The 461,373-nt window shown below is 54.2% G+C and carries 416 protein-coding genes, 4 tRNA genes, 7 pseudogenes and 1 riboswitch (2 of these 428 only partly in view); of the genes and pseudogenes, 178 read left to right on the top strand and 249 right to left on the bottom strand.

Features of this window, described 5'->3' with window-relative positions; translation table 11 throughout:
• The 6 genes from GN112_RS33445 to GN112_RS33420 all read right to left on the bottom strand — a co-directional run.
• Window positions 1–538, bottom strand: partial view of a YicC/YloC family endoribonuclease gene (locus GN112_RS33445; protein WP_155314072.1) — the 5' portion only. Its footprint begins 344 nt before the window's first position; only the first 538 of its 882 coding nucleotides appear in the window; its start codon is at window positions 536–538; the stop codon falls past the left edge of the window.
• Window positions 535–1,125: a DUF4416 family protein gene (locus tag GN112_RS33440; protein WP_155314071.1), complete on the bottom strand. Its 591-nt coding sequence runs from the start codon at window positions 1,123–1,125 to the stop codon at window positions 535–537. The genes GN112_RS33445 and GN112_RS33440 overlap by 4 nt, the downstream gene beginning before the upstream one ends.
• A 15-nt stretch (window positions 1,126–1,140) precedes the next feature.
• Complete coding sequence (locus tag GN112_RS33435) at window positions 1,141–1,317, bottom strand: Trm112 family protein (protein WP_155314070.1); 177 nt, start codon at window positions 1,315–1,317, stop codon at window positions 1,141–1,143.
• Window positions 1,307–2,824, bottom strand: coding sequence for a bifunctional D-glycero-beta-D-manno-heptose-7-phosphate kinase/D-glycero-beta-D-manno-heptose 1-phosphate adenylyltransferase HldE (hldE, locus tag GN112_RS33430; RefSeq protein ID WP_174247679.1), 1,518 nt, complete (start codon window positions 2,822–2,824; stop codon window positions 1,307–1,309). Before hldE ends, GN112_RS33435 begins: the two co-directional genes overlap by 11 nt.
• Window positions 2,821–3,396 (bottom strand): D-sedoheptulose-7-phosphate isomerase, encoded by a 576-nt coding sequence (locus GN112_RS33425; protein WP_155314069.1) that lies wholly within the window; start codon window positions 3,394–3,396, stop codon window positions 2,821–2,823. Before GN112_RS33425 ends, hldE begins: the two co-directional genes overlap by 4 nt.
• A gap of 115 nt (window positions 3,397–3,511) precedes the next feature.
• A complete protein-coding gene (locus GN112_RS33420) occupies window positions 3,512–4,453 on the bottom strand; it encodes a GSU2086 family protein (RefSeq protein ID WP_155314068.1) in 942 nt (313 codons plus the stop codon).
• A gap of 291 nt (window positions 4,454–4,744) precedes the next feature.
• Between GN112_RS33420 and GN112_RS33415 the strand changes: the two genes are divergently transcribed.
• Complete coding sequence (locus GN112_RS33415) at window positions 4,745–6,487, top strand: ABC transporter ATP-binding protein (protein WP_155314067.1); 1,743 nt, start codon at window positions 4,745–4,747, stop codon at window positions 6,485–6,487.
• A 126-nt stretch (window positions 6,488–6,613) separates the two neighbouring features.
• Here the strand turns inward: GN112_RS33415 and GN112_RS33410 are convergent, their stop codons facing one another.
• The 14 genes from GN112_RS33410 to rho form a co-directional block, all read right to left on the bottom strand.
• Complete coding sequence (locus GN112_RS33410) at window positions 6,614–7,432, bottom strand: phosphoribosylformylglycinamidine synthase subunit PurQ (protein ID WP_155314066.1); 819 nt, start codon at window positions 7,430–7,432, stop codon at window positions 6,614–6,616.
• Complete coding sequence (locus GN112_RS33405; protein WP_155314065.1) at window positions 7,429–10,425, bottom strand: AIR synthase-related protein; 2,997 nt, start codon at window positions 10,423–10,425, stop codon at window positions 7,429–7,431. The genes GN112_RS33410 and GN112_RS33405 overlap by 4 nt, the downstream gene beginning before the upstream one ends.
• A gap of 47 nt (window positions 10,426–10,472) precedes the next feature.
• Window positions 10,473–11,837 carry an RIP metalloprotease RseP gene (rseP, locus tag GN112_RS33400; RefSeq protein ID WP_155314064.1) on the bottom strand — a complete coding sequence of 455 codons (1,365 nt, stop codon included), beginning with the start codon at window positions 11,835–11,837 and terminating at the stop codon, window positions 10,473–10,475.
• Between the two features lie 10 nt (window positions 11,838–11,847).
• Entirely contained in the window at window positions 11,848–13,011 is a 1,164-nt protein-coding gene (locus GN112_RS33395; protein WP_155314063.1) for a 1-deoxy-D-xylulose-5-phosphate reductoisomerase, read from the bottom strand.
• A gap of 37 nt (window positions 13,012–13,048) precedes the next feature.
• Window positions 13,049–13,855, bottom strand: coding sequence for a phosphatidate cytidylyltransferase (locus GN112_RS33390; RefSeq protein ID WP_155314062.1), 807 nt, complete (start codon window positions 13,853–13,855; stop codon window positions 13,049–13,051).
• A 29-nt stretch (window positions 13,856–13,884) separates the two neighbouring features.
• Entirely contained in the window at window positions 13,885–14,613 is a 729-nt protein-coding gene (locus GN112_RS33385; protein ID WP_155314494.1) for an undecaprenyl pyrophosphate synthase, read from the bottom strand.
• A 13-nt stretch (window positions 14,614–14,626) separates the two neighbouring features.
• Window positions 14,627–15,184: a ribosome recycling factor gene (gene frr / locus GN112_RS33380; RefSeq protein WP_155314061.1), complete on the bottom strand. Its 558-nt coding sequence runs from the start codon at window positions 15,182–15,184 to the stop codon at window positions 14,627–14,629.
• 61 nt (window positions 15,185–15,245) lie between these two features.
• Complete coding sequence (gene pyrH, locus GN112_RS33375; RefSeq protein ID WP_155325861.1) at window positions 15,246–15,959, bottom strand: UMP kinase; 714 nt, start codon at window positions 15,957–15,959, stop codon at window positions 15,246–15,248.
• Window position 15,960: 1 nt separating this feature from the next.
• The gene (gene tsf, locus GN112_RS33370) at window positions 15,961–16,560 is read right to left on the bottom strand and encodes a translation elongation factor Ts (RefSeq protein ID WP_155314059.1); all 600 of its coding nucleotides are present in this window, start codon (window positions 16,558–16,560) and stop codon (window positions 15,961–15,963) included.
• 6 nt (window positions 16,561–16,566) lie between these two features.
• Window positions 16,567–17,466: a 30S ribosomal protein S2 gene (rpsB, locus tag GN112_RS33365; protein WP_155314058.1), complete on the bottom strand. Its 900-nt coding sequence runs from the start codon at window positions 17,464–17,466 to the stop codon at window positions 16,567–16,569.
• A 212-nt stretch (window positions 17,467–17,678) separates the two neighbouring features.
• Window positions 17,679–18,575 carry a peptide chain release factor N(5)-glutamine methyltransferase gene (gene prmC, locus GN112_RS33360; RefSeq protein ID WP_155314057.1) on the bottom strand — a complete coding sequence of 299 codons (897 nt, stop codon included), beginning with the start codon at window positions 18,573–18,575 and terminating at the stop codon, window positions 17,679–17,681.
• Window positions 18,553–19,629: a peptide chain release factor 1 gene (prfA, locus tag GN112_RS33355; RefSeq protein ID WP_155314056.1), complete on the bottom strand. Its 1,077-nt coding sequence runs from the start codon at window positions 19,627–19,629 to the stop codon at window positions 18,553–18,555. The genes prmC and prfA overlap by 23 nt, the downstream gene beginning before the upstream one ends.
• Window positions 19,630–19,880: 251 nt before the next feature.
• The gene (gene rpmE / locus GN112_RS33350; protein ID WP_155314055.1) at window positions 19,881–20,093 is read right to left on the bottom strand and encodes a 50S ribosomal protein L31; all 213 of its coding nucleotides are present in this window, start codon (window positions 20,091–20,093) and stop codon (window positions 19,881–19,883) included.
• Window positions 20,094–20,119: 26 nt separating this feature from the next.
• Window positions 20,120–21,367 carry a transcription termination factor Rho gene (gene rho, locus GN112_RS33345; protein WP_155314054.1) on the bottom strand — a complete coding sequence of 416 codons (1,248 nt, stop codon included), beginning with the start codon at window positions 21,365–21,367 and terminating at the stop codon, window positions 20,120–20,122.
• A gap of 593 nt (window positions 21,368–21,960) precedes the next feature.
• Between rho and GN112_RS33340 the strand changes: the two genes are divergently transcribed.
• The 6 genes from GN112_RS33340 (at window position 21,961) to GN112_RS33315 (ending at window position 28,057) form a co-directional block, all read left to right on the top strand.
• Complete coding sequence (locus GN112_RS33340; protein ID WP_155314053.1) at window positions 21,961–23,367, top strand: CCA tRNA nucleotidyltransferase; 1,407 nt, start codon at window positions 21,961–21,963, stop codon at window positions 23,365–23,367.
• A 245-nt stretch (window positions 23,368–23,612) separates the two neighbouring features.
• Complete coding sequence (locus GN112_RS33335) at window positions 23,613–24,290, top strand: adenylate kinase (protein ID WP_155314052.1); 678 nt, start codon at window positions 23,613–23,615, stop codon at window positions 24,288–24,290.
• Window positions 24,291–24,593: 303 nt separating this feature from the next.
• Complete coding sequence (locus GN112_RS33330; RefSeq protein ID WP_414736118.1) at window positions 24,594–25,955, top strand: ISNCY family transposase; 1,362 nt, start codon at window positions 24,594–24,596, stop codon at window positions 25,953–25,955.
• Window positions 25,956–26,315: 360 nt separating this feature from the next.
• Entirely contained in the window at window positions 26,316–26,522 is a 207-nt protein-coding gene (gene rpsU, locus GN112_RS33325; protein WP_054691100.1) for a 30S ribosomal protein S21, read from the top strand.
• A 102-nt stretch (window positions 26,523–26,624) separates the two neighbouring features.
• Window positions 26,625–27,920, top strand: coding sequence for a bifunctional folylpolyglutamate synthase/dihydrofolate synthase (locus GN112_RS33320; protein WP_231717207.1), 1,296 nt, complete (start codon window positions 26,625–26,627; stop codon window positions 27,918–27,920).
• Window positions 27,921–27,981: 61 nt separating this feature from the next.
• A tRNA-Arg gene (locus GN112_RS33315) sits at window positions 27,982–28,057 on the top strand.
• A gap of 328 nt (window positions 28,058–28,385) precedes the next feature.
• Here GN112_RS33315 and GN112_RS33310 read toward each other — a convergent pair.
• Window positions 28,386–28,763, bottom strand: a complete 378-nt coding sequence (locus GN112_RS33310) for a Fur family transcriptional regulator (protein ID WP_155314051.1) — start codon at window positions 28,761–28,763, stop codon at window positions 28,386–28,388.
• A gap of 152 nt (window positions 28,764–28,915) precedes the next feature.
• On the opposite strand from GN112_RS33310, the gene GN112_RS33305 reads away from it, so the two are divergent.
• The 6 genes from GN112_RS33305 (at window position 28,916) to GN112_RS33280 (ending at window position 37,184) form a co-directional block, all read left to right on the top strand.
• Window positions 28,916–31,009: a TonB-dependent receptor gene (locus GN112_RS33305; protein WP_155314050.1), complete on the top strand. Its 2,094-nt coding sequence runs from the start codon at window positions 28,916–28,918 to the stop codon at window positions 31,007–31,009.
• A 680-nt stretch (window positions 31,010–31,689) separates the two neighbouring features.
• Window positions 31,690–33,333 (top strand): PP2C family protein-serine/threonine phosphatase, encoded by a 1,644-nt coding sequence (locus GN112_RS33300; RefSeq protein WP_155314049.1) that lies wholly within the window; start codon window positions 31,690–31,692, stop codon window positions 33,331–33,333.
• Between the two features lie 48 nt (window positions 33,334–33,381).
• Window positions 33,382–35,895, top strand: a complete 2,514-nt coding sequence (locus GN112_RS33295) for an ABC transporter ATP-binding protein/permease (RefSeq protein ID WP_155314048.1) — start codon at window positions 33,382–33,384, stop codon at window positions 35,893–35,895.
• The gene (locus tag GN112_RS33290; RefSeq protein ID WP_155314047.1) at window positions 35,870–36,391 is read left to right on the top strand and encodes a cyclic nucleotide-binding domain-containing protein; all 522 of its coding nucleotides are present in this window, start codon (window positions 35,870–35,872) and stop codon (window positions 36,389–36,391) included. The genes GN112_RS33295 and GN112_RS33290 overlap by 26 nt, the downstream gene beginning before the upstream one ends.
• 20 nt (window positions 36,392–36,411) lie before the next feature.
• Entirely contained in the window at window positions 36,412–36,849 is a 438-nt protein-coding gene (locus GN112_RS33285) for an ATP-binding protein (RefSeq protein ID WP_155314046.1), read from the top strand.
• Window positions 36,849–37,184, top strand: a complete 336-nt coding sequence (locus GN112_RS33280) for an STAS domain-containing protein (RefSeq protein ID WP_231714027.1) — start codon at window positions 36,849–36,851, stop codon at window positions 37,182–37,184. Before GN112_RS33285 ends, GN112_RS33280 begins: the two co-directional genes overlap by 1 nt.
• 4 nt (window positions 37,185–37,188) lie before the next feature.
• Here GN112_RS33280 and GN112_RS33275 read toward each other — a convergent pair whose 3' ends face one another.
• From GN112_RS33275 to GN112_RS33230, 10 genes are all read right to left on the bottom strand, one after another.
• Window positions 37,189–37,581, bottom strand: a complete 393-nt coding sequence (locus tag GN112_RS33275) for a PqqD family peptide modification chaperone (protein WP_231717271.1) — start codon at window positions 37,579–37,581, stop codon at window positions 37,189–37,191.
• On the bottom strand, window positions 37,565–38,515 hold the full coding sequence (locus tag GN112_RS33270) for a hypothetical protein (RefSeq protein WP_155314044.1): 951 nt from the start codon (window positions 38,513–38,515) through the stop codon (window positions 37,565–37,567). Before GN112_RS33270 ends, GN112_RS33275 begins: the two co-directional genes overlap by 17 nt.
• 40 nt (window positions 38,516–38,555) lie before the next feature.
• Window positions 38,556–39,179, bottom strand: coding sequence for a hypothetical protein (locus tag GN112_RS33265; RefSeq protein WP_155314043.1), 624 nt, complete (start codon window positions 39,177–39,179; stop codon window positions 38,556–38,558).
• A gap of 63 nt (window positions 39,180–39,242) precedes the next feature.
• A complete protein-coding gene (locus GN112_RS33260) occupies window positions 39,243–41,198 on the bottom strand; it encodes a peptide transporter (RefSeq protein ID WP_231714026.1) in 1,956 nt (651 codons plus the stop codon).
• A 63-nt stretch (window positions 41,199–41,261) separates the two neighbouring features.
• On the bottom strand, window positions 41,262–43,277 hold the full coding sequence (locus tag GN112_RS33255) for a DUF6785 family protein (RefSeq protein ID WP_231717206.1): 2,016 nt from the start codon (window positions 43,275–43,277) through the stop codon (window positions 41,262–41,264).
• Window positions 43,278–43,312: 35 nt separating this feature from the next.
• Window positions 43,313–48,247 carry an FtsX-like permease family protein gene (locus GN112_RS33250; protein ID WP_155314040.1) on the bottom strand — a complete coding sequence of 1,645 codons (4,935 nt, stop codon included), beginning with the start codon at window positions 48,245–48,247 and terminating at the stop codon, window positions 43,313–43,315.
• Between the two features lie 16 nt (window positions 48,248–48,263).
• Entirely contained in the window at window positions 48,264–49,004 is a 741-nt protein-coding gene (locus GN112_RS33245) for an ABC transporter ATP-binding protein (protein ID WP_155314039.1), read from the bottom strand.
• Window positions 49,005–49,006: 2 nt separating this feature from the next.
• Window positions 49,007–49,690, bottom strand: a complete 684-nt coding sequence (locus tag GN112_RS33240) for an ABC transporter permease (RefSeq protein ID WP_155314038.1) — start codon at window positions 49,688–49,690, stop codon at window positions 49,007–49,009.
• A gap of 259 nt (window positions 49,691–49,949) precedes the next feature.
• Window positions 49,950–50,504, bottom strand: a complete 555-nt coding sequence (locus GN112_RS33235; RefSeq protein ID WP_162459240.1) for a Crp/Fnr family transcriptional regulator — start codon at window positions 50,502–50,504, stop codon at window positions 49,950–49,952.
• Complete coding sequence (locus GN112_RS33230; protein ID WP_155314036.1) at window positions 50,482–53,049, bottom strand: ATP-binding cassette domain-containing protein; 2,568 nt, start codon at window positions 53,047–53,049, stop codon at window positions 50,482–50,484. Before GN112_RS33230 ends, GN112_RS33235 begins: the two co-directional genes overlap by 23 nt.
• Before the next feature lie 286 nt (window positions 53,050–53,335).
• Here GN112_RS33230 and GN112_RS33225 point away from each other — a divergent pair, with 286 nt between their 5' ends.
• Complete coding sequence (locus GN112_RS33225) at window positions 53,336–53,632, top strand: hypothetical protein (protein ID WP_155314035.1); 297 nt, start codon at window positions 53,336–53,338, stop codon at window positions 53,630–53,632.
• 47 nt (window positions 53,633–53,679) lie between these two features.
• Here GN112_RS33225 and GN112_RS33220 read toward each other — a convergent pair whose 3' ends face one another.
• Entirely contained in the window at window positions 53,680–55,143 is a 1,464-nt protein-coding gene (locus GN112_RS33220) for an alginate export family protein (RefSeq protein WP_155314034.1), read from the bottom strand.
• A gap of 521 nt (window positions 55,144–55,664) precedes the next feature.
• Here GN112_RS33220 and GN112_RS33215 point away from each other — a divergent pair.
• The 3 genes from GN112_RS33215 (at window position 55,665) to GN112_RS33205 (ending at window position 60,040) form a co-directional block, all read left to right on the top strand.
• Window positions 55,665–57,110 (top strand): sigma-54 interaction domain-containing protein, encoded by a 1,446-nt coding sequence (locus GN112_RS33215; protein ID WP_155314033.1) that lies wholly within the window; start codon window positions 55,665–55,667, stop codon window positions 57,108–57,110.
• Window positions 57,111–57,137: 27 nt separating this feature from the next.
• Entirely contained in the window at window positions 57,138–58,448 is a 1,311-nt protein-coding gene (locus tag GN112_RS33210) for an ISL3 family transposase (protein ID WP_155310574.1), read from the top strand.
• A 128-nt stretch (window positions 58,449–58,576) separates the two neighbouring features.
• A complete protein-coding gene (locus tag GN112_RS33205; protein ID WP_162459239.1) occupies window positions 58,577–60,040 on the top strand; it encodes a glycosyltransferase in 1,464 nt (487 codons plus the stop codon).
• Between the two features lie 158 nt (window positions 60,041–60,198).
• On the opposite strand, the gene GN112_RS33200 is transcribed toward GN112_RS33205, so the two are convergent.
• Genes GN112_RS33200 through GN112_RS33175 form a run of 6 tightly spaced genes read right to left on the bottom strand, consistent with a single transcriptional unit; the run spans window position 60,199 to window position 66,407 of the window.
• Complete coding sequence (locus GN112_RS33200; RefSeq protein ID WP_155314031.1) at window positions 60,199–60,966, bottom strand: polysaccharide deacetylase family protein; 768 nt, start codon at window positions 60,964–60,966, stop codon at window positions 60,199–60,201.
• An 11-nt stretch (window positions 60,967–60,977) separates the two neighbouring features.
• The gene (locus GN112_RS33195; protein ID WP_155314030.1) at window positions 60,978–62,144 is read right to left on the bottom strand and encodes a glycosyltransferase family protein; all 1,167 of its coding nucleotides are present in this window, start codon (window positions 62,142–62,144) and stop codon (window positions 60,978–60,980) included.
• Entirely contained in the window at window positions 62,141–62,764 is a 624-nt protein-coding gene (locus GN112_RS33190) for a histidine phosphatase family protein (protein WP_155314029.1), read from the bottom strand. Before GN112_RS33190 ends, GN112_RS33195 begins: the two co-directional genes overlap by 4 nt.
• On the bottom strand, window positions 62,751–63,911 hold the full coding sequence (locus GN112_RS33185) for a glycosyltransferase family 4 protein (protein WP_231717205.1): 1,161 nt from the start codon (window positions 63,909–63,911) through the stop codon (window positions 62,751–62,753). Before GN112_RS33185 ends, GN112_RS33190 begins: the two co-directional genes overlap by 14 nt.
• Window positions 63,912–63,946: 35 nt before the next feature.
• The gene (locus tag GN112_RS33180) at window positions 63,947–65,206 is read right to left on the bottom strand and encodes a glycosyltransferase family 4 protein (protein ID WP_155314028.1); all 1,260 of its coding nucleotides are present in this window, start codon (window positions 65,204–65,206) and stop codon (window positions 63,947–63,949) included.
• Window positions 65,196–66,407, bottom strand: a complete 1,212-nt coding sequence (locus tag GN112_RS33175) for a glycosyltransferase family protein (protein ID WP_155314027.1) — start codon at window positions 66,405–66,407, stop codon at window positions 65,196–65,198. Before GN112_RS33175 ends, GN112_RS33180 begins: the two co-directional genes overlap by 11 nt.
• A 378-nt stretch (window positions 66,408–66,785) precedes the next feature.
• Here GN112_RS33175 and GN112_RS33170 point away from each other — a divergent pair, with 378 nt between their 5' ends.
• Both GN112_RS33170 and GN112_RS33165 read left to right on the top strand, forming a co-directional pair.
• Window positions 66,786–67,298, top strand: a complete 513-nt coding sequence (locus tag GN112_RS33170; protein WP_155314026.1) for a universal stress protein — start codon at window positions 66,786–66,788, stop codon at window positions 67,296–67,298.
• Complete coding sequence (locus GN112_RS33165) at window positions 67,295–68,374, top strand: cytochrome c3 family protein (RefSeq protein WP_155314025.1); 1,080 nt, start codon at window positions 67,295–67,297, stop codon at window positions 68,372–68,374. Before GN112_RS33170 ends, GN112_RS33165 begins: the two co-directional genes overlap by 4 nt.
• A gap of 84 nt (window positions 68,375–68,458) precedes the next feature.
• On the opposite strand, the gene GN112_RS33160 is transcribed toward GN112_RS33165, so the two are convergent.
• The 7 genes from GN112_RS33160 to GN112_RS33130 form a co-directional block, all read right to left on the bottom strand.
• The gene (locus tag GN112_RS33160) at window positions 68,459–70,273 is read right to left on the bottom strand and encodes an acyl-CoA dehydrogenase (RefSeq protein WP_155314024.1); all 1,815 of its coding nucleotides are present in this window, start codon (window positions 70,271–70,273) and stop codon (window positions 68,459–68,461) included.
• Window positions 70,274–70,305: 32 nt separating this feature from the next.
• Window positions 70,306–71,172, bottom strand: a complete 867-nt coding sequence (locus GN112_RS33155) for a 3-hydroxyacyl-CoA dehydrogenase family protein (RefSeq protein ID WP_155314023.1) — start codon at window positions 71,170–71,172, stop codon at window positions 70,306–70,308.
• 104 nt (window positions 71,173–71,276) lie between these two features.
• Window positions 71,277–72,473 (bottom strand): thiolase family protein, encoded by a 1,197-nt coding sequence (locus GN112_RS33150; protein WP_197743454.1) that lies wholly within the window; start codon window positions 72,471–72,473, stop codon window positions 71,277–71,279.
• Window positions 72,474–72,503: 30 nt separating this feature from the next.
• Window positions 72,504–73,277 (bottom strand): enoyl-CoA hydratase/isomerase family protein, encoded by a 774-nt coding sequence (locus GN112_RS33145; RefSeq protein ID WP_155314022.1) that lies wholly within the window; start codon window positions 73,275–73,277, stop codon window positions 72,504–72,506.
• A gap of 41 nt (window positions 73,278–73,318) precedes the next feature.
• Entirely contained in the window at window positions 73,319–74,956 is a 1,638-nt protein-coding gene (locus tag GN112_RS33140) for a class I adenylate-forming enzyme family protein (RefSeq protein WP_162459238.1), read from the bottom strand.
• A 252-nt stretch (window positions 74,957–75,208) separates the two neighbouring features.
• On the bottom strand, window positions 75,209–75,787 hold the full coding sequence (locus GN112_RS33135; protein WP_155314020.1) for a TetR/AcrR family transcriptional regulator: 579 nt from the start codon (window positions 75,785–75,787) through the stop codon (window positions 75,209–75,211).
• A gap of 128 nt (window positions 75,788–75,915) precedes the next feature.
• Window positions 75,916–76,323 carry an SET domain-containing protein-lysine N-methyltransferase gene (locus GN112_RS33130; RefSeq protein ID WP_155314019.1) on the bottom strand — a complete coding sequence of 136 codons (408 nt, stop codon included), beginning with the start codon at window positions 76,321–76,323 and terminating at the stop codon, window positions 75,916–75,918.
• Window positions 76,324–76,649: 326 nt separating this feature from the next.
• Here GN112_RS33130 and GN112_RS33125 point away from each other — a divergent pair, with 326 nt between their 5' ends.
• Window positions 76,650–76,796, top strand: coding sequence for a hypothetical protein (locus GN112_RS33125; RefSeq protein WP_155314018.1), 147 nt, complete (start codon window positions 76,650–76,652; stop codon window positions 76,794–76,796).
• A 69-nt stretch (window positions 76,797–76,865) separates the two neighbouring features.
• Here GN112_RS33125 and GN112_RS33120 read toward each other — a convergent pair whose 3' ends face one another.
• Both GN112_RS33120 and GN112_RS35020 read right to left on the bottom strand, forming a co-directional pair.
• Entirely contained in the window at window positions 76,866–77,414 is a 549-nt protein-coding gene (locus GN112_RS33120; RefSeq protein WP_162459237.1) for a universal stress protein, read from the bottom strand.
• Window positions 77,415–77,440: 26 nt separating this feature from the next.
• Window positions 77,441–77,563, bottom strand: a complete 123-nt coding sequence (locus GN112_RS35020) for a hypothetical protein (RefSeq protein ID WP_269434965.1) — start codon at window positions 77,561–77,563, stop codon at window positions 77,441–77,443.
• 631 nt (window positions 77,564–78,194) lie between these two features.
• On the opposite strand from GN112_RS35020, the gene GN112_RS33115 reads away from it, so the two are divergent.
• Both GN112_RS33115 and GN112_RS33110 read left to right on the top strand, forming a co-directional pair.
• Window positions 78,195–79,391 carry a TetR/AcrR family transcriptional regulator gene (locus GN112_RS33115; protein ID WP_155314016.1) on the top strand — a complete coding sequence of 399 codons (1,197 nt, stop codon included), beginning with the start codon at window positions 78,195–78,197 and terminating at the stop codon, window positions 79,389–79,391.
• Window positions 79,392–79,552: 161 nt separating this feature from the next.
• On the top strand, window positions 79,553–79,906 hold the full coding sequence (locus GN112_RS33110; RefSeq protein ID WP_155314015.1) for a hypothetical protein: 354 nt from the start codon (window positions 79,553–79,555) through the stop codon (window positions 79,904–79,906).
• A gap of 32 nt (window positions 79,907–79,938) precedes the next feature.
• Here GN112_RS33110 and GN112_RS33105 read toward each other — a convergent pair whose 3' ends face one another.
• The 12 genes from GN112_RS33105 to GN112_RS33050 form a co-directional block, all read right to left on the bottom strand.
• Window positions 79,939–80,676 carry a HesA/MoeB/ThiF family protein gene (locus tag GN112_RS33105; RefSeq protein ID WP_155314014.1) on the bottom strand — a complete coding sequence of 246 codons (738 nt, stop codon included), beginning with the start codon at window positions 80,674–80,676 and terminating at the stop codon, window positions 79,939–79,941.
• Between the two features lie 9 nt (window positions 80,677–80,685).
• Window positions 80,686–81,210 carry a hypothetical protein gene (locus GN112_RS33100; protein ID WP_155314013.1) on the bottom strand — a complete coding sequence of 175 codons (525 nt, stop codon included), beginning with the start codon at window positions 81,208–81,210 and terminating at the stop codon, window positions 80,686–80,688.
• Between the two features lie 21 nt (window positions 81,211–81,231).
• On the bottom strand, window positions 81,232–81,528 hold the full coding sequence (locus GN112_RS33095; RefSeq protein WP_162459235.1) for a ubiquitin-like small modifier protein 1: 297 nt from the start codon (window positions 81,526–81,528) through the stop codon (window positions 81,232–81,234).
• The gene (locus GN112_RS33090) at window positions 81,525–82,457 is read right to left on the bottom strand and encodes an NAD-dependent epimerase/dehydratase family protein (RefSeq protein ID WP_155314011.1); all 933 of its coding nucleotides are present in this window, start codon (window positions 82,455–82,457) and stop codon (window positions 81,525–81,527) included. Before GN112_RS33090 ends, GN112_RS33095 begins: the two co-directional genes overlap by 4 nt.
• Before the next feature lie 25 nt (window positions 82,458–82,482).
• The gene (locus GN112_RS33085; protein WP_155314010.1) at window positions 82,483–83,088 is read right to left on the bottom strand and encodes a DUF4125 family protein; all 606 of its coding nucleotides are present in this window, start codon (window positions 83,086–83,088) and stop codon (window positions 82,483–82,485) included.
• A 1-nt stretch (window position 83,089) separates the two neighbouring features.
• On the bottom strand, window positions 83,090–84,796 hold the full coding sequence (locus GN112_RS33080; protein WP_155314009.1) for a vWA domain-containing protein: 1,707 nt from the start codon (window positions 84,794–84,796) through the stop codon (window positions 83,090–83,092).
• A gap of 9 nt (window positions 84,797–84,805) precedes the next feature.
• The gene (locus GN112_RS33075) at window positions 84,806–85,675 is read right to left on the bottom strand and encodes an AAA family ATPase (RefSeq protein WP_231717204.1); all 870 of its coding nucleotides are present in this window, start codon (window positions 85,673–85,675) and stop codon (window positions 84,806–84,808) included.
• 165 nt (window positions 85,676–85,840) lie between these two features.
• The gene (locus GN112_RS33070; RefSeq protein WP_155314008.1) at window positions 85,841–86,998 is read right to left on the bottom strand and encodes a glycyl-radical enzyme activating protein; all 1,158 of its coding nucleotides are present in this window, start codon (window positions 86,996–86,998) and stop codon (window positions 85,841–85,843) included.
• A gap of 31 nt (window positions 86,999–87,029) precedes the next feature.
• Entirely contained in the window at window positions 87,030–87,236 is a 207-nt protein-coding gene (locus GN112_RS33065; protein WP_155314007.1) for a hydrogenase, read from the bottom strand.
• Window positions 87,237–87,381: 145 nt separating this feature from the next.
• Window positions 87,382–89,808: a glycyl radical protein gene (locus tag GN112_RS33060; RefSeq protein ID WP_155314006.1), complete on the bottom strand. Its 2,427-nt coding sequence runs from the start codon at window positions 89,806–89,808 to the stop codon at window positions 87,382–87,384.
• 36 nt (window positions 89,809–89,844) lie between these two features.
• Complete coding sequence (locus tag GN112_RS33055; RefSeq protein ID WP_155314005.1) at window positions 89,845–90,000, bottom strand: benzylsuccinate synthase gamma subunit family protein; 156 nt, start codon at window positions 89,998–90,000, stop codon at window positions 89,845–89,847.
• Between the two features lie 295 nt (window positions 90,001–90,295).
• A complete protein-coding gene (locus GN112_RS33050; protein ID WP_155309029.1) occupies window positions 90,296–90,526 on the bottom strand; it encodes a hypothetical protein in 231 nt (76 codons plus the stop codon).
• Between the two features lie 229 nt (window positions 90,527–90,755).
• On the opposite strand from GN112_RS33050, the gene GN112_RS33045 reads away from it, so the two are divergent.
• Genes GN112_RS33045 through GN112_RS33030 form a run of 4 tightly spaced genes read left to right on the top strand, consistent with a single transcriptional unit; the run spans window position 90,756 to window position 94,005 of the window.
• Complete coding sequence (locus tag GN112_RS33045; RefSeq protein ID WP_197743251.1) at window positions 90,756–91,121, top strand: hypothetical protein; 366 nt, start codon at window positions 90,756–90,758, stop codon at window positions 91,119–91,121.
• Between the two features lie 4 nt (window positions 91,122–91,125).
• On the top strand, window positions 91,126–91,701 hold the full coding sequence (locus GN112_RS33040; RefSeq protein WP_155309688.1) for a plasmid partition family protein: 576 nt from the start codon (window positions 91,126–91,128) through the stop codon (window positions 91,699–91,701).
• The gene (locus tag GN112_RS33035) at window positions 91,682–93,361 is read left to right on the top strand and encodes an integrase (protein WP_155309035.1); all 1,680 of its coding nucleotides are present in this window, start codon (window positions 91,682–91,684) and stop codon (window positions 93,359–93,361) included. Before GN112_RS33040 ends, GN112_RS33035 begins: the two co-directional genes overlap by 20 nt.
• Window positions 93,337–94,005 carry an AAA family ATPase gene (locus GN112_RS33030; RefSeq protein WP_155309036.1) on the top strand — a complete coding sequence of 223 codons (669 nt, stop codon included), beginning with the start codon at window positions 93,337–93,339 and terminating at the stop codon, window positions 94,003–94,005. Before GN112_RS33035 ends, GN112_RS33030 begins: the two co-directional genes overlap by 25 nt.
• 1,270 nt (window positions 94,006–95,275) lie before the next feature.
• Here GN112_RS33030 and GN112_RS35590 read toward each other — a convergent pair.
• Window positions 95,276–95,837, bottom strand: a pseudogene (locus tag GN112_RS35590) (IS701 family transposase); the annotation flags it as partial.
• Between the two features lie 283 nt (window positions 95,838–96,120).
• Here GN112_RS35590 and GN112_RS35530 point away from each other — a divergent pair.
• Window positions 96,121–97,119 (top strand): acyltransferase family protein, encoded by a 999-nt coding sequence (locus tag GN112_RS35530; RefSeq protein ID WP_155314002.1) that lies wholly within the window; start codon window positions 96,121–96,123, stop codon window positions 97,117–97,119.
• A 243-nt stretch (window positions 97,120–97,362) separates the two neighbouring features.
• On the opposite strand, the pseudogene GN112_RS33010 reads toward GN112_RS35530, so the two are convergent.
• Together GN112_RS33010 and GN112_RS33005 are read right to left on the bottom strand one after the other, a co-directional pair.
• A pseudogene (locus tag GN112_RS33010) lies at window positions 97,363–97,575 on the bottom strand (IS91 family transposase); the annotation flags it as partial.
• A 387-nt stretch (window positions 97,576–97,962) separates the two neighbouring features.
• Window positions 97,963–98,970 (bottom strand): IS1 family transposase, encoded by a 1,008-nt coding sequence (locus GN112_RS33005; RefSeq protein ID WP_155308629.1) that lies wholly within the window; start codon window positions 98,968–98,970, stop codon window positions 97,963–97,965.
• A gap of 127 nt (window positions 98,971–99,097) precedes the next feature.
• Here GN112_RS33005 and GN112_RS33000 point away from each other — a divergent pair, with 127 nt between their 5' ends.
• Window positions 99,098–99,649, top strand: coding sequence for a nucleoside-triphosphatase (locus GN112_RS33000; RefSeq protein ID WP_155314001.1), 552 nt, complete (start codon window positions 99,098–99,100; stop codon window positions 99,647–99,649).
• Between the two features lie 15 nt (window positions 99,650–99,664).
• Here GN112_RS33000 and modC read toward each other — a convergent pair whose 3' ends face one another.
• The 6 genes from modC to modA (GN112_RS32970) all read right to left on the bottom strand — a co-directional run bounded on the left by modC (window position 99,665) and on the right by modA (GN112_RS32970) (window position 104,753).
• On the bottom strand, window positions 99,665–100,750 hold the full coding sequence (gene modC / locus GN112_RS32995) for a molybdenum ABC transporter ATP-binding protein (protein ID WP_155314000.1): 1,086 nt from the start codon (window positions 100,748–100,750) through the stop codon (window positions 99,665–99,667).
• Between the two features lie 161 nt (window positions 100,751–100,911).
• On the bottom strand, window positions 100,912–101,610 hold the full coding sequence (gene modB, locus GN112_RS32990; RefSeq protein ID WP_155313999.1) for a molybdate ABC transporter permease subunit: 699 nt from the start codon (window positions 101,608–101,610) through the stop codon (window positions 100,912–100,914).
• Window positions 101,610–102,392 carry a molybdate ABC transporter substrate-binding protein gene (gene modA, locus GN112_RS32985; RefSeq protein WP_155313998.1) on the bottom strand — a complete coding sequence of 261 codons (783 nt, stop codon included), beginning with the start codon at window positions 102,390–102,392 and terminating at the stop codon, window positions 101,610–101,612. The genes modB and modA (GN112_RS32985) overlap by 1 nt, the downstream gene beginning before the upstream one ends.
• Window positions 102,393–102,431: 39 nt before the next feature.
• Window positions 102,432–103,181: an ABC transporter ATP-binding protein gene (locus tag GN112_RS32980; RefSeq protein ID WP_155313997.1), complete on the bottom strand. Its 750-nt coding sequence runs from the start codon at window positions 103,179–103,181 to the stop codon at window positions 102,432–102,434.
• Window positions 103,178–103,975 (bottom strand): ABC transporter permease, encoded by a 798-nt coding sequence (locus GN112_RS32975; RefSeq protein ID WP_231717203.1) that lies wholly within the window; start codon window positions 103,973–103,975, stop codon window positions 103,178–103,180. Before GN112_RS32975 ends, GN112_RS32980 begins: the two co-directional genes overlap by 4 nt.
• Window positions 103,976–103,985: 10 nt before the next feature.
• On the bottom strand, window positions 103,986–104,753 hold the full coding sequence (gene modA / locus GN112_RS32970) for a molybdate ABC transporter substrate-binding protein (RefSeq protein WP_155313996.1): 768 nt from the start codon (window positions 104,751–104,753) through the stop codon (window positions 103,986–103,988).
• A 209-nt stretch (window positions 104,754–104,962) separates the two neighbouring features.
• On the opposite strand from modA (GN112_RS32970), the gene GN112_RS32965 reads away from it, so the two are divergent.
• The 5 genes from GN112_RS32965 (at window position 104,963) to GN112_RS32945 (ending at window position 109,973) form a co-directional block, all read left to right on the top strand.
• Entirely contained in the window at window positions 104,963–106,081 is a 1,119-nt protein-coding gene (locus GN112_RS32965) for an XRE family transcriptional regulator (protein ID WP_155313995.1), read from the top strand.
• A 28-nt stretch (window positions 106,082–106,109) separates the two neighbouring features.
• On the top strand, window positions 106,110–106,325 hold the full coding sequence (locus tag GN112_RS32960) for a TOBE domain-containing protein (protein WP_155313994.1): 216 nt from the start codon (window positions 106,110–106,112) through the stop codon (window positions 106,323–106,325).
• Window positions 106,326–106,729: 404 nt separating this feature from the next.
• Window positions 106,730–108,592 carry a radical SAM protein gene (locus GN112_RS32955; protein WP_155313993.1) on the top strand — a complete coding sequence of 621 codons (1,863 nt, stop codon included), beginning with the start codon at window positions 106,730–106,732 and terminating at the stop codon, window positions 108,590–108,592.
• The gene (locus GN112_RS32950; protein ID WP_155313992.1) at window positions 108,583–109,278 is read left to right on the top strand and encodes a GTP-binding protein; all 696 of its coding nucleotides are present in this window, start codon (window positions 108,583–108,585) and stop codon (window positions 109,276–109,278) included. The genes GN112_RS32955 and GN112_RS32950 overlap by 10 nt, the downstream gene beginning before the upstream one ends.
• Window positions 109,275–109,973, top strand: coding sequence for a GntR family transcriptional regulator (locus GN112_RS32945; protein WP_162459234.1), 699 nt, complete (start codon window positions 109,275–109,277; stop codon window positions 109,971–109,973). Before GN112_RS32950 ends, GN112_RS32945 begins: the two co-directional genes overlap by 4 nt.
• 12 nt (window positions 109,974–109,985) lie before the next feature.
• Here GN112_RS32945 and GN112_RS32940 read toward each other — a convergent pair whose 3' ends face one another.
• Window positions 109,986–111,119 carry a molybdopterin cofactor-binding domain-containing protein gene (locus GN112_RS32940; RefSeq protein WP_155313990.1) on the bottom strand — a complete coding sequence of 378 codons (1,134 nt, stop codon included), beginning with the start codon at window positions 111,117–111,119 and terminating at the stop codon, window positions 109,986–109,988.
• Between the two features lie 43 nt (window positions 111,120–111,162).
• Window positions 111,163–111,795, bottom strand: a pseudogene (locus GN112_RS35015) (FAD binding domain-containing protein); the annotation flags it as partial.
• Between the two features lie 378 nt (window positions 111,796–112,173).
• On the opposite strand from GN112_RS35015, the gene GN112_RS32930 reads away from it, so the two are divergent.
• The 15 genes from GN112_RS32930 to GN112_RS32860 all read left to right on the top strand — a co-directional run bounded on the left by GN112_RS32930 (window position 112,174) and on the right by GN112_RS32860 (window position 128,247).
• Window positions 112,174–113,247, top strand: coding sequence for a methyltransferase family protein (locus GN112_RS32930; protein WP_155313988.1), 1,074 nt, complete (start codon window positions 112,174–112,176; stop codon window positions 113,245–113,247).
• A gap of 91 nt (window positions 113,248–113,338) precedes the next feature.
• Entirely contained in the window at window positions 113,339–114,190 is an 852-nt protein-coding gene (locus tag GN112_RS32925) for a DUF364 domain-containing protein (protein WP_197743453.1), read from the top strand.
• Between the two features lie 95 nt (window positions 114,191–114,285).
• Window positions 114,286–116,535 (top strand): TonB-dependent receptor, encoded by a 2,250-nt coding sequence (locus tag GN112_RS32920; RefSeq protein WP_155313987.1) that lies wholly within the window; start codon window positions 114,286–114,288, stop codon window positions 116,533–116,535.
• A gap of 12 nt (window positions 116,536–116,547) precedes the next feature.
• Entirely contained in the window at window positions 116,548–116,970 is a 423-nt protein-coding gene (locus GN112_RS32915; RefSeq protein ID WP_155313986.1) for a hypothetical protein, read from the top strand.
• 16 nt (window positions 116,971–116,986) lie between these two features.
• Window positions 116,987–117,703, top strand: a complete 717-nt coding sequence (locus GN112_RS32910) for a GTP-binding protein (protein ID WP_231717202.1) — start codon at window positions 116,987–116,989, stop codon at window positions 117,701–117,703.
• On the top strand, window positions 117,688–118,530 hold the full coding sequence (locus tag GN112_RS32905; RefSeq protein WP_155313984.1) for an ATP-binding cassette domain-containing protein: 843 nt from the start codon (window positions 117,688–117,690) through the stop codon (window positions 118,528–118,530). The genes GN112_RS32910 and GN112_RS32905 overlap by 16 nt, the downstream gene beginning before the upstream one ends.
• Window positions 118,473–119,366, top strand: a complete 894-nt coding sequence (locus GN112_RS32900) for an ABC transporter substrate-binding protein (protein ID WP_155313983.1) — start codon at window positions 118,473–118,475, stop codon at window positions 119,364–119,366. The genes GN112_RS32905 and GN112_RS32900 overlap by 58 nt, the downstream gene beginning before the upstream one ends.
• Window positions 119,367–119,382: 16 nt before the next feature.
• Window positions 119,383–120,003, top strand: coding sequence for a class I SAM-dependent methyltransferase (locus GN112_RS32895; protein WP_155313982.1), 621 nt, complete (start codon window positions 119,383–119,385; stop codon window positions 120,001–120,003).
• A 9-nt stretch (window positions 120,004–120,012) separates the two neighbouring features.
• On the top strand, window positions 120,013–121,095 hold the full coding sequence (locus GN112_RS32890; protein ID WP_155313981.1) for an ABC transporter substrate-binding protein: 1,083 nt from the start codon (window positions 120,013–120,015) through the stop codon (window positions 121,093–121,095).
• The gene (locus tag GN112_RS32885) at window positions 121,092–122,105 is read left to right on the top strand and encodes a FecCD family ABC transporter permease (protein WP_155313980.1); all 1,014 of its coding nucleotides are present in this window, start codon (window positions 121,092–121,094) and stop codon (window positions 122,103–122,105) included. Before GN112_RS32890 ends, GN112_RS32885 begins: the two co-directional genes overlap by 4 nt.
• Window positions 122,105–123,988: a TonB-dependent receptor plug domain-containing protein gene (locus GN112_RS32880; RefSeq protein WP_155313979.1), complete on the top strand. Its 1,884-nt coding sequence runs from the start codon at window positions 122,105–122,107 to the stop codon at window positions 123,986–123,988. Before GN112_RS32885 ends, GN112_RS32880 begins: the two co-directional genes overlap by 1 nt.
• A 12-nt stretch (window positions 123,989–124,000) precedes the next feature.
• On the top strand, window positions 124,001–124,843 hold the full coding sequence (locus GN112_RS32875) for an ABC transporter ATP-binding protein (RefSeq protein ID WP_231717201.1): 843 nt from the start codon (window positions 124,001–124,003) through the stop codon (window positions 124,841–124,843).
• A 493-nt stretch (window positions 124,844–125,336) separates the two neighbouring features.
• Entirely contained in the window at window positions 125,337–126,563 is a 1,227-nt protein-coding gene (locus tag GN112_RS32870; protein WP_155313978.1) for an ABC transporter substrate-binding protein, read from the top strand.
• Window positions 126,560–127,246, top strand: coding sequence for a GTP-binding protein (locus GN112_RS32865; protein ID WP_155313977.1), 687 nt, complete (start codon window positions 126,560–126,562; stop codon window positions 127,244–127,246). The genes GN112_RS32870 and GN112_RS32865 overlap by 4 nt, the downstream gene beginning before the upstream one ends.
• The gene (locus tag GN112_RS32860) at window positions 127,243–128,247 is read left to right on the top strand and encodes an ATP-binding cassette domain-containing protein (protein WP_155313976.1); all 1,005 of its coding nucleotides are present in this window, start codon (window positions 127,243–127,245) and stop codon (window positions 128,245–128,247) included. The genes GN112_RS32865 and GN112_RS32860 overlap by 4 nt, the downstream gene beginning before the upstream one ends.
• Window positions 128,248–128,698: 451 nt before the next feature.
• Here the strand turns inward: GN112_RS32860 and GN112_RS32850 are convergent, their stop codons facing one another.
• The 6 genes from GN112_RS32850 to GN112_RS32825 form a co-directional block, all read right to left on the bottom strand.
• Window positions 128,699–129,502, bottom strand: coding sequence for a sulfite exporter TauE/SafE family protein (locus tag GN112_RS32850; RefSeq protein ID WP_155313974.1), 804 nt, complete (start codon window positions 129,500–129,502; stop codon window positions 128,699–128,701).
• Between the two features lie 23 nt (window positions 129,503–129,525).
• Window positions 129,526–129,918 (bottom strand): rhodanese-like domain-containing protein, encoded by a 393-nt coding sequence (locus GN112_RS32845; RefSeq protein ID WP_155313973.1) that lies wholly within the window; start codon window positions 129,916–129,918, stop codon window positions 129,526–129,528.
• A gap of 1,005 nt (window positions 129,919–130,923) precedes the next feature.
• Window positions 130,924–131,592: an AAA family ATPase gene (locus tag GN112_RS32840; protein ID WP_155309036.1), complete on the bottom strand. Its 669-nt coding sequence runs from the start codon at window positions 131,590–131,592 to the stop codon at window positions 130,924–130,926.
• Window positions 131,568–133,247, bottom strand: a complete 1,680-nt coding sequence (locus GN112_RS32835) for an integrase (protein ID WP_155309035.1) — start codon at window positions 133,245–133,247, stop codon at window positions 131,568–131,570. The genes GN112_RS32840 and GN112_RS32835 overlap by 25 nt, the downstream gene beginning before the upstream one ends.
• On the bottom strand, window positions 133,228–133,803 hold the full coding sequence (locus GN112_RS32830; RefSeq protein WP_155309688.1) for a plasmid partition family protein: 576 nt from the start codon (window positions 133,801–133,803) through the stop codon (window positions 133,228–133,230). The genes GN112_RS32835 and GN112_RS32830 overlap by 20 nt, the downstream gene beginning before the upstream one ends.
• Window positions 133,804–133,807: 4 nt before the next feature.
• Window positions 133,808–134,173 carry a hypothetical protein gene (locus GN112_RS32825; protein ID WP_197743251.1) on the bottom strand — a complete coding sequence of 122 codons (366 nt, stop codon included), beginning with the start codon at window positions 134,171–134,173 and terminating at the stop codon, window positions 133,808–133,810.
• A 229-nt stretch (window positions 134,174–134,402) separates the two neighbouring features.
• On the opposite strand from GN112_RS32825, the gene GN112_RS32820 reads away from it, so the two are divergent.
• From GN112_RS32820 to GN112_RS32795, 6 genes are all read left to right on the top strand, one after another.
• Entirely contained in the window at window positions 134,403–134,633 is a 231-nt protein-coding gene (locus GN112_RS32820; RefSeq protein ID WP_155309029.1) for a hypothetical protein, read from the top strand.
• A 285-nt stretch (window positions 134,634–134,918) separates the two neighbouring features.
• A complete protein-coding gene (locus GN112_RS32815) occupies window positions 134,919–135,143 on the top strand; it encodes a hypothetical protein (RefSeq protein WP_155308746.1) in 225 nt (74 codons plus the stop codon).
• Between the two features lie 47 nt (window positions 135,144–135,190).
• Complete coding sequence (locus tag GN112_RS34740) at window positions 135,191–136,417, top strand: hypothetical protein (protein WP_231716912.1); 1,227 nt, start codon at window positions 135,191–135,193, stop codon at window positions 136,415–136,417.
• Window positions 136,418–136,579: 162 nt separating this feature from the next.
• Window positions 136,580–136,924, top strand: a complete 345-nt coding sequence (locus GN112_RS32805) for a carboxymuconolactone decarboxylase family protein (RefSeq protein WP_155313972.1) — start codon at window positions 136,580–136,582, stop codon at window positions 136,922–136,924.
• 897 nt (window positions 136,925–137,821) lie between these two features.
• The gene (locus GN112_RS32800) at window positions 137,822–138,613 is read left to right on the top strand and encodes a TonB-dependent receptor plug domain-containing protein (RefSeq protein WP_155313971.1); all 792 of its coding nucleotides are present in this window, start codon (window positions 137,822–137,824) and stop codon (window positions 138,611–138,613) included.
• A gap of 109 nt (window positions 138,614–138,722) precedes the next feature.
• On the top strand, window positions 138,723–139,967 hold the full coding sequence (locus GN112_RS32795; protein WP_162459232.1) for an IS4 family transposase: 1,245 nt from the start codon (window positions 138,723–138,725) through the stop codon (window positions 139,965–139,967).
• Window positions 139,968–139,973: 6 nt separating this feature from the next.
• Here the strand turns inward: GN112_RS32795 and GN112_RS32790 are convergent, their stop codons facing one another.
• The gene (locus tag GN112_RS32790) at window positions 139,974–141,305 is read right to left on the bottom strand and encodes an IS701 family transposase (protein ID WP_155308529.1); all 1,332 of its coding nucleotides are present in this window, start codon (window positions 141,303–141,305) and stop codon (window positions 139,974–139,976) included.
• A gap of 463 nt (window positions 141,306–141,768) precedes the next feature.
• Here GN112_RS32790 and GN112_RS32785 point away from each other — a divergent pair, with 463 nt between their 5' ends.
• Together GN112_RS32785 and GN112_RS32780 are read left to right on the top strand one after the other, a co-directional pair.
• Complete coding sequence (locus GN112_RS32785) at window positions 141,769–143,187, top strand: TonB-dependent receptor (RefSeq protein WP_155313969.1); 1,419 nt, start codon at window positions 141,769–141,771, stop codon at window positions 143,185–143,187.
• Window positions 143,188–143,274: 87 nt separating this feature from the next.
• Complete coding sequence (locus GN112_RS32780) at window positions 143,275–144,273, top strand: transposase (RefSeq protein WP_155309800.1); 999 nt, start codon at window positions 143,275–143,277, stop codon at window positions 144,271–144,273.
• A 556-nt stretch (window positions 144,274–144,829) separates the two neighbouring features.
• Here GN112_RS32780 and GN112_RS32775 read toward each other — a convergent pair.
• From GN112_RS32775 to GN112_RS33735, 3 genes are all read right to left on the bottom strand, one after another.
• Complete coding sequence (locus GN112_RS32775) at window positions 144,830–146,329, bottom strand: class I adenylate-forming enzyme family protein (protein ID WP_155313968.1); 1,500 nt, start codon at window positions 146,327–146,329, stop codon at window positions 144,830–144,832.
• Window positions 146,330–146,568: 239 nt separating this feature from the next.
• Window positions 146,569–147,210, bottom strand: coding sequence for an anaerobic carbon-monoxide dehydrogenase catalytic subunit (locus GN112_RS32770; protein WP_162459231.1), 642 nt, complete (start codon window positions 147,208–147,210; stop codon window positions 146,569–146,571).
• Complete coding sequence (locus GN112_RS33735; RefSeq protein WP_162459230.1) at window positions 147,207–147,506, bottom strand: hypothetical protein; 300 nt, start codon at window positions 147,504–147,506, stop codon at window positions 147,207–147,209. The genes GN112_RS32770 and GN112_RS33735 overlap by 4 nt, the downstream gene beginning before the upstream one ends.
• A gap of 418 nt (window positions 147,507–147,924) precedes the next feature.
• Between GN112_RS33735 and GN112_RS32765 the strand changes: the two genes are divergently transcribed.
• The 4 genes and pseudogenes from GN112_RS32765 to GN112_RS32750 all read left to right on the top strand — a co-directional run bounded on the left by GN112_RS32765 (window position 147,925) and on the right by GN112_RS32750 (window position 150,476).
• Window positions 147,925–148,317: a hypothetical protein gene (locus tag GN112_RS32765; protein WP_231716928.1), complete on the top strand. Its 393-nt coding sequence runs from the start codon at window positions 147,925–147,927 to the stop codon at window positions 148,315–148,317.
• Between the two features lie 161 nt (window positions 148,318–148,478).
• Window positions 148,479–149,176, top strand: a pseudogene (locus GN112_RS32760) (transposase family protein); the annotation flags it as partial.
• Window positions 149,177–149,282: 106 nt separating this feature from the next.
• Window positions 149,283–150,074, top strand: coding sequence for a site-specific integrase (locus GN112_RS32755; protein ID WP_155313966.1), 792 nt, complete (start codon window positions 149,283–149,285; stop codon window positions 150,072–150,074).
• 36 nt (window positions 150,075–150,110) lie between these two features.
• A complete protein-coding gene (locus tag GN112_RS32750; RefSeq protein ID WP_155313965.1) occupies window positions 150,111–150,476 on the top strand; it encodes a response regulator transcription factor in 366 nt (121 codons plus the stop codon).
• A gap of 374 nt (window positions 150,477–150,850) precedes the next feature.
• On the opposite strand, the gene GN112_RS32745 is transcribed toward GN112_RS32750, so the two are convergent.
• From GN112_RS32745 to GN112_RS35585, 3 genes are all read right to left on the bottom strand, one after another.
• Complete coding sequence (locus GN112_RS32745) at window positions 150,851–153,238, bottom strand: PAS domain-containing hybrid sensor histidine kinase/response regulator (RefSeq protein WP_155313964.1); 2,388 nt, start codon at window positions 153,236–153,238, stop codon at window positions 150,851–150,853.
• A gap of 336 nt (window positions 153,239–153,574) precedes the next feature.
• Entirely contained in the window at window positions 153,575–153,820 is a 246-nt protein-coding gene (locus tag GN112_RS35525) for an ACT domain-containing protein (protein WP_155313963.1), read from the bottom strand.
• Window positions 153,820–153,981, bottom strand: coding sequence for a thiamine pyrophosphate-dependent enzyme (locus tag GN112_RS35585; RefSeq protein WP_231717199.1), 162 nt, complete (start codon window positions 153,979–153,981; stop codon window positions 153,820–153,822). Before GN112_RS35585 ends, GN112_RS35525 begins: the two co-directional genes overlap by 1 nt.
• 186 nt (window positions 153,982–154,167) lie before the next feature.
• On the opposite strand from GN112_RS35585, the gene GN112_RS32730 reads away from it, so the two are divergent.
• The 5 genes from GN112_RS32730 to GN112_RS32715 all read left to right on the top strand — a co-directional run bounded on the left by GN112_RS32730 (window position 154,168) and on the right by GN112_RS32715 (window position 156,987).
• A complete protein-coding gene (locus GN112_RS32730) occupies window positions 154,168–155,157 on the top strand; it encodes a 4Fe-4S dicluster domain-containing protein (RefSeq protein ID WP_155313961.1) in 990 nt (329 codons plus the stop codon).
• Entirely contained in the window at window positions 155,147–155,662 is a 516-nt protein-coding gene (locus GN112_RS32725) for a FeS-binding protein (protein WP_155313960.1), read from the top strand. The genes GN112_RS32730 and GN112_RS32725 overlap by 11 nt, the downstream gene beginning before the upstream one ends.
• Window positions 155,663–155,750: 88 nt before the next feature.
• On the top strand, window positions 155,751–156,509 hold the full coding sequence (locus GN112_RS32720) for a PAS domain S-box protein (RefSeq protein ID WP_155313959.1): 759 nt from the start codon (window positions 155,751–155,753) through the stop codon (window positions 156,507–156,509).
• Window positions 156,506–156,688 (top strand): hypothetical protein, encoded by a 183-nt coding sequence (locus tag GN112_RS33730; RefSeq protein WP_162459229.1) that lies wholly within the window; start codon window positions 156,506–156,508, stop codon window positions 156,686–156,688. Before GN112_RS32720 ends, GN112_RS33730 begins: the two co-directional genes overlap by 4 nt.
• Window positions 156,661–156,987 (top strand): sensor histidine kinase, encoded by a 327-nt coding sequence (locus GN112_RS32715; RefSeq protein ID WP_162459228.1) that lies wholly within the window; start codon window positions 156,661–156,663, stop codon window positions 156,985–156,987. The genes GN112_RS33730 and GN112_RS32715 overlap by 28 nt, the downstream gene beginning before the upstream one ends.
• 27 nt (window positions 156,988–157,014) lie before the next feature.
• On the opposite strand, the gene GN112_RS32710 is transcribed toward GN112_RS32715, so the two are convergent.
• From GN112_RS32710 to GN112_RS32695, 4 genes are all read right to left on the bottom strand, one after another.
• Complete coding sequence (locus GN112_RS32710) at window positions 157,015–158,295, bottom strand: TRAP transporter large permease (protein WP_155313957.1); 1,281 nt, start codon at window positions 158,293–158,295, stop codon at window positions 157,015–157,017.
• Complete coding sequence (locus tag GN112_RS32705; protein ID WP_231714013.1) at window positions 158,292–158,777, bottom strand: TRAP transporter small permease; 486 nt, start codon at window positions 158,775–158,777, stop codon at window positions 158,292–158,294. The genes GN112_RS32710 and GN112_RS32705 overlap by 4 nt, the downstream gene beginning before the upstream one ends.
• 131 nt (window positions 158,778–158,908) lie before the next feature.
• Window positions 158,909–159,886: a TRAP transporter substrate-binding protein gene (locus GN112_RS32700; protein WP_155313956.1), complete on the bottom strand. Its 978-nt coding sequence runs from the start codon at window positions 159,884–159,886 to the stop codon at window positions 158,909–158,911.
• Window positions 159,887–159,963: 77 nt separating this feature from the next.
• Window positions 159,964–160,524 (bottom strand): DUF4136 domain-containing protein, encoded by a 561-nt coding sequence (locus GN112_RS32695; RefSeq protein WP_155313955.1) that lies wholly within the window; start codon window positions 160,522–160,524, stop codon window positions 159,964–159,966.
• 197 nt (window positions 160,525–160,721) lie between these two features.
• On the opposite strand from GN112_RS32695, the gene GN112_RS32690 reads away from it, so the two are divergent.
• Window positions 160,722–160,994 (top strand): hypothetical protein, encoded by a 273-nt coding sequence (locus tag GN112_RS32690; protein WP_155313954.1) that lies wholly within the window; start codon window positions 160,722–160,724, stop codon window positions 160,992–160,994.
• Between the two features lie 148 nt (window positions 160,995–161,142).
• Here GN112_RS32690 and GN112_RS32685 read toward each other — a convergent pair whose 3' ends face one another.
• The 5 genes from GN112_RS32685 to GN112_RS32665 form a co-directional block, all read right to left on the bottom strand.
• A complete protein-coding gene (locus tag GN112_RS32685; protein ID WP_155313953.1) occupies window positions 161,143–161,424 on the bottom strand; it encodes an integration host factor subunit alpha in 282 nt (93 codons plus the stop codon).
• A gap of 36 nt (window positions 161,425–161,460) precedes the next feature.
• Entirely contained in the window at window positions 161,461–161,607 is a 147-nt protein-coding gene (locus tag GN112_RS32680; protein WP_155313952.1) for a hypothetical protein, read from the bottom strand.
• 59 nt (window positions 161,608–161,666) lie between these two features.
• On the bottom strand, window positions 161,667–161,999 hold the full coding sequence (locus GN112_RS32675) for a hypothetical protein (RefSeq protein ID WP_155313951.1): 333 nt from the start codon (window positions 161,997–161,999) through the stop codon (window positions 161,667–161,669).
• A gap of 321 nt (window positions 162,000–162,320) precedes the next feature.
• Window positions 162,321–164,180 (bottom strand): ATP-dependent helicase, encoded by a 1,860-nt coding sequence (locus GN112_RS32670; protein ID WP_155313950.1) that lies wholly within the window; start codon window positions 164,178–164,180, stop codon window positions 162,321–162,323.
• A 246-nt stretch (window positions 164,181–164,426) separates the two neighbouring features.
• A tRNA-Thr gene (locus GN112_RS32665) sits at window positions 164,427–164,502 on the bottom strand.
• A gap of 56 nt (window positions 164,503–164,558) precedes the next feature.
• Here GN112_RS32665 and mfd point away from each other — a divergent pair.
• From mfd to GN112_RS32555, 22 genes are all read left to right on the top strand, one after another.
• Complete coding sequence (gene mfd / locus GN112_RS32660; protein WP_155313949.1) at window positions 164,559–168,029, top strand: transcription-repair coupling factor; 3,471 nt, start codon at window positions 164,559–164,561, stop codon at window positions 168,027–168,029.
• Window positions 168,030–168,035: 6 nt separating this feature from the next.
• Entirely contained in the window at window positions 168,036–168,809 is a 774-nt protein-coding gene (locus GN112_RS32655) for a SurA N-terminal domain-containing protein (RefSeq protein WP_155313948.1), read from the top strand.
• Window positions 168,809–169,798 carry a peptidylprolyl isomerase gene (locus GN112_RS32650; protein WP_155313947.1) on the top strand — a complete coding sequence of 330 codons (990 nt, stop codon included), beginning with the start codon at window positions 168,809–168,811 and terminating at the stop codon, window positions 169,796–169,798. The genes GN112_RS32655 and GN112_RS32650 overlap by 1 nt, the downstream gene beginning before the upstream one ends.
• 49 nt (window positions 169,799–169,847) lie before the next feature.
• Complete coding sequence (locus GN112_RS32645; RefSeq protein ID WP_155313946.1) at window positions 169,848–170,570, top strand: helix-turn-helix domain-containing protein; 723 nt, start codon at window positions 169,848–169,850, stop codon at window positions 170,568–170,570.
• Window positions 170,570–171,922 (top strand): magnesium transporter, encoded by a 1,353-nt coding sequence (gene mgtE / locus GN112_RS32640; protein ID WP_155313945.1) that lies wholly within the window; start codon window positions 170,570–170,572, stop codon window positions 171,920–171,922. The genes GN112_RS32645 and mgtE overlap by 1 nt, the downstream gene beginning before the upstream one ends.
• 4 nt (window positions 171,923–171,926) lie before the next feature.
• On the top strand, window positions 171,927–172,724 hold the full coding sequence (gene recO / locus GN112_RS32635) for a DNA repair protein RecO (RefSeq protein ID WP_155313944.1): 798 nt from the start codon (window positions 171,927–171,929) through the stop codon (window positions 172,722–172,724).
• Entirely contained in the window at window positions 172,696–173,784 is a 1,089-nt protein-coding gene (locus GN112_RS32630; RefSeq protein WP_231717198.1) for a GHMP family kinase ATP-binding protein, read from the top strand. Before recO ends, GN112_RS32630 begins: the two co-directional genes overlap by 29 nt.
• A 388-nt stretch (window positions 173,785–174,172) precedes the next feature.
• A complete protein-coding gene (glyQ, locus tag GN112_RS32625) occupies window positions 174,173–175,048 on the top strand; it encodes a glycine--tRNA ligase subunit alpha (protein ID WP_155313943.1) in 876 nt (291 codons plus the stop codon).
• A 101-nt stretch (window positions 175,049–175,149) separates the two neighbouring features.
• Window positions 175,150–177,225: a glycine--tRNA ligase subunit beta gene (gene glyS, locus GN112_RS32620; RefSeq protein WP_155313942.1), complete on the top strand. Its 2,076-nt coding sequence runs from the start codon at window positions 175,150–175,152 to the stop codon at window positions 177,223–177,225.
• A gap of 73 nt (window positions 177,226–177,298) precedes the next feature.
• A complete protein-coding gene (locus tag GN112_RS32615) occupies window positions 177,299–177,553 on the top strand; it encodes a hypothetical protein (protein WP_155313941.1) in 255 nt (84 codons plus the stop codon).
• A 21-nt stretch (window positions 177,554–177,574) separates the two neighbouring features.
• Window positions 177,575–178,330 carry a nucleoside phosphorylase gene (locus GN112_RS32610; RefSeq protein WP_155313940.1) on the top strand — a complete coding sequence of 252 codons (756 nt, stop codon included), beginning with the start codon at window positions 177,575–177,577 and terminating at the stop codon, window positions 178,328–178,330.
• On the top strand, window positions 178,308–180,221 hold the full coding sequence (locus tag GN112_RS32605; RefSeq protein WP_231717197.1) for a BRCT domain-containing protein: 1,914 nt from the start codon (window positions 178,308–178,310) through the stop codon (window positions 180,219–180,221). Before GN112_RS32610 ends, GN112_RS32605 begins: the two co-directional genes overlap by 23 nt.
• The gene (locus GN112_RS32600; protein WP_155313939.1) at window positions 180,218–181,345 is read left to right on the top strand and encodes a DVU_1551 family NTP transferase; all 1,128 of its coding nucleotides are present in this window, start codon (window positions 180,218–180,220) and stop codon (window positions 181,343–181,345) included. Before GN112_RS32605 ends, GN112_RS32600 begins: the two co-directional genes overlap by 4 nt.
• A gap of 2 nt (window positions 181,346–181,347) precedes the next feature.
• Entirely contained in the window at window positions 181,348–181,995 is a 648-nt protein-coding gene (cobC, locus tag GN112_RS32595; RefSeq protein WP_155313938.1) for an alpha-ribazole phosphatase, read from the top strand.
• Window positions 181,992–183,728 carry an ABC transporter ATP-binding protein gene (locus GN112_RS32590; RefSeq protein WP_155313937.1) on the top strand — a complete coding sequence of 579 codons (1,737 nt, stop codon included), beginning with the start codon at window positions 181,992–181,994 and terminating at the stop codon, window positions 183,726–183,728. Before cobC ends, GN112_RS32590 begins: the two co-directional genes overlap by 4 nt.
• Window positions 183,718–185,685, top strand: a complete 1,968-nt coding sequence (locus GN112_RS32585) for an ABC transporter ATP-binding protein (protein WP_155313936.1) — start codon at window positions 183,718–183,720, stop codon at window positions 185,683–185,685. The genes GN112_RS32590 and GN112_RS32585 overlap by 11 nt, the downstream gene beginning before the upstream one ends.
• A 298-nt stretch (window positions 185,686–185,983) precedes the next feature.
• A complete protein-coding gene (locus GN112_RS32580) occupies window positions 185,984–187,747 on the top strand; it encodes a formate--tetrahydrofolate ligase (protein WP_155313935.1) in 1,764 nt (587 codons plus the stop codon).
• A 135-nt stretch (window positions 187,748–187,882) separates the two neighbouring features.
• Window positions 187,883–189,274 carry a flagellar motor switch protein FliN gene (fliN, locus tag GN112_RS32575; protein WP_155313934.1) on the top strand — a complete coding sequence of 464 codons (1,392 nt, stop codon included), beginning with the start codon at window positions 187,883–187,885 and terminating at the stop codon, window positions 189,272–189,274.
• 233 nt (window positions 189,275–189,507) lie between these two features.
• The gene (locus GN112_RS32570; RefSeq protein WP_155313933.1) at window positions 189,508–189,900 is read left to right on the top strand and encodes a universal stress protein; all 393 of its coding nucleotides are present in this window, start codon (window positions 189,508–189,510) and stop codon (window positions 189,898–189,900) included.
• A gap of 9 nt (window positions 189,901–189,909) precedes the next feature.
• On the top strand, window positions 189,910–190,623 hold the full coding sequence (gene coaE / locus GN112_RS32565; protein ID WP_155313932.1) for a dephospho-CoA kinase: 714 nt from the start codon (window positions 189,910–189,912) through the stop codon (window positions 190,621–190,623).
• Between the two features lie 151 nt (window positions 190,624–190,774).
• The gene (locus GN112_RS32560) at window positions 190,775–191,455 is read left to right on the top strand and encodes an HD-GYP domain-containing protein (protein WP_155313931.1); all 681 of its coding nucleotides are present in this window, start codon (window positions 190,775–190,777) and stop codon (window positions 191,453–191,455) included.
• A gap of 113 nt (window positions 191,456–191,568) precedes the next feature.
• Window positions 191,569–193,158, top strand: coding sequence for a peptide chain release factor 3 (locus GN112_RS32555; protein WP_155313930.1), 1,590 nt, complete (start codon window positions 191,569–191,571; stop codon window positions 193,156–193,158).
• Window positions 193,159–193,190: 32 nt separating this feature from the next.
• Here GN112_RS32555 and GN112_RS32550 read toward each other — a convergent pair whose 3' ends face one another.
• From GN112_RS32550 to GN112_RS32530, 5 genes are all read right to left on the bottom strand, one after another.
• The gene (locus tag GN112_RS32550) at window positions 193,191–194,111 is read right to left on the bottom strand and encodes a helix-turn-helix transcriptional regulator (protein WP_162459227.1); all 921 of its coding nucleotides are present in this window, start codon (window positions 194,109–194,111) and stop codon (window positions 193,191–193,193) included.
• Between the two features lie 176 nt (window positions 194,112–194,287).
• Window positions 194,288–195,004 carry an enoyl-CoA hydratase/isomerase family protein gene (locus tag GN112_RS32545; protein WP_155313928.1) on the bottom strand — a complete coding sequence of 239 codons (717 nt, stop codon included), beginning with the start codon at window positions 195,002–195,004 and terminating at the stop codon, window positions 194,288–194,290.
• A gap of 223 nt (window positions 195,005–195,227) precedes the next feature.
• Window positions 195,228–195,425 (bottom strand): hypothetical protein, encoded by a 198-nt coding sequence (locus tag GN112_RS34735; protein ID WP_155313927.1) that lies wholly within the window; start codon window positions 195,423–195,425, stop codon window positions 195,228–195,230.
• 279 nt (window positions 195,426–195,704) lie between these two features.
• A complete protein-coding gene (locus GN112_RS32535; RefSeq protein WP_155313926.1) occupies window positions 195,705–196,226 on the bottom strand; it encodes an O-acetyl-ADP-ribose deacetylase in 522 nt (173 codons plus the stop codon).
• A 52-nt stretch (window positions 196,227–196,278) separates the two neighbouring features.
• A complete protein-coding gene (locus GN112_RS32530) occupies window positions 196,279–196,773 on the bottom strand; it encodes an FmdB family zinc ribbon protein (RefSeq protein ID WP_155313925.1) in 495 nt (164 codons plus the stop codon).
• A 557-nt stretch (window positions 196,774–197,330) separates the two neighbouring features.
• On the opposite strand from GN112_RS32530, the gene ndk reads away from it, so the two are divergent.
• Window positions 197,331–197,750 carry a nucleoside-diphosphate kinase gene (gene ndk / locus GN112_RS32525; protein ID WP_155313924.1) on the top strand — a complete coding sequence of 140 codons (420 nt, stop codon included), beginning with the start codon at window positions 197,331–197,333 and terminating at the stop codon, window positions 197,748–197,750.
• On the top strand, window positions 197,747–198,529 hold the full coding sequence (locus tag GN112_RS32520) for an RNA methyltransferase (RefSeq protein WP_155313923.1): 783 nt from the start codon (window positions 197,747–197,749) through the stop codon (window positions 198,527–198,529). The genes ndk and GN112_RS32520 overlap by 4 nt, the downstream gene beginning before the upstream one ends.
• A gap of 56 nt (window positions 198,530–198,585) precedes the next feature.
• On the opposite strand, the gene GN112_RS32515 is transcribed toward GN112_RS32520, so the two are convergent.
• From GN112_RS32515 to GN112_RS35010, 11 genes are all read right to left on the bottom strand, one after another.
• Window positions 198,586–200,082, bottom strand: a complete 1,497-nt coding sequence (locus GN112_RS32515) for an ATP-binding cassette domain-containing protein (RefSeq protein ID WP_155313922.1) — start codon at window positions 200,080–200,082, stop codon at window positions 198,586–198,588.
• A 29-nt stretch (window positions 200,083–200,111) separates the two neighbouring features.
• Window positions 200,112–201,194, bottom strand: a complete 1,083-nt coding sequence (gene leuB, locus GN112_RS32510; protein ID WP_155313921.1) for a 3-isopropylmalate dehydrogenase — start codon at window positions 201,192–201,194, stop codon at window positions 200,112–200,114.
• Window positions 201,195–201,305: 111 nt separating this feature from the next.
• Window positions 201,306–202,616, bottom strand: coding sequence for an ExeA family protein (locus GN112_RS32505; RefSeq protein WP_162459226.1), 1,311 nt, complete (start codon window positions 202,614–202,616; stop codon window positions 201,306–201,308).
• 21 nt (window positions 202,617–202,637) lie between these two features.
• Window positions 202,638–203,645, bottom strand: coding sequence for a TAXI family TRAP transporter solute-binding subunit (locus tag GN112_RS32500; protein WP_155313919.1), 1,008 nt, complete (start codon window positions 203,643–203,645; stop codon window positions 202,638–202,640).
• A gap of 434 nt (window positions 203,646–204,079) precedes the next feature.
• The gene (locus tag GN112_RS32495; RefSeq protein WP_155313918.1) at window positions 204,080–204,259 is read right to left on the bottom strand and encodes a FeoB-associated Cys-rich membrane protein; all 180 of its coding nucleotides are present in this window, start codon (window positions 204,257–204,259) and stop codon (window positions 204,080–204,082) included.
• 75 nt (window positions 204,260–204,334) lie between these two features.
• Window positions 204,335–206,542 carry a ferrous iron transport protein B gene (feoB, locus tag GN112_RS32490; RefSeq protein WP_155313917.1) on the bottom strand — a complete coding sequence of 736 codons (2,208 nt, stop codon included), beginning with the start codon at window positions 206,540–206,542 and terminating at the stop codon, window positions 204,335–204,337.
• A gap of 2 nt (window positions 206,543–206,544) precedes the next feature.
• On the bottom strand, window positions 206,545–206,781 hold the full coding sequence (locus tag GN112_RS32485; protein ID WP_155313916.1) for a FeoA family protein: 237 nt from the start codon (window positions 206,779–206,781) through the stop codon (window positions 206,545–206,547).
• Between the two features lie 146 nt (window positions 206,782–206,927).
• Window positions 206,928–208,067: an SO_0444 family Cu/Zn efflux transporter gene (locus GN112_RS32480; RefSeq protein WP_155313915.1), complete on the bottom strand. Its 1,140-nt coding sequence runs from the start codon at window positions 208,065–208,067 to the stop codon at window positions 206,928–206,930.
• Between the two features lie 32 nt (window positions 208,068–208,099).
• Window positions 208,100–208,477: an ArsR/SmtB family transcription factor gene (locus GN112_RS32475; protein WP_155313914.1), complete on the bottom strand. Its 378-nt coding sequence runs from the start codon at window positions 208,475–208,477 to the stop codon at window positions 208,100–208,102.
• Window positions 208,478–208,656: 179 nt separating this feature from the next.
• A complete protein-coding gene (locus tag GN112_RS32470; protein WP_155313913.1) occupies window positions 208,657–209,316 on the bottom strand; it encodes a class II aldolase/adducin family protein in 660 nt (219 codons plus the stop codon).
• Window positions 209,317–209,601: 285 nt separating this feature from the next.
• Window positions 209,602–209,964, bottom strand: a complete 363-nt coding sequence (locus tag GN112_RS35010; protein WP_155313912.1) for a TraR/DksA family transcriptional regulator — start codon at window positions 209,962–209,964, stop codon at window positions 209,602–209,604.
• A gap of 430 nt (window positions 209,965–210,394) precedes the next feature.
• Between GN112_RS35010 and GN112_RS32460 the strand changes: the two genes are divergently transcribed.
• A tRNA-Arg gene (locus tag GN112_RS32460) sits at window positions 210,395–210,470 on the top strand.
• 207 nt (window positions 210,471–210,677) lie between these two features.
• Here GN112_RS32460 and GN112_RS32455 read toward each other — a convergent pair.
• Window positions 210,678–210,875 (bottom strand): annotated as a pseudogene (locus GN112_RS32455) (DUF4277 domain-containing protein); the annotation flags it as partial.
• A gap of 327 nt (window positions 210,876–211,202) precedes the next feature.
• The gene (locus GN112_RS32450) at window positions 211,203–211,793 is read right to left on the bottom strand and encodes a PEP-CTERM sorting domain-containing protein (protein ID WP_155313910.1); all 591 of its coding nucleotides are present in this window, start codon (window positions 211,791–211,793) and stop codon (window positions 211,203–211,205) included.
• A gap of 615 nt (window positions 211,794–212,408) precedes the next feature.
• Here GN112_RS32450 and GN112_RS32445 point away from each other — a divergent pair.
• The gene (locus GN112_RS32445) at window positions 212,409–213,488 is read left to right on the top strand and encodes a 3-deoxy-7-phosphoheptulonate synthase (protein ID WP_155313909.1); all 1,080 of its coding nucleotides are present in this window, start codon (window positions 212,409–212,411) and stop codon (window positions 213,486–213,488) included.
• Between the two features lie 46 nt (window positions 213,489–213,534).
• Here the strand turns inward: GN112_RS32445 and GN112_RS32440 are convergent, their stop codons facing one another.
• Both GN112_RS32440 and GN112_RS35515 read right to left on the bottom strand, forming a co-directional pair.
• Complete coding sequence (locus GN112_RS32440) at window positions 213,535–214,521, bottom strand: YcbK family protein (RefSeq protein WP_162459225.1); 987 nt, start codon at window positions 214,519–214,521, stop codon at window positions 213,535–213,537.
• Window positions 214,469–214,645, bottom strand: a pseudogene (locus GN112_RS35515) (hypothetical protein); the annotation flags it as partial. The pseudogene GN112_RS35515 and the gene GN112_RS32440, both read right to left, overlap by 53 nt.
• 151 nt (window positions 214,646–214,796) lie before the next feature.
• Between GN112_RS35515 and GN112_RS32435 the strand changes: the two are divergent.
• The 8 genes from GN112_RS32435 to GN112_RS32400 all read left to right on the top strand — a co-directional run bounded on the left by GN112_RS32435 (window position 214,797) and on the right by GN112_RS32400 (window position 221,683).
• Window positions 214,797–215,081, top strand: coding sequence for an integration host factor subunit alpha (locus tag GN112_RS32435; protein ID WP_155313907.1), 285 nt, complete (start codon window positions 214,797–214,799; stop codon window positions 215,079–215,081).
• On the top strand, window positions 215,071–215,871 hold the full coding sequence (locus GN112_RS32430) for a glycosyltransferase family 2 protein (protein ID WP_155313906.1): 801 nt from the start codon (window positions 215,071–215,073) through the stop codon (window positions 215,869–215,871). Before GN112_RS32435 ends, GN112_RS32430 begins: the two co-directional genes overlap by 11 nt.
• Before the next feature lie 7 nt (window positions 215,872–215,878).
• Window positions 215,879–216,781 (top strand): lysophospholipid acyltransferase family protein, encoded by a 903-nt coding sequence (locus GN112_RS32425; RefSeq protein WP_155313905.1) that lies wholly within the window; start codon window positions 215,879–215,881, stop codon window positions 216,779–216,781.
• Between the two features lie 142 nt (window positions 216,782–216,923).
• Window positions 216,924–217,181: an acyl carrier protein gene (locus tag GN112_RS32420; protein WP_155313904.1), complete on the top strand. Its 258-nt coding sequence runs from the start codon at window positions 216,924–216,926 to the stop codon at window positions 217,179–217,181.
• Window positions 217,182–217,211: 30 nt separating this feature from the next.
• Window positions 217,212–218,450, top strand: coding sequence for a beta-ketoacyl-[acyl-carrier-protein] synthase family protein (locus tag GN112_RS32415; RefSeq protein WP_155313903.1), 1,239 nt, complete (start codon window positions 217,212–217,214; stop codon window positions 218,448–218,450).
• On the top strand, window positions 218,447–219,265 hold the full coding sequence (locus tag GN112_RS32410) for a lysophospholipid acyltransferase family protein (protein ID WP_155313902.1): 819 nt from the start codon (window positions 218,447–218,449) through the stop codon (window positions 219,263–219,265). The genes GN112_RS32415 and GN112_RS32410 overlap by 4 nt, the downstream gene beginning before the upstream one ends.
• Before the next feature lie 57 nt (window positions 219,266–219,322).
• The gene (locus GN112_RS32405) at window positions 219,323–220,810 is read left to right on the top strand and encodes a B12-binding domain-containing radical SAM protein (protein WP_155313901.1); all 1,488 of its coding nucleotides are present in this window, start codon (window positions 219,323–219,325) and stop codon (window positions 220,808–220,810) included.
• Window positions 220,811–220,843: 33 nt separating this feature from the next.
• Entirely contained in the window at window positions 220,844–221,683 is an 840-nt protein-coding gene (locus tag GN112_RS32400; protein ID WP_155313900.1) for a hypothetical protein, read from the top strand.
• Between the two features lie 42 nt (window positions 221,684–221,725).
• On the opposite strand, the gene ald is transcribed toward GN112_RS32400, so the two are convergent.
• The 10 genes from ald to GN112_RS32350 form a co-directional block, all read right to left on the bottom strand.
• Window positions 221,726–222,838 carry an alanine dehydrogenase gene (ald, locus tag GN112_RS32395; RefSeq protein WP_155313899.1) on the bottom strand — a complete coding sequence of 371 codons (1,113 nt, stop codon included), beginning with the start codon at window positions 222,836–222,838 and terminating at the stop codon, window positions 221,726–221,728.
• A gap of 23 nt (window positions 222,839–222,861) precedes the next feature.
• Complete coding sequence (locus tag GN112_RS32390) at window positions 222,862–224,184, bottom strand: cyclic 2,3-diphosphoglycerate synthase (protein WP_155313898.1); 1,323 nt, start codon at window positions 224,182–224,184, stop codon at window positions 222,862–222,864.
• 234 nt (window positions 224,185–224,418) lie between these two features.
• A complete protein-coding gene (locus GN112_RS32385; RefSeq protein ID WP_155313897.1) occupies window positions 224,419–225,495 on the bottom strand; it encodes an NAD(P)H-dependent flavin oxidoreductase in 1,077 nt (358 codons plus the stop codon).
• 121 nt (window positions 225,496–225,616) lie between these two features.
• Entirely contained in the window at window positions 225,617–226,513 is an 897-nt protein-coding gene (locus GN112_RS32380; protein WP_155313896.1) for a hypothetical protein, read from the bottom strand.
• A 5-nt stretch (window positions 226,514–226,518) separates the two neighbouring features.
• Window positions 226,519–227,097, bottom strand: coding sequence for a hypothetical protein (locus GN112_RS32375; RefSeq protein WP_155313895.1), 579 nt, complete (start codon window positions 227,095–227,097; stop codon window positions 226,519–226,521).
• Window positions 227,098–227,498: 401 nt separating this feature from the next.
• The gene (locus GN112_RS32370; RefSeq protein ID WP_155313894.1) at window positions 227,499–228,851 is read right to left on the bottom strand and encodes a B12-binding domain-containing radical SAM protein; all 1,353 of its coding nucleotides are present in this window, start codon (window positions 228,849–228,851) and stop codon (window positions 227,499–227,501) included.
• Window positions 228,852–228,876: 25 nt separating this feature from the next.
• Window positions 228,877–229,356: a siroheme decarboxylase subunit beta gene (gene ahbB, locus GN112_RS32365; RefSeq protein ID WP_155313893.1), complete on the bottom strand. Its 480-nt coding sequence runs from the start codon at window positions 229,354–229,356 to the stop codon at window positions 228,877–228,879.
• Window positions 229,357–229,382: 26 nt separating this feature from the next.
• A complete protein-coding gene (gene mtnA, locus GN112_RS32360; RefSeq protein WP_155313892.1) occupies window positions 229,383–230,486 on the bottom strand; it encodes an S-methyl-5-thioribose-1-phosphate isomerase in 1,104 nt (367 codons plus the stop codon).
• Window positions 230,487–230,704: 218 nt separating this feature from the next.
• The gene (locus GN112_RS32355) at window positions 230,705–231,727 is read right to left on the bottom strand and encodes a hypothetical protein (RefSeq protein WP_155313891.1); all 1,023 of its coding nucleotides are present in this window, start codon (window positions 231,725–231,727) and stop codon (window positions 230,705–230,707) included.
• A gap of 172 nt (window positions 231,728–231,899) precedes the next feature.
• The gene (locus GN112_RS32350; RefSeq protein ID WP_155313890.1) at window positions 231,900–232,100 is read right to left on the bottom strand and encodes a cold-shock protein; all 201 of its coding nucleotides are present in this window, start codon (window positions 232,098–232,100) and stop codon (window positions 231,900–231,902) included.
• Between the two features lie 341 nt (window positions 232,101–232,441).
• Between GN112_RS32350 and GN112_RS32345 the strand changes: the two genes are divergently transcribed.
• The 18 genes from GN112_RS32345 to GN112_RS32265 all read left to right on the top strand — a co-directional run bounded on the left by GN112_RS32345 (window position 232,442) and on the right by GN112_RS32265 (window position 253,784).
• Window positions 232,442–233,884, top strand: a complete 1,443-nt coding sequence (locus GN112_RS32345; protein WP_155313889.1) for a DNA integrity scanning protein DisA nucleotide-binding domain protein — start codon at window positions 232,442–232,444, stop codon at window positions 233,882–233,884.
• A complete protein-coding gene (locus GN112_RS33720) occupies window positions 233,874–234,074 on the top strand; it encodes a hypothetical protein (RefSeq protein ID WP_162459223.1) in 201 nt (66 codons plus the stop codon). Before GN112_RS32345 ends, GN112_RS33720 begins: the two co-directional genes overlap by 11 nt.
• On the top strand, window positions 234,013–234,666 hold the full coding sequence (locus tag GN112_RS32340; protein ID WP_162459222.1) for a PAS domain S-box protein: 654 nt from the start codon (window positions 234,013–234,015) through the stop codon (window positions 234,664–234,666). Before GN112_RS33720 ends, GN112_RS32340 begins: the two co-directional genes overlap by 62 nt.
• A gap of 229 nt (window positions 234,667–234,895) precedes the next feature.
• Window positions 234,896–238,261: a YhdP family protein gene (locus GN112_RS32335; protein WP_155313887.1), complete on the top strand. Its 3,366-nt coding sequence runs from the start codon at window positions 234,896–234,898 to the stop codon at window positions 238,259–238,261.
• Between the two features lie 34 nt (window positions 238,262–238,295).
• Entirely contained in the window at window positions 238,296–239,702 is a 1,407-nt protein-coding gene (locus tag GN112_RS32330; protein ID WP_162459221.1) for a S8 family peptidase, read from the top strand.
• A gap of 493 nt (window positions 239,703–240,195) precedes the next feature.
• Window positions 240,196–240,825 carry a prepilin-type N-terminal cleavage/methylation domain-containing protein gene (locus tag GN112_RS32325; RefSeq protein WP_162459220.1) on the top strand — a complete coding sequence of 210 codons (630 nt, stop codon included), beginning with the start codon at window positions 240,196–240,198 and terminating at the stop codon, window positions 240,823–240,825.
• Window positions 240,826–240,838: 13 nt separating this feature from the next.
• Window positions 240,839–241,303, top strand: coding sequence for a type IV pilus modification PilV family protein (locus tag GN112_RS32320; RefSeq protein ID WP_155313884.1), 465 nt, complete (start codon window positions 240,839–240,841; stop codon window positions 241,301–241,303).
• A 2-nt stretch (window positions 241,304–241,305) separates the two neighbouring features.
• A complete protein-coding gene (locus GN112_RS32315) occupies window positions 241,306–241,908 on the top strand; it encodes a hypothetical protein (protein WP_155313883.1) in 603 nt (200 codons plus the stop codon).
• A gap of 34 nt (window positions 241,909–241,942) precedes the next feature.
• Complete coding sequence (locus GN112_RS32310) at window positions 241,943–246,148, top strand: hypothetical protein (RefSeq protein WP_155313882.1); 4,206 nt, start codon at window positions 241,943–241,945, stop codon at window positions 246,146–246,148.
• A gap of 10 nt (window positions 246,149–246,158) precedes the next feature.
• Window positions 246,159–246,476 carry a hypothetical protein gene (locus GN112_RS32305; protein ID WP_155313881.1) on the top strand — a complete coding sequence of 106 codons (318 nt, stop codon included), beginning with the start codon at window positions 246,159–246,161 and terminating at the stop codon, window positions 246,474–246,476.
• A gap of 262 nt (window positions 246,477–246,738) precedes the next feature.
• Window positions 246,739–247,926, top strand: coding sequence for a class I SAM-dependent rRNA methyltransferase (locus GN112_RS32300; RefSeq protein ID WP_155313880.1), 1,188 nt, complete (start codon window positions 246,739–246,741; stop codon window positions 247,924–247,926).
• Between the two features lie 16 nt (window positions 247,927–247,942).
• Window positions 247,943–248,395 (top strand): DUF302 domain-containing protein, encoded by a 453-nt coding sequence (locus GN112_RS32295; RefSeq protein ID WP_155313879.1) that lies wholly within the window; start codon window positions 247,943–247,945, stop codon window positions 248,393–248,395.
• A 128-nt stretch (window positions 248,396–248,523) separates the two neighbouring features.
• The gene (locus GN112_RS32290; RefSeq protein WP_155313878.1) at window positions 248,524–249,486 is read left to right on the top strand and encodes an adenylate/guanylate cyclase domain-containing protein; all 963 of its coding nucleotides are present in this window, start codon (window positions 248,524–248,526) and stop codon (window positions 249,484–249,486) included.
• Between the two features lie 166 nt (window positions 249,487–249,652).
• Window positions 249,653–250,402, top strand: a complete 750-nt coding sequence (locus tag GN112_RS32285; RefSeq protein WP_155313877.1) for an acyl-[acyl-carrier-protein] thioesterase — start codon at window positions 249,653–249,655, stop codon at window positions 250,400–250,402.
• A gap of 16 nt (window positions 250,403–250,418) precedes the next feature.
• Window positions 250,419–250,880 (top strand): hypothetical protein, encoded by a 462-nt coding sequence (locus GN112_RS34725; RefSeq protein ID WP_231714010.1) that lies wholly within the window; start codon window positions 250,419–250,421, stop codon window positions 250,878–250,880.
• 21 nt (window positions 250,881–250,901) lie between these two features.
• Window positions 250,902–252,173, top strand: coding sequence for an NAD(P)/FAD-dependent oxidoreductase (locus tag GN112_RS32275; protein ID WP_155313876.1), 1,272 nt, complete (start codon window positions 250,902–250,904; stop codon window positions 252,171–252,173).
• A gap of 172 nt (window positions 252,174–252,345) precedes the next feature.
• Window positions 252,346–252,801: a histidine kinase N-terminal 7TM domain-containing protein gene (locus GN112_RS32270; RefSeq protein WP_155313875.1), complete on the top strand. Its 456-nt coding sequence runs from the start codon at window positions 252,346–252,348 to the stop codon at window positions 252,799–252,801.
• A gap of 41 nt (window positions 252,802–252,842) precedes the next feature.
• Window positions 252,843–253,784, top strand: a complete 942-nt coding sequence (locus GN112_RS32265) for a pentapeptide repeat-containing protein (RefSeq protein WP_162459219.1) — start codon at window positions 252,843–252,845, stop codon at window positions 253,782–253,784.
• Window positions 253,785–253,849: 65 nt separating this feature from the next.
• Here GN112_RS32265 and GN112_RS32260 read toward each other — a convergent pair whose 3' ends face one another.
• The 14 genes from GN112_RS32260 to GN112_RS32195 form a co-directional block, all read right to left on the bottom strand.
• Window positions 253,850–255,409, bottom strand: a complete 1,560-nt coding sequence (locus GN112_RS32260) for a glycerol-3-phosphate dehydrogenase/oxidase (protein WP_155313873.1) — start codon at window positions 255,407–255,409, stop codon at window positions 253,850–253,852.
• A gap of 92 nt (window positions 255,410–255,501) precedes the next feature.
• Window positions 255,502–257,160 carry an adenosylcobalamin-dependent ribonucleoside-diphosphate reductase gene (locus GN112_RS32255; protein ID WP_155313872.1) on the bottom strand — a complete coding sequence of 553 codons (1,659 nt, stop codon included), beginning with the start codon at window positions 257,158–257,160 and terminating at the stop codon, window positions 255,502–255,504.
• A gap of 16 nt (window positions 257,161–257,176) precedes the next feature.
• Entirely contained in the window at window positions 257,177–258,145 is a 969-nt protein-coding gene (locus GN112_RS32250; protein ID WP_197743451.1) for a calcium/sodium antiporter, read from the bottom strand.
• The gene (locus tag GN112_RS32245; protein WP_155313871.1) at window positions 258,142–261,414 is read right to left on the bottom strand and encodes an efflux RND transporter permease subunit; all 3,273 of its coding nucleotides are present in this window, start codon (window positions 261,412–261,414) and stop codon (window positions 258,142–258,144) included. Before GN112_RS32245 ends, GN112_RS32250 begins: the two co-directional genes overlap by 4 nt.
• Entirely contained in the window at window positions 261,411–262,577 is a 1,167-nt protein-coding gene (locus tag GN112_RS32240) for an efflux RND transporter periplasmic adaptor subunit (RefSeq protein ID WP_155313870.1), read from the bottom strand. Before GN112_RS32240 ends, GN112_RS32245 begins: the two co-directional genes overlap by 4 nt.
• A gap of 253 nt (window positions 262,578–262,830) precedes the next feature.
• Window positions 262,831–263,511 (bottom strand): YMGG-like glycine zipper-containing protein, encoded by a 681-nt coding sequence (locus tag GN112_RS32235; protein ID WP_162459218.1) that lies wholly within the window; start codon window positions 263,509–263,511, stop codon window positions 262,831–262,833.
• A gap of 99 nt (window positions 263,512–263,610) precedes the next feature.
• Window positions 263,611–264,438 (bottom strand): universal stress protein, encoded by an 828-nt coding sequence (locus GN112_RS32230; protein WP_155313868.1) that lies wholly within the window; start codon window positions 264,436–264,438, stop codon window positions 263,611–263,613.
• 51 nt (window positions 264,439–264,489) lie between these two features.
• Window positions 264,490–264,984, bottom strand: coding sequence for a response regulator (locus GN112_RS32225; protein ID WP_155313867.1), 495 nt, complete (start codon window positions 264,982–264,984; stop codon window positions 264,490–264,492).
• A 196-nt stretch (window positions 264,985–265,180) separates the two neighbouring features.
• Window positions 265,181–266,404, bottom strand: a complete 1,224-nt coding sequence (locus tag GN112_RS32220; protein WP_155313866.1) for a response regulator — start codon at window positions 266,402–266,404, stop codon at window positions 265,181–265,183.
• Between the two features lie 15 nt (window positions 266,405–266,419).
• Entirely contained in the window at window positions 266,420–268,552 is a 2,133-nt protein-coding gene (locus tag GN112_RS32215; protein ID WP_155313865.1) for a SulP family inorganic anion transporter, read from the bottom strand.
• Window positions 268,553–268,651: 99 nt separating this feature from the next.
• On the bottom strand, window positions 268,652–269,332 hold the full coding sequence (locus GN112_RS32210; RefSeq protein ID WP_155313864.1) for a sensor histidine kinase: 681 nt from the start codon (window positions 269,330–269,332) through the stop codon (window positions 268,652–268,654).
• Window positions 269,333–269,414: 82 nt separating this feature from the next.
• Window positions 269,415–269,774 carry a response regulator gene (locus GN112_RS32205; RefSeq protein WP_155313863.1) on the bottom strand — a complete coding sequence of 120 codons (360 nt, stop codon included), beginning with the start codon at window positions 269,772–269,774 and terminating at the stop codon, window positions 269,415–269,417.
• Window positions 269,771–271,549 carry a sensor histidine kinase gene (locus GN112_RS32200; RefSeq protein WP_155313862.1) on the bottom strand — a complete coding sequence of 593 codons (1,779 nt, stop codon included), beginning with the start codon at window positions 271,547–271,549 and terminating at the stop codon, window positions 269,771–269,773. The genes GN112_RS32205 and GN112_RS32200 overlap by 4 nt, the downstream gene beginning before the upstream one ends.
• Window positions 271,546–271,917 carry a response regulator gene (locus tag GN112_RS32195; RefSeq protein ID WP_155313861.1) on the bottom strand — a complete coding sequence of 124 codons (372 nt, stop codon included), beginning with the start codon at window positions 271,915–271,917 and terminating at the stop codon, window positions 271,546–271,548. The genes GN112_RS32200 and GN112_RS32195 overlap by 4 nt, the downstream gene beginning before the upstream one ends.
• Before the next feature lie 219 nt (window positions 271,918–272,136).
• Here GN112_RS32195 and GN112_RS32190 point away from each other — a divergent pair, with 219 nt between their 5' ends.
• The 4 genes from GN112_RS32190 to GN112_RS32175 all read left to right on the top strand — a co-directional run bounded on the left by GN112_RS32190 (window position 272,137) and on the right by GN112_RS32175 (window position 277,986).
• Entirely contained in the window at window positions 272,137–273,630 is a 1,494-nt protein-coding gene (locus GN112_RS32190) for a sigma-54-dependent transcriptional regulator (protein WP_155313860.1), read from the top strand.
• Between the two features lie 253 nt (window positions 273,631–273,883).
• On the top strand, window positions 273,884–274,855 hold the full coding sequence (locus GN112_RS32185) for a cytidylate kinase-like family protein (protein ID WP_155313859.1): 972 nt from the start codon (window positions 273,884–273,886) through the stop codon (window positions 274,853–274,855).
• A 315-nt stretch (window positions 274,856–275,170) separates the two neighbouring features.
• Window positions 275,171–276,625 carry a sensor histidine kinase gene (locus tag GN112_RS32180; RefSeq protein ID WP_155313858.1) on the top strand — a complete coding sequence of 485 codons (1,455 nt, stop codon included), beginning with the start codon at window positions 275,171–275,173 and terminating at the stop codon, window positions 276,623–276,625.
• Window positions 276,622–277,986, top strand: coding sequence for a sigma-54-dependent transcriptional regulator (locus tag GN112_RS32175; protein ID WP_155313857.1), 1,365 nt, complete (start codon window positions 276,622–276,624; stop codon window positions 277,984–277,986). The genes GN112_RS32180 and GN112_RS32175 overlap by 4 nt, the downstream gene beginning before the upstream one ends.
• Before the next feature lie 119 nt (window positions 277,987–278,105).
• Here the strand turns inward: GN112_RS32175 and GN112_RS32170 are convergent, their stop codons facing one another.
• From GN112_RS32170 to GN112_RS32155, 4 genes are all read right to left on the bottom strand, one after another.
• Window positions 278,106–279,917: an SLC13 family permease gene (locus GN112_RS32170; protein ID WP_155313856.1), complete on the bottom strand. Its 1,812-nt coding sequence runs from the start codon at window positions 279,915–279,917 to the stop codon at window positions 278,106–278,108.
• A gap of 182 nt (window positions 279,918–280,099) precedes the next feature.
• A complete protein-coding gene (locus GN112_RS32165; RefSeq protein WP_155313855.1) occupies window positions 280,100–280,636 on the bottom strand; it encodes a universal stress protein in 537 nt (178 codons plus the stop codon).
• Between the two features lie 30 nt (window positions 280,637–280,666).
• A complete protein-coding gene (locus GN112_RS32160) occupies window positions 280,667–281,056 on the bottom strand; it encodes a universal stress protein (RefSeq protein ID WP_162459217.1) in 390 nt (129 codons plus the stop codon).
• A 210-nt stretch (window positions 281,057–281,266) separates the two neighbouring features.
• Window positions 281,267–281,617 carry a hypothetical protein gene (locus GN112_RS32155; RefSeq protein WP_155313853.1) on the bottom strand — a complete coding sequence of 117 codons (351 nt, stop codon included), beginning with the start codon at window positions 281,615–281,617 and terminating at the stop codon, window positions 281,267–281,269.
• Between GN112_RS32155 and lon the strand changes: the two genes are divergently transcribed.
• The 4 genes from lon (at window position 281,604) to GN112_RS32135 (ending at window position 287,820) form a co-directional block, all read left to right on the top strand.
• A complete protein-coding gene (gene lon, locus GN112_RS32150) occupies window positions 281,604–283,631 on the top strand; it encodes an endopeptidase La (RefSeq protein ID WP_155313852.1) in 2,028 nt (675 codons plus the stop codon). The two genes, GN112_RS32155 and lon, sit on opposite strands and share 14 nt — an antisense overlap.
• A 165-nt stretch (window positions 283,632–283,796) precedes the next feature.
• The gene (locus GN112_RS32145) at window positions 283,797–285,182 is read left to right on the top strand and encodes a TrkH family potassium uptake protein (protein WP_155313851.1); all 1,386 of its coding nucleotides are present in this window, start codon (window positions 283,797–283,799) and stop codon (window positions 285,180–285,182) included.
• Between the two features lie 5 nt (window positions 285,183–285,187).
• Entirely contained in the window at window positions 285,188–285,853 is a 666-nt protein-coding gene (locus GN112_RS32140) for a potassium channel family protein (protein ID WP_155313850.1), read from the top strand.
• Window positions 285,854–285,870: 17 nt separating this feature from the next.
• Window positions 285,871–287,820 carry an ABC transporter ATP-binding protein/permease gene (locus GN112_RS32135; protein WP_197743450.1) on the top strand — a complete coding sequence of 650 codons (1,950 nt, stop codon included), beginning with the start codon at window positions 285,871–285,873 and terminating at the stop codon, window positions 287,818–287,820.
• Window positions 287,821–288,224: 404 nt separating this feature from the next.
• Here the strand turns inward: GN112_RS32135 and GN112_RS32130 are convergent, their stop codons facing one another.
• The 3 genes from GN112_RS32130 to GN112_RS32120 form a co-directional block, all read right to left on the bottom strand.
• Window positions 288,225–288,680, bottom strand: coding sequence for an arsenate reductase ArsC (locus tag GN112_RS32130; protein WP_155313849.1), 456 nt, complete (start codon window positions 288,678–288,680; stop codon window positions 288,225–288,227).
• 233 nt (window positions 288,681–288,913) lie between these two features.
• The gene (locus GN112_RS32125) at window positions 288,914–289,450 is read right to left on the bottom strand and encodes a class I SAM-dependent methyltransferase (RefSeq protein WP_155313848.1); all 537 of its coding nucleotides are present in this window, start codon (window positions 289,448–289,450) and stop codon (window positions 288,914–288,916) included.
• A gap of 54 nt (window positions 289,451–289,504) precedes the next feature.
• Window positions 289,505–289,900 carry a (deoxy)nucleoside triphosphate pyrophosphohydrolase gene (locus tag GN112_RS32120; RefSeq protein WP_197743449.1) on the bottom strand — a complete coding sequence of 132 codons (396 nt, stop codon included), beginning with the start codon at window positions 289,898–289,900 and terminating at the stop codon, window positions 289,505–289,507.
• Window positions 289,901–290,168: 268 nt separating this feature from the next.
• On the opposite strand from GN112_RS32120, the gene GN112_RS35005 reads away from it, so the two are divergent.
• Entirely contained in the window at window positions 290,169–290,297 is a 129-nt protein-coding gene (locus GN112_RS35005) for a hypothetical protein (protein WP_269434963.1), read from the top strand.
• Between the two features lie 47 nt (window positions 290,298–290,344).
• Here GN112_RS35005 and GN112_RS32115 read toward each other — a convergent pair whose 3' ends face one another.
• The 4 genes from GN112_RS32115 to lexA (GN112_RS32100) are packed head-to-tail and all read right to left on the bottom strand — an operon-like array spanning window position 290,345 to window position 295,758.
• Complete coding sequence (locus tag GN112_RS32115) at window positions 290,345–293,389, bottom strand: DNA polymerase III subunit alpha (protein WP_155313847.1); 3,045 nt, start codon at window positions 293,387–293,389, stop codon at window positions 290,345–290,347.
• Window positions 293,390–293,393: 4 nt separating this feature from the next.
• Window positions 293,394–294,563, bottom strand: coding sequence for a DNA polymerase Y family protein (locus tag GN112_RS32110; protein WP_155313846.1), 1,170 nt, complete (start codon window positions 294,561–294,563; stop codon window positions 293,394–293,396).
• 6 nt (window positions 294,564–294,569) lie between these two features.
• On the bottom strand, window positions 294,570–295,070 hold the full coding sequence (locus tag GN112_RS32105) for a DUF72 domain-containing protein (RefSeq protein ID WP_231717196.1): 501 nt from the start codon (window positions 295,068–295,070) through the stop codon (window positions 294,570–294,572).
• 4 nt (window positions 295,071–295,074) lie between these two features.
• Entirely contained in the window at window positions 295,075–295,758 is a 684-nt protein-coding gene (gene lexA, locus GN112_RS32100) for a transcriptional repressor LexA (RefSeq protein WP_155313844.1), read from the bottom strand.
• Between the two features lie 382 nt (window positions 295,759–296,140).
• Between lexA (GN112_RS32100) and GN112_RS35000 the strand changes: the two genes are divergently transcribed.
• Genes GN112_RS35000 through GN112_RS32090 form a run of 3 tightly spaced genes read left to right on the top strand, consistent with a single transcriptional unit; the run spans window position 296,141 to window position 297,727 of the window.
• A complete protein-coding gene (locus tag GN112_RS35000) occupies window positions 296,141–296,263 on the top strand; it encodes a hypothetical protein (protein WP_269434962.1) in 123 nt (40 codons plus the stop codon).
• A 4-nt stretch (window positions 296,264–296,267) separates the two neighbouring features.
• Window positions 296,268–296,687 (top strand): hypothetical protein, encoded by a 420-nt coding sequence (locus GN112_RS32095; RefSeq protein ID WP_155313843.1) that lies wholly within the window; start codon window positions 296,268–296,270, stop codon window positions 296,685–296,687.
• A gap of 50 nt (window positions 296,688–296,737) precedes the next feature.
• On the top strand, window positions 296,738–297,727 hold the full coding sequence (locus GN112_RS32090; RefSeq protein WP_155313842.1) for a methyltransferase: 990 nt from the start codon (window positions 296,738–296,740) through the stop codon (window positions 297,725–297,727).
• A 616-nt stretch (window positions 297,728–298,343) separates the two neighbouring features.
• On the opposite strand, the gene GN112_RS32085 is transcribed toward GN112_RS32090, so the two are convergent.
• Complete coding sequence (locus tag GN112_RS32085) at window positions 298,344–298,772, bottom strand: hypothetical protein (protein ID WP_155313841.1); 429 nt, start codon at window positions 298,770–298,772, stop codon at window positions 298,344–298,346.
• Window positions 298,773–299,126: 354 nt separating this feature from the next.
• Window positions 299,127–299,729: a hypothetical protein gene (locus GN112_RS32080; RefSeq protein ID WP_231717195.1), complete on the bottom strand. Its 603-nt coding sequence runs from the start codon at window positions 299,727–299,729 to the stop codon at window positions 299,127–299,129.
• 1,171 nt (window positions 299,730–300,900) lie between these two features.
• On the opposite strand from GN112_RS32080, the gene GN112_RS32075 reads away from it, so the two are divergent.
• Window positions 300,901–301,209 carry a hypothetical protein gene (locus GN112_RS32075; RefSeq protein WP_155313839.1) on the top strand — a complete coding sequence of 103 codons (309 nt, stop codon included), beginning with the start codon at window positions 300,901–300,903 and terminating at the stop codon, window positions 301,207–301,209.
• Window positions 301,210–301,284: 75 nt separating this feature from the next.
• Here GN112_RS32075 and GN112_RS32070 read toward each other — a convergent pair whose 3' ends face one another.
• From GN112_RS32070 to GN112_RS32035, 8 genes are all read right to left on the bottom strand, one after another.
• Window positions 301,285–301,956: an alpha/beta hydrolase gene (locus tag GN112_RS32070; protein WP_162459216.1), complete on the bottom strand. Its 672-nt coding sequence runs from the start codon at window positions 301,954–301,956 to the stop codon at window positions 301,285–301,287.
• Window positions 301,957–302,744: 788 nt separating this feature from the next.
• Window positions 302,745–302,831 (bottom strand) — tRNA-Leu (locus GN112_RS32065).
• A gap of 50 nt (window positions 302,832–302,881) precedes the next feature.
• A complete protein-coding gene (locus GN112_RS32060) occupies window positions 302,882–303,547 on the bottom strand; it encodes an L-threonylcarbamoyladenylate synthase (protein WP_269434961.1) in 666 nt (221 codons plus the stop codon).
• Window positions 303,510–305,282 carry a phosphoribosylamine--glycine ligase gene (gene purD / locus GN112_RS32055; protein WP_155313837.1) on the bottom strand — a complete coding sequence of 591 codons (1,773 nt, stop codon included), beginning with the start codon at window positions 305,280–305,282 and terminating at the stop codon, window positions 303,510–303,512. The genes GN112_RS32060 and purD overlap by 38 nt, the downstream gene beginning before the upstream one ends.
• Window positions 305,283–305,500: 218 nt before the next feature.
• Entirely contained in the window at window positions 305,501–306,634 is a 1,134-nt protein-coding gene (locus GN112_RS32050) for a D-alanine--D-alanine ligase family protein (protein ID WP_331457555.1), read from the bottom strand.
• A gap of 48 nt (window positions 306,635–306,682) precedes the next feature.
• Window positions 306,683–307,174 (bottom strand): SHOCT domain-containing protein, encoded by a 492-nt coding sequence (locus GN112_RS32045; protein WP_155313836.1) that lies wholly within the window; start codon window positions 307,172–307,174, stop codon window positions 306,683–306,685.
• 12 nt (window positions 307,175–307,186) lie between these two features.
• On the bottom strand, window positions 307,187–307,567 hold the full coding sequence (locus tag GN112_RS32040) for a DnaJ family domain-containing protein (RefSeq protein WP_155314477.1): 381 nt from the start codon (window positions 307,565–307,567) through the stop codon (window positions 307,187–307,189).
• 275 nt (window positions 307,568–307,842) lie between these two features.
• The gene (locus GN112_RS32035; protein WP_155313835.1) at window positions 307,843–309,225 is read right to left on the bottom strand and encodes an HDOD domain-containing protein; all 1,383 of its coding nucleotides are present in this window, start codon (window positions 309,223–309,225) and stop codon (window positions 307,843–307,845) included.
• Window positions 309,226–309,795: 570 nt separating this feature from the next.
• Between GN112_RS32035 and GN112_RS32030 the strand changes: the two genes are divergently transcribed.
• Window positions 309,796–310,170 (top strand): hypothetical protein, encoded by a 375-nt coding sequence (locus GN112_RS32030; RefSeq protein ID WP_155313834.1) that lies wholly within the window; start codon window positions 309,796–309,798, stop codon window positions 310,168–310,170.
• A 96-nt stretch (window positions 310,171–310,266) separates the two neighbouring features.
• Here the strand turns inward: GN112_RS32030 and GN112_RS32025 are convergent, their stop codons facing one another.
• Together GN112_RS32025 and GN112_RS32020 are read right to left on the bottom strand one after the other, a co-directional pair.
• The gene (locus tag GN112_RS32025; RefSeq protein ID WP_162459215.1) at window positions 310,267–311,727 is read right to left on the bottom strand and encodes an HDOD domain-containing protein; all 1,461 of its coding nucleotides are present in this window, start codon (window positions 311,725–311,727) and stop codon (window positions 310,267–310,269) included.
• Window positions 311,728–311,886: 159 nt separating this feature from the next.
• A complete protein-coding gene (locus GN112_RS32020) occupies window positions 311,887–313,848 on the bottom strand; it encodes an oxidoreductase (protein ID WP_155313832.1) in 1,962 nt (653 codons plus the stop codon).
• A gap of 153 nt (window positions 313,849–314,001) precedes the next feature.
• Between GN112_RS32020 and GN112_RS32015 the strand changes: the two genes are divergently transcribed.
• Window positions 314,002–314,307 carry a hypothetical protein gene (locus GN112_RS32015; RefSeq protein WP_155313831.1) on the top strand — a complete coding sequence of 102 codons (306 nt, stop codon included), beginning with the start codon at window positions 314,002–314,004 and terminating at the stop codon, window positions 314,305–314,307.
• 34 nt (window positions 314,308–314,341) lie between these two features.
• Here GN112_RS32015 and GN112_RS32010 read toward each other — a convergent pair whose 3' ends face one another.
• Window positions 314,342–314,692 (bottom strand): HigA family addiction module antitoxin, encoded by a 351-nt coding sequence (locus GN112_RS32010; RefSeq protein ID WP_155313830.1) that lies wholly within the window; start codon window positions 314,690–314,692, stop codon window positions 314,342–314,344.
• A gap of 143 nt (window positions 314,693–314,835) precedes the next feature.
• Here GN112_RS32010 and GN112_RS32005 point away from each other — a divergent pair, with 143 nt between their 5' ends.
• Complete coding sequence (locus GN112_RS32005) at window positions 314,836–315,954, top strand: IS110 family RNA-guided transposase (protein WP_155309156.1); 1,119 nt, start codon at window positions 314,836–314,838, stop codon at window positions 315,952–315,954.
• Between the two features lie 612 nt (window positions 315,955–316,566).
• Here the strand turns inward: GN112_RS32005 and GN112_RS32000 are convergent.
• A complete protein-coding gene (locus GN112_RS32000) occupies window positions 316,567–319,218 on the bottom strand; it encodes a hypothetical protein (protein ID WP_155313829.1) in 2,652 nt (883 codons plus the stop codon).
• Between the two features lie 802 nt (window positions 319,219–320,020).
• Between GN112_RS32000 and GN112_RS31995 the strand changes: the two genes are divergently transcribed.
• Both GN112_RS31995 and GN112_RS31990 read left to right on the top strand, forming a co-directional pair.
• Window positions 320,021–320,302 (top strand): type II toxin-antitoxin system RelE/ParE family toxin, encoded by a 282-nt coding sequence (locus GN112_RS31995; protein ID WP_155314476.1) that lies wholly within the window; start codon window positions 320,021–320,023, stop codon window positions 320,300–320,302.
• A gap of 8 nt (window positions 320,303–320,310) precedes the next feature.
• Window positions 320,311–320,628: a HigA family addiction module antitoxin gene (locus tag GN112_RS31990; protein ID WP_231717193.1), complete on the top strand. Its 318-nt coding sequence runs from the start codon at window positions 320,311–320,313 to the stop codon at window positions 320,626–320,628.
• A gap of 1,117 nt (window positions 320,629–321,745) precedes the next feature.
• On the opposite strand, the gene GN112_RS31985 is transcribed toward GN112_RS31990, so the two are convergent.
• The 24 genes from GN112_RS31985 to GN112_RS31870 form a co-directional block, all read right to left on the bottom strand.
• A complete protein-coding gene (locus tag GN112_RS31985) occupies window positions 321,746–322,600 on the bottom strand; it encodes a hypothetical protein (protein ID WP_155313828.1) in 855 nt (284 codons plus the stop codon).
• 591 nt (window positions 322,601–323,191) lie between these two features.
• A complete protein-coding gene (locus GN112_RS31980) occupies window positions 323,192–324,310 on the bottom strand; it encodes an IS110 family RNA-guided transposase (protein ID WP_155310575.1) in 1,119 nt (372 codons plus the stop codon).
• Between the two features lie 204 nt (window positions 324,311–324,514).
• The gene (locus GN112_RS31975) at window positions 324,515–325,900 is read right to left on the bottom strand and encodes a hypothetical protein (protein WP_155313827.1); all 1,386 of its coding nucleotides are present in this window, start codon (window positions 325,898–325,900) and stop codon (window positions 324,515–324,517) included.
• A gap of 984 nt (window positions 325,901–326,884) precedes the next feature.
• Window positions 326,885–327,310 carry a type II toxin-antitoxin system VapC family toxin gene (locus GN112_RS31970; RefSeq protein ID WP_155313826.1) on the bottom strand — a complete coding sequence of 142 codons (426 nt, stop codon included), beginning with the start codon at window positions 327,308–327,310 and terminating at the stop codon, window positions 326,885–326,887.
• Complete coding sequence (locus tag GN112_RS31965; RefSeq protein WP_155313825.1) at window positions 327,307–327,558, bottom strand: type II toxin-antitoxin system Phd/YefM family antitoxin; 252 nt, start codon at window positions 327,556–327,558, stop codon at window positions 327,307–327,309. The genes GN112_RS31970 and GN112_RS31965 overlap by 4 nt, the downstream gene beginning before the upstream one ends.
• Before the next feature lie 580 nt (window positions 327,559–328,138).
• Window positions 328,139–328,795, bottom strand: coding sequence for a reverse transcriptase domain-containing protein (locus GN112_RS31960; protein WP_155312888.1), 657 nt, complete (start codon window positions 328,793–328,795; stop codon window positions 328,139–328,141).
• Between the two features lie 96 nt (window positions 328,796–328,891).
• Entirely contained in the window at window positions 328,892–329,905 is a 1,014-nt protein-coding gene (locus tag GN112_RS31955) for a site-specific integrase (RefSeq protein WP_155308523.1), read from the bottom strand.
• Entirely contained in the window at window positions 329,892–330,707 is an 816-nt protein-coding gene (locus tag GN112_RS31950; protein ID WP_231717192.1) for a tyrosine-type recombinase/integrase, read from the bottom strand. Before GN112_RS31950 ends, GN112_RS31955 begins: the two co-directional genes overlap by 14 nt.
• Before the next feature lie 69 nt (window positions 330,708–330,776).
• Window positions 330,777–331,382: a hypothetical protein gene (locus GN112_RS31945; RefSeq protein ID WP_231717191.1), complete on the bottom strand. Its 606-nt coding sequence runs from the start codon at window positions 331,380–331,382 to the stop codon at window positions 330,777–330,779.
• 406 nt (window positions 331,383–331,788) lie between these two features.
• Window positions 331,789–332,247 carry a hypothetical protein gene (locus tag GN112_RS31940; protein WP_155309045.1) on the bottom strand — a complete coding sequence of 153 codons (459 nt, stop codon included), beginning with the start codon at window positions 332,245–332,247 and terminating at the stop codon, window positions 331,789–331,791.
• A gap of 13 nt (window positions 332,248–332,260) precedes the next feature.
• On the bottom strand, window positions 332,261–332,995 hold the full coding sequence (locus GN112_RS31935) for an AAA family ATPase (RefSeq protein ID WP_155309044.1): 735 nt from the start codon (window positions 332,993–332,995) through the stop codon (window positions 332,261–332,263).
• Window positions 332,992–334,554 carry a DDE-type integrase/transposase/recombinase gene (locus tag GN112_RS31930; protein WP_162458774.1) on the bottom strand — a complete coding sequence of 521 codons (1,563 nt, stop codon included), beginning with the start codon at window positions 334,552–334,554 and terminating at the stop codon, window positions 332,992–332,994. Before GN112_RS31930 ends, GN112_RS31935 begins: the two co-directional genes overlap by 4 nt.
• Window positions 334,512–335,381: a hypothetical protein gene (locus GN112_RS31925; RefSeq protein WP_155309042.1), complete on the bottom strand. Its 870-nt coding sequence runs from the start codon at window positions 335,379–335,381 to the stop codon at window positions 334,512–334,514. The genes GN112_RS31930 and GN112_RS31925 overlap by 43 nt, the downstream gene beginning before the upstream one ends.
• 850 nt (window positions 335,382–336,231) lie before the next feature.
• The gene (locus GN112_RS31920; RefSeq protein ID WP_155309687.1) at window positions 336,232–336,456 is read right to left on the bottom strand and encodes a hypothetical protein; all 225 of its coding nucleotides are present in this window, start codon (window positions 336,454–336,456) and stop codon (window positions 336,232–336,234) included.
• 96 nt (window positions 336,457–336,552) lie between these two features.
• Window positions 336,553–336,771, bottom strand: a complete 219-nt coding sequence (locus GN112_RS34135; RefSeq protein WP_197743448.1) for a hypothetical protein — start codon at window positions 336,769–336,771, stop codon at window positions 336,553–336,555.
• Window positions 336,768–337,193, bottom strand: coding sequence for a tyrosine-type recombinase/integrase (locus GN112_RS31910; protein WP_231717190.1), 426 nt, complete (start codon window positions 337,191–337,193; stop codon window positions 336,768–336,770). The genes GN112_RS34135 and GN112_RS31910 overlap by 4 nt, the downstream gene beginning before the upstream one ends.
• Window positions 337,190–339,058 (bottom strand): hypothetical protein, encoded by a 1,869-nt coding sequence (locus tag GN112_RS31905; protein ID WP_155309028.1) that lies wholly within the window; start codon window positions 339,056–339,058, stop codon window positions 337,190–337,192. The genes GN112_RS31910 and GN112_RS31905 overlap by 4 nt, the downstream gene beginning before the upstream one ends.
• A 35-nt stretch (window positions 339,059–339,093) precedes the next feature.
• Window positions 339,094–339,786: a hypothetical protein gene (locus GN112_RS31900; RefSeq protein WP_155312427.1), complete on the bottom strand. Its 693-nt coding sequence runs from the start codon at window positions 339,784–339,786 to the stop codon at window positions 339,094–339,096.
• A gap of 112 nt (window positions 339,787–339,898) precedes the next feature.
• Entirely contained in the window at window positions 339,899–340,861 is a 963-nt protein-coding gene (locus GN112_RS31895) for a tyrosine-type recombinase/integrase (RefSeq protein ID WP_155313823.1), read from the bottom strand.
• Window positions 340,862–340,963: 102 nt separating this feature from the next.
• Window positions 340,964–341,902 (bottom strand): reverse transcriptase domain-containing protein, encoded by a 939-nt coding sequence (locus GN112_RS31890; RefSeq protein WP_197743447.1) that lies wholly within the window; start codon window positions 341,900–341,902, stop codon window positions 340,964–340,966.
• A gap of 346 nt (window positions 341,903–342,248) precedes the next feature.
• Complete coding sequence (locus tag GN112_RS31885) at window positions 342,249–342,917, bottom strand: AAA family ATPase (RefSeq protein WP_155309036.1); 669 nt, start codon at window positions 342,915–342,917, stop codon at window positions 342,249–342,251.
• Window positions 342,893–344,572 carry an integrase gene (locus tag GN112_RS31880; RefSeq protein WP_155309035.1) on the bottom strand — a complete coding sequence of 560 codons (1,680 nt, stop codon included), beginning with the start codon at window positions 344,570–344,572 and terminating at the stop codon, window positions 342,893–342,895. The genes GN112_RS31885 and GN112_RS31880 overlap by 25 nt, the downstream gene beginning before the upstream one ends.
• Complete coding sequence (locus GN112_RS31875) at window positions 344,553–345,128, bottom strand: plasmid partition family protein (protein ID WP_155309688.1); 576 nt, start codon at window positions 345,126–345,128, stop codon at window positions 344,553–344,555. The genes GN112_RS31880 and GN112_RS31875 overlap by 20 nt, the downstream gene beginning before the upstream one ends.
• Window positions 345,129–345,132: 4 nt before the next feature.
• Window positions 345,133–345,498 carry a hypothetical protein gene (locus tag GN112_RS31870; RefSeq protein WP_197743251.1) on the bottom strand — a complete coding sequence of 122 codons (366 nt, stop codon included), beginning with the start codon at window positions 345,496–345,498 and terminating at the stop codon, window positions 345,133–345,135.
• A gap of 98 nt (window positions 345,499–345,596) precedes the next feature.
• Here GN112_RS31870 and GN112_RS31865 point away from each other — a divergent pair, with 98 nt between their 5' ends.
• The 3 genes from GN112_RS31865 to ltrA all read left to right on the top strand — a co-directional run bounded on the left by GN112_RS31865 (window position 345,597) and on the right by ltrA (window position 350,878).
• The gene (locus tag GN112_RS31865; RefSeq protein WP_155309980.1) at window positions 345,597–347,759 is read left to right on the top strand and encodes an IS701 family transposase; all 2,163 of its coding nucleotides are present in this window, start codon (window positions 345,597–345,599) and stop codon (window positions 347,757–347,759) included.
• A gap of 285 nt (window positions 347,760–348,044) precedes the next feature.
• On the top strand, window positions 348,045–348,275 hold the full coding sequence (locus GN112_RS31860) for a hypothetical protein (protein WP_155309029.1): 231 nt from the start codon (window positions 348,045–348,047) through the stop codon (window positions 348,273–348,275).
• A 1,292-nt stretch (window positions 348,276–349,567) separates the two neighbouring features.
• Entirely contained in the window at window positions 349,568–350,878 is a 1,311-nt protein-coding gene (ltrA, locus tag GN112_RS31855) for a group II intron reverse transcriptase/maturase (protein ID WP_231716902.1), read from the top strand.
• Between the two features lie 100 nt (window positions 350,879–350,978).
• Here ltrA and GN112_RS31850 read toward each other — a convergent pair whose 3' ends face one another.
• From GN112_RS31850 to GN112_RS31785, 14 genes are all read right to left on the bottom strand, one after another.
• Window positions 350,979–351,206, bottom strand: coding sequence for a hypothetical protein (locus GN112_RS31850; RefSeq protein ID WP_155311985.1), 228 nt, complete (start codon window positions 351,204–351,206; stop codon window positions 350,979–350,981).
• A complete protein-coding gene (locus GN112_RS31845) occupies window positions 351,203–352,393 on the bottom strand; it encodes an IS91 family transposase (protein WP_155311984.1) in 1,191 nt (396 codons plus the stop codon). The genes GN112_RS31850 and GN112_RS31845 overlap by 4 nt, the downstream gene beginning before the upstream one ends.
• A complete protein-coding gene (locus GN112_RS31840; RefSeq protein ID WP_155313822.1) occupies window positions 352,390–352,602 on the bottom strand; it encodes a hypothetical protein in 213 nt (70 codons plus the stop codon). The genes GN112_RS31845 and GN112_RS31840 overlap by 4 nt, the downstream gene beginning before the upstream one ends.
• Window positions 352,603–353,062: 460 nt before the next feature.
• A complete protein-coding gene (locus GN112_RS31835) occupies window positions 353,063–354,304 on the bottom strand; it encodes an IS91 family transposase (protein ID WP_197743446.1) in 1,242 nt (413 codons plus the stop codon).
• The gene (locus GN112_RS31830; protein ID WP_155308513.1) at window positions 354,288–355,169 is read right to left on the bottom strand and encodes a tyrosine-type recombinase/integrase; all 882 of its coding nucleotides are present in this window, start codon (window positions 355,167–355,169) and stop codon (window positions 354,288–354,290) included. The genes GN112_RS31835 and GN112_RS31830 overlap by 17 nt, the downstream gene beginning before the upstream one ends.
• A gap of 159 nt (window positions 355,170–355,328) precedes the next feature.
• A complete protein-coding gene (locus GN112_RS31825) occupies window positions 355,329–356,036 on the bottom strand; it encodes a hypothetical protein (protein WP_155313821.1) in 708 nt (235 codons plus the stop codon).
• Window positions 356,037–356,185: 149 nt separating this feature from the next.
• On the bottom strand, window positions 356,186–357,076 hold the full coding sequence (locus tag GN112_RS31820) for a DUF2971 domain-containing protein (protein WP_155313820.1): 891 nt from the start codon (window positions 357,074–357,076) through the stop codon (window positions 356,186–356,188).
• Between the two features lie 101 nt (window positions 357,077–357,177).
• Window positions 357,178–357,564, bottom strand: a complete 387-nt coding sequence (locus tag GN112_RS31815; RefSeq protein ID WP_155313819.1) for a hypothetical protein — start codon at window positions 357,562–357,564, stop codon at window positions 357,178–357,180.
• 938 nt (window positions 357,565–358,502) lie between these two features.
• A complete protein-coding gene (locus tag GN112_RS31810; RefSeq protein ID WP_155313818.1) occupies window positions 358,503–358,829 on the bottom strand; it encodes an addiction module antidote protein in 327 nt (108 codons plus the stop codon).
• A gap of 9 nt (window positions 358,830–358,838) precedes the next feature.
• Window positions 358,839–359,129, bottom strand: a complete 291-nt coding sequence (locus tag GN112_RS31805) for a type II toxin-antitoxin system RelE/ParE family toxin (RefSeq protein ID WP_155313817.1) — start codon at window positions 359,127–359,129, stop codon at window positions 358,839–358,841.
• Window positions 359,130–359,331: 202 nt separating this feature from the next.
• Entirely contained in the window at window positions 359,332–359,643 is a 312-nt protein-coding gene (locus tag GN112_RS31800) for a potassium channel family protein (RefSeq protein WP_197743445.1), read from the bottom strand.
• Between the two features lie 238 nt (window positions 359,644–359,881).
• A complete protein-coding gene (locus GN112_RS31795; RefSeq protein ID WP_155313816.1) occupies window positions 359,882–360,691 on the bottom strand; it encodes a hypothetical protein in 810 nt (269 codons plus the stop codon).
• A gap of 152 nt (window positions 360,692–360,843) precedes the next feature.
• Window positions 360,844–361,329, bottom strand: a complete 486-nt coding sequence (locus GN112_RS31790; protein WP_162459214.1) for a hypothetical protein — start codon at window positions 361,327–361,329, stop codon at window positions 360,844–360,846.
• Window positions 361,330–361,493: 164 nt separating this feature from the next.
• Entirely contained in the window at window positions 361,494–361,751 is a 258-nt protein-coding gene (locus GN112_RS31785; protein ID WP_155313814.1) for a hypothetical protein, read from the bottom strand.
• Window positions 361,752–361,993: 242 nt separating this feature from the next.
• Between GN112_RS31785 and GN112_RS31780 the strand changes: the two genes are divergently transcribed.
• Window positions 361,994–363,129 (top strand): IS3 family transposase gene (locus tag GN112_RS31780; RefSeq protein ID WP_231716910.1). Its coding sequence is split into 2 segments (ribosomal slippage): window positions 361,994–362,267 and window positions 362,267–363,129, totalling 1,137 coding nucleotides; the frame shifts between segments, so codons are not numbered across the junction.
• Between the two features lie 30 nt (window positions 363,130–363,159).
• Here the strand turns inward: GN112_RS31780 and GN112_RS31775 are convergent.
• The 5 genes from GN112_RS31775 to GN112_RS31755 form a co-directional block, all read right to left on the bottom strand.
• On the bottom strand, window positions 363,160–363,429 hold the full coding sequence (locus GN112_RS31775; RefSeq protein ID WP_155313813.1) for a hypothetical protein: 270 nt from the start codon (window positions 363,427–363,429) through the stop codon (window positions 363,160–363,162).
• On the bottom strand, window positions 363,426–364,616 hold the full coding sequence (locus tag GN112_RS31770) for an IS91 family transposase (protein WP_162458720.1): 1,191 nt from the start codon (window positions 364,614–364,616) through the stop codon (window positions 363,426–363,428). The genes GN112_RS31775 and GN112_RS31770 overlap by 4 nt, the downstream gene beginning before the upstream one ends.
• Window positions 364,613–364,825, bottom strand: coding sequence for a hypothetical protein (locus GN112_RS31765; protein WP_155308510.1), 213 nt, complete (start codon window positions 364,823–364,825; stop codon window positions 364,613–364,615). Before GN112_RS31765 ends, GN112_RS31770 begins: the two co-directional genes overlap by 4 nt.
• 82 nt (window positions 364,826–364,907) lie before the next feature.
• Entirely contained in the window at window positions 364,908–365,702 is a 795-nt protein-coding gene (locus GN112_RS33895) for a hypothetical protein (RefSeq protein ID WP_176603549.1), read from the bottom strand.
• 68 nt (window positions 365,703–365,770) lie between these two features.
• Complete coding sequence (locus tag GN112_RS31755; protein ID WP_155313812.1) at window positions 365,771–366,241, bottom strand: hypothetical protein; 471 nt, start codon at window positions 366,239–366,241, stop codon at window positions 365,771–365,773.
• A gap of 310 nt (window positions 366,242–366,551) precedes the next feature.
• On the opposite strand from GN112_RS31755, the gene GN112_RS31750 reads away from it, so the two are divergent.
• Both GN112_RS31750 and lexA (GN112_RS31745) read left to right on the top strand, forming a co-directional pair.
• Window positions 366,552–367,592, top strand: coding sequence for an integron integrase (locus tag GN112_RS31750; RefSeq protein ID WP_462477454.1), 1,041 nt, complete (start codon window positions 366,552–366,554; stop codon window positions 367,590–367,592).
• A 308-nt stretch (window positions 367,593–367,900) separates the two neighbouring features.
• Window positions 367,901–368,524: a transcriptional repressor LexA gene (gene lexA, locus GN112_RS31745; protein ID WP_162459213.1), complete on the top strand. Its 624-nt coding sequence runs from the start codon at window positions 367,901–367,903 to the stop codon at window positions 368,522–368,524.
• Here lexA (GN112_RS31745) and GN112_RS31740 read toward each other — a convergent pair.
• The 4 genes from GN112_RS31740 to GN112_RS31725 all read right to left on the bottom strand — a co-directional run bounded on the left by GN112_RS31740 (window position 368,521) and on the right by GN112_RS31725 (window position 372,927).
• Window positions 368,521–368,889 (bottom strand): hypothetical protein, encoded by a 369-nt coding sequence (locus GN112_RS31740; protein ID WP_155313810.1) that lies wholly within the window; start codon window positions 368,887–368,889, stop codon window positions 368,521–368,523. The genes lexA (GN112_RS31745) and GN112_RS31740 overlap by 4 nt on opposite strands.
• A 61-nt stretch (window positions 368,890–368,950) precedes the next feature.
• Window positions 368,951–369,322 (bottom strand): PEP-CTERM sorting domain-containing protein, encoded by a 372-nt coding sequence (locus GN112_RS31735; RefSeq protein ID WP_162459212.1) that lies wholly within the window; start codon window positions 369,320–369,322, stop codon window positions 368,951–368,953.
• 382 nt (window positions 369,323–369,704) lie between these two features.
• Window positions 369,705–371,087 (bottom strand): sigma-54-dependent transcriptional regulator, encoded by a 1,383-nt coding sequence (locus tag GN112_RS31730; protein ID WP_162459211.1) that lies wholly within the window; start codon window positions 371,085–371,087, stop codon window positions 369,705–369,707.
• Window positions 371,059–372,927, bottom strand: a complete 1,869-nt coding sequence (locus GN112_RS31725) for a cache domain-containing protein (RefSeq protein WP_155313807.1) — start codon at window positions 372,925–372,927, stop codon at window positions 371,059–371,061. The genes GN112_RS31730 and GN112_RS31725 overlap by 29 nt, the downstream gene beginning before the upstream one ends.
• A gap of 174 nt (window positions 372,928–373,101) precedes the next feature.
• Between GN112_RS31725 and GN112_RS31720 the strand changes: the two genes are divergently transcribed.
• From GN112_RS31720 to GN112_RS31675, 10 genes are all read left to right on the top strand, one after another.
• Window positions 373,102–374,442: an ABC transporter substrate-binding protein gene (locus tag GN112_RS31720; protein WP_162459210.1), complete on the top strand. Its 1,341-nt coding sequence runs from the start codon at window positions 373,102–373,104 to the stop codon at window positions 374,440–374,442.
• A gap of 266 nt (window positions 374,443–374,708) precedes the next feature.
• Entirely contained in the window at window positions 374,709–376,028 is a 1,320-nt protein-coding gene (locus tag GN112_RS31715) for an ABC transporter substrate-binding protein (RefSeq protein WP_197743444.1), read from the top strand.
• A gap of 1 nt (window position 376,029) precedes the next feature.
• Complete coding sequence (locus GN112_RS31710; protein ID WP_155313805.1) at window positions 376,030–376,902, top strand: branched-chain amino acid ABC transporter permease; 873 nt, start codon at window positions 376,030–376,032, stop codon at window positions 376,900–376,902.
• The gene (locus tag GN112_RS31705) at window positions 376,899–377,915 is read left to right on the top strand and encodes a branched-chain amino acid ABC transporter permease (protein WP_197743443.1); all 1,017 of its coding nucleotides are present in this window, start codon (window positions 376,899–376,901) and stop codon (window positions 377,913–377,915) included. Before GN112_RS31710 ends, GN112_RS31705 begins: the two co-directional genes overlap by 4 nt.
• Window positions 377,912–378,703 (top strand): ABC transporter ATP-binding protein, encoded by a 792-nt coding sequence (locus GN112_RS31700; protein ID WP_155313803.1) that lies wholly within the window; start codon window positions 377,912–377,914, stop codon window positions 378,701–378,703. The genes GN112_RS31705 and GN112_RS31700 overlap by 4 nt, the downstream gene beginning before the upstream one ends.
• A gap of 60 nt (window positions 378,704–378,763) precedes the next feature.
• Window positions 378,764–379,540 carry an ABC transporter ATP-binding protein gene (locus GN112_RS31695; RefSeq protein WP_155313802.1) on the top strand — a complete coding sequence of 259 codons (777 nt, stop codon included), beginning with the start codon at window positions 378,764–378,766 and terminating at the stop codon, window positions 379,538–379,540.
• A gap of 132 nt (window positions 379,541–379,672) precedes the next feature.
• Entirely contained in the window at window positions 379,673–381,307 is a 1,635-nt protein-coding gene (locus GN112_RS31690; protein ID WP_155313801.1) for a class I adenylate-forming enzyme family protein, read from the top strand.
• A 295-nt stretch (window positions 381,308–381,602) separates the two neighbouring features.
• Window positions 381,603–383,108, top strand: coding sequence for a long-chain-fatty-acid--CoA ligase (locus GN112_RS31685; protein ID WP_155313800.1), 1,506 nt, complete (start codon window positions 381,603–381,605; stop codon window positions 383,106–383,108).
• A gap of 36 nt (window positions 383,109–383,144) precedes the next feature.
• The gene (locus tag GN112_RS31680) at window positions 383,145–383,750 is read left to right on the top strand and encodes an acetate uptake transporter family protein (protein WP_155313799.1); all 606 of its coding nucleotides are present in this window, start codon (window positions 383,145–383,147) and stop codon (window positions 383,748–383,750) included.
• A gap of 239 nt (window positions 383,751–383,989) precedes the next feature.
• Entirely contained in the window at window positions 383,990–385,180 is a 1,191-nt protein-coding gene (locus GN112_RS31675) for a thiolase family protein (protein WP_155313798.1), read from the top strand.
• 97 nt (window positions 385,181–385,277) lie between these two features.
• Here GN112_RS31675 and GN112_RS31670 read toward each other — a convergent pair whose 3' ends face one another.
• The 19 genes from GN112_RS31670 to GN112_RS31580 form a co-directional block, all read right to left on the bottom strand.
• Window positions 385,278–385,481 (bottom strand): hypothetical protein, encoded by a 204-nt coding sequence (locus GN112_RS31670; RefSeq protein ID WP_155313797.1) that lies wholly within the window; start codon window positions 385,479–385,481, stop codon window positions 385,278–385,280.
• 422 nt (window positions 385,482–385,903) lie between these two features.
• On the bottom strand, window positions 385,904–386,542 hold the full coding sequence (locus GN112_RS31665) for a cysteine hydrolase family protein (RefSeq protein WP_231717189.1): 639 nt from the start codon (window positions 386,540–386,542) through the stop codon (window positions 385,904–385,906).
• Window positions 386,543–386,632: 90 nt separating this feature from the next.
• Window positions 386,633–388,192, bottom strand: a complete 1,560-nt coding sequence (locus GN112_RS31660) for a benzoate-CoA ligase family protein (protein WP_155313796.1) — start codon at window positions 388,190–388,192, stop codon at window positions 386,633–386,635.
• 134 nt (window positions 388,193–388,326) lie between these two features.
• Complete coding sequence (locus GN112_RS31655) at window positions 388,327–389,874, bottom strand: sodium:solute symporter family protein (RefSeq protein ID WP_155313795.1); 1,548 nt, start codon at window positions 389,872–389,874, stop codon at window positions 388,327–388,329.
• 27 nt (window positions 389,875–389,901) lie between these two features.
• The gene (locus tag GN112_RS31650; RefSeq protein WP_155313794.1) at window positions 389,902–390,165 is read right to left on the bottom strand and encodes a DUF997 domain-containing protein; all 264 of its coding nucleotides are present in this window, start codon (window positions 390,163–390,165) and stop codon (window positions 389,902–389,904) included.
• Between the two features lie 281 nt (window positions 390,166–390,446).
• A complete protein-coding gene (locus GN112_RS31645; protein ID WP_155313793.1) occupies window positions 390,447–391,796 on the bottom strand; it encodes a sigma-54-dependent transcriptional regulator in 1,350 nt (449 codons plus the stop codon).
• Window position 391,797: 1 nt separating this feature from the next.
• Complete coding sequence (locus GN112_RS31640) at window positions 391,798–393,342, bottom strand: ATP-binding protein (protein WP_155313792.1); 1,545 nt, start codon at window positions 393,340–393,342, stop codon at window positions 391,798–391,800.
• A 232-nt stretch (window positions 393,343–393,574) separates the two neighbouring features.
• The gene (locus tag GN112_RS31635; protein ID WP_155313791.1) at window positions 393,575–394,543 is read right to left on the bottom strand and encodes an electron transfer flavoprotein subunit alpha/FixB family protein; all 969 of its coding nucleotides are present in this window, start codon (window positions 394,541–394,543) and stop codon (window positions 393,575–393,577) included.
• A complete protein-coding gene (locus GN112_RS31630) occupies window positions 394,543–395,331 on the bottom strand; it encodes an electron transfer flavoprotein subunit beta/FixA family protein (protein ID WP_155313790.1) in 789 nt (262 codons plus the stop codon). Before GN112_RS31630 ends, GN112_RS31635 begins: the two co-directional genes overlap by 1 nt.
• Window positions 395,332–395,421: 90 nt before the next feature.
• Window positions 395,422–397,488, bottom strand: a complete 2,067-nt coding sequence (locus GN112_RS31625; protein ID WP_155313789.1) for a (Fe-S)-binding protein — start codon at window positions 397,486–397,488, stop codon at window positions 395,422–395,424.
• A gap of 512 nt (window positions 397,489–398,000) precedes the next feature.
• Window positions 398,001–399,164: a glutaryl-CoA dehydrogenase Acd gene (acd, locus tag GN112_RS31620; protein WP_155313788.1), complete on the bottom strand. Its 1,164-nt coding sequence runs from the start codon at window positions 399,162–399,164 to the stop codon at window positions 398,001–398,003.
• A gap of 42 nt (window positions 399,165–399,206) precedes the next feature.
• Window positions 399,207–399,638 carry a Zn-ribbon domain-containing OB-fold protein gene (locus GN112_RS31615; protein WP_155313787.1) on the bottom strand — a complete coding sequence of 144 codons (432 nt, stop codon included), beginning with the start codon at window positions 399,636–399,638 and terminating at the stop codon, window positions 399,207–399,209.
• A gap of 13 nt (window positions 399,639–399,651) precedes the next feature.
• Window positions 399,652–400,821 (bottom strand): thiolase C-terminal domain-containing protein, encoded by a 1,170-nt coding sequence (locus tag GN112_RS31610; protein WP_155313786.1) that lies wholly within the window; start codon window positions 400,819–400,821, stop codon window positions 399,652–399,654.
• 235 nt (window positions 400,822–401,056) lie between these two features.
• Window positions 401,057–401,806 carry an SDR family oxidoreductase gene (locus GN112_RS31605; protein ID WP_155313785.1) on the bottom strand — a complete coding sequence of 250 codons (750 nt, stop codon included), beginning with the start codon at window positions 401,804–401,806 and terminating at the stop codon, window positions 401,057–401,059.
• A 29-nt stretch (window positions 401,807–401,835) separates the two neighbouring features.
• The gene (oah, locus tag GN112_RS31600) at window positions 401,836–402,969 is read right to left on the bottom strand and encodes a 6-oxocyclohex-1-ene-1-carbonyl-CoA hydratase (protein WP_155313784.1); all 1,134 of its coding nucleotides are present in this window, start codon (window positions 402,967–402,969) and stop codon (window positions 401,836–401,838) included.
• Between the two features lie 61 nt (window positions 402,970–403,030).
• A complete protein-coding gene (gene had, locus GN112_RS31595) occupies window positions 403,031–404,104 on the bottom strand; it encodes a 6-hydroxycyclohex-1-ene-1-carbonyl-CoA dehydrogenase (protein ID WP_155313783.1) in 1,074 nt (357 codons plus the stop codon).
• Window positions 404,105–404,292: 188 nt separating this feature from the next.
• Window positions 404,293–405,063, bottom strand: a complete 771-nt coding sequence (locus GN112_RS31590) for an enoyl-CoA hydratase/isomerase family protein (RefSeq protein WP_155313782.1) — start codon at window positions 405,061–405,063, stop codon at window positions 404,293–404,295.
• Between the two features lie 117 nt (window positions 405,064–405,180).
• A complete protein-coding gene (locus GN112_RS31585; protein ID WP_155313781.1) occupies window positions 405,181–405,654 on the bottom strand; it encodes a helix-turn-helix domain-containing protein in 474 nt (157 codons plus the stop codon).
• 435 nt (window positions 405,655–406,089) lie between these two features.
• Complete coding sequence (locus GN112_RS31580; RefSeq protein ID WP_155313780.1) at window positions 406,090–406,305, bottom strand: hypothetical protein; 216 nt, start codon at window positions 406,303–406,305, stop codon at window positions 406,090–406,092.
• Between the two features lie 289 nt (window positions 406,306–406,594).
• Between GN112_RS31580 and GN112_RS31575 the strand changes: the two genes are divergently transcribed.
• The 5 genes from GN112_RS31575 (at window position 406,595) to GN112_RS31555 (ending at window position 412,459) form a co-directional block, all read left to right on the top strand.
• The gene (locus tag GN112_RS31575; RefSeq protein ID WP_155313779.1) at window positions 406,595–407,623 is read left to right on the top strand and encodes a molybdopterin-binding protein; all 1,029 of its coding nucleotides are present in this window, start codon (window positions 406,595–406,597) and stop codon (window positions 407,621–407,623) included.
• Window positions 407,624–407,748: 125 nt separating this feature from the next.
• Window positions 407,749–408,627, top strand: a complete 879-nt coding sequence (locus tag GN112_RS31570; protein WP_155313778.1) for an FAD binding domain-containing protein — start codon at window positions 407,749–407,751, stop codon at window positions 408,625–408,627.
• 75 nt (window positions 408,628–408,702) lie between these two features.
• Window positions 408,703–409,155, top strand: coding sequence for a (2Fe-2S)-binding protein (locus tag GN112_RS31565; RefSeq protein WP_155313777.1), 453 nt, complete (start codon window positions 408,703–408,705; stop codon window positions 409,153–409,155).
• A gap of 78 nt (window positions 409,156–409,233) precedes the next feature.
• Window positions 409,234–411,582: a xanthine dehydrogenase family protein molybdopterin-binding subunit gene (locus tag GN112_RS31560; protein ID WP_231717188.1), complete on the top strand. Its 2,349-nt coding sequence runs from the start codon at window positions 409,234–409,236 to the stop codon at window positions 411,580–411,582.
• 181 nt (window positions 411,583–411,763) lie between these two features.
• Window positions 411,764–412,459, top strand: a complete 696-nt coding sequence (locus GN112_RS31555) for a Crp/Fnr family transcriptional regulator (protein ID WP_155313776.1) — start codon at window positions 411,764–411,766, stop codon at window positions 412,457–412,459.
• A 124-nt stretch (window positions 412,460–412,583) separates the two neighbouring features.
• On the opposite strand, the gene GN112_RS31550 is transcribed toward GN112_RS31555, so the two are convergent.
• The 3 genes from GN112_RS31550 to GN112_RS31540 all read right to left on the bottom strand — a co-directional run bounded on the left by GN112_RS31550 (window position 412,584) and on the right by GN112_RS31540 (window position 415,125).
• Window positions 412,584–413,141 (bottom strand): universal stress protein, encoded by a 558-nt coding sequence (locus tag GN112_RS31550; protein WP_155313775.1) that lies wholly within the window; start codon window positions 413,139–413,141, stop codon window positions 412,584–412,586.
• A gap of 315 nt (window positions 413,142–413,456) precedes the next feature.
• On the bottom strand, window positions 413,457–414,533 hold the full coding sequence (locus tag GN112_RS31545) for an Lrp/AsnC ligand binding domain-containing protein (RefSeq protein ID WP_155313774.1): 1,077 nt from the start codon (window positions 414,531–414,533) through the stop codon (window positions 413,457–413,459).
• The gene (locus GN112_RS31540) at window positions 414,508–415,125 is read right to left on the bottom strand and encodes a metallophosphoesterase family protein (RefSeq protein ID WP_155313773.1); all 618 of its coding nucleotides are present in this window, start codon (window positions 415,123–415,125) and stop codon (window positions 414,508–414,510) included. Before GN112_RS31540 ends, GN112_RS31545 begins: the two co-directional genes overlap by 26 nt.
• A gap of 110 nt (window positions 415,126–415,235) precedes the next feature.
• On the opposite strand from GN112_RS31540, the gene GN112_RS31535 reads away from it, so the two are divergent.
• Window positions 415,236–416,042 carry an alpha/beta hydrolase gene (locus tag GN112_RS31535; RefSeq protein ID WP_155313772.1) on the top strand — a complete coding sequence of 269 codons (807 nt, stop codon included), beginning with the start codon at window positions 415,236–415,238 and terminating at the stop codon, window positions 416,040–416,042.
• Window positions 416,043–416,119: 77 nt separating this feature from the next.
• Here the strand turns inward: GN112_RS31535 and GN112_RS31530 are convergent, their stop codons facing one another.
• The 3 genes from GN112_RS31530 to GN112_RS31520 form a co-directional block, all read right to left on the bottom strand.
• The gene (locus GN112_RS31530; protein WP_155313771.1) at window positions 416,120–416,308 is read right to left on the bottom strand and encodes a hypothetical protein; all 189 of its coding nucleotides are present in this window, start codon (window positions 416,306–416,308) and stop codon (window positions 416,120–416,122) included.
• A gap of 595 nt (window positions 416,309–416,903) precedes the next feature.
• Window positions 416,904–417,503: a hypothetical protein gene (locus tag GN112_RS31525; RefSeq protein WP_155313770.1), complete on the bottom strand. Its 600-nt coding sequence runs from the start codon at window positions 417,501–417,503 to the stop codon at window positions 416,904–416,906.
• 167 nt (window positions 417,504–417,670) lie between these two features.
• A complete protein-coding gene (locus GN112_RS31520) occupies window positions 417,671–418,507 on the bottom strand; it encodes a hypothetical protein (RefSeq protein ID WP_155313769.1) in 837 nt (278 codons plus the stop codon).
• Window positions 418,508–419,154: 647 nt separating this feature from the next.
• A riboswitch (cobalamin riboswitch) is annotated at window positions 419,155–419,331 on the top strand.
• A gap of 152 nt (window positions 419,332–419,483) precedes the next feature.
• Between GN112_RS31520 and GN112_RS31515 the strand changes: the two genes are divergently transcribed.
• Entirely contained in the window at window positions 419,484–421,601 is a 2,118-nt protein-coding gene (locus tag GN112_RS31515) for a TonB-dependent receptor (protein WP_155313768.1), read from the top strand.
• Here GN112_RS31515 and GN112_RS31510 read toward each other — a convergent pair.
• Together GN112_RS31510 and GN112_RS31505 are read right to left on the bottom strand one after the other, a co-directional pair.
• Window positions 421,573–421,836 carry a hypothetical protein gene (locus GN112_RS31510; protein ID WP_155313767.1) on the bottom strand — a complete coding sequence of 88 codons (264 nt, stop codon included), beginning with the start codon at window positions 421,834–421,836 and terminating at the stop codon, window positions 421,573–421,575. The genes GN112_RS31515 and GN112_RS31510 overlap by 29 nt on opposite strands.
• On the bottom strand, window positions 421,796–422,488 hold the full coding sequence (locus tag GN112_RS31505; RefSeq protein ID WP_331457553.1) for an ISAzo13-like element transposase-related protein: 693 nt from the start codon (window positions 422,486–422,488) through the stop codon (window positions 421,796–421,798). Before GN112_RS31505 ends, GN112_RS31510 begins: the two co-directional genes overlap by 41 nt.
• Window positions 422,489–422,513: 25 nt before the next feature.
• On the opposite strand from GN112_RS31505, the gene GN112_RS31500 reads away from it, so the two are divergent.
• The 9 genes from GN112_RS31500 to GN112_RS31460 all read left to right on the top strand — a co-directional run bounded on the left by GN112_RS31500 (window position 422,514) and on the right by GN112_RS31460 (window position 433,491).
• A complete protein-coding gene (locus GN112_RS31500; protein ID WP_155313766.1) occupies window positions 422,514–422,729 on the top strand; it encodes a hypothetical protein in 216 nt (71 codons plus the stop codon).
• Window positions 422,726–425,188, top strand: coding sequence for a hypothetical protein (locus GN112_RS31495; RefSeq protein WP_155313765.1), 2,463 nt, complete (start codon window positions 422,726–422,728; stop codon window positions 425,186–425,188). The genes GN112_RS31500 and GN112_RS31495 overlap by 4 nt, the downstream gene beginning before the upstream one ends.
• On the top strand, window positions 425,160–426,167 hold the full coding sequence (locus GN112_RS31490) for a phosphatidylserine decarboxylase (protein ID WP_155313764.1): 1,008 nt from the start codon (window positions 425,160–425,162) through the stop codon (window positions 426,165–426,167). The genes GN112_RS31495 and GN112_RS31490 overlap by 29 nt, the downstream gene beginning before the upstream one ends.
• 16 nt (window positions 426,168–426,183) lie before the next feature.
• Window positions 426,184–427,236: a prolipoprotein diacylglyceryl transferase family protein gene (locus GN112_RS31485; RefSeq protein ID WP_155313763.1), complete on the top strand. Its 1,053-nt coding sequence runs from the start codon at window positions 426,184–426,186 to the stop codon at window positions 427,234–427,236.
• Window positions 427,237–427,710 (top strand): DUF2062 domain-containing protein, encoded by a 474-nt coding sequence (locus tag GN112_RS31480; RefSeq protein ID WP_155313762.1) that lies wholly within the window; start codon window positions 427,237–427,239, stop codon window positions 427,708–427,710.
• A gap of 280 nt (window positions 427,711–427,990) precedes the next feature.
• On the top strand, window positions 427,991–429,121 hold the full coding sequence (locus tag GN112_RS31475) for a tetratricopeptide repeat protein (RefSeq protein WP_155313761.1): 1,131 nt from the start codon (window positions 427,991–427,993) through the stop codon (window positions 429,119–429,121).
• 10 nt (window positions 429,122–429,131) lie between these two features.
• Window positions 429,132–430,079, top strand: coding sequence for a hypothetical protein (locus GN112_RS31470; protein WP_155313760.1), 948 nt, complete (start codon window positions 429,132–429,134; stop codon window positions 430,077–430,079).
• Complete coding sequence (locus tag GN112_RS31465) at window positions 430,076–430,840, top strand: hypothetical protein (protein WP_155313759.1); 765 nt, start codon at window positions 430,076–430,078, stop codon at window positions 430,838–430,840. The genes GN112_RS31470 and GN112_RS31465 overlap by 4 nt, the downstream gene beginning before the upstream one ends.
• A 5-nt stretch (window positions 430,841–430,845) precedes the next feature.
• On the top strand, window positions 430,846–433,491 hold the full coding sequence (locus GN112_RS31460) for a CHAT domain-containing protein (protein WP_155313758.1): 2,646 nt from the start codon (window positions 430,846–430,848) through the stop codon (window positions 433,489–433,491).
• 43 nt (window positions 433,492–433,534) lie between these two features.
• On the opposite strand, the gene GN112_RS31455 is transcribed toward GN112_RS31460, so the two are convergent.
• The 10 genes and pseudogenes from GN112_RS31455 to GN112_RS31410 all read right to left on the bottom strand — a co-directional run bounded on the left by GN112_RS31455 (window position 433,535) and on the right by GN112_RS31410 (window position 450,601).
• A complete protein-coding gene (locus GN112_RS31455) occupies window positions 433,535–434,722 on the bottom strand; it encodes a 4Fe-4S binding protein (RefSeq protein ID WP_162459209.1) in 1,188 nt (395 codons plus the stop codon).
• Between the two features lie 71 nt (window positions 434,723–434,793).
• Entirely contained in the window at window positions 434,794–435,444 is a 651-nt protein-coding gene (locus GN112_RS31450; protein WP_162459208.1) for a TorD/DmsD family molecular chaperone, read from the bottom strand.
• A 77-nt stretch (window positions 435,445–435,521) separates the two neighbouring features.
• A complete protein-coding gene (locus GN112_RS31445; RefSeq protein WP_162459207.1) occupies window positions 435,522–436,118 on the bottom strand; it encodes a 4Fe-4S dicluster domain-containing protein in 597 nt (198 codons plus the stop codon).
• Window positions 436,118–438,748, bottom strand: a complete 2,631-nt coding sequence (locus GN112_RS31440) for a molybdopterin-containing oxidoreductase family protein (RefSeq protein WP_155313754.1) — start codon at window positions 438,746–438,748, stop codon at window positions 436,118–436,120. The genes GN112_RS31445 and GN112_RS31440 overlap by 1 nt, the downstream gene beginning before the upstream one ends.
• A 292-nt stretch (window positions 438,749–439,040) precedes the next feature.
• Window positions 439,041–440,372 (bottom strand): IS701 family transposase, encoded by a 1,332-nt coding sequence (locus GN112_RS31435; protein ID WP_155308529.1) that lies wholly within the window; start codon window positions 440,370–440,372, stop codon window positions 439,041–439,043.
• Window positions 440,373–441,040: 668 nt separating this feature from the next.
• The gene (locus GN112_RS31430; protein WP_155313753.1) at window positions 441,041–442,861 is read right to left on the bottom strand and encodes a sigma 54-interacting transcriptional regulator; all 1,821 of its coding nucleotides are present in this window, start codon (window positions 442,859–442,861) and stop codon (window positions 441,041–441,043) included.
• Window positions 442,862–444,332: 1,471 nt separating this feature from the next.
• Entirely contained in the window at window positions 444,333–446,945 is a 2,613-nt protein-coding gene (locus GN112_RS31425) for a UPF0182 family protein (RefSeq protein WP_155313752.1), read from the bottom strand.
• Between the two features lie 96 nt (window positions 446,946–447,041).
• The gene (gene mprF, locus GN112_RS31420) at window positions 447,042–449,597 is read right to left on the bottom strand and encodes a bifunctional lysylphosphatidylglycerol flippase/synthetase MprF (protein ID WP_162459206.1); all 2,556 of its coding nucleotides are present in this window, start codon (window positions 449,595–449,597) and stop codon (window positions 447,042–447,044) included.
• Between the two features lie 277 nt (window positions 449,598–449,874).
• Window positions 449,875–449,955, bottom strand: a pseudogene (locus GN112_RS35510) (zinc-dependent peptidase); the annotation flags it as partial.
• A gap of 28 nt (window positions 449,956–449,983) precedes the next feature.
• On the bottom strand, window positions 449,984–450,601 hold the full coding sequence (locus GN112_RS31410; protein WP_155313750.1) for a PRC-barrel domain-containing protein: 618 nt from the start codon (window positions 450,599–450,601) through the stop codon (window positions 449,984–449,986).
• A 475-nt stretch (window positions 450,602–451,076) separates the two neighbouring features.
• Here GN112_RS31410 and pap point away from each other — a divergent pair, with 475 nt between their 5' ends.
• A complete protein-coding gene (gene pap / locus GN112_RS31405; RefSeq protein ID WP_155313749.1) occupies window positions 451,077–452,603 on the top strand; it encodes a polyphosphate:AMP phosphotransferase in 1,527 nt (508 codons plus the stop codon).
• A gap of 213 nt (window positions 452,604–452,816) precedes the next feature.
• On the opposite strand, the gene GN112_RS31400 is transcribed toward pap, so the two are convergent.
• The 3 genes from GN112_RS31400 to GN112_RS31390 form a co-directional block, all read right to left on the bottom strand.
• Window positions 452,817–452,969: a hypothetical protein gene (locus GN112_RS31400; protein ID WP_155313748.1), complete on the bottom strand. Its 153-nt coding sequence runs from the start codon at window positions 452,967–452,969 to the stop codon at window positions 452,817–452,819.
• A gap of 244 nt (window positions 452,970–453,213) precedes the next feature.
• Window positions 453,214–454,890, bottom strand: coding sequence for an IS1634 family transposase (locus GN112_RS31395; RefSeq protein WP_155310853.1), 1,677 nt, complete (start codon window positions 454,888–454,890; stop codon window positions 453,214–453,216).
• Between the two features lie 231 nt (window positions 454,891–455,121).
• On the bottom strand, window positions 455,122–455,904 hold the full coding sequence (locus tag GN112_RS31390; RefSeq protein WP_155313747.1) for a CHC2 zinc finger domain-containing protein: 783 nt from the start codon (window positions 455,902–455,904) through the stop codon (window positions 455,122–455,124).
• Window positions 455,905–456,070: 166 nt separating this feature from the next.
• On the opposite strand from GN112_RS31390, the gene GN112_RS31385 reads away from it, so the two are divergent.
• From GN112_RS31385 to GN112_RS31370, 4 genes are read left to right on the top strand one after another with little or no spacing between them, the layout of a single operon-like run.
• Window positions 456,071–456,415, top strand: coding sequence for a helix-turn-helix domain-containing protein (locus tag GN112_RS31385; RefSeq protein ID WP_155313746.1), 345 nt, complete (start codon window positions 456,071–456,073; stop codon window positions 456,413–456,415).
• Window positions 456,416–456,426: 11 nt separating this feature from the next.
• Window positions 456,427–456,615, top strand: coding sequence for a hypothetical protein (locus GN112_RS31380; RefSeq protein ID WP_155313744.1), 189 nt, complete (start codon window positions 456,427–456,429; stop codon window positions 456,613–456,615).
• Entirely contained in the window at window positions 456,612–456,914 is a 303-nt protein-coding gene (locus tag GN112_RS31375; RefSeq protein WP_155313743.1) for a type II toxin-antitoxin system RelE/ParE family toxin, read from the top strand. The genes GN112_RS31380 and GN112_RS31375 overlap by 4 nt, the downstream gene beginning before the upstream one ends.
• Window positions 456,889–457,131 (top strand): hypothetical protein, encoded by a 243-nt coding sequence (locus GN112_RS31370; protein WP_155313742.1) that lies wholly within the window; start codon window positions 456,889–456,891, stop codon window positions 457,129–457,131. The genes GN112_RS31375 and GN112_RS31370 overlap by 26 nt, the downstream gene beginning before the upstream one ends.
• Window positions 457,132–457,429: 298 nt before the next feature.
• On the opposite strand, the gene GN112_RS31365 is transcribed toward GN112_RS31370, so the two are convergent.
• Complete coding sequence (locus tag GN112_RS31365) at window positions 457,430–458,791, bottom strand: ISNCY family transposase (protein WP_414736118.1); 1,362 nt, start codon at window positions 458,789–458,791, stop codon at window positions 457,430–457,432.
• Between the two features lie 359 nt (window positions 458,792–459,150).
• On the opposite strand from GN112_RS31365, the gene GN112_RS31360 reads away from it, so the two are divergent.
• The 5 genes from GN112_RS31360 to GN112_RS34720 form a co-directional block, all read left to right on the top strand.
• Window positions 459,151–459,495, top strand: coding sequence for a helix-turn-helix domain-containing protein (locus GN112_RS31360; RefSeq protein WP_155313745.1), 345 nt, complete (start codon window positions 459,151–459,153; stop codon window positions 459,493–459,495).
• Window positions 459,496–459,506: 11 nt separating this feature from the next.
• Window positions 459,507–459,695 (top strand): hypothetical protein, encoded by a 189-nt coding sequence (locus tag GN112_RS31355; protein ID WP_155313744.1) that lies wholly within the window; start codon window positions 459,507–459,509, stop codon window positions 459,693–459,695.
• Window positions 459,692–459,994: a type II toxin-antitoxin system RelE/ParE family toxin gene (locus GN112_RS31350; protein WP_155313743.1), complete on the top strand. Its 303-nt coding sequence runs from the start codon at window positions 459,692–459,694 to the stop codon at window positions 459,992–459,994. The genes GN112_RS31355 and GN112_RS31350 overlap by 4 nt, the downstream gene beginning before the upstream one ends.
• Window positions 459,969–460,211 carry a hypothetical protein gene (locus GN112_RS31345; RefSeq protein ID WP_155313742.1) on the top strand — a complete coding sequence of 81 codons (243 nt, stop codon included), beginning with the start codon at window positions 459,969–459,971 and terminating at the stop codon, window positions 460,209–460,211. The genes GN112_RS31350 and GN112_RS31345 overlap by 26 nt, the downstream gene beginning before the upstream one ends.
• Window positions 460,212–460,315: 104 nt before the next feature.
• Window positions 460,316–461,373, top strand: the 5' portion of a protein-coding gene (locus GN112_RS34720; protein WP_155313741.1) for an IS1634 family transposase. It continues 283 nt past the right edge of the window; the window shows 1,058 of its 1,341 coding nt (coding positions 1–1,058); its start codon is at window positions 460,316–460,318; the stop codon falls past the right edge of the window.

Genomic DNA, 461,373 nt, shown 5'->3' with positions numbered 1-461,373 from the left:
CCTGACCGGCCTGCGCGTCGATCTCTGCCAGCATGGTTTCGATGGCAGCCAGGCGCTGTTTGAAGTCCTCGGCCAGATTGGCCCCCTCCACCCGGCGCATGGCGTCCAGATCGGCAAGCGCCTTGGCTAGACACGGCTGTAACTGCCGCCAGACCGCATCCACATCCTTTTCCACCTCTACCGTCTGGATCAGCCCACCTGTGGCCAGGACCGTCTCCATGGCGACGGGGTCGCTTTTTCCCAGGGCCTGGTTCAGATCGCACAGCGCCCGATGATAGGCTTTCGCCCGCGGCAGGTTGACCTCGAACACCGTGCTCGCCTCGGACTCGTCCTGGATGATCACACGGATCTCCACCCGTCCCCGGGCCACGGTCCCGGCAATGCGGGTCTTGATGCGCTCCTCCAGCGGTTCGAAACCGTGGGTCAGTTTCAGGGCCACGTCCAGGTGGCGGCTGTTGTACGTTCGCACCTCGATACGGAAGGTGAACGGCGCGACCTGCTGTTCCACCCGGGCGTAGGCGGTCATGCTCTTGATCATGAAAACTCCCCGCCGGCGTCGGGCGATGCACTGCCGGGCAGCGCATCCGGCTTCCGGGCCAGCTCTTTTTTAAGGTCGATCATATACTTATTTCGAACCAGGGTTAAAAAGTCAATCAGACGCCGGTCGGCATAGTCCGGGTAGGTCCATGGCAGCGTGCGAAAAACGCCTTTCCGGTAAATCAGGGTCAGGTCGGCATAAATCCCCTCGCCGATGTAGATGCGGTGAGTAAAATTCTTCCCGGTGGCCAGGACAAAGCGTTCGGGAAGCAGGTAACCGGGATCGATGTTCACCCGGCGCCGGCCCCCGCGTTGAAGCGTGTTTTCCAGTTCGTTGGTCATCCGTTTGATCGCGGCCAGCCGGGTTTGTTCGATCAGCGGTTTGAAAACCATCAGCCGACGGAAAAGGGGCGCCCCCATCTCCTTTTCGTAGTAGCTGGTAAAATCAAAGTCGAGCCAGGGGCTGATCATGTCCACAGGGCCCAGTCGGGCCTGCAGCATCCCGGCGATGTCCGCGGCCAGGGATCGCTCCTTTAAAAAAAATCCCACGATCGGCTTGGCCGGTTTGGGGGGCTGGGGGCGGCTCATGGATAACCGGATCGCTTACGCAGTGGCCAGGGGTTTGGCTTCTTCGATGAGCATGATCGGAATATCATCGCGGATTTCGTAAACCAGTTTGCAGGCATCGCAGACCAGGCCGTCCTCGGCCTCGTTGAGATGAATGTCGCCTTTGCATTTGGGGCAGGCAAGAATGTCGAGCAGTTCCGGGTTAATGGCCATGGGTTTCTCCTCTATCGGGTTGATTGCCGTTGGATGACAGTTTGCGGGCGATGGCGGTGGTGCTGTGCCCGGGCAGGATATCCACCAGGCGGACCTGGCCGCCGTAGGCTTCGACAACGTTTCTGCCGACCACATCCTCGATGCGGTAATCCGCCCCCTTGACCAGGATGTCCGGCTTGAGCTGGCCGATCAGGGTCAATGGGGTGTCTTCGTCGAAGAAAACCACCATATCCACATCCTCCAGGGCGCTCAGGATGGCGGCCCGGTCCTCGCCGGGCAGGATGGGCCGGCTCTCGCCCTTGAGCCGGCGAATGGAGGCATCCGTGTTCAGGCCCACGATCAACCGGTCGCCCAGATGGCGGGCCTGGTGCAGCAGGCTGACATGACCGGGATGCAACAGATCGAAGCAACCGTTGGTGAAAACGATGCGCTGGTCGGCCTGCCGCCAGCGGGAAAGCCGCGCCGCGGCCTCCTGGGGGTCGGCAACCTTCCACAGCGTTGAAGACGGCCGCGACTGCCCGGTGTCGGCCAGTTCACGGACCAGTTCGTCCATGCGCACCGGCTGCGTGCCGACTTTCGCAACCACGATACCAGCCGCCACATTGGCCACCCCGGCGGCAGCGGCAACATCCAGCCCCGCGCCCACACAGGCGGCCAGGGTGGCGATGACCGTGTCGCCGGCACCGGAGACATCAAACACCTCCCGGGTGCGGGCAGCAATCATCACCGGACCGTTGGCATCACCGAAAAGGGCCATCCCCCTGCCCCCCCGGGTAACCAGCAGCCAGTCGAGGGAAAGCCGCCGGCGCAACGTCCCGGCAACATCCACCAGGGACTTCTCATCGCCAATCCGGGCACCATGCACCTGCTCCAGTTCCGCGGTGTTGGGGGTTACCGCAGTGGCGCCGGCATAACGCTGCCAGTCACTGTCTTTGGGATCGACGAAAACCGGCACCCCCGCCTTTTGGCAGGCCTGGATGATCCGCTGAACGTCGTCGATGCGCCGGAACATGCCCTTGCCGTAATCAGAAAGGACCACCGCGCCCACCGATGAAAGCATCGGTTTGATCGACTCGAGGATACTCGCCGCCATGGCCGCATCGATGTCGTTGCCGCTCTCCTCGTCAAGCCGCACCACCTGCTGCTTGCCGGCCATGATACGCGTCTTGGTAATGGTGGGCCGCCGGGTGTCCACCAGGCAGTGATCGGTGATATGGGCGTCTGCCAGCATGGCGCTGATCTTTTGCGCCGTCGCATCGGCACCGACCACCCCCATCAGAAAAACGCGGCAGCCCAGCCCGGCGAGGTTGGCGGCCACGTTGCCGGCACCGCCGAGAGAGAAGGTCTTCTCGTTGACCTTGACCACCGGCACCGGAGCCTCGGGGGAAATGCGGCGCACCTCGCCCCAGTAGTAGCGGTCCAGCATCAGATCGCCGACCACGAGCATCGTTGTCCGCTCCAGGCGGCCGGGAAGATCCTTGTAAAGGGAAGATACAGGTGCCGTCATACCGAATCGCCCCTGCCCGCCGGCAATCCGCTCTCGATCTGCCAGGCCCAGTAGTGCAGGATAAAAATGTGCGCCTCCTGGATGCGCGCCGTGGTGTCGCTGGACACCACGATGGCCCGGTCGACCCGCGATTTCAGAGCACCGCCGTCCTTGCCCAGCAGGCCGATGGTGGCGATCCCCATGGACCGGGCGGATTCCACGGCCCGGATCACGTTGTCGGAGTGCCCCGATGTGGAAATGCCAATGAGCACGTCGCCGGAACGGCCGAGTCCTTCCACCTGCCGGGCGAAAACTTCCCGGTACCCGTAGTCGTTACCCACGGCAGTGAGAATCGAGGTATCGGTGGTCAGCGCCACGGCCGGGTAAGCCCTCCGCTCCCGTTCGAAACGGCCGACGATCTCGGCGGCAAAGTGCTGGGCATCACCGGCACTGCCCCCGTTGCCACAGGCCATGATTTTGGCGCCGGCCAGAAGGCAGGCCAACATAGTCTCTCCGGCAGCCTGGATCGCCGGCGCGATGGTTTTCAGATTTTGCAGACACCGCACATGCTGATCGATCATCGTGTCAAGCATGGTTGCTCCTCTTGCTTCATTCAAATTGGCGAAGGGCTAACCATCCCGCCAATCCATGCGTCAAAAAGTGGGCTTACATAGCATACACCAGCGTCTTTTGCAGCACTTTTAACGATCATGCCGCCTCGTAGATCGCCACGGCCAGCAAGGGAATCATGATCTCATGATGACCGGTAATGGCGTATCCGCTGCCACCGCCCAGGACCGGCCGCCGGACCACATTCATCCCCGGGCGGTAGTGCTGGATCATATCGAAATTGGCCGTGGTGAAGTCCACGACCGGATGGCCCAAGTTGCGCGCCACGGAAATGGCCTTCAGGAACACCTCCGGCATGATCACCGCACTGCCCAGGTTGAGCACCACCCCGCCGCCGCCCAATTCGGCCACGCTGGCCGCGAAAATGCGGAAATCCCGCAGGGAAGCCTCACCGATGGCGGCACCGGAGGCCGTGGGATGCTGATGAACAATATCGGTGCCCATGGCCACATGCAGGGTGTAGGGAATTTTCAGACGGTAGGCCCGGGCGATCAAGGCCCGATCGACATGGGGCGCGTTTTCCTCGAGCAGCAGTGCCCCCACCGCCTCGCCGAAGCCTTCTTTGCCGGCAGCTGCCCGCCGGGCCGCGTCATTGACCAAAAGGGCGGTATCGGCGGCCATGCCGAAGGAGCCGTCGGCCAGTTGGGCGGCCACATCCTCGGAAGTGCTGCCGAAGCGGGCCAGTTCGGTGTCGTGAATGGCGGCGGCGCCGTTGGAGGCCAAATGGGTAATGAAGCCGTCGGCAGCCAGTCCGGCCAGCACCGGTGCACACCCGGTCTTGATCACATGCCCGCCGAACATCACGATCACCGGCTTTTTCAGGCGCCGGGCCGCCGCCACTGCCCGGGCCACGGCCTTGAGTTCGTCGGTCTTGAGCACTGACGGCAGGCGTTCCAGGAATTCGGCCATCCGCATACCGGCTCGCAGTGGCTTTCCCTCGATATTGGTGGAAACCTTCGATGCCCGCCCGGCAGCCGAATAGGTGGTTATTTTTGACAGATCGATTTCATCATAGGGCATTATTACCGTCCATTCGCCAGTGTGGGTCCGCCTTGGGATTCAGCGGACAAAAACCAGCTGTATTGCCAGGCCAGCAGGTTCTTTTTTGGTCGTTTTTATATAATGCCGGCTACGCCTTGGCAATGCCTATCCCACAAAGCGGCCCTTCCTGAATGGAGCCACCTTCCGTTCATTTCAATCCTGATCATTTACAAAAAACGGTCCTTGGGTTAATAGCCTGAACCATTGAGTTCGCAATAAACAGGGCAGTGACCCGCAGCAAAGGGAATGAATGTGAACCATTTCTTTGGCATGAAAATAAAAAATCGCCATCGAGACCTGTTGTCCCTGATCAAAAAAAATAGCGGACGATTGATTTTGGCGGCCGGGTGCAGCCTGCTGGTATCGGCATCCACGACGGCAATGGGCTACCTGATCAAACCGGTGATCGACGACATTTTCGTCAACCGCGATACCAGCGGGCTGTTGCTGCTGCCGCTGGTGGTGATTGCCGTTTTTTTGATCAAGGGGGTGGGCAGCTACGGACAGGAATATTTCATGAACTACGTTGGCGAAGATATTATTCGTCGGCTGCGCAACCAGCTTTATGATCGCATTCAGGATCTGTCCCTGGCCTTTTTTCAGAAAGAACGCACCGGTACCCTCATGTCGCGAATCACCAACGATGTCAATATCCTTAAATCGATGGTGTCAACCGCCGTCACCTCGTCCTTGCGCGACATCTCCACCATCATCGGGCTGGCGGCGGTGATCCTTTACCAGAACTGGCGCATGGCGATTCTTGCCTTCATCGTTCTTCCTGCCGCGTTCTGGCCGGTGTTTATCCTGGGCCGCAAGGTTCGCCGGGTCAGCACCGGCTGCCAGCAGGCCATGGCCGACCTCAACGCGTTCCTGCACGAAACGTTCGCCGGCAACAAAATCGTCAAGGCCTTCGGCATGGAACAGCATGAAAAGCAGCGTTTCTTTGATCGGACCAGTCGACTCTTCGATCTGGAAATCAAAGGCGTCATTGTACAGGCCATCTCCTCCCCGGTCATGGAATTTTTCGGCGGGCTGGGCATCGCTTTTGTTATCTGGTACGGCGGATCTGAGGTCATCGCCGGCAAGACCACGCCGGGGACATTCATGAGCTTCCTGGCCTGTGTTCTGCTTCTGTATGATCCGGTAAAAAAAATCAGCCGCTTGAACAATTCGATTCAACGCGGAATGGCCGCCGCCGATCGCGTGTTCGATATTATCGAAACCCCACCGGACATCATTGATCCGCCCACCCCCCATGAGATCGCTTCATGCACCCATAATTTGTACTTCGAAAACGTCTCTTTCAGTTATGGGGACCAGGACGTTCTCAGCGGCGTCAATATCAGCGTCAACCCGGGGGAGGTGCTGGCTCTGGTGGGCATGAGCGGTGGCGGGAAAAGCACCCTGGCCAATCTGATTCCCCGCTTTTACGACGTCACGGAGGGGAAAATTCTGATTGACGGTATTGACATCCGCCAATTTGCCGTTGCCGATCTCAGGCGGCAAATCGCCATTGTCACCCAGGAACCGATCCTCTTCAACGAAACCGTCCGCGATAATATCGCCTATGGCCGGTCGGAGGCCACGGAGGAACAGATCGTCGCCGCCGCCAGGGCGGCGTTTGCCCACGATTTCATCATGCGCTTTCCAAGCGGGTACGATACCATGATCGGTGAATTGGGCGGCCGCCTGTCCGGCGGTGAAAAACAGCGGCTGTGCATTGCCCGGGCGCTGATCAAGGATGCGCCGATCCTGATCCTGGACGAGGCCACCTCCTCGCTGGATTCCGAAGCCGAAGCCGTGGTTCAGAAGGCCCTTGAAAACCTCATGCACGGACGCACGACCATCGTCATCGCCCACCGGCTCTCAACCATTGCCGGCGCCGATCACATCGCCGTCATCGTTGGTGGCCATGTCGTGGAAACGGGGTCCCACGAGACCCTGCTCGTCCAAAAGGGAGAGTACTTCAAGCTTTACACGATGCAGTATGCCACCTCCGGCAAGCACGCATGAACGGGAAAGCCACATCCTCAAAAAGCTGAATTGCAGCCAGGACCGGATCCGTTCATCTTTGAAGATCGCTTTTAAATATTTCTTATTGAACGACATGAACGGTCCGCAAGGCCGGCGATGACACAATCAACCGCTGAAGTAGGCCACGGCATTCTCGAACACCCGGATCCCCTCGCCCACCGTGGTTGGGGGCACCGTCCCGCGCCGCTTGTCCATTTCCAGGCGACGGGTCCACGCCGGATGGTTGGTGACGTGGTTGTAGGCTTCGGGGTGGGGCATCAGGCCGAAGACCCGTCCGCTGGGATCGCAGATGCCGGCGATGTCCATCAGGGATCCGTTGGGGTTGTGGGGAAAGGTACCGTCGGCAACCCGCCCGTCGGGCAGGGCGTAGCGCAGGGCGATCTGGTTTCCCGCTGACAGGGTTTGGATCGTTTTGTCGTCCGCATAGAACTTGCCTTCACCGTGGCGCACCGGCAGATCCAGGGTCTCGATGCCCCGGGTGAAAATGCAGGGCGAATCGGGGTTGACCGCCAGATGCACCCACTGATCCCGGAAATTGCCGCAGTCGTTGTTGGTCAGGGCCACGGAGCGGCAGGTGTAGTCGCCGTCGATACCGGGCAGCAGGCCCAGGTTCACCAGGGTCTGGAAGCCGTTGCAGATGCCCATGACCAGTTTGTCGGCGGCCACGAAGGCCAGCAGCCGGTCGCCCAGGTTGGTTTTCAGGCGCAGGGCCTGGATCACCCCGGCACCGTGGTCGTCACCCCAACTGAAGCCGCCACCGAAGACCAGGATCTGAAAATCGTCCAGACGGACATCTCCGCCAATCAGGGTGTTGATGTGCACCCGGTTGGCCACGGCACCGGCCAGCTCAAAGGCGTACGCCGTCTCATGATCACAGTTCAGGCCAAAGCCCGTCAGCACCAGTACGTTCGGTTTCACACTCATATCAGATCCCCAAAAGGCCGTTTCCAGGCCGCCTTCATTGCGTCTACGCTCAGTGTTGCCAGGTTCTTGCCATCCGTTCCGGTAATCGCCAGTTCCGGCGCCTGGGTCACCTCGCCCACGCAGGCGGCCGGCCGGCCGGCAAACAGGGCGGCAAAGGCATCCTGGTTGTCGGGTGCCACGGTAACGATAAACCGGCCGGCACTTTCCGAGAACAGCAGGGTGTCGCTGCGCAAGGCGTCCCCGGCCGGCACCTTGGCCAGATCCACGGTCATCCCCAGTTCACCGGCCATGGCCACCAGCCCCAAGTGCACGGCCAGGCCGCCGCGGTAAACGCCGTGGCAGGAGGCCAGCAGCCCCTGGCGGATGGCATCGGCCATCCGCCGGTACACCTCGGCAAAAGCCTCGGGGTCCACGGTGGGCACATTGACCCCGATCTTGCCCAGATGGTCGTAATATTCGGACCCGCCCAACTCGTCGCGGGTCATGCCGACGATCCAGACCCGGTCGCCGGCCACCTTGCTGTCCAGGGTAATGCACTGGCGAACATCGTCGATCACGCCGGTCACCGAAAACTGCAATGTCTCCAGGGCGGAGACCTTGTGGGTTTCGCCGTAACGGCCCGGCAGGTGGCCGTCCACATACATGGAGTCCTTGCCCGACAAAAGCGGGATCCCGTAGGCCAGGCACATGCGCTCCAAAGCCTTGCAGGCGCGCACCAGTTGGGCGGCCTTGTGGCGGCCGTCGGGATTTGTCTTTGGGTCATACTGGATGTTGGGCCAGCAGAAGTTGTCCACCCCGCCCAGGTGACCGGGGTCGCCGCCCACGGCAATGGCCCGCCGCACGGCCTCGTCTATGGTGCAGGTGGTCATGTGATAGGCGTCGATGGCCGAGTACATGGGAATCAGGGCCTGGGAGAAAACCAGTCCGCACTGGGAGGCAAGCACCGGACGGATCACGGCGGCGTCTGTGGGAATGTCCTGACCAGCGCCCACCAGGGGCTTGATCACGCTGCTGCCCTGCACCTCGTGGTCGTACTGGCGGGTGACCCACGCCTTGGAGCAAATGTTCGGCCGGGCCAGAAGATCCAGGATCAGGCCGGCCATATCAATGGGGGTGCCCAAGACCGGCTCGCTGAGTCCGCGCCGCTCCGGCGGCTGCCAGACCGCCTCGAATTCCCACTTGGGAAAAGCCGAGGTGAGCAGATCCAGATCGACGTACGCGCAGGTGACGCCGTTGTAAGTGATGTGAATCTTGCCGCTGTCGGTATAGGTACCGATCACCGTGCTCTCCACGGCATGCAACCGCGACAGGGCCATGAAACGATCCAGGTGCCTGGGATCGATGGCCACGGTCATGCGCTCCTGGGATTCGGAAACCCAGATTTCCCACTGGTCCAGGCCGTCGTATTTCAGCGGCACCTTCTCCAGTTGAATCTCGCAGCCGCCCGAAAAACGGGCGCTCTCCCCCACCGACGAGGAGAGTCCGCCCCCGCCGTTGTCGGTAATGAAGCGAATCAGCCCTTCGTCACGGGCCTCCAGCAGAAAATCGTGCATCTTCTTCTGGGTGTAGGGGTCGCCGATCTGCACATGGCCGGCCGGGGTGTTCGCGGAAAAGGTGGCCGACGAGGCGGTCACCCCGTGGATACCGTCCTTGCCCACCCGGCCGCCGCACATGATCGCCAGATCGCCGGGGTAGATGGTCTTCCGGTCCGACGGCGCGCCGTCGACCGTTGCCGGCATGATCCCCAGGGCGGTGACGAACACCAGGCACTTGCCAAGATATCCGGGATGAAACATCACCTGTCCGAAGGGGGTCGGGATGCCGCTCTTGTTGCCACCGTCGCGCACGCCTTCGATCACGCCATCCAAGAGTCGTTTGGGATGCAGTTTGGGTTTGAGATCGCCGGCGTAATCCCGGGGCCCCACGCAGTACCCATAACTGCCCATGATCAGCCGGGACCCCTTGCCGGTACCCATGGGATCGCGGTAGATGCCGACGATACCGGTAATCGCGCCGCCGTAGGCCTCCATGTTGGAGGGCGAGTTATGGGTCTCGCCGGTGATGGTGTAGCAATTGTCGTCATCAAAGCGCCCCACGCCGGCGTTGTCCCACAGCACCGACACCACCCACGGTTTTTTCTTCTGCAGGGCCAGGGTGGGCGCCTCGATATAGGTCTTGAAGAGGCTCTCGATGGTCTCGCTCTCACCGGTCGACAGGTCGCGGTAGTAAAAGCGTCCGCCAAAGGTGTTGTGGTTGCAGTGATCGCTGCGCCCCTGGGAAATGTACTCCAGCTCCACATCGGTGGGGTCGCCGAGGGAGACCGCTTGGCGCTGGCGCTGAACCACCGGGTCGAGGAAATAGGCCCGGATGGTGGGAATGTCGCTGGGATTGAGGGAGAGGCTGCGCTCGTCGCTGAGCCGCGCCAGGGTCGCATCGCTGTCGATGGCCAGCGTGGTCACCTCGGGGGTGTGATCGAGAATCACCTTGGGGATGACAAAACCGATGCCGGTCCCAGGATCCCACTGGCTGCGGTCGTACACGGCCCATTGCTGGATGATGTCATTGGCCAGGATCTCACCGGCGATCTTCTCGGCATCCTGGCGGGTGATGGTGGCGCCCTTGAGACAATAGCGCCGGGAGGTATAGATTGCCTGGCCGGGAGCCAGTTTCACGCGCAGGAGATCCTCCACCGCCTCCACGGCCGTGGCCCCGGGGTTGTCGCGCACGCCGGGCCGGAAACCGATCCAGATGATCCAGTCGAAATCCACGGCCAGCGGCGTCAGGTCCGAGACCTGGGTCACCGGATTGGTAAAGATTTCGCTACGTGCCGTCTCGACCTGGGCATCGGCCAGATCCGCATCGATGGTCACGATCTGGATCGTGCGTACCGTGTCGATGTCGATATCGAAGTAGTTCTTGGCTTTATGGCGAAGGGCTTCCCCTTCGGCATCCACAAGGTTTTCCGTGAGCGTAATTTCTATTCGTTGCGGCATAACGTCCACATCCGTTAAGGATAGCAAAAGGTTGAAAAATTGTTCGTCTAACTCGCAAAAAGACGGGTTATATCGTTATAAAAAACAAAAATCATCAACAGGATCAAAATAAATATCCCGGCCTGCTGGGCAATCTCGCGCATGCGCATGTTGACCGGCCGCCGGATGATCGCCTCGATGAAAAAAAACATCAGATGGCCACCGTCGAGCACCGGGATGGGCAGGAAGTTGAGTACGGCCAGGTTGATGCTCAAAACGGCAATGAAGAAGATCAGATTGGTCAGCCCGGCTTCGGCCTGCTGGCCGGCCATCTCGGCGATCATGATCGGACCGCCCAGGGTCTTGGTGGAGACGGTGCCTTTGATCAGTTTGCCGATGCTCAGAATGGTCAGTCGTGAAATCTGGTAGGTCTGGCCGACGCTCTCCTGCAGGGCTCCCCAAAGTCCCCGTTTGACAATGATCCGGTCGGCATCGGGAATCGTGATTCCCGGCGTGGAGATGCCGATGCGGTAGCTGTCGACCTTCTCACCACGAACGTTTTCCTCACTGAACAATACCGGTATGATCTCCACGGTCAGGGTTTCCGCACCGCGCCGCACCCGCACGGACAGGGCCTCGCCCTTGCTCTGGGAGATGATCGTCTTCATGGTGTTCCAGCTGTCCACCGGCGTCCCGTTGATGCCGATGATCAGATCGCCCTTTTTGAGGCCGGCCTTTTTGGCCGGGTAGCCCTCGGCCACCTCGCCCACGATGGCTTTAAGCGGCGGAAGCCCCGAGAATCCGGCATCGTAGTAAGGCGTGTCATCCCCCAGAATATCCTTGGCCACCTTGGTCTGGGGCGTCAGGGTGACATCGAACAGCTCTCCCCCCCGCCGGGCGGTGATGTGTGCCGGAGTTCCGCCTCCGTCGGCGATCAACCGTTCAATATCCCCCCAGGCGGCCACGGTTTTGCCGTCAATGGCCACGATCTCGTCGCCATTGCGAAACCCGGCCCGGGCCGCCGGACTCTCGGCTACCACATGCTTGACCACCGGCCGGATATCCTCGGTGCCGATGAAATAAAAAAAGCCGAAGTAGATGATCACGGCCAGCAGCAGATTGAAAAAGGGGCCGGCGGCAACGATCAGGATTTTCTTGAAAACATGCTTGTGGGTGAACGAGTAGGGGATCATCTCCGGATCGATTTCGGCATCCGGCTCGTCGCCCACCATTTTGACATAGCCGCCCAGGGGGATGGCCGAAAGGCGATAATCGGTAATCCCGACGGTCCGGCCCAGCAGGCGCGGACCGAAACCGAGCGAGAACTTCTCGACCCCCACCCCGAAAAGCCGGGCCACCAGAAAATGGCCCAGCTCGTGGAAAAAAATGAGCACACCAAGAACGACGACAAAGGCAAAAATACTGGTTGTCATAGGCGAAACCTTAACATTCCTGTTGGCGGATCAGGTCAACGGCCGTTTTCCGGGCCCAGCGGTCCGCCGCGATAATCTGCTCAAGATCCGGTTGGCCCTCTGCCCGGTGGCGGTTCAGCGTCTGATCGATAATCGCGTAAATTCCCGTGTAGGGCAGCCGCCCTTCCAGAAACGCGGCCACGGCAATCTCATTGGCCGCGTTGAGCACGGCGGGATGGGTGCCCCCCGCCTCTCCGGCCCGAAAAGCCAGGGCCAGGCAGGGAAACCGCTCCAGGTCCGGATCCTCAAAGGTGAGCTGTCCCAGGGCGGCAAAATCCGGTGCGGGCATATCCAGCGGCAGCCGGTCGGGATGGGAGAGGCCGTAGGCGATGGCCCCCTTCATGTCCGGGATACCCAGTTGGGCGATCACCGCCCCATCCTGATAAGTCACCATGGAATGAATGATGCTCTGGGGGTGGACCACCACCTTAATCCGGTCAAAATCGACGTCAAACAGCCAGCGCGCCTCGATCACCTCCAGCCCCTTGTTCATCAGGGTGGCCGAATCGATGGTGATCTTGCTGCCCATGGACCAGTTGGGGTGGCGCAGGGCGGCCGCCGGCGTAATGGCGGCAAATTCGGCAGCCGGCGTCTGCCGGAACGGCCCGCCGGAGGCGGTCAGCAGAATCTCGCGAACCTCGCTGTGGCGGTGACCGGCCAGACTTTGGAAGATGGCGCTGTGCTCGCTGTCCACGGGCATCAGTTTCACCCCTCGCTCAGCCACCCGGGCCATTACGATCTCCCCGCCCATGACCAGGGTTTCCTTGTTGGCCAGGGCGATATCCTTGCCGGCGTCGATGGCGGCAAGGGTGGGTGCCAGCCCGGCCGCGCCCACCATGGCGCCCAAAACCATATCACTCTCGGGCAGGGTAGCCGCCATCACGTAACCGGCATCGCCGGTGACGATGCGCACGTCAACATCCGCTGGCAACAGCGACCGGAGCTGTCCGGCATGGGCATCATCGATCACGGCAACCAGGCGCGGCGAGAATTCGACAATCTGCCCGGCCAATGCGGCGATGCTGGTCTTGGCGGCCAGGGCCACGACACGGAATTGGCCGGGGAACTGCCGCACGATCTCGAGGGCGTTGGTGCCAATCGATCCGGTCGACCCCAGGATGGAAAGTGATTTCATGATGGTTTCATTTCTAACGGATTAAAGGCAATTTAGATCAAAATATACTGATTTTCAGCAGATAGGCAAGCGGCGAGGCAAACAAAAGGGCATCCAGCCGGTCCAGGAAACCGCCGTGGCCGGGAAGCAGGCGGCCGGAATCTTTGATACCGGCCGAGCGTTTGAACTCCGATGCAAACAGATCGCCCACCTGCCCGGCAATGCCGATAACCAGGGCGAACGCGACGACCGGCAAGGTGGCCAAACCGGGAAGCAGGATCATCTTGAACACCAGGCCGGTGATGACGTTGGCGGTCAACCCGCCCAAACTGCCTTCAATGGTCTTTTTGGGACTGACCCAGGGACAAAGCTTGTGGCGCCCCAGATAGGTACCGGTGTAGAACGCGCCGGTATCGCCGGCAGCAACGACCAAGAGCAGCAGGAAAATCCACTGGGCGCCACTTTCGCCAGCGCGTATCAAAACCAAAAATGAGAGCAGCATGGGAATATAGACCAGCCCCAGCACCTGTTTGGCCACCAGGAAAGGGGCCTGCGAGTCATTTTTGAAAATGGGCAAGGTCAATCCGGCCACCACGACCAGATCCACCGCCAGGATCAGGGGCAGCGGAGTCAGGCCCCAGCGCTGTACGGCCACGACGATGACCGGTGCCAGACAGAGCCCGAGAACAACCATGACCTGACGCAGCCCTTTGTTCGGAGGCGGAAAAACGGCCTGGTAGTACTCCCAGAGGGTCAGCGCCGACACGGCGGCGATCAGCAGGAGAAAAACAGGTCCACCGGCAGCGACCAGCAGGTAGACAATGGGAACGGCAACGATTCCGGTGATCCAGCGTTTCAGGTGCATGGGCGTTCCTGGAGCCTCTGAACTCCGGTTTAGGGTGAGAGGACCCCGCCGAAACGGCGTTCCCGGTTCTGGTAATCGCTTAAAATCCGGATAAACTCCGCCTCGCCGAAATCGGGCCACAGCGTGGGGGTGAAAACCAGCTCCGCGTAGGCGATCTGCCAAAGCAGAAAATTGCTCAGTCGCTGTTCACCGCTGGTACGAATCAACAGGTCCGGATCGGGCAGTCCACGGGTATAGAGGTGGTCGGCAACGATCTGCTCCGTCACCGCATCCGGATCGATGGTACCAAATTTTGCGGCGGCGGCGATCTGCCTGGCCATGTGGACGATTTCCGTGCGCGCCCCGTAACTAAGCGCCAGGGTCAGGGTCATTTTGGTGTTTTCCGCGGTCTCGTCGATCACGGCAAGCAATTTGTCGCGAACCGCGTCCGGCAGCCGGTCGGTCTCGCCAATGGTGTTCAGCCGGATCTGTTTGTCGATCAGCGTTTGCCGTTCAGACTCCAGAAAACGGCGCAGGAGCAGCATCAGGCCTGAAATTTCGGACTGGGGACGCTGCCAGTTTTCGGTGGAAAAGGCGTAAAGGGTGAGTGCGTCGATATTGAGGCGGCGGGCGGTGCGCACGACGGTCCGTACGGCTTCCGCCCCCTTTTCATGCCCGTTGATGCGGTTAAGCAGGCGTTTTTTGGCCCAGCGGCCATTGCCATCCATAATGATGGCAACGTGTCTGGGCATCCGATCAGGGTCGAGTTCATTCCGCATCGAAGAGGATGAACTAAAATTCAAGGATTTCCTTCTCTTTGCTTTTGTATATCTCGTCGATCTTGGCGATATACTCGTCGGTGATTTTCTGAACTTGATCCTGGGCCTTGAAGGCATCGTCTTCGGCGATGTCGCCGTCTTTCTTGAAACCTTTGAGCAGGTCATTGGCGTCGCGTCGAATATTGCGGGTGGCGACCTTGTGTTCTTCACACATCTTGCTGACCACCTTGACCAGCTCCTTGCGGCGCTCTTCGGTCAGGGGCGGAATCGAAATGCGAATCAGTTTCCCATCGCTGGAAGGCGTCAGGCCGAGGTCGGACTTTAAAATCGCCTTCTCGATCTCCTTGATGGCGGAGACATCCCAAGGCTGGATAACGATCAGCCGGCTCTCCGGCACGGAGAGGGAGGCCATCTGGTTCAGTTGGGTCTGGGCACCGTAATAATCGACCCGGATACCGTCCAAAAGCGCAAGAGAGGCCCTTCCGGTCCTCACCCGTTTGAGTTCGTTTTCCAGTGCGCCGATGGTCTTGCCCATCCGCGATTTGGTTTCCTGAAGGGTTTCATCGATCATGGTAGTTACCTCGGTAGGGCGGGGTTAGCGCAGTATCGGTCGGGGCGTCCCAACGGCCGGATCAGCCGCCGATCGTGGTTCCCACGTTTTCGCCGCAGACCACTTTTTGGATGTTTCCCTTTTCCTTGAGATTGAACACCATCAGGGGCAGCTGGTTGTCCATGGCCAGGGAGATGGCGGTCATGTCCATCACCTTCAGCTGCCGTTCGAGCACTTCCATATAACTGATGGTCTTGATAAAACGGGCGTCGGCGTTGCGCTCGGGATCGCTGTCGTACAGGCCGTTGACCTTGGTGGCCTTGAGCAGAATCTCGGCGTGGATCTCCTTGGCGCGCAGCACGGCCGCCGTATCGGTGGTAAAATAGGGGTTGCCGGAACCGGCGGCGAAAATCACCACCCGCCCCTTCTCCAGATGCCGCAACGCCCGCCGCAGGATATACGGCTCGGCCACCTCGTGCATGGAGATGGCCGTTTGGACGCGGGTCTGAATGCCCTTTTTTTCCAGGGCATCCTGGAGCGCCAGGCTGTTGAGCACCGTGGCCAGCATCCCCATGTGGTCGGCCGACGTCCGCTCCATGCCGAACGAGCCGGCCGCCACACCGCGAAAAATGTTTCCGCCGCCAACCACAATGGCCAACTGTACATCCAGCTCGATGATGGAACGGACCTCTTCGGCAACATAGGAGAGCATATTGGGACAAATGCCGAAGCCCTGATCGCCCATCAGGGCTTCTCCGCTCAGTTTGAGCAATATACGCTTGAATCGCGTGGCCACGTTAGTCTGCCCCAATCTGGAATCTGGCGAATCGTTTAATGCTGATCTTCTCACCGGTCCGGGCAATGACTTCGTTGAGGTAGTCCGCAATGGTCTTGTCCGGCTCCTTGACATACTGCTGATTCATCAGGCAGTTTTCCTTGTAGAACTTGTTCATCTTGCCCTCGGCGATCTTTTCGACCATCTGCTCCGGTTTACCCATCTCGATTACCTGGGCGCGGTAGATTTCGCGTTCGCGGTCGATCACCTCCTGGGGAACATCCTCCTGGGTGATCCCCACCGGGTTGGTGGCCGCGATGTGCATGGCAATATTTTTGGCGAAGTCGCCGAAATCGTCGGTCTTGGCCACGAAATCGGTTTCGCAGTTCACTTCCACCATCACACCGATCTTGCCGCCCATATGGATATAAGATTGGACAGTCCCTTCGGAAGTGGCCCGGCCGGCCCGTTTGGCGGCGGTGGCGATGCCCTTTTTTCTCAGAAAGTCGATTGCCTTTTCAAGGTCGCCGCCGCACTCGACCAGGGCGGCCTTGCAATCCATCATCCCGGCCCCGGATTTTTCACGGAGCTCTTTTACCATTGCTGCAGTGATATCTGCCATTTTAAATTATTCTCCCGTCGGTTCTGCTTCAGAGGCCGCTGCCTCTTCAGAGGATTCACTGGTTTCGGAAACACCGGCGCCCTTACGGATAATTTCGACCACCGGTCCATCGGTGCCGTCGGAAATCACTTTGCGCTCGCCGGGTTTGAGGTCGGCCGCAGCACTATCGAGTTCAGAGGGCTCTTCCTCGCCCTTGTCGGCTTCGGCCTGCTGGCGTTCGTTGTAACGGTCGCGCCCCTCGATGCAGGCATCGGCCATTTTGGATGCGACCAGGCGAATGGCGCGAATGGCGTCATCGTTGCCGGGAATGGCGTGATCGATTTCATCGGGATCACAGTTGGTGTCCACAATCGCCACGATGGGAATGCCCAGGCGGCGGCCTTCGCGTACGGCAATGGCTTCGTTTTTCGGATCGACGATAAAAATAACACCGGGCAGCTTGGTCATGCTGCGGATACCGCCCAGGGTGCTGTCTAGTTTCTCACGCTCCTTGCCCAGTTTCAGACGTTCTTTTTTGGGAAAGAGGTTGATCGACCCGTCGTTTTCGATGGTGTTGAGATAATTGAGCCGGTCGATGCTTTTCTTGATGGTCTGGAAGTTGGTCAGCATACCGCCCAGCCAGCGGTTGTGCACGTAGAACATTTCGGCCCGGTTGGCTTCTTCGTAAATCGACTCGCGGGCCTGTTTCTTGGTGCCCACAAAAAGGACCGATTTGCCACCGGCAACCGTGTTGACGATAAAATCATAAGCGTCACGAAACATTCTCACGGTTTTCTGCAGATCGATAATATAGATGCCGTTTCTGGCTCCGAAAATATAGGGTTTCATTTTCGGATTCCAGCGTTTGGTCTGGTGGCCAAAGTGCACACCGGCTTCCAGCAGTTCTTTCATTGTCACGTAAGCCATTGTTTTCTCCTTGTTGTTGGTTTTGCCTGCGCCCGCTTCGACCCTGAATCCGACTTTCCTGTGGAAAGCACCGGGATCCGGTCCACGGACGTGCGGTTTTAAAAACGAGTTTAGTTACCAAAAATCGGTATCGGCCGCAAGCCTAAAATAATGGCGCGTCCAAAAGGCTGGCCATCCGAACGTCACTGCTTTCACGGATCGCGAATCACCGCTCATGCGTTCCTGGTCATCACCGCCACCCGGTCAAGACCGCTGTAATCCTTAATGATGCGTGGTGGGGTGTATTGACCGACCGCATCGGCAATCGTCTGCAATGCCGTTGCCTGATCATAGCCCATCTCCAGGGCCAGCACACCGCCGTCGTTGAGATGGCAATGGGCCATTTCGATGATGTGGCGCAAACCGGCCAGCCCGTCAGGGCTGCCATCCAGTGCCGGACGGGGCTCGTGATCCCGGACTTCCGGCTGCAGCTCGTCGATTTCGGCGCTGCGGATGTAAGGCGGATTGGAAACGATGAGATCAAAACGCGCCCGCTGCGGTGCCAGGGCCGCGTCCCAGTTGCCGCAAAACCAGTCGATGCGCGCCTCGAGGCCATGGGTTCGGGCATTGCGGCGGGCCGTGACCAATGCATCCATGGAGCGATCCATGGCAAAGTAACGGTGCCCGGGACACTCGTGAGCCAGGGCGATGATAATGGCACCGCTGCCGGTGCCCATGTCCAGCACCCGCTTGGCGACGCCGGTTTCCGTTTCAAGGAAAGGCAAAACGGCTTCCACCAGGCACTCGGTCTCCGGCCGCGGAATCAGCACGGCCGGATTCACGGCCAGTTCCAGGGACCAGAACTCCTTGGTGCCGGTCAGGTAGGCCACCGGTTCGCCGCTGAGCCGCCTTCGGATCAGGTTTTTAAAAACGGCGCGTTCGTCGGGCCCCAGCGGTTTGTCATGGTTCAGGTAAAGATCGATCCGCCGCACGCCCAGGGCATGGGCAAGCAGGATCTCCGCCTCGCTGCGGGCGCTGTCCAGTCCGTTATCCCGGAAATAATCCGTGGTCCAGCGCACCAGTTCCAGAATGGTCCAGGTAACGCGATTATCCGTCGAGGCGTTCGGCATGCTGAAGCGCCTGGCTCTGGTAATAGGTCACCAGGGAGTCGATCACCTCGTCCACATCTCCCTGAAGAATCGATTCCAGTCGGTACAGGGTCAACCCGATGCGATGGTCGGTCACCCGCCCCTGGGGAAAATTGTAAGTCCGGATACGTTCGCTGCGATCGCCGCTGCCTACCTGGCTGCGCCGGTCCTGGGAGCGCTGCTCATTCTGTTCGCGAACCATCTGGTCGAGTAGGCGGGATCGCAACACCTTCATGGCCTTGGCCTTGTTCTTGTGCTGGGATTTCTCGTCCTGACAGGTCACCACCAGACCAGTGGGCAGGTGGGTGATGCGCACGGCCGAGTCGGTGGTGTTGACGCTCTGCCCGCCGGGTCCCGACGAGCGGTAGACGTCCACCTTGAGTTCATTGGCGTCGATATTGACCTCGATATCCTCGGCTTCAGGCAAAACCGCCACGGTGACGGCGGACGTATGAATGCGTCCCTGGGTCTCCGTGGTGGGCACCCGCTGTACCCGATGGGTGCCGCTTTCAAACTTGAGGCGGCTGTAGGCACCTTTGCCATTGATGCTGGCGATGATCTCCTTGAGGCCGCCCACGCCGGTGGTGTGGTGGTCCATCACATCCACTTTCCAGCCACGACCATCGGCATAACGCTGATACATCTTGAACAGATCGCCGGCAAAGAGGCCGGCTTCGTCGCCACCGGTACCGGCCCGGATTTCCAGGATCACGTTCTTGTCGTCCAGCGGATCCTTGGGGATCAGAAGGACCTTGAGTTCCTCCTTGAGCCGGTCCTTTTCCTTTTCCAGGCGATCGACCTCTTCCGCGGCCATTTTTTTCATCTCGGGATCGTCGTCATGGAGCAATTCGAGGCTGTCATCCAATTCCCGATCCACCCGCTTGTATTCCCGGAAAGCGGTGACGATCGGCGCGATCTCGGCGTGCTCGCGGATGTACGTCTGGTATGCCTCCCTGTCCTGAACCACCTTCGGATCGGACAACAGGCGCTCCAACTCCTGAAAACGGTCTTCAACACCCTTCAGTTTGTCAAACATGTTCCACCACCAACGGTTGACGGATTCGTAAAAAAAGCCGATATCGGCGCCTGCACGTTTCCCTCGTCACTGCGGAGGTTATCAATCATCAACAGCCCCGTTTTCAGCCATCCGGTTGGATGGGTGGAAGGGGCGAGCCGCTCGCTGTTCGAAAATGAGGTCGGGACTTGAAAGTTCAGGGCGGGCAGGCTCCGGTGCCGTCCAGCGGCGGAGGCACCGGATGCAGCCTGAAAAAAGACAGGACGGAGACGCTACTGGTTCTTCTGGAATTTCTCGTATTTTTTTCTGAACCGCTCGATACGGCCGGCCGTATCCACCAGCTTCTGTTTGCCGGTAAAAAACGGGTGGCACTTGGAACAAATTTCCACGCGAATGTCCTTTTTCGTTGACCCGACTTCAATGATATTGCCACAGGCACATTGAATGGTGGTGGTCTGATAATCCGGATGGATGTCGGCTTTCATTGTTATTTCAACCCCCTGTATATAATTTATGAGCTCATTGAATCTAAGAACTCAGCATTATCCTTGGTTCCGTTCATTTTTTCAAGTAAAAATTCAAGGCTGTCCGAAGGATTCAAGGAGGAAAAAAGTTTCCGCAAGATCCAGACTCGGTTCAAGGTGGCCTCGTCGAGGAGCAGTTCCTCCTTACGGGTGCCGGACTTCTTGATGTCGATAGCGGGGAAGATGCGCTTGTCGGCCAGGCGACGATCCAGCTGAATCTCCATGTTGCCGGTGCCCTTGAACTCCTCAAAAATCACTTCATCCATCCGCGATCCGGTATCGACCAGGGCCGTTGCGATAATGGTCAGGCTACCGCCCTCTTCGATGTTCCGCGCGGCGCCAAAAAATCGTTTGGGCCGCTGCAGGGCGTTGGAGTCGACACCACCGGAGAGGATTTTGCCACTGGGCGGCATGACCGAGTTGTAGGCACGGGCCAGGCGGGTGATGCTGTCCAGCAAAATGACCACATTCTTTTTGTGCTCCACCAGGCGTTTGGCTTTTTCGATGACCATTTCGGCAACCTGGACATGGCGTTCGGCCGGTTCATCAAAGGTGGAGCTGATCACCTCCCCTTTCACCGAGCGCTGCATATCGGTCACCTCTTCGGGGCGTTCATCGATCAGCAGCACAAAAAGGACAATATCCTTGTGATTTTTAACGATACAGTTGGCAATGCACTGGAGCAGCATGGTTTTACCGGAACGGGGGGGCGAAACGATCAGACCACGCTGGCCGAAGCCGATGGGAGTCAACAGATCCATAATGCGGGCAGAGTAATTTTCCGGTTCGGTCTCCAGGTTCACTTTGTTATCCGGATACAGGGGAATCAGGTTGTCAAAGAGAATTTTCTCACGGGCCACTTCCGGATCTTCGTAATTGACCGCTTCCACTTTGAGCAGGGCGAAATAGCGTTCGGACTCCTTGGGCTGACGAATCTGACCCGACACGGTGTCGCCGGTTCTCAGGTTGAAACGCCGGATCTGCGAGGGAGAGACATAAATATCATCCGGGCCGGGCAGGTAGTTATAGGTCGGTGCCCTTAGAAAACCAAAGCCGTCGGGCAGGATCTCGAGGGTCCCTTCACCGAAAATCAGCCCGTTTTTTTCGATCTGCGCCTGAAGCAGGGAAAATATCAGTTCCTGCTTGCGCATACCGGCAGCCCCGTCAATATTGAGCTGCTTGGCCAGTTTGGTCAATTCATTGATTTTTTTGTTTTTCAGTTCCACGATGTTCATCAAAACACCCCATTTTAAGTTGTCTTTCGCCCGCTGCCATCACGGTGAGAGCAAACATGGAACGGCTGCCCGTCCGCATCCCATATCCGCCTCCATGCTCTTTTTTGTACTGCTTATGTTTCGGCTGTTAAAGATAGGACCTAAGAAAATTTAGTGAAATTATGCAAACCCAACAATTCACTGCTTGTGTTGAACACGTCCCCCTGACCCCGCCGTTATCTTCTGAATTCCGCTAACCTCGACAGCACCTCTGGCAATCTTCCTGTATACAAAAAACAACAGCGCTCCCCTTCCCGTCACCGGCGACGGTAACACGGTTTTGCCCTATCCCGGCATATCCAATTTCATGTTGCAACGATGCCTTTCGGGTGGTCTGGACCGGACTGTCGGTTTTTTGGAGGAATAAGCGTGTTTATGTGATAGAAGTTATCTGAATTACCCCGTCAAAGGGGGCTGATCGTGATTTTTTGCAAATTTGTTATACTATGCGCTGGCCGGTGTCAAGCAAATTTGGAGTAGTCGAAAAATGGTCTCCCCCGACCGCCATGAACAGTGGATAGGTTAAATTTTAGAAGAATTGAATTCGATACAATATGGATCAGTTAACAGACATTCGGTTCGATTTCCTGCCCGACCCGCCCGACGGCATCTATCTGGTCGGCGGTGCCCTGCGCGACATGCTCACCGGCCGCACGCCCCTGGACATCGATCTTGTGGTGCGCGGTGAGATCACAGCGATGGCCACGCAACTCGCCGAACGCACCGGCGGCCGACTGGTCGATCTGGGCAAAAAGGGATTTCCCCTATTCAGGATCGTCTCTCCCGCCGCCACCATTGACATCACACCAATGACCGGTCAATCCATCGAGGCCGACCTGCAGGCGCGGGATTTTACGCTCAATGCCATGGCCTACGATTTAAAGGCCAAACGCCTGATCGACTGTACCGGCGGTCTCGCCGATATCCGCCGGAAGGTCATTCGGATTGTCTCGCCGGATGCGTTTGTCCATGATCCGGCCCGGCTGGTGCGTGCTTACCGGTTTGCGGCAGAGCTCGATTTTGTCCTCGCCGACGCCACCGGTGAAGCCATCGCCGACCACCGGCATCGGATCGAAACGGTGGCCGGGGAACGGATCTGGGCCGAACTGATCAAGATTCTCAATACATCCCGATGTGCCGCCACCTTTCGCCTTATGGCGGCCAGCGGTCTGCTGACGGCAATTTTCCCGGAGCTTGAACCGTCCATCGGTTGCACCCAAAACCGGCACCATCGTTTCGATGTCTTTGAGCACAGCTTGCGTGCCGTCGACTGCCTTGAAACGCTTCTGGCCGACTTTGACCGGCGTTTTCCCGATCTTGCGACCGTTGCCCGCAGAGCCGGATTGCCCGGCCAAGCTCCGCTGTTGAAATACAGTGCCCTGCTCCACGATGTGGGCAAACCGGCCACCCGGCAGATCGAAGCCGACGGACGTGTCCGTTTTCCCGGTCACGCCGCAAAAAGTGCCCTGATCGCACAAACCATCAACCGGCGGCTGAGGCTTTCCCGCCAGCAGGATCAAATTACCGAGACCGTTATCCGCCACCACATCCGGCCGTTGTTTCTGTTTATCGCCTGGCAGAACGGCACCCTCGGTCCCAACGGCAAGACCCGTTTTTTCAACCGTTGCGGCCCCCTGGCCCTGCCCATCGTCGTCCATGCCATGGCCGACATCATGGCCAAGGGCAAAACCCTGGAAAACCGCGACAGCGATTTCATCCGGTTCTGCCATCGCCTGGCTGTGGCCCATGGCATCTTCCAGGACCGACAGGCAACCACCAAGCCGCTGATCAACGGTTATGATCTGATAAATGAGCTAGGCCTTGCCCCCTCCCCGCGTTTCAAGCAGCTCCTTAGTAAGGTAGACGAGCAGCGCCTTTGCGGTACGCTGTCCAGCCGGGAGCAGGCTCTTGGGTGGGTGCGGGCCTACCTGAAGCGATCCCGGCCCCACGCCGATGCTTGACAAGCATCCAGCATTTCTGTACTAACGCGGGGTAGCTGGAGATTTTATACTTCGGTACCAGCCCACCTGAACGCAATCATAACAAAGAAGGCGGCCGACCGCCGCAACAATAGAAAAGAACGGCACTCGACGATTGCACGGAAATTCTACTTTCTGGACTGAATAGGTGACACCCGGCATCGCGGTGCGATTGGTATTTTCAATGATCCTGTCCATGTGAGCAGGAAACAGAAAGGAGAAGGTGAATGAACATCTTGTTTTTTGGTCCCAACGGCAGCGGAAAAGGTACCCAGGGCTCAATTCTGAAAGACAAATACAACACGCCCCACATCGAGTCCGGTGCCATCTTCCGTGACAACATCGGCAAGGGAACGGAACTGGGTGCTCAGGCCAAAGCCTACATCGACAAAGGCGACCTGGTTCCCGATGAGATCACCATCCCCATGATTCTTGACCGCCTGCAGCAGGACGACTGCAAGAACGGCTGGCTGCTGGACGGATTCCCCCGTAACAAAAACCAGGCCATCAAACTGGATGAAGCCCTGAAAGAGGCCGGCATGGCGCTGGATATCGTTGTGGAGATCCTGCTTGACCGCGAAATTGCCAAAAATCGGATCATGGGCCGCCGTCTGTGCGTAAACGACAACAACCATCCCAATAACATCTACATTGACGCGATCAAGCCCGACGGCGACAAATGCCGGGTGTGCGGCGGCGAACTGAAGACCCGAAGCGATGACCAGGACGAAACGGCCATCAACAAGCGTCACGACATCTATTACAACACCACCGACGGGACCCTGGCCTCGGCGTATTACTTCAAAGATCTGGCCGAGAAAGGCGCCGCCATGAAGTACATCACCCTGGACGGCACCCCCAGCGTGAAAGATGTGACCAACGAGTTGGTTTCCAAACTGGATTAAGCCCTTTTTTGGGAAACAAAACGGTGAAGTCCGCCCGTGGGACTTCACCGTTTTGCGTTCGAATGCCTGGACCGCCGCACGCCGGTTTTTCCGCCTGGAGAAATGCAAGACGCGCCCATCCTCAAGGCAACAGCAATTGTAATTTTGAAATGGCTCTCTTTGCTACCCAAACAGAAGTTTTTTTCAATCAAAGTTCGATGCATTTATTTTCTTTATTATTTCAAAATGTTCTGGACACAGAAGCTTGTAATGGATATAAGAGGGTGAATACTCATCCACTTTTACCAAAAGCGAGCCAGGGCCATGCGATTGCCAGAACAAGAAGAAAACCGCATCCTACTTGAAAGGAAACATGCAGAATTCACATTTGACAAAGTGATCCAATTTTTTCGCCAAACTATTTCTGCATTTCCTGACCGGCGCATCGGCACTAATACCAGCTACAGCATAGAAGACGCAGCCCTGGGAGCTTTTTCTGTTTTTTTTACCCAAAGCCCATCCTTTTTAGCCTTTCAATCCGCTATGCAGCAAACAAAAGGCAAAAACAATGCGCAATCACTTTTCGGCCTCACTCAAATTCCCTGTACCAACCACATCAAAAGTTTAATGGACGAGGTCCATCCCTCTTATGTCACGCCCGTGTTCAAATATCTTTTCGACGGATTGGAAAAATCCGGTCATCTGGACGGGTTTCGCTCATACGACAACAATTTATTGGTTGCCTTTGACGGAACGCAGTATTTTGCTTCAAATACAATTCATTGTGATAATTGTAGTCGCAAGCACCATAAAAATGGAACCGTAACCTATTCGCATTCAGTCGTGACCCCGGTGATTGTGGCACCGGAAAACAATAAGGTGATTGCTTTGCAACCGGAATTTATTACCCCCCAGGATGGCCATGATAAACAAGATTGCGAAAACGCGGCAGCAAAACGCTGGATCGATCAATATGCGGCGGAGTATCAACCTTTTGGCATCACTGTATTGGGCGATGATCTATACTGTAAACAACCGATTTGCAAAAAACTATTAGATCAAGAACTTGATTTCATTTTGGTCTGTAAACCCGATTCTCATAAAACCCTTTACCAGTGGCTGGATGAATTGGACGCCATGCAGACCATCGAAACCGTGGTGGAGAAGCGCTGGACCGGCAAAACCCATGAAATCGATACGTATCGCTTTGCCAACAAACTGCCGCTACGTGATAGTGAAAACGCCATTGATGTTAATTGGTGCGAACTGACAACAACCCTGCCCGATGGAAAAATCGTGTACAAAAACGCATTTGCAACCAATTTTGAAGTTTCAAAGAGCAACGTCAAGCAAATTGTCAAAGATGGCCGAGCACGCTGGAAAGTCGAGAACGAAAATAATAATGTTTTGAAAAACAGAGGCTATAATATTGAACACAACTTCGGTCACGGGAACAAGCACCTTTCATCATTATTGCTGACCTTCAACTTGTTAGCCTTTCTGTTCCATACCGTTCTTGAACTGATGGATGAGAAGTACAGCTTGGTTCGTGCTGAGTTACCAACGCGCAAAACCTTTTTTGACGATGTGCGCGCTTTGACGCGATATATGTATTTTCCCAGTTGGGAGGCGATGTTAACTTTTATGATGCGAGGCCTGGAGATCGAATACGTAGACACCAGTTAAAATCCTTGGCAGATTTTCACATCAAACCGTACGAGTTCCTTTATTAACCAATGGATAGGTTTGATCAAAATTTCTGATACAGAGAGCCAAAAATGAAAAAATTCATCGGCTGGCTAATTGCGTACAGTTTTGTTTCACTTTTTGATCATAACCTGAACTAAATTTTTCGAAGAACTGATCGAATTGCCATGCTGGTACAAACCTGAACCGCATAATTACAATTGCTGTCAAGGCAATCTTTTTGTTGAAATCGACCCTGTTATTTGGTATAAGTCAAGTTTTAAAAAAATAAATAACCATCATGGTTGAAACGGTTTACATAAAAGTCGACCCGATGGGAAAAAAGGGGGTTGATCCAGCTTGAAAGCAATTGAAGTCAAAGTCTTCGATAATGATCTCGAAAAGGCCATGCGCATTCTGAAGAAAAAAATTCAAAATGATGGTCTGTTCAAACGGTTGAAACTGAAAAAAAGCTACGAAAAGCCAAGCGAGTACCGTCGTCGCAAGGAACGGGAAGCCCTTCGCAGACAGCGCATCGCTGCCGCGCGAAGCAGGAGATACCGTTAGCGACACCCTGTTCGACCCAACGACCCGGCAGGAAATGCTTTTCCCGCCGGGTTTTTGTTTTCGTTCCGATGGGCTGAATCGCACCCTGAAAGAGTGGCCATCATGCCGACCCCCGAATACACTGAATGCCTCGACGCCATGTACAGCATGCGCCGATTCGGTATTATCCTCGGTCTTTCAACCACCGCCAACATCCTGGCGGGACTTGGCAATCCCCAACAAACCTTTTCCGCCATCCACATCGCCGGTACCAATGGAAAGGGGTCGGTGGCGTCGGCACTGGCGACGATTCTTCAAAAAGCCGGCTATCGCGTGGGGCTTTACACCTCCCCCCATCTGATCCGATTTAACGAACGCATCTGCATTAACGGCGAGCCCATTTCCGATGACGCGGTGGTGAACTCCTGGGAGGCGGTCAAATCAGTCCATTGTGGTGACCGGGAACCGACCTTTTTCGAATTTACCACGGCCATGGCCTTTTACGAATTCGGCCGGCACGCGGTGGATTGGGCGGTCATCGAAACCGGCATGGGCGGACGGATGGATTCCACCAATGTCATCGATCCGGCAATCAGCATCATCACCAACATTTCTCTGGAGCACAAAACCTATCTGGGAAATACCATCAAGCAAATTACCGGAGAGAAAGCCGGCATCATCAAACCCGGTGTTCCCGTGATCACCGGCACCACCCAGAAAGTTGCAAGAACCGTCATCGAAGCGGTGGCCAACCGTCAGTCGGCCCCGCTTTACATCAAAGGTCGCGATTTCCGGGTTCGTCGCTCGGGCAACGGCCGATTCTCATACGCCGGTATCGACCACTGGTGGCCCGGAATGAAATCCGGCCTCATGGGCAACCACCAGGTGGACAACGCCGCCCTGGTCCTGGCGGCCAGTGAACTTCTCATGCGCCGGGAACCGAACCTTCTGAAGGATCAGATCCAGTTCGGACTGGCTCAGAACCGTTGGCCGGGTCGCCTGGAAGTGGTTTCCGAAAAGCCCTTCGTCATCCTGGATGGCGCCCACAACCTCATGGCAGCCAGGCGCCTGGGCCGATACCTGCAGGACAATCTGGCTGGCCGGCGGATCACCATGGTGGCCGGCATTCTTGAAGACAAGCCCTATGAGGCGATCTTGAAGGACCTGGTCGCCCCCTGCGCCAGGCTGATCGTCACCCGGGCCAAGATTGACCGCTCACTGCCACCGGAAACACTGGAATCCGTGGCCCGCCCCCTGGTTCCGGACATCCAGATCGTTAATGACGTCGCCGAAGCCGTACGCTACGCCATCGCCACCTCCGCTCCCGAAGACGCCGTCTGCATTGCCGGATCGCTTTATGTGGTCGGCGAAGCCAAAGCCGAGTTGGACAAATCCGGGGAAGCCCTGTACCCGATCTGACGGTTTACCGAAAACAGCCTTGACTTAACGCCGCCAATACTCTATTTTCCCCCGACATATTGCGCCCGTAGCTCAGTGGATAGAGCACCAGCCTCCGGAGCTGGGTGCCGCAGGTTCGATCCCTGCCGGGCGCGCCAAATAGTTAAAACAGGGAGTTACAAGAGATTGTGAATCCCTTTTTTTATGCCACAACGTCACGACCGCCGGCAAAGCTAAAGGCCTGACACGTTAACCACCTCAAGGTGGCGTTGCCCTAATCAAACGTTGAAGTTGATCGAGCCGTTTGCCTTATTTTTCTTGTTCCTTGATATATTTCCGGGAGGGTCATTGTCACCGCGGGGGAATTGGAGGGCGCCCAGCGACTCTGAGGCAACCGTGTGGCTCCATGAACGGCGTCGACGCATACCCGATTCATGACGAGTAAAAAACCATCCTCGTTCTCGGTTCAGGCAAAACGGTGGGGGATCATTTCGTCCCTCCACAAGAGGGACAAACACCAAATAAAAAAATTTCGTGGTTTTCCACAATAAATCCGTCTGGCGCCAATTCTCCTTCCTTCAAGGCACAGCCGGGGAGATCAAAGGCCCGGTTGCACTCCCGGCAATGAAAGTGGTGGTGGTGCCCTTTCCCGGTTCGCTCATACAAGGTGCCGAGAGATGGATGGAAAACCCGTTTCAACCAGCCGTCATCGACCAGAATTTTCAGGTTCCGATAGACCGTCGCCTGGTTGAGTGACGGCACGCGGTCACGGCCGTATGCAAGAATCTCATCCACCGCCAACGGGCGCTCGTGCTGCCTGAAGACATGCTCTATGGCCATTCTCTGTGTTGTGTTGCGTTTCATCAGCTAAATCTGCCTTTTCTGTTAATATAGCGTCTTCCATTCTTATTTCAAGTCGTTTCGCAATAAACTTGACAAAACATGAGGTTCTCGCTTATTAATGCAAATGATTTCGCAATAGCATTAAAGAGAACAAGCTGAAAAGGGAAGGGAAAATGAACAGCGGGGGCTTAAATAAAAAATCTCTATTTGTGGCGGTGATTCTTCTATTGGTTTATGGTTTTTCGTACGCTCAGGGAGAAAAGAGTGAGGACACCCTTTTATTGACTGACTCTTCCGAGGAAATATTTCAGCTTGACACCATCGTCGTGACCGGGACCGCAAGCGATAATAAAACCCAGGAAATCGAAAGCCGCAAACTTAAATCGCACAAAGAGGTCGACCTGGCAGAAATCCTCTCCAATGAATTGGTAGAAGTGCAGATGATACGCAAAAGCGGGTACGGAAACGAGGTTTCCATGCGCGGGTTCGGTCAGGAAAATATGAAAGTCCTGCTGGATGGCGGCATGCTTGAAGGTGCATGCGGTAGCCGCAAGGATCCGTCGCTATCCCACATTAACATGCTGACCGTGCAAAAATTGGTGATACAACAAGGACCTTTCGACGTCACCAAGCCGGGATATTTGGGCGGGTACATTGACGTGATCACGAAAAAGCCGAAACCCGGTTTTGAGGGAGAAATACTGACAAAAATCGGAAGTTACGGTTTTCACAGCGGCGGCATGACGACCAGCGGAGGCAACGACAAAGTCCAGGGACTTATCGGATACAACTTCTCCGAGTCAGACCAATACGAAGATGGCTCCGGTAACAGGCTATGGACGGTGAGAGAAGGGCAGGCCGCTTCATATAACGACGAGGGGCGTGACGAAAAGGCCTTTCAAAAACATGATGTCTGGGGCAAGCTACAATTCACGCCAAGCGAGAACCACACAATCCTTTTGGAGCATACGTACGGAAATGCTCAAAACATTCTTACGCCTCGGGTCTCCTTCGATACAGAAGAGGAAATCAGCAATTTGACCAAGGCGAGTTGGGAAATGCGTGACCTTGGCGATCTATCGGAGAAACTCTCCCTGTCTTTCTTCCGCAACGAAGTAGACCATTCCCCTTCGCAGGAATTCCGCAACGTAGCCGTACCCAAAAACAACGACGTTGAATCGGTGATTACCGGCGGCACCATTCAAAACCGAACCGAGACGGGCTTTGCAACGCTGACCTATGGAATCGACTTAACCCACCGGGATTGGTGGGGCGATGTTTACAACAGCCTGACAGGCACAAAAATCAACGATAACCTCATTCCATCTGTTGAAACGATAAACCTTGGCGCCTATCTGCAAGTGGACAAAACATTCGAAAAATGGTCCTTGGGTCTGGGAGGACGGTATGACCGTTTCCAGCAGGAAGCCGATGAAGAACTCCTTTTCTCGGGCACCATCACCGACGAAAATCGCCAAGTCGATGATCTTCTCGGCGGACATATCTCAGCAAAATACTTTCTGAACGAGCATGGAATGGTTTTTGGCGGCGTCGGACGCAATTATCGAACACCAACCTCGACGGAACGATATATCCAGGGCAGCGCCACTTATTTCGGTAATCCGGAGCTCAAACCAACGGCCAATACGGAATTTGACCTTGGATTTGCCTACGAACGGGGGAGATGGATGTTCCGAACCAAGGTTTTTTATTCCGATCTTGAAGACTACATCTACCAGGAGGAAACTGTTGCCGGCTATCGAAGTTACACCAACATTGATGCCCACATCTGGGGAGGAGACATCAAAGCCGGAGTGGATCTCATGTACGGATTTTCCCTGGAAGGCGGACTCGCATACCAGCGTGGACGCAAAGATAGTTTTCCCGACAACAACGACGACAAAGATCTCGGTCAAATTGCGCCCTTTAAAGGAAAACTGGCGCTGCATTACAACAGCGATAAACCGTTTGGGAAAGAGAACACCGGTCTGTTTGGCACCGTCGAATGGGTCCATTCCGAGGCCGCCAGGGACATCGACGCCGATGTCGGTGAGCAGCGGCTTGCGGCGTGGGACATCATGAACCTGCGCATGGGCTACCAGTTCAAATCGTACACGTTGAACATCGGCGTGGACAATGTTTTTGACCGGGATTACACCGTCGCGAATTCATATGAGTGGGACGTGGTCGGTGGAACGGGGGCAAATCCCGCTATAGTCAGCGAGCCAGGCAGGTTCCTTTATGCGACGATAGGGATGAATTGGTAATTTCTCAAAGGGGCGGTGGCCGCCCATGCCCAGCGCAAGCAGCACAAATCGGGCGTGGATCAATATATCCGGGGAAGAGTGTCTGCCAATCTCATTGCGAAAATACTTGCACGAAGAAGGGGAAAACTTGTATGAAAGAACCGGAAAAGGGCATCACCACCGCTTCCATTGCAGTGATTGTAACCGCGCGTTTTAAGATCCCTGGCGGTATCCTAAAGGAAATGAAGAAAAAAAGCATGTAAGTTAGTGGCCCAAGATACTCGCGGTACAACGAAGGCGTGTTTGGCTTTCCTTTGCATGGCATCGGTGATGCCCTTGCCCCAACCGCCCCCTCCCCCACCAGATTCTGGCCCCAGAAAAACGGTAGTTTGGCGTGTACGGCTTGTCGCCTGGATTTTTCCCGACGCCGAAGGCGTAATTTGCATCAACGGGGTATCCACTTCGATCTCATCGGCTTTTATGAGGCCACCGGCCTCGCTCCTGCTTCCCGGCAGTAATTAATCAAAACAGGCGCTACTTCCAGTATCGATTTTTTGGTATACATCCCTCTGATGGAACCAGACAGCCAGGCACATTTTCCTCCCTGGCAATTTGTGCTTGCCGTCACAAGTCCTTATAGTTGTCTAACGGCATGTGTTTTTTGCGATGAGCGTCAACTCAACTTTGCATGGTGAACGCTGATGCCCCCGGTTATCAAGCGACTATTTAACCACGTCCCCAAGGCCCGGTTGAGCCTGCGTTTGGTGTTGTGGGTGTTTCTGTGTGTCATCGTGATCGAGGGAATCATTCTCATTCTGTCGGCCAACAACCGGCGCAACGAATTGTTGGCGCAACTCAGGGCAGTGAGCATTGCACGGGTGAAAGTTGTCACCCATATGGCTGGCAAGGAGGCATCCGGCCAGGACCTTCTGAACCTGTATCGCACCTATTTGGTACGTTCTTCGGTACTGGGCGGCCGGCTTTACACGAGTGATGGTGATGAACAAATCGGCACCTTTGGCGAAAAACCGGTGCTGGAGGTCTCTCCAAAGACACCTGAAATGCATCGAGAATTGTTGAACCGCCGGACGTATCGGTATGACGCACTTTGTTTCATTGCCGGTCCCGGCAATGATTACATCCTGATACTGCGGCATGACGCCATGGGTGCGCGCCATGAACTGCATGCATTCATCCTGCGGATTATCGGCCTGGTGATCATCATTTCGGTTTTCGTCACCGCCGGCACATGGCTGGCTATCAATCCGCTTGTCATCAAGCCGATTCTCAGGCTGCGCCAGGATCTCATCAATGCCGGTGAGGCCGTACAGGCCGATCGCCATGCGCCGTCATTCACAGCCGACGTCAAAAACCGGCCCGATGAATTGGGCGATGTGATAATTGCATTCAGAAATATGTTCGATCAGATTCTGGAAGCCATTGACAGGCGAAAACGTGCCGAGCATTCATTGCAACAAAGTCTGGCACAGGTAGAGAACTATACGAAAGCCCTGAACAATGAACTCGAAAAAGGTCGTCAGATTCAACGTGAATTTCTTCCCAAACGGTTTCCACCGCTGACAAATTGGGAGGTTGCGGCAGCGTTCTTCCCGGCCCGGCAAGTGTCAGGCGACTTTTACGATGTATTCGAACTGCCTTACGGCCGGGTTGGGTTCGTCATCGGTGACGTGGCCGACAAAGGCGTCGGGGCCGCATTTTACATGGCGTTGATCCGGAGCCTGGTTCGCATTTTTTCGGGAAACTATCGATCCATCCGCGAAAACAGGCTGACCGAATCCTGTACAATGTTCAAGGGCCGATTCCAATCGTCCGCCGATCAGACCGATGTGCTGAAGGCGATCGACCTGACCAATGCCTACCTGCTGCAGAACCATAGCGATGAGGGGATGTTTGCCTCCATATTCTTTGGCGTACTCGATCCCGATACGGGACGGATGACCTATATTAACGCGGGCCATGAACCCGTTTTCGCCGTCGGCGCCAAGGGCAGGGTCGAACAGCTGAACCACACGGGACCGGCAGTGGGACTCGTGGCCGATTATGTTTATCAACCCAGTGAAAAAATCGTTGATCCGGGAATGCTGCTCGTTGGGTACACGGATGGAGTAACCGAAGCCCGCTCTCCGTTTGATGAATTTTACTCCCGCCAGCGGCTGCGAACCATGCTCGAGTCCGGAGGCTCGGTTTCGGCGGAGGCCACCGTCGACGCGCTTCGCCAAAACCTGTTCGATTTCATCGGCTCTTCCGCACTGATGGACGACATCACCATCCTGGCAATTCGCCGAACGGCAGGCGAAGCCAAAACATCGTCCACACTGGCGTAAGGGGCCCGCTTTTTCCATTGTCGGACTGCCGACCGTAAGGGACAAGCCATGCCAAAAGCCCGACCGCCCATTGTCAAACGATCACTCTACTCGTTCGTTTTTGAGGGCAACATCAAGCTTCAGATTCTGCTTTTAATCATCATTCTGATCATGGTGGCTTTGCGCGTGCTGCCACTGGAGATGCAAAAGCGGATTGTCAACCATGCCATCAAGCTGAAAAAGGTCGACATGCTGGTCCTTTACAGCCTGATCTACCTGGGTGCGATCGTCGTAGCGTCCGGATTGAAAATGGCCGCTAACGCCCTGCAGACTTACATCGGCCAACGGGCACTGGCCAACATACGCCAGGCCCTTTATCACCATATCATCACATTGCCGCTCCATTTCTTCAGGAAAACCCAACCCGGCATGGTGGTCTCTGCGCTGGTAACAGAGATTGCCCCGGCAGGTGATTTCGTGGGCGTCGCCCTGGCCGGACCGGTCACCAGCGTTTTGACCCTCCTGGCTTTCGCGGCATACCTGTTCTGGCTAAATCCGCTGCTGGCCGCCATTTCCATGGTCACCTATCCCATCGTCCTATTCCTAGTGCCGCTGATCCAGAAACACGCCAACGAGGCCAACAAACGGCGCGTGGACGCAACCCGGGAGATGTCCAGCATTATCGGTGAGACCATCACCGGTATTCATGAAGTTCAGTCCAACGGTGCATTCTCAATCGAAAATCAGAGATTCGACCGCATTGTGGAACAGCTGTTTCGAATTCGAATGGTCTGGAACCTGTACCGTTTCGGCGTCAAGGTCACAAATAATTTTTTCAACAACCTGAGCCCCTTTGTGGTCTTCCTGTTGGGCGGCTATCTGGCCATGCACGGTCGGCTGGAACTCGGTGCCATGGTCGCATTTCTATCAGCCCAGGAGCGTGTTGCCGAGCCCTGGAAAGAACTTCTGGACAATTATCAGACCTTTCAAGATGCCTCCATACGCTATCGCCGCACCATGCAACGCTTTGATATCCAGCCGGATCATGCCTTGCTTCCCGCGGGGCGGGAACCGATTGAACTGCCAGGTGACATCGACATCCGGGGCCTCAATTTTATCACCGAAAACGGCATCCAGCTCTTAAGAGATATTTCGCTGACGCTGGACCAGGGTGAGCATCTGGCGGTGGTGGGTTTCTCCGGCAGCGGCAAGAGTACCCTGGCCCAGTGCATCGGGCAACTTTACCGCTACACGGGGGGGACTGTCAGCATCGGCGGACAGGAAGTGGCGGCGCTATCCAAAAGCGACATGGCCCTTACCATCGGGTATGTCTCCCAGGCGCCATTTATCTTCGATGGTACGATCGCCGACAATCTGTTTTACGCCTGCAAGGCGCTTCAGGGAACGGCCACGGTAGTGGGGCGCCAGCTGCCCACGCGTGATGATGCCATCGCCATGTTACACCAGACCGGAATATTCGTCGATGTGCTGGGATTCGGCATGAATACGGTCATCCCCGAAGGCAGCGAGGAACAATTGGTGGCGGATCTTTTACGCATCCGTGCCAAACTGCAACAAGATTACGGGCAGGCCCTGGCCGATGTAGTCGAATTTTATGATGAGCAACAATATCTTTATTATGCTGACATCGCAACAAATATAGTATTCGGCACACCGATCCGAACCGACCTTGGGCCGGATCGACGCTTGGACAGTCCATTTTTCCGGGAGTTTCTGGAAGAAGCGGACCTTACCCCGCATCTGATTCATTTGGGCATCAATCTGTTGCATCCGTTGATCGACATTCTCGGCAGCCTACCGCCGCAACCGGTGTTCTTCAAACAAAGCCCGGTAGATCCATCCGAGATGCCGCATTTCAATGAACTCTACCACCAAATTCGCAACAAAACGATCGATGAACTGACCGACAAAGAACGGCAGGCGGTGGTGCAGCTCGCCCTTCGCTTCACCCCCGGTGTCCACAAGCTGATCAGCCTGCCACCCCGGCTGAAGGCATTGATTCTGAGGGGTCGGTCACTGTTCAGATCCAAAATCGAAAGCCAGGAGAATGGAGTGGTCGCGTTTTACCGCATGGCAGACTACATTCACACCCAGACCATTTTGAACAACGTCTTTTTCGGTCAGATCAAAACAGGCAAGTCCAGTGCTCAGGAGCGGATCAACCAGAGCATCATCCAGCTGCTCATCGAGGAAGATCTTCTGGAAACCATTGTCGAGGCAGGCATGCAGTTCATGGTGGGCAGCAAGGGCGAAAATTTGTCCGGCGGCCAGCGGCAAAAACTGGCCATTGCCCGGGCGCTGCTGAAAAAGCCACCGGTCCTCATCATGGATGAAGCCACCTCGGCCCTGGACAATAAGTCCCAGGCGCGCATTCAGAATCTTCTGCAAAAACGCTGGAAAGGAAAAAGTACATTGATTTCGGTGGTCCATCGTTTGGATACCATCGTTGAATTTGATAAAGTGGCCGTGATGAAAGCGGGTAAAATTGTTGAAATCGGCACCTATGCGGAGCTGATGCAAAAGAAAGGACACCTGTATGAGCTTGAGCACGGAAACGCATAAGAACAGCCAGGAGTGCGAATACAAGAGCAACCTGAAAATGTTACGGCAGATTGATCTGTTTGCCCGACTTCCCATCGAGAGTTTAAAAGTATTTGCCTATTTGTGCGAACGGGAGACGTTCCAGCCCGGCGACGTGCTCTTCAGTCAAGGAGAAGACAATGGGCAGGCCTACTACATCATCGAAGGCAGTGCCCGTTTGGTGGATCTGGAAAAGGATCCGGACGCGTCCCTACGCACCTATGAGGCAGGAACATTTTTGGGCCGCCTGACATTGATCGGCCAAACGAATCGCCTGTACACCCTCATCGCCCGGACCCAGATGCATTGCCTGTTGCTCAGCCGGGAAAAATTCTCTCAGGCATTGGACCCGTTTCCGCAATTGTACCCGCTCATCATGCAGGTTGTTGCAACCAAAATCGCAAATTGGGAAAAGCAAAACCTCCGTCGCGGGCAGGATGGCCAAACGGCCATGCCCGTGGGGGTGAGCATGCTTTGATCCCCGTGGGCCATCTTTTGATGAAGTCTAAACAGATACACCTGACGCTCGCCAACGATTTAAAAGCGCTGCCATCGCTGTGCCAAGGACTCGAGCGGGTATTGAGCCCCCTGGGGCTGGACAAAAGGGTGCGCTACCAACTCGAGGTAGCCATCGAAGAGGTCTTCACCAACATCGTCGCCTACGCCTTCAGCGATAACACCCCGCATGCGATAGAGATCAGGTTGAATCTCGAAAAAGAGGCGATTACGATTCGATTTGAAGACCATGGGCAGGCATTTAATCCACTGTCAACAGCCGCCCCGGATCTGAGCAAACCCTTGTGCGATCGCCATGAGGGCGGGCTGGGCATCCACATGATCAAAACCATGATGGATGAAATCCGCTATCAGCGGCAAGGGGGCAAAAATATACTGATTTTAAAGAAAAAGAGATCGCTTTTTTCCAAGAAGGAGTGATGATGAAGCTAATCCAAAATAAGCAGGGTGATATTCACATCTTCAAGGTAGTCGGCCGTCTCGATTCGATGACGGCACCCCAATTCGACGAAGTGCTGATGCAGATCATCGGCAGTGGTGGCAGCAAGCTGGTGATCGATTGTGAGGACCTGGAATATATCTCCAGCGCCGGACTGCGGGTGCTGAACAAGGCCACCAAACGGTTGCAGCCCGAAGCCGGCAAGATCGTTTTGTGCCTGATGGTCGACTATATCCGTGAAGTCTTTGAAATAGCCGGTTTCGATACATTTCTGCCCATTGTGGGTACACTGGATGATGCACTGGGCGCATTCTGAAACATCACGGGGCCTGGCGCATGCCGATGATTCCCCGCCGGCCAAGTTCACGCAAAAATTGGGTCACCGAAACCTCGGCCTCTCTCGAGCTGAGCTGCTGAGCGGCCGCAAAATGCCTGATGATCGTTTGAACCGATTGCCGGGCGTCGATCATATGCCACACACTGGTGCCGAGATGGTCGAGTTCCAGTTTGCGAACGAAAACACGGTCCGGAGCCTTGCGTGCAAAAACATTGGCCAGCTTGGCGAACCAGGTATTCTGGGTGGCCGGATAGGTGATGCGAACCAAACCGTTTTCCATCCGCCGGGTGATGACGCGGCTGTTTTTCACCGGAACACAGTCCAAGGCGGCCGTCCGGGTCAATTGATTGGATGATGGTTTACGCATCGCAGCCATATTGCTCACAAATTTTCTCCAGAATCTTCTCGTCAATGGGGCGCCTTCCGTCCATCACCGCGGCCAGAATACGATTCTGACCGGACAAATGCCAGATGCGGCCGCTTTGGTACCGGTAACCTCTTAGCCGTGGGTTCGCCAACCGGGAAACGATACCGATGCGAGGCCGTGTGCGCCAGCACCATGCCGGAGCATCAAACATGGGCGACCATATTCCGCCTTTCGTCAGCGGATCGATATGGTCAAGGGCGAACTGCCTGAGTTCCACCTCTTCCAGCAAAACGGCCGCCGGCCCCCACCGATACAAACGCAGCCGCGTTTGATCCGAAAGAAACGATAGCTCAAAGCTTCCGGAAAGTAACCGATGGTGGGCCAGTGTATAGGTTTGGGGCAGGCGGGCGTGGATGTCGAAAATCTGCCAGGGCTGCCAGGGCGATGCCGCGGTCCTTTTTCCGTGATCCTGAAACGACGCCAGAACGGATGCGGCGATCGCCTCGAGGCGCTTTGATGGCAATCCCGACAATTTCATCAGCGTCGCGGTATGGCAGACAGGGCAATGAACGACCACCCCCAGTGCACAATGGTCGCCTTCGGTCCATTTGAAGGTGCGCAGGGCACGACCGGGCAGGATCGCCTGCCATTGGTGAGGCACCGGATCGGGATGCATGGTTCCGGCAACCATGCGCTGGTGACGTTTGATAAAGCGTGCCAGAAACCGGTCGATCTTGAACCGTTTCTGGTTGAGCCGCCATTTCAACTCGAAAACGGTGCCATCATCGGCGACCATTTTCAGGTAGCTTCTATCAAGCGTATGAATCTGCCAAGTCATGGGCACGACGATCTGAATGCCATCCCAGGCGATGGGCTGCCCGGGATTTTGCACGCCCGCATTGTCATCAGGCGTGGACCAAAAAGCTTCGGCGGGTTCTATCATTCGGCTTCAAAAGCTCTTCGAGGCCCCTTGAGACTGGGCTTTATTGGGGAATCAGGCGATCCCATTCCAGATCTCCTTTCAACCGTCGGGGCCCCCGATTTTCCGAGTTGAATTCCGGATTGGCGTTCTGGTAACAGCGGTATTCCTCGTCGAAATAATCGCTTAAAGAAAGTTTTACGGAATTGCCCATCTTCTGTTCCCGATCCAAATGATTGTGCTGCAAAATCAGACTGATGCTTCTTCCGGATGCGTCTTTGAAGGACCATTTCCACGCCTTGACGACGCCAAAGGCATCGCCACGCCAGTCATCCGGTTCGCCGAAACGCCTTTTGTAACGGGTCAGCAGCTTTTTGTAAAATGCCTCCGTGTTGTCGATGTATTTCAGCTTGATGCGCATAATACGGCCTTTGACGGCACAATCGCCAAACGTAATCAGACCGGTTTTAAATTCCTTGTCGGGGATGATTTCCGCCTCTCTGAGGTATGGTTGATAGCGGATGGGCATGACCGATTCCCAATCGATGCGGTCCTTGTAGGCGGAAATATTCTCGCCAAGGCGATAGCGGCAGATGGACATCGGGGCATCTTCACCGACAGCCGTTCCTACCAGGCAGCAAATCAAAGCGGCGAAAACAAGGATCGTTTTGAATCGGATTTCGGTCATGGGTCACCTCAACATGCTCGAATTTGGCCATAGAACAAATACCATGGCCGGACCATGATACGCTTAATAAGCGAGACGGCCCAGCGATTTCAGAATCAGGGCCACCCCCATGGCGAACATGCCGGTCAGCCCCATGCCGCAGGAAAAACCGGCCAGTAGTACGGGCGCATATTGACGCCACTTGGCGCCATACCGTTTCAGAAAGAAAAAGCGCCCCACCAACGCCCCGATGAGCTCGAGCAGCATGCCGTGAGGGGTGGTCTGGCCCAGCCCTCGGACAACGCCATATATTAGTAACACAGGCAGGCCGAAGCAAGTCAGAAGCATGTAGGTCACCAGGCCGAACCCCAGTCCCGAGAGAATATACTTGGCGCTCAGCGCCTGGTAAAAAAAGGCACTGCCCTCGAGGGTGGAGGTCTGCATGAGCAGTGTATTGAGGGCCTGGAGATGCCACAACTCCTGGGCGTAGGGGTAGTTGGCGGATGGAATCGGAGCCAGACGCCAGATAAACTGGGAAAACAGCAGACTGGCCACCATGACCACCGGAAACACCACCAGCTCGGCTTTAATGATTCCGCGAATGCTTGTACCGGTCAACTCGACTTCCCTGAAATGGACGGTCGTTTCACCGTAGTTATGAAAGGGAATGGGGGCGTACCAGATTTCTATGCCCTGGTAGCCGAAAAATTTGGCACCAGCGATAAAGCTGGCCTCCCGCACCATCGGCAGGCTCACAAACTGTCCGGCAATGCCTTCCATGCGTGCGGAGATATAAGAGATCACCGGGGTGTAGATGAACCCGTAACCCAAAAAGAAAATCCAGGGAAAATTGGGAACCAGCAGCACGCAGAGGCCCACATAGGCGAAGGTGGCGGCCACATAGATGCCGATGGATATCCAGAAATTGAAATCCCCCCGACCTGGCGGGGGGTTGAAAAGCTCCTTGAAACTGCCCCGATGGTTGCGGTTTGATTTTCTGAAAGAGGCGATCACCGCATAAATACCCACCGCGCCAATGGCCAGGCCAAGGCCGATACCGAAGCTCATATAGAAATCAAAATTGTTGGCGAACACCGTATCGACGGTCTGCATGCCGGGGTGCCAGCGGTGCAGGATCCCCATGCGATAAAGCATCGGGTTGGCAGCAAACGTGATGATCAACCCGATCAATCCGCCGATGACGGCCCAAAAAGGAAGCACCATACCAATGAAGACCAAGCCCAGATCGAGCTGGATGCCCACGGCAACCGCCGGCAAGACGTCTTCCGTATGGCCCGTCAGTTCGATCCAGGGAATGGGAATCAACCGGATGGGTTCCAGGAAAATCAACCCCGAAATGGTGGGCAGGAGCACGTAAATAGCCCCGAAACCAAGGCCGATCACCCCCCCGATGGAAAAGATGCGCCATTTCCAGGATGTTTTTTTGTCTTCTGTCGATTCCGCCAGGGCCATGGTGCCCAGAGCACCCACAGGGGCCATGGGAAAAGGCAGCTTTTCCACATCGGAGGTGATGCGGTAAAGCGCATAGCCCAGTCCGAAATGGTCAATGCGCTGGATGATCTGGGCCCCGATCAACAGCAGGATAGGAATCATCCAGTCCCGGTGGAAGAAGGTCCGCTCCACCAGGGACTCCGAATCGAGCCCCGGCGCGATCCAATGGGGAATAAATTCGGTCAGTCCCAGCATCTTGGCCGCATCCGACTGCACCAGGTATTGATGCCACAACAGCCCCTGGAAGGGTGAGGCCAGGGCCGCGCCGGCCATATAGTAGAGCAGGAAGATCTCCTGCTGCTTCAAGTCGGTGTACGAACGTTTGGCGACCTCGGCGAACAGGATGATGGTGACCCAGCGGGCGGCGGGACCGATGCCCGTGCCGATAACCAGTTGCAGGTACATGCTGCCGGGCATCATCAGAAAACCGATGAAAATCGCCCCGATCACTGTCTTTAGGTCAAACCCCTCTTCGAAATGGTCGGGCGGGGGGAGCAGGTCGCGATATTCCTGGAGTTCTTTATCCATACCAATTATTCTCGGTGAAAACGCCGCTTGTGGGCGTAGTATGCCATTTGTCGATGGGTGTGCCTAATCGGGCAGAACCAGATAGCTCGTGTCCATAAAAATCCCCACCAGGGCCCATAGCCCGCCCATCATAAAGTCGCCCAGAATCAAGCCGATGAAAAACAGCCGTGCCCGTTTGAAAAGGCCCACTCCGCCGTAGCGCATGCACAGGGTGTTGCACGCCCAGCCTATGAAAAAACTGAACCACAGAATGCGGGCAGCCGAACTGTAAGCGGTCAGGTAGCCGATGGGATGCAACGGCCACCAGTAAAAGCGATGGTAGGCGACCACCAGGGCGAGCATGAACACCGCCCCCACGATGGCAAAGGAGAGCACGAACCGGTTGGGCGTCATGGGTTGTTCGATGAGGGTTTGCACATTCTCGTACACCCCCACCGTCGTCCGGGTGGCCCAGTCCAGGTTCAGTTCCCGCAGACCATACCGGTAGCAGAGCACCAGCATGGCGACGAACGAGACACCTACCGACAGCACCAGAACCAACCCGATACCCGTCAGCATGGTCCTTTTCTGGCGCGTCGCCTGGGAGATCTTGGCGCCATGCATCAGCGAAGGCATCAGGGTTTCGCGCAAATCCACAAAGAGCACCTTCTGGATGACAGCAGCCATGAGCACACCGGTGGCGGTGAAAAACCGTGAGCCAAAGAGGGCGAAGATGCCGTCGATCGGTGCTGCGGTGAGGGTAAAATAGGCAATACCGCCCTGGCAGATCACCCGGGTCGCAACAATCAGGAGCATGAACCCGGCACCCAGCAAAAACAACGCTGGCAAAAGGGGAAATCCGAAATAGAGGCACCAGGCCACAAGACCGATGCTGCACCCGAGCGAGGTCCAGAAGGCGCCGCTCAAGGAGATCCACTCCGTCTCCAGGGTCGGCGCCGCCTGTCGCCCGGCCACCTGGGCGACGATATCCACGATATGACGCCTGCCGAGCCACACGATGAACAAAAAGAAAATGCCGCCCGCACCGATCATCTGCATCTCTTCCGGATGGCTCAAGGTCGGGCCGAAGGTGGTGCCCAGGGCGGCGGCCGGTATTGCGAAGCCCAACAGCCCCAGAAGGCCGGTCAACAGGCAGCCCAGCAGATAGAAAATGAAAAAAGAGGCTGAGATTTGCTTGGTCGTTAAAAATGCAAATCCGATAAACGCCGGATAAATGTAGATCTTTAGTTTGTAAAAGCCTGCAAACAGGCCTGTCTGCGGGAAAAGCGGGCCGGCCAGTACCAGGGTGGGCACCTGGGGCACCTGGGGAAAATAAAAATGAAGCCCGTTTAAAAGGTGCAGCAACACCGGAATCGACAACCCGGCAAGCAGAAAACGATCCTCGAAAAAAGGCCATAGCTGCTGCTGATCGAATGCGGTCTCGAGCATTTCGGGCACTCTGAGAAGCGGCAGGTTCATGCGCTCGTTGCGCAGCCACTGGCGGCTCATCAGGTTGGTCAGTCCGATCATCACTCCGTAGCACAGGAATATGAAAACCGCCCATCCCAACAAGGGTCGCACCCAGGCCTGCCAGGGAATTTTGGCCATCAGGGCGCCAAGGCCGAGTTCCCGACCGCCCGGCAGCCCGTTGTACAAGTCGGTAATGGCCTGACGGTCTGCCGGGTACCACCCGTCGGGCAAAAGCGGCTGCAGCACCGCAGCCCAGTTATTCCCAATGGTGGCGAAGTGGTACGGGGCGGTGAGATTGATGAAAAAGGTCCGGGCCAGGCCGGTATAGGCAATGCCCGATCCGATGACCATCAGGACCCATGCGCAGAGCAGTTCTCGACCGGTCAGTGGTGTCCTGGCATTGAACAGGCACCTGATCCCGGCCGTCAAAATGACCAACCAGGTCAGGATGAAGAAGGGGGCCAGCGGAAAATGCCCGCCCCCCAGGGGTGTTCCGTGACGGAAGCAATTGTGAAACGGCGTATAGGCACAGATCAGGACCGTCAGCAAGAGGCCCAGAATGACCGCCCGCCAGCGCACGCGCCCGGATGTCTGGTCGTCAGCATCGGAATGGGGGGCAGTTTTCGTCAACGCCATCGTCCTCTTTCGTTCGGTTAAAAATGGTTTCAATCATCCGTTGGCGGCTCGCATTTTGCCAGTACCGTGTTCATCTGGTCGCTGAAAGCGGCTTGAACGTCCGGATCCATGAAACGCCACACCAGAAGATGTTTGCGCAGTTCATCCAGAAAGGATTTGTTGATCCGATGCCAGAGGTTGCCCTCTCCGGCCTGGCGAATGAGTTTTACCCGAATTTCGAGAAACCCCGGATCGTCCTCGGCATCACAAAACCACAACTCGACCTTCTGCAGAATACCAAAGTCAAAAGGTGCCAACCAGACATCTGCATGGATCTGCAAGCAAATCATGGGTGCGTTGGTCATCGCAGGCTGCCCTCCTGCGGGTTGCAACGCCGCGGGCGATATGGGACAGGCCGAAACCACGGATACGTTGGCGGTGGCGAACACCCCGTGGGAGACATCCGCATGCTCCACAAAATAGTCGTGGACAAACCCGGCCAGGCCGTTGCGCTCCGCATGCTTCATTAAAAATGGCAGGGCAACCTCGATCACGTTGCCGCTCGCCTGGGGCAACGTCCATGCCCGCCGCACGTCTGGAATGGCGATCCTTCCGGCAACCTTGGCCGGATAGATCACGGAGATCAGCACCAAGCCCATGACAAGCAGCATGGCGCCCACACCGGCGAGGGATGAGTAGTTGACCGTAATCCCCTGCCAAAGCGCGGTTTGCGACAACAGTTCACCACTCGTCTGGGCCAAAAGATACCCGAGCACCACGGAAAGCACGGCAAAAGCCATGGCTTCGGCAATGAACAGAAAGGAGACGTGCGAGGGAGCAAGGCCGACGGAGGTATAGGTCGCGATTTCGTTTTTACGTTCCACGACACTGCCGATCATGGTGTTCAGTACGATCAGGATGGCAATGAAAAGGGGGATCACGATGTTGGGCACCCCGCTGTAACGCAGCGTGTCCGCCGCGTGATAAACGAAAACCCCATCGGGTTCACCGACAAAGAGCATCAGGCCAAAACGGTCCACCAGCCGTTCGGCCAGATCCCGCAAGGCGGCAACACCGGCCTCCGCTTCGGGTACGGATCCCGGCCTGGCGACGATACCCTTCAAGACGCCGTTCATCGAAAGAACCTCACGGAAAGGCATGATCACGATCAGGTCCGCCTGAACGTGCTTGTAGCGACCCTGGAAACGATGGATGTCTTCACCGGCTTCCAGGGCATCGACCTCGGCATCGGTCATGGTAAGCGCGGCCTCACTGGAAAAAACCACCGGTGTGATGCTCTCACCGTTCAAGTCTTTGTACCGCTCCAGAGCCTCCCCGTCGAAGACCCCCACCAGTTCGTAGGCGTCTCCCCAGATGGACAGAACCGCCGGCGGAGAAACACCCAGGTGGGCGGCCATGCGTTGAGACAGAATGACTGCCCGTGATTCTTCGGGGGTGAACCAGCGTCCGGCGGTAAGCATCCGGTCAAGACCGGTGATTTGAGGTTCACCGGCCGACATCCCCACCAGTCCCTGGGCGTCGAATGCACGCACCCCGTTCACCACCGGCACAAGTCGTGGGCGGGTCGGGTCCTCACCCTCCAGCCACACCCGAGGCAAGGTGGTTCCCGGCCCCCCCATGGCCGTCTGAACAATGTCCAGCGTCTGCTGCGGCAGCGTTTGAAAGGATGGGTGTTGAAAGAGCATCCCCGGGTAGCCGCCATTATCCTCAAAGCGCAGGCGCGTGTGTTGGCGGACGGATTTTACCGACGTGAAGCTCATGATGGTAAAGGTCAGAATGATCAAGGTGGTGCAGGTCAGTGCCGTACGCAAGCGCCGCCGCCTGAGGTTACTGATCCCCAGGAAAAAGGCGGCCATGAAGGCTTTCATTCTGCCGATCTCAGCCAGTTTCGATTGCTGGTAGCGCCGTTGCAGACGTTGCATTTCCGTTTCGAAGCGCGCAAAAATGATGGCGGTGACGATCATCGAGAGCCCCATGATGAAAAAGGCCAGAATCACCACCAGGGGACTGTAGGCCAGTTCGAAGGCGGGATGGACCGCATAGATGACGGCAATAAGCAGGCATAGCAGGACGGAAAAAGCGATGAGCCGCTTGTGAATGTTGGTATAGCCGAACAGAAGGCGCTCCAGACAGAAGGCAAATGGAACAAACAGAGCGATATAAAACAGCACACCGAAAAGGACATCCTTGCGGGTCTTCTCCACCTGGTCGTACACACGACCGGCCAGGGCCCAGGCAGTGGTGGCGGCCTGGGTGAAATCGTCGTAAGCCTTGCGCATCAGCGCGTCCTGGGCGCGCGTCAGGGCGGCCGTGCCGGCGTCTTTTAAATCGTGCAATTTTACATTGATGATGCCGTGGGATTCGAGACTATCGATGCGGGGGATCGTCAGGGCCCACATGTCCCGGGCAACGGCAAATTCGGTGTGGTAAAGCCGGGGCCAGGCATCAATGGCATACCCAACACCCTCCGGCCGGTTCGGTGTCGCCCGGGTGAGGATCAATTTGCGATTCAGCACCGAATCGGAAAGGGTCAGTTTGAAGCGGGTCTCCGGCGGCAGGAAAAGCGTCGTGATCACCGAACGGCGCGTGTCGATGCGGCTGTACCAGTACCTCAGTGGCTCGGCCTCCCGTCGGCCGTCCAGGATGTTGATTTTTGTCATATACCGGAAATTACGCGGTTCCAACAGGTTAAACAGGGTGCTCTGACGGCAGTTGAACATGATCAGGTCGGTCTCCATGGACCGCCGCCGGATCTTGAGCCGGTAAGCGTCCTTACCGGTCTGCACCTTGTCGATGGCCCACACCGCCCGACCGGTGGCCGAATCGAATCGGTAGCCCTCGATGATCAGTTTGTCCGGCACATGTTTCTTGGTCGCCACCCCCTTGAGATAGAAATCACCCAGACGGTTCACCATGGTATAGTAGCGCGTCATATTCTGGAAGGCCATAACCACGGTTCCGGGCGTGGGCTGGTCCGGAAAAAGCTCGCCGTGGCGTAGCCGTTTGGCGTACCCGTACACGGTGGCAAAAGCGTTTTTGGGCATTTTGCCGGTATCGTGGCGCGGCGCCTCGATCAGGCTGCGGACAAGGGTTTGCACCAGGTGCTGCTGCTCGGTAGCGAATGCCCAGTCGATCCGAGCCATGGTATCGTAAGGGGTTCCCCAGCGGCTGCGCTGGTCGTTGCAGGTGGCCAGGGTCAACCCAAGGTAACCGGCCAGCGTGCTGATTTCCCCGCCCAGCTGCGGCCTGTCCGGCAGATAACCCTGCCAGGGCCGCAGGCGGCTGGGCCGCAAGGTTTCGAACAACTGGACGCGCGGCGTCGGGTTTGGGCCATCGCCTGAATCCTGGCCGACCGCCATCAGGATCTGGTTCAAGCGGCTGAAGGCGCCGACGTGATTGATTTTCGGCGCCAAGGAGTACAGCCAGCCCTGGTAAAAGGCCCCGATCCCGTCGCCATGGCTCGAAAGGTGGAGCGAGACCACCACTTTGAGGTCGAACGGGTCCAGTCGCTTTCTGAGTTTGCGAGCCTTTTTGAGCGCTTTTTGCGTGTTTTCCAGATCGGCAAGGTCCTCTCGATAACCGGCAAGGGCCCGGGGCACCAGCATCCTGACCAGATCCGCTTCGTGATCGGACAGCCGGTTCAGATGGGTCCGCCAACCAAGCTGCCGAAGCGCCAACCGTTCGCGGGCCAGGACCTGCATCTCTTCTTTGGACAACGGCTGCGCCCGCATGCGAGATTCCATCAGGTGGGCCGACAGGCGATCCACCTCGGTTTTGATGGTTTCGGCAAGGGCCTCGATGATCACCTCCGGGTGCTGGGTGCCCTGCAGCGCTGATCGCAAATCACCGGTAAGATCGAGTGCGGACAGGGCCTGAAGATAGGCCTTTATCTGACCGCTGGTATCCTCAAGAAAGGCCTCGCGGCGCTTCATCTCCTTGCTCTTGGTGGTAAGACTCCAAATGAATTCACGCATCCCGGCAAGGGTCTGCGCATGCCCCGCCGTGGCCAACAAGAGCACCGAACGCCGGGGCGGCCGTTGCTTGAATTCGGTGGCCAGGGCCAGCAACGAGGCAATGCTCAAGGCTTCATCGGCACCGGGGGCATTTCCGGGAAGATAGCGACTGGTGTCGTAAAAGGCCTCCACCACCAGCAACTGGGCCTGGAGCTCGGGGTCCGTGCCCGGGATCAGGCAGGAGATGTTCTCAGCCCGTTCGTTTTGCCAGGTGATATCTGAAAAAAGTTTAATTGTATTGGCCAGGCGTTTTTCCGGCATGGCGTCGAAATCGCCGAATAGGCGCCTGGCGGCCTGAACGGGCAGATGAAAGAGCGGAAAATCGATGGGCGAGAGTTCCAGTTTGTCCTCGAACTCGGACCGGGGTGTAAAACCGGATTGACCCGCACGGTCAATAAACACCACCGCCTTGGCCCCCAGTGACGCCGCATGCTGCCAATTGAGGTTCGAATCCATCTCGAGGGCAATGATGGCGCCCACCATGGGAATACGGTTGTAGTCGTGAAGTGCCCCCCGACCGGCGTAGTAAAACGGCCCTTCGATGCCACCGCCGCCGGCCGTTCCCGGTGAAATGGCGTTGGCCAAAAGGGGGGTGATCGATTCTTGAACCAGGTGTCCGTCGATTTCTATGGTGCTTTGGACATGCCTGCGTACAGGCAGGAAAAACGGGGTGCGGTCCACATCGCCGATGCCCAGGTCGGTAAGATGGGTCGCAATATAGTCGGCAGCCCGGGCGGCACCTGTCGTTCCCGTACTGCGGTCGCCCAGACGGGAGAGTTGGGCGACGACCGCCTCCAGCCCGGTGTCGGGAGCTGCCGTGGCATGGCCGCCGGAAAGAACCATCAGGGCAAAAAAAAGACCCAGGCCAAGACCTGTTGTCCGTCGGCAGGCGAATCGTCGCCGCGGGCGTGCCCACCACCTGACGGATCGTCTGTGGGAAACTTCGTGCATGGTCACTCGATCGTTATTACAATTGCTTGTCTTCAATCTGGCCAAGGGAGATGGAGAGATCTTCGCGGTCTTCGACTTTTTCGACTTTGCCGTCACGAATCCAGATCACCTGGTCGGACACGTTCAGCATCTTGAAGTCGTGGGTGGCGGAGATAACGGTAACCCTTTTTTCGGCCGAAAGCCGCTTCAACAGAGCGATAATCTCCTCTCCCGTGGAAAGGTCCAAGTTACCGGTGGGTTCATCCGCCAGAATGATGGCCGGGTCGTTGGCCATGGAGCGGGCCACGGCGACACGTTGCTGCTGCCCGCCGCTGAGCTCGCTGGGTTTGTGCTGGAAACGATCGCCCAGACCGACCAGGGAGAGCAGTTCCATTCCCTTGGCCACGGCCTCTTCGCTGCCGAATCCGGCAAAAATCATCGGCAGGGTGACGTTCTCCAACGCCGTCATCACGGGAATCAGGTTGAAGGTCTGGAAAATGTATCCGATTTTTCGGCAACGCAGCCAAGCCAGCTCGTAGGCGTCCAACTGGGCGATGTCGATATCGTCAATGAAGACCTTGCCCGATGTTGGTTTATCCAGTCCGCCGATCATATTGAAGAGGGTGGACTTGCCCGAGCCCGAGGGCCCCATGATGGAAATATAGTGTCCGGCCTGGATCTCAAGGTCGACGCCCTTGAGGGCCTCCAGGGAGACCGCCCCCATCTTGAATGATTTGTGGACGCGGGAAACGCGAACGATGTTTTTCCTGTCTGCCATGTTCATTGATCCACCCGCATGGCCGCCACCGGTTGCATGCGGGCGGCAACCAGAGCCGGATAAAAAGCGCCCAAAAGGTTTAGCCCACAGCCGATGGCAACGGATACCGCCACCGATCGCAGCACTGCACCTGCCGGCAGCCATGCCATTGCCGGCAAATTGAAACGCACGAGACCGTGTAACAGGGCAAAAAGTCCGCCACAAAGCGCCCCGACCAACGCGCCGGCAAGACCCTGCATGGCAGCCTCCAAAAGAAACAGCTTCAATATGAACCGGTTCAGGGCGCCAAGGCATTTCATGGTGCCGATTTCACGGAATCTTTCGGTAACCGCCATGAGCTGGGCGTTGACGATGCCCACCACACAGACCAGAAGCGACAGAATGAGGATCCAGCGCTGCTTGGGGCTGGCGCCCACATGGGTTTCCTCCGGCGACAAATCATAGCCGCTGTTGATCAACGCTTGGCGCAATCCCGGCTCACCGGAGGCCAGAAGGCCATTGGCAATATCGGTGGTGAGGCTGACGAAACATAGGAAAGCGACTGCCAGCACCAGATTGAGGGTTGTGATCAGCGAACGGAAAAACCGAACCCGGATACTCTGAAAAGCGATGGACAAGGATTTATCAAAGGGGAGCACAACCTGACGATCAATGCGGATAGCGCCGCTGTCTGTGGATTTTTCCATGGAAGGCAGTTTCTCTCTTCTAACGCGTATGGTCCCCAAAGCGATGTATGCCAAGCCTGATTCTGTAGCATAAGCGGAGATAAAGAAATAGTCAGAAATTGATAATGGTTCTTCTTTATCGGATCGACGCCCTCGACGCTATCCGAAACACAGGCAGGTATACCAGGCAGGGGTGTGACGCCGTGGACGGTCAACAGAAAAGAAAGACGGGGAAGGAAGTGGTGTACAAAACGAACATACGAATCGCACCGCGGCTCTGTTAATAATCGTTTTCCATTCGGAAAAACAACAGCTGTTGCCGCTCATCGTTGGCACTTTGCATCAGCGTCTCCATGTGCTGCTGCATGCGATGCATTTTCAATTGGACCAGCTTCTCAACCACCTGCATGCTTTCCTCGGGAAATTGATGGACCAATTGCTTGAACCGATCCCGGTCCAGGGTGAGCAGTTCCGTCCGCACAAGGGCCCTGGCACCAATCGGCCATTGGAAACCTGCCAACAGGGCCATATAACCGAAAAAACCCTGTTGTTCCAGAATCTGAAGCCCGGTTTCACGGGAACCTCGGGTGATGTACAATTGAACCCGCCCCTGGCGCACAATGTAGGCACGCGTGGCCGGCTGCCCCGACTCGAAAATGGAGGCACCGGCTTCGTACGTCTTGCGGCGGGCCAGATAAGCATAGAGCTGCAGGATTTTATACGACAGTCCGGCAAATGCCGGTAGGATGCGCAGCAGATCAAAATTTTCCAAAAGCTCGGGTTTCACGTTTTCAGGAGCATCAATACCCGGTTCAGTGGCTTTGGATAAGGTCATACAATGCCCCTTTGCGATGGATGAGTTCGTCGTAAGTTCCCGATTCGGTAATCCTGCCGCCCTCCAATACCACGACCTGGTCATACCCCGGCAGGAGATCCAGCCGATGGATCACCGCAATGACGGTTGTCTTCGAACGCATTTGGGTCTCCAGCAGCCGCTGAATTTGGGCCTGGGACATATTGTCCAGGCTGGCGGTGGCTTCGTCCAGAATCAGAACCGACGGGTATTTCAACAGCGCCCTGGCCAGAGCCAGCTTTTGTCGCTGCCCACCGGACAGGCGATCTCCCTTGGAGCCGACGTCAAAGCCAAGTCCCATGGCAACGATGGATTCGGTGACCTTTTGGGTTCTGAGCAGTTTGAAGACGATGCCATCCAGTTCCGCCCGCTCAGCGGGATCGTCGGAGATGGCTTTTCCGAACACAATATTCTCGATGATCGGTGCCATATAAATCAGGTCATTCGGGCAATAAAAGGCAAATGGCGCCGACGGGCGATTGATGGACGCAGCGGCATGGTTCACGGTGCCCATTGCGCCATCGGATTCGCATACCGATGGATCGATGTTTCCGATTTGAACCAGAAAGGCGTTGCGCGCCGCAAGCAACAGACGTTTTAATTGTGCCGGCAAGGCAATCATTTTATGGCGGCCGGGCACGAAGCGCAAGGCGAGCGTTAAAAGCGCCTTTTCATCTTCTTCCTGCCAGACGGGGCGTTCCCGCTGAACGTTGTGGTGGTCGATGATGTCCCGATAGCGCTCGAACTCGTCCAGGGACATGGGACTGGAGGCGAAAAAAAGCGCCTCCGGCTGGACACCTTCCAGCAGTTGTACGGTTGCCCGGGCAATTTGAAATCCCAAATCAACAAGTTGGGTATAGATCCCCTGGGCGTAAAGAAAATCGACAAAGACCGGATGTCCGGCAACCGTGTCGATTCCATAGGCCGGATCTAAAGGGCGCCCAAAAACGATATTCTCATAGATACTGCCATACGCCAGATACCGGTGAACGTCGTAGGATTCGATCAGTCCCTGGATGCTTGCGTCCGCTTCCCTGCGCAACAAACGCCGCAGTTCGACGATGGGCGCTGCCAGATTGTCTTCGTCGTCCGGCGCCAGCTTTGCGTGCAATCCGAAACGCAGGATGTCGTCAGTCAACCCCACCTGATACACGACATCCAGAAGCTCGGACGTTGTTGGCAACTTCCGGGCATGACCTGATGCATCCGCTTCCCTCAGGGCTCGGCGGCTGTAACACAAATTATCCCGGATCGTGCCGCTGAAAATGAACGGATGCTGGGCAACAAATCCGATATTGCTGCTGATATCGCGTTTGTTCAGATCGCTCAACTCCTGATGATCGATGCGGATGCTGCCCCGTCGGTAACGGTATTGCTGGCCGATTAGCATCGCCAGGGTGCTTTTTCCACTGCCCGAAGGGCCGACCAGCGCCACAAGTTCGCCGTGCCGGACGTTCATATTGACATCACTCAACAGGTGAACGTGGCTGCCGATGGAATAGCTGAGGCCCTGAACCCGTATATTGCCGGCAAATTGTTGGGCGGGTGGCGACGCGCCGTTCAACACGAAGTCCGGCTGGCGGTCGAACTGCGCCATGACCCGTCGATAGCGGACGTTGGCGTCCTGATAATTTTGATAGTATTCCAATATCTCCTTCCACGGGTCATACAGCTTTTCGTGGGCCGAGAGAAAGGCGACCAGGGCCCCCAGCGAAAATCGCCCCTCGATGGCAAGATAGCCGCCGACCAGGAAAAGGAAGAACGGCCCCAGGTGCTGAAAAATATTGTTCAGGAATTTAACACCGTATTTCAGGACGAAGGTGCGTTTGACAATCTCCGTCAGGCCCGCGCTCTCGGCCGCAAATCGGTTGGCCTCCAAGCGAAAACTCGCATTGCCATGGATTTCGTGTATCCCGGCCACCGATTCACCGATCTGGTTGCTCATCTGGCGAACCACATGAATCCGCCTGACATTCAGCTGGTTCATCCGTTTTTGGAGTTGCGGCACGATGGCGACTTCAAACGGGTAAATGATCAATGTGATCAATGCCAGATACGGCTCAAGATAAACCATATAGGCGAAAAAAAGCAAGAACGTTAGAAGGCTGGTGATGGGAACCACCAACGCACCGCCCAAAAAAAAGCTGACCGCGCTGAGTTCGGCGGTCAGGGCGGTAATGACGGTGCCGGGTGCCGTATGCCGAAAATAGCCCATGGGCAAGGTCAGCACATGGGTGAAAAGCCGGTTGCGAATCTCCTCGGTCAGCTTCAGGCCGATCCATTTTTCGGCCACGTTACCCACGTATTTCAACCCCCCCGCGATGATCAGGGCGAGCAGAAATAAAATACAATAGCGGATAAGGAGAGGGGTATTCCCATCGGCAATGGCCGTATTGACAATCCGTTTCTGAAATTCAAGGGGCAGGATGCGCAGCACGATACTCGCCAGCATCAGGATCAGAAGAGCGACCTGCGCCGCCCGGTATCGCTTCAGGATCCAGGAAAACAACGGCTTTTCGGTTACCATGATGACTCCTGACAAGATTCCACATAAAGCTGAATTTATAAAAACATATAAATTCAATGGATTGTTTGAGACCGTGTTAAGTGGTTAAGCGATGGATCGAATCTATTTTAGATTCAAATCGATAGCATACCGTTGCTTAACACTGATCCATCGATCACCTGATCTTTATGCCATTTCGTATTGGGTTATCATGGATCTTATTCAAAGGCCATATAACGTTGCGGGGGCGCCAGGGCAATTGCATGTATATTTCCGGGTTGCTTTTCTTTCCAAAATTAGAGCGTCCATGAATGTCAAAGACCAAATGAAAAATGCCAAATGGTGGTATTCTATCTATTTTAAAATCGATTTCATCCTTCATTTGACATTTGGGCGTTGGCATTTGGCATTTTCCCACTTACGGGAATGGTGCGTGTTCAGGAACGGCCGGTTTTTGATTCTACTTGCGATTGCCCTGACGGGGGCGCCGCATCGCCCCTGCAATCGTGCAGGGGCTGGAAACAAAGTTGCGCAACTCGTAACTACGGTAACGTTACCAATCCAGAAAAAGAAAACCGGCGCCGCCCAGCTATACAGGCATTAGCGACGCCGGTCCAGTATCTCAAAAGGGAGCATCCTCAAACGACCCGATCAGAATGTAAATTCAAATGAGCAGGCCACTTTCCACATATCCTCCACCGATCCATTGGCAGCTTCATCATAGTCCGAATCTTCGTCAAAAATGATATAGCCCAATTCCGTTGCAAAGACGAGGTGCTTCCTGAGCTGAAAGGTGGAGTTGAAGTTGAACTCCATCAGGCTTTCATCATCGTTCAGCAAAATATCGTCCGGCGCCTCGAAGATGGAATCATCGGCCAGGCCCTCGGCATACATGAACTGGAATTCGTGGCTGGCCCACTCGGCGGTTTTGATGTCTTTGAGTTTGAAACCGACCGCCCACATGGACGTCGCATAGGTGCTGTCATAAGAATCGAACATGTTGTCGTTGTACCGACTGCCGCCGAAATAGGAACTGGTGTAGGTCGGGCCGCCGATCAACACCGGCATCATGTCGATATCGTTGTCGTTGTCGTCCGGACCGTTGCCGTAAAAAGCGAAAAATTCCGGCGTGGCGAATCCGGCGTTGTAATCCACCACCAGATCGAAAAAGTAACCGGCAATGGTAATATCCTCGGTGGCGGTCTCCCAATCCATGTCACCGTATGTTCCACTGGCTTGAATGGAGAGCAGATCGGATGGATTGAAGTCCAGTTTCAAACCCAGGTAATAGGCCGTTACCGCATCCGTCGGGTTGGCGTCGCCGATCCCCAGGCCGTTTGTTTCACCAATCAGGGTCGGGTAATCGAAATAGGCATATCTAGTGTAGTTGTTTACCGTATCACCATCTTCCACTTCATATTTGACGACGTCTTCCTGGATGTTGGCAAAGGCAATCCAGGGGGTCAGCTTGAAGCCGCCCAAATCCGCACCCAGTTTGGCGAACAGGAAGTCGGCTTGGTCGCTGGTGTTATGATCGGTGTCGTCCATCAGGTCGGCGAAACGGAACCAGCCGGCGCTGATCGAGGTCCTTTCGTTGATCGGGTAGCTGGCCGTCACGCCGGCGGGCACTTCATACATAATGTGGCTGCCGTAGGCGATCTCGGAGAGATTGTAGCTCTGGGACCCCAATTTTAGGTTCAACCCGAAATCGGTGGTGTAATCGATGTACAGGTTGTCCAGTTCGAGGATCAGATCACCGTCCTCCTCGCCGCCGACGAGGGCATCCGTGGACCCGAAATAGCCGCCCGTGGAACCTTCACCGATCTGGAAACTGAGCACCGTTTTCAGCTGGGGATCATATTCCCAGGTAAATTTGAGACTGATCTCGCGGGTGGCGTCGAAATCGGCATCGTCCCCCTTGCTATTATTATCGACAAAATCAAGGTACTGGGTACCGCCGAAGGCCGCCTGCGCCTTGCCGCTGATGGTCATCTTGCCCGCATCACCCGCTTCGAACTCCATGGCCATACCGCTGCTCGCTAGCAATATACACATCGCCAGCAGTGAAATCCAAAAAAACGGGGTTTTCATGGTGGTTGCAATTCTCGTCTTCATTCATTTTCCTCCTTGGGTTTGGGTTGTGTTGGCGTAATCGCCATCTCTTTGTCGAGCCTCGCCGATCGGTAACACCGGTCATCTCAGTCGTCATCGTTGGCGGGTTCGTAAAAAACCATGTTCGTGGACACCAGGTTGTTGAATTGGTCGAGCGGTGCGAACTTTTCCGGGTGATCCAGGCTTATTGGCACCTCAATTGCTTTGCTGCTTTTTTCTATCTGTCCTCGTTATTTGACCCAAAACAGACGGTCAGACATTGATGGTGATGGAAGATTGGGCCGAAAACCCGAATCTGTTTTTCAGGTTGATCCATCGAATAACAATTACTATGCCATTTTTAAAACATGACGGATATTTATTTTTTTATTGTAATGTCTTAAAGTTACAGATAATATTTGTGTATTCGATGGATTTCCTGGCAAACAGAGCGTTACCCATGAACGGTGGGTAACGCATCTGTTAACAGTAGGTAACGGTTTTGGATCCGACTCAAAACGCCGACATGCGGCGAAAGGAGTAATATGAGCGTTTGCGCATTATCACAGCAGCTGCATATTAAGGACGCTGTCGATGCCATGTGTGATGGTTTTTTTGTTCTGGACCACCGGGGCATCGTCGTCTTCTGGAATCGCTCGATGGAAAACCTCACCGGTTATACGGCCGATATGGTGATCGGAAAGCCCTGCGCCCACCTGCAATGCAACACTTGTTTCGGTCGAAAATGCCCGGAAGGGATCCATGAATGCGGGATTCTGGAAAAAAACGGGAAAGTGGTCAAGGAGTGTACCCTGCGGCATCGTGACGGCCATGAGATACCGGTCATCAAAAATGCATCCGTGGTCTTTGATGACAATGCATCAATGATCGGCGTTGTCGAAACGGTTACCGATCTTACCGCTTTGCACCGGATGCGGTTGAAGGCGACGGTGGCCGATCGCCGCAACGGCGTCTGCGACCATCTCGTCGGAAAGAGCAAGACGATGCAGGCCATCTGCCGGCTGATCGAGTCGGCCGGCACCAGCGATGTCACGGTTTTGATCCAGGGTGAAAGCGGAACCGGAAAAGAACTGGTCGCATCGGCAATTCATGCCGCCAGCAGCCGCCGGGAAAACCAAATGGTTGTTGTCAACTGTGCGGCCTTGCCCGAAAACCTTCTTGAAAGCGAGCTTTTCGGTCATGTCAGGGGCGCCTTTACCGGTGCGGCGAATCATCGCATCGGACGTTTCGAATCCGCCGACAAGGGAACGATTTTTCTCGATGAGGTTGGAGAGCTTCCTGCTCACATCCAGGTCAAATTGCTGCGAGTGCTTCAGGAACGGGAAATCCAGCGCGTGGGCGAAAACGTTAATCGGCGCGTGGACATCCGTGTGATTGCGGCGACCCACCAGGACCTCCCGCAGTTGGTGCACGCGGGAAAATTCCGGGAAGATCTGTACTACCGGCTGAAGGTATTTCCGCTCCAGATACCGCCCCTGAGACAACGCAAAAGCGACATCCCACCGTTGATCGACCACTTCATCGAAAAGGAAAAACGCCGTTCCCCCACCAAACTGGTGTCGGGTGTCACCCACCAGGCCCTCAGGCGACTGATGGATTACCTGTGGCCGGGCAACGTCCGTGAGCTGGAAAACGCCATCAAGCACGCATTCGTGCTCCACAATGGCCCCTATATTCAAATCGATGACCTTCCCGTCGAAATTCAGCGTCCCGGAGCCTCCCTAAAAAACTTAGACGGCTGGGTCTGCGTGCCGCTTCAGCAAGGCCGGAAACCGAATCGGCAGCAACTGCTCGAGTTGCTCGCGGCGACGGACTGGAACAAAGCCCGAGTTGCCCGGGAACTGGGCGTGAGCCGTACATCCATATGGAAGTATATGAAAAAATATGATGGATCATCGCGGAATAGTGTGATTCCGAGATATACAGGTACATTTTACTGGACATCAGGAACTGCTTGTGACTATATGTAATGGGAAAAACTCTTTGGAGGATTTCCCATGAAACTACTGCCGTACATAACATCATTTGTAAAGGACGCCGCAAAGTCCGTGAAACGAATTAGCCAGCAGGAATTCACAAGTGTCGCAGATAACACATTGACAGAATTGCTGGGCATAGCGACCTTGTTCGTTACTATGTATGCCCTTCGTCGCGAAGGGGATGAAGACGTGCTGCATCTTCGATGTGCCCATCGTGAAGAGGTTGCTTTGTGTCCCCATTGTGGGGCTCTTTCAACAAAAGTTCATCAGGAGGAGCCTCGTTGCGTACGACATTTGGATGTTTGGGGTAAAAAGACCTTTTTGCATTTCCTGTCCCGCCGTTTCGAATGTGATCAATGTGGTAAGGTTTTCACCGAGGAATTACCATTCGTTGATTCCCATCGTAGGCAATCTTCTGCTTTTGAGATGCGTGTCTATCAATCTTGCCTTACCAGTACACGTAAGGATGTTGCTAAACGTGAGGGGTTAAGCCAATCCACGGTTAAAGAGATCTTCAATCGTCTCGCGGCATTGAAAAAGAGTGTTGGCGTTGACGGCCTGACCCGGGTGCTGGGAATCGATGAAATTTCGCTTAAAAAACGCCACAAGCAATTCGTTCTCGTGATTTCGGATATTTCCAGAAAGTGCATTCTCGCAGTGCTGCCTGACAGGGAGAAACAGACACTGGAAAATTGGATCGAATCGCTGAGTGATCAACAAAAAAAGGCGATCCGATTTGTTTCCATCGATATGTGGGCGCCCTATTATCAAGCCGCTTGCAACAAGCTTCCCCATGCCAAGGTGGTGGTCGACCGGTTCCATGTGATGAAACAACTCAACCACCGTCTGACCCAACTTCGAACCAGATTTCAAAGGCAGTGCGATCCTGAAACACAAAAGATACTCAAGGGTAGCCGTTGGCTCATCGTGCGTAACCGATCCGAATTGTCGACAAAGCAAGCTGATCACTTGGATCAAATATTGGAATTGTGTCCTGATCTTCGCGCATTGTACCTTTTAAAGGAGGAGTTCCGCACGATTTTTGAGAAAGTCAGATGCAGAGAAAAGGCAGCCCGATTTCTTGATGTATGGTGTTTGAAGGCCGAACGTACAGGTGATAAATATCTTTCAAAGTTCTGTAAGACCTTGAAGAACTGGCGAGAGCAGATCTTAAATTACTTCATCGAAAGAATTACAAATGGGTTCGTTGAAGGTACCAATAATTCCCTCAGGGCTATTATACGCATGGCATTCGGCTACAGAAATTTCAACAACTTTAGGATACGGGTACTCGCAGGATTAGGTGATTTTCACACTAATCCGCGATGAGCCAATATGATATTCCCCTTAAGCCGCCGCAAGGTGAGCAATCCGCCATGACGGACGGTGCCGATCTTGGTATCTCCTTGGCCGATAATTAATAAAAAGAAACGACGACACGGGTACAAATGGAGACGATGCTATCCGCAACGCAAAATATCGCCACCATCATGGCGTTTGCAGACCAGGTCGATACCGACCGGCTTTTCGATTCCCTGGATGGCACCGAACTGATCCACCAGCGTGTGCAGCTCAATGACGCCTTGCGCGCACTGCTACTATGGCAGCGCCCGGAACTGGAAAACGACAAGGGCCTGGATTGGCCCTACCGGGTTTTTCGCGAACGGGCGGCGTTTTTTACCCGGATGGTGAATGCGACCGGTTCCGAAACCCAATCCCCCGAGGTAAAAAAAGAAGCGCTGCTGTTCCTGGCCTTGCTGCCTTTTCCCGATCAATGGCAGTGGTTCAGGAAAGCCTGCCGGGCATACCCGAAAGCGCCCGAACTGATGGCTCAGCTCGCGTCCGAGACCGGCAAAATATCCAGGAAACTGAATAAAAAAAAGCAGAAACAATACAAACTCAGACATTTTTGCCAAGTTCTGAAAAAACCCCGGCTGCCCGAGGAAAAAGGCGTTCTGCGTATTTTCGCCCTGCCCTACATTTTTGCCGATGGGGATCTTTTAAATGAGCTTAGACGGTTTTACATCCTCTATATTGAACCGCCCATTGGCGTGGCCTTTCGCCAAACCTGGTTAAGGCGGTTCAGCCATGGCACCGATCCTTGCCTGTTCGGTGTTTGCGGCGCCGAAGACGCGCGTTTTCTTTCCGCGCAGACCAATACCTGGGCCACTCAACTGGCCCACGCCGAATATCTGGATGAACGGATCGATCTGCCGCCCAAAACCATGCCCCAATACGACATTGTGTTCAATGGAACCTTTGATGAAATGGATAGAAAACGTCATCGGCGCATGCTGGAACTGCTGCAGGAATCCCCCTTGAGACATTGCACGGCCGTGTTTCTGGGCCGGGGTTCAGAAGACAATATCGCGGCATTCAATCAAATGGTACGCGCCAAAGCACTCGAGGGGCGGGTGCAGGTCCTGACGAACCTGAAACGCGGCGAGGTCCCGGAAATCCTGGCCAAATGCCGTATGGGCGTGCATCTATCCCTGAATGAAAACGGCTGCCGGGCCATTTACGAATTCATGCGCTCCGACATTCCCCAGGTGGTCAATTCCTCCATGGCTGGCACCAACATGGACATTTTTACTCCGCAAACCGGACTGGCCGTAAAGGAACACGCACTTGCCGCAACGATTCGCCACGTTGTCGACCATACCGTGGACTTTGCTCCCCGGGAATGGTTTTTGGCCAACTCAGGCAGCACCATTGCAAGCCGGCAAGTCAATGGGCTTCTTAAAAATCTTTTTTTGCATTCGGGCTATGTGTGGAGGGAAGATATCGTCAAAATGACCAGCAGCGGCGTTTCGCGCTATGCCGACCCGAATGACATCGAACGGTTCAGACCGCAGTTCATACAGCTTCTGGACATCATCCGTGGCAAAACCCGCATACCGATTCGCCTCTCGGTGGATTAGGATCGGGGATGAAATTAATTGAACGTAATTGCGCCGGGCTTGTGTTCGTCTTCAAGGCGCATCAAGGGTTGCATACCGGGAGTATGTGGCCGTTGATGCAACGCGGAAGACGGGCGCAAGAACAAGCAATTTCGTTTAATTAATAAAATTCCCGATCCTTAGGCACTTTCAAGCAGGCATTCCAGGGAAACGAGACTCCCCCTGGCGCTGAGCCGTTTTAAAAGGATTTCCAGAAAAACGAAGGCGGCGTCATTCATGCGTTGATGGTGGATCATGATCCCGCACACCGGCCGCGCCAGGCCATCGGCGAGTTCGGAAAAAAGCGCCCGCCAATCTTCCTTGCTGTTTCTGCATTTACGGGTGTGCAGGTCCACGCTCACGGGGATGTCAGGAAGGGGTAGCCGGCCAGGCGGTTGTTTGGTCACGAAGCGGGAGACGGCGGCGAAGCCATTGTCGGCAAGCACACTCAGTGTTCGATCATCGCAGCGATTCCATGGTGGCGTAAAAATCGGCTGAAACGCCTTACCCATGATCGTTCGTAACCGCTGCTGCCCACGGGTGACATCGCTGATGATCGCCGTCAGTGCCCGGTTGGGGCCAAACTCCTGCTTTTTCCCCTCCCGCTCATGGTTGCGATGCCGCCAGCCGTGCTGATGCCAGCACCACAGGCGGGCGTTGGGGGCCGCCTCGCGCTGGATGGCCTCCCAACGCGGAAAAGTCAGCCAAGTGGGCACCACCGCCAGCGCGAGGGGCGCGTTGTGGGCCGCAAAAATGCCGAGCAGGCGGCTGAACATCGATCCGGGGACACCAATGTCATCCGCCCGGAAAAAAACCTTGCACGGGGGTGCTGAATGGACGATCTGCCGCAAGCGCTCGTCAATGTCGGCGGGCATTTGCCGCCATAACGGGGAAATGGGTTTGGACATGGGTCGCTCCTTTAGATCGATGGTTTGGATGCCAAACCGGTCTCCAGCCAGGCGGCCGTTTCGGCGGCGCCGTCAAGATTGATGGTCAATCGGGCACAAGGTTTCACTTCCAGTGCGGTTTTCACGAGGCCTGCCAGCCCCCCGGGCTCAAGATCGTCGTTTCCCAACACCGTTAAAGCGCCGTGATCGGCCAGCAATTCTGCACGCATGCGCTGCTCGCGGTTCTGGGCGAACGGCCAGACCAGGGCCGGCACACCGGCGGCCAGAATGTTCATGCAGGTGTTGTAGCCGGCCATGGAGATGGAAAGATCGGCCGCGGCAAGATGGGCGAGGAATTCGTCGGTAAAGCGCTGGACGACAATGCGAGGATCTGCGGTGCGCCGCAAATCGTCAACCGTTGCATCGTCCATGAAGGGTCCGGTAAAGACGATCAGGTGCAAATCGTCGTCGGGCAGATGGGCCATGGCCGAGACGACCGATCCGAGCAGTCGACCGCCCACCTTGCCGCCGCCGGCGCTGGCGATGACGAGGCGCTTCCCGGACGACAGCCCCAGGCGGGTCCGCATCCGCCACCGGGCATCGCGGGGTGCCCGCTCGGCCACGAAACCGGTATAAATTAGCGGGGGTTCAAGGTCCGGCACCCGCCCGAAGGTCTGGTCGAGCCGCAGCCACCCGGGGTCGGCATGGACCAGCAGGGCATCGAAATAGGCGTTCATGGTGTTAACCACCCGCTGCTCATAGGCCGCCGTGTCGTCCTTTTCCACCAGGATGTCCCGCAAACTGCAGACGACGCGGCAGGGCGGCAGGCGCCCATCTTTAACGGCGGACAAAATGGAATCCAGCTCGACCCTGAATTTTTTACGCCCAAACGGGTAGAGCTCGATAATTAAAAGATCCGGCCGCTCCTCGCGAAACAGTTCCCACAACACCGTTTGGCGCTGCGCTTGAATGTCAGCCACGGCCTGATCCTCTGCACCGGAGATCAGGGTCTTGAAGCCTTCATCCATCATCAGGGTCGGCAGGCGCTTTTCCCTGACGTGGTCCGGTAGGGGGATCTCCACGCGGGTCCCCCCGGTGACCAGTACCACATCATGGGCATCGAGCTTGCGGCAGATTTCGAGGGTCCGAAAAAAATGGCCGAGCCCCAGCACGTGTTGACAATAGAAAAAAATTTTCACCGAGTCTCCCCCATCCATTCGGCGTCACCCAGAAATAACGTTTTCCCGTCGCTGGTTAACCAATGCAGGTAGCCCGAAACCGGGCGCTGGGTCACCTGCCCGGTCGGAGAATCGGCCAGCCCCTGAAACAAGGCCTTGAGGACGCCTCCATGGACTACGACCAGGATGCGCTCATGCCGATGGCAACGGGCCATGGACAACAGGGCCTCGCGAATGCGGACAAACAGCTGCCCGCGGGTTTCCCCCCCCGGCGGGCCGTGGTTCCAGAAATCGACGTCCAGGAGCGCCAGCCGCTCGGGACCGGCGGCCCGGATCTGGGCCAGGGTAAATCCGGTCCATTCGCCCCAATCCATTTCCTTGAGTGATCGCACGCTGGTGGACGGAAGTTTCAGGGTTTCATTGATCAAACGTCCGGTTTGCACCGCCCGTTCGAGGTCGCTGGTGACGATCTGGTTCCATGGGTAGGCCGCCAGGCGGGTTCCATATTGACGGGCCATGGCCGTACCGTTGGCGGTCAGCGGCGAATCCTGCTGCCCTTGAATCCGCTTTTCGCGATTCCAGACGGTTTCCACATGACGGAGCAGCCCGAAGCGAGTTGTCGAAGCGTCATCTCGGTGCATTTGTTTTCATTCCACCGGCGGTGATGCGGACGAGTTTCGCATGCATGCGCGCGTAGTTGACATCCAGGTCGTGATGGCAACGGACATGCCGGCCGGCCGTTTCCCCCAGGTTGCGGCAAAGCGCCGGATTGGTGATGAGCTGGTCGATGGCATCCGCAAACGCGTCGAGATTAAAGAGGGGTGTCAGAAAACCGGTTCGGCCATCGCGCACAATTTCAGGAATTCCGCCATTATCGAAGGCCACCACAGGAAGATGGCAGGCCTGCGCTTCCAGAAAGACCATCCCGAGCGATTCGTTAATGCCCGGAAAGGCAAACAGGTCGACAGCACTGTAATATCGGTACATCTCCTCGCGTGCGATTCGACCCAGAAATCGACATTGACCGGGAATCCTGGCCCGGGCCGCAGCCTGGAGGCGCCCCCGCTCAGGACCGTCGCCGGCAATCACCAAAAGGAAGCGGCGCCCCCGCCGGCGCAGGAGGGCCAGGGCCTCGATCACCAGCAGCAGGCCTTGGGTTTTCACGTCCGCGCGGAACATGGCCGCCGTCATGACCACCGGCAGACCATCGGCCCGCCAGCGGCCACGCAATTCGCGTCTGCTTTGGGCATGAAAGGTGAACTGGTCGGGGAAAATACCCGGTGCCACATAGGTCAACCGTTCATCGGGCAACAGACGCCTTAAATTCTTCAAGTCGGAATGCCGGTTGACAAAAATGTGGTCGGCCGCCAGAAGGGCCCGCCGGTTGAGGTGAAATCCCAAAACGGTACCGGGCCGCCGGCGGTATTTGGTGGCATAGCTCGCCTGAAAGATCACGTACGGCAGTCCGCCTTTTCGTGCGGCCACCGGGCCCAGGAGGTCCGGCGCCTTGTAATAGCTGTGATAGGTCAGCCACAGGTCCGTCCTTTTGCCGGTACAACGGCGCACGACCCGTTGACGTGCAATCATGAGATGCGGCCACCGCCACGGCTGCCTGAAAATCCAGCGTGTGCGCAACCGGTCAGCAATGTACAGCCGGTGGCCGCGCCCCTCGAGATAATTGAAAAGGCTGCTGGCAATCGCCCGATCGCCTGAGGGATGGGGGTGATCCAGGGGCTTGAACGGGGCGTAGAAGGCGATGTTCAATGGCAGGGATGGCGCAGCGTTCATGGGTTCATTTCCGTCACGACCGGATCCGCCTGCGTTCAAGTGCCCATGTAACGGGAGTAGATGGCCGCCAGATCGCGAATCAGCCGGCGGTTGTCGAAATCACGGTTGACGGCAACCTTGGCCGCGGGGATAATCCTGGCCCGCAATTCGGTATCATCGAGTACCCGCAAAATGGCATCCGCCAATTCGGCCGGTTTCTTCGGCGATACCAGCAAGCCGGTTTGCCCGTGCCTGACGATTTCCGGAATCGCGGACACCCGCGTGGCCACGACCGGCACGCCCACGGCCATGCTTTCGACGATGACGTTGGGAATGCCGTCCCGATCGCCGTTGGCCGCGATGCGGCAGCCCAGAACCGTCGCATCGGCATTGCGGTACTCGTCCAGCACCACGCCGTGGGGCTGGGTGCCCAGCCATCGGGTCACATCGTCCAAATCCAGCCGTTCGATCAGGGCCAGCAGTTCATCCCGGTCGTCGCCCTCACCAATCAGGGTATGAGTGAACGGGATGCCGCGCGCCTTGAGTATGGCCAAGGCACGGTAAACATCGTCCAGCCCTTTTTTTTCGGTCATGCGCGCGACGGTCAGCAGCCGGTACGGCGGCTTTGGGGATGCTTTGTCCAACTCTGAGTTGAAGAAACGCAGATCGATGCCATGATAAACCCGGTGGACCGATTTGGCGGCCGAGCCTGTCAACCGCAGGAGATGGCGGCGGTTGTATTCGGTACAGGTGACCACAAAGGCGGCCTTTTCGATTTTTTCCCTGAGCTGTGCCGGGTTACTGGTGTAGATGTCTTTGGCATGGGCGGTAAAACTGAACGGCAGCCCGGAGAGAACGGAGCTGAACAGCGCCACCGACGTGGGCGAATGGGCGAAATGGGCGTGCAGGTGGCCGACACGGGTCCGGGGGAGGCAGCGCTGAACCAAATAACCCGCCTGCAACAGGTGCTTGAAGGTGGCGGATTTGCGGCTGCGGCACCACCGCTTCAAGGTCAGTCCCAAGGCCGCCAGGTAGGCCCGGGGGCGCCTTAACAACAATTGAATATTATACCACAGAAAAATCGGCAGCGGAGCCAACAGATTTTCCGGGAGATAGTCCACCTTCGCCTTGATCTCGCGGACCGTGGCGTGAGCGAACGCTTCCCGCGGCTGGCGCATGGAAAAGATGTGCACATCGAAACCCAGCCGCTCGAGCAAGAGGATTTCGTTGGCAATAAAGGTTTCCGATATACGCGGATACCCTTTGAGAATCATACCGATGGTCGTTTTTGGGGCTATGGATGGATTAAGCGACATAGGGCTGCTCTTTGAAGATTCGGATGCGGTCGTGCATCACCGAAAGCCCGGTGAATTGGAATTTGCCGATGGCCTCATGATGGGCACTGCCATTTTCAAGCAAAGCGATGATCTTGGCCTTCAACGCAGTTGGATTCAATTCATGCCAGGGAATGAAATCGGCCAACCCGTGACGTTGCAAGGCCTGTGCCCTCAGCAGTTGCTCCTTGCGCGGTGTTTCCCTGGGGACCACCAGGGAAAGGGTCCCTTGAGAAAGAATTTCGCAGATCGTGTTGTACCCGCCCATGCTGATAACAACGTCGGCGGCCGCCAGAAGTTCTTCCATGCGACGGTAAAACCGGCAGGTGATTACCTGGTGCCGCCGTCCGCGCTCGATGATCTGCTGCCGCTGCTGTTTGGGCATGAAAGGACCGAAAACCAAAACGCTCCGAAACGGCAGTGGTTGGGATTCTTGTTCCAGCATGGCCATATAGTTGTCCATGATGGCAAAGCCGTCCCCCCCACCACCGGTGGTAACCACGATCAGTTTCTGATCATCGGCAAGGCCCAGGCTGCGCTTGGTCTCCAAAACCGTCTTGCGAGCAGGGATTTTTCGAGGAATATAGCCGGTAAAGACCATTTTGCGGCTGACGGTTTCCGGAATGGCATATTCGGTGATGGGATCGTAAAAGTCCTGTTGGCCGTAGACCCAGATTTCGTCATAAAGCCGTTTTAGATGGGTGTAGATGTCTTTCTTGGTCCAGTCCCGACGGACCACCTCGCGATCGTCCATGATGTCCCGCAATCCCAGAATCGTTTTGCAGCGCGGCTGGCATTTTTTCATCCAAAACAGGGTCGAGAGCACTTCCTTTTTTAACCCCAGGGGTTCCTTGTCCACGATAAACAGGGCCGGCCGAAACGCCTTGGCCGTGGCGAGGATAATTTTTTCGCGAATTGCCAGGACGTGATTGGGATTGAGCTTTATGGAAAGTGGCAGATACTCTTCGTTGGTGACCTTGATCATGCCTGGAATGCGTACGAAATCGATGTTCTTGGGAAACGCGAAACGCCCCACGATGGGGGAACCGGTGAGGATAAGGATGTTGGTACCCGTTGTTTTTAATTGGTTGGCAATGGCCATGGTACGGCGGATATGGCCGAGACCATAGGTGTCGTGGGAATACATCAGGATATTGAAGGTCGAATTCTTATGCCTGGCCATGAGTCGGTCTCATTTAAATTTCGCGGTTCACCGGAAGATTCGCACCGTTGCTACCACACCGCCTTGATGGTTGTAAATATGAACTTTTGTAAAAAAATGGAGTCCCTGGCACGAAAAGGTCACCGTAACCGAAGCCATTTTAAATCTCAGCCACATGGAAAGTCAATTTACCCAGGTCGGCAGAAACACATCGCCCCAAAGTCGCTTTGCATTTTTTATTGATCTTATGCTTATTATATGATTGGGTGTTATTTAGAACGCTTAAAACCACCCAAAAACTACATTCAATAAAAATCGCCTTTTTGAGAATTGTTTCCACCCGGAGCGTCAATCATCAAGGGTTGTGCCCCATATTATCAGGCATGCCGGAGCCTCATCATGGAAAACGACGATAAGGATGTAACGGTTCGTAAAATTCTGCTGCCCTTGAAATTTTCACAAACGGGCAGCAATGCTTTCAAAATGGCATTGAATTTAGCCGGATGTTGTGCGGCACGGCTGGATATTCTTTCTGTTGTGAAACCGGTATCCCATTCGCCTCTCACTGAAAAAAAATATCTTGAAAAAATACAAACGGAATTCCATCGATTCAAAGCAATCAATTCACCACGGTTGGGTAGTTTTCAAAACTATCAGTTTGCATGGCAAGCCGGCGATTCCGCAACGGAAATTCTCAAATACGCTGAACGCAACAGCGTCGATATCATTATTCTGGGATGCCACTATCGAAACAACAGGCCTTGTTACAATCGTCTGGGAGAAGTCGCGCAACTCATTTTTCAATGGGCCTCATGTGCCGTTATGCTGGTTCCTGGCGGAACGTTAAAAGAGAAGCCCTGTTATCGTACCACGGACGCGCTCTGCAATAAAAAGGAAGGAAATCATCCATGAAAAAAATGATCGTTACGCTGGGCACGATTGTCATTGCCATCGGTTTCAGTTCCATGCTCATGGCGGGTTCTGCATCCGACCATCCTGATTGCATCAACTCCTTCTATAGCAAAAGCCTTCATTACACCGGTGAGGGAATGCGGCATTGGTATGAAGATGCCGGGGGATTCAAACAAGTCACGAAGATTCCCTATGAGCAACTTGACTGCAAAAGCTGTCATGTAAAAAGCTGCGATACCTGCCACGCAGCTCAAAAGAGGGAAAAGCAGTACTTCTCCGAGAGAAGAGCCAAGGAAATGAACACTTGCATGCCTTGCCACGGCCGGGAGGGACTGACCTTCAAGTTCGATGGTGAAAGGGGGCAGATGGATGTGCACATCAGCGCAGGCATGGTGTGTGCGGATTGCCATTATCGCTCCGACGTTCATGGCGATGGACGCTTTCGACCGTCCATGCGCCACACCAAGGGGCTGCGGGCCAGTTGTGAAGAGTGCCATGTCAAGCAGGAACGGGAATCCCCCGAGTTCGATGCCGATACGGAAAGCCATAGCGTTCACGGCGATAAACTGGCCTGCGCCGCCTGCCATGTGCGCAGCACGGTGAGCTGCTACAACTGCCATTTCGATACATTTCTGGATACCGGAAAGAGAAAGGGGAATTTTATCCCCATGAAAGACTGGCTGCTCCTGATTAACCATGACGACAAAGTCACTTCCGGAAATGTTCAAACACTGGTCTACCAGGATAAAAAATTCATCGCCTATGCCCCCTATTTCACCCATTCCATCAGCGCCGAGGGCCGCCCCTGCGACGACTGTCATCAAAACAAAGCGGTGATGCGGCTTCAGGACGGAAAAAAGATACCCGTCGTCGAATTTAAAAACGGTGAACTGCAAACATGGAAAGGGGTTGTCCCGGTCATACAAGGAAAGCTTGACTGGGTTTTTCTGAACAGGACGAAAAGCGGGTGGGAACCCGTCGGCAATAGCGCACCGCCGACTGAACAATTCGTCGCTTTCGGCACCCCATTGACGGCTGATCAATTGAGGTCCCTGGCACAAGAGGTTTCACCGTAAACGAACCCACTTTTAGGCGATTGGCGGATAAACAAAACGGGCGGAAGCGCCAGTTGGCGCTTCCGCCCGTTTTATATGCGGAACTCAGCCTCCAAAAGCCTCCTCGCTGATATTCACGACGGCGTCGCCACCGGAAACAATGGCATCCATCTGCCCAAGGGTCTCGGGAAGTACCGATTTGACAAAATATTCGGCACTGAAAACCTGGCCCTGATAAAACGCCAGGTCCTTGCCTTTGCTTTTCTTCTGAAGCTTTTCACTGGCAATACTGGCCCGCCAGATCAGCATCCAGGCCATGATCACATCCCCCATGACCATGAGGAAAGGAACCGAATTGGCAAAGGCGACTTTAAACGATGCCGAGCGCATGCTCTCCTGGATATGCTTGGTCAGCGCCTCAAAGCGATCGACCGCGCCCTGGACATCGGCGGCCAGGGGAGCCAATTGTTCGATGGCGGCGGCACGCTCGGCGGCAGTTCTCATCTCCTTGATGAAGGCTGCAAATACGGCCCCTTTGTTCATGGCCAGTTTGCGGCCGATCAGGTCCATGGCCTGGATGCCATCCGTCCCTTCATAAATGGAAGTGATCTTGACATCCCTGGCGAGCTGCTCCACCGGGAAATCCTTGGTGTAACCGTAGCCCCCATACACCTGGATGGCCTTGACACAGATATCGAAACCCTTGACCGCGCAATAGGTTTTGAGCACCGGCGTGAGCAGGGCCGTGACCCCCTCGTAATAGCCTTTGGCGTCGGGATCGTCCGTGCTCTCCAACATGTCGAAACTGTGGGCGATATAGTATTCCAGGCTGCGCATGCCTTCCACATGGGATTTCATCCAGAGCAGCATGCGCCGCACGTCCGGATGCCGGATAATGGGAACCTGCTCGTCATCGACATTTTTACCTTTTTCCAGGTCGTATCCCTGGCGCCGTTCACGGGCATAGGCCAGGGCGTACTGATAGGCTGCCGATCCATGAATGAACCCCTGAAAACCGACTTTGAGGCGGGCTTCGTTCATCATGTGGAACATGATCATCATTCCCTGCCCCGGCTTGCCCAGCAGAATGCCACGGCACTTGCCCTTGCCGCCCAGGGCAAGGCTGCAGGTGACGCTGCCGTGACTGCCCATTTTCTCCTCGATACCCGTGCACACCACATCGTTGAATTCGCCCAGGCTGCCGTCTTCGTTGACCCATATTTTAGGAACGATGAACAGGGAGAGACCTTTGCTGCCCGGCGGGTCGCCTTCGATACGGGCCAGCACTGGATGAATGATATTCTCGGTCAGGTCCTGATCGCCGTTGGTGATGAAAATCTTGTTCCCGCTGATGGAATAAGTGCCATCCGGGTTCGACGTCGCCGATGTGCTCAGGGCCCCCACGTTGGATCCGGCATCCGCTTCGGTGAGCAGCATGGTCCCGCCCCAATGGGCCGTGTAGAGGTTCTTGAGAAAAAGTTCTTTCTGGGCGTCGGTGCCGAAGAGTTCGATCATTTTGGCGGTTCCGCCACCGAACGTCGCATAGCTGTTGCAGGTAAGATTGGCGCCCACAAGAAATTCATCGGCGGCCACACTGATGGTGATCGGCACCCCCTGCCCGCCCCACTCGGGACTTTCCGCCAGTGCCGTCCATTCGCCCTCGCACAGGAGCTTGAAGGCACGATGATAGGACGGCGGCACCCGCACCTGGCCGTTTTCAAAAGTCGCTCCCACGCGATCCCCGTCAACCCAGATGGGCAGCAGTTCTTTCAGTGCGAAATTGCGCGCCTCGGAAATGATCAAATCAAAGGTTTTGCGGTTGTACCCCTTGTACTTGGGAAATTTGCTCAATGCCAAAACATCCAGCTGTTCGTAGAGAACGAAATCGATATCCCGACGGTCTGTAATCAAGTTTGCCATATTGCTTTTTCCTTTGTATCATCAGTCTTCAATCAATCTTTTTTATCGTATGCATACCACCCCCGGCCAAATCGCTTGCCCCGGTGTCCGGCGTAAACCCGTTGTTTCAGGGCGGTACCGAAACGAAAACGGTCACCATGGGCATCTTTGAGCAGATTACTCACGTCCAGGGCCATCTCCAGGTCGGCCATGTCCATCAGGGCAAATGGTCCCAGTGGATGGCCCAGGCCCAAACGGCAACCCGTGTCGATGTCTTCACAGCTGGCAACACCTTCGTCAACCAACCGTACGGCCTCATTGAACAGGGCGAAGAGCATCCGGTTGACCACAAATCCGGCGGTATCCTTGACCAGAATCGGATTTTTCTTGATCTGCCGGCAAGCCTCCATGACGACATCGACGGTCTCGTCGGACGTCTCCAGGCCGGGAATGACTTCCACCAGTTTCATGACAAACGCCGGTGCAAAAAAATGCGCGCCCACAAAACGCGGCCGCCGCGCCTCGGATACCGCAGTGGAGAGCAAGGTAATCGGAATCGACGAGGTATTGGTGGCAAGGACACACTCGGGCTTGCATACCTGGTCCGCCTCGGACAGAATCGCCTTTTTCAGTTCGATTTTTTCAAAAACCGCCTCGACGACCAGATCGGCATCGGCCATCGGCTCATAATCGCCGGTCGGTACGATACGATCCAGAACCGCATCGCGTTCTTCAGCCGGGAAACGGCCCTTTTCGACTGCCTTATCGACCACCTTGGCCAGTCGGGCTTTGCCTTTCTCGGCCAGAGCCAGTTCAACATCCTTCAGAACCACCGACGCCCCTGCCACCGAGAAACAGAGCGCAATTTCAGCCCCCATGGTTCCAGCACCCAAGACACCCACCTTTTTTGGCGTTTGCATTGATCCCACCTTTCTATGAAGCGTGCCGGAAATGACCACCGGTCAGCCGTATGCCGGCCGGTGACATTCCCGGCGGATTCTCAATTGATTCGTGATTGCCGTGATCATTCCACCCGTTCGATGATAATGGCCTGCCCATGACCGCCACCGCCGCACAAAGAGGCCAGGCCCCGGCTGAGTCCCCGCTTTTCCATCTCATGAATCAGGCTGACCACGATCCGGCAACCCGTATCGCCGATGGGATGCCCCAGGGCAATTCCGCTGCCATTGACGTTGACGATGTCGCGGTTCAATCCCAACTCTTTTTCCACAGCCACGCTAGGGGCGGCAAAGGCCTCGTTGATTTCGAACAATTCGATATCGTCGATGGTGTACCCGGTCTGCTTGAACAGTTTGCGGACGGCGTCGATGGGACCGATGCCCATCATCGTGGGATCCACGCCGATGGCCGCGGATCCGACCACGCGCCACTGGCGTTTCATCTGGTACTGGTCGGCCATGGCCTTGGAAAGCACCAGCACCGCGCTGGCGCCGTCATTCAAACCCGAAGCATTGCCGGCGGTGACGCTGCCGTCCTTTTTGAATGCCGGCTTCAGCTGGCTTAACTCCTCCAGCGTGGTTTGCGGCTTGGGGTGTTCATCCGTGTCGACAATCTTATCCGGCTTGCCTCGCTTGCCGGGGATGACGATCGGCACGATCTCATCCTTGAAACGCCCGGTCTCCAGGGCTTTCTTGGCCCGCATCTGGCTGGTGTAGGAAAATTCGTCCTGCATTTCCCGGGTGATTCCATATTTCTCGGCCACATTTTCCGCGGTCATGCCCATGATCAGGCCGGTGTGATGGTCGAACAATCCATCATAAACGCCATCGGACAGTTCCTGGTGGCGCCAGCCCAGTCCCCAGCGGGCATTTTTGATGCTGTAGGAGACATTGCTCATGCTCTCCCCGCCGCCGGCCACCACCGCCTGGGACTCGCCCAACCGGATTTCCATGGACGCAATCCGGATGGCCTCCATGGAGGAGCAGCAGGCGCGGTTGACCTGAACGGTAGTCACCCGATCCGGGTATCCGGCTTTCAGCACCGCCCCCCGGGCCAGGCCGTTCTCATCACTGCGAACCATGACGGTGCCCCAATAGACATCGTCGACCAAATCCTTGGAGAAATCCACCCGCTCGCAAACTTCCTTCAATACCGGCACGGCCAACTGCTCGTGGAGGACCGATTTAAGGGATCCGCCAAAAACGCCAATGGGCGTTCTCACCGCCGACACAATTACCGGAATATTTGTATCCATCGTCATATCTCTCTTTCCTTTTCTTCTATAATTCCATTATTTTCCTTGAAAAACCGCTTTGCGCCGGGATTTGAACGCGGCAATCCCCTCGTCCCGATCCTGGGTTTCACAAAGCCGACCAAAACCGTCGGTCTCCATCTCAAAGCCCTGCGCCAATGGTTGTGACAGGGTCGCATAAGCCAAGGCCTTGATCTCCGCCATGGCCAGGGGAGCGTTGGCGGACAGCTTTTCCGCCATGGCCAACGCGTCGGCCAGTGCACCGGCCTCACCAGCCACCAAATCGATCAAACCCAGCCGGAAACCCTCTTCCGCGCTGATGATTTTACCGGAAAGCATCATGTCGAGTGCCCTGCCGACGCCGATCAGGCGCGGCAGCATCTGGGTACCCCCGGAGCCGGGCAGAACCCCCAGGGTCACTTCCGGCAACCCAAGTCCGGCCCGCCCATCGGCAACGCGGATGTCGCAGGACATGGCCAGTTCGAGACCGCCGCCGGCTGCCAGGCCGTTGATGGCCGCAATCACCGGTTTGGTGCCTTGCCTGAGCTTGCCCATGATCGTCTTGACCCCGCTGACCAGCTTCTTCCCGCCTTCGGGGTCACAGACCGCCAGTTCATCCAGGTCCGCACCGGCAGCAAAAGCTTTTTCTCCTGCACCGGTTACCACAATCACACGAACGGAGCTGTCCTGCATGGCCGTGTCCACCGCTTCGCCAAAGGCTTCCATTGTCGGATTGTCCAGCGCATTGACCGGTGGCCGGTCGATGCGCAGAATACGGACATGTTCACTATGATTGGAAATAGTTACACCCATTTTACCTCCTTGATGCTTTTCTGCTAAATCTTTATGAACAATCAGTTCAGCAATCTTTTTAATATCTTACCCGCACCGGACTTGGGCAGGGCTTGCTGGAATTCAACTTCCCGGGGGCGCTTGTAGGAAGCCATGTTTTCCCGGCACCAATCAACGATGTCCTTTTCCGTGACCTTGTCCTGATACTCATCTTTCAAAATCACAATTGCCTTGGGCGACTCTCCCCGGTAATCATCGGGAACGCCGATCACGGCCACTTCGAGGATGGCGGGATGGCGGCTCATGATGTTCTCCAGGTCGCTGGGATAGACATTGAATCCGGAGCAGAGAATCAACTCCTTTTTTCGGTCGACAATTTTCAGATAGCCCTCTTCATCCAAAAAACCGATGTCGCCGGTATAGAACCAACCGTCGCGGAAGACGTCCCGGGTTTCCTCCGGCTGGTTCCAGTATCCCTGCATGACCGTGGATCCTTTGATGACAATTTCGCCTTCTTGATTGGGTGGCATCTCCTTTTCCCCCATTTCAAGATCAACGATTTTAAGGTCGTTGATCATGGGAATCCCACAAAACCCCTCTTTCCATCGGCCAAGCGGGGTATGCACGCCGCCCGAGGCGAGGATCTCGGTCATACCGTAACCCTCACCCAGTTGGCTGTTGGGCGCCAGTGCTTTAATGCGCTGCTGTAGGCTGAGCGAAATCGGCGAACCACCGGTAACGATGACCCTTAAGGAAGAGAAGTCGAATCCCTCTATCTCCGGCATGTTGACCAGGTCGGTCAGCATGGTGGGGGCCGCCACCCAGACCGAACAACCCCGCTCGGCGATGACCCTGGCGATCGTCTGCGGATCAAAACGGGTAATCACCAACAGGGTGCAACCCGACACCAGGCACGGCACCATGGTCGCCTGCAGTCCCATGATGTGGAAGAACGGCGCCACCCCGAGGCTGGTATCCGCTGTCGTCAAACGGTACCAAGCCCGGTTGATCAAAACGGCCAGGGTGAAGGCGCGTACGCTGATCATGGCCGCCTTGGGCACGCCTGTGGTGCCGCCGGTCAACTGGAGCATGGCCAGATCCGCATCCATATCATCAATACGGCACACCGATTCCGGCTTCCCCGAGGCGATCAATTCCTGGAAATCGACGGTTCCGGGAAAGGATTCGTTGGTGCCCAGTGCCTCGGGCGGCGGGGAAAACTGCGGATTTTCCGGAATATAGTCGGACAGCCGGGCCACAATAACCCGCTCGGAGGAGGGAAGATTGATTGTTTTGTTCAGTTCCGCGAATAGGCTGTCCTGAACGATGATGGTCTCGATCCCGGTTTTTTCGATGATCGGATCCAGTTCCATGGCTTTGAACATGGGGTTGAGATTGACCACGATGCCACCGGCACGGATAACCCCGAAGAAACTGATCACGTAATGGGGGCTGTTCTGCAGAAAAACACCGACCCGATCGCCTTTGTTCAATCCCCGGTCGATCAAAGCATTGGCAAATTGATCGATCTTGCGATTCAGCGTCGCATAGTCGATCTCATAGCCATAAAAGTAGATGGCCACGGCATCCGGTCGCTCGGTTGCCCGGTCCCTGAAATACTCGGTAAACGGTTTGTCTGCCTCTATGTTTTGTGGAACCCCTTCCGGCCATACCTGTTGCCAACACGCATATCTGTCCATCATCCCTCCTTGCCATGATTTCCGCCAGATACCCAATTTCCTATGACTTCTGATCGGTTATTGCTTTCATAAAATATAGGGATGGATTCCGTTCATAAAAAAACGGCGTCCATCAATGCATCATCTAACGGACGACCTGAACAGCCATGTTTGCACTATCCCGCAAAAAACATGACCGGCCGACCGGTCAACTTAAAGTCCCAAAAAATTACGCCACACTGTAACGCTTTTCGCGGCCGATTGTGTTTTTCGTTAATCCGTGTCGCCGCAGGAGTTTAAAATACCGTTGAAAAACAAATCAGCGAAAGTGTCGGCCAGTTGGTCGGCTAATTCCTTCCGCTGGTAATCGAACCAGTAAAAAGTCCACGAACACATGCCGATGGCGGCAAAGGTGGTGAATGCCTTTTGCGGGGCGCGCACTTTGCCCTGGGCCTCCATTTCCGCAATGGTGTCATAAATCAGCTGATACAATCGGTTGTGACGGGCCTGGATGATTTTTGAATGTTCAGGATCTAAACGATGAGCCTCGTGCACCATGATGCGTGATCGACTGTCGTTGGCCAGAAGCCGGGTGTACCCTTTAATGAAATAACGCAGCCGCTGCTCAGGATCTTCGATTTGTGCAGCGTCATCCAGAATGGGCGTAAGATATTTTTCCATCTGGTACTCGATTATGGAAAAAAGCAGTTCTTCTTTGTTGGAAAAATAATGGTAAAGAATCGCCTTACTTGCGCCAATCGCTTTGGCGATGTGGGACATGGGGGTGTTATCGTATCCCCGCTCACAGAACAGGTCCAATGCTTTTTCACAAATTACCACTTTTTTTGACAATGAACGCTCCTGATGAAAACGATATTGACCGGTCGGCCGGTTAAGTTAAATTAAAACGGTTTCTGATCGGGTGTCAATATTTTTTTACAGGACAATCAAAAGGGAACAAATATTTTTATCGGCAGCCCTCATTCAGGGGCCAGTTCCCTGGATTGCCACCACTCTTTCCCGTAGTTGACAAAAAGCTGTTTTCCGGCAGGAACGTCCTTGATGGTATGAAAAACGATCAGGTCACGTTCCGTATCGTGCCAGTATTCGGTATTGTGCGTATCGGCATGGTTGAAAAGGCTGCCCCAACCGAGCACCAGGGAATAGTAATCCGACTCGCCGTTATCCTCGGCCGACTCCAGATTGAACACATAGTCGTCCAGCGAACTGGCACATTCATCGGCTTTTATCCGTAGATAAGGGCACTCTTCAAGTGTTGTGTTTGCAGGCAGAAAAGTGGTGGTAAAAATTCCATGGCCGAAATCGCATTCTGAAATAACAAGGTCGGGATGTCGGTAGAGGGGATTCAGCTTGTTTTTCGTTGGCATGGTCAAATCCGAAACAGGGGTCAATTCAGTCGGAATTGTTTACCAACCCGCAGGGGCAAAGTCAATCCATGGTTCGGCGGGCAGCGGAGGCCTCTAAGGCGATTGGCGGATAAGAATATACCAGGATGCGCCGGATTTTCATTCGTATTCAAGGCGGGCTTTTTTACGCATAGTGGGGGTATGTGTGGAAAAGCCCAACGCAGAAGACGCATGAAAAGCAGACGGCCTCGTGCAAACGATATTGATCGCAGTGCCGTCAGGCACGCGGATCGGTCAAGACAATCGGTTTTGATGATTTCCACGGATTACCAAAAAGCGGGGGTATCATGAAAAAAACGGATTTGGTCAGTATTGGAAAAATAGCGCTGATTGTCCTGTTATTCAGCCTGACATTCACCGTCTCCGGGTATGCACAAACGGTCAGGTTCAGCAGTTCGGCCCAGCTTTATGGTATCCTGCCGAAGTCACCTTGATCCGAATCGCGATCATCGCGGGCAATACCCGCCAGTGTTGAGGACTTGGCCCAAAAGCCCCCAGGGTCATTAGATACGGACCGGGGGAACAAGTGTCACCGGCACCCGGGCTTGTCGCAGCACGTCCTGAACGGTTTTTGAAACGGCGGCCTCTTCCGACGAACGGGCATGAGTGCTGAGGATGATCAGGTCGCTTTTCTGTTCTTCGGCCACGGACAGGATCTCTTCAACGACGTCACCGGTGTTGACGAGAATTTCGTCGTCGGGGGGAGGATTGTCCGTCCCCGCCCCTTTATCCCCAACGCTGTCCGAAAATTTGGCCAGCGAAGCCCTGAACTTGGCCAATGCATCCTTGATAATGTCGACCTCTTTACGCTTGCCAATCAAAACCGAGCGTGCATCATTTTCGTAATCCTGCATGATCGATTCAAAACTCCCTTTGCCCAATAGCTTGTTAATGCGCATTTCCAGGGGGCTCGAAAGCGGTTTTGGAACGATCACATGGAGCAGGGCAATCTGTCCGTTCAGGGCCGATGCGAGATCGAATGCATAGTTGTACGCATTTCTGCAATCTTCGGACAGGTCCGTGGCCAGGAGTATTTTTTTAATGGCTTCCATCGCCTTCTCCCTCATGAATGGACCCGTCAGGCCGTGTCGATGCCGGCACGGCCCGACGAGGGGTTGTGTCGCACAGCGGTTACCATGTCGCCACTTTTCACGATTTCAAAATCGACACCACATTCGGGCTTGATCTTAAATTCGCCCATCTACTACACGGTGGTATAATAAGATGAGATAGTGCGGGACATTTTAAGCTCGATCTGATACAAGAAAATAAGGAAGCTGCAACTTACTTATTTTCAAGGAAAAACCAGATCGAGCCATGAATACAACATACAACGAATCCTTGAGTGCGGCAAGTGGAAAAGAATCATGGAAACGAGGCGATACCGCAAAACGGGTTTATGATTTTGAGACAAGGGAACAAAGTGTGAGCCAGCGTGATTTTGCAAAAAACAACAATGTTCCCCGATCGAGCCTGCGGTACTGGGTTGCCCGGAAAAACAATATCGATGCCTGAGCGTCAGCTGAGAATACGCGGCCAAGATGGTTATGAACGATCTCCAAGGGATATGAATTCAACCGTGCAAAAAAAATGGCTCATCGCGGATTAGTGTGAAAATCAAACATGTGGTTTTAATTTTTGATGTAAAATCAATGGGTAAAATATCTATGACTTTGATCATAGGGGAAAATCACACTAATCCGCGATGAGCCAAAAAAATCGCTTGATCTGCAATTTATTGAATACAACTCAGGTATATGGTACCCCAAAAATAAAATTCTACCATTGAATGAAACGACCATATCCGCTTTGTGCCATGTGAGGAGAATGGGGTGGCAGAAAATAATAAACAACAAAAAATTCTTAGCGCTGCCAGTGAAATTATTGCTGACAAAGGTTTGCGTGAATCAACGATAACGGAGATTGCCAGCCGGGCCGGTGTCGTTGATTCAATCATCTATCACTATTTCAAAAACAAGGAAGACCTTCTTTTCTGCGCCTTGGACGCACATCTGAAATCGTCCATCGAAGCCATCAATTTTCAGTTCCAGGGAATTATCGGTGCACCGGCAAAGCTTGGCAAGATGATTTGGTATCATCTGCATTCAAACGATTTTAATCAGGGAAATGAAAGAATCGTCAAGCGACTGCTTCTGGAGTGCCGAGCCAACAAAAAGTTTTACCGACACGAAAGTTACAATTCCCTGAAGCAATACGCCGGGGTTTTGACGGGCATTCTCAAGGAAGGTGTCGCAGAAGGGGCCTTTCGTGGCGATTTGAATATTGCTGTCGCGCGGGATATGATTTTCGGGCTGTTGGACGAAGAGTCGCTGTCTTGTCTGGCGGCCAGGGAGTTGACCGCGACGCTGCCTGATTTCGATGATATTATGTCGTTTGTTCTGGCGATGGTTGAAGCGCCCCCCGTCGATCATACCGCCACCAAAAAGGAGGATAAAGCCAAGGCAGTCCTTAACGCCGCCACCACCATTTTCTCTCAAAAAGGGTTTAACGGTGCCACAATGCTGGAAATCGGCAATGAGGCCAACGTTGCCGAAGGGACTATTTATGAGTATTACATCAATAAACAGGATTTACTTCTTTCCATCGCCAAGGAACGCTTTGAAAAATTTAAAGTCGACCTTGACCAAACCTTCCAGTTGGATGATCCGCTAACCAAACTGAGACGAATCATCTGGAATCACTTTCTCATTTTTTTCACCAACCATGAATTTTTAACCCTGTTCCTTAACGATATCAAACTGAACAAGCATTTCTACAGGACCGATTCGTATGTATATTTTATAAACTATTTCAGCAAGCTGTCAGAGATCTTGGGCGAGGGGAAACGCGCCGGGATTTTCCGTCAGCAAGTCAACAACCGGATCTATCGAAATCTGTTCATCGGATCCTTCACCCACATTCTTCTTCGCTGGCTCTTCGTCTCTACACCGCCCCCCCTGACGTTCATGCAGGAATTCTCGCATGCCGTTGATTTGCTGTGCAGAGCGGTGACATCCCGTCACGTGTGATCGACGGATTGATAACGTTCCCTATGCTTTCGTTTCAGCTCGACCTTTTTGATTTTTCCCCATACCGTGGTCGGCAGTTCGTCCATAATCACAATGCTTTTCGGAATCTTGTATCTGGCCATTTTTCCGGATAGGAATTCATGCACCTCCGAGAGAATGCTATGAATATCAATCAGATAAATCATATTGATGCGGGCCCGCAACTCGACAGCCTGGTGGCCGCAGAAATCATGCAGAATAAAGTCGTTGACGATGCCACGTTCGGTCTCATGGAAATGCACACCAACAACGATGGCATCAATGTTTATTGTCCGTTGCGCGCCTATTCAAAAGACCTTCGCTCAGCACAAATGGTCATCGCCAAAATGGTTCGGATGGCCTATCTTGAAGCTTCTTATTGGCACACCGAAGACAGGCCGGATGTCATCTGCAGAGCCGCCCTGAGAGCCGTTTTTGAAAGAAGAAAGCATGACGCCGCACGGAAAGCGCGAGCCAACCTGAAAATTGTCAAGTAGTGTTCATCCATCACTGACGCATTGGCCTGTACTCAGTGACCACAATCCGGGCAGTTCGGGTTGCGGGATATATTCAATTCAGAGAAATTCATATCCAGCAAATCCACAAAAAGCATCCGTCCCAGCAGCAGCGTTCCCGTGCCGAGAATTTGTTTGATCGCTTCGGCAGCCTGGACCATGCCGACGATACCGGGTGCCACCCCCATCACCGGGACCACCCGGTCGGTATCTCCGGGGCTTGAGGGATAAAGGCAGCGATAACAGGGCCCCTTGCCGGGGACGATAGTCATCACCTGGCCTTCGAAACCGCTGGCCGCGCCGTAAATCCACGGCGTTCCACTTTTCATCGCGGCGGCATTGATGCGATAGCGGGCGGCAAAGTTGTCCGTACAATCGATTATCAGGTCATAGTCCGCAAACACCGTGGTCAAAGCCTGCGTCGACGTCAATCGCTGAGCGATGGTGTTAACGGTCACCCCGGGATGAAACGTTTCCAGGCACTGCCTGGCCGAAGCCACCTTGGTCATCCCGATACGGGAGGCATCATGCAAGATTTGACGGTTGAGGTTACTGATCTCAACCCGGTCACTGTCGGCAATACCGATGGTGCCAACGCCTGCGGCAACCAGATAATAGGCGGCCGCTGAGGCCAAGCCACCGGCCCCCACCAGAAAAACAGCGGCCCTGGCCAGTCTTTCCTGGCCTTGCCGTCCCACCTCGGGCAATAGGGTTTGCCTGGAGAATCGCTTTTCCGCATCTGACGCGTGCATGCCGGATCCTTACTGCATCACGCCCTTGAATTCGGCGTCTTCGTCGGCAAACATCGTCTCGAAGGTCTGCCTGGCATCCGCGCGAACCTTGTCCGCCGCCTCCCCGCTCAGCGATTTGCCTTCGATCCATTTTTCAAGCAAGTGCCCCCCCGGCATCCACCGTTCCATGGTTTCCTTCTCAAAGACCCACATCTTGTCCGCAACCCCGATGGATTCGAGGACGCCCCAGACATCATCGCGCTGTCTGAAATCGCAGTAGACACACATGACACATTCGCCAAGTTCAAAGGCCTCAATGATCTCACGATCATATTTTGCCGCCGGGATGACCTTCTTCTCCACAAAGGGGTCCATCTGCCGGGCAAAATCGGCCAATGTCTCCGTGTTTCCGAAAAACACCCATTTTCCCCAGTATTGCAGATATTCCCCGTTGGTCAGCGGTTTCCCCGCGTAGCGAACATAGTTGTAACCACGATGGACATGCTCGCTGGAAACAACAAAAATGAAATGCGATCCGGGTCTGTCGACGATCATCTTGCCCTCCTTGAAACATTTTTATCCCGCAGCCACGGCAGGAATAATATTGACCACATCGCCCTGTTTCAATGCGGTTTTAAGGCCGTTCAGATATCGAACATTGTCCCCATTGACATACACATTGATACTGTCGCGAAGATCAACGTCGGCGCTGCAGATCTTGGCTTTGATCCCCGGGAATTGGTCCTCGAGATCGTTCAGCACGGACGCGAGATCATCTTCACCGTTCACCTTGCAGCCGATCTGCTTTTGATTGCCCGTATGACGGGCCAGGGCGGTTGCCAGTTTCACCGTAATACCGAACTTTTCCGTCATTGATATACCTTTCTGCGCCGTAGCACGCATTGATAATCCTTCCACGTTTTGGCCATGCCGATGATGAACGGCGTATGTTCATAAGCGAGCGTCTGGCACAGTTTGCGCCCGTCATATAAAAGATGCTCGTCCGGTGGAAACGGCATGGGGACTTGTTGACGAACGATCTCATCCATGCTCAGCGCCCGTCGCTGGAGTTTCCGGCCGGTGATTTCTTCGATCACATCGGCCATGCGGCGGTAAGAGATCATCTCTTCACCGGCAACGTTATACGCCTGCCCCATCACCGCCTGGTTCTCAAGACAGGCCATGATCAGTTCGGCCAGGTCCTCGACCCAGACGAAACTATAAAAAATATGGGGATCAACGGGGACGACCAGGGGGGTGCCCGTAAGGGCGTGCTTGAAGAAAAAAGACTCCCGGGGAGCATAGTTGTACCGACCATAGATAATGGCCGGACGCAAAATGGTGTAGTCAATCTTCTCTGACCGGCACTTTCTTTCAAGGACGCGTTCCGCCATCCATTTCAGATAACCATAATCGGCAAACTCGCCCAACTCAGGTTGCGGTGCATCCAGCTTGGGCGCCTGTTCGGGAATCGGCACCGTTTGCGTGGGCGCATAGATCGAGGTGGTACTGATGAAGATATAATGGCCGATGGTTCCGGGAATATGGCTGAGCATGGAATCGATATGCGCCGGGGTGTACGCACAAAAATCGACCACGGCATCCCAGTGCCGATCCGGTATGCGCTGCTCAATATCGTCAGGGCGCTCACGGTCGCCGGTGATCTGCGCCACCCCCGGGATGTTGACGGGCAGATTGCCGCGGTTAAAAATATGGATGTCGTAACGATCCAGTGGGGACAGCTGTTCAATGAAAACTCTGCCGGCGAAATAACTTCCGCCAATGACAAGCAATGATTTCATCTGCTTCCCCCCTTCCCCCAGCACATTAAGTGTCGATCTCCTTTGACCAGAACGCCTCGGCCGCCTCAATGCTCTCAAACCCACTGTTGAGAACAAGGTGGTTCAGCATGCTCAGGGAGTAGTTCATTCCCGAGCGCCGGGCCATCTCGACCCACTCGTAGTATATATCCAGAGCGGTATCGCCGTATGTTTCGAGTTCGCTGCGCAGATACACGGAAAAGTTATTCCCGTCATCGGTCCGATCGGTCCCTCGGCAGGAGCGCGCGTATAACGCCGGATAGCGCTCGCGAATGGCCTGCTGCCATTGGGCCTCAATGGCCACGATTTTATCGATCACCGGGTTGGTGTTGATCGGCGGGATCAGGTTGTCCATACGGGCATATTTCTCGGTAAGCAGATTCCGCCCGTGCCGTTTGGCGGCGGTCAGTTCGATCAAATAAGCGGCCATCAACTTGCGCGGCCACAGTTGAAAAATGCTGCCGCGGACTTTTCGAAACGTCTCCGGACTCTCCTGGCAGGACGCCGGGGTAGCGCTTTTTACCGCCTGGAACATCTCCCATTCCCGGTCAAGAATCTCCTGCATGAACCGTTCACGCTCCCCTTTTTCAATTACAAGTGAGCTTTTTTGCATATTAACTCCATTTGCTCTTATTTAAAAGGGTTCTGAACAGAAGGGGCAATGAATCGACGGAATCGACAAACTGGACCAGGTTGCCATATTCGGCGATCAGTTGCTCTTTGCTCTTCTTTCCACACCACATGCCAAGAGTCAGCAGATTGACACGCTTGCGCTGGCATGTACGAATCGCATTTTCGACACCGCACCCCCAATTGGAGGCACCATCGGTCAGATGGATGATAAACGGTTTCTTGTGGGAAGATTTGAACCTCAGGATCGAGGCGATGATCGCCTCTCCCGAGGCTGTTTTTCCGTGAGGGAAAATGCTGTAAAATTTATCGCGCTGATAAAGTTCGGTCAGCCGGCAGACATCTTTGAATTCATTATAGGCAAAAAGCCGTGCATTTTTGTTGTACGACTTGAGCGCCGTAAAAAGGGTTTGGTAGATCTCTTCGGCAAATTCCCATTTGTGTTGTGACGCCATGGAGCCGGTGGCATCAATGAGCAGAATGATATCGTTGACCAGTTCGAAGTCATCCTTTCCGGTCTGAAAAATGGTGCCTGTCGTGGGAGCGCGATAGAGACGGCGGCGGTCGATCTTGCCGGTTCGCAGTCCTCGGTTGAACAGGGTGATTTTCTGGGCGGTGGTCTTGATCACCAACTTGAGATGATGCAGCAGTTTTTTATTGATACGAACCTGTGCCGGCATGACAATATCGTTGATTTCGACACGCACCACATCGGCCTTGTCATCAAAAACGATCTCCTTTACGCGGTCGGTAAAATCGATCGTCCGCTTCGGCAGGATCTTCTGTATTTCCTTTGAGAAATAGACCGGTGGGGGGGGCGCGTCCTCATGCCCATCCGGTTCCAGCACATTTTTCCCGACCTTTCTCAACAAAAGAAAGGGGTCCTTTGAGTCGGTGGCCCAGTATTTGATCATCTCAAAGAGGGTGGGCCAAAGCAACTGGTAGAGATTGACGCGGAAATTGCCCCTTTCGGTAACCCCTTGAATGCGCGGGCACGTATCCACAAGCGGCTCCACCAGGGTGTTCAACAACTCGATGGGTTTTTTATAGAATTTTTCCAGACTGGTCTGCTTGGAAATCGCGCGGGAAGACGTGTCCGTATACGGTTGCTTGTATTGGGTACCGCTTCGGTCGGCCGCGATCCCCCACCAGATATGGAGCAATTCCGATATGGTCGGCGGATGCGAGGCCCCGTCGAAAGCCGTGTTGATCGCATGGGCGCGGTGCGCTTCGGTGTAAACGCCCAAGACGGTCCGGTTGGACAAGCAGTCCAGGTAAACGTTCTCGCACATATTGAAAAACAATTGAAATTTATATGCAAACCGGGTCGGCAGTTTCGCCTGGGCCTGGGCCATTTCATAAAATCGCCCGGACCATTCGGTTTTGCGATACGCCTTGCGGATGGTAAGTCCCAGAATACGGTCGGTTTTGATCGCCGGTACAGGATACTGTCCCATCACCGGAGCGGGATCGATGGCAATGGCGCCGCTGGCATCCATTCCGGACCAGATAATCGTGCCGCTGTTGCGACCGACATAGGACGCCACCTTGCGCATGCCGCTGAGCAGTCGGGCCATCTCGTAGGCCGCAATGGGGGATTTGTTTCTTCGCCAGAATTCGGAGTATCCCGGCTCTGCGGAAAGGCGGAAACGGTTGACCACCGTTTCGTCGCCGATTTTTTCGATATCCATGCCGGCGCCCTACGATACCATTTCCGGGGTAAAGCGAAGGTAGTCCAAATCGCTTTTCTCGGTGATGCCCTTTTCAATCTGCAGGGACAGCAGGATCGACTCGAGGGCGTCCTTGCCGGTCTGGAGGCAGGTGACAATCGCATCTCGAAGAGTGCCGCCGGCGGCGACCACCTCACCGATCATCAGCGTGGTACGCGTGGAAATTTCAAGTGCCATATCTGAATTGCCGCGCAGGGAGCCGATCGCTTCGATAATCTCATCGGCCTGGCTCTGGGAAATACCGGTTTTTTTGATCAGCACCTCTTTTTCCACCACTTTGGGCAGGTAATCCATGAGCAGGATATAAAACCGGTCACGCAGGGCGGGATCGAGCAATTCCGTACCGATGTACTCATCGCCTTCATTCAGGGTGGCGAAGAAAGTGACACCGTCGGCAACTTTCAGGGTGCCCAATTCGTCCATCCAGACTTCCCGGTCATCGGACAGGATCGAGAAGAGCATGTTCAGCGCCTTGGGATGTTCGGGGCGATTGATCTCCTCCAGATGAATCACGCAATCGGGTGTCTGAATGGCTTGCGGAAAGAGAAATTGCTTATACCGGGTTTCTCCGTCTTCAAGGGTATATTCGCCAAACAGCTGTCCCGGTTCCGACAGGATCCCCACCTGAAACGTGGCCAGTGGTTTTTTATAGACCGCGGCATACTGTTTGACGATGGAGGACTTCCCACATCCCTGCCGTCCGGCGACCAGCACATTGACCGGATGCTTCCGGGAAATGGTGTGAATGATCCTGAGCATGTTCAGGGTTTCATTGTCCGTGTAATAATACGGGTCATGCTCCGGGATCAGCAAGGTATTGTTTTTCGGGTATGAATTCAATGGTCGCTACCTCTGGTCGGCGCCTTCTGAAATGCGCTTGGGGGTTCATCATGGCGGAGCTTGGAATGATTCGCCAGAAGTGGGCATCAACACGCTCGGGATGGGGAATACGGCGTTAAGCCGGTTCTCCCAACATTCTCCTACGGATGTGCGCCGCCCCCTTGTTCAAGCGGAAGAGACCGCATTGAACAAATTGGGCATATAACCGACGCTGCCGTTGTCGGACCCGATCAACCCGCCGACGGTGGGCTTCCAGGGGCCGTTCTTCTCGATCAGTTCACGATAATCCTCGATATCTTCTCTAAAGATGTTCGGAAACCCCTTGAAAAAATGTTTTCTCCCGAGCTTTTCGTATTTTTTATCCGCAAAATTATGATAGGGCATGAGGTCGATCCCCACCACCGCCTCGCCCAGGGTTTTGGCAAATTCGACGATACCGCGCGCATGACCCAGATCCCAGTAATTGACATCGTGAACGATCACGCAGCGCAGCCTGATTTTTGTGCCAAAGGAGGCAATTCTTCTTACATTCTCCAGGATCAGCCGATTGGAAACACCGGTCCATTTTCTGTGTTTGGCATCATCCAGCGTCTTGATATCGAACAACACAAGATTGACATAGGGAAGGATTCGTTCAATGGTTTCCCACTTGGCCAGGCCGGTGGTATCCAGGGTCGTATGGATGTGGTCCTGACATGCTCGTTCAAACAACTTCCGGGTCACGTCGGGCTGCATCAGGGGCTCACCACCGGAGATGGTCATGCCGCCTCCTGATGTTTCATAAAACCGTCTGTCTTCCAACACCTCCTGGTAAACGTCATCAACGGTGGTGCATCGCCCCGCAGTGGTCAGCGCCCCGTAATGGCAGGCATTGACGCACTCCATGCATCGGACGCATTTATCCCGGTCAAAGCGCGGGGGGGCGATCTCGGCGGCCATGGATTCCTCGTCGGCCATGGCTCGGGTCGAGCGGACCATCTCTTCAGACCCGAACGTACCGTCCTTGATCTTGTCCAGGATCGAACCCGACGAAGAGATGATCGGTCTCACCTCGATATCTTGCACAAATTTTCGTTTTACCGGGGGTTGGATCGCATCCTCGGGGCAAACTTGCGCACATGCCCCGCAACGAACGCATTTTTCTTCGTCAAAAAAGAAATCCTGCAACGGACTGATGGATTCAGGATTGTGGCACCAGGCACATTGAAGCGGGCAGCCTTTGAGAAAGACGGTGGTTCGGATACCCGGTCCATCGTTTACCGAAAAGCGCTGAATATTGGTGATGAAAAACTGTTCGTCCCGGTTGGTTGATTCATTTTCCATACAAAGCCCCCTTCCCTTCGGTAGCGTGGAATCACAATAAATCTTTTATGTTTTTCCAGGATTCGCCGCCTTCGAACTTATCGCAGGCATCATCGGCCTTTTTTACCATCTTGCCCTTGATGGCCGTGGTGGTCTTCTGTGTCTTCGGGAGTTCGGATCTTGCCTGGATGCAGACTCCCTTGGTGGGATCACCAGTGGGTGAAGGAGTAATGTATTTACAGTCTTTGCAGGTTGCCATGGTCAGGGGCCCTCCATATTATAAGATGGAATCAAAAAAATAGCGGACAAATCGGTCAGCCATGGGAGCCGCCCGCCGACCGGGAGACCCCCATAAAATACATTCTATTCATTATATAATTGGTCCGACGCAAGCAGAATCCGGATCACCCCCTCAAATCCTGCTCCGTACGTGCGATAATGGTATCCTGTGAGTAACGGGCCAGATCAATGAACTTCGCGCTGTATCCGGCCACGCGCACGATCGTATCCGGAAATTTTTCCGGTTCTTTCTGAGCTTCCCGCATGTCATCCGATGAGATCACATTGAACTGAACATGATCGATGTTCATGGAATGCCAGGTATTCATGTAGGAAAGCCACAAATCGAAGCCCGCTTCGCTGCTCATCATTTCTGGAGACATCCGCTGGTTCAGCAGCATGCCCTTATATTTGGTGGTGTCGACTTTGGCCACCGATTTGAGAACGGCCGTCGGCCCCTTGCTGTCGCACCCCATGTAGGGCGAAATGCCGCCGTCATCCAGCGCTTCACCAGCATGGCGGCCGTTGGGCGTGGCGCCGGTTTTGGGCCCATTGACGATATAACCGGCCACGGACTGGCCCAAGGGCAGCGGATAGGTTCCCGAGTAGGTCCGCACCCGCTTGAACTCGTCGGCCATCATATCATAGTAACGCTCGGCGATGCTGTCGACGTAGGGATCATCGTTACCGAACTTCGGCGCATTCCAGAAATCGATGCGCATCTCCTCATGACCTTCCCAGTTGTTCCTCAGAGCGGTGAGCAGTTCTTCCATGGTGTACTTGTGCTCTTCGAAAATCAGCTTCTGAATCGCCGCCAGCGAGTCGACTACGACGATGTTGCCGCCGATCAGGTTGTGCCAGGGGTTGGGGATTTCGGCCAGTTCGTTGGCATCCATGCCCTTTTCCACACAACCGTCGTCAATGCTGGAAATGAACGGACAGCACAGGTACTTGGCTTCCAGCACCCGGCCGACATCCTTGGAACGGATCGTCAGATCGATGGCAAAGCGCGCCTGGGCCTGCAACGCCGACCAGACATCTTCAATGGATTTGAATTTGTTGGCATCCCCGGTTTTGGGCCCCAACTGGGTGTCGGTGAAAAAGCTGTCGAAACCGTCGTTGAGCGCAATTTCGAGCAATTTGGCCGGATAAAGATCACTGCCGCCCTCACTCCGGGTTTTCTGGGTTCCCCGCCGACCGGTGACCCCCGGCGACATGCACAGCACCAGCGCCCATTCACGCGCCTGCGCTTCGGGGACATTGAAGTACTTGATCAGCTGCTCGGTGTTTTTCTCGTCGTTTTTAATGGACGGGAAGCCAAAGCCTTTTTTGATATTATTGAAAACCCGGCGTTTGGTTTCAAGGCGGCCGTTTTTATTCCAACGGAAGGCAATCGACGGTTCGGTGGTCATGATGCTTTCGGTGGCATCCAGAATGGCATCCGTGCAGTCGTTGCAGCCATCGCTGCCATCGGCATTGATGCCCCCCAGGGTGAGAATGAAAAGGTCGTTGGCCCCGGCAAAAAACTCACGCAGCTGGCGCCCCTTGGTACTGCCATGCTCGGAGACCTTCAGGCGTTCGCACTCAAACAGTTCCACCGCCTCCTCTCGGGTCATGGGCTGGGCGGTCTGGTCGATCACGCTGGCCTTGTAAAACGGCCATAGGATTTTGTCCTCTTTCTGGCCATAACCGCTGCTGTATCGCTCGATGGAGTGGCAGAGCAGGTAGGTGAACCATTTGGCCTGCATGGCATCGCGCAACCCCCGGGGCGGGTTGGCCGGAACATGGCGGCAGATGTCCGATATTTCGAGCAGTTCTTCTTTGCGCGAATCGTCGCTTTCAAAATTCTCCGCGATAATCTTGGCCAGGCGCGCATATCGCTGAGCCCAGGCCAACACCGCTTTGAGCGCAATGGACATGGCCGTCCATTGATCGATCTTGTCCATGAAAGCCAGTTTGTCCTTGGCAATCCAGGGGGTTTTGCGCATCTCGGCGTTGGCCTCGGCGAGCTTGGCCTCCACCATCTGGATCCGTTTTTCAAGCCCATCCTCAAGCACCGACTCGTAGTTCGGCATGATACTGGAGAAGGCCGTTACGAACATGGGCGGCTGGACTGTCGTGGCCGAATACATGATATCTAGTTCTTCCTGGGTGAAATAAAATTCGCCCTTGCGCTGAATGGTGAACGGGCGCCAGTACTCGGCAATTTCGCGCATCTCTTCTTTATCTTTGCAGTAGGGGCTTTCCACCATGTCAATGGTGGCGAAATAGGAAAGCTCGGGGTACATGGGAAAGTAATCCGGATGTTCGGTATTTGCTCCCACGATCAGTTCATCGTCTTGAATATGAACCGTCATCTTCTTGAGAATGTTCTCAAGGCCCCTGGCCCGTTGGATGCATATCGGCTTGCCCACATGCTGCTTATGGGATTCAGTAACATAGCGGGCGCGCTCCACGCCGGCCCTGACGGCCGGATCGACATACTCTCCACCGGCCACATGCTTATACCGGCATCTTTCCTTTAGTCGCGTCGTTCTTTCAGTCGTCGCCATTTTCGATCCTCCCTGTTGCGTTGCTTGGATATGCCATCAAGGTTTCGGCCGCATCTCTTCACAGCCGGGGTCGGTCTCGAACACCGGCTTGGAAAGCCAGAACCGCCCTTTTTGATCCCGCCTTTCACGAATGCAATCACCTTTGCCCGCCTCGAAATCCAGATCCGTTTCCGGGATCTTGAAAAATTGCACACATTCGCCTGCTAAGGCAAAAATAGTGTAACGGCCTACCCCGCCTATGCGGCAAAAGTGTAACGGTTGGTTCTACTATCCCGCAGCGAGACCCCGCCCCAAAAATCAATAAACCTACCACGCTACCCCGCCGCAATAGCTCCCGCCGGCAATCGTTTTTACCAAAAAGTTTTTGTAGGTTGTAAAGTGGGTATTGTCATGGTCCAAGAAAATGAGGAGAAAGCCCGGAACCATCACTTCCGGGCTTTCAGGGTGAACTCCGTATCAAGGCCGGATGTTCATTAAGTAAATTACTTTAAACTCCGGCCACTTTCAAGGCCGGATGGTAAAGCTGATCCAAATATCCTGTCGTTGGTGCAACACCGTTTTTTGTGTGTGCCGGTGCTGCTTTCGTGGGCATGCTTATTGTTGCGATGCATGCCGCATCGCCGGTCGTCTCCAGTCCCGTCGAAAAGCGCAGCGACGCTACCGTAAAACCGATAAAGGTAAAAAAGCCCACCGTCTTGCCGAAAACCGTCGTCGGCATCGTGAAATCGATCCACGTAGAAAAAACATGGATGATCATACTTCAACAAGCCCTTTTAAACGGGTTATGTTGCCACCACAGATCGAAATTTCGGTACCTTTTCGCCTCGGTTTTCGATGCCGCTGCCATTTTTGCGGTCGGCCGGGTGAAATTGTGAGCCATTTTCCACGCCGTGGTTATGGATGAAATCTTTTTCAGGATTTTTTACGCAGATAAGGAGGCCAATATCATGAGACGACGGTTTACAGGGGGAGAACTGTTTCAACTGCGCAATCGGATCCCGGTTGACTGGCTGATCAAAGAACAGCTTCATATCCCATCTAAAGTGATCGAAGGCATTTTTCGTTTTCTATGCCCGCTATGCAATGAATTTCAAACCGCGACCAACCCCAAGACCAATCTCGCCAGGTGCTTTCTTTGCGAGAAAAACTTCAACCCGATTGATTTGGTCATGACCGTGAAAGGCCTTGGATTCGTTGACAGTGTCAAATATTTGCAAACCCTTGTACCAAACAGACCGGATCCTTTAACGGACCAACGGTTGGAATTGAATCAACTGCTTGGCGATATCGGGAAACGGATGAGCATCGGGTGAACAGATGGCCAACAACCGACTCACCCAATTGGAGGAGATCATCGCTGCCAATCAACACCATTTTCACCAAACCGGTAAGGCATTAAAGCAGATTCGAGACGATCAATTGTTTCGAGATTTGCTGTTCGATTCGTTTGAAGGCTATGTCAAGGACCGGTGGGATATGGCCCGATCCCAGGCATATCGTCTGATTAAGGCCGCCAATGTCATCGACAATTTGTCTCCAATTGGCGACGGCATCCTTCCGGAGAATGAATACCAGGCCAGGATTCTAACGCGTTTTACAAAAGAGGATCAACGCAAGATCTGGCGTGCATTTATCGCATCCGGCATGGCGCTCACGGCTAAGAATATTAGAAAGTACGCCCATCAAACCCTAAAGGCCAAGCATGTCAAAAAAAAGAATGCGTCTGTGGTCGATATCATCAGCGCAGACTATAAAACGGCCGTGATGGCCATGCTGGAACAGATTCGGTCGGCGCAAAACGATGATTGGCAAACGACATCCAGACAAGCGGCCTTATTCTGGCTGAAAGTGATGAAAGAGAAAATCATTCGTCATGAAAGACAAAGACTTTGAACAACTGCCCATGGACGACCGTTTCCTGATCTTGCTGCACAAAAAGATCATGGACAAAACCGGCAGCGCCAAACGCAGGGCCAAAAAATATTACATGGATCAATACCGTAAGACCGGCGTCATTCCCAAACCGCTGCTGCTTGCCGGCCAAGGCATCATGGAAGGCAGAAAGTGCAGCGGCCGGCGCCGGGTCTTGACCGAAAAAATCCAAAACCGCTTCATCGAGATGGTCAAGGCTTCCAGCGATCCATCGGACGATCGTTTTGTATTTATCACCCGCCATGGACGAACCATCAAAAATTACCACGCCTGGCTCGAACAAGAGTTCGAACGTAGCATCTCACTTAGCGCTTTAAGGCGTTTTGCCAGGCAAGCCAACCTCAAGGTCTATTTGGAAAAACCAGACTTCGAGGAAAAGAACGATCCCAGCGTCTGCTTTAAGGACGAACCGGTCTTCGATTTGATTCAAATGGACGGATGCAGGTTTCGCTATTTCAAGATTCGATCGGACGACGGCGTTTGGGCCAAGCCCCAGGTGATCGAGTTTTTTGACACCGGATCGCGCAACATGCTTGTGCTTGACGCCTATTTTTCCGAAAGCAGTCTAAATTCGGTGGACCTGTTCGAGAAATTTTTGGTGAGCACCCCCTTTCCGCAAAAAAAGATACGGCTGAGACCGGACAATGCAAAGGGTTTTGTCAACCTGAAACGCCCCATCAACGAACTGAACATCAAATTTTCATTGCCAGGCGGATTTTATCTGCAACCAAACTTCTCACGCATCCATGCGCCCAAGGACAAAGCACATCTGGAATCATCCCATCGCAGCATCCATCATTTTGAAATGCGGATCATCAAGCACTTTGAAGACCGCATCGTTAAGACAGAACCGGGCTATATCTACAAAAAGGGCAAAAAAGGAAAAATTACCATCACCTATCTCGACATCGATCTTGCAACGCTGCGCCAGAGTGGTTTACTCGAAGCCTATCGCCGGCAGCACAATGAGCAAAAGCACTATTATTCTGTGAACGGTAAAACATCGGCCTGGGTGCCCAAGGAGAAGTTTGACGACGGTCTTGCCCAATACGAGTGGATAACGTTCAGTGCGGATGACGTACGCCATTTCGTCAAATACGGCTATGACAAGATCAACGCCACCGTGGGGGCGAAAGGCATCATTACTTTCAAAAAGCAGACCTACTATGTGGCCGTTGGCGCGCAACACTTCAGCCGCCACAAGAGCACCAAGGTGTATATCTCCGATCTTGGCGACAAGCTGTTTATCTTCGAGCATAAGGAAAACGGTATCCTGCTGGGTGAAGCGCTGCGCCGGGAACCTTACGAAAAGCCGGTCAAAAAGGCAGGCACCGAACCCAACGCGGTTGAATTGATCAGCGCTTTTCTGCAGGAGAAAAAGATGGCGGTGGACAGGCCACGACTGATTGACATCCATCTTCGGGGTTTGACCCTCGATGCCGCCCAAACAATCTATCGGCAACACCGGAAACGATATATCGCTTACGCGATCAAACTACGCCAGCCTGAAACCATCACCGGCAAGGCGCTTTTCAATGCGTTCATTTTGGATTGCGAAAGACAATTGTCAAACAACCCTTTGGCCCCGTATGCCTCATGCAGCGAAAACAAAGTTTTATAAACGATAAGCGCCGGGTCTCCTATCTATCCGCGGTATACAACCGGATCTACCGGGGACAGAGCGTATTGATCGAGGGCGAATATGGTGTCGGAAAAACTCGTTTCCTCGAACTGCTCAAACCCAAAAAACTTCAAGGCGTATGGGTGGAGTCGCTTTTCAATGTGCATGAAATGTTGGCCTCCATCCTTCAAGGGTTGAACTACGAGGCGGTGGCCACTTATCGGCGCACGCCCCATCATTTGAAGCTGATCCGCAATCTGACCGATTATTACATCATCATCGACGAGGCCAATGACATCGAAAAAAGGGTTTGGCCCTACCTGAAACGAATCATGGACGCGCACGTGCCCATCGTTTTGGCCGGACTGCCAAAGGTGAGGACATATTTGACCAGCCAGCATCCGGATATCCTCAGCCGATTGAAAACCTTGATTCTGTATCCCATCGTAGTCGAGGATTTCATCCTGGAATACAAGGATTTTGAATCTGAAGCCATCGAACAGATTTATGTGGCCACCAGGGGCGATATGAGAAAATTCAAGGAAATTTGCACGGATTGCCGCGACAAGGCCAAAGAACTGGGCCATAGCTTCGTCGATTTAAATCTGGCGGTCGACTTTCTCGCCAATCTTCATCCCATGTAGGCTCCAAAAAACAATCTCTTCCCTCACTCTGCGGCGAATCAGCTTTCTCCCAAGACCTGTTAATCTAAATCCCACATCGTAACTTTTTTTAACTCTCGTAAAGTCGATTGTTATTGCATCGTTTCTCTATTAACCGCTAACGCGCAGCGGCATAAGATGCTTCAAGGCCTGAAATACGATGAAAAAGTTACATTATTTTGCAACGTCCTAAAGGCAGCCAATGATCACTAACGCATTAATATATTTGGGATATTTTTTAAACGGGGCCTGAATAAACAGAACGGGAAGCGTTACACTATTTTTGCCTTAGCATTCGCCACAAATCGTCATGGTAATCCTCCTTTGATCAATCATTATGTTGTCATTATGATCATCGTTGAAACCACAAACAGGCAAGCAAGCAAGTATAACAGGCGGCCAGAGTATTAAAGATGGGTTTTTTTATAGCCTGCTCGCATAAAATATGAGATTTTGTTAAATTATGAATACTGTTCACCTAAGCTGAGTGCCATTCAAAGACAATACCTCCGCTTTGTCAAGAACTTTTTTTGTTATCCAAAAATAAAATTAATATTTTCCATATTTTTCAGTATATTATTTTTTATATAGACTACTTCGGTATGAAAAACTTAAAGCTATCAACTGATTAATATTATTTGTTTATTTATATTGAGTTCTATTCTAAATATCCAAGATAGGCCAGACATTCCTCCAATCGGCTTCAATGCCCCATCCGAACAGCCCCAATCATCTTATTGAATCTATATTTAGACTCGTTCCAAAAAGCCTCTGGACAAAAATAAATATCGACAAATAATTGAATACCATGCTTGAACAATCCTCAATTAGTGACATTTTTATTGTTTTCATTAAAATCTGTTTGTGCCTATTCCACTCTAAAATTCTTTTTTCTATCTGATTTTATTTAAATTATTTTATTTATAATTTTTTTCAAAATCCACATCAATACGATTTACATTCAAAGGATATCGCTGCACGAACTGCGGCCAGCTCGATTTTCACAAGTTGTCCCCCTGCCGATAAAAAAGCGGTCAACTCCAGAATGGTTGCCTACCCCATAACCCTACAGCAATGTTGCGGCATCGCCGACGATGACATTCTCGCACCCTTGGAATATGGCGATGCCGCCTCCCACGGGCTCTAAAAATGGAGATGCTGGAGTACTGGCAAACGGAGATTAACCGCATAATTGACGCGGAGATTCTGATCTAACCCGATTTTCATCACATTATAAGGAGACTCAGCCGAAAGCCGAAAGGGACAGGTCGGTGGAATAAAGTGCCACCCACTGCGTCTTACGATAGATCCAGACCACCTTGACCGCACATCGGATGGTCTTGAGCATCACCACGCGTTCATAGGCTACGACGTTCCGGTTGCGGCCATACAGGTTGACGATGTATTCCTTTGCCAGTGATTTGAATCGAACGGCCAGCGCCGCCGCATTCCCCAGCTTGCGGCCATATTTACGCGGGCGGCCTCGAAAACCTTGTCGCAAGCGAAAATCTTCTTGCCTGTCTTGGCGTTGATACTGTCATCCAGAGCCAGCCGGTCGTTGGCTGCGGAATCAGTTATAACCGTTGCCATGGAATCCGTGGGGATGCCATGAAGGTATAGAACTTTTTACGACCGATCCCGGAAAAGCCGAACACCGTCTTCAAGCACCGTAGAATGTTTGAGGTCCTTGATGAGGCGAAAGGAACAATGATCGCCACGATCGTGTATACGAACCATATCCCCCGTTCCTGACCTTTACTGGACTGAGCAAATTCGTTTTTGAGTTTTTCAAGGATGTCGTGTAGGATAAGCATGCGAGGCCTTCGGTTGGGTTGTTTGTTTGTGGAAGAAGAAATATACCACAACCGAGCCTCGCAATTAGCACTAACATATTGTATTAACTATAAATATATATCATATCACCAAAAATCGGTTCCTATACCTGTCCTGTAATGATTACAATAGGCTACAGACGACCGCTGTTTTACTAACTATTTGTTATTACAGGTAATATCAACATTCTTTAGTAGTACTCACCCCGCCGGGCTGCTTTCAAAAAGGGGAAACTTTAGTAACTAATGTTAGCGTGGAGATAATATGAACAATCTCATAAAAAATAGGAACATCGGCATAGATCTACTTAGAGGTTTAAGCATACTGTACATAGTTGGATTTTGGCATATGTTTAATTATACAAAGGCATTCCCTGAATATTATAATCCTTTTACCCGCAGGCTTACTTTAATAATTCTCGGCACTTTTGTTTTTATCTCGGGGTATTTTATTGGAGGCGAAGATCTAATAATTAACAAACATAATATCATTGCTTTTTATAAAAAGCGACTACTTAGAATTTACCCACTTTATATAATTGCTATCTATTTATTCACACTTTTTAATTTATCAAATGTTATCACATCGGTTAAAGCTGGCGTTATGATTTCAATGCTATTAAAGCCTGCCCCGGTGACTCTTTGGTTCATTACAATGTTAATTTTATTTTATGTTATTTCACCATTTTTAATCCATTGTTCTAAAAGTATTAAAGCAAACCGCTTAATTTTTTATTACCTAATTTTTATTACTTTATTAATGATATACTCATATTTCACAAGAATGTTAGATGTTAGATTTGTAATGTATTTTCCTTCATTCGCTTTGGGTGTATTTGTCGCTAATAAAAATGAAAGTATCCATAGAACTAATAATAGTTTTACAATAATTATAATGATTTCAAGTGTTATCTTTTCGTTTTTTAAAGCTCCACATGAGCAACTAAAATTATTAATGTATATCCCAATGATTTTATCATGTTCATACTTTCTATTTCAATCATTTAAATATTTATCTGTATCTTCAAAACATGCTTGCAAAATTATTATATTCCTTAGCTATTCAAGTTATTGTATGTATCTTTTCCATCGTCTAATTTACATAAACTTTAAAAAAATATATTTTCCTGAAGTATATTTATATCAATTTTTCTATTTGGTTTTTCTTTGTTTACCTTGCATCATTTGTTGTTCATTTATTATTCAAAAAATATTTGATTTAACAATATTTGCGCTGACGAAAACGAATAAGGATAGATCGTGAGAGCGCAGCAAGCCACGATCTTATCCGGTTGTTGAACAAGCCCGACTTGAAGGATGATCTATTTATAAAGGAAATATCTTTTTCGGAAGAAGGCTGGGAATACAGATCTTTGAAAATCGAAGCTTCTTTTGGGCGTACTCGTGCGACGGCCTTGAGCAGGCATAGTGGTCATTGATGTTTTTCATAAAGTCGGCGAGTCCTCCTGTATTAATAGTGAACGGCAGGTTTTTGCCGATGTTGTGACTATCCCGGTTCCAACCGAAACCCGATGACCACCATGGGTGACTTACAACGTGGGCACTTGAATGCCGGACGACCGCGAAGCCCGATTTCCGGAATGACCACATGCAAGACCAGTTGAACCAGCGATAGCAGCTTTTTGGCGTTTGCGTGCAGAAAGCTGTAGTCTCTCACCCTACGGAAGCCTTTGGGGAGTACATGCTGCAAGGTTATGTAAGGTTGCCGGAAATAAATAAGGCTCATCGCGGATTAGTGTGAAAATCAAACATGTTGTTTTAATTTTTGATGTAAAATCAATGGGTAAAATATCTATGACTTTGATCATAGGGAAAAATCACACTAATCCGCGATGAGCCATAAATAATTCCCCCATCCTGCTTGTCTTTGCGCCCGTCTACCGCGTTGCTGCCACAGACACATATTCTCGATATGCACCAGTGCCAGCGCCTTGTAGACGACCACAAATCCGGCGCGATCTGGGGGAATTATTTCTTTCCGCCAGCCTTATTCGATAAATGGTGAGCAGACGATTTAAAACGAGTAACGGGAAACACGGCACTGGTTCAGTTGAATAGGCAATTAATTAGTCATAATTTTGAATAGTTAAATATGTTGTGCACTGAAAAGTGCTTCTGGAGTGATCTCGCATTCGAGTACTCCTAAACTAACAGCGGGCACCTTTTTGGTCGTAAAGTGAACTCTGAGGAAGTTATGGATAACCCAATAAACGTTCAACACGCGTTGAAGACCGGTTTCTGATTTTGCATATGTGTTTGTTTTTCTTCTATACGCGGAACATTTTCGGCGCATTGCAGCATTGTTGGCTTCAACGTGATTGGCGTGTGTTTCCTTATCTGTAATATGGTTTGTGGTCTCAGGGTGTTGAGGACATGTTGTCTGGTATTTTGGCCTTTTGCGTCCTTTCTTATGGGCTTGGGATCCTTTGTTTTTTACCCTGACGGTGACTCCCTTTTTCAACACTTTTCGAGGACGACCACGCATGCCAGTTTGAAAAAGCTCGTGGCATATTTCAAATAGAATTTTTCCATATCGACGTTCACCATCTGTCAGAAGGGTTATGTCTTCAGTTTGGTTGACAAGTTCCGCCAGGGTTTTGATTGCTTTTTCAAAAAGGGACCTGTCCTTTTTACCGCAGCTCATTTCCCAAATGAAACGGCTGGCTCTATCCATGAGGACAATAGTCCATCCGGAAGATTCTTCAGCAGGAACATTTTTTTTGACTTTTGTATAAAATTCATCACCTTCAATGACTGACTGGATGAACGTATGCGCCATTGAATAGATAAATAAAGTACTATAAAGATAGGAAAATTTTCTTTCCCAGGCAAGAAGGGTGTTTTTAGCGATTTTAAAGATCCGGCAGGTGGCATTGAGTGACGTTCCCTCAGTTCGGGCGTTTAAGACCTCCCAAATTTTACTGACAGGCTTTCTGATATCTTGCAGGAAGGTGTTTTTTGTTTCTGAGAATGAATATTTGCAGTCTTGACAAAGAAACATTTCCCTATCACCGTTAGAAATTGTGCGATATACATAGTCATGTCGGATATTTTCAGACGAACAATTGGGACATTTGCATGTAAATAACAGCATAATCTACTCCTTCTCATCATGGTTGGGGTAGATTACCGTACATTTTTTATTTTCTATTGTCCAGCTATTTTATGTATATTCTGCCACTTACAACACCTATTCAACTGAACCAGTGCCGGAAACACGGATGGAAGAAAAAAAGACGACGACGCCCACGATTGTCATGGTCACCTCACCCCAGCACACCGGCAAATCATCCCTGATCGCCCGTTATGTGGATTTGTGCCGGCGGCACCAGATTGCCGTGGCCGGAATTCTTGCCGAAGGACTTTGGGAAAACAACCGACGCTCCGGGTTCAATCTGGTCGACCTCTCATCCGGCATTCGCGTACCCCTGGCCTTTCGACGCGCTGAAAAAGCCAGGGCGAAAATTGCCTTTGAATTCTATGCGCAAGGCATGCATGCCGGCAAAAGGGCGCTGGATACGGGTCGCTGTGCCACGGCAGCGCTCATCGTTGTTGACGAGGTGGGAAAACTGGAGGTGATGGGGCAAGGGTGGGCAACGTGCCTGCCCGCGCTGATCGAGTTACCCGGCAAAACGCACATCTGGGCGGTGCGGAGCACGCTGGTGGAATCGGTTGCCGAGCGCTGGGGGTTCACGCCCCGAGCCGTGGTGGATGCACGCGCCCCGGACGCCCTGAACCAACTGATCGGCGCGTGCGCCCTGTTTAAGGGGTAAATCCAACGCCGATCGCTATCCTTCCCTCCCGCTACCCAGCGACACCGCCACGCTCTTGATCAGCGCAAACACCGGTTGACCCGTTTTCAGGTCCAGTTCCTGGAAGGATTGGCGGGTGATCCTCGCCCACAGGGGCGCACCGATGTTCAAACGCACATCCACAAAAAAGGTTTGGTTGTCCAGAATCTCATCGACCTTGCCGGCAAAAACGTTCTGAAAGCTGGTTTGGCCCGGCGGCGCCAGGGCAATGGCCACATTGCGGGCAGGAACGCGCACACGCACCGGCGTGCCCGCGGAGGCCTCGATGGGAGCGACCTTGAGAATACAGTCGCCGAAGCCAAGGTGGGTCAGGCCGCTGGCATCCTGGGGAACCTCAACGGTGGTTGAAATTACCGATCCGCTGTCATCCGGGCCCAGGCGGCTGTGCAGGTCCGGCCGGGCCAGCAGCTCCTCCAATCGTCCATGGGCCAGAACGCCGCCCTTCTCCAGCACCACCATGTGATTGGCCAGGTTGAGAATTTCATCCAGGGCATGGCTGACGTAGAGAATCGGGATGGCAAACTCCCGGCTCAAGCGTGAAATGAATGGCATCACTTCGGATTTGCGCGAGGCATCCAGGGAGGCCAGCGGTTCGTCCATCAGCAACATGGCCGGACTGGTGAGCAGGGCCCGGCCGATGGCCACGCGCTGCTTCTCGCCACCGGAGAGTTTCGCCGGTCGCCGGTCGAGCAGGTGGCCGATACCGAGCAGGTCGACCACCGCATCCAGATCCACGAAGCGCCGATCCGGCGGGGTCCGGCGCATGCCGTAGGTCAAATTGCTGCGCACCGACAGGTGGGGCAGGAGCCGGCCATCCTGAAACACATAACCGATGCGGCGCCGCTCCGGCGGCAGATCGATCCCCTGGCCCGAATCAAACAGGCAATGGCCGTTGACCGCGATACGACCGGCATCGGGCCGCATCAGGCCGGCCACCATATTGACGATGGACGTCTTACCGGCACCGGACGGACCGTACAGGGCGGTAACACCTGAATCTGCGCTGCGAAAAGCGGCATTCACAAAAAAATTGCCCTGTTGGCGTTTAACGTTGATCTCCACAAAAACTCCATCACCCGACGAAAACCATGGCGGTCGATTGGCCTTCCATTAAAGTATAGCCTTCAAGATAATGCTTTTGGCAAGGCCAGAGGGAGGAAGCTGTATAACCCATACCGCAACGACCGATAACGCTGCCCAAAAACATTATCTTGAAGGCTATATCATCCCTGCATGCGCCGGGCAAACCGCCTGGCCAGCACCTCCGAGCAAATCAGGGCCACCATGGCGATCAGCACCGACAGGATGCACAGGCGCATGGCGCCCATTTCGCCGTCGGGCACCTGGGTGAGCGTGTAAAGGGCCAGCGGCAGGGTCTGGGTCTGGCCGCGGATGTTGGACACAAAAGTGATCGTGGCGCCGAATTCGCCCAGGCTGCGTGCAAAGGCGAGGATCAGGCCGGTAATGATGCCCGGCACCATCAATGGCAGGGTTACCGTGAAGAAAACCCGCAGCGGTCCGGCCCCCAGGGTACGGGCAGCCGCCTCAAGGCCCTGGTCGACCCCTTCGAGGGAGAGGCGCACGGCCCGGACCAGCAGCGGGAAAGACATCACGGCCGCGGCCAGCACGGCCCCTTTCCAGTTGAAGGCCAACACGATACCCAGATACTTGTAAAGGGCCGCGCCGATCACGCCGTTGCGCCCCAGCAGCACCAGCAAGAGGTAACCGGTCACCACCGGCGGCAGGACCAACGGCAGGTGAATCAGCCCGTCGAGCAGATTCTTGCCCGGAAAACGCAGCCGGGCCAACACCCAGGCCGCCAGAATGCCCAGAGGCAAACTGGCGGCCACGGCCCAGCCGGAGACCCACAGGCTCAGCCGCAGGGCCTCCAGCTCAACTTCGGTCAGGTTCCAGAAAGGCATTAACGCACGTCAAATCCATATTTTTCGAAGACCGCCCGTGCCTCGGACGATTTGAGAAATTTCATGAACGCCGCCGCCGCGTCGGCCTTCCCACCGGTCACGGCAGCCACCGGGTAGACGATCGGCGGATGGCTGTCGGCCGGAAAGGTTCCCACCACGCGGACTTTTTTGGAAATCGCCGCATCGGTGGCATACACCTGTCCCAATGGTGCCTCGGCGCGCTCCACCAGCACCAGGGCGGCACGCACGTCCTTCATCGGTGCGACCCGATCCTTGACCTGATCCCAAAGCCCCAGTTTCTGCATGGCGTTTTTACCGTACATACCGGCCGGAACATGGTCGGGGTCACCCATGGAGAGGCGTCCGTCCTTGCCCAGCAGCCCGGCCAGGTCCATCCCGGCCTTGATCTCGATGGTCTTGACGGGGCTGTCCTGGGGGGCGATCATCACAATGCTGTTGCCCAACAGATCGAAACGGCCGGCCTTGTCAACGGCATCCTTCTCGGCAAGAAAATCCATCCATTTCTTATTGGCCGACAGGTAGACATCAGCCGGCGCGCCACTGGCGATCTGCTTTGCCAAGGTGGAAGACGAGGCAAAGGATGTTTTCACCGTTCCCAGCCCCCGGGCCTCAAAAAGATCGCCAATTTCCGTAACGGCATTGGTGGTGGACGCCGCAGCAAAAACGACGACGTCATCAGCGGCCGCCACAGGGCCTGCCAACCCGCCCAGCACCATCATCATCACAATCCAGCCCCCTACCATGCACTTGCTCAGTTTCATTTTCAACCTCTCCTTTTTATTTTTTTGATGGATCCGGTTTCATGACCGAATCACGGACATGGGCGTACCCCACGAAAAAGGGGCCGCCGTTACACTTTCGTTGGCACCAACTGGCAAAATGTCCTCCACCGGCACCATCTTTTCGATCTCATGCAAAGAGACGTCCGCCGTCAGGCGGCCCTGCCGGATGACCCCCATGCGATCGGCCAGCTGCCGCGCTTCGCCCCGATTGTGAGTCACGAACACGGTGGTGATGCGGAAATGGCGTTGATGTTTTTTCATCTCGGCACGCAGCCGCCGGGCATTATCCGGGTCAAGGCTGCTGAAAGGCTCGTCCAGCAGGAGAATCTGCGGATCGGTGGCAATGGCCCGCGCCAGGGCCGCGCGCTGCTTCTCGCCGCCACTCATCTGTATCGGGTAGCGCCCGGCTAGTCCGGCAATGCCGAACAGGGAGAGCAGCTCGGCAATTTTCTCATTTTTCGTCTGGCGATCCAACTTCAGGTGGGTCATGGCAATGCTCAGGTTCTGACGGACCGTCAGATGAGGAAAAAGCAGCAGATCCTGGAAGAGATAGCCCACCTTGCGCTGGTGGGGCGGCAGGCTGTCGATACAGTTGTCATTGAAAAAAACCCGCCCCCGGTATGGCAGAAGACCGGCGATCACCTGCAAAAGCGTACTCTTGCCGGCACCCGACGGCCCCAGGAGCACAAACAGTTCACCATCGGACACGGCCAGGTCGACCGCTCTCACTCCCCGCACACTCACCTTCTCCAGCCGGATTGCGGTCATGGCCCATCTCCCGCCAGCGGCGTCTCGGCCCAGAAGGGCGATCCGATCCAGCGCATGGCCAACAGCACCAGGAAACCGGTCATAATCAGCAGCCAGGCACACACCAGGGCAATGCCCATCTCACCGCTGGAAATGTTCAGGTAAACGGCAATTGGCAGGGTCTCGGTCCTGAAACGCGTGGCACCGGCCACCATAAGGGTAGCGCCGAATTCACCGACGGCACGGGCCCAACAAAGCACCAGACCGCTAAGGATGACCGGCCGGGCCATGGGCAAGGAAATGCGCAAAAACACCTGCCAGGGTTTGAGCCCCAGGGTCTGGGCGGCCTGCTCAAAACGGCAATCCAAGGCCCCAAAGGCCGACCGGCTGGTGCGGGTCATGATCGGTGCGGCAATCAGTACCTGGGCCAGCACCGCGCCCCAGGGGGTGAAGAGCAGTTGAATGCCCATCCGGTCCAGCACCTGACGGACGGTATCATTGCCCAGCAGGAAGAGCAGCCCTACCCCCGCCACCAGCGGGGTCATGGTCATGGGCAGGTCGATCAGGGTATCGACCAGAGCCTTTCCGGGGAAGGCCTGGCGGGCCAGAAAATAACCGGTCGGCACCCCCAGAAAAAGCGCGATGACCGTGGCCAACAGGGAGGTCAAAAGGGTCAGGCGCAGGGCGAAACGGATCTCCGCCGAGGTCAGGGTGGTCAAAATCCGGGAAAAGGGCAATTGGACAAGCAGTCCGGCCAGTACGCCGACAATCAGCAGAACCAGCACGCCCATCGGCAGCAGGCAAAAACAGCGCATGGGATCGGAATCACTCGCTCAGGGGAAGAAAGCCGTGCTGCATGAAAACGGCAATCGCCTCACGGGAAGAGAAAAAGTCACACAGCCGGCCGGCCAGTGCCGGATCCGCTGCCGAGCGCAAAACCGCCGCGGCAATGGTCTCCGACTTTAAGTAGGCCTTGGGAATATCGACGATGCTGATCTTGTCCCGGTTCTGGAAAGCGTCGGCCCGACCGATGATCGCGGCGTCCACCGCGCCCTGGCTGACGTACATGGCCAGTTGTTTGACAGTGGCTCCGTACACGGTGACATTTTTTAAGATATCTGCTTTTTTCCCCGACTGCTCACAGATGGCCATGGCCGTGCGGCCGAAGGCCATGGCTTTGGGATCGCCCATGGCCAGGCGGACGCCCGGAGTTGTCAGATCATCAAAGGATTGGATCCGTGCGGTCTGGGAAACATTGACGCCAATCACCGGGGTGTGGGCCACAATCGGCCGGTAGGAACGGATCTTGCCCGCCTTTTCGAGTTTTTCAATATAGAAAAGGGCGCCGGGAATGAACAGGTCGCCGCTGGCGGCGACATTGATCTTGGCCAGCAACTGGCCGCTGCCACCGTAATCAACCACCACCTGATGGCCGGTCTGCGCTTCAAAAGCGTGAACCAGCTGATCCACCGGCTGGCGCAAACCCGCACCCACAAAAATATGCAACCGTGCGGCATATGCCGGTTGGGCCATCATCACAGCCGCCCACAACACCCATCCACTGAAAAGGAAACCCCACTTGCGTTTGTCCATATCTGCTCCATCTGACCCAAATTATTTTGGGAATCGATTTGCACCCTGTTTCCGTTAAATTACAATATTAAACGTCAATTCAGCCACAAATCATGATGTCTTTTATAAACGCTATTTGACATAGCCTCATTGCATATGATATAGAATTGGTCAATCTTTTTTTTAGTCCACTTTCACCATTAAGGCCCACTGCGGGCCAGGAGTCGTGCATGGCCCGAAAAAGTGACGATATCACCTGCAACGTCAAAGCCTATCGCATGAGCAAGGGATGGTCCCAGCAGGAACTGGCCGACAAAGTCGACGTCCGGCGCCAGGCCATCTATGACATTGAGTCCGGGCGCTACCTGCCCAACACCGCCATTGCCCTGCGCCTGGCGCGCATCTTCTCCTGCCGGGTGGAAGACCTGTTCGTCGAGCAGACGCCCCAGGAGGTCCAGCCGGTACATGTCATCAACGGCAAGGACGACACGGCCACCCGTCTGGCATTGGGACGGGTGCGTGACCGCCTGGTGGGGCTGCCCCTGCATGGTTCCGAATCGATTCCCTTTGGGTTGCGATCCGCCGATGGCCTGCTGACACCCGACCGGAAAAATGCCCAGATCCTGTCGTCATCCGAGCGGCTGGACAAAACCATTATCCTGATGGGTTGCGATCCGGCCTTTGAAGTTCTCGGCCACCATGTTAACCGCGTGGCCCCGGATGCGCGCGTCCATTGCCGATTCGCCTCCAGCCACCGGGCCCTCGGCCGGCTCGCCGACGGACTGGCCCATGTGGCCGGCACCCACCTGCACAACACCGACAAAGGTGAGTCCAACGTCGTCGTCGCCAGCCAGAAACTGGCCGGCCTGAGCAGCTCTGTTCTTGGATTCTCCATGCTCGAGGAAGGGCTGATGGTGGCCAAAGGCAACCCGCTGGGCATCCGGACCGTCGCTGACCTGGCCCAACCCATGGTTCGTTTCATCAATCGCGAGCCGGGTGCAGCGCTACGGGTTCTTCTGGACGACCAGCTGCAGCGCGCCGGCATTGACGGAACGGTCATCAACGGCTACCAGAACGAGGTCACCACCCACCGTGAAGGCGCTTACCGGATTGCCTGCAACGTCGCCGACGCGGCCCTGGGGCTGCGGGCCATTGCCGAGGCGTTTGATCTGGGATTTGTGTCCATTACCGCGGCCCGCTGCGACCTGGTCATTCCCAACGACGTGACCGGCCATCCCACCATCAAGGTCCTTCTGGACGTCCTCCAATCCGCTGCATTGCGACGCGAAATCAATGCGATTCCCGGATACGAAGGCAGCATCACCGGCAAATTGATCGCCGATTTATAATATTTATTCTTATCAAAGGAGGAATCGCATGAAACTCAGCACACGGAACGTTCTCAAGGGCAAAGTGATCGAACTCACCGAAGGAATGGTCATGGCAAAGGTCAAAGTGGATGTGGGCAGCGGCAACGGCAACGTGCTTACCGCATTGATCAGCGTGGAGGCCGCCAAGGAACTGGGGGTCAAGGTGGGTGAGGAGATCACCGTTATGATCAAGGCCACCAGCGTGATGCTGGCAACGGAGTAATCGGCACCGATTACTCAATAATCCAACCGTTCCAAACCCGACCACCGGGCCGGGCAAGCATCACTGCTTGTTCGGCCCGTTTCCACCACCTTGGTTGCCACAGCCCCATCGAAAAATGCAACCCGAAACAACAATGAATGGTTGTCACGTCACCCCATTTCTTTGAACACCACTGTTCCATTTGCCATCCGACGGTCCACAGCCATACTTCCCGATGGATTTCCGCCCATCAAACCACCAGAAGCTCCGTAAATGAGATTCTCCCAACCGCTATGCGCAATTGCATACCAGAAAGCTACCCCCATGAGACCATCGGCAAAAACATGACGTGTTTAAATTTTATTTGACATTTATATTTGTCATGTTGTATGCAAAACCATCCACGCCAAACAGGACAAAAAACCATGAAACAATTAAACTGCACCATCTGCGAACGGCGTTGCCATCTGACCGAAGGCCGGCCGGGCGCCTGCGGGCTTTATGAATGGAAGCACGGCAGCATCGTGGAACGCTACGCGGACCACTTCCTGGTTACCTGCCCCATCTCCATTGAAACCATGCCCATACTGCACTTCCAGCCGGGATCTAAATTCCTGCAAGTCACCACCACCGGATGCAATTTCAGCTGCCCGGGATGCATCTCCTCGGTTCTCGTAAAGGAGATGTCTCCCGACAGCCCCGCCCTTCGGCACTTCACCGCCGAGGAAATTGTCGACCAAGCCATCCGGGCCGACTGCCAGGGGATCGTTTTTCTGATGAACGATCCCCTGGCAGCCTTTCTCCGTTTCCTGCGAATCGCCGAACTGGCCCAGGCCAGGGGGCTCAAAGTCGGCTGTTCCTCCAACGCCTATTTTACCCCGGAGTCCTTGACCCAACTGATGCCATTTCTGGATTTTATCAATATCGGCATGAAGGGATTTTCCGATGCGGCCTACCAGGCCTGCGGCGTACCCGCTATCCGGCCGGTGTTGAGAAATCTCGAGGCGCTTCATGGCGCCGGTGTGCACATCGAGATATCGTGTATTCTCACCCGAAACAATGCGGCGGAGCTGTTCGACCTGGCCAGACATGTCGCCAGGCTGTCACCGCACATTCCGCTCCAGGTGATGCGCTTTCTGCCTTTTGAAGGCGCAGCCATCGATTTGGAACCGTCGATTCGTGACGCTGAGGATTTCTGTCTCACCCTTCGGCGAATGCTTGACTTCGTCTACCTGTTTAACACGCCGGGCAGCGACTATCTCAATACCCGCTGCCCCCACTGCGGCCAGCTGGTCCTGGAACGGGAATTTTACGGTCCCATGGGGGCCAAGCTGAAGCTGCCCGAAAAGGGTGTGTCCATCGACAACAGCTGCCCGGCATGTCCCGGCTATCTGCCCATTGTCGGCCCATCGGCGACCGCCACTTACCAGGAAGGGGACTTCGAGGGCGGCTATCCCCTGACCCGCGCCATGGAGATTGTCGCCGCAATGCTCATCGCCATGGGCGTCCATAAAAAGACCGTGGTGGTCAAAGCCTGGGAGGAAATCCTGCAGGAGGGTGGGCTGAAGGATCTTCACCGGCGCATTCAACATCCGCGTACCTATATCGACGCGCTGCTTGACTTTGGGCGTAAAGCCGGTGTTGGCGAACGCGCCGAAGCCCTGGCCATGTACCTGGAAAACCAGATGGTGAGGGTGGAAAATGCCCTGGCGTCGCCCAAACACCGCCCGCGGGTTTACTATGCCATGGGCAAACCCCTGTTTTACATCAACGGTGAACGGTTGGAGAACCAGCTCGTGGAGGCGGCCGGCGGCGTCAGCCTCAATAAGATGCTGCCTCCCGGTGGACGTCCCGGCCGCAATCTGCCCCTGGCCCAGCTCAACGCACTCGATCCGGAAATTATTTTTATTTCCGCTTTCCTTTCCAACCGGATGGATGATTTCCTGGACGAATGTCTGGCCCTGGGCGTAACGGCCAAGGCGGTCAAAAACCGGCGCATCTTCGTCCATCCGGCGCCGGGTTGGGATTTTGGCAGTCCCCGCTGGGTCCTCGGCCTGCTGCACATGGCAAAGGTCTTTCACCCCACGCGCTGCCACTACAATGTGATGACCGAGGCACAGATTTTTTACCGCGGCTTTTACGGCATCGATTTTTCCCCTCAACATATCAACCGGTCATTTTCCAAGCCGGCCGACAACTGGCGATGGATAGAAGCGGACCCTGTTCCCGCCGCCATTCCGCCGGAACCCGGCCCTGAACCAGATCGGAGGCAAATGCTTTGCTGCTGAGATTCGTCATCGTTGCCGGCCCGCCATCCGCGGGAAAGACATCGGTCATGCGGCACACCCTCGGCCACCTGCTGGCAGAAAAAATTCCCGTGGCCGCGTGCAAGATCGACTGCCCCAGACAAACGCCCGATGCCATGCGCTACCGAGATCTCGGCATTCCGGTGGCCGCCGGCGTCAGCGGCTGCCTCTGTCCGGGCCGGTTCTACATGGACAACCTGAAGGATGTGTGGTGGTGGGCCCAGAGGCAAAAGGCCGAAGTCGTTGTTCTTGAAACGGCCGGTCTTTGCCACCGCTGCGTGCCGTGGATCGTAGGCGGACGAAGCATTTTCGTTATCGATCACCGCCGCGGCCTGGATATGCCAACCAAGTTCTCTCCGCTGATCGCTGCGGCGGACATTGTCACCGTCACCAAGGCAGACCAGGTGTGCGAGTTGGAATCAAGGATTTTCCGCCGCCGGACAGCGCAGATCAATCCCTGGGCTCCGGTAATCAACGTAAACGGCCTGACCGGACGTGGATCGGGATGCCTTGGCGATGCGATCCTGAGTGATCGGCCGTTGGAAAAAAGCCATGGCGGTCTCGCCCATCCCATGCCGGCGGCAACCTGTGCATGCTGTACCAATGATGCCACGGCCGGCCATGCCCATTTGGAGGGGCCCACCATAAAAAGGAGATTATGCGCATGAAAACTCCAACAAATCTTGCACTGTCATCGTATCAGGCCATCAAAGAGATGATGATGAGCCATCACATCGTCCCCGGACAACGACTGACCCTGGTGAATTTGGCCGAAAAACTCGGTGTCAGCCGGACGCCGATCAACAATGCATTGAGCATTCTGGCCAAGGAGGGATATCTCAATTTCACTCCCAATCAGGGGTACTCGGTTCGTCGCCTCACCCGGGAGGATGCGAAAGATCTCTATGAGGTCAGGGAGGCACTGGAGCTAAGCAACATCGGCAAGGCGCTGCAGCAAATGACCGGCCTGAATGGCGCGTACCTGGAAGAGGCGAAGATCGCCTATGAAGACGGTGTCGCCAGCCAGGCCTATCACAAACTGTTTCTCCTGGATGCCGAATTCCATGCCGCGATCATCGCCATGGCCGGCAATCAGTACCTGGTTCAGCAGTACCGGGAGCTATGCCAGATGATCGCCCTGTGTTTCCGGCTCGAAGACCTGGAGGTGAAGCGCATGCCGGAAGTCATTCGGGAGCACAACCAGTTGTTTGAAGCGGTCTGCTTGCGGGATGTGGAGAGCGCCAAAATCCTGATCCGCCGGCACAACATCAACGACCGCTTCTACTCAACGAGCACACTGTCCGCCAGGGTACACCACCAACCGCAAAAACCGGAAATGGTGTTCTCGGCAAGAACGGCCTAGGCTGATTTTCAATCAGCGCAACAATTCGGATTTGTTCTTGAATTCCTTAATGGCCAGGTAGACCCGTTCGGGCGTCAGCGGCAATTCATTCAATCGCACCCCCACGGCATCGGACAGGGCGTTCAAAACAGCGGGAATGGTGGGCATAATGGCGCCTTCGCCAACTTCCTTGGCGCCAAACGGCCCGTTGGGTTCGTTACTCTCCACGATGACGGCGTCGATGGGCGGCATATCCCGGGCCGTCGGCATCTTGTATTCGGCAAGATCGGCATTCCTCACACGCCCCTCGTCGTCGAATTTCACCTCTTCGTACAATGCTTCGCCCAACCCCATATAAATCGCACCCTGCATCTGGGCTTCCACCGACACACGATTGATAATCAGCCCCCTTTTGACATCCATATCCGCAACCGGAACATCGAGCACTTCCGACAGGACTTCAAGCACCTGACGTTTGACATCCTCGGCGGCCTCCTTGGTGGCCTGGCCGGTCATCAGGGTCTGGCGGCTGGAATAGGCGCCCAGGTCGACACCGAAATCGGTATCGCCCGAAGCCAGTCTTACCCAGTCCAGGGGAATACCCAGGGCTTCGGCGGCAATCATGGCAAATGCCGTGTCCGATCCCTGTCCGATTTCGGCCGATGCCGTGTAAACCAGTGCCGTTCCACCATCCTCGGTCAGCTTGATCACTACCGTGCCGTGGTAGGTATCGGAGCGATAAATCGGAAACCCGGCGCCGGATACGAAAAAACCGCAGGCCATGCCAATCCCCTTGCCCTTGGGAAGGTTGCCTTTCTTGCGTTTCCATTCGGACCGATCCCTGACTGCCTCGATACACTCGCGCATGCCCAGGCTGCTCATGTTCAGATCGTTACAGGTCACATCCCCGGTCACCATCATGTTTTTCAGGCGCAGTTCAATGGGGTCCATGGCAAGTTCCTCGGCAATCATGTCCAGCTGCTGTTCCCAGCAGGCCCTGGCAATCACGCCGCCATGCCCCCGCTGGGCACCGCACGCGGGCAGGTTGGTGTAGACGCGGTAGGCATCGTATTTCATGTTGGGCAATTTGTACGGCCCGCCCAAAAGGGATCCGGCATAGTAAATGGTCGCGATACCGAAACTGGAAACGGATCCCCAGGTTGACATATGCCGCGCCGGAACAGGGCGGTGGTGCTTTGATCACGATTTCAGTGACGATTTCATCGGCAGCGGCGGCCGTTCTCCGTGAACCCAAAAAGAATTGATTCAGGGGGACAACACGCTCCCCGGAGATGCTTTTCAAAACAAGTCGGGCACCATAGGCGATCAGCGATGGCGGCAAATCCGCCGCCGCACTGGCCGAAACGATATTTCCGCCGATGGTGGCAAGGTTGCGGATCTGCGGGCTGCCGATGGCCGCCGCCCCGCTGCACAGGGCAGGCCATCGGTTGGCGATCACGTCCGAGGCTGCTATCCTGGCGACACTGACGCAGGAGCCGATGGTTACCCCGTCCTTTGCCGAATCGATTGTTTTGAGTGCCTCAAGTCTTGAAATGGAAACCAGATGCGCCGGGGAGAGCAGCTTCTTTTTCATGTCGACCATCAGGTCGGTCCCACCGGCAAGCACTTTCACCGCCGGACCATATTCCGCCATCATCTGGCAGGCCTCTACCACTCCATTTGGTTCATTATAGTCAAACAACCGAACCGCCGATATTTTGACAATATTAAATTCATTATAATGAATTTTTGCTCTAATAGGAGGGAAGCATGGAAGGCAGGATTCGCCGCAACATAGAGGTACAGAATGGATATGGCGCGATGACAAAAGAACAACAGCCATTATACAGTTTTACATTACATAATTATGCATAAATGGCATGATTCTCCATTTGAAATCAGATCAACAGGGCAGCGCTTCAGCCAGCGGCAGGGCAATAAAAACAAATTATATTTAATTGAAATGCTATTTTCAGCACCGCTATATGGGATCGACGCACTGGCGATGGGAGAGCAAACATGTGACGTATTTAAATTTTATTTGACATTTTTAACTTATACTCTTAATAGAAACGACATAACGCTTTCTAACTTGTTTTGTACGATATAAATTATTTTCTCATTCATGGATCGGGTTTCACCCGCTACCGCCAGCCCTGCCTGGAAGGAGTACGTTTTTTGTGTACCGGTGAATTCCAATCCCACCCAAGGAGAACGCCACATGGCCATGAAAGACCTCTTGTTGATGAATCTGCGTCTGCCGGCGGGAATAGAAAAACTCGACCGTGTCCTCGAAGGGTATCAGGCCTACCAGGCCCTTCATACCGCCCTGGAGCTGGGTGTATTTGAATTCCTGGACAACCGGGGCCCGAGCAACCGGAATACCATCGCCGAAGGAATCGGGATCAACGGAATGTTCGCAAGGGATTTTCTAGATACCCTGGTGGATATGGGCTTTCTTTCCATCCACACCGAACTGTACGCCAATACCAAGGCGGCCAACGATTTTCTCCTTCGCCGCAGTCCGTTTTTCCAGGGAGAGTGGATTCAAAGAGCTACCCGGAATTCTCACTGGAGCAACCTGACGGCCTCCCTGCGTCGCGAACAGCCGCAAAAGGACAATTTCAACAACGGCCCCAGCGCCGCCTTTCTCGACGCGCTCGGCCAGCGTGCCCTGCGCGGAGAATTGCAGTCGGTTACGGAAACCATCTCCAACTGGGAAGGCTTTTACGGCGCCAGGCGATTGCTGGACATCGGCGGCGGCCATGGCCTCTACGCCATTGCCCTGTGCCAGGCCAACCCGCATCTGGAAGCAACCGTTTTGGACAAACCCTTTGTCCTCGAAACCACCATGCGCTATGTCACGGATTTCGGAATGCAGAACCGCATCGTCGCCCAGGCCGGGGATATCACCGAGGATGATTTCGGCTCCGGTTATGATATCGTGATCGTCTCCCACCTGCTCTACAAATTCCGCAAAAACTTGGCACCGATTTTCGACAATGTGTGCGCCTGCCTCAATCCCGGCGGATTGCTGGTGAGCAATCATTGGTTCTGCGCGCCTGGATGTGTCGCGGAAGGAAGCGGCGTCCAGGAACTGGCCAAGGCACTGCAGAGCTTCGGCCATCCTCTCTGCCATGTGGAAGACTTTGACAACTTGTTCGCCGCCAAGGGACTGCAGCTGCAGGAAACCCACGTCGTGCCCACCGCGTTCGGTTCCTCGCGCCTCAGCCTGGCCGTCAAGGAGGCGCAAACAGCCATCGGCGAGCCGCAACCGTCCAGCTGCTGTTGTTAGGCACCCGGAAACAACAAAAAACACAAGCTGGCACATATCTTTGGGTTGCGGATTGACATTGATCCATCCACCTCCAAGAAGGAGTGAAACCGTGAAATCCACGCACCATGGGGCCGACACGTTGTTAACGGAAACAGTAACCCATTTACGCTCGATGCTGGGACCGGAAATGGAACAATTGACGGTCGAACGTGCCGTCATCGGAATATTCTTCTCAGGCATCCAATTGTCCAACGGCGAGGGCGGCATCTGTTTTACGCCGGTCAAGGAGATTCCCGAAGCGGTCTGCTGCCCCAGTTCGGCGCGGGCCATGCCGAACTCCGGCAAACTGGTAGGACAGCCGGTCGGGTACTACATCCAACGCATGCAGCAGGGCGGGCCGCTGCAGAAAGCCCTGGGCATCGCCGTTCTCAACGCCCTGTCCGCCACCTGCTGGCGCCTTACCCCGCCCGAGTCCTACCAGCTGATCCATGGCGTCGATCCGGTTGAGAACAGAACCATCGATAAGGATGCCGAAGTCGTCGTGATCGGCGCCCTGGTGCCCTATTTCCGTATGCTCAAACGCCGGGAGAAGCCGTTCACCATTCTGGAAAAGGATCCTCGCACGCTCAAACCCGACGAAATGGAATATTTCCAACCCCAGGAAAACGCCGGCAAGTATATCGCTGCCGCGGATCTGTTGATCATCACCGGCACCACGCTGATCAACGACACCCTTGAAGGCATCCTTGATCAGATGAAAACCGGCGCCAAAGCGGTGCTGGTCGGCCCCACGGCCAGCATGCTGCCGGATGCATTTTTCAGCCGCGGCATCACATCCATCGGCGGCATCATGGTCACCGATACGGGCCGGCTGCTCGACACCCTGGCGGAGGCAGGCTCCGGCTACCATTTCTATGGCAAATCGGCGGAACGCCTGGTGATCGAGAAACACACGGATTAGGTCTCCTACGAACGGCAATGCCCTCGCAACTTGAATTTCACTTATCGCAAAGCGCAACTTGACGCCTGAATTTGTAAAGAGAAAGCGGAAACAGCATGGAAAAGCGTACGTATGGCCACAGTTCCGGCCCGATTCATACCTTTCTTTTACTGGCAACCCTCTTTTCGATTACCGCCCAAAGCCACGCGGAAGAGGCGGCCCATTCAGAAACGACGGTCCAAACCCTTCTTCCGGTATATGTAATTGAGAAGCAGGACGCCACGACGACGATAATCCCTTCTGAATCGGCTGTGGGGACCGAGGAAATCATTGGCAAAAAAACAATCGATATCCAGGGCGGCGCGGAACAGCTCAATCCGTATAAGGCCATTTCCATGCAGCCTGGTGTGGATATCCGCAGTAATGACGCGTTCGGTATGGATGTGTCCCATCGGATCCGCGGCAAATCGGATCGCAACATCGGGGAAACCGTCGAAGGGTTGCCGGTCAAGGGCATCGGACCGGGGGGTGGGTTAAGCACGATGATAGACCTTGAGAACATCGAATCCATTTCGCTTTCCAAAGGCGCTGTTACGGCGGACAGCGGCTTCGGCTATGGCAGCGATAACGGAATGGTGGACATGCATGTCCGGCAACCCGCCGACGAAAGCCACGGGACGGCCAAGCAGGTCCTGGGAAGCGATGCCTTCACCCGCAGTTTCATCCGCCTGGATAGCGGTCAAATGGGCCGGGTGGCCAAAATGTTCGTATCCGGTTCCTACACGGAAGCCGACAAATGGAAGGGAAGCGGTGATTCGCCGGATGGTCGCAAGAATGTCGCCGTCGGTCTTTCCGGCACCGCCGACCAGCCCATTCAATGGGAACTTTACGGTATGTACAATAAAAACAAGAGACATTCCTACCGAGGACTGAGTTACGAGCAGACCCGGGATCTGTCAGCCAACAAGGATTTCGACTACAATTCCTCACTGACCGGGGACAGCGCCACGGACGCCTATTACTACGATTACAATCGCCTCAATTTTGAAACCAGCACCGTTTTCGGGAAAATCGCCGTTCCCTTTAACGAGCGCTGCTCCCTTACCATCAAGCCATACTACCTGCACGACCGGGGAACGTGGTACTTGGGAAGCAGTGGCAAGGTGATCGATTGGTCGGTCGATCATGACACCATGGGGGGCGTGATCGAGTACCGTCGCGCCATCGACCGGGGCGAAATCAAGGCCGGGTACTGGTACCAGGAAGACGAAGCGCCCGGGCCGCCCACCTCCAGAAAGTACCGTTCCACAGACGACCTTGCGTTTTTGGGCTGGGAACGGTTGGTGGAGGTGGACAATCACAAGTTCAGCAGCCCCTTTGTAACCGCGGAGAAAACCATTGGCGCGACGACACTGGTGGCGGGTCTGCGATATCTGTGGCTGACCCAGCCCGATTTGACCAGTTACGATGTCACCGGACTTCCCGATGTGGACTATGACGATGCGCTGGCGCTCGATCCGGATGTCCAGCTTCACGTGGATGGCCAGACCCATGAGATTTTTCTCCCCAATATCGGGATCACTCATCTTTTTCAGGAAACCCTCCAGCTTCGGGCGAGCTACGGCAGGACCTACAATACCCCGCAATACAGTCTCGGGAAACAGATCACCGCCCTCCAGGCCAAGGGCCTGAGCGACACTGAGCTCCAGGCCATCTGGGACAGCATCGAACCGGAAACCGGCGATAACTTCGATCTGGGGCTGAACTATACCTTCGGCCGGGGGTTCATCTCACCGACCCTATTCTATTCCCTGGTAAAAAATGTGGGCGGCAGCTTCTACGACCCCGACCTCGAACTGACCTATACCCGGAACTCGGCCGAAGCCCAATCCTACGGCGTCGAGTTGGCGGCGGGCTGCACCCTCACCCCGGAGTTGAACCTCAGCGCGGCGGTAACCTATACCCAATATGAATTCACCAGCGATATCGAGGCGGCCGGCGGATCGACCATCGAATCCGAGGGGCACCAGATCCCGAATGTTCCCGAATGGATGGTCAACCTCTCGCTGAACTGGGAGAAAAACGGCTATCGGGTCGCGCCGACCGTCCGCTACCTGGGTGAGCGATATGTGGATGTGGAAAACAAGTACTCCCTGGGCGCCTACTTCCTGGTCGATCTGGCGCTGAGCAAAACATTCAAGTTAACCCCAAAGCAGGCACTCACCGTCTCGCTTTCGGTGACCAACCTGCTGGACAAGGAATACATCTCGGATATTTCGGCCTCGGATGCGTCCATCGGCCAGGACACGACCTACACCGTCGGCGCGCCACAGACATTTTTCATCGCTTTGCAATACGATATTTAAGAGGGTGGACGCATGCGCGAGAAGATACGAACAATTGTGGCCATCGTCACCGGGTTATGGGCTATTTTTATGGGAAGCGTTGGGTTGTCGGCCACACCCCCGCCGTCCCCTTGCGCGAAAACGGTGGTGGATCGGACCGGTGCGCAGGTCTGCCTGCCGGCGGCCATCAACAGGATCGTCATCACCTGCTATGGCGGTGCCAGCCATGAAATCGCCCTGTTTGCTTGTCCCATCGGGACCTTCTGGTGGGACCGCCCGTCACCGGAGGCGATTCTGGGCATCCTGTGGCTGGCCAAGACCCTGTATCCCCGTCAGATGGAGGCGATGAGCATTAAAACCGAAACCAAGCGTTTTTTCTCGCGGTTTTATCACTATGCGTTGTCTGATGCCGAATTCAATGCTTTTTTTTCGACCGTTGGCAAGGTCAATCCATAGAAAAGGAATCCGTCTTTTGTCTCTTCGTTTCGTCATCGTTGCCGGCCCCCCGTCCTCCGGAAAAACATCGGCGATGCTGCATACCATCGCGCATCTCAAAAAATCCGGGATGCCGGTGGCCGCGTGCAAGATCGATTGCCTGGAAACCGCGGATGACCGGCGCTACCGCCAGCTCGGTATTCCGGTAGCGATCGGGCTCAGCGAGTACCTGTGTCCGGACCATTTCTATGCCGTCAACCTGGAAGAGGTATGGTCCTGGGCCCGCCAGCAGAATGCCGAAGTGCTGATCCTGGAAACCGCCGGACTCTGCCACCGCTGCGCCCCGGCCGTGGAAGGCTGCCTGACCATTTGCGTGATCGACAATCTGGTCGGGCTGGAAACCCCCAAAAAAATCGGCCCCATGCTGAGCACGGCGGACATTATCGCCATCACCAAAGGCGATATGGTTTCCCAGGCCGAAAAAGAGGTGTTCCGTGATGCGGTGGAGACCGTCAACCCCGGCGCCCGGGTCATCCACGTCAACGGTCTCAGCGGCCAGGGCAGCCTGGCCCTGAAACGGGCCATCCTCGCCACCCGCCCCCTTGAGAAGATCACCGGCCAGGCCCTGAGATATTCCATGCCGGCGGCCACTTGCTCCTATTGCGCCGGGGAAACCATTGTCGGCGGGTCGTTCCAGATGGGCAACATCAAGAAAATCGATTTTGGAGAATCTGAGTCATGCTGCAAAAAATAACGGTCATGGGCGGGGTTGACAAAAACGGCCATCCGGAGCCGATTCGCCGGCTGGACATCCATCCCGGCGAGGTACTGGCCGTTGTCGGACCGACCGGCGCCGGCAAAACGCAGCTGATCGCCGACATCGAGCAGTATCGGGAAGGCGAAGCGCCCACCGGAAGGCAAGTTCTCATTGATGGCCATCCGTATGCCCATGACCCCTTAAATCCGGGACCGCGCCATCTGGTGGCCGAAGTCTCCCAGAAAATGAATTTTATCATCGATACGACGGTCGAGGCCTTTTTGGCCCGGCACGCCCGGGTCCGGGCGATTGCCTCCCCCGAGACCGTGATCAACACGGTCCTGACCGTGGCCAACCAATTGGCCGGCGAACCGTTGTCCCCCACGGACAACCTGACCCGGCTCAGTGGCGGTCAGGCACGGGCCCTGATGGTCGGCGATGTCGCCTTGATCAGTAACGCTCCCGTGGTGCTGGTCGACGAGATCGAGAACGCCGGCATCGATCGCCTCAGTGCCATGGCAATCCTTTCGGCCCATGGCAAAATGGTGCTGGTGGTCACCCACGATCCGACGCTGATGCTGATGGCCGGACGCCGGGTGATCATGAAAAACGGGGGCATGCACCAACTGCATCGCACCACCCCGGCGGAAATCGCCATCATGGAAACATTGGCCGCCCGGGAGAAAGATATTTCGCGCCTGCGGGACACCCTACGCAGCGGCCAACAAATTACCGACAACGTTCCCAACAAGGAGACACAGGAGACATGGCAAGCATTCTACTGCACTGCCCGCTCAACATCAGCCGGTCGCTCGGCCAGATGATGGAAGACTTCTGCCGGACGTGGCAGAAAAAAAACGGCCTGGACGTCACCATCCAGACCCAGCCCCACCGTCCCGATGAAACCAGTCTGTTCCAGACCTGTCTGGATCAGGGACGGTTTCCCGACCTGACGCTTGGCCATGTCAACGATTTCGCCGATCTGCCGGACGGAGAGCTGCCAGCCTATTTTCGTTCCCTGCCCGGGCGCTATCCCGTCAGAAGGGAGCTGGCCGAACAGGGATTCCAGGATCCAGCGGGCTATTTCCACCCGTTTGTCGTCATCCCCTTTGCGATTTTTTACAATCACCAGCTGCTTGGAGAGGATGACGTCCCCGGCCGGTGGGAAGATCTTCTCAATGCCCGCTGGCACAAAAAAATCCTCATGCCGGATGCCTTCCGGGTGGTCTCCAAAGTGATCGATGCCTTCATGCAGGCGGATTTCCCCGACCATATCGAACAATTCAGGGAAAACGCGGTTCAGAAAGGGGCGCCCCCCGAAGTGGTCACGGCCGTGGATGAGGGACAGTACCCCATCGGCATCACCAATATCGCTTTCGCGCGGATCTCCCGTCATAAAAACACCCGCGTCATCTGGCCCCGCGACGGCCTCTTCTGCATGCCCCAGGTGATGGTTTTCAGCCGCCAGGCACCGGATGCCATGCTGGAAATCGGCGATTTTCTCATGTCCCCGACGGTTCAGGAGTATCTCTCCGTACAGAGTTTTGTCCCGGCGTCCCCGGATGTGTCCCTTCATTCGCTGGTGGCCGAGAACCACTGCAACCTGCGCTGGAAGGGCTGGTCCGCGTTTCTTTCGGCCGTAGGCGAGAAGCACACCTAGCAAAAGGAGAATAACCATGCAGTCCAACGGCCGCCATTCGCTATCGCCGGTTTATCCACTGATCGCCCAGCAGGTTGTCGACGACTATCAGGTAACCCGCGGCACGTGTGTCGATATCGGCACCGGCCCCGGCCATGTTGGCATCGAATTGGCCAAAATCACCGACCTGGAAATCTACTTCGTGGATCTGAAGCCCGAGGTTCTGGCCAAAGCCGAACACCATGTTTCCGAATGCAGCCTGGACAACAGGGTCCACTTTCTGGAAGCCGATGTCTGTCAGCTGCCCTTCTGCGACCATTTTGCCGACCTCGTGGTCAGTCGTGGATCGCTCTGGTTCTGGGACGACCAGGTCAAAGGATTGCAGGAAATTCATCGCGTCCTGAAACCCGGTGCCATCGCCTTTGTCGGTGGCGGTCTGGGGCGCTATACGCCGCCCAGCATGCGCAAGCGGCTCAAAGGCCAGGGCCGCAAGATGATGGAAAAGCACGGCGGCGCCAAATTCCTGAAAGGCGCCGAGCTCGGTCAATTGCTCAGCGATACCGGCCTGGACGGTTGCCGACTCGTCGCCGATGAGAAAGATCAGCCGGCGACGTGGATAGAAATCCGTAAACCTTCTGCGGAAACGATACTACTGTAAGGGCGAAAAATGTTTCGCCCCTACGATACAGCCGATACCGATTGGAGCAAGCAGGTGAGAAAAACAGCGTGTCGTTTATCGATCATCGTCATTCTCTTATGGACCGTGGGAACCGCCCCCGCCCAGGCCCGCCAGATTACCGACATGGCCGGGCGCACGGTCACGGTTCCGGATGTCATCGGCAAAATTTACGGCACCTCGCCGCCGGCGACGCTGATGGCCTATGCCATGGATCCCTCCCTGGTGGCCGGATTGAACATGCCCATCAAGCCCGATGACGCGCCGTACCTGGACCCGCGGATGACCAGCCGGCCCGTGGTCGGCGGCTGGTTCGGCCAGGGACGGGTCGCCAGCATGGAAACGCTTCTGGCGTTGCAGCCGGATATCATTCTGGTCTGGTGGTGGCAGCACTCGGCCATGGACGAGAAAATGGCGAACACCTTGGCGCCGCTGGGCATTCCGGTGGTGTACATGGCGCTGAACCAGCTTGCCGATTATCCCGAGGCCTTCGATTTCCTGGGGATGCTGCTTCACCGGGAAGCGCGGGCCGGCATGCTCGGCAGCTATGCGCGGCAGACCCTTGCCGAGTCAGAGCGGGTGCGCAGGGCCATCCCGGATGATGCCAGGGTGTCGGTTTACTACGCCGAGGAAGCGGACGGCCTTTCCACCGAATGCCATACCTCCGTGCATGCCGAGCTGATCCCATTGAGCGGGGGCGAGAATGTTCACCGCTGCATCCAGCGCACCCGGGTCGGCAAGCAGAAAGTCTCCATGGAACAGATCCTGAATTACGACCCCCAGGTGATCGTTGCCCACGAACGTCTCTTCTTCAAACATATCGCCGCCGATCCGAAATGGCAGAACATCCGGGCCGTGCAACAAGGACGCGTCTACCGGATTCCGAGCCGGCCGTTCAACTGGTTCGATCGCCCGCCCTCCTTCATGCGCCTTCTGGGATTGAAATGGATGCTGCACCATCTCTATCCGGACCACACGGCCATCGACATCGTTTCCGAAACGCGGCAGTTCTACCGGCTGTTTCTCAATGTCGACCTGGACGAAGCGGCCGCCAGGAAGCTGCTGGCGCCATGAAGCGGGCTGTCGCCATACCGGTTCTCGTGGCGGTCGTCGGCGTGACCGCCCTGGTTTCCCTCACCCTGGGACGCTATCCGGTGAGTCTTTCCGATCTGGCCCATTTTCTCGGTCTTCCTTTTTTCGGGTCACCGGCGTTGTCGGATCGAAAAATTCAAATCATCAAAAACCTTTTGTTCGACATCCGCCTGCCGCGGGTGTCGGCCGCCATGCTCATCGGTGCGTCCCTGTCGGTCTCCGGCGCGGTTTTCCAATCCATGTTCATCAACCCCCTGGTATCGCCGGGGCTTCTGGGAGTGCTGGCCGGCGCTTCCTTCGGGGCCGCCGTCGGTATGATTTTGGCTGAAAGCTGGTGGGTCGTTCAGGTCAGTGCCTTCTTTTTCGGGCTGGTCGCCGTATCGGCGGCGTTGGCCATGTCCACGCTCAACCGGGGAGAACGGCTCCTGATGCTGATTCTGGGCGGCATCATCAGCGGTGCCCTGTTTACTTCCCTGCTCTCCGTGGTCAAATACCTGGCCGACCCCTATGAACAGCTGCCGGCCATCATTTACTGGCTCATGGGCAGCCTGACGGCCGTGGATCGGACAACGGTCTTCTCGGTCTGCGGCCCCATGGTCGGCGCGATTGTCATCCTTATCCTGCTTTCCGGATATCTCAATATCATGAGCATGGGAGACGAAGAGGCCCGGGCCCTGGGGGTCAACGTGGGGCTGCTGCGTCTCGGTTTCATCTTTCTGGCCACCGTCATCAGCGCCCTGACCGTGGTGCTGGGCGGCATCATCGGCTGGGTGGGACTGCTCATTCCTCACATCGCCCGCATGCTCGTCGGGCCGGACAACCGTATCCTTCTGCCGTCGGCCGCCCTCATCGGAGCCGCCTATCTGTTGATCGCCGATAACATCGCCCGGCTCCTGTTCAGTGTTGAAATTCCCATCGGTATTTTGACCTCTTTGGTCGGCATCCCCTTTTTCGCTTTCGTGTTGCGCAGAACCAAGAAAGGATCGCATTGATGATGAAACACGCCTCTACTTCCCTCTTTGTTTCTCTGATTGTCATGATGCTCATGGGGTTGCTTCCGGCAACCATCGCCCTGGCCGATTCGACCCGCACCCTGTCGCCCATCGTCGTCACCGCGACAATGACCGAACAGAATCTGGATGTGGCGCCCGGAACCGTCGAGGTCGTCACGAAAGAGGATATCGATGCCATGGGTGCCGAAAGCGTCACCGACGTCTTACAACAGGCCACCGGCATCGTCATTGTCACCGGCACCGGCCGCACCCAGTCGGTCTCCCTTCGGGGTCTGGGGGCCGGGCACACCCTGGTTCTGTTGGACGGACGCCGAATCGTCAGCGGTTATAAGATCAATCTGGATGTCAATCAGATTCCGGTAACGCTCATCGATCACATCGAAATCGTTCGCGGGCCCGGGTCGGCCCTTTACGGCAGCGAGGCCACCGGCGGGGTGATCAACATCATCACCCGCCAGCCGCCGCGGCAGTTCGAGGGCGAGGTCGATCTTCGCGGTGGAATGGGGGAAAGCGCCGAGAATTCGGCCCAGGGCATGGTCGGCACGGCCATCGGGCCGTTGCGGTTCAATCTGGCCGCCGCCCGTTTCAAGAAGGACGATTGGGACAATGACGGCGAACTGCCCGACGACATCGACGACACGGTTCAGGACACCGCCTTTCTGCACGGAGCCATGGATTTGGGAAAAACCCAGACGTTAAGCATGGGCGGGGAGTGGAACCGGCTGACCCGGGACGGGCTTCGCCTGCTGCAAAACCAGGAACGCCGCCGCGAGGCCGACGATCGCCGCTGGGGCGGTTTCCTGAAGTACAATGTCCATCCGGACGGCCCCTTTTCCGGCATGTTTCAAATCTACGGAAACCGCAACGAAAGCGATGCGGAAACCACGCCCGGGACGGGTGAGTCGACGCGCACACGGGATCTTTTGCAGGCAGAGGCTCGCGGCACCTACCTTTTGACCGATGGATTGTCCCTGACCGGTGGCGGCGAGTGGCGTCGGGAAAGCCTGGAGGGAGAGGAACTGGTGGAGGAGGCGACCGATGGCGAATCCGACCGGGTCAAGGCCCTCTTTGGACAAATCGACTGGCACCCTTACGACTGGTTCAACATCGTCGGATCCCTGCGGTTCGACGATTATGACAACTCCGGCTCCCAGTTCTCGCCCCGGGTGGTGGCAAGCCTTTTCATTCCCCACGGCCGATTCTGGCTCGCCTATGGTCACGGGTTCAGGTCCCCCACGCTTGATGAGATGTACGGGGAGGTTTATAAATACCAAGGTCGTTATGTTTACTACGGCAATCCGGATCTGGAACCGGAAACCTCGCGGGGGTACGAAGCCGGCATCGAATTGCGTGGCCCAAAGGTCTGGGGACGGGCCGTGGGGTTTTACAATCAGTTGGAAGATAAAATCGAAGCACAACTCATCTCTTCCTCCGGCAGATACAGCACCTTCAAATACCACAATGTGGAAGAGGTGTGGACCGCCGGAGCCGAATTAGAGGCTGGTATCAATTTGCTCGATAATCTCACCCTGTCCGGCCAGTCGACCTACCTTGACACCGAAAACGAAGAGACCGAAGAAGAATTGGCCTACGAGCCCAACTGGAAAGGCAGCCTGACCTTGAAGTGGAACGTCCCCGCCTTCAGACTGGAAACCCAGGTGCGCTATCTTTACGTGGGTGCCTGCGAGGACGGCGAGGGAGAACGGCTCGAAGGATATGAACGGGTGAACCTGTATGTCGCCAAGGCACTCACCACCAACCTGCGTCTTTACGCCGGCATCGACAACCTTTTTGACGAAGAGAACGACGACTTCACCCAATCGCCTTTCCAGGTTTATGCCGGCCTGAACATTACTTTTTAAAGGGAAACGAAGATGATGTCCCTCATCACTGTCAATCACGTCACTTACGGATACGACCACCGTCCGGTACTTCGCGACGTTTCGCTCTCCTTTGCACAGGGAGAAGTGATCTCCCTGCTGGGGCCCAACGGCAGCGGCAAAACCACGCTGCTCAAGCTTCTCATGGGTCTGCTGTCGCCCCGTGAGGGAGAGATACTGCTGGAAAGTCGCCCCGTTGCGTCCATCCCCCCCCGGAAACTGGCCCGTCGCATTGCCTACGTGCCCCAGATCCACCAAGCCTCCTTCGGCTACCGGGTCCTGGACGTCGTGCTAATGGGCCGCATGCCCCATAAACCGTTCTTCTTCCGTTACGACAAGGCCGATGAGGCCATGGCCCACCAGGCCCTGGAAAGGCTCTCCATCGGCCATCTCAAGGATCGATCATGCACGGCGGTCAGCGGCGGCGAGCGGCAGCTGGTGCTGATTGCCCGCGCCCTGGTCCAGGGGGCCGACATCTTCGTCATGGACGAGCCGGTCAACGGCCTGGATTACGGAAACCAGATCCGCCTGCTCGGCCGCATCGCCGATCTGGCCCGTGACGGGTACACGTTTATCAAAACCACCCATTTCCCGGACCACGCCCTGTGGATTTCCGATCGCGTGGTCATGCTCAAACAAGGGCAGGTGATCGCCGACGGCCGCACCCGTGACGTCATTTCGCGCAACAACCTTTTCCGGCTCTATAACACGCCCGTCAACGTTATCGGGCTGGCGGGCGGCTACCGGATCTGCGTTCCCGAGGCGCTGAATCGTTTCAAGCGCCCGGCGCCGGCATCCGACACTGCCGTCGTCGGATTGACGCGGGTCGCCGGGTAGCAGGCAATTGATTGAATCGGAAGGGCCGGTTTCCGATCCCACCACCAACAAGAATACAGCCAAATGCGGTTACCCGGTTTGCCTGCCCTGGGTAATCGCATGTAACTCAGGTTTATCGGAATCGGAATCGAAATCGGGATCGAAATCGACGATGTATATTGGAATCACGGGTGGACAAAAGGGCGATAGACGGTTCCCGGTTTTCCAGTTTGCATGTCTACGTCCCATTTCTTTTCGATTTCGATAGCGATCCCGATTTCGATTTGGATCATAGTAACGATCCGTACGCGATCGCCCTGTACAGCATATCGCATACCAAGGTTACTTGCGATTACCCTGTTTGCCTGCCGGCACAGGTTTGCAATCCAAAAAAGAATGGTTTAAATATGGAATTTCGCGTTGGGCAATCGATGGCCCACGAATCCAAGTACTAATTCAAAATCCCGGGGCAGCGTTTCATCCTGACGTCATCCGGGCACCCCGGGAGGTATACATGACATCCAAGATTCAACTCGACATGCGCCTGAGCCGCCTCATTGAGGCCTACCCGCAGACGCGCCCGGTCTTTGCGGCCCACGGTCTGGGCAAGCTGGTGGATGAAGAGAATCTGCCGGTGATCGGGCCGTTCCTCACCCTGGAAACCGCCCTGCTCACCCACGACATTGCCCCGGCGAACTTTCTCAAGCTCCTGGATGATTGCCGCCGGGAGGAAACCGTACTGGACGCACCCAGCCAGCTGGATGCCGATACAACCGATCCGACCCATTTCCTGGCACTGATGACCTGCGGGTTGAAAGTGCCTTTCGCCAGGGCGCTGGCGTCGTTCATCAACGACCTTCAGCATCAGGATGAGGAGAAGATAAACTACTCGGTGGTCAGCAATCTCAACCACGAACACTCCTACTACCCGTATGTCAACCACGTCAAAACCGTGGCCGACCTGCCCGACATCATCGTTTCGGCCGATTTCAACGCCTTTTTCTATCACAACTTCTACAAACGCTTTATCGAACCGGGTCACTTCATCGACGTCATGGCCCAGGAGCCGAACCGGCTGTTCGCCGATGCGGGCATCAGTGATCCCGGACACGAGTACACGATCCTGTGCGTCAATCCGCTGGTCATCGTCGCGGACCTGGAAAAGGTCGGCGACCGCCCCCTGCCAAAGCGCTGGTCCGATCTGCTGAATCCCATATGGCGGCGCGACATCACCCTGCGCGGCAACGAGAATTTCTTCTGTCACGCCGTGCTGCTACCTTTTTTCAAGGAGCACGGCAGCGCCGGCATCGAGGCATTGGCCCGCAACGTGTATGACGGCCGCCACCCGGCCCAGATGGTCAAAGCAGCCGGCAGCGGCCGCTCGGCCGCATTGTACGTGATGCCCGACTTCTTTGCCCACAAGATTCCGGCAGGCAAGTCTGTCCAGCGGATCTGGCCCGAAGACGGCGCCCTGGCCAGCCCGGTGACCCTGCTGGTCAAAAAGGCCCGCGCCGCCGCCCTGAAACCGATCACCGACTACCTGACCGGCGAAGAACTGGCCCGCGTCTTCGTGGACGCCCTGTTTCCATCCCCCCATCCTGCCGCCCAGAACCGGATCCCGGCCGGTGCGGGATTGAAATGGATCGGCTGGGACTATATCCGCACCAACGACCTGGAAGCGGTCAACGCGGCCATCGATGAGGTCTTCCTCCCGACGGTCAGGGAAAGCGGGGCGGTATGAAACTGGTCACCGTTGCCGGTCCCCCCTCTTCCGGAAAAACCTCGGTGATTCTGCGCGCCGCCGAAGGATTGCGCGCATCCGGAACCCACCTCGGGGTGGTCAAGTTCGACTGCCTCTCCGGTGACGACGAAAAACGCTACCAGCAGGCCGGCATTCCCGTCAAAACCGGTCTGGCCGGCGCCCTGTGCCCGGATCATTTCTTCATCACCAATATCGATGCCTGCGTCCAGTGGGGCAAAAAATCGGGTCTGGATCTTCTGATCAGTGAAAGCGCCGGCCTGTGCAACCGCTGTTCGCCGCACATCCGCAAGGTGCTGGCCGTGTGCGTGGTGGACAATCTTTCCGGCGTCAACACACCGCGCAAGATCGGCCCCATGCTCAAAACCGCCGACGTGGTGGTGGTCACCAAGGGCGACATCGTCTCCCAGGCGGAACGCGAGGTTTTTGCCTTCCGGGTCAAGCAGGTCAATCCCAAGGCGGCCGTACTACCGGTCAACGGCCTGACCGGACAGGGAAGCCTGCTTCTGCAGCGCCACCTGGAAACGGCCCGCGATGTGGAAACCTTGCAGGATGCCCGGCTGCGCTTTTCCATGCCTTCGGCCCTGTGCTCCTATTGCCTGGGCGAGACCCGTATCGGGCCCGACTGCCAGGTGGGCAACCTCAAGATGATGGACCTGTCATGACCGACCGCGACCTGTTGCAATGGCCCTGCGCCCGCCTTCTGGACCAGCACCCCTACGCGCGCGACTTCTTTTCCGCCTGTGGCAACCCGGCCATGGACCGGCAGCAGACCTTGGGCGATTTTCTGGCCGGCCTGACCCCGGACCGACTGGACGCACTGGGTATGGACCGGACCACGGTGGTCGAGCAGTTCCTGGCCTTCATCCATCAGATGCAGCGCCTGCAGGCCGACCGGGACACCGCGATCCGAAGTGTCACGGTGGTCGGCGGCCATGACAAGGACGGCCGTCCGGAAGATCTCCAGGTAACCCTGTCGGCCGGTGAGATGATTGCCGTGGTGGGCCCCACGGGTGCCGGCAAAAGCCTGCTGCTGGCCGATATTGAATCCCTGGCCCAGGGGGACACGCCCTCCGGCCGCCGCATTTTGATCAACGACCGGCCGCCGGACGAAGCCCAGCGCCTCTCCGGTGAGCATCGCCTGGTGGCCCAGCTTTCCCAGAACATGAACTTCGTCATGGACCTGTCGGCCCACGAATTTCTCAGCCTGCACGCCGAAAGCCGCTTGGTGGACAATGTGGCAGGTGTGGTCGATCAGATTCTGCAAACCGCCGTGGCCTTGGCCGGCGAGCCTTTCGACGCCAAAACGCCGGTGACCGCTCTGTCCGGCGGGCAGTCGCGGGCCCTGATGATCGCCGACGTGGCCTGCCTGAGTGCCTCCCCCATCGTCCTGATCGATGAGATCGAAAACGCCGGCGTGGATCGGCGCCAGGCCCTGGGCCTTTTGGTGAAGAAGGAGAAAATCGTTCTCATGGCCACCCACGACCCGCTGCTGGCCCTTTCCGGCAGCCGTCGGCTGGTCATCCGCAACGGCGGAATTGACGCGGTGCTGGATACCTCCGACGAAGAGCGGATTCTCCTCCAACAGCTCGACACCATGGACGCCCGCCTGACGACGCTTCGCAACCGGATCCGGCAGGGAAAAAGGTTGTCCCTCACCCATTAAACGCTTCCAAAAAGGGCGGCTATCCAGAAATAATCGATGCTGGACCCGAGATATTTCAAATATTTTTGATACATTTTCCTGGGAAACCACCCGGCCGGTGAAGCAAGCGTTCTACTATGAATTTAACACGTCAAGTTTTCTGGACGGATGTTGCTGAAAACGACCTAAAGGAAATTATTGGATATATTTCGATTCGGAATCCATCCAACGCAAAGCAAATATTAAAAAAATAAAATCAAAAGCTTCAAGCCGCCACACTTTTCCTGAGAGCCTGTTTGATAAATCCGTCTGAGGCCCGCTAACGGCGTTGGAAAGTGTCTCAAAATGCTCACATATTACGTGAATATGGGCCTGTGGCGGCAACGCGGTAGGCGGGCACAAAGACAAGCAGGATGGAGGAATTATTTATTTCCGGCAACCTTATCCCTCTTTATCAAAATTCAGTAGTTGTTTAACCACCACTGGTATGGAGTGCGTTTATAATCATAAATAGAGCGGCAAGCCAGTTCGTATATGCGAAAAGCTTTTTGAGGTGTTTGGGTTTCGTGCTCAATGCCAGCTTGCCGCCAAGGATTCCCCCAACAATGGTAATAATCGCCAAGGGAATGGCCCATGAAGGATTAAAATCCCCCTGGACCGCATGGCCTGCAAATCCCATAGAGGCGGTTGCCGCTATTAAAGTCGATGCAGTTCCGACTGCTGTATGCATGGGAACGCCACAGGCCAAAACCATCAGTGGAACCAGAAAAGACCCTCCCGAAACACCCACCATCCCTGAGCCAAAGCCCGTCAGTATTGTTACCGGCAGCGCGATACACAAGTTCACGCCATATATTTCCGAGCCTGATCGGATCCGGATAACACCGAAATGTTTATGCTCGGTTGACGTTTGACGATTGGAGACTGGAATGAGCATGACGATGCCGGCGATCAGCAGCATAACGGCGAATATCAGTTTTAAAGAAAAACCGCTGAACAAATGAGAGAAATACCCTCCGCCAAGCGCGGACAATGCGGTGAACGAACCAACCAAAACAGCCAAAAGCCATGATACCGATTTATTCTTTTGGAAAACGATCATCGCGGCGACAGATGCTGAAAAAAGCATAAACTGGCCGGTTGTCGCCGCCTCATGCATGGGAACACCGGCTATCGCCAAAATTACGACATAAAAATTACCGCCCCCCTTGCCGACCATGGTCATGGCAACGGCGACAATGAAGATGAGAAAACTGGTGAAAATCAAATTGGTCATTTAAGAATTCCTCGAATCCTTGGTCATTTCCTACTTTGAAGCGCCTTAAGAACCGGCCCAGGCTTCAACGCCTCTGTCAGATCGGCATAGCCACCATCGATAATGCGGACGTCCAAAAATCCTTTTGAAAGCAAATAGGCATAGACAATAGCCGATCTGACATTTGCCGGACAAAATATGCCGACCGGTTTATCGTTCGGGACTTCGTTAATTCTATCCGGAATCTCATGGACCGGTATATTTTTGGATTCTATGTTGGTGTACGATTTCATGGCTATTGAAATAGAATCGGCTTCTTCTTTGGATCGAACATCTAACAAAAAGACATTCTCCATTTCGAAAAAGGTATTGGGTGATATTTTGTGTTTCCCTTTACCAAAAAAATCCAATGTGAGCTTTCTAAGCACTTGTTCCATGTCTTTCTCCCATTCTTGTCTTACTTTCGCAAATAACTATAGCATTTAAGATAATGTTTTTGGCAAGGCCAGAGGGAGGAAGCCGTATTGTCATACTGCGACGACCGATAACGCAGCCCAAAAACATTATCTTGAATGCTATCTCTTTATATCATTCCAATACGACCGTTTCCAGACAAATGGCTTTTAAAACAGATGGTTCTCCTAAAGTCAATTGAAATAAATTGACTTGATTATTTCTACTTTGTCACATTGACCACGGATTGCTCTCTAACCATCCAAGTTAAAGTTGCTTGAGAAAGGCAGACATAATGGATGCCTTTCATGGCGAACTTCCAATTTCCGAATCACTTCCTTGATCGTAACTGCTCTTTGAGGAAATCATCCCCCACACTTTCACCCGCCAACAATCATTTTGTCTGTTTAATTAAACGAGGGTGTGAGGTTACAAAAGGCATCGATCGAAATTCTTTAGTTATGTAATGAGCAAGGTATTTTTGGGCTTTGCTCACATGATTATCGGATTGGTGCAAGCTCACAACTGCTGAAGGTAGGCTATTTAAAACTCTATCTGGAAGGATGCGTAGGCCGGTGGTTTGGATACTTGCCCCGACCGGCGCAATGGCTAACCCGGCTTTCACAGCCGATAGAACACCAGCAATGCTAGGGCTTGAATAGGCAATTCGATAGGGGTGCTAAGGCAAAAATAGTGTAACGCTTCCCGTTCTGTTTATTCAGGCCCCGTTTAAAAAATATCCCAAATATATTAATGCGTTAGTGATCATTGGCTGCCTTTAGGACGTTGCAAAATAATGTAACTTTTTCATCGTATTTCAGGCCTTGAAGCATCTTATGCCGCTGCGCGTTAGCGGTTAATAGAGAAACGATGCAATAACAATCGACTTTACGAGAGTTAAAAAAAGTTACGATGTGGGATTTAGATTAACAGGTCTTGGGAGAAAGCTGATTCGCCGCAGAGTGAGGGAAGAGATTGTTTTTTGGAGCCTACATGGGATGAAGATTGGCGAGAAAGTCGACCGCCAGATTTAAATCGACGAAGCTATGGCCCAGTTCTTTGGCCTTGTCGCGGCAATCCGTGCAAATTTCCTTGAATTTTCTCATATCGCCCCTGGTGGCCACATAAATCTGTTCGATGGCTTCAGATTCAAAATCCTTGTATTCCAGGATGAAATCCTCGACTACGATGGGATACAGAATCAAGGTTTTCAATCGGCTGAGGATATCCGGATGCTGGCTGGTCAAATATGTCCTCACCTTTGGCAGTCCGGCCAAAACGATGGGCACGTGCGCGTCCATGATTCGTTTCAGGTAGGGCCAAACCCTTTTTTCGATGTCATTGGCCTCGTCGATGATGATGTAATAATCGGTCAGATTGCGGATCAGCTTCAAATGATGGGGCGTGCGCCGATAAGTGGCCACCGCCTCGTAGTTCAACCCTTGAAGGATGGAGGCCAACATTTCATGCACATTGAAAAGCGACTCCACCCATACGCCTTGAAGTTTTTTGGGTTTGAGCAGTTCGAGGAAACGAGTTTTTCCGACACCATATTCGCCCTCGATCAATACGCTCTGTCCCCGGTAGATCCGGTTGTATACCGCGGATAGATAGGAGACCCGGCGCTTATCGTTTATAAAACTTTGTTTTCGCTGCATGAGGCATACGGGGCCAAAGGGTTGTTTGACAATTGTCTTTCGCAATCCAAAATGAACGCATTGAAAAGCGCCTTGCCGGTGATGGTTTCAGGCTGGCGTAGTTTGATCGCGTAAGCGATATATCGTTTCCGGTGTTGCCGATAGATTGTTTGGGCGGCATCGAGGGTCAAACCCCGAAGATGGATGTCAATCAGTCGTGGCCTGTCCACCGCCATCTTTTTCTCCTGCAGAAAAGCGCTGATCAATTCAACCGCGTTGGGTTCGGTGCCTGCCTTTTTGACCGGCTTTTCGTAAGGTTCCCGGCGCAGCGCTTCACCCAGCAGGATACCGTTTTCCTTATGCTCGAAGATAAACAGCTTGTCGCCAAGATCGGAGATATACACCTTGGTGCTCTTGTGGCGGCTGAAGTGTTGCGCGCCAACGGCCACATAGTAGGTCTGCTTTTTGAAAGTAATGATGCCTTTCGCCCCCACGGTGGCGTTGATCTTGTCATAGCCGTATTTGACGAAATGGCGTACGTCATCCGCACTGAACGTTATCCACTCGTATTGGGCAAGACCGTCGTCAAACTTCTCCTTGGGCACCCAGGCCGATGTTTTACCGTTCACAGAATAATAGTGCTTTTGCTCATTGTGCTGCCGGCGATAGGCTTCGAGTAAACCACTCTGGCGCAGCGTTGCAAGATCGATGTCGAGATAGGTGATGGTAATTTTTCCTTTTTTGCCCTTTTTGTAGATATAGCCCGGTTCTGTCTTAACGATGCGGTCTTCAAAGTGCTTGATGATCCGCATTTCAAAATGATGGATGCTGCGATGGGATGATTCCAGATGTGCTTTGTCCTTGGGCGCATGGATGCGTGAGAAGTTTGGTTGCAGATAAAATCCGCCTGGCAATGAAAATTTGATGTTCAGTTCGTTGATGGGGCGTTTCAGGTTGACAAAACCCTTTGCATTGTCCGGTCTCAGCCGTATCTTTTTTTGCGGAAAGGGGGTGCTCACCAAAAATTTCTCGAACAGGTCCACCGAATTTAGACTGCTTTCGGAAAAATAGGCGTCAAGCACAAGCATGTTGCGCGATCCGGTGTCAAAAAACTCGATCACCTGGGGCTTGGCCCAAACGCCGTCGTCCGATCGAATCTTGAAATAGCGAAACCTGCATCCGTCCATTTGAATCAAATCGAAGACCGGTTCGTCCTTAAAGCAGACGCTGGGATCGTTCTTTTCCTCGAAGTCTGGTTTTTCCAAATAGACCTTGAGGTTGGCTTGCCTGGCAAAACGCCTTAAAGCGCTAAGTGAGATGCTACGTTCGAACTCTTGTTCGAGCCAGGCGTGGTAATTTTTGATGGTTCGTCCATGGCGGGTGATAAATACAAAACGATCGTCCGATGGATCGCTGGAAGCCTTGACCATCTCGATGAAGCGGTTTTGGATTTTTTCGGTCAAGACCCGGCGCCGGCCGCTGCACTTTCTGCCTTCCATGATGCCTTGGCCGGCAAGCAGCAGCGGTTTGGGAATGACGCCGGTCTTACGGTATTGATCCATGTAATATTTTTTGGCCCTGCGTTTGGCGCTGCCGGTTTTGTCCATGATCTTTTTGTGCAGCAAGATCAGGAAACGGTCGTCCATGGGCAGTTGTTCAAAGTCTTTGTCTTTCATGACGAATGATTTTCTCTTTCATCACTTTCAGCCAGAATAAGGCCGCTTGTCTGGATGTCGTTTGCCAATCATCGTTTTGCGCCGACCGAATCTGTTCCAGCATGGCCATCACGGCCGTTTTATAGTCTGCGCTGATGATATCGACCACAGACGCATTCTTTTTTTTGACATGCTTGGCCTTTAGGGTTTGATGGGCGTACTTTCTAATATTCTTAGCCGTGAGCGCCATGCCGGATGCGATAAATGCACGCCAGATCTTGCGTTGATCCTCTTTTGTAAAACGCGTTAGAATCCTGGCCTGGTATTCATTCTCCGGAAGGATGCCGTCGCCAATTGGAGACAAATTGTCGATGACATTGGCGGCCTTAATCAGACGATATGCCTGGGATCGGGCCATATCCCACCGGTCCTTGACATAGCCTTCAAACGAATCGAACAGCAAATCTCGAAACAATTGATCGTCTCGAATCTGCTTTAATGCCTTACCGGTTTGGTGAAAATGGTGTTGATTGGCAGCGATGATCTCCTCCAATTGGGTGAGTCGGTTGTTGGCCATCTGTTCACCCGATGCTCATCCGTTTCCCGATATCGCCAAGCAGTTGATTCAATTCCAACCGTTGGTCCGTTAAAGGATCCGGTCTGTTTGGTACAAGGGTTTGCAAATATTTGACACTGTCAACGAATCCAAGGCCTTTCACGGTCATGACCAAATCAATCGGGTTGAAGTTTTTCTCGCAAAGAAAGCACCTGGCGAGATTGGTCTTGGGGTTGGTCGCGGTTTGAAATTCATTGCATAGCGGGCATAGAAAACGAAAAATGCCTTCGATCACTTTAGATGGGATATGAAGCTGTTCTTTGATCAGCCAGTCAACCGGGATCCGATTGCGCAGTTGAAACAGTTCTCCCCCTGTAAACCGTCGTCTCATGATATTGGCCTCCTTATCTGCGTAAAAAATCCTGAAAAAGATTTCATCCATAACCACGGCGTGGAAAATGGCTCACAATTTCACCCGGCCGACCGCAAAAATGGCAGCGGCATCGAAAACCGAGGCGAAAAGGTACCGAAATTTCGATCTGTGGTGGCAACATAACCCGTTTAAAAGGGCTTGTTGAAGTATGATCATCCATGTTTTTTCTACGTGGATCGATTTCACGATGCCGACGACGGTTTTCGGCAAGACGGTGGGCTTTTTTACCTTTATCGGTTTTACGGTAGCGTCGCTGCGCTTTTCGACGGGACTGGAGACGACCGGCGATGCGGCATGCATCGCAACAATAAGCATGCCCACGAAAGCAGCACCGGCACACACAAAAAACGGTGTTGCACCAACGACAGGATATTTGGATCAGCTTTACCATCCGGCCTTGAAAGTGGCCGGAGTTTAAAGTAATTTACTTAATGAACATCCGGCCTTGATACGGAGTTCACCCTGAAAGCCCGGAAGTGATGGTTCCGGGCTTTCTCCTCATTTTCTTGGACCATGACAATACCCACTTTACAACCTACAAAAACTTTTCGAGCTGTGCGGACCATGCCCAGGATGGATATTGCACAAAGGGCTAACCAAAAATTAAGATATGAAAATAGGTTCGGAATTGACTGGACATCATTAAAGATAAATGCGATGTTTTGGTAGATCACTATCTCAAACCCCGAGACGGAGGCTACCAATGAGCAAATACAAAATCGAAGTCATGGTGAACCTGGTTGAATGTGATGAGGAAACGGACGATAAGCCCATTGAACTGGAAGATGGATGTTATCAATACACTGTAAACGCTGATGCCGGTGAAAATATAGACGACTGCGAAATAGCAATTTTAAATACGGCATACCCTGCAATAAGAGCCGCCATAGCACGACACATGGAAAAGGTGTCTAAAAAAAAGTCCTGACTTTCAGTGGGGCTAATCAAATTGAGGTAAATGAAAGCCCATATCTGGTGGATGGCGCCGTGGGGCGTTTTGCGTTTGAAACCCACTTCGCATTTGATGAAAATGGCGTTCGGTTTGACAGTAGTCAATCGATATTTGCCCCATTAGGAACGAATCAGTTTTATTTGACCACGGGCTTTAAGGAACGGGCCATGATTATGGGTAATACGGAAGGATCCTTCCGGAAAACATCAAAATGGCTCAACTTCATACGGCACCAAATAGAAGGCGGTACGCCACATCGCACATTGCATGATCAGACCCAGAAAGAAGGTCGGGAATTGATCGACCATTTAAAGCAAAAGGCCGATGATTTGAATCATGGCAACTTCAGCGCTGACGGATGTTGTATCAACCCAGATATTCCCAGGGGCGGAGAACCGATATCAATTCCCATGGATGAAGTTCACAAGGCCCTTTCTAAAGGATCTTTCGACTATAATCCGATTGAACTGTTGAATAATCCCGTCATTTACGAAGAACCCAGTCAAACGGTCAACATAAGCATAGACGACGTAACCCCCAAAAGGCAGAAGGGTACACGAGAAAGCCCAAAAATCACTGAGCATACGCGAAAATATGTACATGATACCGTATGCCACATTGAACATGGAGGCCCAAAATACGTATTGGCAGCTGATGGCACCAAATCATGCTTGTGGTTGCTAATCGCGTTTCTTTTGTCAAATTTTCTATTCGGCAAACGTCTTCAGATTTTTACCGACGGCCATAAGGCGCTAAATGCTGCCATCGTCAAGCAATTTGGTTGGTACAATAATATGCAGATTGTTCTTGATTGGTTTCATCTATGCAAGAAGTTCAAAGAAGAATTGAGCATGGGGATGAAAGGCAGAAAGTTGAGAAATGAAACGCTTCGCGCGGTTATGCCGTTGTTGTGGCACGGCCTTACAAACAAGGCCATATCATATCTTGAAAACATCCCGGCATCCGAAATCAAGGATGAGAATCATATTCAAAAGCTCATTGACTATTTGGGTCGGAATAAATCCTCGATTCCCAACTATGATATGCGCAAACGGTTAAATCTTCGGAACTCGAGTAATGTGGGTGAAAAGATGAACGACCTCGTCGTTTCAAATCGCCAAAAGAAGAATGGAATGAGTTGGGCGAAGAAAGGCTCTCTCAATCTGGCTATCATCACAACTTTGAAAATCAACGATGAGTATCACAATTGGTTCAGCAATAAGGAAGTAAAATTTAGCTTAGCTGCTTGACCATTTAAGATATCTTCGTCCGCACAGATCGAAGTATATCGGGTGAAAGCTGCATTTGGGTATCCATAACGGTTGATTATGGCTATCATCAAATGTATTCGCTTGTCAAATGGGTAAAGTTGATTCATAGAATGAGCCGACCAACGAGAAAGGAGGATAAAAATGCTTGAAAAACAGGTTGAATTACAGGAACAGGTTCACGGACAATGGAATCGCTACAAAGCACTTATGCCTCATATTGCAAAAGCCTATGAGGATTTACCCAACCAAGCCTATGCAGACGGGGTCATCAGCGGAAAAATGAAACGCTTGATGGCGATGACGGCGGCCACCATTCATGGTTGTCGGGCCTGTATTCTTTACCAAGCCGATGAAGCACTTAAACTCGGCGCTTCCAGGGAGGAAATTCTGGAGTGCATTGGTGTCGCCGTGAGCTTGGGGGGCACAATGGCGGAGGGCCAGACAACACGGTTGATCGGTTACCTGGAGGAAAGAAATTTGTTATAGAGAAGAATCAGAATGGTTAGACGACAGCGTTATTGAATTGAAACCAGTGTCTTGTATAAAATCATTTCACTGAGGGACCGGCCATAATCAAGAATCCCTTTATTACTATCAATCAAGGAGAAAAGATGTCAAAAGTTTATGAAATAATGTTTTTGGAAAGGCCGGAGGGAGGAAACTTTATAAACCATACCGCTTTCGACTGATGACGCAGACCAAAAGCATTATCTTGAATGTTATGGTACCAACGGTTTTTTTCCTCTTCGTAGGTTTTTTACGCTATCTGATGCCGTACACGCTGTCAAAAAGGCTCATAGTTGTTTCAGAACCGATACAAACCAATGAACAGTTCGAACGTCGCTATAAAATAGACATGGTATGCCTGAAAGACGGAAATCGGAAACGCTATCCGGAATCCGCTAAAGCCAGAAGCATATAGGGACGGGGCACCATTCGTTTCGTACTGCTGGCCGATGGTATCGTCCGCGATCTGGTCGTCACTAAACCGGAACTTTTTAAGGGGATGAGTTAATAATGCTTGACTTTTTGTTTGCTGTTAGTTAGCAACTGTATATCCTACGAGAGAGACAGAAGCCTCCCAATCACGATAGTAACAAAATTTCCGTAACTTTATAATCGTAACTTCTTTTATATAGTAACTAAGGCCTGAAGGTCTCATCCAGACAATGATGTGATCTTGAGGTCTTTTTTATTACAAAGGGGAAAATTAAGTAATTAATTGAAATAACTTATATTTTTTCTTTTTAAAAGAAAAATATCCTGATTTATGGCATCCACCTGTAAAATCATGGGTTGATAGCTTAGCACCTGCCACAATTGCGAATGCAATTCCGAGGAATTGTTTCTAATGGCTGACAGATACCAAAGGAGGATGAAGAAATGAGGATTTTTAGGAGACAATTGGCGGTGTTATGTTTGAGTTTGGTTTTAATCCTGGGATGGTCGATACCTGGCTCAGCCCAGGAAACAGAAAATGAGGAAGAGCAGAATGTTCTTGAACTGGAAGAGATTGTCGTATCGGCACCTGAGGTACGAGGGGCTCCAGGAAGAACCACTGTAGTAACAAAAGAGGAAATAGACTTAAAGAACACCCGGAATGCCATTAACGTATTAGAGCACATACCCGGAGTCTATTTGAGAAAAGAAGGAAGACGTGGCGGTCAGATTAACATGAGGGGGGTTGACGAAACCAAAACCGTCATACTGCTTGACGATTCGATACTGAATGACTCTTTTCATCAGAACGTTTTCTGGAATATAATTCCCGTTGAGACAATTGAGCGGGTGGAGGTTATACCCGGCCCATTCTCCGCTCTTTATGGTGGAAGGGGCGGCATCGGAGGAACCATAAAGTTCATAACCAAGATGCCGGAAGAACAGGAGGTTTTTGTAAAAGGCGTTTATGGAAGTAATAATACCATTCGTGGTACGGCAAGCTACGGGAATAGGTTCCGTGATAAAGTGTCTTTTTACCTCTGCTACGATTATATGCAAACTGATGGAGATGTGGCAGACTATATAACAAAATCCGCCAGCAGTGGAGCAGGAGATATTCCCGTTACCGGGTGGGAAAAGACTACCGACAGTCAGGGGAACCCCATGTATCTTATCGGCGACAAAGGTGACAATGAGACATGGGAGTGGAGTGTCCTATCAGCCCTTTCAAGGTAGTACTATCGGGCCACTTTAACTGATTGAACTTATGTATAAAACACTGGACAAATGCCTCTGTCTGAAGTACGGTACAGCAAAACAACTGTACCCAGAGGAGGTGGATCCTATGTTGAGTCCTGTTTTCACGCCGTTCATCAAGAGTTCCCCGATTTCCGTTATGGCCCGCGGCATGGTAGAGCGGGTGCTGAATCCCGAGCAGTTAGACGAATGGTTCGATACCACAGCAAAGGAGCAATACACAAAGGACCTTTTGTTTTCGACCCTTTTTAACCTGATGAGCCAGGTTGTCCAGGGCAGCCAGCGGTCGATTCACGCGGCTTTCCAGACCTCAAAAGAGGATATTACCGTTTCAATCACGTCAATTTACAACAAGTTGAACGGCATGGAACCCAGCACATCGGCAGCGTTGGTCCGATATGCCGCTGAGCAAGTGGAACCAATTATCCAAAAGCTGTTGGGGAAACAGAACTCCCCTTTGCCTGGCAAACGGATCAAGCTGCTTGATGGCAACTGTATCGAAAAAAGTCATCACCGAATCAAAGAGTTGCGGTCCATAGCGGCGGGTCCGCTTCCAGGAAAATCATTGGTTGTGTATGATCCGATGTTACACCTGCCCATCGATGTGTTTCCTTGTGAAGACGGCCATGCACAAGAACGCTCAATGTTGAAAACGGTGCTTGAAACCATTGTTGCCGATGATGTCTGGATTGCCGATCGCAATTTCTGCGTGGTTGAATTCACCTGCGGCATCGATAAGCGGGATGCGTGGTTCATCATCCGGGAGCATGGGAATTATCCTTTCGAGTTAATTGGAAAGGGAAAATATATCGGCAAAATTGAAACCGGAGCGGTATATGAGCAACCCATTCGGGTTCGTGATGAGGCCGGCGAAGAGCACCCCTTCAGGCGGATTCGCGTGAAGCTGAAGGGCGAAACCCGTGATGGAGATACCGAGATCCTCATCATCACGAATCTGTCAAAAAGCGCAGCGAACGCAAAGACAGTCGCGAGGTTGTATCGGGACCGTTGGACCATCGAAACCGCCTTTCAACGTCTCGCTGAATATTTAAATTCTGAAATTAACACCTTGGGCTATCCTCGTGCTGCCCTTTTCGGTTTTTGCGTTGCCCTGGTCGCCTACATCGGCATGTCCGTTGTAAAAGCCGCGCTGGGCAGTGTGCATGGTATCGATTTCATAGATCAAAATGTATCGGGCTATTATGTGGCCAATGAAATCGAAGGCGTCTACCAAGGGATGATGATCGTCATCGACGTTGAGCATTGGGTTGTTTTTCGGGATATGCCAACAGGCGACCTGGTTCGGTTACTTAAGAAACCTAAAGTTTCCTAAATTCAATCAAGCCGCCATGCGCAGCAGTACGTCCACGAGAGAATTAAAGACGGATTTGCGTGGCACCGGGAAGAGCCTACCAAAATCCTTGTCCATCGCGGCCTTTGTAACGGATCGGCGGACATCCGAAAAGGCAAAATGACGGCGGCCGCCGACGGCATGCCGGCGAGATGGCGTTTTCTCGACCCGGCTGGCGTAAATCCAGGCGACGGTGGTCGCCAGCATGCAAAAGTGCAGATGGTTGCTGACGGCCTGCGGATGACGGCTTTGCGTGTCAGCGCTGCCGATGTCGTTTTTCAATTCCTTGAATAAGGCTTCGATCTTCCAGCGGGCCCCATAGTATTCGATAATCTGCTCAGCCGAAAGGGACAGGTCGGTGGAATAAAGTGCCACCCACTGTGTCTTACGATAGACCCAGACCACCTTGACCGCACATCGGATGGTCTTGAGCATCACCACGCGTTCATAGGCTACGATGTTCCGGTTGCGGCCATACAGGTTGACGATGTATTCTTTTGCCAGCGATTTGAATCGAACGGCCAACGCTGCCGCATTCCCCAGCTTGCGGCCATATTTACGCGGGCGGCCTTGTCGTCCGGTCGGAGGTGGCGGCAGTTCAAATATTGTGCTGTTGGATCGAAGCCTGGAAATCATATCCACCCATATGCCCAACTGTTTTTTCAATGGCTTCCACAGGCCGCCATTGCCGAACCATGAGTCGGTGATGATGACAATCCGTTTTCTGGGAAACACCGCGGCAATCTCACCGATCATGTCGACCGCCATGGCAAGCTTGCTCTTGAATGTCACTTCCGGTCCATTGCTGTCACGGTTCATTCGTTCGATGGTTTTCTTCAGGAGGTAGAAACGATAACTCAGCGGCAGACAGGCCCAACGTCCCTTGATCATCTTCAACAACCCCACAGCAACGATGTTCTGGGCCCACGGATACCTGGACTGGTTTTGCTTGGCAGCATGATCGAAAACCTTGTCGCAGGCGAAAATCTTCTTGCCTGTCTTGGCGTTGATACTGTCATCCAGAGCCAGCATTAACCGCCCACCGGTCGTTGGCAGCGGAATCAATTTCCACAGCGTGGGCCATAACCGTTGCCATGGAATCCGTGGGGATGCCATGAAGGTATAGAACTTTTTACGACTGATCCCGGAAAAGCCGAACACCGTCTTCAAGCACCGTAGAATGTTTGAGGTCCTCGATGAGGCGAAAGGAACAATGATCGCCACGATCGTGTATACGAACCATATTCCCCGTTCCTGACCTTTACTGGACTGAGCAAATTCGTTTTTGAGTTTTTCAAGGATGTCGTGTAGGATAAGCATGCGAGGCCTCCGGTTGGGTTGTTTGTTTGTGGAAGAAGAAACATACCACAACCGAGCCTCGCAATCAACATTAACATACTGTATTAACTAAATATTTGATCATATTGCCAAAAATCGGTCCCGATATCTGTAATGATTTCAATAGGTTACAGGCGACCGCCATTTTGCTAACCATCTGTTATTACAGGAAATATTAATATTCTTCAGTAGTACTCACCCCGCCGGGCTGCTTTCAAAAAGGGGAAACTTTAGTTAAGAAACTATCTGGCAACGTAAAATTATCAAAGTACCAAAAGCACCCTCGAGGGCCTAAAAAACCACGGCCAAAGCGAATTGCAATGAAAAATAAACCACATGTCTCAACCGCAAGAATTCTTGCGGAGAGAAAAAAGTAAAAGTACTACCTTGAAAGGGCTGGAGTGTCCTATCTAAGTTAAAGTTCGATTTTTCTGACACCTCACATATTACTTTTACATTTAGTCCCAGCCAATGGAATTATGGGGGATCAAGTACAAGTCTCGATGAACCAAATAGTTACCTGACAAACGCTGATACAGGTGAGCGCGTAACCTCCGGCAATGTTACCTTTTATGATGATGGAGAACAAAAGAATATAGATCTTGATACCAATACCTTTTTAGAAGGCGAAACCGAAAAAAGCGAACGCTATCGCTATAACCTCGCTTATGAAACAGAATTTACACCTGATTTTACTCTGAGAGCAACTGTCGAGTATGTTGATGAAAGTAAAAGAGGTTATGATATAACCGCATCCAGTGGCGCGACATCCGCTGGTGGAAATGGCAGACGGGCAGAGTATCCGTTTGAACGTTGGCAGGGAAGAATAGAGTCGAAAGCGCTAAATATTGCAGGTTTTAATAATCTAACCTTTGGTGCAGATTATATGTCGGAAGAAGGCGGTAGAAGAAATTACAACGAAATGACTGATTGGACGGATGATAGTAACAAAGGGCCGCTGACCGCCAAAAGTGATGGCACTAACAGTGTATATTCTCTTTTTGTTCAGGATGAGATGATTTTGATGAACGAACGCCTTACTCTTTATCTTGGAGGGAGGCTTGATTACTGGGAAATCACTGACCTTATGGATTGGACTACGGTAGGCAACGCTGGAGCCAATGAATATGAGGATAGGGATGAAACCTATTTCAGCCCCAAGGGTTCTGTTAAGTACCGTGCATCTAATTCAACGACCTTAAGGGTCTCGCTTGCGAAAGCCTTTACCGCCCCAAGGCTGCACGATATCCTTGGAGGATATTCGAAAGACGCTAACTCTATGCGTCTTTCCAGCCCTTATCTGGAACCGGAGAAAGCGACATGCTGGGAGGCAGGAATTGATCAAACGATATTCGATAAAACCCTTTTCAGAGCCACATACTTTGAAAATTACTTACGTGATTACAAGTATACGGAAAGCTGGGTTGAAGATGGTATTAATTATAGCACAGCTATGACTGGGGGTAAGTCAAGGATACGGGGTTTTGAACTTGGAATCAGGCATCAGCTAACCTCGTTTCTCAGTGCCTATGCCAATATGACCTATCAGGACACAGAGGTTACCGAAGATGAGCAGAATCCAGAAATAGAGGGCAAACATATGACCAACGTGCCTAGAGAGATCTATAATTTTGGATTATTGCTTGAAGATTATGCTGGCTTTAAAGGTTCTATTACAGGTCGTTATGCAAGCAAGGCGTATGCTAATTCTTCGAACCTGGATACAACAAGTCACGTATACGGCTCCTATGACGCCTATTTCACAATGGATGCAAAGGTTGGTTACGAGATCATAGAAGGTCTTATGGTTTCCTTTTCTGTGGATTCACTACCGTACACTTTTAAAAAGCTTATAACTATATGATATAGTAGAGTATAATAACTCTGGACATTCCACCAGTCATTTTATATATTAGGCTTCCACGATTATCTCTTATAATATGGAGGCCTTATGAATGACTGCAAATCGATTTATAGAAAAGTCAACGATTTTGTCAAACTTTTCTACCCGGTGGAACTCAAAGGAAATCTCCTGAGAAACATGAACACGCTAGCAACAATGATCACGGGCATCATTATCGGCAAAGAAACCCAGTTACCAAAGATCGCACTCAATGTACCCGAAAATATTAAAGTGCCCAGCACCGAAAAACGCATCAAGCGCCTGCTCATCAACGAAAAGGTTACCGAGCAAACCTACTTTCTACCCTTCATACAAAACGTATTGGCCCACCTTGGTCTTGAAGAAATCGTCCTGGCCATTGACGGCAGTCTGGTTGGACGCGGGTGTATTTGTTTGATGATCAGTTTGATTTACAATGGCCGCGCGTTGCCACTAGCCTTCAAAATCGTTGAGGGTAAAAAAGGCCATCTGCCTGAAGACATGCATGTTGAGGTGGTAAAGAAACTGCATCCATTGATCCCCGAATCCACTCGTCAGGTAATCTTTCTGGGAGATGGTGAGTTTGACGGCACAACGCTTCAGCAAACACTGGCCAAGTTTGGGTGGAAATATGTTTGCCGCACGGCATATAATATTACCATCTACGCCGATAATGAATCTTTTCAGATCGACATCCTTGCCACTATACTGCCCAAGGGCCATTGCAAAGGGATGAAAAACTGCCAGTTCACCAACAAAAAATATGGCCCGGTAACTGCGGTGGCCTGGTGGGGGAGCGATCACAATGAGCCCATATTCCTGGTAACCAATTTTAAATCGGCTGAAAAAGCATGCGACTACTATGCGAAGCGCTTTACGATTGAAACGTTTTTCAGTGATCAAAAAAGCCGAGGGTTCAATATCGCCAAGAGCCATCTTTCTTGTCCCAAGCGGTTAACCCGACTGATGATGGCCAGTTGCCTGGCATACTTATGGGTCATTTTTTTTTGGGATTCTCGCTTTTTCGACTGGCTTGTACAAACAGATCCATCGTTCGGATCGATGTGACCTCAGCCTGTTTCAGCTTGGCCTCAGGATGATAACCTATCTCGCGGTGCGAGGTTTGCCGTTCTCACTTCATAACGGACCAATACCTGATGACTTGCAGACATTTCACCAGAGGGATAAACGAGACCTGCAAAATTTTTCTCATTAGATCAAGGTGTTGTAAAATGTGTACGGTAGTGAATCTGTGGATAACATTTTCGATGAAGACTATTATCTGAGTAAAAAAGCTGCTGGCAGAGAATTTTTTGGGGAGGTCTCCTACAGATTCTAGATATAAAAAGTATCAGTGGCATGCAGATTCAACCGAGGATACGGATAACGACCTGTTCTGCTAATGTATGTAACTTTAGTCAAGTGTTTCTTTCGGTTTCAAGGGCAAACCAAAGATAGGAAAGGGAGGTAATAAGATAATGAATACGTTTGGCAAAAAAATGATGGCGTTGAGATTCACAATCTATACGGAATAAATAAAAAAACTACATAAGATAACGGGCATGAAATTATGCGTTGCATGGTTTAAGGAAAAGAACTCTCCAACTCAGTTGCCTACAAGGCATCAAGGTTTCGGTGCGGTATAGGTATTCCGGATTTCGCGTTTCACCAGTTTGCCGGCACTGCTTTTGGGCAATTCGTCAACTTCGATAAAGGCCTTGGGCACCTTGTAACTGGCCAAGCGCTCTTTCATATAGGCCTTTAAAACCACGCTGTCGATATGCTGGCCAGGCTGGGGAATGATGTAAGCGGTGACGCGCTCTCCGTATTCGGCATCGGGCAAGCCCACCACGGCACACTCAAACACTTTCGGGTGGGTATAGAGCACCTCCTCGACTTCACGGGAATATACATTTTCTCCGCCGGTGATGATCATGTCTTTGAGCCGATCCACAATAAACAGGTAGCCTTCCTCATCAAAGATACCGATGTCGCCGGTACGGTACCAATCGCCCCAGAATGCGTCCCGGGTCTCTTCGGGATGATTCAAGTACCCTTTGGTGATATTCGGGCCGCACACGCATATCTCGCCCTTTTCTCCCTGAGGCAGGGCATTGCCGCCGTCATCCCGGATTTCAACCTCGACGATGTTCACCACCGTTCCCACAGAGCCCACCTTATGGCGGTAAAAATGGTTGTATGTCACCATGGCGGCGCTCTCCGTCATGCCATACGACTCATAAATATCGAGACCGGTTTTTTCTTTCCACGCCTGCACCACCTCCAGGGCCATGCTGGCGGCTGCGGAAAAGCAGTATCGGATGGATTTGAACGTCTCTTTCAAGTCCGGAAGCCCCAGCAACCGAATGTAAATCGTGGGGACGGCATAAAATTTGGTGATTTTGTATTTAGTGAGGGCATTCAGCACCTGGTCCATGTCAAAGGCCGGCTGGAGAATGGTGGCGCCGCAGCTATATATGGTGGAGTTCATTATATGGACCTGTCCGAACACATGGTTCAGCGGCAAAAAGCACAGGGCGCGATCATCCATGGTGCAGCGCTCATAATGGGCGATATTGAAGATGGAGGATTTCAGGTTTTGATGGGAGAGCATCGCCCCCTTGGGGGTCCCAGTGGTCCCGCCGGTGTATAAAATGGCGGCCGTGTCGTCGCGGTGACGATTAACCGTGGGAAATTGCCGGTCACCTTTTTCAAGCAGGGACGGGAAAGAGATATCTCCGTTATTACAGACCACGATGGACAAATGAGATTCATCCCGTTGGTCTCCCATATCACTCAGTTTATCATCACTGGTAAATAATATTTTAGGCCGGCAATCGGCCAAAATCTTGGTCAGTTCACCCTTTTTCAACAGATAGGAAAAGGTGACCGCCACGGCACCGGCCTTGATGGCAGCATAATAAATGACCACCCAGGCATAAGCATTGGGGGCACACAACGCCACATGGTCGTCAAGTTGCAGCCCCAGCTTTACCATGGCTGAAGCGGCCTTGTTCACATCCTGATGGAGTTGGGAAAAGCTGATGGTGATGTCACCTTCGATGATGGCAGGTCGATCAGGAAAACAGTGTGCGTTTTTGTCCAACATGTCGGCAAAGTTCATCAATCACTCCTCCCTATTTTTTTTTACTGTTCGACCTCAAACTTCATTTTCGGAAGTAAATGGATAAAAATCCATGAATTTTATCATAGGGAAGAATCACACTAATCCGCGATGAGCCAAATGAACTTTCCCGGGAGGGACTGATTAAAAGGCTCGACCGAAGCAAAGTTTTCATTTCAGATCTTGCAGCACTGGAATCCATGGAAGACACCCGTCCAATTTAATCTAAACCACTTCCCCTAAGAAAAGGGTGAGAAACGGCCACCGCAGCGATCACACCACTGGATTCCCAGCCGTTTATCGTGTATATGCGCATCGATAAGATCAACTGTCTTTGCAGGACCGTCTTCCATAGTAAAAACAGCACCAGGGCTTTCAATCTGCCCTTCATACCGGCTTGGTGAAATTGCAGCAATCGGTAAATTTATTTTTTCCACTGCAGCATGCTGTGCCAGCCCATTGTAGAAATCAAGGATATCGGATTTATCTATCGTACTGCCGATATACAGGACCGGCAGTATCCCTATAAAATTGCAGAATTCTGCAATGCCGTCGCCTGCACGTTGAAAGAAGTCCGGTCCTATCATTCCTGCCATGTTTATGCCCACGGTCTCACCGATGGATATTGTCACCATGATATCACGATTGATCAGTTCCTGAATTAATTGTATATACTCAGAATCGTCTTTGCTCCCGGAGTTCGGGAAGTCGACAATGCTGACTACGCCGCGGACCCTTCCAAGTTTAAGCGATTTAAAAAATAGATCTGCGGATTCGTTTAAGGTCTCCCAGGAATCTTTATTCAATAGATTTAAGGTGGTAATTGAAAATGATTCACCGTTTTCAGTGGAAAGGTCTACAGACTGTCCATCACTGTTCATGCTTTTTCTCCTGCTTTTTCCAACGGTACATTGCGGTATAAGAGTCTGAATAACACGCAGGTGGTTATCAAGCAACTGTCTATCATTGAAATCATTGACGTACACCGACCCCATGGTGACCTGCAGGGTGTCGAATACATTGCATTGGGGATGATGGCATCATCCATTAGGGAATACCCCGGCACCGCGACCCAGTTGCGAATGTCGGGCATTTTTGCCAGGCGCTGGTTCACCGTTTCCACCACCGCCAGGGTGCGCTGCTGGAACGCGGCATCCGGCAGCTGGATCGTGTGCATGGCCCATCCCTGGTCCTCGTTGGGGACGAATCCCTTGGGGCGGCTGTCAAACCCAACCAGGGCCGGGCTGTCAGTCCCATAAAAACGATTATCATCACGATACTGCTGAGTGCGGCCACGAAAAATGATGGAAAAACAGCTTAAAATGGACAAGAACCGTGAGGGAAAAAAGATGGAGCCCCCTCGCGTTCCTTGGCCAGGGTCGTAGTAGGAGGCTCCTGCCACAATAACCATAAATGGCAGAGCCGATGATACCACCAGATATCCTCAATCACAAATCGTTATTTTCCCTTCTTCACCAGATAGATTTTGAGATAGCAGAGCAGACACGAATCCGCCGTTGCCCTATTGCGGGGGGCCGTTGCACTACGCCAATTATCCACGAAAGCCTCGGGGCGGCCCTTCTGATCTGGATGAGGTGTTTGGCCTTCGATATAGCCTGTGCTGTGGTCGTGAAGGCTGCAGGCGCCGTGTCCTGCCCCCATCGGTTCGGTTTTGGGGGCGCCGGGTATACTGGGCACCGGTGCTTTTTATCGTCGCCGCCCTTCGACAAGAACGAAATCCGGACCGTACCCTGGAGCAAATTAAAGGCCTTTTCGGACCGTGGCGTTCCACCGTCAACCGCTGGAAACACTATTTCCAAGAATTGTTTCCCCAGACCATCAACTACCGGCGTCTGGCCGGGCACCTGATTCCACCGATCCTTTCCAGTCATCTTCCCAAAGCGTTACTGGACCGATTTGAACGTGCCGCCAAAGCCCCCGGGACAGCACTGGTGAACTGCTTGCAAACCCTTGCCCTGGGGCCATGACGGTCTCGATCGCTGAGGCACCAAAAATCAGGTTCTGCTTCACGCAGAAGATCGGCCGATGTCAAAACCGAGGTAATCCGCTACAAGGATCGAACCCTCGATTCGACCCTGTTTGTCTCCATGGGGGAGGCCAGAGGAAGCGAATCGAAAGGAGTGATCCCATGAGCGAGCCTCAATTGCCCATGTGGCAGCGCTGGGCACAGTTTCGATTTTCTGTCATCGGTGAGCTGTTGTCCTGCCCGCCATCAAGAGGGCAGCTGTAACAGGCGATCAGTCAGTTAGCCCAAAAATGTTACCGGCACCCTATCGATCCCAACCGATGGATCAGCATTATGACAACCTGAAGGCGACGGCCAAAGAGCAACCCTGCCTGGGAGAGGTGCCCAGTTACAAAACCGTGCTGCGGTGCATGCGCGAAAATGGTTGGCTGAAAACGAATGAACCGGCACAACCCACCGATGGACAACTGATAGCGGCAAAGCGGCGCCAAAACCGTGAGGTCCGCGGTTTCGAAGTGTCCCATGTCCATGGCCTCTGGCACTTGGATTTTCACCAGGCAAAAATTAGAATCCTCGACAATAAAGGCACATGGCACCGTCCCGTGGCGCTGGCCATCATCGACGATCACTCGCGGCTTTGCTGTCATTTGCAATTGTATCTGGCCGAAACGGCGGAGTGCCTGATCCATGGCTTATCCCAGTCATTCATGAAACGAGGATTGCCACGGGCATTGATGACCGATTATGTGGCGGCCATGCTCGCCGAAGAAACCCGCCGGGGCTTGGAACGGTTGGGCATCGGCCATCAAACGACCTTGGCGTATTCGCCCTATCATTATGTGGCGTCCAAATTTATGTGGCGCTTCATAGGAAGAACGCTACCATCAGCTGACATCAAACAGAATTGCACCACATAATTTTCTGTCCCATGATGGGCCTCCGTCTACCCCCTAAAAGGAGGCTATCATGTTTGAAACCTTGTTTACCCGCCCCACTATCTTGGCCCGTTACCGCGAGGGTCCTCTGTTAAAAGCCCGAAAGCTATTCCTCAAGCAATGTGAAAGAAGTGGATATTCACGCAGCATGCTGCAAAAAATTGCCTGGGTGCTATTGTCGATAGCGCACCGTATCGACATCGACCATGGTACAGTGACAACACGTGATATTGAACTGGCCATAGATACTCGAATGCGCTTTAAGCGTTCTTCAGAGCGTGAGCAAAATTCTCAGGGATCTCGACAACTGTTTATCCATATCGCCAAAGCGTGGGTGCGTAGTCTCGGATGCTTTGAAGCGCCCCGGGAGGTGGAGCGTCCCTTTACGGCCCAGATTGCCGCTTTCGCTCAGCATTTATACGAGGAAAGAGGGTTGTCACCCGTAACCGTCTCGACTCGTTGTGAGCGTATGGCTTGGTTTTTCGATAGCTTGCCTCCCAACAAAAACTCGCTACACATGATTTCGATCGCTGACTTGGATGCCTTCATTGAGGCAAAAGGGAACACCGGCTGGACACGCTCGTCATTATCCAGTTTGGCCAGCAGTTTACGTAGCTTCTTTCGCTATGCCGAAAGCCAGGGCTGGTGTAATCCGGGGATTGCCACAGCCATTGAATCGCCTCTGCTCTATACTCGAGAAGGGCTTCCTAAAGGGCCAAACTGGGAGGACGTGCAGCGTCTGATGGCATTTAAAACGATAATGGTTTTCTTCCAATGGCCGATATGTCTCTTCAGAAACAAAGAGGTTTTGATTGAACACTGACTGATCGGCCTCAGGGCCGAAATAGGGGGTAGTTTCATGAGCACGGTCTTAGTTGTAGACGATGATGAAAAAATCAGGAAATTCGTCTCTATGGTCTTGAAAAAAGAAGGCTTTTATGTGGCCGAGGCCCGCAATGGGCAAGAAGGCTTTTTTATGTACAACACCCAATCGCCTGATCTTGTCTTGATCGACATCATCATGCCCGAGAAAGACGGTCTTTCCGCCATCAGGGAAATCAAGGCAATAAACGGTATGGCCAAGGTGGTCGCAATGTCGGGTGGCTTGGTGCTGACTCCCGATGCTTACCTTGATGAAGCCAAGGAAATCGGTGCTGATTGCGTCTTGTCGAAACCGTTTGATCGCCGTAAGCTGGTTGAAACCGTTCAAAATTTATTGCTGTAGGACATAGTCTGCGGCGTTCTTTGTTTGTCCGAACACACCTGGCTCCCAGAAGATATGGTCGAGATAGATTACCGGGCCGCCGGTAGGATCGACAAGCCTTCCGGCCAACCATGCCTTTCCGCTACCGCTGTTGCCTGTTATTATCATTCGTATCAAAGACGGTCCTAAGGATCGGGAATTTTATTAATTGAACAGAATTGCTTGTTCTTGCGCCCGTCTTCCGCGTTGCATTAACGGCCACATACTCCCAGTATGCAACCCTTGATGCGCCTTGAAGACGAACACAAGCCCGGCGCAATTACGTCCAATTAATTTCATCCCCGATCCTAACCCGCTAATTGGAACAGCGCTACCAATGCCTATGAATGGAATACTTATTTCTGAGCCCTGCCTTTTACGCCATCCAATACTTTCCGGACAGTTTTGGCCAGGTCTGCTTTAACCATCGGCTTGTAGGCGAACGCCTTGATGCCAATTTCCAAAGCTGTTTCATATGAAATCTTTTTACTGAAGCCCGTACAAAGAATAACGGGAATATCAGACCTTATCTTCATCAATTCAGTTACCAGTTTGTCTCCGGTCAAATTCGGCATTGTCATGTCCGTGATGACAAGATCGAAGGAATCTGGTTTCGACTTAAATAGCTCCAACGCCTCTATACTGCTGGTACGAGTAGTTACCGTATAACCTATACTTTCAAGGATCCGGCTACCCATTTTGACGATGGGCGATTCATCGTCTACGAATAAAATTCGTTCTGTACCTGAAGGCAACTGTTCTATTTCGTTTGCTCGAAGGGTTTTAGGTCTTTTAATGACGGGTAGGCAGATAGAAAATGTTGTCCCTCGCCCCAATTGGCTATCAACGGAAATTTTACCACCGTAGCTTTTGACGATACCATGTACCACAGCTAGCCCCATGCCGGTTCCCTCGCCTATTTCTTTGGTTGTGAAATAGGGATTAAAAATGGATTCGATCAATTCAGGAGCGATCCCAACGCCAGTATCCGCCACCTTGATTTCAACATAGGATCCCTGGTTCATGCCAGTTAACAAGTCCTCCTTATCTACAACTACATTTTTCAGGCTCACTTTCAAAACACCGCCAGAGTCCTCCATAGCATGGATTGCATTTGTGCATAGGTTCATCAACACCTGATGAACCTGGGTTGCGTTACCCATAATAATTGAATCGCTTTTAATATCCTGCTGTATCTCTATGGTAGTCGGTGTGGCGGAACGGATTAATTTTAAAGTCTCTTTTATTATCTCAACCAATTGAATAGGGCATATTCTTTTATCTGATTGTCGGGCAAAGGCAAGAATCTGGTTCACCAAATCTTTTGCCCGTTTTCCAGCCGAAAACACTTCCTGCAGGCAGTCCTCTACTATTGTGCCACTTGGCGTTTCATCAAGTGCAAGCTCGGTGAAACCAATTATTGATGACAGAATATTGTTGAAATCATGAGCGATCCCTCCAGCTAAAGTTCCAATGGATTCCATTTTTTGTGCCTGTTGAAGCTTGGACTCAAGCTCTTTATTTTCTTTCTCCGCGGCCTTCCTTTCAGAAAGATCACTGATGACGCTAATTCTGGCAGTTCGCCTATTGTATTCCATTAACCTTGCTCGTATTTCCATTGGGAACTGCGTTCCATCTTTTTTAATCCCTATCGCTTCGTAAGGACCCGTCGCCCCGGAAACTATCTTTTCCTTTATTTTTTCTATTGAATCAGAAGTCGCAACAAGTTCAATCGCATTTATACCTTTCAATTCCTCAGGCATGTAACCGAACATCTCATAGAATTGGTCATTTGCATTGATGATATATCCTTTGTTATGGATAACTATTCCTTCAAAAGCGGCCTGAGATAAAATTCGGAATCTTTCCTCGCTCTTACGGAGGTCTTCTTCTACCCGCTTCCGCTTGGTGATGTCTTGATTTACCCCATAGATTTTAATAGTATTGCCGTCTGCATCTTTCAATATTCCGAAGCTTACAATAATATTACGAGTTTCTCCATCTCTACGAACGATTCGATGCTCCAGACGTGACTCAAAATCTGAATTGGTGGCTTCTATAGCCTTTTTTATTTCTTCAGCTACGACGTACCGGTCTTCTGGATAAACAAATTCTTCGGCATACATGTCAGCTTGCATTTGGTAGCCACCTTCAATCTTTACAGTCGTACCATAGAGGGAAAAGAACCTGTCGTTAAAAGTAAAAATATTTTTGGGCACATCAAGTTCCCAATGCGCCATAAACGCCAGGTCCATGGCCTCCTCAAGTCTTTTCTGGCTTGATTTCAACGCCTCCCCAGTTTGCTTGAGTTCAGTGATATCCCGTAAAAAGACCAGAATGTGCCCGCTTTGGGGTAGAAATGTATTACTGACTTCGACATCAATAACGCGCCCATCCTTGCAGCGATGACGGGAATCGAATCTGTTCATGCCAACGGCAATGGTATTATTGAGTCGATTTCGAGCCTCCTTCGGTGTATCCAAGGCATCAACATCCGAAACAGTCATTGTAAGCAGTTCATCTCGGCTGTAACCAACCATGTGGCTAAATGACTCATTCACGTCCAGGAAGCGGATGGTGGCAACATCTACTACTGCAAAACCATCCATGGACGTATTGGTCATAATGCGGTATTTTTCAGCGCTTTCACGGAACACTTCCTCAATCTGTTTTAACCTTTTGGATTCTGTTTCTAATGCGCTAACCCTGTCTGTCAATTCTTCATATGTCGGTTTCCTTACCATTCGTATGTCTCCAATTCTTACTGTAACGAATTTAACTTTAAGAAATTGTTTATAATACGGACGGCAACCCACAATCGATCATGAATTTAAAATGTCATCAGTCGATCTTCTCGAGTTGGCAGGCAGGAATCAGCAACAGCAATCAATATGAATTATATCATATCGGTTTGAATGGGAAATGCATAGATATCCACAGTCAGGCGCTTCTGAATTACCCGTGGATTCTGCTTTGGTTACCTATGATCTGAGATTAATCTACGCTGGTAGCGCCTGTCAAATGTTGTGATAGGTGGTAAGGCGATTTCTGTCAAAGAATATACCCGCCTGCTTGTCTTTTCATCCGTCTTCTGCGTTGGGCTTTTCCACACATAGCCCCACTATGCGTAAAAAAGCCCGCCTTGAATACGAATGAAAATCCTGCGCATCCTCTATTTTCATTACCTGTTTCACGATTTGATCCAAGGGGTGACCGCCGTCCAGGGTCAGCCAAATCCGGATCTCTTTGCCGTCTCCAAGCGGAAGGCAGAGAATTTTTTGAACGTTGCAAGCACGGCGAGAAAACAGGCCGCAGATGTGAGACATTACCCCATGGTGCCAAGGCCTCCGGAGGTCAAAAGCTGACCGGGTCGGGAAAAGGGGTAGGCCTGGGCGGTCCACATCTGATGCTGCCCCACATCGGTAACGATGACGGCCTCGTCATTCAGACAGGCGGCCACCTGGCGGATGAGGTTGAAGAGGGACAAAAGACAGGGGGTGATTCGAGGGCATCGTCCCCAGGCCCATGAGGCTCATAGTGGTAAGGACCGGCACAGGCACAAAAAAAAGTCCGGCTTTCAACAAACCAGCTTGGGATGTTGCGGATATATTTTGTAACCGATCCAATTTTTTTATATCCAAAGTGCCAAAGAAAAAAAGAGGAGGCATTTTGCATGACGCTTTTGACGAGAAGATCGTTTCTTAAAACCGGGCTCGCGACGGCCGGCGCTGCCTGCGCCAGCCAGGTTCCCCTGCCTGCGGCCGCCCAGACAAAAAATGACGGCGAATTGGCAACCCTGATCGACATTCGAAAATGTGTCGGATGCGAGGCATGCGTCGAGGCGTGCCGGGAGGTCAACGCGGCCAAATACCCCGAGCCGGAGAAACCGTTTCCCAAGATGTACCCCAGCCGGGTAAAGGTGGCCGACTGGTCGGGAGAAGACAAACGGGAGGTGCGCGACCGCCTGACTCCCTACAACTGGCTTTTCATCCAGTGGGCCACGGTTGTCGTCGATGGCGAGGAACAGGAAATCTCTTTCCCCCGACGGTGCATGCACTGCCAGAATCCGCCTTGCGCGGACCTTTGTCCCTGGGGGGCCGCCCGCAAACTGAAAAACGGCATCACCCTGATTCACGCGGATATCTGCCTGGGCGGGCGCAAGTGCCAGGTCGTCTGTCCCTGGGATATCCCCCAGCGGCAGACCGGTGTCGGGCTCTATCTGGATCTGCTGCCCAGCTTTGCCGGCAACGGGGTGATGTACAAATGCGACCGATGCTACAACCGCATTGCCCAGGGTGAGCTGCCAGCCTGTATCGAACAGTGCCCGGAAGAAGTACAGACCATCGGTCCGCGTTCGGAAATCATAGCGGAAGCCCATCGTATCGCCAACGAGGAAGGGGCCTACATTTACGGAGAGAAGGAAAACGGCGGCACGAACACCATCTATTTGTCCCCGGTTCCCTTTGAAACCCTGAACCGATCCGTCGACAAAGGGCCGGGGAAACCCCACTTCGCCCCGGTTGAAGATCAAATGGCCCATGCCGACAATATGGCCAAAGCCATGCTGATTGCGCCATTTGCCGGCCTTGCCGCCGGTGTCAGTCGTGTTATCAGGGCCGCCAGGCGCGCGGACGAGCCCCCGGAGGATAATCATGAAGCCTAATGCACCCAAGCGATATCCCAAGCCATATATTGAACAAAAAGTCATCAAACCGGTCTATCTTGTTCTGCTTTTCATGATGGGGTTGACCGGGTTTGGCCAGATGCCGATTTTCAAACGGTATTACATCGCCGATATTCCCGGGCTGGAGTGGACGGGGAAATTTTATGTCACCCATTACCTGCATTACCTTGGCGCGATTGTCCTTTTTGTGCTCTTTGCTTACGTGATCGTGACCTATTTTGGATTGTTCCGCAGGTCCCATGCGCTTAGCAAGGCCGCCTATGTCCGGATATTCCTGTTGGCGGCCATCGTCGTGACCGGTATTTTCAGGACCTTGAAAAACTTGCCGAATGTTGTCTTTTCGCCCAATTTCACAATGTTCAACGACATATCCCATCTCGCTTTCATGATGCTGCTCATGGTTTCCGGCATCGTTTTCAGCATCACCAAAAGCGGTTGGCTGGTGCCCCGCGCGTTCCGGCAGACAGCCCCAAGGAACGACTAGGGACGTTTTCTCAGCCTTTTTTGATTCCCGCGGCAAGGTCACCGAACTGCTGTGCGTCGGCAACGACATCACCGACCGAAAAACCTTCGTGGCGGTCCTTGAATCGGCCCGGGTCCAACTGACCGCAACGGTACAGGCCCAAAACGCTCAGTTGCAGGAATCCAATCGGCGCCTGAAAAAGGAAATGGCGGAACGCAAAGCCGCCGAACAGGCGCTCAAAGAGAGCCGCGACCGTTATCAGCTCTATTCCATGGCCAGCACCGAAGGCATTCTATTTCATGCAAACGGCATTGCCATTGAAGTCAATGACGCCTTGGCCAAACTCTGTGAAACCCCGCGGGAACAGTTGATCGGCATGGACATTCTGCATCATTTTGTCAGCCCCGAAGATATCGAATCGGTAAAGCGCAAGATGGCCGCCAATGATGGTTATGCTTATGAAATTACCGCCCTCACCCCTTCCGGCCGGCGGTTTCCCGCTGAACTGCGCTCCTGGCCGGGAGAGTTGTCCGGTCATCCCTGCCGGGTGGTCAGCATCCGCGACATCCGTCAGCGCAAGAAAACCGAACGCAAACTGATCCATTCTCAGAAAATGGAGGCCATCGGCACTTTAGCAAGCGGGATCGCACATGATTTCAACAACATGCTGGCTGGCATTCAAGGCAATCTGGAAATCATTCGCCACCAACTTTCCGACCGCAGCCCCCACCAGAAAAGGCTGGCCATCATCGGTCAAATCGTAGAACGGGGGGCCAAGCTCTCCGGCCAGTTGCTCGGTTACGCCCGGGGGGGGACAGACGGAAATCAGCCTGATCGATCTGAATCACCTAGTCAGGGAGAGCCTTGAGATGTTCAGTCATGCCCACCGGCATGATCGACATCGAAACCCGGCTCAGTTCCGACAGGCCCACGATCAATGGCGATCACACACAAATCGAACAGGTGCTTCTGAACCTGGTAATCAATGCGGTGCACGCCATGCCCACCGGCGGCCATCTGTGTATCGAAACCAGCACACCATCCTGACCGCCAGTGACGATCGCGCCTACGAAATCGTTACCGGCCGGTATGCCATGCTTTCCGTTCGCGATACCGGCCACGGTATGGACGCCGATACCCGGAAAAAGATTTTCGAACCTTTTTTCACCACCAAACCGGAAGGCCAGGGAACCGGCCTGGAGCTGGCATCGACCTATGGGATCGTAAAAAACCATAAAGGTTATATCGACGTCTTCAGCAAACCGGGAGCGGGATCTCAATTCAATGTGCTTTTGCCGTCCGCCCAGGCTGCCCTGCAACCCCAAGCCCGATCCGGATGGGAATGAGCCGTCCGCCGAATGTTAAATCGTAGTCTAACTGGCCACCAGGTTGGCCATCCACATGGTAATCGGTGAGTAAAAAGTGATAATCAGGAGATCGACGAGCAGAATTCCCATGAAGGGCAAAACCCGCCGGCTGATGGCAGCCAAAGAATCCCCGGAGATGGAACAGGAGACAATCAGACAGATACCCATGGGCGGCGTCAACATGCCGATGGCCAGGTTGGTAACCACGATGACCCCCAGCTGAACCATGTCGATCCCCAGGGAGGGCAGCATGGCCGTAATCATCGGCACCAGCAGGATCAGGGCCGCGGTGGTCTCCACAAAGGTGCCGGCGATCAGCAGCACCAGGTTGATCAAAAGCAGCAGGGCCACCGGGTTGGCGGTAAGGCCCAGCAGGCCGCCGGCCAGCCGCGCCGGGATATCCTCGATGGCCGCAATCCAACTGAACGCCGATGCCGTGGCGATGATCAGCATGACAATGGCCGAGGTGATGGCCCCGTCCCGGAACAGGGGATAAAGATCTCGGATGCGAATGCGGCGGTAAACGCCCATGCCCACCACCAGTCCGTAAACCACGGCCACAGCCGCCGATTCGGTGGCCGTGAAAACCCCGAAAAGAATACCGCCCAGAATGATAATCGGCGCGCCCATGGCCAGGATGGCCCGTTTGAAGGTGTGCCAGACATCGGCCATGGAAAAACGGGTGGTTGCCGAGTAGCCCTTCTGCCACGAAATAAAGGTGGCCACGCCGATCAGTGATACACCGATCAACAGGCCCGGCAGAATGCCGGCAGCGAAAAGCTGACCGATGGAGGCACCGGTAAGGAAGCCGAAAATGATCATGGGGATCGACGGCGGAATGACCACGCCGATGGATCCTCCGGAGGCCTGCACGGCAGCGGCAAAATCGGACTCGTAGCCCGATGTTTTCATGGCCGGGATCAAAATGGCGCCCACGGCCGCGGCGTCAGCTGCCGCCGAGCCGGAAATCCCGGCGAAAAACATGGCCGACACAATGGTCACGGCCGCCATGCCGCCCGGCAGCCAGCCTACCAGGGCGTTGGCGAAATCGATGATCCGGCGACTGATGCCGCCGGCCTCCAGGATGGTTCCCGTGAACATAAACAGGGGAACCGCCATCAGATGAAACGAGTCGGTACCGCCGAACATCCGCTGTACTATCATCATGGGATTGAAATCCCCCTGAACGACGATACCCAGCACGGACGCCACGCCGATGGCAATGGCAATGGGCGTATTGATGGCAAACAGGACGAGGAGCGATACGAGCAGAACGGTAGACGTCATGGGCGGCTCCGCTGCAGGGCATCCACCAAAAAGGTGATGCCGTGAATCAGCAAAACAGCGCCGCTGATGGGAATGATACTCAGGACGATCCATTTGGGCAGTTGTAGAGCCGGTGTGGTCTGCAACTGCACGAAATGGGCAAAGCGGTAACCGTAGACGATCATCACCACAAAAAGGCTGATCGAAACCAGGTGAATCAACACCAGGCAAACCTTGCGCAGACCCGGCGTCATTCTGCGGTAGAGGATATCCACCCCCGGATGGGCATGGCGATAATAGGCTGCCGAGGCGCCGAGAAACGTCAGCCAAACCAAAAGGTAGCGGGCCAACTCCTCGGACCAGAAGAGCGACTGGTTCAGGACATAGCGGAAAAAGACCTGGGTGGCCACGAGCAGGGCCATGGAGAAGCCCATCCCGAACAGCAGATATTCAATCCAGTGGTTGACACCGGCACTCATCTTCTCAAGAACAGACACGATCATACACCTCTTCTCAATCAGGTATCGGATCCGATCAAAACGCACAAATCAACGGTAGGGAACAACACCGCCGGCCCGAAACCATTGCGGGTCGGCGGCAACCAACAAGATCCATCGAAGAACCGACCAACGGATCAGCGTGTCGCGTCCAAGATTTTCTCAAGCAGGGCCTTGACCTGGGGGTCACTGTACAGATCGAGGTTCTTCAGATCCGCCACCCTGGCACGAAACGCCTGGATATCCGGATTCTCGACAATCTGCATCCCCTTCTCCTTGAGCATGGCCAGACGGGCGGCATTCTTGGAGCGGTTGTCCTGGCGCTCGAACACGGCGGCGTCATGAATGGTTTTCTGGATCAGCGCCTGATCCGCAGGGTTAAGGCTGTTCCACCAATCCAGGGAAGCCACATCAATGTGACAGGAATAGACGTGGCGGGTCATGGTCATGTACTTCTGAATTTCGTAAAACTTATAGACTTCCATAACCCACAGGGGGTTTTCCTGGCCGTCGATGACGCCCTGCTCCAACTCGGTGTATATCGGCCAAGGCATGGGCGTGGGGTTGGCCCCCAGGGCCTGCCAGATAGATTTGTGGATGGTGGAGGACATGACCCGGATTTTGAGGCCCTTGACATCTTCAGGGGTGTTCACCGGGCGTTTGTTGTTGCTTAGGTTGCGAAACCCGTTTTCGGAAAAACACAAGCCCTTGATTTTGGACCGTTCCAGGCTTTTCAGGATTTCGGCGCCCAACGGACCGTCGAGAATGGCATCGGCCTGGGCATAATCCTTGAGTAGGAACGGATAGCTGACGACCCGGACAATGGGATCAAACGTGTCAAACGGCCCACCGGTGATCACGGCCATCTGGATGGTATTCATCTGTATCTGCTGGAGAATCTCGGTTTCGTTGCCCAGTGATGCAGAGTGATACACCTTGACGGAGATGTTCCCGCCGGAGCGCTGCGCGATGAGTTCCTCAAACTTAGCGGCAACGATATTCTGTGCGGACCCGGGTTTGGTGACCACGGCCAGTTTGATGTTGATATCGGCCATGGCGGTTCCGGTAAAAGCCAACAGGGCGACGGCAGCGATAAACAGGACAGTCTTTTTCATTGGTTCTCCTTGGAATCGGCTTTAAATATTGAGCCTTGCAGAATATTCAATTTTGTCGGGTTGTCAATGGATATCTATCAAGAAGGATGGGGCGGAAACTGCAGCAAAATTTTGTCCACGGTCTTCCGGATCGATTCGGCCGCCGCCTGGGGGTTCGGGTAGGTCTTGTACCGGTAAACGCCTGTTCCCCGCCACAGCAGGTGGCCCGTCTCTGCAGCATGAATGTCTATGACCAGCCGGCACTCGTCATACTGATGAATCCGTGTTTCTGCCTCCATCCCGCCAAACCACGGATAGCCGTACCACCATGCACCGAAGGTAGGATAGACCGTGTTCCCCTCGATTCTTTGCTCGATGGACAGATGGTAGCTGATATAAAGATCCGGCATATGGGTGGGCTGCCTCATTTTTCGACCGGCCAGATGGCTCTCCACAGCCCGTCGGATCCGCCCGTCCAGAAGCGGGTTGTCGATACGCACGTCTCCGACGGTCGCCTGATCCGGCTGCCGCCACTGCCAGGTGCCCTGGCCGGACAGATCGGCTCGGGGGTCATAATCCTGACTCACCTGAACCACACTGCAGCCGGTCAGGGCCGCGAGGGTAACCACCACCCCTACCATTTTAATCATCCATTGCATGGTGAACCTCCGTCAAAATGGGTCGATTATGGTTTTCGAACCGTCCAGGAATAAATTTTAACCGATCGGGCCCGATGTCAATGGGTAAAGCCCCAGGGAAACCATTGAAGGCGGATTGACAGCGTTATCGGAAGCGGCTAACTTTAGTTTGCTTTGCGGATCGGAAACAAACCGAAACACAACTTCAGGGAGGTCCCATGCAAGCCCTTCACGTTAATTTCACCGAGGCCACCCGGGCCATTGAAAACGTGGCCGACGCATCCCCGGAACCCTGGCAGGATGTGTGCGAACGTTTTGACGACGATGTCCACCGCATCATGGATGTCACTGACCAGGCGGGCTATACCGCCCTTTACGCGTGTTATGATGAGAACAACCAGCCGGTTTACTATCTGGTGGAGGAAGGTAAGGCGCTGGCACGGCTGAGACATAAAAATTTTCTCAGCAAGCTGGGACAGCCTCAGAGCTAACCGCCTGTCTGACGGTGACAAAGCAGGAACAAACGAACAATTTTCATTCTCGGGGCATTACGGGCGTGGCCGCCCGAAAGGGCAATTCCACATCATGTGGAAAAGTGAACCGCTGAGGGAAAGAGGAGGTGCCGGCAAGCGGATTGATTCAACCGCTGTTGATCTTGTTGCGCAGTTTCCCCGAGCATTTGAAGGTGACCACCCTGCGCTCGCGCAGGATCAGGTCGGAACCGGTGGCCGGATTCCTGCCACGGCGTTTTTTTTTCGCTTTTACGCAGAACTTTCCAAAACCCGATACCAGTACATCATCTCCGTTTTCGAGCGTCGACTTGATGATCTCGAGCAAAGACTCAACGGTTTCGATGGATTTTTTTTTGGTAAAACCCAGGTCATTCACCTTCGCGACGATATCGTTCTTGGTCAAAGCCATTGCACCTCCTGAATGGATGAGTTGCGCTCTTGGCGGTTATGCGCCCGATCGGTTTTCATTCGTCCGCCCGGTTCCCTCTTCGTCCTGGGGCATGACCTTGGCGACGTTGTCCATGATTGTTTTTACCCGGTCCATGATCTCGTCGATTTCCATTTTCAGCGCGTCTTCATCATTTTCAGCCATTCTCACCGCTCCTTTAGGGTTGTGCGAAATCGGTTTCACTGCGGCATTCCGACGCCCGTTCAGCGGGGGTACTCGCCCCGAGCATACACATGGTCGTAACAGTATGCGTGATACTCCATATCCGGGCTGGCGGCCGCCGCCGGATCCGACTCGGCGGCCTTCTCCAGACGCAACAGCCACTGCGCCTTTGCATGATCGTACAGGACATCCCGAAGCAAATCCGGTGAGTGATTGAGTTCGGGGTTGCTTTTCAAGAACAGCACCGCCCCGTCGATCACCATCTTCGCATTGCGGATATACTCACTGACATCCATCCGGTACTCGGCGGACAGATCCACAAATTGTGTCAGTACTGATTTTGCCGTACCTTCTACCGCATCGATACAGTTCATGGGATGCCGATTCCGTGCCCCTGAACCGGGCAAATCTGCCCCGGTGTCGTTGACCCATCCAAAACGAAAGCTTTGTTCAATAAAATCATACGGCTATAAAAATATACGGAAAGACCGGATCCTGTCAAGCGCATAAGCGGGGCGCTGCAGGGCGATCGCATTTGGATTGATTTTTGTTTTTTCGCGGGCATGGCCCGCTCCTACGCGTGCCAATCGTTTGGTTCTACACCGTTTTCTGCAGGAGCTGGCCATGCCTGCGACCAGATTTTTCTAATCCGGGCTCTAAATGCGATCACCCTGCGGGGCGCTGCCGCATTTCAATCAGCGATCCCCCAGGACGGCATCGATCTCTTCCAGGAAGCGGCTGCGCGGATTGAACTGGCCCTTGCGGAAATTGGCCGACGTGATGAACAGGCAACGTTCCGCGCGGGTCACCGCCACGTACATGAGCCGCCGTTCCTCTTCCAGGTCCTCGGCCCGGTCCATGGAACGCCAGTGGGGAAAGAGCTGTTCCTCACAGCCGACAACGAAGACCGTATGAAATTCCAGCCCCTTGGCCGCGTGAACCGTGGAGAGGTTGATTCCGCCGGTTTGCTCCTCCTCATCCTCCTCCTTGTCCTCGCGCACCAGCGCCGCCTCCTCCAGGTACTCGGCGATGGTCTCCTTCTGGGCGGCGGCGTGGATCAGCTGCTCGATATTTTCCTGGCGGGTGGTCAGGTCCATGGCGTGGGAGCGGGTATAGTTTTCCAGGTAATCCATATAGCCGCTGCGGGTGAGGGCCCGTTTGATGGCTTCATCGGGTTTCAGATCCCGGATTTCGTCCAGAAGGTCCAACAGCTCGCTCAGGGCCTTGTACAATTTCGGCGAAAGCACCCGTTCGGCCACCGCCTTGCGGGCGGCGTCCTGGAGGCTCATCCCGTCACCGCGCATCCCGGCGATCTTCTTCAGCGTTCCCGGCCCGATCCCCCGTTTGGGGGTGTTGACGATACGCTCGAAGGCGGTGTCGTCTTTATCAAACACCGCGGCAGTGATATAACAGTTCAGGTCCAGGATCTCCATGCGCTCGAAAAAGCCCTTGCCACCCATCATGTGATAGGGAATGTCGGCCCGCCGGAAAGCCTGTTCGAAAGGCAGCGAACAGAACTTGGTCCGGTACAGCACCGCCATCTTATCCAGGGGAACCTTCATCCGGACCAGACTGCGGACCTTATCGACCACCCAAAAGGCCTCCTCCTGATCGGTGACGAACTCGTGGGTCTCCACCACGCCGCCCTGCTTGTCCGAAAAGCAGGCCTTGTCCATGCGGTTTTCGTTGTGGCCGATGACGTGGTTGCCCAGTTGAACGATTTCATCGGCGCTGCGGTAGTTCTGTTCCAGACGGAAAATCCGTGAGCCTTTGTACTTTTTTTGGAACGACAGAAAATGGCCCACATTGCTCATGCGAAACGAGTAAATGGACTGCCAGTCGTCCCCCACGGCAAAGAGGTTGCCGTCCTTGAGCAGCAGGGCGGTGATCTCTTCGTTAAGATCGTTGGTATCCTGGTACTCGTCGCACAGGATGTACTGGAACCAGTCCTGGTAGCGCTGGCGGATATCCGCATGATCCCGCAACAGGTTGCGGGTCAGAAGCAGGATGTTGTCGAAATCGACCGCGTTGGCCGCTTTGAGAGTGGCCTCGTAGCGGTCGTAGATGTCGATCAGACGGATGTTGCCCTGCCGGGGATGCTGGTCGAAATAGGCGCCCGGATGGCCGCTGTTCTTGGCGTTGGAAATCTGGCCGAGGACGCCCATGGCATGCTTTTTGTCAAAATTGAGCCCCAGCAGAATTTCCTTGACCGTCTTCTGCTGATGATAGGCCGTAAAAATCTGCAGGGGCGTGTGATACCCCAACAGCTGGCAGTGCTTTTTGAGAATCTGCAGGCAGGCGGAGTGATAGGTCCGCACCCAGGGAAAACGGGCCAGGCTCAGGCCGGTCATGCGCAACAACCGGCCTTTCATTTCGTCGGCCGCCTTGTTGGTGAAGGTAATCGCCATGATCCGTTCCGGGGGCATGCCCTCGGCCACCAGATGGGCGAACTTGGCAGTCAGGGTGCGGGTTTTTCCGGATCCGGCACCGGCAACGACAAGGGCCGGCGAACCGGTATGCTGCACAGCGGCTTGCTGCTGGGGGGAAAGCTGCATAAAAAAGGTCTCCTCTTTGGGGTGGCCACCATGCCGGGGTGACCGATTGGTCGTTTGAGCCTCGTGTATCCGGCACCAAAGGGGGCGGGAATCGCCGCCGATCGCAAACGGCGGTTGCAAAAGCGATGCGGGTTGCGCTAAAAAGGCGGCCCGTTGACGGATATCCGCCGCGCCGGAACCCACCGGCACCGGAGATAAAAAAAACGGGCTCCCGCAAGGTTGATGGGGGGAACCCGAAACAGGCCATGGAGCCACCGCGCGGACTCGAACCGCGGGCCTGCTGATTACGAATCAGCTGCTCTACCAGCTGAGCTACGGTGGCAAAAAATAGAAGGATCAAGTATAGTGTTTAGGGACCAAAATCAAGAAAAAACTGCATTGCGTGACCTTGTCCGCACCATCGCCACCCGCCGCGGCCCGTTGATGGTCACCGGAATCTCGGGCAGCGCCGCCGCCTTTCTGGCCGCAACGGTCCGGCAGGCGATGGGCATACCGGTCCTCCTGGTGACCGCGTCATCCAAAGCCGCCGAACAGCGCCAGGCGGAGATCGAATTTTTCAGCGGCGAGGCGGCGCCGAAGACGGCCTTCCTACCCGCCTACAACCTCTCCCCGTTCAAATTTATGTCCTACCACAACGAAACCGCCGCCCGCCGGATCCGGGTGCTCTACGGCATGATCGCCGACACCGATCCCCGGGTGACCGTGACCACACAAGCGGCCCTGCGCCAGCGTCTGATACCCCGCAGCGTGCTGGCCGGATCGGCCGAACTGCTCATTGCCGAAGAGGAGATCGAGCCCGATCGCCTGGTGGCCAAACTGGTCGCCGGCGGCTACACCCGCAGCGTGGTGGTGGAGGAACCGGGTGACTTTTGCGTACGGGGAGGCATCATCGACATCTTCTCGCCCCTGTACGATCGCCCGCTGCGCATCGAACTGTTCGGAGACTTTGCCGAAAGCATCCGCTTCTTCTCTCCGGCCACCCAGCGCAGCCAGGATCACATCGGTGAAGCGGTGATCCTGCCGGCCCGGGAGGTGACTCTGGAAAAGGACCGCCTGGACGAAATCGTCAACCGCTTCCGCGCGCGGGCCATCGAGCAGGAGCTGCCGCGCACCACGGCCCGTGACATCGTCCAGCGCATCCGCGACCAGGGGGTCTTTCCCGGCATCGAAAGCCTCACGCCGCTGATCTATGCACGTATGGATACCCTCTTCGACTATCTTTCCAAAAACACGCTGGTGATTGCCGAAGATCCCATGGAACTGGCCCAGGCGGCGGAAAAAAGTCTCGAGGCGGCCCAGGTCAACGTCAACAAGGCCAAGGCCGACGCACGGTTGTGTGTCGAGGTCGATGCCCTGTTCTTAAACTGGGCGGAAATCAGCAGCCGGCTTGACCGTTCGGAGGCCGTGTTCCTGGCCCCCATCGCAGTCAGCGGGAAAGCGGACCGCCCGGTCAGTGCGGTCGGCATGGTCGATAACAGTGATCTGATGCTGGCCATGCAGACGGCCCGCAAAAGCGAGCAACCGGCCGCACCGCTGATCCAATGGATCGCCACCCAGGGCGAAGCCGGCCACCGGATGGTCATGGTCTGTGAAACCGAACGCCAGGCCAGTCGTCTGGCGTCTATCCTGGCCCCCCACAAAACGACCGCCAACATCGAGCCATCCTTCGGGCCATCCTTGAAACCCGGACGGGTGACGATCTGCCGCGGGCGGCTGAGCGCCGGATTCGTCTGGCCGGATGAGGGTCTGGCCGTACTCACCGAAGCCGAAATTTTCGGTCCGCGAACCAAACGGGCCACCCGCAGCCGCAAAAGCGTACACACCGAACTGCTCTCCTTTTCCGATCTCAAGCAGGGCGATCTGGTGGTTCACGACGAACACGGCATCGGCCGCTACGAAGGCCTGGTCAAATTGAACCTGGAAGGCACGGTCAACGATTTCCTGCTGATCGTCTACCGTGACGATGACCGGCTCTACCTGCCCGTGGATCGCATGGGACTGATCCAGACCTACATGGGCGTCGAGGGAATGATGCCGGCCCTGGACAAGATGGGCGGCCGGTCCTGGGAACGCGCCAAGGAAAAGGTGCGCCAGTCGGCCGAAAAAATCGCCGGCGAACTGCTCAAGATCTATGCTCAGCGCAAGATCAACGAGGGCCACCACTACGGCGCGACCGACAGCCACTTTGTCGACTTCGAGGCGGACTTTCCCTTTGAGGAGACCCCCGACCAGCTGCACGCCATTGAGGATGTGCTGGCCGACATGCGCAGCCCCAATCCCATGGATCGCCTGGTGTGCGGTGACGTGGGCTACGGAAAAACCGAGGTGGCCCTCAGGGCCTCGTTCCTGGCGGTCAGCGAGGCCAAGCAGGTGGCCATGCTGGTGCCCACCACGGTCCTGGCCGAACAGCATTTTGCCACCTTCGAAAGGCGATTCGACGCCTACCCGGTGAAGGTGGCCTGTCTGAGCCGCTTCCGTTCCCGGGGTGAGCAGCGCCAGATCGTGGAGGAGATTAAAAAAGGGACCGTGGACATTGCCATCGGCACCCACCGCCTGCTGCAGAAGGACGTCAGCTTTGCCGACCTGGGCCTGTTCATCATTGACGAGGAACAGCGCTTCGGCGTACGGCACAAGGAGAAGCTCAAGAAACTGCGCGCCACCGTGGATGTTTTGGCCCTTACGGCCACGCCGATTCCGCGCACCCTGCATCTGTCCATGATGGGCATCCGCGACATCAGTGTCATCTCCACTCCGCCCGAACAGCGCCGGGCGATCATCACCTATGTGTGCGAATTCGACGACACCGTGGTCACCGAGGCGATTCGCAGCGAGCTGGCCAGAGGCGGTCAGATTTTTTTCGTGCACAACAATGTGGGCTCCATCGAACGCATGGCCGGACGCCTCAAGCAGATGGTCCCCGAAGTGCGCCTGGCCGTGGCCCATGGTCAGATGGCCGAAAATGAACTGGAAACGGTGATGATGCGGTTCATGGCCCGCGAGGTGGATATGCTGGTCTGCACCACGATTATCGAATCGGGCATCGACGTGGCCACGGCCAATACCATCCTGGTCAACCGGGCGGACCGGTTCGGTCTGTCCCAGATCTATCAGCTGCGCGGCCGGGTGGGCCGCTCCGACGAGCAGGCCTACGCCTACCTGTTCATTCCCGAGGAGAGCCGCCTGGGCAAGGACGCCCAGAAGCGTCTCAAGGTGCTCATGGAGCACAGCGACCTGGGATCGGGTTTTCAGATCGCCATGAACGATCTCAAGATCCGCGGCGGCGGCGCCATCCTGGGTGCCTCCCAGTCGGGCCATATCGCGGCCGTGGGGTACGACATGTTCCTCAAGCTCATGGAAGAGGCCGTGGCCCAAATGAAGGGCGAGCCCATCACCGAGGGTCTCGAACCGGAGATCAACCTGCCCATGTCCGCTTATGTGGCCGAGGACTACGTGGCCGACATCGACCAGCGCCTCTCCATCTACCGTCGTCTGGCCAAGCTGGCCGATCTCAAGGAGATCGCGGCCATGAAAGCCGAGTTGATCGACCGTTTCGGCCCCATGCCCGAAGAAACGGAAAACCTGCTGCTCAAAATCATGCTCCGGGTACTGTCGGTCCGCGCCGGCGTCAAACGGTTGGACCTGTTCGGTCAGCAGCTGGTTCTGGCCTTCAGCGAAATTCATCAACGCCGCCCCCTGGGAATCGTCCAGATGATCACCGACGGCCAGGACCTCTATCAGTTCACCCCGGACCATCAGTTCAAGGCCAGCCTGACCAAAGGCGCGCCCCGGGTCATGCTGGCCCAGGTGAAAAACATCTTGATCGAATTGGCGCAACATGTTAATTTCTGAACCTTTATGAAAATAATATTTAGAAAGGTTGCAGTACGTTATCAACAGTGGCGCCAAACATCGGAGCAAAGCGCCACGCAGGCCGGTCTGGCGGTATGGTTCCTACTGATCGTTTTTCTGGCCGGATGCACCGAATCGGAAAGCCCGACATCTGCGGCAGTATTGATCCAGGCCAATGGGCAACGCATCACACTGACCCAGTTTGAACGCGCCTTTGACGTGGCGCGGATTGCCTTCAGCGACGACCGCATGGCAGATCCACAACTGGTCAACGACGGCCGGTTGCGGCTGTTGCATCAGATGACCGAAGAGGTGGCCATCCGCTGCCGGGCCGATGAACTGGGCATGGAATTAGACGATCAGGAGGTCACCGCAGCGATCGACGCCATCAAAAAAGACTACCCGGAAGGTGAATTCGAGCAGATGCTGCTGGAAAGCGCCATCACCCTGCCCTTGTGGCGGGAACGCCTCGCGGCGCGGCTGCTCATGGAAAAAGTCGTCAATCAGGACCTGATCCCGTCGGTGACCATCACGCCCAAGGAAATCGAGACGTACTACCGCAGCCACCCGGACCAGTTCAATGTGGATGATGAAACCGTGGCCGATACCAATCTAAAGCACCGCATCATCACGCATCTGCGGCAAGAAAAAGTTGAGGCGGCCTGGCCGCAGTGGATGAACGGGCTGAAAACCCGTTACCGGGTAAAGATCAACTGGGAACTGTGGAAACAGGCCCAACCGCCCGATGCCGGTTCCGGCAGCCGGGAAAAGGAAAAGTGATGTTGAAACGTATTCTGTATACCGGTAGCCTGATCCTGGCACTGGTGCCGATGCTTACCGCTCTGGCCACGGCCTCGGCCGCATCCAAAGTGCTCGATCGCATCGTGGCCGTTGTCAATGAGGACATCATCCTGCTCAGCGAACTCGATGCACGCATGTCTCCCTATGTCCAACGGATCCGCCAGCAGGGGTTCGATCTCGAGAAGGAGCAAAAGATGCTCTACAAGGTCCGCGAGGATATGCTAAACCGCCTGGTGGATGAAAAGCTCACCGACCAGGAAATCAAGCGCAACGACATCAATGTGGACGACGCCGAAATCGACAATGCCATCGAACGCATCAAGGCCGCCAACTACTATACCGACGAAGATCTACGCGGTTTCCTGGAAGCGGACCAGATGACCATGGAAGAGTACCGGGAGAAAATCAAGGAGCAGATTCTGCGTTCCCGGCTGGTCAATTATGAGGTCAAATCCAAAATCGTCATCACCGATGAGGAGGTCAGCAACTATTACGACAACCATCCCGAACTCTACGGCGGCACGCTGCACTACCACCTGCGCAACATCCTGTTGCCGATGCCGGCAGGCGCAACGGATGATGAGAAGACGGCCATCGGCCAGAAAATGGCCGTGCTGCGCGCCCAATTCGAAGCGGGCACGGCGTTTGCCGACCTGGCCCGGACATACAGCGAGGGCCCGGCCGCCGATAATGGCGGCGATATCGGCGAATTTACAATCGATACCTTCTCTCCTCAGATCCGGGCGGCCCTTGACGGACTGCAACCCGGACAGGCCACATCGGTTCTGGATACGGACCGGGGATTTCAGCTTTTTTACGTCGAAGCGGTCAAACGCAGTGAAGACAAACCCCTGGAAAGTGTCCGGGAAGAGATTCACCAAAAGCTGTACGCCGAGGTGGTGGACAAGACATTTCTCTCCTGGCTCGAGGATCTGCGCGGCCAGTCACATATAAAAATCATCAATTAATCGGAAATCCGAATCGGTTTTCGATCATCGAATATGGTGGTCCGGGTCTATGGAATCGGATTCAAGTCGCGATACTTACGGGCATTATCTCCAGGCGTTCCGACTGAAAGCGGCCTTGTCGGTGGAAGCGGTATCCAAACAAACCAAGATTGCCACCCACTGCCTCAATGCCATGGAGGCGGACGACCATGCCCAACTGCCGCCGCGACCCTATGTAAAAAGCTTTATCCGATCCTATGCCAAGGCGGTGGGGGCCAATGCCGATGTGGCCCTGAACCTGTACCTGACCGACCTTGAGCGCCAGGCCATGACAAGGCAGCAGCGTTTGAAACGGCAGGCCAAGTTGTCGATCCTGCGCCGCACGTTGCTGACCATCGGGATCATCACCAGCATTCTGCTGATCGTGCGCTACACTGATCTTTTTCTGGATCCTGAGCCCCCGCCCGACCCGGCGCTGCCCCAGGAGGACCGGTTGCCCCCCCCGGCAACCCCAGCCGCACAAACCGACGCGGATCCGCTGATGCCGGTGATGGTCAGTGAAAAATTGCGGCTTAAGGTGGTTGCCGTCGAACAGACCTGGCTGAAGGTCATTGTGGACGGCCAGAACACCCGTTCGTACGATCTGAAACCCGAAGAGCGACTGGAGCTGGAAGGCACCCGCAACTTCAACCTGATGATCGGCAACGCCACCGGCCTGCAGATCTTTCTCAACGAGCGGCCCGTCAAAATTTACGGTAGCAGCGGCCAGGTCGTGAGCCTGAAGATTCCATAATGCAACAGGACAGACAGAAAATTCTGACCGTCAGTGTCAAGCGCCTTTTGCGTCGGGGCGCCAGCAGCCGCCTGCACAAAATCGTCAACAAGACCCACGGGGCCGATCTTTCGATCCTTTTCAGGGACCTGTCGCTTCAGGACCAGCGCCTGCTGTTCGACATGATCGAGGATGTGGACCAACAAGGCATCCTGTTCAGCGAACTGGATGAAGATCTTTTTGTCCAACTCATCGACGGCATGGATCCGGACCAGGTGGTGGCGATTCTCGAAGAGATGCCCAACGACGATGTGGCCGACCTGCTTCATCAGCTCCCCGAGGAGACCGTCAGCAGCCTGCTCAAGCGCATGAAAAAGGAGGGCTCCGACGAAGTCGAGGATCTCATGCACTTTGCCGACGACAGCGCCGGCGGCATCATGAACCCCGATTTCATCGCCCTGAGCGAAGAGATAACCGCCACCGAGGCCATCGAACGCATCCAGAAGGAGTTTGCCGATGTGGAGATGCCCTTCTATCTCTACGCGGTGGACGGCTACGGCAAACTGGTGGGGGTCTGCTCTCTGCGGCAGTTGGTGGTGGTCAAGCCGCAAACCCCGCTCAAGGCGTTCATGACCACCGATGTGCTCTCCGTGCAAACCCACATGGACCAGGAGGAGGTGGCCAAGCTGGTGGCCCGTTACGATATCCTGGCCGTACCGGTGGTGGACGACAGCAACCGGCTGGTGGGTATTGTCACCGTGGACGACGTCATCGATATTTTCCGTGAGGAGGCCACCGAGGATATCCTTAAAATGGCCGGCGTGGGCGAAGAGTTCGTCGAAACCAAAAGCATTTTCAAAAGCACGCGCATCCGCCTGCCATGGCTTTTTGCCAGCTGCCTGGGCGGTATCTTCGCCTTTTACGTGATCGGCCATTTCGAGGACAGCCTCAGCCGGGTCACCTATCTGGCCGCCTTCATCCCGGTAATCATGGGCATGGGCGGCAATATCGGCACCCAGTCCTCCACCATCGTGGTGCGCGGGCTGGCCACCGGACGGCTCAACATCCGCGACATTTGGTCGGTGGTGGGCAAGGAGCTGACCGTGGGCCTCATCCTCGGGGTTGTCTACGGCGCCTTGATCGGGTCGGTGGCCCAGGCCCAGTACAATACGTTCATGCTGGCCCTGGCCGTCTGCCTGGCCGTGGTCTGTTCCATGTCCGTGGCTGCCCTGGTGGGATCGTGCGTGCCCATGCTGCTGGCCCGCATCAATATCGATCCGGCCGTGGCCACGGGTCCCTTTGTGACCACCTCCGTCGATATCATCAGCGTCTATTTTTACTTCACCATCGCCACCGGATTCCTGGGCATCTGAAACCATGGCCGGTTCGAACACCCCCGCCATCCTGCTGCGCCGCATCGAATTCGGCGATTTCGATCTTATCGTGACCCTGTTCACCCTGGCCCAGGGAAAAACCAGCGCCATCGCCAAATCAGCCAAAAAAAGCGTACGCCGCTTTCCCGGTGTGCTGGAACCGTTCTCCCAGCTCGAGGTGGTCCTGACCCAGGGAAAACGCAAGGGCATGCCGGTTCTCCAGGAAGCCTCCCTGGAAAACCCATTTTTCAAAATCCGTGAAAACATCATCAAGACCGCTTACGCCAGTTACTGGTCGGAAATCATCTATCTGTGGATGGCCGAAGGGGAGCCCCATGAAAATCTTTACCGGCTGACCCATCATGTGCTCACCGAGCTCAACCGGGGAGAGATCCCCGTGGAAGTACTCAGCATCCTTTTTCAGATGCGATTTCTGACCATTGCCGGATTCCGTCCCAATTTCGAGCACTGCCACGCCTGCAAGACCCGCCTTGACCAGATCCGTCACCGCTCGGTGATCTCGGACCCGTCCAAAGGCGGCATCGCCTGTCCCAGTTGCGCCGGCATAGCCGGTGATCAGCTGCGCATCTCCAAGGGGACCCTGAAACAACTCGCCTGGACCGACAACGGCGACCTGGAACGGGCCGCCCGCGTGCGCTTCACCCCACTGGCGATTACCGAGGGACTGGCGTTTCTGGAAGCCTTCGTCCCCTATCACATCGGAAAAACCCCCAAGAGCCTCAAGGTGCTCCGGGCGGTAAGGAACACCATCCATGCAAGAAAAAAACGGTCCCATGCATGACGCCGGCCCGGCCCTGGGCAATATCGGCGCACTGCTGAAAGAGCGCGCCATCGAGACATCGGCCCCCTGCCGCATCGATTTCGGCGGGACCCTGGACATCAGCAGTTTTCACTACCCCCTGCGGCACCTGGCTCCCGCCACCGTCAATATCGCCCTGGATCTGCGCACCACGGTCCGGCTCAGCCCATCCGGTGACGATCGGATCCGGATATCGTCAACCGGCATTACCGATGCCGTCTTCGACCCCATGGCGGCCCCCTACGATCACCCCCTGGGGTTGATGTTTGCCGTGACCGACTGTTTTGGCGCCCGCGGTGTCCACATCCAGATCCACTCCACCTCGCCCCCGCGCAGCGGCCTGGGCGGCTCGTCGGTGGCCGCCGTGGCCCTGATCACCGCCTTTTCGCGGATTCTGGAGAAGCTCGGCCGGCCAGCGCTGTCGGCGACCCAGACCGTGCTGTTGGCCCACGCCATCGAACAGGGCGTGGCCGGGGTGCCCTGCGGGCTTCAGGATCAGTTGGCCGCTGCCTATGGCGGGGTCAACCGCTGGGAGTGGCCGGCCGAACCGGACCGCCCGCCGTTTGCCCGCCACCCGCTGTTGACAGAGGCGGTCCTGCCCCGCCTGGACGGCCACCTGCTGGTGGCCTATCTGGGGGTGACCCATGTGTCCAAGGATGTCAACAGCACCTGGGTCAGACAGTTCATCCAGGGGCAAAGCCGGGAAAACTGGACGGCCATCGTCCATCTGACCCGCGATTTCGCCGACGCCCTGGCCCGTTTCGACATGCCCGCCGCTGCTGCCGCCATGAACCGTGAAACCGCCATCCGCAGGGCCATGACCCCCCAGGTGCTCGAGTCCATGGGTCAGCGCCTGGCCGAGGCCGCCATGGCTGCCGGCTGCGGTGCCCGCTTTACCGGTGCCGGCGGGGGCGGTTGCCTGTGGGCCATTGGCGAAAAGGAGGCCATTTTAACGCTTAAACCCAAATGGGCCGTCCTGCTGGCCGAGCGCCCCACCGCCGGCCTGCTCGACTGTCGGGTGGACGTCCGGGGGGTATGCTGACCCCAAGAAAACAAAAAGGGTAACCGCATTTAACTTTTTGTCGCTCTTTTTACCCGGTAGCGACGGGTTAAGAATGTCAAATATCCAATGAAAAATGACAACTGGTGGTATTCTATCTATTTTAAGATCGGTTTCATCCTTCATTTGACATTTGGGCTTTGGCATTTGGCATTTTTCCACTTTCGGGAATGGTGTCTGTTCAGGAACGGACGGTTTTTGATTTTACTTGCGATTGCCCTGGAAATCCTTCATGTGGCCCTTGTTAAACCCCATGGTAAATGCTACGTATGGCGGTTATTGGGCCTTTCGTCAGGCCCATTCAGCAAAACAATGATTATAAACGTTATCAACTGTTTGACGATCGATACAGAAATTTGAGGAAACGCAGATGAACTTTCAGGATGTGATTCTCACGTTGGACCGATTCTGGGCCCGCAAGGGCTGCGTGGTGGCTCAGCCCTATGATCTGGAAGTGGGCGCCGGCACTTTCCACCACCATACCACCTTGAAAGCCCTGGGGCCCGAGCCGTGGAAGGTGGCCTACGTTCAGCCGTCCCGTCGGCCCACCGACGGACGCTACGGGGAGAACCCCAACCGCCTGCAGCACTATTACCAGTACCAGGTGCTCCTCAAGCCATCCCCCACCAACGTTCAGAGGCTCTACCTGCAGAGCATGAAAGCCCTGGGCGTGGATCCTTTGGAACACGACATCCGTTTTGTGGAGGACGACTGGGAATCCCCCACCCTGGGCGCCTCGGGGCTGGGCTGGGAAGTGTGGCTGGACGGCATGGAGTGCACCCAGTTTACCTATTTTCAGCAGGCCTGCAGCATGGAACTTGCGCCCATCGCCGTCGAATTGACCTACGGTCTGGAGCGCATCGCCATGTACCTTCAGGGAATCGACAACGTCTACGACCTGAAGTGGAACGATACGATCACCTACGGCCAGGTTCACCATCAGCAGGAGGTGGAGCAGTCCACTTACAACTTCGAACTGGCCGATATCGATATGCTGCTGGATCTGTTCGACCGCTATGAAGCCGAGGCCAAGCGGATCATCGATGAAGGCCTGGTGCTGCCGGCCTATGAATTCACCCTCAAGTGCAGTCACACCTTCAACCTGCTGGATGCCAGAGGCGCCATCAGCGTCACCGAGCGCACCGGATATATCGCTCGCATCCGCAACCTGGCACGGGCCTGTGGCTTGGGCTATGTGAAACAGCGTGAAGCCATGGGTTTCCCACTGCTCGCTCCCAATGCCTGACCCACGGCCAAAAAGGTGGGTGTGGAATCCGATTTGAATTGAACCTTCCGGACGGTGCCGCCCACCGTTCGAGATCAAAGCTTGCCAATACCGAGGAGAACATGGATACCCTACTACTTGAAATCGGTGCCGAAGAGATCCCGGCCGGCTACATCCGGCCGGCCCTGGACGCCATGGCCCAGAATCTGCTGAAACGGCTGGATGCGGCCCGCATCGGCCACGGAGAGGCACGCACCTGCGGCACCCCCCGGCGGCTGACGGTGATGGTGGACGGGGTCGCGGACAAGCAGGAAACCGTTACCGAAGACCTCATGGGGCCACCGGAAAAAATCGCCTTCGACGACGCCGGCAAGCCCACCATGGCGGCGGTCAAGTTTGCCGAAAAAGCCGGCGTTGCCGTGGGCCGCCTGACCGTGGTGGAGACCGGAAAAGGCCGCTACCTGAGCGCCCGCAAAACCCACCGGGGTCAGGCCACCCGCAGGCTGCTCAAAACCATCCTGCCCGAAGTGATCCTGGCGACGCCCTTTCCCAAAAGCATGCGCTGGGCCGATCTCTCGATCCAGTTTGCCCGGCCGATCCAGAGTATCGTGGCCCTTTTGGGCGGCAAAGTGGTTGCTTTCAGCCTGGGCGACCGGATCAAAAGCGGCCGCCACGCCCTGGGTCATATGTTCATGAATCCGGGCAAGGTGGCCATTGATTCTCCCGAGACGTACGAAACGACCCTGGCGGGTGTCAATGTTCTCGTGGATATTGCCAAGCGCCGTGAAATGACGGCCACGGCTGTGGCCGAGGCCGCCCGCGGCATCGGTGGCGAAGTCCTGCCCGATGAAGAACTGCTGGATATCGTCACCAACCTGGTGGAAATTCCGGTGGCCACGGCCGGACAATTCGATGACATCTTCCTTGAAGTCCCCAAGGAAATCCTGATTACGGCTATGCGCGAGCATCAGAAATACTTTGCCGTGGTCGACGCCACCGGCCGGCTGATGCCCGGTTTCATCGCCATCAACAACACCCGCACCCGGGACATGGACCTGGTGGCCACCGGTCACGAGCGCGTGCTGCGGGCCAGGCTCTCGGATGCCCGCTATTTTTACAATGCCGATATCAAAGTCCCCATGGAGACCTGGGTCGAGAAACTCAAACGGGTCCTTTTCCAGGCCAAACTGGGCAGCATGTATGACAAGATGACCCGGGTGAAACGCCTGGCCGCCTGGCTGGCCGATGCGATCAATCCCGCGCAAAAGGAGAACGTCACCCGCGCGGCTCACCTGTGCAAGGCCGACCTGGTCAGCCAGGTGGTGGGAGAATTTGCCAAGCTCCAGGGAATCATGGGACGCACCTACGCCCTCGCCGCCGGCGAACCACCGGACGTGGCCGCGGCCATCGAGGAGCACTACCGCCCCACCCACAGCGGCGGGCAGCTTCCCGAAACCGAAACCGGTGCCCTGCTCTCCATTGCCGAAAAGATCGACTCCATCTGCGGCTGCTTTTCCGTGGGCCTGGTCCCCACCGGTGCCGCCGACCCCTACGCCCTGAGGCGCCAGGGCATCGGCATCCTGCAGATCATGCGCAGCCGCAACATCGGCATTTCACTGACCCGGCTGGTGGAAACGGGCGTGGCCCTGTTCGCCGACAAGAGCAGCCGCCCGGCCGCTGAAACCGTGGATGCGGTCCTCACCTTCCTCGGCAACCGGTTCGCCCGGCTGCTGGCCGACGAGGGACTGTCCAAGGATGTCATTGCCGCGGTCATGGGCGCGTCGGCGGAGCGCGTCCCGGATGTGGAACGACGCGTCGCCGCCCTGGAAAAACTCAAGGGCAAGCCGGATTTCGAGCCGCTGGCCGCCGCTTTCAAACGGGTGGAGAACATCCTTAAAAAAGCGTCGTTGCAAGCGGACGCCACGGTGGATCCGGCACTGTTCGGCCAGCCGGCCGAAAGCGCCCTGCACGCGGCCTGCCAGTCGGTGACCCGCGATGTGGATCAGCGGCTGGCCCAGGAGGACCTGGACGGCGCGCTGGCAACCATCGCCACCCTGCGCGACCCGGTCGACGCTTTTTTCACCGACGTCATGGTGATGGCCGAGGATCCGGCCGTGCGCAGTAACCGGCTGGCCCTGCTGGCGACCATCTCGGCCATTTTCGGTCAGATTGCCGATTTTTCACAGATATCCACCTGATGGCAATGCCAAAGACCAAATTCAAAATGTCAAATGAAGACAAACTATCGGTTTAAAAAAAGAGGAGATCGATATGGCTTTTGATCCCAACAAAGACAAAGTCCTCAAAAAATGGAAGTGCCCGGAAACCGGGCTGGTCGTCACCATCAACCAGTATGATCAGGGCGAGGCCAAGGTCCAGATCGGTCCGCGCATTCTCAAGAAACAGGACGGCAGCGACCGGGCACCGACCAAGGCCGGGCGGTTGACCATCGAAGATATTCTCTGGCTCTATGATATGATGGATGAGATCAAGGACGAGTTGACCGATCTGCAGCGACCGGCCTGAGCGGAAATCAAGGAGCCCCGGATGCCTGAGCGCCGCGCCATTGTCAACCCCGTCAAGGGCAAGAAACCGCCCCGGACGGGAAGCATTGCCATTATTGCCGCCACCGACAGCGACCTGCAAATGATGGCCCGCCAGACCCACGTTCCACTGGTGAAGGAACGCAAGCTCTACATGAGCCGGCTTCGGATCTACGCTGACCAGCACCGGCGCTTCAGCATCGTCGGCCCGGTGGTGGGCGCCCCGTACGCCGCCATGATCGTCGAAAGCCTGGGCGCATGGGACGTTCGGCAGATTCTTTTCATCGGCTGGTGCGGCGGTGTATCCATCAACGTCAAGGCTGGCGATATCATCGTCCCGGCCAGCGCCATGGTGGATGAAGGCACCTCCGGCCACTACTGCGATCCCACCTGCCGGGTGGCCCTGCCGGCCCGGCAGCTGACCCATCAGGTCCAGCTGGCCCTTGAACATCATGGCGCCCATTTCCATAACGGAACGATCTGGACCACCGATGCCATCTTCCGGGAAACCGTCGAAAAGGTCAGGCATTACCAGGCCAACGGCGCCCTGGCCGTCGAAATGGAACTCTCCGCCGTCTTCACCGTGGCCGGGTTCCGGGAGATGGAAGCCGCCGGGATCCTGGTGGTGTCCGACGAGGTTTCCGATTACCGGTGGCGCCCGGGATTTCGCACACCCGCGTTTAAATCCGCCCGGCAACAGGCCTGCCAGGCGGCTCTGACCCTGGCCGGTTGCTTCGGTGTACAGGAAGGCCCTGATTAAAAATCCCTCATGGGACGATGATCCCACGCAAAACACCCCCATTGCCATGAATCCAACCCCCGTAGAAGAACTGGTCGACCTGCTCAAAGCCTACAACCGGGCTTACCGCCAGGGCGCACCGATCGTCGAGGATGCCGAATACGACAATCTGGTGGAACAGCTGCGCCAGCGCGTGCCGGACCACCCGTTCCTGCAGGCCGTGGAACCGGAACAGTTCAGCGGCCGCCAGCAGGTACGGCATCCCGCGCCCATGCTCTCCATCGAAAAAGCCTACGACCGTGATCAGCTGGAACGGTTCGTGGCCCGGGTCCAAAAAGAGGCCGACGCCCTGGGCATAGACACGCCGACCTTCCGGCTGACCCCCAAACTCGATGGCCTGGCCGGCCGGGACGATGGTGAGGTGTTTGCCACCCGGGGCAACGGCGAGATGGGCTACGAAATCTCCAACGCCTTTGCCAAGGGAGTGGTCCCCATCGGCGGACGCGGCCAGGGCGTGGGTGAAATCGTGGTCGTCAAGTCCTACTTCGAGGAACACATGGCGGAGTTTTTCGAACATCCGCGCAACATGGTGGTCGGCATCGTCTCCTCGGACACGCTCAACGAGAATGCCAAGACCGCCCTGGACGCGGGTATGGTTCGCTTCGTGCCCTACAATCAGCTGCAAGGCCCGACCGTCGAGGCGAAGCAGCTGGTGGCGGAGCGGCGCGGGCTCGTGGAAACCCTCCTGGCCGAGGTGGACTACCCCACCGACGGCGTTGTTGTCGCGGTGACCGACGAGGTACTGAAAACCCGCATGGGTGCCACCGCCCACCACTACCGCTGGCAGATTGCCATCAAGAGCAAAGGCGACACGGCCGAGACCACCGTGGAGGATATTCAGTGGCAGGTGGGCCGCACCGGCAACGTCACCCCGGTCATGATGGTGGCGCCGGTATCCCTGTCCGGGGCCACCATCCGCCGGGTCACGGCCCATCACGCCGGCAACATCCGCAACCAGGGCATCGGCATCGGCACGCGCATCGAGATCATCCGCAGCGGAGAAGTCATTCCCAAATTGGAGAAGGTCCTGGAAGCCCACGGCGAAGTATGCCTGCCCGAGGCCTGTCCGTCGTGCAGCGGCCCGCTGACCTGGCAGAACGATTTTCTCAAGTGCACCAACCCGGCCTGCCGGGCCCAGATCGAGCAGCGCATCAGCCACTGGTTCCGCATCCTGGGCAATGCCGACTGGTTCGGCATCAAGACCATCGGGAGAATCGTCGAAAGCGGGCACCGCAGCCTGGAGGCCGTCTACCGGCTCACCGAGGCGGACTTCCTGGAGATGGCGTTCGGCCCGGTGCAGTCCAAGAACCTGGCCGAGGCCATCACCCTCAGCCGCACCCGATTGGTGGAGGACTGGCGCTTCCTGGCCGCATTCGGTATCAGCGATCTGGGCACCGGCGACAGCCGCAAGCTGCTGGCCCATTTCTCCATCGAAGAAGTTCTCAGCCTGGAAGAAGAGCAGATCGAGCAGATCAAGGGCTTCGGGAAGATCACCAGCAAATCCATTGCCGCGGACCTCAAACGGATCGGCCCCCTGATGGCGCACATGCTCGATTTGGGGTTCAACCTGCAGCGCACCCCCCTGGCCGCCGAGCAGACGGCGGTGGAGAGTCCCATTGCCGGCAAGGGCATCGTCTTCACCGGCAAGATGGTCCAGGGCTCACGGGAGGCCATGCAAGCGGCGGCCCGGGCCATGGGCGCACGGGTGCAGACGGCGGTCAGCGGTACCACCGATTACCTGGTTTGCGGTGAGAAGGTGGGCGCCGCCAAAATGGCCAAGGCCACCCGCCTGGGGGTAAGCGTACTGACCGAAGCGGAATACCAGGCCCTGGTGAACGGCGGCCTGCCATGACCACGCCGTCGGCCGTCATTCTCAGCGCCGGTTATGCCTCGCGCATGGGGCGCTTCAAGCCGCTGCTCGACCTGGGCGGCAAAACCGCCCTCGACCGGGTGGTATCGCTCTACTTGGACGCCGGAATTACCGATGTCCGCGTGGTCACCGGTTATAGAGCGGGCGACATCCGCGCGGCCCTGGCCGACCGCCCCGTGCGGATCGTCCACAACCCGGATCACGACAGCGGCATGTTCTCATCGGTGCTGGCCGGCGTCAACGCCCTGCCGCCCGCCGTGCCGGCCTTCTTCGTCCACCCGGTGGACATCCCCCTGGTGAGGTCCTACACCGTGGACACCCTCATGGCGGCGATGGAAGAAAAACCGGCCGCCGTGATCTACCCCCGGGTTGGCGATGAACGCGGCCACCCGCCCCTGATCCACGGGTCACTGAAAGCGGCCATCGCAGCCCACGACGGTAGCGGTGGGCTCAAGGCCCTGCTGGATCGTTTTGAGGCCCAGGCCCTGGACATTCCCGTGGCCGACGAGGGCGCCCTGCTGGACATGGACACCCCCGATGATTTCCGGCAGCTTGGCGATCGCCTGGCCAAAGGATCGCTGCTCACGGAAAACGAGTGCCGCCTGCTCATGGAACAGGTCCACCGCCTGCCCGCCGAGATCAATGAGCACTGCCGCCAGGTTGCCCGGGTTGCCGAGAGCCTGGCCGCTGCGATCAATGCGGCCGGGGGGCATCTGGACGCCGCCCTGATCCGCTGCGCGGCCCGGGTGCACGATGTGGCCCGGCTGGAAAAGCACCATGCCGATGCCGGTGCCGCCCTGCTGCGGCGCATGGGCTTTGACCGGCTGGCCGCCATTGTCGCCGTGCACATGGATCTGACGGCCGACGAGCACTCCGCGTTGGACGAATCCGAGGTGGTCTATCTGGCGGACAAACTGGTGGTCGGCACGACCATCGTGGGCCTTGCCCGGCGCTTTGATGCCAAGCTGAAAAAATATGCGCAGGATCCGCAGGTGACCGATAACATCCAGCGGCGCAAACGGGCGGCGGCGGCCATCCAGACAAAGATCGAACGTCTCACCGGAAAGACGATCGACCATATTCTGCCAACCGCCATAAAAGGATAGCGATGGGCATATCGATTGACAACTGGGCGCATGCCAACGCGGAGAAGAAGATTTTTCTGCTGCGCCACGGCGAAATCGAGAAGCACCGTGATGAGAAATGCTTTATCGGTCAGATCGATCTGCCCCTCTCCCCTCGCGGACGCGCCCAGGCCGGTTTCTGGCGCGGGCAGTTGGCCGGCATCGCGCTGAGCCGCATCGTCTGCAGCGACCTGTCGCGCTGTGTGGAAACCGCCCGCATCGTTGCCGCCGCACATGGTGCTGATGTCAACACCGATGCGGGGTTGCGCGAAATCCACCTGGGACAATGGGACGGAATGGCCTTTGCCGAGGTCCAGGCCCGCTGGCCCGACCGCTTCCGTGAGCGCGGCCGGCTGATCGACGACTTCCGGCCACCGGACGGAGAGAGCTTTCGCGACCTGCAGCAGCGGGTGGCACCGGTTTTTGAAAAGGCCGTCGCAAACACTGACGGCAACCTCCTGGTGGTGACCCACGCCGGCGTTATTCGCGTGCTGCTGTGCCATCTGCTGGGAATGCCGGTCAGCCATCTTTTTCGTCTCAACCAGGATTACGCGGCCCTGAATCTGATTGTCCGGCAAAGCGGCGGATACCGGTTGCATGCGCTGAACCTCACCCCCGATGAGGAGCGATGAAATCATATCGACTGATCCAGCCGTACCTGATGGCTAACCGCGTCAGCATTATTTTCGGTCTGCTCTGCCTGATCGTGGTGGATCTCCTGCAGCTGTTCATCCCCCGGGTGATCAAGCGCGTGGTGGACGATCTGGCCCTGATGCAGGTGGATACAGCCGGCCTTTTGCGTTATGCCGGCATGATCCTGGCACTGGGTCTGTGCATCGGTTGCTTCCGCTTCTTCTGGCGCCGCTGCCTTCTGGGAACGGCGCGGAAGACCGAAGAGGCCTTGCGCAACCGGCTCTTCCGGCACGTGCAGACCCTGTCACCGGCCTACTTCGACCGGGTCCGCACCGGCGACCTGATGGCCCATGCCACCAACGACATCCAGCAGGTGCGCATGGCATCCGGGATGGGCCTGGTGGCACTGAACGACGCCATTTTCCTGGGCTCGGCCGCCATCGGTTTCATGATTTACATCAATCTGGAACTGACCCTCTATGTGCTCATTCCCATGCCGCTGATCGTCATCGGCAGCCGCTATTTCGGCCGCCATATGCACCGCCGCTATAAACGGGTGCAGGCCGCTTTCAGCGAACTGACCGAAGCGGTGCGCGAACGCTTCGCCGGTATCCGCGTGGTGATGGCCACCAACGCCCAGGCGACCGAAGCCCGGGCCATTGAGGCGATCTCCGAGGCCTACGTGCAGGAAAACATCGACCTGGTGAAAATTACCGGTGCATTTTTCCCGCTGATGATTCTGCTCACCAACCTGAGCCTGGCCATTGTCCTGTTCCAGGGTGGGCGCCAGACCATCTTCGGCCGGATCACACCCGGCGATTTTGTGGCCTTCATCAGCTACCTGGGCCTGCTCACCTGGCCCATGATGGCGCTGGGCTGGGTCACCAACCTGATTCAACGGGGCCGAGCCTCGCTGGACCGGCTGGATGGCATCCTGAGCACACCATCAGACCTGATCGAACGCGCGGATGCCCGGCCGGTCGACGCCTTCACGCGCCACCTGACCGTCGACGATGTCGGTTTTGCCTACCATCCGGCCAGGGGCAAGGTTCTCAATGGAATCCGGCTGCGGCTGGAAAAGGGGCAGACCCTGGGTATCGTGGGACCGCCGGGCGCCGGAAAGACCACGCTGCTGCAACTGCTGATGCGCCTTTACGATGTCAGCCAGGGGGCCGTGCGCATCGACGACTTGGATCTGCGGGACTTGAAGATCAAAGATCTGCGGGCGCTGATCTCTGTCGCCCCTCAGGAGCCGTTCCTGTTTGCCGGCACCATCCGTGAGAACATCACTTTCGGCAGTTTGGCTGTCACCGACGCCCAACTGACGCGCGTAACGCGTCTGGCCGCCCTGGACGCCACTATTGCCGAAATGCCCGACGGCCTGGATACAGTGGTGGGAGAAAAAGGCGTCATCCTCTCCGGCGGCCAGAAACAGCGGGTGGCCCTGGCCCGGGCCTTTCTGAACGACACGCCGATTCTGATTCTGGACGATCCGGTCAGCCAGGTGGACACGCGCACGGCCGCACACATCGTCGACACCCTGAATCAGATGGCCGGGGAGAAGACCCTGATCATCGTCTCCCACCGGCTCTCCGCCGTCCGCCATGCCGACCGCATCGTACTGATGGAAGACGGCCGCATCACCGCCGCCGGCACGCACGCGCAGATGATGGCCGACGACGCCTACTATGCCCGGGCCTATCGACTTCAGGAGCTGGAAGATGCGCTTTGATTACGGCTACGATGAAGAACAGCGGCTGGGCAAACCCTACGACCTGAAACTGCTGCGCCGCATTCTGCCCTATGCCCGCCCCCACCGGACCCGACTGCTCCTCTCCGTACTGCTGGTAATCACCATCACGCTGCTGGAACTGTCGGTCCCCTACATCACCAAGGAGATCATTGATCGGCATATCGTTCCCAAGGCCCGCATCGCCGGCGACCCGCAAGGAACGGACAGCGACGGCCGGCAACGGCTGTGGGTGGACCTGAGCGATCCCGTGACCGCCGCCGTGGTCGCGCGCAACGGGCAACACTTTGAAATCCGTGGCATGCGCGCCGGCATCGACATGGACGCCCTGGGACGTCTGAAGACGTCCGATCTGGAGAAATTGCGCCACACCGATCTGTCCGGCATCGCCCGCATCACCGCCATTTTCATGGCCGTGGTGGTGGCCATCTTCGCCTGCACGTTTGTGCAGAACCTGATCATGGAAATTGCCGGCAACCGCATCATGCACGACCTGCGGGTCAACCTGTACCGCCACATCCAGGCCATGCCGCTCTCTTTTTTCACAAGCAACCCCGTGGCCCGTCTGGTCACCCGCGTGACCAACGACATCGCCAACATGCACGACCTGTTCACCAATTTCATCTCCATGGTCTTCAAAGACATCTTCCTGCTGGTGGGCATTGCCGTGGTGCTGCTGGCCATGGACTGGCGGCTGGCCCTGCTGACGTTTCTGGTACTGCCGCTGGTGGCGCTGGCCGCATTCGGATTCTCCAAGCGCGTGCGCGACGTTTTTCGCGAACTGCGCACCAAAGTGGCCGAAATCAACACCCGTTTTTCGGAAACCATCAGCGGCATCAAGGTCATTCAGACGTTCGGACACGAGGAGGACAACGCAGGCGCCTTCGCCCGCCTCAATCACGACAATTACCGGGCCGGCATGCGCCAGATCAACATCTTCGCGGTTTTCATGCCCGTCATCGAAATGCTCGGGGTCACCGCCATTGCCATTGTCGTGCATGTGGGCGGCAGCCATGTGATCGGCCAGACCATGAGTATCGGTATCCTGGCCGCATTTCTCGCCTACATGCGCATGTTCTTCCGCCCCATCCGCGACCTGGCGGAAAAGTACAACATCCTGCAAAATGCCATGGCATCGGCCGAGCGGATCTTCCTGCTCATGGATCGGCCGACGGCGGTCACACCGGGAAACGAGCGGCAGACAATTGACGGCCCGCTCAAAACCATCCGCTTCGAGGATGTCTCCCTGGCCTACAATCCTGGGGAGATGGTGCTCAAATCAATCAACCTGAGTATCGAGGCCGGACAGACCGTGGCCATCGTCGGGGCCACCGGATCGGGAAAAACCTCGCTGGTCAATCTGCTGGTGCGGTTTTACGACCCCACCCATGGCCGGGTGTGTTTCAACGGCATCGACTGCAACCGGATTGCGCCCGCCGAGTTAAGAAAACGGATCGCCCTGGTCATGCAGGATCCGTTTCTGTTCACCGGTTCACTGCGGGACAATCTCTTTTTCGCCGCCAAAGCAATCTCCGCCGGTCGCCAGGCGGAGATTCTCGAGGCGTCCCGATGCAGCCAGCTGGTTTCCCGATTCCCCGACGGTCTCGACACCCCCATCACCGAGGGAGGGGCATCCCTCTCCAGCGGCGAGCGCCAGCTGATCTCCGTGGCACGGGCCTTTTCCACGGACCCGGAGGCGATCATCCTGGATGAGGCCACCTCGTATGTGGATTCCCAGACCGAAATGGTTCTGCAGGAAGCCATCGGCAACCTGATGCACGGACGGACCTGCGTGGTCGTGGCCCACCGTCTGACCACGGCCCGCACCGCCGATCAGATTGTGGTGCTGAACAACGGGTCGATCATGGAAATCGGCAACCACGAAACCTTGATAGCCAAAAAGGGGTATTATTACCGGCTTTACCAGCTGCATGGATAGTGGCGCCGGACCGGCCGGCGCAGGGGGGACCGAGCGAGCCTCCAATAAAATTCTATTCTATTGTTTTTTTAAATAGTTACGACGCTTCAAACTCCCATTTGAAGGCCACCATATAAGGCTTGCCAAAACGGGAAAGGCGTGTTAGATTACTCAAGTTTTTCCGACCTTAACGGAAAAGTTTTGATCAGTCTAATCTTGCATCAATCCGAACACGTTTTAACCCAATAGTTCAACGGTACCTGATAACGGGTAATCAGGGCCCCCCATCGTTAATCATTAACAAAGGAGGATTGGATAGATGGCTTACGATGCGGTAAATATGGCGGACTGGCAGATTTCCGAAGCAGCCGAAGAGAACATGCCGACGCCGGAACAGTGGCAGGAGAAGCTGGGACTCGACAAAGCAGAGATGCTTCCCATGGGTCGTCTGGCAAAAATTGATTTTCTGAAGGTCATCGATCGACTCAAAGACAAACCCGACGGCAAATACATCGAAGTCACCGCCATCACCCCGACCCCCCTGGGCGAGGGCAAAAGCACCACCTCCGTTGGTCTGATGGAAGGCCTTGGCATGCGCGGCAAAAACGTCGGCGGCGCCCTGCGTCAGCCCTCCGGCGGCCCCACCATGAACGTCAAGGGAACGGCAGCTGGCGGCGGCAACTCACTTCTGATCCCCATGACCGAATTCTCCCTGGGGCTCACCGGCGACATTAATGACATCATGAACGCCCATAACCTGGGTATGGTGGCCATGACTGCCCGTATGCAGCATGAGCGCAACTACAACGACGAGCAGCTTGCCCGCCTGACCGGTATGCGTCGTCTGGACATCGATCCCACCCGCGTGGAAATGGGCTGGATCATCGACTTCTGCGCCCAGGCCCTGCGTAACATCGTCATCGGTCTTGGCGGCCGTTTCGACGGCTACACCATGCAGAGCAAGTTCGGCATCGCCGTCGGTTCCGAGCTGATGGCCATCCTGGCCGTGGCCACCGACCTGGCCGATCTCAAGGACCGCATCAACAAAATCACCGTGGCCTTCGACAAGAGTGGCAAACCGGTTACCTGCGGAGACCTGGAAGTCGGTAACGCCATGGCCGCCTTCATGCGCAACACCATCAACCCGACCCTGATGTGCACCGCCGAATATCAGCCCTGCTTCGTGCACGCCGGCCCCTTCGCCAACATCGCCGTGGGCCAGAGCTCCATCATCGCCGACCGCGTCGGCCTGAAGCTGTTCGACTATCACGTCACCGAGTCCGGATTCGCCGCGGATATCGGCTTCGAAAAATTCTGGAACGTGAAGTGCCGCTTCTCCGGCCTCAAACCCCACGTCTCCGTCCTGACCTCGACCATCCGCGCCCTGAAGATGCACGGTGGCGGACCCAAGGTCGTCGCCGGCAAGGCCCTGGACGATGCCTACACCAAGGAGAACCTGGGACTGGTCGAAAAGGGTGTCGAGAACATGGTCCACATGATCGGCGTGATCCGCAAAGCCGGTATCAACCCGGTGGTCTGCATCAACCGGTTCTACACCGATACTGACGCCGAATGCGCCATCGTCCGCAAGGCTGCCGAGGCTGCCGGTGCCCGTTGCGCCGAGTCCAAGCACTGGGAAAAGGGTGGCGAAGGCGCATTGGAATTCGCCGATGCCGTTATCGACGCCTGCGAAGAGGGCAATGATTTCGATTTCCTCTATCCGCTGGAAATGAAACTGCGCGACCGTGTGAACAAAATCGCCACGGAAGTTTACGGCGCTGACGGCGTGGACTGGGCTCCGGAAGCCAACGCAAAGGCCGAAATGCTGGAAAACGATCCCAAGTACGCCGACTTCGCCACCATGATGGTCAAGACCCACCTCTCCCTCTCCCACGACCCGGTCGTTAAGGGCGTACCCAAGGGATGGCGTCTGCCCATCCGCGACGTGCTCATTTACTCCGGCGCCAAATTCCTCTGCCCCTGCGCAGGCACAATCAGCCTGATGCCGGGCACCGGCTCCAACCCGGCTTTCCGCCGCATCGACGTCGATCCGGCCACCGGAAAGGTCAGCGGCCTGTTCTAAACCGCTTTCCGTGTTGTCACAGCATCCCTGGCCCGGGCATTTCTGCCCGGGCCTTTTTATTGCAAATGATTGACAAAAATCGAAAATCGCCTTTACAATGAGGCGACCCATAACCGCTGCAATAACGGAACTTCGATGGAAAAAATCACCGACGAAGCCATACGCCAATCCATTACCGCCACCATCATGGAAACCTTCGATGCCATGGCAGCCATGCCGCTTGAGCCCGTTGATGAGGCCCAGCCCGCCGACCTCGATCAAAGCCGCATGGTTGGCGCCATCCATTTTGCCGGTGAGGCTGTCGGGGTAATGAGCTTCCAGCTCTCCGAGGCTTTTTCCCGAATGATCACCGCTTCCATGCTGGGCATGGAAATGGATGAAATAGAAAGCATTGAGGAAGTCAAGGATGTCATCGGCGAGTTATCCAACATTGTGGCCGGCAACCTGAAAACCGAATTTGTCGATTCCGGTCTGGCCTGTGTCATCTCCACCCCCTCGATCACCTTGGGCAGTGATTTCAAGATCGACCCGGTGGATATTGCTCCACCGGTGAAATTTATCTTCCGGCACGATGACCACCACGTGGTCGTGGAATTATGCGTCAAGGAGGAGATCGGCGCCAAAGAAGATATCATGAGCGATCTGTCCAGCGAAGTCATTATGGAACGGATCGCCGGCGTGGATATCAAAACCTCCATTGTCAATTCCGTTATCGATGTTTTCTACACCATGCTGGACATGGAAATCGAGGCCATCGACAAGGAGCCCGAAGGGTTTATCGAGGAGGTCCGCACCGTCGGGTCGGTTACTTTTGCCGGCGAAGTGGATGGTTTGTTCAACATCCAGGTCAACGACGACTTCGCCAAAACGATGACCGCCGCCATGCTCGGCATGGAGGTGGACGAGATTGAGAGTGAAGAGGAAGTCTTTGATGTCATCAGAGAGATAAGCAATATCATCGGCGGCAATCTGAAATCCAGCTTCGTCGATGCAGGCCTGTCGTGCGTCCTGTCAACCCCGTCCATCACCAACGGCCGCGACTTCAGGGTCAGCCCCACCAATGTCATCAAGCCGGCCCGATTCCTCTTTTCCCACAAAGGCAGTGTGATTATTGTCGAGGCCGGCGTCAAGATGGATCAATCGGCCGCCGTCGAACAAAAAGCGGAATCCATGGGGGGGGAATCCACCGAGGGGGAAAGCGCGTCGGCAGAGATGACGGCGCAGCCGCCCACCAACCTGACAGCCCCCCCATCCGAGGTGGATCCGTTTAAAAATCTGGGCCTGGTCATGGACATCCCCCTTCAGGTCACCGTTGAATTGGGGCGTACGAAAAAACGGATCAACGATGTTCTCCGATTGGGTCCGGAATCGGTTGTCGAACTTGAACAGATGGAAGGGGAACCCGTCGATATTCTGATCAACGAGACATTGATTGCCAAAGGATTCGTGGTCGTGGAAAAAGAGAAGTACGGCATTCGAATCAGTGAAATCGTCAGCCGCAAAGAACGCCTGAAAAGTATTCGATAGGGGTTATCCGAAAATTGATCCATGGTACTGAATACGCTGCCTACCGGTGGATTGGCGATTTGCATATGGGGTTGACTGTTTTCTTGACAGAAGTCGCCAAACGTGTTTTGGACAGTTTTCGAAAATTCAGGCCGCTTTCTTGTCCGCCCGGTACAACGACACCACGGCAGCAGAAAGGCCGCCCATATAATCGGCAGCGCACCATCCTGCCGAAACCACTAAAGGAGTACTCAATGAAAATCCTGGTCGGCTATGACGGGTCAAATTCGGCAAAAGATGCCTTGACCCTGGCCAAACAACACGCAGTCGCCTTCGATGCAAAAGTCATTGTGCTGGCATCGCTAACCGGTGAGAGCGTGACCCATACCGTGGAAGTGGAGCATGCCAACGAAAATTTGAAATATGCCGGTGATCTGTTAGCAGAGGCAAGCATCCCTTGTGAAACCAAACTGCTCGTCCGCGGCTTGACACCGGGCGAGGACCTGATCCAGTTTGCAGAGGAAGAGTCGGTTGATGAAATTATCATCGGCATCAAAGGCCGTTCGCAAGTCGGCAAACTGCTCTTTGGTTCAAACGCCCAGTTTGTGATCATCAAAGCCCCCTGCCCCGTGGTGACCGTCAAATAAAGTCATCCCATGACCATCAATGGCCCGTGCCTGCAGCGCTGTCCGGGCAACCTTTTCAATCCGTCCGATGCGGTCACCCGTCGGTCACGCCGTGGACATGACAAACACCGGGAAAGGAGTATCGTGATCATCGCCGGTCTCACCGGAGGAATCGCCAGCGGGAAATCAACGGTTTCTGACATCTTCAGGAAGGCTGGAGCAACCATCATCGATGCCGACATCATCGCCCGGGAGGTGGTTACACAGGGAACCCCCGCCTACGCGGAAATCATTCATGCCTTCGGCGATATCATTTTGCAGCCTGATGGCGCCATCGATCGCAAGCGACTGGGCGACATCATTTTTAATGCTCCAGAAAAAAAGGTCCTCCTGGATGCCATCGTCCATCCGCGGGTCTTTGAACGGATGGAACGGCGCATCGCCCAAACGGCTGAAACTACCCCCGGCGCCGTCGTGATTCTCGATATCCCGCTGCTTCTCGAAACCCGTATCCCAAGAAAGCTGGCAGAGGTCATCCTGGTCTATGTTCCGGAAACGTTGCAGTTGAAACGGCTCATGCAGCGGGACGCAATTGACAAACAGGCCGCCCTGGCACGGATTCATTCCCAGATGTCCATCGAAGAGAAACGGAGCCAAGCCACCGTTATTATCGACAACAGTGGGGACCGGGAACAAACCCGCCAGCAGGCACTGGCTGTTCTCAGCCGCCTGAAAAAGGGCTGAGCCACCGACCAGAATACATCCAAATGCGATTGCCCTGCCAACCGGATCGATTCCGTTTGACACGTTTTGTCACCTGCCTTATAGTAAGTCCCGCCTGAATTGATTGTAAAACAGATGATCTCAGGATAGACAAAGGCAGATGTAAATCGTCATGCGAAGTGATGAACAGGTTTCCAACGAAGCACGTGAGCGGCATCTGCAGACATTGGGTGAAATATCTGCCGCGCTGGAAAAGAAAGACTTGTATACACAGGCCCACGGCCACCGTGTGGCATTGTATTCCATGCGACTGGCCCGGCGGCTGGGTTTTTCAGCGGAAGAGATCCGCAATGTCGGCATTGGCGGGCTCTTTCACGATGTGGGCAAGTTGGCCATGAGCGATCACATTTTGGCAACCCGGGAAACGCAACTGTCCAATGAGCTTAAACAGGAAGTGCAGTGCCATCCGCTCATCGGGGCGGCACTGCTTAAAAACATTGCCTTTCTGGGACCGGTGGTGGATTTTGTGCTTTTCCACCACGAACGCGAAGATGGCAAGGGATATCCGTTTGGTCTGAATTCGGCTGAAATTCCTCCCGGAGCAAAAATCGTCAGCATTGCGGACTGCTTTGATGCCGTCACCACCGACCGCCCCTATCACAAAGGGCAACCGGCGGCAGCGGCGTACGCGGTGCTCCGGGAAGGCTGTCACGGCAATTTCAACGCAATCTTCGTCGAAGTGTTTATTCAGGAAATTGAAGAAGGCGGAATGATCCAGGACATTGATCCCGATCCGCTGCTGGCCGACGAACTGGTTCGATCCATCGCCGGCTGCAGTCACCAGGTGTTTTAACGGCGGCAACCGGTGGAAAGGCCGCAATAACGAACCGATAGGGTTAAGCGCAGAACGGTAACAGGCCAATAGTGGCCTGTTTTTTTTGAGCGCGGTGGAAAAAAGCAAGAACTATGGACGGCCATCTTATAAAAGAACTCCAGAAACGGCGAACGTTCGGCATCATCAGTCACCCGGACGCGGGAAAAACCACACTGACAGAGAAACTGCTCCTTTTCGGCGGGGCCATCCAGATGGCCGGTGCCGTCAAAGCCAAACGCGCCGGTCGATACGCCACCAGCGACTGGATGACCATCGAAAAAGAACGCGGTATTTCCGTGACCACCTCGGTCATGAAGTTCACCTATAACGGATTCGAGGTCAACCTGCTGGACACCCCGGGCCACCAGGATTTTTCCGAAGACACCTACCGCGTGCTCACCGCCGTGGACAGCGCCCTGATGGTAATCGACAGTGCCAAAGGGGTCGAGCCCCAGACCGAAAAGCTCATGGAGGTGTGCCGGATGCGCAACACCCCCATTATGACCTTCATCAACAAACTTGACCGCGACGGCATGGCACCGCTGGACATCCTGGCCGATATCGAAGACAAACTTCAGATTGAATGCGCGCCCCTCTCCTGGCCCATCGGCATGGGCAAGCGATTCCGCGGGGTTTACAATCGCCACCAAAATCAGCTCTACCTGTTCACGCCGGGTGGTGAAACCCGCCACCAGGAGGGCATTCTGATTACCGACCTTGCCGATCCGCGCCTGGATGAAATGCTGGACAGCCAGGCGGACGAACTCCGGGAAGATGTGGAACTGCTCGAAGGTGCGGCCAATCCCTTCGAACTGGAGGCATACCTCAAGGGCAGCCAGACGCCGGTCTTTTTCGGCAGTGCCATCAATAACTTTGGCGTCCGCGAACTGTTGGACGCTTTTGTGGAAATGGCCCCCTCCCCCCAGGCGCGCCCCACCACCACGCGTCTGGTAGACCCTCAGGAAACGGCATTTTCGGGCTTCGCCTTTAAAATTCAGGCCAACATGGATCCGGCCCATCGTGACCGCATCGCTTTTGTGCGCATCTGTTCGGGCAAGTTTACCCGCGGAATGAAGGTCCTGCAGACCCGCATCGGCAAACAGGTAACCCTCTCCAACGCCACCATTTTCATGGCCCAGGACCGCACCCATGTGGAAGAGGCCTACCCCGGTGATATCATCGGCATCCACAACCACGGAACCATCGGTATCGGGGATACCTTCTGTGAGAAGGAGGCGCTCAGTTTCACCGGCATTCCCAATTTTGCGCCGGATCATTTCAGGCGGGTACAGCTGAACAATCCGCTCAAGGCCAAGCAGTTGCTCAAAGGGCTGACCCAACTGGCCGAGGAGGGTGCCGTGCAGTTCTTCCGTCCGCTCACCGGAAACAGCTATATTCTCGGCGCCGTCGGGGTGCTTCAATTCGATGTCACCATGGCGCGCCTGAAATCCGAATACGGGGTCGATGCCCGGTATGAACCGGTCAGCTTTGCGGCCGCCCGGTGGGTGACCAGTGAAGACAGAAAACAGCTGGCCCACTTCGAAAAGGAAAAGTACGCCAGCCTGGCCCATGATTCCCATGGGAAGCTTACCTATCTGGCTTCCAGCCTGTGGCGACTGGACAATGCCATGGAAGAGTGGCCGGCCATCCGCTTCCACAAAACCCGCGAATTGATCGCCTGACGCCCCATGGTTCAGGGCCGATGACACGTCGGCTATGGAGGATCCCGCTGCACGGCAACGGGCTGGCCACTATCCATAGAAAGCAGGGTCGATCTCAGATTGGTGCCTTTTCTTTTCAATCCCAGCTTCATCCGGATGCGATAGCGCACGGCTTCAATGGTGCGAACAGACAGCCCCAGAATAACGGCAATATCTTTTGTGCGCTGCCCCTCCTTGACCAAATTGGCCACCTGAATCTCCATGGGGGTGAAATTCATGTAATGGCCCGACATTCGTTGGGTCAATGGTGAAATGATTTCATTGAGGTTGGATTCAATCAGGTTGAGATAAGTGCGCTGACGGATATCCAGACGGCTGGATTTGAGTTTCTCGAGGTAGGGCAGAATCAGGCTTTTTGCGTTGGTCAGCATCGTCTCCTTCATCTCCAGCCGGTCCGCTTCCCGTTCTCTGAGCAGCACTTCCAACGCCGTGTTGACTTCAGAGAGGCTATCGGTTCGCTCCTTCAGAGCCATTTTGGTCCGAACCAGATCGCGGCCCTCCTGAAAACTGACGAGCAGGTGGCGGATTCGGCCCACGCGGTCGGAAACAACGGAAAGTGTCAAAAGGCCGGAGACGGCTCGGCCGTCCCGGCGCAGGAGTTCCGGCTTGATCTGAAAACGCTGTTTTTCGCCGGCCTGGAGCTGCGCCATGACAGCGACAAGCCGACTGCGTTGATCAGGAACGATCAAATCCGTCAAACCGTGTTGCCGCAATGCGGACGCCTGATATCCCAGCAAGGCACACAGGGCACCATTGACCCGGACAAAACGACCGTCGGGAAACGTAACGGCCAGCCCGATATCTATCTGGTCGAAAAAGGCGCGCAGGATCTCATCCCCTTCCGTAAGCGCTGCTTGCGGAAGGGGTTCGGTGTCCCTCCGTCGGGAGGACGAGGACCTGCGGTTCCGACCCATCGGTGGAGAATCCGGTTTAGAAATGGTCTGTGTGGGTAAAGGCATCGGCTTCACGACGTTGGGGCGCCCCTCCCATCTTGGCGGGATACCCCATTGGTACTCTGCGCCCCTTTGTAACAACCGGAAACGCCCATTTTGGCACAGATGGCCGGCAGCACGCGCACATCGACGATGGATCAACCGATGTTGAACTGTCCGGATTCGATATAGGGAACATCCGTAATATCGAGCGCGTGCACAATGGGCTGATTGAGCCGCTTTTTCATTTCGGCAACCACCGGGCGCCGTTTGTTGATGGCCATGGCAAACGCCCGGGTCTCCGCCATGAGGGCCTCCATGGGCAAGGCGTTGTGGACGATGTGGTGTTCCACACACTGGTTCGCCGTCAGCCGCACACCGGTGTATTGCATATATTCGACCATGTACATGGGCATGGCTTTTTTCAAAATGGCATTCATCCCCGGCAGAAACGGAATCCCCAGGTCCACCTCGGGAAAGCAGAAAAATCCGCGGTCCGAGCGCATGAACCGGAAATCAAACGCACAGCACAAAATGGCGCCGCCGGCAAAGGCGTGACCGGAGATGGCCGCCACGGTGACCAGCGGATAGGTCACCAGGCGTTTGAACATCCGGTTGAGCAGATAGAAGAACGCTTTGGCCCGGGCCAGGTCGTTTTGCTGAATCACCGGGACAATCCATTCCAAATCGATGCCGTTGGAGAATATTTTCTCATGCGCGGAGGTGACCAGCAGTGTGGTCGCATCCGTGGTCGTTTCGACCTCATCAAGAATATCCAGAAATGCATTGAGAAAATCGGGATTGAACCGGTTTTCGCCATCGCTCAGGGTAACGGTGGCAACATGCTCATCTACAGCGAAATCCACCCGTGTCATGGGCTGCTCCTCATATTCTCGTGCATCGGTCGATGATTGAAAAGGTCGAGCCGCCTTTTTGACAACGCAATGCCTCCGTCAGCAGGACGCCTTTTTGCGGTCGGGGATGAAAGATTTATAGCAGGGCAGGCGTGGTGCTGCAAGATAAAGCGATGGATCGTTGCCGCAATATAAAAAAGGCGACCCGATCAGGTCGCCTTTGTACGGTAATGGTCTGTCAGGATCAGGCGCAGCAGGATCCTTTGGTACCGCAACTGGTGCATCCGGCACCAAAATCGATGCCGCAGTCCAGCTTGAAGCCGTACTGGTGGAAATCCACCTTGATCGGTTTGGCTTTTTCAAGAAAATCAGAATTGACGATAAACTTGAATCCATCAACCTCAAATTCCGTATCCGTGTTTGCCGGCTCATCCAGAGCCATGGCCAGACCAGGCCCCCCTCACCCGCCTTCGTTAAGAAAAATGCGGATCGGTTTGGCCTCTTTTCCCTTGAAGTATTCAGCAATCTGCTGAACTGCCGGTTGGGTAACCTCGAACATGATGCCCTCCTTGAAAGCGTATTCGGCCCGTATTTATTCAGGGCCGGAAATCCCGATTCAGGTTTCAGTCATTGAACTTAACCATGACGATCGGATTTGTCAATTCCAATTGCAAGGCGTATCGACTGCCGTGATACGAACAACCCTGCCGCAACGTGCCGACTACCCCGCATGGTTCTTCAGGTATTGGGAATAAACCGCCAGATCTTTATCAGAAAAAAGCATGAAAACAATCTTTTCAATGGCCTCGTTGGCCGTGATGAATGCGGCGCAGGTGTCCACGGCAATTTTGCAGGCTTCATCAATGGGATATCCGTAAACCCCGCAACTGATGGCCGGGAAAGCGATGCTGCAGATCCCATGATCCCGGGCCAGTATCAGGCTGTTGGTGTAACAGTTGGCCAAAAGACGCGGGTCCTCAGGGCGGCCGCGGTAGACCGGCCCCACGGTGTGAATCACGTACCTGGCCGGCAACCGGTAACCCCGGGTCAACCGGGCCTCGCCGGTGGGGCAGCCCCCCAGGGTCCGGCATTCGGCCAGCAGCTCCGGTCCGGCAGCCCGATGGATGGCGCCATCCACACCGCCACCGCCCTTCAGGGTTTGATTGGCTGCATTGACGATCGCATCCACGCTCAGTTGGGTAATGTCACCCTGCCGGGTTTCCAGTCGACGAGTCGGATCCATGGCATAAGCCTTTCGTATAGGTTACGTTCTCCCTCACCCCTCTGCCTGACCATCACAAATCGTAAAGCGTCTCGTCCTTAATGGGAGCCGGCCTGGTAGCACGCCCGCCCTGGCCCTTTTTTTCGGGCAGGATAAAGGGATCCTCCGATTCCAGAAGATCGCCCATCTCCGCCTCGACCTGCTCGGGATCGTCGCCGCGCTCCATCCTCCGCAAAGCCTCCTCCATACCGGCCCCCAGTTCCATGCCGGTCATATCGGTCAGTTTGCGCATAAGATCGGCCGCTTGGCGGGGGTCGTCCTCGTTGATCCGCTCCGCTTCACTGGAGAGCATTTGCATGGCCTTTTCCATTTTGCTCTCGTCAAAGGGCAGATCATCATCATCACCGCTCTCCTTGGCCTTGCCGGTAAAGGCAAACGCGGACATCTGCCGCTCCAGTTTACGGGTCTTGCATTTGGGGCAATCCGGCTGTTTGTCGGTGTTGATGCGACGGGAAAAGAAATTGAACAACGTATTGCAGTCCGGGCAGTAAAATTCGTAGATCGGCATAACGCTTCATCCTGACGGTCGTTTATATCAGTGTTTAAGATAATGTTTTTGGCAAGGCCATAGGGAGGAAGCTGTATAATCCATACCGCGACGACCGATAACGTAGCCCAAAAACATTATTTTGAATGCTATAGGAACGGGATCGCGCCGTTGCCCTTGGTCAGCGCTCTTGCCGCGGCCCGTCACCGGGACGGCATGGCAGCGGTTCAGCGCCTGGGCGAACGACGACTAACAAACTGTTTATGTTGAAAATGGACGCATAGGTTGAACTGTTCGTATAATAGGTCGCCAAAGCACGGCTGTCAACCGTCCAAAGTCCGGTTTGAGAAGTTCGGGGTGATGAGATAAATCATGACAAATCAAATTGTTGAGAAGCGATCCGGCACTCCCGGGAGGGGCTGCGGGTAGCGGTTGACTTGGTACCGGCCTTCTGCTATGGCAGCCACGAACCGGCGCCGCGGGCAGAAGAATATGGCGCAAAACACTGCATTCAACCGACGCGCAGCCGTGCCCACGACTTGGTCCGCCGCCCAGAATCCAATGAAAGGAAATCAACCATGCAGAGAACCTTATCCATCGTCAAGCCCGACGGCGTCGCCCGGGGCCTGATCGGCGATGTGGTCAAACGGCTGGAAGCCAACGGACTGACCATCATCGCCATGAAAATGATCCACATGACCAAAGCCCAGGCCGAAGGGTTTTACGCCGTCCATCGCGAACGCCCCTTTTTCGGCAGCCTCACCGATTTCATGTCTTCGGGGCCGGCCGTGGTCATGGTGCTCGAAGGCGACGATGCCATTGCCCGCTACCGGGACCTCATGGGGGCCACCAACTACAAGGATGCCGCCGAGGGAACCATCCGCCGTGATTTTGCCACCGATATCGAAAAAAACGTCGTCCATGGCTCCGATGCCCCGGAAACCGCCGCATTTGAGATCGGCTACTTCTTCAACGCCTTTGAAATTACCGCCCGATGACCGTCGGCATCGTCCGCGATAACATCTCCATCGTCCTGCAGCGGCCCCGGTATCCTGAGAATATCGGGTCCGCTGCCCGGGCCATGTGCAACATGGGGTTTACCCGCCTGATCGTTGTGGAGCCGGGCATCTGGGACAACGCCCGCATCCGCCGGCTGGCCACCCACACAGCGGGCAGCATTGTGGACCGCATCCAGCGTTTCTCCTCCCTGGAGGCGGCCCTGGCACCCTTTGGCCATGTGGTCGGCACGACCGCCCGCCTGGGCGAACAGCGCCCGGTGATCAAATCACCGGATTTTCTGGCACGCGGCCTGATCCCCATCGCGCACAACAATCCAGTGGCCATTCTTTTCGGTCCCGAGGACCGGGGGCTGACCAACGAGGATCTGAAACACTGCCATCAACTGGTCAATATCCCCACTGTGGATTTCAGCTCGCTCAATCTGGCCCAGGCGGTGATGATCATCTGCTACTGCCTGGCCACCGCCGATCAGGCCGATCCGAAACCGCTGACACCCCGCTTGGCCAAACGCGTCGAACTGGACCAGATGTACGGTGAGCTGACCGCCGCCCTGATGGAGATCGGCTATGTCAACCCGCAAAACCCCGACTACTGGATGGTCCGCATCCGTCGTTTCTTCACCCGGCTCTCCCTGCGTGCCGGCGAGGCCAGCATCGTCCGCGGCATCTGCCGGCAGATCCAGCGTTACGGCGTGCGCCGCTACACCGAAGGGCTGCGCGACGGGCAGTGCGATGGCAAGCCGATTGACGAAGGATAGCCGGACGCATCCCTCAGCACTAACGCTTTCAGCCCTGAGCCTTAAGCATCCACGTTCTATTCATCGTTTCTGACCGGTCCGCAGGCAACCACCCGACCCTGATCCAGCGCCAGGCGGTGTGTCGTGCAATGGGGGATCTCTTCCACATGGTGGGAAATAACAACCAGGGTGGTGGACTGCGCCTCACCAATGCCCTCCAACAGGTCCAACACCCGGCTGCGATGAAGGGCGTCCAGCCCGGAGAGGGGCTCGTCCAGGATCAGCAAGCGCGGCGATTTGACCATGGCCCGGGCGATCAGAATCATCTGTCGCTGCCCCTGGGAAAGCTGGTTGAACGGCTGGTCTGCCAAACCCGACAGCCCCATCCGGCCCAGCCACTGACGGGCGGTGGCAGCCTTTTCCGCGTCCACATGGCGGTACAGCCCCACCGAATCGTAAAACCCGGAGCAGACCACGTTCAGGGCGCAGACCGGTTTCTGGTACGCGGCAGCCAGATCGTGGCTCACCACCCCAAGCTGACGGCGCGTCTCTCCCAGTGTCTGGGCCGTTCCCCGATCACGCCCGAACAGGCGAATGGCGTTGGCGTACACCTGAAGGCAATCCCCGGTAACCAGTTTCAGCAGGGTCGATTTGCCGGCCCCATTGGGACCGGTGATGGCCCAGTGCTGGCCCTCGTTGACCGACCAGGTCAAGCGGTCCAAGACCACATGGTCGCCGTAACGCACCGTAACCGCCTGCATCTCGATCAGTGGCCGGGCGGAAGGCGGCTTTGCGCCGTTGGGAAGTGGCGGAAAGCGTTTCTCCCGAGGATTCGCTTTTTCAGGGTAAAGCGGCGGTTGCCCTGCGCGGTCCAGCGGTTCGGAGCGGACAACCCGCCCATCGTCGATGGCCAGCAGATGGGTCATGGCCGTGGGCAGTTCCGCCAGGCGGTGAACAATCAGGAGCAGGGGTAGCCCCGTGGTGGCCAGGCCATCGAGCATGCCGATCATCGCCTGGCGGCCCGGCATGTCAAGACCTTCGAAGGGTTCGTCGAGCACCAGCATCCTGGGCTGGCGAAGCAGCTCGCGGGCAACCAGCACCCGGCTCATCTCCCCCGTGGAGATGGCCAGGAGCGGCTTGTCCAGCAGATGCTGCAAATTGCAGCAGCGGACCACATCGGTCAGCTGGTTTTCGGGGACATGGGTTGTTCCAGGGGCAACGGACCGGCTGACCAGCAGCGCTCGCACAGGTGTGGCCTCGGTAAACCGTCCGGCAAAATCCCGACTCAAGGCCAGGCGCTGTTCCCTACGCCACAGATCCCGCCGGGCATCGCTGGCCACATAGGCGATGGCCTGGGTCGGTCGGAGGTCACCAAAGGCATGATAATGGATCTTGCCCCGGACCACCGGAAGTAGACCGGCAATGGCCTTGGCCAAGGTGGTTTTGCCCGCCCCGTTGGGACCGACAAGGGTCCACTGCTCGCCCGCCCGGATACACCATGACAGACCATCCAGAAACCAGCGGTCACGCAGCCGGACGGTAATATGGTCAACGGTAATCAGCGGCGGGTTCACCGGAAAAGCGCCTTGCCCTGCCAGCCGGCCTATTGGCCGCCATCGAGGTGGCGCACCACCGCATCGGCCATCTCCCCGGTGCCTATGGCCTGTCCGCCGGCAGCGATATCGGGTGTACGGATGCCTTCGGCCAGTACATGGGCCACGGCATCTTCAATCGCATCGGCCGCGTCACCCCGTTTGAGGCTGTAACGCAACATCATGGCCGCCGAAAGGATCTCGGCAATGGGATTAGCAATGCCTTGGCCGGCAATGTCCGGTGCGCTGCCGCCGGCCGGCTCATACAGGCCAAACCCACTTTCGCTGATGCTGGCCGATGGCAACAGGCCCATGGAACCGGTGATCATGGCACACTCGTCGGAGATGATATCGCCGAACATGTTGCCGCACAGCAGCACATCGAACTGGTGCGGATCCTTGACCAGCTGCATGGTGGCATTGTCCACATAGATATGGCTCAATTCCACATCGGGATAGTCTTTGGCGATCTCCTTGACCACCTCCCGCCACAGCACCATGGTGGTGAGCACATTGGCCTTGTCCACCGATGCCACGCGTTTGTCGCGCAACCGTGCCGCGTCGAATGCGGCCCGCGCAATCCGTTCGATCTCCCGGCGGGTGTAAACCATGGTGTCGAATGCCCGTTCATCGGGGCCGCTGCCCTCGCGGCCCTTGGGCTGCCCGAAATAGATGTCGCCGGTCAACTCACGGACGCAGAGAATGTCGAACCCTTCGCGGACAATATCCGGATGCAGGGGGCTAGCTGCGGCCAGCGCGGGAAAAACCTTGGCCGGACGAAAATTGCAGAACAGGTTGAAGTGTTTGCGCAGGGGCAACAGGGCTCCGCGCTCGGGCTGTTCGGCCGGCGGCAGGTGCTCCCACTTGGGGCCGCCCACCGATCCGAAAAGGATGGCATCACTGGACTCGCACAGGGCCAGGGTGGTATCGGGAAGGGCCTGGCCATGCCGGTCGATGGCAATTCCGCCCACATCGGCAGACTGACAGGTCAGTTGAAAGTTGAATTTTTTCTGAGTGGCCTCGAGAACCGTAAGGGCCGCTTCCATCACTTCGGGACCGATGCCATCACCGGGGAGAACAGCAATTTTAAACATGTACAACCATCCAGATTAATTTAGAATGTTAAAGAAAGTGCGCGATAATAAAAGGTTGTCCGGACTTTGTCAATCGAATCGTCTGCCAACCGGCGTATGACCCCACCCGGGCTACCGCTTTTTCAGCAGCCAATCGATGGCCGCCCCCGGATCGGGTGTTTCGGCTGTCGAAGCCGTGAAGTCATCTTCCTGAGGCGGAGCATCGATCGCTATCGGCCGCAACGATTCCACCCCTGCGGTCTCACGCGATCCGGGAAAATGGAGTTCGGGCGGCGGCGTTGGCGTCAGCAGCGGCAGTTCGGCCACCACCGGCGCAAAATCAACGGACTCAAGACTGATCGGCGCCAGGTTGTCCTCTGCATCGGACCGGGGTATCGGGTCGATGGTAGGCGCAGGGCGTTCAAAATAACGCCAGAAAAGGTCACCGATCCACTGTCCGGCGCTGTTCTTCCATTGCACCGGCGCGCAAACTGCCGCTGTGATCAGGACGATCAGGATCAGGGCGGCCATCCTCCATGGGGAGGCAAGCCAGCGCGATCGCCGCTTCAGGGGAGGACGGTAGTGTTGCCTCGGCGCAGGTGCGCGCACATTGTCCGGCATTTTTCCACCCGCTGTATCCACCGCAAAGGAGAGTCGTTCACGGCACTGGACGACCACTTTCCGGCTGATGGTCCGCTGGCCTGTCTGGGAGGAAAAAAACATGGCCAGGTCAGAAATGATGTTGATCTGGCGGGGAAACCCGTTGGAAAATCGGTAAACCTCTTCCATGGCCGCACTGGAAAAGATTTCGTACCCGGCACCGGCGGTGTTGAGGCGATGGCGGATATACTCGGCGGTCTCCTCCTGATTCAACGGATCAAGGTTGTAGGTAATCGTAATCCTGCGCATCAACGCCCGGTTTTCCGGCTGCAGCAGGATGGAATTGAACTCGTTCTGACCGACGAAAAAGATATTGAGCAGTTTGGCGTCCTGCCGTTCAAGGTTGGACAGCAGGCGAATCTCCTCCATCAGGTCTTGCTTGAGCCGCTGGGCCTCGTCAATGAGTAGCAGGACCGATTTTTTCTCCTTGTAGGCATCGTCGAGAAAACGGCTGAAAGGCTCCAGAAAGTCACTCTTGGTACGCACGTCAATGGGCAGGCCGAAATACCGTGAAACCATACGGTAGAAATCGTACTTGCTGAGTCCCGGATCAGGCACTTTGGCGGTGTATGCCCGGTCTTTGATGTCGGCCACCAGGCGATTGATCAGGGTGGTCTTGCCCGTTCCCACATCACCGGTGAGCAACAAAAAGCCCTTGTTGTCCATCACCCCGTATTTGAGGGTTGAAAGGGCCTCGCGGTGCGTTTTGCCCATCCACAGGAAACTGGGATCCGTGGTAATCTGAAAAGGTTTTTTCTTCAGCCCGTAAAAGGATTCATACATGGTCGTTTCCATTTTGGCGGGTCATGGGCGAAATACCGTTTGGATCGCTTTGGCAACCGGATTGGATGGATTGGCGCGCAGCGATGGGTTGGCCCGTAAATCGACCGGTGGAATGTAACCGGTGACGCAATCATAAGGCCGCCAGCCTTGAACATGGCCATCCAGGTCGACGGTCTGCCATTTGGGATGTCCGTTGGCCTTCAGCCAGGACAGGTTTTCCCGGATCAGATAGGCCAGTTCACCGATGGCGTCGCAGTGGTAGTCATGAAAATTATAGGCCACCAGCACTGTTCCGACAGATACGGTTTCCACATCGGCAGTCTGCCAGGCATAGGTGCCGGCGGGAATTCGGGCCGCCGGATAGAAGGAACGAATCCCCTTGTGGATGATGGAAACCAGATGCAGTCGGTCAGCCGGTTGGATATCCGTCACCAGTCGTTTCACCGGAATCCCGTCAATAACCAGCATGGCGTCCAGGGTACCGGCCTTGAGGGCGGCGAGTGCCCGGGCATCATCGAGAATGAACAGCTTCCGGGGCGTCACGCCGACAATCTCAAAAAGCAGGCGACTGGTCAGGTAACTGCCGCTCTCCGGAAGGCCGATCCCCACGCGTTTGCCCGAAAGATCGCTGAAATGCGATACGGTGTCACTGGCCAGCAGGTGAACCTCCTGTTGGTAAAGCGGATAAACCCACCTGACGGTTTTTTCAATCCGGGCCAATTGCGGATCCGCATTGAACTTGGACACAAAGGCGAGCACATCGGTCTGCACGATCCCCAGATGATTTCCCGGGCGCTGGGATACGGCAAAAATATTTTCAACCGATCCTTTGGAGGGGCAGGCGGCCAGATGCAGGTTGTACCATTTGGATAGGTCCTTCAGATCCAAACCGATATGATAGGCGGTGCTTTTTCTCCCGCCCGTCGTAATTGCCAGGAAGGTCTGCTCTTTTTCCGCAGACAGGGCAGGATGAAACAACGCGAGCAGCAACACGATCCCACCCGTTGCCCCTGCCACGCATCGTTTCATCTTTTTTGGCCTCACTGCCGGCTTAGGATCGGGGATGAAATTAATTGAACGTAATTGCGCCGGACTTGTGTCCGTCTTCAAGGCGCATCAACGGTTGCATAGCGGGAGTATGTGGCCGTTGATGCAACGCGGAAGACGGGCGCAAGAACAAGCAATTTCGTTTAATTAATAAAATTCCCGATCCTTAGCCATTTTGGATGGATGGTCATCAACATGATGAGTTGCCCGCGTTTGCGACCACCCAAAATGAAATTTCGTCCGTCATCTGGGAAGACGGAATTTGATACTGATGGATTACGCGTCGTTAGAAGTCGGATGATAGGAGAGTAATGATTCCGAGTCAATACAAAACCCGGTACCGATCAGGGTGATCGCATTTGAATGAAAATCCGGTTAATATAATCAAATCTGATGGGCTCGTAAAAAGTTGCCGTTCAATCGGCTGAACGGTTTGACGGGGTGTCCCCGGGCAGGGGTGGATCGCAGGAATCGGCCAGGCTGCATCCGCTGCAGCCACAGGCACAATTTTCCTTGCGGATGAATCCTCGGTAAAAAATACGGGCCACATAGATGGCCGCAACAATAACAATCCCACCAACGATGAATGTCTCCATAATTACAAACCTCTACTCATAAATGAATCAAGTGTTGGGGTAACCGTTAGCATCCCGTCCCCCCCCCCAGGCACATCAGTACCCCAGGGCGCTGCCAACCTGGTAAATCCCGACCGCCAGGAGAAAGGCCAGGGATGTATTGAAGATCATCGAAAAGATCCCCCAGCGCCATGAGGATTCTCGGGCGATACAGACCACTGTGATAAAACAGGGGGCGTAGAACATGACAAAAATGATCACGCTCCATGCCGTCAGGACACGCCACCCGGGTTCGGCAACCAGCCGGGCGGACAGGGAGTCGCCCCCTTGCACATCCACCGCCCCCAATGAATAGGCGGTGCCCAGGGTGGAAACAATCACCTCCTTGGCGGCAAAGCCCCCCAACAAGGCAATATTGGTACGCCAGTCAAAACCGGCCCAGCGGGAGACGACTTCAAGCGTGCTACCAATGCGACCGGCCAAACTATGGCGCAGGGCCTCGGCCGACTGGCGGCCCTGGACAACCAGCAATTCGCTTTTCAACCGGGCGGCGTCGGCGGAAAGGGAATTGTCTCCAACCGCCTGTTCCAGTTCGGCGACCACTGCGGACGGTGCCGCGGCAATGATCTGACTGCGCTGGGCAGCGTAGGTTTCAATCTGGCCATCGGGCATCCGGGGGAAGGTCATGGCGGCCCACAGCAGAACGGAAATGCCCAGGATAACGGTTCCGGCCTTTTTCACATATTGCCACGTCCGCTCCCAGGTGTGGATCATCAACCCGCGGAATGTCGGCAACCGGTAAGGCGGCAGTTCCATCACAAAAGGGGTCGAGGGTCCCTTGACCACGGTCAGGCGCAGTAATTTGGCCGCCAGGAGGGCACCGCTCCAGGAAATTAGGGTCAGGATGAACATCATCCGCGCCTGGTGAGCCGGGAAAAAGGCGGCGATCAATAAGGCGAACACCGGCAGCTTGGCTCCGCAGTTCATGAACGGGGCCGTCAGCAGCGTGGCGATCCGCTCTTTGGGCGAGCGCAGGGTCCGGGTGGCCATCACCCCCGGAACGGCACAACCGCCGGCAATGCCGCCTGAGACGATATAGGCCATGACCGAGCTGCCATGCAGGCCGAACATCTGGAACACCCGGTCGAGCATGAAGGCCACCCGCGCCAGGTATCCCGAGTCCTCCAAAATGGCGATGCCGAAAAACATGAACAGAATCAGGGGCACGAAACCGAGCACTCCGCCGACCCCGTCGATAATCCCGGAAACGATCAGGGATTTGAGCAGTCCGTCGGCAAGCTGGCCGGAAATGGTATCGGCCAGCCATTCGAAAAAGGATTCACACCAGCCCACCGGTACTTCGCTGTAAGTAAAGACAAACTGGTACAGGGCAAGGAGCACCCCAAACATGATCAGCGGACCGGCAAACCGGTTTACCAGCACCTTGTCGATACGATCGGAAAGAAAGAGCCGGTTCCGGTCGTGGCACTCCTTGAGAATGCCCTGTTTGAGCAGGGAACTGATGAATCCGTAGCGATGATCGGCGATCATGGCCTCCGGGTACGTCTCCAGGGTCTCCTCGATGTGCGCGCTGACTTTTCGCGTCACCGCCTCCAGCTGGTCGGAAACCGCTTTGTCCGTGCTTCTCCCCTTTTCAAGGATCTGGGCATCATTTTCCAGATACTTCAAAGCAATCCAGCGGGTCGGATAAAGCGCTGTGAGAAAGGCGTTTTCAGATATCAGTGGTTCCATCTCCTGGATCGCGGTTTCCAGGTCGCGGCCGTAGGAAACCCGTAAGGGCTGCGGCCGGGGAGCCTCGGCGACACGCGCCACGGCATCCATGAGCGCCTGTTTGCCCAGCCCGCTGCGGGCCACGATGGGAATCACCGGCACCCCCAGCAACCGGGTCAGCTTCTGATGATCGACCTCAATGCCGCGGCTGCGGGCCACATCGATCATGTTCAGGGCCACACAGGTGGGGATTCCCAGCTCAAGGAACTGGATGGTCAGATAGAGGTTGCGCTCCAGGTTGGATGCATCGACAATGTTGATGGTCACCTGCGGGCACTCGTTGACCAGAAAATCACGGGCCACGACCTCTTCAACACTGTAAGCGGTCAGGGAGTAAGTGCCGGGAAGGTCGACGATGTGCATGTCGTGCCCGTTTTGCACATAGCGTCCCTCCTTGCGGTCCACGGTCACACCGGGGTAATTGCCCACATGCTGGCGGGACCCCGTAAGGGCATTAAAAAGGGTGGTCTTCCCCGCGTTGGGGTTCCCACCCAGAGCAACACAGATATTCATCGCTATCCGTCAATCTCCACTTCGATGTGGTCGGCTTCGTTGTTGCGCAGGGTCAGAGTGAACCCCTTGACCCGCAGGGCCACCGGGTCATAGAGCGGAGCACGCCCCTGGATTTTGACAAATGTCCCCGGAACCAACCCCATGTCCCGGATGCGACGCCCCAGTTCACCACCGACCTTGACGCTGGCGATGGTGCCTTCCTGATTGACCTGCATCTTACGAATATTGATCTTTGTCATGGGTTCGCCTTGCTGAGATAATTTTGTGCTTCGTAAAAAGTTTGGTATTCCAAACTTTGACAGGAGTCAATAAAAAAATAAGGCATGAAGATTAAAATACGCCGTGCTTTGTTCGTTTCCGACCCCACGGGTCAGTGGCTGCAGCCTCAAGTACTGCCAGCACAGTGCTCCGGCGCCGCCAGGGAGCCATCGCCGGTTGGCCCAGGCCGCCTCCCCCCATCAGGAAAACGGCTGCGCAGAAAGTGCCAGACGGGTTTGACCGACAGCACCAGGATAATCATGGCACCGGCCAGTTCGATGGCGTAAGGGATGCTTTCCCCGGCCTGCCCCACGATAGCCCGGGCGGAAATACCCAAAACATGGTAGATCCGGTCCACCAGCAGGCCGAAACCGACTGCGCAGACAGCAATCGCCGTCAGGTAGATGGCGGTGGCCCGGCGTCCCAGCACGCGGGTCAGCACGGTAAGCGAGGTCACGTTGGTGGCCGGACCGACCATGAGAAAAACCAGGGCCGCTCCCGGGCTGACCCCCTGCAGGATCAGGGCGGCGGCGATGGGGGTTGAGGCGGTGGCACAGATATAGATCGGAATTCCCACGCCAAGCATGATCAGCATGGCGCTGAAACCGCCGCCCATGTAACGGCTGAAAACCGATTCGGGAATCAGTTCGGTGATGGCGCCGGACAAAAGCAGGCCAAAGAGAAACCACAACGCCAGATCCCCCCACACATCGGTAAAGGCAAAGCGCAGACCGGCTGTCACCTTTTCCCCAAAACCGTGGTGCCGGCGATGGACATCGGGAGCGCAGTCGACCCCGTCACAGCATCCATCCACCGGGCAGGAGAGGTCCGGGACCACCGGGCGGAACATATCGGGCCGGCCCAGCAGATTCTCGGCAATGCCGGCGGTAAAGGCCGTGAAAAACGCCGCCACCGGCCGCATGACGGTCATGATCGGATCCATCAAGGCATAGGTGATGGAGATGGAGTCGACACCCGACTCGGGCGTGGAGATCAGAAACGAGGTGACCGCCCCGTTGTTGGCCCCCTGTTTTTTCAGGGCGGCGGCAGCCGGCAGCACCCCGCAGGAGCACAGGGGGATCGGAATCCCCATCAGCGAGGCCTTGAACACGGAACGGAAGCGGCCCTCGCCCAGGTGCGTGGCCACCGCCCCGGGATTGAGAAACACGCGCAACAGGCCGCTGACCAGCAGGCCGAAGAGGATAAAGATCGAGGATTCCAGCAGGATATTCCAGGATTGCAGCAAAACGCCCAACAGCAAATTCATTTTCCGTCGCTCCTGTTTGTTATTCGCCTTTGTTATTCGCCGATGTGGTCCAGCCCGATGGATACCAGGTCCAGCACATGCGCGTCGTCCAAAGCGTAATACAGCACCTGTCCGTCGCGCCGGGCACGTACCAGGGCCAGCTCGCGCAGCCGTCGCAGCTGGTGGGAAACGGCCGACTCGCTGATTCCCAGAAAGGCGGCGATATCGCAAACGCACATCTCCCCTCCGCGCAGGGCCAGGATGATGTTGAGCCGCGTGGGGTCCCCCATGATCTTGAAGGTCAGGGCGAGACGTTGCAGATTTTCTTCCCGGATACGCTCCGCCCTCGCCCGGGCCACCCGTTCCAGATGAATCACCCGAACGTCACAGGTTTCCGATGTAAAGACCGGTTGTATTTTCTTGTTTGCCATTACCCCTCGCCAAATATATGAATATCTGTTCAAATATAAAGTCACACACCGTCATGTCAAGCGCAAGTGCGATCCGATCGCAGCTCTTATGCGGTCAACACCGGCTTCATCAAAAAAAACCGGCCAAACCGCCATTGGCGGGAGGCCGGATTGATCAGCTGTCGATTGAAACCCGGAAATTACAGTGAACGCGATTCGCGCAATGCACGGACCTTGCGGAGGGTATCGTCGGGCAGGGTCGTCACCGGCTGGCCGGTGGCCAGGGCGTGGTAGTATGCCTGGGCGGTCTTTTCGAGCAATTCGGCGTTTTTCCAGGCCTGGTCGAGAGTGGCCCCCAGATTCAGGGCGCCGTGGTTTTTCATGATAAAGCAGTCGCATCCATTGGTAACGGTCTGCCTGACCGCCTGGACCAGCTCGGGGGTGCCGGAAAAGGCATAGGGGATCACGTCCACCGTCTCGCCGATGGCCAGGGCCACTTCATCGAACAAGGCCGGAATGGACTGGTTGATCAGGGCGAATACACTGGCAAAGGCCTGATGGGTGTGCACCACAGCTCCCACATCCGGACGGACCCGGTAAATTCCTGCGTGCATGGCAGTTTCAATGGAGGGTTGATGCTGCCCGGCAACGGGTTTGAGATCGAAATCGACCACGCAGATGTCTGTGGGGGCAAGTTCCATGTAAGGTCGGCCCGAGGGGGTGATCACCAGTACCGGCTCACCGGGAATACGCACGGAAACGTTGCCACCGGCACTGAGCAGTGAGCCGAAATAACCGTGTTCGCACAACCAGCGGCAGCAGCGGATAATGTCTTTGCGTGGCTGAAGGTATGGATCCATGAGTCCTCCCTGAAAGTCAGTTATCACTAACCGACTTTCTCAGGCTATTATTCTTAGGGCCCGTCCCATTAGCGCTCTGATAGGCGCCTATAGCACTTATCTATTTAACGAACTCGCATAAAAAGGATAATTGATAGGCTATGCGACTTCAAGAATTATTTGAATGCTGCAGTGAATAGCGGTTTATTTTAATTTTACCGAGTCTCTTAAATGAGGACTGAGGGAGAAGTCGGTGGTCTTCCATATCGATCAATGCTCATGCTTGGAACCACGATTAAACACCAATTAAGCCCCAACCATTATTTTCTCTTTTTCCATCTGATTTTGACAGAATATACAGTATCTTGCATCAGGAATAGCTTTTAAACGTCCGATGGATATCTCTTCCTCGCACGCCTCACATATCCCATAGGTTCCCTCGTCAATTTTCTGCAACGCTCTCATAATATTTTCTTTGTTTAAGCCTTCTCGGAGCAATCTGCAAAATGCATAATCCATTTCGGTTTGAAGAATCGCCTTGTCGAGGGTATCGGACAATGTTTCCGATGTATTTGCCCATTTTTCGAGAACTTCGTTCGTATTTCGGGAAAGATTGTCCAGCAACTGGGTGAGATCTTTTTTAATCTGATCGATATCATTGGATTTCATCTGATTGAAGCTCCTGTTCTTTTTTGATTGTTATTCAAACCGCCTGGATCTGGCAATCCCTTAAGTTCATCAACTGTATATAGAGGAACGTTTTCAAAATCAGAGCCTTTCTGGATCGTGTTCCAGAAGAACAATCTATCGGACGTGTCGCGATATTCTGTAGCCAAAAAGGGTTTGCATTTCGTTAGATTTTCATTAAGATTCAAATAGTTCAATTTTACGAGATAAACTCACCGGGAAAGGGATATGAAGATAGGATCGTCCAGGCGGTTACGCCAACCGATGGGGTAAAACGGTTTGATAAAGCTTGGAAAAAGGCTTGCAAAGACGATAAGATTGGCCTAAGACACTTTCACGATTTCAGGCCACAAGAGAAGGTCCGTATTCGACCGCTGCAATATATAGCAACGCACTGTCTTAAATATATAAAGCCCCCGTAGCTCAGTGGATAGAGCATCGGATTCCTAATCCGTGTGCCGCAGGTTCGATTCCTGCCGGGGGCACCAATAAGAGCAATTGCTTAGCGAAAATCTTTAAGTCCTTTTCTTTTTGGCGACCCCATAGTCCACCCCCACCTCTCTCCTGTTTTTGACAACATCAGTCATTTCCCAGGTCACAAGGGTCGACGTGATCTACAAAAAAACCGGGCCACCAAAAGGCAGCCCGGCAATAAAAAAAAAGAAAGATGAAGCAACACGGGGGGTTGGGTTCCGTATGGCTCGCCCCAGATTGGAATCGCAGAATCGTTCCGGTTCGATGTCGGCAAGCAGGAGCAATACCGTGTCTTTTTCCTCGAAAAATTCGGTCAACCGGTAAAATGGCGTTCTCCCGGATAGTGTGTCGAGGACCATGGCGAAGATCATCATGCCTGGACTCACTTCCATTTGTGTGCCGACCTTTTGATCGTCGGTTATAAACGGCGGTCCCTGCCCCTCCTTTGTGCCTGCGGTGTCAAAGGCGGGGTTAGCGTATCAACAACCAGTTGAAATATCTGCATGTTTATTATTCATGGAAATACAATATGTTAACCCGGACATACCATTGATTTCACAGGATAAAATATTGTCAAAAACCAATACGTTTAGGTGCGGAATGTAGGTTGCGAGAACATTCAGGCAATGGTAAATCAATAAACAATGAAAGCCTTTTTTCTGTTTTCAGATAGGGAAACAAGAACGACCCAACCGTTCCTGATCCGGAATTCTGTTCATTCAAGGGGTTCGTTTTATATAAGGCGGTTAGCTTTTCTTGAATATCTTTTTGCGGGATACACCTGCGAGGCCGACCAAGCCACTGCCGAAAAGAAACATGGTTGCGGGTTCGGGGACTGGAGCAGTCTCATATGTGCCAGTCAGTTTCGAATAATCAAGGTATGCTGTGGCTGTACTATTGGAATTATACACAGCAATGGTAACATCAAGCAACCCATCATCATTGAGCCAGTCAATATCAAGTACTAATTCGTATATAGCCCAATCGATTTCACCGTCTCCATTGATTTGGATCCATGCTGTCCCATCAAAGGCAATTTTAGAATACTCACTAAAATCCCAAATAACATATTTACAAAATTTTAAAACACTATCAGTTATGTCATATACAAAAGCAAGCTCCAAAGTTGCTTCAATCACCAATTCACCAGAAGCAAGATCAACATCATCGTTAATATCATGAATGTAGCTTAGTGGTGAAGATGAAGTGATAACAGCCGTTCCTAAGAAATCATCAAAATCAATCGTATCTTCGAAGGTGTATTGAGTAGCTGTAGCGCTCCCAGAAAATAAGAAGAATGATAAGAAGAAACCAAGAATAGATAAGTTTTTTTTCATATTTATCTCGCAGAGGAATTAGTAATTGATTGAATTTAATTTTAATGTTTTAATTATTTTTTTTAAAAAATTATGTATTTCCTTTCCTTATAAAATTTAAACCACTTTATTCTGTACTCTTTGCAACTCACAAATCTGATATTCAGATTGCCAGGAACATTTCAATTTTAGATTGTCGCTGACGGCGTATCGTGAATGACACTGAACCCGTTTCACCAACGGTATTCAATGTTTATGCCAACCGCAATCTTATTCCTATAATACGCAATTTCTCTTTATTATTTAGGACATTTTGTATGATCCGTTTTCATAAAAAGGAAACTTGGTAGCGGTAGCTATGTAATAAAAGTCATAGATTGTAGGTAAGTATGTATTTTTTTCACTACAAGAAAAATTTGTTGGGATTTTAATTAGCGGGCAATCGGTTAATGAGGCATTTCATTTAAACCACAATAGTTTGTGAAGGATAAAAAAAACCGTTCACCGAGAAATGCTGCAAATTGCCTTAGCCGATTGAGTTGCCTGTGGGATTGTGGTAGAGGGTGGCGCAGTGGGGGCAACCCGCATTTCTATCAATCAATTAGCGTCGGACCATCGATTGGATAAAAGCATAAAATGAAAAAAACCTATGACTTAAATGTCCTTAAACGCACGTCCATTATTACGCCGGATCAGCTCCGCGAGGAATTCCCGATGACGGAGAAGGCCACCCGGACCGTACTTGACAGCCGCCAGGAGATCAAGGCGATCCTGGACGGTAAGGATCAGCGACTGCTGATCATCACCGGGCCATGTTCCATTATCAGTCATCGGCAAGCCGTGAGATACGGGGAATTGCTGGCGGAGCTGCAGGAAAAGGTGAAACCAACCATCAAACTGGTCATGCGGGTCTATTTTGAAAAACCGCGAACCAATGTGGGCTTCAAGGGACTCATCTCCGACCCCCATATCGACAAACAAACCTTTGATATCGACGAGGGCCTTCGCAAAGCCAGAAAAATCCTGATGGACCTCAACGAAATGGGCGTGGCCTGCGGAACGGAGATTCTGAGTCAGACGGCTGCCGAGCGTCTCTCCGGTCTGATCGCCTGGGCCTGCATCGGCGCCCGGACCACCGAGTCCCAGAATCACCGCGAGTGGGCCAGCGCCTTCTCCATGCCGGTGGGATTTAAAAACGGCACCGACGGCAATCTGGGCACGGCCATCAACGCCCTGCTGGCAGCCTCCACGCCCCAGGTTTTTATCGGCAACGATCCGTTTGGGGTCACCTCCAGGGTGTTTTCAAGTGGCAACAAGTACTGCCACATTGTCCTGCGCGGCGGCAAGCGTCCCAACTACGACCCGGTGAGCATCAGTGAGGCGTGTGAAATGCTGGCCAACCATCCGTCACTGCTGCAGTCCGTGATTGTCGACTGCTCGCACAAAAACTCCGGTAAGGACTACCGCAAGCAGGGAGAAGTATTCAATCATGTGCTGATTCAACGTATCGGCCACACCAACGGTATTCACATCAAACCCAATAAAGCCATCTGCGGCATGATGCTGGAAAGTAATATCGAGGCCGGCAAGCAGGCGTTCGTCTACGGAGAAACCAGAAAAGAGGATCTCAATCCGTTTATCTCCATCACCGATGCGTGTATCGGCTGGGATGAGACCGAAGAGATTATTCTCACTGCCCATCGGCAGCTGAAATGACAACCGGCTCTCATGCCACCCCCATACGAACCGGGATGAGAACGGCTCAGGGCATACGGATTTCAAATTCAGGCGTGGATACGCTTTCCGGCATTTTATCCCATAAGCCATCGCAGAAAGCGGCCCGAATCCGGTAACATCCCGGGCGGATATCCGCTGGCAGCCGTCCGTCCAAGGCGGCCATCTGGTCGATATCGCTAAACTGCCCGCAGCCGGCGGCATCCGTGGGTCCCACATCCACTTTGATCGGAATCGCCCCATCGGCACCATCCGGTTGCTCGGCAGGAACCAGCCAGAACGCCGCCCGCACCCCGATGGGAAAGGCCGTCATTCGGATGAACCGCAACCGCACCAGCCCTCCGGGGCGGTATGCATCATAATCGGTAACCACACCGATCAGCTTGTTGTCATCGGAAAGCCCCGAACCGACTCCGGAGGTCTTCTCGTCCCAGAATCGCGCCGGTCCCACATCCACATGCACGGTCCGTCCGTGATAATACCCGGCGCCACCAAACCCGAGACCCCGTATGGTTTCCCATACCCGTTTCGAGTCAACCCCCTGAATGACAATATCGGCGGCCATGCCGTACTGATGCAGACTGGCCTTGGCCGCCAGCGCCCCGCGCTTACGTAAATTGGCGTTGTATTGCGGAGCCCGATAACCGGAGGTGATGGTCAGCAATGCGCCAGGTTTCAGGCGGTCCTGAAGAAAATCCAGAAATTCGATCAGGCGCAGCGACAAGACAGGTCGTGCTGGATCATGGGGTGCGCCAAAGACGCCGGCAATGGCCTTGAGCGCATCGGCGTCATACTGTCCGTCCGCCTGGCGGTAACATCCGCTGAAGCGCTTGCTGTTTTTCTCGCTTACCAGTTGAATAGCACCATCGCCACTGTGGAAAAACCGTGTTGGTTCGGTGGCACAAGCCGGTGCCGCCATAAAGCCCATGATGATCAGCAAAAAAAGAGAGCGCGCACGGTTTTTAAGAATACGGCTGACGGGAAGTGATCCGTCTGCACAGCAAAAAAATGGCATGCGAAAATTCCTCCATGAGGGAAATAAACAGGTCCGGTTTGTCCATGTCATACCCGTAAATCGTCCTTTTGGCAACGATGGCCCGATTGTCGATTTCCGGCATCGTCGCACCATTAAACCCTTTTTGAGAAAAGAAGTGGGTGGTTTACCCGATCAATCCCACATCCATGTAATTGTCATCCCATACCAAGCCATTGACAATATATGAAATCTTTGCCAATTTAAATCAGCCTTACCGACTGTTTTCACCATTTTCAAAACCGGAGCATGATCGCATGGCATTGACCAAACAGGATATCGTTGAAAAAATCTGCGGGAAGCTGGGATTTCCCAAAAAACAGGCCACCACAATAGCAGAAGCTCTCCTCGAACTGATCAAATCCAGCCTGGAATCCGGTGAGGATGTCCTGGTGTCCGGTTTCGGCAAGTTCTGTGTGAAGAAAAAAACGGAACGGAAAGGGCGGAATCCAGCGACCGGTGAAGATGCTATTTTGCCCGCCCGGCGGGTGGTGACGTTCAAATGTTCCGGAAAACTTCGGGATAAGGTGAATGGAATCTGATTGGGTTCCAAAAACAGGCACCGGTTACCCCAAGCGCCCGATTAATCGTTCCTTTCCCCGGTCATCGTTTGCCGTCGTCATCCCGGTATACAATCATGGCCGCACCGTCACGGCAGTGGTCGAGCGCACCACCGCCCTGGGATTTGCCGTTTTTGTCATTGATGACGGTTCGGAAGATCTCGACACCCGGACGCTCGAAAAGATATCGGGCGTCCATTTGCTGCGCCATGGGCGCAACCGCGGCAAAGGCGCAGCCCTGGTCACCGGGTTCACTGCCGCCGCCAGGGCCGGTTTTGCCTGGGCCATTTCGCTGGATGCCGACGGGCAGCACCTCCCCGAAGAGTGTCTGTCCCTGATCAACGCCATCCCGGCGGGTACCCGGCCGATCGTCGTCGGTCAGCGCACGGGCATGCTGGGCGCCGGGGCGCCCTGGACCAGCCGATTTGGCCGCGGGTTTTCCAATTTCTGGATCCGCTGCTCCGGTGGGCCGTCCACCACCGACACCCAGAGCGGGTTCCGCATCTACCCCCTTCCCGAAGTGCTCAACCTGGACATCAAGGCCAGGCGCTATCAGTATGAGCTGGAGGTACTGGTCAAGGCCGCATGGCAAAAAATCCCGGTGATCGAAACCCCCATCAGCGTCATCTACCGGCCCGAAGGGGGCCGGATTTCCCATTTTCATCCGTTCTTCGATTTTCTGCGCAACACCGGCACCTTCACCCGCCTGATCGTAAGGCGGATCTTCGGCCGCCATCGCAAGGTTTTCCCATGTACCGCCAGGGAGCAGTGATTCCAGTATGCAGCGGATCTTCTATCAATGTCTCACCGTGATGGCCTGCATCGTCGGCCCATGGTTTTTCGTGCTCCTCTCCCGGTGCGTGGCCGCTGGCTATTTTCTCTTTTTCCCTGCGCGGGTAATGATCGGCGTGCGCTTTTACCACGCCCTGTTTCCCGATCGCGGCACACGGTTCCACCTGGGCTGCACCTGGCGGCAGTTCCAGAATTTCACGTCCCTCTTTCTGGACCGCTTTCTGCTTCAGACCGGCCGTACCATCGACTACACCTTCGCCGGCCGCGAGCACCTGCTGGCCGCCCTCAAGCAGGGCAGCGGCGGGATCATCCTCATGTCCCACATGGGCAACTGGGAAATCGCCGCCCACTTGCTGCGCCGCAGCATTTCCGACCTGCCCCTGATGCTGCTCATGGGCACGCGGGCCAAAGACGAAATCGAACGCCTGCAGAAAAAAGACCTGGCCGCTTCGGGCATCCGCATCCTTGCCGTGGATCAGGCGGCCGGATCGCCGTTCAGCCTGGTGGAGGCGCTGTCGTTTCTGAGAGGCGGCGGATTCGTTTCCCTGGCCGGGGACACCATCTGGCAGGCCGAAGAGCGCACCGTGGCGGTCGAATTTCTGGGCCATACGGCCAGGCTGCCTGAAACGGCCCACACCCTGGCCATGGTGTCGGGTGCGCCCCTGTTCATTTTTTTTGCCTCCCGAAAGGATCGAAGCCAATACCACTTCAGCGTGTCGGCACCCATCGTCGTGCAGGCTGCATCGCGCCAGGCTCGCGGCGAGGCCATCCGGCGCTCGGCCCAGGCCTATGCAGACCGGATGCAGTCCCAGTTAAGGGCGTCGCCCTTCGAATGGTACCATTTTGAACGCTTTCTCGAACCCGGATCGCCAAACCGGCCGACAGACTGAAATTGCTTTGAATTCAAACCGGTTTTCCTGTATACCAGCCCGGTGAACAAACCACTCGAAAATCACAGGAAAAAGAAATGTCAGCCGGATCCGCCAACCGTGGCCATCGCGTTTTGGGGTCCATCAGGAATGAAAAAGAGATATGACGCGCACCGAAGTCACCGGGAAACTGCTGGACATCTTCTCCCGGCAATTTGAAATCGAAGACATAGGACTGAATGACAATCTGCGGGAAGACCACGAATTTGACAGCATCGATGCCATCGAACTGCTTCGTGAAATCGAAATCATGCTGGACACGCCGTTGACCCGCGAAGAGAAAAAAAAAGCCATGGATATCCTCACCCTGGACCAGATCGTGGATTATGTGATGGATCTGGCCAAGGCCCGGGCCGCCTGATCCCCTGCCGCTTTTGGATGGATGTTGCCGATGAATAGAAGAGTCGTCATTACCGGATGCGCCGCCATCACCCCTATCGGGCACGGCAAGGCGGACATCGTTCAATCCATGCGCCAGGGCACCTCGGGCGTCAAACCGCTACGTAGTGACGGGCTGCTGACCGACCATATCCATTCCGGCGTCTACGGCACGGTAGATTATCCGATTGCCTACGAATTCAAACGCAGCAACCGCAAAACCATGGGTCCGGTTTCCTACTACGCCTGCCAGGTGGCCAAAGAGGCATTGGCTGAATCAGGACTCAGCCCCGATTTCATCACATCCGGACGCCTGGGCGTCGCCTTTGGTTCCGTGCACGGCAGCCCCTCGGTACAACGCCAGATTTACCGGACCTTTTTCGACGGCTCGGACAGCCGGCTCTCCAGTGTGGGGGCCGTGGATTACCTCAAATCCATGGCGCACACCACGGCAGTCAACATTACGCGCATGTTCGGCATCACCGGCCGGGTCATCTCCTCATCCACGGCCTGCACCACCAGCAGCCAGTCCATCGGCTTCGGCTATGAGGCGGTCAAGTTCGGTCTCCAGGATGCCATGCTCTGTGGCGGCGCCGACGAGTACGACACGACCACGGTGGCCGTGTTCGACAACCTTCTGGCCTGCTCCACCGATTACAACGACCGGCCCCACCTGACGCCACGGCCCTTTGACAAACACCGCGACGGTCTGGTGGTGGGCGAAGGGGCCGGTGCCGTGATTCTGGAAGATTACCAGTCGGCAAAAAAACGCGGCGCCCCCATTTTAGGAGAAATCATCGGATTCTCCTGCAACAACAACGGCGGCGACCTGATCCTGCCCAACAAGGACGGAATCGTGCAGACCATCCGGCTGGGACTGGAAAATGCCCGGGTGGCCCCCGAACAGATCGATTTTGTCAGCGCCCACGCCACGGCCACCAAAATGGGCGATGTCATCGAGGCCATGGCCATGGGCGAGGTTTACGGAAAAGAGCCTCTCGTATCGGCACTGAAAAGCTATATGGGCCACACCATGGCTGCCTGTGGGGTAATCGAAACCATCCAGACCCTCTATATGATGCAGGAGGGGTTCATCGCGCCCACGCTCAACCTGGAAACCGTGGACAAGCGTTGCGATGGGGTCCGCCACGTACAACGGTTGACCGATGCGTCGATCGAAATCGCCGCCGTGCAAAATTTTGCCTTTGGTGGCGTCAATACCTGCCTGATCCTGAAACGGGCCGGCGAATGAACCCATTGCGGTCCCGTACAGATGAGCATCGTCCATCGGCTTCCGACCGGTACCGATGGGTCATTGACCTGGGGATCACCCTGCTGCTATGGGCCTATTTCACGCTCGGGTTTCTGGTGTTCTTTGCACCGCTGTATCTGCTGGCCGCCGTCGTGCCGGCAACCCGAATGACGGCCTTTCAATGGCTGAACCACGGGTTCTATTGGATTTTTTTCCGGCTCTGCCGGTTATTGATGCCGCGCCAGCACTGGCAGATCGATGCGGCGGTAAAGGCCATCCGCGCCTCGGTAATCGTGTGCAACCATGTCTCCTATATCGATCCGATCCTGCTGATTTCGCTCTTTCCCCGGCACACGACCATCGTTAAGGCACGGCTGTTCAAAATTCCCATTTTCGGATGGATGCTGGGGCTGACCGGCTATATCCCCTCGGCTGCCGATCATCACCTGGCCGACGTAATGCTGCGGCGCATGGAAACCCTGTGCACGGACCTGGCCCGGGGCGCCAACCTGATCGTTTTTCCCGAGGGCACACGCAGCCGGGATGGCAGCATCGCCCCGTTCAACACCGGTGCCTTCAAGATTGCCCGGAGCTGCCGGATGCCCATCCATGTGATCGTGATCCGGGGTACCGAGCGGCTGTTCACACCGGGCCGGTTCCTGTTCAACACCCTTGCGGTGAACACGATCTCGGTGATGTCGGTGGGACACATCATGCCCGACTACAACGCACCGGGATTTTCCCTGGCCGGGCTGATGCATGAGGTCCGCCAGCAGATGGTGACGGCCATGGCAAGGCCGGCAAACGGAGCATAAGCGCGTCAATCGTTGCGGACTGAAAACCAACCATAACCTGACGAGAAAAGAGGCACCATGAAAGTGGTCTTGATCTCCATGCCGGACGTGGCCCCGTTGATTATCCACGAAGCGGCGGTTCACATGCCGGGTCACGGGATTGCCTGCGTGGGCGGCAACATCGACCCGGAGCACGATGTCTACCTGATCGACCTGATTCGCAAACGCCGTAGCATCCGCCGGTATCTCACCCGTACCCTGACCCGCATCCGACCGGAACTGGTCGGGCTCTCGGCCATGGCCTGGCAGTATGACACCTGCCTGAAACTGGCGCGCCTGATCAAAACCATCCTGCCGGAAGTAAAAATCGTCATCGGCGGTTATCACGCCACCTTGATGAGCGAGGAGATCGCCGCATCGCCCGAAGCGGCATTGATCGACTTCATCATCCGCGGCGAGGGGGAAGAGGCCTGCCGTCGGCTGGTCAACGCCCTGGCCGGCAAGGATGACCTGGCGTCGATCCCCTCACTCTCCTACAAAGCCGACGGCCGCTTCGTACACAACCCCTGGAGCGGTACGCTGGACCTGGACACCCTCAGGCTGCCCATCCGCGACAAGCGGCGGCTCACCTGGGGCTATCACATCCTCTATTCCAAAATCGAGCTCTTGGAGACCTCCCGCGGCTGCACCCGGACCTGCAATTTCTGCAGCATGAAGCACATGTACGGCCGGACCTTTCGCACCTATCCCATCAAGCGGGTGCTGGCCGACCTGGACGACATCTACTACAAACGCAAGGTGCGCTGGGTCTTCATCGTGGACGACAACATGGTCCTCGATCCCCAGCGGGTCATGGACCTGTGTGACGCCATCATCCGGCGCGGATACCGCAAGTTGAACCTGGTGGTGCAGGCCGACTGCATCTCCATGTCCCGCAACGAGGAGATGGTGAAAAAGATGGCCCAGGCCGGGTTCCGTTCGGTCTTCCTGGGCATTGAGAACGTTTCCCGGAAGAACCTGGCCGCCGCCCACAAAGGTGACATCGTCACCGCCTCCCAGAAGGCTGTGGAGATCTGCCACCGGCACGGCATCATGGTCATCGGCGGTCTGATCTTCGGATTCCCCGACGATGACGAGGCGGACATCGTCAACAATTATCAGTTTCTCAATACCATTGACGCGGATGCAGCCTACTGCCAGATTCTGACGCCTTATCCGAAAACCGAAATGCGCCAGCAGCTCATCGACCAGGGCATGGTCACCAACCCGGACAACCTAAAACGCTACAGCGGCCTGTGGGCCAATGTACGCACCCGGCACCTCTCGTCGGAACGGCTCCAGTACCTGTTCTGGTATCACCGCCAGAAGGTGCTCGGCTGGTGGAAGCCGTCCGGCCGCGTACGCAGCCAGGGCAAAGGCTGGACCTCCATCTGGACCTTTACCTTCAAGCCGTTCCTCAAGCTGTACTATGGACACATTCTTAGAAAACACGGCTGGATCGGACGCTATGAACGGGAACTGAAACGGCTGGCAAAAATGAATTACTTTCCTGACCTCGAAAATTGAACGTCAGGAATCCTTTTTTTTCAAGCGATCATAATGACAAACCGATCCATCGATACCAACGCACCGGCAGTTTACCTTTGCCAGGTCGGTCCCTTTATTTCCTGCGGAGCGTGCTGCGGCCTCTACAACGTCATCGATCCCAGCCTTGAACGGCTGGAGGCGATGCTGCGCCGGCGTACCCGCTGGTTTGCCGATGTGCCGCGCACGGTGGCCGGGGTGGACGATTTCAAGGCGCGCGTGGAAGCGGCCGAGCCCCAGACGCGCCCCTTTCCCGAGTTTCACCACTGCCCGTATCTAGGCATGATCGAGGACAGCGGATGCCGGGTGGGCTGTCTGCTGCACCCCCTGGCCAAGGGCAACAACGGGGTTGACTGGCGGGGATTGAGCTTTTACGGCGGGATGGCCTGTCGTACCTATTTCTGCCCCAGCGTGCGACATCTGCCGGCCCACTGGCTGACCGCCGTTCGCCAGAGCATGGACCACTGGTATCTGCACGGGTTGATTGTCACCGAACGGCGGCTGCTCGAAGCGTTTTTCATGGAGCTGGAACGGCGCATCGGCCGGCCGATCGACACCGCCGATTTTTCGGCCGGCGGGCAGGCGGCAGAGCTGTTCAACCGCTTTGCCGCCCTGAAAACCGGTTGGCCGTTCCGGCGCGCCGACGCGCCGGGGGCGGGCAACTATTTTTTCGAGGACGGGCTTTACCCGCGGCCGGATGTGTGGCGGGCAGACTCCGCGATTCCGGCTTCTCCGTTCGAGGTGATCCTCAGCGAACTCGATTCGGGATTCGCATCAAAAGCCGACTTGAAGGCTGCCGAAGAACGGATCGAGGCGATTATTGATTCGCTGGCAAAGCAACTCATCCAACAATAGCGTGGCGGGCGCGGCCCGCTCTGACAACAAGACCGGCGCGCTCTACAGCAGCTTGTCGATGGACGTGCAGTCCAGTCCGAAGGCTTCGGCCACGGCCCGGTAGGTGATCTTGCCGTCGACCACGTTGGCGCCCAGGCGGATCTCGCGGCTCGCCTGCATGGCCGCCTTCCAGCCCTGGTCGGCGATCTTCAGGGCGTAGGGCAATGTCGCGTTGGTCAGAGCCAGGGTCGAGGTCTTGGCCACGGCGCCGGGCATGTTGGCCACGCAGTAATGCACCACATTGTCCACCACATAGGTGGGATGGCTGTGGGTGGTCGCCTTGGAGGTCTCGAAGCAGCCCCCCTGGTCGATGGCCACGTCCACCAGCACCGATCCGGGTTTCATGGTCGGCAGCATGTCGCGGGTAACCAGCTTGGGCGCCTTGGCACCGGGAATCAGCACCGCCCCCACCACCACGTCGGCCCGGGTAACCAGATCGCGGATCGTCGCCGGGCTGGACATCAGGGTGAAACAGTTGGCCGGCATCACGTCGCTCAGGTAGCGCAGCCGGTCCAGGTTCATGTCCAGCAGGTAGACCTTGGCGCCCAGGCCGCAGGCCATCTTGGCCGCGTTGACGCCCACCACGCCGCCACCGATCACCACCACCATGCCCGGGTCCACGCCGGGAACGCCACCCAACAGCACGCCCTGGCCTCCCTGGGCCATCTCCAGGTACTTGGCCCCCTGCTGGATGGCCATGCGGCCGGCCACCTCGCTCATGGGGGTGAGCAGGGGCAGGGTGCCGTCGGCCTTTTGGATGGTTTCGTAGGCGATGCACACCGCACGGCTTTTGACCAGGGCCCGGGTCTGGGGCTCGTCGGCGGCCAGGTGCAGATAGGTGAAGACGATCTGTCCTTTGCGGATCAGGTCGTACTCGGCGGCCAGCGGCTCCTTGACGTGCATGACCATGTCGGCCTTGGCGTAGATGTCCTGGGGGCTATCGATCAGGGTCGCCCCGGCCTTGGCATATGCGTCGTCGTCAAAGCCGCTGCCGACACCGGCCGTTTTCTCCACCAGCACTGTGTGGTCGTGGTGGATCATCACCTCCACACCCGCCGGTGTCATGCTCACCCGGTTCTCCTCCGCTTTGATCTCCTTCAGAATTCCGACAATCATGTCCCCTCCCGATCCGTTGACAGTTACAATCGATCCTTCAAGCGCTTGCGGATCACCGCTTCAAGCGTTGGCGAGCTGTTGTCAGCGTAAGTGTAGCGGACCCGGACGACCGGTTTGTTGACCCTGACGACCGCCGTCAGATCGATGGGGGTGGCCGACAGCACCAGGTCGCACGGGCAGTCGTTGATGGTCGCCTCAAGATCCTTGATCTGTCCGGGGCTGTACCCCATGGCCGGCAGCAGGGTGCCCATATGGGAATAGCGGTCAAAGGTATCCACCAGCGACCCCTTGAGGTAGGGTCGCGGATCGGCCAGGGAGGCCGCACCAAACCGGCGGGCGGCGATCACGCCGGCACCATAGGCCATCTCTCCGTGGGTCAGGGTGGGACCATCCTCCACCACGAGAACGCGCCGGCCCATCACCCGGGACGGGTCCTCCACGGATACGGCGGAATCGGCAAGGATAATCGTTGCCGCGGGGTTATGCGTGGCGATGGTCCGACGCACCTGCTCGACCTTCTCGGGCAGGGCGCTGTCGACCTTGTTGATCACGGCCACGTCGGCCATGAGCATGTTGGTCTCGCCGGGGTGGTAGCCGGTTTCGTGGCCGGCACGGTGGGGATCGAAGACCACGATGTGCAGATCCGGTTTGAAAAACGGCGTATCGTTGTTGCCGCCGTCCCAGACGATCACGTCGCCCTCCTTTTCAGCCGCCTCCAAGATCAGGCCGTAATCCACGCCGGCGTATACCACCGCGCCCATGTCGATCACCGGTTCGTACTCTTCGCGTTCCTCGATGGTGCAGTGCTGGCTGACCAAATCGTCGCGGGAAGAGAAGCGCTGTACGATCTGGCGGGTCAGATCGCCGTAAGGCATGGGATGACGGACGCAGACCACGCGTTTGCCCATCTTCTGCAATAGCCTGACCACGTGGCGGCTGGTCTGGGACTTGCCGCAGCCGGTGCGCACCGCACACACCGAGATGACCGTGCGTTTGGATTCGAGCATGGTGTAGGGTGCCCCGATAATGATGAAATCGGCACCGGCAGCAGTAACCTGCGAGGCCTTGTGCATCACCTCGATGTGGGGAACGTCACTGTAGGAAAACGCCACCAGATCCACCTGGCGCTTGCGGATCAGTTCCACCAGGCGGCTGTCCGGATAGATGGGGATTCCATCCGGATAACGGCTGCCCGACAGCATCGACGGATAGATCCGGCCATCGATATCGGGAATCTGGGTGGCGGTGAAACCGACCACATCGTAGCGCTCGTTCTCCCTGAAATAGACGTTGAAATTGTGAAAATCCCTGCCTGCAGCGCCCATGATGATCACTCTTTCGACCATGCCACCTCCTTGGTAAATACCGGGAACGCGTCGGGACCGGTCAGCTATGTCGGCCACTCAACCGTATAACCAGTATCGCCCAAAAGGGGTATTGTGAAAAGAGTTTAAACGAAACGTCGCGTGGGAAACCGTCGGGGCATGGCTGTTGCAGTCAGGAAAGCGGGTCGATTCGGCGGCCACGCAGCCGTCAAGGAAGGAAAGGCGGCTGCGTCTGGAGACACGACGGAAAGGGAATCAGGCTGTGGCTTGATCGTAGTCGGATTCGAGGGAGTTCATCAACTCTTTAACGGAAACAATTTTATCCACCCGGAAGGCGTTGGCACCGGCAAAAGCAAACCCGTTTTTCAGTTTGCCCTGCCTGGCCATGGCCAGTGCGATACCGATGCAATAGGGACTGTTTTCCGGATCGCAGGTCTTGATGCAGTGGTAGGGACAACGGAAGGGCCGTCGGGATCCCTCGGCCACATCCAGCAGAAACTGGTTGCGCAATGCCCGGCCGGGCAGCCCCACCGGGCTCTTGATCACCATCAGGTCTTCCTTGCGGGCATCCACGTAAGACTGTTTGAAAGCCGCATCGGCATCGCACTCATGGGTGGCCACGAAGCGGGTACCCATCTGCACCCCACTGGCCCCCATTTCCAGAAAGCGTCGGATATCGGCACCGTCGTAAACGCCGCCGGCGGCAATCACCGGAATGTGCACACCGTGCTCGGCCTCGACGCTTTTCACTTCTGCCAGCACTTCAGCGACCAGATTCTCCAGGCAGAAGGCCGGGTCGTCCAGTTGCTCGGCCTTGAAGCCCAGGTGCCCGCCGGCCTTGGGACCCTCCACCACAAAGGCATCGGGCAGGTAGCCGTAGCGCTGGTACCAGCGTTTGCAGATGACGCCGGCAGCGCGTCCCGAACTGACAATGGGCACCAGGCGTGTCCGGTCGCCCTTCTTGAGGAAGCCGGGCAGGTCCAGCGGTAAACCGGCACCGGCGAAAATAAGATCCACTTTTTCGGCAATGGCAGTTTTGACCATATCAGCAAAATGGGTCAAGGCCACCATGATGTTGACGCCAACGATCCCGGTGGTCTTCTCTTTGGCTTTGCGGATCTCCCGTGCAAGCGCCCGGCAGTTGGCCTCAAGCCCGTTAGTCGCGATATCTTTTTCGGTAATGCCGGCCATGGCACCGGCAATCACACCGATCCCACCGGCATTGGCCACGGCGGAAGCCAGGCCGGACATGGAGATACCGACCCCCATTCCACCCTGGACAATAGGCAACCGACTGATCAAATGACCAATTTTCAGTTCAGGCATTTTCATGAATCGCACCGTCATACAGTTCCTTATTGGGTCACAGAAAAAAAGAGGCAATCAAACGGCGGTGTATCCATAGCCGTGAACGGCGTCATCCACAAGCAGGAAAAAGGGTATGACAAAACTTTTACATGTATTTGTCCCTGAGGGCGGTCAGGCGGGTCAGGTAGCGTTCCCGGTAACTCAGTCCTTTCTGGTTGGAAACGTCATAAAACAGGTAGTCGATGTATGGGCGCAAATCGATACCGTACTGGTTAAACTTTTCGTCGTTGGCCCGGTCGATGATCAAAATGGCGTAGTAGTTCACCAGCATGCGCAGTTTGGATTCACGGCGCAGCAGATAACTGCGGCCTCCCAGGGTATTGAGAAAGTAGCCGGCGTAATCGTAAACCCGTTCGATGGAGATCGGCTGCGCATCGCCGGGCAGCGGTTTCCCGCACTCCACCAGACGGGCGTACACGACGGCCAGGGCCGGTTCGATGATCCGCTCCTCGGCCGTCAGGATTTCCTTGGCCAGCAGCAACCGGTCTTTGCCCAGGACGCGGTAGAAATGGGTCACATTCTTCACCAGGCGGAACAGGTTGTTCAACTCGGCAATGTTGACCGGCGGATCGGCCACCAGCAAGGTCGCGCAGGTCCGTAAGAAACCGGCGCTGCCACCATCGATATTCTTGGACGCCAGGTAGGGACGGCTGTCCAGATAGTTGAAAAACGCGTTCAACTGCCCTTCCACCTTGGCGCAGTCGGCCGGCTGGTCATCGGCCGCATAACCCAGGGTCGGGGTGCCGAAAACCGTGGGGAAATCCTCCTCCCCCGGACGGATCTGGCGTTCGGTCTCCAGCTGGGCCTGCAAGTCGGCAAGATCGTCCTCCATTTTGTGAATCACTTCGAGGCATTCGTCTTGAGCTTGCTTGCGCCCCCGATCCATCTCGCTTTCGTGCCAGCGGTTGATCGTCACATAGGCAACCAGACCGCCGACAACCAGAATAAAAACAACCGTTACCGTCGCAAGGGTCTTGCTCATGGAATTCATCTCATCCGTCTCCTTGATCGCTGTAAGGGGGGAAGTACGATACGGGTCATCGCCTGACGGCCGGCGGCGGTCCGATGGCCGCTGAAAACCTCTGACGCCGCGGTCAACGCTGCCCGGGCTTCATCAAGACGGGCCATGAACCGATCCGGCCGGAGCCGTTGCAGGTCTGCCGGGCGGGTGGCCTCCACCAGGTGACGACCGCCGATGGCCCGTCGGCCCACATGGGTCATCAGCATACTCAGGGTCAGCAGTGCATGCCGGCAATCCGGGTCATCGCCCAGGGCATCGTTGATATCATGGCATAGGAACTCATAACAGACCGGCGGCCGTCCCGCAACCAGACTGCATCCGGTGGCCGCCAGCCAGCCGTGGGTCAGGCTGAAGGTCGATTCCGGCGAAAACATAGCGGCAACCCGCGCCAGAAACGGGCTCTGGCGGGTTTCATCGCAAAAGTGCGCCCGGCAACAGACCTTACCGCACCGGGAACAAAAAGGGCCGCACAACTTCTCGGTAAAATGCCTGACCTGTTTTTCGAACCGTCCATAATCGTCGATCAGGGGTGTCAGTACCGGCATCAACCCATCCATCGACCGTCAAAGGTCGCGTAATCGTATGTCAGAGGTGGTCTCATTGGGAACAACCATTTCTAATTCACATCAGCGGCTATTTCAACATTTATCCATCGGGAATCACACTGAGATGCCACTGCCACAACAGCCAGCCGTATCTGCGAGCCATCAGCAGGGCCAGCAATATCAGCATAGCATCATTGGAACCAGGGCCAGGCTCATGGGGCTCTTTTGGACGGAGAAGCAGATACAAAGCAGGAACCGGCCCCAATCCCGTTTCGGTCAGATGACCGGTCCAGGGGTAATGGGGATACTGTTGGGAAGAGAAGAAGTAAACCGCCGGATCGCGTTCGAACAGATGCTGGGTGCCGTTGCCATATGGATAAAAACCGTCACCTGCGGTGCCGTCAAGCCCTTGCCAGAGTCTTCAGCCGGGTGAGCACCTCCCAGGAGAAGGTCTCGCTGCGGCAGGGGAAAATGGCGTTATTGGTGTAGATGGGATCGGCGGCCAGATCATAGCGCGAGGCCTCTACGGCCGCCTCCCACATGGGCGTGTGGGGAATCGGCGTATAGTGCGCGATCACCGGCGTGATACCAGCCGCCTTGACCACGGCGATGGATGACTCGACAGCGGCAACATCCTGCCCCGGAAGACCGGCCAGCAGGTAGGCCCCCACTTGATCGGCAGCAAAACCGGCCGCTTTCAGATGGTTCAGCGCACGCAAAAATTCCTCCTCGGTCACCTTGCGGTCCATGCTTTGGCGCCGCTCGAAGGCGGTGGTTTCCAGGCCCAGGCGGATCGTGTGGAATCCGGCCCGCCGCATCAGGATAGCCAAAGGCCGGGTAATATTGCGGATGTGCAAGGCGTTGGGCGTGTGAAACCGGACCGTGATGCCTGCCTCGATCACCCCTTCGAGCAGCGGAACAATATGCCGGTCGGCATCCACCAGCAGGGCATCGTCGTAAAAGGCAAAATCCTTGACCCCATGGTCGCGGTGCCAGTGAACGATCTCCGCCACCACCGATGTCGGGCTGCGGCGCATCATGCGGGGCTGCAACCGATGGGACGCGCAGTAGGCACACTGAAACGGACACCCCCGGGACGTCAGCAGCGGCACATGGACCAGGCGACGGGTCAGATCCAGAGCGGGCAGCGGCAGAGTATCCAGATCCGTCGGATCGTGGCGTGGCGTGGGGCGCCATCCGGTCAGCCGGGCCACCATCGGCAGGATCGCCGCCTCTCCCGGCCCGCTGATCACATGATCGGCCCCACAATGCCTTTCGGCGTGCTCGGCGCATAAGGTGGCATAGATGCCGCCCAGTACCACCGGCACGTCGGAAAACACCGATTTGATCACTGCAATGGTTTCACGAACCCCCGGATACCAGTAGGTCATCAGGGATGTGACCAGCACCAGATCCGGCGGCGGCAGGACGGCCAGGTCATGGCGCAACCATTCGGGAGGGACTCCGTAGCGACAGTAATTACGCGGAATGTCGGCCAGCCCCGGTGGTTTGGGGATGGTCGTCTTAATATAGGGTCCGCGGCCGCAGCGCTTGTCAACCAAAGGAAGCGCGGCCTGCAGGGGATGGAAACGGTCCAGGCAATCCACAAATGAGATCCGTGCCCCATGGTCGCGCAGAATGCCCCCCAAGGTCAACAGTCCCAGTGGTGCGGCCCAGAAATCGTAGGCTGCAAAATCGTGAATCCAGGGATTGACCAGGAGGATGTGGGGGACGGTGGTAGCGGTGGACGTCATTGAATTGTTCGTAACATCTGCGCTGTCACGATGCCGCATCCGGAAAGTAGGTCATCGAAATCTTCTTCAGTTCGCGGCGGCTGAAGAGCAACTGATAGGTATCCACACCGGATTTATCAGCGATCTCACGGGCCGTGGCGCGGCAGTCGTCCTCGCTTTTGCCGTGAATCATGGTGTAGAGATTGTACGGCCAGTCTTCGGCCGGGTCACGGCGGTAGCAGTGGGAGACGGCGCGGAAAGAGGCCATGATCTTGCCCACCGCCTCAATGCGATCTTCGGGAACCTGCCAGGCAGTCATGGCATTGGCCTGGTAGCCGGATTTCTGGTGGCGCAGGGTGGCACCGAAGCGACGGATCACACCCCGGTCGGTCAGCCCCTGGAGGACAGCGATAAAAGTCGCCTCAGGAATACCGATCGCTTCGGCAAGCGCCTGGTAAGGGCGGGATACAATGGGGATATCCCCCTGAATGGCGGATATCACGCGCTTTTCAAGATCAGACAGCATAGTCGGTTTCACAGGTGATTCAAGCATTAATCGTGCTCGGGAAAAAGTTGATGAATCTCCGTCCGGCTGGCGCCGCAGATGCCCCTTTCGGTGATAAAACCGGTCACCAGCCGCGCCGGCGTCACGTCAAAAGCAAAATCCGCGGCCGGACTCGCTTCCGGCGGGACCAAGACCTTGACCAGCTTTCCGCCGGCCAGGCCCTGGATATAACGCACTTCATCCGGATTGCGCTCCTCGATGGGAATCTCTTTCACGCCGTCGGTCATGGCCCAGTCGAAAGTGGAAGACGGCAGCGCCACATAAAAAGGGATGCCGTTGTCCCGGGCCGCCAGGGCTTTGAGATAGGTGCCGATTTTGTTGGCCACATCGCCGGTGTGGGTGGAACGGTCGGTGCCCACGATCACCATGTCCACCCGGCCGTGCTGCATCAGATGGCCACCGGCGTTGTCCGTAATCACGGTATGGGGCACCCCGTGTTTGCCCATTTCCCAGGCCGTCAGCCGTGCCCCCTGGTTCAGGGGCCGGGTTTCGTCCACCCACACATGCACATCGATTCCGCGATGATGGGCTTCGTAAATGGGGGCCGTGGCCGTGCCGTACTCGATACAGGCCAGCCAGCCGGCATTGCAATGGGTCAGGATATTCACCGTATCACCGCGTTTCCCGTGGCTGATCGCCTGGATCAGCCTGGCGCCATGCTCCCCGATCAGGCGGCAATTCTCGGCCTCCAGTTCGGCAATCGCAGCGGCCTCGCTACGGGCCGCCTCAATTCGCTCCGCATCCGACCCGGCGGCCAGTACCCGCTGGAACACCCGGTCCACCCCCCAGGCCAGGTTCACCGCCGTGGGGCGAGCCGCCCGGATCCGGTCGCACTCCGCCTGGATCGTCTTCAGCGGATCGGCAGTGGTCTGAGCGGCAATCGCGGCGAGCATCACCCCGTAGGCACCGGTCACGCCAATGAGCGGCGCACCACGGACAAACATTTCCTGGATGGCCTCGATGACCTGGTCCACGGTTATCAAATCGGCCACCACAAAACAGTGGGGCAATTGGCGCTGATCGATCACTTTGACAGTAACGCCGTCTTCGCCCAGCCAAATGGGACGGACTTGTTTGCCATCGACGTTCATCGTGTAATCCTTATGAATTGACGGATTCGTAAAAAGTCCGATATCGGCGTTACGCGTATCCTTCGTCACTGCGGAGTACGATCAGTACGCCTCATTCCTCAGGATTCGCAAGCCTTGATCTCAGGCTCTTTACGAGGCCATCATGAATTGATTTTCCACCATGGGGTAAATACCACAAATCCCGGCCATTGAAAAGAATCGCTGACGCTCCAAAAGCATCAGAAAGCGGCCTTGAGCATCGTGTTGATCTCTTCCGGATAGGCCATGCAGACGGTTTCGTTGAAAAGGTTGCGCAAGGCGCCCACATCGGGTGTACCCAGGGCCTGGCTGAAAAACGTACGCGGTGAAAACAGCAGATGAAACCGGAAATGTCCATCGGCAGCGGTGCCGGTGAAAAAATTCATGTTAAAGCTGTAAATCCCCATTTTGTCATATTCGGCCATAACACAGGACAGGCCTGTCGCCAGGTCGATCAGGTCCGGCTCGGTCAGGTCCAGGGTGCAGCGGGCGTCCTCGACCACGGCAAGCACATCACCGGCAACCCCCATGGGCGCATACGCCGTCATCCAGTGGGTGCGGCCGATCTGTTTCAGGTAACGCTCCCCGCCGGCCTTCTCGGCAGCGACCAGATCGTCCCAAAACGTCGATTGGTTTTGCTCAAAGTAGCGCCGGGATGCATCCAGTTCCAGTTGCATCAGGTAGGGGGCCGATGAACTGGAAAAAACCTGCAGGTGGGGATGGATCAACGAGCTGCCGGCTGGCGGCATGTAGTTCCAGTTGACAATGTGGTAGACCGACTCGGGATGGCCGGAGGCTGCCACACGCCGGAAAAAATCGAGGGTAAAACCAAACGCCGAGGCCATATGTGACGGTGTGAATTCGGTCATGGGGATATAGTGACGGGCACCAAAAATCGCCACCGCACCAATGCTGTCGTAGGGCGCCATGTTGGGAAAAATAACCATATCGCCTTTTTGCATGCGCCCTTCGGCAATCAGGTCCTCGGGAAAGCAAGGCGTCAACTGATGAACTTTCTCACCGCAAAACGGGCACCAGGCATCGGTTCCGGCCACAAGGGTTTCAAAATCGGGTTTCTCCCATGCAAGCTTCATGAAGTGGCAGATCCGGGCCGTTCGTCCGGTAAGGGGATCAATCCGGATTTCACTGGGCGTACGCTGCAGTGCCGGCTCCTTTTGTGGCATCAGCATGACCGTCTCTTTTTTAATCGCCTCAAATTTCATATTAACTCCTCGATCGACATTTTTATAAAGCGAAGGGCATCATCGGTGGGAAGAAAAAAGGCTGCCGGCAACTGGATCGCAGGCAGCAGGAAAACCGGGCATTCAATAAAAAAAAGGGGAGGTGGACGGTTGGCACGCCCACTCCCCCTTTTCTAATTTTCAGTTTTTGCGCTTAGACAACAGTAACGTTGGCGGCGGCAGGACCTTTCGGCCCCTGAACGATCTCAAAGGTCACCCGGTCGCCCTCGTTGAGAGACCGGAACCCGCTTGCATTGATTCCTGAATGATGGACAAATACATCCGGCCCATCTTCCTGCTCAATGAAACCGTAGCCTTTACTGCTGTTAAACCACTTTACTACGCCGTTAACCATGCTGGCACCCTCCTTTCGAAAAAATTCTCTTGCTTCATCCATAAAGGGTGCCACTGGGCGAACATGACGACCACCTTCATAACGAAACCGGCCCGCCAAACTGAAACGAACCTTCGATTGTTCCAGATCATAGCATGACAAAAACGGAAATCAAGAAAATTGTTAATTTGATGTAATAATTTATGGGAAGTTGTATGATCATATATTCACCCGATAATAGTGCGGAAATGCAAACCCCGCCGTGTTCGATCGATTGACAAAATCGTCAGGGTTGATTAGAACGGTGAGAAATTGGATTATGTGGCTCATTTTCTGCATCAGAAAACTTCCGAAAGGTTGATGTGACCCTCAACACATTTATCCGCCACTGCCTCGGAGATACCCTTGACGGGCTTCGCGACGGTCTCTCCCACTTCTCAGGACCCAGCCGGGCGGCCATTCTTTTTGCGATGGCCCCGGATGCGCCAGCCTATGTTTTCGACCCCCAGCATCTTCTGTCAGGACACGAGCCCCGACTCAGGGAACTCTTTCTGGAAAACCGGGAGTGGCGAAACCGCCCGCCAATGCGCCCTGGCAGTTTAAAATTCAATCATATCATGCCGGAAAAAAACCTGCAGTTGACGGGGTTGATCTCCTACGGCGGCCGATCCGGTGCGGTCTATTATCAAATGTGGTTTACCGAACATCACCCGGACATGTGCAGCCTGGGCCCTACCGAACGGTGGCTGGAACACGCCGCCTGGCGTTTCTCTCACGACATGGCCAGCGAGAGCACCTTGTATACGGGAATTTCCGGTGGCTTTCTGCGTGAGTATGCCGCCCATGCCGTCCGCGATGATGTGGTCGACCGCATGAACATGATACTGGGCTGGGACACCCGGCTGCGCATCTATCCTATCCTGGATGCCGTTCTGGAACTTTCCCGCACCCGGGAAGAAGGCGCCTGGCCCCGCGGCGAGCTGGTTTTTGTCGAGCCCCACGCGATTGAACAAATCCCTTTTCTGGTCCACTTTTCACCGTCGGAACAGCCCGCCCTGGAAAACATCAAACACGTCCGCAAACTGCTGGCCGCAGTGGAACAGGCCGGTTTAAAGCTGATTTCCGATGGACAGAGCGTGGCCGGCATCGCCACCGAGAATCTGCCATCGTTCACCATCACCGCTGATTTCAAAGGCGGCCACGGCTTTCTGCGGGTAGTCGACGAGACGGTCTGCAGTTTTGCCGACGGCACCTACCAGTCCACGACCCGACGGGCCAACCTGGTTCACCTGGAAGAGGCGTTTTTGGAAAGCGAACTGGATGCAGAAATCGGCAACACCCTCTTTAAGATCGTGGCAGCCCTGGTTCATCAGGCCGTGGACCAGAAACATGGTGCCACCATCGTGCTGGACCTGAACCCGACGCCGATTTTCATCTCCGGACAGTCCTTCGAGCGTCCCCGGGACCTTCGCGACCCGGCCATTCTCAATCTGGCCAAATCCCTGTTCAGGGTAGACGGGGCTCTGCACATCGGTGCGGACATGCACCTTCACGGATTCGCCTGTCTGCTGGACGGACGCTCCTTCCCGGGTGAAAATCGGGCACGCGGGGCACGCTACAATTCAGCCCTTCGGTTTACCGCCGAGCATGACAATGTTATTGTGGTGGTGGTCTCGTCGGACCGGCCGGTATCTGTCATTCAGGCAGGCATCGAAGCCAGCGCCGCCTGCCAATGGAAGCCGGTATCCCATCTTATTCTCACACCGATCCCTCTCGAGGAGTGGGTCCGCCGCAATGGCGACTGAATTTGACCAATTCATCGCATTGGTCGGTCTTGGCATTATCGCTAAGGCGATTGGCGGAAATCGCCTAAAGATCGTCGCCAAAATCGCCGATGTACCCCACGTGGCAGGAACGATCATGGTTGAAAACAATGATGAACAAATCCATTACAAAAAAAATCGCCCGATACGAAAAACAGTACAAACTCATTGAAAAAGCCATTGTCGATGTAATCTTTGTCGTGGATATGGAAACGATGACCTTTTTCTACATCAGCCCGTCCATTGAAAAGATCATCGGCTATGGCACGAATGAGATGGTTCGGATCCCCATCAATGATTGTGTAATGCCCCATTCCTATAGGAAAGCAATGGAGTACCTGGCCGAAGGATATCGCAAATACCGGTTGGGGAAAAACATCAAGCGGACTGCGCAACTGGAACTCATTCACAAGGATGGATCCCGTTTCTGGGTCGAAATCACGGCCAAGTTTTTCAAGGGGGAAACCGATGAAATCCAGCTTTTCGGTGTCATGCGCAATATCTCCAGCCAGCGGGCCATTGAACAAGAGCGCAACGAACTGCTCCAACGGCTGGAAGCGTCCTTGGGCCAGCAGAAAGTCCTGCAAGCGGAAAATGAAATGCTCCGCGGCCTGTTGCCCATCTGCTCGGGGTGTAAAAAAATCCGTGACGAAGATGGCAAGTGGTGGCAGGTCGAAGAGTATGTCTCCATGCATTCCGAGGCTGATTTTTCCCACACCATTTGCCCGCCCTGCAAAAAACGCATCTATCCTGAAATTGATTGATCCCCGCGTCTGATTAGTTGGTTTCGGCCTATCCAAATGTGCGCCCAATATGCTATACAATTTCGATCACAAAGGTGATCCTGGAGAAAATCCTGATGGATCGCCGGACCGAACCGTAGTCCGATACCGGTCACCTCACCGGGCACGCATGCGGCCCGACCAGACCCACAACGGCACCCCTTGATACCAACGGATCGGTTCCGGCCCCACGCGATAAGGACCATTTAAAATGCGCCGCACCAGAAAACTGTTCATGATCAGCCTCGGGTGCGCCGTCATCTCCATGTTTTTGCTTCTATCCGCGGTTTTGGTCACTCGCCTTCTCTCCAATCGCGAAATGGTGAAAACCTTTCTGGTCACCAAAACCGCCCAGGCCACCGGCGGCCAGTTGGATTATGCCCGACTGGAACTGAGCCTTCTGCCCATCCCCCATCTGGAAGCCCACGCATTGCATCTGTTTCAACCGCAGACGTTCGATCTTAAGGCCCGCAAACTATCGCTCTATCCTGCCCTGCGGCCGGCATTGTCAGGACGCTTCAGCGTATCCCGACTGACCCTGGATCGCCCTGACGTTTGCATCCTGCAAGAACCCGGCGGACCACAGGCAAAAGCGGATGAAGCGGATGGGAAGGGGCAGGATTTACCGGCGAAACGGATTGATACGCTGCTCAAACACGCCTTTGGTATGCTGGCCAGCATCGATCCGGGAACCGAGTTGGAGATCGGTGATGGAAGGATCCGCTTCACCCCTGGAGGATTAACGGAAATTAGGGCCTCCGGCATCGATGCCACCTTTGAAAATCAAGATGGGCAACTGTCACTGGGAATCCACGGCAGATCCACCCTCACCGGCGTCTTCGACCTGTCTGCCCACGCGGACGTCCATGCTGCTCGGGCCGCTGGAACCATTGCCATGACGGGCCTTGACGTGGAGCCGGTTCTCGCCTTTGCCGCCTTGCCTGGAGGAATCGGTGCCAAGGCGAGCCAGGCGGCCATCAACATGAATTTTCGCATGGACAGTTTTGACAGCGCAGAAATTCAATTCCGCATCAAGGCCCCAAAATTGACGGTCACACGCAATGACCGTTCACTGGCACTGAACACAGCCGATAGCACCGGTACCCTTTCGTACGACCATGGCGACCTCTCGCTTGTTATTGACAGGCTTGCCACCCAGCACCCGAAGCTGAATCTGTCGGCTGCCGCCAGCCTTGGAAAAGCAGGTGGCACCGGCAATCCGACCCTTACCCTGCGTGCCGCTGCCCGGCAGCTGGATGTGGCCGTTGCCGGGAATGTCGCCCGGACCATTGCCGGTGACCAGCGCGCCATCCGCACGGCCTTTAACGTGGCGCGGACGGGCCAGTTGACCGGTGCCACCTATTATGCCGGCTTCGAGAATGAAAATCATGGATGGCAGCTAAAGAAAATGGTGGCGACCGGCCATCTCTCGCAGGGGCGAATCACCATCCCGAAGATCGATACCGATCTGGAGCAGATGGATGGCGACGTGGTCTATATCGACAAACGGGTGGATTTTAAAAATGTCAGCGGCCATTTCCAGGGAATCGACTTCAAGCAGCTGAAATCCCGCATCGACTGGGAAAAGAGGGCCACCCTCTCCATCGACACCTCGTCGGCCCAGGTGGATGCGGCGGTCCTGTTTCCCTGGCTGACCCACTTCAAGGGGCTGGAGGCGGCCAGGAATTATATCAGTGCGGTCACGGGCAGCGCCCAATTGTCCCGTCTGAAAATCGATGGGCCGCTGGGACATCCCGAGAAATGGCAACTGGAAATCACCGGTACTCCCGAAGCGGTCCGCCTGACCAGCCCCCATACGCCCTTCCCGATCACCCTGTCGGGGGGAACGATTACCTACGTCCCCGGGGCGGAGCGATCCAGCGGCGTCAGTGTCCATTTTCTGGATACCACCCTTCAGGCCGCCCACCAATCCAGCGGTATACTCCATCCTGAGTCACTTTCCTGCGAGGTTGACGGGTCCATGGGACCGGCAGCCATCGATTGGCTGAGCACCCTTCTGCCGATACCCGCGTACCTACAGATCAAGCCACCGGTGGCCCTTTCAGGGGTCAAGATCCAATGGAACGGCAAAGATGCAATGGCAGTAGCAGTGGCAGGCCGGTTGAAAACCGCCGGGGGCGTGGACCTTTGTGCCGATATGTACCGTACGGCCGACACCTGGGGGATTAGCGACCTGCGCTTTGCCGACGGCCATTCGACGGCAACGCTTTCCGCTTCACGGCAGGGCGATGTTGTCAACTTGACATTTTCCGGCAATGTGGAAAAGAAAACCGTGGATCAGCTGCTCAGACACAATCAGACCCTCTCCGGCCGGGTCCAGGGCAATTTTTCCGCCTGCATCGACATGGCCCAACCGATTGGATCCGCATTCACGGGCAATGTCAGCGGAGACGGCTTGCATCTCAAATGGTTGACCCCCATCCCCGTGACTCTGGACAGATTTTCCATCGCCGGGGTTGGTGACAGAGCAACCTTCACCGCCACCCAAATCGCCGTGGACAAAAGCCTTCTGGTGGTCAACGGCAGTGTGGCGAACACGGACGGCGCTCCCACATTCGAACTGACCGTGGATGCCGACCAACTGGACGACGCCCTGCTTCAAAAGCTGTTCTCCGAGAAAACGCATACCAATTCCGATCAAGAAACGGCAGCCCCGGCTGGTGGAATCCCTCACGGCACCGTGCACCTTCGCACCGAGCGGTTCAGCGCCGACGCATTTACCTGGTCACCGCTGTCAGCCACCGTCACCGTTGCCGGCCAGAGCATCCATGTTCAGCTGGAAAAGGCGCTGCTGTGCGGCATCGCCACTCCCGGGGAGCTGGATTTTTCTCCCCGGGGCATTCGCCTGGATATTTTTCCCAAAGCCAGTGGAACGTCACTGCAGGAAAGTGCCAACTGCCTGTTGCCAAACCCGGTAACCGCCGACGCGCGCTACGACCTTTCCGGTGAAATCCATATGCCGGCGACCCAAAAGGATTTTTCCGGTGCCCTGACCGGATCGCTGACCGTCTCGTCGAAAAATGGCCGCATCGAGTATTCCAGTGTGCTGATGAAAATTTTTTCGGCCCTCAATATCACCGAACTGTTGACCGGTAAGGAATCGGATCTCAACAAAAAAGGCTATGGTTACAGCAGCGCCCGGATAGAAGCGACGATCGACGGCGGCCGGATCCATCTGACGGAAGTCCTGCTGGACGGCAACTCCCTGAAAATCACCGGTGAAGGTCAGATTCAGATTGGGGAAAAAACGGCCGATATCTACTTGCTGGCGGCACCACTGAAAACCATTGACCGGATTGTCGGCAAGGTGCCGATCATCGGTTATCTTACCGGCGGGTCGCTGATTTCCATCCCCCTGCGGGTCCACGGCCCGCTGGACGACCTATCGGTGGTGCCCATGTCGCCATCGGCAGTGGGCAAAGGGCTCCTCAACCTCATGGAACGGACTCTCAAGGCGCCTTTCAAGCTGGTCGAAAGTGCCGCCAGCCTGGCGAGCGACGCGTCCTCAGAGGAAAAAAAAGCAGATGGTGCGCCACAAACGGCACCTCAGCCATAGACGGGGCAGGCCCCGGAAAGGGATCACGGCCATCATGAACAGATTTGCCTGGCTTTTTATACCGCTTATTATCGTTTTGGGTTCGGTGTCGGCCAATGCGGAAATCCTCTCCCCCCTGGTCCGCCTGAACGGCGAACGGCTGACACTGCATGTGCGGAACCAACCCCTGGCCACCATTTTGGAGCGCCTGACCGCCCAGGGGCTGCGCATCCGTATCGATCCGCGCATCAATCCGATCATCAACGCCCGATTTGACAACCGCCCGATTTCCGCCGCATTGTCGAGCATTCTCAAATCGGCCGATTATGCGCTGATCTGGCGCGAAGACAAATCATCCCCCACCGGCGAACCGCAACTGTGGGAAGTGCGGATTTTCTACAAAGGCCAGGAGGCACGGGCCCAGACGTTGCAGCCCAAAACGAATCTGGCCGTGGTACAGCAGGCTGACGGCACCTGGCAGGTCCGGGACATTCTGCTCCTGCGCCTGACTCCCGAGATGACCGAAGCGGCCCTGGCATCTCTGCTGGATCGACTGGGCGCCACCCTTTTGGATGCCTATGTCCCACTGGGTGTCGTCCGCATTCGCCTGCCCCACGGCAGTGATGTCGCGGCCATTGCCTCAGCCATTGCCGGCACCCCGGGGGTTCAGAATGCCGAACCGGACTATGCTTATCCCCTGAAAGGCGATGCCCCGACCATCGTTGCGGGGGCAGCCTCGGCCCCATCCCAGTCACGCTTTCCTTCGACAGGCGACACCATCGTTGCCGTCATGGACAGCGGTCTGCGCAGCGACTATGGCGACAGTCCGTTCATCCGGGCCGCCTATGATGCGGTCTCGCCGGGCGCCGAGGTCGGCGATACCCTGGGCCACGGCACCCAGATGTCGCTGATCGCCGCCGGGGCGGTCACTCCGCTGGGAGTTTCGTCGGAGAGCGACAGCGACAGCGGCAGTCCGGTGGTGGCCATCCGCGCCTTTGACGACAATGGGTTTACCTCCACTTACACCTTGATGCGGGCCATCGATTATGCCGTTGATAGCGGTGCGCACGTGCTCAGCCTGAGCTGGGGCTCGGAAAACACCAGCACCCTGCTTGAGTCGGCCATGGGCTATGCCAGCAGCAAAGGGCTGGTGCTGGTGGCTGCCGCGGGGAACGCCCCCACGGGTGACCCGGTCTACCCGGCGGCCTATGACAATGTCATCGGGGTTGGCGCCCTCACGCCGGACGGCAACGCCTGGGACCAGTCTAACCATGGTGATTTCGTAGCCGTTTCCGCACCGGGCATGGCCGACCTGCCGGTGGGCTACAATGGAGAGGCCGGACGCTACGCCGGCACCTCCATCGCCACCGCCTACACCGCCCGCCGGGTGGCGGCCATCCTGAACGAAAATCCCGAGGCCGACCGGACGACGATCCTGAAGCGGCTGACGGCAACAGAGTGAGGCGTTGGACAAAAAACAGTCCGTTTAACAATTCGGTTTTGTGTTGCCTCCCATCCCGACAATCTTCCCTTGCTATCATTTTGTGAGCCGGTATATTGAACGCATCTGAATTGAATGTTACCCTCACACTATTAAATTATTTAACGCTCCTATTATAACTTTTAATACCGGAATAGCGACGCCACTGAATCCAGTTCAGTTCTACGGTCAACAAAAAATCCCACAAGAATTAAAATCTCTATTAAAAGTGACGCATTGATCATCTTTATCTCTTAATGTGGTCGCTATTGGTCATTTCTGGTACGAATATTGATTACCTGTAACATTACTTGCAACATCATATTCGGCAAACAGAAGGTGAATTCATTGGGAGAGTGCAAAATTGAACCAGGTTAAAAAGCAACAGACTGTATTTTCTGGAACCGGCACCCATTCATCAACCCACAAGCCCAAAGCGCCTATGAAAACGGAAAAATTAAATAATAAAAGTAGGATGCGGTTCCGTCGCGAAGATGGCTTCACGCTACTTGAAATCCTGGTCGCACTGGCCATCACGGCGGTTGTTTCGGTTCTGATTGTCAATATGTTCACCCGGCTCAGCAAGTCGTACATGGCCGAAAAAGCGGTTTCCGAGACCCAACAGGAACTGCGCCGGACCATGGAGCGAATCACGCTGGATATCCGTAACGCCGGTTTCGATCCCAAACGGGAGGCCGATGCGGGAATCGAGGTGGCCACGGCCACGCAGCTTCGCTTTACCCAAGACATTGACTACAACATCACCATGAACGACTACACCGGCACCATTGACGACGATAGTGGGGAACGCATTACCTATCAGATCGATACGGCCAATAACCGGCTCCTTAAAATCGCCGATGAGGGCACAGCCAGCCAGTCGTCCAGAACCGTTCTGGAAAACATCAATCCGGCAGACAGCAGTTTCAGCTACCTGGACGGGGACGGCGCCACGCTATCAATGACCAGTGGTGTTGTTGACAACCCTGGGGATATTCGTTCGGCCATCATTGCTCTGGCCCTGCAGAACAACGCCGGATGGGGGGACAGCGTGATCCGCGACCTCACCGCCCAAGTCAAATTCCGCAACATCGGACTTAACTAGGGAGACAACCATCATGCTGAACAAAAAAATCCGAAAACCCATCGATTGTATGAAACGCGTTGACAATCAAAAAGGGTTTACCCTTATCGAGGTCGCCGTGGCCCTGGCCATCTTTGCCATCGGCTTTTTGGCCGTGGCCGCCATGCAGACCCGGGCGGTGATCAGCAACACGACCGGGCGTTTCTCCATGGACGCGACCACCTGGACGGCCAGCCAATTCGAACAATTTGTCGCCATGAACTTTGACGATGCCGATCTCGTGGATACCAACGGCAACGGCGAAAGCGGGCTGGATGCCGATACGGTGGCAACAGCCGATTCCAGCCTTGCCTTTCCCGATGACCGCAACACCACCATGTACTGGAACGTCGCCGATAATCCCAGGGGCTTCAAACAAATCCGTGTAATCACTGTCTGGGATCCGGTCGGTGCCAGTTCCAAACGGGCGGTGTTCGACTTTATCAAGCAGGAGGACTGATCATGATCTCTCGCAACGCCCACCAACGGCAAAGAAAAGAACCCGTGCAAGGGGTCACCCGGCATGTGGACAACCCGGAAGGCTCGGCCATCATCCTCGCCGTGCTGCTGCTGCTGATCCTGACCCTTGGCGGTATCATCGCGATCGACTATTCCAACGTGGAATTGAAATACACGAGAAACGATATCGAGCGCAAGCAGTTGTTCTACTACTCCGAATCGGCGGGGCATGAAGTGGCCTATGATGTGGATAAAACCACGACCAATGATTATGCGATCCTGGACACCGCCACGCCGATCATCGTTACCCAAATCAGTGCCGGTACCCGAATTTCAAATCCGACGGCAACCCAGGTAACGAACTACACGGATACAGCGTGGCCGGTCAATACCGGCAATGCCGACCTGGGCAGTCTGACCGACCGGGAGTACGCCTACCGGGTCTACTACATCGGCCTGGGCCAGATGCCCAAAGGATTCGGCGCCGACTTCTCTTCCTTTGTCTACGACATCAGTACCCGGGTGCAGGAAACCACCGCCACGGGAATCGAGATACATTCCGCGGCCATCGCCCAAGGGTTCCGCAAGATCGGTCCCAAGAGTTGATCTTTCCGTTGTTATCCAAAAACAGGAGCGTACCATGTATAAAAAATTCAGATTTGCCACAATTCCGATAATCCTGCTGCTTTTTATCTTCCTGACGGTCGGCTCTGCCCTGGCGGAGGATACCGACATCTACAAACCCAAAGTCCAGCACAATGTCATGATCCTGCTGGACAATTCCGGCAGTATGGGCTTCGGAGTCTACGAAAACGATGTCGATTACCACGCGTTTTACCGTTATATTTGCGAAAACTCAGGGGATTGGACCACTTCGAAAGATGCCGTTGCCGGCGGTACCAACACAGGAGCCTATTTCTACCCAACCAGCCGGGCCATGGTCCGGGATCGAATTTATCTTGTCAGCGGGAACATCGGCTATGTCAAATCCTCGGGCATGACTGGCGACCCGGCAAACCCGAATTATGTCTGGTGGCTTAACAATATGGTCGACACCGGCACGACCATCAACACCGACGGGTCTCTGTCCGGAGGGCGGGTCACCGTGGATGCGGACGGCACGGTGCTCTTCGATGGCGATCCCCTGCCAAACAACCGTTCCCTCCAATTGCACGACTGGCAGGACAACTACGACGGCTCCCAGGTGGATAACGGTTTCGCCGGTCTCGTCCGTGCACCCGGCTACTACTTCAGCGGCTACTTCAAAACCTCCAGCGGAACATTGACCAAAGATCCCGATTCAGCGACCACCTATGACGGAAAAATCGTAGACTACTTTTTCATCACCGGCAACTGGATGAACATGCAGATGGTGTACAACCTGGAGGTGTATGTAAAAAACGCATGGGAGCGGGCCTGGGAATACTGCACCTTGCCAAAGGAAAACTACACGCCCATGGTCTCCTATTCCCTGGCCTCCCCCAACTACCCCAACGACTATCCCGCCAATTTCGATTCGGCGACCGATGGCACCGCCAATTACGTGATCTACAACGGTCAGTCCGGACAGATGAAACTCCATTTTTCCGAACTGATTCTCGCCTCGGGCGACGAACTGGAGATCAGGGACGGCAACAGCACCGTCCAGACGACCTATACCGGCCCCGTATCCCAAAGCGACTTCTGGACCGGCTGGGTCAGCGGCAAGCAGATCACCCTTCGCTTCAAAACGGATGGCTACGCGGATACCGTTGCCAAGGGCTGGCAAGTGGACACTTACCAGTATGAGTCGTCAACCGATTACGAGATGTCCTCCCGTCTCGAGGTGTCCCAGGAGGCCATCATCGAGGTCATCGAATCCACCCGCGGCAAGATCAACTGGGGGATCAGCGTCTTCGACCAGAAAAACAACTCCGGATCCACCGAACTGGCCCCGCTGAACGCCAGTTTCAACGACGACACGGACAAACAGAACCTGATCAACCACCTGGAGAGCGCCGTGGCTGACTGGGGCACGCCGTTGGGAGAGTCCCTGCAGGATATCTTCACCTATTTTTCGGGCAAGGTGAACCAGGTGCACCGGGACTGCAACAAAAATTTCGTGATCAGCCTGACCGACGGATTCCCCTCCAACGACACCGAGTGGGGCCGCATCTCCGGGGTCGATTTCACCGCCGCGGCCAACCACGACGGCGTTCAATACACCGCGGACCCGTTTCAGTATAGCTCACCGGGAAACAACTACTACGATGACGTGGCCTACTACATGTTCTCCCACAGTTATGTGGATCAGAGCGACGTGGCCATCGAGGACCGCCGGGACTCTGCGGATAACATCACTGTACACAACATCGGCTTCTGTGTGGACCAGCCCATGCTGCAACACACGGCCGATATCCAGGTGGATCAATACAACCAGGCCATCGGCATGTATCTGACCGCCTACAACAAGGCCCAGGTGATCAACGCCTTTCACTCCATCGGCCTGGCCATTGCCGAGTACACCTCCTACACGGCGCCAGTGGTGTCGGTGGATGAAACCAACCGGGTACAGTCCGGCGACCGTATCTACATGGCCCTGTTCAAGCCCAAGGAAGACGAGGCCTGGAGCGGCAATCTGAAAAAATATGGGCTTAAATACGGTTTCAAAAGCGGCTGTGACCGGGAGGAGGAGTGGTACGTGGCCGACGGCTCCGTCGACAGCAGTACCGGCGCCTGGATCGGCCAGGAGGCCACGGACTGCGACGGCTACATGCTGGCCAACACCTCCTCCTTCTGGTCGACCGTGGACGATGGCGGTGATGTGGAAAAGGGTGGCGCCGGCGAGGTTTTGAAAACCAACATCCCTTCGCCCAGTGGTGCGATTTTGAGCGGCACCCCGTCTTTCAGGAATATCCACACCATTGTCGGCGGTCTGGACGTCCAGATCTCTACGGACACGATCACCAATGCCGACCTGGGGGTGAGCACGGATGCCGAGCGCTACGAAATCATCAACTACCTCTACGGCTACACCTATGCCGCCAACGCAAACGGCTCTCCGGTGTACAAGCGCGGCTGGCCGCTGGGGTCCATCGTCCACTCCACACCCAAACTGATCGACTACTTCGACACCAGTTACTCGGTCACCCACCGTTATATCGCCGTGGGCGCCAATGACGGCATGCTGCATGTTTTCAACGATGACACCGGTGAGGAGATCTACGCCTTCGTGCCCACCGAGGTATTGGACCGCCTGCAATACTATGACCCGGATCTGGGCAACGAGAACTTCTACACGGTGGACGGTTCGGTCAACCTGATCAGAAACGACAAGGGCACCCTTACAGATAAAACCGACGACCAGCTGCTGCTGGTCTTCGGTCTGCGCAGGGGCGGACAGGCCTACTACGCCCTGGATGTGACCAGCACCGACCCGGCCAACTGGACGGTCGCCGGGTCCCTCAACACCAGCACCACCGGGATGGCGGAACTGGGCCAATCCTGGGAGACACCGAAATTTTTCAAAATCAAAACGGGCAAAACCGCCAGCGGCTACACCTACAAACGGCTGTTGATCATCCCCGGAGGCTATGATGCCGGCGAGGACCGCAGCACCAACGATGACTATTACCTGACCTCGGATCACGTCAGCGCCATGGGCCGGGGTATTTTCATCGTCGACATCGATACCGGCGCACTCCTGGACAGCAGCTACTTCTCCGGCGGCGCCCAATTCGTCTATGACGAGACAGATACGGGTTTGCGAAGCCAAATGAAGTACTGTTTCCCGGCCGACCCGACGGTCATTCTGAACACTGACGATTCACTGGCGGCCGCCTACCTGACCGATCTCTACGGACAGGTGTGGAAAGTCTCCTACGACGCCTCCACCATTCCCGGAAAATTCAACTTAAACCTGATTTTCCGGACCAACCCCATGAGCGACCAGGATTCGGCATATGAGAACCGCAACGCCTTTGACGGTTACACGGCCGGCGACCCGGACCCGCGCGGAACGATCAGTTTCATTGAGGACGCGAAAAATGGTATCCTCAACCCGCGGCGCACGTTCTACAGCCCCGAGGTCAGTTACGCGGGGAACTGTTACACCGATGTACCGGTACTCTACATGGGCACCGGCGACCGGGAAAACCCGACCTTTACCGGCGACAAAACCAATGTGGGAAACGGCATCTACGGATTTTACGACGCCCAGGCCTACTACACCGAGGATCAGAAAAGCACCTATGACGACCTGACCCAGCTGTTCACCGAAGCGGATCTGTTGAACGTCACCTGCGGCGCCCTGGAACCGGATGTGATCAACGTCACCAACAGCGAGAAAAACAGCATCTACACCTTCCTGGAAGAGACCGCCAAGGGCTGGTATATGCTCTTTGACGCCAATGGCCTAAGCGGCTGCCCAAGCCCGGACCAAGATGGCTACCACACCGGCGAAAAAGCCATCTCCCCCATCACCCTGTTCAACGGAGTGGTCTATGCCCCCACCTATCAGCCGGCGGAACCGGCGGCCAGCGGCGACGAGTGCGATTACGCCGGCCAGGCCCGGGTGTATGCGGTCAAATATTGCGACGGCAATGCCGCGTTTGATGCCTACTCCGGCAACAACGACACCACGACAGATGCGGAAGGAAACACCGTTGAGGAAGCCAGGTTCACCCGCCGGGATCGCTATCTGGGCGTCGGCACGCAGATCCCCTCCGGCCTGGCGGTGGTGATTCGCCATGGCATCGCCGAAGGGTTTATCTCCGTTGAAGGCAAAATCGTTACCCTGGATGAACTGGACTTCCCGTCCGGATTGATTCCTTACTACTGGCAGGATACCCGAAAATTCATCTACTAAGGAGAAATCCATGAAAATAGGAAAATTCCACCATTGCGTCATTGCCATCGCCATCATCAGCACCCTTTTTCTTGCTGCCGCCGTCAGTGCCAAGGTTGCCGGAACCCTGATGCACACTGCGGAAGGCCGGGTAACCGCCATCAATATCCAGCAGGGCAAGATCAGCGTTAACGGCGAGCCATACATCATCGAGGGAAACGGCCGGCTCCTGGACACCCTCAAATCAAACGACATCCAAGTGTCGGAAAAGGTCGTCGTTATCTACGAGGTCATGGGGGGGGCAAGGAAACTGATTTCAATCAACAAAAAGGCCGACAGGGCCAAGTGATCATCAACGGACATCCATTCCATAAATGAAGATAGCGGGCGTTTGTCGTCAATTCCCAGCAGGCTGACGGCAGCGCCCGGATCCTAAAAAACACCATCGCGGGTGGGCGTTCCCCACCCGTTTCTTATTGAAGGCACGATCCTAACCTCTTTGTGGACAACCGCCGCACAGTTTGCCATAGTAAGCGCCCAATGTGAGCACCGGTCGACCCATTGGTGGCCGACCCTTTGCCGCCATGCGAAAATCGATGGAAAGCCGACCGATGGCCACTTTAGTTCTCAAGCCCAAGCGCGAAAAGTCACTGATCAACCGTCATCCCTGGATCTTCTCCGGTGCCATCCAGCGGGTCGAGGGCGATCCCGAAACCGGGCAGACGGTCGATGTGCAGGCCGCGAACGGCCGCTGGCTTGGCCGGGCCGCCTACTCGCCCCGCTCCCAGATCCGTGCCCGTCTATGGACCTTCGACCCGGCCGAAACCGTCGATGACCGCTTTTTCGAACGCCGCCTCAACCAGGCCATCGGTCTTCGCCAGGCCATTCTGGCCGATACCGATACCACGGCCTGGCGACTGGTGGCCGCCGAATCCGACGGCCTGCCCGGATTGATTGTGGACCGCTACGACCGCTGGCTGGTGTGCCAGTTTCTCACCACCGGCAGCGAACGCTGGAAAACGGTCATCGCCGACACACTCCGCCGTTTGGTTCCCGAATGCACGGGCATTTACGAACGTTCGGATGTGGATGTGCGCAAGAAGGAGGGGCTGACGCTGACCGCCGGCGGCCTGTGGGGAACAGCCCCACCCGAATTGGTGGAAATCCGCGAAAACGGGTACCGTTTGCTCGTGGACATCCGTACCGGCCACAAGACCGGATTCTATCTGGATCAGCGGGACAACCGCGCCCGGGTGGCCGCCTTGGCATCCGGCAAGCGGATGCTCAATTGCTTTGCCTACAGCGGCGGATTTGCCGTTGCCGCATTGAAGGCTGCTGCCGCCCATGTGGTCAACATCGATTCATCGGCGGCGGCCCTGGCCCTGGCCGATAAAAACAGGGCGCTCAACGGTCTGGAGGCGGCCCGGCTGGAGAACGTAACCGGTGACGTGTTCACGCAGCTCAGGATGTATGTCGCCGAAAAACAGAGGTTTGACCTGATTGTCCTCGATCCGCCCAAGTTCGTCACCGCCAAAGCGGATCTGACCCGTGCCGCCCGCGGATACAAGGATATCAACCGGCTGGCCTTTGAACTGCTGCGTCCCGGCGGCACCCTCTGCACCTTCTCCTGTTCCGGCTTGATGGGACGCGACCTGTTTCAGAAAATCGTGGCCGACGCGGCACTGGATGCCCGCCAACCGGCCGTCATCCTGCACTGGTTGAGCCAGGCCCCGGATCATCCCACGGGGCTCGCTTTTCCCGAGGGCAGCTATCTCAAGGGCCTGATCTGCCGGGTCTGACAAAGGAGAAACCGATATGCGTATAATCATCCTATCCGTACTGCTGACCCTTTGCATGGCGGCCACCGCCACGGCCCAGGGGGGACTGGTCAGCGTTCGCAGCAATCACAGTGTCCAGGCCACCGCTGACCGCCTGGAACTCGCCCTGAAAGAGAAGGGCATCACCATTTTTGCTCGCATCGACCATGCCCAAGCCGCCCGTGAGATCGGGCAGAACCTGCCGCCCACGCAACTGGTGATCTTCGGTTCCGCGTCCATCGGTGCGGTGCTGATCGAGCGCAGCCGCAGCATGGGCATCGATCTGCCATTGAAAGCGCTGATATGGAAAGACCCTGCCGGTCAGGTGTGGTTCACCTACCCCGCGCCTGACGAGTTGGCCCGGCGGCATGGCATTGTCGAGATGGACGAAGCCATTGGCAACCTGCAGGTCATGCTCTCCGATCTGGTCTCGATGGTCACGATGCCCTGAGCGGATCCCAAATACGATTGCCCTGCTTCTCCGATGGTTGTCCGTTGCCGCTCAACGGGCAATATGCTAAAGATAAAGGCTAAGGAACCACAGTCGGACCCGACCCCTTACAAGGTTTTCCGATCACTATGCCGCCGGAACTATCAAATTCTGAAACCAGTCTGCAATGGCAGGACGAACAGGGCGTGCCCCATCGCCTTGTCCTGACCGACAAGATATTTCTCGGCCGCGTATGCCGGGGCATTGAGCCGGACAAGTGCATCATCGTGCGCAACCCCACGGTTTCGCGGGACCATGCCGTGGTCCGCCTGACCCGCGATGGTGTTGAAATTACGGATCTGAGTAAAAACGGAACCTGGGTCAACGATGTCCGTATGGCCCCGGGTGCATCAAGACAACTTGCCGACGGCGATTGCATCTCCCTGGGCGGCACCGCCATCATCCGTATTTCCCATCCCCAAGCAGCCCCCCTGCCCTCGGCAACGGATACCTGGGGCGAGCAGACCGCCATCAAGCCGGCGGCCGCTTTTATCACCAGCCTGGTGGCCGATGTGCGCGGTTTTACGGCCTTCTCCCAGCATGCCGAATCAGCGGACGTGTATACCTTCATCAAAGCGATTTTCGCCCGTTTCACGACCATCGTGAATGCCCATCACGGCACCGTCAAAGACTATATCGGAGATGCGGTGTTTGCCTTCTGGGAGCACCCCGACGGCTGCGCCGGTGACTATGCGGTATCCGCCTGCCAGGCGGCCATCGACCAGATGCGCAGTGTGCCCGAAATCCACCGGCAACTGATCCGGCGTGGCCTGACGGTCGAACCGCCACGACTGGGATGGGGCCTGACCAGCGGTCTGATCACCCTTTCCCATTTCGGATCACGATCCGCCGATCTGGCTCTGGTGGGCGATTGTGTCAACCTGGCATTCCGTCTCTCCTCCATGGCCAGCAAAACACTGCCCGGTCCCATCGTCATGTGTGCCCAAACCGCATCCCTGGTATCCGCAAGGCTGCCGCTGGTGGATCTGGGCAACCAATCGATCCGGGGACGGGCCGGGGAAGAACACCTTTTCGGACTTCAAGTGACCTGACAATGTGACGTTCATCGGCAACACCGATATTTTTTTTCAGCGCCCCGGCACCATTGCGCTGAAGCACTGCTGCAGGAGACAACCCCGCGCCCTTGAATCCACATCGACTTTGTGATAGAGGGCGAAAATTCTTTTTCCCAATAACCCGGTGCAAAACAAGTGGCCCATGATCCCCAAACACAGTGCTGAATTTTCCGTTCACCTGCATCACCTCGGACCCGATGGCTTGGCCCGGCCGGGGGTGATGTTCGATTTCTTCCAGGATGCGGCCAGCCAGCAGACCTCCCCTCTGAAATTGTCCATCCGACATCTTATCGAGCGGGGATTGACCTGGGTAGTGGTGCGCTACCGGGTCCGGATCCTGCGCTATCCGCAGTGGCAGGAGCGCATCCGGGTCACCACGTGGCGATCCGCGACACATGGCCAGCGTGTTCCCCGCGAGTTCATGGTCACCGACACCGACGGCCGGAAGATCGCCCTTGGTCAGGGTATCTTCATGCTGCTGGACTACGCCACCCGCCACCCGGTTTCACCGGAGGTACCCCTGGCCGACTTTCCCATTGTGGATGAAACGGTTTTCGAAGATGATTTTGAGCGCCTGCCGCCAGTGTCAACCCCTTGGGTCCCCGACGTCAACGTTGCCGTGCGCCGTGACGACCTAGACCTCAACCACCATGTCAACAACCCGCGCTACATCGCCTTTGCTCTGGAAAGCATCCCCGATGACTTCCGCCAAACCCATCAAGTCAAGCAGATCGAGGCAATTTTCAAGGCGTCGATCGGGTATGGCGACACCCTCACCAGCCGCATTGAGAAACAGGCCGATGAGATGCCGACATTCATCCATCAGCTGACCGGGAATTGCGACGGTCATGAATTCTGCCGGCTGCTGACCCGCTGGCAAGGAATACGATGAAGCGGCCATCCCTATCGTGGTCAAGGCCGAGGATGTCCTCGACCCCGTTACCTTTGCCAAAATCAGCCGACTTTCCGACGCTGCGGCAAAAATCGATGGCGTAATCCGCGTACTGGATCCAGGACGGCAACTGCGGCGGAGATACCTGGTCGCTGATAAATGCCGACACGCCGGATGCCGCCGACCTGCTGGCCGACGGCCTGCAGGTCAACAAGAGGAGAAACGCTTCGGTGAACGCGGCTGCCTCTTTTTCTATATGGGCTGCCACGGCCCCTTGGTGACCGGTCCCTGCAACAAAGCCCTGTGGAACCGCAGATCATCCAAAACCCGGGTGGGCGTACCCTGTTTCGCCGGCTATCCCCGGAAACTGTTCAACAGCGGGCAGATCAAGTGGACCGACCTGATCCTGCCGGAGGATCGCGCACAGGCCCGGCAGGTCTTCATCGAAGCGCTGAAAGGACGCTTCCCCCGTGAATGAAATGAAAAGGAGTGCTTCCGCGTGAGTTTGCAAAATTCCCGACACAGCGACGTTCTGGTGATCGGCGGCGGCGTCATCGGCCTCGCCTGCGCCTATTACCTGGTGCGCGACGGCCGATCGGTGCGCATCATCGAACAAGACACCGTGAGCGCCGGTGCGTCGCATGGCAATTGTGGGCTGCTTTTTGTCAGTGACCTGCCGCCCCTGTGCGTGCCCGGTGCCATCCGCCACGAGTTGATCCGCACCCTCCGGGGAACCTCGCCCCTGACCATCAAGCCCCACTTCGATCTCTCCCTGGCCTTATGGCTGCTGCGCTTTGCCGCCCATTGCCATTCGCGTCAGCGTGACCACGCCATCCGGGCAAGGAACAGCATCCTGCGGGCTTCCGCCACTCTTTTTGGCACCCTCTTCGAGGATGAACGGCTGGAATGCGATTTCGAGCGGCGCGGCGTGCTGATCGCCTTTACCGATCCAGCCACTATGGAGGGCTATCAGGCCACCAACCGCCTGTTGGCGCCGTTCGGTCTGGCGGCCCGGTTCCACGATCGCCGCTCGGTCAGAACACTCGAGCCGGCCCTGAGTGACCGGGTCTGCGGCGGCTGGTACCATCCGGCCGACAGCCATCTGCGGCCGGAACGGCTCGTGCACAGTTGGGGCCAGGCGGTGCAGCAGCGTGGCGGGATGATCGAGGAAGACTGCAGCCTGCAACAATTCGAAACCCGGAAGGACAAAGTGACCGCCGTGATCACCACCCGGGGCCGGTTCACCGCCGACCGATTCGTCCTGGCCGCCGGTGCCTGGACGCCGGCCATGGCCCGCCAGCTGGGCCTGCGCATTCCCGTACAACCGGGTAAGGGCTACAGCATCACCATGCAGCGACCGGCGGCATGTCCCACCCGGCCGTGTTATCTTTACGAACGCAATATGGTTGTGACCCCGTGGAAAAGCGGCTACCGCCTGGGCGGCACCATGGAATTTTCCGGGTTCGACGACACCTTGAATCCGCGCCGTCTGGCCAACCTGGAAACGTCGGCGGCGATCTATCTCAAAACGCCGGTCGGCCGGCCGGTGACCGAACAATGGACCGGCCTGCGCCCCATGTGCGTGGACGATCTTCCCATCATTGACCGAATGCCCGATAGGAACAACCTTTACATCGCCACTGGCCACGGCATGCTGGGCATCTCCACGGCTACGGGAACCGGGCGTCTGATGGCCGACATGGTTGCCGGCAAGCGGCCGTCCTTTGATCCGGCGCCTTTTTCCATCCGCCGTTTTGCCAGGCTGGGCTGACGGGTTGCCCATTCCCGGCTGACAATTGGCGGTTGATCTGCGCCGCCGGAAATGGTTAATCTGGCCTCTGACTGGCTGCCGATCGCACTCAATTCGGCCGATCGGCAAACGCCCGTCAATATCACCTGGATTCATTAACAAAAACGGTAAGCACAGGGGCAGAAAAACGGATTTGCTCGAAATCGATCTACAAACGCTCTTCATGCAGCACACCTTTGTCGCCGCAGTCATCTGTCTGGCGCTGATCGTTTATCTGATTCCCCGACGGCAGACGCCCAGTTCACGGGAATTGATCCTGCTTCTGGCTGCGGTGGCGGTTTGGTCATTTTGCTACGGAATGGAACTGAGGGTCAGCGGTCTTACAGCCAAGCTGACCTGGGTCCGCCGGGAATATCTGGGCGCCGCCTGGGTCGGCCTCCTGTTTTTCCGTTTTGCCATGGTTCTTTCCGGAAGAACGGCCTGGATTTCCGGCCTGCGCGGCGGGAGTCTGATTGTTGTTCCCGTGCTGATCGTCATTGGCGTCTATACCAACGACCACCACCATCTGATCTGGTCACACACCTGGATCGAAACGGATAGCGCATTTGAAATCGAATGCCGGCATAAAGACGGACAATCATCAAAATAATGAAAAAAACGCTGTCAGCTGATCCATTTCGCAGAATAATCATGGTTTGGAACCTGAAAAAACTGGCTGTGGGTATTACCGCCGCATTGGTCCTGATGGTGGTTCTGGGCCTGCTCGGGCGACTGCTGACGCCCAAGAGCCTGCGCCAGCGCCTGGAGGCCAGCCGCAGCTGCCGCCTGTGCGATTTGAGTGGTGTGGACTTATCGGGGGCCGATCTGGCCGGGGCCGATCTTACCGGTGCCTATCTGCAGACCGCCAATCTTTCCAGCGCCAACCTGGAAGGAGCCAACCTGACCAATGCCGACACCCGTTATGCCCATTTTGAAGAGGCCCGATTGACCCATGCCACCTGGGTTAACGGCCAGACCTGCGGTGCATCGTCGGTGGGACGCTGCCTGACACCGGCCACTGCAATGCTGATGGAGATCAGCCAGTGCCCGGGCTGCAATCTGAAAGCGGCGACCCTGGGGCAGCAGGATTTGACCGGCGCCTTCCTCAAGGGGGCGGACATGAGTCGCGCCGATCTCTCCGCCGCACAATTGACGGCGGCCGATCTGGCCAGGGCCAATCTGACCCGGGTCGTGGCCCGCCGGAGCCATTTTCAAGGAAGCCATCTGATGGAGGCGGACTTCACCGAGGCGGACCTCTCCGGCAGTGATTTCTCCGGCGCCTATCTGCGGGGAGCGCTGATGGTACATGCGATTCTGACGGAGGCGCAATTGGACAACGCCGATCTGAAGACCGCGGTCATGCTGGGAGCCGATCTCTCCGCCGCCCGGCTGACCGATGCCGATCTTTCCGTTGCCAACCTGAAACTGGCCAATCTCAGCCATGCCGACTTTTCCGGCGCCAACCTGACAGGAGCCAATCTGGCCGGGGCCAACATCAGCGCCGCAATATTCAACGATGCCTACCTGGTGGGCGCCATCTGGACCAATGGCAAAAAATGTGCGCCCGGATCCATTGGCCGCTGTGTTCAGTAGGGGGCCTCTCAATCAAATTCCACCGTTCAGGAGAAAATTGGCGACGCCCAAGGTTGAATCAACGATCAATCCGGCAGGTAGCCCCGGGCCAGGGCCATGAATCCATCGGTTTGCTGCCGGATCCAGGCCGCGTCCCGTCCCAGCACGTCGGCCATGATGCCGGCGACGGCCTCGGCCATCGCCATGCTGGCCGCCGCATCCAGAATCAATGCGCGGGTTCGCCGGGCAAGCACATCCTCGAGGGTCCGGGCCATCTCGTTTTGCACCGCCCACACCACCTCGGCTTTGCAATAGGGCAGGCGATCGTGAAGCCGTTCCCCCATTTCGGGCTGCGCATCGATGATCCGCCGGATCAACACCGCATCGGAACCGTAGGCGCACAGCGGATCCTGGGGGTCGATGTTTTTCAGCCATCCGTGAATGCGCAGCTTGCGGGTGGGGCAGTCGCTTTCGGGAAGTCCGGCGATCTGGGCCGCCTGGTTGACCGTATCTTCCGCCATCTTGCGATAGGTGGTCCATTTTCCCCCGGCAATGGTCACCAGGCCTGACGGGGAGACCTCCAGATGGTGGTCCCGGGAGATCGAGGCGGTTTTTTTGCCATCGCTGGTCCCCACCAGCGGCCGGATGCCGGCGAACACGCACAGGATATCCTCGCGGGAAGGGTCCTCGACCATATACTGGGCGGCATGCTTGAGGATGAATTCGATCTCCGAGGCCAGGGGGCGCGGTTCCAGACTGGCCTCGGCCACCGGTGTGTCCGTGGTTCCCACCAGTACCCGGTTGTGCCAGGGCACGGCAAACAGCACCCGTCCATCCTCGGTCTGGGGAACCATGATGGCGGTATCGCCCTTCAGGAAGCGCTTGTCCAGCACGAGGTGAATCCCCTGGCTGGGAACGATCAGGGGTTTTGCGCCAGGCTGGTCCATACGCAGGATATGGTCGGTGAAAATGCCGGTGGCATTGATCACCACCCGGCCGCGAACCTCATGGGACGCGCCGGACAGGGTGTCTTTCAGAGTTACCCCATCCACCATATTGCCCGAATGGGCCAGACCGGTGACCTGCATGTAGTTGAGGGGAACCCCTCCGGTATCGGCAATGGACTGGGCCAGATTGACCGCCAGACGGGCATCGTCAAACTGGCCGTCATGGTAGATCACACCACCGTGCAGCCGGTTCGGCTCCAATGTGGGGATCCGCGCCAGGGTCTCGGTTTTGGAAAGCCACTTGGACGGCCCCAGGCCCAACCGGCCGGCCAGAAGGTCGTAGACCTTGAGACCGACACCGTAAAACGGCCCGTTCCACCACTCATAGTTGGGAACGATAAACGACTGGTTCTGCACCAGGTGCGGGGCGTTTTGCATAAGCAGTCCCCGTTCGTGAAGTGCTTCGAGCACCAGTGACACATTGCCCTGCTGCAGGTAGCGCACGCCACCATGAATCAGCTTGGTGCTGCGGCTGGATGTGCCCTTGGCAAAGTCGTGCTGTTCCACCAGAAGGGTCTTGTACCCCCGTGAAACGGCATCCAAGGCACACCCCAGGCCGGTGGCCCCACCGCCAATCACGATCATGTCCCAATACCCCTCATACGTCTTCAAGGTATCAAGCGACTGGTTTCGGTCCATGGGTGCCTCCAGGTTAGGCATTTAGCGGTTTAGCCATTTAGGGGGTAGGGATTGATTCAGAAGGGTCCCTTTCATCCGATCCCCCCCATTTTTCACGAACACTCCTCGTTTTTCAACGAACAGGCCGAGAGGATCTGATCCGGATGCGACTGGTCCCGGTAGACGGTAACCCCCTTGAGGTCCATCCCGGCCGCATCCATGAACAGGTCACGAATCTTTTCCGCCGTGATGGTTTCGGGCAGGTTGACCGTTTTGGAAACGGCGTTGTCGGTATATTTCTGAAACGCGGCCTGAATTTTCAGGTGCCAGTGGGGCGAAACGTCCCAGGCGGTCTGAAAAATCGTTTTGTCGATGGGCCGCCCCTCGCGCCGGTAGCGGGCATAGATGGGATGCAGGTCGGTGTATCGTTCACCGGCGATGCGGCGTTGCCCGTCAAAGGCAAATACGGGTTCGACACTGCTGCTCACACCGGCCAGGATACTGATGGTACCGGTCGGTGCCACGGTAGTCAGGGTGGCATTGCGGCGTCGTTTGACTCCGCGCGCCGGAAAAACGCTCCGGTGAAAAGCCGGGAAGTTTCCCCTTCTGGCCGCCAGTTCGGCCGACGCATCCTCGGCGGCCCGCTGAATACACGACATGATCGATTCGGCCAACTCCACGGCCTGCCGGCTCTGGTAAGGGATGCCCATGAGGATCAGCATGTCGGCAAAGCCCATCACCCCCAGACCGATCTTGCGGTTCATTCGGCTCCACTCCTCGGTCTGGGCCGTCGGATGGCGGTTGACCTCCACCACGTTGTCCAGAAAATGGACGGCCAGGTGGGCCGTCGATTCCAGTTTGCCGGTGTCGAGGGTCGTGCCATTGAGCATGCGGGTCAGGTTGATCGACCCCAGGGTACACGATTCATGGGGCAGCAGCGGTTGCTCGCCGCAAGGGTTGGTGGCTTCCAGAAGCCCCTGTTCCGGCGTGGGATTGGCCCGGTTGATGCGGTCGATGAACAGGATGCCCGGATCGCCGGTCGCCCAGGCGCTTTCGGCCATCAGCTGCAGCAGGGCCACGCCGGACCGGTGCTTGACGATGGCACCGGTGCGCGGATGGACCAACGGGTAGTCCCGGTCAGCCCTCACGCAGTCGATGAAATGATCATCCAATGACACGGAAAGGTTGAAATTGCGCAGCAGGCCATGATCGCGCTTGGCCGTGATGAAGGTCTCGATGTCCGGATGGCTGACATGCAGAACGCCCATGTTGGCGCCAGGCCGGATCCGGTTGCGGTCGATCAGATGGGTGGCCGAGTCGAAAAGCCGGATAAAGGAAACCGGCCCGCCGGTTACGCCGGAAGCAGGGAAAATGGTGTCACCGGTCGGGCGCAGACGACCAAAGGAAAATCCGGTACCGCCGCCGGTGCGATGAATCAGGGCGGCATCCTTGAGGCTCTGGAAAATCGATTCCAGATTATCCTCCACCGGGAGTACAAAACAGGCCGCCAACTGGCCCAGGGGCCTTCCGGCGTTCATCAGGCAGGGGGAATTGGGCAGAAACTCCAGGGAGGTCATGGCCGACTCGAAGCGGGCGGCCGTCTCCCCCACCGCAGCGCCGGCATCGAAAAGCCGGTCCGCCTCGGCCACGGTCCAGGCCACCCGGTCAAAAAGATCGGCCGGGGTTTCAATGGTCTCGCCCCGATAGTTCCGCGCCAGGTATCGTTTCTGCAGCACCTCCCGGGCAAGAGGGGTGAGATTGAGGGTCCGCATGACACCACCTTTCCCGCTAAAAAAATAACGGATAGACCAGATACCCAGTGTATAGCACATACAGGAAAAGCGCCAGTCCTCCTTCCCGGCGGCCCATAACCCGCACCTGGCCGGCAAACAGAAAGACAACCAGCAGCACACTGGTGGCCGTCAGCATGGCCAAATCCATATTGGCCGCGGGATTCACCGGCAGCGGCCTGATCACGGCGCTGATCCCCAACACGAAAAGGATGTTGAAGATGTTGGACCCCACCACATTGCCCACGGCTATCTCCGCAGCCCCGCGTCGGGCAGCCGCTACCGATGTGGCCAGCTCGGGCAGGGAGGTCCCCAACGCCACCACCGTCAGTCCGACCACGACCCGGGGCGCCCCCAGGCGATCGGCCAGGGCCACGGCGCTGTCAACGATCCAGCGCGACCCGAATAGCAGGCCGCAAAAGCCAAAGGCCATTTTCAGGGCCACCGCGGCGGCTTTTTCCGGGGGAACCGGATCCACGGGCGGCAACCCGTCAACCGGGGCGATAACTGCCGCCGAATAGGCCATGAAAACGGTAAAAAAACCCAGCAGGACCCATCCGTCCGAGCGACTGAGGATCGAAAAAAAACTGCCGTCGACGAAGACATCATTGGCCAGAACCCACAACATAATCGCAGCCAGCAGGCTGAAAGGGATCGCCTGCCAGACCGTTTTCCGGAAGATCTGCAGGGGGCGGATCAGGGCCGAGATCCCCAGGACGAGCAGCCCGTTGGCGATGTTGCTGCCCATCACGTTGCCCAGGGCAATATCCGTGTCACCACCGACGCTGGCGGCGATGTTGACAAACAGTTCCGGGACCGAGGTGCCGAAAGCCACCACGGTCAACCCGATGATCATGGGCGAGACATCAAGCGTCCGGGCCAGGTGGGCGGCCCCGTCGACAAAGATGTCGGCCCCCTTGATCAGAACCACGAAACCGGCCATGAGCAGGAAAAGGATGACGATCATGCGTCCGTGTCACCAGTCCGGTGAGCGTGTCCGGATCCGCCATGGCCATGGGCGAACTCCCAGCGTTTGTCCAGAAAATAGAGAATCGGCACCGTCATGCGCGAGAAGAGCAGGGATGCCACCTCACCGGCCATCAACGAGATGGCCAGCCCCTGAAAAATGGGATCAAACAGAATCACCGAGGCCCCCACCACCACGGCGGCGGCAGTAAGCATCATGGGCCGGAAGCGCACGGCCCCGGCATCGATCACGGCTTGATCCAGCGGCGCCCCCTGTTCCAGGCGCAGTTCGATAAAATCCACCAGGATGATGGAGTTGCGCACCACGATACCGGCTCCGGCAATAAACCCGATCATTGAGGTGGCCGAGAAAAAGGCGCCCATGGCCCAGTGGGCCGGCAGGATGCCGATCAGCGAAAAGGGAATCGCCATCATAATGGTCACCGGCGTGGAGAAGGACTGGAACCAGCCCACCACCAGAACGAAGATCAGCACCATCACCACGGCGAAAGCGATTCCCAGATCACGAAAAACCTCGTAGGTGATGTGCCACTCACCATCCCATTTCATGGCAAAACGCTGGTCGCTGTCGGGCAACGACGCCGTGTGCTGGTCGATGCGGTATCCTTCGGGCAGGGTAATGGCGTCGATTTTCTTGCGCAGTTCCAAGATGGCGTATACCGGGCTCTCCTTGGCCCCGGCCACATCGCCGACCACATAAACCACGGGCATGAGGTTCTTGTGGTAAATGCTGCGGTCCATGGGTGTCTTGCGCACGGAGACCAGATCGGAGAGCGCCACCTGGTGACCGTCGGCAGCACTCACGTTGATGGCCTTGAGCAGATCCAGTCCGGCCCGCATGGCCAGGGGCGGTTGCAGCACGATGGGCACGTTCTCTTTTTCGAGTGGCTGATGCAGCAGGCCGGCCTGGGAACCGGAGAGAGCCGCCTGCAGGGTTTTGGTGATGTGGGCCACACTAATGCCGTGCAGGGCGGCCTTCTCCTGGTCGGCTTTGATCTGGTAGCGGGTCTGGTCCTCTTCCATATACCAGTCCACATCCACGACACCGTCGGTTGCTTCGAACAGGTCTCGGATTTTCAGGGCCAGTTCCCGCTGCCGGTCGTAATCGGGGCCATACACCTCGGCCACCAGGGTCGCCGCCACCGGCGGGCCGGGCGGTACCTCGGCCACGGTGATGCGCGCACCATAACGGTCGGCAATGGCTTTGAGGGGCGGGCGTACCCGCTTGGCAATGGCGTGACTCTGCTCCTTGCGGCGCCCCTTGCCGGCCAGGTTAACCTGGATATCGCCAAGATGGGGGGAATGCCGCAAGTAATAATGGCGGACCAGGCCGTTGAAATTGAAGGGTCCGGCAGTACCCACGTGAATCTGGTAATCCACCACTTCGTTGACCGTGGCCAGGTAATCGCCCATCTCGAAAGCCGCGGCAGCGGTATCCTCCAGGGTAGCGGATTCCGGCATATCCAGCATCACCTGGAATTCGCTTTTGTTGTCAAAAGGCAGCATTTTCACTTTGACCAGCCCCACGGCCACCATGGCACAGGCGCCCAGGAGCAACACCGCCACGCCGATCAGAAAGGACCACCGCCAGCGGGGATTGTGCAGCAGATGGTCCATGACGTTACGGTAAAGCCGGGTGGCCCAGTCTTCCGATCCGTGGCCGTCACCATGCCCGCCCCCCTGTGCATCGCGTTTCAGCAGACGGTAGGCGGCCCAGGGGGTGACGATGAAGGCCACGATCAGGGAGAAAACCATGGCCGCCGAGGCTCCCACGGGAATGGGCCGCATGTAAGGCCCCATCAGTCCGCCCACAAAAGCCATGGGCAAAATGGCGGCGATCACCGTCAGGGTGGCCAGAATGGTCGGGTTGCCAACTTCATCCACGGCCTCGACAGCCACCTGGACACGCGGCCGGTGTTCGTTGCCCGGCAGACGAAAGTGACGCACGATATTCTCCACCACCACGATGGCGTCGTCCACCAGGATCCCGATGGAGAAGATCAGGGCGAACAGGGTGATCCGATTGAGGGTGTACCCATACAAATAGAAGACCGCCATGGTCAGCGCCAGGGTTACCGGAATGGCAAAGGCCACCACGCCCGACTCCCGGTGCCCCAGGGTGAACCAGATCAAAATGGTCACCGACACCACGGCGATGAGCATGTGCCAGAGCAGTTCGTCACTCTTCTCCTTGGCCGTTTCGCCGTAATGGCGCGTGATGGTCACATGCACGTTGTCGGGAATCACCGTGCCTTTGAGGGATTCCACCCGCGCCAGCACTTTCTCGGCCACACTGATGGCATTGGTGCCCTTGCGTTTGGCCAGGGTCAGGGTCACCGCCGGGTAAGGTGCCCGGCCGGCCACCTCGGGGGCGATGCCCTTTTCGTCAGCCGCCGGTCCCGTGCCGAAATAGAGATAATTTTCCGGCAGGGGCGGTCCGTCTTGAATCGTGGCCACATCCCCCAAGTAGACCGGCCGCCCCTGGTGGGCCGCCACCACCACATTGCGGACATCCTCGGCGGTTTTCATGAATCCGCCCGTATGGACGACGATCTGGCCTTCGGTTGACGGATAGCTGCCCGCATCGGTGGCCTGGTTGGCGGCAAAAACAATCCGGGATACGGCCACCGGATCCAGCTTGTACCCGGCCATGCGCACCGGATCCAGCTGAACCTCCACCCGCCGGCCCTCTCCCCCGATCAGGGAGGTGATCGAAACATTGGGTTCCCGTTTGGCCTGATCCTCCACTTCGGCAGCCACGCGACGCAGTAGGTAGGGCTCTACCTGGTCATCACTCCAGAAAGTCAGGGCAAGGATGGGCACGTCATCGATATAACGCGGTTTGATCAACGGCTCCGTGATGCAGCAGGGAATCCGGTCCATGTTGGACATCAGCTTGGATTGCAGCCGCACGATGGATGTTTCCTCATCCTGGCCGACGTAAAAGCGCACGATGGCCATGGCCATGCCCGGCATGCTGGTTGAGTAAATGTACTCCACGCCGGGGATCTCCCAAAGCAATTTCTCCATGGGCCGCGTGACGCGCTGTTCCACCTCGGCGGCACTAGACCCGGGCATCTGCACGAAAACGTCGATCATGGGCACGATGATCTGGGGTTCCTCCTCCCGGGGAAGGGCCACCACGGCGGCCATCCCCAGCAAAATCGAGGCGATGATGATCAGCGGCGTCAGTTTGGAATTAATGAAATAGTGGGCGACTTTTCCGGAAGGCCCGTATGATTGGCTCATTTTGCAAACTCCACGGCAGCTCCGTTGCTCAATTGGGCCGGCGGCTGGGCCACCAGCCGGGTCTCGTCCTCGATACCCGAAATCACTTCCACGGAATCGTCATAGTCGCGGCCGGTGCGAATCAGGCGAAAGCGGGCGATGTTCCCGGCATCGACGATGAATACCCCGGTCAACTGCCCTTCATGGACCACGGCCGAACGGGGAATACGCAGGATCTTCTGCTCGCCGATGGTCAGCGGCACCCGGGCAAACATTCCCGAACGCAGCCCGTCGATGACGGGAATCCCCACCTGGACAACGAAAGTCCGGCTGCCCTGGTCACCCGATGGAACGATCACATCGACCGTTCCGCGGATGGGGATTTCACTCACGGCGGGAATCCGTACGGCCACCGGCAGCCCTGTCTTCACTGCGCGAATATGGGTCTCGGGAACCACCAGGTCGACCCGGTAGCCACCCTCGCGCTCCAGGGTTAACAGCGGCATACCCGGAGAGGCCAAAGCACCCGCATCGGCCTGTTTGGCGGTCACCTGGCCGTCAAACGGAGCCAACACGTGGGCATCCTTCCGGGCGACAGTGGCAGCTTCCACGGCTGCCTGGGCCTGTTTGACCCGGAAACGCGCCGCCTCCACCATGGCCTTGGCCTGGGCCAGGGAAGCCCGGGCCTGCTTGTGCTGGGCGTCAACCGTTTCGAACATTTCCTGGGTGATGGCGCCGCCTTCGAGCATGGTGCGATTGCGCTCAAAGGAAAGCCGGGCACGCTGGGCACCCGCTTCGGCGGCAATCCGCGCTGAAACCGCCCCGGCTTCCGCCCTTTTCGCCTCTGCCAGGGCCGCCCGGGCCTGATCCAGCTGGGCGGCGACCTGACGATCGTCAATACGAACCAGCAGATCGCCTTTTTTTACGTCGTCGCCCTCCTTGACATTGAACGCCTGGATGGTTCCCATCAATTTACTGGAAACCGTTGCCGAGAGCCTGGCCCTGACCGTTCCGACGGCTTCATAAAGGATCGGCTGAACGGCGCTGCGGACGTCAACCACCCGTACGGATACCGCCGGGCCACTGTCGACCGGAGTGGTTCCCGGTTCGATCTTCTCTGAGCATTGAACGGAGAAAATCAGCAACGCAAAAGCCAATAGTGCCGGTAAAACAAGTTTTCTCATGATTTGTTTCCTCAGCCGGTTTGTCTGCTTGTAATGATTGTTGAACGAACAACGCTTATCGGTTCTTTAAGCATGCCGGGGAGATGAGATCAAGAACAACCCGAGCAGCGGCGTTCGCGTTGGCCTACGATCTGTTGCGATCAGTCCGCGAAAATTGAGGCGTTAGCGGAGACCGCAGAGATCTCCGGATGACGCCAATTGTGCTTTGCCTGAGTCTTTGGAACCGGTTTGACGGTAAATGGTTACATCGTCATCAGCGCCGCCTGCGGCCGGGGTGGTGGAAGTGATGGTGATGGGGGTGCAGCGGCCGATACCAGTACCCATGATTCCAGAACCAGCGGTCGCCCAGCCACAACCAGGCACCACCCACCCAGAAGTAGTCGGGGCCCGGGCTGACCACAATGGTCTCGGCGGGTGGCGGGGGCGGCAGCGTCCCGATCACGCCGGAAACCTGGGCCGACGGAATCTGGGCCGGTGTATTGATCATAAAATCGATCACCCGTTCGCTGACCCCCGAATTCTTCAATGCGATGATGTCCGCGCTGGTGAGGTGGTAGACCGTACGGGAGTTGCGAATTTGGCTGATGATCAGGTCATCGCCCACACCCGCCCGGCTCAGAGCCTGCACGTCCGCCGCCGTCAGGGGCAGCCCGGTTTCCACCCGCTGCAGGGTCTGCGGCGCCTGGGCGCGCAGTTGGGCCGCCTGGGCCTGATCCATCCCGTGCCCGATGAGCCCGCCAACCAGAGCCCCCACGGCCCCACCGACGACGGCACCGTGGCCCGGATGGTGGGTAAGGCTACCGGCAATCGCACCCGTGGCGGCGCCGGCCAGTGCCCCGGAAGCCGTGTAGTCCGGCCGCCCCTGAGGGGTATAACACCCGGTGAAACAGATTCCCAAAACGGCAGCAATCAGCAGATAAATAGAGCGTTGCATCGGCATTGTCTCCGTTTGTGTTCACAAAAAGATTGTATTCGTAGAATACCGCTGTCTTGGATGGGGGTCAACAACAGGAGGGCGGAAAAATTCCGCCGGTCAGTTCAGATGGGCGGTTGCCTGAGGGCCGGTAACCAGCATGCTGGTGGTCAGGGTGGTTTGGGCGATCTCCATCTTGCTTCCGAAAAGCAGATTTCTGATCCGGCCGTGTCCGTATGCACCGGATAAAACCAGCGCATCGTGGGGTAAGTTGTAGAGGTTGTGATCAAACGCGCCATCGGCAAATTCGTACCGCCGACGGCAACAGCGAGCCAGCGCCTTTTCGAGACCGGCCGCATGGACCCGCTGTATGTAATAGTCCGGTTCCTGCTCCTGTTGAATAAACAGGTCCAGCGGGAAGCCGGATCGCTCGGCGAAAACGATACCGGTGCGCAGGGCATTGAGCGCGCTGTCCGATCCGCCGAAAAGGACGGCGATGCTGGTCCAGGGTTTGAAAACCGGCGGGGTCAGGAGCACGGGAAATGTTGCCGAACGGATAATATGACGAACTTTCGGCCCGATGTACCCCAGGCCGATTTTGGAAGCCTGATCGCTGACGGAGCGTGGGCAGCACATGAAGCTGAAGTGGGTCGGCAGGTCGGGAAGGTTGCTGGCCGTTCGGTTGATGGGGTCGATAAAGCGGGTCTCCACCCCGGAATTGGCAGCCAGGGCCCGCACCCGCTCTACCGCCGATGCTGGATCACTGAGATAGGAATGATCCAGTTTGACCTGCACGGCGTCGTGGTCGAAGTACATCATGAACTGGGTATCCTCCGGAACATAAACGCTCAGGGTGATATCCAGCGTCCGGCAAAAATAGATCGACTGCATGAAGGTTTCCCGCCCCAGGGGAGTGCTTCTGAATACATGGAACAAATCAGTACGCATTGTCAATTTCTGTTAAGTTTCATTTAACGGAAGAAATAGTTGAAAGGACAGCTATTTCACCCCATCGTCGAGCCGGGCCAGTTCCTTGAGCAATCCCAGCGGAGACTGGTGCATAGAAAGCTTTTGAATCGCCTCCATACGCTGCTGGTTGTGCTCAAACTTCTTTTTCATTCTGGCCTCATAGGCTTCTTTGAGAGCATCGACCAACCGTTCGAAATCGTATGGTTTTTCAAGGTATTTAAAGGCACCCAGGCGGGTGCATTCCACGGCTGAATCCACCGTGGCATGTCCGGTCAGCATGATGATTTCAATGAATTTGTGGTTTTGTTTGAGAATTTTCAAGACCGCCGCACCATCGGTTCCGGGCATCTGCAGGTCGACCACCGCCACATCGAAACCGCCTTTTTCGGCTTCCTTGATGGCGTCGTCGCCATTATCTGCCGTTGTTACCACAAATCCTTTAAGGGAAAGTCGATCCGCGATCGCAGTTAAAAATTTGACCTCATCATCGACCAGAAGGATTCTAATTTTATTTTCTGTTTCCATGGCACCCTCCAGTTGTGTGGGTTAAGAAAAGATGGCCCCCCAAATCAGGCGTGTGTTTACGAGGTGTTGTCCGACAATTCATGTTGCATCTTTTTAAACATAGATGCAAAGAAAATTCAATGGTATGCCATCCGCCTGGCATCCGTGCCCGGTCGTGGCAAAAGCACGATGCGGGGAAACGATCCGTTTGGGCCGGCTACTGCCTGGCACGCGCTTGACTGATTTTCTCATGGGCAGCGTTGATGGTTTTGCTCAATTCCTCAATATCAACCGATTTTGATAAAAATGCAAACGCACCCAACTCCATGCACGTTTTTTTATCCGCTTCCGACCCCTGGCTGGTTAAAACGATCACCTCAATGGCCGGGTGGGTCTTTTTCACGCGGCGTAACACTTCGATACCGTCAATACCGGGCATTCTGAGGTCCAGAATCATCACATCGGGTTCATCCTCGCGGGCCAGTTCAAGGGCCGATTCACCATCATAGACCACTGCCGAATCCAGCTCGCGCATCATCAACCGTTTGGACAGGGTCTGAACATATTTTTTCTCATCGTCGACCAGCAGGATCTTCGACGGGGCTTCGAAATCCTGACGGCGATAAACATCGGTCTGGTAGTACCCGGGGCCCACCTTGGTCTCAACAGCCGTTACGCCCGCCACCTGGATGGCAATCTCCTTGAGTTCCTCTTCAAGGCGGCTGAGCATGAGAACATGTTTGTTGATGGTCAGGGTAGCAACGCTCTCCTTGACCTCAACCCCGACAGTATGGCCTTTTTTGACCAGCGCGATTTCCAAATTGGCGGCGGTGTTGAAATCATCGACCGCCTGTTTGGATCCGCTGGCGAGTTTGATGACCGACTGGTCAATACTCTTTTCAATCAACCCGGCAATTTCGTCCGGCGAGGTCTTATCGGTCGGCAGGCAAATATCGTAGAGTGAGGCACTCCACGGGTCAAGCGTTTCGTATAGCCGATGCATCCATGCGGCACACTTCTCATCCTCACGGTGGATGATTTTCAGGGCCTCGGCGTCGCTGATCTGGCGTTCTTGGACAGCGGCGGCAACCCGCGAGCTCATGTCAGCGATCAGACAGACCCGCAGCACATGGCTGATTTCACGCGGGATCAGTTGTGCGGCAAACCCGCTGATCATCAGCGCGTCTTCGGAAAGGCGTTCGGCCAGGACCGACCGAAGGTAGGCCAGCGAACGCTCACGCTCGCGGGTCAAGCGGTTGAATACCGATGTTTTATTCGAGAACACCCGCTCGATCCGGTTTTCGGGGATGCCGGCACGCTGGCTGGCTTCGGCGACAATTTCCTTGTCTGAAATCAGCGGATAACCCGTCCGCAGCCCAATCTCCTGGACAACTTCTTTCTCGTTGCAGTAACTGCCGCTGAACAAGGTAATGACTGGCATGGATAACTCCTCCTTTTAGGCTTCAACAAGTTGACAAGCGTTCAACAACGGGCAGTTCGCATCCGGGTTGTTTTCGTGGGCGGATTGATGGACGGCAACGATGCCTTTTTCCAGGGTCGGGTAAATATGGTCTTCACCGATTTTGGCCAAAAAGTGGGTACGGTTGAATACTTCCATGACCGTCTCGTTAACCCCGCACATGGAAATGTCGATGCCACTGCTTCTCACCCGATCCACGATCAGCGACAAGGTTTCCTCTCCCGATGAATCAATGTCGTTGATGCCGTGGGCAGCGACGAGAATATGATTGAGCCCGTCTTTGGTGCTGATCATCTCGGTGATCGTATCCTCAAGATAGCTGGCATTGGCGAAAAACAGGGGCCCTTCGAAGCGGACCAGGGTCACGTAGGGACACTCCTCAAGACTGTGGGTGCTCACGCAGCGCAACTCCTCATCCTCCGAGCGGGACAGAAAAACCACTCTCGGACGCATGCTTTTGTACAGGAAAACCATCAAGGACAGCACCACACCGATCATGATCCCTTTGTCCAGATGAGGAGCGAAAACCAAGGTACTGACAAAGGCGATAATGGAGATCGCGCCGTCATACCATTTGGCCTTCCAGGCATGGATGAAACCGGAAACGTTGAGCAGACCAATCACGGCCATCATGATGACCGCGGCCAGTACGGCCTGGGGAAGATGATAGAGCAATGGCGTAAAAAATAAAAGCACAATCACCACCGCCGCGCTGGTAAAAACGCTGGACAGACCGCTGACCGCACCAGCTTGAAGGTTGACCGCCGAACGGGAAAACGACCCGGAGGTGGGATAACTCTTGCCGATGGCACCGCAGATATTGCCCAGTCCCTGACCGATCAACTCCTGGTTGGGATCGAGCCGATGTCCGGTTTTACTGGCCATGGACTTGGCAATCGCAATCGCTTCCATGAACCCCAAAAGAGAAATGATCGCCGCAAACGGCAGCAGGTGCAGCATGACGCCGATGTTGATCGGCGGGACACTCATGGATGGCAGCCCCTTGGGAATGGTGCCGACCACAGCGCCGCCGCCCATCATTTTGAGTTTGGCCGTATCCAGCGATTCGTTACCGACTTTGACGCGCCACGTGCGCCCGTCGCTGTTCAGACCGGCAGGGATTTTGTCTTTGGCATAGAAGGTAATCGAGTCATCGTCTTGAACCACGCCGGCAAACAGGATGGCGCGCAGTTGTTCGCGGTTGCTGTGGACCTCCTCCTTCAAATGCGAGATTTTCAGATTGGTCACCTCCAGCATATGCTCGGCATCCAAAACGCCGACTTCATCGTGGCTTTGTTTGGCTTTGTTGGCGGCCTCACCGAATCGGGTCCGCTCTTCGGCAAGTGCGGGAATCGCCAAGGACGCTCTGTTGAATTCCTCGATCAAATGACGCGCTTCAGGGGATTCGATCGCATCGACACTGACGATTCGGTCATGTTGGAATCCGGTGGCCCAGGAAATGGCCGTGGTGATAACAACGGCCACGAGAACATTGGGGATTCGGGGTGACAGCCATTTAAGGCCGTACATGATGCCAAAGGCAAACACGCCGATCAACAAGGTGGGCCAGTGGGTGTAATTGATCGCCGCCTTAATGACATGGATAATGGTTTCGTAATGGTGCGGCGCATTGTCGACATAAACGCCGAACATTTTCGAAAGCTGGGAGGAAGCGATAATCAGAGCGGCGGCGTTGGTGAAGCCGTTGACCACGGGGTGGGACAGGAAATTCACCACCAGCCCCAGGCGCAAAACGCCCAGGCTCAGCTGGAAAATACCGACCATCAGGGCCAATAAAACCGCATAGGCGATATATCCAGGGCTCCCGGTGGTGGCCAGCGGCGCCAGGGAGGCCGCTGTCATCAGTGACACGATGGCCACGGGACCGGTTGCCAGCTGACGACTGGATCCGAACAGGGCGGCGATCATGGGGGGCAGAAATGAGGCGTACAAGCCGAAATAGGCGGGCAGTCCGGCCAGCTGGGCATATGCCATCGATTGAGGAATCAGAACCAGGGCCACGGTCAAACCCGAAAGCGCGTCAAGTTGCAGTGATGCCTTGTCGTAGTTTTTAAACCACGCCAAAAAGGGAAATACCTTCACCAACATGTGCCACTCCTATCCTTTTAAGTTGATCGTTCGTATAAATCGGGTTGATCGATCGGGTTGCCATCCGTTTTCGCCGTCGGTTCCCCCTGCGCCCTGATTTCACGGTGAAACCTGCAACTCGGCAAGCCCTTGGGCAGAGACCGGGACAGATATCTCCAACCGGTCCGCGGCACGCTCCCAATGGATGAAAACGCCGATCGATTCCGCCATTTGCTGAATGCGATCATCGGGAAACACCTCGAACTCCTTGACAGTGAACCCGTTGAAGAGAATCCGCCAGCTTGAATCGTCCCGGGGCTGAACGGAGATATCCAGTTGGGCACCCGGTCCGGCATTCTGAAAATTCAGGACCACCGCCTGATAGACGATGGTCTGGAGAATGAACGGACTGGTCAGAACAATGGGTGACGCGCCCTGGCCGGTATGCAGGTTTATCTTTCCGGCAAAAGAGAGGTATCCGGCCAGGTTGCGGACCAGGTCCAGAATTTCCATCAGGTCGATGGACGCAACGGGAATGTCGACACTATGGGCAAACCGGTTCATCTGCCGGATGGTGGTGAATCCGCGCTGGATTTCCTCGATGATGCTCTCGGTACTGCTGGTGAGCATATCCGCGCCGATGGGGGTACCCGCCTGTGCCATCTCCGATAAATCACTAAGCAGCCCGGCGGTTTCCGAAATGATCGCCATGACATTCTTCAACTCATGGGAGATCGAGGCGTTCACCTTTCCAAAAAAAGCCAGGCTGTCGTATCCAAACAGATCGTTTAATTTTTCCATGTTGCCCCCAGTATCGCCCCCATGATGAAGGCCGCCGTTGAACGACCGCCGCGCCCCTATCCCGGCGGATTGACAATTTTCGTCAATCGGCTTCGGTCAATTGGTTCAGTATTTCGATCAGGTCTTCAATTTTAAGCGGTTTGGGCAGGTAGCCGTCGGCTTCGCTGGCCCCCACCTGGTAATCCACATCCGACCCGTGGCCGGTCAGAAAAACGATTTTCATTTCCGGGTCCAGGGTTTTCAGCTGTCGCCCCAGTTCGATTCCGCCGATCCCCGGCATTTTTACATCCAAAAGCCCCACCGCGTAACTCTGGCCGTCTTCGACGCGTCGCAGGGCTTCTTCGCCGGAAAAGAAAACATCCGTATGAATGCCTCGCAGCCCCAACCGTTTGGCCAGCATCAGGGCAAATTTTTGTTCGTCATCAACCAGTAATACGTTCATGATTGGACTTCCTTCTCCATATGGACGGGCAGCGTAACCACAAAAGTGGTGCCCTCACCCGTCTGGCTCTGAACCGTTATGTTGCCATGAAGTTTTTGAACCAGACCGTATGTGATGGACAGGCCAAGGCCGGTGCCTTTGCCCTCTTTTTTGGTGGTGAAAAAGGGTTCGAATATCTTGTTGAGGTGGTCTTTTGAAATTCCACAGCCATTGTCACGGATGAAGATGCGCACCTGTTCAGCCTCGTCCGTCTCTGCCCACACTTTCAGAAAGCAGCCATTGTCAATGGCCTGAAAGGCGTTGTTGACCAGGTTGAGGATAATCTGCTGAAGTTTGCCCCGATCCGTTTCGATGAGCGGAATGGAATTGGGGATGTCCACGTGAAAGGCGATATTGCGGTACTCGGCCTCTTTTTTGTGGAAACTGAGCACATCGTCGACCATCCGCTTCAAGTTGACCGGCTGAACCTGAACATCAAAATGGCGGGCGAATCCGAGCAACTGCCGCGTAATCGTACCGCAACGCTCCACGGCGTCGATAATCGAATCGATGTGTTCCACCATTTCCGTGTCGTCTTTGTACCGCTCTTCGATCAGGAACAGGTCTTTGACGTAACCGGCGGTTTCATTGATCAGGGCCAGGGGGTTGTTGATCTCATGGGCCACCCCGGCGGCCAATTGGCCGATAGAAGCCAGCCGGCAATTCTGCTCGGCCATCAGCATGGTTCTGGCCTTCTCGTGATCGGCGTGAAAAATCTTTTTGACCATGTAGGTCGATGTCAGAGTCATGACCACGGCAATGATAATGGCACTGACCGCCAGGAACCAGTTGATCTGGTGCCGCAATTCCAGCCAGACCTTCATCATTGCGGCGCGTTCCTTGACAACCATGAGAATAAAGGTGGTGGAGGCAATCTTGGTATCGATATACGCATAACCGATCACCACCGAGCGTCCACCGGCGTCCAGGGCCATCATGGCGTGTGTCCGTTCGGCATAGGACGGCAAGGAAAGGGTCACCCGGTTGGACGCGCCGGTGTAGTAACGGGAGGGGGTCTGAAGCACACCCGCATGGTTGACCAGAAAAATATCGGCATGTTCGCCGGTCCGGTAGGAAGCCAGCATCTGGATCAGCCGCTCGGTTTCCAGGGTTGCCCGGAGGATGAAAAAGCGGCCGTCGGAATATGGGGATTCATCGGGATATAGGGATTTGACGGCCACGACCATATGGGGAACGTCACGGTAGCCGGAAAAGATCTCACTGACACAGGCGCCATGCTGTTTGCACGTTTGAAACCATGGTTGGTCGCTGTAGTTTTTTCCCTCCAGATTGAACGGCCCCGCATAGGCCACCTGGGTACCGTCATCGGCGATCACGGAAAGATCGGTCAACCCCCCGAAGCCCAATTTCAGATTGCTCAACACATCGCGCAGATGCTCCGGGTTGGTCAAGCGGTCGTAGCTCATCTCATTGACCGTGAACGTCAGGGCGGCCAGACGCTCCTCCAGAAAATAGGTGACTGCCCGGCGGGCGTTCGAGGTCACCCGTTCCGTACGCAGAAGGGATTCGCTGTTAATCGACTGCTCGAGCAACTGGTAGTAGATGAAGGTCATCACGACAAGCGGCAGGAGAGCTGTCGCCATCAGCACAAAAATCCCCATCCCCCAGAGCTGCCGGTAATCATGGAAGGTGTAGTAGGTGTTGAGGTGCTCGTCATCCTTGTGACGAAACGATGGCCAAATGGCCGCCCACATTTCTTTCAGGGATATCATCATACCAAACGTGTTTTCAGTCGGTCCATGATGGTCAGCAACCGATCGATATCCAACGGTTTGTTCATAAAGGCATGCGCCCCTGAGGCCATGCACGCCTGTTTGTCCTTTTCCGTTCCGTGACCGGTCAGAATAATGACGACGTTGTCGGGCCGGCGCGCCTTGATGCGTTCCAGGACCTCCGTGCCGTACAGATCGGGCAGTTGCAAATCAAGGATGATGACAGAAAAGGCAGCTTCCCCGACAAGGTCGATGGCACTTCGACCATCGTAACAGATCCTGCAATTCAGGCCACGCAGCCCCAACCGCTTGGCCAACATATCCGCATAACGCTGCTCGTCATCGACAATCAAAAGATCATAATGTTTCATTTTGCGACATCTTTTTCGTTAATCTGTCCGAAATCGTAAAATATATAGAAGCTATAAAATAAAAAGTTTAATTTGTAAACACTTTCTTGTCGTCTATTGTTAATTTATGATATGGTCATCCCAAATCAAAGAAAGTCTGCTCGTCCATCCGGCAAGCGACGCTTTCTGGTTTTTAGCGTGTAATTGAAATTTCGTGACATTGAGGAAAAAAGAGATACCATGACCGTACAGCCAAAACGCGTTCTTCTGGTTGATGATGAAGAAAAACTGCTCGAATCGATTGCCCGGCGAATGAAAGTGCTGGGACTGGAGCCGTTAACGGCGACCAATGGCATCAGCGCCATCGAGATTGCCATGCGCAACTCGATCGACATGGCCATCGTCGATCTTCAGATGCCGGATATGAACGGGCTGGTAACGATCACCAAGCTCAAGGAAATCAAACCCGATTTAAAAACCGTGCTGCTCACCGGGCATGGCAACGACAAGGTCAAACAGGCCACCGAATCGCTCAACACCCTCTATTTCGAAAAGGAGGAGATGGGCGATTTCTGGCGATTCATTAAAGGCCTGGATACAAACGGCAAAGTGGTCGTGATCCGCCCTTCCGCATCGAACGGTGGAACCAGTGGCGCGTCGGGCGGTGGGTCGGCCAGTTCCATCGAAATTCATTCCCAGCGGGATTTTGCAGGCGCCCCCTACCCCCAGACCTCACCGACAACGCCCGTTGACCGGGCCGGTATCGATACACCACTTAGAATTTTCGGTGAGACGGCAGTCATGCGTGAGTTGCGCAAAGGCATCGAACGCGTCACTCCACTGGACTGCCCGGTCATGCTGCAGGGCGAGAACGGCACCGGTAAAGAACGGATCGCCCGGCACATTCACAGCCGCAGCCGGCATCACGGTCAACGCTTCCTGACGGTCGACTGCGAGAATCTGGGCAGCGACCAATTCGTCCGCCAACTGATCGGTTACGGGCAGAACGATCTTTACGAAGCCATTCGAAGCCAAAGCGGAATGTTCAGTGCCGGTCAGGTCGGCTCGCTCTTTTTCGATCGGGTGGAAGCGATGCCATTGGCCATGCAGGCGCAGTTGGTCGGCATCATCGATGCCATCGACCGATCGAAGGCCGATGGCGGACAGAATACAGCCACCGATATCCGCATTCTTGCGGCGACCGAAATCGATCTCAACGAACGGGTCATTGCCGGGAAGTTCGATCCGGCGCTTTACGACCGACTGACATTTTTCAAATTCATCATCCCGCCCCTGCGTCAGAGAAAAGACGACATTCCCCTGCTTTGCAGTTTTTATCTGCGGCAATTTAATGATGAATTCAAAAAACCGGTCGAATCCATCGACCCGAACGTGATCGAAATTCTCTCGGCCTATCCATTTCCCGGTAATGTCAGTGAACTGGCCGACATCATCGAACGGGCCGTGATCCTCGCCGACGGCACAACCATCGAAAAGCGGCATCTGCCGGAACGTTTTCTCAAAACAGGCATAGACGCGATCGCCCTGCCCGAAGACCTATCCACCCTCGCCCAGTTGGAGAACCAGTACATTCTGAAAGTACTGGACATCACCGGAGGGAACAAATCAAAAAGCGCCGAGATCCTCGGTATCAGCCGCGCGGCCCTGTGGCGCAAGCTGAAAAACATCAAAGCCGATGCGGCCCCGTCTCCCGAATCCATCCCGCAGCCATAACCATTGCAATACGCAACAGCTGGTTCATTTATCTGCAACGAAATTTATATATCTGATATATTTAATTATTTTAGTATATCAAAACAGGTTATCGTTGCACATTGTAACGGTCACCACGGATGCATGCCTACACCCTGTTCTAAAATAAAGATTTATATTTCAATGAGTTAAATCATTTTGAAAAATAATGGCGTAAACCTTGCTTAAAGGTGGTTCCGAAAAATACTTGACTACCACTAGCAAAGGAGCAGCCATGACGACCCACCTATGCATCAATGGGGAAGCATTTGCCAGAACGCAGAAAATTGTCGACTGGATCGCCTCGCGTACCGGTTGGCCGATCGTATCCGACCACGATCTGATCGAGGCGGCAGGCCAACGGTTCAATATTCCGGCGGACCGGCTGGAACGCTGTATGAGAGCATCCGGTGGCGTGTTGAATCGCTTGACCCATGGCGCTGAACGGTCCGTGGCATACCTGAAATCGGTGTTGGCGGACAAGCTCGCCCAGGAGCCGGCCGTCTTCCATGGCTTCATGGGGCTTTTGCTCCCTAGGCAAAATTCACCGGTCATGACTGTTCTGGTCACGGCTGATACTGATTTCAGGTTGCAGCGGGCGCTTCATGCCGCGCCCATGGATAAACGCCAGGCGAAAAAAATGATCGCTCGTCGCGACCGCACGGAATTCTCGTCTTACCGGCACGTGGTCGACGGCCAGCGGTTTGATGCCCACACCTATGATACGGTCGTTCCCTCGGACCGGATGAATGCCGAGTCAGCGGGCCGGCTGATTTTGGAGCAATTGGTGCAATTTGAAATGAGGGCCCAAACCAACACGGCCGGTGTACTCGATGATCTCAAGCTGGCCAGCCAGGTTGAGGTGTCTCTTTGCGAACGCGGATATCATGTGTCCGCGACAGCCGAAAAGGGTCGCGTCAGGCTGACGGTCAACCAGCCGGTGCTTTTCCTGAATCGTCTGGCCAGGAAACTGGAACGTCAGGTTCGCCGGATCGAGGGGGTCCGGCAGGTGGAAACCAAGCCCGGACCCAATTTTTTTCAGGCCGATGTGTATCGCCGCTGCCGATTTGAAGTTCCGGCCGAATTGGCATTCCGCAGCTTCGCCCGTTGTCGCCAGCGCCTTCACGATCAGGCTGCGGAGCAGTTCCCGGAATTGTCACCGCGCCAGGTGCGAAGTGAGCAACGCCCCGCCATCCAACTCCTATAGCTCATGGCATTGCCATGATGAAAGCGGACCCGGAAGGAAGTCACCCGAAAATCGGATGACTTCCTTGGCGTGAATATTTCCCCGCAAGCCGGGGAAAGCCGCTTTTTGCGAATCCGCCAATCGTAAACTTCAGGCATCATCGTTCCATCCGTGCGACCGCATTTTGGCATTGATTGAATCGGGGCGGTGGGTTTCCGATCACACCACCAGCAAAGATACATCCGCGGTTACCCTGTTTTGTATCCGTGTTGACATGCCGCTTGATCCGATTATACAACGCTCATGCTGACAACTCATCTTCAGGAATAAAAATCCATGACGATCAGCATCCGGAAAAAAATCATCGCCAGCTTTGCGCTTTTCATCATGATCAGTACGCTGATCTGGTTTCTCAACTACTACAAATACCAGCTGATTACCCAAAAGCTGCAGATCATCGAAAAAAAGGATCATGTGTTCAACATGATCCTCGAGGCCCGGCGTTTCGAAAAAAACTTTTTCCTTTTCCACAGTTCCGAGGATCTTAGTCACTCCATTGATTACGTCAAGCAGGCCGAAGCCCGCCTCACAGAAGTCATCAACGTCCATGGCCGCTATACGGCAGAGCGCGATCTAAAGAAGAAAAACCAGGCGCTTCTGGGTTATCTCGAGGCCCTGCAGTCCGTCACCGTACCTCCCGGTGCCGATGCCTTTTCCTCCACGTCGGCGGCCGCCTATAACGACGCCGCCCTTAAGGGACGCCAGGACCGCATCCGGGACCTGGGCCGCCATTTGACCGATGATTTTGAGTCCATGCTCAATCAGGAACGACGGCAGGTGATCCAGATCGTGCATGAATCCGGGTACTATCTCTATTTTGCCCTGGCGGCGATTTTCGTACTGACGTTCGGCATTGCGATCTTTATGTTTTTCAACATCAACCAGCCGCTGGAATCCATTGAAACCGCCATTCGAAAAATCGCCTCGGGCGCCTATGCCGGCATTCCGGCCATCTCCAGCGGTGATGTCTTCAATTCCCTGGTCACCAGCCTGAACCACATGATCCAGGAGTTGAACCGGCGCAATGAACAGCTGGTCCAAAGTGAAAAGCTGGCCTCTTTGGGAACCCTGACATCCGGTGTTGCGCACGAGTTGAACAATCCGCTGAACAACATCTCCACCTCGGTTCAGATCGTCATCGAGGAGTTGGAGGAAGACAACCTGGAATTTAAACGCGAACTGCTTGAAGAGACCGAAAAGCAGGTTGACCGGGCCCGGGATATCGTCAAGGCGCTGCTGGAGTTCTCCCGCAAGGGCGCCTTCAATCCGAAACCCACGCAGTTCAGGGAACTGGTCACCCGAACGATCAAGATGATCAAGGGCGATCTTCCGGCCAACGTCGACATAGAGATTGATATCCCCAAAACCATCCGGGCTGAACTGGACGCCCAGCGGATTCAGCAAGTACTGATCAACCTGATTCAAAATGGCTTGCAGGCCATGGCGGATGGCGGTAGCCTGAAAATCAGCGCCGAGCAATCCGTGGGCGAAAAACAATTCTGCTTTCAAATTTCAGACAGCGGAACAGGCATTGACAAAGAGACCATGGGCAAAATTTTCGATCCGTTTTTTACCACCAAAACCGAGGGACGCGGATCGGGCCTGGGGCTCTCCATCACTCATGGTATCATCGAACAACACGAGGGCCGCATTTCCGTAGAAAGCCGGCCCGGAGAGGGGACGACGTTCACCGTATGTCTACCCAACCGACTGACTTCGGAAACCCGATGACGACGAGAAAAGAGCGGCTGCTGGTTGTTGAGGACGAAGACCTGGCGCGCAAGAACCTGATGCACATCCTGGATCGCGAAGGGTACGATGTCACCGGTGTGGAAAGCGGTGAAAAAGCCGTCGCCCTGATCAAAGAGCATCCCTTCGACCTGGTGATCACCGATTTTAAGATGGGACGTGTAGACGGGCTGCAGGTCCTGGAAAAAAGCAAGACGTTTCAGCCGGGTGTCGAAGTGATCATCATCACCGGCTACGCCACGGTCGATCTGGCGGTCAAATCCATGAAGGACGGCGCGTTTTACTATATTGCCAAACCCTACAAGATCGACCAGGTGCGCAAGGTCGTCAGCGAGGCGTTGATCAAGCGCCGGCTTCAACTGGAGAACCAGCAGCTCCGCGATGAATTGCAGCGCATCCGGCCCATACCGGCACTGATCGGCAAGAGCCCGGCAATGGAAAAAATCAGGGAGACCATTCGCCAGGTCGCCCCCTCGGACACGAATGTGCTCATCCTGGGAGAAAGCGGCACGGGAAAGGAAATTGTGGCCAAGGCCATTCACCTGCTCAGCAACCGCCAGTCCAAACGGTTCGTGGCCTTTAACTGTGGCTCCTTTACCGAGGAGTTGATGGCCAACGAGCTCTTCGGGCACGAAAAAGGGGCCTTCACCGGTGCCGATCGCGAGCATGTCGGCCTGCTGGAGGTCGCCGATGGTGGGACCGTATTTCTGGATGAAATCGGCGATATGCCCCTGACCATGCAGATCAAACTGCTGCGGGTCATGCAGGAGCGGGAACTGATGCGCGTCGGCGGCGTCACCCCCCGTCAGGTAAATGTGCGCTTTTTGGCGGCGACCCACCGCGATCTGCACGAAGACGCCCGCACCGGCCAGTTCCGTCAGGATCTCTATTACCGGCTCAATGTCATCACCATCCACATTCCTCCGCTCGCTGAGCGTCGCGAGGACATTCCCCTCCTGGCCCAGCGCTTTCTGGCCCGCATTGCCGGTGAGATGCAAAAGGAGGTCAGCGGTATCGATTCGGAGGTCATGGAACTGCTGGGCCAGTACAGCTGGCCGGGCAATGTGCGCGAACTGGAAAACATCGTCGAGCGCGCGGTGGCCCTGGCCACCAAGCCTACCATCGGGGCGGATCAGCTCCCGGATCACATCCGCAATCTCACCATCGAAACCTATCGCACGGCCGGGGATGCCATACCGACGCTGGAAGAGCAGGAAAAACGCTACATCGAATGGGTACTGCAGAAAACCGAGGGAAACAAAACCCATGCCGCAAAGATCATGGGCATCGACCGGGTCTCTCTCTGGCGCAAGCTAAAGCGTTTTGGCTGGGATGATTCCTGAACCGGTAAAATCGCCGCTCAGACATAATAGGGCGTATCGATGGCGCAATCGATATCCTTCACGCCGGGAATGGCCGACACCAGGGCGATAATTTTCTCGTAAACATCATCGCCTCCTTGTCAAACACCGTAAAAGAAATAGAGCATGACCAACTCCACGACCAGAAAGAGCAGGGTCATGACAAACCCGGCCTTGGCATAATCGACGGTCCGGTACCCGCCGGGGCGCATGATCAGCGCATTGACCTGGTGGGTCGGCAGCACGAAAGTGTTGGATGCCGACAGTCCGACCACCAGTGCGGCCATGCGCGGATCGGCGCCGGCCATCATCGCCATGTTCATGCACAGCGGCACGAGAAGAACGGTGGCCCCCACATTGGAGATGAACAGCGTGAAGCAGGAGGTCATGATGCCGACGGCGGTGAGCAGTACGATGGGCGAGGGCTGCCCCAGAAGTCCCAGCACCTTGGTTGCGATAAAGGCCGCCGTGCCGGTTTTCTCGAAGGCCATGCCCAAAGGGATTAGTCCGGCCAGCAGAAAGACCGTCATCCAGTCCACGGCCCGGTAGGCTTCGTCGATACTCAGCACACCGGTGATGATCATCCCCAATGCGCCGGACATCAGGGCCACGGAGAGTTGGATCTTGAAAACGACGATCTGCAACAGGGCCAGCGCCAGCCAAATTACGGCCAGCTTGGCTTTCTGAGGTCTGAGGATCTCCCCTTCCAGAGGGGTAGCAAAGGTCAGGGCCCGCGGCTGGGGCTGATTCTTGACCAGATGAAACCGCTCCCAGGGTCCCTGCAGCAGGAGGGTGTCGCCCATGGAGAGGGCGATCTGGGTCAGGCCGGTGTAGTAGATCCGGTTGCCCTTGAACAGGGCGATGGGGTTGAGGTTATACAGGTCCTTGAAGTTGGCCTCGTTCATGGTTTTGCCGATCAGCTCCGAGCGCGGCGACACCACGGTCTCGGCCATGCCGGCACTGGTGCGCGCCAGGCTCTCGGCGAAGGTATCCAGCCCGTCCTTCAATTCCCAGCCCAATTCCTCGGCCAGGCGGTTGACGTTTTTCTCTTTGCCGACAATGGCGATGGTATCTCCGGCCTCGATCTCGTTGTGGCTGCGGGGGGTCAGGTTCATCCGCTTTTCACCGGCATGATGAATGGCCACCACGGTAAGCAAAAATTTGGATCGGATGTGCAGTTCCTGCAGGGTCCGGGGGCCGGCAAAGTCAGCCGGCACGGCCAGCTCGTAGGTGTTGCCCAGCGCCTTGTACTCCTCCATCAGCGCCGCGGTCACCCCGCGATCGGCCTCTCCCGTGGCGGCCGGCAGGACGAATTTACCGAAGATCAGAAAGTAGATGATGGCCGTGGCCAGCAAAGCGATACCGATGGGTGTCTGGGTGAACAGGCCGAAGGGCGCCAGCTTTTCTCCACCCAGGGTCATCAGGTCGTTGAGCAGAATGGTCGGGCTGGCCCCCACCAGGGTCAGCGTGCCCCCGATAATGGCGCAAAACCCCATGGGCATGAGAATTCGCGATACCGGGATTTCCATGCGTTTGGCGATCCGCTGAGTGGCCGGCATGAACAGGGCCGCCGCGCCGATGTTCTGCATCATGCTTGAGATAACGCCCACGGCGCTCGAAATCAGGGCAATGACACGACTCTCGCTGTTACCGGCGAGTCGGATGATCGGCCCGGCCACCTGGTTCATTACCCCGGTTTTGTCCAGGCCGGCACCGATGATAATCACGGCGATGATGGAGCACACCGCGTTGCTGCTCAGCCCCACGAACGCCTCTTTCGGGGAAATCAGGCCGGTCAGGGGCAACATCACCATCATGATAATCCCCACCACATCCACCCGCACCCATTCAAAAATAAACAGTACCACCGCAAACGACAGCATAATGATGGTCAAAATCATCTCGGGGGTCATTCAACGAACTCCTCTCCATTCTTCGATACATGCCACCGAACCCGCCCGGTGACGGTGTGCTCACGGCACCTATTTCTCGTTGCGGAACCAGTAACACAGACTGAATGCAATCAGGATCAGTCCGATGGACAGAATAAAATGACTGCTCATTTCAGTTCCTCTCCCAAAATGGGTTGTTTCAATCAGATCATCGAATAAACCAGTACTTCATTGCGCGGCCGGTGGTCTGCAGCGGGACGGTTCTCGGCGGCCGTGGTGGGGGCATCGGAGATAACGAATTCGATGCTCCCATACTCATGCTGGACGCTGGCCAGGGCCTGTTCCGGTTCATCGAATTTGACCACCTGGACAAATTGGATCCCCGCTGCTTCGGCGGCCTGTCGAAAACGCAGACCATTTTTTTCGGAAATGGACTGGAATTCCTGGCAGAGCTTGCTGCGCGATGTGGAAAAAAGACCGAAAGAATCACAGGAAAGCGGGGCGCTGTTCAACGCCAGAATTTCATAGGACATCCGGCGGGCCATATCGATGGCATAATCGACAACTTCATCGGAAAACGCGCTTTCATTGCCCATGACCACCAACCGGCCTTCAACCCCGCCGGCGCCACCATCGTCACCGGCCACTTCAGTATCCACCACTGCCGCTGTCAGCTGTTTCGAGTCCGAGAGGGTATCGGCGGGTAAATTTTTCTTTGTCCTTTTGAATGGATTTCTCATGTCGCAACGCCTCCTGGTTAAATTTGGATGTTACTGCGCCTTTTTTACGAGCACCAGCGGGATGGATAATTTGGGCATGGCCCTTTTTCCCGCCGGATAGCTTTGTTTTTTATGGATATCGGATGGATCCGGACAGGGCCGGGGATCAAAAACCGTCAAAACGATATTACGGTGCCTGCGCACATAGCGTTCGATGATCCGTCCGGCGGCCTCAGCGCTGACCTCGCAGCGATAGCTGATGGGCGTATCCGATGGGTCCGACAGCAACTGTTTGAGCGGATCGGAATCCGCGGCCTTCGGCGTCTGGACGATGTGCAGGATATCCAGCCGGGCCGCCACCCGCCGGCACAATACCAGGGCGTAGTCCAACGCCTTGGGGTTCGGTGGAATATGATCGGTTGCAAAGAGAACGGTTTTCATCAGTCGATCCCATCGGTTTGACGATTTGACGAATTTAGTTATCAATTCATGTGCCATGTGGTTCAATGTTCAATAACGACTCAGGATCAAAGGGAAATCGTCCCTTATGGACACGCAAGAGGAAAAAGAACCAGCCGTTGCCATATGCAACAGCTAATCGCCGCTTTTATAAATAGCCATTATTTTCATGATGTTATGCAATGTTACAAATCAAGCCGACATGCGTTGCATATCGCAACGGATTAAGCCCGATAGGTGACGTCGCATCCGGCCAACACCTTCCGAATCGATGCTGGCCGGGCGTTTTTCAAATATGCCGATACCGACTTCATTCGGGCACGATTGTTCAATGCCCCCGGTATTTTCCTGTGGTCCGACATCGGCTGCAGGCAACCGATCCAATCCGTCCGTCCCATTAAAATGAGCCGATGAGAACGTTTTTTGCAGGGCACTTCGGGCAATTGAGTGGCTGGGCCCCAAAAAAATCAATGGATGTTGTTGCCGGCGTTCGGGTATCCGGCAAGAAGACCAGGCAAGGAGAACAGCAATGCGGTTTTTCAAAAAGGAATCCCCACTCCCCGAACAAGCCCCCCCGTCAACGGAGATGGACCAGCTTCGCCAGTTGGTACGCAAGGCCGGCATGCCCCCCGAGGCCGCCGATGCCACCTTCATGGAGATCGACCGGATTGCCAAGATGCCCCCGGGCAGCACCGAGCATACCATCGGCGTCAGCTACATCGACTACCTGACCCACCTGCCCTGGAACCGCACCACCGACGACCGGCTTGATCTCAAAGCCGCCAAACAGGTACTCGACGACCAGCATGAAGGGCTTCTGGAAATCAAGAATCGCGTACTGGAACACCTGGCGGTGCGCATCCTGCGGTCCGAGCGCCGGCATACCATGCTGGTGGTGGACGATGAGAAGACCACGCGCATGAATCTGATGCATGTGCTCACCAAGGAGGGCTACGCGGTGGAAACGGCCGCCGACGGCCTGGAAGCCATCCGGCTGCTGGAAAAGCAGGCCTTCGATATCGTCATCACCGATCTGAAAATGGAACAGGCCGACGGCATGCAGGTCTTAGAGACGGCCAAGCAGAAAAATCCCGACACCGAGGTGATCATCATCACCGGCTATGCCACGGTGGCGACGGCGGTCTCGGCCATGCAAAAAGGGTCCTATCACTTCCTGGCCAAACCGCTGAAGCTGGACGAAATCCGCACAACGGTCGCCAAGGCCCTGCGGCCCAAACAGACCCGCCTGGACCACCGCGGGCCGGTGCTCTGCTTTGTGGGCCCGCCGGGAACCGGGAAAACCTCCCTGGGCCTTGCCATCGCCAAAAGCATGCAACGCCGTTTCGTGCGGATTTCACTGGCCGGAATGAAGGACGAGGCCCAGCTTCGCGGACACCGGCGCAGCTATGTGGGCGCACTGCCCGGCCGCATCATTCAGGAGATCCGTCGCGTGGAAACCATCAACCCGGTCTTCATGCTGGACGAGCTGGACAAAATCAGCCAGGAGTTCAAGGGAGATCCGGCAGCCGTCCTGCTGGAAGTGCTCGACCCGCAACAGAACACCCACTTCATGGATAACTATCTGGACCTGCCCTTTGATCTCTCCAAGGTGATGTTCATTGCCACGGCCAACACCGTGGACACGATTCCCGAAGCCCTCTTGGACCGCCTGGAGGTCATCGAGCTATCCGGCTATACGGAGCAGGAGAAAGTCCGCATTGCATTCAACCATCTGATTCCAAGGGAAATCGAAACGAGCGGACTGGAAGGCCGATCAATCGACATCAGCCAGGCGGCTGTCGTCCGCATCATCCGGGAATACACCCGCGAGGCCGGCCTGCGCGGCCTTCAGCGGCAGATTGCCGGCCTTTGCCGCAAAATCGCCCTGGATCAGGTCGACCAGGGAAATGACGCGGCCCCCCTGGCCATCACCGAGGAGGCGGTGGAGAGACTTCTCGGGCCTCGTCGCCATACCTTGGAGGTGACCCAGGCTCGGGACCGTGTCGGCGTGGCGACCGGCCTGGCATGGACCCGCACCGGCGGTGAAATCGTCTTTGTGGAGGCGACCCAGATGCGCGGCGCGGGCCAGCTCACCCTCACCGGTTCCCTGGGCACCGTAATGAGGGAGTCGGCCCAGGCGGCCATGAGTTACATCCGCAGCCACGTGGAGGCCTTTGGCATACCGGCGGATTTTTTCGAACGGCACGACATTCACATCCATATCCCGGCCGGGGCGATTCCCAAAGACGGCACCTCGGCAGGCGTGCCCATTGCCGCGGCGCTGCTCTCCATGATCACCGGGCGTGCCTGCCGGCGGGACACGGCCATGACCGGCGAGCTGACCCTGACCGGCCGCATTCTGCCGGTAGGCGGAATCCGTGAAAAGCTGCTCGCCGCCCATCGGGCCGGTGTGCGCACGGTGGTGCTGCCGGCCAAAAACGGGGTTGACCTGCAGAGCATTCCGGACGAGATCAAACAGGTACTTTGCATTATCCCCATTGAAGAGTTACCGGGCGCCATTGAACAGGTGCTGATCGGAAGGGATTCCTTAAATTGAACGTTGAACGATCCTCGGCCTTTGCGCTATAACTGTCGGTAACATCACCAAACCCCGATGCCGGGGCGGGCGTTGCCCGAATCCGGCATCACGGTGGCCAGGCCATGCGGCCCGTCTGAACACACAAAGCCAACCCAGGAAACGTCCATTTCATGACCGTATCGCATGCATAACCCCCGACTGCACAAGAGTTTCGCCTTTCACCTCCTGAACTCGCCGACACGACTGTCGATCCTGGGGTTCGCCCTTTTGATCGCCACGGGCACGGCGCTGCTGATGCTGCCGGCATCGAGCGTCAACGCCCCCCTGGGATTCATCGATGCACTGTTCATGTCCACCTCGGCCAGTTGCGTCACGGGACTGTCGATAATGGATATCGGCACCGGGCTGAGCCATTTCGGCCAACTGGTGCTCCTATCCCTGATTCAGGTGGGCGGGCTGGGTATCCTGACCATTTCGACCCTCCTTTTGATGATGATGAAGGGACGCCCGACCCTCTCCGGGCAGGCCATCATCAAGGATACGTTCACCTATGGCGAGGGCAAACAGACGGTATCATCGGTCCTGAAGGCCATTTTTATCACCGCTTTTTCCATCGAGGCGGTGGGCGCCCTGGTGCTCTACCTGCGCACGGCGCCCCAGGCAGGCTGGCACCAGGCGGGCTACCCGGCCGTCTTCCACGCCATCAGCGCCTTCTGCAATGCCGGTTTCTCACTCTATGCGGACAGTTTTGCCGGCTTTCGCGAAGACTGGGTGGTCAACGGGGTGTTGAGCCTGCTGATCATCATCGGCGGCATCGGTTTCGTGGTCATTGCCGATGTCAAGAGCCGCTTTTTGAGCCGCAACAGAAAGATCGCCCGCCTGAGCCTGCACAGCCGCCTGGCCCTCACCGCCAGTGGGATCTTGATCCTTCTGGGAACCCTGGCGATCCTCTTTATGGAGTGGGACAACACTCTGGCGCCGCTGAGCATACCGGGGCGGGTCCTGGCGGCCCTGTTCCAGTCAGTCAGCGCCCGCACGGCCGGGTTCAACACCCTGAACATGGGCCACATGGCCAATGAAACGCTTTTCATGCTTTGCATCTTCATGTTCATCGGCGCCTGCCCGGGGTCCTGCGGCGGCGGGGTCAAGACCACCACGGTGGCCGGTCTGATGATTCAGGGCCTATCGCGCATGCGCGGGCTCAGCCACCCGCGGATCTTCAAACGCACCCTGACCGAAGCCAGCATCTCCAAGGCCACCAGCGTGGTGATGGTCAGCATGGCGGTAATCACCGTAGCTATCATGGCGCTGATGATGAGTGAACTGGGCGGGCTCTCCCACGCCCAGACCCGGGGACGATTCCTGGAACTTTTTTTCGAAGTCATCAGCGCCTTCGGCACTGTCGGTCTCTCCACCGGCGTCACCGGCACCCTTTCGCCGATGGGGCGCATCACCATCGTCATCCTCATGTTCATCGGCCGGTTGGGTCCCATGGTAATCGGTCTGGCCGTCAGCCGGGAGCGCATCAGCCGATTTCACTATGCGGAAGAAAACATCATGATTGGATAGTCCCCATGAAAAAGCAGTTTGCCGTTATCGGACTCGGAAATTTCGGTTTTTTCCTGGCCACCGCCCTGTTCCAAAAAGGCCATGAGGTGCTGGGCATCGACATCAACCCCAAACTGGTCCAGGAAATCCGCGACCGGATCAGCCGGGCGGTGATTGCCGACGCCACCGATGCCCAGGCCATGAAGGAGCTGGAACTGGCCAAGATGGACGCCGTGGTGGTGAGCATCGGTTCTGTCCTCAACAGCAGTATCCTGGCCACCCTCAATGTCAAAGACCTGGGGGCAAAGAAAGTGGTCGCCAAGGCGGTGAGCGAAGCCCATGGCCGCATCCTGAGAAAAATAGGCGCTGACGAGATCTACTTTCCGGAAAAGGACTTGGCCCTGACCGCGGCACAGCGTCTGGACAACCCCAACGTGCTGGACTACCTGCCCTTTATGGAGGGCTACAGCATCGTGCAGCTGGCCCCCCCGTCCTCGTTCATCGGCAAGACCCTCATCGAGTTGGATTTGATCAACCGTTTCGGCATCCAGGTAATCGCCATCAAAGAGCTGATACCGGAAAACGTGGTCATGATCCCCACCGGCCGGTTCGTGGTCAAAGACAGCGATATCCTCGTTCTCCTGGGTCCCGAGGATGCCCTGGTCGGACTGCAGGAAAAAACGGCGAAGTAAAGATAAAGGAAACCCGTATGCCCGTAAAGCCCCCTTCGCTCTGGAGACGGTTCGCCACCATCGCCCAACCCTATTTTTTCCCGCATGTCCGAATGGGTGGCTGGATCACCCTGATGCTCATGGCGCTGCTGATGGCCTTTCTGTTCGGTGTGCTCTGTGTGGCCGTGGCCGGTATGGTCGCTGCCGGCAACGCCTTTTTCCCGGAGTTGACGGGAAGGATTGCCGGCGGGCTGGTTGCGCTGGTGCAGAACCTGTTTCACTCGGGCGGCTGGCTGCTGATCGCATCGGCCCTGGCCGTTCCCCTGCTGATCTTCTCAGGATTCCGCCGGCACCTGGCCGCTCGTCGACGGGCCTGGACGCTGCTGGCCATCGTCCTCCTGCTCTCCCTCTCGGTCACCGGCATCAACGTCGCCTTCAGCTACATCGGCAACTATTTCACCAATTCTCTGGTCAAAAAAAACCAGGAGATGGCCTACCTCTATGTGGCCGTCTACTTCGGCGGCTTCTTGATCGGCATCCCCATTGTCGCCTTCTACGGGTACATGCGCGACTACCTGGGCATGCACTGGCGGGAGTGGATGACCGGCGAATTCGTGGGTAATTACTTCAAAAACCGAAACTACTATGAAATCGAGGCCGACGGCAGCATCGACAACCCCGATCAGCGGATCATGGAGGATATCCGCTCCTTCACCCGCACCTCTCTCGCTTTTCTGCTCATCCTTCTCGGGTCGCTGATGGACCTTATCTCCTTCACCGGCATTCTCTGGTCCAAGTCACGGCTGCTGGTGGGGGTCGTGCTGGTCTATTCGATTGCCGGAACCCTGCTCACCGCCCTGATCGGCCGTCGCCTGGTGCGCCTGAACTTCAATCAGCTGCGCTACGAGGCCGACTTCCGCTACGCCCTCGTGCATGTGCGCGACAATGCCGAATCGATTGCCTTCTACCAGGGCGAGGGACCCGAGGCACAGCAGATCGGCAGCCGGTTCCACAACGTATTGAGAAATTTCAGTCTGCTCATCGGCTGGCAGAGGAACCTCTCCTTTTTTACCACGGCCTACAGCTACCTGCCGGCGGTCCTGCCATTCCTGATTCTCTTCGGCCCCTACTTTAGCGGCAAAATCGAATACGGCGACATGGTGCAGGCCAATTTCGCCTTTACTCAAGTCTACGGCGCCATGTCGCTGATCGTCTCTCAGATCGAATCGATCACCAGTTTCGCTGCCGGCGTGAAGCGTCTGTCGACCTTTGCCGAAGCGATTCCACCGGACCGCCCGCCCATGGACGGTATCCGCTCCGAAGATGCGGATCACTTCGCCCTTGACCGCATGACCCTGATGACGCCGGACAACCGCCGCAACCTGATCCGCAACTTGTCCCTGGCCCTGGACCGCAAGCTCAATCTGGTGGTGGTGGGACCCAGCGGCGTCGGCAAGAGTTCCCTGCTGCGGGCCATTGCCGGCCTGTGGACCCGCGGCGGCGGGATTGTCCGGCGGCCGCCGCTGGAGCGGATCTTCTTCCTTCCCCAGAAACCGTATATGCTTTTGGGCAGCCTACGGGATCAATTGCGTTACCCCCGTCTCCAGGAGGCAATCCCGGACGACGAACTGCAGCGGGTACTGGAAATGGTCAACCTGAAAGATCTGCCGGCGCGCATGGGAGGGTTCGATGAGGCGCCCGACTGGGCCGATCTGCTCTCCCTGGGAGAACAGCAACGCCTGGCCTTCGGGCGCCTGTTGATCCACCGGCCGGCATTTGCCGTTTTGGATGAAGCCACCAGTGCCCTGGACCGAAGCAATGAAAGCCGCCTCTACGGACTTCTTCGCGAAATGGGCATTCACTACATCAGCGTCGGCCACCGCGAGTCCCTGCTCGACTATCACGATCGGGTGCTGGAACTAAAGGGCGAAGCGCGGTGGCGGATGGTCCCTGTTCCGGAATACCGCGAACCGATCACCGCCACCTGATCGCCGTTGGACTATCGATCAGTTCTTTTACGTTAGCATGGATCAAAAAATTACGGGCACCATCGCCGGTTTCCCATAAAAAAGGGCACCATCAACAACCATGTACTCGATTCTGGCCCACGCACGCTTGATGACCATCCAGTAATATTAGCGTCATGTTCCCGTAAGGTGCGGCTGCTAATGTACCATCAACAAACGGATCCTCTGCTGGCCTGGCCATGGAACCAGAGAGTCCGAGCCTTTAAATGATCTCTTCATTTTGCTCTCCTCCTTCCCCTCATCGGGCCGCCATTTGGTGGCCCGATGTCTTTTAACGGACCGAAAAATCAGTTTAAAAAGGTAGCGTCCAGATAGAAGCGCCAGCAACGATCATTTCAATGCGGTTGACGTTTAGCCGTGAGTTTCTATGATTTCATCAACGATTGAAAGTTAATTGTACCTTCTGGTGGATCAACTAACCATGTTTTGATCATATCCCGTATTTTTCGAACAGCCTCTAACTTTTCGGATTCGTTTCCCTCAGCGACAGAAGGATCCGGAAACGGCCAATGCCAGCGTTTTGTAATTCCGGGAAAAATAGGACAACGTGATTCCGAATCATGACATACGGTGATGACATGATCATAAAGTTTACCGCTTTTGAACAATTCGAAAACGCTTCGGGGATTTTTATCTGTCAAATCAATATCGTCTTCTTTCATCACCTTGACGACCAACGGATTGATTTCTTCAGCAGGTTCGAAACCGGCACTTTCGATTTCAAAATGATCGCCGTACAATTTTCGGAGATAGGCTTCGGCTATTTGGCTGCGGCCACTGTTGTGCTGGCAAATGAAAAGAACTTTGGCTTTGGCTGTCATATTTGCTCCATTATGGGTATTTATTGCATTCTTATAGATGTCGTTTATTAAAATATTGTTAGGAACCAAAGAGTCCGACCCTTTAAATGATCTCTTCATTTTCCTCCCCATCTTCGTCGGGCTGCCTTCGGGTGGCCCGGTGTCATTTTGGGCTCAGAAAAAAATAGGCAGAGTCCCGTTAGAGGCCCTGCCTTTTTCACCGCCATGTCAGCGGATTTGATTTGGTGCTTGGATCATAATTCATCCGTGTTCTGAAAAACCTGCATGTAAAAGTATTCGCCCACCTTGACTGTCTTTGTAGGCACCATAGGAATCTTTTTTATCAGTTCTTCAGGCGAGTACCGATTTTCCATCGCCGGACCGAAAGGTGTCTCTTTCTTTTCGATCTCGACAATTGCCAACTGAGCATCGAATTTTAATAACCGCTTGGCCTCTTGGATAAAATCCGCAAGTTTATTTCTCGGCAAGGAATGTATCACGGTGGAAACGTACAGATGATCGGTAAAATGATCTGGGAGCTGGTCAAGTTTGGTTATATCTCCCTTAATGGCATCGATATTGGTGCCTTTGATTTCATTGGCAAGTTTCGTTATAAAATAGCTGTCGCGATCAACGGCATAGACCTTACCTGATGCGGAGACCGCTTGGGAGAATATCTTTGCCATATACCCGGTGCCACATCCTGCATCAATGACTGTCTGTCCTTGTTTAATGTTCAGTGAGCTGACAATGAGTTGGGGGTCAACCAAGCCTTCTGTAAATTTTCGCATCGAGAATCGCTTTTTATTTTCCTTGAAGTCGGCCCTTTATGGTTGCATCGATTTTTAATCGAGCCGCCTCAATAACATATCAACGAAGGGAACATCTGCTGAAGTAAATTCATATTCGGTGAGTTGGTCAACGGTGACCCAACGGTAGGCCTTATGATCATTCATGGATATGGTGCCACTCACCCATGATGCCCTGTATGCCATCAGTTCGATAGAAATGTGATCGTAGTGATGGACATTGGAACCGAGGAAATCACCGATGGTCACCTCGATATTGAATTCCTCATTAAGTTCTCGGGCAAGGCAAGCCTCAGGGCTCTCCCCAGGCTCGATTTTACCACCAGGGAACTCCCATAATCCGGACAAATGATCGCCACTTTTTCGTTGTGCGATGATAATCTGACCATTTTTTTCCAATATGGCCGCTGTGACTTTGATGATATCCCGCATGTCGTTCTCTATTGGAGAGTTTATTTTGTGTCATAACCTCGGCTTAATTGATTGTCAACCAACACCAACCCTTTGACACTAAATGAAATCTTTGCCAATTTGGATTCAGCCCACCGATTATTTCCACCACCAAAACGGAGCACGGCCCCATGGCATTGACCAAACAGGATCCGGAAAAGATCTTATGCTGAGACCAAGGCGGGTGGTGGCGTTCAAATGTACAGGGCAACTGCGGGACAAGGTTAATGACAGAAGGTAGGAGGCTGAAATGGCAATTCACCGGATAATGGATGAACAACCCATCCCTATTGAAGAAACCGCATTTGCTGATGAAGGTATGCGTGAGAGACAAGACTTGCAACAATCACCGACCACCCGCTTAGCGGGTGGTCGGTGATTTGAATACATTCTTTTTTTCAACCAATTCATCGAACCACGCTTGTTCTACCCATCGATAATTTCCGGCAATCTGCTATCTCCGAGAGCCTGCTCATGTGATGATAATGCTTCCACCCGACCGACCGTGAGAGTGACCGCGCCCCAGTTTTGTTCCACAACGCCCTCCAGCAGATAAGGCCGGTTGTGGTCGATCAAATGACAGAATCGATCGTAGGCATTCGGGAAAAACGTGGTCTCCACAATACCGGTTTCATCTTCAAAAGTTAAAAACTCCATGGGGTCGCCTTTTTTGGTACGCACCACCTTGCCGGTGATCAGCCAGCCGGCAAAGCGCACCCTGCGGCCCAGATAATGGGGCAGCTGCGCGGCCTTGACTGTACGGGCGTTGTCGATGGCTGATGCAAAAAGAACCATGGGATGGCACTCGCACAAAAAAACGAGCACCTTAAATTCCCGGCGCAGGCGCACCAGCTCGTCATCTGGCGGCAGCTCGGGCGGCGCCAAGGTATCCGGCCGGGAGTCGAACAATGTCGGCAAATCCGAATGGGTTTTGCTGTCGGTCTGCCGGCAGGCCAGCTGCCAAAGGAGTTGGCCTCGGGACAGGCCGGGTGCAAGGCTGTCCAGGGCGCCACAATGAATCAGGGCACGGACTTCGTCCACGGTCGGCCGAACCCGGTCGAGAAAGGTGTTCAGGTTGCCAAAGGGTCCCTTCTCCCGTTGGACAACGATGCGGTCCATGGTATCGGCCGTAAGCCCCCTGACGGCCATCAGGCCCACGCGGATCCGGCTGTCCTGGCCGCGCCATCGGATGGGGCTACGCTGGACATCCGGGGGCATGATCGTCACCCCCAATCGGCGTGCTTCGGAGACGTAGGCGAAGGTGCTGTAAAAGCCCCCCTGATTACTGATCACCGCAGCCATGAACTCGGCCGGGAAATGAGCCTTGAGGTATACGGCCTGGAACGAAACCCGGGCATAGGATGCGCTGTGGGGCTTGCAAAACGAGTATCCCGAAAAACTCATCATCATGGACCAGACCGCCTCGATCCTGTCATCGGCAACGCCATTTGCCCGGGCACCCGCGACAAAGCGCTCCCGGTAATCCGCCAGCCGATGCAGGCGGTCCTTCTTGGACATCACCTTGCGCAGGCCGTCGGCTTCGGCATCGCTGAACCCGGCCAGGGCCATGGCGGTCCTGGAGACATCCTCCTGATAAACCATGATCCCGAAAGTTTCTTCCAGCACATCGTTCAGCAAGGGATGGATGGGGGACCAGGGGTCACCGTGAAGGCGGCGCAGATACTCCTGGATGCATTCGTTGGCCGCCGGCCGGATGATGCTGGAGTGGATCACCAGGTGCTCGAAATCGCCCACGGCCGCCTTTTGCTGAAGCAGCCGCATGGCCGGGCTTTCGATATAAAAACAGCCCATGGTATGCCCCTGGGCCAGGGTCTCCTGGGTATCCGCGTCATCCTCGGGTTCCCAGCGGTCTTCTTCCAGGATTCTGCCGTTCGCATGGACATTGTGGATCGCATCGCGGATAACCCCCAGGCTTCGGTTTCCCAGAAGATCGATTTTTACCAGGCCGGCATCCTCCACGGCATCCTTCTCCCACTGCACGATGGGCACCCCTTTGGCTGCCCGCTGCACCGGCACGTAATGGTCGATGGGATCTGGCGTGATGACGATTCCGCCTGGATGAACCGACAAATAGCGCGGTATGCCGATCAGCCGTTGCGCCAGGGATAAGATCCGCGACCAGGGGTGGACGAAATCCAGGGCCTTGGCTTCGGGCCGCTGTTTCAGATCGGCCAGCAGGTCGGCTTTGGCCGAAGTCAGCCGCCAGAACCCGGGCAGCCGCTTGGTGACCTTGCCGATTTCCGAGTCGGTCAGCCCGAAGACCTTGGCCGTCTCGCGCACCGCCATGCGGGGCTGGAACAGAATATGGCTGGAGACCATGGCGGCCCGCGGACCGAAGCGGTCCAGCACCCCCTGGATGAGGGCATCGCGTTCGTCCCAGGCAAAATCCACATCGATATCCGGCGGGTCCTGGCGCCCTGGATTGAGAAAACGGCCGAAGTAAAGGTTGTGCTTCACGGGACAGACATTGGTGATGCCCAGGCAGTAGGCCACCAGGGAGGCGGCCCCGGACCCCCGCCCGCAGGTGCGCGGGCTGTGCTTGACGATATCGCGTACCAGCAGAAAATAGCTGCAAAAGTTCATTGCCTGGATAATGCCCAGTTCATGTTCCAGGCGCTCCACCACCGGTTCTGAAAGATCCCTGCCGTAACGCCGCCGGGCACCCGCGTAAGCCACTTCCCGCAAGGCGACTTCCGGGGAACGGCCCCGGCGATCCGACCATGGCGGCATCACAGTGCCGAAAGCAGGGCCGGAAAAGGTGATCTGTTCGGCCACGACGAAGGTATTGGCAATGGCTTCCGGGCAAATGGCGAAGCGCCGGACATAGTCTTCCGGGCCGGCCAGCCAGGCGTCAGCCGGGGCCATGTCCCGTGAGTTCAGCCGTTCCAGGCTGGTGTTGTTGTCGATGGCGCGCAACAGGCGATGCAGGGCATGGTCCTGGGGATGCAGGAAGAACGCGCCCGGCGTGGCCACCAGGGGGCATCCCAGGGCCTGGGCCGTTTGACGCAGGGGATGGCCGGCCGGCAGGGGCGATCGCGGCATGGCCGCCACCACCCGCACACCAGCGGCGTGCCAGTGTTTCAAAAGATCCACATTGGAAGTCAGAACCATCATCCCTGCCGCCAATGCAGGAAGACCGGTTGCCAGGTCGAAATCCGGTTGCAGGTGCCGCTGGGTGAGCAGTTGGCACAAATGCCGGTAGCCGGTTGCATCGGCCACCAGGCAGACTGCCCGCCGGCCGCTTTTGGGGTCGGTGATCTCGGCACCCACAATGGGCGTGATTCCTTCCCGTCGGCATGCGGTGAGAAAGGGCCACAGACCGTACAGATTGTCCGTATCGGTCAACGCCAGGCGATCATAGCCCAATCGGTGAGCGTGCCGGCAGAGCTGTTGGACCGATGCCGTGCCCCACATCAGTGAGTAATTGGAGCGGAGGGTCAAGGGAATCATTGTGTCAGGCGCAAAGGCGGGCCATCCGTACGGCCTGATCGCCGAACCGGCCCCGGATCCTGTCCATGACGGCGACAATCTTTTCCCGGCGGTCATCCAGGCGGCGCACGTCCTCAAACAGGGACATCTGGGCTGGCGGATAGGCCAGGCGGTCGCAGACCAGGCGCAGGTGCCGGATACGCACCCGGCGCTGCCAGCCCGTTCGCAGAGCACGGCAGGCAACGGGAAACAGGGCCAGATCATTGGCCGTGGGTGGTTTGACAGCCGCTTGACGGATGCATCGCTTGCCGTCGCTGTAGTCCACGAAAACGCTGATTCGTCGGGCCACCCGGCCTTGCCGGCGCAGGTTGCGGCCGGCCTGCTCCACCAGGGCGTAGAGCACGCCATGGACCTGTTCGGGTAAATAGCTGTCCGTGCCGAAGGTGTGGTCCTGAATCACTGTCGGCGGCCGGCTGCCCACCGGGTGAACTTCAGTGGTATCGATGCCATGCAAAATTTTGTACAAAGAGTCGGCCTGGTTGCCAAGACTTCGTTGCAGATGGGGTAGACCCAGCGCCGTGACCTGGCCGACACGGGTCAGGTTGAACTCCTGCAGCCGGATCACATCACGGCTGTCGATGCCCGGAATCAGCCAAAGGGGCAGCGGCGCCAACAAGGCTTCCTCGTCTCCCGAGGCAACGATGTACTCGCCCAGGGGTTTGACCAGACGCGAGGCCACCTTGGCCACCAGTTTGTTGGTCGCCAGAGACCAGATGGGGTTCAAGCCAAGGGACTTTCGGGCTTGGCGCCATATCCGCCAGGCCACATCCACGGGCGGTCCGAAAATGCGGCTGGTGCCGGAAACATCCACAAACAGGTGGCCGTCATCCTCGCCGGGCTCGATCAGGGGAGAATACGGCATGGCCTGACGCAAGAGGTCGGCCATGGCTTGTTCGTAACGTGCCGTATGGGGCGGCAGGATGCAGGCATCCCGGCACAAGCGGGAGGCCCGCTCCAGGGGCATTGCCTTGCGCACCCCGGCTTGAAAGGCCTCTTCGCTCATGTCGTACACCGTGGCCCGGGCGGCCCTTTCGGGAGCGATGATCACCGGTCGGTCCCGCAGGCTTAAGTCCGCCAGCCGTTCCACGGCCACCGCAAAGTCGGCCACGTTGATGTGGATGATGGATCGTTCCATGATCGCTCATTGGCCTGATGGCTTCATCGAAAAGCCCCGGTTTTCCAGTTGCGCCACCAGGATCTGCGCATTGCGGGGTGCCTGGACACGGACATGGTTATTGAAGAAAATAGCACCGGTACGGGCCGTTGCAGCCATCTTGGGGATGGTGGACGAACTCCAGTGCTCAAGCTCGGCCGGGCTGTAGTCGTAGTCGAACTGCTTTTGCATGTTGCCCGACCGCCATCCCCGGGTATTGCGGCCATGAAAGCGGATATAGATCAGATCGGGGTTGGTGACGACATCCAGGCTCGGAAACAGATAGCCCAGATCCGGCACATCCACGGTCACCAAGGTCACCCGTCGGTCTTTGAATCCTTTGAAAACCCGTTCGTCGGCCCAGGACCGATGGCGGAACTCCACGGCCACCGGCAGTCCCACCAGGGCATCCAGCAGGTGGCTCAAATAGAGCCGGTGATCGGGAACCCAGTCAAAAGCGGGCGGCAGTTGAATCAATATCGCCAGCAACCGATCAATGTTTTCCAGGAGCTGTTCGCTTGGCGCTTGTTCCGGGATGGGGTTCCCACAAGGCGCTGTTAGAGCCTCGTTGCAGCCCCACCACCTTGCCCTGTATCAATACTTCGTCGAAACCATAGCGCAGCACTGGATAGGCCGGGTTCTCAGGATGGAGTTCGATATGGTCGGCGTGCAGGAAAAAGCGCTTTACCGTGGCTTCTTCGTTGTGCACCAGGGCCACCACGATTTCACCGTTTTCAGCATACTGCCGGGGTTGGCAGATGGTCAGATCCCCGTCTAAAATACCTACATCGCGCATGGAATCACCGCGCACCCGCAATACGAAGAGATTGTCGCCGGTGAATACGGCACCGTCCACCACCACGGTACCATCCCATGCCTGTTGGGCGTACATGGGCAGGCCGGCAGTGATTTGGCCGATGATGGGAAGCTCTCGCCATCGGTGAACACCGGCGGTTTCCTGGTCGCGATTGAGCAAATAGACTGTGCGGCTGTAACGACCTTCCCGTTTGATGTACCCCTTGTTCTCCAGGGATTTAAGCCTTTGGACAACAGCCGTATGACTGATCCCCAGGTCGGTAGCCGCCTGGCGCAGGCTGGGAATCTGACCCTGGGTATCGATGGTGCGCCTCAGATAATCCAGGAGCGTCTGTTGCTTGGGTGTCGGTGGTGTTTGCACAGTGCGGGCCTCCAATATCGCAAGGTGACTTTGTCCTTTGTGTCATTATTGTTCAGGATAATGTTAATGTCAATGTAAATGTTGTGCGAAACATATACAACGTCTTGGTGCGCCACTTTGGATGATGAATCGGCACGTCATTAAAGTACCGTCCATCCTAACTCACTGGATGCAAGGATAATAATTGAGCGTGGACGATCTGGACGATGGTTTGACGACTTTTAGATCACACGCATAAAAGTCAGCGTTTGCATTATCATCGCCACGAAAGCTGGCGCTTCAAGCAAGCCCTTGACGGTATCACGCCACAGCAGGTATCTTTATCGACAATCCCCCCCCCCTTTTGAATTTCCAGAATACAATCACCAGGAGCGCCAAACACATGAACAAGCTTGAACTGATCCAAGCATTAAGGCGATTGGCGGAAAAGAATATACCAGAATGCGCAGGATTTTCATTCGTATTCAAGGCGGGAAAGGAACTAAAAGAGCGGGTGGATCGGTGAGGGGGTGAAATTGAAATTCGGAAATTGGTCCCCAGATATCGACATAAGCGCATACAGGTTTGCTGCGGAAGCCCACTGGAATAGTAAAAAACAGCAGCTCGTGCCCGGAACGGACATACCATACCTGATGCATTTCACTTGGGTCGCCATGGAGGTTATGGCGGCGCTGGAGAAAGAATCGAATTTGGATGGCAACCTCGCAAGGATCAGACAACAGCCGAGAGAAATTTGGATGGTCAAAATGGCAGACCGGATTACCAATCTTCAACGGCCTCCCAAGAATTGGAAGCCAGATAAGATAAACCGTTACCGTGAAGAAGCCATTATCATCCATGATCGTCTCAAAGAGGGTAGCGAATACCTTGCGGGCAGGTTACTGAAAAAGGTCAATGATTATCCTGAAAGATATCAGGAGGAAAATTGATTTGAGATACCCTGTTCACCAATTTATTCACACTCACAGCGAGGTAGACCATGGACAATAAACACACGGATGACTCGATCCTGAAAACGGTTCGTGGCTTCATGGCCAGCCGCGTAATCATCAGCGCGGCCGAGATAGACCTTTTTACCCTTCTTGCGCGCCAATCCCACACGGCGGACGAAGTTGCCTACACGACCGGCGCCGACTTGCGCGGAATCACGATTTTGCTCGATGCTCTGTGTGCCCTGGGATTCATGGTGAAAACCAATGGCACCTACCGAACCGAGTCGTCCGCCGCCACGCTGCTGTCCGCAGACGCACCGCCGTCGGTTCGGCCCATGGTGCTTCATATGGGCTCCGTCTGGCGCAACTGGTCTAAACTCAATAATATCGTGTTGGGAAAAGCTGTTCCCGATTTGGAAAAAGGTATCCTGGATAAGGAAAATTTCGAGGCTTTCATTGGGGCTATGCACGTGGTCGCGTCGAGGGCCGCACCGGATGTCGTGGCGGTCGTGAACCCTGGCGGAGCCAGCCGGCTGTTGGATGTCGGCGGCGGTTCCGGATCCTATATACTAGCTTTCCTCGATGCACAGCCGGCCATGCGGGCGACCCTGTTCGATAAGCCGGAGGTAATCAAGATGGCTAGAGCTCGGGTGGAGGCCGCCGGGATGACGGACCGTGTCACCTTGGTGGTCGGCGATTTCTACAAAGATGAACTTCCAACAGGACACGATCTGGCTCTGTTGTCGGCTATTATTCACCAGAACAGTCCCGCAGAGAACGAGGAATTGTATTGTAAGATCCATCGTGCCTTGGATGGTGGTGGCCGCATCGTAATCCGAGATCACGTCATGTCACCGGATCATACGCAACCCTTAGAAGGCGCCCTGTTTGCGGTAAACATGCTGGCCGGCACCAAAGGCGGCGGCACCTATACATTCCAAGAAATCGAGGCCGGACTCGCGGCAGCCGGATTTACAAAAATCAAACAGCTTCAGGATAAGCGCATGTTTTCTCTGGTGGAAGGCTATAAAGCCTAACTTTTTCAAAGGATAGAAGGAAAAGCGGACTGACAGACAGTTTTAGATGGTTGGTATCCTGGATAATGAAAACGGCCTCTTTAATATTGGCAACCCTGGGGATTACCGAACATGATTGCCTGTGCTTTTTTATTGTATCTGTAATCGGGCCAATGCTTTGACAAGGTATTGCTATCTGCCGTTTTTGGCCGGCCGAAATTCTACAGGATTGATTCGATAATCTGTCGCTTTCAAGGCGATCATTTCCTTGGGATAAACTTTTCAAATCTTTACGGTTGGCCATTCCGTCCAAAATAAGTGGGCAGGGTTTATCACAATTTTTCGGATTTTACCTGTCGATGCCATTTACGGTGAATTTGAAGCACAGCTATAGTGTAGCTTTGGTCGATCAATCTGTATGAAATCATCGCTTTATAAATTGCAGATTATTAAAAATTTGCTCAGGTAAAAAGCCATTACAGATAAATCAAATTCCCTTCACTCAATTTGTCGTTCAGCTATGCAGAATAGGAAGTTGTATCTTCAATTTGTCGGATGGCAGATACTGGTATTTTCTCTGTGTTTTTAACTTACATTTGTACGTCTTTAGAATAGTTCTCAAATTAACTTTATGTCTCTATTTTAAGTCTATAAGCTTTGCATTTTGAATTAATTTAGAACCTTCTTCTTCCTGCAACAACTCCATATTTACAGCCAAACCTGGCCATAAATAGATATAGACTTCATTAGATGAAATACACTCAAATTCTAATGAGCTTTGTGCGGTACCTAAAAATAATTGTCGTGGATATTTTACCGACGCAATATGTGTTCCAGAATCAACTTTAAAAGTTACATAATTACCACTAGCGAGTGCAACAATATCTTGATGATCAATACCAAAGGTATAAATCAATGCGCCCCCATAAATTGTCGACTTTCTAATGACAAAAACATCACATGCAGTTGTTTGGCTTTTAACTTTAGGTAGAGTGCTCAATTGTCCTTGTGTAGCACATCCAATTGTAGCAATTATGAACAAAAAAATTATTAGTATTTTTTTCATTTTAATATCCATTTATTGTTAACAGTTTTTAGTCTATAAACTGATTACATCAAAGTCCAGCTATCCAAAATAAACAGGAATTCAGAATCGATCTTTGATAATTCAACTGCTTAGTAGTCCAAACTGATGCTTTTAAAACAGGTTCCCATTTTCAATTAGTGCTGTCAAAGGCCTTTTGAGGTTTTGAAAACGTGCATAAAAATTTATTTTCGATCTCGGGAAATCCTCTACAATAGTAAATTCTGTCATGGCGATCTCCTTCCTGCTGGGTATGGGGCAAGATAACATGGGGGTATGACAGATACGGTTACAGCAAATATCAATGGAGTTTTATAAATAAACAATATTTGTTTATTAAAAGCTTAATAATAATTCAACTATTTGATTGGCAGATTTATTGATAAGTTTTTCCAAATCATTCTCGATAAGTCCATTTTGTGTTTTGTAATCATTTAAAGTGTGATTGGTATCGTATGTTACTGTTTGATTTTCATTCCAGATCAACTTGTTTTTACGCAAGTCTGTCATAGCTATATGAAAATCAATAAAAGGAATAATGATATATGATTCCGATTGCTTTCTTCGAGATCCCCAATTCATTATTTCAATATATAAAATAGCATCATAATCGTTTCTATTATAGGCAGCATCAACATAGTTTACAATATCAAAAAATTGAGCTTTCTGTAGTGTCTCGGATAGCTGAATGGCAAAATTTTTACGTGCTGATGACAAGATTTCTTCTGATTTTATTTCATCTACAACATCATCATCAATTTTATTTCGATATGCCGTGTCGACAATTGCACCTATAGGACCGGTAACAAGAATTATTATTGACGACTCAGATTCAATTGCATCAATATGGGAGAAATCAGGATTTCCTTCAACTCTCACAACAAGAGATTCTATCGTTTTTAAATTATGATGATTTGGTTTCACATAGGATGTTGTCATGCTACTGCAACTGGTTAAATTAACAATTATAATAATAAAGACAATATAAAATCGTCTATCACACATATTCGATCCCCTTATTTGTTTTTTATTCTTCCTATTGATCGCAGGAAAGCAGGAAATATGGGGTTCGGAAACAAATTGACCTGTCTTTCTTGAACGCTCGTAGTTGATGAGTTAGAATGGTTAGACCCATTTCATTGTCTACCGTGGACGTCTATTGGTATATTTGAACTATTAAAGAAAGTTAAATTGAGGATAATTTCAAATCGTTTTTCACGCTTTTTCGCTTTATGTCAATGTGTTGGATTGATCACACCCTTGATTAAGTTTATAGATGTTGATGTCGGTTTTTCCATGCCATTCTTTTCATTGTTTTTATCAGAAAGATCATGATTCTGGACTCATAATTGTGCGCATTTGATTGCCTCTTTGGTAAAACGTTTAGTTCATTGTACCATTCAGGAACGTTTTGAACCCATTGTATTGATGAATGATCAATGTTTTTCGTGAATAGTGTTAAGATAAAATAATGGACATGCAAAAAACATGCTATCCATCCACCTATCAAAAATTACGATTTAAAAAAGAGTTATTACTTATGATTATCGGAAAGGCTTCCAATATGTAAGGTATCAAGGTGTAACAACATGATACGCATATAAGATTATATTTATGATTTGGTTGTAAGGGTTTTACACATGGCGCACTAATTTCGAATCAAAAACCTGAAGAATGGAATATGGTATACAAATCTTTATGAAATCATCGCTTTGGGTATAGTTTTACAGTTGGGGGTATTGAAATTATGCGATTAGATAAACAAAACCCAATGCTTTCGGTTATTGAAAATCGTCGCCAAAGAGGCCCATACCAGTACAGATACATCAAATTCCCTTTGACCTGTTTCTCGTTCCGCTTTGTAGATTATACAATCGTATCTGTAATTGGGCCGGACGCCAGATACCGGAGAATAATCAAACGCTTACTAGGAGTTGTGCTTAGTACAGGGTATATCAATAAAATAAAGTCCTTAGAAACTGGAGATATCTCCATGTAATCTGCAAACCGTTTTCCAATTGCCCCACCCTATCCTTCTATCCATCTCGCTCTGATTCCACAACAATTGGCTTCTATACCTGAGTTCTCGACGGATACATCTATCGATACCATGGGAACATCGATCGAATCGCTTGAACGTGATGGTGTCGAGGGGCTGATTGATGAAGACGATCCTGAAAGGATTTTACTCGGCAAGGAATTGTTGGAGGCGGCGGTCAATCATTTCGGCAAAAGCGACCTGGCCGTGATACTCGGATTGAAAGAAACGCGGGCGGAGGCAAAACGATTGGGGATCAGATATGATACCTACCGAAAGCGGTTGCAACGGAAAATAGATATATATCGTCCTGAAAAACCACTTTTGGGACAAATTATTTTCAACAAATTGAAAAAGTTGCATTTTTTTCGTTTTTCTTGAAAAAAGCTGTATTGGCCGGCCAGAAATGGAGCCAAAACCGACCGGATCGGATCAACTTTCTGCCACAACTGGCAATCAATCCAACGCCCTTTTCAGGAATGCCGAGATGTCATTCCAGTAGACATCCCAGTCCGGCGGACCATCGCTATGCCCGAAATCGTAGAGAAGAAGTTCAGCCCGGGGAATACGCTTCTTCATCTCCAAGGCATGGCTGACCGGAACGACGTCGTCCCGCGTGCCATGAATAATCAGGATCGGCCCCGGGTAATCCATAAGCGCACTGAGCGTGTCGTACCTGTCCACCAACAGTAAATCCGGTGCCCCATGGGCCATCGCCTTGATTGAGATGAAGGTCGATTCTACGATGATACCTGCCGGTTGCCGTCTCCGGGATAGCTCGCTCAATACGCTCCCACCCAACGAGCGACCATGGAATACGACCTTTTGGGGATCCACAAAAGGCAGCGATACCAGGAGATCGTAAAAGGCCTGAAAATCGGAAGCGACACGTTCTTGGCTGGGTGAGCCCGCACTGCGACCGTATCCCCGGTACTCGCCCAACAAGACCGTATACCCCAACCGTTGATATCCGTTGGCACGTTCTCGGCAAAAGTCGATCAGCTCGCGGTTACCATGTGCCATCAACACCGCTGGCCCCGGTTTGGTAGCCTCGACGCCATCGGCCCTGAAAAGCCAGCCTTCAACATCGCCTTGGTCGGTTTGCAGCCATAATCTTTCGAATTCCACGGTGCCATCAGGAAAAGTGGGTATTGATTGGATCTTATGCTGCCGAAATACCAATCGGCGGACCGGGTGTGCGCAGGAAACGAAATGACAAAGACAGATGACCATCGTGGAAAATACCCAAATTGCGATGAGGCGGTGCGTCTTCATGTAGATTATTTTCCTGAAAATGATCGTGTGCCATCTCCTTAACAGACGGGCAAACAGCGTCAAGAGTGGATGCTATCAGATCACAGCACCCAATGTAACGAAAAAAATTCCATTCCTGCCCCCTGTGAAAATGTAATCTCGATGAACCCATACTGGGGCATGGATATTGTCCAGAACGCCGTAAAATCGTCTCTCAGGGCGATTTCGATTTCGGCAGCGCATACAAACCCGCAAATGAAAACCGTAAGGGAGGTGAAAGAAAAGTACGGTGCACGGGTTTAGCAACAACCACCCAATGGATTGTGAATCCAATGACCCAGAAAATAAGAAGACAAATCAAATGGCTATAGTGTTTAAGATAATGTTTTTGGCAAGGCCAGAGGGAGGAAGCTGTATAAGTCATACCGCGACGACCGATAACGCAGCCCAAAAACATTATCTTGAATACTATACAAACGGATGTGACCAAACAGCACTTTCGCAGATCCAAAACGAAGGTGCCTTTCTTTTTGAAAAGATGCAGACTTGAAAGCGGCTGCCAAACAACAGGAAAAATACCTTCAAAAATTTACGGGCACAATCGCCGATTTTCCACAAAAAAAGGGAGTCAGCTGATGTTAGCTAACTCCCTGATTGGTTCATGGTGCCGGAGCTCGGAATCGAACCGAGACGACCTCGCGGTCGGTGGATTTTGAGTCCACTGCGTCTACCAATTTCACCACTCCGGCGTGGGTGTGGTTATATAAGAGAAACCCGGAAGATTGTCAATCCATTTACGCTAAAGTTGCTTGAGAATATCGTTGACCACGCGCCAGGGCACCGCCCCCTCACGGACCACCCGGACCGGCCAGCAGGTCACATCCACGATTGTGGAGCCCGGCCCACCGGAAAGTTTACCGGCATCCAGGATCAGGTCTGCCGCCCGGCGGATGCCCGGATCAAGGGCCGCTACGCTGGACGCTGGCGGTCGCCCCGAAATATTGGCACTGGTACCGGTGATGGGTCCTCCAAAGCCTTTGGCCAGCGCCCGGGCCACCGGGTGAAGCGGCAACCGGAGGCCGATCTTTCCCGTTCCGCCGGTCAGCGCTACGGGCACCGCTCCGGCAGCGGAGAAAACAAAGGTAATTCCACCTGGCCACAGGGTCAGCAGTGGCCGGGCGTAATCAGGAACCTCACGCACCAGCCAATTCATATCGTGAATGTGGGAAAGAAGCACCAGCACCGGTTTATCCGCCGGCCGCCGCTTCATCGCAAACACCCGCTGCACCGATTGCTCAGACAGGGCATCGGCACCCAGTCCGTAGAGTCCGGAGGTGGGAAAGACGATTACGCCGCCTCGCTTCAGCCGTTCAACGGCCAATTGGATGCAACCGGAATCGGAATGCGCCGGATCGATCCGATACCGGTTACCGGTAGGCTTTGAGTCTGTCGGCCTTTTTCTCAACCTCTACCGCCATCTCCTTCTTGAATGCGGCCAGCTCCGCAGCCAGGTCATCATTGGATACCGCCATGATCTGAACGGCCAGAATGGCCGCATTCTTGGCGCCCGGTTTCCCGATCGACACTGTGGCCACAGGGATTCCCGGGGGCATCTGCACGGTGGAGAGCAGCGCGTCGAAGCCCTGCAGGCAGGAAGAGTCGATGGGCACACCGATGACCGGCAGAGTCGTATGCGCCGCCAGAACACCGGCCAGATGGGCCGCATGGCCGGCACCGGCGATGATCACCTGGAGGCCGCGCGCCTTGGCCGAGGCCGCGTATTCGGCCGCGCGTGCCGGGCTGCGATGGGCCGACGCAACCGTCATCTCGATGGGGATACCGAATTTCTTGAAGATGCCCAGTGCACCCTCCATGACCGCAAGGTCGGAATCGCTGCCCATGACGATCCCCACACAGGGTTTGGTCTGCATGCGCAAAAGGGCCTTCTTGCCGATATCGCTGCGGTAATGGACGTTGCTCCAACTGATCTTGGCCACGGCCTGGTAAGCTTTCTTAATGGCCAGTTCCACCGTATTACCAAGGGCCGTCACGCCCAGAACCCGGCCTCCGCTGGAAAGGATCTTCTTGCCGTCCAGTTGGGTACCGGCATGAAAAACCACCACATCGCGCATGCGGTTGGCATTGTCGATCCCGCTGATCTCCAGGCCCTTCTTGTATTTTTCCGGATACCCACCGGCAGCCATGACCACGCAGACCGATGCCCGCGGATCGATCTCAAGCCGGCAGGTGTCGAGCCGCTCGTCGATGATGGCCTCCATCACCGGAATGATGTCATTTTGCATGCGCACCAGCAGCGGCTGGGCTTCCGGGTCTCCGAAACGGCCATTGAACTCCAGAACCTTGATCGTGTCCCGTTGAATCATCAAGCCCGCGTAAAGCACCCCTTTGTAAGGGCACCCCTCGGCAGCCATGCCGTTGACCATGGGAATCATCACTTCGTTCATGATCCGCTGGTGAAGGTACTGGTCCACCACGGGCGCCGGTGAATAGGCCCCCATGCCGCCGGTGTTGAGGCCTTTGTCGTCATCGAACACCGGTTTGTGATCCTGGGAGGAGGGCAATGGCAAAACGGTCTTGCCATCGGTAAAGGCCAGGAATGACGACTCTTCCCCGACCAGGCACTCTTCCACCACCACCTGGGTGCCGGCATCACCGAACTGGCGGTCGACCATGATCTGTCTGAGGGCATCCAGGGCCATTTTCTCGGTGCTGCAGACGATCACCCCTTTCCCGGCAGCCAGGCCGTCGGCCTTGACCACCAGCGGGGCGCCGATCTTTTTGACATACGCCTGGGCCTGGGCGAAACGGGTAAAGGTCTGCCCCTTGGCGGTGGGGATGCCGTATTTCTGCATGATCGCCTTGGCAAAAGACTTGCTGGATTCAATGCGTGCCGCGCGCTGGCTGGCACCAAAAATGCGCAGCCCCGCTGCTTCAAACTGATCAACAATCCCTCCCGCCAGCGGATCCTCGGGTCCGACAACGGTAAGGTCAATCCCTTTATCACGGGCAAAGTCCAGCAGTTTGTCGATTTCGGCGGCACCGATCGGAACACAGTCGGCCAGACGGGCAATACCGGCATTTCCCGGGGCGCAGAAGATCTTTTTCACGCGGGGGCTCTGGGCAATTTTCCAAACTAAGGCGTGCTCTCTTCCTCCGCCGCCGACAACCAACACGTTCATAGGCTTCCTCCCTCCTTGTAAGGCCAGCGGACGGACCGCGGGCGTTCGAATATAAGGATCGGGGATGAAATGAATTGGACGTAATTGCGCCGGGCTTGTGTTCATCTTCAAGGCGCATCAACGGTTGCATACCAGGAGTATGTGGCCGTTGATGCAACACGGAAGACGGGCGCAAGAACAAGCAATTTTGTTCAATTAATAAAATTCCCGATCCTAAGCTATCCCCGGGTGGTCTTGCGACGCCGCGCACGGATTCCCAGTTCGATGAGCCGATCCAGCAATTGCCCGAAGGTCATGCCGGCGGCGCTGGCCGATTGCGGGAAAAGGCTGGTAGCGGTCATTCCGGGAATCGTATTTGTTTCCAGTACATGGTATTCTCCGTCCCTGAGAATCATGTCCGTCCGGCTGTACCCCTGGCAGTGAAGGGCCTTGTGAGCGGTAATGGCGCATGACTGGGCCTTGCGGGTCAATTTTTCATCCAGGTGTGCCGGGCAGATTTCCTGGCTGGCGCCGGCCTCGTATTTCGCCGCGTAATCGAAAAACTCATGATCCTTACCGGGAATGATTTCGATGAGTGGCAGCGCTTCCACAGCCTCGTTTCCCAGCACCCCGCAGGTGATCTCGCGTCCCTCGATGTATGCCTCCAGCATGGCGGTGGATCCGAATTCCAGCGCCTTGTCCACAGCCTCAGGCAAATCGGCGGCACGTCTCACAATGGTCATCCCCACACTCGACCCGGTTTCCACCGGTTTGACCACCAGGGGCAATCCAAGGCGATCGATAAGGGTGTCGCCATCGACCGATTCGCCACGTCGCACCACAGCGTATGGCGCCACCGTCAACCCGGCAATCTCGTATAATTGCTTGGAGAGCAGCTTGTTCATGGCCACCGCACTGCCCAGCACACCGGCTCCCTGGTAGGGGATATCCAGAAGATCCAGCAGACCTTGCACGGTTCCATCTTCGCCGTAAGGGCCATGGAGGATAATCAGCGCACAGTCGATCCGCTCGGCATCGGCAACCAGCCGAGGAATGTCCGACCGGGGATCATAGGTCAAGACGGTATATTTTTCTTTATCCAGTGCTTCGTAAACCTGCTTGCCGCTGTTCAGCGAAACCTCCCGTTCGGATGAAATCCCACCGAAAATCAAGGCGATATTTTTTTTCTGCATCTCTTCGATCCTTTCGCCAAGGTTGGCCGCCGTTGAGCCAAACGCAGGCCAACTGACCGGTTTGGCGGATTCTTCGAATCCCCAAGCACCATCCAGACCATGCAGCCGCCTACGCTGCCCGAACGGACACTGAAGTACCGGCGCATCTGAAAGCAGTGACAGGCCTGCGGTTGCCATCATGAAAACAGGTTCATACGCACGTCGGACAAAGAAACCGGCAACCGTAGCTTATTGATTCAACAGGCGCCGCTTGGCCTGATCAAACTCTTCAACGGTAATAAGGTCTTTTTCCAGCAGTCGGGCCAGTTCCGCCAGCTGCGAGACCTCCCGACTGCGGGAAGTTTCCGGATCTTCAAGGCGGGGAATGTCTATTGCCGTGTCATGGCCAATGGCCGGGGGTTGAGACGGTTGGCCCAACTTGACGGTGGCCATTCCACCCAGCAGACTCACCTCCACGGATCGCCCGCTGAACATGGGATTTTTCAACATCTCACGAAGGGATTTGCCTTCCGCCCGCATGCGCCGAACCAGAAAAAAAGCCGATATGCCGACGATAGCAATTCCGCCGAGAACAATCCAAAGCATGTAATTGACCATGCCCCGGAAAAACAGAACCAGAATCGCCATTCCGGCAATCAACAGCACATGCAGTGCAAGAATAAAGTAGGCGAGCATGACGCTTTTCACCAGCCCGTCGCCTTCTTTTTTTTTTCCAAACATGCTTACACCCGATTAAGCGTTGTCACTCTCGATGCGTTCGACGACGTCCACATAGTAGCGTTGCGGAATATCAAACTCCGCGCTGGCGCCTCGCGTGGCATTGAGTTTCATGATCAGGTAATTGAGTTTTTTGATGGTACGGTGTTTTTTCACCGTGTCGGTCATACCGGACAGAAGCTCTTCGGTTGTCCGGATCTCCTTGCGCAACTGAACCTCCGGAGGCAGACAATCGGCATTTTTGAGGACCTTATGGGCCAGGCGCAAGTCTTCAGGAATATGCGGGTCATTTTCCAGTTGCAACGGCTGGCCGCTGCCGGGCAGATCCTCGAACGCGCCTTCGTCTTGTGCCTTTTTAATTCTAGATTCGATGATTTTTTCAAAACCGGGAAACATCGCGTCGCCCTCGCTTGGTATGTGCAATCCGTGTTGGCCATCCAGCCCCTGACAATAACTGGCGACGACTATATTATACCGGCCAGACGGATTTCAAGGGCTAATGTGCCGGCCAGGACGCAAGCTTGACGGATTCGTAAAAAGACCGATATCGTCGTTACGCGTATCCTTCGTCACTGCGGAGTACGCTCAGTACGCTGCCTACGGCACCCGCGATAGCGGTATTCTCAGGATTCGCAAGCCTTGATCTCGGGCTTTTTACGAAACCATCAAGATTAGGGGGCGAACAGGCGCCCTTTCAGGCCGTCCATGTACTGAAGCGCTTTTTCCACTGAGTGTTGCAGGGTATCCGGGTCCAGGGAAACCATGGACCGGCTGCGCGGATCCAGCTCCGGCGGCGCATACCCGCCACTCCCGGCAAGTCCGGCCTGGATGACCAGGATGTCCGCGTAATGGATAATGTGGGCCAGCTGGTGGTCGCCTGCGGATGCAGGCTGATGGTGGTGTCGAATGGCAAAAGAGATGGCCCGGGGAAGGGACCAGTTGTCACAAAGAATCGAGGCGATGACCGCGTGGTCAAACCCGAGCAGGTCACGTTCGGCGTCCTGAATGCACTTTCCGGGGTGCGTCTCAAGATAATGATCGAACAGAACCTTACGCTCGCGGACATATGGATCCAGAATGATTTTGCCCACATCATGCAGCAGGCCGGCCATATATGCAGTTTCGACGGCCTCGGAGGACATGGCGCCAGCGATCTCACTGGCCGTTACCGCCACGGCAATAGAGTGCCGCCACATGTCACCGGATTTGAGATTATACCCTCTCATGGCACTGCCCAGAACGCTTCCGGCACTGATGGCGGTAATCAATTCGGCCAGTCGCCGGGTGCCAAGCAGGGAGGATGCATGCTGGACGGTCGAAACTTTTCCGCGAAAGCCGAAGAATGCAGAATTGGCCAGCTTGAGGATGTCGGTTACCATGGCCGCGTCGGTCTCGATCACCTTGGCCAGCTGAGCAGGGCTGGTTGCCGGCGACCGGAGCATCTGCTGCACCTTAAGCATCACCGCCGGCATGGCCGGCAGCGAGGTCGTATTGGAGACGATCTTGCGGATCAGATCCCGACCGGTCGCAAGCTCTGATTCGGCTGCCCCTGCGGCGGGCACTCTGAACGGTCCCGGTGTTTCCGCAGGCGACCCACCGTTGCCGGTGCCTCGGTAGCGGGTCAATTCCCGGTTGGCCATATCCAATCGGGTGACCAGTTTCATGATAATCTGATCTTTGAATTTTTCCCGAATCGGCGCGGGAAATTTCTCAAACATCAGTCGATCCAGCTTTAGCGCGATCACCGGTTCCCTGGCAATGACCTGGGCCGTACGTCGGGTTTCGGTTAAAAAGGCCATCTCGCCCAGAACCTCACCGGCTTTCAGGATGGCAAGGACGGCGTCCCCGGTTCCCTCAGCAACTGCAACGCTGCCGCTGAGAATAATCAGAAGGCTCTGGTCACTGCTTCCTTTACGAATCACCACGGTTCCGGGATCGTAAACCTGGAAGTGTGAATCCTCGGAGGCAACTTGTCGTTTTTCGTCCGCGGTAAAGGAGTTAAAAAAACCGAGTCGGTTAATGATCGACAGTTTCTCTACAAGTGAGCTCCCCATTCGTTCCTAACCCTTGACAACCTGCTGGACATCTCATTCCGTTCAGGCTTTATGGCACTGTTGCTGGCAAGACCAAAGGAAAATTCGGGCATGCACGTGGAAAAATCCATACCGCTGCTGCAAATACGATCCGGTCCATCGTCATGTCAACGGCAATCACCTTTTATAGACTTCAAGAAAATGTTTTTGGGCTGCGTTATCGGTCGTCGCAGTATTATTATACAGCTTCCTCCCTCAGGCCTTGCCAAAAACATTTTCTTAAACCCTATAGACAGAGGGTGTTTTTGCCCATGTGATCGTATTATCGACCGGTTATCTCATCTCATGAACACCGGACCGGAGCAATAGGAAAAAACAGCCACCATCCATCAATGGCAATTCTATCCCTCGACAAGAAACGGTTCCTGATATAGAATATCTCCCAACCCGGCAAAAGGAAACGACTGATCTCCATATACCACATTGTGCTAAAGGAAACCACCATTGAGCCGATATCGCCCTTAATGTACGAAACCCGATTTCCGGACAACATTGCAATGCAAACGGTCCGGAACCAAAAAGGAGGTGGAGATGGATCAGAAACTGGGGAATCGAAGATGGCGCCGTTTTCAAGCGCAGAATCTGACCATTTCCATCAATGGAAAATCTTACCGGATTTTTAACATCAATGAGTATGGTGTGGGGTTTCTGATTGATACCCCGGAAGAGATCGAACTGAACACCGAAATCCAACCCATGACGGTCAACGGCACCACCCCCATCCAAGTGGCCGGAATCCCCCGACACGTCTCCCAGCTTGTCTCAGAGGACCAACGTCTCTTTTTCCAACCGGGATGGGTCTGCGGCACAGAATTTACCACCCAGCACGACCGTGACGGCGGAAAACTGATCGCAGAGTTCATCGCCGAAAACATCGAGCGCGAGGCTGAAGAGAACGAATCGTAACCGCTCCACCGGGTCGGAAAAAGAGTAGCCGCCCATCACATCACCGACGAACACCCATGCGACGGGTCCATAGGGTCCCTTTTGAATCAGGCACCATCAGGTTCGGGTCACCGAAAAGGCGGCCTGGATGTGGGAAACAATCTGATCGATCCACACACACTCCCGATCGTTGAACCCTTTGCCGTTTAAGCGACCGGTAAAACACAGACCGATCGCTTGCTTGTTCACCACAATCGGTACCATATAGGCAGCCTGGAAAGGCATCCGACCGAAAAGGGCATACGGCAGACCCAGCCCGACGCCTCCCTTCTGCCATTCGGTCGGGGATTGTACCTTCATGCACCGGACAATGGCGGCGTCGGTGTTGGTCATGGCCACGGAAAATTCCTGTGCATTCAAGTGTAATGAACTGCCCACATAAAACCGTCCCAGCAGTTGCTGTTTGTCCTGACTCAAGAACGCCATAAAAATCTCACTGCCCGGCAGGCAGCGAAACAAGGCTTCCTGGGAAAGCATCAATAACGGGTTGAGTTCTCCGCCCCGTTTGCGGCATAACGCCAATTCGGTAAGGAAATGACCGATCAACGCCTCCGGGGTATCGGCTGGCGATTCAGCATCCAACGTCGTGCCGAAATCCAGGTGGGTGACCACCGCCATGGGGTTGGCCTTGCCCCACTCCAGAAGGTTGACCATGATCTCCACATCTTCGGCACCAAGACTGAAAAAGTGCTTGATGTTGCGATCATTTTCAAACGTTTGCCGAATCGTTTCGGAAACGGAGAATTTCGGACGGTCAAGAAGCTTACGGATCCTTTTCTCGGTCTTTCTCAGGACATCTTTGCCAGCCGGCCGGTCTCCGAACAGCATGGCCGCCAACCCAGCCGCTTCTCCCACCAGCATGGTCAACGGTTCATCCGACACCTTGCCCTGATTGATCACCCGTTCCACATCCTCAGGAAGATGGTAGATCGCCAGCACGGCGTCACAGATGTCGTCGTAGCGAACCTGGAAAACGTCCAAGCAGGCCTGGTTAAGCGTCATTCCACGCTCATTGATCCGCGATTGCATGTCGAGGAAATGCTGGGGAAAGGTGTTGGCCAGACTCAAGCCGGGCAGCCGGTAAAGCAGGCCGGCAATGAAAATCTCTTCGGGGCTGGCGTGTCCGTATACCTCGGCCAACGACATGGCCAGGGTGCCTGAAAAATAGGATGTGGCATACAGCTTCAACAGGTTCCGCGCCTGCAGGGTTTCCATGGTATGCCGGAAAAGACCGAGCCCCAGGGAAAGCAGATAGACTTTTTCGAAACCAATGTAGGTCACTGCCGATGAGATGGTTTTAATGGGAAATCGTGGTGCGTAATAACTGGAATTGACCGCGGCCAGGAGATTGCTGGCCAGTCCGCAGTCACGCATGATGACTGCCGCCAGGTCGGGGGCGCTGGATTCGCTGTTTTTGGCAAGCCTCGATATTTCAAGTACCGTATCATTCAATGCGGGCAGGTTTCCCTTACTGCGCATCTCTTCTATCAGGTTATCCAAAGCGGTCTCTGATTTCATTATTGACAGGTCCTCCATGGCATGTTTCAGGATATTCCATTGCAGCCGCCGACTGGCGGTTTGACCTGCCGGCATGGGAACGATTGTATGAGTTCTCTGTATGATGCATATTGAATATCGGCAGTAACGGGTGAAATTAAACCCAATGTTGCATATTATTTAAAGTTCAAGGCCAGCCATGAATCCCTGATAAACCGCCGCGGGCATATCGCCGGGCTGCCGGCAGTCGCCGATGGTGTGAACTGGAATGCCGTGACCATTGAGTGCGGTCTCCAATTCCGGATCGGCCACATCCCCGGTGCAAAGCACCACAAAATCGGCATGGATCCACGTCTCCTCGCCCTTGATATCGACCCTGACCCCATTGGTTCTGATCTCACGCGCCCGGGCCTCGGCAAGCATCCGTGCGCCTTTGGCACCGAGCTGCAGCAACAGCGGCATGCGTGTAATCATCGGCATGTCCTGACCGAGCGCCTCGCCCATTTCCACGACGGTAACCCGTTTTCTCATCTCCAGCAGATAGTGGGCTGTCTCCAGACCGACCAGCCCGCCGCCGACAATCACCGCAGAATCGCCTTCGGGCACGCCGGTGTTGAGAATTTCCGCCACCGTTTTCACAAATCCGTTACCTGTCACCGCAAATTCGGGAATATGCGGCCGGGCGCCGGTGGCCACCACCACCACATCCGGATGTTCCTCCAGTACCGCATCCACATCGGCGGCGCGGTTCAAGACAATCCGTACCCCTTGATTCGCCGCCTGGCGATGGAGAAACGCCTTGAATTCATCCAGCTCGGTTTTTCCCGGAGGCGTAGCGGCAATCCTCAGGCGCCCTCCCAGATCCGCGTGCCGTTCCCAGAGCTCCACCTGATGGCCCCGCTGGGAAGCCACAATAGATGCCTCCAGACCGGCCGGACCGCCTCCCAGGACCAGAACCCGTTTTGCCCGCTTTGCACCCACCGGGCGGATACGGGCCGTTTTCTCCCGGCCGAGCATGGGATTGACCAGGCAACTGATCGGCTGCCCCTTCTCGATATTGCCCACACAGCCCTGGCAACAAGAAACACAGGGACGGATGTCGTCCCAGCGCCCCTGCCGGGCCTTGTTGGGCCATTGGGGGTCTGCCAGCAGGGCACGGCCCAAAGCGATCATGTCGGCACGGTCCTCCTGAAGCACCCTTTCGGCAAAATCCACATGCCGAATCTTGTTGACCGTGATCACGGGAATGGAGACGGCCTGTTTGATATTTTCGGCCAGATGGACGATGCACCCTTCCGGCATCCCCATGGTGGCCTCTGCCGGAATGAAGTCCTTGTCCCAAAGGATGCTGCCAAACCCCACGGACACATGCAGGGCGGCAACACCGTTTGATTCAAGTGCCTTGGCGATGAAGCAAAGCTCATCGACCGTATTGCCCTCTTCCGGCTCCTGGCCGTTTATGCGGCAGACGATGGGGTAGCCGGTGCCGACTTCGCTTCTGATCCGCCGAATAATCTTCAGAACGATTTTCAGTCGGCCCTCCAAATTCCCGCCATAGGCATCTTTGCGTTTGTTGGCCCAGGGCGAAAGGAATTGTCCGAGCAGATACATGTGGGCGCAATGCAGCCCGATCATATCGAAGCCCGCCTCAACCGCCCTCCGGGCCGCCTGACCGAAGGCCTCGATGATGTCATCGATCTCACCGGTACTGAGCGGCCGGGGGACCACATGCCCCGGCGAAGGATGGGCCAGGGGCGACGGGGCCACCGGCATCCGGCCACCGGTACGGTCCAGGCGCATGGTGCGTGGCGACAGATGGCCCGCCCGGCGTCCGGCATGGGAGAGCTGGAGCATCGCCCTGGCACCCTCTTTTTTAATGGCCTTGCTCAGCTGCGTGAGCCCCGGGATGCACCGATCATGATCCACGGCCAGCGGGTTATCGGTGTTGTTTCCCAGCGGATAGTCCACAATCCCGTCTTCAATCGTTATCAGCCCGACGCCGCCCTTTGCCCGGGCCGTGTAAAAATGAACCATGCGCTCGGTCACGATCCCTTTCCGGGCGTAATGGCTGGTCATCGGGGCCATAACGATTCGGTTCTTAACCGGCATGCCGCCAATCTCGATGGGTTCAAACAGCTTCACATTCGCCTCCCCCCGTAATCAATTAGGATGGGTTTTGTTTTTGCCGTTGTGCAATCGGATGTCTTATAAGATTTTATATCTTATCATATATCATATATAACTGCCAACAGCATATTGACGTTTTCTGTTTTGCGGGTCAGGAACGAATAACTGATGGCAATGCCGACATTTTTTCCGCTTTATCCTGGGCAGAAAATGTCTATTGGTGCCATCGAAGCGTTTGCCAATTTTGGTTGTATCGCAACCGGCATCCTGCAAATCATCGCCTTGAACTTTCATGAAACGATCTGGAAAAAATATGCGAGGTGGCTGCGGACCGTTACCGCTACCGTTCCTTCCGAAGAGGTTGTCAAGTCGGTCATCCAGCAAGCAGCAATTGTAATTATGCGGTTCAGGTTTGTATCAGTTAAGCAAGACGCTACACAATACATAATATCTTCTAAAAACCTCTCACGGTAGGAACGTCGGTTACCCAGCGCCAGCGTAGACCCGGTCAGTGTCCAGCGCCATGTTGGGCGCTGGACTTATTCGTATCAAGGTGGTTCAAAGGCAGTGGTTTTATATTATTCAATGCATCAGATTCAGATTTCATTGCGAAATAAAGATCCCACCTGAGTTGAATATTCATCCAAAAATCAGCCGAAACCCCAAAAACCTTAGCAAGCCTTAAAGCCGTGCTGGGCGTAATACCACGCCTGCCATTGATTATTTCATTAATCCGTTGATAAGGAACGTTGATGGCGTTAGCTAAATTACGCTGGGTTATGCCCATTGGCTTTAAAAATTCTTCCAGCAGCATTTCCCCAGGGTGGGTCGGTGTCCTATGTGTAGGTATTCGTATCATTGTACCCTCATATAATTTTAGACAATATGGTTGAACGTTAACCAAGACGGCAATAAAAAGGCCTGCCAAACCTTGAAAACGTGGGTTATAGTGAGCGGTCCGTAAAAAACCTAACTACAGAGCCAAAATCAAGGAGGCAGGCCATGAACAAGATAGTAAAGTATGTTGGTTTAGATGTCCACAAAGATTCGATTACCATTGCTATCGCCGATGAAGGACGTGACGGAAACGTTCGAGTGTATGGAAAAATCAGCAACGACCTGGGGCAGATTGATAACGTCATGCGAAAACTGATTTCACAAAACGCCGAATTGCATTGTGTTTACGAAGCAGGTCCGTGCGGATATCCGATCTATAGGCATTTAACAAGCAAGGGGATCGATTGCGTTGTCGTTGCTCCAGCGTTGATCCCCAAAAAAACAGGTGATCGGGTTAAGAATGATCGCCGTGATGCAACCCACCTGGCGACGCTCCACCGTTCCGGAGAACTGACGCCGGTGTATGTCCCCGATCAGGCCGATGAAGCGCTTCGTGACCTGGTACGTGCACGAAAAGACATCCAAATATCGCTCCGCAAAGTCAAACAACAGATCAATGCCTTTTTATTGCGACAAGGAATCAGTTATCCAGGTAAAAGCAAATGGGGTAAAGCTCATTTAAATTGGCTGGCGGAGCTGAAAATGCAGCATCCTGCCCAGCATATTGCCCTTACCGAATACCTGGACGCCATGGAAGACCATGAGGCCCGCGTTAAGCGCATCGAAAAAGCGATTGAGCAATGTTGCCAAACCAGTCGACTGCTTCCGGTTATCGAGGCTCTGCAAGCGCTCAGGGGGATTTCTTTGCTCAGCGCGGTGACCGTCGTCGCTGAACTGGGGGATCTGAGCCGTTTCGATACGCCGGCACAGCTGATGGCCTATTTGGGTCTGATCCCATCGGAGCATTCAAGCGGTGGCACCATCAAAAAAGGCCCCATTACCAAAACCGGCAATACCCATGCCCGCAGGACGTTGATCGAATCGGCTCAGGCCTATCGTATGCCGGCCCGGAAAAGTAAGGCGATCCGTAAACGCCAGGAAGGCTTGCCGGACGATGTTTTGGATATTGCCTGGAATGCACAGCTACGACTATGCCACCGCTACCGCAGGTTGATTGCAAAGGGCAAAAACCATAACGTGGTCATCACCGCGATTGCACGCGAGTTGGCCGGTTTCATCTGGGCCATTGCCCGGGCTGTTCCAATCGTGGCCGCTGAAAGATGATTTGTTATAGCGTGGAAACCCAGGCCTATCAAGGCCAAGCCCTAAAGGGTGCTCCCTAAGGTCGCAGCCTTGACAGCCCTGACTTTCCACGCTGGGTGGGAATTAGCGACGGCGAGAGAAGCGCGACTGTTGCTCCGGCTCAAGAAGCTGGATAAGTACTTCTCTATAATCGATGATGCAAATAGAAAAAGAACTTATTGATTTTAAAAATGCTCAAGAAAGGATCGGCTTTATCAAAGAACAAATATAGCCATCGAGCTTTTGGATAGGGGCGCGGTCGCGGTTTGGAGAACCCTCGAAAAAGCTATCGGAATAGGCCTTCAGGCCGAAACTCCCGTCTTTAGACCGAGGCAGCTCCACGACGAAGCCTAGTCATGCGGTATCCAATCCGCGAATATCAGAGTGCTCTACCGTCGTTATTGCAGACCCCGCCTCTATCCAAACGCTCGATGAAAATTATTGGCCCAAGTTTTTTGGGTATGGATAGGTTTTTCTCTTGACAAGTGTTCAACCATATCAGTTTAATGATAATCTGTAACTTCAACATCTTTCGGGCCATTCTCAGCCCATATGAAACAAATGCGGTATTGATTGTTTACGATTTCATCAAAATTACTCCAGAGCCTTTTTCATCAGTGCGTTCTCAATTCGCTTTATTACCTTACCGTCACAGGGAAGGTCCTGCATGGCCTTTCTGAGTCCGTGCAAGTTGGCACTTAATTTTGACATAGAAGCGCGAATCCCCCCTTGTTTAACGCCAAACTGGCCAAGCAAGCCGTTGATGAAATCGAGGCTTTCGGCGCTGGCCGGATCGCCAAGTCGGTAAAAGGCATTTCGGTGGCGCCGGGCAACTGTGTAATGGTAGGTCTGAGAATGGTGTGTCCGGTAGAGTTCCGCTCCCAAACCATTATAAACCACATTATCCCATTTTTCTGTGCGTTCAATATGAACCGGATTTTCCCCCAAACACGTTGGTGATATATGTTCTAATGCAAGGATGAAAAAGCCGGCCATACTGGTGCTCATGGAGGCCTTTTCCATTTTGGTTTGCATGTATTGTTTTATATCGCTGCCCTGCGCTTTACCTCCGCTTAAAAGCGCCATCATGTCATAGATGCCGCTGTTGTGCATGGGTTGCATCATTTTGCACAAGGGTATGGCAAATGCACGATCTTCTCGGGCAATGGTTTTCCAGTCTTGGTGGTAAAGGGCGTTCAGGTAGACGGCTCCGGGGTGGTCGGGTTTGAACGGCTCGGGACCGGGAGGAACAGGGGCTGAAGCCGTGTAACGCTTTGTTTCCAGGGCTGCGATCTGTTTTGTTTTGGCTGCAGTGATATCCTTAAAAGCACCAGACCGCTGGCTATCCATGGGCAGACTTAAATCCGAAGCGATGTTTTGGATCTCGGATTTTTGTTTAAGTTCTACAATCTCTTTTTTCAGCTCAGGGGATAACTTTCTGAACAGCTCATCGCGTCGAACCCAAAATGTTTGATCAAAGTGCCGGGCGGCATTGGTGTCCGGAAACAGGGACAATATCGTTCCATTTTGTTCATACCATTGTTTGCCTGCAATCAGTGCATTCCTGGGATTTCCCATGTCACGAGCAGCCCCAGGGAATGTTTGGTCAATATGCCGGGAAAGCGCCATTGAGGTTTTTTCTTGATAGTACATCATCACCTTCTGCCCTGCAGGATATTTCATCTTTTTCCAATTTTTCTGCTGGGGCAGGTGGCTGAGCTTGGTAAACGCATCGATGCCGTCAATATTGTCTGCAAGTAAGTCGATCTGAGCGATCTGTTCTTTTTCGATGGTCACATTATATGCAGATGCAATGGCATCATTTGCGTTCTTCGTTTCCATTGGCCAAAGCGCTTTAAACAATATATCCCCCCTGTCTCCAAGAACCTCTATGTCCTCTGAATGGCTATATCCATTCAGGGTGGTAAGCGTCCTTTGAGACCACAGACCGACGATATCCAAGGCCTCTCCTGCCATGGCTGCACTCACATAGTTGATTTGAGACCCTTCGTCGGCCAAGGCTGTTGCAACGGTGGGCAGATTTCCGCTACGGGAGAATGCATTGTTGTTCCCGGAACAATGCTGCCGCAGATCAACACCAAGTTGGCGGCGTTCTTTCGCGTCCATGGAAAGCAATGTCGCCTGAAAGTGCTTTTCAAAGACAGACGGACGGAACAGATTGGCCAGTTGTCCCAAGTTCCTGAATTTAGAATTTGGGGCCCCGTTTTTTTCCAGTTCATCAGCCCAGGCCGCAACATGCTCCGGGCACTGACCCGAATCACCGGCAACGGATAGTGGTGCTGCCTGATTCCGACCTAGTGCCATGGCTGATTTCTGCTGACGCTGCAGGCTCTTAAGCTCCTTTGCCAGCATCATCATATTCGTAAAATCCTTGTCATTGGAAGCCTTGACAAGCTGCTTCTGTAATTCCATTATTTTTTGATTCACATCTGCCAGTTCCGGGTTTGTCATCCTGAGCTGATCGAGCTGTTGTTTCCGCAATTTCTGGGCCTGTTCCAGTATGACTGCCTGTTGTGCGCTGTTTTCTTTCCGATAGACATCCCTGAGTTCTTTGATTTTTGCCTTGAGCAATTTTTGCTGTTCCTTGTCCCCAGCGCTACGGGCTTGCCTGAGCTCGCTTTTTACCTGCTGAATCTGAGATCGAATCGCATCGAGCTGGGTTTGTCCTGCAGCGACCTGAATACCGGTCCGCTCCATATCACGGCGTAATCGTTCGGCGTCTTCGCTTGATGTAGCAAACGGTGACAGGGATTCGGGCAGCTCTGTACCCGCGGTCAATAAAACCGGCAGGACGAGGTTGCCTGATCTTCCGCTGGAAAAAACCAGGGCCATTCTGTTCTTATCCTGGCTTAAAACGCCGTAAACGATGGGGCGGTTGCGGCGTAAAATATATTGGAGTTTTACCATATTGCCGGCAGGATAAAATTCTCCTGTGACAGGGACGGTCTGGGGCTCAGGAGCTCTTCTCATCGTGACCATGGCAGGCTCAACCCTGACAGAACCGGACAGAGACCAGCCGGTCATAGACGGTTCGGATAAAGCCGTCTTTCCATCAGGCCAGGCAATCGTCTCAATATTCAGCGTGATACGGTTAAACTGCTGCCCCTCCTGCTGAAGCCCTGTCCACGTTCCAATAAAATCGGTTTTAGGCGGCATGGCAAAAGAAGAAGCCGTAAACACCATCACGAAACTCAATACTATGGAAACCAACAATTTTTTAATCATATTGAAGTCCTTTAACGATAATCTGGTGAACCGAGGGGCAAAACAGTTAACGATAACAAAACAGTTTGAGCGGTCTTTTTCATCGGTATGTGCTCAATGCTAAAAAAGTGGTTATAACCCCAGCTTCACCGGCCGGGCGGGGTTGATAAGACAAAAATTAATAAAATTCCCGATCCTAAGACTTCCGAATGTCCAACCCGGGTTTGTTCGCTTTTGGCTATCCGCCCCCGGTACCTTGTCTGTTGCCTCACTTTTCTTATACAGGCGATAAGGCTGAAACTACCTTACCGCCACAGGTGTTTTACCCCAACGGACGGTATCCACCTAACCGTTTTCACAAGGAAACATCCGGACCTCCCCAGTTCCCGAGCTACCCCTTTGAGAACATGCCCTGGCCGCAGACCCCGGTGGTGACTCGCACGCTCGCCGTATCGCTTGCGAGTCTGCTGCCTTCCCTCGGCTTTCATCGGGTCGGCTTTCATCCCGCTGACGGGATTTATCCTCACGGACCACAACGATACATTTTTCGGGGCTCAATACAGAGCCTGCAATCTCGCTCCATCCAGCTTCAGACTTCCGTTACCGGTTTTGCCTGTGGATTTCGCTAATGAGCTGTTGGCTAAACTTTACTCATGTGGGACTTGCACCCACTGGGTAACAATATCGAATTTCATCCTCCTTTGTGGTGGAATCCCAACGATTCGAATTTATCTGGGCACGAGCAAGCGGTGGTTGGGGCAACCTCATTAATTATGCAGCTTCAACCTTTGACAACTGTCACGTGATTGTTTACAATTTGTTTATGATAAAAACATTTGCCGATAAGGAAACCCAAAAATTATTCACTACTGGCAAATCAAAACGTGTTCCTTCGGATTTATTACGAAGGGCAATACGGCGTTTAGAATTTATCCATTTTGCAAATGACATAAATGACCTTTTGGTGCCCCCCAGCAACAGGCTCCATGCGCTAAAAGGAGATAGAAAAGGGCAATATTCCATATCGATAAATGACCAGTGGCGAATATGTTTCGGTTTCATTGAAGGCGATGCCTACGATGTTGAGATAACCGATTACCATTAAGGACTGAAATGATGGCTATTCCTAATACAACAAAGCGAGAAATCAGGCCGACTCATCCCGGTGAAATGCTCAGAGAGGATTTCATGCCGGACTATAATCTTAACACGACCTCAGTGGCAAAGGCTTTAGGCGTATCACGCCAAACAATAAATGAAATTCTAAGAGAACGACGAGCTATCAGTCCTGCTATGGCGCTCAGATTATCGCGTCTTTTTGGCAATTCACCCGAATTCTGGCTGAATGTTCAGCATTCATGGGATCTTTGGGATTCAGCACAGCGGTATAGTAAAGAACTTTCACAAATCAAACCGTTGAATGCCGCATGACATTATTACTGGCTGTAGCTTGCCTGATTTCATTAGCCCTCTCACGGTAGGAACGTCGGTTACCCAGCGTCCCCCGCACAGACGTCGGGTAGAAATACGGCGCGCGCAGTCTTAGGCAGAGAGTTTCCGACATGCACCCTTTCGGTTGCGCAGCGGGTTCCTATTTCCACCATAACCCACGTTTCCGTAAGCCCCCCTCTCATCCCGGACGGTCGGTTTCCCGGTTCTTCGGTTGGACTCGCTTCCGCGCGGATCTTCACAGTTACCCGTTACAAGATCCAATTGCTATTCCCCGCAGTGAGGTTGGCTCGTGTTATCCAGCCCTACATGTCCGGCACGAGTTTCCTTTGCGGGTTGCATCCTTCCGTCAGGTCCTTTCCCTTGCATGTATCACTGACACATGCGTGTGGCTGGCTTTCCCAACCTCTGAGTACTATGCCTGATAAGACACCCCAATGGCATATAGCCGCCTTGCGACGACCCACCTGGAGCGTAATTACGCCAGGAGCGCAATGGGGCTTCCCGAGTTCTACGATGCATCTCTTCCTGCATGCCACGCCGGCGGACCTCCACATCCTCGCCAAAACGGATGCTTCTGTGTTGCCTTCGGCGCACGTTAAAACCCCCCGGCGTCCGCAATTTGCATTTCGAAGCTGTACCAGCACTTCAGGGAGCGCGGTCTCCCCGCAGCCTGCCCTGGACCCGATCCGGGGGCCTACAGGATTCTCTGCCTACGCTTAGCCCATCTTGTTCGATACCCTACTCCATTGATCGTTCAGTGGGGTGAGACCATCCGCGAATGGCTCCGGTTCCCCGGGTCGCGGCTCGTTTCCAGCCAATATATCGGCGTCCAGCACTTACAATGAGTAGAAAGTATCTCCGCCATGGACCCAAGGCTCGATACGGGTGGGTGGCTAACCCTTACAGAAAGCCATTACTGACCTTCCTCCCGACAGGGACTTTCACCCTGCAAGATGCACCGAGCTTTCCTCGGCGCGATAACGCCTGTTTAACCCGCGTTTTTCAGAACGTATAGAGCGAAGCGAACGGAGCGGCGAAAAACGTCGGGTTGAAACATTTGTTAGCCTAATTTTTATCTAAGAAACCAGATAGTTATTTACAAATCTTTGCTTTTAATTACCGATAATAATCTATCTTTAGTTTCTCTCTCTAACGATACGGAAGATAAATTCTCGATTATTCCTTTTGGAACATCACTAAATTCATCAATGAAATAATTATGACTTTTTGAAATTTTTTGGAGAGCTCTTAATGTCGAATTGGAAACAGAAAACGTATAATAGGTAGTCGTGACCTCTCCATTGTGAGTAATATACTCAACAAGATAGTACTCTCCTTTTACAAACCATTTGAGGCGTAATTCTATATATTTTTGAATATCTTGCGAAAGCTGATCGCTAAATTTCATAGGATGAGCGCTTTCATAATCTATAATAGCATCGTCATCCATATTTTTTTCATGACGCAAGTTCCATTCCCATTTATTTCTTTCTGACAATGCTTTTTCAGCTATATTTCGATATTGTTCTTGATTCGTATGATTAAACTCATTGAAGAATACTGTAGTTTCGTCCCATGATGAATTTGGATTTAAAAAAAATTCCGATATATTAATTTTTGCTCTATTCATCATGAAGCTGTCTATTTCTTTTTTTAAATAATATTTTGCAGGAAATAGTACTCCGTTTTCTATTTTATTTTTTAAACACACAAAAATTCGTATTTTTTCAATCTCTCCAGATTTGTCACCCATATTTTTTATTGTTATTTGTTTCGTTATGCCGATATTGCCATAGGAATGGCCGATATGTATTTGGGGATTACGCCCAATCTCAATTTTAGCTTTTTCAAAATATGTATATATTGGTGGAAATTGTGACAAGACAACAGCAGAAGCAGCTATTGCTATTGATATTACAGATAAATAAAATTCTTTATTTTTATTAGTCATCTCATGCTTCCTGTACAAAGGCAACGGGGAGCTCAGCCGACCGGGGCATACAGCCGAGCAGGTTGTAAAAGCTGATATGGTTGAACACTTGTCAAGAGAAAAACCTATCCATACCCAAAAAACTTGGGCCAATAATTTTCATCGAGCGTTTGGATAGAGGCGGGGTCTGCAATAACGACGGTAGAGCACTCTGATATTCGCGGGTTGGATACCGCCTGACTAGGCTTCGTCGTGGAGCTGCCTCGGTCTAAAGACGGGAGTTTCGGCCTGAAGGCCTATTCCGATAGCTTTTTCGAGGGTTCTCCAAACCGCGACCGCGCCCCTATCCAAAAGCTCGATGGCTATATTTGTTCTTTGATAAAGCCGATCCTTTCTTGAGCATTTTTAAAATCAATAAGTTCTTTTTCTATTTGCATCATCGATTATAGAGAAGTACTTATCCAGCTTCTTGAGCCGGAGCAACAGTCGCGCTTCTCTCGCCGTCGCTAATTCCCACCCAGCGTGGAAAGTCAGGGCTGTCAAGGCTGCGACCTTAGGGAGCACCCTTTAGGGCTTGGCCTTGATAGGCCTGGGTTTCCACGCTATAACAAATCATCTTTCAGCGGCCACGATTGGAACAGCCCGGGCAATGGCCCAGATGAAACCGGCCAACTCGCGTGCAATCGCGGTGATGACCACGTTATGGTTTTTGCCCTTTGCAATCAACCTGCGGTAGCGGTGGCATAGTCGTAGCTGTGCATTCCAGGCAATATCCAAAACATCGTCCGGCAAGCCTTCCTGGCGTTTACGGATCGCCTTACTTTTCCGGGCCGGCATACGATAGGCCTGAGCCGATTCGATCAACGTCCTGCGGGCATGGGTATTGCCGGTTTTGGTAATGGGGCCTTTTTTGATGGTGCCACCGCTTGAATGCTCCGATGGGATCAGACCCAAATAGGCCATCAGCTGTGCCGGCGTATCGAAACGGCTCAGATCCCCCAGTTCAGCGACGACGGTCACCGCGCTGAGCAAAGAAATCCCCCTGAGCGCTTGCAGAGCCTCGATAACCGGAAGCAATCGACTGGTTTGGCAACATTGCTCAATCGCTTTTTCGATGCGCTTAACGCGGGCCTCATGGTCTCCCATGGCGTCCAGGTATTCGGTAAGGGCAATGTGCTGGGCCGGATGCGGCATCTTCAGATCCGCCAGCCAATTTAAATGCGCTTTACTCCATTTGCTTTTACCTGGATAATTGATCCCTTGTCGCAATAAAAAGGCATTGATCTGTTGTTTGACTTTGCGGAGCGATATTTGGATGTCTTTTCGTGCACGTACCAGGTCACGAAGTGCTTCATCGGCCTGATCGGGGACATACACCGGCGTCAGTTCTCCGGAACGGTGGAGCGTCGCCAGGTGGGTTGCATCTCGGCGATCGTTTTTAACCCGATCACCGGTTTTTTTGGGGATCAGCGCCGGAGCAACGACAACGCAATCGATTCCCTTGCTTGTTAAATGCCTGTAGATTGGATATCCGCATGGACCTGCTTCATAAACACAATGCAATTCGGCGTTTTGTGAAATCAGTTTTCGCATGACGTTATCAATCTGCCCCAGGTCGTTGCTGATTTTTCCATACACTCGAACGTTTCCGTCACGTCCTTCATCGGCGATAGCAATGGTAATCGAATCTTTGTGGACATCCAAACCAACATACTTTACAATCTTTTTCACGGCCTGCCTCCTTGATTTTGGCTCTGTAGTTAGGGTTGTTAACGAACGCTTACTATAACCCACGTTTTCAAGGTTTGGCAGGCCTTTTTATTGCCGCGGTGGCTAACGTTCAACCATATTGTCTAAGTTTTCTCAAAAACCAATCACTTTCAAAAGGCCGCTATCACCCCGGTTCGGCCTGCAGCGTTTTGTTTGGCTTTCACCCTATTTATGTTTACAGGAAAGAGCGGGGATAATTTTTCCTCTATTAGTATCGTTTAGTTCAGTCGCTCTTGACCTCATAATGTCCATGATTGATATTATTGTATCTTGGTTACTTTCACATGAAGCTACTAACTCACCTATTTTTCTTTCAATCAGTTGCTCTTCTATAGAATCAATTTTATATTTTGATATATTTTTACCTTCTTCGCTGTCTTCGATTGAGAACCAAAAATCAAGGAAACTAGATAATGCTGTGTTGTTAGAGTCAAGTGTATTATTGGTAGAACTTAATATGTCAATTTCTTTATTAATTTTATCTGCATTTCTTAATTCTGCGACACCGCCTGCTAAATTTTTCAAAGCATCCTCAGGAAGAGCAGTTTTGAAAATTGCTGGAGATGTATCTGATAATTCGCTAACGAGTTCTTTATATATCATTTGTTGAGTATCATTTTTTAAAGAAGATATAGCTTTATTTACTTCTATAACAATGTATGTATTTTCACTGTAATAACACTCGGATGGCAGTTCTTCATCTGTGCAATTACATGAAACTTTATTATCGCCTCCATTTGTGTTAAGAGTATCAATCTCTTTATTTTTATATACAATACGACCAGTTTTGGGATTTATTACTAAATCAGCCCAATTTGTTACTTTTTTTCGATTGCCTTCTCGTATAAATGCATAATTGCCAGTTAATAAAATTCCTGTATCGAGATTTAAATCTCCTCCAACTGGTTTTAGTTCTAGAGTATAGTGAAAAATCCTGTCTTCTTGTTGGTCTGTAATAAGGCTGCCCGCCAACTTAGATAATGCCCCCGCAATAGGTGATGCGGGAGGATAAAATGTTGTGCCTAACTCAGCAAGATTTGTCACAAGTTGTTTTAGTTGATCTCCTGGCTGATCAAATTCCACGACATAAAGATCAATGATAAAATTATTTCCATTGTATTTAAGTGGGCCATATATTGTACTCAAGTTAGATAAATTTAAATATTGACCTTCCCAAACATCATCAGAGAAAAAGACAACGCGAGCATTTTCTAATCCTTTCGGTCCAAAATTTAAGCTACTATTACCTTGTTCAAATGCGTTGACTACAATTGCTATTTCACCATTTGCTGGTTCAAAACGGGCAATTCTTAACGGGGAAGGCCATTCAGTAAAATCTTCAATATATGCTTGTTTTATTGATACTACTAATGCTTTACCTTCTTTGATTTGAGATGCTGTAACTTCATTTGGTTTAATATATTTTACCAGCTTATTGTCGATAGTATTGTAATACCTAAAATCTGTAGCTCCTTCATTTGAGATTGCACAAGCCGAAATTGAGGCGAATGCTAAACATAGACTTAAAAAGTTTTTCATTTGAGTTTTCATTTAACCTCCTTGCTTGATTGATCGGGTAGCCGGGGGATGTTGCCATCCCCAAGCCCCCTCAGAACCGTACGTGACAGTTTCCCGTCATACGGCTCAAGCATTCCGAAAGGCCAGCCTTTGTGAGACTACCCGCCGGGGTTAATAAAACGACTCCGACTTCGCGATACTTACTGACAGCCACAATGCCATAAGCTCGAAGGCGCATCAGCTGTCCATAAGGACGCCGTCATTTGCTTTCCTTCATGAATGCGGTTCTCCCGGTTTTCACGCGATGGAACACCTGCAGGACGTCAGCTCCCTTTCGGGCCGGGACAGGGTCGAACCCGTATCCGGTCCATTACAGACCGGCATTCGCTTTTTCCTGCTTCTTACGCCCGCATCCCCAACAGCGTGCCTTGCGGTTTCGCCTGCCGGAGACATCACGGCGGAGATACGGGGTTTCCACGTTCCACACAATTGCCAATTTGCGAGTGACTTAGGTTTGCCTTCTACACCGGCGGCACAACATCCCCGTATGGGCAGTTAGGAAACCCATAACCTGACCGCGATACCGTTTGGTCCAAGCCTGCCAGCCTCTTTGGCTTGTTCTCGTTGACGATGCTTGACGGCATTCACATTAAATTAACCATATCACTCCGACCCTAGCCCTTACCCGGATGAGGCTTCCAGGAAGGTATCCACCTCACGGTTTCCACCCCTCCCGTAAACGCGGGATTTGGTACATTGTCGAAAAGGGCTCCATACCAACTGCACAGCGCGCAGCAAGCATGCCTCCTAGGGTACCAGCAGGGGAATGCTGGGATTGGTCAAGGCACCGTGACGGCCTTGCCAATCAGCCAATTGTGCGACATCGTGTCGCACCCGAACGGGAAGCTGAGGGGCCAGGCTTTTAACCCCTAAAAGCTCCAATAAAAGGTTAAATTTTCCTGAACCAGGCACTCCCGAAAGGTCGCTCTGTAAGCCTGGTCCCTCTCCAGCGTTTTGTTATCCTTTATTTTTCCATGGATTCACTATTGTAACATTGGTTGCAGCAAAATCTTTTTCGTTTCTTGTTACGACAATTAAATTGTGTGTTTGGGCCACAGCTGCGATCAAACTGTCAACGGAGGCGACAGGAGTACCGTTATTCTCAGCTTTTCCCTGGATACTTCCCCAACTCTCTGCAACAGCTAAATCAACAGGGTAGATTCTTTCCTCGTAATTTTCCAATAATGTATTAAGCCAATCTGTAAGCCGATGTTTCTTTTTTGAGTCCGGAAGTTTGGTAATACCTTTTCGTATCTCTCCAATGGTTATGACAGATAAGAATAGTCTTTCATTCGGTGTATGGCTTATCCAATTTATGACGTTTCCATTTGGAGTTGCTTTGACCAATTCTGATATCACACAAGTGTCTAATAAATAATTCAAAATTCCACATCCCTCGGATAATCTTTTTGTCTTTCAAATTCAAAACCATCATCCATTTTGGGGCAATTTAAAAGGAACTCTTTCAGTGTTGGTTTAGGGGTGGTTATTTTTTGATATTCTTTAACGGATAAGACAACTACGGCTTCCCGGCCTCTACGCGTTACATACTGAGGCCCCATTTTCAAAGCATTTTCGACAACCTGACTGAATTTTGCCTTAGCGTCTTGTAATTTCCATGATGTATTCATGAAACCTCCTGTTGATCGTGTTGTTTGACACTAGTCAGTCTAGTCCAATTATAATGCTAAGTCAATTTTTTTTGTTGTTGCCTTGGTATTTTTTAGGAGGATATCGGCCGAGGTAAGGGGCCGGGAAATGGGCACTGCCCTGGGTTCAGAACACCCCGAGATTTCAGTAAATGATGACGCTCAAAAATGCCACCGCTTTTCCCGGTCCCGCTTAAGCGACTTGTTGGGGCACCGAGATTTCATGGAAGATGAAAACGAGGTGCTCGGTTTACGCCGGACAAGCCCGGCCCGAAAAGAATGAAGGGCGCAAATCGACGATGTCGAAACAGGCTTGCGAAAAAGCCGACAAACAAAAAGAACCCGCACATTCCAAGCAATGATATCAATTACAAATTCTGTGCATCCATTTCAAGCGGGAACAGAACCAAAAACTCGCAATAAAAAATTGAAATACAAAAACAAGAGCTGCCCTCTCGCGTTAGGAACGCCGGTTACCCAGCGCCCCCCGCACAGTCCCGGACGTGCGGTTTTCCCGCATCCGGTTCCTCGGTTGTACTCGCTTTCGCGTAAAGCATCCGCTTCAGGAAAACACCCGATGTCGCTTGGTCGATACTGGTAGCTTGGGTTTCGCAATCCCGAGGCGCTCAATAGCACTAAGGAAAACTTTCCAAGTAAAGCTCCTCCGCTTCCCACCTCGACGATTCAGCCACTTGAATGCACATTCGACCGCCCAACTGTAAAACTTCCACAACGACTTCGAGTTGCCGACCACGCTGTAATAATTGTAATGACCGTGCAATCGACGGTTTAGTGCCGTTATGAATTTTATCCCTTTCAAATGACGGTTGCGCTTAATCCAATCTTTGATGCGGCGGCAGGCACTTTGCAACTTCTTACGCGCAGTGCGCTGCATCACTCGGACTTCTCCATCTTGATCGTAGGTCCAGTACGTCTCAAAACCCAAAAAGACTATCCGCCTGCTTCGGCTCGGATGAAATCTGCTGAAGCGCATCATACCCGTCTTCTCCGGAGCTACCGATAGTCCGAACTTACCCAGCCGATCCGGTAGCATCTCGAAAAACCACTTTGCTTCCCCACGGTATTGAAAGGCACAGACGAAATCGTCTGCGTATCTGATTATCATGGCTGCACCTTTGCAGTGAGCCTTGACAACCTTTTCAAACCATAAGTCCAGCGCAAAGTGCAGGTAAACATTGGCTAAAACCGGTGAAACGATTCCGCCTTATGCGAAGTTCGCGATTATGCAAAGTAAATCGCTTAATGTACAATATTTCCAACACATGCACTGAATTTACTTTGCATAATATCACGACTACTTCAGATTTGAAAGCCATTCCAACAATGCAGCGTCTTTATTCCAATCGGGAAGATTGCTATCTACCAGAGTTGGATAGGCGTTTTCGATGGCCTGACGTTTCAATTCGGTATCACACTTTGCGTAAATTTCGGTGGTTTTGATATCCTCATGTCCGAGAAAATCCCTGATATAGATAAGGCTAACGCCAGCCTGCAGCAGGTGCATTGCTTTGCTGTGGCGAAACATATGTGGCGTCACTTTTTCCGGCATGCTTGCAGATATCTTTTTCGCCGAAACAACATACTGAGAGATGATGTAGGCAATGCCTTCCTTAGTGAGTTTGCTACGATGCTTGTTGACAAAAAGCGGATAGTCCTTTTTCCAATCTTTATCAAGGGAATGCTCCTGAAGGTAATGTTGAAGCAAGGTCAGAGTATTTTTCATTAGAGGAACTCTGCGCATCTTATTGCCTTTTCCAGTGAGGATAAGCAGTGCCGGATTGTCCACTACAACATCCCGTACCCTGAGATCGGCTAATTCCTGCACTCTGCATCCTGAATCATAAAGAACACTCAAAAGCGTCAGGTTTCGTCGGCCTTTCACGGTCATTTTATCCGGCTGTGACAGCAAAAATTTCATCGCCTCCGGTGTCAGATGTGGCGCCGACGGCTTGGAGGCCTTCTTGACCGGTATGGCAATGACCTTTTGGAAATGAAGGATTCCTGATGGTTCCTCGTATTGAGCATACCTGAAAAAGGAATGTATGGCTGCAAGCCTTTGGTTACGGGTTGCAGTGCTACATTTACGTTTCTTTTCAAGCCATTCGAGAAAATCAGCAATCATTACATGGGTCAGCATGCCCATGTTCAGCTTTTCGGCAGGTATATCCTTCTCTTCCTGACAGTAACGGAGTAGCAATTTAAAGGTATCACGGTAGGATGCTATCGTATTGTTACTGGCATTTTTCTGTCGAGGCAGATACACGGAAAGAAATCCAGTAAGGTGAGTTGCAAAATCAGTAGGTTTCATAGCCATTACCCTCCAGTCGAGGAATGATATCAGGATAACACCCTTCGAGTTTGATGGATATATCTGGAAAGATATCAGCTGTAAGTCTGAGGTAATAGGTTGTTTCCTCAAAGGAATCGTGTCCCATATATGTTTTCAGTACAGGAAGATATGCGGCAATGTCTTTCCCTTCCATCACCCATTTTTTCAGACACTGGCAGGCATATGTATGACGAAAATCGTGTACTCTCGGACCTTTTCCTCTTCCGCCATGAGAGATGCCGGCTCTCCACAGGAATCGCCTGAAATTGTGGTAAACATTTCCTACAGTCATTGGCTTTCCTTTAAGTCCTGGGAAAAACCAATCAGACCCCTTTGAAAGGTTATGCACATTTTCAGAGTAGTTCCGGCATCGACCGGTAAGCTCGTCTGACATGGCAACCAAACGGCTATTGTCTTTTTTTGAATGATGAATGCTCAGTATGCCTGCATCCGTATCCACATTTTCGACCTTCAGAAGTCTTGCTTCGGAAGACCGAAGGCCGCAGGCGTAAACTAGCCGGAAAAATACCGGCATGATGAGATGGCGATATGGACATTCACCGACGTAGCAGCATTGATCCGTCTGATGGAAGAATCGTTTCAGTTCATTTTCCGTATAGATGTGAGAAACATACTGCTGTCCCGCCGGGTAATATCCTTTTGGGAGGACGTATGCGCCAATTCCAATATTTTCCATATACACGGCAAGCTGCCGCAAGATAGAGGCTCTTGCACACTGATTGGCCTGTGCCTCATAGTTCCTTTTTGAGCACCACTCCAATACTATTTCCTTTGAAAGGATCGATGCTTCGGGATATTTTTCGAGCTGTGCGGACGATATCTTAAATGGTCAAGCCGCTAAGCTAAATTTTACTTCCTTATTTCTGAACCAATTGTGATATTCATCGTTAATTTTCAAAGTTGTGATGATAGCCAGATTGAGGGATCCTTTCTTCGCCCAACTCATTCCATTCTTCTTTTGGCGATTTGAAACAACGAGGTCGTTCATCTTTTCACCCACATTACTCGAGTTCCGAAGATTTAGCCGTTTGCGCATATCATAGTTGGGAATGGAGGATATATTCCGGCCCAAATAGTCAATGAGCTTTTGAATATGATTATCATCCTTAATTTCGGATGCCGGGATGTTTTCAAGATATGAGATGGCTTTGTTTGTAAGACCGTGCCATAATAACGGCATAACCGCGCGAAGCGTTTCATTTCTGAGCTTTCTGCCTTTCATCCCCATGCTCAATTCTTCTTTGAACTTCTTGCATAGATGAAACCAATCAAGAACAATTTGCATATTCTTGTGCCACCCAAATTGCTTGACGATGGCATCATTTAGCGCCTTATGGCCGTCGGTAAAAATCTGAAGACGTTTGCCGAATAGAGAATTCGACAAAAGAAATGCGATTAGCAACCACAAGCATGATTTGGTGCCATCAGCGGCCAATACGTATTTTAGGCCTCCATGTTCAATGTGGCATACGGTATCATGTACATATTTTCGCTTATGCTCCGTGACTTGTGGGCTTTCTCGTGTATCCTTTTGCCTTTTGGGGGTTACGTCGTCTATGCTTATGTTGACCGTTTGACTGGGTTCTTCGTAAATGACGGGATTATTCAACAGTTCAATCGGATTATAGTCGAAATGTCGTGTGCCACGCTTTTTGAGACTGTCATCCCACGTTTCATGAGATCATTCGGATGACATCCGATATCGCCGCGTTAACCTATATCATATCGTTCATAATCGAGACGCGTTCAAATGAACAAATGATAAAGCTTACCGCGTGGATGACGTTTCGCCAACAACCGGAAAGAACCGACTTACAACAAGAAACCAGTATATCTATCCGCTACACGTCAGCAACGCAGAACCGCAACTCACCCCATGAGCCTCTGTTAACAACGACGATCTTGGTATTGATTGAACGAATTTCAAGTTTTTTTTCAACGAGTTTACCGGTGTAAATCAGGAAGTTTTTAGCGGAAGTGTAGGCGAGCAGGAGCCTGTAAGGGGTGTTGTCGAACAGCAGGTCCAAGCGCACCTGACCGGTGCATTGATCTCTGTCGAGACATTTCTGGCAGCGTTTTTCCGTATCACCGATGGGGTTGACGGCATCCAGAGATCGGCAGACAGGGCGTCGGTTCCGGTAGAGCGTTCGGGCGGCGCCGTAATCAAGGATCCGGCTGTCAAGCGCTGGGATCGGTTTTCTTTTGTTACCCAGATCGATGCCCTGAGGTCTGACGGTGATGTAGCGCGCCATCATACGCTGTACGATGTCACGCAGGATTTCGGCTTGCTGCGGGTTCATGGCATATCCCCTTTCATGTCAGTTCCCAGCGTTGGAGCATGTCGTCGAGAAACAAAGGATCGATGGGGCCGCCGGATTTGTTTTCGGCCAGGATTTTTTTGAACCTGGGGACAACCAGGCCCGGGATACCTCTGGCGCGTTCAAACAGGATATGCAGCCCCTGCTGACAGATGCGCTGCAGATTTTCGGCACCGAAGTGATGTTCGATAAAAGGGGGCAGTTCATCGAATGTCAGACCGGTCAACTCTTCGCGCACCACGATACGCCGCCACAAAGGGGCAATGGCCTGAACTCTGTCCCGCAGCAAAGGCATGCCGATTAAAAGGATGCGTACCGGGCAACTGCCGTCAAGGTCGCTTTCGGCCAGCGCCTTTGCCTCCAGCAGGGTTTCATCGGCCAGTTCGTGTGCTTCGTCGAACCATAACAGCAACTGGTGGGGGTGTTCGCCAAGGGCGGATATCAGGCCTTGGAGCGTTTCGCTGTGAGAGCGTCGGGTGGGCAGTCTCATCCAGGTTGCCAGCACGCGGATCAGGGCGGTTGCACTCAGGTGACGTGCGTGAGAAAAATAGAACACGCGATGCCGGCAGCGGTCTAGGACGGTGTTCAACTGCCGGCACAGCCATGTTTTACCGACACCGGTCTCGCCGGTTAACATCAGATAACGGTCGTTTTCGTTTCGAAAGGCGTTTTCAAGGTTTTCAAGCGCCCGTGCAAAATCGTCAAAGGCAAAGTAGGACGATGGGTTCATAGTGGTTCCTCCTGCGGGTCGGGTTTCTTTATCTGTGCCTTTACAAGCCTTTCCAGGTATTGCAGATAGGCTTTCAGGGCACGGTTGGGTCCAAGGGCGTCAGCGGTTTTGTCGATCGCCCGGCGAAACGGCTGTGCGGGCAACGGGCCGTTTTGTCGATAAAAGGCTTCGATGGCCGCGGCTTCTCGTTGGTCGATGGGAACGGGGCGCTGCAGCAGCCGGCTGAACTCACGAAACACTTCCGGCAAACCGAAGCCGGGCTGGGCATTGGGCCGGCAGCGACCCTGCCAGACATCCAGAAGTTTTTGCAGCTGGCCGGTGCCCCGTTTTTCCTCTGTCTTTTGAAAATCGAAGGGATGCTTTTTGGTGAAGGGTTCAAGCGGGATCTGGTGCGCGTCATCGATGATCAGCAAGGCTTGGTCTGTGTTTACCGGATCATAGCGAAAATGACATTTTTTTCCTGCAAAGCGGGCCGGCACACGGAAAAGGCCGTTGGGTAGATTCACCTGGCCGGTCTTCGGGTGGCTTTTGGCCTGGGCGGCAATTTGAAATGCCTGGGCAAGTTGGTCGGCACCGACGCGCCGTGTTGAGATGCGTCGGGCCAGGGCTTGTTCCGGGGTCATCTTGATTTCACGATGGTGGTGCCGGTTGTAGACCAAAGCGATCGTCGCCTGAAGCAGGGCCTCCAGATGATGGATATCGACCACCTCCTGGTTTGGCAGCTCTTTGACGAACCATTTTTTCAGGGATCGGTGATAAGCCTCGATTTTCCCCTGTGCCTCTGGGTTGCGGGATTTTACCCAGTTTCGATGAACCCCCAAAAAGGCAAGGCCGGTGCGGAAGACTTCGGAGTCATAAGCCGAGGCGCGATCGAACTGCATGCGAAGGGCAATCCCCCACTTGGACGCGGCCAGGCGAAAGACCCTGACGGCGGCTTGGATATTTTCAGCCTGTGCGATAATGGCGGCCAGAATGTAACGGCTAAAATCATCGAGAATCGACAGCACATGGACCCGGATCGTTTGGCTGTTGGTCAACATTACTGAAAACGGGCCTTTGGCGTCCAACTGCCAAATTTCGTGCGGCTGGTCGGTCTCGTACAGGTCCCGCAGTTTTTTGCCTGCTGTCTTTCGGCGTCGCAAAATGCCCATAAACGCCGGGTGTGCGTGAAGATCCCGGCTAAGGGTCGAGCGACTCATGGACAGCTCACCGAACTCCAATTCGAGGTAAATCATCAGCTGGGTCAAAGAACGTCCGGGCTCTTCGTACAAAAGCCCCAGGGCGTAGTTCACCTGTTCACAGCGGTCGGTGCGGGCCATCCCTTTGTCTTTTCTGACCTTGGGCATCAGCCCCAAAAAGCCTTTTTCGCGGTAGTCTTTCAGCCATCGGAACAGTGTGCTTCTGCCGATCGGCCTTTTTTGGGACGAACACGGCCATTGAACAGACTTCCGCGTACGATCGCTAAGAATGTGCCGTTTTTTTGCTTCGGTCAGTTTGTCATCCAAAAGTGGACTGATCATTTCGAACCGCCAGGCGGCGATCTCCCATGAATCGGACATGACAAGGGCTCCTTTGGAAGAATGTGGCCCCATGTTCGCATATTTTTAAAATTGATGTGTTCAGCCGCCGTGCAGCTAATGCCGGTTTTAAAGCCAAGGCCGAACGAATTGCCCCAACTGACGATGAGACAGTTGAGTTCAGCGAAGTTTGGCGGGTTTTCGGACGCGATCAGCGTACTGACAAATTCAAATTGTTTGCAGGCTTCAAGACGTTCCCGGCGCCCCTGGCTGCGGTAACGATCCGGGTTGATCCAAACCGGTTGACCATGCAATGAACACATCTGTGGGTAACGGATTTCCAACTCCGCCTGGATCCGGGTGGCCGGTATTGAAAAGGCCGTTTCCCCCATCGGCCTGCCCAGCCACCAGGCACCCAACCCTTCTGTCCATGCGTGAAGTGTCGCGTGCTCAGGGGTGTGATCACCGTAAAGATGATCCCATACCACTTGGCGCAATGCCATGTCTCCTCGGTTGTATAGGCTTACCGAGAGCTCAATCACCGAAAGTGAGTAAAGTTTGTAGGGAAGAATATCCGCCGGGAGCAACCGGAACCGGCTTTTACATATGGGACATCTGACCAGAACAATCTGGGCCATATCCTTGACCACCGTATCGATCCCCTCGTGATCCTTTTCAAGCTTGTACAAAGTGCGACAAACGGTAGAGTTGGTCAATTCAAGCGATGGCAGTGGCTGCTGGCAAGCGCAATCAACAGAACATTTTGGACAGATCGTCTCTGCCAGATAATCGGCAAGAAGTCCTTGCGAATAAAGGCAAATGTAGGTAGCATTGGTAATTGCTATGGTGATCGGGATGGGTGCCTCCATCTTGGTTGCCGAAGGGGGCAGGCCAATGCCCCCTTCATCCTTATCGACGAATTCTGTAGCCCGCCTCCTAATCGGTTTGTAACTCCCTGTATAATACCCTTTTTCTACGGGTGAACAAATGAACTGGTGCTTCAGTGAAAAATGCTGAGCACCGGATTTTGTTTTTGATAACTCTCTGAATGAAAATTGAAGGGGGCGGACATGCGATTGCCAAGGTATGTGATGGGAGGTTCGGAGTGAGTGAGGTGAGGAGGACTGAGCCGTGATTATTTGTTCTATATTTTTTTCTACAATTGAAAATGAGTCAGTGGGTTAGTGGGCTTTGAGTCTCTGAGTCCGTGAGATGCGAGTCTCTGAGTTCGTGAGCTACGACAGTCGAAAGATCCTTTAGAAAGGGCCTTGTGAACTTCATCCATGGGAATTGATATCGGTTCTCCGCCCCTGGGAATATCTGGGTTGATACAACATCCGTCAGCGCTGAAGTTGCCATGATTCAAATCATCGGCCTTTTGCTTTAAATGGTCGATCAATTCCCGACCTTCTTTCTGGGTCTGATCATGCAATGTGCGATGTGGCGTACCGCCTTCTATTTGGTGCCGTATGAAGTTGAGCCATTTTGATGTTTTCCGAAAGGATCCTTCCGTATTACCCATTATCATGGCCCGTTCCTTAAAGCCCGTGGTCAAATAAAACTGATTCGGTCCTAATGGGGCAAATATAGACTGACTACTGTCAAACCGAACGCCATTTTTATCAAATGCGAAGTGGGTTTCAAACGCAAAACGCCCCACGGCGCCATCCACCAGATATGGGCGTTCATTTACCCCAATTTGATTAGCCCCACTGAAAATCAGGACTTTTTTTTAGACACCTTTTCCATGTGTCGTGCTATGGCGTCTCTTATTGCAGGGTATGCCGTATTTAAAACTGCTATTTCGCAGTCGTCTATATTTTCACCGGCATCAGCGTTTATGGTGTATTGATAACATCCATCTTCCAGTTCAATGGGCTTATCGTCCGCTTCCTCATCACATTCAACCAAGTTAACCATAACTTCGATTTTGTATTTGCTCATTGGTAGCCTCCGTCTCGAAATTTGAGATAGTAATCTACCAAAACATCGCATATATCTTTATATCTGTCCAGTTAATTCTGACATATTTTCAACGAGTTATTTTTGTTTAGAGCCCTTTGCACCATATATAGGCTTGGCATTGTAACCTTTGGGGTCCACCGCCGTCCGCACAGCTCGATATTTTTCAGCGGTAAAGGAGGAAAATCTTGATAGATGCGCCGTTTCTGCCTCATATTTATACCCGACCGCTTGCTTCAAGCCGACATGGTTTTTGATATGCTCTGCAAATGGACCTCTGAACGGGTAGTTTCTCATGAGCCCACCTCCGGAGTATGCAGACAGCATTCTTTAAGCTTATTGATGCCCACCTTCAAATAGACTGCTGTAGCGTCCGTGTCCGTATGACCCAGAATATCCGAGATGACAGCAAGCGGTGTGTCATGCTCAAGCATTCTTGAAGCTGCCGTATGACGAAGAGAGTGCATACCACGGTGCTTCTTCAAAGTAGGCAGATGTGCAATCCGCATATAATCACGGATTATCTGATACAGATGATCATTTTCCGAAAAGGGAAGAAATGGCGCCACGTGCCTTACAAAAAGAACAGGCAAATCCACTTTTGGCCTGCCGTATTTCAGATAATCAATGACAGCCCATCCAACTTCGGAAGGAATCGGCAGGGTTACTGTTTCCCTCTTAAGCGTCATTCTACGGTTGGATTTTACAATATCCCTCAACACGCGACGCGCGGAGCGCGGCTTCTGGCTGCCTTGATGATGCGTTGATTCATATTTTCCGTTCTTACAACATGGCGATCAGCGGAAGATAAAGATGAAGTGGAAAGTTGAAGTATTTTATCCAGATTTGACATCTTTTGGGACGGTAACCCTTTTTCTTTTCTCCGCGCTTCTTCTTTATCGAGTTGTGCAAAAGCAAGAGGAAGACGATCAATGGATCCGCAAACGGCACTGACATAATCGGGTTGGTTCAGATTGTACACCAGCGCTGCCTCAGCCGGTAATCGTTCAAAATCATGTGTGAGGTTTTTCCGCCCACTCCTGCGTCGTTCGCCATGTTTTATGGTGCCGAAAAAATTTTCTATAATTTCGTTTGTACGACTCACAAGTCGCATTCGAGAAGGGGCGTTCTCCGGTAACGTAATAACGTGGCCCCAAAGGTGTTCGCCATGAACATCGATATGTTTCAAGATGATATCAATGGCATCACGCATATCTTGGGCCGGGCCTCTTTTGGGACGACGTTCTTTGAGCGATGCCGTCCAATCGTAAAATCGTTTCCGCATCAAATCAATGTCTGCCACTGTTTCATTTTCGGGCAGTTTTTTCGCGGTCCGCAGTTGATCCCGCAATTCATCGAATAGCTCAGCACGGCGTTGAAGACGCTTGATGATGTGACGAAAAGGAACTTCACATGCAACTTTGGTCAAAATCCGGCCAAGCCGTTTGAGTGCACCCGTTACTTTTCGATCATCGGATGGGATACGAAGAAACGCATCAATCGCTTTTGATCCGATCATGCAGCGGTTAAAAAAATCGAAATAGGGTCGGTCAAATGGAAAATCCAGCCCGGAGGCGTCGGCATGATAGTCGATCACCCATTGGCTTAGCGCACGGACAACCGCTATCCCATTTTTTCCCGGCGGCAATTGATATGTATGGTCTTCCATCTCTTGCCATGCAATAACCGTTTGCCGAGCATCATCGATCTGTAAACCAATCTTTCCGCCGAACTCGCGAATCAGGCGCTTAATGTCGGCCTGAACCTTGGTTCTGCGAAAAAGGTCGCGAAGGGCACAATGGTCAGAATTTAAAAGATCTTTGCCGATATCCGCCAGAAAATGCTGATGGCAGGCCAAAACAGGGATCTCCAATCCCAATTCGGAAACCAAATCGTTCAGCGCCGGTGTGACCGCTCGCCCTAAATCTCGCATCCCCGCACAAGGCGGGCCGAATCTTTCAACGGTGTCGCGCAGACATGGCAAAATAAGTTCAGCTTTCTCAGTGGCTATCTTCCATGCGCCAAGCACCCATTTTCGCCAACCGGCCATCACAACAAAAAGCGTGCCTCGGCCGTTTTCTCCGCTTGCATCGATGTGCATCGGCCATCCACCGTCATTTTCCAATATTTTTCTTATGCGGTCGGCTTTTGCATAATGAAGCCGTAGAAAATATTGTGAAAACCGCATGGCCAAGTCACTGACTTCACCAGCTGAGATACGAATGCCATAGTCGTCATTGAGCGCTGCCATGATCTCTTCTCGCTGCCGATGTTCAAGCAACCGCTGGCGTCCGACAAAAACCATCAAATCATAGCCGGCATTGCAGTTTGGCATAATAGTTTGCGACACGGATAAAGATCTTTGGGTCACCAAGGTGCCGACGGGATGATGGCATCGGCCGGCACAAACATACACTGTTTCACATACTTCGAATACTCCATGTCGAAGGGTCCTGCCTTCATGGCGGTATGTTTTCTGAACTTTCATTGGGCCATGACAGATTTCACAGCGTCCACGCTCCTCTTTGGCCGAAACAACAACATCGGTCAGTCCGAAAGCCTGTTTACAACAACGGTCATTCAAACGACGCGCCTCATCTCTCAAATCGCTCAGGACGTTTAAGGGAGGCTTGCCGTTTTTTTTTCTGTCGGGATCCCGTGTCGAGTAAAAATCTGTTTGACTTGCTCGACTGTAACCGACATCCCTCGTACGTCCAGGCGCTCAGCAACCAACGTTGGAGACACCCTGATCTTTACGGTTTTAAACGCTTCAATCAGCACGGCGATGGTTAATTCTGCTGATGGTGGTTCAACAACCGGTGCTGTCTTTTGCAAAAGAAAACGGCGCGTATTTAACTGCAGTTGTGCTTTTTCAGGATTTGCATCTGTATATAGAAAGAAACGTTCCAGCCGACGGCGACCGATCTGATTGTTTTTAACCAGCCCATGCAGTGCATTATGCAACGTGTTGGGAATTCTTATTTTCAACAAATTCAGCATTTCTTTGGGCATCATGCCGGCATCTGAAGAATGGACGATTTTGATGATGGTGTTTTTCAGCGTGCCATATTGTGAAAAACCAATCCCCTTATGAAACCACAATCCCCACTCATCAAAAATCGGTACATCCTGAAGCGTATAATAACGACCGGCATCCGTAAAACTCGTTAAATATCCCATGCGTTTGAGTCTTCGAAAAACACTCATTCGCGACGTCGTTTGAAGTAAATGATATAACTGGCCAATATCTGCGATATACTTCTTGTTGAAAAAGTTCCGAAGTACTGTCTTGGATTCTTCAAATGAGAGCATATGGCCTCATGATACAATTATTTGTATGAGTTTGAATTCATTCAAATAATCGTATCAATTCGACCCTCCTATGTCAACCCTCAGGTTTAATAATATCAAATGGTTACAAATTTTAGTGCCGCCATAATAATCGAACAGTGATACAATTATGAATGGATGTAGTGATATATTTAAATACATTTCGGTGGGTTAGTGAATCCAACTGTATTCTGACGCTGTAGGTTTCCCTTGTTTTTGATTGGATAAATGTCAGTTTCTTCGTTCCCCAGTCGAAACAACCAAAAGTGAGGTTTTTGATATCAGTGACTCTAAGACCCAACACGCAGGCAAGGAGGATAATGGCATAGTCCCGTTTTCCCTTTGGATTTCCTCGATCAATGGCGCCTATCAGTGCATCCAACTCTTCTTTCGTCCAAACGGATGGGATGCGTGTCTGTTTACGAGCCTGAATCATTGGTGTTTTAGAAGCCAGATCCGTTTGTAGGATGTTCTGTTCCTGCAAATACCTTAAAAAAGAACGTATGGAGCAGATGTTTTGTTCCACAGTCTTATAGGTGTAACCGGCCAGTGTTCGTATATACCCGTTGATAACAGGAAGCTCGACATCGTGACAATCACGGATTCCCTGGGAAACAAGATAATCCATGAAACGCTCCGATTGCTTCACGTAATGATTTACGGTTACTTTGGAATAATCCTTGTGCTCACAGTATCTTTTAAAATCCTTGATGACACCTATGTAATAGGAATCTGTAAGCAGTTTCCTATGTTTATAGTACCGTCTAAGAACAGTGTGGTGGAGTTGGAAGTCTCCAATCATACGGATGATGCGGAGTTCTTGCGTATCCTTCTGGGATAGGGTTTTATCAAAATCCTTTTCAAGGATCTGGTAGTGGTGTTCGACATAGTCGATTCCAAGTTGCTCGGAATAGAAAATCTCATCCCGCCCTTCAGCGAACTGAATAATTTTCTTCCAACGGTTGCGGTAAAACTTCATGGAGCCTTCGGTGTAACCGAGCCGAAGTAGCTCCTGCTCCAAATCCTGTAAAAGCTCTTCCAATGGTTTCTTTTGCATAAAAAGTATCTCCTTATAATGATTTTTTGAGCTTTTGCTCAGTCTCATTGGCGGAGATTATGCTTATTAAATCAAAAAGAAACCCTTGAATTAAGACGAATTTTATGGCTTACTTTGCATAATTACTTTCTTTGCATAAGGCGGGTTATGCAAAGCTTTGCATAAACCACCTTGCGGAGTCCCCGTTTCGGGGTGGATCACCATTCCATCCGTGTCTAAAATGCCAGCTTTGAGCCATTTTTGGATTAAGTTTATAAACGCCGCATCATCGATTCTTTCCCGGAGCATCCGTAATAGCCATTTCCAGTCCATATGGTCGAAAAAGCCTTTGATATCGGCCTCTACGATATATCCATATTTTCCGAACTGGAGATTAAAGCGCAGGTCTTCGATTGCCTCTTTTGCGCTCCGACTCATCCGATATCCGTAGCTATTGTCTAAAAAGTCAGCCTCGAAGATGGCCGTCAGTAGCTTGGCACAGGCCAATTGAACCAACCGATCTTCAAGGGCCGGAATGCCTAGGGGTCTTTGTTTGCCATTTTCCTTGGGGATGTAACATCGCCGTACCAGTTTGGCACGGTAGCGTTTGGTCTTCAGTCGCTCCGCCAGTGCCTGAATGTTGGCCTCAAGGTTTTCCTCGTAAGCCTGCGCCGTCACTTCGTCCACTCCGCTGGCGGCATCCTTGTTCAGATCCTTCCAGCAGAAGTGCAGAAATGGGGCATCCAGGCACCGGTAAAGGTCCTGAAAACGATGTTTCCCATCCGCTTTTGCCTTAATTGCTATTCCCCGCAGGGAGGTTGGCTCGTATTGCTCCAGCCCGACCTTGTCCGGTACGAGTTTCCTTTGCGGGCTACGTACTTCCGTCAGGTCCTTCCCCATGCCTGCACCACCCAAACTGTGCGAAGGCGTGTAGTGGGCTTTCCCCACCTCTGAGTAGTATGCCTGATAAGACACCCCATCGGCGTGTAGAAGATTGCCGATATCCCGACTTTCCTCCCACCAGATGTTGGAACTAAGCATTTCAAAACTATAATGAACCATGCTTCCTTTCCTGGAACCTTTGGGGCTTCCCGAGTGCTAAGGCAAAAATAGTGTAACGCTTCCCGTTCTGTTTATTCAGGCCCCGTTTAAAAAATATCCCAAATATATTAATGCGTTAGTGATCATTGGCTGCCTTTAGGACGTTGCAAAATAATGTAACTTTTTCATCGTATTTCAGGCCTTGAAGCATCTTATGCCGCTGCGCGTTAGCGGTTAATAGAGAAACGATGCAATAACAATCGACTTTACGAGAGTTAAAAAAAGTTACGATGTGGGATTTAGATTAACAGGTCTTGGGAGAAAGCTGATTCGCCGCAGAGTGAGGGAAGAGATTGTTTTTTGGAGCCTACATGGGATGAAGATTGGCGAGAAAGTCGACCGCCAGATTTAAATCGACGAAGCTATGGCCCAGTTCTTTGGCCTTGTCGCGGCAATCCGTGCAAATTTCCTTGAATTTTCTCATATCGCCCCTGGTGGCCACATAAATCTGTTCGATGGCTTCAGATTCAAAATCCTTGTATTCCAGGATGAAATCCTCGACTACGATGGGATACAGAATCAAGGTTTTCAATCGGCTGAGGATATCCGGATGCTGGCTGGTCAAATATGTCCTCACCTTTGGCAGTCCGGCCAAAACGATGGGCACGTGCGCGTCCATGATTCGTTTCAGGTAGGGCCAAACCCTTTTTTCGATGTCATTGGCCTCGTCGATGATGATGTAATAATCGGTCAGATTGCGGATCAGCTTCAAATGATGGGGCGTGCGCCGATAAGTGGCCACCGCCTCGTAGTTCAACCCTTGAAGGATGGAGGCCAACATTTCATGCACATTGAAAAGCGACTCCACCCATACGCCTTGAAGTTTTTTGGGTTTGAGCAGTTCGAGGAAACGAGTTTTTCCGACACCATATTCGCCCTCGATCAATACGCTCTGTCCCCGGTAGATCCGGTTGTATACCGCGGATAGATAGGAGACCCGGCGCTTATCGTTTATAAAACTTTGTTTTCGCTGCATGAGGCATACGGGGCCAAAGGGTTGTTTGACAATTGTCTTTCGCAATCCAAAATGAACGCATTGAAAAGCGCCTTGCCGGTGATGGTTTCAGGCTGGCGTAGTTTGATCGCGTAAGCGATATATCGTTTCCGGTGTTGCCGATAGATTGTTTGGGCGGCATCGAGGGTCAAACCCCGAAGATGGATGTCAATCAGTCGTGGCCTGTCCACCGCCATCTTTTTCTCCTGCAGAAAAGCGCTGATCAATTCAACCGCGTTGGGTTCGGTGCCTGCCTTTTTGACCGGCTTTTCGTAAGGTTCCCGGCGCAGCGCTTCACCCAGCAGGATACCGTTTTCCTTATGCTCGAAGATAAACAGCTTGTCGCCAAGATCGGAGATATACACCTTGGTGCTCTTGTGGCGGCTGAAGTGTTGCGCGCCAACGGCCACATAGTAGGTCTGCTTTTTGAAAGTAATGATGCCTTTCGCCCCCACGGTGGCGTTGATCTTGTCATAGCCGTATTTGACGAAATGGCGTACGTCATCCGCACTGAACGTTATCCACTCGTATTGGGCAAGACCGTCGTCAAACTTCTCCTTGGGCACCCAGGCCGATGTTTTACCGTTCACAGAATAATAGTGCTTTTGCTCATTGTGCTGCCGGCGATAGGCTTCGAGTAAACCACTCTGGCGCAGCGTTGCAAGATCGATGTCGAGATAGGTGATGGTAATTTTTCCTTTTTTGCCCTTTTTGTAGATATAGCCCGGTTCTGTCTTAACGATGCGGTCTTCAAAGTGCTTGATGATCCGCATTTCAAAATGATGGATGCTGCGATGGGATGATTCCAGATGTGCTTTGTCCTTGGGCGCATGGATGCGTGAGAAGTTTGGTTGCAGATAAAATCCGCCTGGCAATGAAAATTTGATGTTCAGTTCGTTGATGGGGCGTTTCAGGTTGACAAAACCCTTTGCATTGTCCGGTCTCAGCCGTATCTTTTTTTGCGGAAAGGGGGTGCTCACCAAAAATTTCTCGAACAGGTCCACCGAATTTAGACTGCTTTCGGAAAAATAGGCGTCAAGCACAAGCATGTTGCGCGATCCGGTGTCAAAAAACTCGATCACCTGGGGCTTGGCCCAAACGCCGTCGTCCGATCGAATCTTGAAATAGCGAAACCTGCATCCGTCCATTTGAATCAAATCGAAGACCGGTTCGTCCTTAAAGCAGACGCTGGGATCGTTCTTTTCCTCGAAGTCTGGTTTTTCCAAATAGACCTTGAGGTTGGCTTGCCTGGCAAAACGCCTTAAAGCGCTAAGTGAGATGCTACGTTCGAACTCTTGTTCGAGCCAGGCGTGGTAATTTTTGATGGTTCGTCCATGGCGGGTGATAAATACAAAACGATCGTCCGATGGATCGCTGGAAGCCTTGACCATCTCGATGAAGCGGTTTTGGATTTTTTCGGTCAAGACCCGGCGCCGGCCGCTGCACTTTCTGCCTTCCATGATGCCTTGGCCGGCAAGCAGCAGCGGTTTGGGAATGACGCCGGTCTTACGGTATTGATCCATGTAATATTTTTTGGCCCTGCGTTTGGCGCTGCCGGTTTTGTCCATGATCTTTTTGTGCAGCAAGATCAGGAAACGGTCGTCCATGGGCAGTTGTTCAAAGTCTTTGTCTTTCATGACGAATGATTTTCTCTTTCATCACTTTCAGCCAGAATAAGGCCGCTTGTCTGGATGTCGTTTGCCAATCATCGTTTTGCGCCGACCGAATCTGTTCCAGCATGGCCATCACGGCCGTTTTATAGTCTGCGCTGATGATATCGACCACAGACGCATTCTTTTTTTTGACATGCTTGGCCTTTAGGGTTTGATGGGCGTACTTTCTAATATTCTTAGCCGTGAGCGCCATGCCGGATGCGATAAATGCACGCCAGATCTTGCGTTGATCCTCTTTTGTAAAACGCGTTAGAATCCTGGCCTGGTATTCATTCTCCGGAAGGATGCCGTCGCCAATTGGAGACAAATTGTCGATGACATTGGCGGCCTTAATCAGACGATATGCCTGGGATCGGGCCATATCCCACCGGTCCTTGACATAGCCTTCAAACGAATCGAACAGCAAATCTCGAAACAATTGATCGTCTCGAATCTGCTTTAATGCCTTACCGGTTTGGTGAAAATGGTGTTGATTGGCAGCGATGATCTCCTCCAATTGGGTGAGTCGGTTGTTGGCCATCTGTTCACCCGATGCTCATCCGTTTCCCGATATCGCCAAGCAGTTGATTCAATTCCAACCGTTGGTCCGTTAAAGGATCCGGTCTGTTTGGTACAAGGGTTTGCAAATATTTGACACTGTCAACGAATCCAAGGCCTTTCACGGTCATGACCAAATCAATCGGGTTGAAGTTTTTCTCGCAAAGAAAGCACCTGGCGAGATTGGTCTTGGGGTTGGTCGCGGTTTGAAATTCATTGCATAGCGGGCATAGAAAACGAAAAATGCCTTCGATCACTTTAGATGGGATATGAAGCTGTTCTTTGATCAGCCAGTCAACCGGGATCCGATTGCGCAGTTGAAACAGTTCTCCCCCTGTAAACCGTCGTCTCATGATATTGGCCTCCTTATCTGCGTAAAAAATCCTGAAAAAGATTTCATCCATAACACTACAGCGCAAGATAGCTGTAGACAATTAAATCAAAAGCATGTATGCTTCCAATTAACAGGGCGATCAATCGAAGCTACGGCGTTGCACATTGTTCGTTCGTCGGCTTGAAAGCGGTTCTTTCCGCTGCCGTGGAGTCGCGTTTTACCGTTAACAACACCATTGCCGCTATGCAAATAGCTCAAAAACAAAATGATATTTTGCCGCCGGTTCCGCCTACGTTCAACACCGATGCAATAGCCGGAACCATAAAGGATTTTGGCCCGGCCAAAGTTGTACCCGTCAGTGGTTCGGACTGGGAACCATTGTGGGATCGATGGGTCCGTCAGCACCACTATTTAGGATATCGGCGGCTTCTGGGACATCGGCTCAAGTACTTGGCTTTTTTAAAAGACCGTCCTGTCGCTGGTTTGTCGTGGAGCGCGCCGGCATTGAAACTGTCCGCAAGAGATCGTTTTATCGGTTGGTCTCCGGAGCAACGAAAACAGCATCTGCACCAACTGGCAGCCAACAGCCGTTTTTTGATCCTGCCCTGGGTTCAGTTACATAATCTGGCATCGCATGTTTTGGCCCTCAATATCGCGCGGTTGCCTGCGGATTGGCTACGCCATTTCAGTCATCGACTCCTGCTTCTGGAAACGTTTGTCGACAACCGCTACTTTGCAGGCACCTGCTATAAAGCCGCCAACTGGCAGCACATTGGGCCTACGCAGGGCAGTACCAAACAAGGCAAAGGATATCGCTATCATGGCAACCCAAAGGAGGTTTACCTTTATGTTTTAGACCCGAACTTCAGACAAATTATCGATTGCCGACAACAGCCCGCCCTTTCGTGTGATCGCCCTTCCACCCAAACCAAAGTGGAGGCGTTGGTCATGCTTTTAGAACATTGTCGATGGCATCCGCAACTTACTGCCGATTTGAATCTCGATCCCTTTGATCTCGAAACGATTGCAAAAGAGCTCGTCGATTTTCATCAATGCTTTCATGATGCTTACGGACGCTCCGAACATCACCGTCTGGGATTAGCCTATTTTTCCGGACTCATGAGCAATGCCGAAGCCAAATCCGTGGAACCGATCGCGCTTGAATTTCTCGATCAAAAATCTGTCCGCTCCCTGCAGATGTTCATGAAGAACGGTCGTTGGGACCATGACACCATGCTGCGAGTTCATCAGGAAATGTTGGCGCCGTTGATCGCCGCCCCCGATGGAATGATTACCGTCGATCCCAGCGATTTTCCCAAAAAAGGCAAAGAATCGGTCGGTGTGGCTCGGCAGTATTGTGGTCCGTTGGGAAAAACAGAGAACTGCCAATCCGGTGTCTTTATTGGCTACTCAAGCGATAAGGGATATGGCCTGCTCAATTGCCAGTTGTATATGCCGGAAAGCTGGTTTTCTCCCGAGCAGGAAAAGCGACGCCGGTTCAACATGGTCCCCGAAGATCTCGTTTTTGAAACCAAGCAGCAGATTGCCTTAAGACTAATCAATGAGATTGTCGCAGCGAAATACTACCCTGCAAAGTGGGTCGGCGCCGATGCCGCCTTTGGCAGTGACATAGAATTTTTAAACGCCTTGCCCAAGGATCTGCTTTACTTTGCCGCAATCAAGTCCAATACCCAGGTTTTCACAAAAAAGCCAAAAGTGGGCATCCCGCCATATAAAGGGCATGGCCGTCATCCCACCAAAGAGAAAGTATTACCAGGTCAACCCAAGCCGAGAACCGTATCCGAAATCGCTAAGTCCGGTCGCCTGTCCTGGAAGACGGTCGTTGTTGCCGAGGGTGCCAAGGGACCCATCATCGCCAAGGTGGCTCGCATTCGCGTTTATATGTCTCGCGACGGATTGCCGGCAGGTGATCAACAATGGCTTTTCTTTCGACAAAACGACGATGGTAAAATCAGATACGCCATTTCCAATGCTCCCAAAAAAATTTCTCGTTCCGAAATGGTGAAAGCTTCTACTATGCGCTGGCCAATTGAACAGTGCTTTCAGGAAGGCAAAAGTCAGGTTGGCATGGATTGCTACGAACACCGTTCCTGGACCGCCTGGCATCGGCACATGACCTTCGTATTCTTGGCCTTGCACTTTATGCTGCGGATGAGATTGCGCTTTAAAAAAAACTCCGTTGTTGACGGTTCCCTTGGTTCGCAAAATACTATCTGTAGTACTTCCTCTCAGGTCGCTGAGTTCCGAGGGGATGTATGAAATTGTTCAATATCACCTGCGCCGTAATTTGATTTCGTATACGTCACACAGGAAAAAACGGATCATGTTGGCCAACTCTCATAACATCAATGTTTCGCTGTAGTGATAACCACGGCGTGGAAAATGGCTCACAATTTCACCCGGCCGACCGCAAAAATGGCAGCGGCATCGAAAACCGAGGCGAAAAGGTACCGAAATTTCGATCTGTGGTGGCAACATAACCCGTTTAAAAGGGCTTGTTGAAGTATGATCATCCATGTTTTTTCTACGTGGATCGATTTCACGATGCCGACGACGGTTTTCGGCAAGACGGTGGGCTTTTTTACCTTTATCGGTTTTACGGTAGCGTCGCTGCGCTTTTCGACGGGACTGGAGACGACCGGCGATGCGGCATGCATCGCAACAATAAGCATGCCCACGAAAGCAGCACCGGCACACACAAAAAACGGTGTTGCACCAACGACAGGATATTTGGATCAGCTTTACCATCCGGCCTTGAAAGTGGCCGGAGTTTAAAGTAATTTACTTAATGAACATCCGGCCTTGATACGGAGTTCACCCTGAAAGCCCGGAAGTGATGGTTCCGGGCTTTCTCCTCATTTTCTTGGACCATGACAATACCCACTTTACAACCTACAAAAACTTTTTGGTAAAAACGATTGCCGGCGGGAGCTATTGCGGCGGGGTAGCGTGGTAGGTTTATTGATTTTTGGGGCGGGGTCTCGCTGCGGGATAGTAGAACCAACCGTTACACTTTTGCCGCATAGGCGGGGTAGGCCGTTACACTATTTTTGCCTTAGCATTGTCTATACCTTTTTATTTATCAATTATACGATAGGAGAAGAATAAAATCCGTTTGCTCAATTATAATCCTTTGTATCAAACTGAATGCCATGTTTACAAAATAAGCGAGCTTATCAAAATTGATTCCTGATTAACATTTTATTGTCTAATGCTTCAAATCTTTACCACCTTCCCCTGTTCTCGATAAATTGTTACTGGCGAACGTTCAGGATATGCTGCAAGCCGGGTTCAATAGTAGGGCTATGCCTTTTGGAAACAGCTTGCAATAAATCCTCGATTTAGCGATTAAGAACCAAGACCAGGCTTGTCAGCATCATCCTGTTGGTTGTGTGCCGGGCACGGCACACATCTTAAAAGTGAGCCAAGCATATCAGTCGGTTGGATCGCTTGGCAAGTCTTAGACCCAGCCCGATGGAGGCGAAGGGTGTAGCGACATGGCAACTGGGTATCCGGCAACGGTGCCTGGGGAGGAAGCCGCCCTGCTGCGGCAGGGCCGTCGCGAAGGTACGGGGTGACGAACAGAAATCGAGTCAGGCGCGCATCTGTGGGACCAGCCTGCAACACAAGGTTAAGTCCTCTATCCATCTCAGGCAGTGCTCGTATACTCGGCGCTTACGTACCGAAAGATGTGTGTTTACCCCGGGAGGCCCGCTGCATCTCGGGACTTGTCGTGTGAAATTGCCGGTAGGGGGGATTCCGGCCACCAAAACCCCCGGCATCGTCGGAAGACCGGCTCCTGACCGGCGATGAGCCAAACTCCGCTATGGAGAGGGACACGAAACCAAAGGATCCGGCGGCGGCAGATGATCCGAGTGAGCAAACCGCAAGGTGCGCCCACCGTGCAGCGGGAGTCAGCAGAGGGCATAATGTAACCGGAGGAAACGAGATGCGCGAGCTACCCGCGGGTCAAGCGTAACAGGAGGCTCACCCCGGTGAAAGGCCCGAACGGTGCCCGGCCCGAATGGTACGGGTAAATGAAAATGACCATTAGGAGACGTGTACTTATGAACATAAAGCCACAGCAGATGGAAATGTTTGTAGCGTCGCGGCTTGCCGAAAGTCTGGGAGGCAGAGAGCAGTTGTTGGAGTTGATTCTCGAACGACGTAATGTGCTCAGAGCAATGAACCAGGTCGTTGCCAATAAAGGCGCCCCGGGTGTGGACGGCATGAAAACCAACCACTTGAAAGGGTACCTGAAAAGGCACTGGCCGAAGATCAAGCAGGACCTGCTAAATGGGGATTATCGTCCCTTACCGGTCAGAAGGAAGGAGATCGACAAACCGGATGGCGGTGTCCGCCTGCTTGGTATCCCCACGGTATTGGACCGCCTTATCCAACAGACGATAGCTCAGGTATTGGAGCAGATCTGGGACCCGACCTTTTCTGAGTACAGCTACGGATTCAGACCAGGACGATCAGCCCATGACGCTGTCCTACAAGCCAAAGGCTATCTGCTGGACGGGTACACCCACGTGGTTGACATGGATTTGTCCAAGTTTTTTGACCGAGTTAACCACGACCGGCTTTTAAGCCGGCTGGCCACCAGGGTCCGGGACAAACGGGTCTTGAAATTGATCCGCCGGTACCTTACGGCCGGAACGATGATCGGGGGGCTTGTCAGTCCCAGCATAGAAGGAACGCCCCAGGGTGGTCCTCTGTCGCCGTTGCTCTCCAACATCGTACTCGATGAACTGGATAAGGAATTGGAGAAGCGGGGTCACCAATTCGTCAGGTATGCTGACGACTTCAGGATCTACTGCAAAAGCCGGAAAGCCGCCGAGCGTGTGAACAAGAGCATCACGAAGTTCATCACCGCGAAGCTCAAGCTCAAGGTGAACGAGGAGAAAAGCGCAGTGAGCCGACCATGGCTCCGCAAATTCCTGGGATTTACCTTTATCAGTATGTGTGGACAGACCAAGATCCGGATCCACCGGAAAACAATTTCACGTTTCAAGGAGCGAGTCCGGGAACTGACGAACCGTAATCAAGGGAGAAGTCTGAGCCAGATTATCAAAGATCTGAATCAGTACCTGATTGGCTGGTGGAACTATTATCGCCTGACAGAAGCCAGGCACCTGTTCAAGTCACTCAATGGCTGGATCATCCGCCGGCTGCGGTGCGTTGTCTGGAAACAATGGAAAAACCCCAGGACCAAGGTCCGAAACCTCAAAAAGCTTGGCATTGCGCATAAGGACGCCATGCTTTGCGGTAACGCCCGCAAAAAGTACTGGCGCATGAGCAAGGTCAAGTGGGTGATATTTGCTCTACCAAACCGTTACTTCTTCGAACGAGGACTATTCCTGCCTGCTCAATAACCTTCCTGATCAGCCGAACCGCCTTGGTACGCGATCCGTATGCCGGGTGGTGTGGGAGGGGGTGGCCGCGAGGCTACTCCCTATCCCGATGGACGATGCGTCAAACGGGAATCCAGTATATGGATTTTTCTGAAAGCCCAAATCTTCCAAAACAAGCTCTTTCTGATGCCATGCCTGCCAGTTTCACACAATGTTGATCCATGTGTGAGGAAAAATCGTTTAAACGCGGGTGAACTTGTATAAATGCAGCCGGCTTTCCCATGTTTTTGGCGCAACGATGCCATATGCGATCTGCATCGGTTGAAGAAGTGGACGTTGATTGTGTCATGCGGCCAGTCTCCAGGGCTCGGTATGGCCGCCGCGGTAGACAAAAACGGTTCGAAGGATCTCCCCGCAATGCGGACAACGGGTTTCAGAAAGATCCGGGAACATTTGGCGCAGCAACTCAATGGTCGTCGGTCGCTCAATTCCGGGGATATACGCCTTTTGGCCCAGACACGCTCGTGCCAGATTCAGTTTTTCCAACTGGGTTGGATGGAAAAGACCGTAGGATCTGACCAGATGCGTTCCTTTCTCCGGAACATGATCCAACAGACGACGGATAAACGTCTGTGCATCCAACTTAAATGTCAGTTGATCATGCTTTTCCGGATGCGCATAGGCGATGGTTACCGTATCCCCATCATAACCCACAATCCGCTTTTCAGAGATCGGCCCCCGGCGGATGTACCGCCCGACGTATTTGAAAACGCCGTTGGCATGTTCGTAAGCCGGCTTGATTTCAGCGTGCCAGCTAACCCGTCCCAGCTTGTTGAGCAGGTTCAAGCATTGCTGAACGCTCTTGCCCGGTGGAGGGGTCAGCACTTGATCCGACGGCTTCCGTCGACCCGTTTTGGTCAAAGGGTTGAAGCCTTCTTTAAGATAATCGAGAAACTTGCCCCTGAACTTGGATGCCAACGCCGGCGTATACACCAACATGTCTTTCTTCGCGCTTACCCACCGACCATCATCGTTCAATCCCCCGGCGGTGATGATCAGATGCAGGTGACAATGCTTGTTAAGGTGATCGTCCCAGCTTTGGAATACGGCGATGACGCCGGGAAGCCCGCCCAACCATCGCAAGTCAGCAAGCATCTCACGTAATGAATGCCATGCGCTTTGCATCATAAGGCCGGTGAACAACCGGCGATTTACCGCCCAGATGGGGTGGAGGTCATGGCTGATGGTAATCACACCATGAAAGTAGGGGCAATCAAGCGCCTGGGACCGTCTGCGCTCAAGCCACAATTGGGTCTCGGTCGAGCCGCACTGGGGACAAGACCGGTTCTTGCACGAATTGGGCAGGATCACCCGATAGTCGCCGTTCGGGCATTCATCGACATGAAACCCCTTTTCAGGAGTTTGGCAGGTCATGATGTCCCAGGCCGCCCGCCACTGCCGGCCATCTAAAATGCGGCCTTTCCGGTATTCCTCGAAATGATCGTTGAATATCTGCTGAACAATCCCGGCTTTCATTTTATTTCCATGTCTGTCTTTACTTCCGCCTTACATTCCCTGATGATTTCCAGGGCACGTTTTTCACCATACTGGGCAACAATTTCATCCCACAATTCAGAGTTTTTCACCTCTTTCTGGAAGTCCCTGGTAAACGTCTCCTGAAACTTATCAGAAAAGGATGCTTCGGATGTTCTTCTCAACTTCTTAAGTCGCTTTCCTTTGCCCATCCTTTCAATCTACTTCCTGCTGCTTGGCAGCATTCGTCCAACGTATAGAGTTTTATCCGTCGTCCCGCCAACCATTGAAACGACGTACCCCCAACAGATAACGGTGCTGAATCAATGTCGAAGGTCTTTTAGCGCGATGCGGGATGATGGATAAAACTGGTTGGACTAAGACAATTTGGAACACATTCTTGAAATGACTACCATTTAATATGGGGATTGTAAACAGAGGACTGCCTCGCTGGTTCTGGTGCAAGGGCAGAATCAGAATCCTGGGGGTGATCGTGATTGTTGAATGGGTGAAAACACCGGGTAACCAAGCCTTTTCGGCATCACTCACAATTTATGGGAATGCCGATTTCGATCGTTTCATGACCTGAGGGCAAACCGATCCCATCACTTTCAGCGCCTTGGAAATGCACGCTCAAGCTATCCCTGGAAAACAAGCTCGTGGATCGATTTGCTAAGGATCCTTATCGGTTACCGACACCGGCCTCAAAATATGGAATGAACTGTTTCCGGACCCTTCCGGGATTTCGTATATCTTTCTCATCATTCCTTGTTTGCAGCTTGGGCACCTCAATATGTCGATACCGGCCTGTGCCATCATGATTGCCTGGACGGACTGATCCCGCACCTCGGGAATATCGGGGGACAAGTTCATCAACAAACGGCACAGGCCAATGTTCTTTTTCTTGCCACGGTTCGCCAAAAAGCCATAATGCCGGATGCGCACGAACCGCTTGGGCAGTACATGCAACAAGAATCGCCGAATGAATTCGACCGCATCGAGGGTGACCGTTTCAGTCGTCTTGCGTTTTCTGTTTTTGATCGTGAACGTCACACGGCCGTCAGAAAAATCAGTGATGCGATGATTCGATATGGCAATGCGATGCGTATAGCGCCCAAGGTAATCGAGCACCCATTCCGGGCGCTCAATGGGCGGCTTGGTATAGACCACCCAGTTTTTCGACCACAGCTGTTTGATCAAGCGCCGGAACCCTTGGCGGGTCCCTAACGCACGGGTATTGCCGGGAAAGCACAACTGGTTCTTGCTATATGCATCTTCCAGATACGATATGAATTTTCCCCGGAAAACTTTCGAAAGCGCTTTTACCGGAAAGAGGAACTCCCCTTTGCTATTGATCCATTCCTTCCCATTTCCGGCGATCGCACCGCCAGGCACCAGGCAGTGCAGGTGAAAATGATCCATCAATGTTTGCGTCCAAGTGTGCAAAATAGCGATGATCCCCAACTGACCACCGAGTTCGTTTTTCGGATTCTTGCCGAAATCGAGCAACGTCTGGCTGGCGGCATGAAACAGGAATCCCAGCATGAGTGGTTTGTTGCACAAAATCAAAGGATTCAATTCATGAGGAAGGGTGAAAACATTGTGAAAATAGTTGACCGGCAAAAGTTCAGCCTGCCGGGCGGACAACCAGCGTTGCTTGGTGATGGTCTGGCATTTCGGGCAATGCCGGTTGCGGCACGAGTTGTAAAGGATGCGTTCGGCTCCGCATTGATCGCACATTTCAACGTGCCCGCCAAGGTAAGCGGTCCGGCAATTTAAAATGTCGTATACGACCCTGTAATGCTCCGGCGGCATATTGTATCTTTTGAGATAGTCACCGATGTGGCAGCGCAAAATATCCGCCACTTCCACCTGTCGGTTTGCTGGTTGAGGATAATTATTGATTGGATTCATCGTCATCCTCCCACGGCGGCGCCTGTTGTTCCGGCTCTTCGATGAAATCCAGCGGGCTCTGGACCTTGGCCAACCCGTTTCTGGAAACGTGAAGATAGACCATGGTGGTGGACAACGAGCGATGCCCCATGAGAAGCTGTATCTTGCGCACATCATAGCCGGCTTCCAGCAGATGAGTGGCAAAGCAATGGCGAAGGCAATGAATGCCCTTGCCCTTGGTGATGCCGGCGTCGCTCTTGGCACGGCGGTACATTCTCTGAATCGATGTGATGCTCATGGGAGTGTCGCGACGTTTACCGTAAAACAGCCAATCTGTCGGGCGATAGACCTTCCAATAGCCCCGTAGTTCCTCCAGCAGTTTTTTAGAAAGCAGCGTATCGCGGTCTTTCATGCCTTTGCCCTGATAGACCCGGATCACCATCCGTGCACTGTCGATGCTTTTGACTTTCAGTGCTGCCACTTCACTGACTCGAAGCCCTCCAGAATAAGCCGTCATCAATATCAGCCGATGCTTAAGATCCGCCGGAGTATCGATGATCATGCGAACCTGCTCTCTACTGAGAACTTCAGGTAGGATTTTTGGTTTACGACGACTTGGCATATTCAATGCGATTTCGCTGTTTATCAGTGTATGCTGGTAGAAAAACTTCATCCCGGAAATGATAACATTGCGTGTGCTTGCGCTCTTCCCTTCATCTTTAAGGTGAAGCACGTAGTCTTCGATTTCTGTTTGCGTTAGACGATCCGGTGACTTCCGATGAAATTTTGATAGGCCTTCAACAGCAGACAAATAGGATTGCTGAGTCCTCGGTGAGAAATCCTTAAGTTCCATTGCCCGGATCATCTTTTGACGTAGTTCAGACATGAGTTCCCTCCTTTGATTAATGAGATAAATATGAGATTTTCGGAGTTATACCGATGGAGGGAATTATAATAAAATCGGAGAAAAACCGGAAATGAGGAAAGAATTACAGAAATTCTGGTGGGTTAGCTGCCGCGTAGCGGCTTAGTCCAACATCGCTAATCAGCCGCGCGACTTTTTTGCGTCGGCTGAATTAGCCTTGTTAGCGAAAAACTCATATATCTTTTTCAAGAAATTAATTTTGTTAACCCAGCTAAACACAGATCTATTATCAATTATTGGCCTACAAATATTCTCGATATCGTAAATACAGTGTTCCACCTTTGGTTTTATTGTATCGTCTTCAGGGAGTCCTTCCCAGAATATGTCTTCTTGTTTTTTGATAAAATCGTAGTGGGATGTTTCCTGCTCCTCTGTTCTAAAATGATGATATCTTTTAGCCCATTCCCTAGCAAGGGATTGAGCTGAAACCTGCATCGTATTTAGTATTGTTCGGAAATCGTTGAAAGGTTTTCCGGCATCGACTCCAAATTGTGCCATAAATCTATAGCGTATCGAATGCATTTTATTAAACAGCTCTATGTGAGTATTGAATCTTTCAAATAGCACATACGCTTTATCATAGGTTTCTTTTTGTTCTGGAGTTTCTTTTTCATCAGCTTTTCTGGAACTGCCTTCACCGGCATAGCTGAAAGGATTCCTGATATGTTGAACTGCATCTCTTGCCTCATAAAACAAGCATAATACTTCTTCAGCTAACTCTACGCGTTTCTTCCCTATATATTCTCGTCGCCAAGACGTAATCCCATAAATGGCAGTGCCTGATGCAACAATTATAGACAAATCTTTTAGAAATTCAGAGAAACTCATGTTATTTTACCCGCTAACGTTCCGCATGACCGGCCGGGAAAATGATTGAGTTTTATGTAAATGTAAAGTCAAATGATTACAGCGCATAAGAAATAAATGGCATCGTTGTCCCGGTCCGCTGTCTATGCGGTTGTTATATGGATTTTGCACTACCACTCTCTGTAAGGTATGTTTGAATTTATTGTTTCATGTGCAATTCTTTGGTTACTTAAAAATTGCGATAAGGCATTTATCGACATTTCAGAGTGAACAGTTGGTCCTAAACACACGCTTTTAAAAAAAACCGGATGAGAATGCAACGGATTATCATAAAAACGTTCCAACTCAAACTCCATATATGGAACCAACATAGAAGCTCCTTCACGATATTTTATTCTTGGACTCATATAACTCGCATAATACTTTGAAATAAGCCTCCATTCTTTTTCCTCTTTAAAGGCTGGGTTTTTGATCGTGCTGAATACTGTTAGAACGTCCCCGCGAAATTTCTCCAAATATTCTTGGTAATTTTGACCATTTGATTTTTTGTAATGATCAGCTATATTTTTCTGATCAACAAACTTTTTGGTAATCGCATTTAATAGTGTTTCTAATATTTGCATCTGTTCATCTTGCTCATAGCGAACGCGAGTTAATTGAAGATCGTTATTTTGTTTTATTTTTTCAATAATGTCTTGGGTGAACTCAATACTTACACCTTTACCGTGAGGAGTATAACTTCGCCACTGACTTAGAAGGCTTCTCTCCTCTGACATTGAAAATACAAACAAGTTAAATGCACCACCTGTAAACGCTTTTAGCCAGACAATTAACTCAACAAGGAATTCTTTAACTACTTCCGGTGCTGTCTTGATCTTCTTTTCAACCAAAGATATCAATTTTTTCTGTGCAAATATTATTTCTTCACCATCGTTTACATAATATACGGAACTTGCCCATAAAGAATTAGATTTCGAAATGCCTAGCAAAGAGCCTATACCTGTATAGTGGTACAGACTACGACTTAGCTTACTCTCAAAGTATTTCTCTATTTCGATCATAGTCTTTATTTACATATAACGCATGCTTGAGGGGCTTTTGCGGAGCGGCAGCGTAGCAAAAGTCCCTCTCAAAGCAAAGGTTCGGCCTCTTTTATTGTAATCTATCCGCCCCAATATCCCCTTGTACCATAGGTGTCTGATAGCACTCGCCTGTGTTCCCAAATATAATCCCAATCAATTTCATCAACAGGTGGCCAATCCTTATGATCGAAGACCTTTTGAGCAAACTCTTTCCAATCGGAGACAGAAAAACCTGTTGGGGAAGGTTCACCGGTTGCATCGTTGACAACAATAGAAGTTAATATTGGTAGTTTGTAATGTGAACAACCAATCCATGCTATCTCTAAGCCGTATCTGATTGCATGACCAGGGACACCTTCATTATAGCCAAGGTATTTCATCACTTCACGATAAGTAATATTTTTTCCTTCCTTAGCAGCAAGAACACAGACCTCATAGATTTTCTTTGCTTGTTGGATAGAGTTCATAGAATTTACCCTCGTGTTCCACCTACATGCATGCCGAACGGCAAGGTAAGGGGCCGGGAACAGGTACTGCCGAATGTCCAAAAAACCCCGAGTTTTCAATCAATGTCATCCGTTCAAAATGGCACCGTAACTCCCGGTCCCGCTTAAGCGACTTGTTGGGGCACCGAGATTTCATAGAAGATGAAAACGAGGTGGCCAGCTTACGCCGAACAAGCACGACCCGAAAAGAACGAAAGGCGCATACAAACGATGTCGAAACAGGCTTGCGAAAGAGCCGACAAACAAAAAGAACCTGCACAATCCAAGCAATGATATCAATTAAAAATTCTGTGCATTCATTTCAAGCGGGAACGGAACCAAAAACTCGCAAGAAAAAATTAAAATACAAAAACAAGGGCTGCCCCAACACTACAAATCAGCCGCACGGCTTTTGGTGTCGGCTGAATTAGAAGGTTATGTTTAAAAATTTTATTGAAAGTACAAAGCAGGTGACCAACTCTGCTTCATACTCTCGCAGACTAAACTTTAAAGTGGAAGATAGTCTCTCAATTCTCGAATGAAGGCGAGAACAAGTTTAGCCAGAGAGACTATGGTGATGAGGATTTTGATTTTATTTATGTTGATTTTCATAAATCCTCCGTTGCCGACATAAAATCTTTCAATGTTGTCGGAGCCAAACGTGATTGAAATATGTCGATGTATTATTGAATTGGGCTCCATCTACAACAACTTTACTACTGGTCTTGTAGTCAAGTTGATGTAAGTTTGAAGTGGTGCCCCGGCCAAACTGACCATTTGGTTGGGCCACCAAGCTTGTTTTCAAAGAACATAACGTTCGAACTAAGAGAGCCGGGAGCAACTCATCGAAACGGTACATTGAATGTTTGAAGCGTCAGATAATGATGAATTTAAAAAATGCACCGGTTCTCCCGGTCCGCTTAAGTGACAGGTTGGCCCGTATTGATATTTGTATGAATCGCTTCCGCATGCAATTTTAGGCCAAGTGCTCCGATCACCTTAAGAATTGTATCGAAGGTTGGCCTTCGTTCTCCTGACAGGGCTTTATAAAGACTTTCTCTGGAAAGTCCGGCATCACGAGCCACCTGCGACATGCCTTTTGCGCGTGCGATATCACCCAGGGCTTTGGCAATGAAAGCAGCATCACCTGATGCCTCCTCGAAACAAGCTTCAAGATAGGCTGCCATTTCCTCCGGCGTCCGAAGATGCTCAGCGACATCGTAGCGTGTTGTGATGATTTTAGACATGACACACCTCTATAGATTCTGAGCAAGGCGCAATGCGAATTTTATGTCCTTGGATTGAGTGCGCTTATCGCCACCAGCCAATAGAATGATCAATTTGCTGCCTCGCTTTTTGTAATAAACGCGGTAACCTGGGCCGTAGTCGATACGTAACTCTGAAACTCCTTCGCCGACAGGTTTAACATCACCAGGATTACCTGCTGCCAACCGTTCGATCCTTACCAAAATACGAGCACGTGCACGGATATCGTTCAAACCGTCAAGCCACTTGGCAAAAGTCTCAGTCTTACGGATTTCGATCATGATTAGAACGTAGCCATACGGCTACATATTGTCAAGTGGAATTTTCAGCGCAATAGAGCGGGCCAACGAATGCTTCACGCGCGGCGGCTTTTTGCCGTCGCCGTTAAAGCAAAGGTTATGAACTTAATAATGATGCACTTCATATTATAAATGGCATATTATAAAAAGGATAATTTTGCATCACAGAATCTATATCCTATATTTATTTATTTTTAGCAAATGTTGATAAAAATGCACCAATTAGAATAATTCCCGCTAAAGCTTCAACCATGACTAAAGTCCTTACATATCTATTGTTAGGTATAATATCACCAAAGCCAAGAGTTGTAATAGTTATCGCACTAAAATAAAGAAATTCAACAAGCTGATATTCGCTATACCAAGAACAAACATTTTTCAATTTAGCATAGCTTTCATTTTCTACAAGTGTCATAGAAACACTCAAATCTGTTTTTAAGCGTCCAATCTCTTTATACAATGTTTCATCAACCCAATACTCGTTTCCAGTAAGCAAGCCATATGGGTGCAATCCCAAATTGGGGCAAATTTTACTTCGTCAAAAATTGAGTTTGTCATACAATAACCCATTATAAATATACAATATATTCCGTTTTGTAGTTTTTCATCATAGACTGAATCTGAAAAATTAATGATAAAAACGGCAGCTCTTGCCCAATTTTTAATCGAATGGCTTGACTAAAAATGAAATGGCATTTTGGTCTAAGCTCAATTTATCTTTTTATTTCTATCGGTTATGTTTGTTTAACTTGAACAATACTAATGCCCCTAAATGGGATTGCACCCAAGCCATATGAAGAATACACATATGGAAAATTTGTATTAATAAAAATTGTATATTCTTCAGCAAAATGAAAATCTTCCTGCGATAAATTATTTTTCCGTTCTTCAACAGTATCATATTCGGAATCAGGGTCGTCACATCCCAAACACCAAACTAAATTTGGACCTTTATAAAAAACAAGTTTGTATGGCCGTATTTCGATGTCAATTGCTTTTAAATATTCAGCTCTTTGGGCCTTAGAAAAACTATCCGGTATTAAATTTCGAGTCCATAGAAGGTCGCTGAACGTAAAGTCATCATACTCTGGATAAGGCTCTAAGGTATAATAATTGAAATCTTTAATAGCAAAATAGTGGCAATAATAATTAAGCCAATGTTCACCTAAACGCTCTATAGTAAAAGTATGATACCTTTCTTTTCCTTTTGAACTCGATTTACCATTTTTTTTAAAAATATCTTTCGGTAACTTTCGGGCGCTTTGGTATACTTTTTCATTCTTAAAATTATCTGTCAATGGTATCAAAAGCGATAAAGGGCAATCGTTCGTAAGTTCATCTTTCAATCTTTCAGCTTGCATATGAGTAAGAACATTGTCATGAAAAAGAAATGCGTCCCCATTTGATTCATCAGCAGCATGTTTATACAATAAACCAAAGAAAAACCAAATAGCCATGTAGAAAATGAAAAACAGCCATGGCAAATTTCGAATTAATGAATTTAAATTTTTTTTAATTAGCGATCCGATTTTCTTTAAACCCATTGTTGTTTTCCGTAAAATATAATTCATAACGCTTCGGTTCACCTGGAGCAGGGGCTTCCACAAAACATTCCGAATGCACCAGTACTTCCTTTAAACTAAATTATTTCGAAACGGCTCGGCCCCTGCGCTCAGGTGGAACCGATTGTTCGGTTTTAAGTGGATATTGTATTTGAAACAATGTTATTGCCTTCAATTTGCAGGCAGAAGTTGATCCATCGATATTCATCTTTTGTATCAAAACAAACTTCCCACCCTTGTGGATCGTTCTTATCTGAATCCATTGAAATACAAGAGATATAAAAAATATCTTTTGGTTCTGAGTATTTTACATCTTTTATAAATTCATCGATAAATTCACGAAGCGCTGAATCACATATTCCCCAAATCAAACTTGGAGAATTCTTTTTTTCAAGAATAAATTTTCTTGCTGATTCAAATGGTCCAGATTCATCACCAGGGATTCCAGCCGAGCACAATGGTTCTTTCTGGAAATCGACTTTCCATTTGTCATCCATTTGCCAGTATCCATATGGATATTCTTTCACTGGTTCAACATATTGTATAATACCAAAATCTGAATCCTCTATTGTTAAAGATTGAGGAATCTTCCCAAAAAACTTTTTAAATATTGACAACAATTATGATGAAATCCTTTTTTGAAACCGAACGGTGAAGTGAGGGGCCGGGAGATTTAAACCTGAAACCTCTACGGAACCCATTGAAAGTCTATTGACGAAATATGTTTAAAAATGCACGGCTTCTCCCGGTCCCACTCAACTGGCTGGTTCGCCGCGGGCGATGGTCATAGTTTTTTACCCCACCGCAACTCGGGTTTTTCTCCCTTTTTCCAACATATGAAAAGTAAGATTCCCGTAAGAACGAAAACATAAATAATAAAGGGAATAACCAACAAAGGAGATCGCTTTATAAAGAGCGCGCCAATAATCACAAGAACGATATAGATTGAGAAAACAATCCATCCTTGCCAAGTAGTAGGCAGGCCCCACCCGATTCCATATTTCATTGCAGGGAACCAGATATCTTTATTATTCTTACTCATAATATTTTCACCGCATAAATTGGCGAACGTTCAGGATATGCTGCAAGCCGGGTTTAATAGTAGGTCTATGCCTTTTGGAAACAGCTTGCAATAAATCCTCGATTTAGCAATTAAGAACCAAGACCAGGCTTGTCAGTATCATCCTGTTGGTTGGACGATGCGTCAAACGGGAATGCGGTGGACCCCAAAAACTGGACAGTGTGCTAAGCTATAAGTCAGACCAAAATCAGGAGGATCTGACAATGGGTAACAAACGCAAGACACACAGTCCACAGTTCAAAGCAAAGGTCGCTCTGGCGGCTATTCAAAACGATGAAACTACCGCACAGCTGGCCAGTCGGTTCGGAATCCACCCGACCATGGTATCTAGTTGGAAACGGCAGATGTTAGAAGGTGTCGCCGACATTTTCGACAAAAACCACAAATCCAGAAAGCAGGCAGAAGATCAAACAGACGAGCTTTACAGGCAGATCGGCCAACTGAAAGTGGAAAACGATTTTTTATCGCGAAAGCTCAGCAGATGACGTCAAAACAACGCAAGGCAATAATTGACCCGACGGATCAGACGCTGAGCATTTGCCGGCAATGCGAGATATTGAAAGTTAGCCGATCATCCTACTATTACCGGCCCAAGCCTGTAAAACAAGAAGACCTGGACTTGATGCGGAAAATCGACGAATTATACCTTGAAAATCCATCCTCCGGAAGTCGAACGATCCGTCGTCAACTAAAGCGCCAGGGTATCATCGTCAGCCGGAAAAAAACACAACGCCTAATGCGGCTAATGGGAATTGAGGCGGTATATCCAAAACCCAAAACCAGTCGGCCTCATTCCCGGCACCGTGTCTATCCCTACTTGCTCCGGGGGCTGACCATCGACCGTCCGAACCAAGTGTGGGCAACCGATATAACCTTCATTCCCATGGAACATGGATACATGTATCTTGTGGCGATCATGGACTGGTACAGCCGCAAAATTCTATCCTGGCGGCTTTCCAATACGTTGGATACAGACTTCTGTATCAATGCCCTGGAAGAGGCGCTGAGCCGTCTTGAGGCGCCCGAAATCTTCAACTCGGACCAAGGCGCCCAGTTCACCAGCAATGCATTTACACAGGTACTCAAAGACAACCAGGTGGCCATCAGCATGGATGGCCGGGGCCGCTGCCATGACAACATCTTTGTGGAGCGGCTATGGTGGACCCTTAAGCACCAGTTCATTTATCTCCATTCATTCGAGGATGGCAAGTCCCTCCGGTTGGGGCTGGCCAAGTGGATTCAATACTATAATCTCGTCAGAGGCCATTCTTCTCTTGACGACAAGACCCCGGATGAGGTTTACTTCGGATTACCTCGTCCATTTGCTGAGGCGGCATGACGCTGTCACACTTTTCATTTTTATTTTTGCTTATAGCTTATTCACTCCGTCCGGCTGCCCAACCTTTGGGGTCCACCTCAGAATCCAGTATATGGATTTTTCTGAAATCCACAATCTCCCAAAACAAGCTCTTTCTGATGCCATGCCTGCCAGTTTCACACAATGTTGATCCATGTTTGAGGAAAAATCATTTAAACGCGGGTGAACTTGTGTAAATGCAGCCGGCTTCTTCATGTTTTTGGCGCAACGATGCCATATGCGATCTGCATCGGTTGAAAAAGTGGACGTTGATGGTGTCATGCGGCCAGCCTCCAGGGCTCGGTATGGCCGCCACGGTAGACAAAAACGGTGCGAAGTATCTCCCCGCAATGCGGACAACGGGTTTCAGAAAGATCCGGGAACATTTGGCGCAGCAACTCAATGGTCGTCGGTCGCTCGATTCCGGGGACATACGCCTTTTGGCCCAGACACGCTCGTGCCAGATTCAGTTTTTCCAACTGGGTTGGATGGAAAAGACCGTAGGATCTGACCAGATGCGTTCCCTTCTCCGGTACATGATCCAACAGGCGACGGATAAATGTCTGTGCATCCAGCTTGAAGGTCGGCCTCTCATGCTTTTCCGGATGCGCATAGGCGATGGTTACCTTATCCCCATCATAACCCACAATCCGCTTTTCAGAGATCGGTCCCCGGCGGATGTACCGGCCGACGTATTTGAAAATCCCGTTGGCATGCTCGTAAGCCGGCTCGATGTCGGCGTGCCAGCGAACCCGGCCGAGCTTGTTGAGTAGATTCAGGCATTGTTGAACCCTTTTGCCAGGCGGCGGAGACAGTAACTGCTCCGACGGCTTCGGCCGGCCGGTTTTAGTCAGGGGGTTGAATCCTTGCCTGAGGGAATCCAGAAACTTGCCCCTGAACTTCGACGCGAGCACCGGCGTGTATACCAGCATGTCTTTCCTGGCGCTCACCCACCGGCCATCGGGGGTCAAGCCGCCGGCGGTCACGATTAAATGAAGATGGCAATGCTCGCGAAGGTCATCGTCCCAACTCTGAAAGACCGCGATCACCCCGGGTAGACCACCCAGCCAGCGACAGTCACTCAAAAGCTCCTGCAAGGAACCCCATGCGCTACGCATCATATGCCCCGTGAACAGCTTTCGATTGGCCCTCCAGATGCCATGCAGATCATGACTGATCGTTATCACCACATGAAAATAGGGACAGTCAAGGGCTTGAGACCGTCTGCGCTCCAGCCACAATTGGGTCTCGGTCGAACCACACCGCGGACACGACCGGTTCTTGCACGAATTGGGCAGGATCACCCGGTAATCGCCGTTCGGGCATTCATCCACATGGTATCCCTTTTCCGGCGTCTGGCAGGTCATGATGTCCCAGGCCGCCCGCCATTGCCGGGCATCTAAAATGCGGCCTTTCCGGTATTCCTCGAAATGATCGTTGAATATCTGCTGAACAATCCCGGCTTTCATTTTATTTCCATGTCTGTCTTTACTTCCGCCTTGCATTCCCTGATGAGTTCCAGGGCACGTTTTTCACCATACTGGGCAACAATTTCATCCCACAATTCGGAGTTTTTCAACTCTTTCTGGAAGTTCCTGGTAAACGTCTCCTGAAACTTATCAGAAAAGGATGCTTCGGATGTTCTTCTCAACTTCTTAAGTCGCTTTCCTTTGCCCATTCTTTCAATCTACTTCCTGCTGCTCGGCAGCATTCGTCCAACACGCTAAAATCAGCGGCGCGTCTTTTTGCGTCCGCTGAATTTAGTTGTTGGGATTCGCTATATCTTCTAAATTATAAATTCGATAATCTGTTGGAATTTCCATATCAGTGCTAATTTCTCTTAGTATTTTTTCAGCGACCATCGCGATTTCTGCTTGGAGTTCTTTTGATATGCATACAATGGCAACTATTAATTTCGCCTTGTAAGGTTCTACTGGTTTCAAGATATCGAAAAATAACATACCCTGTGAAACCGCTGACCTTATCCGCTGTCGCAACTGAATAGTTTTTTCAACATATTTTACTTGAATTCCAATAGTCCAATTCCCTAAATGCAGACTTCCGTCTAGCATATAACTACGATTATCGCCCTCAACGCTTACAGTAACATCTCTACCAACTTCAGTTTTAAATTCCTCCTCAATTCGTGAGAGGGCGTATTGTTCTGATAGTAAGACCAATGATCGTATTTTTATTGTATCAATATTTGCTGGTTGTATGGATTTGCTCTGATCAACACTTTGTTCTTCGTTCAAAATTTGTTTAACATCATCATTTAATGATTTTTCTTTTTGCAACGGTGTAGCACGGTCAAATAAATTTATAAAATTAGCCTCATCACTGAAATCAGATGGTGCATATAAGACCTTATGATTGAAGTTCAGTGTCATAAAAAATAGTATCACAATGACCAAAGGAAATATCATCAAGAACCAGATATAATAGGATTGTGCACTTGCATCTAAAAGAGGCAGTATCGCTGTACCGCTCACCTCAGCCAAACCTGCGAAGATTGAGATAACAGTAAGGGGATTTTTAATTTTTGTTTGTTTCATAAATCATGTATCCCAACGGTGCCTTCAGCGGCGGCGGAACGCCGTCAGCTGAAAGGATTTGTTGGGGCTTATTCAATCAATTGTCCTTTAGCAATCCAGTGCACTTTCACTTTCTTTAGGAAAGGGCGAGGTATCATTGGCCTTACCACTTTTATTTTGAAAGATTCCTTTGTTTCATCAAAGAGGATCAACTTCCCTCCTCCTCTAATGCATTCAACTTTAAGATTTGGGAGAAATTTAAATGGACGTGGGTAATTGATAGTATAAACATTCCGGTTCTTTTTGGGTCCTAACACCTTTACATCGGGCTCAGGCATTACAAATAATATATCGGATAGAATATCATATTTTTCATTGGACGTATCTTTTTGATGTTTTGAATAATGCGCCCAAATCGTGAGAATAGCTAATACTATCCCGGTAAAGGCGGCGATCATTGTTTTAGTATGGTCATCGCCTTGCCAATTAAAATAGGCCATTATCCATGCTGATATTGATGCTAGTGCACCTGTGATTTCTAAGATTTTAAATACGGTCACTGTATTGCGCCCCAACATAGATTAGACGACCGAACAGTCGCCTTATAATACGACATTATTGTTTACGAAACTTTGCTATACGACTAATTTGCAGCCTATCAACCATATTCAACCTTGCTATACGACTAAATTGTCAAATAAAAAATTGACATTTCATGAATGCATAGTGTAACATGAACAAATGTTAATGCCTGGATCTTTTGGAAAGCAACGTTTTTGAGTATACGAGAAATAAATATTCGTAATCAACCGAAGTGTCAATGTAAATATTTGGTATCATGGATTTAATGAGTTTGATCGGAGGCGCGCCATGGCTGAACGATTTCCCACAACCCCAAACAATTCTTACGATCCGTCTTCAATGGTTAAAGACCTGGATGGCACAAAACCACGTTTGCTGGATCAGGTTCGACATTGCATCCGCCGCATGCATTACAGTATCCGTACCGAGGAATCATACCTCGGATGGATCAAACGGTACATTTTTTTTCATGACAAACGCCACCCCAACGATCTCAATGAAAACCATATAACCGATTTTTTGAACTATCTGGCCGTCCAGAGAAAAGTTGCCAGTTCCACTCAGAACCAGGCATTGTGCGCCCTTGTGTTTCTTTATCGCCATGTCCTGAAAAAGGAACTTTCTCAATTCGAAAATCTGACGTACGCAAAAAGGCCATTAAAATTACCGGTAGTCTTCACCCGGGAGGAAGTCCGAAACATCCTTTTACAGCTTGACGGCGTCACCTGGATCATGGGCCAACTGCTTTATGGGGCGGGCCTGCGTTTGATGGAATGCGTCCGGCTGCGGGTTAAAGATATCGATTTTGGTTACCAGCAAATTGTTGTTCGTAACGGCAAGGGACAGAAAGACCGGGTTACCATGCTACCGGAAATCGTCGTTGAGGCGCTATCGAGGCATCTGGAAAAGATCAAACTTGCACATGCAATCGATCTGAAGGCAGGATTCGGGACGGTGTATCTCCCATATGCCCTGGAAAGAAAATACCCTCATGCGAATCGTAGCTGGTCATGGCAGTATGTATTCCCAGCAACCAAACGGTCCATCGACCCCAGGACCGGCATCGAACAACGCCATCACCTATCTGAGGCGGTACTGCAACGTGCCATTAAAAAGGCCATCAAATCCTGCAAGATAACAAAACCCGGAAGCTGCCACTCCATGCGGCACAGCTTTGCGACACACCTGTTGGAATCGGGGTATGATATTCGAACCGTGCAGGAACTGCTGGGCCACAAGGATGTGTCTACGACCATGATCTATACCCATGTGCTTAACAAGGGCGGCAAGGGTGTGCAAAGCCCAAGTGACATGCTTTTCAAGAATTGACCGTAATGAATTCTAACCGAAAGGTTTGGGTTCCCACGCTGGAGCATGGGAACCAGGAAAAAAACCGCTGGAGCATGGAAACCAGGCAAAAACCGCCGGAGCGTTGGAAATAGGTAAAAGTCGCAGGCATGGCCAGCTCTTACAAAACCATGCTTGACGAAGCCATTGATGCGTGTAAGAGCGGGCCATGCCCGCGAAGAACTGCAAATCGATCCAAATGCGGTTATCCTGCATACAAGGGGCCGGGGTTGGCGAGGCTGTTGATGTGTGTCAGCGGCTGTTTATCAACATTATTATGGAGCGATTCCATGACATCCGATCTCACGCCACGACAAAAAAGCGTACTGGAGTACATCATCGCGTTTCAGCAGGAACACCGCATGGCCCCCACGGTGCGCGAAATTTGCGCCCATTTCGGGCTGAGCGGACCGGCCGGTATCCACCGCATCCTGAACCTTCTTAAGGACAAGGGCTATCTTGTGGCCGAACCGGGAAAAAAACGGGCCTGGCGGTTCAACAGGGATGTGATCGGCCCCGGCATTCCGTTGATCGGAACGATCGCTGCCGGCCAACCCATGGAAGCCATCGAAAACATTGAAGCGGAGCTGTCCATATCGCCGGCCCTGTTTGGCTGCAAACGCTGCTTCGGATTGCGCGTCAAGGGAGACTCCATGATCGATGCCCACATCATGGACGGCGACCTGGCGATCATCCGCCCGCAGAAGCGGGTCGAAAACGGGCAGATCGCTGCCGTTATGGTACAGAATCTCCTGGCTGAAGCCACGCTGAAAATCGTGCGTTTCGACCGGAGCAGTCTGACCCTGGAACCGGCCAATGCCGCCTATGCGCCATTGGTGTTCAAGGGGCCGCAGCGCAGCCAGGTGACCGTTTTGGGGAAGTATGTGGGGGTGATTAGGAAGGTAGGGGTTTAAGATATACCCATAATGGAAAGCAAGCCCAAATTCATACCGGATCCGAAGTCGTCCAGGAACTCATGGGCCATGCCGACGTCAAAACCACCGACCACCCGCAGAGCGGGTGGTTTGATGAAGACCCCTCGAAGGGGGCTGAAAACCATCTTCTCTCTCGCCCGCTTCGCTTGAGGACACAGAGGATGTTTCATTTCTGAGAAGGAAATCAAATAATGAGCGATGGCATGGGTCCGTTTTTGGCCTTTTGGGCGAAGCCCACACAATTTGTTGTTTCTCTCTGTGAGTTCTGCGACTCCGCGAGAGATTTTTTTCGGATGACGAGGCGAAGAGATCTCATCATTCAGCGCTGGATGTTCGATGCCCAATAAAAAAGAACCGCACCGCCAAATTCTGCCAACAGATAGAAAATCCAAATTCAGGTTGGATTTACTTCTTCAAAAATTTTCTACGGGTGACACCAGCAAGACCGCAAAGCCCGGCACCCAGCAGCATAAGCGAGCCGGGTTCGGCAACAGAAACCGGACAGGGTTCCAGTGTCTGCACGTTGGGTTGATGAAATATGCCCAGCACCAGGTCGAGCACAGATCCCCCGTACTCGCTAAAATTGCGCATCTCGGCAAAAACCCCGGCGGGAAACAACGGATCAAACGACAGGCTGCCAAAATCAATGCCGTTAACCACATGGTTCCGGGTGGCCGCCCCATCTGGCGATCGATCCGGAAACCATCCGATCGCTGTTTCGGCGGCATCGGCAGATTCGATCGCCATTGTCCCCGTATCCTTGCCCTGATCGAGCAAGGGCCCCAGACTCAATATAAGGCTGAAAATTAAAAGGCATCCTGAAAAAACGAGTGGTTTTGAGATACGACGCATCTTTCCCTCTCCTGCTCCGAAACCGCAAGGGGTCCGACCAAAGCCATCGGAACGATTAATTGCAATGGATGGAAATGGAACTGTTTGGAACGGCCCTAGGTTATGCAATCACCGTGCAGGTTTTAAGGGAAATTCAATTTATTTTTTTCTGCTTTTATTTCAGTTTGTTATAGAATCAAGAGAAGAGTTACAAAACCGAAAAAGTACACAAATTCAGGGAAGTTTACTTCCTATTATGGAATATATTTCATAAAAAATAGAACAAACGTGTTGTGGGCAAAACAGCCTTTCCTAGCGCCCGCACCGATCATCCCTCCAGATCATAGCGCTGAATTTTTTCGTAAAGGGTTTTCCTCGATATGCCCAGTTGGCGCGCAGCCAGGCTTTTGTTGCCTTCGCACCGGGAGAGGGTTCGCCGGATCAAATCGATCTCCATGGTTTTCAGGGAAATCCCTTCGGGCGGCAGCGGTGGGAAGATTGCGTCGTTTTCCAATCCGAAAACGCTGGCAGCGCCACCGACGACGCTCTCCGGCAGGTCGGCCTCTGTCAACAATGCCCCCCGTGAAAGAATCACCGAGCGGGCCATGGTATTCTTCAGCTGCCGCACATTGCCGGGCCAGGCGTAGGCGGAAATGCACTTGAGCGCTTCCGGGGTGATGCCGTCAACCGGTTTGTTATACTGCCGGGCCATCTGCCGGACAAAATGGTCGGCCAGCAGACAGATATCCCCGCTGCGCTGCCGCAGCGGAGGCAGCCGCATGGGCACCACTTCCAGCCGATAGAGCAGATCCTTGAGAAATTTTCCCTGCTGGATCAACTCCTGCAAGTCCAGATTGGTGGCGGCAATGACCCGCACATCCACATGCCGGACGTTCCTGTCGCCCACCGGCTCGAAACTCATCTCCTGCAGGAAGCGCAGCAGCTTGGCCTGCAATTTGAGGCTCATGTGGCCAATTTCATCCAGGAACAGTGTGCTCTGGTGGGCACTTTCCAACCGGCCCTGCCGGTCGCTAACCGCGCCGGTAAATGACCCCTTGACATACCCGAACAGCTCTGCCTCCAGCAGGTTTTCCGAAAGGGCCGCCGAGTTGATGCAGACCATCGGGAGGCGGTGCCGACTGCTCTCCAGGTGAATCGCGCGGGCCAACAGTTCCTTGCCGGTACCGGTCTCTCCGTATATCAGGACCGAGACGTCCGTGGGGCCTACCATGCGTACCCGCTCGAAAATTTTAAGCATCTTTTCGTCGCTGCCGATCATGTCGTGGAAGGCGTCGTTTTGCCCAATGCTCGCCTTCAAGGCTTTCAACTCCTGGGAGAGGCTGTAATCACGGACCGCTTTTTCCAGAACGATCACCAGCTCCTCATAGTCCAGTGGTTTAATCAGGTAGTTGGCCACTCCCTCCTTAAGCGCGCCGACAGCGGACTTGACCGTGCCGTAAGCGGTCATGATCACGAAAGGCGGTGGACGGCGGATGGCCTGCATCGCCTTGAACAGAGCCATACCGTCCATTTCCGGCATTTTCAGGTCGGACAGCACCACATCGATTTCCGCATGGGTCCGATAAAGATCCAGGGCTGCCTGCCCATGGGTAGCACTTAAAACATGGTAGCCCTCGTCTTCAAGGATGGCCGCGATCACCTTGAGGGTATTGCCGCGATCTTCAACCACCAGAATGGTTTTCTGTTTCACTAAAAAGCTCCTTGAAAAAAGTTGCGCCATGCACCGGCAGCTCAAGTGTGGCCACGGTACCGACCTGCTCGCGGGGGCGGATCGCCAGACTGCCGCCGTGGCTTTCGATAATGCCCAGGCTGAGGGGCAGTCCGAGGCCGGTTCCCGAATCCTTGGTGCTGAAAAAGGGATCGAAAATGGCCTGCAAATGGGTTTCCGGGATGCCGACGCCATTGTCGCGAACCTCAACCCGCACCCGGTCCGGCGACCCGTCGTCGGATTTGACCAAAAATGTCGAAAAGGTGATATCACCACCTTCCGGCAGGGCATCCATGGCATTGATCAGCAGGTTGACCAAGACCTGCTCAATCTGATGAATGTCCAGCAAGACCTCTGGCAGCCCCTCGGACAACCGGTTGTTGAACCGGATGGCCTGGCGCTGGGCCTGCTCGGTGAAAAGCTGCTCGACGGAGAGGATCAACTGGTTCAGATCGGCCGGAACCGGTTTGGGTTTGGCCTGCCGGGCAAAATAGAGAAAATCGGTCACAAAGAGGTTCAGGCGGTCGATCTCCTCCGAGACCAGCTGCGTATACTCCTGGACCAGGGAATCATCCGCTCGCTTGCGCTGAATCAGCACCACGGCCCCTTTCATGGCATTGAGCGGGTTGCGGATCTCATGGGCCATGCCGGCGGAAAGCCGCCCCAGGGAGATCAGTTTTTCCGAACGCACCAGCTCGTTCTGGATCCGGGAGAGGTTCTTGACCATCCGGTTGAACGACCGCGTCAGTTCCCCCAATTCGTCGCTCGACGAAACCGGAATCTCCTGGTTCAGGTCTCCGGTGGCAATCTTGCGCGTCGCCGCCACCAGATTGCGCACCGGCCGCAGCATGAAATAGGAGAGCAGGCTGACCCCCAAAATGGCAAAAACCAGCGTCAGGGCAACCACCTGGAGAACACGGGTCTGAATGGCCCGGGCCTCCTTCCTGAATTCACTGGTGGGCGTGGTCACGGCAATGGACCAGCCCATGGGTGCAATCGGGGCGAAGACGGCAATCTTCTCCTCACCCTTAAAGAAATAGCGTTCCCATCCCGTTTTGCCGCTGGTCATTTGATCGACCAAGGCGTTCAAACTGGGATCGGCATCGTTTTCGGTTGTCAGGGCATAGGGCGCAAAGCGGGGATGGGCCACAATGCGGCCGGATTGATCAACGAGGAAGGCATACCCCCGCTCTCCGACATGAATCTTTTTGATGATCTGAAGAATGCTGTCAAAATCGAGATCGATGACCACCACACCGGTGAAATCGTGCATGGCGGAAAAGACCGCTTTGGACCAGTACATCACCGGTCGGCCACGCTCCCCGCGGTTTTCCACATCGGAGACATACACCGCTTCCGGCGGCAGGCGGCGTGCGGCTGAAAAGTATGCCTGTGGTCCCGGCGCCTCCGTACCGCCGCTTTCTCCGGCCGCATTTGCCACGATCAGCTCACGCCCGGTCTCATCCAGGTACCGGATCCGCCGGTAAGCAGGCGTCCGCTGAAGGAAATCACTGAACAGACGGGTAATGGTCTCGCCGTTGAACTCGGTTTCCGCGCGCAGGCGAAAGGAACGGGCAATATAATGATCCTCGATCACCGGCAAACGGGTGATCGTCTCCAGATCGATGCGCAGTTTGGTAAAGATGTCATTGAGCTTGTCCGCCGCCACCCCCACCTTGGCCTCCTGTTCATGGCGCACCAGGCGATTGACGCGGTCCACGGCGGCGTGTATGGAGAAATAACCGGTAATGGCAATGGGCAGGCAGATCAACGGCAGAATCAGCAGCAGCAGTTTCGAGGAGATGGAAAGCCGGACAGTCATTGGTTGTATTCCGAAAGGGCGGTCCGTTGTCAAAGGCAGGCTGGCGATTCCCGAAAACGAATAATAAGAAAACCATGCACCGGATGTCAAATGTCAAATGAAAAATGCCAAATGGGGGTATGCTGCCCGCTTATAATCGATCCGATCCTTCAATTGACATTTGGATTTTTGCATTTGGCATGGATTGAATCGGGACGGTGGGTTTCCGATCACACCACCAACAAGAATGGTTACCCGGTTCGCCGCAGGCTGGGGAGGCGCCTGTCCACGGGAATCGGCCTGCTGTTTCTGTTGATGATGGCGATGCCCGGCCATGTGCAGGGAGAGGTCCCGGTGGTCATCGGAGTGGCCACATCGCTGACCACACTGGAAGGCCGCGACAGTCTGCTGGCGGCCCGCCTGGCGGTTGAGGAGATCAATCAGGGTGGTGGGGTGGCGGTAGGCAACCGGCGGGTCCGGCTGAAGATTGAAGCCGTCGACCTGAAGGATGCCCAGGCGGATGTAACGGTCGAGGATGCCGTTGCGCGGCTGGAATCGTTCTTAACCACCAGCCGGTCCATGGCGGTGGTGGCGGGACCGTTCCGGTCGGAAGTCCTCCTGCCGGCCATGGATGTGATCGCCCGCCGACAAATCCCCATGCTCAGCACCATCGCCATGACGCCGGCCATGGAGTCAAAAATCATGCACCAGCCGGACACGTACCGCACCATTTTCAGAACCGGCCTGAATACCCGCTACCTGGCGGACGGGCTTATCGCGGCGATGCGCTTCTTGAATCAACAATACGGCTTCCGCCGGGTCTTCATCATCAGTCAGGATGCCGCCTGGGCACGCAGTACCGTCTCGCTGATGCTCAAACTCTATTTCAAGCCGACCGGCTGGCAGATTCTGGCGACGCGGCACTACCCCTACGAAACCGACGATTTTTCGGTGGCCCTGGCCGAGGCCGCCCGCAAGGACGCGCAGGTGATCCTGTCTATTTTCGATACACCCCATAGCGGTCAGTTGGTCGTGCAATGGAAAGCCCGACGGTCGCCAGGTCTTTTGTGCGGGTTCATTTCGCCGATGATGGGCCCCGGTGCATGGAAGCGCTTCAATGGCCGGATTGGCGGAGTCCTGAACATGATCTTTGAACTGGGCAACATCCCCTCACAAACCGTTGCCCCCGCATCGCGATTTTACAATGCCTTTAAGAACCGCTACCAGCGGGAGATCGAAGCCGGCCATGGCCCGGCCCCCACCTATGAATCCATTTACCTGCTGGCCCAGGCCATCACAGCGACCGGCAGCCTCGATGCAAGGCGGATCACCGCCGCCCTGGAAGGCGCCGACCGGATGGGCGCCATGGGACGGCTGCGTTTCAACATCGGTCATCAGGTCATTTTCGGCACCGATCCCGAGGAGGCGGCGGTCGCCTGCCTGATTCAGTGGAACGAGCGTGGCCAGCGGGTGATTGTCTATCCCCCGTCCCTGGCCGAGGGGGAGATCCTGCTGCCCCCCTCCTCTGCCCCCTGAAACTGACAAGGGGCTGTTTCCTTTCGTAACATGTTAAATAACCATCCGTTATTTATTATCTATTTCTAAAACCGGAGCGGTTTTTCTCCCCATCTGACCCCCCCGACCTGTTTCTTTAGGAAACACATTTAACGGTCATCTCGACCGGAATTTTACATTTATCCTTAGTTTTCAACAGGTTAAATACTTCGGCATGGCGTTTGCGTATAAACGGCAACGATTGTCCGCGCCTATAGACTTCAGGATAATGGGGAGAAACCGTCTTCATGCCCACGCCCATCAACATCCGCCGACCGTTGCAGGTACTGTCTCTCCTGCTCCTCCTGATCCCATCGATGGGCCGGACGGGTGATGCCATCGTTGTCGGTGTTCCCACCGCCACCGGCTTTCTCGAAGGCAAGGCGTGCCTGCGGGCGGTGCAGATGGCAGCCGAAGCGATCAATACCAGGGGGGGAATTACGGTGGGCACCCAGAAACGCCCCCTTGTTATCGAGCCCCTGGATATTCGCGATGCAGCGCCGGGCGTTCCGGTCGCCGAGGCGCTTTTGGGCATGGAAAAGCTGATTCTGGAAACCCGCCCGGCAGCCCTGCTGGTGGGCCCCTATCGCTCCGAAACGCTCATCGCCGCCATGGATCTCATCGCCCGGTACAAAACACCCATGCTCGCTACCCTTGCCATGTCACCCGCCTTCGAGGATAAGATCAAGGCCCGTCCGGACGCCTATCGATATCTTTTCAGAACCTGCCCCAACGCCCGATTCCTGGTGGACAACCTGGCCGGCGTCATGGACCTGATCAAGCGAACCTTCGGCTTCAAGCGGGTTTTCATCCTCAACCAGGAGGTCGCCTGGGCCCGTTCCGCAGCCGATGCCCTGCGCAACACCTATTTTGAGAAGGCCGGTTGGGAAATCGTCGATCAACGCAGTTATCCAACCGGCGCGGGCGATTTTTCATCCACATTGATGAAAGTGCGGGCCACCGGTGCCCAGGTGATCCTGCCCATCTTCGACATGCCCCAAAGCGGCATCCTGGTAAAGCAGTGGCACACGATGCGGGTGCCGGCCCTTCTGGCCGGTTTTATTTCCCCCCTGGCCGGTCCGGCGTCGTGGAAAACGTTCAACGGCCAAATCACCGGGGCGATCAATTGCAATGTCGAGTTGGGCAGTGCCATCGCGTCCCCCACCATGCCTGCCTCGGCGGCGTTCCAGAAAGCCTACCAGCGACGCTGGGAAAAGCCCCTGCGGGCCGGTCACGGACCGGCACCGGCATATGAATCGGTCTTTATTCTGGCCGATGCCATCACCCGGGCCGGCACGCTGGATGCCGATGCCATCGTGGCCGCCCTGGAGCAGACCGATCGCAGCGGCATGATGGGGCGGATGCGCTTTAATGACCGACATCAGCTGGTTTACGGCCGAGCCCCTGACACCACCGCCGTGGCGGCTGTTTTTCAATGGCAGGCGGACGGCAGGCGCAGGATCGTTTTCCCGCCCCGCATTGCCGAGGGAAAAATCGAACTGCCGGATGGCCTGGCACCGGTCAACACATGCCGCCGGCCGGCCCGCATTACCGTCAAAGGAACCTGAATTGATCGTCGGAACCATCCTATACGCCATTATCAACAGTGCCATTCTGGTCCTGACGGCCCTCGGGTTCAACCTTACCTTTGGAATCAGCCGCGTGGCCAACTTCGCTTACGGCGCCTTTTACGTGCTGGCCGCCTACGCCGACTGGGTTCTGATTTACCGGCTGGGTCTGCCCTACCCCCTGGCTGTGGCCGTGGCCGTACTGGGCTGCACCGCCGCAGGGGCACTCCTCTACCGACTGGTGCTGATCCGCATTCACGGCCAGGCCCTCGCCGAGGTCATCGTTACCTTTGGCATCGGCCTGGCCATTATAGAGTTGCTCCGATACGCCGGGCTGGTCGGCTTCGACTACACCTTGCCGGTGATACTGGACCGCAGTGTCGTTGTCGCCGGAATCCCCGTGGACGTGCAGCGCATCCTGATCGTTCCGGTGGCCGCCACACTGGTGCTGCTGCTTTGGGGGTTCACCCACCACACGGCATTGGGCCTGGGGTTCCGCGGGATTGCGCAGAATAGACAAACCGCACTCACCTTCGGCATAAACCCCGATAACATCGCCATGCTGGCCGTGGCCCTGGGCGCCGGACTGGCGGCATTGGCGGCAACCCTGATCGTCCCGTTGGGATGCATATCGCCCGATGAGGGCTACGATGTGCTCATCAAGGCCCTGGCCGTGTGTATCATCGGTGGCCTGGGCAGCACCCCGGGCCTCATCCTGGCCAGCTTGATCATCGGTTTTACCGAACGCTTCACCGATGCGTTCATCGGCTCCCAATGGACCATGGTCATCAGCCTGGCGGCGATCCTGCTGGTCCTGGTAATCCATCCATCGGGCCTGTTCGGCAAACAGAAAGCCCTGCAGGAGCGAATTTGAACACCTCCGTTATCAGACGCCGGGAAAGAATCGATCGGGGCATCAAGGCCCGCGCTGAGGATGTATTCGTGCTCACCTCATGGCGGGAAATGCTCTACCTGGCCGCCCCTCGAGTGATGCCGGCGCTGGGTTTTCTTCTGCTGCCCCTGATCCTGGACCCTTACTGGCAGAAAGTCCTTTTGGCCGTTGCCGTCTACGGTCTTCTGGCCATCAGTTGGGATATCCTGGCCCAAAGCGGAATCATCTCGCTCGGGCAGTCGCTCTTTTTCGGCATGGGCGCCTATCTTACCGGTGCCATGAACCACTACTGGCATCTTCCGGTGGCCATCACCCTGCCGGTCGCCAGCCTACTGGGCGGCCTGATCTGTACGTTGATGCTGTTGCCGGTCCTGCGCCTGCGGGGGATCTACTTTTCCATGGTTACCCTGATCATCCCCCTGATGCTCGTACGGGTGATCGAAGCCACGCGCCTTTTCGGTGGTACCGACGGACTCAGCGGCATCGTTCCTCTGCCCTCGGTCCGTCTGGAAAGTTATCTGGCCACCGGCATGCTGCTGGTGGCCATGTTCGGTTTCCAGCGTCTGCTCGGCTCCGACTATGGACTGGTGATCAGGGCCATCCGCGACAATGACCGCACGGTCATCAGCGCCGGTCTGAACATCTACTGGTTCAAGGCCCAGGTACTGCTGATGGCCGGTACCACGGGCGCTTTCGCGGGTGCGTTCATGACCCATGTCAGCATGTTCGCGGGAATGAGCGGGTTTGCCCTGGACTACTCGATTCTACCCATCGCCGCCGCAGTGGTGGGAGGGCAGGGCAGCCTGGCCGGTGCCGTACTGGGTGCGCTGATCCTGGTGCCGCTCTCGGAAATTTTACGAGGGGCCGGCAGCTTGCGGGTGGTATTCTACAGTCTCCTGATGGTGCTTTTCATCATCACCTGGCCCGGGGGACTCTTTCAATTCATTCAACGCAAGTATCACCAGTCCGAGCGGTGGGTGGCGGTGGAACGATGACAGGCCGGCCGGTATTGCAAGTAACGGACCTGAGCAAGTCATTCGGGGGAATCCGGGCCGTCGATACGGTCAGTTTCCGGTTGCAGGAAAACGAAATCCTGGGCGTGATCGGCCCCAACGGGTCGGGCAAAACCACCCTGGCCAACCTGATTACCCGATTCGTCAGACCCTCTGCCGGTAGCGTCCATTTCATGGGGCGGCCCATCCACCATCTGCCGGCGCATAAAATCGTGCGCCTGGGTATCGCCCGGACGTTCCAGATGGTGCGCCCCTTTTACCGGCTGCCGGCCTACAAGAATATGATCGTGAGCCTGTACTCCCCCCGGGTCACCGGTTTTCTGGGAGGCCGATGTGGCAACCGCAGTGCCGTCGCCCTGGATCTTCTCGAAGAGGTGGGCTTTGAGCGGGACGCCCGGGTGGCTTATCAGGATGCCGGGGGGCTGCCCCAGGGCTATCTCAAACGCCTTGAGTTGGCCAAGGCCATCGCCCTGCGGCCCCGGCTGATCATACTCGACGAACTCTTTTCGGGACTGAGCCTGGCCGAGGTCACCAGCCTCACCCCCATCATCGAGAAACTGCGCCAGCAGGGCAAAGCCATTATCATGATCGAGCACCGCCTGAAAGAACTTTTCAAGATCGCCGACCGGGTCATCGTCATGGACAATGGCCGCAAAATCGCCGACGGCCGGTGCCCGGCGGTGATGGCCGACCAGACGGTGCAAAACGCCTATCTGGGTGCCGATTGTGAATCGCTGCCCAGGCCAGGGAACGGCATCTCAGACGATTGACAAAAACGGCCCTGACGGTAGCGACTCACCGTTAAAGGGGTATTCAGGCAGGCCGTAGCGATGCTGGAAATTGAAAATCTCATGGTTTTTTTTGAAAACGCACTGGCCCTCAACGGCCTCAATCTGACCGTCCAGCAGGGAGAGGTGGTTGCGGTGATCGGCTCCAACAGCGCCGGCAAGACAACCCTGCTCAACGCGGTGGCCGGTCTGGTCAACGACATGCGCATCAATTCACAACGCCGCGGCGGTAAGCGCATTTCCACCTATGGCCACATTTATTTCAAGGGCGAGGATATCATCGATTGGACACCGCGTCAGCGCGTGCTGAACGGAATTGTGCTCTCACGGGAACGCCACCCCATTTTCCAGGAAAGCAGTGTCCTGGAAAACCTGAAGATTGCCGGCTACCTGCGCAAACGAAGTGAAATCAGCAACAGCCTGGCGTATATCTTCAGATTGTTCCCGGCCCTGAAGGCATTGAAACGACGCGTGGCCGGATTCCTCAGCGGTGGCGAACAGCAAATGCTGGCCATTGCCATGGCACTGGTGGCAAGGCCCGCCCTGCTCCTTTTGGATGAGCCGCTTTTGGGACTGAGTCCACACATGCAAGCGACAGTCATGCAGGCGGTGGTTGAATTGAAACAGTTTTCCGGCATCACGGTACTGATCTGTGAGCAGTTTGCCCAACCGGTTCTGCCGATTATCGATCGTGGGTATGTTCTCGAAAACGGGATGCTGACCTTCAGTGGTACCGGGGCGGAACTGATCGGCAATCCGGAGATCCATGCCGCTTATTTCGGCAGGCTGGCTGAGGATGGAGTGGATGGACAAAATTAAGACGCTCAGCGCATCCGCTCATTTATATCGCGGCCCTTTTCGTATTGGCCTTTGTCCCCTGGCTGACCCCGTTCGTTCCCGATCTGATTCTGGGACCCAGGTAACATCAACCATTTCAGGGATTGCCCATTGATGCCGGTGCACACCGACAATATTTACGCCGCCTTTGAACGCATGGCCCGAAGCTGCCCGTCGCACAGTGCCGTGATCTATCTGGGAAGCCGCTTCAGTTATTCCGAGGTGAGAGTGGCGGCTGAGCGCCTTGCCGGGGCGTTGATCGCCCTGGGGGTTCGTCCCGGTGAAAAGGTGGTGATCTATCTGCCCAATTCGGTTCACTGGATTGTCAGCTGGCTTGGAATTCTGCGGGCGGGCGGGGTTTGTGTGCCGGTCAGCCCCATCTATCTTCCCCATGACTTGGCCCATATCGTAGACAACAGCGGAGCATCGATGATCGTCTGCGCAGATACCAATTTCGGATATGTTCAGCGGGTGATGTCCGAAAGTCTTGTGGAAAATGTGGTTGTCGCCCGTATGGCCGATATGCTGCCCGGGTACAAACGCACCTTTGGCTGGTTTTTCAATATGATTCCGCGAGGCCGGGTCGCATGGGATGGCAAAACTTACCATTTCCGGAAGTTGTTGCATAATGGAATAACGTCTCAACTTCCGGAACTGCCAATCGACCCGCTGAAAACGGCGGAAATGCTGTACACGGGCGGAACCACGCAATCTTCCAAGGGCGTTCCGATCAGTCACCGCCATTTTCTGGTTTCGGCGCGGGAGCAGATCCGTACCAGCCGTCCGCTGATTCCCAGCCGTGAGAACATCGTTCTTTGCCATTCCCCGCTTTTCCATATTCTTGGCCAAACCTGCGGACTGGCAATCCTGCTCGTCGGCGGGACTTTGCTAATTCAACCCAGCGTCAATCTCGACGCCACGTTTGATGCCATCGCACGGTTCAAGGTCCGCGCCCTGATCGCAGTGCCCTCCTTTTACCGGATGATGCTGGAGCATGAACGGCTTGACCAGTACAACCTGACTTCGGTCGACTATTGGTTCAGTGCCGGGGATGTCCTTCCGCTAGAACTGAACCGGCGCTGGGAATCCCGTTTCGGAAAAATAATCCACCAGGGGTACGGATGCACGGAGACATGCGGTGGGGTGGCCATGTGCCCGGTGGATCGGCCGTTTCCAGCCAACAGCGTCGGCCATGTCGTGAGCTCGAAAAAGGTCAAAATCGTTGACCCGATCTTTTTGGATCCGGTGAAAGCCGGTGAGCCAGGAGAACTTCTGGTCCACTCTGAGAACATGCCCACCGCTTATGTGGACAATGCCAAGCAAACCCGAGAGGCGTTCATCGATCTGGATGGATTAACCTGGTATCGCACCTCGGATGTCATGCGCATGGACAACCATGGCAACCTTTTTTTTGTCGACCGCACCACCGATACCATCAATCACGATGGCCACCAGGTGTCGGCATCGGAAATCGAGGCGGTGCTCCAGGAACATCCGGCGGTCGTCGCCACCTGCGTGGTGGGTGTTGAGGACAAAACGGTTGGCGAACGGATCAAGGCGTGTGTGGTCCTGAAAAGTGATATCAAGGGCATCACCGGATATGAACTGATCAAGTGGTGCCGAAAAAGACTGTTGCCCCACAAGGTTCCCCAGTACATCGAATTTCGTGACATGCTGCCAAAATCAAAACTGGGAAAATTGCTGCGAAGAGAGGTTCGTGAAGAAGAACGCCAAAGAGCGGAAGCATAAATGAAAGTAATTCTACAGGGGGAAACGGCACATTAAACGGCAATCAGTTCCTGCAGCCCGCCACAACCGATGGATGGTGTGCGGCGATTTGAATTCACCAGAATGGATTACGCAGATATATATCTAATCTATTAGTTTTTAAGTATTTTCAGCTGTTGTTGACCCACAAAAAGATATTGACAGAGAACGATCAAAAAAGCTACATTATCGCCACTTCGTGAATATCTTTTTGTTTGTTCCGCATGATGTCCAAAAAGTAAAGCGGTTAACGTTTATCAACCCACGGAGGTATCCAATGAATGTAACCCAGAATGTCGAACAAGCAGCAAAGATCTTTCCGGAGAAGGCCGCCATCATTTTCGAAGGCCGGAACATTTCCTACGGCGAACTGAACAGCCAGGCCACCCGGCTTGCGTCCACGATGACCAAACAGGGTGTCGGAAAAGGGGATCGTGTCGCCCTCTACCTGCCGAACGTTCCCGAATTCATTATCTGCTACATCGCCACACTGAAAATCGGGGCCGTCGCCGTTTCCGTTAATCCGATGCTCAAATCGGGAGAACTCAAATACATTCTCAACGATTCGGGTTCCATTCTGCTTTGCACGGTAGACGAACTACTTCCGAATGTCAAAAAGGACGACTACCCCGATCTGAAACATGTATTGGTCTGCGAGGGCGATGCCCAGGGGAATCCGACCATCAATGAATGGATCCAGGACGGATCCGAGTCCATGGCGAGCAGCGATCCGGATCGTGACGAAGTTGCCGTTATTCTCTACACCTCCGGGACCACGGGCTTCCCCAAGGGGGCCATGTTGACCCACGGCAACGTGGTATCCAATTCCTTCAGTGCCGCTCATCATGCCGGTTTTACTGCCGACGACCGGATGGCCCTGTTCCTGCCGATATTCCATGTCTTCGGTCAGAACTTCATCATGAACGGGACCTTCAACACCTGTTCGACCCTGGTTCTGTTCCGGCGGTTTGTGCCCGACGCGGTGCTGCAATCCATTGCCAAAAATCGGGTTACTATGTTTTTTGCCGTACCGACCATCTTCATCAACCTGTTGAATATGGATCTTTCCGACTATGACATCTCTTCTATCCGCTATGATTTCTCCGCCGCAGCCACCTTGCCCCAGGAGATTTTCCTGCGCTGGAAAGAACGTTTCGGCCGCCAGATTCACGAAGGTTACGGGCTCACCGAATCCTCCCCCTTTGCCTGTTACAACCACAACTACCATCACAAATTCGGCAGTATCGGAACGCCGGTAGAAAATGTCGAGATCAAAATCAAAGATGAGTTTGACGACGATGTGCCTCCCGGCCAATGGGGAGAAATCTGCATCAAAGGGCCGGGGGTAATGAAAGGCTACTGGAACCGGCCTGACGAATCGGAACGTACCCTGCGCAACGGCTGGCTGCATTCCGGTGACATCGGCAAAAAGGACGAAGACGGGTATGTTTTCATTGTCGACCGCGTCAAGGACATGATCAATGCCGCCGGGTTCAAGATCTGGCCGGCGGAAGTCGAACAGTACCTGTACCGTCATCCGGCAATCAAAGAGTTGGCCGTTTACGGCATTCCCCATCCGGAAAAAGGCGAGGCGGTTTGTGCATCCATCGTCCTGAAAGATGATAAAAAAGCAACACCGGAAGAAATTATCGCCTATTGCCGTGAAAACATGGCCGCCTACAAGGTTCCCAGCCGTGTTCTCATTATTGATGAACTGCCCAAAAGTGCGACCGGTAAAATTCTCAAGCGTGAGCTCAGAGCCGAATCGAAACCCATCGCTTAATGGAACGTCATTCTTTCAATAACAGGAGAACACAAAATGTCTAACGAATCTCACAGTTTTGCCAGCCCTGCGCCCCAGGCCCTGGGCGCCCTGGCGATTGCCTGTTTTATCTTCTTTGGTCTGTTGACAGGTCGTATCGGTGAAGAAAGCCGTCTGGCGGTGGCCTGTTGGCTTTTCGGCGGGTTTGTCTGTCAATTTGTGGCCGCTATCATCGAATTGAAGGACAAGAGCCTGGCGGCTGGCAACGTTATGCTTCTTTTCAGCAGTTTTTTCATGTTAGTGACCGCCTTGATCAACCTTGCCGAATTCATCTGTCACGCCAAAGGCATCCACTTTGCCATGGCCAGTGACCCATACGCCTGGTTGGTACTCGCCATTGTCCTCTCCCTGTTCACCCCGGCTTATCTAGTGGGATCGCCGGTCTTTTTCGTTGCTCTGATTTTTGCCGATGCGGCGCTCTGGTTTCTGGTCATGCTGAAGTTCAGAAGCATCCTGCCCCCCGCCATGGCCGCACAGTTTGCCGCATACTGCATTCTGATGGTCGGTATTTTCGGTATTTATCTGGCAACGGCGAACATCATCAACACCACCTTCAAGAAAACGGTTTTCCCTGTTGGCAAACCGCTTGTCGTGGTCAACTGAGCCTTAAGCGTTGCCGGTTTACCGCCAAAGGGCGGGCAAACCGGCAACATCTTCTTTGATATAGCTTTTATGATAATGTTTTTGGCAAGGCCAGAGGGAGGAAGCTGTATAAAACGTACCGCGACGACCGATAACGTAGCCCAAAAACATTATCGTGAATGCTATAGATTGTCTGCCCGACCCTGGCGTGAGTGCCTTGTTCGGATTTTTATTCATCCCAATAGAGGAGGATTTGTACGATGTTTACAAAAGCTTACATCCCATACGGCGGTTATTACAGCACGCCTTTTTCCAGATGGCAGGGCAGCCTTCAGGGCGAAAACGCCATTACCCTCGGCGCGCAAACCTCCAAGCGCTGGATCGAAAGCAAAGGCTGGGATCCCAAGATGTTTGACTACGTCATTCTCGGGGTCACCATCGGACAGCCCAAGATTTTCTATGGGGGACCCTGGTCCGCCGCCCTGATCGGTGCCGAGGACAGCCCGGGGGTGCTTATCAGTCAAGCCTGCTCGACGTCCACCACCGGCGTTTATCAGGCCTCCATGGCCATTGAAAACGGATTTTGCGAGAATGTCTACAACCTGTTTACCGACCGTTGCTCAAACGGCCCTCACAGCATCTGGCCCAATCCGGGCGGCCCCGGCGGCCAGGTGGTATCGGAAGACTGGGTGATGGAGCATTTCAATCTGGATCCCTGGGGCGGTACGGCAATGATTCAGACGGCCGAAAACGTATCCGCCATGGCCGGCGTTACCCGTGAAGAGTGTGATGCGGTGGCCCTGCGGCGCTATGAGCAGTATACCGACTCGTTAAAGGACGACCGGGCCTTCCAGAAACGCTACATGTTTCCGGTGGAAGTGAAAATTTCCAAGAAGAAAACCATCACCCTGGATGCCGACGAGGGCATCACCAAGAGCACCAAGGAAGGGCTGGCTGGGCTGAGACCCGTGCTGCCGGGTGGCGTACACACCTTTGGCGCCCAGACCCATCCGGCGGACGGAAACTGCGCCATCGTGGTCACCGGTCGCGAAAAAGCCAAATCCCTGAGCACCCAGCCGGCCATCGAGATCCAAGTGATCTCCTACGGTTACTCCCGGGTCAAAAAAGCCCATATGGCCATGGCCCCCGTGCCCGCCGCCCAGATGGCCCTGAACAAAGCCGGTCTGTCCGTCGGGGAGATGAAAGTGATCAAGACCCACAACCCCTTCTCGGCCAACGATATTTACATGGCCAATGAGATGAAGATCGACGTCAACGGTTTCAACAACTATGGCAGTTCAATGGTGTTTGGCCATCCCCAGGCGCCCACGGCTGGCCGTTGCATCATCGAAGGCATCGAGGAAGCCGTGATGCTTGGCGGCGGCTACGTGATGTTTACCGGTTGCGCAGCCGGCGATACGGGTGCGGCACTGATTCTGAAAGTCGGTTGATTGTCGAAAAAACCAAAAAGGGGGGAGATCGCCCATCCGTGTCAAACGGTCCGGTGATCTCCCCCTTTTTTATTTGCGATCGGAAATAGTGGTGGGATCAGGCGACTTTCGCGCCCTTGGCGTCATTCAGATGGAGCAGGTCGCCAATATTAAGCTCCAACGTTTTCGCGCTGGTCAGAACATGAAGCGAATTTTTGGCCAAAGTGGGAAACTTTTCACCGAGACGATTCAGGCGTTCAGCCGCGAGCTGGATCCTTCGCACCATTGCATCCATTTCATGCAGATCGATGTTCGACTCCATTTCACACTCCTTTTTTTTTAAGTTTTATTCTAAAGATCGATAAATCGTTTGGCCTTTGCGTTCCTACCGGGGCAGAGCTACCGTGATCACGCCATTCCGGGTGAATCTTTGAAGACGCTATCGAGCATGGTGCCCCTGGATGAATGAGTTTTACGTCAAACGCCTCTTTCCGTCTATGATCCCGATCATGCTTCTGAAAAATATATTATGATGGGAGAGTGAATTTTGATTGAAATTCAGTTTATTAAATAAGACCAAACGACCGAACCATATGGGATGGCCGGCGCTTGGCCCAAGCGCGATCACCGGGACACAACGATTTGTCCCCGGCCCAATTGACCGTTTTCCGGGTTGATGCGATCTGCAAAGGAAAACACAAGGGCAGACGCGGATTAAAATGGTGGTTTTTTTTTGGTTGCTCCCTAATCCATCCCAAGGGTGTCAACCAACTGCTGGGCGCTGAGTACGCGCAGGAGCGGATCCAACGGGTTGCGACGATAATTGTTGAGCACCTGCTGGTGGACCTCTTCAGACCAGGTGGCCGTGCAGTCTTCAAGAAAAACGGCCTTGAAATCGTGGCACAGGGCATCCATGACCGTGGTCAGCACACAGAAATTGGTCGCCAGCCCGGCCACGGCACACAAGGTAACCCCACGCGCTTTCAGCCATTCATCCAGCGTTGTCCCGAAAAAGGCGGAAAAACGAGGCTTCGGCAGCCAGAGATCCTCGGGCTGACGATCCAGTTCATCGATCACCTCGGCCCCTTGCGTGCCGGCCAGGGAGTGCGGTTTCATGCGGCCTTTGAAGATAAAATCGTCTTCATGAAAGGCATCGGTCGAAAAAACGACGGGCCAGGCCTGTTTGCGAAATCCGCGAATCAGCCCGTTGATGGGTTCAATGATCTGCCGCCCGAACGGGGTGATCGGGAGCGGATGGGCGTCGTCAAAGGTATCCTTTACCATGTCGATAATCAGCAGTGCCGGTTTTTCACGCATCTCTTTTTTTCCCATTTTTCTTTTTGCGATATCGGCGCAGGCGGTTTGCCCGCCATGCACCGACACAAAAATGCTCCGGACAACGCAAACCAAAACGGTTCACATCGTCCGGAGACAAAAAAGCTGCAGTTAATGGATATTGATCGGACCGTTCGGTTATGCTGCTGTCTGCGTGGCTTGGTCCTTTAACATAAAGCGCTTGATTTTTCCAGTCGCCGTTTTGGGAAGTTCGTCAACAAACTCGATCCAGCGGGGATACTTGTAGTGGGCCAACGCCTTCTTCACATATTCCTTAATCTCCTTGGAAAGCTCCTCGCCGGGCTCGAAATTATCCTTAAGGACCACATAAGCTTTGGGTTTGATAAGATTCTCCTTGTCCGGCGCCCCCACCACGGCGCATTCCAGAACACTGGCGTGCTCCATGATACAGGCCTCCACTTCGATGGGAGACACCCAGATGCCGCCGACCTTGAGCATATCGTTGGAACGTCCGACATAAAAAAAGTAACCATCTTCATCACGGAAAAATTTGTCATCGGTATTGATCCAGTCACCCAGCATGGTTTTTTTGGTCTTTTCGTGTTTGTTCCAGTAATAGGCGGCAATACTGTCGCCTTTGATCAGCAGGGTGCCGACATCGCCTTCGGCAACGTCGTTTAAGTCATCGTCCACGATGCGGGCCTCGTATCCGGGGACCAGTTTACCCGTGGAACCGGCACGCATGTCGTCTTCCCGGTTGGAGATGAAAATATGCGAAATTTCCGTCGAACCGATGCCGTCCATGATCCCGACACCGAAACGCTCTTTCCAACGCTTCAGGATCTCCGCAGGCAGGGCTTCACCCGCCGAGACACAGATGCGCACCCCGTCCAGTGCGCCATCCTGAACCAACATGCTGCCGAACAGGGTGGGTACGGCATAATAAATGGTCGGGCGGTGCTTGGCAATGGTGCTGTACATGGCGTCGGGGGTCGGCCGCCCCGGGTGATAAACCGTTGTTGCGCCCGCGCTGAATGGGAAGTAAAGGCCATTGCCCAACCCGTAGGCAAAAAACAGCTTGGCCGCGGAAAAGCAAACGTCCGTCTCCTTCACTTTCAGTACCTGTTTGCCGTAGGTTTCCGTAGCGTAAACCATATCGTGATGGAGGTGTACGGTGCCTTTGGGCAAACCTGTGGAACCGGAACTGTAAAGCCAGAAGCAGGCATCGTCCGGCGTGGTCGGCGCCGCTTCCAGCGCGTCGGAATGACCGGCAACCCAGGTATCGAAGACCAGATCGGTCTCGTCGGCCGTGCCACCGACCACGATCACATGTTCGAGGAAGTTGAGTTTCGAACGGACGCCGTTAATGATCCCCAGCAGGCTCTGATCCACCATCAGCACCCGCGCCCGGCTGTCATTGAGAAAATAGGCATAGTCCTTGGGACGCATCAGGGTATTGATGCAGATCGGCACGGCACCGATTTTAATGGAACCGAAGAAGGCCTGAGGATAGACTTCGGTATCGAGCAGCAGCAAGGCCACCCGTTCCTCCATGCGCACGCCCAGGGACCGCAGCCCGTTTCCCACCCGGTTCATTCCCGCCTGGACCTGGCCGTATGTCAGTTGGCGATCCTCGCAGAGAACGGCCACCTTGTCGGCACGTCCCTCGCGGATATTGCGATCCACAAAATAATCGGCAGCATTGAATTGTTCTGGCAGGTTCAACGTAAAATCCATCAGAGAACTCCTTTCTGGCCCGGAGGCAGGGTCGGCGATGAGGCTTTTTGTTCATTTCCGCCATGCCCTCCGGAAATAAGTATTTATTATTTTAAAAATCGGTTTTTTCTTTCCATCAACGGCTGAACTAGGCGTCAGGCCTTCACCCACTCGCGATCGGAGCTTTCCTGCTTGGCGTTGCCCCCCAGTTTTCCATCCAGGGCAGGATGAAAAAACAGGGCCAGGCTTTTCTGCTCGACCTTGCCGGGTTTGGTCAACAGGCAGACGACGAAGAAAACCACTCCGGCAACGATAAAGGCAGCCAGGAAGCCGTTCAGCTGAAACAGTTTGTCGCTGGGAAACAGGACCATTTTTTTGCCGCCCCAGATAAAAAAGACAATGTTCATACCCAGGCCGATGATGGTGCTGGCCAAGGCGCCGCTGGCGGTGGCCCGTTTCCAGAAATAGGCCCCCCACAGCGGAAAGATGGTCACGGCAACGGTACCGAAGGCAAGCACGGACAATTCGGCCACCGGCGTGTTCGGATTCCAGGAAATGACCACACAGATGGCCATGATGCCGGCCACCGACCAGCGCGCGGCATTGACCAGACCTTTCTGATCGACATTGGGAACCATCAGTTTGAGCAGGTCGTTGGCCAGGTTGGTGGCATTGCCGAAGACCAGGCCGTTGACCGTGGACATGGCGGCGGTGAACCCGCCGGCCACGGCCAGGGCCGCCAGCAGGTCGGGCAGGGTTTGGGAGGCCACGATGCCGTATACCTTGTCGGCCTGCACGCCTTTGAGACCGGGGACGATGACCGTGGCAGCGATACCGATCAGGGTCGGCATGGTGATGATGATCAGGCAGATACCGCCGAAACTCAGCAACATGGTTTTAAACCCTTTGACCGTGCGGCTTGAGTAGGCGTGCATGTATGGCTGGGGAAAACAGACACACCCCAGACACATGGCAGCGGCAAATCCGAATACCATGGGGTAGCTCCACAGTTTTCCCCCCTTGGCCCCCAACTGAAACAGATCTGGATGGGAATCGAATACCAATTGCATGGTCGGCACGAAGCCGCCGTTTTTGGCCATGACGGCAAAAAAGAGCACAAACACCATGATCGAGAAAAAGACACCCTGGATCGTGTTGACCCAGGCGGCGCCCTTCATGCCGCCCATGATCAGGTAGAAGGAGATGAAGATCGGCACGAAGAACAATCCCATATGGTAGGGAATGGCTTTTTCGCTAAGCGCTTCCACCATGAGCCCGATGCCCTGGACCTGGGCGACCAGATAGGGAATCGAGGCCAGCAGCACTACCACCGGAATCACGGCGCGCATACCGTTGCCGTATCTCTCCCCAAAGGGACCGCCCATGGACATCCAGCCGCGCGCACGCCCCAGCACAAAGGTCTTGCGATGCATGTAATACCAAAGGAAGCCTAAGGGAACGAGGTTGACCGTAAGGACAAACAGGGCGCCGAAGCCGGTCCGGTAGCCCAGGCTGGACATGCCGAACATGGAAAAGGCACTCAGAAACGAGGCCAGCAGGCTGAAAATCAAAACAAAGTAGCCGAGGCTGGAACCGGCCACAAAATAGTCATCCGGCGTACGGGTAAATCCACGGCGGAAGGCCAGGTAACCGACAAACACGGAAACCAAACAAATTGCGGTAATCACACTGATGGCAAACATGGCGTACTCCTTTGGGTTGGAATCTTTTTATTGGATGTCTTCTCGCAGGGCTTTGATCACGTCCGGCAGCTGATCGTCGTTGAGGGTCAGCCGGGTCCCGAAGAGGTAAAACATCTCCAGGAAAAACAGGAATACCCCGATTAGCAGTGCGGTAACCGCCCAGTTGGGCATTCCCCAGACCAACGATGCCGGTCCATAGGACCCGTAACCGATGGGGCACCAGCAGAAAACGGTGAGTACGCAGAACACCGCCAGAAAAACACGTCTTTTCCAATCCGATTTGTCCTTCATTGATCCTCCTTTGTGGTGAGTGGATTTAATGACCTGTTTAACATCCGCTCGAAAACAGAAATCGCCCAACGTGGGCACTTTGCATCAGATGTGACGCCTTATTGCAAATGAAATGCCCTCGCCTAATGAATTTTATTTATTCTTTTTTATTTTTTTATAACTTACTGTTTCCTATTGTCTTTCTGTATTTTCGGGATGGGTTCCGGCAGGAGGATCGAAACGGTGGAAGATGAAATAAACTTACCGGGTTAGAAAAAAGCTTTCAGGTCGGGCGAGGGGGATCAGGTTTCCGAGGGATCGATTCCGAATTTACGGATCTTGCTGCGCAGGGTCGGCAGGGAGATTCCGAGCAGGCGAGCGGCATGGGTTCGGTTCCAACCCACGCTGCGCAGCACCCGCAGGATATGCTGATGCTCGAGGCTCGACAGGTCAGGCGAGGTATCGATGGTATCGGCCGCTGTGTGCTGCTGCGCCAGAACGGCATCCACACTCTCTCTCAGGACCACGTGGCTCCGCGAACGGATGGCGGCGGCCGTGATCACATTTTTCAGTTCACGGACATTGCCGGGCCATTGATGTCTCATCAGGGCGGCGACGGCACTTTCCTGCAGTCGCAAATGCGATTTGTTCATGGACCGGCGGATGATATTGAGGAAATGATGGGTGAGATCGGGAATATCCTCCAGGCGCTCGCGCAACGGAGGGACACTGAGTGGAATCACGTTCAGCCGGAAGAACAGATCCCGGCGGAACTGCCCATCACGCACCATCTGGTTCAGGTCGCGATGGGTGGCCGCCAGAATCCGGCAATGGGCCCTCTGGGGAAACTGCCCCCCCACACGGAGGTATTCGCGGCGTTCGAGAAATCCCAACAGTTTCCCCTGAATGCCAAGGGGCAGTTCGCCGATTTCGTCCAGAAAAAGGGTTCCCCTGCCGGCCAGTTCGATCTGTCCCATCTTGGTCTGGGCGGCACCGGTAAAGGCCCCTTTTTCATGGCCGAAGAGTTCGCTTTCCAAAAGGGTTTCCACCACCGCGGAGCAGTCCAGGGTAATAAACGGTTCCGCCTGATTCTTGCTGTTTTTGTGGATGACCCGCGCAATCAGCTCCTTCCCCGTACCGGTTTCCCCCTGAATCAAGGCCGTGGCATCGTTCTGGCACAAAATCCCCATGGTCTTGAAGACATCGAGGATGGCCTTGCTTTTGCCGATGATGACATCGTCCAGGGTGGCGTCGACCGGATCAAGGGACGCCGGCGCGGCGCGTTCCGCCTCGGTTGCCCGCACGGCTTTCTCCACGGCGTTCTCGATCTCGTCGGCATCCAAGGGTTTGTGGATATAATCGTAGGCCCCGCGTTTCATCGAGGTAATCGCCGCCTCCATGTCATGGAAAGCGGTGATCATGATCACCTTCGGCGGCTCGGCCGACATGTTGAACCCGTCGAGCACCTCAAATCCGGAACTGTCCGGCAACCGGATATCGAGAATGACCACATCGGGAGCAAAACTTTTAAAGGCTGCCATGCCTGCCGCCGCCGATGCGGCGGTGCGGACATCATACCCCTTTTCGCTGAGAAACATCTCCAACGATTCTAGAATCGGCATTTCATCGTCAATGACCAATACCTTGGACATATCAATGTCCTCCAACGGGCATCATCAGCGTAAAGGCGACCCCCGCGGAAACCGTATCGTCAATTTCCAGCCAACCGCCATGCTCCTTGGCCACCCGATCGGTGTTGGTCAGCCCCAACCCGGTCCCCTGGGTTTTGGTGGTAAAAAACGGTTTCAGGATCTCTCCCCTCAGTTCCGTCGGAATGCCCGGCCCCTCGTCACAAACACGGATGGCGGCATAGCGCTGGCCGTTGCGACAGACGATGCCGACGGCAATCCGGACCGTACCGCCTTCGGGTGATGCATCGATTGCATTGAACAGCAAATTCATTACCGCCTGCTGAAACCGTTGTGCATCCAGGGGCACCATGGGCATGGCCACATCCTGTTCAAAACGCACCCGAATGAATTTTTGCTTGAATTTTTCGTCCAACAGTTCCGTGCAATGATACATGAGGACCTGGATGTCCGCCGGTTGCGGATTAAGGTCAAGAGGTTTGGCAAAGTCCAGCAACTCCTGCAGTATGCGCTCCAGCCGTTTAACCTCCTGAACGGATATGTCCAGGCGCCGCTCGTCGTTTCCCCTGAGCATGGCATTCTTCTTCAGCACCTGCAGGTTGAGCTTGATGGCGGAAAGGGGATTGCGGATCTCGTGGGAAAGGGATGCCGTTATCTGCCCGATGGTGGCCATCCGCTCGGCCTCACGGACCTTTTTTTCCATTCTCACGCGTTCGGTAATGTCCCGGCAAATCGCGATGGTGGCCAAATGGTCGTCATAGTGGGTGATCCGTGCAAGAATTTCCGTGGGGTAGCTCCGTCCGTCACGGGTCAGCCGCATGTATTCAAATGCTTTGGACGTCACCGCTTTTCCAATAATCATGCTTCGCTGGTAGATGGACATGATCTTGTCACGGCTTTGCGGATCGACAAAATCGATAAACCGGTGTCCGACGACCTCGCTTTGCGGCCATTGGTGAATTTTTGCAAATGCCGGATTGGCAAAAACAATCAATTCGTCCCGAACCACCACATATCCGTCGTTAATCTCTTCCACGAGGGTTTTGTATTTTCGCTCGGATTCAGCCAGTTCGGCAGTCCGGCGCTGAACCTTCCACTTCAGTTCGCGGTTATGCTCACGAATGGTTTTTTCATGCATGGCCTGGAACAGTTCACTGTGCTGCTGGACCACATAGGCCATACATTGGTTCACCCTGACCGTCATGTCCTGGCAGATATCGGATGGAAACGCCTGGAAAAACATGGGGGTAACGATTTCGCGAAACAGTTCGAAGGCGGTCTGAACGCTTGATAGGGAGAATCCGGCACTGAGCCGAAGGCGGGTGATGCTTTCGATGAATCGATCGATCCGTGATGGATCCTCATCGATCAGGTAACTGCAGTTTCCATCGTAAGCATCTGCAACGGTTTTGTATAGTTCATCTATGGGTCTATCGGAATACTTTTCGCCAACCGATGAGTGCAACCGCCGCACCCATTCGTCGACAATCGTATCGCGGTTTCGTTTAAGGAAGTCTTCCAGTTCCGTGAGCAGGGCTTCCTGGGCCATGGCTTGAATCCTTGGAAAAGGTTCTATCGACCGATAGCCACCAATTTATCATAAATGTTCGGTTATGGCTATTTCCCATTCATCTGACCATACTATCAGACCGGATGTCGATTCTTGTCCGCAGATCGGTCGGGTGATGGATCGGTGATTCTCAGGTGCCCATCATTCTGCGGACAAAAGCGGGTGCGGAGAATGGCACGACTGTCATTCCCCGCATCCGTTCCTATCCCGTTTAGAGCTCGCCGATCGCCTCGGTCAGCTCGGGCAGAAATTCGAGGATGTCGGCCTCGATGCCCACGTCGGCCACCTGGAAGATCGGGGCCTTGACGTTCTTGTTGATCGCCACGATGAACGGCGAGCCCTTGATCCCGCCCATGTGCTGGAAGCTGCCGGAGATCCCGCAGGCCATGTACACCTTGGGCTTGACCGTCTGGCCACTGGTTCCCACCTGGCGGGATTTCTCCAGCCATTTGGCGTCCACGATGGGACGCGAGCAGGAAACCACCGCGCCCATGGCGTCGGCCAGTTCCTGGGCGATCTCGATGTTCTCCTCGTCTTCGATCCCGCGGCCCACGGAGACCAGCACGTCCGATTTGGTGATGTCCACGTCGCCGACTTCGGCTTCCACGACTTCCAGGAAGGTGCGTCCCGTGGAAAGATCGCCGGCGTCACCGGACTTGTCCTCCACCGTGCCCCCGGCGGACTGGCTCTCGTCCGGCGCGAAACAGCCCGGACGCACGTTGATCACCGCACCGGCGGAAATGTCGCAGGTCACGTGGGTGCTCACCATGCCCGAGTATTCCTGGCGGATCGCCTTCAAGGTGCTGCCGTCGACGCCCTCGATGTCGGCCACGTCGGAAACAAAGGCCGAATCCAGTTTGATGGAGAGGCCCGGGGAGAGGTCCATGCCGAAGGTGTCGTGGGCCACCAGCAGGATCGCATCCGCGGGCAGCACATTGACCAGCAGTTTGCGCACCACCTCGGCATTGGGATAGGCCAGGGCATCGGCATTGAACTTAAGTACTTTGGGATAGGTCGCGGCCACGGCATCGGCCACCTGGTCCAGTTCGCTGCCCGATCCGGTCACGATGGCGGTTACCGCCGCGCCAGCGTCGATCTTTTTGGCGGCCTCGATCAGTTCCAGGGCCGAATCGTCGGCCACGCCGTTCTTGTGATTGATATATGCGTAGATGTCAGCCATTATTTCAGTCCTCCTTTGGCCTTCAGGTGTTCAATCAGTTTGGCGATGATCTCTTCGGTGCTGCCCTCGAGCATCTCGGCACCCTCGCCCAGCTCGGGCACGAAGTAATCCACCCGTTTCACCTTGGCGGCGGCCGCGCCCACCGCGCCCGCGTCCACGCCCAGGTCGCCGGCCCCAAGCTCGGGAATCTCCACCGAGGCCACCTTGCGGATGCCGCGGATACCCACGTAGCGCGGCTCGTTGATACCCGTCTGGATCGACAGCACGCAGGGCATGGCAATCTCGTTCATCTCCTGGTTGCCGCCTTCGATCTCCCGGCCCACCTTCAGCTTGTCGCCATTCACCTCGATCTTGTTCACCAGCGAGGCATAGGGGACGTCCAGCATCGCCGCCAGCATGCCGCCCACCTGGCCGGCGCCGTCGTCGGCCTGGGCGCCGGTCAGGATCAGGTCGTACTTGCCCTTCTCCACCGCCGCCTTGAGCAGGGTCGCGATGCCCTTGCCGTCGGAGCCCTCGAAGGCGTCGTCGGTCAACAGAATCCCGTTGTCCGCGCCCATGGCCATCTCCCGGCGCAGCACCTCTTCGGACTCGTCGTCGCCCACCGTGACCACGGTTACCGTACCGCCCACGTTATCGCGGATCTGAATCGCCTCTTCCACGGCGTAGTTGTCCCATTCGTTGACCGAGTACACCAGGTCGTCACGTTCTATATCGCTGCCCGAGCCGTTGACCTCGATCTCGTTCTCGGCGGTATCGGGTACCCGTTTGACGCATACCAAAATCTCCATGCTAATCCTCCTTGTTGCTTGTTAAATCCCGCTGCTAAATTTATCATTCGGAGCCCCTGGATTGGGGTAGGGGCGAAACATCTTTCGCCCTTACGCCAGGTGGCTTGCGATCAGCTCCGACAGATCGATGGCCTCCATCTGCCCTTCCAGGCCGGCCACCTTGATGGCATCCTCCATATTCACCAGGCAGAAGGGGCACGCCGTCACGATCACGTTGGCACCGGCCTTGGCCGCCATCTCCACTCGCAAAACGCCCATGCGCTGTTCCTCTTCGGGTTCGTAGAACAGCATCAGCCCGCCGCCGCCGCAACAGAACGAACGGTCACGGCTGCGCTCCATCTCCACCCGCTTCAAACCGGCAATGGCGTCCAGCGCCTCCCGCGGATCCTCGTAGACGTCGTTGTGGCGGCCCAGGTAGCAGGGATCGTGATAGGTGTAAACCTTGCCGTCCCCATTGGCGCCGGTTAGCTTCAGAGCGCCCGATCGCACGCTGCGGGTGATAAACTGGCTGATGTGCTCCACCGGCGGCAGCCCGCTGTAGTCGTTCTTCAGCACGTTGTAGGCGTGCGGGTCGGCCGTGACGATCTGCTTGACACCGCTGTCTGTGATCGCATCGGTGTTCATCTCCTTCATGGTCTGAAAGAGCATCTCTTCGCCGAAGCGCCGGATCTCGTTGCCCGCGTCCTTCTCGGCCTTGCCCAGGATACCGAAGTCCGCACCGGCGCGCGAAAGGATCGTCGCCGTAGCCCGCCCCAGATCCTGCATGCGGTCGTCATAGCTGGTGATGCTGTCCACAAAGTACAACGTCTCGGCCGAATCCTTGGTCAGGTCCTTCACCGTCACACCCTCGGGAAGATCCTTGGTCCATTCGGCGCGTTTCTTCTCCATCTTGCCCCACGGGTTGCCACGCTTCTCAAGGGCCTTAAGCGGCTTCTGCAGGCTCTGGGGAACCATCCCCTCGTCCACCATGCCGCGGCGCAGATCCACGATCTTGTCGATATACTCGATGCCGATGGGACACTCCTGCTCACACGCCCCGCAGGTCGTGCATGACCAGATCTCGTCCTCCTCGTAGACCGTGCCGATCAAGGGTTCACTCTTCTTGAACGGCGATCCGTACGGGTAGATGGGGTAGTTCTTGAAAAGCGTGTCGCGCCCCTTGATGGAAATGAAACGCGGCGACAGGGGCCGCCCCACGGCGTTGGCCGGGCAGTTGTCCGAGCAGCGCCCGCAGTCGGCACACGAATAAAAATCCAGAAGATGCTTCCAGGTAAAATCTTCGATCTTTTTCACCCCGAAGGATTCCAGGTCGTCCAGTTCCTCCGCCTTGATGCCGTGACGCACCGGTTTGATGTTCCCCCGGTCGATACGCATGAAAAAGACGTTGAATATCGAGGTGATCACGTGAAAGTGCTTGCCCAGAGGCAAAAAACAGAGGAAAAAGAAGAAGGTCAAGTCGTGAATATAGTAGGCGATGATGTGGATCGCCTGCAGGGTCCCTTCCGAGGAGAACATCAGAAAATTCTTGAACAACCAGACCAAGCTCAGGGGCGCCAGGAACTCGGCGTGCAGCCCCGACTGGGCGTTGGCCGCCACGCTGCTGGCCTCGAACAGGCTCTCGGAAATCATCAGGGTCGAGATCAGGCCCAGTACAAACAGCGCCTCGGCCGTGTGATCATGGCCGTACTTGGCCGGCACTTTGTACCTCTCCGGCTTGACCACGGCCCGGCGCCAGGCGGCGATGCAGCAGGCCACCAACACGGCCGTGGCCGCGTAATCCTTGAGAACATTGTAAATGTCGCCGATGACGCCGCCAAACCCGGGCAGCACAAAATCCTCGGACAGGCCGATGATCACCAGTGACGTCGACCGGACGCTCAGCACCAGAAACCCGGCGAAGATGATGATGTGAACCACGCCGGCAACGCGGTAACGCGGCTGGCGGTACTGGCCCAGCCAGATCTTGAACACATTGAAAATACGCTGCGGGATGCGGTCAAAACGCTTGTCCGGGGCTGCTTTGACCAACGGGGCCGCACGCAGGGCCATGATGTAGGTGAATACGGCAATCCCCACGACAGGTATCAGTAATGAAAAAAGGACCGTGGGGATAAAAAGAAAGACATACTCGGCTGGAGCGATCAACGCAGGCTGCATGGCTGACACATTCCTTTCATTGTTATTCGGCTTGGCCCGTTGAAAGGAATCGATGGGTGGGGGCACATCGTCGCGATCATCCCCGCGCCATGGGTAAAACGCTGGATGAATATGAGTGGCAGAGTGCCCTCAAGCAAGAGTTGGAGGTGCCACATGGCAGAGCGGTGGTAGTTGAAGGGAGGGACCACCAAAGCTTGGCGTCTCTTGAATGAGGGCGCTCCACGGATCAGCCCTTAGGCGATTTCTGTCAAAGAATATACCCGCCTGCTTGTCTTTTCATCCGTCTTCTGCGTTGGGCTTTTCCACACATAGCCTCACTATGCGTAAAAAAGCCCGCCTTGAATACGAATGAAAATCCGGCGCATCCTGGTATATGCTTATCCGCCAATCGCCTTAACGCAATTCCTTTCAGGGGAGCCATAGCCATCGAGCAATTTTCAGAACAAAACGATACAAGAATCGCCCGGGCCTCGCGGCCCGGGCGATACACACTGCAGAAAAATGGCGACGCTTTAGCGGTTGGCCTTCCTGTATCCCAGCTGATCCTGTCCGATAATTGACTTGCAGATATTGGCCGATCCTTCCACCATGTAGTAGGTGGGGGCATCCCGGTAAATGCGGGCGATCGGATACTCGGTGGAGTAACCGTAGGCACCCAAAATGCGCATGGCATAGTTGGAACACTTGTTGACCGTTTCACCGACGAAGTATTTGGCTTTGGCCACATCCAGGCCGTTGTTGAGCTTGCCGTTGTCTTTCTCCACGGCGGCACGGTAAACCAGATACCTGGCGCAGTCGATCTCCGTGGCCATCTGGGCGACCATGTCCTGGTTCATCTGGAACGTTCCGATGGGCTTGCCGAACTGCTTGCGATCGTTGCAGTATTTGGTAACCTCGTCCAGGCAGGCCTGGGCCACGCCAACGCCACCGGCGGCGGCCGACAGGCGGGTCTGGTTCAGGGAGCCGAAGACGATCTTGGCGCCGTCGCCGGGTTTGCCCAGAATGTTCTCCTTGGGCACCTTGGTGCCGTCCAGGAACACCTCGCCCGTGGGTGAACTCCAGGAGCCCAGTTTGTCCAGCGCGGTGGTTTTGACGCCGTTGTGGTTCTTGGGCTCGATGACAAAGGCCGACAGCCCCTTGGAACCGGCATCGGGATCGGTATAGGCGTAGTAGATCAACACGTCAGCCACCTGGGCGTTGGAGATCCAGGTCTTGTTGCCGTTGAGCAGCCAGTGGTCGCCCTTGTCTTCTGCCGTACTGGACATGGCCATGACGTCCGAACCGGCATCCGGTTCGGTGATGCCGAACCCGCCGATCAACTCACCCGAGCACAGCCCCTCGATGTATTTCTTCTTCACTTCCTCGGTGCCGTACCGGAAGATGGTGAAGGCGCACCCCAATACCTGCATGTTCACCTGAACGCGCAACGAGCTGCACACCCGGGCGAGTTCTTCGGTGACGATCATGGCGGCCAGAAAGCCCATGTCCTCTCCGCCGTACTCTTCGGGAATCACGGTGCCCCAGAATCCCAACTCGCCCATGGGCTTCATGACTTCTTCGTAAGGGAAGTAATGGTTCTTGTCCCACTCTTCCACATTGGGGGCGATTTGCTTCTTACAGAAATCGCGGACGGCCTTTTGCAGCATCTGATGTTCTTTGGAAAGTTTAAAATCCATACCGCTATCACTCCTTTAAAAACGACAGGATGAATGCCGTCCTTATGCTTTTTTAAATACGTAGTTGAACTGTCCTTCGGCAAGCGTGTTGACCGCGGTGGTCATTTCCATGCCGACTTCCACATCCTTGATATCAAGTGCGCTGTCCAGGCGACCGAACACCTGAATGTCACCGTAATCCAGCATGGCGATGCTGTACGGCAAGTCATTGTCGAAGCCCACCGGGGCATATTTGAGTTGACTGTACGAGACCAGCTTGCCCGTTCCGCTCACTTCCTTCCACTCCATGTCGCTGGACAGACAGCCCTCACAGTCGGCTCGCGGTGGGAAAAAGTTCGCTCCGCACTTCTTGCAGTGCGTATACATCACTTTGCCGCTCTCCAGATAATCGACAAAATCGTTCACCTTTGTTGTTTTCGTAAAGCTGACCGTGCCGAACTTGCCGAAGCGGACATCTTCCTGTTTTTTGCCCATTTTTTCCTCCAGTCTACTCTTTTCCGAAAATGGTCACGTTACCGTAGATGCCCACGCCGCCGATGTTGTGCACCAGCCCGATCTGCGGGTCCTTTACCTGCATGTCACCGGCCTCGCCGCGCAGCTGCAGCACAATCGTACGTACCTGGCTGCCGCCCGTGGCGCCGATGGGATGTCCCTTAGAGAGCAGACCACCGTCCACATTTACCGGGATACTGCCCTCTTTGTAAGTCTCCTTGCCCTGGATCAGTTCCTTGGCACCACCAGGCTCGGCAAACCCCAAGGCCTCGTAAGCCAACATTTCGGCAATCGTAAAACAGTCATGCACCTCAGCAACGTCGATGTCCTTAGGGCCCACGCCGGCCATGGCGTAAGCTTGCTTGGCCGCCTGCTCGGCCGCCTTCAGGCCGTGGAGCTTGTCACGCCCGGTCAGATTCACACTGGCGCTGGCCGCGCCCACGCCAAGGACCCAGATCGGTTTCTTGCTGAATTGCTTGGCCTTTTCTTCACTGGCCACGATCATGCAGGACGTGCCGTCGGCGTTGGCACAGCAATCCCCCACCCGCAGGGGGCTGGAAACCGGGCTGGCCATCATGTTTTCCGGATCGGTAAACATCTCCGGCGTCACTGCCTTGCGGTAGACGGCACGCTCGTTGATCTGACCGTAGGTGGCCGCCTTCACACGAACCGCGGCCAGGTCCTCAGGGGTGGTGCCGTATTTGGCCATGTGCGCCTGGGCGTGCATAGCGTAGTAAGCCGGCATCATCGTACCAAAGGGGCTCTCCCACTGAATGTCCGCACCGCGCCCCATGCGCTCCTGTGATTCGGCCGAGGAAATCTCGGACATCTTCTGCAGACCGATCACCGCCACCATGTCGTGGACGCCCGAGGCGACCATGCTGTAGGCCAGCTTCAAACCGGTGCTGGAGGAGGAGCACAGGGACTCTACGTAAAAAGTGGGCTGGGGGTTGAGCCCCAGGTATTCGGCGATCACCGCCGATGGCGACCGTTGCTTGTCATATTCGGGTGCCGAGCAGAACACCGATGCGTCGATGTCCTTGGCCGTGATCCCCGCATCGGTGATCGCTTCTTTAAACCCTTCAAACGCCAACTCCCGGATCGAACCCGGATATTTACGGACAAACTTGCTTTGCCCAACACCTATAATGGCTACTCTTCCCATAGGTCATTCCTTTATTTTGTCGGGGTTTACGAATGGACGGCATGAACGACTGAACCGTTACCATTCATCAGCGGCGGGCCTGTATCCCGGATGCGCCACTACCACAAAACTATTGACGACATCCGGATAAACAGCCGCGTTTTGGAGTCCTCAAGCGCACCCATCATCGATCGAGGAGTTCCAAAACGCGCAAACAGACCATCTGAACCGCAGGCTGCTTATTTCTGGATAGCCATCAGATGTACTGGCCGCCATCCACCTTGATCACCTCACCGGTAACGTGTTTGGCCTTGTCCGATGCCAAAAAGGCGACCATGTTGGCCAGATCATCGGGTTCTCCAACCCGTTTCAGCACGATTTCGGCCATGGCCATGTCGACAATTTTGTCCCGGGCCTCGGATTCCTTCAACATGGGGGTTTCGATCAGGCCGGGAGCAACCGCATTGACCGTGACCCCGAAGCCGCCCAGTTCTTTGGCCACGGCCTTGGTATAACCGATGATACCAGCCTTGGAGGCCGAGTAGTTGGTTTGTCCGAATTTGCCGCGCATGCCGTTAATGGAGGTAACATTGACAATGCGTCCGTATTTCTGTTCCTTGAACAGCGGAGCGGCGTGCCGGGTGAAGTTGAAGTATCCCTTCAGGTTGACCTCAAGGACGCGATCCCATTGATCCTCGGTCATCTTCCAGCATACGCCGTCCCAGTTCATACCGGCGTTGTTGACCAGGATGTCGAGCCGTCCGAAAGCCTCGACGGTGGCCTTGACCACGGCCTCGGCTTCGGCAAAAGATGCGATGTCGCATTTGACGGCAATCGCCTTGCGTCCCATCGCTTCGATCTCTTTCACTACGGCTTCGGCCTCTTCCTTATGTTTCCGGTAGGTCAGGCAGACATTGGCACCCTCTTTGGCCAGCATCAGGGACGTCGCCGTCCCGATCCCCTGGGACCCACCGGTAACGATTGCACTCTTTCCTTCCAGCAACATGGTTCTCCCTCTCTTCGTGATGGGGGTTGTTATTCTTTGGGTTTTCCCAGAACCGCCGCCATCAGGACGTCGTCCAGGGTTTCGCCGGCGGCCAGACGCCGACGGTATTCGAGGAAATCAATGGTGTCCGTACCGGTGATTTTCTTGGTGTTGAAAGCGCCGAAGCCGAGGAAAGCCTCCCCGGACATGTTGGCCGCCAACCAGTGACGGTTGATCACCTTGGCCTGATCCCAGAAATACTTCTTTTTCAGACGGACACCCTCGACGCTCTTGATCAGGCAGCCGGGGAACAGGTTGGCGTAGGTCCACAAGATTTTGTTGACCTCTTTGTCAAGCAGTTCGAAATCGGTGGTCGCCGTTTTCACGTAGGCGCGGGCCTCTTTGGCGGCATCGCCGGTCTTGTATTCGCCGTACACCAGATCGCCGTCGGCCACGTAGGAATCGGTGATGACGGTGGGGTTGCGCACCCATTTGTCACCGTCCTTGATTACCGGCACGCACTTGGAGATCAGGCCCAGGCGATACATCTTGTAAGCACTCCACATCTCGCAGGAAACGCAGTTCCACATGGCCAGTTCCATGGGCAGCATCCAGGGCAGAAAATCGGAGCTGCCACCGTCCGGAGCGCTGCCGTGCTTGGGGCCGGCCTGACCGTAGATCGCCAGGTCGCTGGAAATGGCGATATCGCAGGCCATACCGATCTCCTGGCCGCCGGCTACGCGCATGCCGTTCACCCGGCAGATGGTCGGTTTTTTGCAAAACAGAATCGTATCCACCATGGCGTTGAACAGATCCATGTACAGGCCGTACTCGTTGGGCCGTTTGGAATAGTATTCGGAATATTCCTTGGTGTTGCCGCCGGTACAGAAGGCCTTGTCACCCATGGCGGTGAACACACAGGCCACAACGGATGTGTCGGCAGATGCCCGGTGGAAACCGGCGATGACCCCCTTCACCATCTCGGTGGTGTAGGAGTTGTACTGTTTGGGGTTGTTCAATGTTACCCAGGCAGAATAAACTCCGTCCACCGGGTTGCCCTGAGGATCAAGAATCGGTTTCTTTTCATAGATCACACCCGGAGCCTCGGTACCGAAGGTATTTTCACTCCACAGGTGATGGTCTTTAAGTCCGTCTTCTCTGGGCATCCAACTTAAATCACTCATTCTCTCCTCCTTGTGGGGTCGCCGGCAAAACGCCGGCGACGGCATTTTTCGCTTTCAGTTACTATGGAACCATAATGGGACGCTGGTTGTACTTTCGCTGGTGAGCATTCTCAAATACATCGTTGATGGAATCCAGCGGAAAAGTCTTGACGAACTGCTTGAGGGGCATCTTGCCGTCCAGGATCAGATCCACCACCGGGCGGTAGTACTCGGGAATGCAGCCCCAGTTGCCCCGTGCCGTGGCGTTGAAGGCCATCAGGTTGGACAGGCGCAGATCCAGTGTGTCGAGGGTGAAACCGACCACGGAAAGATGGGATCCGAAGGTCATCAGACCGAAAGCGGTCTTCTGGCCGGCAGCGGTGCCGGAGGTTTCGAAAATCTTCAGGTGGGTGCGCGACCGGCCGGTCTCTTTGGCCACCCCGTAAACCGCTTTGCGCAGATCCTTGAACGAAAGTTCCCTGGCATTGAAGGTCGCATCCATGAAAGGCGCCAGATTGTCCAGTTTCGGCTGGTCCACATCGATGGCCACCACGGCGGCACCGAAACTCTTGGCCAGCAGGGCGCCGTATCCGCCCACACCGCCGACACCGTTGAAAACGGCAATGTCGGTTTCATTGAGTTTGGCTTCGACAATGGCCTGATAGGGCGTGGTAATGGCATCGGCCACCACGGACAGTTCCTCCAGGGTGATGTCGGTCTTGGACACCGGATTCATGTTTTCGTCCACCGGCACCTTGCACAGCTGTTTGGCCGGCACCAGAATGTGGCTGGCGAACCCGCCCTGGATGTCGTTACCGGGCATCTTCTGTTTCATGCAGATGTTGCCCCGGCCTTCCTTGCAGTCCGCACATTCGCCGCAGGGCATGACCGCCGGGATAATCGCCGCGCACCCGCTCCACTCTTCGGTGCCGGGGCCGGTGGCTTCGATGGTTCCGCTGATTTCGTGGCCGAGGGTAATCGGCATCTCGGATTTCATCGGAACGTTGTCATAGAAAAACCCGAGATCGGTGTGACAAACACCGCATCCGGCGACTTTGATGATCACTTCACCGGGACCGGGTTCGGGAATAGGGGCTTCGACGCGCACCAAAGGCTTGTTTCTTTCCACCATCTGCCAAGATATCATTGTTGCCATGATAACTGCTCCTTCTCGATCTCTATGGGGTTGAAAGAGGGGCTCTCATAAGATTCGGGCGCGGACAGATCGAACCGGGGTGTTCGGTCTGCCCGCGCTTATCCGTATTTGACTTTACGGGGTCGACAGTGGGCACAGGGAGTGTGCCAATCGAACGTCACCCAACTGTCGCGAACATCGGGAAATGGCTAACGGTTGACCCACTCGGCTCGCCGTTTCTCCTCGAAGCTCTTAATGCCTTCCAGGGTATCTTCGGTTTTCATCAGTTGGTTGAGGAACATATCACCAACGCTTTCCATGGCCGCATCGATCCCCAATCCCAGATGCTGTTTGACCGCTTTTTTATTGAGGCGGATAATCAGTGGGCTGGCGTGGCCGATCTCCTTGATCACTTTGCCGAGCCCTTCTTCGAATGCGTCGTCTTCCAAAATATCGCTGATCAGGCCCATTTCATACATGGCCTGGGCTGTGTATCGGCGGCCGGTGGTGCAGATTTCGATCGCCTTGGACGGACCGACAAGATGGGGCAGACGTACCGCTGCATAGGGCGGAAGGAATCCCAATTTGATCTCCGGCTGACCGAAAACCGCGGCTTTTGCCGCAACCACCATGTCACAGGCGATGGCCACTTCCATACCGCCGCCCAGGCAGGCACCGTGTACGGCGGCGATGGTGGGAACCTTGATGGCGTGGATCTGTTTCAGGAGCGCATCGAAAACACGGATCATCTCCGGTGCCAATTCCGGTTTGTGATCGCCGACTTCCACACCGGCGCACCAACTGGCGCCTTTTCCCGAAATCACAACACACTTCAGGTCGTCATCGGCATTGAGTTCGTCCAGCAATGCGGTCAGTTCCTGCATCATTTCGATGTTGAAAACGTTGTGTTTGGGACGGTTGAGGACGACTCGAGCAGCGCCCTTCTCCTTGGTCATTTCGTGAAAACTGAGTTCGGTCATAAGTATTCCCCTTAATCTTCTCCTGATTCGGTCAAATTTAAAGATTATCTGATGGATCGATCGTACCCACTTAATTTTTAAGGCTGTTTCTGCTCCCCTTGACTCACCTGACCGCTATTACAGGTGCCTGCCACCGGCTGCGGTGAGCATATGCATATCCCACCAGAAGCACCTGAAAATTTCACTATTCTCAATCAGCATTCTGATCTTGTCCTGATCATAGGCCACCGACCGGCTCTGCCGCTGCGGCATGGCCTCCGGCCTGTCTGCTTGTCCCAAATTTAAATCAGATTGGATTCCATGATCGACGGTTTTTTGAGGGACGTGGTGTATCTGGTTTGTCACGCCCATTTGAGCCGCCGCTTTTCCCAGGATGTAAAGTTGGGGACCTAACCGAAAGAGTCCGTCGTGTCCCCGTTCAAGCACATTCAGGTCGTGCAATGTATGCAAAATATTAAAGACCGTGCTTTTGTTCAGCTTCAGCCGTTTTACGATTTCATAGAACCGGAAAGGACGTTTTGCGTCCGCCATAAGTGATAGAATAGAAAAGCACTTATCAATCGCCGGAACTCTTTTGTAATTCAGTGACACATTATCCCTTTTCGTTTGGGGTCATGAATTAGTCAAAAAAGACCGGTTTTCGCTCATGTATTTTCTCTATGGAGAACTGTTGATCTCTATATCTACTTATATGCTCTGGTTTTGTCAAGAAAAAAATACGTAAACGCCCCAGTCTTCAAGGCTTTGAGTCGTGCAATCGATCTACCGGAAGACCCTATGCAAAACAAATGTACAGATCTTCCATAGTGGCGGGGAGCAGCCAGGAATTCGGCTTTCCGGGCCATGCCACCAAAGACCTCCGCATGCGATACAATGGGGGAAAGTCATCACCCTTCCGCCGGCAACGATTGTCACGCGACCGCATAATGAAGCGTTGGCCATAAGGTATTCTACCTACGAACGAGTAAGCGACAAAAAAGCTTTTTATAGGCTTAAATGTAGCTATATAAAAGCTATAATAGCTTGTCAACGACAAATGCACCCCACCATTTTAAAAGCGGTATCTTTTGAATATATGACCCTTCCTTTAAAAAAGGCGGTCATCATCGTTTTCACCATCACACCTGATACCATGCTCGTGAAGCCATCTATAGAGTCAGCACCTCTTCCCGCCGGATCCGGTTGACCGGTTTCGAGTTTGACAAACCAAACGGCAAGGCTTCCAACACGTCTGTTTTGCATGCAATCCGTCATTTGATCTGTGGCCAGATCGGCGGGCCCGGGTTTCACCGATTAGCCGGACCGCACGATTAGTTCATTATAATGAACTTAAATTTGATCAAAATACAGGAGCTGCTCCCTATTTTATTATCGTATTTTGTTATTTATAGTTATTTTTATTATATTTTTATCTTTTTTAAACAAATTTGTTGACAGAAATAACTTCGATGATAGGATGCATTTATTCATTATAGTAGTAATTTCTAAACCAACCCGAACTATCCAATTACCACTAAATAGGAGCCATTCAATGAAGGCGATTCCGGTTGAAGAGGCAGTTGGGAAAGTGCTTTGCCATGATATTACCCAAATCGTTCCCGGATTTTTTAAAGGCAGAGCCTTTAAAAAAGGTCGCATTATTCAACCGGACGATGTTGAGAAACTCCTCGATCTCGGCAAAGCGCATATCTATGTCTTCGACATGCAAAGCGGAACGATTCATGAGGACGAGGCGGCCCACCGGATCGCCATCGCCTCAGCCGGCAGCGGACTGCGCCTGACCGATCCCGCTGAAGGGAAAGTCAATCTGGTCGCGACCCAAAACGGTCTGCTGACGATCAACACCGAGGCCCTTAGCCGAATCAACGCAGTCGAGGACATCATGTTCGCCACCCTGCACACCCATCGGCATGTTCAACCGGATCAGCCCGTGGGCGGGACACGCATCATCCCACTTTTTACAGAAACCAAACGCATCGAGGCCATCGAGGACATCGAGGACATCTGCCAGGAATACTTTCCGGTGGTTCAGGTCAAACCCTTTGCCTCCCTCAAGGTGGGCATCGTCACCACCGGAAGTGAAATCTACCACGGCCGCATCGAGGATCGCTTCGGGCCGGTGCTGCGCAAAAAATTCGGCGAACTGGGCAGCCGGGTCATCGACCAGATCTTTGTCTCCGACGATATTCCCATGACCGTTGAGGCCATCCACGGGCTGATCCGCGATGGCGCTCAATTCGTGGCCGTCACCGGTGGCATGTCCGTTGATCCCGACGACCAGACGCCGGCAAGCATCCGGGCCGCCGGCGCTGAAATCATCACTTACGGGGCGCCGGTGCTGCCGGGGGCCATGTTTATGCTCGCCCATATCGGCGATGTCCCGGTGGTGGGCCTGCCCGGTTGTGTCATGTACTACGGGGCCAGCATCTTCGATCTGGTGATCCCGCGCATGCTGGCCGGCGAAACCATTTCCCGCGAGGATATCGTTTCCCTGGGCCATGGCGGTTTCTGCGCCAACTGCCCGGAGTGCCGGTACCCGAACTGCCCGTTTGGCAAATAATCCTCGGCCATGTTGCCGGCGGTCGATCCAACGGTTTTCACATTATTATGGTGCGCATTCGCAAAATCGACGTTTGCCGGATGCGGACGGCGCACGACCTAAACCCATTCACAAGGAGGGGAGAGATGCTACTGCCCAGGTTTGACTTTCATGAACCGGCTTCCATTGACGAAGCCTGCGAGATCATGGCCACCTTTGGTCCAAAGGCCAAGCTGCTGGCCGGCGGGACCGACCTTATGGTGAACATGAAAAAAAAGATCCTTGCTCCGGAAAACCTTGTCTGTCTGTCAAAAATCGAATCCATGCACGGCATTACCGAAAAAGGAGACCAGATCGTCATCGGTGGACGCTATACGGTTGCCGAACTGACCACCGATCCCCTGGTCGAGAAAAAGCTCGGGGCCCTGCGTTCCGGTGCGCGGGCGCTGGGCTCGCCCCTGGTCCGCAACCGGGCCACCATCGCCGGGAATATCGGATCGGCAAGACCGGCCTCCGATCTGCCCCCGTCCTTGATTGCCTATGGGGCAACGGTCATCCTGGTGAGCAGTAAGGGAGAGAGAGAAGTTCTGCTGGGTAATTTTTTCAAGGGCCCCGGATTCACCGAACTGCGGCCCGAAGAAGTGCTCACCGAAATCCGTGTGCCGACCCCGACAGACGGCCAGGGCGCCGGGTACATCAACCTGGGCGTCCGCAAGGCCCAGGATTGCAATGTGGTCAACGTGGCATCCTACATCGAACTGGATGAAAAAGACGGTTCCATTAAAAAAGCACGCATCGTCATGGGCTCCGTGGGTCCGACGCCACTGCGTGCCGGCACGGCCGAATCGGTACTGCTGGGGCAAAAACCGGACGAAGCCCTTTTTCTCAAAGCCGGTGAAGCGGCCCGCCAGGACTGTACCCCCATCGACGATTTCAGGGGATCGGCCAGCTACCGCAAGGCCATGGTGGGCGTTTTGACCAAACGGACCCTGGACATCGCCCATCGCCAGGCCAGTGGTGCGTAACCTTCCCTGTCACCGCGGGCGGTCGAAGCCACATTCCGCTTTAGCGGCGACGAACAACATCCAAGGAGAATAGGCATGAAAAAACTGATCAAATTGACGGTGAACGACCGTGAGTATGAAATGGCCGTTGAACCGAATCTAAGTCTAACGGATCTCATCCGCTACGAACTGAAACTGACCGGCACGAAAAAAGGGTGCGAAACCGGCGACTGCGGTGCCTGTACGGTAATCCTGGACGGCATTCCGGTCAATTCCTGTCTGGTGCTGGCCGTCCAGGCCAATGGCCGAAAAGTCGAAACCATTGAGGGTCTGGCCAATGAAGCGGGGCTTCATCCCGTCCAGGACGCCTTTGTGGAGCACGGAGCCATCCAGTGCGGTTTTTGCTCATCCGGCATGATCCTGTCCGCCAAACATCTGCTCGACAAAAATCCGAAACCCGAGGAGAGCGAAATCCGGGCCTCGATTTCGGGAAACCTGTGCCGCTGCACCGGTTATCAGAAAATCATCGATGCCATTAAAAGCGTTTAGCACCATGACTGCGCCCTTTTGAAACCCCTTTAGCCTGCCCATAACAACGATTGTGGCGCATAAAAACGGGAGGAAATAATGATGAGCGACCATAAAGTGATCAACAGCCGGGCCAGGAGAATCGATACACCGGCCAAGGCAAGCGGCCGGGCGGTGTTCGTTGATGATATTAGCAAGACCGGCATGTTACACGGGGCCCTGCTTCAGAGTCCCATCGCCCACGCAAAGATTGTCAGCATCGACACATCGGCAGCGGAGAAGCTGCCCGGCGTCAAATGCGTGGTGACCGCTAAGGAGGCCGGGCTGGTCAGATACGGCGTCAGTCCGGCACGCTATGACGAAACCGTGTTCTGCCATGACAAGGTCCGCTATGTGGGTGACGAGATTGCCGCCGTGGCGGCCATTGACCGCGAAACCGCCGAGAAGGCCGTCGAACTGATCAAGGTGGAGTACGAACCGCTGCCGGTGGTGTTGACCATCGAGGATGCCATGGCCGAGGGCGCCCCCCAGCTGCATGAGAAATATCCCCGTAACATCACCGGTGAAGTCCACCAGGAATTCGGTGATGTGGCCGCGGCCTTCAAGCAGTGCGACCTGATCAAGACCACGACGGTGAAAAACAAACGCCAGGACGGCGGCTTTATCGAACCCCAGGGATGCATCGCCGAAGTCGATCTGTCAGGCAACCTGACCCTGACCAGTTCGACCCAGTCGCCCCACTATGTCCAGCGCACGGTGGCCATGGTACTGGGGCTGGAGGTGGGCAAGGTCCGGGTACTCAAGCCTTACGTGGGCGCCGGATTCGGTCCCAAGGCCGGCACCAATCCCATGGAACTCGCCTGCAGTCTCATGGCGCTCAAAACCGGTCGACCGGTGAAGATGAACTACTCCCGGGAGCAGGTTTTCCTGTTCAACCGCGGCCGCCACGCCTTCACCCACAAACTGACCATCGGCGTCAAAAAAGACGGCACATTGATGGCCCTGGAACACGAATGCCACCTGGACGGCGGCGCATATGCCAGCTTCGGACCGGCCACGGTCTACTACGCCGGGTCTCTGCTGGCCGGCCCCTACAAGCTGCCAAACATGAAATACGACGGCTACCGCATCTACACCAACAAGCCGGCCTGCGGCGCCCAACGCGGCCATGGAGCCGTCATCGCCCGGGCCGCCTTTGAGCAGCAGTTGGATATGATCGCCGAGGAGCTGGGTATCGACCCCCTGGCACTGCGCCTGAAAAACATGATGGAAACCGGCGATATCACCTGCAATGACCTCAACATGAGCAGCCTTGGCATGGCCGAGTGCCTGGGTGCGGTTACGGAAGGGTCCGACTGGAAGACCAAGAAAGGCAAATTGCCGCCGGGCAAGGGCATCGGCCTGGCCTGCGGGTTCTTCGTCTCCGGTGCCGGGTTTCCCATCTATCGCTCCGATACCTACCACGGCACGGTAATGATCAAGCTGACCGAAGATGGTGGAACCGTGCTGGTCTATACCGCTTCGGCGGAAATCGGCCAGGGCTCGGACACGGCCTTTGCCATGATCGCGGCCGAGGCCCTGGGCGTTCCCCTGGAATACATCCGGCTTGCCTCCGGCGATACGGACATGGGGGTCGACCTGGGGGCCTACTCCAGCCGCCAGACTCTGATGACCGGTCATGCCACCAAGGATGCGGCCGAAGATGTCAGGCGCCAGGTTCTTGAAGTGCTGTCCGACGAACTGGACGTGCCGGTTGAATCCATCGACATTGTCGAAGGCCGGATCGTATTCGACCGTGAGGTGGATTTCATGGGGCTGCGCACACGCTACATCAAAGAGCACCGCGGCTGGACGGATAACCCGGACACCGAATATCTCACCTTCAAGGAAGCCTCCCGCATCGCCTACCTGAAAAAAGGCACCATCGTGGGGACCGGGAAATACAAACCCCATTTCCTGGGGGGAACCTACAAAGGGGCGGCTGTGGGCACATCGCCAGCTTACGGCTGCAGCGCCCAGGTGGCCGAGGTTGACGTAGATCTGGAAACCGGCCAGGTGACCATTACCAAAATCGTCGACGCCCACGACTGCGGCAAGGCAATCAACCGTACCTCCGTGGAAGGCCAGATGCAGGGATCCATCTCCATGGGCATCGGTGAGGCCATGCACGAAGAGGTTAAATTCGATGACAAGGGCAATGTGATCAACAGCGATTTCGCCGAGTACAAAATGGTCACGGCCCTGGACATGCCGCCGGTGGATGCCATCGTGGTGGAAAGCAACGAGCCCAACGGTCCCTTTGGGGCCAAGGAGGTGGGTGAAGGTGCCATCATGCCCACCATTCCGGCCGTGCTCAACGCCATTTATAACGCCACCGGGGTTCGAATTTTTGAGACGCCCCTGACCCCCCAACGCATCTATGAGGCCTTGCAGGCGCATAAAAAATAACCAGCGGGCAACAACGCCGCATAACCAAACGTAAAAAAAGGGGCTGACCCGTTGTGGCGGCCCCTTTTTTTATTTCAGACGGCTGAACAAAACAGTGCATGTTGGGGCAGTCCCACTCTGAAATGAGCGGATCGTCAACAAAAGCATTCCACAAATGCGTCAGATGCGCTAAACAGAGTCTATGACAAAACCCCATGCAGACATTGACAGAATCATCACCCTGTTCGGCCGGTCCGACGTAATGAAAGGAATTCCCCTGAAGGCGCAGGAGGAACTTGCCGGATCGGCGGTTATAAAGCGATACGAAAAAAACGATGTCCTTTCCCAGGCAGAAGAACCGTGCGAAAGTTTTGTGCTGGTGGAGGAAGGAATGATTCGGGTCTCCAGATACTCGCCCCTTGGCAAGCGATTGACCTACCTGCTGGCAGGACCGGGAGAGCCGATCAATCTGGTCGGTCCGTTTACCGGGGAAGCGCGGGCAAACGTTGCCGAAGCGGCGGCGGCGTCGACAGTGGTGTCCATTGAGCGCAAGGATTTTATTCGCTTTGCCTTTGCCTATCCGCAATTGATCGTCAACATTATCGATATCCTGGGTCAGGCATTGGACAGTTCGAACAGCCGGATCCTCGACATGCAGGAAAAAAAGGTGGTTCAACGGCTCAAACGGGTACTGCACCGCCTGTCTGAAAAATTTGGTCCCCTTTTGAACTTCACTGCAGTGGAAATTGCCGATCTGGCAAGCACGACCACCGAGTCGGCCCTGCGCGTGTTGAGCGATCTGCGCCAGAAGGGCATCATCGAAAAAAGCCGGGGCCAGATCCATATTATCAAGCCCGAGGCTCTGATCGACCCCGAATCTGAGGAGTTATGGATCTGAAACCGGCTGTTTTGATTTCAGCAAGGGGATAATGCAGCGGACGGACCGTAAAACTCGAATACCCCGCCCGCCATCAATGGCAGTTTACCGATTTCGGCCGGACAGGATATCGCTCCGGGCCGGATCAGCTTTTCCAGCCGATAACTTCCGGCAAGTCGGCAATCTCTTTGGGATCGGCCGGGACTACGAGAACCGGTATCTTCGATTTCCCCAGAACCGTTTTTATTTTGTTGCCGACTGATTTTTTCAGGAAAGCGGCTTCGTGTCCCCCCATGACAACCAGGTCGCAGTCATGCGCCTTCGCATTTTTAATAACGCTTTCAGCGACATCACCATCATCAATGACCACTTCACGGGCCTGGTAGCCACAGGCTTCGTCGTCAATCCCAGCTTCCAGGCAAAACCGCTCCAGCGCTTTCTGGATCAATTTGCTGGTTGATCGTTTACCGATCAGTTTCTCGCGAACCTCATTTTCGTAAGAGCTTACCATCTCTTTGTAGTGTCCCTCACCGAGGAGCCCCTCCAACCGGCCTTCGACATAGTCAGGAACCTTCTCCATCACATGCAGCAGTATGATCTTGGCCTGAAACTTCAGCGCCAGAATAACGGCCACATCAAATGCAGGAACACAGTTTCGGGTCAAATTCGTGGTAAACAGGATGGTGTTGATGCCTTTGAACATTGTCTCGCCTCTACCTTTGTTAATGTCGCGTTACGGCCGGTGGCTCACCGATCACGAGTTCGAAGGTTTATTAATATAACACCCTGCAAACACTGTCAATACAAAATAAAAAAACGGACGTCCTACGGAGAAAACGAATTCTATGGCGACCGTTTAGGATCGGGGATGAAATGAATTGGACGTAATTGCGCCGGGCTTGTGTTCGTCTTCAAGGCGCATCAAGGGTTGCATACCGGGAGTATGTGGCCGTTGATGCAACGCGGAAGACGGGCGCAAGAACAAGCAATTTTGTTCAATTAATAAAATTCCCGATCCTTAGGCAGTCTTGATTCTGGATTGCCCAGGGATCAGGGTCTGGGTGGATTGGACACCGGGAACCTGGCGGATTTTTTCCTGCACAAACTGGCCAATCACCTCTGCATCGGACGTAAGCAAATCCCGGGTCAACTCAATCTTCACCAGAATATCGATGCTTCCATGCACCGAGTGAACTTCCCGGACTTCGGGCAATGCAAAAAGCCGGTCGACGATTCTGGACTCGCGTTTGGCCTCGGCAGCAATCATGATAAACGCGGTGATGCCCCGCAGCATCTCCGGGTATTCTTCTTTTTTCATTTTGGCCATTTTTTCCCTGAATGCCTCCATACTCCTGGGAATCAGCGTGTCAATTCCGATACCATATTTTCTGTTCCGCCCCTTCTCCCACTGGTGATAAGAGATATAGGCATACAGATCATCCAGGGTCCGTCCCTCGAAGAAAGACAACAGGCGCCCCTTGCGGATGATTTCGGTCAACGGGCAATAGATGCTCCGGTACCAGTCTTCGGCCGCATCGTCCAATGTAATTCCCGGTTTTTCAGCCGTCTCCATGAACTGCTTATGCTTTTTGACCTGCGCCATCAGATGGGGGAACTGTCCAACTTCGGTAAGTTCGATGGCATGCCCCAGCCCGGTCTGATCCATAAACTGGCGCCGTTCACGGTAAACGATGTTCTCCAGGGTGTTGCTGGATGGGATGAACTCGACAATTTTGGCACGGATATCGGAATGCCCGAAAGATTTGGCCGCGGCGATACGATGATTACCATCCAGAACGTAATACTCATCCTTGATCTGATACAACTTGACCGGTGGAAGGGCGCGGCCCTGTTGCATGGCCCGCTTGATGCTGACCAGCCGGTCGGCGGGCATGTGTTCTTTCAGTTTGAACTGGCTGTCAAAGTCGTGGTACCGCCCGACGCTGCCCACGATCTTGTCCATGGGCACGCGGCAAATGCCCCGGTCAATGTGGTCAAAGGCGCCTTCGCACTCCTGGTTTTCACGAAAACACTTGGCTTCGCTATCGCGGCTGCCGTGAAGCCAGTTCTTAATCAGATCCGTCAGGTTGCGCATGGGTCAGCTCCAGAAGGTGATAGCCAAAGGTGTTGATCACCTGGGTGTTGCCCACCCGGGTCCGTCGCTGCTCCGTTGCGGCAAAATGGGAATGAATGTGACCATGAATGAAATAGCGTGGTTTGAACCGGGAAATCAATTTCAGAAAGCTCTTGAAACCGCGGTGACATCGGTCTTCCGCATCATTGATGTGTCTGGGGGGAGCATGAGTAGCCACAATATCCACCCCGCCGCCAAACCACAGTCCCGGCAGCATCCGCCAGATCATCTGTCGCATCTGAAACTCCCGGTACTGCACCGGGCCCCCGTTGTACCAGCGCGATCCCTCCAACCCCATGATGCGTACCCCTTTGAAGTCGATCCGACGCTGGTGAAGGTTCCGACAACCGGTGGGCGGTGCGTTTTGATAACGGATGTCGTGATTGCCCCTGACGTAATAGAGCGGAACATCCAGACGCTGACGGATGGCCGCCAGATACTCAGGTGGCAGGTCGCCGCAGCCCAACACCAAATCGACATCCTTAAACGGCCCCACATCAAACCGGCCAGACAGCTCCGCAACCACGATGTCCGAAACCGAGAGTATCTTCATGGGGACTCTTTACCTTTTTCAGATTGCCTTGTAAACGGCCCTTGACGGAATCGGACCGGCCTGCAGATAATAGGGACATTGCCTTCCACTCGTTAATTAAGGAGAAACGCATGTCGCCTACGCCCACTGCCGACTACCGTGCCCTGGACCGGCCCGAGGTCCTTGCTTCTCTCTTCCATCCCCGCAAGGTGGCCGGTCCGGTCGATGGGGGACAGCGCTTTCATGAAGTGCGGATTCCGGTAGCGGCCGAAATCGGCATCGGCGCGCGTTTTTACATGGCCGGCAACAGCGGCCCCGTGATTCTCTTTTTTCACGGCAACGGCGAGATCGTTTCCGATTACGATGACATTGCGCCGATGTTCAACCGCCTGGGCATCCATTTCATCGCCGTGGATTACCGGGGCTACGGCTGTTCCGATGGCCACCCGACGGTATCTGCCATGATGGCCGATTGCCGGCCGGTGTTTGATTACGTCTGTAACTGGCTGAAAGACAATGGAGTGAACGGCCCACTGATCGTTATGGGACGATCACTGGGCAGTGCATCGGCTCTTGAACTGGCCGCCACCGGCGACGAGCGGATCGACGGTCTGATTGTCGAAAGCGGCTTCGCCTGGGCCGGACCACTGCTGCGGCTTTTGGGAATCGATCCGCAGCGCATTGGTTTTGATGAATCGTCAGGCTTTTCCAACCTGGAAAAAATCCGTGCGTTTACCGGCCCCACCCTGATCATCCACGCCGAGCTCGACCATATCATCCCTTTTGCCGACGGCCTGGCTCTGTTCAATGCCAGTGGCGCAGCGGACAAGACCCTGCTGAAAATTCACAAGGCCAACCACAACGATATTTTCTTACGCGGAATGGATCGATACCTGGAAGCGGTCGGTGCGTTAGCGGACAGAATTACAAACCGGTGAGAGGATGTGTTGGCGTGGTTCAGGCCCGGAAGGCCGGGTCACCCGCCGGACCTGATTGCTTTGAAACTGCCATTCCGTCATGAGACGGTCTCTTTCACCTGAAGCGTTTCCAACTGGTTCAGGGCCGCCTGGCTGACACCGGGATCGGTATCTTTTTCGGCAATCTGTCCCAGCAGTCTGATATCCTTCAGCCGTGCCACGGCTGCTTTACGGACCTCCGGATTGGAATTTTGCCATCTCGGCACAAAAAAATCCGAAAATTTCATCACCCACCTCCTTTTGGCGTCTGTCTGCATCGCAGTTGAATCAAGTTTTGGATATACTCCCGGAGGGCGACCTGCTCCGCCGGGAGCCGGGTAGGCACAGTTTCATAACGATTCGTTTCTGCATGACAAACCATCCTGAAATAATGATGTTTGTCGTTCAGTAATCCGCAGGCGTAAGAGAGGAGCAATCAGTGAAACCACTTTGGAAACAGACGGCTTTTACGAATCCGCACAAAAGCACAATGAAATGAAACATTATTTTAGTCTGCTTTCTCGGCGACTGTCAAGACATGCAAGAAAATTGGCAGGGTGACCGCATTTGAATTGGAATCCGGTTATGCGGTTTCTATAAAGCGCCAGCGAGTTCCCCTTCGCTCCCATGCTAGGCACGGACCGCTGGTTCACTTCCGGTTGCTCTCCAACCCGCCTCACGGCGACGCAGTTTTCATCAGTTACGGGGTCTTGGCCCTGCTCCGACATGGACTTTCACCGTGCTGTTATGGCCTCTTCACAGACGCACAGTCCCCCGGTAAAGCTGGGGGTTTACCAGTTAATAGTAAGATGCTACCCTGCTCAGGCCTTCCAGTCTTGATTGTCAACTAATCTTTATAGCCTTGTATTCGTAAATCGAATCAACTGTTCCATCTTGCTTATCCGTCGCCAGCATACAGCATTCTGCGAATGTCCATCCAGAGGCCACATATGCAAACGAAATTATGTTTTTTGTTTGGCCGACTATTTTTGCCACCGGAGAAGATTCGACCTTGCCTCTTAGCTCCCAATTGCCGCCTAATGTATAATTTGCAAGGCCTTCGGCGCCTTTATATACATGCAGAAATGCAGCCGCGGTTCCATCTTTGCGGGCAAGGATTTGCCATTCACACCCACCATAATTATCGCTGTATACATAAAATGGACTTGTCCTTTTAGGCACAATACCGACAGCTACCCCGCCTTGAATATTTCCGACATACAGGAAGTTACGGGGATTGTTTTTCGACAATCGATAGCATGGGGTTCTTGCCCCTCCTCCTGCGGCCACATAAGTACAATTATACCATGCTGTATATCGATATACTTTATTGCCTGTAAACTGACTGTGTGAACTCTGTTGGGCCCTACTTCCGGGTGTTGATAATAATGATAACAGCCTGTTGATGTAGAGTCCTTTTTTTACTTCTGCTGGCAATGCCATAAGCTTCCTTTCATAGATTGATAATCAAGGTAATTCCCGGCGCCCATCTTGTTTGGTATGTAATATGCGGCCCTGCTCACTCATCCGGTCGTTTTGCGCGTCTTTACCAGCATAGGGTTAGCTAATTTTAAAAAATTAATACCTCCGACGCAAGCGTTGATGAATTTTCAGATTAAGGTTTCTTTATATCTTTTCAGTTCTATTAGAGCCTTAATAGATTCCATCATATGACCACGGATAATACTCCATAACACCATACGTCTATTATCAAGCTGAACACTGGCTTTAATATCCATATCATCCGTCACAGTATCATATATTCTTTTACACATCATTTGCATTTCATTGAAAAATCTATCAACATTTCTAATTGGTTTATCTTCATCCTGCATTTTATCCCGACAATGATGAAGTGTTTCTTTCCATGTAGGAGACTTATCAAGAAGCAGTACGATTTTTTTCAACCATCTGCGGCTGTATTGATCATCTATCATTTGCAGCCAGCTTTCAAGTAAATCAAGGTCTTCCAAAGGACCCGCGAATCCATGAGTTTGAAGCAGTGTTTTAGTGGTATGCCTTAGATTCAATAAATCTTTAAATGGACCCTTGATATTCGCTCGTAAAACAGCTATACGTCCAGCCCCTATGGCTGCATATTGATGAGTGATAGTCAATATAGGTATAAATGGGTCATTTTTCTTTATGCACGCTTTCACTATCTTATTTGAATCAATTCTCTTTTTCAAATCAGACTCATATGCCAATTCCAAATCATTTATGTCTTTCCATAAATAATTATCATCATATTCTGCCATAGGTGTAATGATGTTAGAAAGGACAAAGTCGCTTAGTTCTTTAATCGTAACAAAATCGCCGGCCTTAATATCTATGAAATAATGCAAGTTCAGCGTGATTAAATGTATTTCAGCACGAATTTGCATAAATGGATTATAGTTACTATCATCAAGTGATGTCTCTCTAGATAATCGGATATGTCGGCCCAACCGCTTTTTTCAGCTGGAATGGTCATACGGCACAAACAGCATCTGCCCCTGCTTAAATTCCATAATTCTTCAGCAACTTTTTTACTAATATAACGTTTCAGATTTTCAGATCCCATTTTTATCATTGTTAATTAAGTTAATATTGCAATGGATAGCGTGTTATCCGTCGTCGCGCCAACCATTGAAGCGACGTTACTCCCAACAGACGACGGTGCTGATTCAATGTCGAAGGTCTTTTAGCACGATGCGGGATGATGGATAAAACGGGTTGGACGAAGGCAATTTAGAACATATTTTTGAAATGACTACCATCTTATATGGGGATTGTAAACTGGGGACTGCCTCGCTGCTTCTGGTGCAAGGGCAGAAAAAGGGTTCTTATCGCTTACCGACGCCGGTTTCAAAACAGTGAATGAACTGCATTAATGATACGAACCCCGGTGGCCCATCGGACGAGACGGTTATCTGCCAGATAGTTTAAGAGAAAACTGATTTCAATTCTTCCAAAGTCGCCTCATTGGCTGACCGTTTGCTCCGGTACAGCGCAATACAGGGAAAATAGGGTTGACGAAATGCCTCAAAAACAATAAACGAATACTCACAAAAAAGGCTGGAATCGTAACTAACTGTACTGTTTTCCGGCTATCACAATTTATTTGGATTGCAGTTCCTTCGGGATAAAAAGGGAACCCCGTGCGAATCGGGGGCGGACCCACCGCTGTAACCGGGGACAAAGACGATATCATGCCACTGGATGATTCCGGGAAGGCATCGTTTGCGGATGAACCGGAAGTCAGAAGACCTGCTGTGATCTCAAGTTCTCAACTCAAAGGGGAATGACGGCTGAGAATCGCTTTCGGTACAGATGGGTAACCCGAAGCCAAAAAAAGGGCTTCGGGTTTTTGCGTTTGTGGCGGGCGTGGTTTCCCTGAGTAAGTGCGCAGGCTGATTCTATTTCAATACAAAGGAGACCAACATGTCCATTTTCTGCCGTTTCACCATCACATTCTGTTTCATTTTATCGTTTGCCATCAATGGCCTTGCCGAAGACAACGTGTATCTGATGGATACCATTGTGGTTACCGCCACCCGCTCGGAAGACAATACCTTTGATGTACCGACGCCCATTTCGACAATCGATGAACAACGTCTTCAGGAAACCGCTCCGGCATCGATTGCCGACGCCATTGCCGATATCCCCGGTGTTTCCATGGAAAGTGCCGGTTCCTGGGAAACCAGTCCGGTCATTCGTGGGCTTGGACAAAACAGGGTGCTTGTGCTTTACGACGGCGATCGTGAAACCAACCTGTGGGCAGGTCGAATGCCGTTTACGCCATTTATGGATATGGGTTCGGTTTCCCGGATCGAAGTTGTCAAGGGGCCGGCATCCGCACTTTACGGCACCGATGCCCTGGGGGGTGTCATCAATATCATCACCCGTGAGGTTGAATTTTCCGAAGGGGATCAGTGGCAGATGGAAAACACCATCAAAGGCCGCTATTCCAGTACGGACAATGGTTGGTTCGGGCGCTACGAACTGGCTGCGGGAGGTAAGGGACTGGGTTTCCTGCTGGGCATCTCGGGCCGGGATGTGGAAAATTACACGGATGGAAACGGTGACGAAATCAACAATTCGCAGTTTGAAAACCGCAACCTCGATCTGAAAGCCCGCTATGCCCTGAGCGACAAACAAGGCCTGACGGCGTCCTTGCGAATCAACCAGATCGACGACATGGGGGTACCGCAAAAGGATCCTTCCGCACCCTATTCCCATTTTGATCGTTTTGATACGAATAGCTACAAACTCGGTTATGAAGCCACCGATCTGAGTTTTTTCGAGAATCTCAAAGCCCGAATTTATTATGTTGATCAGGACCGTTCGTTTAAAGGCAGGTTTCCCAGTTCCAGCAGCCCGGTTTATAATCTGAAATCCAACGATATTGAGACGAGCGCAATCGGAGGCTCTTTTCAAGGGCTGATTCCACTCGGCGACCGGCACGGTCTCACCGCCGGATTCGAGGCCGTTCGTGAAGGAACGGATTCGACGGAAACCCAGCTCATTCAACGAAACAGCAATGACAGCCTCGCCAGACGCCTGAAGTTTCAACCGGTACCGGATGCCGAGCGATACCACTATGGTGCCTTTGTTCAGGACGAAATGCACCTGATGCCAAAGCTGACGCTGATCGCGGGCGGCCGGTATGACTATTTTGATGCAAGCGCCAAAGATATCGAGTTTACCGATTCGCGTTACAACGCTTCAGGGGCCCAGACTTCGTCAAGTTCGGAGATCAACGATTTTTCAGACGCAGATGACAGTGCCGCCACCTTTAACATCGGGCTGCTTTATAGGCTGACGGAACATTACCACCTGACGGCCAATGTCGGCAGCGGATTTCGTGCGCCGGACATCTTCGAACGATTTTCGACTCGCGGTGGCGGGAGCCAGATTTTAATCGGTGATCCAGATCTGGACCCGGAATATTCCTACAATTACGATGTCGGGATGAAAGTTCGTTATTCCCGTTTTCAGGGATCTTTCAACCTGTTCTACACTCGGGTCGACGATTACATCGATACGGTTTTACAGGACACCTCCTTTATTTCCGACATTCCCACATATAAATATGTCAATGTTCAGGATGCCGAACTTTATGGTTTTGACGGTGAGGCCCAGTTCGCTTTTACCGACAGCTTCAGCGTTTTTGGAACCATCTCGAGTGTCGTGGGTAAAGATCGCGACAGCGGGGACCGTCTCAATAATATTCCACCCTTGAACGGCACGTTGGGTGTTCGATGGGAAAGTCATCTGTACGACACCATGCGGTATTGGATCGAGCTTTCCGGAGACCTTTATGCACGCCAGAATCATCCGGCCCCCGACGAAGACAAAACTCCCGGTTATGCCGTATTCAATCTGCGGACGGGCCTGGATATTCCCACCGTCTGGTCGGCGATACACGACATGCAGCTCACGCTCAATATCGAGAATATTCTGGACAAATATTATCTGTCCCATTTGCGCAAGGACGACATGGATTTTATCCCCGAACCCGGCATCAATATCATTGCTGCCGTGCAGTTCGGTTTTTAAGTTGCCGATCATCGGCAGTCGCAATCAAAATGTTGCCGACAGCGTTCAGGTGAAAAAAAACACCGTCAAAGGGCGCTTTTTGATTGATCCTGAAATTTTGTTCAAGGTCGATCCGCCCACGCTGTTTATCTGTGAAAGCGGGTTGAGTTCGTCCGCCAGGATCTGAAAAAACCGGCTTAGGATCGGGGATGAAATTAATTGAACGTAATTGCGCCGGGCTTGTGTTCGTCTTCAAGGCGCATCAAGGGTTGCATACCGGGAGTTTCCCTATCCACAAGCTTGTTTCCGTTCCAATGCTGTTCCAAGATTCCCCAACATCGCTCCACAGGGTTATATTTGCTGTGGTATGGCGGGTAATAAAGAATTTGTACGGGCTTTGCGATGTAGTCAGTGAAATCCATCATTCGTTTGAGAAACTGAGTTCGCTGCCCATTGCTCTCCGGGCCGTTATCAGCCTTAATCTGAAGGAGGGAAATGCTATCGCGTTCCTCGGCAGGTATGTGGTTCCACCATTCATATAGGCTGTCTAAGATAAAATCGCTTGTCTTGAAGGAACTTCCAAAGATGATGTTCAACTGTCCGCTGTCTTCATCCAATACACCAAACGGCGTATATTTTTCCTTACAACCCATGTCGTGGTCGGCAGCCTGATTATCGCCACGTGTTTTACCTCCGCGGCTATATTCTCCGATTTTCACGGTGGCCTTGCAGTCAATGCTTATTCGCTTGCTCTCTCCTTCGTCAAACTGTTGTCCGTCCTTTTCTTTGATATTGTTGAAAATAGCGTCTGTTTGCGGTTTTTTTAAAGGTTTGGCTTTCTCTACCAGACGCAAACGAAAGCCGTTTCGGTTGACTATATTTGCCATGGTTCTGGGTGATGGGAACATTTCCTAGGGGTCTAACCATTTTCTAATGGATGGTAAACAAAGGGCTAATCAGCAGCCTTTAGGGTTCGTCATGATTAAACTTGGAGTTTTAGGATTCCGGCAAGAAAGAATTCCACCAAATGGCGGAGGAAATACCAATGAACAACTGCCCGACGGATATCGCCATGTTGTCAGCCTCCCTGCTGTGCATTGCTGCCAGTGTATGGATGACCTTCTTCTTTTAGATAAGAGAGAACAATGATCCCACTGGCCGGCCAGCCCCTCCCGTTGGAAGCGCCCCAACCACCCGTCAATCCGGCGGCCAACCGGTTTAAACTGATTCATCTGCTGGAAATCGACACGGCAACCCCGGACGGGCTGGCCCGGAGCCTTCCTTTCACGCCGTACGACACCACCGCCGGTGCCGAAAACGAATACCAGACCGCTGTTCTGGGCGATCGCGAGCAGGTGGATCTGGCCTGCGAGATCGAAGCCTCCGGCTTTTTCCGCAACCTTAAAAAGCGAGCCCGGCGGGGAGACACCCCGCAGTTTCGGATTACCGCCCTGGAACGTTTTCTGGAAAGCAATCATGACCGGGTCTGGGAGAACAGTTGGGTGCGTCTGCCCGTTGATGCACTGACCCCCTATGCCCGACAGGTCTTCGCGGAAGACCTGCAGGCCGACAAGCGCCGCAAAGACAGTCCCCAGCGCAGCGATGCCTGCCAGTTTTCCATCACCATGGCCGGCTGCGAATATCTGCGCATCCCCATCAGCTACCTGCTGAAACTGGCCCTGGCCGATGCCGTGGGCCACCCGTCCGTGCACGCCACCATCCGCGACGCCGGCCAGGCGGCCATGAACCATTTTCTCTCGGACAATACGTCGCCGGAAACCTTCTCCTTCCATCCGGTATGCGCCGACGGGCAGGCCGGACCGGGTGACGCCCTGGCCCGGGAAACCTCCCTGCGCTTTTTGTTCTCGCAGCTTTTGATCCAGTATGCCAATCGGCAGTTCGGCCTCATCGACAGCGGCCAGCGGGCAACCCTCTATTTCGCCCCCCACCCGCCCCTACGCCAGAAACGCCTCAACGCGCTCATCTCGGACAGCTTCTACCGATCACTCTTCATGAGCCCCTGCCTGTCCGGCTGGAACGACGGAGAGGCCAAGCACCGCTACATGCACCTGTGCCACACAGTGCTCTCACGCAGCCAGCTCAACGCGGTGATCAAGCTGCGCGAGGCAGGCATCGTCGCCAACAACCTGGTGGTCCTGCCCAGCACCTCAAACATCAGCCTGGCCAACAACGGCACCCACATCAGCCTGGGCAGCCGCCGGCTGACGGGCTGTATGCAGGATCCCGGTTCCGGCTTCGGTCCTGCGGAAGAGAAGCATTACGGCGACCTGGCCATCAAGATCATCGAGCATTTCCTGCCGCTGTTCGTGGGCACCTTTTCGGCAGCGCCCTACCGAATCGATTTCATGGATTTCCATCCCGAGCGGGTTCTGGGATTCCTGCCCCACGAACTGGACTTCACCCACCTGAGAATGCTCTGGCGGCGCTGGAAAAAAAAGGCCCACATGAAAATCCTGGGCCGCTGCATCACGCCCTTCGGCCCGGAATGGCTGGATCGTACCCTGGCGCGCGGGTTTGGTCTCAAGGGCGATTTCGTTCCCGATTTCCGGCTGATCGACTATCTGGTAGCCCTGATGGCCACCGACGAAAGCCCCGCCCTGGACGGCTGCCTGGGAAACGAAACGCGCCTGAAACAGGACCTGGGCGACATGGGCGTGTTCGACCCGTGCATGCCGCTGTACATGCTCTACCGGGCACGCTGCTTCCAGACCATGGGCTTCAGCGGATTCGAAGGCCGCCACTACAGTCTTTTCGAAAACCTCCAGCGCGACATGGCACCGGCGGCAAACCTGCAGATGCTGGTCACCAGCCTGGCCTACAAGTATATTTTCACCGGTGCCGTCACCCACGCCGACATTCCCGACCACCCGTTCATTGAAAGCGAGCGGCGCCAGATCTTCTTCGGTACGGCGGCCGGGATTCCCACTTTCTATGTGCGCACGGATACGCCCAACCACCTGCTGGCACGCATGGTACGAAAAACCGCCAACATCCGCAACAGCCGTCGCTATGCCGGATATACCCGGGTACGGATGGTCGATTTCCGGCAGATGCTGGTCAAATTGCTGCACCAGGATGCCCCGGAACTGATCGAAGCGGGCGGCCTGGGGCCCACCCTTGCGGACCTGGCCCGTCGCACGGCGGGAAAGGGTTGCCATACGGCAGCCGGCCGGTTGACGCGGCGGATCTGCGACAATGCCGGTGCCGCAGCCCCCATGGCCCTGTCCAGTGATGAATTCAACAGCGCCGCAGAGAAGTTCTACCGCGAAGATCTGAAAAAAGAGCAGATCGAACAGGCATTGGACGTGTGGACCGAGCAGGTCCGTCACCTCGACGGAATGTCCACCTGGCGCCGGGGGATTTACAATCAGGCCCTTTTTTCGGTCCTTGGGGGAAAAGATGCAGCCACCGAGATCCGCAACCGTCGATCCGCCGTGGTGAACGAGGCCCTTACGACGCCGGCCCTGGCCCGGTTGATCCACCTGATGCTGCTGACCCTCACCCACATGAAACGGAACCCCCGGTCCGGTTCACCCAACGATGGAGTTTTGCCTGACCATGCAACCGACACCCCACCAGTACATTGACCGCCAAACGGCCGGCGTGACCACCGAGCGATTGATCGCCGATCCCCTGATCCATCGCCTGTACGCCGGGGCACGCGAAAACCCCTCCCTTTTGTTCCGGGCCGCCACGTCGCGGCGCATGTCGGCCCTGCTCGGTTTTCTCAATTTTGACTTCTCCCTGGGCATCAACGGTTCCCGACGGCTGCAACGTATCCGCCGGATGGGCATCGACCTGGACGAATGCCTGGACGCTCCGGACAGCCTGGATTCCCCGCGCAAACTGTTCGAACGCCGGATCCGTTACTGGACCTGCCGTCCCATGCCCCAGGCGCCGGAACGGATCGTCTCCCCTGCCGATGCCCGCGTACTGGTGGGCTCCTTCGACCGTCCGCATACGCTTTTCCTAAAGGAGAAGTTCTTCTCTTTCACAGAGCTGCTGGGAGAGGAGAAAACGCAATGGATCGATGCCTTTGACGGTGGCGATTTTGCCCTTTTCCGGCTGACCCCGGACAAATACCACTACAACCACACGCCCGTGGCCGGAATCATCCGCGACATTTACACCATTGACGGCCGTTGCCATTCGTGCAACCCCGGCGCGGTGGTCTCCATGGTAACGCCTTTTTCGAAAAACCGGCGCGTGGTCACCATTATCGATACGGACGTTCCCGGCGGAACCGGCATCGGACAGGTGGCCATGATCGAGGTGGTGGCCATGATGATCGGCGATATCGTCCAGTGCTACAGCACGATCCGCTACGATGATCCGCTGGATCTGGCAGCCGGCATGTTCGTCAAGCGCGGCTGCCCCAAGAGTCTCTACCGGCCGGGCAGCAGCGTTGACATCCTGATTTTCGAGCGGCAGCGCGTGATCTTTTCCAAAGACATCCTGGCCAACATGCGGCGCCGTGACGTCACCAGCCGCTACACGCTGAACTTCCAGGCCCCCCTGGTGGAGACCGACGTCAGGGTGCGCTCGGAGATCGGACGCAAGGCCTGAAAAAGGAACCGAATCAATGACAAACTGGCTTTTCATGAGTACGCTGGCCATTATCCTGGCCATGGTCTACGGCTGGGCCTTTAAAGTACTGCCCGGGGAACGCTGGCAGATCATCTGCGCCATTCCCGTGAAAAAACGGGCCGACGGATCGTGGCAGGGTCTCAACCTGACCTACTACGGCCTGTTCAACGCCATGGCGCTCGGGGCTGCCGTTGCCCTGGTCCTGGTGCTCACCGGCGCATCGGGTGTCGCGCCGGGCGTCTTTGCCGCCGTGATGGCAACGCTGCTGGGATGCTGCCTGCCGGCATCGCGCATTATCGCCCGCTGGGTTGAGAAAAAACCCCACACCCTCAGCGTGGGCGCCGCATCGTTTGTGGGCATTGTGGCCGCGCCCTGGCTGGTGTTGCTCATGGAAGCGATCGCCGGCCGCTGGATGGCGATCCGATTTGAAAGCATGGCCGTGGTCGCGGCCTTGATGGTGGGCTACGCCCTGGGCGAAGGCATCGGCCGCCTGGCCTGCATCAGCTATGGATGTTGCTACGGCAGGCCCATTGCGGCCACCCCGCCGCTGGTGAAGCGCTATCTCTCATGGGCCACGTTCACCTATAGCGGCGGCACCAAAAAAATCGCCTATGCCCACCAGTTGGAAGGGCAGCCGATCTTCGCCGTCCAGGCCCTCACCGCCGTGCTTTACACGACCAGCGCCCTGGCCGGGTCGCTTCTGTTTCTGCACGGCCGGTATGCGTGGGCCTTTTTCCTCTGCCTGCTGGTGACCCAGGGGTGGCGATTCGTGTCCGAATTTCTGCGTGCGGACTACCGCGGCGACCGGAAGATCAGCGTCTATCAGATCATGAGCCTGATAACCATTCCCTACGGCCTGATGATTCCGCTTCTCTTCCCATTCGTCGGTGGCCGGCAACCGGACCTGCTGGCCGGACTCCGGCAGCTCTGGAACCCGGCAATGATCCTTTTCCTGCAAGTGCTGTGGATCATCATGTTCGTAAAAACCGGCCTAAGTGAAGTGACCGGATCGGGGCTGACGTTCCACGTGAACCGGGACCGCATATGAATGGTATTGAAGAAACTGTCCACATCCACATCCGCTCAATCGATACGCATCCGCATCTGGCGCCGCCTCACCCGCATCCAGGGGGCACCCCGTGAAATCGCCCTGGGGTTTTCCCTTGGCATCATGATCGGCATGACGCCGTTCTGGGGAACGCACGTCTTTTTGTCACTGGGTCTGGCATCCCTTCTGGGATGGAGCAGAATCAGTGCCATCGCCGGGGTGAACATCACCAACGTGGTGACGGCACCGCTGATCTATCCGCTCAACTACTGGGTCGGCATACGCCTGGTGGGATTTTCGGAAGGTGCCCGGTGGCCGGCCCATCTGGATGCATCGGGCATGCTGGAACTGATCACCCAATCGCCGCGGGTCCTGGCCGATCTTTCCATCGGCGGTATTATTCTCGCCATTCCCCTGGCGGTGGGGGGGTATATTCTGGTTTACCGCGGGATTCTTCTTTATCGACGGCGCTGAAGGCTGCCACCGATCCGTGATCCGGACACCAAAATCGCACAGGCAACTGTCGGCCCCGGTAAAACACCCTCATTGGTTCGGCATATCAACCCTATGCCGGTGGCAGAATCTTTCGAAAGTCCCTATCCCCTTTTGGATTGACAAATCCGGTGAGTCCCGATTACGATTCAGTCAATTCAATTTCATAAAAAAGCTTCCGCTCTCATATTTGCACAGATATCGTTTAACTGCGATTGTTCCTGAAGAGCCCTTTCATCCATTGGAACCGAAGGGGGGAGCAGTGACCTTTCGTAAAATCATCTTGATTTCCTGTCTGGTTCTGATCCAATCGGATGCTTCCTGCCGTGCCGGGAACCAACCGATTGTGGCGGCCTTTGGCCAGACCCTCGGTGCGGTATTCGATCCGGCCGAAGCAACCGGCATGAGCAGTTCGGATACGCTGTTCGCTTTCGATTATCCACCGCCGGCGACCCTGCCCGTGCTTTCGGATTTCAAGGTTTTCGTCACACCGATGACATATCGGATTTATGCCATCGTGGCCCAGGACGAAATCGGTGACGGTGACGAATGCCGCCGCTGGGCGGACACGTTGTTCTCAGGGATCGCCAGGAAGTATGTGGGCGATGCATACGCTGCCGAAGCTTACCGGCTGGAAGATCCTCCGGGGTATAAGATCAAACATAACAGGGGCAGCCGCTGGATTTCGGTAAAGTGTCATTCCGGCGGGGTCCTCTGGGTCGTCTACGCGGATACTGCGCTGACAGATCTGGCGAAAAAGGAACATGCCCAGTGGGCCACCATCAAGGAACAGGCTGCCCGCAAACAGTATGAAGCGATTCTGCCCCCGCTTCGACGATATGCGGACCAGGGCAATCTGCAGGCCCTGACCATGCTTGGATTCATGTACCGATACGGGGAGGGATGCGCCCAGGACCTGGCTGCCGCCGAAGCCAATTACCAAAGGGCTGCGGTGAAAGGCTATGTACCGGCCCAGTTCAATCTGGGAACCATGTGTCTGGTTCAACATCGCTACGAAGAGAGTGAAGTCTGGCTGAAAAAGGCGGCTGAGCAGGGATTTACTGCCGCGCAGAATAATCTGGCCCAGCTGTATATCGGTCAAAACAATCTGCACAACCCGCCGGAGGCGTTCCGATGGTTCCTGCGGGCAGCCGAAGGGGGGCATATCGAAGCCCAATACAATACCTGCCATATGTACAGCGCCGGTGACGGTGTACCACGCGACGAGGTGATGGCCTACAAATGGTGCCACATCGCCGGCACCAACGGGCATCGCAAAGCCGCGCAGAATCGTGATTTCATCGCCGGCCAGATGAAACCGGAGGATATCACAAGGGCCCGGCAGATGGCAGAACGCTGGATGGCGGATAATCAATCGCAACCCGACGATTAGGCGACCGGCAATGCTCAGCGAATCGGAAAACGTCGTTGCAGGCGGATTGAAATCGGATCTTTTGACCTGGTGGCCGCTGCGGTTGCTGGGCGGTTTGTTCGCTATCGCCGGCCTGAGCAGCCTGTTGTATGGCATCGGCTTTCTGGTGCTTCGATCGCACTACACCTTCTGGGGGATCTGGAACGGGCTCCCCCAGGAATCCGGCCTGCTTGTGGAAGAAGGCGGGCGATTTCTGTTTCACTCGCTTTTCTGGCTTTTCGACCTGGTAAATCCCCTGGCTGAGGGAAATTCAGCGGTCTATTCAATCGTGCTGCTGCTCTGCGTCACGCTGATCTGGGCACCGGACCGATGGCTGTCCCGGGGGCTGTCCAAAATTACCTTTAAAAGAGAAAACGGGCCCCGCAACGCGCTGATCGGGGTTCAACTCGTGGCCGGACTCGCCGGGATCCTGATCGGCACGTTTGTTTTGGAAGCGATGGCGATTCTGCTGTCCGCCAACGATCTGCTCCACCCCGGCGCATGCATTCCCGGCTTCTTGAAACCGATCCTGCTCGCCCCCAACACGGCCTATCAAAAAATTGGTCATCGACTGCTGCTCTTCGTGGCCCTGCTGGTGGTTACCATCCGAACCGGACGTCTCCACGCCGCTTTTTACCTAAAAATCGGCAACGTCATCATGGGGATATTGCTGTTGCTGTCGATCGGCATGCTGCCCGCCGTCTACGGGCGGCTGGTTCACCCCCGGAACTATCCGCTGGTAACGGTGAGCGGCGTGGACACCGGGAACACGTATCTTCTGATCCAGGCCACCAAATCCAGCTGGATCATATGGAATCGGGATAAAATGCGTACGGAAGTCATTTCGCGCAGCGGACAGCAACAAGTGAGGATCGGTGTCAAGCAATCGCTCGTCCGTGATGAAACGATGGCGGCCAAAAAAGGAGCGTGCGAGGAATGAAAAAGACCGTTCGCCGGTTGGGTTTGTCGGTGCTGTTGATCGGCTGTGTGCTTCATCCCCTCGCTGGTCTGGGGGAGGACAACGAACCCATGCTGCAGCGTCTCTTCAGCTGGATGAGACCCTTTGGGCACTACGAGGGGCGCTTAAGCGATGCGGTAGCCAAGTCCACCCAGAAAAGTGGAATGTCCGACACCCTGTCCCGCGTCTTTCTTGTAGGCGCGGACAGCAGCGCTATCATTGAGTGGATTCCCGGCCGCGGTGCAGATGACCTGGTGACCTGTCCCGACGGCCACACCGTTTTTCTCAGGCGCGGCAAGGTTATCGAAGTGGCCGATTTCAAAGGCTCCGGCAACGAATTGCGAATCCCGGACACTGCCACGCCGATCACGGGAATCCGCGTCAAGACACTCTATGGCTGCATCACCACGACACCCGAAACCGTGAATGGGCAATCCCTCTGGATCGAACGCGAGGCCGGAACGCATGGCCTCATGGACTATGCCGATGGCCGGCTCAAGGACCGCCCGTTACCGCGAGAACTACAGGCGTATCCGCCGGAGACGATCGGTTCAGCCTTGCGCAAGCTGCAAGGCATCCGTGCCGATAGCCGGCATGCCTGGGTGCGGGATCAGAAACTGCTGCTCGGCGAGGCCGGCAACGATGACCGAGCCAGGATCGTGGACAGCGATTTTCCCTTTTCGGGATATCCGGCCTGGCTGGGCTATTCCGACATTTTAATGGTTATCGGGCTGATGGATTAAACGATATGCGATCCGTTCTCTTTTTTCTGTGGATCATGGCCCTCGTTGGCGGTCTGGGACAAGCAGGCGAGGTCGATACGCCGCTTGACGATGCAGCGGTTGATCAAGCTTTCGCGCCTTTGCAGAGCTATGTCGGGTTGGAGAAGGCTATCGCGAAAATGGAATTGGCTATCGGTGAGTCTGCACCGGGAGCAACCCCCCAAGCGGATCTGCAACGCCTTGGGTTGGCTAATCTTCTGATTCAGCTTGGCCGAAATGACCAGGCGCTTTCCCAGTTGATGATGCTGCGGCTGCTTGCATCCACCGAATCCCTGAAAGCGGCCGCAAACGCCCTCTGGGGGTTGGCGTGGGCTCAGGTCTACGGAGAAAAGGGCCAGGTCGTCAGTGAGTGCACATCCTTCGCCCTTGCCGACCATTATGCGAATGCCATTGTTCCGGCACGACTGAAAACACACTGCCAGCGAATGACGAAAGACTACCGCTTTCGGGCACTCATCAAACACATCGGCCTGGCTGCAGCGGCCGACAAAAGGTTTTCAACCGCCCCCACCGAGCAGATAACGGTTGATCTGGGGCGGGCACTGCTTGGGCTTCTACTGCCAGAACATCTCTTTGCCCTTGAAAATGAAAAAGCGCAGACCGGCAAGGCCGTTCCCATATCCGAAGCGGATGTCCTCCTGCTGGAGCAGAACCGACCGTGGCAATCGGCATTCCTGCGATCGGCCGAAAGGTTGTCAAGCGAGCTGTATGGTCTGGAACTCCTCCTTAATGGTCCAGATAAAGTGGTTCAGGGGTGGCAGAAACTTCGCCAGGCCGAACTGGCTCACGCAACGGGCCAATTCAGCCAGGCGGTCCGGTCAGGCCGGTCAGCCCTGGCGAATTTCCGGCAATCGAATTGCGAAGAAGGGGCGGTCCGGGCACTTTCGCTGTTGGCGGATGGCATGGCCGCTGAGAAGTCGCCACGGGCAATGATAAGTGCGGCCGATGTCTATAAAAAGCTCATCCAGGTGCACGAGTCAAGGGCCGCCCAGCTCGGCACCGAAGGCCTGGGACGCTACCTTGCCCATCATCGCGATCATTACCAGGGGTACAGGAACCTGCTGATGCGTGCATGCCTTTCGGCAACAGATGAAATTCAAGCGTTTCAACCCGATCTGGTGCGCCGTTTGATCCTGCACAGCAGTCGCATGCAACTGCGGCCGGTACGCCGGGAGATAATGCTTTACCGGGCCATGGTGGCCCAGGGATACCGGGATGAGATGGTCCGCGACCTGGCGGCAGCATCCGTCAAACTGGCCGACGCCAGGGGACAACTCGAGGCAACACGCCGAAAGGGGGTCATCCGGGATACGTTTCGCGGTGCATCGGAGGAAAAGATCGTCTCGACACTGAACCGCGCCGAACCGGGTGAAACCGTCTTCGTGTTCGCGGGAGAGCCCTCGAAGAACACGCCCATGGTGTGGGAGGGCGGCCCCTATGCCCAGTTCGTCAAAGAGAAAGCCAGATCCAAAAAAACGCTTACCGCTCACGGAGGAGAGGCATTGGCATCGCTGCGGGCCAATGCTGAATTGCCAACAGACTGGGCGTCCCTGCTGGAGGGGATGGGACCGGACGAGGCCATCGTCGCCTATATGCAGTTCGATCTTTCGGAACCCCTTGCGGCTGCCGTGATGACAAAGGGAAATGAGCCCAGGATTGTGCGACTGGCGGAAGCGACGCTCGAAAAGGTTCAGGCCCTGGTCGGAAGGACAATCGATTTGCTGGGTGCAGGGTTGGCGGATGCCGAGCCAAACATGACGGAACTGGGTGAGCTGATCTGGACGCCCCTGGGCAATCTGCCGAACCAGGTTACCATCGTGCCGATATTGAGCCTGTTAGGCATCCCTTTCGAAGCCTTGAAGCAGAACGATGGACGATACGTGATCCAACCCCGGGGGATCAAATACGCTTTGGGCCTCAGTGACCGAATGGCGCGGCAATCAACGACCGGGCCATTAAAAAGCGCGTTTGTCATCGGCGCCACTGAATTCATGCATGAGGGACTCGATGCCATCGAAGCCTCACGCGAAGAAATTACCTCCTTACGATCCATGTTTCAGAGCAGAGGCTGGAAGATTCATCCTGAAAATGGGTTTCCGCCAAACGGCAGCGATTTTCTGAACAGCGGCAATCGTTTTGAAGTCCTGCATATCTCAACGCATGCGGTATGGGACAAGAGTGATCCCATGTTTGACTTTCTCGCCTTTCCCCGGGCGGACATCTTTGCCCTTGAAATTGCGCTGTCTCCGGTCCAGGCGAATCTTGCCGTATTCAGTGCCTGCAACCTCTTTAAGGCAAGGGCCGGCGCCTTGAATCCGGTTTCCGGCATCTCCACGGCCGCACTGTCAAATCTGTCGCCACAGGTCGTTACGACCCTGTGGTCGGTCAACGCCGATACGACCCGCCTGTTCATGCAGCGATTTTACGACGAGTTATTGAAAACCCCCCGTCCGGTCGACGCGTTAGCCCAGGCCAAACGAGACTTCCTGAACCCCGAACGCCTTAAAGAATGGATGAATAAAAAAAACATACCGCCCCCTGCAGGTTGCTCGATCGAGGACTTGATCCATCCCTTTTACTGGGCGCCGTTCGTTCTTGTTGCCTGCCCATGAAACGTCTGACACCGGGAAACGATTGTCGTGCAAAGTCTCCCCATCAGGAGAAAAGGGACTGCATTCTTTTGCACGCCTCGCATAAATAGACGCTGTCGCAGGCGGAATCCACCACCCCCTGAGATCGCATCCGGGCTTCGATTTTTTTAAGGAGCAAGGGATTGGAAACCGGCTTGCCGCAATTTTTGCAGCAACCGTTTTCAGCTTCCATCTTTATGCATTCCGTGCCCTCTGCCACGGCCTGTGGCAAGAAAACGGCCTCCACGGAGACCGCCCCTTCCGGACATCGGTTGACACAGGTTCTGCATCCGATGCAGGCCCGGGTGGAAAAAGCCAGTCTTCGGGTATTCCCGGCAACGAGGGTCAGCGCCCCGGTCGGACAAGTGCGTTTGCATGCACCGCACAGCGTGCATGTTGAGCGGTCCACATGCAGATCGAAAAACGGCAGCGGCAGCCCGTTCAACCGCGTTGGGGAAGGCATGGTCTGCGTCATCTCCCCCACCCGCCTGATCAACGCCGGCCGATAGGCATCCTCTTCCGCCGGCGGTGCGGGCGGGGGCGGGCTCCGCTCCTCACATCCAATCCCTTTCTCCGGGCCATCAATGAGCGCGCGCAGCTCATCGGCTCCCAGGACCAGCAGCGCCGGCGCGGGGTCACGCTTTTCTCCCGGAGTTGTCAAGCGCGATAACGATGCGATCAGCTGTTGGCAATCCCTGGCCGAGGCGTGATTGGGGCACTCCGGCACGGCACATGCGCAGATAACCGGACCCGGGCCCAGCCGAACGCTTTCCAGAAGCACCAGCGGAGACAGGGCGCCGATACAGGGAACGGGAAGGATGTGAAAGCGGAGGGACCGCTTTGCTTTTTCGATCAGTTCGGGCAGTTGCGCCGCACTTTTCCTGCACAGAAAAAGAATCCCGGCCGCCGGCGGCTCGTCGGATGCCTGGCATGGAGCGGCGATCTTCGAAAGCCGGGTCATGATCTCCCGGTTCGAAAACGACTCAAATGCGATCGCCCCCAGCGGGCACCATCGAATACAGGCCCCGCAGGCGTCACACAGATCGGGGTTGAGGAAAATCTGCTTTTCGATGACGAGCGCGCCGGTGGGGCAATGATCGGCGCAGATGCGGCAATCGCTTTTTCCCGCAACGCAGGTGTCCGGATCCACCACCAGTTGCGTTGCGGTTTCCTTCCGACCGATCAAGGCATGCAGGAACGCCTTGCGGGTCATCGGATGGCCACCGGCGGGTCTCCAGTGCGGGACGCGCTCTGTACGGGACGGGTTGGCGGACGCATCGGCCATCATATCGCCGGTTGAAACGAGGCAAGATAGCGTGCCTCGTTGGCGATGAATGAACCGGTAATCCGGGCAAGGCTCCGGAAAAAGGGTATCCGCGCATGGGTTTCCAGGGACGATGCGAATTGCGGAACCCATGCCATGATGTGGCTGTCGATAAACGTCTTCTGGGCCCCCCTGTATTTCTCCTCGTCCTCGGGAACGTCGTCCTCCATGGCCTGCCCCTCTTCATGGGATAGATAATGCATAAACTCCAACTCCATGGAGATATGATCCGGCGGGTCCCTGAAATCGGGGTTCGCGCCCAGACCGAACTCCCGGTAGCAGGATTCAATCAGAAGGTAGAGCTGGGCCGGGTTGTCCTGCTCCATTTTGACCACGGCCGATTGAAAGGGGGGGCACGTCGGCCGGTAGTCGAACAGCCTTACGTATTCCACCTGCATCGGCTCAAGCCGCTGGTTGCAAATGGCATTGCACAGGCAAACGGCTTCCGACGCCTCTCCCGGACCGGAATCGGCGGTACCGGCGTCTAGCAGTTCGGCGAGTTGCCGGCGTTCCGCTTGAAACCGATTGAGCCCGGCCGGTTCCGGATATTGGTATAACTGAGAAAGCGTTTTGTAGACCAGACTTCTCATGTATGGGTCGATGATATTCACGGTGGGCATCCTTTCCCAAAACTATTGGACGTCCGGACAGGGCCCCGCTGCATCCAGCCGGGGCCCTGTCGTCGCGTTTACGCGGCGGGTTTAATCCGGGTCTTGTCCGCTATCTTCAAATTCGCATAGAAGACTTTCGGTTGCGTGCCAAAATGCCCGGAAAGCGGCTTTGCGCCGCTCTCCCGGATGGCCTTGACGATATCGCTGGCCGGGTCGTCCAGATCTCCGAAAATCATGGCGCTGCCGATGCACCGTTCCACGCACCAGGGCCCCTGGCCGGCATCGATCCGTTCGGCGCACATGTCGCACCCGTCCACCTTACCGGTTTCCTCATTGATGTACCGGGCATGGTAGGGACAGGCGTCCACGCACGCCTCGCAACCGATGCATTTTTCAGGATCGAAGGCAACAATGCCGTCTTCCCGGATGAATGACGCCTCGACCTCACATGCCGCCACGCAGGCGGGATTCTCGCACTGCATGCAGTGGTAAGGCACGAAATATCTCCTGACGTCGGGGTACTCGCCGATTTCGGGTTCCATCAAGCGGATGCGGGTGTAAGACCGCCCACATTCGAACTGGTTGGGAATGTCGTGCATGATTTTACAGACGACATAGCATGTCCGGCATCTGACACATCGGTCCAAATCGATCATCATTGCATATCTGCTCATCAGTTTGCCTCCCCTACCTTGCTGATTTTGACCAGGCTGTAGTTCTTTCCGCATCCGCCGGCATAGGGTTCGACGCTCAAGGGAACAAAGGCACTATGCAGAACCCCCTGATTGACTTTTTTCAACATGGTCTTGCTTCTGTGACCGGAGGCAAAAAAAGTAAACGCCGTGTCGGGCTGCAGGCCTTCCGTGAGATGAATCCGGACCTTCTGGGAATATCCCACAACCGCATCGTCGACCACACATGGATCGTCGTTCCTGGTTGGCCCGATGCAGGTGACCGCCACCAGCTCTCCCTCCTTGAGTCCGAGGGCCTGTGCCCGGCGGGCGTTCAGATACAGGGGCATATACGGGTTGCCGCCCTCGATGCCGTCCTCCATCAGATACCGGTTGTTCTGCGTGGCGTTTTTCTGGTGCCAGCTGGCCTTGCCGCTGACCAGATAGAATTCATCGCTTGCCTTGGGGGCGGCAATGGGGATGTATAATGGGAAGGGAAAGACATACCGGTTTTTCTTCCATTGCGACTGCGGATGGTGGTAGCACTCTTCGGAAAGTTCGTTGGAAAAAAGTTCGAACCGGCCGGACCGGGTTTTGATGGGCTTGAACGTCGGATTGTACGTCAGGGGATGGACCTCCACATACGGCCCATTTTCTACGAGATCCTTCGAGCGCACCGGACATTTGCCCTTTTCCAGGATGCGGTCCCACCATTGGTAATCGATGTCCAGATCCTTGAAATAGGGGGCGTAACCGGCCCGGGTCCCCACCTGCTTCATGAACCAGCCGAACGGCTTGGATTCTCCCGGTGATTCGATCACCGGTGCGCGCATCAGGGCCATGGCGTGTTCTTTCCCGTCTTCGGCAACCGGGGTAAAGGTATACAGATGACTCCTTTCGATATAGGAGGATTCGGGAACCACATAGTCGGCCAGCTCCACGAATTCCTTGGGCAGTTGCTCTCCGACCACGATCATTTCCAGTTTTTCCAGGCATTCATAGACCAGGGCCGTGTCCACCTGGGTGATGGCGGAGTTCTCTGCCGTAGAGAAAAGCGCCTTGACCCGGCCCTCCTTGATGGCGTCGAAATGCTCCCATGGCAGGGCCTGGGTGGCCGGGTGGAACTGTTTGGGGGAGCTGTAGCAGGGTTTTTTATCCAGGCTGTCGGCGGCCATCACATTGCCCCAGGAGGCCGGAACCATTTTCAGGTCCGGATGGGGATATTCCGGCACCAAGGGGGGTTCGGGCCACCCGCTGCCCCCTTTGAACCCGTGTTTGGGAACGTAGAAGCCACCTTTTTGATCGATGTTGCCAAGAAAGAGGTTGACGACGCTATAGGCGCGCAATACCTGGAACCAGTTGGCATATCGCCCGGTGGTCAGGCCGGGATAAACGATCACCGACGGCCGATTGTTCCCGAGCCGTCGAGCGATTTGAACCACCCGGTTGGCGGGAAACGGCAGGTTGCACAATTCGACGACTTTTTCGGGGGTGTATTCGGAAACCATGTCCGCATACATCGCACAGGCGGTTTGGCAACGGACGCCGTCTACCATGAACGTCCGGCCCAGGCCCAGATCGAGGTCCGCATTTTTTCCGGCCGCATTGAGTACTTCGGCAGCGCCTTTGGATTTGTTCCACGCCAGGTAATTTCCCCCGGCGTCGGTCATGGCCTGTCCGTTGTCCAGACGAATCAATTGCGGGGCGTTGGTGTATGTCGCCAAAAAATCCGCGTCATAGAGTTTTTCCTGGATGAGGATGTGGGTGATGCCCATCATCAGCACCGCATCCATCCCGGGTTTGATGGGAATCCATTCATCGGCCATGGCCGAGCTGTCCGCCAGTTTCGGATCGATGGCCGCAAACCGGAACCCGTTTTCCCGGGCCTTCAGGTACACCTGGTAAAAGCCCGATGCACCGAAAGCCGTTGCCGGGGTGAAGGCATTCCCGGGAAAGTTCTGGCCGCCGATCAGGGCATACTTCATGTTGATGAAATCAGCCCCGGAGAGCATGAGGGCGCCGGCGTGGTTGCCGCCGAAGGTGATCGCCTTTTCGGCCGAATGGTCGCCAAAGCAGATCTGGCCGTGCATGTAGGAGATGCGTGTGCCGGTAATTCTGGCGAAATAATGCAGAAAATACATGTTGTCCGTCTGCACCGGGCAGCCCCACCAGTTTTCAAACCATTCCGGATGCCCGGCGTCGGTATACTCTCTGATTTTTCCGGCAACGGCATTGATCACCTCGTCCCATGAACAGCGGACGAATTTGGCGTCCCCCCGTTTTCCCACCCTTTTCAGCGGGTGAAGAATACGGTCCGGCGCATAGACCCGCCCCCAGATTCCTCCGTAGGCCTTGGCGCAAACTTTGCCGTTCCATGGGGCGGTATCTTCGCCCCTGACATCGACGATCTTTCCGTTTTTCACCTTTACCTGCAGCGGGCACATCAGGCACATGGCGCATGCCGAATGTTTCCATTTTTCCGTCTCCTTCGATTTCTCCTCTTTTTTCAGTTTCGAAAGGCTCAGTTCCTTCTTAAAGGGTGAGAAACCACAAGACGCCACCGCCGTTCCCGCCAACGCGCTTCCCCCGAGCTTGAGAAATCCCCTGCGGGTTGTTTGAAACCGATCATCCATTCAGCCACCTCCATTTGCGTACAACGAGATTTCACCGCCACCACCGGATGCGACATCGGATCCGGCCAACCTTATTTTCATCAGGCAAGGTCATGCAGAGAGGATTGCGGCCAGCCTGCCGCTAAGGATCGGGGATGAAATGAATTGGACGTAATTGCGCCGGGCTTGTGTTCGTCTTCAAGGCGCATCAACGGTTGCATACTGAGAGTATGTGGCCGTTGATGCAACGCGGAAGACGGGCGCAAGAACAAGCAATTTTGTTCAATTAATAACTAAAGTTTCCTAAATTCAATCAAGCCGCCATGCGCAGCAGTACGTCCACGAGAGAATTAAAGACGGATTTGCGTGGCACCGGGAAGAGCCTACCAAAATCCTTGTCCATCGCGGCCTTTGTAACGGATCGGCGGACATCCGAAAAGGCAAAATGACGGCGGCCGCCGACGGCATGCCGGCGAGATGGCGTTTTCTCGACCCGGCTGGCGTAAATCCAGGCGACGGTGGTCGCCAGCATGCAAAAGTGCAGATGGTTGCTGACGGCCTGCGGATGACGGCTTTGCGTGTCAGCGCTGCCGATGTCGTTTTTCAATTCCTTGAATAAGGCTTCGATCTTCCAGCGGGCCCCATAGTATTCGATAATCTGCTCAGCCGAAAGGGACAGGTCGGTGGAATAAAGTGCCACCCACTGTGTCTTACGATAGACCCAGACCACCTTGACCGCACATCGGATGGTCTTGAGCATCACCACGCGTTCATAGGCTACGATGTTCCGGTTGCGGCCATACAGGTTGACGATGTATTCTTTTGCCAGCGATTTGAATCGAACGGCCAACGCTGCCGCATTCCCCAGCTTGCGGCCATATTTACGCGGGCGGCCTTGTCGTCCGGTCGGAGGTGGCGGCAGTTCAAATATTGTGCTGTTGGATCGAAGCCTGGAAATCATATCCACCCATATGCCCAACTGTTTTTTCAATGGCTTCCACAGGCCGCCATTGCCGAACCATGAGTCGGTGATGATGACAATCCGTTTTCTGGGAAACACCGCGGCAATCTCACCGATCATGTCGACCGCCATGGCAAGCTTGCTCTTGAATGTCACTTCCGGTCCATTGCTGTCACGGTTCATTCGTTCGATGGTTTTCTTCAGGAGGTAGAAACGATAACTCAGCGGCAGACAGGCCCAACGTCCCTTGATCATCTTCAACAACCCCACAGCAACGATGTTCTGGGCCCACGGATACCTGGACTGGTTTTGCTTGGCAGCATGATCGAAAACCTTGTCGCAGGCGAAAATCTTCTTGCCTGTCTTGGCGTTGATACTGTCATCCAGAGCCAGCATTAACCGCCCACCGGTCGTTGGCAGCGGAATCAATTTCCACAGCGTGGGCCATAACCGTTGCCATGGAATCCGTGGGGATGCCATGAAGGTATAGAACTTTTTACGACTGATCCCGGAAAAGCCGAACACCGTCTTCAAGCACCGTAGAATGTTTGAGGTCCTCGATGAGGCGAAAGGAACAATGATCGCCACGATCGTGTATACGAACCATATTCCCCGTTCCTGACCTTTACTGGACTGAGCAAATTCGTTTTTGAGTTTTTCAAGGATGTCGTGTAGGATAAGCATGCGAGGCCTCCGGTTGGGTTGTTTGTTTGTGGAAGAAGAAACATACCACAACCGAGCCTCGCAATCAACATTAACATACTGTATTAACTAAATATTTGATCATATTGCCAAAAATCGGTCCCGATATCTGTAATGATTTCAATAGGTTACAGGCGACCGCCATTTTGCTAACCATCTGTTATTACAGGAAATATTAATATTCTTCAGTAGTACTCACCCCGCCGGGCTGCTTTCAAAAAGGGGAAACTTTAGTTAATAAAATTCCCGATCCTAAATCTCCCCCTGAACCAAGATGTTGCCATCGCGTCATGCCGAATCGGCTTGTTTATAGCATTCAAGATAATGTTTTTGGGCTGCGTTATCGGCCGTCGCAGTATTACCATACGGCTTCCTCCCTCTGGCCTTGCCAAAAACATTATCTTAAATACTATAGGGAATGGATGAGCAATGAGTATGCCACGGGGCGGTGGGCCCCATCTTGTACGCTATTATCGCAATTTCCGGTACCTGCCGATGGCCAAAACGGAACCGAAATGCATCGCCAAAAGGGGGGAAAGAATGATAACTACTCGATATACTGGCAAAAGGCGCAACTGTGGCAAAAATGTCGCAAACTGGCGCATTCAAGAGCGGTCTTGGGCGGGCAGGCAAAAAAGAAAACCGCCGAATCAGTCGATATTGAAATCCCGGATTTTGCGCAGGAGGGTCTTTCGGTCGATACCCAACATTTTCGCCACCTTCGACCGGTTCCAATGATGTTTGTCCAACACCTGCCGGATATACTCGCTTTCATACTCCCGCATTTTCATTTTCAGCGGCATGGGCGGTGCGTTGGCGTCAGGAGGGGGAGTCGTGGCGGCGGCCGGTTCTGTGGTAAAAAAGTCGATCCTGCCGGTGAGCAGGTAACGCTGGATGGTGTTTTTCAGCTCGCGGACATTGCCCGGCCAGTCGTACGCCATCAGCTGACGAAGGACCGAACCGGCAGGAGGCGGCACCGTGTCATGGGGACAGGTTTCAATGACCCGGTCGATCAAAAGGGGGAGGTCTTCCTTCCTGGAGCGCAGCGGCGGCATGTGGATGGGAAAGATGTGGATGCGAAAGAAGAAATCTTCGCGCATGTCTCCGTTTTTGACCAATTGCTTCAGGTCTTTGTTGGTGGCGGCGATGATGCGCAGGTTGGGATGCTTTTCCCGGCGACCGCCCACCGGCGTATACCCCAGCTGGTCGATAACCCGGAGCAGCTTGACCTGTCCGGCGAGGCTGATCTCACCGACCTCGTCCAGAAAAAGGGTGCCGCCGTCGGCCGTGTCCAGCAGCCCTTCGCTGTCCTTGATGGCACCGCTGAAGGCCCCTTTCTTGTATCCGAAGAACTCGCTTTCAAAAATCGATTCCGGAATGGCGCCGCAATTGACCGCCACAAAACGATGGCTGCGCCGGCTGCTCATGGCATGGATCCTTCTGGCGGCCAGTTCCTTGCCGGTGCCCGACTCGCCATAGAGTATCACGGCGGTATCCATCTCCGCCGCTTTGGCGATCATGCCGTAAACCTGGCGCATGGCGTCGCTTTTGCCCACCAGGTCACCGAAACCGTACACCCCGGCAGCCGACGACCAGAGCTGCTCGTTTTCGTTTTTTAACCGGGCCTCCCGCCGCAGGAATTCATCCTCCATCTGTTTGAACAGGGTGAAATCGGTAATGAATCCTTCCACAAAAACGCCACCTTCGGGAGACCGTACGCCGGCACCCTGGTCCCAAACCCATTTCTCCCCATCCGAAACGGTTTGAATCCTGTAGGTGAGCTGAAAAGGCGTCTCCCGGTCGAGGGCCGTTTCAACAGACGCCAGAACCTCCCGGCGGTCATCGGGATGGATCAGGTCGATGTAAGTCGGTCCTCTGTCGCCGGTGAGCTGGCCGGGCCGATATCCGGTGAGGCCGTAACCACCCTGACTGGCGAACTGAAACCGATAGCCGGCGTCGATGCTGTATCGGTAGACCATGCCGGGCAGGTTGTTCATGAGACGGACCAGCCATTTTTTGCTGCGTTCCAGGGCCTCCTTGGATTGCACCAGATCGGTGATATCCATGAAAGAAACCACGCTTCTGGTGGTGCCGGCGATCAGTTGTGCCCTGACGGCCATGTGCCGTTCGCCGTTGTGGGAGGTAATCAGCCGGCACCCATAATCGCTGGGCACAGAATGGCCCTGTCGGCGTCCGGCATGAAACCCCTCCACCCGGGCCTGGTCCTCCGGATGGATGAAATCAATGAGTTTCATCCGGCCCTCAATCCGTTCCCGGGTAATTCCCGAGAGGCATTCGAAGCAGGCATTGGCCATGGCGACGGTCATGTCCGCTTCGATAAGGATCGTTCCGGTACCGGTGTTTTCAAATACGCTGCGGAACGTGCGGTTCTTTGGACGGGAGGATGCCTTCCCGTCTGACCGGGCGGGGCCCCTGGAAGTCTTTGTCCCATTCATATCGCTGGATTCCATGACTCATCCGAAAAATGAAAATCGCCATCCACATCGGCCCCGGATAAAAAAACAGCGTTTCCGTATAAGGGGAACTGTCAACCGGTCGCCTCGATCCTTGCGCCATTATACACCATTCCGGCCAAACCTGCGATGCCTCAATGAGCGGGGTCCAGGGCAATCGCATGTAACCTTGGTATGTGATGTGCCTTACAGGGCGATCGCGTACGGATCGTTACTCTGATCCAAATCGAAATCGGGATCGCTATCGAAATCGAAAAGAAATGGGACGGAGGCATGCAGACTGGATGTTTAGCGACTTGCGGTCAATGGTAGTCAGCGACATGGGAAACTGGAAAACCGGGAACCGTCTATTGCTCTTTTGTCAACCAGTAATTCCAATATACATCGTCGATTTCGACTTCGATTTCGATTTCGATAAACCTGAGTTACCTGCGATGCCTCAATGAGCAAGGTCCAGAGCAATCGCAAGTAACCTTGGTATGTGATGTGCCTTACAGGGCGATCGCGTACGGATCGTTACTCTGATCCAAATCGAAATCGGGATCGCTATCGAAATCGAAATCGAAAAGAAATGGGACAGAGGCATGCAGACTGGATGTTTAGCGACTTGCGGTCAATGGTAGTCAGCTACATGGGAAACTGGAAAACCGGGAACCGTCTATTGCTCTTTTGTCAACCAGTAATTCCAATATACATCGTCGATTTCGACTTCGATTTCGATTTCGATTTCGATTTCGATAAACCTGAGTTACCTGCGATGCCTCAATGAGCAAGGTCCAGAGCAATCGCAAGTAACCTTGGTATGTGATGTGCCTTACAGGGCGATCGCGTACGGATCATTACTCTGATCCAAATCGAAATCGGGATCGCTATCGAAATCGAAAAGAAATGGGACGGAGGCATGCAGACTGGATGTTTAGCGACTTGCGGTCAATGGTAGTCAGCTACATGGGAAACTGGAAAACCGGGAACCGTCTATTGCTCTTTTGTCAACCAGTAATTCCAATATACATCGTCGATTTCGACTTCGATTTCGACTTCGATTTCGATTTCGATTTCGATAAACCTGAGTTACCTGCGATGCCTCAATGAGCAAGGTCCAGGGCAATCGCAAGTAACCTTGGTATGTGATGTGCCTTACAGGGCGATCGCGTACGGATCGTTACTCTGATCCAAATCGAAATCGGGATCGCTATCGAAATCGAAAAGAAATGGGACGGAGGCATGCAGACTGGATGTTTAGCGACTTGCGGTCAATGGTAGTCAGCGACATGGGAAACTGGAAAACCGGGAACCGTCTATTGCTCTTTTGTCAACCAGTAATTCCAATATACATCGTCGATTTCGATTTCGACTTCGATTTCGATTTCGACTTCGATTTCGATTTCGATAAACCTGAGTTACCTGCGATGCCTCAATGAGCAAGGTCCGGTAACGAAAGGGAGCAGGGGGTTTGGCCCGTGGCGCATTAGCGGTTCCCGGGAGCAAGTACCGGATACCGGTTATCCAATTGCTCCATTTCCACACTCGTTTTCTGTAAGAGCTTTTTGTAGGCCTCCTCAATCGAAGGTTCCATGACGGCAACCTGACCTTCACTGACGATAATTCGCTGCAGTTCAGGAATCTGCACCTCGTAGGAGGATTTCAGGAATATCGGCTGGATGTAAAATATGGTCCGGCCGATGGGCAGGATGCTCACGCGTCCGTGGATGATTTTGGATCCGGATTGATCCCAAAGGGTGAACTGATTGGCGATATCCGGGTCTTCATTGATGATGGCATAGGTCTGTGTCGGGCTGAACACCAGTTCGCCTTTGGGGAAATCGTAAACGACGATTTTCCCGTAGTTGGCGACATCGCAGCCGGCAAACGCCATCGACCGCAGATTGGTGTTGCCCTTGGGACTCATTTGCATGAGCAAAAGGAAGTCGAGTTTATCGGGTTGAAACAGGTTGAGGGTCATATACCGGGGCTGCATCGTCGTATTGGCGTCTTTGGCGATGACCTCCGCGTATGCCCAGACGTCTTCCTGCTGGTAGAAAACCTTGGGATCGGTCTGGTGGTATTTGGTGTAAATGCGCATCTGGATGTCGAAAAAGTCGCGAGGGTAGCGGATATGCTCGCGGATGTCCGCCGGCATTTCCGCCTTGTCCTTCAAAAGGCCCGGGTAGATGCGGTCGTAGGCGCGCACGATGGGGTCCTGCGTGTCGAAAATGTAGTAGTCCACCGTTCCGTTGAAGGCGTCCACGACAATCTTGACCGAATTGCGAATATAGTTGAGACGAGTGCCTTTAAATTCAATCGGAGCGGCGTCAGGATACCAATTGGAGGTGGTGTATGCATCCTGGATCCAAAAAATTCCCTTTGACGTTGCCACCATGTATGGGGTGCTGTCCAGCATCAGAAAGGGCGTCAGGGTCTGAATCCGCGCGGTGATATTGCGCCGGAAAAGGATCTTGCTCTGGTCGGTCGTACGGGTGGTGAACAGGAGATTGCGGTCCTTGAAGTGCCAGGAGAAGACCATCCGGCGGAGCAGCGAGGAGAACGGGACCCCTCCCTCGCCCTGATAATTGACCGTCACGTTGTCGTTCCCCTTGGGGTACCCCATTTCACCGGTACTGTTGGGCGCGATGACATAGGAATCGGTTTTTAATCCGTAGTAAATTTCCGGCTGCTGGATCGTCATCCCGTAGTCGGAGAGAATGGGAATATCGTGCATGAACCACGCCATGGGCTCGCCGCCCCCCTGGTTTGCCGGGGCCATGGCCGCACCGTAGCCGTGAGTATACGTCAGGTGACGGTTGATCCAGTTATTCGCATTGGCCGGAAGGTTCTGGGAATCGAGCTCCCGGGGGCCCACCAGGACCTGCGCATACTTGCCATTGACGGTATATCGGTCGACGGTCACTGTCGAAAACGTGTAGTAGGGCCGCAGGTCCTGAAGCTGCTCGATCAGGGGCTTGAATGCATGGTTTTCCCACAGGGGGATGTTATCGAGCACGCTTTTGACCTGGGGGTCGTCATAATGGGCCGGAACCCGTTCGGGTGAAAAATGGCGAACCTCGACATTATCGAGACGATAGGCCTGCAGGGTCGATTGAATATTGTTGGCAATGAACGGTTCCTCACGGGTAAACTCGTTTGGATTGACGATGTATTTTTTGATGAGTTCGGGCAGGAGGGGGGCATGTCTGGCGCCCACAACGATAAAGAATCCCACCAGCAGCCCGGCAAACCATTTGAAGCCGTTGTTGTAGTGGATCGCCAGAAGCAGACAAAAGATGGATGCCGTCAAGAAGGCCAGTTGCAACCATATCAACGGCACGGTGAAATTCATATCTATGAATCCCGGTCCGAAAAATAGCGGCGCGTTGCCGGTCCGGTAAACGAGTTCGTTGCGCTGCAGAATGAAGTCCCAGGATTCGATCAGGAAAATGATCAGCAGGATGAAGCTGAGGTGCCATTTGGCGGCGGCCGGCAGACGCCGATCCTGCCGGGCGAGCAGCTTCTGTTCAGTCCAGTATTGCAGGGACAGCCCCAGAAACAGGATCATGCAGCTGCCCAGCAGAGAGGGTTGAAGCATTCGGTAGATGGGAAACGAGAAAAGGAAATAGGCGACATCCTTGCCGAATACGGGCTCGTTGACACCGGCGCCGGGCCCGAAAAGGTAAAACAGAAATAGTTCCCAGTGTCGGAAAAGGGGCATCGCGACCAGTATCGCCAGCCCCAGGGCAAGCGGAATGGAAACGATCAGCGATCCCGTGCGGAAGCGGTGATACCACTTGGCGGATGGCGGAAGGTCTGCCTGGTGCCAATCGGCGGAATCAACAGGTTTCCGGAGGACCCGCGAGGCGATATGCAGGTTCAAAAAAAAGAAACCCGAAAACATCAGGGTCACCCCGATGAAGACCGCATAGCGGTAAAAAAGTCGCTGCCAGAAATAGAATTCGTATCCCAGCGCACCATACCACCAGATGTCCACAAGCTTTTCCAGCACATAGACGATGGACAGAACAAGTAGAACCGCAAGCAGGATTAAAATGATGATCTTAGTGGTCTTGTGACTCTTTTGGGATAACATTTCGGCACCTCCTGGTGTTTTTCTCATCGTTTTCCGGATCAACCGGATGCGTTTCAGATGGCCGCATGGGAACCGGGGCCCTGCTTTTGCCGGTCGCTATTTCAACAGCATGCCCTTCAGACCGCCGGATATCAGGGCGCCGATGTCGGTCAGGGTGCGCGGTAATGACAGTCCGCCTCTGGCAGCCAGGTACTTGGGCCGCCATACCGGATTGAATTTTTCCTTATAAGCGCGCAGCCCTTGAAAGTTGTAGAAATGATCACCGATATGCATCACGAAATCGCTGAAGCGATGCCAAAACGGGGCCATGTCCTTGGTTTCCATTCCATTTAATGGGGCCAGTCCCAGATTGAACCAATGAAATCCCCGGGCCCTGCCCCACAGCATCATTTCGACAAAGAGGAAATCCATCACCCCGTTGGGTGCGTCGGGCCGGTGACGCATCAGATCCACGCTAAGCTCATGGAATCCATCGCTTTGCCAGATATTGGCGAACGCGATGATCTCATTTTGGAATCGAACCAGACCCACGGGGAAGTACTGCAGGTATGCCGGATCGAAAAAACCCAGCGAGAATCCTTTTTCACGGGTATTTTTCTCCTTCAGCCAGGCGTCGGAGATGGCTCTCAGCGTATCCGCATAAGCCCCGATGGAAAACGGTTCGACGATTTCAAAACCATATCCGCTCTTGACCAGCTTACGGTGGATGTACCGCAATTTCCGGCGGGCCCGGCCTTCCAGGGAAAAATCGTCCAGGGACACGCGGGCTTCCTCACCGAGTTTGAGCAAGGACAGTCCCATATCGATGTAGAAATGGAGGTGCTCGTGCCCCACCTCATAAAAAACGGCACGGGCACCGTGGTCGCTGGCAGCCTGCCGGAATTGCCAGAGAAGTTCGGACCATTCTTCAGGCGGCCCCACCGGATCACCCATCGCGACCCAGGTTTTTCCCACCACGCCGAACATGATAAACGCCTGACGATTTGCGTTAAACAAAAATTGCTTGTCGCCGAGGAGAGCAAGGTTGGCGGTCGAGGAAGGAGATTGGCGTACAATGGCCGCAACCGATTCCGGAACGGCGACCCCGGCCGGTGCCGGACGATAGGGCGCCGGACGCAGCAGTCTGGCGATGCCAACCCCCAACGCCAGTGCCATCGACCCCACGGTTGCCCTTAAAAACCGCGGTGCCGCCTCCGACGCGCTGAATTGCCACCACAGCTCATGCCGGTACTCCACATGGCGAAAGGCAAACAGGCCCAGTTCGATGGAGGATATCAGCACAATGGCAATGGCGACCAGCCAACCGAAGGTGAACGTTTCCGACAACAGGGAGGCGCGGCGGTAAAAGAACCGTCTGCAGGGAAGCAGCACCAGCAGAACCACCAGAAGAACGGCGGTGGCCCCGTAGTCAAAGTCCCTGAGAAATGAGGTCACAATGCCCAGCGCCAGCAGGCCGAGGGCCAGTACATAGGCACCGTCCAGTCGTCGCTGCAGCCCCCGGGCGAGCAGGAGCAGTCCCATGCCGACCAGGCTGGAAAGAAAATGGGACAACTCCAGAAAGGGCAATGGAAGCTCGGAATTCATATAGGCCAGCGGTTGGGAAACGGCCGGAATGGCGCCGGAAAACATGAGGATGGCACCGCCCACAAAAACGACCAGGCTCAGCAGCGGAATGAACAGCGTTTCCATGGCACCCGCGGCCAGGGATTGAATCCGGGTATACAACACCCGCTGCCGCAGCAACTCTTCAATCCCCAATAAAACAGCGGCGACCAAAAGCGGCAGCAGGTAGTAGATGCCCCGGTAGACCACCAGTGTCCCCAAAACTTGGGGTACATCCAGGGCCGCGGGGGTCAACAGCAGCAATACCGATTCAAAGACACCCAGGCCACCGGGCACCTGGCTGATGATCCCGGCCGATTGAGCAATCAGGAAAATCCCTAGGAAATGCGCAAACCCCATGGGAAACGGCGCCGGCAAGAGGACATAAAGAACGGCACCGGCCAGCAGCCAGTCCGCGGCGGCAACCACGATCTGGACGCCGGATATTTTCCAGTTCGGGGAGACAAAACGCCATGCCTTGAAAGTCCACGGCTTCTTCCCCCAAAGGGTGAGTCCCCAGTAAAGGACGGTCAGCGCCAGAAGCAGAATGCCCAACGGCTGCATCGTGGACAGGGGCCAGTGCAGGCTCTGAGGCAGGGACAGGGGCTGGAAGGTGAACACCAACCCGCTCAGGGCACAGTAGCCCAGCCAAAGGCTGGCCGAGCAGAACAGTACGACCTGGGTGATCTCCACCGCGGAAAGTCCCCAGGCGCTGTAGAGGTGGTAGCGTACCGACGCCCCGGCAACCATGGCAAGGCTGACGTTGTTGCTGAATGCGTAACTCACGAAAGCGGTCAGGACCGTCCTGGCCGTGGGCAGGTCATGCTGAATATAACGCAGCGCCAGCATGTCATAGCCCGTCATCGTCAGGTAGCTGCACACCGTAAACACCAGCGCCCATCCGATGCGCGCCGGGGAGATGGCATTTACCTGAACGATAATATCGTGCAATCGATAGGTATGCAGCTGATGGTAAAGGACTCCCACGGCCAGAATAAAAAGCGCCAGCCCGAAAAAGGGGATGATTCGCTTCAGATTAACGGTTTTCATCTGCGCCCGCTCCATTGGAGAGGTCCTCACTTTGCGCTTCCGGCGTCAAACCGGCCGGACTGAAAGTGGCGCAGACCGCTACGCTTCACCGCACCCGCTGCGGCCATTCCAGCACCAGCATTAACGCTGTATTGCCGCCATCGTTCCAACCGAGATGAATCCCACGATCGCGACAAATTTTCTTCAGGTTCCATGTTTTCCTCCGTGTCCAATCGCTCCATCGGATCCTAACGGTAAAAGAGGATCAGTTGCTCGTAAAGTGCCGGATGGTACGCTTTCAACTGGAGCGGTTTTCGAAAAAAGCCTCGGTGATCACCGCGATGAACTCGGCCGGGTGGGTCGCCCCGTATGCATCACGGTCGGTCCTGTGGGAACGGGGGACCGCCCTATTTCCATTTACGGTGGATGGGCGTTCCCGGCAGGGTGGCGGCGGTCTGCTTGTCCAGCTTCAGGTGCACGACGCCATCGGCAATCTTCTCGATTTTGGAAACCGGAATGGTAACGTCCTTATGCCCCCAAAGGTGACCTTCGCGCATGATGATATGTGAAATCTGGTCGTTCAGGGGGTTGATCAGCAATTCATCCACCTTGCCGATTTTGCCATCGGTGGCGTTCACGCGCGAACCCCGGCGGATCAGGACTTCGCCCGGTGGGAAATGCGTTTCGTTTTCCAGTTCCTGGGGCTTGCCATGGGCGCCGTAAGGCCAGAGCACGACGGAATTTCTGTAAGCCCTCACATCTACCAACTCAAGCGGGTTGAGGTAGTCGTTTTTCATGAAAGGCTCAAGATCGGCAAACTCGCTTGGACTGCACCGCAGTTGGGTGGACGCCGCGGTGGACGACAGGATGTAGTCAAGCGGCACCAGGCGCTCCGTATGAGGAGGGAGTTTTTCGGCAACCACCAGGTGGGTCACTTGATCATTGACCGGATTGATCACCAGGTATTTCGAGCAGCCACATACCGCTGTGCCGCATATCACGTCTACGCCGACAGGAATTTCCATAAAAATTTCTCCTTTGTTCGGTTTTCATTGCTTAATGGAAAAATAATCACAGAGATAAAAACTCACAGTCGGATAATACCTGATTTATGTGTCGGTGTTTGGCCGACAAATGCACGCTTATTCTGAAGCACCTAATTTTATGAGATTAGCAATGAACCCGTTCGAGCAAAAATCGATTGCGATTCTTTGCCGTTCGAAATAGGATTTAACCAATATTTCCTTTTTCAATGATGTCCCACCGATAGGCTCCCGAAACGGAATGTATTCATGGATAGCGTGGGGATGCGCGGATATCAAGTTTACTTGTACAGGCTTGGGACTCATATAAGGAAACGGTGATGACCGAAAAGACTTCGATATCTGTCCCCCAGGGCGATAGAAAAAAATGGATGATCCTCAGTGCAGTGATGCTGGGCGTCATCATGGGGCCCATCGATGGAATCCTCACTTCAAGGGGCAGTAAAAGGAGGCGCTCATGTTTGAATCTGCGGAATTGGGACATAAGGTCAAAAAATCGGTGTATGAGAAGGAAGTTCCAGCTCTGCGAGAGGCCCTCCTCGATGTACAGTTGGAACTGGCGGAGGTTGGTGCCTTTCAGATGATCATTCTCATCGGTGGTCTGGACGGAGCGGGTCGAGGAGCTACGGTCAACCTGATCAACGAGTGGATGGATCCGCGCCATATCCAGACCCACGGCATGGGCGAGCCCTCGGACGAGGAACTTGATCGGCCAATGATGTGGCGCTTCTGGCGGGCCCTGCCGCCCAAGGGCAAGATTGGCGTTTTCCTCGGCTCCTGGTACACCTGGCCCATCATCAACCGTGTGAAGGGCAGGACCAAGACCGCGGATCTCGAACGGAGCCTGGAGCGGGCCAAACGGCTGGAAAAAATGCTGGTGGACGAGGGTGCGCTGATCATCAAATTCTGGCTCCATCTTTCCAAGGAAAAACAGAGGAAACGGTTCAAGGAACTGGAGAAAAATCCGCTCACCCGCTGGCGAGTGAGCAAGCGTGACTGGAAACATTTTAAACAGTACGACAAGTTCAGGAAGGTGCATGAGGTCGTCATCCGTCATACCAGTACCGCCGAGTCTCCCTGGTTGATCGTTGAGGGAGAAGATGACCGTTATCGCAGTCTTACCGTGGGCAACACCATCCTCAAGGCCATCCATGACCGACTGGAGCGGGTCAACAGCCCCATGCCCAAGTCCCTGGCCCCGCCCCTGATCCTGCCCATTGATAACCTGCATATCCTCAAGACCCTGGATATGACCCAGTCCCTGGACAAAAAAGATTACAAGGCCAAACTCGAAAAATACCAGGCCCGGCTCAACGAACTCACCCGCGATCCCAAGTTTAAATATATATCCGTGATTGCCGTTTTCGAAGGCAATGATGCTGCGGGTAAGGGGGGAAGTATTCGCCGTATCACAGGGGCTCTGGATGCCCGATACTACCAGGTCATCCCCATCGCCGCCCCGACCGACGAGGAACAGGCCCACCCCTACCTGTGGCGCTTCTGGCGTCACCTGCCACGCAAGGGTCGGGTGACCATCTTCGACCGTTCCTGGTATGGGCGGGTGCTGGTGGAACGGGCGGAAGGATTCTGCGCTGAAGCCGACTGGATGCGGGCCTACAGCGAAATCAACGACTTTGAGGCGCAGATGGTACGCCACAACCTGCTGGTGGTCAAATTCTGGCTGACAATTACCAAGGATGAACAGCTGCGCCGTTTCAAGGATCGGGAGAAGACCGCCTTTAAACGATACAAAATCACCGAAGAGGATTGGCGCAACCGGGAGAAGTGGGAACTTTACGAACAGGCAGTCTGCGACATGGTTGATCGAACCAGTACACAGCTTGCGCCCTGGATCCTGGTGGAGGCTAACAACAAGCACTTCGCCCGAATTAAGGTCCTGAAAACGCTCTGCGATCAGATTGAGCTAAAGCTCAAGGAGGTATACGAATCCGGGATAGACTACCTGGACAAGCCCAGGAAATAAGAAAAGCTTTCAAACACCCCTCGGAGGAGCATCAGACTCCACAAGAATCAACGTCCCGAGTGGTGGGGTTATGAAACTGCAGAACCGCCAATGATATCCACAGAGAACGCCGGCTTTTGCTCAGCAATCCCGCTCTTGATAGAGCTGTATTTTTAATTTTGGAAATACCTGTACGATCAAAACCCACCGCCGTTCTCATTTTATCGATTATCATCATAGAAGCAGCAGATAATCCTTGATCATTTTGTTGGTGATGAATTCCGGCGACGTCCGGTAATGTCTTGCCAGCCCGGTCACGGCGATAAGGTAGGAACGCCGGGTGTGGGGGAAAAGGTTGTCGCCGCCACCGCCATATATCTCCCCCACCCCCCCTGATCACCAAAGATACGATTATTATTCGATCCCGGTTTGTCGAAACCCTGAAATAAAAATGAACAAAAGAGGTCTCAACTTATATTTTTATGGTTCCGGTTTTCCCCCATTGAAATGTAATCTACCTATAATTCGATTTTTGACCCTGAAAATCGCAATATTGGCCCTAAATACTTACATTTCGCATGGCGGGCGAATAATTTTTTAATTTTCTTATGTTTTTGTTTTTTAAAATCAATCAGGTAGCTTTAAATTGCCACCAGCCATCTTGAAAATAATTGTAGATCGCCTCGGGTATCTCCAACAACCGGTTGATAAGTTTGTGCATGTCACCGATTCCCTTCACCACTGATTGTATACATACGCCATTCCGGATTATCTGCGAGAAGTGGACATTACGATAGAAATAACGGATGTTATTCCAAGTCGGCTTTTTTGTATTCATCCCTTGGGGTAATATGGGCAGCTTGTCTATCTCCTCGGCTGTCATATTCATCCGTATCTTTCGTTCGATAAGGGACACAATCATCAAGGCTATAAAATATAAAAAGAGCATGGCTTCAATACGGTGCTCCTTTTTTAAAAAAACAGGCGCTACTTCCAGAATCGATTTTTTGGTATACATCCGTTTTTCAAGGAATGGTTGGTTTTTATATTTTCCTAATACCTCACTGGCTTCAAGCTGCGTATTAGTAATCAAGGGAAAAACGCCATCAGTTCGCGATGCTTCGGTAAGAGATTGTTCGTTTAACTGCCACTCAATGCGGTGGGTATATTTCCATTTATTTTTGTAGATGCTTTGTGGAGACGGTCTGCCGGGAGATACTTTCACCTTGATCTGTTTGCGATCGGTTACTATCCGGACCTCTACAAACTCTTTAACATCCTTGACAATCTTATCGATAGCGGCCTTGATTTCCCTTTTGGTTTTCAAATGATACGCATTGAGTTTAGGTGACAGGCTTTCTAACTGTTCAATGGCCTTATCGATCTTTTTCTGTCTTTTGGCTTCGTCCTCTTTTTGTTTGGAACTGCTGTGAACAAAAATGACCCGAAAGCCTTCTTCGGTCAGTTCGGTCTCATAGGTGCGGTAAACGGTAAACTCACCTTTCTTCCGTGAGTTTTCAACGCTAACGGCGTCTTCCCAAGGCACTTCGTTTTTTTTCAGATATTTGATGAACTGGATGTATTCCTTGTGATTCTTCGGAACGATGGTGATAAACAGCCCTCCTTCACCAGCGATGTGCTTTAGATTCTTTTCGGTTTTCAACTTGCAGTCGGCGATGTAAATGAAATCCTCTTTTCCCAACAATGTGCGCAGGCCGTTCCAGTTGGGAATATGGGTCACATCATCGGTCGTATTCCCGTCAAATAGCTGATAACTGAGTGGAACATGTCCGTCCGCCGTGATATTCAGACCAAATACAACTTGTTTGCAATCGGGTCGAAAATCCTTGTTGTGCCCATGCTTAAGCTTGACCGCTTCCGGATCGGGAGTTTTGTATTTGCCGATGAAAGTCACGGATGTGCTATCATTATGTATTTCCTCCGTAAGTAACTGGTGTACCGATATGGCATTGCAAGAAGCCTCGGTCATCAGCGTATGGCGGTCTGCATGAAATAATGCTGATAGTGCCCTGGCAAGACGATCATCGTTAAAAAAATTTGGCTCGACCGGTTCTGTTACAAGTCCATCTGTATATTGGCACAACCATTCTTGAATCTTGTATAGTGGTTTGTTGTCACATATGATGTTGGCAATTAAGATACACAAGCTTTGCGCATGCTCCGCAAGACTTCCGTCGGATGCCGGAACATACTTGGAAAAAAGGTTGAAAAGGTCAAGCTGATCCATGAAATACTTGACCATTGGCAATACATCAACTTGCTTGAATCGAGTTTCAAATTGCTCCATAACGCCTCCGTAGTCTCGGTTATGAGGCGCTTGGATATAGATGAAGGAATCATTTTACCAGCCTCATACATTGTATGCATAACAGATAAGGCCGGAATTGTCCAGTGCTTATTTAATTCATTTTTTCAATATGTTATAGACTTGCCCCGCCTTGAGCAATAAATTTGATAATTACCGTTTCACTCGTGCGAAATGTAAGTAAATAGGCCTACTTTTAAAACATTATTTACCTTATTTCAGTTGGTTGGCTTGGGCGTCCCCAAACCAACAAAACGCTCTTTCCGGCCCCAAAAACATCGATTTAAGACCGTAAAACGACCCTGTTTTTGACCTAGAACCGCGCCAATTGGGAATCCAGCTTGGTCCGACCCCAGTTTTTTTGTGCTGGTAATAGCCCACCACACGGGAGAGCAGCTTGCGGTCCTTGACGGACAACGCCTTCTTGCCGGAAGCGGCCTTCCTTGCCTTGGAGGATTTTACATCGCTGTCGGAAAGGCGGTTGACCGCTTCCGGGAACACCACCTTGTCAAACAGTTCAACGAACCGGATCACATCACCCGCAGCCCCGCAGCCAAAGCACTGGAACAGATTTTCATCCGGATTGATCGATAAAGAAGGGTTGGTATCGTCGTGGAAGGGGCAAAGGCCAAGGAAGCTTTTGCCGTTTTTCTTAAGTTCGATGCCCCTGGAGCGGGCCAGGGCCATCAGATCAACGCCATGTTTGATGGCCTCGATCTTCTCTTTGGCGATGGCCATGTCTCGTTCTCCTCTCGCTCTCGCGCATTTTTCGAACATCGCGTCCCGCAGGTGGTTCAGGCTTTCTCGCAGTTGTATCGGGTTGACCCGCGCCCGTCCGGAACGATAGTCCCGGTCCAGGCGGTCCAGGCCATGCCCGGTGATCAAGAACGTGGCGATGCGTTTGCCATGCCGCCCGACCCGGATCCCGGCCAGGTCGCCGCCGCTGGCCAGAAAGAACGCTCCCCGGAAAATGTCCGTGGTCTCAAGGCTGATCAAATAATCACCCCCTTTAAAAAAGATACATTGTCACCAATACGTATTGTTAATAACGGATCGGTGCCAGACCGTCAAGCACCTATGGGGATTGACTATAACCTTTCGTTGCTAAATAATGGCCTGGAAACGGCAAAAATCAGGACAGGCGACATTTTTAGGTGACGAAATGGCAATCGGTGACAGGATACAGGCGCTGCGCAAGCAGCATGGATGGAGCCAACAGCAGTTGGCCAAAAAGATCGGTACCAGCGGGCCGATTGCGGGCCGCTATGAACGGGGGGAGATGACGCCGTCGGTGGAGGTGGCCAAACGGCTGGCCGACACCTTCGAGGTGACCCTGGATTATCTGGTCGACGATACGGGAAGAACAGCGGAGATCAGGGACAAGGCCATGCTCCAACGGATCATGGAGATCCAGGCCCTGGATACGGAGGACCGCAAAACCATCGTTACCGTGCTCGACAGCTTTTTGAGGGACGCCAAGGCCCGCAAGGCCTACGCGTCACAATAGGAGAGGATCGCATGCAACCGCAAAGCATAAAGGAACAGGCCCACCGGCTGGTGGACAATCTGCCCGACACCGCCACCTGGGATGATGTGATGTATCGGATTTACGTGCGCCAGGCCATCGAAGCCGGGATCAAGGACAGCGATCAGGGGCGTACCGTGGATGTGGAGGCGGTCCGCAAACGGTTTGGCCTGCCGGCATGAACGTTCACTGGACCCACAATGCCATCGAGCATCTGGCCAACATCTATGAATACATCACGCTGAACTCGCCCACCTATGCCCGGCAGATGGTGGACCGGCTTACTCGCCGCTCCGCTCAGATCGCCGACCAGCCCCTTTCCGGCCGTCGGGTCCCCGAATATCCGGCCGAGGATGTCCGCGAGCTGATCGAAAACCCTTACCGGATCATCTACCGCATCAAGAAGGACCGGATCGACGTCCTGGCCGTCATCCACGGCGCCCGGTTGATGCCCGATGCGTTTGAAAAAAACGGCGGTTAAAGGAGAAAATGAGTTCCTCAACCGCCGTTTGTCAGTCTTCTTTATGGGAAACTTATATTTTTATGGCTGTCCCCAACTCCCCCCAACTCGTTTGCGTCTGCGGAACCAACTGATCAAGCCGATCGACAAGATTCTTCTTATCGGTCGTATCCCGGAAAATGTTTTTTCTTTCGATCCCCCGGATGATCACGTGATGCAAAATCCCGGGAGCGTCTAATCGGGCTAACCGTGGCATGGCACCTTTCATCGCAAATGTTGAGAGGTAAATCAAGTTGGTTAGATAATGAGCAGCAATTGTAATTATGCGGTTCAGGTTTGTACCAGCATGGCAATTCGATCAGTTCTTCGAAAAATTTAGTTCAGGTTATGATCAAAAAGTGAAACAAAACTGTACGCAATTAGCCAGCCGATGAATTTTTTCATTTTTGGCTCTCTGTATCAGAAATTTTGATCAAACCTATCCATTGGTTAATAAAGGAACTCGTACGGTTTGATGTGAAAATCTGCCAAGGATTTTAACTGGTGTCTACGTATTCGATCTCCAGGCCTCGCATCATAAAAGTTAACATCGCCTCCCAACTGGGAAAATACATATATCGCGTCAAAGCGCGCACATCGTCAAAAAAGGTTTTGCGCGTTGGTAACTCAGCACGAACCAAGCTGTACTTCTCATCCATCAGTTCAAGAACGGTATGGAACAGAAAGGCTAACAAGTTGAAGGTCAGCAATAATGATGAAAGGTGCTTGTTCCCGTGACCGAAGTTGTGTTCAATATTATAGCCTCTGTTTTTCAAAACATTATTATTTTCGTTCTCGACTTTCCAGCGTGCTCGGCCATCTTTGACAATTTGCTTGACGTTGCTCTTTGAAACTTCAAAATTGGTTGCAAATGCGTTTTTGTACACGATTTTTCCATCGGGCAGGGTTGTTGTCAGTTCGCACCAATTAACATCAATGGCGTTTTCACTATCACGTAGCGGCAGTTTGTTGGCAAAGCGATACGTATCGATTTCATGGGTTTTGCCGGTCCAGCGCTTCTCCACCACGGTTTCGATGGTCTGCATGGCGTCCAATTCATCCAGCCACTGGTAAAGGGTTTTATGAGAATCGGGTTTACAGACCAAAATGAAATCAAGTTCTTGATCTAATAGTTTTTTGCAAATCGGTTGTTTACAGTATAGATCATCGCCCAATACAGTGATGCCAAAAGGTTGATACTCCGCCGCATATTGATCGATCCAGCGTTTTGCTGCCGCGTTTTCGCAATCTTGTTTATCATGGCCATCCTGGGGGGTAATAAATTCCGGTTGCAAAGCAATCACCTTATTGTTTTCCGGTGCCACAATCACCGGGGTCACGACTGAATGCGAATAGGTTACGGTTCCATTTTTATGGTGCTTGCGACTACAATTATCACAATGAATTGTATTTGAAGCAAAATACTGCGTTCCGTCAAAGGCAACCAATAAATTGTTGTCGTATGAGCGAAACCCGTCCAGATGACCGGATTTTTCCAATCCGTCGAAAAGATATTTGAACACGGGCGTGACATAAGAGGGATGGACCTCGTCCATTAAACTTTTGATGTGGTTGGTACAGGGAATTTGAGTGAGGCCGAAAAGTGATTGCGCATTGTTTTTGCCTTTTGTTTGCTGCATAGCGGATTGAAAGGCTAAAAAGGATGGGCTTTGGGTAAAAAAAACAGAAAAAGCTCCCAGGGCTGCGTCTTCTATGCTGTAGCTGGTATTAGTGCCGATGCGCCGGTCAGGAAATGCAGAAATAGTTTGGCGAAAAAATTGGATCACTTTGTCAAATGTGAATTCTGCATGTTTCCTTTCAAGTAGGATGCGGTTTTCTTCTTGTTCTGGCAATCGCATGGCCCTGGCTCGCTTTTGGTAAAAGTGGATGAGTATTCACCCTCTTATATCCATTACAAGCTTCTGTGTCCAGAACATTTTGAAATAATAAAGAAAATAAATGCATCGAACTTTGATTGAAAAAAACTTCTGTTTGGGTAGCAAAGAGAGCCATTTCAAAATTACAATTGCTGGATAATGAGAGAATGTCCCTATTATTCACCGTTTGAAAAAAGATGCATTGTCACCAATACGTATTGTTAATAACGGATCGGTGCCAGACCGTCAAGCACCTATGGGGATTGACTATAACCTTTCGTTGCTAAATAATGGCCTGGAAACGGCAAAAATCAGGACAGGCGACATTTTTAGGTGACGAAATGGCAATCGGTGACAGGATACAGGCGCTGCGCAAGCAGCATGGATGGAGCCAACAGCAGTTGGCCAAAAAGATCGGTACCAGCGGGCCGATTGTGGGCCGCTATGAACGGGGGGAGATGACGCCGTCGGTGGAGGTGGCCAAACGGCTGGCCGACACCTTCGAGGTGACCCTGGATTATCTGGTCGACGATACGGGAAGAACAGCGGAGATCAGGGACAAGGCCATGCTCCAACGGATCATGGAGATCCAGGCCCTGGATACGGAGGACCGCAAAACCATCGTTACCGTGCTCGACAGCTTTTTGAGGGACGCCAAGGCCCGCAAGGCCTACGCGTCACAATAGGAGAGGATCGCATGCAACCGCAAAGCATAAAGGAACAGGCCCACCGGCTGGTGGACAATCTGCCCGACACCGCCACCTGGGATGATGTGATGTATCGGATTTACGTGCGCCAGGCCATCGAAGCCGGGATCAAGGACAGCGATCAGGGGCGTACCGTGGATGTGGAGGCGGTCCGCAAACGGTTTGGCCTGCCGGCATGAACGTTCACTGGACCCACAATGCCATCGAGCATCTGGCCAACATCTATGAATACATCACGCTGAACTCGCCCACCTATGCCCGGCAGATGGTGGACCGGCTTACTCGCCGCTCCGCTCAGATCGCCGACCAGCCCCTTTCCGGCCGTCGGGTCCCCGAATATCCGGCCGAGGATGTCCGCGAGCTGATCGAAAACCCTTACCGGATCATCTACCGCATCAAGAAGGACCGGATCGACGTCCTGGCCGTCATCCACGGCGCCCGGTTGATGCCCGATGCGTTTGAAAAAAACGGCGGTTAAAGGAGAAAATGAGTTCCTCAACCGCCGTTTGTCAGTCTTCTTTATGGGAAACTTATATTTTTATGGCTGTCCCCAACTCCCCCCAACTCGTTTGCGTCTGCGGAACCAACTGATCAAGCCGATCGACAAGATTCTTCTTATCGGTCGTATCCCGGAAAATGTTTTTTCTTTCGATCCCCCGGATGATCACGTGATGCAAAATCCCGGGAGCGTCTAATCGGGCTAACCGTGGCATGGCACCTTTCATCGCAAATGTTGAGAGGTAAATCAAGTTGGTTAGATAATTAGAGACGTCCCTATTATTCCCTATTATTCCACTGGCTGCAAAATCGAAGCGGTTTAGGCGAATTAATCGGCTATGACTATGAAAGTATGTCGCTAAAACGAATCTATGAAATATCTGACCGTATTTACAAAGACAAAGAAGCGATTGAAAGGCATTTATACAACCGAGAACGTTTTTTGTTTGGTTTTGAAGAAATAATTACACTTTATGATTTGACAAACACATTTTTTGAGGGAAGCTGTAAGTATAATGAACTTGGCAAGCATGGAAAATCAAAAGAAAAACGCTCAGACTGTCCCTTGGTAACTTTGGCTTTAGTTTTGGACAGTAGCGGCTTTCCAAGAAGAAGTAAAATATTTTCCGGAAACGTTAGTGAGCCATCAACACTGGAAGAAATGATTTCAAGCTTGAATAAACCATCAGAAAGTTCATTAGAAGACGATAAGCAGATGAGTGTTTTTGATAAAAAGAAACCAGTTGTCGTAATGGATGCCGGGATAGCAACAAACGATAATGTACAATGGTTGCAGGCGAATCATTACCGATACCTTGTTGTCAGCAGGAAAAGATATAGAGAATTTGATCATGATAAAGCTGTTGAAGTAAAAAGAGATAAGGATTACATTGTTAAAGCGTACAAAAAATATGTCAAGGAAACAGAAGAGACTGAAATTTATTGTCATTCAAGTGAGCGAGAAAAAAAGGATCAGAGCATTCAAAATCGATTTTCAGAAAGATTTGAAGCAGACTTAAAATCATTGAACGATGGTTTAAATCAAAAAGGTCGGCTAAAGATTTATGAGAAGGTTGTTGAAAAAGTAGGACGGCTGAAACAAAAATATACCAAAGCTGCTAAAAATTATGAGATTACCATCCATAAAGATAAAGGATCAAAGAAGGCGACAAAGATTACCTGGAAGATAAAAAAAAATTCTGACTCTTCAGATTCAAATCCAGGCGTTTATTGTTTGAGAACAAACTTGAACGATCTGGATGAAACTATTCTTTGGCGTACATATACGATGTTGACTGATCTTGAAGCTGTATTTCGAAGTTTAAAATCGGAGTTGGGTTTACGGCCGGTGTTTCATCA

The sequence above is a fragment of the Desulfosarcina ovata subsp. ovata genome (assembly GCF_009689005.1).
In the GTDB taxonomy this organism is placed as follows: domain Bacteria; phylum Desulfobacterota; class Desulfobacteria; order Desulfobacterales; family Desulfosarcinaceae; genus Desulfosarcina; species Desulfosarcina ovata.
Note: the sequence above shows the minus strand (reverse complement) of the source record. Positions and strands in the feature narration are given on the sequence as shown.

Coding starts and splice junctions, on each gene's coding strand:
- GN112_RS32705 (WP_231714013.1), bottom strand. CDS start 158,777: ATGATCGTGTCTGTTCTTGAGAAGATGAGTGCCGGTGTCAACCACTGG.
- GN112_RS32125 (WP_155313848.1), bottom strand. CDS start 289,450: ATGCGAAAATTTACAGAAGGCTTGGTTGACCCCCAACTCATTGTCAGC.
- GN112_RS32905 (WP_155313984.1), top strand. CDS start 117,688: ATGCTGCAAAAAATAACGGTCATGGGCGGGGTTGACAAAAACGGCCAT.
- GN112_RS33240 (WP_155314038.1), bottom strand. CDS start 49,690: ATGGAAAAATCCACAGACAGCGGCGCTATCCGCATTGATCGTCAGGTT.
- GN112_RS32405 (WP_155313901.1), top strand. CDS start 219,323: ATGAAAGTGGTCTTGATCTCCATGCCGGACGTGGCCCCGTTGATTATC.
- GN112_RS33275 (WP_231717271.1), bottom strand. CDS start 37,581: ATGGCTGCGATGCGTAAACCATCATCCAATCAATTGACCCGGACGGCC.
- lon (WP_155313852.1), top strand. CDS start 281,604: ATGCGGTTTTTCAAAAAGGAATCCCCACTCCCCGAACAAGCCCCCCCG.
- GN112_RS32870 (WP_155313978.1), top strand. CDS start 125,337: ATGACATCCAAGATTCAACTCGACATGCGCCTGAGCCGCCTCATTGAG.
- GN112_RS31900 (WP_155312427.1), bottom strand. CDS start 339,786: ATGCTCTCATTTGAAGAATCCAAGACAGTACTTCGGAACTTTTTCAAC.
- GN112_RS32800 (WP_155313971.1), top strand. CDS start 137,822: ATGAGGATTTTTAGGAGACAATTGGCGGTGTTATGTTTGAGTTTGGTT.
- GN112_RS33070 (WP_155314008.1), bottom strand. CDS start 86,998: ATGGAAAATGAATCAACCAACCGGGACGAACAGTTTTTCATCACCAAT.
- GN112_RS33415 (WP_155314067.1), top strand. CDS start 4,745: ATGAAAATAAAAAATCGCCATCGAGACCTGTTGTCCCTGATCAAAAAA.
- GN112_RS32435 (WP_155313907.1), top strand. CDS start 214,797: ATGGCATTGACCAAACAGGATATCGTTGAAAAAATCTGCGGGAAGCTG.
- glyS (WP_155313942.1), top strand. CDS start 175,150: ATGGATACCCTACTACTTGAAATCGGTGCCGAAGAGATCCCGGCCGGC.
- GN112_RS32185 (WP_155313859.1), top strand. CDS start 273,884: ATGACGACCCACCTATGCATCAATGGGGAAGCATTTGCCAGAACGCAG.
- GN112_RS31625 (WP_155313789.1), bottom strand. CDS start 397,488: ATGCAGCCTGCGTTGATCGCTCCAGCCGAGTATGTCTTTCTTTTTATC.
- GN112_RS31370 (WP_155313742.1), top strand. CDS start 456,889: ATGCGTTTGAAAAAAACGGCGGTTAAAGGAGAAAATGAGTTCCTCAAC.
- GN112_RS31825 (WP_155313821.1), bottom strand. CDS start 356,036: ATGAGTTTCTCTGAATTTCTAAAAGATTTGTCTATAATTGTTGCATCA.
- GN112_RS31830 (WP_155308513.1), bottom strand. CDS start 355,169: ATGTCTGAACTACGTCAAAAGATGATCCGGGCAATGGAACTTAAGGAT.
- GN112_RS33185 (WP_231717205.1), bottom strand. CDS start 63,911: ATGAACGCTGCGCCATCCCTGCCATTGAACATCGCCTTCTACGCCCCG.
- GN112_RS33340 (WP_155314053.1), top strand. CDS start 21,961: ATGGATCAGTTAACAGACATTCGGTTCGATTTCCTGCCCGACCCGCCC.
- GN112_RS32770 (WP_162459231.1), bottom strand. CDS start 147,210: ATGAACAGTGATGGACAGTCTGTAGACCTTTCCACTGAAAACGGTGAA.
- GN112_RS32920 (WP_155313987.1), top strand. CDS start 114,286: ATGGAAAAGCGTACGTATGGCCACAGTTCCGGCCCGATTCATACCTTT.
- GN112_RS32860 (WP_155313976.1), top strand. CDS start 127,243: ATGACCGACCGCGACCTGTTGCAATGGCCCTGCGCCCGCCTTCTGGAC.
- GN112_RS31975 (WP_155313827.1), bottom strand. CDS start 325,900: ATGAAAACTCAAATGAAAAACTTTTTAAGTCTATGTTTAGCATTCGCC.
- GN112_RS32815 (WP_155308746.1), top strand. CDS start 134,919: ATGAGCAAATACAAAATCGAAGTCATGGTGAACCTGGTTGAATGTGAT.
- GN112_RS31940 (WP_155309045.1), bottom strand. CDS start 332,247: ATGAACCCGCAGCAAGCCGAAATCCTGCGTGACATCGTACAGCGTATG.
- GN112_RS32295 (WP_155313879.1), top strand. CDS start 247,943: ATGCGTATAATCATCCTATCCGTACTGCTGACCCTTTGCATGGCGGCC.
- GN112_RS31885 (WP_155309036.1), bottom strand. CDS start 342,917: ATGCAGCGAAAACAAAGTTTTATAAACGATAAGCGCCGGGTCTCCTAT.
- rpmE (WP_155314055.1), bottom strand. CDS start 20,093: ATGAAAGCCGACATCCATCCGGATTATCAGACCACCACCATTCAATGT.
- GN112_RS31500 (WP_155313766.1), top strand. CDS start 422,514: ATGGATGGTAAACAAAGGGCTAATCAGCAGCCTTTAGGGTTCGTCATG.
- GN112_RS32885 (WP_155313980.1), top strand. CDS start 121,092: ATGAAGCGGGCTGTCGCCATACCGGTTCTCGTGGCGGTCGTCGGCGTG.
- GN112_RS32285 (WP_155313877.1), top strand. CDS start 249,653: ATGATCCCCAAACACAGTGCTGAATTTTCCGTTCACCTGCATCACCTC.
- GN112_RS31480 (WP_155313762.1), top strand. CDS start 427,237: ATGGTATTGAAGAAACTGTCCACATCCACATCCGCTCAATCGATACGC.
- GN112_RS31555 (WP_155313776.1), top strand. CDS start 411,764: ATGACAAAACCCCATGCAGACATTGACAGAATCATCACCCTGTTCGGC.
- GN112_RS33180 (WP_155314028.1), bottom strand. CDS start 65,206: ATGTCGCTTAATCCATCCATAGCCCCAAAAACGACCATCGGTATGATT.
- GN112_RS32730 (WP_155313961.1), top strand. CDS start 154,168: ATGACGCTTTTGACGAGAAGATCGTTTCTTAAAACCGGGCTCGCGACG.
- GN112_RS32340 (WP_162459222.1), top strand. CDS start 234,013: ATGATGAACAAATCCATTACAAAAAAAATCGCCCGATACGAAAAACAG.
- modA (WP_155313998.1), bottom strand. CDS start 102,392: ATGAAACTGAGCAAGTGCATGGTAGGGGGCTGGATTGTGATGATGATG.
- GN112_RS31440 (WP_155313754.1), bottom strand. CDS start 438,748: ATGGATGATCGGTTTCAAACAACCCGCAGGGGATTTCTCAAGCTCGGG.
- acd (WP_155313788.1), bottom strand. CDS start 399,164: ATGGATTTTAAACTTTCCAAAGAACATCAGATGCTGCAAAAGGCCGTC.
- GN112_RS31690 (WP_155313801.1), top strand. CDS start 379,673: ATGCCGGTGCACACCGACAATATTTACGCCGCCTTTGAACGCATGGCC.
- GN112_RS31430 (WP_155313753.1), bottom strand. CDS start 442,861: ATGGAATCCAGCGATATGAATGGGACAAAGACTTCCAGGGGCCCCGCC.
- GN112_RS32355 (WP_155313891.1), bottom strand. CDS start 231,727: ATGAAATTTGAGGCGATTAAAAAAGAGACGGTCATGCTGATGCCACAA.
- GN112_RS31550 (WP_155313775.1), bottom strand. CDS start 413,141: ATGTTCAAAGGCATCAACACCATCCTGTTTACCACGAATTTGACCCGA.
- GN112_RS32695 (WP_155313955.1), bottom strand. CDS start 160,524: ATGCAATGGATGATTAAAATGGTAGGGGTGGTGGTTACCCTCGCGGCC.
- GN112_RS32415 (WP_155313903.1), top strand. CDS start 217,212: ATGAATAGAAGAGTCGTCATTACCGGATGCGCCGCCATCACCCCTATC.
- GN112_RS35530 (WP_155314002.1), top strand. CDS start 96,121: ATGAACAATCTCATAAAAAATAGGAACATCGGCATAGATCTACTTAGA.
- recO (WP_155313944.1), top strand. CDS start 171,927: ATGGCCGGTTCGAACACCCCCGCCATCCTGCTGCGCCGCATCGAATTC.
- GN112_RS32010 (WP_155313830.1), bottom strand. CDS start 314,692: ATGATACGAATACCTACACATAGGACACCGACCCACCCTGGGGAAATG.
- GN112_RS32005 (WP_155309156.1), top strand. CDS start 314,836: ATGAACAAGATAGTAAAGTATGTTGGTTTAGATGTCCACAAAGATTCG.
- GN112_RS31935 (WP_155309044.1), bottom strand. CDS start 332,995: ATGAACCCATCGTCCTACTTTGCCTTTGACGATTTTGCACGGGCGCTT.
- GN112_RS32895 (WP_155313982.1), top strand. CDS start 119,383: ATGCAGTCCAACGGCCGCCATTCGCTATCGCCGGTTTATCCACTGATC.
- GN112_RS32170 (WP_155313856.1), bottom strand. CDS start 279,917: ATGACCCCCGAGATGATTTTGACCATCATTATGCTGTCGTTTGCGGTG.
- GN112_RS31410 (WP_155313750.1), bottom strand. CDS start 450,601: ATGGAAATTCCTGTCGGCGTAGACGTGATATGCGGCACAGCGGTATGT.
- GN112_RS32380 (WP_155313896.1), bottom strand. CDS start 226,513: ATGAGCAAGACCCTTGCGACGGTAACGGTTGTTTTTATTCTGGTTGTC.
- GN112_RS31930 (WP_162458774.1), bottom strand. CDS start 334,554: ATGTCCGATTCATGGGAGATCGCCGCCTGGCGGTTCGAAATGATCAGT.
- GN112_RS33245 (WP_155314039.1), bottom strand. CDS start 49,004: ATGGCAGACAGGAAAAACATCGTTCGCGTTTCCCGCGTCCACAAATCA.
- GN112_RS33435 (WP_155314070.1), bottom strand. CDS start 1,317: ATGGCCATTAACCCGGAACTGCTCGACATTCTTGCCTGCCCCAAATGC.
- GN112_RS32780 (WP_155309800.1), top strand. CDS start 143,275: ATGAATGACTGCAAATCGATTTATAGAAAAGTCAACGATTTTGTCAAA.
- GN112_RS31580 (WP_155313780.1), bottom strand. CDS start 406,305: ATGCAAAACAGACGTGTTGGAAGCCTTGCCGTTTGGTTTGTCAAACTC.
- GN112_RS32590 (WP_155313937.1), top strand. CDS start 181,992: ATGAAATCATATCGACTGATCCAGCCGTACCTGATGGCTAACCGCGTC.
- GN112_RS32475 (WP_155313914.1), bottom strand. CDS start 208,477: ATGGCAAACAAGAAAATACAACCGGTCTTTACATCGGAAACCTGTGAC.
- GN112_RS31965 (WP_155313825.1), bottom strand. CDS start 327,558: ATGAATACATCATGGAAATTACAAGACGCTAAGGCAAAATTCAGTCAG.
- GN112_RS32145 (WP_155313851.1), top strand. CDS start 283,797: ATGCATAACCCCCGACTGCACAAGAGTTTCGCCTTTCACCTCCTGAAC.
- GN112_RS32370 (WP_155313894.1), bottom strand. CDS start 228,851: ATGACGTCCACCGCTACCACCGTCCCCCACATCCTCCTGGTCAATCCC.
- GN112_RS33005 (WP_155308629.1), bottom strand. CDS start 98,970: ATGCTGTTATTTACATGCAAATGTCCCAATTGTTCGTCTGAAAATATC.
- GN112_RS32775 (WP_155313968.1), bottom strand. CDS start 146,329: ATGAACTTTGCCGACATGTTGGACAAAAACGCACACTGTTTTCCTGAT.
- feoB (WP_155313917.1), bottom strand. CDS start 206,542: ATGAATATCTGTGTTGCTCTGGGTGGGAACCCCAACGCGGGGAAGACC.
- GN112_RS33300 (WP_155314049.1), top strand. CDS start 31,690: ATGCCCCCGGTTATCAAGCGACTATTTAACCACGTCCCCAAGGCCCGG.
- GN112_RS31750 (WP_462477454.1), top strand. CDS start 366,552: ATGGCTGAACGATTTCCCACAACCCCAAACAATTCTTACGATCCGTCT.
- GN112_RS33040 (WP_155309688.1), top strand. CDS start 91,126: ATGGCCAACAACCGACTCACCCAATTGGAGGAGATCATCGCTGCCAAT.
- GN112_RS31870 (WP_197743251.1), bottom strand. CDS start 345,498: ATGAGACGACGGTTTACAGGGGGAGAACTGTTTCAACTGCGCAATCGG.
- GN112_RS31470 (WP_155313760.1), top strand. CDS start 429,132: ATGCTCAGCGAATCGGAAAACGTCGTTGCAGGCGGATTGAAATCGGAT.
- GN112_RS32750 (WP_155313965.1), top strand. CDS start 150,111: ATGAGCACGGTCTTAGTTGTAGACGATGATGAAAAAATCAGGAAATTC.
- GN112_RS32050 (WP_331457555.1), bottom strand. CDS start 306,634: ATGATGGCAACCGCAGGCCTGTCACTGCTTTCAGATGCGCCGGTACTT.
- GN112_RS31490 (WP_155313764.1), top strand. CDS start 425,160: ATGCAACCGACACCCCACCAGTACATTGACCGCCAAACGGCCGGCGTG.
- GN112_RS32960 (WP_155313994.1), top strand. CDS start 106,110: ATGAAACTCAGCACACGGAACGTTCTCAAGGGCAAAGTGATCGAACTC.
- GN112_RS32315 (WP_155313883.1), top strand. CDS start 241,306: ATGATCTCTCGCAACGCCCACCAACGGCAAAGAAAAGAACCCGTGCAA.
- GN112_RS32400 (WP_155313900.1), top strand. CDS start 220,844: ATGACAAACCGATCCATCGATACCAACGCACCGGCAGTTTACCTTTGC.
- GN112_RS32700 (WP_155313956.1), bottom strand. CDS start 159,886: ATGAAAAAGACTGTCCTGTTTATCGCTGCCGTCGCCCTGTTGGCTTTT.
- fliN (WP_155313934.1), top strand. CDS start 187,883: ATGGAAAAAATCACCGACGAAGCCATACGCCAATCCATTACCGCCACC.
- GN112_RS32225 (WP_155313867.1), bottom strand. CDS start 264,984: ATGGAAACAGAAAATAAAATTAGAATCCTTCTGGTCGATGATGAGGTC.
- prfA (WP_155314056.1), bottom strand. CDS start 19,629: ATGTTTGACAAACTGAAGGGTGTTGAAGACCGTTTTCAGGAGTTGGAG.
- GN112_RS32290 (WP_155313878.1), top strand. CDS start 248,524: ATGCCGCCGGAACTATCAAATTCTGAAACCAGTCTGCAATGGCAGGAC.
- GN112_RS31650 (WP_155313794.1), bottom strand. CDS start 390,165: ATGAAGGACAAATCGGATTGGAAAAGACGTGTTTTTCTGGCGGTGTTC.
- GN112_RS32615 (WP_155313941.1), top strand. CDS start 177,299: ATGGCTTTTGATCCCAACAAAGACAAAGTCCTCAAAAAATGGAAGTGC.
- oah (WP_155313784.1), bottom strand. CDS start 402,969: ATGAGTGATTTAAGTTGGATGCCCAGAGAAGACGGACTTAAAGACCAT.
- GN112_RS31845 (WP_155311984.1), bottom strand. CDS start 352,393: ATGAAAGCCGGGATTGTTCAGCAGATATTCAACGATCATTTCGAGGAA.
- GN112_RS32850 (WP_155313974.1), bottom strand. CDS start 129,502: ATGACCAATTTGATTTTCACCAGTTTTCTCATCTTCATTGTCGCCGTT.
- GN112_RS32600 (WP_155313939.1), top strand. CDS start 180,218: ATGACCACGCCGTCGGCCGTCATTCTCAGCGCCGGTTATGCCTCGCGC.
- GN112_RS33000 (WP_155314001.1), top strand. CDS start 99,098: ATGGAAGAAAAAAAGACGACGACGCCCACGATTGTCATGGTCACCTCA.
- GN112_RS32835 (WP_155309035.1), bottom strand. CDS start 133,247: ATGAAAGACAAAGACTTTGAACAACTGCCCATGGACGACCGTTTCCTG.
- GN112_RS31560 (WP_231717188.1), top strand. CDS start 409,234: ATGATGAGCGACCATAAAGTGATCAACAGCCGGGCCAGGAGAATCGAT.
- GN112_RS32535 (WP_155313926.1), bottom strand. CDS start 196,226: ATGGATCCGACTCGTCGACTGGAAACCCGGCAGGGTGACATTACCCAA.
- GN112_RS33120 (WP_162459237.1), bottom strand. CDS start 77,414: ATGGAAGCCATTAAAAAAATACTCCTGGCCACGGACCTGTCCGAAGAT.
- GN112_RS31465 (WP_155313759.1), top strand. CDS start 430,076: ATGAAAAAGACCGTTCGCCGGTTGGGTTTGTCGGTGCTGTTGATCGGC.
- GN112_RS32210 (WP_155313864.1), bottom strand. CDS start 269,332: ATGGAAAAATTAAACGATCTGTTTGGATACGACAGCCTGGCTTTTTTT.
- GN112_RS33280 (WP_231714027.1), top strand. CDS start 36,849: ATGATGAAGCTAATCCAAAATAAGCAGGGTGATATTCACATCTTCAAG.
- GN112_RS32975 (WP_231717203.1), bottom strand. CDS start 103,975: ATGCGCTGTTTTTGCCTGCTGCCGATGGGCGTGCTGGTTCTGCTGATT.
- GN112_RS31820 (WP_155313820.1), bottom strand. CDS start 357,076: ATGATCGAAATAGAGAAATACTTTGAGAGTAAGCTAAGTCGTAGTCTG.
- GN112_RS32745 (WP_155313964.1), bottom strand. CDS start 153,238: ATGGTAAGGAAACCGACATATGAAGAATTGACAGACAGGGTTAGCGCA.
- GN112_RS31380 (WP_155313744.1), top strand. CDS start 456,427: ATGCAACCGCAAAGCATAAAGGAACAGGCCCACCGGCTGGTGGACAAT.
- GN112_RS31395 (WP_155310853.1), bottom strand. CDS start 454,890: ATGGAGCAATTTGAAACTCGATTCAAGCAAGTTGATGTATTGCCAATG.
- GN112_RS32520 (WP_155313923.1), top strand. CDS start 197,747: ATGACCGTCGGCATCGTCCGCGATAACATCTCCATCGTCCTGCAGCGG.
- GN112_RS32305 (WP_155313881.1), top strand. CDS start 246,159: ATGAAAATAGGAAAATTCCACCATTGCGTCATTGCCATCGCCATCATC.
- hldE (WP_174247679.1), bottom strand. CDS start 2,824: ATGACGGCACCTGTATCTTCCCTTTACAAGGATCTTCCCGGCCGCCTG.
- GN112_RS32755 (WP_155313966.1), top strand. CDS start 149,283: ATGTTTGAAACCTTGTTTACCCGCCCCACTATCTTGGCCCGTTACCGC.
- GN112_RS32645 (WP_155313946.1), top strand. CDS start 169,848: ATGGAATCGGATTCAAGTCGCGATACTTACGGGCATTATCTCCAGGCG.
- GN112_RS33320 (WP_231717207.1), top strand. CDS start 26,625: ATGCCGACCCCCGAATACACTGAATGCCTCGACGCCATGTACAGCATG.
- GN112_RS32550 (WP_162459227.1), bottom strand. CDS start 194,111: ATGGGTCGGAACCGCAGGTCCTCGTCCTCCCGACGGAGGGACACCGAA.
- GN112_RS32425 (WP_155313905.1), top strand. CDS start 215,879: ATGCAGCGGATCTTCTATCAATGTCTCACCGTGATGGCCTGCATCGTC.
- GN112_RS33335 (WP_155314052.1), top strand. CDS start 23,613: ATGAACATCTTGTTTTTTGGTCCCAACGGCAGCGGAAAAGGTACCCAG.
- GN112_RS32685 (WP_155313953.1), bottom strand. CDS start 161,424: ATGGCTTTGACCAAGAACGATATCGTCGCGAAGGTGAATGACCTGGGT.
- GN112_RS31695 (WP_155313802.1), top strand. CDS start 378,764: ATGCTGGAAATTGAAAATCTCATGGTTTTTTTTGAAAACGCACTGGCC.
- GN112_RS32440 (WP_162459225.1), bottom strand. CDS start 214,521: ATGCCATTTTTTTGCTGTGCAGACGGATCACTTCCCGTCAGCCGTATT.
- GN112_RS32260 (WP_155313873.1), bottom strand. CDS start 255,409: ATGGACCGAAACCAGTCGCTTGATACCTTGAAGACGTATGAGGGGTAT.
- GN112_RS32140 (WP_155313850.1), top strand. CDS start 285,188: ATGAAAAAGCAGTTTGCCGTTATCGGACTCGGAAATTTCGGTTTTTTC.
- GN112_RS32560 (WP_155313931.1), top strand. CDS start 190,775: ATGCGAAGTGATGAACAGGTTTCCAACGAAGCACGTGAGCGGCATCTG.
- GN112_RS31875 (WP_155309688.1), bottom strand. CDS start 345,128: ATGGCCAACAACCGACTCACCCAATTGGAGGAGATCATCGCTGCCAAT.
- GN112_RS32790 (WP_155308529.1), bottom strand. CDS start 141,305: ATGCTTATCCTACACGACATCCTTGAAAAACTCAAAAACGAATTTGCT.
- GN112_RS33085 (WP_155314010.1), bottom strand. CDS start 83,088: ATGCAAAAAAGCTCACTTGTAATTGAAAAAGGGGAGCGTGAACGGTTC.
- GN112_RS31460 (WP_155313758.1), top strand. CDS start 430,846: ATGCGATCCGTTCTCTTTTTTCTGTGGATCATGGCCCTCGTTGGCGGT.
- GN112_RS32235 (WP_162459218.1), bottom strand. CDS start 263,511: ATGCAACGCTCTATTTATCTGCTGATTGCTGCCGTTTTGGGAATCTGT.
- GN112_RS31615 (WP_155313787.1), bottom strand. CDS start 399,638: ATGGGCAAAAAACAGGAAGATGTCCGCTTCGGCAAGTTCGGCACGGTC.
- GN112_RS32840 (WP_155309036.1), bottom strand. CDS start 131,592: ATGCAGCGAAAACAAAGTTTTATAAACGATAAGCGCCGGGTCTCCTAT.
- GN112_RS32410 (WP_155313902.1), top strand. CDS start 218,447: ATGAACCCATTGCGGTCCCGTACAGATGAGCATCGTCCATCGGCTTCC.
- GN112_RS31925 (WP_155309042.1), bottom strand. CDS start 335,381: ATGGAGGCACCCATCCCGATCACCATAGCAATTACCAATGCTACCTAC.
- ltrA (WP_231716902.1), top strand. CDS start 349,568: ATGAACATAAAGCCACAGCAGATGGAAATGTTTGTAGCGTCGCGGCTT.
- GN112_RS32530 (WP_155313925.1), bottom strand. CDS start 196,773: ATGCCGATCTACGAATTTTACTGCCCGGACTGCAATACGTTGTTCAAT.
- GN112_RS33160 (WP_155314024.1), bottom strand. CDS start 70,273: ATGGCAAACTTGATTACAGACCGTCGGGATATCGATTTCGTTCTCTAC.
- GN112_RS33305 (WP_155314050.1), top strand. CDS start 28,916: ATGAACAGCGGGGGCTTAAATAAAAAATCTCTATTTGTGGCGGTGATT.
- GN112_RS32915 (WP_155313986.1), top strand. CDS start 116,548: ATGCGCGAGAAGATACGAACAATTGTGGCCATCGTCACCGGGTTATGG.
- GN112_RS33165 (WP_155314025.1), top strand. CDS start 67,295: ATGAAAAAAATGATCGTTACGCTGGGCACGATTGTCATTGCCATCGGT.
- GN112_RS33190 (WP_155314029.1), bottom strand. CDS start 62,764: ATGCACCGAGATGACGCTTCGACAACTCGCTTCGGGCTGCTCCGTCAT.
- GN112_RS32180 (WP_155313858.1), top strand. CDS start 275,171: ATGACGATCAGCATCCGGAAAAAAATCATCGCCAGCTTTGCGCTTTTC.
- GN112_RS33720 (WP_162459223.1), top strand. CDS start 233,874: ATGGCGACTGAATTTGACCAATTCATCGCATTGGTCGGTCTTGGCATT.
- GN112_RS33060 (WP_155314006.1), bottom strand. CDS start 89,808: ATGGCGACGACTGAAAGAACGACGCGACTAAAGGAAAGATGCCGGTAT.
- GN112_RS32670 (WP_155313950.1), bottom strand. CDS start 164,180: ATGCAGCTTTCCCCCCAGCAGCAAGCCGCTGTGCAGCATACCGGTTCG.
- GN112_RS32825 (WP_197743251.1), bottom strand. CDS start 134,173: ATGAGACGACGGTTTACAGGGGGAGAACTGTTTCAACTGCGCAATCGG.
- GN112_RS33080 (WP_155314009.1), bottom strand. CDS start 84,796: ATGGATATCGAAAAAATCGGCGACGAAACGGTGGTCAACCGTTTCCGC.
- ald (WP_155313899.1), bottom strand. CDS start 222,838: ATGATTGTCGGAATTCTGAAGGAGATCAAAGCGGAGGAGAACCGGGTG.
- GN112_RS33290 (WP_155314047.1), top strand. CDS start 35,870: ATGAGCTTGAGCACGGAAACGCATAAGAACAGCCAGGAGTGCGAATAC.
- GN112_RS32585 (WP_155313936.1), top strand. CDS start 183,718: ATGCGCTTTGATTACGGCTACGATGAAGAACAGCGGCTGGGCAAACCC.
- GN112_RS31575 (WP_155313779.1), top strand. CDS start 406,595: ATGAAGGCGATTCCGGTTGAAGAGGCAGTTGGGAAAGTGCTTTGCCAT.
- GN112_RS31890 (WP_197743447.1), bottom strand. CDS start 341,902: ATGGTTCATTATAGTTTTGAAATGCTTAGTTCCAACATCTGGTGGGAG.
- GN112_RS33215 (WP_155314033.1), top strand. CDS start 55,665: ATGAGCGTTTGCGCATTATCACAGCAGCTGCATATTAAGGACGCTGTC.
- GN112_RS32075 (WP_155313839.1), top strand. CDS start 300,901: ATGGGAACATCGATCGAATCGCTTGAACGTGATGGTGTCGAGGGGCTG.
- GN112_RS33210 (WP_155310574.1), top strand. CDS start 57,138: ATGAAACTACTGCCGTACATAACATCATTTGTAAAGGACGCCGCAAAG.
- GN112_RS32300 (WP_155313880.1), top strand. CDS start 246,739: ATGGCCACTTTAGTTCTCAAGCCCAAGCGCGAAAAGTCACTGATCAAC.
- GN112_RS31445 (WP_162459207.1), bottom strand. CDS start 436,118: ATGAGCAGATATGCAATGATGATCGATTTGGACCGATGTGTCAGATGC.
- GN112_RS33265 (WP_155314043.1), bottom strand. CDS start 39,179: ATGACCGAAATCCGATTCAAAACGATCCTTGTTTTCGCCGCTTTGATT.
- GN112_RS31635 (WP_155313791.1), bottom strand. CDS start 394,543: ATGGCTGACATCTACGCATATATCAATCACAAGAACGGCGTGGCCGAC.
- ahbB (WP_155313893.1), bottom strand. CDS start 229,356: ATGCTGTCTGATCTTGAAAAGCGCGTGATATCCGCCATTCAGGGGGAT.
- GN112_RS32230 (WP_155313868.1), bottom strand. CDS start 264,438: ATGCGTACTGATTTGTTCCATGTATTCAGAAGCACTCCCCTGGGGCGG.
- GN112_RS33140 (WP_162459238.1), bottom strand. CDS start 74,956: ATGGACAGATATGCGTGTTGGCAACAGGTATGGCCGGAAGGGGTTCCA.
- GN112_RS32160 (WP_162459217.1), bottom strand. CDS start 281,056: ATGAAAACCGTTCTCTTTGCAACCGATCATATTCCACCGAACCCCAAG.
- GN112_RS32420 (WP_155313904.1), top strand. CDS start 216,924: ATGACGCGCACCGAAGTCACCGGGAAACTGCTGGACATCTTCTCCCGG.
- GN112_RS31495 (WP_155313765.1), top strand. CDS start 422,726: ATGATCCCACTGGCCGGCCAGCCCCTCCCGTTGGAAGCGCCCCAACCA.
- GN112_RS35525 (WP_155313963.1), bottom strand. CDS start 153,820: ATGTCTCACATCTGCGGCCTGTTTTCTCGCCGTGCTTGCAACGTTCAA.
- GN112_RS33440 (WP_155314071.1), bottom strand. CDS start 1,125: ATGAGCCGCCCCCAGCCCCCCAAACCGGCCAAGCCGATCGTGGGATTT.
- GN112_RS32080 (WP_231717195.1), bottom strand. CDS start 299,729: ATGACAACATCCTATGTGAAACCAAATCATCATAATTTAAAAACGATA.
- GN112_RS33230 (WP_155314036.1), bottom strand. CDS start 53,049: ATGGTAACCGAAAAGCCGTTGTTTTCCTGGATCCTGAAGCGATACCGG.
- GN112_RS32390 (WP_155313898.1), bottom strand. CDS start 224,184: ATGGTCGAAAGAGTGATCATCATGGGCGCTGCAGGCAGGGATTTTCAC.
- GN112_RS32000 (WP_155313829.1), bottom strand. CDS start 319,218: ATGATTAAAAAATTGTTGGTTTCCATAGTATTGAGTTTCGTGATGGTG.
- GN112_RS32035 (WP_155313835.1), bottom strand. CDS start 309,225: ATGGGGAGCTCACTTGTAGAGAAACTGTCGATCATTAACCGACTCGGT.
- GN112_RS31365 (WP_414736118.1), bottom strand. CDS start 458,791: ATGCGATTGCCAGAACAAGAAGAAAACCGCATCCTACTTGAAAGGAAA.
- GN112_RS31835 (WP_197743446.1), bottom strand. CDS start 354,304: ATGAATCCAATCAATAATTATCCTCAACCAGCAAACCGACAGGTGGAA.
- GN112_RS32725 (WP_155313960.1), top strand. CDS start 155,147: ATGAAGCCTAATGCACCCAAGCGATATCCCAAGCCATATATTGAACAA.
- GN112_RS33200 (WP_155314031.1), bottom strand. CDS start 60,966: ATGTCCAAACCCATTTCCCCGTTATGGCGGCAAATGCCCGCCGACATT.
- GN112_RS32250 (WP_197743451.1), bottom strand. CDS start 258,145: ATGATCGTCATCCTTTTCCTGCTCATGGCCGGTTTCGTGGTTCTGATC.
- GN112_RS32680 (WP_155313952.1), bottom strand. CDS start 161,607: ATGGCTGAAAATGATGAAGACGCGCTGAAAATGGAAATCGACGAGATC.
- GN112_RS32945 (WP_162459234.1), top strand. CDS start 109,275: ATGAAAACTCCAACAAATCTTGCACTGTCATCGTATCAGGCCATCAAA.
- GN112_RS32215 (WP_155313865.1), bottom strand. CDS start 268,552: ATGTTGGTGAAGGTATTTCCCTTTTTGGCGTGGTTTAAAAACTACGAC.
- GN112_RS33285 (WP_155314046.1), top strand. CDS start 36,412: ATGAAGTCTAAACAGATACACCTGACGCTCGCCAACGATTTAAAAGCG.
- GN112_RS31880 (WP_155309035.1), bottom strand. CDS start 344,572: ATGAAAGACAAAGACTTTGAACAACTGCCCATGGACGACCGTTTCCTG.
- GN112_RS33410 (WP_155314066.1), bottom strand. CDS start 7,432: ATGAGTGTGAAACCGAACGTACTGGTGCTGACGGGCTTTGGCCTGAAC.
- GN112_RS31815 (WP_155313819.1), bottom strand. CDS start 357,564: ATGAACTCTATCCAACAAGCAAAGAAAATCTATGAGGTCTGTGTTCTT.
- GN112_RS31350 (WP_155313743.1), top strand. CDS start 459,692: ATGAACGTTCACTGGACCCACAATGCCATCGAGCATCTGGCCAACATC.
- GN112_RS31570 (WP_155313778.1), top strand. CDS start 407,749: ATGCTACTGCCCAGGTTTGACTTTCATGAACCGGCTTCCATTGACGAA.
- GN112_RS31810 (WP_155313818.1), bottom strand. CDS start 358,829: ATGTCTAAAATCATCACAACACGCTACGATGTCGCTGAGCATCTTCGG.
- GN112_RS32570 (WP_155313933.1), top strand. CDS start 189,508: ATGAAAATCCTGGTCGGCTATGACGGGTCAAATTCGGCAAAAGATGCC.
- GN112_RS32655 (WP_155313948.1), top strand. CDS start 168,036: ATGAAAATAATATTTAGAAAGGTTGCAGTACGTTATCAACAGTGGCGC.
- GN112_RS32135 (WP_197743450.1), top strand. CDS start 285,871: ATGCCCGTAAAGCCCCCTTCGCTCTGGAGACGGTTCGCCACCATCGCC.
- GN112_RS31685 (WP_155313800.1), top strand. CDS start 381,603: ATGAATGTAACCCAGAATGTCGAACAAGCAGCAAAGATCTTTCCGGAG.
- GN112_RS31860 (WP_155309029.1), top strand. CDS start 348,045: ATGCCGACGACGGTTTTCGGCAAGACGGTGGGCTTTTTTACCTTTATC.
- rho (WP_155314054.1), bottom strand. CDS start 21,367: ATGAACATCGTGGAACTGAAAAACAAAAAAATCAATGAATTGACCAAA.
- ndk (WP_155313924.1), top strand. CDS start 197,331: ATGCAGAGAACCTTATCCATCGTCAAGCCCGACGGCGTCGCCCGGGGC.
- mgtE (WP_155313945.1), top strand. CDS start 170,570: ATGCAACAGGACAGACAGAAAATTCTGACCGTCAGTGTCAAGCGCCTT.
- GN112_RS32650 (WP_155313947.1), top strand. CDS start 168,809: ATGTTGAAACGTATTCTGTATACCGGTAGCCTGATCCTGGCACTGGTG.
- GN112_RS33090 (WP_155314011.1), bottom strand. CDS start 82,457: ATGAAATCATTGCTTGTCATTGGCGGAAGTTATTTCGCCGGCAGAGTT.
- GN112_RS31515 (WP_155313768.1), top strand. CDS start 419,484: ATGTCCATTTTCTGCCGTTTCACCATCACATTCTGTTTCATTTTATCG.
- GN112_RS33105 (WP_155314014.1), bottom strand. CDS start 80,676: ATGCACGCGTCAGATGCGGAAAAGCGATTCTCCAGGCAAACCCTATTG.
- GN112_RS32930 (WP_155313988.1), top strand. CDS start 112,174: ATGGCCATGAAAGACCTCTTGTTGATGAATCTGCGTCTGCCGGCGGGA.
- GN112_RS33260 (WP_231714026.1), bottom strand. CDS start 41,198: ATGGATAAAGAACTCCAGGAATATCGCGACCTGCTCCCCCCGCCCGAC.
- GN112_RS32220 (WP_155313866.1), bottom strand. CDS start 266,404: ATGCCAGTCATTACCTTGTTCAGCGGCAGTTACTGCAACGAGAAAGAA.
- GN112_RS33125 (WP_155314018.1), top strand. CDS start 76,650: ATGAAAAAAACGGATTTGGTCAGTATTGGAAAAATAGCGCTGATTGTC.
- GN112_RS32875 (WP_231717201.1), top strand. CDS start 124,001: ATGATGTCCCTCATCACTGTCAATCACGTCACTTACGGATACGACCAC.
- GN112_RS31660 (WP_155313796.1), bottom strand. CDS start 388,192: ATGGATTTTACGTTGAACCTGCCAGAACAATTCAATGCTGCCGATTAT.
- GN112_RS31565 (WP_155313777.1), top strand. CDS start 408,703: ATGAAAAAACTGATCAAATTGACGGTGAACGACCGTGAGTATGAAATG.
- GN112_RS32820 (WP_155309029.1), top strand. CDS start 134,403: ATGCCGACGACGGTTTTCGGCAAGACGGTGGGCTTTTTTACCTTTATC.
- GN112_RS32485 (WP_155313916.1), bottom strand. CDS start 206,781: ATGACAAAGATCAATATTCGTAAGATGCAGGTCAATCAGGAAGGCACC.
- GN112_RS32385 (WP_155313897.1), bottom strand. CDS start 225,495: ATGAAAATGCCTGAACTGAAAATTGGTCATTTGATCAGTCGGTTGCCT.
- GN112_RS33175 (WP_155314027.1), bottom strand. CDS start 66,407: ATGGCCAGGCATAAGAATTCGACCTTCAATATCCTGATGTATTCCCAC.
- GN112_RS32085 (WP_155313841.1), bottom strand. CDS start 298,772: ATGAAAAAAATACTAATAATTTTTTTGTTCATAATTGCTACAATTGGA.
- GN112_RS33895 (WP_176603549.1), bottom strand. CDS start 365,702: ATGAAACAAACAAAAATTAAAAATCCCCTTACTGTTATCTCAATCTTC.
- GN112_RS32090 (WP_155313842.1), top strand. CDS start 296,738: ATGGACAATAAACACACGGATGACTCGATCCTGAAAACGGTTCGTGGC.
- GN112_RS35005 (WP_269434963.1), top strand. CDS start 290,169: ATGGCAATTCACCGGATAATGGATGAACAACCCATCCCTATTGAAGAA.
- GN112_RS32195 (WP_155313861.1), bottom strand. CDS start 271,917: ATGAAACATTATGATCTTTTGATTGTCGATGACGAGCAGCGTTATGCG.
- GN112_RS32375 (WP_155313895.1), bottom strand. CDS start 227,097: ATGCCGGTACTGACACCCCTGATCGACGATTATGGACGGTTCGAAAAA.
- GN112_RS31455 (WP_162459209.1), bottom strand. CDS start 434,722: ATGACCCGCAAGGCGTTCCTGCATGCCTTGATCGGTCGGAAGGAAACC.
- tsf (WP_155314059.1), bottom strand. CDS start 16,560: ATGGCAGATATCACTGCAGCAATGGTAAAAGAGCTCCGTGAAAAATCC.
- GN112_RS32630 (WP_231717198.1), top strand. CDS start 172,696: ATGCAAGAAAAAAACGGTCCCATGCATGACGCCGGCCCGGCCCTGGGC.
- coaE (WP_155313932.1), top strand. CDS start 189,910: ATGACCATCAATGGCCCGTGCCTGCAGCGCTGTCCGGGCAACCTTTTC.
- GN112_RS33030 (WP_155309036.1), top strand. CDS start 93,337: ATGCAGCGAAAACAAAGTTTTATAAACGATAAGCGCCGGGTCTCCTAT.
- GN112_RS32175 (WP_155313857.1), top strand. CDS start 276,622: ATGACGACGAGAAAAGAGCGGCTGCTGGTTGTTGAGGACGAAGACCTG.
- GN112_RS31535 (WP_155313772.1), top strand. CDS start 415,236: ATGTCGCCTACGCCCACTGCCGACTACCGTGCCCTGGACCGGCCCGAG.
- GN112_RS32320 (WP_155313884.1), top strand. CDS start 240,839: ATGCTGAACAAAAAAATCCGAAAACCCATCGATTGTATGAAACGCGTT.
- GN112_RS33735 (WP_162459230.1), bottom strand. CDS start 147,506: ATGCACACGATCCAGCTGCCGGATGCCGCGTTCCAGCAGCGCACCCTG.
- GN112_RS31345 (WP_155313742.1), top strand. CDS start 459,969: ATGCGTTTGAAAAAAACGGCGGTTAAAGGAGAAAATGAGTTCCTCAAC.
- GN112_RS31355 (WP_155313744.1), top strand. CDS start 459,507: ATGCAACCGCAAAGCATAAAGGAACAGGCCCACCGGCTGGTGGACAAT.
- GN112_RS33310 (WP_155314051.1), bottom strand. CDS start 28,763: ATGAAACGCAACACAACACAGAGAATGGCCATAGAGCATGTCTTCAGG.
- GN112_RS32190 (WP_155313860.1), top strand. CDS start 272,137: ATGACCGTACAGCCAAAACGCGTTCTTCTGGTTGATGATGAAGAAAAA.
- GN112_RS31670 (WP_155313797.1), bottom strand. CDS start 385,481: ATGGAGTCGAACATCGATCTGCATGAAATGGATGCAATGGTGCGAAGG.
- modA (WP_155313996.1), bottom strand. CDS start 104,753: ATGGACAAACGCAAGTGGGGTTTCCTTTTCAGTGGATGGGTGTTGTGG.
- GN112_RS32690 (WP_155313954.1), top strand. CDS start 160,722: ATGCAAGCCCTTCACGTTAATTTCACCGAGGCCACCCGGGCCATTGAA.
- GN112_RS32430 (WP_155313906.1), top strand. CDS start 215,071: ATGGAATCTGATTGGGTTCCAAAAACAGGCACCGGTTACCCCAAGCGC.
- GN112_RS32025 (WP_162459215.1), bottom strand. CDS start 311,727: ATGAAATCAGAGACCGCTTTGGATAACCTGATAGAAGAGATGCGCAGT.
- prmC (WP_155314057.1), bottom strand. CDS start 18,575: ATGCCGAACGCCTCGACGGATAATCGCGTTACCTGGACCATTCTGGAA.
- leuB (WP_155313921.1), bottom strand. CDS start 201,194: ATGTTTAAAATTGCTGTTCTCCCCGGTGATGGCATCGGTCCCGAAGTG.
- GN112_RS33100 (WP_155314013.1), bottom strand. CDS start 81,210: ATGATCGTCGACAGACCCGGATCGCATTTCATTTTTGTTGTTTCCAGC.
- GN112_RS33235 (WP_162459240.1), bottom strand. CDS start 50,504: ATGACCTTATCCAAAGCCACTGAACCGGGTATTGATGCTCCTGAAAAC.
- GN112_RS31840 (WP_155313822.1), bottom strand. CDS start 352,602: ATGGGCAAAGGAAAGCGACTTAAGAAGTTGAGAAGAACATCCGAAGCA.
- GN112_RS32115 (WP_155313847.1), bottom strand. CDS start 293,389: ATGATTCCCTTGACCCTCCGCTCCAATTACTCACTGATGTGGGGCACG.
- GN112_RS31715 (WP_197743444.1), top strand. CDS start 374,709: ATGCCCACGCCCATCAACATCCGCCGACCGTTGCAGGTACTGTCTCTC.
- GN112_RS31895 (WP_155313823.1), bottom strand. CDS start 340,861: ATGCAAAAGAAACCATTGGAAGAGCTTTTACAGGATTTGGAGCAGGAG.
- GN112_RS32880 (WP_155313979.1), top strand. CDS start 122,105: ATGATGAAACACGCCTCTACTTCCCTCTTTGTTTCTCTGATTGTCATG.
- GN112_RS33220 (WP_155314034.1), bottom strand. CDS start 55,143: ATGAAGACGAGAATTGCAACCACCATGAAAACCCCGTTTTTTTGGATT.
- GN112_RS31775 (WP_155313813.1), bottom strand. CDS start 363,429: ATGACACCATCAACGTCCACTTTTTCAACCGATGCAGATCGCATATGG.
- GN112_RS32240 (WP_155313870.1), bottom strand. CDS start 262,577: ATGAGAAAACTTGTTTTACCGGCACTATTGGCTTTTGCGTTGCTGATT.
- GN112_RS31530 (WP_155313771.1), bottom strand. CDS start 416,308: ATGAAATTTTCGGATTTTTTTGTGCCGAGATGGCAAAATTCCAATCCG.
- GN112_RS33170 (WP_155314026.1), top strand. CDS start 66,786: ATGGAAAACGACGATAAGGATGTAACGGTTCGTAAAATTCTGCTGCCC.
- GN112_RS32495 (WP_155313918.1), bottom strand. CDS start 204,259: ATGGAGACATTCATCGTTGGTGGGATTGTTATTGTTGCGGCCATCTAT.
- GN112_RS32795 (WP_162459232.1), top strand. CDS start 138,723: ATGTTGAGTCCTGTTTTCACGCCGTTCATCAAGAGTTCCCCGATTTCC.
- GN112_RS33385 (WP_155314494.1), bottom strand. CDS start 14,613: ATGCGGAATGAACTCGACCCTGATCGGATGCCCAGACACGTTGCCATC.
- GN112_RS33225 (WP_155314035.1), top strand. CDS start 53,336: ATGAATGTCAAAGACCAAATGAAAAATGCCAAATGGTGGTATTCTATC.
- GN112_RS33405 (WP_155314065.1), bottom strand. CDS start 10,425: ATGCCGCAACGAATAGAAATTACGCTCACGGAAAACCTTGTGGATGCC.
- had (WP_155313783.1), bottom strand. CDS start 404,104: ATGGCAACAATGATATCTTGGCAGATGGTGGAAAGAAACAAGCCTTTG.
- GN112_RS31485 (WP_155313763.1), top strand. CDS start 426,184: ATGACAAACTGGCTTTTCATGAGTACGCTGGCCATTATCCTGGCCATG.
- GN112_RS31770 (WP_162458720.1), bottom strand. CDS start 364,616: ATGAAAGCCGGGATTGTTCAGCAGATATTCAACGATCATTTCGAGGAA.
- GN112_RS32255 (WP_155313872.1), bottom strand. CDS start 257,160: ATGCGGACCCTCAATCTCACCCCTCTTGCCCGGGAGGTGCTGCAGAAA.
- GN112_RS32890 (WP_155313981.1), top strand. CDS start 120,013: ATGTTTCGCCCCTACGATACAGCCGATACCGATTGGAGCAAGCAGGTG.
- GN112_RS33045 (WP_197743251.1), top strand. CDS start 90,756: ATGAGACGACGGTTTACAGGGGGAGAACTGTTTCAACTGCGCAATCGG.
- GN112_RS31655 (WP_155313795.1), bottom strand. CDS start 389,874: ATGTTTGCCATCAGTGTGATTACCGCAATTTGTTTGGTTTCCGTGTTT.
- GN112_RS31985 (WP_155313828.1), bottom strand. CDS start 322,600: ATGACTAATAAAAATAAAGAATTTTATTTATCTGTAATATCAATAGCA.
- GN112_RS32845 (WP_155313973.1), bottom strand. CDS start 129,918: ATGGAACAAGTGCTTAGAAAGCTCACATTGGATTTTTTTGGTAAAGGG.
- GN112_RS32505 (WP_162459226.1), bottom strand. CDS start 202,616: ATGTATGAATCCTTTTACGGGCTGAAGAAAAAACCTTTTCAGATTACC.
- GN112_RS32545 (WP_155313928.1), bottom strand. CDS start 195,004: ATGACACGGGTGGATTTCGCTGTAGATGAGCATGTTGCCACCGTTACC.
- GN112_RS31865 (WP_155309980.1), top strand. CDS start 345,597: ATGCTTCCAATTAACAGGGCGATCAATCGAAGCTACGGCGTTGCACAT.
- GN112_RS33130 (WP_155314019.1), bottom strand. CDS start 76,323: ATGCCAACGAAAAACAAGCTGAATCCCCTCTACCGACATCCCGACCTT.
- rpsB (WP_155314058.1), bottom strand. CDS start 17,466: ATGGCTTACGTGACAATGAAAGAACTGCTGGAAGCCGGTGTGCACTTT.
- GN112_RS32445 (WP_155313909.1), top strand. CDS start 212,409: ATGAAAAAAACCTATGACTTAAATGTCCTTAAACGCACGTCCATTATT.
- rseP (WP_155314064.1), bottom strand. CDS start 11,837: ATGACAACCAGTATTTTTGCCTTTGTCGTCGTTCTTGGTGTGCTCATT.
- glyQ (WP_155313943.1), top strand. CDS start 174,173: ATGAACTTTCAGGATGTGATTCTCACGTTGGACCGATTCTGGGCCCGC.
- GN112_RS32580 (WP_155313935.1), top strand. CDS start 185,984: ATGGCTTACGATGCGGTAAATATGGCGGACTGGCAGATTTCCGAAGCA.
- GN112_RS33155 (WP_155314023.1), bottom strand. CDS start 71,172: ATGCAAACGCCAAAAAAGGTGGGTGTCTTGGGTGCTGGAACCATGGGG.
- GN112_RS32310 (WP_155313882.1), top strand. CDS start 241,943: ATGTATAAAAAATTCAGATTTGCCACAATTCCGATAATCCTGCTGCTT.
- GN112_RS32040 (WP_155314477.1), bottom strand. CDS start 307,567: ATGTTTCCCGGTTTTGAAAAAATCATCGAATCTAGAATTAAAAAGGCA.
- GN112_RS33390 (WP_155314062.1), bottom strand. CDS start 13,855: ATGCACCTGAAACGCTGGATCACCGGAATCGTTGCCGTTCCCATTGTC.
- frr (WP_155314061.1), bottom strand. CDS start 15,184: ATGATCGATGAAACCCTTCAGGAAACCAAATCGCGGATGGGCAAGACC.
- GN112_RS32330 (WP_162459221.1), top strand. CDS start 238,296: ATGAACAGATTTGCCTGGCTTTTTATACCGCTTATTATCGTTTTGGGT.
- GN112_RS31590 (WP_155313782.1), bottom strand. CDS start 405,063: ATGACCGAACTCAGTTTTCACGAAATGACCAAGGAGAAGGGCGCTGCT.
- GN112_RS31990 (WP_231717193.1), top strand. CDS start 320,311: ATGATGGCTATTCCTAATACAACAAAGCGAGAAATCAGGCCGACTCAT.
- GN112_RS31640 (WP_155313792.1), bottom strand. CDS start 393,342: ATGGCCCAGGAAGCCCTGCTCACGGAACTGGAAGACTTCCTTAAACGA.
- GN112_RS32200 (WP_155313862.1), bottom strand. CDS start 271,549: ATGATGATATCCCTGAAAGAAATGTGGGCGGCCATTTGGCCATCGTTT.
- mtnA (WP_155313892.1), bottom strand. CDS start 230,486: ATGAACGTCGATGGCAAACAAGTCCGTCCCATTTGGCTGGGCGAAGAC.
- GN112_RS33145 (WP_155314022.1), bottom strand. CDS start 73,277: ATGGGTGTAACTATTTCCAATCATAGTGAACATGTCCGTATTCTGCGC.
- GN112_RS32610 (WP_155313940.1), top strand. CDS start 177,575: ATGCCTGAGCGCCGCGCCATTGTCAACCCCGTCAAGGGCAAGAAACCG.
- GN112_RS32805 (WP_155313972.1), top strand. CDS start 136,580: ATGCTTGAAAAACAGGTTGAATTACAGGAACAGGTTCACGGACAATGG.
- GN112_RS31545 (WP_155313774.1), bottom strand. CDS start 414,533: ATGCGCAACCTGACGGATCTGATTAAGAACTGGCTTCACGGCAGCCGC.
- GN112_RS32865 (WP_155313977.1), top strand. CDS start 126,560: ATGAAACTGGTCACCGTTGCCGGTCCCCCCTCTTCCGGAAAAACCTCG.
- GN112_RS31795 (WP_155313816.1), bottom strand. CDS start 360,691: ATGGGTTTAAAGAAAATCGGATCGCTAATTAAAAAAAATTTAAATTCA.
- GN112_RS32940 (WP_155313990.1), bottom strand. CDS start 111,119: ATGTCAACCTGGGGATCCGTTTCCAGTTTCGGTATCGCGACCATTTAC.
- GN112_RS31385 (WP_155313746.1), top strand. CDS start 456,071: ATGGCAATCGGTGACAGGATACAGGCGCTGCGCAAGCAGCATGGATGG.
- GN112_RS32205 (WP_155313863.1), bottom strand. CDS start 269,774: ATGAACGTATTACTGGTTGATGACGAACAAAAATTTGCCCTGATGCTG.
- GN112_RS32265 (WP_162459219.1), top strand. CDS start 252,843: ATGGTTTGGAACCTGAAAAAACTGGCTGTGGGTATTACCGCCGCATTG.
- GN112_RS32015 (WP_155313831.1), top strand. CDS start 314,002: ATGGCAATGCCGACATTTTTTCCGCTTTATCCTGGGCAGAAAATGTCT.
- GN112_RS31645 (WP_155313793.1), bottom strand. CDS start 391,796: ATGTCCAAGGTATTGGTCATTGACGATGAAATGCCGATTCTAGAATCG.
- GN112_RS31955 (WP_155308523.1), bottom strand. CDS start 329,905: ATGAAACCTACTGATTTTGCAACTCACCTTACTGGATTTCTTTCCGTG.
- GN112_RS33095 (WP_162459235.1), bottom strand. CDS start 81,528: ATGACGGAAAAGTTCGGTATTACGGTGAAACTGGCAACCGCCCTGGCC.
- GN112_RS32710 (WP_155313957.1), bottom strand. CDS start 158,295: ATGACGTCTACCGTTCTGCTCGTATCGCTCCTCGTCCTGTTTGCCATC.
- GN112_RS32335 (WP_155313887.1), top strand. CDS start 234,896: ATGCGCCGCACCAGAAAACTGTTCATGATCAGCCTCGGGTGCGCCGTC.
- GN112_RS31680 (WP_155313799.1), top strand. CDS start 383,145: ATGTCTAACGAATCTCACAGTTTTGCCAGCCCTGCGCCCCAGGCCCTG.
- GN112_RS31505 (WP_331457553.1), bottom strand. CDS start 422,488: ATGTTCCCATCACCCAGAACCATGGCAAATATAGTCAACCGAAACGGC.
- GN112_RS32480 (WP_155313915.1), bottom strand. CDS start 208,067: ATGAATTTGCTGTTGGGCGTTTTGCTGCAATCCTGGAATATCCTGCTG.
- GN112_RS31725 (WP_155313807.1), bottom strand. CDS start 372,927: ATGACTGTCCGGCTTTCCATCTCCTCGAAACTGCTGCTGCTGATTCTG.
- mprF (WP_162459206.1), bottom strand. CDS start 449,597: ATGAAAACCGTTAATCTGAAGCGAATCATCCCCTTTTTCGGGCTGGCG.
- GN112_RS32245 (WP_155313871.1), bottom strand. CDS start 261,414: ATGAGCCAATCATACGGGCCTTCCGGAAAAGTCGCCCACTATTTCATT.
- GN112_RS32450 (WP_155313910.1), bottom strand. CDS start 211,793: ATGAAAAAAAACTTATCTATTCTTGGTTTCTTCTTATCATTCTTCTTA.
- GN112_RS33420 (WP_155314068.1), bottom strand. CDS start 4,453: ATGCCCTATGATGAAATCGATCTGTCAAAAATAACCACCTATTCGGCT.
- GN112_RS32955 (WP_155313993.1), top strand. CDS start 106,730: ATGAAACAATTAAACTGCACCATCTGCGAACGGCGTTGCCATCTGACC.
- GN112_RS31805 (WP_155313817.1), bottom strand. CDS start 359,129: ATGATCGAAATCCGTAAGACTGAGACTTTTGCCAAGTGGCTTGACGGT.
- GN112_RS31765 (WP_155308510.1), bottom strand. CDS start 364,825: ATGGGCAAAGGAAAGCGACTTAAGAAGTTGAGAAGAACATCCGAAGCA.
- GN112_RS33330 (WP_414736118.1), top strand. CDS start 24,594: ATGCGATTGCCAGAACAAGAAGAAAACCGCATCCTACTTGAAAGGAAA.
- GN112_RS31675 (WP_155313798.1), top strand. CDS start 383,990: ATGTTTACAAAAGCTTACATCCCATACGGCGGTTATTACAGCACGCCT.
- GN112_RS32350 (WP_155313890.1), bottom strand. CDS start 232,100: ATGGTTAACGGCGTAGTAAAGTGGTTTAACAGCAGTAAAGGCTACGGT.
- GN112_RS33205 (WP_162459239.1), top strand. CDS start 58,577: ATGCTATCCGCAACGCAAAATATCGCCACCATCATGGCGTTTGCAGAC.
- GN112_RS32325 (WP_162459220.1), top strand. CDS start 240,196: ATGCGGTTCCGTCGCGAAGATGGCTTCACGCTACTTGAAATCCTGGTC.
- GN112_RS32165 (WP_155313855.1), bottom strand. CDS start 280,636: ATGAGAAATCCATTCAAAAGGACAAAGAAAAATTTACCCGCCGATACC.
- GN112_RS33395 (WP_155314063.1), bottom strand. CDS start 13,011: ATGAAATCACTTTCCATCCTGGGGTCGACCGGATCGATTGGCACCAAC.
- GN112_RS32120 (WP_197743449.1), bottom strand. CDS start 289,900: ATGCGGGATATCATCAAAGTCACAGCGGCCATATTGGAAAAAAATGGT.
- GN112_RS31425 (WP_155313752.1), bottom strand. CDS start 446,945: ATGTTATCCCAAAAGAGTCACAAGACCACTAAGATCATCATTTTAATC.
- GN112_RS35000 (WP_269434962.1), top strand. CDS start 296,141: ATGAACAAGCTTGAACTGATCCAAGCATTAAGGCGATTGGCGGAAAAG.
- GN112_RS33250 (WP_155314040.1), bottom strand. CDS start 48,247: ATGCACGAAGTTTCCCACAGACGATCCGTCAGGTGGTGGGCACGCCCG.
- GN112_RS33035 (WP_155309035.1), top strand. CDS start 91,682: ATGAAAGACAAAGACTTTGAACAACTGCCCATGGACGACCGTTTCCTG.
- GN112_RS33150 (WP_197743454.1), bottom strand. CDS start 72,473: ATGACGATGGATACAAATATTCCGGTAATTGTGTCGGCGGTGAGAACG.
- GN112_RS31785 (WP_155313814.1), bottom strand. CDS start 361,751: ATGAGTAAGAATAATAAAGATATCTGGTTCCCTGCAATGAAATATGGA.
- GN112_RS34135 (WP_197743448.1), bottom strand. CDS start 336,771: ATGAGAAACTACCCGTTCAGAGGTCCATTTGCAGAGCATATCAAAAAC.
- GN112_RS32555 (WP_155313930.1), top strand. CDS start 191,569: ATGGACGGCCATCTTATAAAAGAACTCCAGAAACGGCGAACGTTCGGC.
- GN112_RS32675 (WP_155313951.1), bottom strand. CDS start 161,999: ATGAACTGTATCGATGCGGTAGAAGGTACGGCAAAATCAGTACTGACA.
- GN112_RS31700 (WP_155313803.1), top strand. CDS start 377,912: ATGACAGGCCGGCCGGTATTGCAAGTAACGGACCTGAGCAAGTCATTC.
- GN112_RS31435 (WP_155308529.1), bottom strand. CDS start 440,372: ATGCTTATCCTACACGACATCCTTGAAAAACTCAAAAACGAATTTGCT.
- GN112_RS33425 (WP_155314069.1), bottom strand. CDS start 3,396: ATGCTTGACACGATGATCGATCAGCATGTGCGGTGTCTGCAAAATCTG.
- pap (WP_155313749.1), top strand. CDS start 451,077: ATGTTTGAATCTGCGGAATTGGGACATAAGGTCAAAAAATCGGTGTAT.
- GN112_RS31995 (WP_155314476.1), top strand. CDS start 320,021: ATGATAAAAACATTTGCCGATAAGGAAACCCAAAAATTATTCACTACT.
- GN112_RS32130 (WP_155313849.1), bottom strand. CDS start 288,680: ATGACAGCCAAAGCCAAAGTTCTTTTCATTTGCCAGCACAACAGTGGC.
- cobC (WP_155313938.1), top strand. CDS start 181,348: ATGGGCATATCGATTGACAACTGGGCGCATGCCAACGCGGAGAAGAAG.
- GN112_RS32110 (WP_155313846.1), bottom strand. CDS start 294,563: ATGGAACGATCCATCATCCACATCAACGTGGCCGACTTTGCGGTGGCC.
- purD (WP_155313837.1), bottom strand. CDS start 305,282: ATGAACGTGTTGGTTGTCGGCGGCGGAGGAAGAGAGCACGCCTTAGTT.
- GN112_RS31610 (WP_155313786.1), bottom strand. CDS start 400,821: ATGGGAAGAGTAGCCATTATAGGTGTTGGGCAAAGCAAGTTTGTCCGT.
- GN112_RS33110 (WP_155314015.1), top strand. CDS start 79,553: ATGAATATCAATCAGATAAATCATATTGATGCGGGCCCGCAACTCGAC.
- GN112_RS31850 (WP_155311985.1), bottom strand. CDS start 351,206: ATGACACAATCAACGTCCACTTCTTCAACCGATGCAGATCGCATATGG.
- GN112_RS35020 (WP_269434965.1), bottom strand. CDS start 77,563: ATGGGCGAATTTAAGATCAAGCCCGAATGTGGTGTCGATTTTGAAATC.
- GN112_RS32830 (WP_155309688.1), bottom strand. CDS start 133,803: ATGGCCAACAACCGACTCACCCAATTGGAGGAGATCATCGCTGCCAAT.
- GN112_RS31540 (WP_155313773.1), bottom strand. CDS start 415,125: ATGAAGATACTCTCGGTTTCGGACATCGTGGTTGCGGAGCTGTCTGGC.
- GN112_RS33050 (WP_155309029.1), bottom strand. CDS start 90,526: ATGCCGACGACGGTTTTCGGCAAGACGGTGGGCTTTTTTACCTTTATC.
- GN112_RS32965 (WP_155313995.1), top strand. CDS start 104,963: ATGGCCCGAAAAAGTGACGATATCACCTGCAACGTCAAAGCCTATCGC.
- GN112_RS31920 (WP_155309687.1), bottom strand. CDS start 336,456: ATGAGCAAATACAAAATCGAAGTTATGGTTAACTTGGTTGAATGTGAT.
- GN112_RS32980 (WP_155313997.1), bottom strand. CDS start 103,181: ATGACCGCAATCCGGCTGGAGAAGGTGAGTGTGCGGGGAGTGAGAGCG.
- GN112_RS33065 (WP_155314007.1), bottom strand. CDS start 87,236: ATGGCAACCTGCAAAGACTGTAAATACATTACTCCTTCACCCACTGGT.
- GN112_RS31375 (WP_155313743.1), top strand. CDS start 456,612: ATGAACGTTCACTGGACCCACAATGCCATCGAGCATCTGGCCAACATC.
- GN112_RS33270 (WP_155314044.1), bottom strand. CDS start 38,515: ATGATAGAACCCGCCGAAGCTTTTTGGTCCACGCCTGATGACAATGCG.
- GN112_RS34735 (WP_155313927.1), bottom strand. CDS start 195,425: ATGGCTCTGGATGAGCCGGCAAACACGGATACGGAATTTGAGGTTGAT.
- modB (WP_155313999.1), bottom strand. CDS start 101,610: ATGCCTTTCTGGAACCTGACCGAAGTTGAGCTGGAGGCCCTGCGGCTG.
- GN112_RS35010 (WP_155313912.1), bottom strand. CDS start 209,964: ATGAAATCCAATGATATCGATCAGATTAAAAAAGATCTCACCCAGTTG.
- GN112_RS32030 (WP_155313834.1), top strand. CDS start 309,796: ATGGATCAGAAACTGGGGAATCGAAGATGGCGCCGTTTTCAAGCGCAG.
- GN112_RS31630 (WP_155313790.1), bottom strand. CDS start 395,331: ATGGAGATTTTGGTATGCGTCAAACGGGTACCCGATACCGCCGAGAAC.
- lexA (WP_162459213.1), top strand. CDS start 367,901: ATGACATCCGATCTCACGCCACGACAAAAAAGCGTACTGGAGTACATC.
- GN112_RS32470 (WP_155313913.1), bottom strand. CDS start 209,316: ATGGATCCATACCTTCAGCCACGCAAAGACATTATCCGCTGCTGCCGC.
- GN112_RS33295 (WP_155314048.1), top strand. CDS start 33,382: ATGCCAAAAGCCCGACCGCCCATTGTCAAACGATCACTCTACTCGTTC.
- GN112_RS31605 (WP_155313785.1), bottom strand. CDS start 401,806: ATGTTGCTGGAAGGAAAGAGTGCAATCGTTACCGGTGGGTCCCAGGGG.
- GN112_RS32045 (WP_155313836.1), bottom strand. CDS start 307,174: ATGTTTGGAAAAAAAAAAGAAGGCGACGGGCTGGTGAAAAGCGTCATG.
- GN112_RS31360 (WP_155313745.1), top strand. CDS start 459,151: ATGGCAATCGGTGACAGGATACAGGCGCTGCGCAAGCAGCATGGATGG.
- GN112_RS32500 (WP_155313919.1), bottom strand. CDS start 203,645: ATGAAACGATGCGTGGCAGGGGCAACGGGTGGGATCGTGTTGCTGCTC.
- GN112_RS32900 (WP_155313983.1), top strand. CDS start 118,473: ATGGCAAGCATTCTACTGCACTGCCCGCTCAACATCAGCCGGTCGCTC.
- GN112_RS31525 (WP_155313770.1), bottom strand. CDS start 417,503: ATGGCATTGCCAGCAGAAGTAAAAAAAGGACTCTACATCAACAGGCTG.